Origin of the sequence: Flavobacterium tructae (genome assembly GCF_001853485.1) — a bacterium.
In the GTDB taxonomy this organism is placed as follows: Bacteria; Bacteroidota; Bacteroidia; order Flavobacteriales; family Flavobacteriaceae; genus Flavobacterium; species Flavobacterium tructae.
The window spans coordinates 1-344,708 of record NZ_MIKE01000027.1 but is presented as its reverse complement, the minus strand read 5'-3'; the positions used below and the strand labels follow the sequence as shown (position 1 = coordinate 344,708).

Here is a 344,708-nt window from a genome sequence, read left to right as displayed (position 1 = left end):
ATTTAGAGCAGATAAAAAACAATTCAGGGAGATTTGAAATAGCCGATGCCGGAATTAATTCAAGATACTCAGATTATGGAAGTTCTTTTTTAGATAATAAATTGGTATTTGCGTCTGCCAGAGACACGGGCGGAGTTGCCAAAGCAAAATTTAAATGGACCAATAAATCGTTTACAAATCTTTATTCGGCAGAATTAAACGCCGATGGTAGTGTAGGAATTCCGAAACGTTTTGAGAATAAGATTAATTCAAAATTTAATGAATCGACTCCTGTTTTTACAAAAGACGGATTAACGATGTATTTTACCAGAAACAATTTTCTAAACGGTACAAAAGGGACAGACGACAAGAAGGTCACTTTGTTAAAATTGTATAAGGCAAGTTACATAAAAGGTAAATGGACGAATATTGTTGAATTGCCTTTTAACAGTGATCAATACAGTGTGGCACATCCGACATTAAGTGTAGATGAAAAAAAGTTATACTTTGCTTCAGACATGCCGGGTACTTTTGGACAATCAGATTTGTATAGTGTGACGATTAATACGGATGGCAGTTTTGGTAAACCTGAAAACCTGGGAGCCGCAATTAATACTGAGGGAAGAGAAACTTTTCCTTTTATATCAGGAGACAATGAATTGTATTTTGCCAGCGACGGACGTCCGGGATTAGGAGGACTTGATGTCTATGTTTCGACTATTAAAAATGATTTGACTTTTAGCGAAGTTCAGAATGTTGGAGCTCCTATAAATACAAAAGTGGATGATTTTGGTTTTATAATAGACAGTAAAAGCAGAACCGGTTTTTTCTCCTCCAATAGAGATGGAGGACATGGTTATGATGACGTTTATCGTTTTTCGGAAACCAGAAAATTGCCTTGTGAGGAGATTTTATCAGGAACTGTTATAGATGCCGAAACAAATTTGGTATTAGAGAATGCAAAAGTAAATTTACTGGACAATCAGCTTCAGATAATAGGAGAGGTAATAACCAAAGCCGATGGGAAGTATAGTTTTAAAGTAAACTGCAATAAAGAATACTTTGTTCGCGCTGCAAGACAAGATTATGACACTAATGAATTGCCTAAAGCGATCGATAAAACAAGTTTGACACTGCCTTTGAAAAAAACGCCTCAAAAAGTGGTCGAAAAAACGATTGAAAAATTGATTGTTGGTGATGATTTGGCGAAAATTTTACACATAAAAATGATTTACTTCGATTTAGGTAAATCGATTGTTCGAAAAGAAGCCGCTATTGAGTTAGAGAAAATCCGTCAGGTGATGATTCAAAATCCAAGCATGAAAATTGATGTTCGCTCGCACACAGACAGCAGACAAACACATGCGTACAATGAAAAACTATCCGACAGAAGGGCTAAAGCAACAGTGGCATGGCTTGTTAAAAAAGGAATAGCTGCTGATCGCATTACCGGAAAAGGATACGGAGAAACACAATTACTGAATAAATGTGCTGATGGTGTAAAATGTACTACAGAAGAACATCAGGCAAATCGAAGAAGTGAGTTCATTATTGTTTCGATGTAATAAAGAGTTAGCTTTTTTAATAAAGTTGAGTCAATTAAATTGTTATGAAAAGCTGCAAGGTAATCTTGCAGCTTTTTTTTGTGCCGTACAGTCCGGAAGAAGATCCAATTGTATTAAGCTTTTATACAGATTAATTTATATTTTATTTATGACAAAACAGATTTTATTTTTTTAAGAGTGTTAAAACAATTGTTATATTTGATGTAGTTATTTGTTTTAAAATAAATAACATAGCAAATTCCCCTTTTATCAAATCTATAATAGGTTTAGTATATTCTATTATTTAGGGGAGTATCTCACTAACTTTTAAACAGTCTTAAGAAAAAAGAAGATTTATTGTCAGATGAATTTTCTTGGAGACAGAGCTTATTATCAGCCCTCAACAGATAAACTCAATATGCCCAACATTAAGGCTTTTTAAAAGAGGCTTCGTATTACTGAACTTATTTACATGAGTTGACCCATTCCACAAGAGCAAAGAAAAGATTAAATAGTGATTTGACGGGAAGTTTTAGAAGTAAGAGTTATGCTTTTGAAGAACTTATTGTGGAATTGGGTGTTGTCCTTATGTGTTCTGAAGCGAGAATATTATTCCAAACCAAAGACAATTCGGCAAAGTACTTGAAAAGTTGTAACAAAATTGTGGTCAATGAATTGAAAAATTGCAATCGTTTTTTCCTCAAAGTTTCGACACAATCCCAAGAGGATGTCAATTACATATAAGGTAGAAATGCGGATACTGATTCAGCAGAAACACCTAAAGAAGAGGCTAAGTGGATATTTTGGACGAAGTGACCACCTAATTCTGGATGAAAGTGAGCAATATAAATGAACTCAAAAAGGTGTCTAAAAAGTAGTTTAAAATATAAAATCATAAAACTCAAGTCTGTTTATCAGGTTTTTCTCTACTCGTCTGGAACTATCAAAATCGATTTCTTCCATAAAAGCTTTATATCTAAACTTGGCAATATTGATTAATCTTTCTACTTTTCGATTTTCTCTGTCATCATATTCGGAGTTAATTAAATAGGTAATAAGTTCATCAATGGTACTTGCTTTTAAAGTAGTATTAAAGGCTCTAGACATCCCGTAGAGCTTTAATTGTTTCATTTTTTTAACGTTTGATCATTTATACAGTTATTTATTAATGGTTATTATTTGTAATATTCCCGACCTCTGATATTATTATTATTATTATTATTATTATTATTATGTTTGGGTATTTCTTTGTCTTCAATAGTAGGATCTTCATCAATTAAATCTAATCCTTTCTCTAGGATAGATTTGATGATTGGGTAATTGATTTTTTCATAATCCATCGCTCTCTTACAAGCATTGTTTAATCTGTCATTGCCTACTTTATTGGCTAAGCTTAGTACACCGGTACAGGATTTATAAGATTGCTCTGGATGCTGTTTTTTATCTAATATTTGTGTAATAAATGATTTACAAAATTCTCCAACAGAAGTTCCTCATTGGATAAACCTCTCGGGGTTCCACTCTGCCACAAACTGATATGATGTAGGCATGTGTTCTTTATTTGTCGTATAAAGATATTTGGAATAATCTCTGCTATGACAGGCTATTATGCGCTGTCCATGATAAATTTCAACAGTGGTTTTACTGTAAATAATCAAGACCTTCTTACCCATATAAATAAAAGGAACACTATAGTAGTGTTTGTCTTTGTTGAGATAGACATGACTGGATTTATGGACGGTTGCTTTGGAAAAACATTTAAGCTGATAGGCATTAAGAGGTAAGAATGATAGTGTTTCTTTTTCTATTTCATTAAATAAATCTAATCTGGAGTATTTCCTGCCTTTAAAAGACATTGTATTATGCTTTTCTAAAAGCGGCAAAATAGCATCATTCAAAGCTTCTATAGTAAAAAAATCTTCTTTGCGTAAAGGAGCAAAAATTCTGGTATAAATTATTCTTACTGCATTTTCAACCAGAGCCTTATCTTTTGGATGATAAGCTCTGTTAGGTAGTATCGTAGTTCCGTAATGAGAAGCAAAGTCTAGAAAATATTCCGTTACTAAGGGCTCATATTTATCACTCTTTTTAACAGTAGTTCTTAAATTATCAGTTACAATAGCACTAGGAACACCCTAATAATAGTCTAGCATTTTTACCAGACTTCCTATAAAGTCTTCTTTGTTGTGGGTTCTGGTAGCCTCTACAAAAGTAAGTCCGCTTGCCCCTAGAACACTTACAAAAACTTCTACCTCATAAAGCTCTCCTGTAGATTGGTCAATAACGGATAATTTCTTTCCGTTATAGTCTACAAAAACTTTATCTCCTGCCTTATGATGCATATGCATAGATGGCTTGAGTTTGCCTCGCCAATTTTGATAATGATAGCAAAACTGAGAATAACTGTAACCATCAGGGTAATGTTCCCTATATTCTTCCCAGAGCAAATGGCGGGTAACACCAACTTGCTTTAACTCTTTTTCTATCGTGGGAAATAAGGATTCTAAAACTATGTTTTTTTCTGGAGCGGGTTTTATCTGGCCATCAAAGAGTTCTTCCAGATCTTCATTACTAAGACCTGATAACTCTTGATAGGTAAAAGAATTTTGATGAAATGATTCAATATATTTCTTTACAGTATTGCGCGACAAATCTAATTGTCTGCTTATTTGGAGCTTACTTACTCCTTGAGTATATAAACGTAATAATTGCAAAATGTTTCTCATATCTAGTCGTTTATTTGCCATATCTTTTGTTTTAAAAACAAGTAAGATATTCTTTGCAAACATGGCTTTTTGAGGTGGTCACTTTGAACCGGAGTCAATTGATCTCTTTTACCGGAATAGGGTGGTCACTTTTACCAGAATTTACACATTGGTAAAAATGCAGTTATGCAGGGCATCTCCTTGATCCATAAAATCCTTTACGGTTTCAATTACAGATATGCTGAGGTTTTCTTTGGAGAAACACAGTCCGAAAAAAGGTTTCTTTTGCTTGGCATAAATTTGCTGTGCTTCGCGCATCTCTGAGCGTATTTCCAGCAGGTGTTTTTTTCTCTGCACTTTTCTTTTTTTTGTAACGAGCCTGTCATGTGCTTCATTGAGGTTTTCAGGACAGGCTAGCATCTCGGTGCTGAGGTCTTTTTTAAAGAATCGGAGCAGGTCGATATAATACTCCCATATTTTATAGTCTTCAATTTTATAGTGGTATTTCAGAGTGGTTTTTACTACCTGCCAGTTCTGTTTTATGTTTTGTCCTCGTGAGGTCAGATAATAGCTGAGCAATGAAGTTCGGGAAGCTTTGAGAATAGTTTCTGCAATGGAATCTTTCAAAAGCGCAGTGAAGAGGATTTGTGGAGCGATACCATAAAAAGCGGTTTAAAAGCCATTGCGTTTTAAAAGGGGCAGGATTTTCATTATGGGATAAACCTTGTAAGGGTTAATGTGGTATTTTGAGGAGTTCTGAAAATCCTTAGGGCGAATTTCAAGTGGGTAATAATATTTCCAAACGTCGTAGAGATTAAAAAAAACGTTTGTGCTCAGTGAGAGTGTTCACACTTCGCCTTTTGGATTTATCCAATGTTGCATGACTTCTTTGTGAGAGTAAGCGGGGGGAAATTCTTTTTCATGTGTTTGTGTGAGCAGATAATGCGTACCACCTGATAACTTTCACATATCTCTAAAACGGCAGAGTATTCGATTTCTCTGAAATGTACTTGGTTACAGCCCTGTATTTTTAGTTTTCCCCCGCAGGCATTACATTTTATATATTTTGCGCAAGACTCATTCTGCAGTTGAGGTTTCCAAGAGTGGATGCATTCCAGACAGTGGAATTCTCGAGTTCTTCGCGGATATTTTCCAAATCATCAAGATGTTTGATGTAGAATTTTTTGCAGTCTGTATAGTAGATAAATTAGGAAATCATACCGCTGATACATCCTGCATTTTGTAAATCTTCTATAAAGGATTTTAGTTTTTCTTTTTTTGGTTTCGCTGTATGATTCCAAGTTGGAAAGGATTATTTTATTGAAAGCTTGACAAAGGTCAAACTCGGCGTATATTGATTTTTCAAAGGCTTTCGTAACTGATTTTTTTAAGGTTTATGCATTTAATGTTTTATTAAAAGGGCAGGCCGTCCGGTTCTTTTTCGGTATTGGCTTTAGCGCCTGCACTTATCTGCAGTGTTTCCTTTTCACTTTTAGCAAATGCGAGGATTTTAATGTGACTTGTATGAAAGGTCAGAGAGCCGTGCGCCTCGGAATCGTTCCCGATATAGACATTCATACTAATGCGCCCGAAGAGTTCCACTACTGAGGCTTTTTTGAGCCATTGAGCTTTTTTGGCGGAAAGCCAGTAGGAGCAGTTGATGTAGGTGACAATTTTTTTCAGCTCGGTGCTGTCTTTTGGTTTATAGCTGTCGTTGACTGCTATGGAGAAGTTTACGGCCTCACGGTTTTGTTTTACTTTAAAAACGGAGGCGTCTTTTACAATTCGTCCTGTGATTTCCATGATTTTAAATTTTAGTGATTACTATTGTTTAAAATTTCTTTCTCCCTGTACTCCCAAAAATTGTTTTCAAAAGAAATTGTCATGATATAAAAAAAACGCAAGCGCAAACAGCCATGAAAATGGGGTACCGTAACTTTATGGTAAATTTTATATCATGGAAATCACAAATCTCATTTCCTCAGGTTGTTGAGCGAGGCGCAGGCATGGATGTGCATCGTGATACTTTGGTTGTGACTGTAATGGGTACAGGTATCATAACTGAGACAAAAACTTTTACTACTTATACCAATGATCTGCGAGGTTTATCCGGTTGGCTTAAATCCTTTTGCGATCACTCATTTGTCAATAGAGAGTACAGGTGTTTACTGGAAGCCTGTTTTTAATATTCTCAGTGATGAATTTGAAATACTTCTTGTAAATGCAAGGCATCTTAAGAATATTCCGGGGCATAAAACCGATAAAAAGGACAGTCGATGGCTAGCTAAACTCCTTTTTAGCGGTTTGTTGAAAGCAAGCTTTGTTCCACCAAATACAATAAGAGACTTAAGAGACCTGACTCGTTATCGAAAAAAACTCGTACAGAATGCAACAGCAGAACGGAACCGATTTGAAAGAGTTATTCAGGATGCTAATTTTAAACTCAGTAATGTTATTACGGACTTATTTGGTAAAACAGGAATTTTAATCATAACAGCTTTACTGCAGGGCAATAATAATTTTGAAGAACTACTTGCCTTATGTCATGGATCTATCAAAATGAAAAAAGATATTCTCAAAGAAGCTTTAAAAGGTAAGCGTACTGATCACCATAAATTTATGCTTGAGACTATTCGACTTAGTATTGAAAACATAAATTATAGGATCGCTAAGATAGACAGAGAAACAGCTTTACTGTGCAATCAATATTCAACAGAGATTGATCTTTTAAAAACAATTCCAGGAGTTAATTCTATAAGTGCCGCTTCTATGATTGCTGAGATAGGTGTTGATATGGACAAATTCCCAACAGTTCATCATCTGGCATCTTGGGCAGGAGTCTGCCCCGGTAATAATGAGAGTGCTGGAAAAATGAGCTCGAGCAGAATTACAAGCGGCAATCAGCATTTGAAACTAATGTTAATAGAATGTGCATGGTCAGCGACAGGTGTAAAAGATTGTTATCTGCGTAAAAAATACGAAAGCCTTCTTGTTAGACGCGGTAAAAAAAGAGTTCTAGTTGCTGTTGGTCATAAAATGCTGACTGCTGCCTATTTCATGATAAAATATAAAGTTCCTTATTTAGAATTAGGCTATGATTACATTGATTCCAGAAGAAAGCAAAATCAAGTTCAGTCCTATATTGACAAACTAAAAAAATTGGGCATTGAGGTTGAAATAACCCAAGCCCTCTGAGGTCGTCTTTTGCTGCCGACACAAATGTGATCGCGCAAAAGAAATTGCCCCTAAACGCTAAGAACAAACAGTTGTAGCCAAGAGCGCGCAAAAGAAAATATTACCCTCTAGTGTTTTATTTATGTCAAAGAACTTATCAATTAAAAATTATTTTCAGAAGAAAACGGGAAAAAAGAAAGCACAAATCAAGTGTCCGGATAAGGAGCCGGAGTGCTATAAGTCCCGAAGGGCGTCGTGAGCCGTTATGCGCATGCAGGAGACGGCGGGCACTACTTTGGCTGCCCTTTTAGCCTGTTTTCAATGAAAGTGTTCCTGTTTTTTTAGTGTATTTAGCAGCAGTCAGACAGATTGTTATGTAAACAAATTTGTTTATATTTGCAGTATGAAAAGGGACTATGAAAAATATAAGGGGATTCATCCCGGTGCTGTACTGAAGCGTGAGCTGGATAAGAGAAACATATCCCAGCTTTCTTTTGCGCATACCCTCTCTGAGCATGCTCAGACTATCAATGCGATTGTAAAGGGAAAGAGAAATCTGAATACTGCTTTGGCCATTAAAATAGAAGAAGCCCTTGGTGTTCCAGAAGGGGCGCTGCTGGTATTACAAGTTTATTACGATATTAAAAAGGAGAAAGAAAAATCAGCACAGAGGCGGCATCCTGAATTGAGCCGTCTTCGCAGAGGACTTTTCTGGGATACCAATATCGATGCGATTAATTGGGAGAAGCAGTCGAAGGCTGTTATCTCGAGGGTTTTTGAGCGCGGAAACATGAGTGAGAAAAAAGAAATTGTACGTTTTTACGGTATTGAGAAAATAAAGCCTGTTCTTCGCGAAACGGCTGCAAAGCCCCACTTTACCGCAAGTCCGAATTACAGTAAAGCCAAAAGGTCGTGATGTATTGGAAAACGGTAAATCCGCTTTTAAAGGAGAGTCTTCTAAGGCTGATGCAGGCTGAAGAGTTTGAGGTATTTCGGCTTGTTGGCGGTACAGCTCTGAGCCTTCAGATCGGACACCGGCTTTCTGTTGATATTGATCTTTTCACAGATGAGGATTACAACAGCGTAGATTTTGATGTGCTTGAAGGGTATTTGAGGGAAAATTTCCCATATGTAGATAAAGTTTTTGGAGGTATTACTGCCATGGGCAGATCTTTTCTTATAGGGATCGACAGGGAAAACACAGTAAAGCTGGATGTTTATTACAGCAATGACAAGTTTATCCAGGATGCTATTGTAATTGAAGGGGTACGTATGGCCACAGTGGAGGAGATCATTGCCATGAAGGTGGATGTTGTTTCAAGGGGAGGACGTAAGAAGGATTTCTGGGATCTTCACGAACTTCTGCCCAAGTACAATATTGGTAAAATGCTGAGGTTTCATAAGATTAGAAGCGAATATACACACGATCAAGCGCAGATCATGAAAAACTTTACGGATTTTAGTTCAGCTGATGATGATTTTGATCCTGAGTGCCTTAAAGGTAAATACTGGGAGTTTGTCAAAGAAGATATTGAAGCTGCTGTGAAAAAAGTAAAGAAGGCTTAGATAGTGGTATATCACATGTACTGTATGTCTGACAAAAGTTTCATATGCCCGTTTTTTATTTAATAATCACAACAGACTTCTTTTTATTGGGACTGTTACTGGTTTGGAACTTCTTTTCTAAGATCAAAGTTTTCGTAATGTCCATCACTCCAGTGATATTCTATTTTATTATCTGCCATCAAATCAATTATTTCAATGATTAGTTTTATGACAGATGTCAGATTGTAATACAGTTTTGAGCCTCACCTTTTTTGACCTTGAATTTGCTACATTTCTGGTTCCCAAAAACAGCATGTGCCACGATTCTGCCACAAAACTTAAAGTGGTGAAATATCTTTAAAAAACACCTAAACTTTTTGTGGCAAAAAAAATATCTACTTGTGAGATAAAGAACTCAAGTTTCTCATAAAAATAGCTTTGCTATCTTTTACTGAGAATTTTAGTAAACTCTTAAACGGTGAAATATATTATGCTCTTCTGATTTTTATTTCTCTTTGGAAGATAATTTATATAACCGTAATCATTTAGGTCTCTGATACATCTATGGTAGGTAACAGGGCCGCTTATTTTAGCAATCTTCATAATTTCATGCCTATAGGCTTTAATAGGATTAATATAACCGGCAGTAGTTCTGAATTGTAGTAATGCCGCAAAAATTCCAATATGCGTAATGCTGATACGCCGGTCTTTTTCTATTGCTTTGAAGAATTGCGTTAAAGGATTTAGCTGGTCCATTACTCTTGTTATTTAGATTTTTATTCACGCTGTCATAAAAATGAATTTTAATGATTGTTATTTAGTTTGCTTTTTTTATGAAACGGCGCCAGTGCGGCTTATTTTGGCCGACTTTGTGCAGGCAGTAAGCTTGCTAGGGAATATAACAATGATATAGTGAATCTCTTATTTGTGCACCAATAGCTTTGAATCAGTTGTTTTGCTTTTCCTGATGCTGTTTTATTATAGCTTAGAATCAGCTGATTTAGTTTTAGACCTGGATGAATCACGTATCAGGAACTGTCAGGGAAACTGCTTTGAAGTGGTCATCATGGTCAATTGTATATAGTATTATTTTTTTTAGGTTTGATATTGTTTTTTTGGAGCTGGTCCCGCTGTATCTTACACCGGAGCGTTAGCGAACTGCCTGGGCAATCTTTTATTGCCGGAATCTAATTCATAGTGATCATCTTTGTGAGTTGTATATAGTGCTGTTTTTTAGGAGCTTTTTCCCGCTATACGTTGCAATCTTTTGTGCCGAACCCCGGCACAAAAGGATTTCCACTGCTATCGGGGCTAAAGTATTAGCTTGCATATTTTTTGTGACAGGCAACCACAGAGTAGGTATGAATTAGCCAATTAATCAAACCAAGTTGGTGTACTGCTAATCATAAATGAGAAAGTGACCGAAAAAACCTTACAGGATTCGAAAAAAAAACAGGGATGGTATATGTCATATATGTCATCAGATATCTGACAAATATTTCAAAATCAATAAACCTTCTGCCAAAAACAGATATCTATAGAACGTTATACCTCAAGAAGATGGAAGAATCATTTATGGCACAGATTTTGAATTATATAAGTGCCTTCGGTAAAGTCCGGAGGGTTGAATGTTTAAGTTGACTATTCTGCCTATCGCGACAGACAGAATGTGATTTATGACATACACTGCAATTTCTGTACCAAAGGGGAAGAAATATTCCACCAATATACGAAATATCAGCCATAATGTCAAGATTAAAGTTGCTTTCATAACATTTCTATTGTTTGTAAGATTTCCCGGGCTCTGTCTGGTATGTCCGAGCAGGTGTAAAACATTTCTGCAAGGTTTCAAGGTCCACAAAAGCAGTTCAGTCAGACTGCCGGTAATCTTGGGAAGGTTGGAAAAAAAAAAGCCAATCTGAAGTGCTGAGAACAGAATTCTATCAGCCAATGTGAGGATTAAGGCATGAATGGGTGTAAACCCCAGGACGATGGAAATCGGTCGTCTGCCAAGCAATGTTTAACATTGTACATCAGCAGGAAATGTTAATGACTGATACTGCATTCCTGCTGGTGTCCCTATAAAATTGTAATGAAGCAAACTCTACTCTTTACTGAGGATTTATGGAAACGTTTTGTAGCTAGGACCGCCGAAAGCCAGGAGAGTTTTGAACTTAAAACCTATCCTCATCTTGATCCTTATTTTAATTTCTTTAAACACAGCAATGACATCAAAAAGCTCGTGTCAAATATGGAGCTTATAGCAAAACATTCTTTTCTGCCTTTTGTAAAAATACTTACTAAAACACCGAGATTCAGATTTCAGGAAAACGAAAAAACTTATGGTCTGGAAACTAAAATAAGACCTATCGCTTTCGCTTCGCATTTTGACTCTTATATTTATGGTTATTATTCTTTTGCTTTAACCGAAAAGTACCAGCACTATATTCGTGCTAAAGGTTTTAGTGAATGTGTTCTGGCCTACAGATCAGATCTTGATGGGAAATGTAATATACAATTTGCCAAAGAAGCATTTGAAGCTGTAAGGAAAAAGACGTCATCTAACGGACATTGCACTTCAATCGCACTTGACATCACGGGTTATTTTGATAATATTGACCACACTATTTTAAAAAGTAAATGGTGTAAAATACTGAACCTTCAAGAGCTGACAAAAGACCAGTATAAAATTTTCAGATCTCTGACAAAATACAGCTACATAAGCCGTGACAGTATATTGAAGCATTTTAAAATAGATTTAAAAACGGCATCAAGCTGGAACTCCCTTCTGGATTTAGTGCCGGACAATGCTGCCGGTCCAACGTTCAACAATAAGTTTGATCTGCTAAGGAAGAGAAATCTTATTACGGTCAATCTTCCTAAAGTTTCCCAAGCAGGTGAAAAAAGTTTCCGGGGAATACCCCAAGGCTCGCCCATGAGCGCACTGCTGTCGAATATTTACCTGATTGATTTTGATGAAAAAATATTTAATCTCAGTATCGAGCTGGACTTTACCTACCGTCGCTACTGCGATGATCTTTTGATAATCTGTGACTCTGAAAAGGCAGTACAAATCAATGAAATTGTTCTAAAGGAAATAGCTGCTTATAAACTGGTTATTCAGACAAAAAAAACTGAAATAATCCATTTCAGGCCTACATTATCTGGGAAAATCAGAGGATTTAACCAGAAGAAAATTGAAAAATTTTCACCAGTTTTCACTCCCCAGAATGAGCAGCAGTTTTACAGGAATCTGCAGTACCTCGGTTTTGAGTTTAATGGAGTCTCAATTTATATCAGACCCGGGAGTCTTTCCCGTTATTTTAGAAAAATGAAAGGCAGGATTGTAAAGACTGTTATGATGGCGTATAGTGATAAATCCAAGAGAGATAAAATATTAAAAAAGCAGATTTTTGAAAGATATTCACATCTGGGAAAAAGGAATTTTCTTTCTTATGCAGTAAAGGCTTCAAAGAAGCGTTATTACTCTAAATCAATGAAAGCCTATCGGGAAGGGATGGATTCCAAATCTATTAGAAAACAGCTGTCTGCACATTTTGCAATTATGGAAAAAGAGATTTTAATGAAATCTCTCACACGCCACGAATTTAAAGAATATATATATACCAAAAAGAAAGAACAGGGACGAAGGGTGAGTAGAAAAAAATTGAAGTTTTAAATTTTATCAGCTCCATGCTTACATTGTAATTTTTTTTTAAAGAGTTGTGGTGAAATTGAGTCAAAAGGCTGTCAGCGGTTCGGCATTTTTTCCAATGCTGTATATTTCACTTTTAACAATCAATCTATGGTCCTTGTATATAGTTATAGAATAATTCATCAAACTCTTCCGTTGGATGGAAACGGAAATAAACCAATTTTTTGACAGGGTCATATAGATATTTTATTAACCCTCTAAATTGTGTTATTTCAATCTTTAACTTTAATTTTATAACTATGTCAGAACCTCCCTTTCAAACAAGAAAATAAATGACGCTTTTCTGGTTTCTGTTTTTTTTGGGGACGCAGTTTATATAGCCGTATTCATTTAAATCCTTTATGCACCTGTGATACGTAACAGGGCCGGTTATTTTGGCTGTTTTCATAATTTCATGCCTATAGGCTTTGATGGGATTGATATTGCCCTTATTTGCTCTGAATTGGAGCAGCGCCGCAAAAATCCCGATAGGGGGGATCTTGGCGGGCTGTCCTTTATCAGATGCAAAGCGGGTAGGGGCGTTTTTTTTTCAGGAAAAGGGGCTCCATTTACAGAAAAGCGGTCAGGTAATCAGGGAGGGGATTATTTTAGGTTTGATATTATTTTTTAGGAGCTTTTTCCCGCTATACGCTGCAATCTTTTGCGCCGAACCCCGGCACAAAAGGATTTCCACTGCTATCGGGGCTAAAAAGCATTGCTTCCTGAAATGGTAAGGATGTGGGGAGTCCTTATGGAGGGGCAGCAGTGCCCGTCATTTTCGGCATATTCCAGCAGTTCGACATGGATCTGGCCGCCTGTGATCTTGTCAAACTGGAACATGGTGTCTGGTTCGTAGCCTGCAATGACCTTGACATCAAAGCCGCTGTTCTGATACAGTGTCAGACCCTGTGCGACAATTGCATTTCCTCCGTCTTTTGGGACAAGGCAGAAATATAGCGCAACATCTTCAATTCCGTCTCCGGTAAAATCACCTGTGTAGGACTGCTGGATGTCTAGCGCCGCGTCATGCGAGGCCAGGATTTTAGGGAGGTATTTTCTGAACTGCTTCTCGGCCAGCCTTACGGCATCATTTGTCGTTATTTTTGGCCTGTCTGCCTGCTTTTCCTTCAGGGAAAGCTCTTTCTCTTTCAGCAGGAGTTCTTTTTCCTTGAGTTCCAGTTCTTTTTCTTTGGTTGAGCTGTTGCAGCCCGTCGCTAAAGATGCCAGCACAAGCAGTGCGAATCTGATATTTAGGTTCATTTTAATGTAATGGTTATTTTGGTTAGGGTTTTGGATGATGGCAGAGCATATGCGTTGCAGGCTTTGCAGCACTAAATTAAGCCATTATTTGGATCTGGCAAATCTATAGTAAAAAATGTTAAACGGCTTATTGGGGCAGTCGGTTACTTTTAGACTGATTTTATTTTGGCCGGCAGCTGGTGCCGCTTTGTTTGGATAAACTGTCTGTTTAAAGCATAAAATGAGGTAGCGGTATTTTTTAGTTCCAAGATTATTTTCAATGCGTCATTCTTTTAATGTATCAGTCAAAATCAGCAAGGGTTTTGTCTTCAAGTTGGGTTATGATCTGATGGAACATAATGTAGCCGTATTTGTTGGGATCTTGGACAAATTCCTGATAATGTGCGGTAAAATACTTGTTGGGTTCTTCCTTTTCGGGCATTAGATTGGCCGATAATATATTTAATAACGATTCTTTTAAAAATCTGGATTATATTTACGGGAGAATAGCAATATTGGAAAAGTTCGGAAAAGCAGTAGAAGCAGGGAATGCAATTGGACAATAGGATATAATAAAAAAAGCAGCAGTAGACTAGAAAGCAGCTAATTGTTGAAGGCAGTAAAATTTAAATCAGTAGATATGTTTGATGAATACCGCAGATCCCTGATGGGAATGGACAGCATATATGAGAAGACAAGGACTCTGGATGTAATGAGCCAGTTAAATTCGCTGCATTTGAGCGAGTGGGCCAAGCCTCGAAACGAAGCCACAATGCTGAAGGCTGTTTTTGGCAGTGCAAGGGATACGATGGATTATCTGGACTTGGCGGCGAAATCTTCGAACAGCGTCAAGGATGCCTTCGCAAGCATATCGGAGAGAACAATGAGTTTCATGCATCAGTATGATGGGGCATTAAAGACTACCATGCTGCAGGCCAGTATCGACCAGATTATGAATGGTGCCGCTTTTCGAAGTTCTGCAGCAAGCGCCTCGCTGGCCGCCTTAGCCGGACAGACTTCCATAAGCATGCAGTGGAATGAGGCCAGCAGAATGGCCCAGCAGGCCAATTCCGTATCAAAAAGTTTGGTTTCCCTGCAAGCAGAGGAAATTCTAAGGCTTAAGGATTATGTAGCTAGAGGACAGCTTTCAGCTGCTGCGCAGGATAGGGATGCTTTGGAAAATAGGGACATAAGAGAAGTGGTTACGGAATCCGTCGAGCGCTATGTCAGCAATGTGGAGAGCGCTATTGCAGAAATAGCTGAAATGCAGGACGAAGACCTCTCGGAGGTTGCGTTTGACTTCGAAACCGCTATAAGGCAGGATGCTGCAGTCGGCGCAGCGACGCCGCTTGCGCTTTTTGTCCTTGAAAACGTGCTGGCCACCTACAATAAGGCTCTTGAATTGCTGTCGGGTTCGGGACATATCAGCGAGGATTTTCTCCAAGAGCTGCTAAAGACGACTAATCCCGATTCCTCAAATTTTTCTATAATATCCTACATCTTTGTGCAATTGGTGATGACATGGTCCCTTACATATGGCTATGAGTTTACGAAAGACAAAATTACGGACAAACCGGCCTTAAGCGGCTCCCCGATCAACGCGCGCACCATCGGATACAAGACCGTTTTTGCCAAAGCGCACGCAAACAGCAGAACGGTCTGCGAGATATCGGAAGGGACCGAGGTGCAGCTCCACAATGTAAAAGGAAAGTACATCTATATCAAGTTTCTGCATGATACTGGGCTTAAGGAAGGATATGCACTGAACAATGGATTTGAAAGGGTTTAGATGCAGGGAAAGATAAGGCGCTTCTGCAATGGCACGGTGATAGCCTCTAGCGGCTTTGGCCTCATGAAGCTGGTTGGGGTTTATATTTACTAATACTGGATCTGTGATATTCTAACATACCATAATTAAAGCTCAGAATTTCATCCGGTGCCTCGGCAGATTGATTTCATGCTCCTGCGGGTATGGCTGTCTGTGTGTGCTGCTTACATCCTGTTTGATATTGTGCTGGGTGGCATACCTTTTTTCCGAGTCCGAGTATCTGGGATCGGGAATAAAAGTTATTTTTGCAATCCAAAAAATGGCAGCTCGACTTTTAAACAAGAAAATAAATGATGCTTTTCTGGTTTCTGTTTTTTTTAGGGACGTAATCTATATATCCATATTCATTTAAATCCTTTATGCACCTGTGATACGTTACAGGACCGGTTATTTTGGCTATTTTCATAATTTCGTGCCTATAGGCTTTGATAGGATTTATATTGCCCTTATTTGCTCTGAATTGGAGCAGTGCCGCAAAAATTCCAATATGGGTAATGCTGATGCGCTGGTCTTTTTCTATTGATCTAAAGAATTCCGCTAGAGGATTTAATTGTTCCATCATTGTTTTAACTTAGATTTTATTCCTTTTTGGACAGATTGTTTTGGGAATGTTTCTGTTTCTTTTTTTGATGAAGCTGTTTCAGTTTTCCGTAAATGCTGGTCATAGATATTCAATGATCTAAACTGCGGATTGGAAATTACCGCCGTGCTGAGGGTAATTCCGTTTTGTATCTGAATTTGTCATGTTATATTTTTTTTAGGCTTAATATTGCTTTTTAGGAGCTTTTTCCCGCTATCCGCTCTAATCTTCTGCGCCGAACCCCGGCACAGAAGGATTTCCGCTGCTATCGGGGCTATGGCTAGAATTACAGAATTAGAAAAATTAGCAAAGTAAAATAAAGTGTGTTAATTTTAAAAAAGGCAATCTAACTAGATTGGCTTTTTTATTGAGTTTTTTCATTTTGTTCTAAATTGGAACATTGAATTTGTATTGCGTTGTTACTATCTGTGTTAGTTTTGTAGCTCTAAACTACGATGAAGATGAACACAAATGAAAAAATTGCAGTTGAACAACACTTACTTAAAGTGTGTGGCTTTAATCCGGCAAGCCGTGAGTACAAATTAATTCAACTATTATTTAACAATGATGAGTTAGATTTTATTTCTACTAATCGTGATGATGCTGTTGAGCTTAGAAAAGAACTTTGGTTTTTAAAGTTCGAATGTCGGATGCAGTGGAACAAGGTAATTCTAACAGATGATGCCATTGTAAAATATTATGAAAATGTAATGGGTTTAATTGCTGAATCTAGAGAACTGGAAAAGAGTTTTTACGATATTAAAAGAGGACTTTAAAATAAATGATGATGATAACCAGGGAAGAGAAAAAAGAAATTACTAGGCACATTAGCAAAATTGGTGGTTTTAATGAAAAGACGAAAGGCTACCATGCCGTTGAAAATCTATTGATTTTGGGTGAATGGTCTTTTCATTGGTATGAGAAATCCTTCTGCATACAGAATGCAAGCTGGTTGCAACATATAGGTTTAGATGTTGAGGTTTTAAGTGATGCGGTGAAAGTATCAGATCAAGCCATTGAAAAATATTATATAAATGTGATGGGTCTTGAGATTGAATTTCAACCAGTCGACAATAATCTATCCAAACGTGATAGACGTTTAAGCGTTGGAAAAGAATAAAGTAGTGGAATACGTCACTGGGGTAATCAAATTATGGCAAGGAAAAAAGATTCAGAATAAATAGGATAGTGGAATTCATTCTTGTGCAATTTATTTAATAAATCTGGTGTGATGAATTTCACTATCATTTAAAACTACAGTTTCTACTTTACCTTTTTTATTTTTTACTAGGATGAAATATTTACTATTCATATAAAAAACAAATTTACCTTTTGCTTTTGATTCATTATTAAAAGTAATTTCAATATCTTGATTTTTAATTTTTTTTCTAACTTCATTTGCATCCTTTTTTGCTTTATCACTATAGACTAAAAAGCATAAAAAATACATAATGACTAACACGCCGTAGATAAATTTTGATTTATTGACTGTTTTCTGCTCTATATTATATTTAGAGGAAAGATACATGTGTAAAATGAAAAATAATAGCAAACCAGAAAGGATAGATATAAAAAGTATATCACTCATATAGGTAGATAATATCATTGTAATCGCGACAGACACGCCAAATATTGCACTAGAAGCATCTAAATCATTACCCTTTTTATTTAAAACTTCAATAACGCCAGCTAAAAAACAAAAAAAAACAAATAAAGATAAATACCATGTAGTTGTAATAAATTTTTCAAATGGCATTTCTATAAAAGAAGCATCAATATCCAGTACTGAAAAATAATTTGTCCAGTAAACCCAACCCATTTGATAAAGAACTATTCCTCCGATAGTTATAGTAGTCGCTAAATCAGTAATCTTATTTAATGTGTTTTCTTCTTTTTTTACAATTGGTATTTCTTCACTCATAAATTTGGGTATCTAGCTTTAAAAATCGTTCTTAAATCTTCATACTCACCATTTTTAAAAATGTCACTGAATCTTTGTAAAATCATTAATATTAATTTCCATTTATCTTTATTGGTCTTCGCTTTTTGATATTCTTTATCTCGCTCAACAAATTCAAGAAATTGTTTGGTTGGTGTATTGCTATGTTGTATTTCTTCAATTATCTTTTCTAATTGTGTCATACTTCTATTATGATTTAACTGATTTGAATTCAGATTTAAATGCCTTAAATGCTTCACGCACGTTTATAAGTTTACGCTTTAAATGCTCTAATCTTTCATCATCCGTTTTTAGTTCTTTGAAATCTGCATCCCTTTGTGAATCTCTGGCTACATCGCCTACTTGCGAATCTTCTTCAAGTTTTGATTTGATAAATTGTAGTAGTGTCATTTGTTTTTGGTTTAATGGTTTATATATGATAAATGTAAGTTTATGTTGAATTGTAAAAAAATAAAATTCAACAATTAATCTCTTACCCTAAGATATGACCCTTACTAATCATTACTTTCTACAAGTTTTTTTATCTGTTCAATCACTTGATTATTACTTGATTTTTTTATTGAACCTTGATTGAATACTGTAAATTCTATTGTAGAAGTTTCTGTGAATTTTGAAATATTTTCATTGCGTACTGCCAGGTTGAAAGTTAATATATTTAATTTTTCACTTGGAAATATTGCCGGAACAACATTTGTCGATAAAATTCGACCATCTTCAAAGTTATTCGTTAAGCTGTATGGATTTGTAGCACTAAGTTCCGCTGGTACAGTAGTATTTATTATAGCAGCAACTTTATATTTTTCGGCTACATTATTACCTGTATTTGTTATTAGCACTTCAATTTTAAATTCATAACGATTTATATTATGCGTATTTACAAGTTGTACAATAAAACTATCAATTTTTACCATACTCGCAGAAACTCTTAAATATGAATCTCTAACTTCATATTCCTCCATTGGTACAGACTTAAAATTAAATCTTCGGTAATATTTATTATCACCGTTTAAATGAGGACTATTAGGTGATTTAGGAATCTTAACCACATAAACGGTTTTCATAATGTCATTATCAAAACGTACTGGTATAATTAGTAAATTTTGAATTCGTTGCTGAATGTTAGAAGTTATTTTATTCTCAAGCCATTCTTTATTATATTTATTTCCATCTACAAAAGAAGTTCCAGTTGCCACATGATTTTCTTCATTAATTCCATAAAAAATAAGTCCGCCATCTGAATTTGCAAATGCACTCACATCTTTTGAAATTTCTTTACCATCACCCGATGATAATGCTCTAGCATCTTTAAAATCAATATTAATTGATTCCTCTGTTCTTGAAGCAATTAGTCCTAATATATATTCTTGTGTAAATTCTGTTTTATCTAATAAACTTGACATCTAATAATTTTTAAGTATTTAGTGCTAAATGTAAGGTTTTATTTTAATTTTGTTTTTATCACAATCTTTTAAATATGTCAATTTTCAAAATATTCCACGTTTATTTACTGATACTCTCAAAGATGAAAATCTACAAGATGTAACCTTAGAAATATAAGAAGTATATTAATTTATTTGATTTTTATATATTAATTTCATTTCTCATCATCATTTCCATCTGTAATGTAGTCTTCTATATCTTCTTCTATTCTTACTTTTAATGGGTCTTCAACTAAAATAGTCTCTTCTTTAAGTTTATAAGTTGGCTTTATATTTAATTTCAAGTCTCCTTCGGTTTTATAATTTAAGGATACAAGCTTCCAATGTATTTTAACTTCTGTATTTTTGTTATATGGTTTTAAACAAATAGTATCGAAGCCGATAGTATCATCTTGAACTAAAATAGTTTTCAAAGGAATAATTTTTCCCTGTCTATCTTCATTCCAAATGAAAGTATCATATTGAAGATTAGGATTTGGAATCATATAGTGGCTTTTTGTGCATGTTTCTATAGATTGGAAATCTCCTTCAAAATCTAAGAATACTTTGAATTCTTGAAGAGGTTCAGAGCCAAGGTTATGAAGTCTAAAATGAAATCTTGCATAACTATGATTAAAGCTGTACATCGAAAATGATTTAATATGATCCATACGAAATTGACTGAACAACATTTCAGAAAGTCCTACAAAGTTATCTCCTGCTGGAACAATTTTTTGTTTGTAATGTGTGATTTTCTTTCGAAACGGAATTTCGATAACGTATTCAGTTTCGTCATTTTCGAATGTAAAAAGAACTTCATGTTCAGTTTTAAAATTTATACTCCGAACATAATAGTCATGAGTTTGTTTATTTTCATCTATTAAGTCAACAATATCTTCCCAAGAGTATAGGTGAACTTCAAAAAGTTTATTTTGTAAATGTTCTATATTTTTCTTTCGTACATATTCTTCAATCTTGGCATCTTTGTTTGCTGTCGTTGCGAAATACATTTTTTTTAGTGTCGGTTGAAAACTTAAAGCTAATTTGATTTCCCTATCAATTTCTTTTTCAGCCAAAGTTGCATTTGTGTAATCATCCTTCCCTTTACATTGAATTCCATAATATTCATCTTCTCCAAATGGTATCCCATAAATATCTATTCCATGCTGAGATTGTCCGCTTCTTCCATTTTTTTTGATTTCGGGACACCTCCAAATTTCTCCCCATAATTTTTTACAGAGATTTTCAAAATCAGGCCAATTTTCAGGCTTACGTAATTGTTGTTTTGCTTTCATTTTATTATTGTTCCCCAAAGTTCTGTAAATACAGTGAATTTGTGAGTAAATTAAACCCTTTCTTCGGATTTGTCAAATCATTCCCAACATGAAACCAACTTTTCATTAAGCCAATTGCCTAATCCGTTGTAACTGTTGTAAGCCGTTTCTATTCACTTTTAAATTTATCAAAAAAATAATCGTTTCCGCATGGACATTCTGACACTAAGTTTTCTTGATAGAAATTGATATAAGATTGCACAGCATTAAACGCCCTAATAAAATCAAAATCTAGGATTTCTCTATAAGTTCCTTTATAACCAGTATTAGTTTTTTCCGCCGGCTTTAGATGTATAATATCATTTCGTAATTGTATTAACTTATCTATGGATTTATTGTGTTTTTTATTTTTTGCTTGCTTGAAATCGATAAGTTTAATTTTTGGAATAACATTATAAAGTTTGTAGCTAACTGTAGGGAAAATTTTATTTCCGGTTTTATCTATAAATAAATAATCTTCTGGAATTACTCTATTAGCAAAGCTTTCCAATGAGGCCTGAAGATTTATTATACAATTAATAGCTGGCTGAAAAAAATCTCCTGATAAATTTAAATCTAAATTCTTTCCAGTTTCACCAGCTTTTGATGATTCTTCTAAAAGCTTAATCTTATAATGTTGTAGCCGTCCATAAGACATTACGGCATTTGAGAAGAAAATTGTAATTGGATCTACTTCGGGAAGTATAAGCTTTTTATTTTGGTAAATATAATCATAGCCATAAATTACTTTACTTTCCAGCATTATCATAATATCGAAATTTTCGTGCTCGGCTAATTTATTTGAACTCAAATATTCTTGGCTATATTTTTTACTTTCTTCCGGAACATTTGAAGAATCCAGTTCAGATGGATGAAAATCTATTTTGAATTCTTTTGAGGGTTTGAGTCGTACGTGTGACATTTGGTCGGATTTTGGTTTTGAAATAGCTTATAGTGTTCCCTGCATTTGCGCTGTCGCTGAAAAATCAAGCAGAGTTCTCTCTGCCAACATAATATTTCTTCTTTAGTCCGTAACTTCCGGTTAAAGAAAAGTCAGCGATCGCAAAATGCAGTGTTATGTGGAGTTTTACTTATTTAATTCTTCTATGAAATTGACTTCCAAAATATCGCAAATGATTTTCATTATTCGAAAACTTTCTTCCCAACCGCCGCAACATTCTGGACTTAATGCAATGGTTAATACGGTAATATTTTCGAAATTCTTTTTTATCTTTTTAACTAAGGTAACAATATATTCGTCTGAAAATATTTGAAATAATTTATCATCTACGCGATTAAAAAAATAATCTATATCGAGATTTACAATCCATTTTTTGCTTTCAAGCCAGTAATCTATTTCGTTCGCCAAAGTTAAAAAATCAAATTCTTTATCGACAAATCCTTCATTTATTGTGCCATCTCGTTGTGTTGCAAATATTTTTTCGGCAAATAATGTTGGATAAGCTAAGTGAGTATTAATAATGTAGTTATCCCATCTAAACATTTGCCATTCAGCATTATTTCTGCCGAGCTGTTTAAGATTCAAATATTCTTCAAAAGTTAACTTGTGGATTTCAATTCCCTTATTTGTTATTTGAGTTTCAATTGTATGAGGAAATCCTAAAAGATCGTAATGCCTATCAATATGAATAAAATCAAATGAGCTTTTGATGTCAACTTGTTTTAGCCAGCACCATGCAGCACAAAGATGATTATCCATTATATAAACCTTTCCTTCATTGTAAAGGAAATTTACATTTTCATTTAACGATTCTCCTAATGGTTTATTTGGTTCTTTTACCCACATTGTTTTAAAGATTTTACCCAACTTTGCACTGTTAGCAGATGTTATAATTCACCGTAAATTTTGTTCTCAATTATATTATTAAAATCAGTGTTAATCCAATTTTCTGATATAATGCTTCTTTCACCAAATCCTAAAGTTGTAATTTTTTCATTGAGTGAATCAATGTTATTCACGTTATGTTTTAAAAGTTCAGTAATAAGTTTTGAACATATTAATTCTAGATAATATAGATAATCACTTACTTTATCGTCTGAAAATTCTGTACCGTGAACAATTTCACTTCTAAGATTATAAATCTTTTTTATATTCTTAAAAATTACCGCACTTGTTTCTCTATCCTTTCCACATATTACGGCTATATTCCTTGCTATTCGGTAGTTAAGTTCGGCTTTACCGACCGTAATACTTTCCAAACATATGCAAAATGCTATAAATGAAAAATGAAAATAATTTGAATCAAAAGCATTTAAATAATTTTGTATTGAAGATTTTAAATACTTTATTTCTAAATAATTCTCAAAATATTTTTCAATGAATAAGTTTACCTCGTCTAATTTGTCTTCATTAAATAATAAATAACTATCTCTACTTGATATATTTGTTTCATTGTGAAAACTGCTTGAAAATCGAAGATCATCAATAACAATATTATAATCAAGCATATATTCAACTGATAGAGTACTTGGAAAAAGTATTAACAAGAAATTAAAAAGATTATGGATTTTTTTCTCTCCAAATTTTTTATTGTCTTTTTTTATTATTGCAAATCTTTCAATTTTATCGTACTGATATTCCTCATCAATTTTGGGTAAAAATTCTTCAGTTCTTGTAAAAGTTTTTTCGCAGAATTTTTTAAAAATTTCCGAACGAATATTTACAATGTCAAATTCGGGAAACTTCAGTTTAGTTAAATCACTAATTGAATTCGTTATAATAAAAACTGAAAAGTCTCTCATTTAATCCTAAGGTTTTAATAATATCTGCTAACTGATTTATAATATCCATAAAATGGAAGCAATACTACTTTTTTTAGTTGGCTTTGTGCAATTAGTAAGCTTTTTTTAGCGAATATAAGAATAATTAACTAATCTTTTAATTGTGTAGCAATAAGCTGTTCATCAGCTATCTTGCATGTCCTGCTACTGTTTTTGCTATATATTAAAATCAGCTAATTGCCAGTAGTTTTTTTTTCCACATGGCTAAGATGGCAGCAGCTATTAACTTGCGGGACTATCTTTGTAATTCACCTCAAAGCTAGCTACTTTTCTTCCTGGCTGCTGTTATCCATAATATTCCAATTGCTTCCCTTTTACTTTTTATCAAAGACCCTGTATGCTTTTATTTTATTTCAGGAGCAAAGGTAGTCCGTGTCCTTTAGCAAAAGCAAGGCCGGGGCCTTTCAGGTCTTGCCAAAAAAATCTCCACCCATGGGGGGTGTATTTTTTGGCAGAGCCTTGCTTTTGCCGGACACTCACCTTTTTATGCTCATGAAACAAAACATAGCATACTGCGGCTCTTTAGACGAATAAAAAAAATGTCAGAAATGAAAATTGAAATATTGAAACCAGCAATGATGAAACAAAACAGCGCCTGCTCTCATTGCCGAATAAAATTTCAAAAAAAAAGAAAATTAAAAAAAAGTAAAAAGTAAAAATGTGGTGTGGGAAAAAAAAAGAAAGTAAAAATTTTAAAAACTAGAAATCATGAACATTACAGGAAGATTGACAAAAGATGCGAAAGTAAGCACATTGTCAGACAGCAGACAGGTAGTAAATTTTTCAGTAGCCATCAACGAGAGCTACAAAAATAAAAAGGGCGACAGGGTAGAGCAGACCACCTTCTTTGAATGTGCCTACTGGATAAGCCCAAGGGTTGCCGAGTGGCTCACTAAAGGCACTGTGGTGGAGCTCACTGGTATGGTAAGCGCAAGGGCGTGGAAAGGGAATGACGGAGAGCCCCGAGCAGGGCTGAATTTCAATACCTCCAATATCAAACTGCACGGGGGCGGTAGGAAATCCGAGGCTGTGCAGGCGTTGAAAACTGGGCAGACTGCAGGGCAGGGAGAAAACAAAAAAGCTGCCTTAAAAGAGCCTGAGGACGACATTCCGTTTTGAGCAGGCGGTAAAGGGGTCTTAACAATTTTTTTAAACTTTTAAAATCAAATATCATGGCACATAATATCAATTACAACAGCAAGACAGGAAAATATTCTTTTTTCAGCGTAAAGCAAAAAGCATGGCACGGGCTTGGGCAGATCGTGGAGCAGTACCCGACAAGTGCCGAAGCCATCAGACATGCAGGGCTTGATTACGAGGTGGCTAAAAGCCCGCTTTATACCAAGGGTTCGGAAATTATCCAAACTAATGAAGGTATTGAAATGGGCAGTACTGAACTGGCAGTCCCTGACTGCTTTGCCACTATCCGCACCGACAGCAATGCCGTACTGGGGGTTGTGGGAAAAGACTACCAAATCGTGCAGAACCGTGAGGCGTTCAGTTTCTTTGATGCGATAGTAGGCGGGGGCGACGGCATCCTGTACGAAACGGCAGGGGCTTTAGGCAATGGGGAGCGCATCTTTATTACCGCCAAACTCCCTGATTATATCCGAGTGGGCAATGGGGATGATGTGACCGAAAAATACATTTTCCTGACTACCTCACATGACGGTAGCGGAAGCATCACAGCGGCTTTTACGCCCATCCGCATAGTATGCCAGAATACCCTTAACGCTTCTCTTAGAAATATGAGCAACGTGGTGCGCATCCGCCATACCTCAGGGGCAAAACAGCGCCTTGAGGATGCCCACAAAGTGATGGGACTGGCGGACAGGCTGAGCACTCAGCTTGAAGGTATTTTTAATGAGTGGGCTAAAGTAAAAGTAACAGACCGAGAAGTTAAAAAACTCATTCAGCTGGCACTATGTCCTAATGCCGAAACCTTGGCTTTAATAAAAAAAGGGGCTGAGAATGAAGTGTCCGCCGTTTTTAGAAATACGGTTGATGATGCTTTTGCGTACGCCATGGCGAGCGAATCACAGCAGATGGATACCACCAAAGGCACGCTTTTCGGGGCTTACAATGGCGTGACGGGCTACTATCAGAATGTGAGAAAATACAAAGACGATGAAGCCAAACTGCAGTCCATCGTTATGGGAGGCACGGCGCAGGGAAAAGCCCAAAAGGCGTTTGAACTCTGCACGGCTTTTCAGGCGGACGGTGCGCAGATTCTTAAGCTCAATTAGGTAAAGAAAAAAACAAAAGGCTGCTGCCCCAAACGGTAACAGCCTAATGAAAAGTTTTTGTGCTGTGAGCATTATAAAATGCATAGACCCAAAAGAAAGCAATTAAAACAATTAAAATTTAAAGCCATGAACACTAATTTTTTCAATCAGATAGCGCAGATGGACATTATAGGGGATCTGCACATTACTGTAGCCAAAGGGGCAGGGGACAGGCTTGTAGTGCTTGTCATGCTCCAAAACGAAGCCTGCGGGGACAATGCAAAGCACAGCATACCGCCTTTAAACCTCAGGGGGACAGCCGAAGAGCTCGACAGCGGATTTTTTGAGAATATCACTGCGCCCATGCAGTGCGCATCGGGTCTTATGGTCGATATGGAAGGCTATATGAAACAGCTTGAGAAGACCAAAATGCAGTCGGCTATGGAAAAAGAAAAGGACGATAAAAAGAAAAAAGAGCAGCAGGCCAAAGACAAAAAATTCAGCGATGCCATGAGCAGGGCGGACGAACTGGAAAAAGAAGGCAAGTTTCGTGAGGCATGGATAAAAGTGCCCGAAATACATGAGTTTCCCTTGAAAGCGGAGCAGATACGCAGAAGAAAATCCGAACTCTCGGCAAAATTTGAGCCTGATTTATTTGGCAGCAGTACTGAGAAAGTACAGAGCGAACCGCCAAGAGAGGCGTTTTTTCCCGAGCACAGCAATAAGGAGGAAGACTTTGAAACGCAGGAGCAGGACATTTACGGAGAAGAAAGGTACACCGAGGAAAGTGAATACGGGGAGGACGACCCCGAAGCAGAAAGATATTAATTTAAAATACACCAGTCATGTTATTAGCGACACAATTACAGCGGGTCTTTGTACTTAAAGACAAGGGGCAGGAAATAAGGCTTTCCGACCCCGAACCAAAATGGAGCACCGAGGCGGTACTGAATTTTTATGCCCCGACCTATCCGATACTGACCACCGCCAAAATTTCCGCCCCTGCCATCAGGGACGATGCGGTGGAATACCGATTTGAAACGGTAATGGGAACAAAAGGCTGACCAAAAATATAAAGCGATGAATTATGCAAAAACACATCCTGTCGGGCAAAATGCAGCTGCCCGAGCGAAAAAGACAAAAGCAACTGCACGGACAGCTCAGCGGTTTTATGGCTTGGATGCAGAGACCCAAAGACGCCCAAGAGGTGCAGAAAGACAAACGCAGGCCAGTGCCTGCGGGGATGCTTCCGATGGTTTTTTAAAGGTTTCTTTCTTGCCTAAACTGGAACAAAGCAAAGCGTTACGGGCTTGTCAGGAAAATGCAAAAATGCAGGAGGATTTTTATGCCTCCCTTGACCGTGTTGCTAAGCATTACGATATTGCGCCGATGCCTGCCCGCCATTTTGAATATCCTTATAATACGGCGCTCGCTTTATGGGATTTGCAGGAGAAACTCAAAAAAAGTGTAGGAAACTTTTCCGAACTGCGGGTATTGCAGGAAAGCGGTAAAACATATCTGCTAAGCGAAGAAAAAATCAATACGGGCACAACGCTGTATTATATTCCAGTTGAACCGATTTATCAGATGCTGAGAGACCCGAAGCGCAAAAAAAATGCGCAGCTGCTTTTATCGGTATGCTCGTATCTGTATCACAGCGCCGATATTCCGTATTACCGAGAGCAGGGCAGTTATTTGTACTGGCTCTATGAGATGCACCGAGACTGGACAGAGCAGGACAAGGACAGGGAAGAAAACCAGAAGTATGTGCGGGAGTTTGATAAGTCGGAAATGATTGGGAACTGCATCGAACAGAAAATTTTCAACCGCATGAACCTGGATGTTTTTGAAAAGCGTCTGCACTGCTTTAAAAGCCGTGATGGCTTTGATTCCCAGTGCAGGGATACAGCCCGAAAAGCTTTTGGGTTATACATCGATTACCCCAATGAAAGTATTTTTCGAAATGCACCGATATCCGAGGGGTATGAAGAGCAGACCGAAAACGAGGGCATCGGGATGGAAAAATATATTTCATTTATCTCGGACACCAAAGGATGGCTTTACGAGAGCATAGAGTAGAGCATCAACAGCGAATTTAACGAGTACGGCTCCATGGACGAGCCGACGATTTTAAAACGCTTTGACGCAAATGAAATCCACGGCATCAGCCTTGATTTTGAAACCCGATTGTTTGCCCTTTTGGATGAGCTGTGCGCCTTACTGTATAATTACAAACAAACAGAAAATGGATAATTCAGTTGATATAACCGAAGATTTTGGGACACTCTACCACCCGAAATCCGCACTTGTCTTTGATGAAAGCAGAGGACTAAGTAAAGAAGTATATGTAGAGCATTTTGATATGGACAGCAGCGGCACGCCTATTAATGCCCACCCGCTCACGGAGCGTGAAGCCGAAGAGCTTGCAAAGGCGCTTACAACGGACAAGCAGAAGCAGACCGCCTTTTTAAATTCGCAGGGCATTCTGCCGACCGCTGTACTGCATATCAATCGGCAAAGGGACAAAGGCGCTGTGATATGGCATACCAAAGCCCAAAAAAGACCGCTTTATTTTATAGAAGGCTTAGGGATTCCGAGCGGTCAGGCTTATGTACCGCCCATGGTCTGGCAGGCAGACAAAAACAGCCTTAGGGTATTTGCGCTTTTAAGCGGCAGAAGACCCACAGCAGAAACACAGCTTTACTATGCCCCATTTTTTAATATTTATGAGGACGGCAGGGTGTGTATGGGTTCGGTAAATATCAGCATTAAAAATTCCGCCTGCGTGGAGGAATTTACAAAGGTGTGGGAGGATTATTTTTTTAACAGCTATTTCAGCCATTTAATGGGAGAGAACAGTCCTGTAAGGGGCAACTGCGTAAGCCTGTGGAAAGACCTTGTGTCATCGGGCAGACCCTTTCCCAAGGAAGTGCTGAAAAACACCTCTAAAACACTTAAAAACCTATTGTGATGAAAACAGAAAAAAATAAAATGCATTTTACAGACCCGTACCTGATAAGCCCGACCAATCCCATAACGGTAAACCTTATAGGGGCAGGGGGTACAGGCTCAAAGGTACTGACTGCCCTTATGGAAATGAACCACAGCCTCACAGCCCTCGGGCATGCAGGGCTGACTGTCCGCCTGTGGGATGACGATACAGTTACTAATGCCAACCTTGGCAGACAGCGTTTTGCGCAGAGCGAAGTGGGACTTTACAAATCCGTTGCCCTTATCAACAGAGCGAATCGTTTTGCGGGCACTAACTGGAAAGCGGAAACGGTAAAATTTGAAAGGGACAGCTTTGGAAAACTCCCCCATAATGCGAAGGCATCGATTTATATAACCTGCACGGACAGCGCAGAGTCCCGATTTGAAATTGCGGACATATTAAAAAACAGCAGCAGCAGACACCACATGGACGACCCAAAGTACTGGATGGATTTTGGCAACAGCCAGCATACAGGACAGGTTATCCTCTCCACGGTCGGGGAAATCCCACAGCCCCGTTCCGAAAAGTTTGAAACCGTGGAGTGCCTTGCGTTTGTGACCGAGGAATTTGGGGAACTGCTCAATCAGTCGCAAGCCCAGGACGACAGCCCGAGCTGTTCGCTTGCCGAGGCGCTCGACAGACAGGATCTGTATATTAATTCTGCCTTGGCGCAGATGGGATGCTCGCTGTTGTGGGACTTGTTCCGCAGTGGAATGACAGCAAACAGGGGATTTTTTCTGAATTTGAAAGATTTCCAGTCGCATCCCTTAAAAGTGGTCTGACCCGAAAATCGGGCGGCAAAAAGACGCTCCCTCCTGGGGGGAGCGTCTTTTTGCGTTTTAATCGGTAGAGCGGCTCTGCCAAAATGCAGTGCCCGCTATTTTACCAAACCCGCTGCGGTTATTTTAAGGGATGCTTATGATCCCTTCTGCTGTTTTCGGCGGGGCTTCTTTTCTTTCCGGGCCGGTCAAAGAAAAGAAGCAAAAGAAGACCGCTTTACAGTGGCTTTTACTTATTTAAACCGTTCTATGGGCTGTTTTTTCCAGACCGAAAAGCCTTTGAAAAGATACCCTATGTTTTCAAACTCGATAAAGGCGATGAGTTCTTCCCTGCATTTCACTTTAAATCCCCTGATGCACATAAAATCTTTTAACGGCATATCGGCAAGCTCCCCAATAGTTTTGATCTCTAAATTTCCCAGTATGGTTTGCAGCCTTTTGCTGAAAGGAAAAGCACTGTTTAGCAGGAGTTTCTGGCGGTCTTTTTCCGCTTTTTCTTTTCTCATTGCAGCGGGGCTGGGATCTGGATGTAACTGCAGCTTTAATTTCTGGAGTTTTTTCTCGTATTGATCGATCTCTGAAAACAGCTCGGCCGCCGCTTTGACTTTACTGCACGTTCTCTCGTACAATTCCTGCACATCTTGGGATGTTACCCCATATTGCTGCGCCGCCTGCTCCAAGGGCATTTTTTCTATCAGCAGTTTTTCAAGCACTTCATATTCTTTTTTAGAGAGTACTTTTTGGGACATTAACAGGTAAAATTTATTGGTGCGGTCTATAACATTTTGCATAACAATACAGTTAAATCCTTGATGCAAAAAAAAGAAGAATTTGGCTTTTGCAGTTCCACGCTAAGATAATACCGTTAATTGAGTTATGCAATGGATTTAAAAGAAAGGTCTAAAGTGAAGCAAAAAAGCCCGAAGCATGGCTTCGGGCTGTAATAAAAAACCAGTTTTCCGGATTGTCTTTGCTAAAATTCCGGCCGCTAGTCGACGCTGTTAAACTGGAAACTCAGCTGTTTTTCATTGCCGAAATTATCCGATATCCAGACATTAAAGGACTGGGAGACTGTAGAGAGTGAGGTATAATACAGCCTGAACTCCTCAGTTTTGAGCGGGTATAAATCGTTTGGCAGGTATCTGGGTTCATCGTAATACTGCAGTGAGCCCTTCCCGTCGAACTGAAAGTAGCGTATAAAATACTCAGCGCCTGTATAGCTGTTATCACGCTCAATGGTGATCCTGATTTCCACTGTACTGCCCTTGGCGATGTCTTTGGGTACAGGCATGACCTTTACTTCAAAAGGAAAATCATGCTGTATTTTTAGCTCACCAGTATCGCAGGACAGGAGCGTAAATGAGCACATCAGCACTGCCGGTAACGCTTTTTTGAATCTGTTAAAAATTGCTTTCATGATGTTGCATTTTAAAAATTATATCGTAATCCCAGACCGGCCGACGGGCGGAACTGTTCCAGATCAGTGCCCCACAAAACTTTGATGCGTCCTTGCAGCAAAAGTACAAGATGGTCGCACAGGTACGTTTCAAAAGACAGCCGTCCGCCCGCACCGTAAACAAGGCGGTCTTCGCTGATTATTTTCGCTCCGTCATCCAGCAGGTTCTCTCCGCGGTTAATGCTCTCATAACCCAGTACTGCAGTAAGCGATGCATTTAGAGCAACATTCCTGCGGGCATCACCCCAGAGAAAGAAGCTGTGACCGCCTTCTGCGCTGTAGGTTTCGATAGGCAGGTGAAGTGCTTTATATCTGGAATACTGGTGGCTGTACTCGAGTGCCCAGAGCTGGTAACTGCCGTTTTTTCCATTTATGGTCATACCCAGGCCCAGGTAATAGTTTTCCCAGGGGCTGTTCCCTGATAAGGTTCCTGCATTGAGTTCAAATCCCTTTTGTCGGGGAATCATGCGCTGTGCCTGCGCTATAATAATGCTGATAAATATCAGCATCATTGCATAGATATACTTTTTCATTTCTCTATTTTTTATCGCTGTTAAAATTTCAGGTGCATATCGCTGATCAGCCCGGCTTTCACCAGATCTGAATTTTCAAGCTCCAGTGTCTGGTGCCTGCCTCCGTTTTTCTCGAAAATCTCAATCAGCAGCTGCTTGTCATCGGCGATGGTAAACTGATCCAGCAGGAACACGTTCTGGTCTGCTGCATTTCCTGAAATCTCATCGAGTGTCTTATAGATGCGAAGCGGAACAAGAGTTATCTGCTGTGAGGCTGTGCGTCTGGCTGTTTTTTTATCGACAACCTTGAATGTCATAAAATCAATACTGAAAGGGACATTGGTCTGGTTGGCAAGCTGCGTATGGAAATAGTACAATCCGTTGTGGATATAGATTCCCTTCAGGCTGAACTGTACACCGAAACTCTCAGATCCTATATGTTTTACCCTGCGCTTGTTGTTTTTGTAAATCGTTTCCAGTATCAGCGAAGCGAGCGAGGGCGGGGTTTTACCGAGCTCTTCAAATAAAACACCCCTGCTGATGGCTTTATCTGCGGAGTTCTGCATTGTCTGCAGGTCGTAGCTCAGGGCAGCCGGGACGGAGCTGTACTGCACATTAAAACTGTAAAAACGGCCCTCATCGGTAATCACCGAAAAGTTGGTTTCCTGCTCGAAATCCTTCACTGATGCTTTGATGCGCAGCACGTTCTCCGCATCCTGGGCCTTTGAGGCAATCAGGCAGTCACTTCCAAGATCCACATATCTGATGGCCGACGGGAAAATAAGATGGGAAGTCTTGTCATAAGTAACCTGCATAGCGTAGGGTGGTACTGTTCCCAATTCGAGGCCTGCTTTTTCATTGTTCTGGGCTGGTGCAGCTGATGAAAAGAACAGCAGAAGGGCTGCTGGCCAAAATGTTTTTAAATGGTTTTTCATAATTGATTTTTTAGGATTGCTTTTATTTTTTGGAAACAAGAAAGACCTGATGTCCCGCTTTCAAGGTCACTTTTATAGTTCTAACTTTCTTGGAGAAATAGCCCGAGATGCCCTGAACAACACCGCGGCTCAAATCAGCAGCCATCTGCTGTCCTGCCGACTGGGTCATCATAAGGCTCGTGCCGGACTGCTGGCTCATATTGCCTGCCATTTCAGTCAGGGCACTTCTTTCGGCAGAATAGGGAACAGACACCCCTTGCTGGCCGTCCAAGTCATAAATGCTGATATCCACCGGAATTATAGAGCCGTCCAGTTCGATGGAAGTGATTTTCAACTGCAGACGTCCTGCCTGTATTTTGGCATTTGCCGTAACCATTGCACCGGCCGAGACGGTATGTCCCGATATTCGGGCGGGCTCCAATAAACGAAGGGAAACGCCTGCCTCGCCGATAATGGTCTGGGTCTGGTGTACGCAGGCCTTGACGCTGTTTTTCGGCTGAATCCATGAACCTGCGGAATTAAATTCGCGGTTTGCATTCCATCCTGCAAGAAAAGTGCTGTCTGAAGGCTGGCGGTAAAGTGCCGAAATCGTGCTTTTTTTTGCAGGAAACATTGCCGAAAAATTTTCCTTCTGCAGCTCCGCAATGGGCGCAGGAGTATTTTTGCCGGCAGGCTCTGCGGAATTGGATACTGATGGAAGGTATTTGGCGGCCATCTGGTAGGATTTTTCCATAAGCGCCAGCTGGTCATCAATAGTGGCGGGAGCAGGAACATCCTTTTGTGCAAGCTCCCCCTTGAGCTCCTCGAGCTGCCTGCGCAGTTCCTTTGTTTCTCCGTTATCTTCCTGATAGAAAGAACCCAGCGTGCTTTGGGCACTGCGGTAACTGTTCAGCGCCGGATTTTTGGGATCTTCCTCATTATCAGGCAAGTCTTCTTTCTTCCCAGCGCTGTCCTCATTCCAGTAATCGGATAATGCGGTCAGGGCATCATGCTTCTGCTGCTCTTTCTGCTCGAGCATTTCCTGCTCGTATGCTTTCTGCTTGTCTGCCTGCATCACCGATCGGCTTGCCTGGGGCACACTGTCGTTCAGCCCGATGTTCTCGACCTGTTTTTTGTCCGTCGTCGGTTTAAAGATCAAATACATGCAGCCGATGCATACTATTCCCATCAGGGTGAATATCAGCGGTTTTTTAAGGCGCTCGACAGTGGTCTTTTTTTCATCCGATAAATAGGATCCGCTTCTGTTTTCGGTCACATCAGTGAGAAGGCTGGCATTTTTTTTACTTTCTTTCATAACTTATTTTTTTAAAATTGGTTTGAGGGAGTCCTGCCGGTGCGCGGTACTTTCTTTCCCTGTCGGGTTTTCGATATGTTCTACAGCGATATTATTTTTCGCTTCTGCCGTATCATGGCATACATTGAAAATGACAACTGCGCTCAAAAGTGCGTACGCTGCAAAAAAGTACAGTACCACTTGATGCTGTCTCTTTACCGGCATTGCTTCCCAATGTTTGTCAATCCCTTTGAGCCACTGGTCTATATCTGCTCTTAATTTTTTCATATTTTAAGGATTATGGGTTATCAAATTCTCAAGCCTCTTTTTTTTGGTGCTGCCTCTTCTTTAGGGTTTTCCGATACCTGTGCAACAGCCTCCTTTAGTGTGGGGATCGAATTAGAAGTAAGGTTTGCCAGTTTAGATTCTTTCAATAACTGCCCGTAAGGGTCCGTTCTTTTTATATACATTTCTGTATGCTCCAAATCGAATTTTCCGTTCTCATACCTTACCGAAATATTGCACTGAACCTTTGGCTTTTCTTGGCCGTTCCATTGCAGGTAGGTAGATAAATTCAGATAACCTGCAGATAAGGGAGCATCACTTCCATTTTTCCAAAGCTCCAAAAATCTGCTTATGCTGTCTCTTAATTTGCCTGGGCAGCAGCCCTCTGTATGGAAATAGCCGTCATATCCCTTATCATTCAGGGTTTGTACAAATGTGTCCAGATCAAGTAAAAGTTTCATATTCCTTTTATTTTAGCGTTCAATGACTTCTATGTCCTTATTTTCCACCACGGAAAACTTTTCGATATTAAAGCCCTGCGGGTTATTGTCCGAGCGCACCGAGTTTACCAGAAGGCAGGATGTAACCAGACTGCGTCTTGTTACATTGCTTGAGCGTATGATAATCTGCCGGGCATAGCTTCTCACGGCGTAAGGGTACGTTTCGAAACTGCAGACCACGCTGTCCATCTCAATGCGCTGCTGTACATTGCCCGATATGATCCGGTTGTAATAGCCTTTCTCCAAAAGGTCTTTGTAATAATTAAAGGCGCTTTTATCCGCAAGGTTAAATGCCCTTTTCATATTGCTTTCAATGGCATTTTTGTCGGGTGCCAGGGTAAAGAACAGCTCGTGAAAACGCCGTACGTGTTCGCGTGCTTCCACAGGCCTGTTGATCGAGGCGTCCTGAGCGAGTGCCAGCATGAGCGATTTGCCATTGTCCAGCACATAAATTTTCTGGCGCTGCAGCTCGGCAAAACTGTATGATCTCCAAAGTGCGCAGCCGGTTACGGCTGCACAGAGCACGGCAAATACGATGGCGTAGAGCCTGATCTGCCGGAAGCTGTTTTCTATATTTCTTAGTGTTTTAAATTCCATTGTATTGATGTTTATTGGTTACTTATTTATCAGCCTGCCGGCAATGTTGCCTGCGGCCGAACCTGCTCCGGCGCCTGCTATATTTCCGGACTTCATAGCAGTCTGATGTATGTTGCGTGAAAAGTTCCCGCCGCTGCCAGCCTGTATGATCCAGCCCGTCACCGTCGGAATGGTAAAATAACCCACAATGCCGATGATCATAAAAATAATGTACACGGTGTTTGAGGTGTCTGGAATGAAGGCAGGATCGGCAAGCATTTCGATGTCCCTTTCAATGATCAGGGACTGAATTTTGGCCAGCATCGAGCTGAAAAGGTCAGCGACCGGAAGCCAGAGATAAACGCTGACATACCTTGTGATCCACTGGGTGAGGGTGGGCTGGAAGCCGTCCCATACCGATATGGAGAATGCAATAGGCCCGAGGATCGAGAGAACGATCAGAAAAAACGTCCGTATGGTATCGATAACCAGCGCTGCCGACTGAAACAGGATTTCGAGCAGGTTGCGAAACCATTCCTTTATTAATTTCTCTATCTGATAGGTCTGCCTGTCCATATACATCGAGGCCATAGTCCCGATGTCCGACGGCGACCAGCCAAGTTCGTCGAGTTTTTTGTCGAATTCCGCGTCCGATACCATATAGGCGGTCTCGGGATTGCGGATCATCGCTTCATGTTCCAGCAGGTCTTTTTTTGCCTGCAGATCGTTCAGGTCCAATACCTGATCTTCCAGAATGCTGTGTGTTCCCTGAACTATCGGGCTTAGTACAGCATTGATTGTGCCCAGCACAATGGTCGGGAAAAACATAATGCAGAGTCCCAATGCAAAAGGGCGCAGAAGCGGGTAGGCATCGATAGGCTCTGCCCGGCTGAGCGCCTGCCAGACTTTCAAGGCCACAAAAAACAGCGCCCCAAGCCCCGCCAGTCCTTTGGCAACAGCGGCCATATCAGCGGACAGCGGCAGCATCTCATCATACAGAGAGCGAAGGGCCTGGTGAAGATTATTGAATTCCATCTCTACCAGTATTTTTGATTTGGGGTGCCGTAAAGTTCAAGCACCCTTTTGGTGCTGTTCTGCTTTTTAGCGCGCAGTATACTGACAGAAATATTCTTATTGGTATAGTAGCGCACCAGGCTGTGATATTCCTTAACCTCTTTGTATACACGGTCAATAATATCCATACGCTCCTTATCGCTGAGTGACAGGCTCGAGGAGGTAACAATCTGCTTGAGCTCTTTAAGAAGCTCGGTACTCTCACCGAGCAGTGCAGAATATCCCTTGGCAATAGCGGTGAGTTCCCTTGCCGAAAAGTTAGGATCATTGAGCATCCTTCCGAAATTCTGTACATACATTTCCGATACGTCTCCCACCAGAAGTACCGTCTGCTGCACCTTGCGGGCATCTTTAACCAGATTGTTAATGGCCTGCAGCTTGTCGTAATATTCTTTGCCCTGCTTGTATACTTTTTCTACCTCTTTGAAATTTTTGACCACATTGCTCACTGTTGAGGAAGTCTGTATGATCTCGTTGGCGCTGTTTAGAATTCCTGAGGCAAGATTTGCCGGATCGGTAACAACAAACTGCGCTTTTGCTGATGGCGCAGCGGCAAGCGTAATTGCCGCAGCCATCACAAATAGTATTTTTTTCATTTTTGTTGATTTTTAAATTGTTATTGGTTATTGATTTTCTTGCTCTCGGCGTCTTATGGCAATCTGCTTGATGGCGAGCTCTACATTTCCGCCAAGTTCAGCGGCAAGCTGCATCACTTCCATTTTTTCGGTTTCTTCGGTTGTGTAGGCATAATACTCCTCCAGGCTTACTTCTGTGGCATAGACCGCCGAGTGCGTTCCTCCAAGTCCGATCCACACTTCCTTGTAATGACGCGATGCGTCGTTATTCATATTAATGGAAAGTATCTGCGCCTTTTCTTTGTCAGTTAGCCCCAGCATTGCCTGTATATCATCGAACTTGTTCATGTATTTGCGCTGATCGAGCAGGATCTTGCAGTCCGAGTTGTTGATTATACTTTCCTTGACAATAGGTGACTGGATGATATCATCTACTTCCTGAGTGACCACAATGGCCTCTCCAAAGAACTTCCGGACAGTCTTAAAAAGGTATTTGACATAATCAGCCATTCCTTCCTTGGCAATAGCTTTCCAGGCCTCTTCAATAAGGATTAGTTTTCGGATTCCTTTAAGCCTTCTCATCTTGTTGATGAACACTTCCATTATGATAATTGTCACAATGGGAAAGAGGACTTTATGATCCTTTATGGCATCAATTTCAAACACGATAAAACGTTTGGAAAGCAGGTCCAGCTGCTTGTCGGAATTCAGCAGGTAATCATACTCGCCGCCTTTGTAGTAAGGCTCCAGCACATTTAGGAAATTGGCAATGTCAAAGTCTTTTTCCCTGACCTTTTTTGCTTCTAGTATTTGGATGAAATCGTCCTTGACATAGCGGTAAAAACCATTAAAAGAAGGGAACGCATCAAGCTCTTTGATCCTTTCAATGTATCCGCTGACAGCATTGGAGAGTGCCACTTCCTCGGAACGCGTAGGAGGTTCGTCATCCCTTTTCCATAAAGTCAATACCAGTGTTTTTATGCTTTCTCTTTTTTCAATGTCAAATACGCCGTCATCGGTGTAAAAAGGATTAAAGGCAATGGGATTGTCTTCGGTGTAGGTAAAATATATCCCGTCTTCGCCTTTGGTCTTTGCCTTGATAAGCTCGCACAAACCCTGATAAGAGTTACCCGTATCCACCAGCAGTACATGCGCTCCTTGTTCATAATACTGCCTCACCATATGGTTGGTAAAGAAAGACTTGCCGCTTCCCGAGGGACCGAGTATGAACTTGTTGCGGTTGGTAATGATGCCTCGTTTTATAGGAAGATCCGAAATATCCAGATGAATGGGTTTACCCGTCAGCCTGTCCGCCATTTTAATACCGAATGGCGATGGCGAATCATGGTAATTGGTTTCTTGGGTCAAGAAACACAAAGCCGGTTCTATAAACGTGTAAAAGCTTTCCTCGCTTGGAAAATCTCCTGCATTTCCGGGCATGCCTGCCCAGTATAGTGTTGCTGTATCGGTAGTGTTATGCCTTGGCTTGCATTCCATAAGGGCCAGTGCGCTCCCGCAGTCGTTCTTCAGCTGCTTGAGCTCGGACGGGTCGTCCGACCATGCCATGATATTAAAGTGTGCCCTAATGGAAGACAGTCCAAAAGAATGCGCCTCATTCAGATAGCGTTCTATCCACTCTTTGTTGATCTGGTTGGCGCGGCTGTAGCGTGCCAGCGAGTGCATGTTTCGGGCGGATTTTTCAAACTTCTGCAGGTTCTCTTCACTGTTGTCCAAAAACAGGTACTGGTTGTAGATGTGGTTGCAGTTCAGCAGCAGTCCCACAGGCGCGGCAAATGAAAGTCGGCAGTCACTGCGGTCGGTGGACAGTTTTTCATGTCGCGTATCCGCTGATACTGATGATGGCAGATCATCAGTGTCGGAAAGGGTGTGCAGGCACAGCCTTTTGTTTCCGACCCGTACCTCCGTGCTGCCCAGCGCAATATCCTGCAGCGGAGTTCCTATTTCCCTTGACAGGGTCAGGTACTGTTCCAGCAGTCCCTGCCCGCCTTCTGATCCCACAATATCTTCCTCGCTCATGCGGCGGATTTTGACAAATCCGCAGTCGTTTATAATCCTCTCAAACTGCGTGACCGCTTCCATAAAACGGTGGACTGTTTCTTTATCCCTGATTTCTTTTGGTATCAGGACGCCTTTGCACAGTGAGGAGAAATTGCTCTGCATGCGCATGCGCTCTTTAGTGGTCTTAGTTAGAAACAGGTAACAATAATGGTTCAGGAACGGGCGCTCATTAAAGTGCCGCTGGTAGGATCTGGCCAGAAAACTCTGGTCATCCTTATCCATTTCAGGATCATAATTTTCCCTAATGTACCAGTCTTGTTTATGGATAACCGTAAAATCGGGCAGGGTCTTAATGGCCTTATGCCACGCGGAATGAATCGCGTCATACTCGGCAGAAGCCACTGTGAAGAGCTCCGGCAGCCGGACTTCAAAGCAGGCGGTAATGTCCGCATCCTTGGAAAGGATGCAGTTGTTCTCTACTGCCAGCAGGGGAAATCTTCTTTCCAGTGTTGTGGTTTTGGCTGTGTTTCTCATACGGTCTTGGATTTAGGAATTGACCTTAAGCAGCGTCGTACAGGCTTGCTGCAGATGATGTAGTGCGGATGTCTTTTTTTTGCTCCGATTTTCATAAGTCCGTGTTCTCCGTACTTTTTGTTCATCGAAAAGGTCTGCCAGACAATCAGCGAGGCGCCGCCTGAGCCGATAAAAAGACAGATGTAGGAACTGGCACTGGCCATGTATAAGATCATGACCAGAATAAGTATTCCCAGCAGCCCGCCTGCGAAAATGAAAAGGTACTGCGCTTTTAGTCCCCTGAACTCGACTGTTCTGCCGATGCCCTTGTTGATGCTGTAAGTATTCATAAGGCAGGATTAAAGGAAGAAGGAGCGAAGGATGGTAGCCGCGACAATAAGAAAGATGCAGGCACCAAACCAGCTCGCCGCGGTTTTTGAAGTATCGGGATCTCCGCTGCTGAATTTGTTGTACACTTTAACCCCTCCAATTAAACCCACTACAGCTCCAATGGAGTAGATAAGCTGTGTGGCAGGATCAAAATAGGAGGTAACCATCTGTGTGGCTTCTGTGATACCTGCCGTGCCATTTCCCTGTGCGGATAACTTTAAGGAAGACAGCAGCACAATTGCTGCCGGCAGGATTTTTTTTCTCTGTTTTTTCATAATTAATCACTTTAGATTGTTACTGTATTCCCGTACTATGCGGGCTCTGGCGACAAAAGTGTAATGAAAATCGAATTCCTGCGGTGAAGTGGCAGTCTGTGGAATTAGTTGGCTGTCAAAAGATTGATGAGTAATTTAAAGCATAAAAAAACGCCAAAACTAAACTGTTTCGACGTTTCGATTTTTATTTCAAAAGAAGTGGATAAGCTATATTTTTCGTCCCTATTTATTACTTGATGGTAGTGCAGGTAGTGCAGGCAGTTTTTCAGAGGCTTGGGTATTCTTTTCCTGTCTGTTCTTTTCTTTAAGATTCAGACTGATGCATACTGCGTTAAAATGGTAAAGGGGATTTTCATCCTTAGACGAAATCCCCAATATCAAAATCATTCAAATCAACTTTCCGCAGATAGGAAGAACCGGAATCCTTTTCAGAAGAAAGGCTCCCGTCCAGCAGCTGTGCTATCTTTCGGGAAGCGCTTTCTATGGAATTTTCAAGCAGTGTGAATAATTCGGTTCCCTGTATTTTTTGAACCAATGCAATAGCTGTCTCTTTTTGGGACTGCTCCAGTTTTTCTTTTTCCAGAAGCATCCCTACAGCGCTTAATTCCTCGAAGGTAACCCCTTGGGCAAAACCGTCATTACCTGCCAGCATTCCATAACCGTTCCATTCTTCTTCCTCCTGTTCCAGATCGGGCAGATCTCTGAAAACATCGTTCAGCTCTTCCTGCGGAATTTCTTTATCGAGATTTTCCTGGTCGATTTCAATATCAAAATTACTCATTTCCTGTTCCTGCCTTCTGCCTTGGCTCCCATTGGCGTTTTTTGTCATTTGAAGGCATCTTAACGTTTTAGGCTGTCCCATAAGATCGGGCAGGTTTGGATTAGTTTCTTTTGGCGTATGCTTGTCCTTTTTCATTATAGAAATAGTAATTTTGTCCTGCAGGAGCAGTGCTATTACAAGCAGCAGGCAAATAAAGATTAGAGTTTCCATAATTATAGTATAGGTTTGTATTTATCATTAAAACTAGTGATGATCTGTTCAGCGAACTCCTGAAAATGATATTCAAGAAGATTGTCCAGATAGGCGTAAATACTAATCTTGTCTTCTCCAATAATCTGCACTATCCGGGTGATTTTCTCATGAAAATCTGTCCGTATATAAACCGTCTTGCCGTCACGGGCATTGGTTTCGGATTTTTTAAAAAAAAGGTTTGCGTAACCCTGATCAGCTGGCTTCTTAATCCTTGTGCGCTCCTTCGTAATTGACTTTTCCTGTAATGGCTCTATTGCTTGTACTGGCTTTTCGTTCGGCACCTGGAGTCCTTCCATTTTTACCCCGTCTACCATCAGTTTCATCATCAGCTCTTCATTTATCTCAGGAATACTTTTTTTCTTATTGTCTTTTTCCATGATGCTATAATTGGATGATTCTTAAAAATTCAATCATAAATTGGTCCAGACGGCACGTGCTCATCAGCCGCTCATCGGGAGGCATCAGAGTGGAACGAAAAACGCTTCTGGAATCGGCTTCGCTCTCTTTGCGGAAACGGGTGCTGTTCATAATCTGGCTGTCCATAAGGCTTAGTCCGAGCTCAGAAATAAGTTTGGTATAGACCTCGTATAAAGGGGTGCGTTCACGGCCGTCTACCTGATTCCAAAACAGGTTAATGGTTTTAATCGAGGTTTCTCCTTTCTTCATTATAACATCCTTCATAAGCTGGGTAAAAATAAGTGTGCTTTCCATTACTACACGGTCTGCTGTTATGGGGGTAAAAATATGGTTCATACCCGCCAGGGCCTTTAATATGCCGGGAGTGTTTACAGTTCCCGGAAGATCAAAAAAGATATAATCAATCCGGTCCGACGACAATTCTATAAAGTCATACGCCGCCTGAAGCACGCCTTCGGCTTTATGCTGGAAGATTGGATAGGCTTTTTTGTTAATGGTGGTAAACTGTCTGAATGCAGCCTTTTTTAAAAAATCATTTTCCATAACCATAGATAAATCTCGGGTTTTCATTTTCATCAGGCTGTGCTGCGGAAAGTCGGCATCGAATACCGCCACATTGTAGCCCAATCTGTAATGCAGGTTACTGGCAGCAAGTGCCGTAAAAGTGCTTTTGCCGATACCTCCCTTTTGGGATGAAAAGGCAACAAATACTGGTTTGCGTTCTGTTTTCATTTTTAATGTATTTAGTTATTTGCTTATTAAGTCCGCACATTCATATGTATCTGAATGAATTTGTAACTGCGCAGCTCTGTAGAAAGCTAGATGGCCTTGCAGATAGTTAGTGATTTATGTAAATACTTACATATGCATATAAATTAATAGCTAGATGTGTAAATAAGCCTATATCAGTGAATGTATCTATATATCGGCTCAGATCTGTAAATATGAAACTATGGGTCTATCGACATAATAAAGGATGTCCCAACGTAATTACCTTACTGCATCTTTATGCGCGTACAAAGAAATGCAGACATATATGTACTTCTTTTTAGCTGGAACCAATTGGCGTTCATAGGCATTTTTAGGCACTATGCTTCTGTACAATGTTTTGAATAAGAGTATTTTACTTTGTAAAGGATTTTAATTGATACACCTATGCAAAAGGATCCTGAAATATCTAGCAATAAAGAGGACAGCTTCAGGCTGTCTTTCCTTCTATATTTAATGCGTCCCGAAGGGCGGATTTTTGTGTTCGCCAGAACACGGCAAGTTGTGTTTTGAGGCACTCTAAACCGAGTTAGTGCCTCAAAACAACTTGCCCTGCCGGGAGCTGGAAAAACCTTCCGAAGTCAGGTTTTATATAAAATTTAAAATAGATAAATGATGAAAGACAATAAAAACAATAAACGGAACAAAGGGGGGCGGCTGCCAAAAGACGATCCAAGCATTCACCGCCACGTATTTCGCCTGACGGACGCGGAAAATGCCAGACTATTGTCGCTTTTTGAAACATCGGGAATGCCCAATAAAGCAAAATTCATCATTTCACTGCTGTTCAGTAAGGATATGAAATCGGTTAAAATTGACAAAGGAACAGTTGATTTTTATATGCGGCTGACTTCGTTTCACAGCCAGTTTCGCTCAGTAGGAGTAAATTATAACCAGATTGTAAAGCTGCTGTACCGTCATTTTTCCGAGAAAAAAGCAGCAGCTTTTCTCTATAAGTTAGAAAAACAGACCACTGAAATGGCGGTGCTTTGCCAGAAAATAATTGATATAACTAACGAATTTGAAGCAAAATTTCTGAAAAAACAGTCTTAGAAATGATAGCAAAAATTGGAAGAAGCGGAAATTTATACGGGGCATTGGCATACAATCAGCTAAAAGTAAAGAATGAAAACGGACAGATTCTGTTTGGCAACAAGATGATTGAAACCGCGAGCGGTCATTATTCCGTTGCGCAATTAGTTCAATCTTTTGCCCCTTATCTGATAGCCAATCGCAATACCGAGAAACATACGGTGCATATTTCGATCAATCCTGACCCAAAAGATGTAGTAAGTGATGACAGGTACCGGGAAATAGCAGAAGAATATATGAGGGAAATGGGTTATGGCCAGCAGCCTTATGTGGTCTTCAAACATACAGATATTGACCGCAGCCATATCCATATAGTCTCTGTTTGCGTGGATGAAGAAGGCAAAAAGATTTCGGACAAATTCGAGAAAATGCGGTCTATGAATGTGTGCCGCGAACTGGAAAGGAAATACGGATTGATACAAGTGGCTGATAAAGAGTGCGGTAAGGATGAAAGGGTTTTTCGTCCGGTAGATTATCGAACAGGCGATGTAAAAAGCCAAATCGCTTCGGTTGCCCGCCACGTTCCAAATTATTACCATTACCAGACTTTGGGCGAATACAATGCCTTGCTTTCCCTGTTCAATGTTACTGCCGAAAAAGTGGAAGGCGAATTGCACGGGCAACTGCGACAGGGTTTACTGTATATTCCTTTAAATTCAAAAGGTGAAAGAGCCGGACACCCTTTTAAGTCTTCTCTGTTTGGAAAAAGTGCAGGGCCTTCAAATTTGGAACTGCATTATGCTAAAAGCAAAGAGGCTTTAAAACACCACCCGGCAAAGCCAGCTATTGCAGCTGCCGTTAACATTGCCCTAAAAGCAACTAGTGATGAGCAGGCTTTTAAAAAACTTTTAAGCGAACAAGGCATTAACGTAGTGACACGCAGAAATGGCACAGGACGTCTTTACGGAATCACCTTTATAGACCATAATTCTAAAACAGTGTGGAACGGTTCACGATTGGGGAAAGAGCTTTCTGCCAATACTTTTAATGATTACTTGAACAGCAGCATCAAATTGGAAACTAAAAAGCCTGTTGAACTGCAATCGAAAATATCCGCATCAAATGATGCAGAACTTCCTGCAGAGGAGCCCCATAATTTGTTCGACTTTCTGAATACCGCTGAAAAATACGAAGACGGTTTGATTGAAGCTTTTGGCGGCTTATTACTGGAAGCCCAAGGAGAAGATTACCGCGAACAGGATTTTGTAAATAAGATCAGAAAGAAAAGAAAAAAGAGGTCAGGCCGGTAACGATAAAATCAAAGCTATCCGTAAAGTTGACGGCTTTATAGGATAGCTTAGTTAAAAAGGCTAGAGTAAATTCCAGTTTTGAGCCACAAAATTATTTAGTTGATCTCTCATTACAATGTTGCTGGCTTGAGAGAGCCTAATTATTCTCTCAACCTTTTGAAAGCTTGCTTTTGTTTTTGGAACCTGATAATTCTTTACAAAAGCATCACAAAAATAGACAACTTCATAACGTTCTTTTTTATTTACACGTTCCCTATCACGAATAGCCGTGTAATTCGGATTGTCACCATTGGTGGTCGTGTTTACATAATCACGGTTGACTAAGTCATTTTCATCAAATCCTACCATAATATATAAATTTAAAATTTCCTAAAATTAAGAGCTTTTAAAAAGCGTTGATTATGGTTTTCCGTAAGATTGTAATTTTAATTTAAGAAATGAGCCAAGAACTGCCGCTAGCCGCCATTTTTAGCCAATCCCATAAAAGTAACTCTTATCGCATTTAAATTCATGAACAACATTAAATGTTTTGAAATGCAGGGAGAGGATGATATAAGAGGACTTGCCAAAATAATGGCTTTTATGCGGACAGTAAGTATCCTATTGATGCTGATGCACCTTTATTGGTTTTGCTACGGCTACTTTTTAGATCGGAGCTGGACTTTAGATTTAGTCAACAAAATATTAGGCAATTTTCAGCGTACCGCGGGATTGTTTTCGCATACTTTATATACCAAAGTTTTTGCTTTGGTATTATTGGCATTAAGCTGCTTGGGGTCAAAGGGAGTTAAAGACCAGAAGATAACCTGGACCAAAATTAATACTGCTTTGGCGATTGGTTTTGTTCTGTTTTTTCTGAACACACCTTTATTAAAGTTATCAATAATTATAGCCAGCATCCTCTATATCCTTACTACGGCTTTAGGATATATCGCTTTAATGGTAGCCGGAGTTTGGATGAACCGCCTGCTTCGTAACAATCTCATGGAAGATGTTTTCAACTGTGAGAATGAAAGTTTTATGCAGGAAACCAAACTCATGAAAAATGAATTTTCTGTCAATCTTCCGACCAGATTTTATTATAAAAACAAATGGAATAAGGGCTGGATAAATATAGTTAATCCATTTAGGGCAACAATTGTCTTGGGAACTCCTGGATCAGGTAAATCGTACGCTATAGTGAACAACTATATCAAGCAGCAGATTGAAAAAGGTTTTTCAATGTATATCTATGACTTTAAGTTTGATGACCTTTCCACAATAGCATACAATCATTTATTGAAACATTATAATAAGTACAAAGTCAAACCTAAATTCTATGTAATCAACTTTGATGACCCAAGGAAAAGTCATCGCTGCAATCCCCTTAATCCTGATTTTATGACTGATATTTCAGATGCCTACGAGGCAGCTTATACCATAATGCTGAACCTGAACAGGAGCTGGATACAGAAACAGGGAGATTTTTTTGTAGAAAGCCCTATTATACTTTTGGCAGCTATCATTTGGTTTCTTAAAATCTATGAAAATGGAAAGCATTGTACGTTTCCTCATGCCATTGAATTGCTTAATAAAAAGTACGCGGACGTATTTACTATCCTTACCTCATATCCAGAGCTGGAGAATTATTTATCACCTTTTATGGATGCATGGCAGGGCGGCGCGCAGGACCAACTGCAGGGGCAGATTGCATCAGCTAAAATACCATTATCACGCATGATCTCTCCAAATCTATACTGGGTTATGACCGGAGATGATTTTTCACTAGATATCAATAATCCCATAGAGCCAAAGATATTATGCGTAGGAAATAATCCTGACCGCCAGAATATTTATTCTGCAGCTTTAGGCTTATATAATTCTCGTATCGTTAAACTTATAAATAAAAAAGGGAAATTAAAGAGTTCGGTTATTATAGATGAGCTGCCAACCATTTACTTCCGCGGTCTGGATAATCTTATTGCGACTGCCCGCAGCAATAAAGTCGCGGTCTGCTTGGGATTTCAGGATTTCTCCCAATTGAACCGCGATTACGGGGACAAGGAAAGTAAAGTTATACAAAATACGGTGGGCAATATCTTCAGTGGTCAAGTTGTAGGTGAAACCGCTAAGAGCCTTTCCGAACGTTTCGGGAAAGTACTTCAGAAAAGACAAAGCATCAGCATCAATCGAAATGATACGTCCAGCTCAATATCTACTCAATTAGACAGTCTGATACCTGCATCCAAAATTTCTACATTAACGCAAGGGGTCTTTGTCGGCGCTGTTTCGGATAATTTTGATGAGCGTATCGAGCAGAAAATTTTCCATGCTGAAATTGTAGTGGATAATGCAAGGATTGCAGCTGAATCCAAAGCCTATCAAAAGATACCACAGATCTTATCCTTTATTGATAAAAATGGGGACGATAACATGAAAAGAGAGATTGATGCCAATTATAAACAGATTAAACGAGATATACTTATGATTACTGAAATGGAACTGGATCGCATTAACAGCGACCCAGATCTGCAGCATTTAGTGCAAAAGGAGCCAAAAAAATGACCATCAATAATTGGATGGCCATTCCTGCTTATAAGGTTAATCTCTGCAAAAACATTATACACTTTTACTTTTACCGAATTCAAAAAAACTTCCTGCTTGTTCGTTTAATACGATGCAGGCATTAAATTTCTTTCCTGATTTGCTTTTCATACCCCTAATTAACGAGGTTTTACCTTTATTGACAAGATTTTCAATTTCAGATAAGCTTAAATGCACACCACAGATTTTCCTGTACTGCAGCCAGCTGCAAACTTTATCTTCGCATTTGATAATTTTATCACTGATAATAAGATGCTGGGTTTTGCACTTAGGGCATATGAGCTGAGGAAGACTTGCTTTTTCAATAGAAATTTGTAATAATTCAGCAGTAATGGAAGCTGTATAGGTTTTGATATCTTTTTTAAAGGCTAGATCATCTGTTTGGCTGTTTTCAATTTTAGCTAAGACAGCTTCCCACTGAGCAGTCATGCCTACATCTGCAATTTTTTTGTCTTTAACAAGTTCATACACTTTAAGCCCTTTTGGAGTAGGTATCAGTGATTTCCCTTCTCTATCAATGTAATGACGGGAAAAAAGTGTTTCGATAATTCCAGATCTTGTTGCAGGGGTGCCGATGCCTATATTCTGTAATGTCTTGCACTGGTCGTGGTTTTCTAATTCCTTTCCGGCAGTTTCCATTGCAGATAAAAGTCCCGCTTCAGTGTAAAGAACTGGAGGATTTGTTTCCTTTTCCAGAATCTGCGCACTTTTTATTTTAAGTTCATCACCCATTTTCAATTCTGGGAGTTCCTGTTGGGGATCATCATCAAAAAAACTGCCCCTAATGGCACGCCAGCCTGATTCTATTATTCTGCTTCCTTTAAGGTTAAAATCATAATGCAGAGCCTGTAATGTAATATTAGTCACCTCCTTGACGCATGGTTGCGAAACTGCTTCCATCAGCCTAAAAGCAATCATATTATAAAGTGCATTCTCCTTAGCGGGAAGGGCAGAGGGGACCTTTTCGGTAATCAGCAGGCCATGATGATCGGTAACACGCAAATCGTTAACGATACGTTTATTGAAATGTGTCCATTTAAGGTTTGCCACCGAGTGCTTAAATAAGTCACAGCCCTGTAAAATTCTGATTAGTCTGGGAATTTCGGCCCACATATCTTCAGGAATAAATTTGCTTCCGGTGCGCGGATACGTAATAAATTTCTTTTCGTAGAGGCTTTGTGCAATAGTAAGTGTTTCCTCAGCAGAAAGATTCAGTTTTGTGTTGGCTTCCTTTTGCAGGCCGGTCAAATCAAATAGTAGTGGAGGCTGTTCAGCTGTGTTTTTTGTTTCTGCGGAAGTGACAATAGCAGTATTTCCATTCCGTATAATTAATTTTAAAACATTGTCTGCCGTTTTTTTATCTTCCCATTTGTTTTGAGACAGGCTTTTAAAGTCACTGAATTCTTTTGAATGCAATAATTCCAGCTGCCAGTACTGTTTCTTTGAAAAACTTTTATTTTCCAGATAACGCCTGCAGATCAAACCAAGGGTAGGAGTCTGTACCCTTCCGAGCGAATAAATTCCATCACCTGCCGCAATACTTAATGCCTGTGAAGTATTAATGCCTAACAGCCAGTCAGCGTGGCTTCTGCTTTGCGCCGATTTATACATCCCGTCAAAATCACTGCCGGGTTTTAGATTGTCAAATCCCTGCTTAATAGCTTTTTCTGTAAGTGAACTGATCCACAAACGCTCAAAGGGCTTACTGCATTTAAGAAACTCGTAGATATTTCGAAAAATTAATTCGCCCTCACGTCCGGCGTCAGTTGCGGCAATTATCTTTTCGCTTCGTTCAATGAGGTGCTTTATTACTTTTAACTGCTTTTGCGCACCGGCATCGACCCTATAGCCCCTGTCATTTTTTATTTTACGTATAGTCAATAAAAAAAGGTTTGGGATTATAGGCAGTGCGGATTTCTGAAATCCGCAAAATCCATAATCTTGCGGCATGCCCAGCTCCACTAAATGTCCGAATGCCCATGTAACAAAATAGCCGTTACCTGTCAGGTAGCCATCCTTTTTTTCTGTGGCTCTCAGCAGTACGGCTATTTCCCTTGCTACACTAGGCTTTTCTGCAATAATTGTTATCATATATTACATTTTACGCCCTTTTGATTTTGCAGGTGCATTTGATTCTTCGTGATGTTCCTGTTGTTTTTTGTCATCAGGATTTGTCTGCCCTGATTTTAGAGGCTCCTTTATGTTCTTTGTAGCTTCATTAGTTTTGCCTTCGGAATTCACGGCAGTCTGAGTTTTGTGCGCTTGAGCAGGTTTTATCTGTTCTTTAGCTTTATCTGGATTTTGGAATGAAAAATCTGTTTTATTGGTTTCCTTATTGTAGGTGATATATCCATTGTATTCTTTCCCCTTTTTATCGACTAAGCCGCTAATATAAACCGTCTGACCATCTTTGAGCTTTTGATACTGCTCATTATCGAGTTCTTTATCTCTAAAGTTTTTCGGTGCTCCCTGTGTTTGGTTATGCTGATTGCCTTGTGTCTGTTTGTTAGGATCATTTCTGTCAAAGATAAATTCAACAAAACGTTTATCGGCATTAAATTGCACAGATGCATCGAAAGCGGTGCCTTTCTTGGAAACCATACCTTCTAATGTAAGGGGTTTCCCTTCTAGCAATGTTTGCTTTTGCTCTTCATTCAGCTTTATTCCTTTAATTTCATCAGGAATTTTAATGAAATCCGTGCGGAGTGCCACCACTTCATTAGTTAGTCTGTCTATACTGATAATGGAGGGCACGATCTCATTGCTTTTCGGATTGGTCAGATTCACTACACGTCCCATATTGCCTGTCTGCAGCAGATTCTCTTTATCTTCCTTGCTGAACTCGTGACCGAAAAAAGGATAATTCAGATTAGGACCTTTTCGGATGCCGTGAATAGCCAATACGACCTGTCCTTCGTCGTTTTGTTTGAGCGATAAACGGGCATCCATTCTGGTAACGGCAGTACCAAGATTAAGGCTGACCGGCACAAGCTCATTTGTTTTATATCCCTTGAGCATTGGATCAAGAAGGCTCATTTTTTCAAGTTTTTCTTTGCTTAAACCCAGATGGTTTAATGTTTCCCAATCGATCTGTTCCGGTTTGTATTTGTATTCACTTGTTTCCGGATTTGTCTGTGCTGTTTCCATATTAATTTTATTTTTTTGTTTATACTCTGTAACTTCATGCTTTTTCATTAATTGTTCACCTTCCGGTGTGGGATGATCTATCTGTTTCTGCATTTCTTTTGAAGTATCAACAGCCAGCAGAGCAGGTATTTTGAAGAACGAAAAATTAGTGGGGTTCTTCAGCTGGCTGAAAAAATTAGAAAAGAAATTTGAAAACACATCTCCGTGCTTGTCCACCCGCATAAATTGATTTTCATTTTTACGGGTGGGTTCAACGGTTTCCAGATTGCCATTTTGGTCAATGCCTTTTACCGCCATGATTTTCTTTTTCTCTTTATCGAATACCAGCAGTATGTCTGATAACTCTTCAAGAGTATTTAGTACATCTTTAATTTGTTCGCTCATAATTTTAGATTTTAAATTCATTTACGAAATTAAATGGTGGGAAAGCGCTAATTAAAAGCTGGAATCCAAAGGCATTATTTTTCACTCCTTGGCGCATGTTTTTGGCATGCAGACTTTAATACTTTCTCTGATGAACTGGTGTACATCGGATAGTTTATAATATATTTTCCCGCTAATGGTATAATAGGGCAGCCTGCCGATTGATCGGTAACGCTGAAGTGACCTCCCGCTTATTTTGAGCATCTGCAATATGTCCTGATTGTCCAATAGCTCTTCACCGTCAACACTCCCACGCTTTTTTTCCAATTCACTGATATGTGAGCTCAAAAGGTCGAAACGTTCTATGATCCGTTCCATCCAGGAAATGAATTCCATTCTGTCTATATTCATGGCCGTTTGTTTTACATTACTGATGCAAAGTTGCTAATGGCAAAAGTTTTTCATTGCCAATTTCAGCCAATGTAAAATGCAGTTTTGTGAAAGTTTTAACTGTTATAAGAAGTGTATAAAATGCTGATTTATTTGGACTTGTAAACAGATGGAGCTTGTTAATAACCATAGTTCGGCTGGTTGCCAATTGGGTCTCATTGGCAGCAGAATTGAAGTTGAAAAGTCTCTAAAGCTCTTTTTCCATGTGCTGTTTAAGCGATAATTTCAGCTGATCCAAAAAAATGCTTTTGCTTTCAGTCCTGTCTTTCATCCTATGGAAGGCATGATGCACATCGCCGAGCTGGATCCTAAACAGGAGCTGGAAAACCATGCTTATTTTGCGAATGCCGGCTTTTCCATGAGAAATACTTCCTGATGCATGAAGTGCATAAATTAATTCGATCAGGGCATTTTTTGAATCTGTCCAGAAAAAGTCTCTGTTTGCTGTATTTCCGTCTGAAAAGATGGCGGTCTGCTGGGGGTCAGGTTCAATTTTAGAAACAAGGTAGCGGTATAGCAGTTCGTTGGCAATTATACGCGCTACCTTATAATCATAATAGGTGGAAAACTGCGTGTCAATTTCAAAAACGAAACTGTTGACTCCCTCATGAAGGTCTATTTTTCCCCGGCAAAAAAAATGGTGGTCCCATTCGGTTCTTCCCGTGCGGTAGTAGCGATAAAAATCAGTGTTATAAAAGTGCTCTTTATATTCCTGCTTAAGGAGATTGAGTTCATTGGAAAAATATTTATGATGCATTTTTCCCGTTACAACCGGGCAGGATGCTTCAATTCGAAAAACTTTATTGTAAAATATCAGTTTTCCCAGTATCTGGGGTTTGATATTTTTAAAAAAATTAATCTCTTCATTTTCATCGGAGAAACCTTTTTCTAAAACATTTGTTTTGACCGTACAAAGCAGGTTTCTGAGTACGGTAGTCATATGGTAGGATTTTTCAATTATATGTTCAGGATCTAAGCTGAATTCCTGTTCTGCTTTTCGAATAACCTGAAGTGCGTTCTCACATGTAGATCTTATCATGGCAACAGAATTTAGATTTATTTGAACAAGGAAAAGTTAGGGCATTCCTGCCCAGATGGATTATGACGTTACTTTTCGTTGGAAATTAAAATGTATTATATCAGCGTGCGGTATTGGTTTCATTCTGCAGTGTCTGCATTAATTCCATAGCGTAGTTATCCCTGGCTTGTACGTAAGCGACCTTCGGTATTATAGAAGCTCCCAGTTTTTTCTTCTCAAAACTTGCCGATATGCCGAGATCGATTCGTCGAATTTCAAGTTCCTTTGCTCTTTTGATTGTCTGGTAGAGCAGCTGTCTATACAAGTTGAAGCCATCGCCAGAAATGTAGTCCATGCCGATAAGTTCAGGTACATATACATTTCCTGAATTTTTATAGCAGAACATTATCCCAACGAAATTCTTTTCAGGGGCATCTTTGAAGGTAAGAATTATAAACTCCCAGTTTGGACAGCTGTTCATATTTTCAAATACTTCCCTTTTGTATGTAAAGGTATTTATAGCAAGGTTGCGCTCCTTTACGTTGCAGTATAGCTGGTACGCCCTGTTTAGTTCTTCTTTGTTGAGGCAATCTTTTATTTCAACAGCATAGAATTTTTCGTATGGCAGTATTTCCCGATTGAAATGCTGGCGTGAACGCGTAGAAAGCAGGGAACCATAATTCTCAATTGCCGGGAAGTTTTTATTTTCAATAACACATGATTCTGGCATATCGATTCTAAAATACCCTTGGTTTCTAATCATTTCATCTAAGTGGAATCCGGTTTCAAAATCACGCAGAACGAGCATGTCGGCATCCAGCGAATTGTATGATTCCTCAAGTTTATTTAATAGCATTCTCATTGAATGCTCTGCCAGAGGATGATCCTTATCAATATAGCAGTGCAGTCCCTCAGTAAATAGTGAGCCGGTACTTAATACTTTGGAAGTCATATGCATGGAATCTGTTTTTCTAATTTCTTCAAGTTGCCTTGATACAGATTCTGTAGCCAGCATATCATCTTTCCACATCCCCAATGTACAGTAGGTCATTAAAACCACTTGCATGTTCTGGTCACGGATAATATAATAGAAAAAATCCCATTTATTGGCGTGGTCCTGATTATTTGAGAAAGCGCATTCTAGATACTGCATTCCTTCCCAGTCAAGAATATTGTGAGCGCCCAAATATTTGTTCCATTCCTGTTTATTGATGTCCGCTATTGTTGTTTTTTCTTCCATCTGCAGTTTTTCTGTCTGCTTTTTTGCATCAGGCAGCTTCTTTTTGCTGTCCATTCTAAAAGCCTGCCGTATCTTCTGCTCACTGCTTCCTGTTTCTTCTACCGCTCTGTGAAAGTGATGATCCATGGCACGGGCAAGTTCTGTTATATCTTCAATTTTATTATGTGCAGATATCGTGATACGGATTCCAGTATTTTTTATGGGAACTGCCGGATATATGCCAAGGTTGAGATAAAAGCCTTCTGCAAAGAGACGCTTGGTAAAATTAAATGCAGTAGCGGGTGTACCCATTCCAAGAAAGAAAACGGGAGAATCATTTTCAGAGACTAAAGGAAGACTGCTTTTTGAAAGCAGACTGCCGAAATGCATTATTTTTTTTGCAAGTTCGGCCTGGTGTTCATTTATTTCCGCAGAGAGATGTATGATGCAGGATGCGATAGCAGCAGCAACTGATGCAGGTTCAAGCTGGGCAGAAAAGGTAAGAGGGCCGCCAAAAGTTTTAATCTTTTCGCGTAATTTAGCATCGCTGCAGAAAAATGTAGCGCCGCTGGCACCAAATGTTTTGCTAAGCGTACTGACAACAACAATGTTTTCTTCAAGCTTTCCAATAGCGTCAAAGATAAAACCGGTACCATTTTTTCCTTTCCAGCTCATTCCATGGACATCATCAAAATAGAGGCGGAGCTGCGGATACTTACAAGCAAGGTTAAGCAATTCCTGTACCGGCGCATAATCGCCATACATAGAGTAAACACCATCTGCCATGTACCAGATTTTTCCCGATTTCCCGCTTAGCATGCGAATTTTGTCTTCAAGCATTTCAAGGTTATTATGGCGAATCATCTCCACTCTTATTCCCCTGAGCTTAAGAACCTGACAGGCATTCTGCACACTCCAATGCGCCTGATGGTCCATGATCACAGCATCCTCATCTCTTATCAGGGTTGGGATGATTGCCATATGGCCAAGGGTGCTGTTTTTAGTTATGACTGGCGGTATGCTGTACATCTGCTCAATCCTGCTTTCCAGTTCTGCATACAAGGGATGTGAAAGATAAGTTTTAGAAAGCGGGAACTGTGTCCCATATCTGTTTACGGCACTTATTGCAGCCTCTTTCAGTCTTTTGTCCTGTTCGAGTCCAAGATATCCTGTAGTTCCGAAATGGAGCATTTCGCTTCCGTTAATTTTTATGGTTCGTCCATTGAGATATTCACCTTCTGAGTAGAGGTGCAGTAAGCCTTTTTCTTTTGCATTTGAAAAAACGGTGTCAACGGTATCAATAAAATTGTTGTGCTTTATTTTTGCCATTTTATTCAGTTATTTAGGTTTATAATCTTTTATGTGTTTAACTATTTGAAAAACAACAATCTAAAATTCTTTATAAAAAATGGAAATATTTTTATTTTATGATGTTTTACTCCCATTATGGCAAGTTTAATTCCCGATTTAGCAACCAATATGATGTTTTTGCAAGAAAAAATCCGTAATCGGCAATTATAATGTTTATTAATCTTTATATTTTTGTTAAATTACAGCCCCTTATTTAAAAACTGATAAGACATGATTGCAGCACATGAATCTTATGAGAATCAAAACGCGAGGTTTTGGATTGAAAACGAAATACTTTTTTTCGGATACAAGCCCAATACGACAGTTAATTTAGAAGTAGCGATGCGCGTGGTGGCAGACCGGGTTGCGTTCCAAAATGAAAGATATTTTCCTGTTTTTTGTGATACCAGAGGCATAGCCTCAATTGACAAAGCAGCCAGAGATTATCTCGCCAAATCCGGTTCAATGCTTGCAAAAGCAGTCGCTCTGATCGGCAGTGAAAATGTTTCTATAACTATGAGCACCTTTTATCTTGAAATCAGCAAACCCTCTGTGCCTACAAGAATTTTTACCGTTGAGAAGGAGGCATTGGATTATCTTAAGGACTTTATTTAGTGACTGCCGGCCAGAAAAGATTATACATAAATAAAATCAGGACTGATGAAAAGACCTCATAACAGAAAACGGATGATATCCATGCAGAAGATGTTATTTGAGATGGCACGGGGCAATTTCAATAACCAGATTCCTCTGAGCGATTATGATGATGAAATTGAAACTCTTGTAGTTCTTGTAAACATGGTAGCAGAAGAGCTTAAAGAGTCGGCCTTTCATTCCGGTTTTGTGAATCCTTATATTACTCACAGGATGATAACTCCTGCCACTTTTATTTTAGATGAAAAGCATCATATAAAAAATGTAAACCATGGAGCCTTAGAGATTTTAGGTTATAATGCATCAGAAGTGCTCAGAAGGCCCATACAGGATTTTTTGAACGATGATTTCAGTGGTATGTCTGACAGTGAGAGAAAAGAATTGGAAGAAATGCTTTTATCAGGCGAGATCATTACACTGAATTTTATAACAATAAAAAAGCTTCTTGTAACGGCGGAGTGTTCCGTATCGAGATTATCGGATGGCAAGTTTACTGTTCTCAGTTTTGTGGCTCCCTTTCTCCAGGTTAATGAAACTGCTAGTGAATCTTTACAAACAAAATCAGACCGACATTCAAATTTCGGGCAGACTGATGCACGTATGCTGCAGCGGGTTTATGATTATATATTGGCAAATTTGAGCGAGCCATTACCATCCATTAAGGAACTGGCAAGACAGTTCGGCACAAATGATTTTAAACTCAAAGACGGGTTCAGGTATTTTTTCCATACAAGCGTCTACAAATTTTATACAGAGCAGCGGCTTAAAAGAGCTTACCTCATGATAGAGCAGACTGATATTCCCCTTAAGAATATTGCCTTTATGAACGGTTTTAACAGCTATCCTAATTTTTCCAAATCATTCAAGAAGCAGTTTGGATTTTCTCCCAAAGAACTCAGCAGAGGCAAAGCAGGTAATCTTTTCACTCTGGACAGCCTTAATCCTTCTTAATTAATTTTTGCTCCCGATAGCATAAGTCTTATTGTTTTGAAATTCAGAATTTTACATTCTGAAAATAAACAATAAGATTATGATGTCTAAATCAAAAACAGCTTTTAAAAAGTACTTCATAGAGATAGTATGCTTACTATTTATTCTGCTTTTTGTATATGCTGGAGTAAGTAAGCTCATAGACTTTGAAAATTTCCGCGCTCAGATTGGACAGTCGCCTCTCTTAAGCCCATTTGCCAATTTCGTATCAATAGGCGTTATTGCGGTTGAAATAATTATTTCAGTTCTGCTGGTATTTCCAAAGTCTAAATATCTGGCGCTTTGGCTGTCATCTGCCCTGATGACCATGTTTACGGCATATATAATTATTATACTGAATTTCAGTTCATTTATACCGTGTTCATGCGGAGGCATTTTAGAGAAGATGGAATGGGGTGAGCATCTTGTTTTTAATGTTGCATTTATGGTTCTTGCAATGGCAGCAGTAAGGATGTGGTCAGGCGATAATTACGTTTTATTTAAGATTGTTGGCGTGGCTGCAGCCAGTGCTGGAATGGTGGCGGTTTTATTTGTTTTTTCTGAAGATATAATGGCGAAGGAAAATCCTTTTATAAGGCGCTTTCCAAAAGCTTCTGCCGCTAAGACCAATATGCTTGATCTTCGGAACTATTCCTATTATGTTGCAGGAGTTCATGGTGAAAAAATTTATCTGGGGAATTGGAAAGCTCCTCTTGAGATTCTGGAAACGGACTCGAATTTCAAAAAGACAGTTAAGCATGCCATTATCCTAGAGCGTGAAAACTTTAGCTATAAAGCCGTGGAGGTTAGAATCCACTATCCTTATTTTTATGTTATGGACGGCACCGTGCCAGTCATTTATAGAGGATTGGTTTCAGATTGGAAAGCATCGGTACTTACAGAAGGAAAGTTCCATTTTTCCAGTATCGTTTTCCTTGATGCCAATCAATTTGCCTTCCGCACTCAAAAGCCTCCAGCAGGCGAAAATATCATGGGTTACGGAATAGGATATCCAGCACCAAAAATTAAGTATAGCGATTTGGTATTTCAAAAGCAGAAGGATGGAATTTTTGACACAGACGGAACTCTGCAGTACAGCGATAAACTAAAGAAGATAGTATTCACTTACTATTACAGGAACCAGTATATCATTGCTGAGAATAATCTCAAAGTTAAAGCAAGGCCGCACACCATTGACACCACGGTTCATGCAAAATTAAAAGTGGTAAAATTAGAAAAGTCTGGAGACATAAAATTAGGTGCGCCGCCTTACACCGTCAACCGAAACACTTCTGTATTTGGAAAACTGCTTTTTGTCAATTCAATGCTCAGAGGAAGATACGAAGATGGCAGGGTGTGGAAAAATGCGACCGTTGTTGATGTCTACGATATTGCGAAACGGACTTATGTATTTAGTTTTTATGTCTATGACCAGAAGCAGAATGTCAAAATGGGAAGCTTTTTCGCGGCAGACTCGGCCCTATATGCAATTTCAGGGCACTATCTGCTTAAATATGGCTATGGCAAAAGAATTAGTTCAAGAATCCAATAGTAAGAAAATATTAAAAAGATACCGGCCGGTAGCAGGAGACTTGACCGAAAACCTGTAGAAAAGAGTAGGTCGCTATTTAATAATTAAATTTGAAATATTATGAAATCAACAATTTTAAAAGCATTTGCTATGCCTCTGGCAGCATTTGCTCTAGCAAGCGCTGGCGCGGCCAGTACTGCTGATGCTGAAAAAAGTAAAACATCTGCGGTTATTCAGGCATATATCCATAATCCAGCAGAGGATGACTGCGAGCCTGTAACTGTAAACTGTGAGCCAGGAAACGGCCAATTATGTACCAGCGGTTCTTTTGAGGCCTATGGAAAAATTAATGAAAATAGTGATTGTAATGTCCAATTGCGCCGCCTGTAGATGAATCAAATTATTAACAAAAAGTAATGCAGTTTCCATTCGAAACTGCATTTTTTATTTGGCCTAGTCACCAGAAGTTCCTTCTGAAATCCATTGGGCCGTTTTTTTATCTTTTAAAAAATAGTCGAACCACTCCATCATTCTTCTGCTCAAATCTGCCTGATTATCGACTTTTTTAATGTTATGGTCTTCTTTTGGATAGATTAGCATTACCGTTGGCTTTTTCATCCTTCGAAGCGCAAGGTAGTATGAGACGCTTTGCGTATAGGGAACAACGCGATCTTCCTTGCCTGACCATAGAAGTAGAGGAGTATTTACTTTATCGGCATTTAAAAGCGGATTATTTTTAAGATATTTTTCCTTTTCTTCAAAAAGCGAGTTTCCCATTCTGTACTGCTGGCTTTCAAATCGCCACATCTCTGACTGTGCAATTCCATTTTTGCTGATGTTGAAATAGTAACCGATAATGTCGCTGATTCCGGCACCAGATGCTGCGGCGGCAAATAGTCCTGTCTGCGAAATAATGAAATTAGCCTCGTATCCTCCGAAGGAATGCCCATACAGTCCGACTCTGTTCCTGTCGATAGAGCCTTTTCGTAGGACGGCATTAACGGCAGCCTTTACAGATTCCAAGGCTGAAATTCCAGGATTACCCTTTTTATAGAAGATGTCAGGCAGAAGCACAAAATATCCATTAAGAGTGTAGTTGGTTATGTTAAATCCAATACTGCTTTGCAATGAAGGATTCTGGTAATTCTTCACAAGATTAGACATGTTCTCGTAAATGTACACAATCATCGGATATTTTTTAGAAGAATCAAATCCTGCTGGATAAATCAGTGCTGACTTGACCTTTTCGCCTGCTGTGTCTCGGTGGTATACCATTTCTGATTTTCCATAGCGGTATTCTTTTACCTGCAGGTTCGATTCAAATAGGACAGAGGGGTTAGCGCCGTTTTTTTTTAATTCAATCTGGGGAGGCTTATTATAATTCTGGGATGTATAGGCAAAAATATTGTTTTGGCTTTGCAGCAGCTGTTCGAATTTTCTGCTTCCAGATATAATGAGCTTTTCTCCTGATTTAAAACTCAGAACATGATAGCCTGTGGAATGGTCTTTCATGTTCCTGCTCTGAAGAATAAGATCTTCAGCCATGGAGAAGATATTGTTCAGAGAGGGATTATTTAGACGAAAGGAAATATTCTTCTCGCGTCCTTTTGTCAAACGTCTGCTGTATGAACCGTCTGCTGCCACCATCCATATATCATACTGGTCATACAATAGAATGTTTTTTCCATCGTTGCTCCATCCTGCACAGCCATATGGGCCGAACTGGCTCCTAATCGAAGGTTCGGAATCGTTGTCCCAAGAAATTTTTGTTTTTTCTGTGAGGTTTAGGTGCTTTCCCTCAATCGGATTAAAGATCCACCAGTTCTTCTCACGGTAATAAAGAATCCTGTTACTGGAGGGATCAAATTTCATCTGCGCTGGATCTATGGACTGCTTTTTTAGAAATGGAATGGTGCTCCCGCTGGTTAATTCTTTTAAGTAAAAATCCGCTTCTTCATAATATTTATCCTGTAGCCCATAGGGATTTTTATTAAAGATTATGGCAAAATCCTGTCTTCCGGTAATTCCAAAATTGGAATATCCATTGTCATTGAGCAGGAGGAAGGAATCAGTTTCGGGGTACCATACCATTTTTTTCGGAGTTTCTGCCGCATTTTCCGTCTTGTGCCTGCCAGGATATAGGGATTTATCATTCCCATTCCATATTTCAACTGTTTCATTTTTACTTTTTGAATCAGCCTCCCTTTTTAGCGTAAAGAACACTTTTTTTCCGTCTTTGGAAATCTGAAGAGGCAGCTTGGGATTGATGATCAGGTCTGTGCCGGGTTTTTTATCATTCCAATTAAAAGAAAAAAGCATGCTGTCTCGAGCTCTGTAATAATGGAGCACTGTTTTATTGCTTACCGAGTCCCTTATAGAGAGAAAGGCGGCATTGTGTTCATTGTCCTGCCAAGTGGGTTTAACAAGCCTGTACGGGATTTTTTCTGCGATTATAACTTGATGGTAATTGCCGAAATTGATGATGCCGCTTTGGTAAAAATTATTTTTCTTAGACGTGTAGAGCAAAGCGTCACCGTGAGAATTCATAACGTATTCTGTTATGCCTTGAACTGTATCGAGCACTATGCCATTGTCATTGTATAGGATTAGGAGTCTGCATTTATTTTTCTCAGCGGAGGAAGTAACAAAGAATTTGCCTCCAAGAGGCAGCTCGTAGTTTGCCGCATTTTTCAAGTCGGCTGTTTTTAAGGAATTTAGGTTAAAGAGATGCAGATTAGATTTAGCATCCAGATAGGCGAAGATTTTTTCATCTGCAAATTTTCCATTTTTTCCTTTTGGAAATTCATACGTTTTATTTGTCAAGGTATTGCAAAGAAACAATGTGTCCATTGCATTTTCGTACCGCATTTCAAAGCTGATCCATTTCCCCTTCTCTGATATGCTTTTGAGTTCCAATGTGCCCCAGCGGCTATAATCCTCTTCTGTGGCATGCGTCATTTGCCGTGCCTGTCCCATGCAGAGACAGGCAGATGGCAAAATCCACAAATTCAACAAATTCAAAATAAAAATTCTAAAATGGTTCCGCATCGAATTGAATTTCTTTATTTATTACTAATAGCCCTGATTCTGTGGATTCAGGTTTGGATTTGAATTTAATTCCAAAACAGGAATCGGCCACAGCCGGTCATTGGCATCCCAGCCAGGTTTTAAAGGAGAGAGGGTTTTATCAAGTTTTCCAAAACGCTTAAGGTCAAAGAAGCGCTGGCCAAATTCTGTAAATAGCTCGAAACGGCGCTGCTGTAAAATATCGATCATAATATCTTGGAAAGAAAGTGCAGCTGCATTTGAAAGACCCGCGGCATTTCTGATGACATTGAGATCTTCTTTCGCTCCTGTAAGGTCTCCCTGAAAAGCTCTAGCTTCTGCGCGTATCAGATACTGTTCGGCCAGACGCAGTACAACAGAATATTCCAGAGAGCTCGCGGTAGGCTGGTCCTGTTTGTACTTATAGGCATAATACCACCTTTGATTGCCGTTGGAAACCATTGCAGTCCAGTGGGTCTTTCTTTTGTCTGTCGGCTCAAATGCATTGATGAATTCTTCTCTTAAGCCAACAATGGGTGGAGGGCCCGCCTTAAAGATGTAGAGATCGCCTTCCTGCGTATTGGCACCAGCAGTTCCAGGCATTAGCTGCCAGATTGTTTCCGTGCTGCCCTTTAGAAATATCCTGTCAAGATTGCTTTCCTTTTTGTATAAGGTGTTATTGATTACTGCAGATGCGGCGTTAGAAGCTTCAGGATATAATTTCATATAAAGATAAAGTCTTGCAAGCAGGGCTTTGGCGGCACTTCGATTAGGCCTTATTCTCTCATTTGAGATATATTTCTCAGGAAGAAGATCTGAAGCTGTATTAAGATCCTTAAGAGCATTCTGATATATCTGGTCTGTCGGCGCTTTTGAAATTTTGCTGTTAGTTGTATAATCCGTTGTGGTTACATAAGGAATATCACCATAAATGTCCGTTAGAGTAAAATGGAGCATCGCTCTTACAAACAGCGCTTCACCCATCAGATGATTCTTTTGATCCTGCGTTATGGATGTGGACCTTTGGACACCTTCAATAATGCTGTTTGCCGTATAAATCTGATTATAGCTTTGATTCCATATATCACTTATCTGCGGGGTTCCGGCAGTGAGACTGTTATTAAATAAATTGCTAACGCTGTTAGGCTGGTAGTAATTGAACTCGTCCGTATAGAGGCCGAGCATGGAAGAAAGGCCTGTTGTGCTGCCAGCGAGAATGCCGTTCATTCTCAGTTTCGTGTACAATCCCGCCATAGCGGCATTTGCTGTCTCAGCATCTTCAAAAACGGCATCTGAAGTCAGCTGGGATTTAGGCAGGTCTACTTCGACAAAATTATCACAGGAGTTAAAGAAAATCAATGCTAAGACGGCTGATAGCGCCAGTTTTCTAAATCTATTGTTTGTTTTGCAGAAACCAGTCTGCAGAACTTCTATGCTTTTTTTCATGGTTCTGGTTATTAAGTTAGAAAGTCATCTGAATGCCGGCAGTAAATATTTGTAAAGGAGGCAGATATCCGCTAAATCTAAATTCTGGATCTCCATTTTTATATGGGGTGAAAGTGAGCAGATTCTGCCCTTGCAGCGATAGTCTGCACTGCACTCCTTGAGCTGCTTTCAATGGCAGATCATAGATTAGCGAGATATTTTTCAAACGGATGTAGGATGCATCTACTATGCCAGCGTTGCTGTCCGAATAATTGTAATACGCATTTACAGCAGCGCTGTTCTGACCAGATGTATTGATCTGATAAGTTGTAATATCTCCCTGATTTTTCCATGAATGGACCATATCCTGCGGCTGATTTATAAAACTTCCTCCGGGAACATAAGAACTGTAATCATAATTCTGCTGTTTTACAAACTGGAAAAGGAAGTCCAGCTTGAGGCGTTTATACTGGACAGTATTCTGCAGTCCCCCATAATATTGCGGTGTAAGATCAACTATAGTCTGACGGTCTTCAATGGAAATTATTCCGTCCTTGTTTACATCTTCAAACTCATAGATCCCTGTTGATGGATTTACGCCATTGAACTGATAGGTCTTTGCTATAGTGGTTGGTCTGCCTATAACGTATCTGCTGGAATAGGTTGAACCTTCCAGTCCAGGAAATGAAATGAGCCTGTTTCTGGCCACAGTAATATTAAAATTGGTAGACCATTTAAAATTAGGGTTGTTGAAGTTAATTGTGCGAAGGGTAAATTCAAGGCCCGAATTTTCGACAACGGCATCCAGATTTGCACTTACGGAACTGAATCCTGTTGTTGCAGGAAGCGGTATGCCTACCAGCTGGTTGGAAGACCTGTTTCTGTATCCTGCTGCAGTAAAAAATAATCTGTCATGGAAAAATCCGGTCTCAAGCGCTATTTCGAATTTTCTATTAATTTCCCAGCTGAAATTTGGATTAAATAGCCTTGTAGGATCCATACCCACAATACCATTGTATGCGTTTCCAGAGGTTGTATAGGTGTCCATAAACTGATAGTCTCCAATCTGGTCGCTTCCAGTGGTTCCGTAGCTTGCACGCAGTTTGCCGAAACTCAGAAAAGAGTCATCTTTTATAAAATCTTCTTTAGAAAACAGCCACGCCGCGCCTGCAGCTCCAAAAGTGGCAAACTGCCTGCCTGGACCGAACCTGCTGGAGCCGTCTCTTCTTGCAGTCAGATTCAGGATGTATTTTTCTTTGAAATTGTAATTCACTCTTCCAAAAAATGCCTGATATTTATAAAGAATCTCATCATTTGTAAGTATAGATTTGGTAACGGCAGCAGAGAGATCAGTAATCTGGCTGTTGCTTGCAAAACCTTTGCCAGACTGATACAGTCTCGCTGTGGATTGCTGCTGCGCAGTGCCGCCAATCAGAATATCAATAGAGCTGTCTTTAAAATCACGGAACCATCGAATTTGAGGCTCCATTATCCAAGACTGCCTTGAGGTAAGATTGGTATAAATGGATGATCTGCTGCTTCCGATATTTAGTGCCGGGTTGTTCATAGTGGAAGGCAGCAGACGCTGCTCCGAATTTTTCAAGTCTGTGAAGCCCAGATTGGCTTTTATTTCCAAATGCGGCATTATGCTGTAGCTCAGCACTGCGTTAGCCACCAGATCATTTATTTTGCCCGTATTGATTCCCCGCAGCTGGGCTAGAGGGTTTCTAAAGGTATTGTTTTCAAAATTTAGATTCCCCTCGCTGTCATACAATGCTGGAGCATTTGGAGCCAGTGTTCTGGCAATGCGGGTAAGATCGGTTCCAGGCTGCAGGTTATTTTGAAAGGTATAGCCTGCTGAAAAAGACAGTTTGAATTTTTTGTCCTCGTTGCTGTGGTTCATATTAAAATGCACAGCTCCTTTATCATAGCCGAAGTCTCCAGGCAAGACCGTTGTTTCAGTTCTGTAGGTGCCGCTTAAAAGAAATTGGGTAAGATCAGAGCCTCCCGCAATGGAAGCCTGCAGATTGGTTATCGCAGAGGTGCCGCCCAATAGCTCTTTCTGCCAGTTGGTGTATCTGTTCTGATCCCATGTGCCGTTAATGTCGTAAGCGGCGGCTGGATAGGAAGCAATGCCGTCATTGGCAAATGCCTGTCTTCTCATTTCAAGATATTCGGAGGTATTCATTAGGGGCACCATTGCAGTTATCCATCCCGCACCGGTGGAGGCATTAAGGGTAATGCTGGTTTTTCCTGCTTTTCCTTTTTTGGTTGTGATCAAGACTACTCCATTTGCTCCCCGCGATCCATAAATAGAAGTGGCATCTGCGTCTTTGAGCACTTCTATGCTTTCAATGTCATTTGGATTAATGCTGTTCAAAGGGCCTGTTGAGGTTGGTACTCCCGAATTGGTATTGCTGTATCCTATTAGGTCGGAAGAATAAGGCACGCCGTCGATAATATATAAAGGCTGGTTTCCATCTTCACGCAGACTGTTCATTCCCCTGATTTTAATCTGAAAGCCTGTACCTGGAGTTCCAGAATCCTGTATTATATCGACACCCGCCATTCGTCCCTGCATTGTGGCCAACACATTGGAGACAGGCTGCTTTTCAATGTCTTTTGATGTGATTTTGGCTATGCTGCCTGTCCGTTCACTTTCGGTGACTGAATAGTAGCCTGCATTTACCTTTACTTCTTGAAGAGTGGTGGTGTCATATTGGAGCCTGATGTCAATTTTAGTGCGGTTCTGCACTGGTACTATTGTTTTTTTAAATCCGATGAAAGAAACCACCAGAGTATCATTAGGCGCTGCAGTAATAGTGTAATGACCATTGTAATCCGTAATGGTATTGATTAGAGGTTTGCTTTTTACTGCAATAGTAACTCCTGGAAGAGGAGCTGAACCGTCTGTTACGGTTCCCTGAATGCTGTGCTTTTGTGGAAATGTTTGGTAAGACCGCTTTAGAATTTTAGCGGAAACTGATGGAAATGACAGCATCATGCCAATAAAAATAAGGCAATAAAGCGCTTTTCCATCCTTGTAAAATGAAAAATAATTCATAATATTGGGATTGGTTAGTTAAATGGTATTTGACTGGCTAAGGTCCTCTGCTAAAGTTTGGTCGCTGCTGCTGAGGGCCATTTTTATGTATTAAGTAAACGGCTTAACTGACATAATTTATTTTTTAGTCTTTTTTACAAATAAAATAGCTTTAAGATTAAACATTTCGTTTAATGCGAGACTAAATAAGAAACAATGCAAAGAATAAAGATGAGAATTAATTAGCTCCTTAAAAGGAGGCGTGGGTTTAAACTCAGCCTATCGCTCTCTAGGTACTGGTATACCTTACGCGCAATAAGTGAGCCCACGCCATATGGCGTGAGCATTTACACTTATCTTCTGCGCGGATTAAAATTACCAGTTTTAGAGAGCAGATTCTAAGCGAATGCTTCATAATATCGTTTGAAGTATCGCAAATATATGTATTTGATAACAAATATAGAATAAAATTCCGAATTGCACACTATCGTGTGCATATTAATTGTGATTATTCTATTCTTTTGTCTATATGGCACTAAATAAAAAAGATAATAAACAGCAAGGTAAGCCTAAGAAAACTAAAGTTTTCCTAGTAGATCAGCACGTTTGTAATTTTATAAAAGAAGAATGGATGAAAGATATGAAGTCTTTCAGAGATTGGGGTAAGCAACATGGTGTTCATGAAGCAGTGTCAAGAAAAATTAATCAAAAAGAAGGTTATAATATTCCTTTATCTACATTAAAAATTATTTGCTTTTATAAACAGATTACAATGCATAATTTCTTTAACTTAGTTGAAAAAAAATATGGTGATGCTGAAGATAAATTCTACTACATAGAAAAATAAAAAGATGCTTATGCATCTTTTTTTATTACCGCAAAGAAAGGATGTTCTATAATGTAATTTGACGGCTATATACAAATTTGTTGTTTACCATATTGCTAAATTTAAGCATAAGTTTAAGAACTTTTTTTATTTTAAAAAGGGTATTTTTACTTATTCTATTTATAGTAAAAAGAGTTTAATTTACTTAGTGATCTTGAAATACTAATAAATAAATTAATCTATGAGTAAAGAATTAGATAAAAAGACAAAAGGATCTTGGTTAATTCATCATACCAATAAGTTGCAAGGTGTTATAAATCAATCAGGTTTTGAAAATACATTTTTGGCTGGTAAAGCTGGTATACTACTTTCAGCAATATCTGCAAATCAAAGCATAACAATTAACTCCGAACGATTAAAAGTACTAGCAAAGGCGGCTAATATTAATACAACATTTGAACTTCCTAAATTAATTGAAGTTCTCCAAAATCAAGAACTAATTGATACTTCAGCAACGGGAATCGCCGTTTTAGGTGTCACAAGTAATAAAACTTTAGAACATACTTCCGACATATTTGATGCTCTTGCTCCAAGCGGAAACGAAAATGCTTCAATTGCTCTAGCTGAACGAGCTTCTATTTCTCCCATTTTTGCAACAGATATTTCTGAAGAATTATCAGATACGTATAAACTTTCCTTTGGAGAACTTAATCAATTGTTAGCAGACTCTGAATCGATTGGTTTTGTAGATATTGAAAAAATTACAGACACAGATAAGCTGTTATTTAATGGTAATTTATTTAGAAGAGACAGCACACAAAAAATAAAGAACGTACTTGATTCTCTAAAGCCTGAAGAACAAGGAAAACTAAATGAATTAACTGAAACATTAAAAAAAAATGCATGTATTAGTGTGGAATACGCCGAAAATCTATTAGGACTAAATCTCTTTCAAAAAGTCGTAGCAGTAGGTTTATTTGATATAAGTGTAGTTAGTAATTCAACAGAAAATGTTGGCTTTCTAACCTTGCCATCTGCTTTTTCTAAATATAGTGATTCAATGGTTGATGATGCTTTTGATTTAGCCAAGGCCTTTGTTAGTTCAATAACTTATGGAATGACAAAAAGTTCATATGCTAGAGGCCAAATACACTTAGTTGATGCATTATTGAGAGCTTTAGTAAGAGGAGAGAGTGTCGGTCCTGTAAGAGCAATTGCCGAAGATTATAAAATACTGGAATTAAAAGGAGTAGTTCAAGTTTCACAAGGCAGCAAAAATGGTAGATCAGGCCCTATGCTTTCATTGCTTAAAAAAGAAGTTGGAGAACTAGCACTCCAGGTAATTCAACAGGGAGATGTGAGTGAACATTCTTTAAGTGCTCTACCTACTGCAGCTGTTACTAAATTTAATGGGCCAGAATATAACAGGGAAAAAACTAGAAGAAAACAAACTAGCATAAACCCAAAAGCTACAAATGATATGTTGTCAATTCTTCGCACTGGAGGTAAATTTTAATTATATGAATAAAACAAGAGAAACATTAAGCAAGGGATATCAAATGGAAGAGTTGTTACGTAATTATTTTTTAAAATCTGGATATTATGTTTTGAGAGGAGTGCCTTTTGTTTACGAAGGATTTGATGTGACTGATATAGACTTATGGCTATATAGTCGTACATCCTCTGTTTCACGAGAAGTAACAATAGTTGACTCAAAGAATAAAAAGACGCCACAGGCAATTGAACGAATTTTTTGGGTTCAAGGCTTACGAATTGCAACAAAAGCTACAAGTGCTATAGTTGCGACAACAGAAAGGAGACCCGAAGTTAAAGATTTTGGAAGAGAGCTAGGAATAGTTGTGTTAGATGGACAATTTCTTCAAAAATTATTTACTTCAGAAAGTGGTAAATCTGATAGGATTTCTGATGAAGATTTTGAAGGAAAAATCAATGAATATGCATTAAATAAATTAGATGGAAATTGGAAAGGACGGGTTAAACATTCCAAAAGTTTATTAGCTACTTCTCTTTCTTTCGATAGTTGTAACGAGTGGCTAATGCATGCGAAATTTTTTGCAGAACAATCTATAACTAAAGAAAATCAGCGAGAGACAGCTCTTCGGTGTCTATATTTAATTTGTTCATTTATCGCCATTGGCTTAGATTATTGTATGAAAGAAATTTCATTCCAAGAACCTTCGGAGCGTAGCAAATTAATTAAGGAAGGATTTACATATGGATCTAAAGGAAATATTGGAATTAAAAAAATATTAAATGTAGCTATGGGACTTGTTGAAGAACATACAAAAGATGGTTCGGTAATAGCTCGTCAAGTAAAGTCAAATGTTGAAAAGCAATTAGCCACTCTAAATACATCCACATTAGGAGAGTACTTTGCTAAAAACGAAGTTGCTCGCACTTTGTTTATTGTTGCAAGGGAGTTTGAACAAATTGCAATGGCCAAAGAATTTAAGGGGCATACTGATGCAAGTGTTGAACTACGTAGCATGTTATTCTGTCTGGTTGATTTTTGGGGTTTTGATCGTTCTAATTTCTCGGCAAAGCAATAGCAGAGTCATTAAAATTAAAAATAACAATCTGTAAGTTAATCCTTAATTTATACAATTATATGATGTCGATTAAAACGTTTGACAATTATGTATTTAAGCTTATTTCAAAAATATGAAAGATTCACAAATAAATCCTTATGAACATTCTGATATTAAAGTTAAGTTATTAAAGCTCTATTTAGAAAAATATATCAATATTCTTGCTCTAGCGAAAGGTGTTCATACAGTAGAAGTGTTTGATTTATTCTGTGGAGAAGGGATTTATAATAATGGAAAGGAGGGGAGTCCTGTTATCATTTTAAGACTTATTAAGGATATATATTATAAAGCAACGAAAAACTCCAAAGTGAAATTTAATTGTAACTTTAATGATTATAATAATCAAAAGACGGTTAAACTTTCCAATTATATTTCTGAAAAAAAAATGCATTATCAGGAGATGGGGGCGTTAAGTTACCATAATAAGGATTATCAAGTCTTTAAAGATGAAATTTTACAGGCTCGTAAAATAAAAGGACTAAAAAGGTTTATTTTCATAGATCCTTACGGTTACAAAAATATTAGTGTTGCTGATATAGAAGATTTGTTATCTGATAATAATACAGAGGTTTTACTATTTTTGCCTACACAATTTATGTATAGATTTGAAAAAAAATCTACACCAGAAAGTCTCTACAATTTTTTGACAGAAATAATGCCAAAAGAGGAACAAAGAATGAGTAGCTCAGGAGTTGATTTTATACATAAATTAAGAGATGGTTTTGGTGATAAGCTAAAAGGAAAGCATTTTGTAGATTCTTTTATTATTACAAGAAATATAAATGAATTTTTTGCACTGTTTTTTTTCACAAGTCATTTATACGGATTTGAAAAATTTTTAGAGGCAAAATGGAGTATTGATGAAGAGGAAGGCCGTGGTTGGAGTCCAAAATTTGAGAAGGTTGATTTATTCTCAGCTATTGATGTTCAACCAAAGACGGACAAATTTGAAGAAAACTTATTAGCATTTTTATCAGAGTTACGTTCTAATATTGAGATACATGAGTTTACAATTTCTAATAGACACCTAACAACACATGCTGTCCAAATTTTAAAGAAAATGCAAAATTCAAATAAATTGATGATAACAACCGTTGATAATAGTAAACTTAGAAAAGGAGCCTTTTATATTGGCTGGAATGAAGTTAAGACAAATAAAATTAAATGTTTTATTAAATACGAAAGTAATGGCGCAATCTAGTATTGAATGGACAGAAATGACTTGGAATCCAACGACAGGTTGTACAAAGATATCTGCGGGTTGTAAGTTTTGTTATGCTGAGGTAATGTCAAAACGACTAAAAGCAATGGGGATCGAAAAATATAAAGATAATTTCAAAGTAAGAGTTCATGAACCATCACTGAAAATTCCTTACACATGGAAATCTCCAAAAGTGGTTTTTGTAAATTCTATGAGTGATTTGTTTCATGAGGAAATTCCTTTAGAATATATTCAAAGGGTTTTTAAAGTGATGAATGATAACCCACAACATGTCTTTCAAGTTTTGACTAAAAGAGCCGAACGATTATCTGAAATACATAAAAAATTAAAATGGACGCACAACATTTGGATGGGAGTTTCAGTAGAAGACGAACGAGTTATTGATCGCATCGACTTTTTAAGAAATACAAAAGCGCATACGAAATTCTTGTCGTTAGAGCCATTAATAGGACCTCTTCCATATTTAAATTTAAAAAAAATACATTGGGTAATTGTTGGCGGAGAAAGCGGGTCAAAGGCAAGACCAATGAATGAAGATTGGGTTCTGGATATTTATCAACAATGTAAAAAAGCAAATGTTTCTTTCTTTTTCAAACAATGGGGGGGTAAAAATAAAAAGGCGACTGGAAGATTGCTGAATGGGAGAACTTATGATGAAATGCCAAGAATCATGGAAGTTGAAAGTGGTGCTAAATAAGTTTGAATATCTAATATAAGTTTTTCATTAAGAGATGTAAGAGACTTTTTCTGAAAACTCATAAACTTCACTATATTTCAACTTATGGATATTAATAACTTTTTCATTGAATCTACCTCTTGTTATTTCAATTTTATCATTTTCCAATAAATTAAGAATAATTTCAAGATAAATTCTTGTTTGGATTCCACTTTTTAATGTGAATTTTAAACCTTGAATATTTGATACTATTTCATTATTTAAGATTTTAGTGGTAAATTCCTCTTTAAATTTTTCAATTTTATTGCTAAATTTTTCATTATAAAAAAGAGTTCCTAATTGGAAATCATTATTAATGTCAAAATTAGCTTCACCTGCCATTTTATCTTTATCCCAACAAACTTTTAAAAATTTTTCCATACCAAGAGTATGACCAGTTCCGAATACTAAACCATAATAATTAGTTCCTTTCCTTATAGAAAATTGATGTAGGTAATAGTCTTTATTTTTTGGAATCAAATCTTTAAAATACTGAGAAACTAATTTATGACAATGTTTGGGCTCTGATTTTTTAAATTCTATTTTTTCTGTTTCAATATATTTTTTTATTGAATCGTGATTTTGAAACCTATTTATAAAAGAAGAAGAAATAAAAAAAATAAAATCTGTTTTAGGAAAATTTATCAGCTGAGTAAAAATATCGTTGTCAACTTCTTTAAAACCATATTGATCTAATAAAACAAATTTTCCATAGTTCTTGTTTTTCATTATTTCCAACACCTTTGGTCTTTTAAAAGCTTCTTTAAAATTAAAATTTCCAAAATGATGCTCATAAACACATTTTTCTCTATTACAATTTTGAAGACAATTATTAACAAATTCCTTAATATTCACTTCTAGCTCTTTATTTTTCTTTTTTAGTTTTTCGTTAAATGCAAAAACTATTTTTTTTCCTTCAGATTTGCTACAATGTTTTAAGTTTTCACCTTTCGCTTCATCAAGTAAAATAAGAGGGCTGCCAAAATTCTTGTCAGAATCCATACCGCTACCGGCGAAAAAATCATAAATAAATCTCTTTTCAACATATGGTGTGTGAATAAATATAGGTAACCATTCTTTAAAAGATTCTCTAAAAATATCAAGTTTTATTTTTGTCGCAAGGTCAAATGCTGACTTATTTATATCCTTAGCCATTTTAATTCTACATAGCTTTTTACTGCTATTACTTTAGTTTATATTAATGTTTCATTTTGTAAAATGTATTACTGAATATTCTGTAACTATATTCATAAAGTTTTAGCAATAAGTATGTACATAAAAAGATTCTATAATAAATTTTATTGTCAAATGTATCAATTAACTTATTTCGTTGCATAGGTATTTTTACCTATTTGTATATTGCTATCATGAAGTCAATACTGATGTATATTTTTTACTCAGTTTGCTACAAAAGGTGAAGAAAGTGATCGTCTCTTTATTATATTTGTTAGATAAACAATAAAACTAGAAAATAATTTTATCTAAATAATTAAAGTTTTTTCTTGTAAAACATAATGAATATACCTAAACAAGATTTTTTGTCTACAAATAAACTAGCTTCTGTATTTTCTAATACATCTGCTACTTATAAATTTTATTGGTTTCTAGCGATTCTCGAATTAGTGGAAAAAGATAACTTTAATATAGAGAAAAGAAAAATATTCTCAAGGATGATTAGTAACTCATGGTATACAGTTAATTATTTTCAAATATCTTTTGGTAAACAAGATCTTATTCAAGATGCGGTGAGAGCTATTATAAAAACCGAAAACCTAACAATAAATGAAAATCGAAATAAAATTAATTCAGTTTTGGAAAATACTAATAATATCCAAACTATCAGGATTTTGAATCATTTTGATAAAAACGTTCCGCATTGGTTTATTTCATCTTGGTTTTCAGGAACTCGGAATGAGATATATTTGCTTTCGCAGAATTTTGATTACGGCTGTCTCTATCGTTTGGAAAAAGATTATATTGAGATAAATCCAATTTGGATTTCCTATCTTAAATTAAATTCAAAGATACTTAAGGACTTCTGCTATTGGAATTTGTCGATTTTTCTTCAAAAAAGAAACCCAAATGTCCCGGACATTCCAAATAAAATATATAAGACAATTACAAGAAATTCATTGATTAAACAAACAAATGAATATTGGAAATTTGTATTTAATGAATTGGGGGCGGTAGATTGTATTTTTACCGATAAAAAATTAGTTTTTGATGAAAAGAGATATGCTTTGGATCACTTTGTGCCTCATGCATTTGTTTCTCATGATTTAATTTGGAATCTGATCCCAATAGATAAAAATTTTAATTCGTTTAAAAGCAATAAGCTTCCTTTGATTGATAAATATTTTGATAGGTTTTATACTCTGCAGAAGACGGCTTTTGAAATAGTTAAAAGCTCTAACTCTAAGAATAAATATTTAGAAGAATATCTTGGTATTTTTCCTGATTTAGATGATAGCGGGTTGGATTATATACGATTTAAAGAAACAATCCAGCCTTTAATTACTATTGCCAGCAATAATGGTTTCTCCTATATGAAAGAGTAATTCGGAATTAATTTTATGCAAAAAAAGCCCTTCAGAATCTGAAAGGCCAATTTAGTAAAAGTAAGAATGAATTTATTTTTTTGATTCTTCAATAGAAACTTTTCTAAACTCTTTTAGAAGTTTCTCAATCTCTAAAGTTGATTTACGAGCTCTTGCTCCAGCGGCTTTCACACCTTTTTCGATTAGTGAATCTGATTCTGCTTTAAATGTTTCGATTTCTGTATTGATCTTTGCTACTAACTCTTTCATGTTTTTTATATTGTTAAATTGAGCATGTAAAAATAGAAGTTTATTGAATTTTAAAAAACATTTTTCTTGTTTTTAGTGTTGATTAAATTACTATTTTCCACGCTGGTTAATTATTTTATGCATACGAGAGACCTAGCGGGCATTACTTTTTAGAGCCTTCCTCAGATAAGAAATTATATAAAGCGTTAATTAAAAATAATTTATGTATTGTAATTATTGTAATTTATTATTAAATTTGCTTATGCTTGTTGGCAAGCATGCCCGTTCGTGCAAAGATTTTATCAGCCAAATAGTTTAATAATGCAAACCTGCCTGCTTATTATCCAAACAAGATTACGAACGCAAAAGTCAGGATAATACAGCCGGTGTTAAAAGGAATGTATTATGGAAACTATTGAGTACTTCAAACTGCAATCAAAAAATCTTTACAAAGATTTTAAAACACAAAAGTCTTATTTCGATGCCGATTATGGCCGTGAATTTTATCAATATACGCCCAAGTATTTTGATATAGATGCACTTATTCTCGATTTTGATATCGATGAAGACAATTTTACCTTAATGAAAGCTCAGCATTACGTTGCAAATTTGGCTGGATTTACAAAATGGACCGAAATGCTGGATGCTTCTTCTTCGGCATTGAAACTATCAGAACTGCTGTTTAGAAATATGCATAAGATCAGTGTTATAGAATGGGATATTTATATCTCGGCACAGCAGCGAGAGAACGGTTTTGCTTTCGATGATGATCTTAAACTGGATATCTTTGAAACAGTTTTTGATAAAGTAGATGATCATGAATCTGGTGGGCATGATTATCGCTTAACACAATCCGAGAAAGTATCAGATGAGAATCAAAATAGTAAACCAAAGAAGAAGAAGATGAAAAAGACACCTATGCAAATTTCTGCATTGCCACTTGTTGGAGAGTATAGATTAGAGTTTATAAGAACGGCTAATGTGGTTTTTGAGAAAGTTTTGATCAGAATTGAACCGAAAAATCCCGAGCTAGTCAGAAAGCTATGGGATGCAGAGAATTATATTGATGAAATCCTGCTAAAGCCTGAAATGCTGCCCATTGATCATGATTATGCACTTTCTCTGATAGATGCTTTCCTAGTTCATCATGTTATTGAACTTGCCGTTGAAACTGATGATTAGGATGAAAATCGTAATTAAAAATTAAAGCTTTTCTAAAAATGGTCAGTAGTAGGTTATACTGAACATTTTTTTTAATCAATCCTTATTGATAAATGTCTTTTTTTTGTGCAGCTATTCCAATTGCATTTCAGTTTAAAATGATTGACTTTCAGAAAGAAATATGTTGTTTTGTAAAATAAAATAATAGGTTTGTACCATATTTGTACCACTACGTTGTAAAGTACTGATATACTTGGAATGTTATTTTCGAAGAAGTAAAATAATTCTTCTTTAAACAATAATGAAAACCGGGTCAGAAATGATCCGGTTTTTTTATTTAAACCCGACAGGTTTTTGAAACCTGTCGGGTTTGTTTTGTGGATTATATTAGGAAAATAGAGTTTCGAATTTCTTGTATTGAATATTTAAACCGGACAGGTTTTTAAAACCTGTCCAGTTTGTTGGAATTATTTGTTGTGAATGTGGTTTTACGTAAGTTTATTAGGGTTTTTAGCCTTTATTTTGGAAAAAAAATAATTTAAACGAACTCTCAACATGAAGAAAATTTTAAGCATTGGATTATTGACGTTATCAGTCTTGTTAACAGCTTGCAGTAGTGATGAAAATGATAAGAAGGATAATGGTAACTCTGTTTCGGCTACCATAAATGGTACAGCATGGAATGCAACCAAAATTAACAGTGTAACATTAATCAAAGTAAAAAGCGAAAAACAGCAACGTTTTGATATTAATATTCAGGACAATGCCCAAATGTTATCGCTAGCCTGTGTAAGCGAACTGACAACTACTGATGCTATGCCAATAAAAGCTTATAACTTTGATGAAAATGCAGAAGATGAGGATAATATGAATGCTTTATTCATAAATACTTATTTAATTGATGGAAGTACTTTTACAGAACATTTTGTTCAGACTGGAAAGTTAACCATAACTTCGATGGATCCTGCTAATAAAACGGTATCCGGAACTTTTAGCTTTATGTCTAAAAAAGTAGGTTCGCTGCAGACTAAAGTTAATACTCCTGAAATTTTTGAAGTAAAAAACGGAACTTTTACAAACTTGTCTTATACTGTCATAACACAACCATAATTAGAATACTTTGTTTTGAAAAAACCGAGCCAGAAATGACTCGGTTTTTTTATGGTTAGTGTTTAATTGTGTTGTATTTTTAATATTTAAACCGGACAGGTTTTTAAAACCTGTCCGGTTTGTTTATAGTATTACATTATGAATTAAGGAAATCTTCCAATGAAGTAAAATTTTCTTTTTGTTGATGTGAACTTTTTAAGCCTTCAATATCCTGAAACAATGAAATTACTTTTTCACGTTTTAGTTTTGTAGGTTTTTCAGAGATACAGGTTTGATAGGAACTCCAGGGATATTCAATCGGGTGTTGGCAGAAGCCATGATTTACAGGGTTGTAATGGATGTATTTTATAACAGTTTGTAAGTAAGTTTCGTTATCAATTAGTTTTCGCTTAAAAGCTCGTTCAAATAATGCACCATGTCTATTATATCCTTTATTGATTGCTTTTGTATAGGCATTAAACAAGTTTCCAAAGGATTGATGAGGGGCTATAATTCTTTTAATTTCGTAATCTTCGTGAGTATGAAGGATTTCTTCAAAAGTTTTAATTCTAACCAGTAAGTGAAAATGATTTTTAAGCAGGCACCATGCAAAAGTTTCTGCGATTGGTTCAATATGTTTATTGTACAAATTGAGAAAATGCACATGATTTCTATTTTCTTTAAAAAGATTTTCGTTATTAATACCACGATTGTAAATATGATAGTATTTTCCAAATTCTAAAGGTTCTGTAATTTGCATGTTTATGTGTTATTTGCCAATCGTTTACGTTATCTAAACCGGACAGGTATCAAAAACCTGTCCGGTTAAATTATTTAAAGTAGTAAAAATAGTACAATTTATAGTGATGTAAGCTTAGCAAAATGACAATTGTCATTTTCCATTCGGAAACTTTTTTGTAATATTACTTTGTAAATCATTTTTGAATGAGAAAGATAAAATACAAGAAAGGCAGAAAGTTGCAGCATACAAGTCTGGAGTACACGGGCACACATAAAAGTCATGAAACAGAAATGCAGCTTTTTGTTTATAATGATACTGATATTGTTGAATATGAGAAGTTTACGGTTTTGGCCATAAATTCATGTTTTGATTATACTAAAAATAATTGGCTGAATATTCACGGATTAAATGATATCGGTCTTATTAAAACAATCGGAGATCATTTTAAAGTAGATGATTTCTTATTGGCTGATATTTTAAATACGACCAAAAGAACCAAGTTGGAAGAACAAAAGGATATTTTATTTTTCAATATAAAATCGTTGTTGCCCTCAGAATATTCAGACGGCCTTAAGGTCGAGCAGCTCAGTTTTATTTTAAAAGACGGAATACTAATTTCTTTCCAGGAAAAAAGAAGCGATTTCTTTACACACATACGTGAACGTTTGCGCACCCATGCCGGAATCGTAAGAAGCAAAAAGGTCGATTATCTGCTTTATTTATTGCTGGATGCCGTAATGGAAAACTTTTATATTACAATTGAAGATGAAGAAGATAATATCGAAGAACTTATAGATTTAACTAAGAAAGGAGCAGATCCTGTTATTCTGGAAAAAATTGAAAATCATCGCGATAATTTTAATTTTTTAAAACGTTCCATTACTCCGCTTCGTGATTCGCTTTATTATTTGAAAACCATTAAAGATGATGATGAAAATAATGGGCTTATTCAGAAAGAAACATTTAATTTTTTCATTAGACTGCATCAGAAAAGTTTAGAACTTCTGGAACAGATTGAATCTGATATGAGTTCTTTAGAAAGTGCTTCCAATTTTTATTTTTCGGAGCAAAGCCGAAAAATGAATGAGATTATGAAAACCCTGACCATCATTTCAGCCATATTTATTCCGCTTACTTTTATCGTTGGGGTATACGGGATGAATTTCGAATATATGCCCGAACTGAAGGAAAAAAACGGCTATTTCATTGTCATGACAAGCATGTTTTTATTGGTGATAGCCTTAATCATTTATTTTAAAAAAAGGCGTTGGTTTTAACGTTTATTTATCGTTAAAAAATAGATTATATACGACATTTGTTGAGTTAATACATAAATTATGAGTAAAGCAATATATATAGCTACGAGCGATCAGAACAGCGGAAAATCAATTGTAACACTTGGTTTGATGAGTATTTTGATTGGTAAAACGGCTAAAGTGGGTTATTTCAGGCCTATCGTGGAAGATTTTGTAGATGGCGAGTTAGACAATCATATCGAAACAGTACTGTCACATTTTAATTTGGATATTAAATTTGAAGATGCCTTTGCGATAACCAAAAGCAAACTAATCAAGAAAAAGAATAAAGGGAAAATAGGAGAGGTTCTCGATTTGATTATTGAGAAATATAAGAAACTTGAAGAACGTTTTGACTTTGTTCTGGTAGAAGGAACAAGCTTTACCGGAGAAGGAACTTCAATTGAACTCGATTTGAATGTTCTGATCGCTAAAAATCTTGGGATTCCTACTATTATTATCGGATCAGGAGTTGGCAAAACTTTAGAAGAATTAGTAGACAGCCTGTATTTGGTTTATGATTCCTTTAAAGTGAAAGAAGTTGAAGTTTTATCGGTCATTGCCAATAAAGTACAGCCTGAAAACATCGAATTAGTGACACAAGGATTGCAAAAAAGTTTGCCGGCTAATGTGCTTATCAATACCATTCCGCTGATTTCAAGTTTGAACAATCCAACGATGCAGGAAATAGTCAATCAGCTTGATGCCAAAGTACTGTTTGGAGGTGCTTATCTGAATAATGAAATCGGGCATTTTAGTGTTGGAGCAATGCAATTGCACAATTATCTGGTCCATTTGCATGATAATGCACTGGTGATTACTCCCGGAGATCGTTCGGATATTATCCTGGGAGCTTTACAAGCCAACGAATCGGCAAATTATCCAACAATATCCGGAATTATTCTAACCGGAAACATTGTTCCTGAAGAAAGTATTTTAAAACTTATCGAAGGTCTTTCATCTATCGTACCTATTATCGCAGTTGATGGCGGAACTTACGGTATCACGAACAAAATTGGATCTATCAGATCAGAAATCTACGCCAATAATACTCATAAAATAGAAACCTCGATTAGTACTTTCGAAAAGTATGTTGCCATGGATGATTTGTCTGAAAGGCTAATCACTTTTGAAGCAGAGGGAATGACACCAAAAATGTTTCAGTACAACATGGTTAAGAGAGCCAGACAGCACCGAAAACATATTGTTTTACCCGAAGGAAACGACGAGAGAATTATCATCGCCGCTTCGAGATTGTTGTCGATGGATGTTGTCGATATTACGATCATTGGCGATAAAAAACAAATTGAAGGTAAGGTCAATGAGCTTGGAATTACATTGGATTTTTCTAAAATCAATATCATTAATCCTATTGAATCGGAGCTTTATGAAGATTATGCCAACACTTATTATGAACTTCGTAAAGCCAAGAATATCAGCATTACTACCGCAAGAGATTTAATGGAAGACGTTTCTTATTTTGGAACGATGATGGTGTATAAAGGACATGCGGACGGAATGGTTTCAGGTGCTGCTCATACCACGCAGCATACTATTTTACCTGCTTTACAATTCATTAAAACCAAGCCCAATTCATCAGTAGTTTCGTCTGTGTTTTTTATGTGTTTAGAAGACAGAGTTTCTGTTTTTGGAGACTGTGCCATTAATCCAAACCCAACAGCAGAACAATTGGCAGAAATCGCTATTTCATCGGCAGAATCAAGCTCAGCTTTTGGAATTGAGCCTAAAATAGCCATGCTTTCTTATTCTTCAGGTTCTTCAGGAAAAGGGGATGAAGTAGATAAAGTAAGAACCGCAACTGAAATCGTAAAACAAAAACGTCCTGATCTAAAAATTGAAGGGCCAATTCAATACGATGCCGCCGTAGATCGTGCTGTCGGAAAAAGTAAAATGCCGGACTCCGAAGTAGCAGGGCAGGCGAGTGTGCTTATTTTTCCGGATTTAAATACAGGAAACAATACCTATAAAGCAGTTCAGCGTGAAACCGGTGCTTTGGCTATTGGCCCAATGTTACAAGGGTTAAACAAACCAGTAAACGATTTAAGCCGTGGCTGTACCGTAGATGATATCATCAATACCGTGGTAATCACTGCTATTCAGGCGCAAGGACTTTAATCAATTAAAAAACGTAAGTCAGGCTGAGCGGAGTCGAGCCTTCTTTGTTTGCCCAGCCTTCGACTTCGCTCAGGGTGACATTAAAGCTAAAAACAGTAAAAAACTTAGAGACTCAGTCTCTTAGAATCTTAAAAAAAAATGAAAATACTTATCATAAACTCAGGAAGTTCATCAATCAAATACCAATTAATGGTTATGCCTACAAATGAGGTAATTTGTACCGGTATGATTGACAGAATTGGATTGGAAACTTCAAATGTAATTTTCAAAACCCCGTCAAATACCATCGAAGAAACACTACCGATTGCCAATCATAAGGTTGGTTTGCAAAAAGTAGCCAATATGCTTTTAGATGCCGAAAAGGGAGTGATTAAATCGACCTCGGAGATTGCGGCGGTGGGTCATCGCGTGGTTCACGGAGGAAGTGCCTTTAGCGATACAGTGAAAATTGATGAAGCGGTAAAATTAAAAATCAAAGAACTTTTTGAACTGGCACCGTTACATAATCCTGCTAATTTGGAAGGTATTAATGTCGCAGAAGAAATCTTTAGTGATGCAGAGCAAATTGCAGTTTTTGATACTGCATTCCATCAAACGATGCCAGAAGTAGCTTATAAGTTTGCTATTCCAAATTATCTTTTAACAGAGCATAAAGTGCGTGTTTATGGTTTTCACGGAACCAGTCATAAATACGTTTCTGCAAAAGCAATTGATTATTTAGAAAAGAATTCCAAAATAATCACCATTCACTTAGGAAATGGCTGTAGTATGACCGCTGTTAAAGACGGGAAAAGTATCGATCATACCATGGGATTTTCTCCTTCAAATGGTCTTATCATGGGAACTCGTTCAGGAGATATTGATCAGTCGGTTATTTTTTATATGGTTAAGAATCTTGGGTATTCGGCAGATGAAGTAAACTCGATTTTATTGAAACAAAGTGGTATGCTTGGACTTACAGGCTACAGCGATTTGCGCGACATTGAAGCCGAAGCGGAAAAAGGTAATAAAGATTGTATATTGGCGCTGCAAATGAATGCCTACAGAATTCAAAAAACGATTGGTTCGTACGCGGCAGCTCTAAACGGTTTGGATGCAATTATTTTCACTGCAGGAATTGGAGAGAACTCCTCTTATATGCGCAAGCTGGTTTGTACCAATATGGATTATTTTGGAATTGAATTGGACGATGAAAAGAATCAGATTCGTTCTAAAGAAATCAGAGAGATTAACGTACCAAATTCAAAAGCAAAAATTTTGGTGATCCCTACAGATGAAGAATACGAAATTGCTCATCAGGTTTATCAGCTGCTTCAAAGCTAGGATAGACTTTATATTATAAGGAAAGCTTCTCTGTTGAGGAGCTTTTTTTATGCCATCAGATTCAATATTTGTCATTATCTTTGAAGATAAAACCGAATATTTTGAAATCGATACTTCCTAAATTTATATTCTTCTTTTTCATTGCTTTTCAAATCCAGGCACAAGAATTACTTCCATTCGTAGAAAATTATAATAAATCTGATTACCAAGGTGACAATCAAATTTGGAATGTGGTTCAAGGCAATGACGATGCCATGTATTTTGCCAATAATCACTATTTATTGCGTTATGACGGTGTCATATGGGAAAAGTATACATTACCTAATAAAACGATCATCCGTTCGATCATGATCGAAGGCGATAAGATCTATTCAGGCTCGTATAAAGAGTTTGGTTACTGGTACCGAAAAGAGGGAAAGATGCATTACGTTTCCATCACTAAAAAACTGCGTTTGTTTGATGAAAAGGACAATGAAGAGATTTGGAAAATTTTCAAGTTTAAAGGTTCCGTTTATTTCCAGTCTTTTAATGATGTTTTTATTTATGATGGAAAACACATTAAGAAAATCAAATTCCCTTTTCTAATATCCTATTGCTTTGTAGTGGATAATGATGTCTATGTTGCTTCAGTTGCAAAAGGCCTTTTCCGAATGGACGGTTCAAAAATAGCCAATCCGAAAGGTTGGAATATTTTAAAAAAGACCGTAGTTCACGCTATTGAAAAGTACAAGAACGAGACGTTTATTTTTACACAGAAAAAAGGAATTTTTATTGTAGAAAAAGGAGGTTTAAGACCCTGGAATAATCCGTTGAATGAAGTTTTAAAATCGGCAACGATTAATGTTGCTAAGTTTATTAAAGGAAATAAACTGGTAGTAGGAACCGGGAACAGAGGTGTTTTTATCTACGACTTTCAAACGGATACCTATAAAAATATCAACCGGAATAATGTCTTGATGAATAACTCGGTATTAAGTATCGGTTTCGATAAAGAGAACGATTTATGGCTTGGTCTGGATAATGGTATTACGCATGTCGAAATCAACTCTCCGATTTCTTTCTTTTATGATAATTCAGGACTTCTGGGTTCTGTTTATTCTGTCGCAGCTATCGATAAGGGATATCTGATTGCTTCCAATCACGGAGTTTTCGAATTTGTTTCCGGTAAGTTTAATATGTTGCCCAATACACAGGGGCAGGCCTGGAATATTAGTAAAATTGGTACCAAGTATATTATAGGTCATAATGATGGAACTTTTTGTTACGAAAATGGTTCATTGGTTAAAATCAATAACAGAAGCGGAGGATGGAACTTGACAAAAAGCAGTATCAATAATACTTATTTTCAATCGACTTACAGCGGTGTTGTGGCTTACAATGATATTGCAGTACCTACTGAGAACAAAGTTATTAATGATCTTTCAAAACCTATAAAGTATGTTGCTCAGAATCAGAAAAATGAAATCTGGGCGGCAGATAATTACCGCGGATTGTATCGTGTATTGTACGATGATAACTATAAGACTAAAAAAGTTGAAAATATAACACAGCAGAGTAAAATTAAGAATGATTTTGGTGTAAAGATTTTTGAATTTAGAAATGAAATTCTTTTCCTAATCAATAATGTTTGGTATACCTATAATTCGATTAGCGGCAGTCTTGAAGAAAATGAGCTGTTTAATTCTAATTTTAAGAATATAAGTGATGTCGTTTCAATTGATGAAGATCATTTTGTAGTGCTTCAGAATGGAATATTGTACCATATATATGCAAAGGGCAATAAATTCATTTGGAACATTATTCAGGAGAAATATTATAAAGGTACCCTGATCAATGATAATTTGAGGATTTTTAAAACTCAGAACCATTATTTACTTAATCTTGATGATGGTTTTATATCGCTTCAGCTCACTTATGAAAACAAGCAGAATGCTCATGTAAAGATAGAAGCTTTTAATGATGGAAATCTTATATCAAATGAGGATAAGATCAAATACAACACTGAGATAAGAATAAATGTAATTTCCGGAATTTACGGGGCAAGTAAGCCTAATTTGTTTTATAAAATCAATAAAAATGGCGATTTCCTGCCAATTTCAGACGGATTGATTGTATTGAACAATTTAAGTAGTGGGTCACATGCTATAGTGGTTTACAAACATGATGGCGCAAGTTACGAGGAGGTAGCAGATTTTGATTTTAAAGTGGCAGAACCCTGGTATTTTTCATTCTGGATGATTTTACTGTATCTGCTTGTAGTGGGAGCAGTTTTATTTTTCTATTACAAGTGGAACAAGTTACGCTATATGCAAAAACTGAAATTACAGGCCGAAGAGTTAAAGCATCAGCGTGAAATTCTTGAAATGGAATTGAAAGCAGAGAATGAATTGAATGTTCAGGAGTATGAAAAACACATTTTGGAACTGGAACTGCAAACAAAATCCTCAGAAGTTGCCGGAAAATCATTGTCTATTGCCAAGCAAAGTGAAATGATTGATAACATTCAGAACATTTTGAATTCGGAAAAAGACTTCAATAAACTGAAGAGTGAAATTAAAAAGGCAATTAAAATCAATGAGGTGAACAAACACGAATGGGAGATTTTTGAAACCAATCTGAATCAGATTCACAATGAATTTATCATTAACCTTTCTAAAAAGTTTCCAAACTTAACTCCTAAGGATATAAAACTGTGTGTTTACCTTAAAATGAATCTTTCTTCCAAGGAAATTGCACCTATGATGAACATCTCTTTTAGGGGCGTAGAATTGCACAGATATCGTTTAAGAAAGAAATTAGGGCTTACTCAGGATGAAAACCTCTCAAAGTTTTTATTAAGTCTGTAAGATTGAGATTATTTTTTTAAATATCTTATATTTTTCTACTTCTTTTATTGTATAATTCTAATACATCATTACTACATCATAACGTTATGTTAATAAAATAAAATTAACATTTAAAATGCTGAAATTTAAACTTTTACATTCTAATTTTAACATAATGATGTAGCTGTGTAGTAGTGGTATTTGATGTACTACAACGTTGTAATTGTTTAATTTGGCTCTACTAACTTAAACGATTACGAACTGTATGAAAAATTTTATTTTTAGCTTTTTAGCGCTTTTGCTATTGCCGGCTTATATGTCTGGACAAGCAATTAAAGGAAAAGTAGTAGACAGTAATGGAATGGGAGTTCCCGGAGCAATTATTGCTGCTTCAAACTCAAGAGTTTCTGCTGATGCTGATTTCGACGGAAATTTTGCCATAAATGCCAAAGTGGGGGAGATACTAAAGATCTCGATGTTGGGCTTTGAGCCTGTTTCTGTGGCAGCAACTTCCGCACCAATGACTATTACTTTAAAAGAATCAGGTGATACTGTATTAAAAGATGTGGTTGTAATTGGATACGGAACAAGAAAGAAAATTGATAATACTTCAGCGATAAGCTCTATTAAATCTGAAGAGATTACAAAAATGAAGGTACTAAATGCTTCTCAGGCCATACAAGGTAAAGCGGCAGGGGTTCAGGTATCTGCTTCAGATGCACCGGGAAGTACACCTTCTGTAATCATCAGAGGAGCTGGTAGTGCTTTGGGAGGAAAAAATCCTTTGTATGTAGTAGATGGTATGCCAACGGAGAATATCAATAACATTAATGCAAATGATATTACATCGTACGAGATTTTAAAAGACGCTTCTTCCTTAGCTATTTATGGTACAAGAGGTGCAAATGGTGTAATTATGATCACCACGAAATCCGGAAAAGGAAAACTTACGGTAGATGTAGAAAGCTTCGCCGGAATCAGAACTCCTTTGAAAAAGGTTAGAATGGCAAATAGCGACGAATATGTTCGTTATAGTAATATTGCTTACAGTGGTGCTTTTCCGCAAGGAAGATTTTCTGCCAATCAGCCTTACAATACCAATTGGTTTGACGAAATTACAAGAACAGGATCTTATACGCAAAACAATATTGCCATTTCAGGATCTTCAGATAATGTAAAGTACTTTTTTAGTGTTGGAAATTACGAAGAAAAAGGAATTCTGAACCGATCTGATTATGGTAGAACTACGATTCGAAGTAATAATGAGTTTAAAATTTCGGATAAAGTTAGAGTAACTCAGAATATGAGTGTGAGTACGATAAAAAATACTCCAATGCCTTTAAGCGCTTTTACAAATGCTTACAGACAATCTCCTCTTGTTCCTGTACGTTATCCTAATGGAAAATATGGAGTGCCATTTGTTTCAAATGGAGTAGTTGCCGAAACAGGAGCATCTTTCAATAATGTTGCGAATCCTGTGGCACAGTTGGATTTTACAAATGAGAGACAAGAGACTGTTATTTTACAAGGAGGTTTGAAATTGGATTATGATATTTTCAAATCGTTAAAATTCACCTCTCAGTTTAATGGAGAGTTCTTTACTTACAAACAATATAATTATGTAGATAATTTAGGACTTTGGTTATCAGGAGATCCTACTCGTGTAGTATCTGCTTACGATACTAAAAGTTTAAATACAAATACTTTAACAAGAGGCAGAGATCAGTATTTCAACTGGAATTTATCTAATTACCTGACTTATAATAAAGTTTTTGCAGAAATTCATGATGTTGAAGTTACTGCTGGTATAGAGGCCAACGTACAAGGAACCAGAGAAAAATTAACGATTGACCGAAAAAATGTAAATCCAAATTCAAACTACTGGTCTTTAAAAGATATTAATGTTGCAAGTTCAGTAACAGGTTATAAAGATGAAGCTTTGAATCAGAGAAGATTAGCTTCTTATTTTGCCCGTTTTCAGTACAAATTAATGGACAGATATTTACTTACAGGTACTGTAAGACGTGACGGATCTTCTCAATTTGCTGAAGACAAACGTTGGGGAACATTTCCATCAGTTGGTTTAGGTTGGATTGTATCAAAAGAAAGTTTTTTAAGCAATATTGAAACACTTAATTTATTAAAATTAAGAGGATCATGGGGTAGATTAGGAAATCAGAACATACCGTTAAATACTCAGGTTTTTACTTCAGGAGTTGATGTACCGGGTCTTGGCTCAGGAATAACGATCAATTCACAGATCGATCCTAATTTATCATGGGAAATTGTAGAAGAACTTTCAGGAGGATTTGATTTTGAATTGTTTGCTAACAGATTAAAAGGATCTTTTGATTTGTATGACAAAAAAACAACCAATACCATTTTAAATGTTAAACCTTATGCAACTTCTGGATACAATATTTCAACTTATTCACATATCGGAGAAGTATCAAACAAAGGGTATGAAATTGCTTTGCGTTGGGATGATAAAATAAGCGATAATTTAAGTTATTGGGTAGGGGGTAATTACTCTCACAATAAAAATGAACTTACAAGTCTGAAAAACGTCCAAATTGCTCCGACTATTGGTGGAGGTTTAGGAAATGGTCAAAACACTAAAATATTGGATAACACTTCAGTTGGACAACCTTTAGGAAGTTTCTATATGTATGAGTTTGCTGGTATTGATGCGTCAAATGGTAAAATGTTATACTACACAGCAGCGGGTGATAAAGTAGTTCAGTCAGCATTAAACGAAAGAACCGATAAAAAGTATGTTGGAACAGTCTTACCAACTTCAACGTATGGAATTACTCTGGGAGTAAATTATAAAAACTTTGATTTTTCTGTTGATGGTTACGGAACAGGAGGAGCAAAAGTATACAATGGAAAAAAAGCACAGCGTTTTGGTGGTGAAAATATAGAAGCTTCTATGGCTCGCAATTTCTGGACACCAACTAACACAACTGCTTCAAATCCGGCGCCTTCTAATGAGATTCCTTATGCATCTACTTTCTTTTTGGAATCAGCAGATTACTTCAGAATCAACAACATTAGTTTAGGATACAAATTGCCATTAAAAGAAGATCTGTTCTTTAACTATTGCAGAATTTATGTAAACGCAATTAATCCGTTTATTACTCAAAAGTATTCAGGTTTCTCTCCTGACGTCGTTAGTGATGGTAAATTGGTTGAAGGTACTCAGGGTGTTGAGTTAGATGCTTACCCATCATTGAGATCATTTGTTATCGGTGCTAATTTAAAATTTTAATATCATGAAAAGAATATATATATCAATGTTTGTGTTGTCCGGGTTACTTTTTGCAGGATGCGCAGATGATTTTTTAGATGTAAGCCCTACAGAATCGATTCCGTCAGCGGATGTAGAGTTGGTCAATAACGACGCAGGAGCTTCAGGTTTTGTAACCGCAATTTACAATCAGTTTTTAGGATGGGATATGTCTTCTTTTGGATGGAATGCTGTTACGAGTATCATTTCTGATGATGCTGATAAAGGCTCTGATCCTGGAGATACCGGAGCAGATAAGGACATAATTGATGCTTTAACCTATAATGCTTCGACTCCTTCATTTCAGTCTACCTGGGATGCTCATTATGCGGGAATTAACAGATGTAATCAGGCCCTGGCTATTTTTCCTAAATTAGATAAGGTGACACCGGCTTTAAAAGTAAGATTAGAAGGAGAAGCTAAATTTTTCAGAGCTTTTATGTATTTCACTTTAGTAAAAGGTTACGGTGGGGTTCCAATCATTGATCATTTGCCAATTCCGGGTTCAGAAGGGGATAGAATCATGCAATTAACCCGTAAAACGCCGGCTGAAGTTTACGCATTTATCGAGAAAGATTTGAATGATGCCATTACAAATTTACCGGAGAAATCAGCTTATGCAGCAGAAGACAAAAGTCGTGTTTCTAAAGGTTCTGCTTATGCTCTGTTAGCAAAGGTGAATTTATATCAAAAAAATTGGCAAAAAGTAATCGACAATTGTGATAAAGTAACAGGATATTCTTTAGTAGCTGATTATGCGCTACAATATAAAAAAGCAGGAGAATTTGGTCCGGAATCTATTTTTGAGATCAATGGAATTGGTTCAACTTCAAGCCCTGGTTTTGGAATTGGAAACTACTCTGTTTCTCAGGCACCACGTGGTGCAGGAGGATGGGGTTGGGGTTTCAATACACCTACTCAGGGGTTAGCAAATGCTTATGAAGCAGGCGACGTAAGAAGAGCTGCAACGATTATTTTCAGAGGTTCCGTTTTATACGATGGAAGACCAGTACCGGCTACTGTTGCAAATCCAATGTACAATTACAAAGCGTATTCTTCAGATTTCTACAATCAGGAATTTACAGATACCAATCTTAGATATTTAAGATATGCTGAGGTATTGTTAATGAAAGCGGAAGCTTTGAATGAATTGGGACAGACATCAGCAGCAATTCCTTTAGTGAATATGATACGTAAAAGAGCAGGTTTAGGAGATACTCCTTTCACTTCTCAAACAGATGTTAGAAAAGCAATCTGGAAAGAAAGAAGATTAGAAATGGCTTTCGAGCATGACAGATGGTTTGATCTTGTAAGAACAGGACAAGCTCAGGCTGCTATGGCTGCCGACGGAAAAACATTCGTTGTTGGTAAACATGAATTATTTCCAATTCCTACTACATTCTTAAGAGAAGCGGGCGGACTTTCGCAACAAAACCCGGGAGGTTACTAAATAAATTTTTAAAATCACTTCCTTCTCCTTTTTGAAGGAAGTGGTTTTATTCACTGATATTAAAAAAAATATAATGGTTAAAATTTCAGTTTTACTATTAGCTTTTACTTTTTTGAGCTGTAACGGACAAGAAAGCAAACAAACAGAAAAAGAAACATCGTCTGCTGTAAAATTAACAGATGATGAACTTTTAGCTGTAGTTCAAAAAGAGACGTTTAAATATTTTTGGGATTATGCTGAGCCCAATTCAGGATTAGCAAGAGAGCGTTACCATCCGGATAGAATTTATCCTGAAAACGATGCACATATTGTAACCACAGGAGGTTCAGGTTTTGGATTGATGGCTATTGTTTCCGGAATGTCACAAGGATATGTAACGAAAGAAAAAGGAGTTGAGAGACTGAACAAAATTGCTGATTTTTTAGGCAAAGCAGATCGTTTTCATGGAGCATGGTCGCACTGGATAGATGGAAATACAGGAAAAGTAAAACCTTTTGGAACCAAGGATAATGGTGGAGATTTAGTCGAAACATCATTTTTGGTTGCAGGAATGATTACCGTTCGCGAATATCTAAAAGACGGTTCAGAGAAAGAGAAAGCGGTAGCTCAAAAATACGATGCACTTTGGAAAGGAGTAGACTGGCAGTGGTACACGAATAATAAAAATGTTTTGTACTGGCACTGGTCACCAACTTACAACTGGCAAATGAATTTTGCTCTTGAAGGCTACAACGAATGTTTGATTACCTATGTCATGGCAGCATCTTCACCAACACACGCGATCGATGCAAAAGCATATCATGAAGGCTGGGCGAGAAGCGACGGAATAGTTTCTTCTAAAACAAAATACAATATTCCTCTAATTCTAAAACACAATGGAGCCGAGGAATTTGGCGGACCACTCTTCTGGGCACATTATTCGTATGTAGGACTTGATCCGAACCAGCTAACAGATAAGTATGCCAACTATTGGGACCTGAATGTCAATCAGGTAAAAATTGATTACCAGTATTGTATCGAAAATCCGGGGAAATTTAAAGGATACGGAGCCGATTATTGGGGCTTAACCGCATCTTATTCCAGAAATCCTGACGGATCTATTGGGTACGATGCTCACATGCCAAGCAACGATAAAGGAGTTATCTCTCCAACAGCAGCCATTAGTTCAATTGTGTATACACCAAAAGAATCAATCGCTGTAATTCGAAATTTATACGAAAATCATAAAAAGGAAACTTTTGGAGAGGCAGGGTTTTATGATGCGCTTAGCCTACAGAATAATTGGGTTGCAAAACGTTACCTGGCTATTGACCAGGGACCTGAAGTAGTAATGATTGAAAATTATCGTACCGGTTTGCTTTGGAAATTATTCATGAATGCTCCCGAAGTAAAACAAGGTTTGGTTAAGCTTGGTTTTAAATCCGGAAAGTACGGATTCTAGTAACAGGAGCTTATGACAGTCCAGTATTTTATGGCTGGACATTTAAACCAATAAAAAACGAACACAAACAAATAAATATAATAGAATGAAGAACAAATTAGTCTTACTGTTTTTAGGATGTGCTGTTCTGGGATATGCTCAGAAAAAGAACACTAAAAATACAGTAAAAATAAAACCAAAATCGGAGTTTGTAGCAGAGTTATTGTCAAAGATGACACTGGATGAAAAATTAGGGCAGCTTAATTTACCAACCTCCGGAGATATTACTACAGGACAGGCAAACAGTTCTGATGTGGCGAAAAAAATTGCTGAAGGTAAAGTTGGAGGTTTGTTCAATATTAAATCTGTTCAAAAAATTAGAGAAGTACAAAGAATCGCGGTAGAAAAAAGCCGTCTGAAAATTCCATTGATTTTCGGAATGGACGTGATTCACGGTTACGAAACTACTTTCCCGATTCCGTTAGGATTATCTTGTACCTGGGACATGAATCTGATTGAAAGAAGTGCCAGAATTGCAGCGCAGGAAGCAAGTGCCGATGGTATCAACTGGACATTCTCTCCAATGGTTGATGTTTCTCGTGATCCGCGTTGGGGAAGAGTTTCTGAAGGTTCAGGAGAAGATCCGTATTTAGGAAGTCAGATCGCAAAAGCAATGGTAAACGGTTACCAGCAAAACGATCTTTCTAAAAACAATTCGATTATGGCCTGTGTAAAGCACTTTGCTTTATACGGAGCACCGGAAGCAGGTCGTGATTACAACACAGTTGATATGAGTCATATCCGAATGTTCAACGACTATTTCCCTCCATACAAAGCTGCTGTTGATGCAGGTGTAGGTTCTGTAATGGCTTCTTTCAACGAGATTGACGGAATTCCTGCGACAGGAAACAAATGGCTGATGACAGATGTTTTAAGAAAACAATGGGGCTTTAAAGGTTTCGTCGTTACCGATTTTACAGGGATACCTGAAATGATCGAGCACGGAATGGGAGATTTACAAGCTGTTTCGGCACTTTCGTTAAATGCAGGTGTTGAAATGGACATGGTGGGTGAAGGTTTCTTAGGAACTTTGAAAAAATCGCTAGACGAGAAAAAAGTAACGATAGAGACCATCGACAATGCTGTTAAACTTATTCTGGAAGCAAAATATGATTTAGGCTTATTCAGTGATCCTTATAAGTATTGTGATGCTAATAGAGCAAAGACAGAAATTTTTACTGCAAACAGCAGAAAAGAAGCTCGTGCGACAGCAGCACAATCATTGGTGTTGTTAAAAAACCAAAATCAATTGTTACCGCTTAAAAAATCAGGAACAATTGCTTTAATCGGACCCCTGGCAGATGCCAAAGAAAACATGCCGGGAACCTGGAGCGTAGCAACAAGAATGGAAAATGCAATCTCACTTTTAGCAGGAATCAAAGAAGGGGCAGGAGCATCAACAAAAGTTTTATATGCAAAAGGAAGTAACTTAGATTACGATGAAGAGTTTGAAACTAAAGCAACCATGTTTGGTAAAACGTTACACCGTGACGGACGTTCGAAAGAAGAATTACTGGCAGAAGCATTAAAAGTAGCCGATCAGTCAGATGTAATTGTTGCGGCACTTGGAGAATCTGCAGAGATGAGCGGTGAATCAAGCAGCCGCACCAATCTGGAAATTCCTCAAGCCCAAAAAGATTTATTAAACGCCTTACTAAAAACAGGAAAACCGGTTGTTTTAGTATTGTTTGACGGTCGTCCGTTAGTAATTAAAGAAGAGAACGAAACGGTTCCGGCTATTTTGAATGTTTGGTTCGCAGGTACAGAAGCGGGTTATGCTATTGCTGACGTTTTATTTGGAGATGTAAACCCTTCCGGAAAACTAACATCAACCTTCCCAAGAAGTGTTGGTCAGTTGCCAATTTACTATGCACACAAAAATACAGGAAGACCTTTGGTTAACACAGAAGGTAAGTTCGAAAAGTTCAGATCCAACTATATTGACGAAAGAAATGAGCCATTGTTTCCATTTGGTTTCGGGTTAAGTTATACCACTTTTGAGTATTCAAATCTGAAAATTTCATCTGATAAAATGAACTCAGGCGAAAAGCTAAAAGTAACGGTAGATGTTGCTAATACTGGAAATTATGATGGAAAAGAAACAGTTCAATTGTATATCAGAGATGTAGTAGGATCGGTAACAAGACCTGTAAGAGAACTTAAAAATTTCCAAAAAATAACTCTTAAAAAAGGAGAAAAACAAACCGTGACATTCGAGATCACAGTTGAAGATTTAAAATTTTATAACTCTGCTTTACAATTTGTGGCAGAACCTGGACAGTTTGATGTTTTCGTTGGTGGAAATTCAAATGCCGAGAAGAAAGTTAGTTTTGTATTAACTAATTAAGTTGGTTTATTGATTAGTAATTAGCCCTTCGTAATTGGTTAGCGAAGGGCTTTTTTTTAAAAGACATTTTTTTAAACCTTTATAAATTTAAAATAATGAATACTACTAAAGCACTTCGGATAGCATTACTTTTAACAATAACAATGGCTTTTCAGTCCTGCTGTGTGAAAGAAAATGCAATTGTGGCACATCGCGGAGCATGGAAAAAAAACAATCTTCCTGAAAATTCTATAGCCGCTCTAAGACATGCCATCGATTTAAAACTTCCCGGTTCAGAATTTGACGTATGGAGAACAGCCGATGATTCACTTGTAATCAATCATGATGCACATTACAACAAATTGCTTATTGAGGAAACCAATTATGCCGATCTTATAAAGTTTAAACTTTCAAACGGAGAGAAGCTCCCAACCTTGTACGAGTATATTGTTGAAGGTAAGCGAAATAATAAACGCACACTTTTGGTTTGCGAAATAAAACCTTCGGAAATAAGTAAAGAAAGAGGAAAAAAAACGGCGTTGATGGCTGTTGAAGCCATCCATAAACTTAAAGCAGAAAGAAATACCTGCTACATTAGTTTTGATTACGAAATGCTGAAACAAATCAGAGAAGTCGATTCCCGGGCAAGTTTACAGTACCTCGAAGGAAACAAATCTCCGAAAGAAGTTAAAGCAGATCGTATCAACGGCGTTGATTATCATTATTCAGTATTTAAGAAGCATCCGGAATGGATCAAAGAAGCCAAAGAGTATAAGGTTATTTTAAATGCGTGGACGGTAAACGAAGCGGCCGATATGGACTGGATAATTGATCATAAATTCAATTATATCACTACCAATGAACCTGAGTTGTTAGAACAAAGGATAAAACAGAAAAAATAGAGCTATTGAAACTGTGTTTTCTCTTTTGGAGAAAATCTTTTATATAAAAATCATCCTATGAAAAAAACATATGTAGTAGCTGTTATGCTGATGCTTGTTAGTTTAAGCAATACAATACTCGCACAAAACACTAAAATTCCCGGTAAAACAGAATGGTTTGACCCCAATAAAAAAGCAACGACCTACTGTAATCCAATCAATATTGGGTACAATTATACCACCGAAAATCACAATGGTATTCCGGAGTCCAGACGTTCCAGTGCTGATCCGGTAATTATTACATTCAAAGGCGAATACTATTTGTTCGCGACCAATCAGGCAGGATATTTCTGGAGTAAAGACATGTCAGACTGGAAATTTGTATACGGAAGTTTTCAACGTAAGCCCGCCGACGACGATCAATGTGCACCTGCTGCCTGGGTAGTTAATGATACCTTATTTTATGTGGGTTCGACCTGGAAAAGAGATCATCCAATCTGGAAAACTGCTGACCCAAAATCAGGACAATGGCTGCGACATGTTGATAAAGCGATGCTGCCAACCTGGGATCCCGCCATTTTTCAGGACGATGATAAAAAAGTGTACATGTATTATGGTTCAAGTGGAAAATTACCATTTGTAGGTGTAGAAGTAGATTATAATACCTGGCTTCCGAAAGGCAATCAGGCAGCTTATGAAAAACTGTACAAAGCCACCGAAGTAGAAGATATTCAGCGTGCTTATGGCGAGATAAAAGAAGTAGTAGGTTTAGATCCTGCCAATCACGGCTGGGAACGTTTTGGCCCCAATAATGATATGGAACCCGCACCTTGGGGGAATTTTATAGAAGGAGCCTGGATGACCAAACACAATGGCAAATATTATATGCAATATGGTGCTCCTGCCACAGAATTTAAAGGTTATGCCAATGGAGTTCATATTGGTAACAGCCCGTTAGGACCTTTCACCTATCAAAAACACAATCCTATGTCATACAAACCGGGAGGATTTGTAATCGGAGCGGGACATGGAAACACTTTTGCAGATAATTATGGCAATTACTGGAATACCGGAACCTGTAAAATTTCTATCAAAGACCGTTTCGAACGTCGCATTGACCTATTTCCTGCCGGATTTGATAAAGACGATGTGATGTATTCGATTACTTCTTATGGGGATTTTCCAATTGTTCTTCCCACCAAAAAACGCAATCAGGAGAAAGGAGCTTCTTCCGGCTGGATGCTGCTTTCGTATAAAAAGCCTGTCACTGTTTCCTCTTCAGAAGAATGTATGGAAGTGGAAACCCACAGAATGGACAATGGAGGGAAAAAAGTATACGAGAAGTTTTGTTACGGGGCGGTCAATTTGACCGACGAAAATATTCAAACGTATTGGTCCGCAAAAACTGCTGATCCGGGTGAATGGTTACAGCTTGATTTAGGCAGACAAATGCAGATCAATGCCTTGCAGATCAACTATGCCGATCATAAAGCAACACAGTTCAATAAGGCAATGGATATTTATTATCAGTACAAAATTTTCATGTCGGATGACGCTGTAAACTGGAAGTTGGTAGTCGATAAATCTAAAAATGCAAAAGACGTTCCGCACGATTATGTCGAGCTGACGAAAGCAATAAAAGCACGTTACATTAAAATGGTCAACGTTCATAATGCCTCCGGATTGTTTGCGATTTCAGATTTCAGAGTGTTTGGAAACGGATTGGCAGAAAAACCACAGTCGGTTCTTGGTTTTAAAGTAGACAGAAATGCAACTGATGCAAGAAATGCTATGATTTCCTGGAAAAAACAGACGAACGCAACCGGTTACAATATTTATTACGGAATTGCACCGGACAAATTGTATAACAGCATTATGGTTTACGACGAAAGTTCGTATGATTTTAGAGGCCTGGATAAAGGAACCACTTATTATTTTACCATTGAAGCCTTTAATGAAAACGGAATTGGTGTAAAAAATGAAGTAGTAGAAGTAAAATAATTCTCATTTTGACCTCTTGAGTGTAATTTATTGTAACACATAGAGTAACATAGGTTCCGTATCTGTAAAAAAGACGTTCCACTTCACTGAAATACACCTATTTCTTTTGTAGTTTTTTTTATATCGGAAGTCTATGTTTCTGTGTGTTATTTTTTTTCGAAATCGTTACATAAAAATACTGGCAGTTCTAAAGAATTTTGTTCCTTTGTTTAACAACCAAAAAATGCTATACAACCTATGAAAAAAACGATTCTGTTAACTGCATTAGTTTTAAACGGATTGACATCTTTTGCGCAGTCAAATGATGAGAAAAACATTAAATTATTTTATAAAAAGGCCCTGACCGAGTCTAAATGTTATACCTGGTTAGAATATTTGTCTAACGACATCGGAAGCCGTTTATCAGGTTCTGCAAGTGCCGAAAAAGCAGTGCAATACACGAAAAGACAATTGGAAACCCTTGGTCTTGATAAAGTTTATCTACAGGAAGTAATGGTTCCGCATTGGGTACGCGGCGAAAAAGAAACCGCTTATATTTTAGATAATAAAACGAAAACTGTAGTGCCAATTTGTGCTTTAGGAGGATCAGTTGCTACTCCTAAAACAGGACTTACAGCCGAAGTAATCGAAGTAAAGGGAATTAAAGAACTGGCAGAATTAGGCGATAAAGTAAAAGGTAAAATTGTGTTCTATAACAGACCAATGGATCCGGAAAATATCGAAACCTTTAAATCTTACGGAGCCTGTGTAGATCAAAGGTATGCCGGTGCAAAAGAAGCGGCAAAATTAGGTGCAGTTGGAACAATTGTGCGTTCGATGAATTTGCGTTTAGACGATTTTCCGCATACAGGAGCTCAAAGTTATGGCGACTTACCAAAAGATCAATACATTCCAACTGCCGCAATCAGTACAAACGGAGCGGAATTGTTAAGTAAATCTTTGAAAGTAAATCCGTCTTTGAAATTTTATTTCAAACAATCCTGTGAGACCTTGCCGGATGTTTTATCTTATAATGTGATTGGAGAAATGACCGGAACAGAAAACCCTGGCAATATTATGGTTGTCGGAGGGCATTTGGATTCCTGGGATTTAGCAGATGGTTCGCACGACGATGGAGCAGGAGTGGTTCAAAGTATGGAAGTAGTTCGAATTTTGAAAAACTTAAACTATAAGCCTAAAAATACGATTCGTGTCGTTCTGTTTATGAATGAAGAGAATGGAGGAAAAGGTGGTGCTAAGTATGAAGAAGTTTCGAAACAAAAGAAAGAGAATCATATTTTTGCGTTAGAGAGCGATTCTGGAGGATTTTCTCCAAGAGGATTTTCAATTGAAGCAGATGACGCTAATTTTAAGAAAATAGCCGGATTTAAAGACCTTTTTGAGCCTTATTTGGTGCATAGTTTCACTATTGGACATGCGGGATCAGATATCAATCATTTAACCTCTAAATCGATTGTAAAAGCAGGTTTAAAACCGGATTCACAACGTTATTTTGATTATCACCACGCGGCAAACGATAAGTTTGATGCTATTAATAAAAGAGAATTGGAGCTTGGAGCTGCAACCATGACAACGTTGATGTATTTAATGGATCAGGGTGGAATTGTTCTTCCGGCTGCAAACTAAATTGCAAAAATCAAATTCAAATTCCAAATTCCAATAGGGCTGACCTTATTGGAATTTGGATTTTTTTTATTTAGAAATTTATGTGATTAACTTTTAAACGTGATCGTAAATTTTGCCCCTTTGTTGGGGGTACTTTCCACGTCAATATGACCGCCAAGATTCGTTACATGATTATAAACCAGATAGAGTCCGATTCCGTTACTGTCTTTGTTTGAGTTAAATGTCTGATGTAATCCAAAAATTTTGTCTTTTACTTTTTCCATATCAAAACCAATTCCGTTATCCGAAATAATTAACTGTGTGGTTCCGTTAATAGTAAGGGAATTAAAGCTGATAAATGGCAAAAAACCGGGTTTTGAGTACTTAATCGAATTGGTAATTAGATTCAGGAATATACTCTTTAAGGAAGTTTTGTTGAAAAGAATTGTTTCTGCCTCCGAAAAATCAATTGAAATTTTGGCTTTCGAATTGTGCACTAAGGAATTAATAGAGTCTAAAACTTCTTTCAATACAACTTCAAAATGCAGGACTTCCAACTGATCGTCTTCTTCATTTTTTTTATCCAGAAGCGCTACATGATCAATTAATGTTTTCTTTAAACTTTGTGTAGAAATTTCAATAATGGAGATTAATTCGAGCGTTTCAGGATCTGTAATAGTAGATTTGTCCAGGAGATCAAAAACGGCCAGTATGTTATTTACAGGAGATCTTAAATCATGTGCCGTAGTATAAGTAAGCTGTCTGAGTTCCTTATTGAGTTTGGTAAGTTCTGCCAGATGAAGATTTCTTTCCTGTTCCATCTCTTTTCGGAAAGTGATGTTTTTGGCAACAGCATAAACGAGTCTGTCTTTGGCAACCGGAAAAGAACTCCATAAAAGCCAAACGATAGCACCGCTTTTAGTCACATATCGATTTTCAAAATTATACAAACCAATATCCTGAGTAAGTTCTTTGCGGGCATTTGTAGTCGTCAGTTTATCGGCTTCAAGAATAAAATCGTTTATGGGGCTTGAGAGTATTTCTTCTTCAGTATAACCCAGTAATTTAGTCATAGCCGGGTTTATTCTTTTAAAATAGCCGTCAAAACCGGCAATACACAATAAATCGGGTGAAGAGTCAAAAAAATCTTCAAACTGCGGGAAAAAATGCAGATTATTTTGGGAATATTTAGGTGCTCTATCGATCATAGTTTAAACCTAACTTAAAATTTACTCTGCTAAAATAGTATTAAAATTTTATATTTATGTTTTGATTTTAACTATTCTGTTGGATATTCGTTTAAAAACATTTTAATACGTTGAAGAGTTGTCATAGGGCTAAAAATGTAAGTTTTTAGAAACGAAGTTTTTTTGTTTTATTCGTCGATACTGATAAAAAAGGGCTTTTAGTAGGTGTCAATAATCGTTTTTAGGAGGTCAGAATCGGCCAAATCAACAGGAGCGACTACTTTTTCGTCGAGCGGAATGTTATTTCCGTATCTTTCCTTGATTATTTTTTGTACCCTTTGATCAGTTAAATTAAAATCCTTCAACTGTTTTAGTTTCGACAATTCGATGTTTGCGGCATTTTTATAAATTTTCCAGATCAGTTCAGAGCAATAAATTCTGGTATCGCTCCATTCAAAATATGCGTCATATTCTCTTCCGTCAAATTGCTGACTGTACGCTTTCATTTTTTGTAGCACTACAGGAGTTAAAACTTGATCAGAGTTTTTTAATCGTTTTATAAGATATTTGGCCTCTTTTCCGTTCTGAACCCATTCGTTAAAAGGAGTAAGTTTTACAGGCTGAACTGCTTCAAAAACAAACCATTTTCCGTTGATATCGTAAATGATGCCACAATGAGAAAATTTAGAGTTTGTGGCAATTCGTACGGCTTCACATTGCGGAGATTGAGAGGTTTGAAAAATAATATCCCCATCCTGAATTTTAGTTTGTAGAGTGTTTTCCTCCTTGGTTTTAGTATGGGAAAACGGATTGTTAGGAAAAACCTTCAGAGCAACAAACAAAGCGCAGCCAAAACTGAGTAAAAAGGTAATAACCGGAAAGAGATATTTTGATTTTTTCATTTTGTAAAGGTGAAATGTGATATGTAAAATGTAAAATGTAAAATGAGATCTGTAAAAGGTGAAACCTGAAACCTGAAACCTGAAACCTGAAACCTGAAACCTGAAACCTGAAACCTGAAACCTGAAACCTGAAACCTGAAACCAATACCTTAACCCTCATCTACCAATTAGCGAGACAAATAAAGGTCAAAAAAAAATAGTTACCAAAATGATAACTATTTTTAAGCATAATTTTAAGAAATATTAGATTCTGAAAATTCCTCCAACAGCAATAATTCGCTGTAAAAAGAAAAAGTCCTGTGATGCTCTGTCTTCACTGCTTTGTGTAGTTCTGATATCCTGCATGTTGATGTAACCACCTTTTAACTCACCTTGTATGTAAAAATACTTGAAGAAAGTAAGGTTGATTCCCGCTTTTGCAGAAAGACCATAACCAGAAATATGAAAATCATCATGACGTTCTTTTCCTAAAAGAGTTGTATTGGTTTTAGGATATAAAAGTCCTACACCTACACCCTCAGTCAAATTAACCTGAATTTTATCAGTGTTAGTGATACCAAACAATTTAGAAATATCGTCATGTCTGGAAACTTCAGTATTAATATAGTTCAAACCGTCTGTATGTTCGTACATTAAAAAAGCAGTTCCGCTTCCAACTTCACCTTTTCCGAAACCACCTTCCTGAGCACCACCCTGAGACATGTCTACAGGTCTATTGTTGTAAACACCATTGTAAATAGATCCGGCCTGATCAGCAGGTAAATTGATGTAACCATTTACATTAGCTGTTTGATTCTGAGTCATCACATATTTCATATGATCCCAACCAATCGAAACGCTGTAATGATCACTAAAGAAGTACCCCATTCTAAAGTTGGTTTGCGGAATCGTCATGTTAACCGGGTTTACATAATCAATATGCCATCCTTTTGGTTTATCATGCGCTTTCATATTATCAACTGTAAAGTTGTAGTCTTTCCCTCTGAAATTCACATCAGATTTAGTGTAACTTTCTCTGTTTCCTCCCCAGGAAACGAAAAATTTTCCTTTATTGTGGGCAGTGTATCTTTGTACTGTGATTTCTTCTTGCGCAAAAGTGCTTGCTGAAAAACACAACAAAAAGAAAACTAAAATATTTGTTTTCAATGAAATGGTATTAAGAAATTAAAATGAGTTAACCGTTTTTCTGATCGCTACTAATTTGGTCATTAAACCTTCGAAATAGTCTAAATGAAGCATATTAGCACCATCACTTTTGGCATTAGCAGGATCGAAATGAGTTTCGATAAAGATACCGTCAACACCAACCGCAATACCTGCTTTGGCAACAGTTTCGATCATGTCCGGTCTTCCTCCCGTAACACCGGCAGTCTGGTTAGGCTGTTGTAACGAGTGTGTTACATCCAGGACTGTAGTAGCGTATTGCTGCATAGTAGGGATTCCTCTGTAATCAACAATCATATCCTGGTAACCAAACATAGTACCGCGATCTGTAACCATAACATTTTCGTTGTTACAATCCAGTACTTTTTGTACAGCATGTTTCATACTTTCCGGACTCATGAATTGTCCTTTTTTCAAATTAACAGTCTTTCCTGTGTTTGCTGCAGCAACAACAAGGTCAGTTTGACGAACCAGGAAGGCTGGAATTTGCAAAACGTCAACGTATTGTGCGGCCATAGCAGCATCTTCATTGGTATGAATATCGGTTACAGTTGGAACGTTAAAAGTCTCTGAAACTTTTCGTAATATTTTTAATGCTTTTTCGTCGCCAATTCCTGAGAAACTATCGATTCTTGAACGATTGGCTTTTTTAAAAGATCCTTTAAATACAAAAGGAATCTGAAGGTTGTTGGTAATACCAACTAATTTTTCTGCAATTCTAAGAGCCATTTCTTCCCCTTCTATGGCGCAAGGTCCTGCTAATAAAAAGAAGTTGCCGCTTTCAGTATGCTTAATTTGTGGAATATGTTGTATGTTCATAGTATGTTTTTTTGACAGTGCAAAGGTAGTTATGATTTATGAATAGCAGATGAAGATTTATGTTTTTTTTAAGAAGCTAATCTGGTTATCCGCTGTGTAATTTATATTGAAATCAGGATTATTCCCTCGAGACTATTGCAAGACTTCATTCAAAATCTTAAATGTTTAAGATGAAGGGGCAATATTAATGCGTTACAAAAAGATAATAAATGACATTTATCATGTTGCTTGAAAATTAGCAGTATCATGAAAAAATTACTTTTCGTAAGATCGTTTCATGAAGTACTGAATGATTATAACCACTATCAGGACAAACGTAAAAATAAGCGTGAACATAAAAAGTCCAACAAACTCCATTCCGCATCTAAGTGAATTTGGATTTTGCTCGATATATTTATTAGCATTATAGGTGGCAATGTAAAAGGAAATAACAGGTACTATTATTTGCGCGATGATACTAATTATGCAAACCGTTCCGAATTTTAAAGATATAGTTTCACCAATTGCTTTTCTTCCGGCTATAATTTGAAATAGCAATGGAAGGATAAGTACAATTAGAGGTACGTTTTCTAACATATTATAATCCTGAGTGTAACTTTATTTTTTAATTGCTCTTTAAACGCAATCCCATTGGAACCATTAAAATACCTTTTTCATAAACGTTCAGATAGAGTTTTACCGGCTTCTTTTGCCCGTCCCATTTAAGCTCATATACATTTAGGAATCCTGCCCCCATGTCGCTTCTTTTGGTTGGGAAAGGACAACAGGTTTCTAAGCGGGTGTAGGTTATTTTTTCACCATTTGGACCTGCTAAAGCATTTAAAAAACGAGTTTCGTTTAGAGCTTCATTTCGGGTATTCTGAAAAAACAGGTTTACAGGATAATCAGGATCGTAACCGTATTTTTTATCGTTGCTGAAAAGCGTAATCGAAAATGTATTGTCTTTCTTTAAAACAAGATCAGGAGCGTTGTCATCGACATTTTTTAAAGTCGATTTTGTGCTTATACAAGATGTTACGCTGATAATGAGAACAATAAAAAGGGCTATTTTTTTCATGGTTTATTAATGTTGGTCCTACAAATGTAAAGTGTTTTTACTACAGATGATAAGGATTTAAAGATTTACGGGAAAAATGGTTGTAAATCTGCTGCATCACTATATTCTGCGGTTAATCTGCTTTTTTAGTATTTAGTTTTAAAATACCAATTACAATCAGATATTGTGCCACAAGATAGGTGAGCATTATAAAAAAGGAACTTTTTTCGATGGGAGCATGAAATTTATTGAAAGCCAAAATACTATCAGAAGTAACAAATGAAACTGCACCTGCTAAAACGTAAAGACTGCCTGTTTTTTTCCAAGTCAGACTGCCATTAAAAGCAAACAGCAGCATTGTCGAAATTACGGCTGCATAAATGATTACGGGGATTTTTAATTCACCCAGATTTGGCATCAAAAATAAAACCATTCCAACTAAATAAAAAGCGATAAGCAGGCTGCCAATTGCAAAAAGGACTTTATTGATAGTAGTATTTCTTTTTGTTTGTTTGTTGAACAGGACGCAATACATGAGGTGAGCAATTAGGAAAAAAAGAAGCCCTAAAATAAAATAGATTTCACCAATATCAGCAAAAAGCAGAATTACATCACCCAGCCAGGAAAACAATAATGCTCCCAAAAGGATGTTTTTTGAAGGGAACTTTCCGTGAAAATAAACTCCGAATCCTAATAATGGTACCAAAACAGGTTTTAGAAACAAGTCCAAATTTTGGTATTCTAAAAACAAAACAATTAGATATAGAATACTGACAACGATAAAGGATTTAAAAAAATAGTGATTTCTCATAATCGGTTTATGAATTAACAGGTTGGTTTCGGTAGTTTTTAAAATCAATATTTACAAAGTAAATTGTAATTAAAAAGGATAAGGTCAAATAGGTTAAAATAACAGGATTACTAAAGGGGATAACTTGATTTAAGCCAAACCAGTCTCCATAGTACATGATGATGCCAATGGCAATACTAAAGCGTAAACCTTCCCAAAAAATGGCATATTTACTTTTGTCCATCAATTCGCTGTAACTGTAAATGGTAATCAGAATAAAAAATCCGTAGAGGAAGATATTGGGCAATCCGATTTTGGCAACATTATCAAATAAATACGTTACAAACAATAGCGTGATTAACATTTGAGTTACGGACCAGTAAATTAGCTTTTGTGAATTTTGAGTACCATATTTATTAAAGGCAAAAACATTTTCGATTTTGGTTACAGGATATTTTTCTTCAAAATTTTCAGGTCTCCAGCCGGTGGGTTTAAACCAGATTGTGAGTTTGTCTTTCCAGTTTTCGGCACGCCAGGCGTCTTTAATCAGTAAAGTTAAATGCTGAAAATTAATTCGGATAGGATTCCAGGTTTGTGCCGGTCTCGTAATACCAAAAACAGGAGGAACATCGTCTAATTCGGCCTGAAAAGTACCAAAAAGTTTGTCCCAGAAAATAAAAATCTGAGAATGGTTTTTATCTAAATATTCAGGGTTTATAGCATGATGTACGCGATGATGCGAGGGTGTAACCAGGATGTATTCCAGAAAACCCATTTTTTTGATGTGTTTAGTATGGTACCAAAACTGCAGAAACAAATGGAGGGGCAGGGTAATGGCTATTACAGAAGCCGGAACTCCTAATAATGCGGCCGGAATTAATAAAAATGTAAACAAATTAACCAGACTCGCGATAGGCTGGCGTAATGCGCAGGCAAGGTTAAATTCTTCGCTGCTGTGGTGAATGGCATGTTTGTTCCAGAAAAGATTAATCTGATGCGCCCATCGATGGCTCCAATAGCCATAAAAATCAATGACAAAAAAAGCAATACAATAAGAAAGTACGTTGGCTTCCAGATGATAAAGCGCAATTTTAGAAACCAGCCATTCATATGAAATGAAGGTCAGACTCAATCCCAGGACGTCTTTGACCGAATTGGTAATTCCGGAGCTGATACTCGATACGCTGTCTATTAAAGGAGCGGTGTCGTTCTTTTTATAAATGCCGTATAATTTTTCGATTATAATTAATACTAAAAAAATTGGCGTTGCAATAATCAATATCTTTCCGTATTCTTCCATAAAAAAACGATTCTATTTTATTCAAATATAGAATAAAATAGAATCGTTTTTAAATTATTTGCAATTAAACAATTTCAGCGCTTAATCCGGCTTCCAAAAGTTGGGTACATTGCGGTTTTAATTTTTCAAGAGGCCCTGTTTTTACAGTGCATTTTCCGTTGTAATGTACAATTAGGGAACATTGTTCTGCTTGCTCTGGCGTATGACTGCAAACACGCATCAAAGTGTCAATTACGTGGTCAAAAGTGTTTACATCGTCGTTGTAAACAATGATTTCGTTATTGAAACCTGTGGCTTCCTTTTCGCGAACTCTTTCTCTTACTTTTTCTTTAGTACTCATTTTTTTAGGTTTTTGTACTGTTGTAATTACTAATTTTTTGGTCACAGCGTGCACAGATTGCATCGGAATTTAAAAGATCGATATCTGTGAACTATTTAATAAACAGATAATTAACTATCTAATTTACGTATTTTAATGAAACCCAGTTATTTCTTTGAAACTTTTTAACATATGTTAAACCTTTTTCGGTGCAGGAAGCATCGATAAAGGGAATGTCTTCTTCATAAAAACCGCTCAAAAGCAATATTCCTTTCGGATTTAAACAATCAACATAACTTTGCATATCGTTTAATAAGATATTTCGGTTGATGTTAGCAATGATTAAATCGTATTTTTTTCCGGCTAGTAAAGCTGCGTCGCCTTCATAAACGGAGATGTGCTGACAATTATTGCGTTCTGCATTTTCAATTGAGTTCAGGTAGCACCAGTTGTCGATATCGATAGCGTCAATTGGCTGAGCTCCTTTCATTTCGGCTAAAATGGCTAAAATGGCTGTTCCGCAACCCATGTCCAGTGTTTTCAAATCTTGAACATCGATTTCCAGTAAATGCTGAATCATCATGTGTGTAGTTTCATGATGACCTGTTCCGAAACTCATTTTTGGTTCGATTACAATATCAAATTCAGCGTTTGTTTTCTCATGAAAAGGAGCGCGAACATGGCATTTTCCGTCTACATCAATAGCCTCAAAATTCTTTTCCCATTCCTCATTCCAGTTGACCTGATCGATTTCCTCAATGGTATATTCGATTTTGAATTCTTCGGATTGTAAAATATAAATGTCGTCCAGAATATTCTCGTCCCATAAATCTTTTTTCACAAAAGCCGAAATTCCGTTCTCCGTTTCTGTAAAAGTCTCAAACGCTTTTTCGCCTAGTTCAGCAATTAAAATTTCAGAACCCGGTTCTTTTGGTTCAATTGTAAAATGGTACCCTAAATATATATTCGACATAAAAAAAAATTTTTGCAAAGGTAAGAATCCAAAGCAAAAGTTGTTCATAAATAATCAATATCCTTACCTTAATTAATGTTAATTTTGATTGGAATTTGTAAGGATTTTTAAAATATGAAGAATATCATTTTTATTTTGCTCTTTGTGGTACTTAACGGAGCAACTTGTGAGAAGGAACATGAAGTGGTTCGATCGTTTTGTTATTGGAAAACCGATTTGAATTTCGAAAAGACAGAGGATTCGTTGATAAAAGATTTGAAGGTAAAACATTTGTACATTCGTTTTTTTGATGTAGACTGGAACCCGTATGCTAAAGAACCTTTGCCGGTTGCAACCCTTCACGATATCAGATTAAATGAAAGCAATCCTGAAATTACCCCCAGTATTTTTATTACCAATGAAGTGGTTTTGAAATCCGGAAAAAAGCAACTGGACAGTTTGGCTGTGAGAATTGCCAAACGTATTGAACAGATAGGATTGAAAATGAATGATTCAAAAGCCGAGAAAATAGCCAGTTCGATTGTGTATCCAAAAGATTATTACAAGCAGGAGAATCGTAAACAGTTGAATTATGATTCGGTAAAATCGAGTGAAATGGCAAAATTGAAAGTTGATTTTAAAGAAATCCTGATCGATTGTGACTGGTCGGAAAAATCAAAAGACAATTATTTTTACTTGTTAAAGCAAATCAAGAAGAGCTATCCTGCGACTGCTGTTTCGGCTACCATAAGACTCTGGCAGTACAAATATGCTTCAAAAGCTGGAATTCCACCCGTAGATAAAGGTTTGCTGATGTGTTACAATTTGAGTAAACCGGAAGATTTTACTACCAAAAATTCCATAGGAACCAGTGAAGAATTGGCACAATATATTACACACAACCAATACGGCTTAAAGCTTGATATTGCTCTGCCATTGTACAGTTGGGCAGTAGTTTTCAGAGGTAATCAGTTTAAGGGAATTTTATCCGATTATGACAGGGTTCAAAATGATACCGTTAAATTAAAAAAAGTATCAGACGCTAAATATATATTGCAAGACGACATTTTAGTGGGGCAGACTTATTTGAGAAACGGGGACGAAATCAGGATTGAGAAAATTTCTGAAGACGAACTTGACAAAATGATTTCGATCGTAAAAAGTAAAATTCCAATCGACAATCAGACCAAAGTGACGTTTTTCTCTTTCGATAAAAAATACATCAACGATTATGGAACCCAAAATATATCCGGTTATTATGCGCGTTTTTAGCCCTTTACTTTTTATTTTTAGTGTTCAGGTCTCTTTGGCTTGCGGATGGAGTGTTTCGCCTGAGACCAGCAGACTGGCTTTGTTTAAAGCGCAAAGAGAAGGATTTTTTAAGCTGACACCTTTTTATTATTCGGCCGATAATTACTACGATACAAACACTGTTTCGGGAGCAGATCAGGAATTGAATTGTGCAGAGTGGAAGAAAAAACTGGGCAGTCAGGTCGATCCAAAAGACGTGCACGTTATTTTGTACGAAACGGATGCTGAGAAATTCGAAACCGCTTATGAAACGAAATCGCTGAAAAAAGTTTTTGATAAGAATACTTTCATTGAAGCCTTACTGCTTTCAAAAAACAAAGCGCTTCTCAATTACATTTTGTTTGCGAAAAAACTAGAATACAACAGTAATCCTGATGTAAAATGGGAGTCGTGGGGAAATATTGGTTATGACAGTAAAGATCATAAAATAGCCGATGTTAGTGATTTTGAAAAGAAAATCAGAACGGCAAAAGATTCTTTTTTGAAACAGCGTTATGCCTTTTTACTGTTGAGGTACAGTTTTTATGCCTCTGATAAGAATGAAGTGATTCGTTTGTACGATACTTATTTTGCAGCTGATAAAAACACGATCTTAAGCCCCTGGGCTTTGTACTATAAAGCTTTATGTGTTGAGGATTTAGCTTTGCAGAATTATTTGCTGAGTAAAGTATTTGTGTCCTGCGAAGAGAAATCATTTGCGGTTTTACAGCATTACAACTGGAAATTAACAGCAGAGACCTTGGCATTGGCTCAAAACGATGAAGAGCGCAGTGTGATTCTGGCCATTGAAGGCTTACGCAATCCGGCACCGGGATTGAAAACCATTCAGGAAGTTTATGAATTGAGTCCGAATAGCTTGTATTTGAGTTTTTTGATCGGGAGGGAAGTGAACAAACTTGAAGATTGGATTTTTACACCTCAATACACTAATGACGGAACGCCTTCGGTTGTTTTTGACAGTACAGTTTGGTATGAAAACTATACGAAAGCAAAGGAGGAGAATTTCAGGAAAGATATTTTGTATTTAAGGGAGTTAGAATATTATTTGATTTCAATCAGAGAGCAGACTTCGGGCGAGCAAAAGGATTATATCACAGCAGCGATTGCACAGCTTTGTTTTATAGGGGACGAAATTGATTTGGGAAAGAAATACACGGATATGATTTCTGAAAAAGCAAATTCTTCGATACAAATGCAAAAGAATATTCAGTTAGCATTGGTTTCTTTAAAGCAGGACGATTTGAAAAATAACGAAGTTCAAAATCAGTTTTTTAAATATTTTGATTCGGTTGAAAATCTGGTAGAAACCGATTTAGGTTTATTTAAGAATTTATACAGTTTGTATCGCATCGCCAGCAAAGATTTTGCAGCAAAAGGCGATCGCGTAACAGCAGGTTTACTGGCGACGAAATCAGATATTAAAAATGAAGGAGAATACTCCGCTTACAATACGCCTTATTTTTACAGTTATATCGGTTATTTTGATCGAAATAATGCAACCGAGGCAGATATAGATCGTTTGATAGCACTTCAGGAGAAAAAAGACAAAACGCCTTTTGAAAGGTATATCTGTTCAGGAACAATAGCGCCAAATGTCAATTATTATAAAGATCTGAAAGGAACGATTGCATTCCGAAATAATAATTTGGAGTTGGCTTACCAAACTTTTGCCAGTATGCCGAAGGATTTTTGGGAGAAAAATTATGCGTATAAAGATTTTTTAAACGAGAATCCGTTTACGCCCAAAATTTTGCAAAGAGATACAGAGCGAAAGTTTGACTATCGTTTCAATAAAGCCGATTTTATTGCGCAGTTGATTCAGCTGAAAAAACAAAACACAGCCACAAGCAATCTGAAACTGGCACATGCTTATTTTAATGTGTCGTATTTGGGTAATTCCTGGATGATGACTGCGTACGATTGGACATCGGGTGAATCGTATGTGGATTATGTGTATGGAGATAATTCAGAAAATGAAAAGAAGTATCAAAATGGTAATTACTATAGTTTAAGCATGGCCAAAATGTACTATGAGAAAGCCTTGAAAATGTCTAAAAATACAAATGAAAAAGCTCTGGCAAGTTTAATGATTTTTGAGTGCAATTATTACAACCACTACGCCAATATTGTTTCTGCAGAGGAAGAAGAAAAGAACCCGTTTAAAGCAGGGCAGGAGCTGATTAATTTCTATTCGGTTTATAGAAAAACGACTGCTTTTCAAAAATACAATTGTCCTTTGTTAGAATCGTATCTTAAGTAACAGGGAGCAGACAGGTCATAAAAAAAAGCGTTCGGGTTTTACGAACGCTTTTTTTTTATGAGGTACTGAGATTCTAAGATTCTAAGTTGCTGAGATTCTAAGTTTCTAAGATTCTGAGACTCTAATAATCTAAAGATCTAGATAGCAGTAACAATTGCTAAAAAGTCATCTGCTTTTAGAGCTGCACCACCAATTAGACCACCATCTACGTCTGGTTTAGAGAAGATTTCTTTAGCATTTTCAGGTTTAACAGAACCACCGTAAAGAATAGAAACTTCATCAGCGATAGCAGCTCCAAATGCTTTACGAACCACCTCTCTGATAAATTCGTGCATTTCCTGTGCTTGCTCCGGTGAAGCCGTTTCTCCTGTTCCGATTGCCCAAACCGGCTCGTAAGCCAAAACAATCTTAGACCATGATTCTTTTGCGATCTGGAATAATCCGTCGCGCAATTGGTTTTCAACAATATTAAAGTGATTGTCAGACTGACGGTCTTTTAATTCCTCTCCAAAACAGAAAATTACTGTCATGTCATGTTTTAGAGCAGTGTCCACTTTATTTGCAATTAAGGCATCTGTTTCGTGAAAAATAGCTCTACGCTCAGAGTGCCCCAGAATTACGGTATTTACACCCACACTGGTTAACATGTCAGCAGAAATTTCTCCTGTAAAAGCACCGCCTTCAGCCTGATGAACGTTTTGCGCTGCAACACCGATAGTGGTGTTTTTTAATTTTGCAGCTGCTGCCTGCAAGTTTACAAAAGTTGGTGCTACAATTACTTGTGCAGTAGTTTGTGCAGGTATTTTAGCGATTAATTCGTTTAATAATTCTTCAGTTTGTGCTGCGTTTTTATGCATTTTCCAGTTTCCTGCAACAATCTTTTTTCTCATTGTGGTAGTTTTTTATTTTTTGCTTTTATTTTATTCACGTTTATCATTGCAATTGCAATGCATATTGCGGTTTATTTTAAACCTTTTAAGGTTTCATTGATTTTGTCAAAATCTTTTTCAATGGCACGATAGAGTACAATTTTCCCGGTTTTGTCTACAATGATGTATCTCGGAATCCAGTCTAAGTCAATTGCTTTTCCAAAAACACCTTTCATACCGTCGTTCATCATGAAATGATCGCCTTTTAATTCATGTTTTTCAATTCCGGCTTTCCATTTGTCCGCAGTTTTGTCCGCAGAAAGGAATAAGTACGAAACAGTAGGGTTATTTGCTTGTAATTCTTTAAGCTGAGGCATTGCTTTTACACAGTCGCCACACCAGGAAGCCCAAACTTCGATTAACAAAGTTTTGCCTTTGTATTTTTTTAAAATGTTTTTGAAAGCAACCTGACTATCATCAGCTGCTAATAATTTTTCAGACAAAGCTTCTTTTGAAAAACTGGTTTTCTGAGCTTGTGAGCATGAAAAAGTGATAAATGCAATAAAGATTAGCGTTATTTGTTTCATAGTGGTAAATGATTTTGAACAAAGTTAAACAAAGAAATGGAAAGCCAATCGGACATTAACAAAAATTGAAGACTCGTTTATTTTATCACAAATCAGCTAATTTCGGTTAAAAAAAGAGGAGTGAAATCGTAATAGTTGAGAGAATAAACTTCAAATTGGAATGAATTTTTAAGAGTAAATCTGCGAAAAAGCAAAAAAGAGAAATATTTTTTTGGGAACGATAAGTTTTTGGCGGGAAAAAAACGTCAGATTGACTTAAAAAAGGGCTTCTTGAAATACGTATTTAAAACGTATTAAAATGGAATCTATCATTTTAATGAAGTATTTAAGAGGAGTAAAAAAACAAAGTCCGCAACGTTTTTATAACGTTGCGGACTTTGTTAAAATCTTGTAACCTTTCGGGTTGAATGCTATTTTATAATTTTAAATCGCTGATGTCGTTGTAATGTACTTTTTGAACCACAGTTCCATTTTGCAGTACTACAATACTTGGATTAGCTCTTTCGATTGTTTTTAGCGTAGTGGCATCACAGAAATAGAAGTCAACATCTAAGCCGTATTGTTTTTTAGCTTTTGTAATTTCATCAGGACCTGAAGCGGTCATTGCAATTACTTTATAACCTTTGGTTTTCGCCTCTTTGTTCAGTGTTTCTAATTTTTTCATTCCCTCAGGATTAGACAATGTTAAATCATAGGTTACAAAAACCAATAATTTAGGCTCTTTCAATAATTCGTCTTTGTAATCAGAATCATCTTTAGTCATCGTAAAATCGTGAATTGGCGGTACATAACCTTCTGTAATTACTTTGTCTTTACGGTCTACAAACGTAGCACCTTCCGGAATGTTCATCAGGTCTTTTTCTGTAAATTCTTTATCAACACCATTTACTTTGTAGATGAAAATCATTTCAACCACAGATTTTGGAGCGCCTTCCGGAATTTCCATTCCCTTCTCGATATTACTTCCTACTTTATACGGACGGAAATCTTTGATCGGATTATGGTTGAGTACCCAAACAGCCATAATAACACATAAAATAATGCTTATCAAAGTTAGAATATTGGTCACAAATTTTGAAAATAATGGTTTTACCAATTTTTTATTGATGAACAGTATCAGAATAAAGAAAAGTAGAACAATATCTTTGGTGAAAGATTGCCAAGGCGTTAAGTGAAGCGCGTCTCCGAAACATCCACAGTCTTTAACCACATCAAAATAAGCAGAGTAGAAGGTAAGGAAAGTGAAGAAAACGATTAGCAGCAACAAAGCCCAAATCGTAAGTTTTGATTTGTATCCTACCAATAACATTACACCCAGAACTACTTCCAGAATTACTAAAAAGATGGCTAATCCTAAAGCCAATGGCTCCAGAAACGGTATGTTAAAAACCGGCTCACTGAAATACTCGGCTAATTTATAGGAGAAACCAACCGGATCGTTTAGTTTAATCAGTCCGGAAATAATAAAAAGTACTCCGACAAATAATCTGGAAAATTGGGTAATGATGTTTTTCATAAAAATAATGATTTTAAAATTCCAAAACTAAAATTCCAAATTCCAACTTTTCAAAAAAAATTTGGATTCGGGATTTTTAAAATTAGATTTTTATTTAGTGATAGGGTTTAGGATTAAAGCAAAAACAGAATAATTAATCATATCCTGATAATTGGCATCGATGCCTTCAGATACTATCGTTTTTCCTTTATTGTCTTCAATTTGTTTTACGCGAAGTATTTTTTGCAGAATCAGATCCGTCAGAGAACTTACACGCATGTCACGCCAGGCTTCGCCATAATCATGATTTTTGGCTTCCATTAAGTCTTTGGTTCGTTTTACCTGAGCATCATACAGTTCAGTTGCTTTTTCAACATCTAAATCAGGCTGATCGACAACTCCAAGCTCTAACTGAATCAGTGCCATGATCGAATAATTGATGATTCCAATGAATTCGCCTTTTTCATCTTCGTCTATTTTACGGACTTCATTTTCCTGCAGACTTCTGATTCTTTGTGCTTTTATAAAAATCTGATCGGTTAAGGATGGCAATCTTAATATACGCCATGCACTGCCGTAATCTTTCATTTTATTAATAAACAAAGTACGGCAAACCGTAATTACATTATCAAATTCAAGGGAAGTATTCTTCATTTATTGCTGTATATTTGCTAAAAATTTCTTCAAAAATAGGGATAATATTAAAGAGTTTCAAGTTTCAGGTTTTCTTTGTTTCAAGTTTTTTCTAAACAAAGTGTTAATGCCCGATTTTGAAACTATAAAATATAAAGTTTCAGGTTTCAAGTTTCAGGTTGACGCAGATTGTGTAGTTTTCTTAACTTGAAACCTGGGAAGAGTTTAAAAAAGTTTCAGGTTTCAAGTTGATACAGATTGTGTAAGTTCCGGAACTTGAAACCTGAAACTTAAAACTTGAAACAAAGAAAACGTGAAACCTGAAACAAAAATAACAAAACAAACCATGACAATTAATTGCAAAGGCCAGCTTATAGATTTATCGATTCCTAAAGTAATGGGGATTTTAAATGTGACACCTAATTCTTTTTTTGACGGTGGAAAATATAAAAATGAAGATGAAATAATTGATCAGGTTGGAAAAATGCTTTCTGAAGGCGCTGCATTTATTGATATTGGAGCTTATTCCAGTAAGCCGAGTGCAGAATTTGTATCAGAACAAGAGGAAATTGAACGAATTGTTCCTGTAATAGAGTTGCTTTTAAAACATTTTCCAAAAGCTTTATTGTCAATTGATACCTTTAGAGCCGAAGTTGCCAAAGCAAGTATCGAAAGCGGTGCAGCCATTATAAACGACATTGCGGCAGGTGAACTTGACGATAAAATGTTTGAGGTGATTGCCAAATACAATGTGCCATACATCATGATGCACATGCGAGGCAATCCGCAAACGATGCAGAGTCTCACGCAATACGATGATATTGTAAAAGAGATGTTGTTTTATTTTTCTGAGAAAGTGAAACGTGCAAGAGCTTTAGGGATCAATGATTTGATTTTAGATCCGGGTTTCGGTTTTGCTAAAACGACCGATCAGAATTATGAAGTAATGCAAAAAATGGAGCTTTTTAATGTATTAGAATTACCAGTTTTAGCCGGGATTTCAAGAAAATCAATGATTTATAAAACGCTTGATATAACGCCACAGGAGGCTTTAAACGGAACAACGTTTTTAAATACTATTGCATTAACAAAAGGTGCAAAAATTCTTCGTGTTCATGATGTGAAGGAAGCGGTGGAATGTGTTACTTTGTTTAATAAAGTGAATATTTAAACGATAGATTTGTTATTCCGAGGAATGACAACTTTGTGTGAATTCTATATATTAAAAAAAAATTATGAAATATTTCTCTCTATTTATAATCTGTCTTTTATTCTCTTGTGGAAAAAAAGAAGACGTTTTACTTCCAAAATCCAATGTTACGATTGTAAAAGACGTGGAAGATCTTTCACCAATTTATATCTTCTTTAAAACCGAAGGAAAAGATACCATCGCCGATGTGAACCGAAAGAGCAGCATTATTTCAACCAATTGGATTTTTAATATTGACAAGCGTCTGCCTTTAAAATTGGTCATTCCGGAAGTAATGAAATTACAAGAGAAAAAGCGAGCTGACAGTGCCCATAAAAACGAAAATGCTGAAAATTATTATTCCTACGCTGATTCGATCGGAAAGAATCTTGCTTTTATACCTTTCACGAAAGTGTATTATAAAATGGAGATCGCCAATAACAGAAGCCAGTTGTATTTTAAAAAGAATGGAATGATACAATACAGCGGAAGAAAAACATATGATTTCCCTAAAAATGATTTGCCAAAGTTTTTAGACAGTTTAAACATCAATCCAAAGGCTGAGATTAAGTTTTCGTACGATAAAAACATGACTTTTGGAACGTATATTCAATGTAAAATATTGGTAAAAACCATAGCCGATAAAAAGATCCCTTTTGTTTTTATAAACCAGGAAGAAGAGTTTGTGTTTTAGCTTTAGGCTTACAGCTTTAAGCTTTAAGCTGTAAGCAATAAGTTGTATTAGCTAAGAAGAGCAATTAACAATTAACAATTAATAATTAACAATTGATAATTATTGATGGTGATAAGGTTCGTTCCTTAAAATAGTAAATCCTCTATACAATTGTTCAATAAAAAACAAACGTACCATCTGGTGGGAAAATGTCATTAGCGAAAGTGAGATTTTGCCTTGTGCCTTACTGTATACCGTATCTGAAAATCCATAAGGTCCACCAATTACGAAGACCAGAGTTTTGATTCCCGAATTCATTTTCTTTTGTAACTCTTCAGAAAAACCAACACTGGAGAAGTTTTTGCCGTTTTCGTCCAATAGAATCAGCTGATCCGTTGGTGAGAGTTTCGACAGTATCAATTCACCTTCCTTTTCTTTTTGCTGACTTTCGGATAAATTCTTAACATTTTTGATATCCGGAATAATCTCCAGATCAAATTTGATATAGAACGACAAACGTTTTGTATAATCGTCAATCAAAGTTTGAAGCGATTTGTTGTCTGTTTTGCCAATGGCGATAAGTTTGATATTCATGGTAATTTTTATTTTTTGCCACTGATTAAAATGATTTTTACAGATTGATACAAAGTGAATTAAAGAAATAATCCCTTGTAATTCTTTTTAATCTGTGGCAAATAAATCTCTATTTTTTATTTTCAAAAACCGTTTCAAAATGTTCTACAATCGGAAAAGGTTCGTAGTAATGGTGTAAGATCTTTTTCCATTGCAGATAAGCCTCAGAGGTTCTAAAACCTACTGTATGATCTTCAAGAGTATTCCAATCTACTAATAAAAGATATTTGTTTTCGACTTCAAGGCATTTCTCTAAACGATGTCCTAAGTATCCGTTTATAGAGGAAATGTATTGACTTGCTTTCGTAAAATCAGCTTCAAATTGCGAGGCCAATTCCGGTTTAACAAAAAGAAATGCAGCTTCCAGAATCCTATTCATTATTATGATTTTATCCGCTTGATCCGCTAAATCTGCAAGAGTAAAATTTTCTCACGCAGATTAAGCTGATTCGGCAGATTTTTTTTGTACTAGTTTTTAGAGAACTTCGCTTCGAAAGTTTTAAAACGGTTGTCCAGATCCTTAATCAATTGTTTCTTAACCGCTTCATCCTGAATAAAACTGTAGTTAATGCTGTTGTATACGTATTTTTTTATCGTTGCATAGGAAACATCAGGGTATCTTTTAGCTAGTAAAACATACTGCTCTGTCATATTAGTTCTCAAAATTCCGGCATCGTCTGTACTAATTACAATTGGCACATTGAATTCTTTGTAAAGTGTAAACGGATGTCTATTTTCCTTTACTTTTAAAATGAACTCGTTACTCGTTAAGTTAATCTCGATTGGAATATTTTTTTGAGCCATGTGACGCAATAAATCATAAGAATTTGCTTCGTACGCAATATCAACGCCATGTCCAATTCTGTTGGCTCCGGCGATGTGAATAGCGTCGTTGATGTGCCAGGTTAATTCCTCCGGCTGAACCAGTCCTAAAGTCAGTTCGCCCGCATGAAGGGTATACTTTACAGCAGGAAACTTAGAATTACAGTATTTAAACATGACCATGTGCAGCCAGTAATCCTTCATAGAGTTTTCACCATGTTCAGGTGAAACAATGTTTACACCTGCAACCAATTTGCTGTCGTTGGCAGAAATAAAGGCAATTGTGAGGTTTTTAAATAAATCTACAGGATCCATAAAACGAAGCACAAAATTTTGATAACGCATCGTAAAACGCTCATCGTCAATTTTTAGGTCTTTGTGCAGTTTAGCGATAAAATTAGTGTTGAAGTCTGTAGCATATTTTTTGGCTTCTTTCTTTTGAAGTGATTGGTACAATTCGTCTAAAAGCTTTAGAGCTGCTTTTTCATCTTTTTGAGTCGCGGTCTGGCGAAGTTTTGCATTGAAATCAGCAAGGTCAGAAACATTCATATCACACGGAATCGTTGATAATTGAGTTTCAATATAACTTACATTTTCAGAAAGCGCACGTTTTTTTAATTCCAGCATTCCTTCGGCAAAATGGCCTTTAATAGTAGGTTCGAATTTTTGAAAAGAATCAAAAAACAAATCATCAGAAGGTACAGAACCATTATAATCTTTTGCAGACCAAGTTTGCATAACCTGTTGTTGGTAATGATCTAGTTTGCCATCCTTTTTTAGAGAAGAGAAGGTTTGCCAGTTTCCTTTTTCTGGTTTTGTTTTAGAAACTTCCATCGTTTCTAAATTCAAATAAAAATCTTCTGCAATAGCTCTTTCTAAAAGAGGTTCTGCATAAATCGATCCGGAAAAATGATGGTGTAAATCGCCGCCTTTTGGCATTTGTTGGAAGAAAGCTGTGGAAAGCGCTTCGTTGTTTCTTATTTTTTCTAAATAACTGTCAGCCGTTTGAGAAAAGCCGATCTGTGCTATAAAAATACAGAAAAGTGTAATTATCCTTGTCATACTCTAAGTTTAAATTACATGCAAATATACGAGTTTCTGCCGAGATTTAAAAATTGATTTCGTTGTGTTGTTTTTTTACCGCCAAGAGCGCAAGGTTTTGTTATGTGCTAAATTTTATATAAACGCAAAGTTCGCAACGTTTTACCTAAAAAAACTTTGCGAACTTTGTGTAATTCTTTGCGAGCCTTGCGGTTAAAAAAAACTTAGAACCTCAGCCTCTCAGCCCCTTTAAGAAAAAAGTACGTCGTGAATTTCCTCGACCTTATCAAAAACGCTTTTTGCAAAAGGACAAAGCGGGATAATTTTCAGGTTATTAGTTCGGGCATATTCTACCGCGGCCATGACTAGTTTTTTACCGACGCCTCTTCCGTTAAATTCCTCATTTACTTCGGTGTGGTCGATGATGAATTTTGAATCACCCGCCCAGGTATAAGTCATTTTTCCGGCTTGTTTTCCGTCTTCTACAGCTTCAAAATAGCCTCTTCTTGTATCGTTTATTTGTTGAATTTCCATGATGTGTTATATTAGTGTGGTTTTTATTTCGATTGAATTTGTTAATGTTTTATGTATTGGACAGCTGTTAGCAATGGTTTCAAGACGTTGTCTTTGCTTGTCGTCGACCTCACCGATAATCTCTATTTTTCTTGTAAACAAGGAGATTTTTTGGTCAAGATCTCTTTCAAAGTCAACTTTGATATTGATTTCGGTGACTTCCCATTGTTTGCGATTGATATACATGCGAAGTGTGATCAAAGTACAGGAGGCCAGAGAAGAGGCCAGCAATTCTGACGGACTAAATCCTAAGTTTTTGCCTCCCATTTCCTGAGGTTCGTCGGCAATTACAATATTTCCGCTGGCAGATGTGATCTCCGTGCGATACAAACGGGTGTCGATTTGTGCTGATAGTGTATCCATAGTTATCTCATTTTAGGATCAGGTAAAGGAACAAATTCAGTTTCGCCCGGAACCTTAGGGAAAGTCTGTTCTGTCCAGTCTTTTTTAGCTTTTTCTATTCGGTTTTTATCAGAGGAAACAAAATTCCAAAAGATAAAATGTTCTTCCGGAAAGGGCTGTCCCCCAAAAATATAAACCGTTGTGTTTTCGGCTATTTCGAACTCACATAAAGTACTGTCGTTGGTAATCAGAATTTGTTTCGGATCGTAAACATGTTCCCCGCTTTTAATACTTCCTTCGAGAATGTACAAACCGCTTTCGCCAAAAAGATCCTGTCCAATGTTGATTTTTCTGGCTTCGGTGCTTTTGATTTCGATAAAATAAAGCGGACTATATACTGGAACAGGTGATTTTTTGCCAAATGCTTCTCCCGCGATTAATTTATATGAAACGCCATCTTCTTCCCAGCTTGGAATGTCACTGGCTTCTACATGTGTAAAGTTAGGATCCATTTCTTCCAGTTCTTTAGGCAATGCCACCCAAATTTGAAGACCGTGAAGCATCTTGTCAGAATGTCTCAAATATTCAGGAGTTCGCTCTGAATGTACGATCCCTTTTCCGGCTGTCATCCAGTTTACGGCACCTGGTTTTATTTCGAGCTCGGTACCCAGACTGTCGCGGTGCATAATGCTGCCTTCAAATAAAAAAGTCAAAGTAGAAAGTCCGATGTGCGGATGCGGAGGGACATCCATATTTTGATACTGATTTAAATGTGCCGGACCCATATGGTCGATAAATACAAACGGACCAACGGCTCTTTTTTCACGGAAAGGCAATAGACGGCCTACCATAAAATTGCCAATATTGGCAGCGCGTTCTTCGATGATTAAACTGATATTTGACATGTTCTTTGTTTTAGTTGAAAGCAAAATTACAGCTGTAGTCACAATCTGTAACTTAATTTAGATTAAGAAAGTTTGTTTTTGGTATTCTTTATAAAAGTAAGGAATAGAATTAAAAAGATTTGATTTGATTTGAAAAAGAACACCAATTACACCAATTTTCATGAACTAATTTTGTGTAATGATTGAACACATAGAAACATAGAACCCTAAATTGGATGCGGAGGAAGGTTCAAGAAAATCAAATCTTTTTCACAAAACGATGAATCTTATTTAGAATGAAATGACTTTATATGTACAATCAAAAACTATGTTTCTATGTGTTTAAAAAATTACTCAATCAATTTGTGTTAATTGGTGTAATTCGTGTTTTAACTATTCAATCAATTCAAAATCGAGGGTTTCGCTTTCTGTCCCGTTAATAATGATAGACAACTGATGTTTTCCGGTATGAAAAACACGTGTTGTAATGATTTTAAACGACTGATTTCGCTCTACTTTAATGATTTCATTTGGGGGATAAATCTTCTCACTGATTTTAAAGACTTTTTTTGCCAGATGTCCTTTCGCTTTTTTATAATGAACGGCATATTCTAAACGAATCGTTTTCGGGTCATTATTTTTATTGTTCAGATGAAAGTGAAACTGCAGATAATCTCCAATTTTTACAATTGGTGTCTTGATTTCAAAAGAAGAAAGTTCAATATTAGCATTGTTCAGACCATAATGATGCAGAATTTCTGGATGTCCCTGTTTTAATAAAGTACGACAACCGTGTTTGATGATTCCATCCGTTTCTTTGCTATGGCCTTTCCATTTACGGGCGATTTCCAAGACGATTTGCGGATTGTCTTTTACGATGTCGTTCAGGTTATTGGCGACACTTCGACGCACATATTCTGAAGGATCGTTTTTTAAATTCTCTAAAATTGGCAGAATAGAGTCAGGGTCTTTTTTTAAGTACGGAATCGCCATTGCCCAGGGTAATCTTGGTCGGCTGCCTTCACTGGCCAATCTACGAACATGATGGTTTTCATGCAGAGACCATTTGGTCATTTCATCAATCATCTGTTCTTTGTATTTTAGAATAAAAGGACGTACAGCAAATTCGCAGCTTATAAATTGAGTGATAGAAACAAAGGCTTTCGCTGAAGTTTTAAAATCATCCAGGCCGTACATTTCGATATAATCAGCAAAAAATATAAATGCCAGATTACTATCGGTAAAACTGTTTTTCTTTAAGTTTTCAATGATTTTGTCCAGTAAAGAAACAGCTTCCGGGAAATTTTCAGGCATAAACTGATGTAAAACAACCGTGGTGTGTTTCATGCGGTCTTTCCATTCTTTTTGGCTAAAATCGCCTTCATAAATGGTTGCAATAAATTTTTGTTTGTCAAATGTCGGATGTACTTCCGTGACAGCCTGACCAAATTGTTCGTAGAAAGAAACGGAGTAAATGTCTTTAATTAATCCCATGATTTTGTTTGAATGAACCTCAAAGATATTTAATGTTTGTTAATTATTTAAGCTGGTAAAAGATTAAGTTTAGTTAAGAGTTTAATCTTTATTTTTCTCAATCTTCGGCTAATTTCTCAATTTTAAAATCAAAGCGAAGCTTTTAAATCCACAAAATATGTCCTACTTTAGCATCATATAAAAATTTTAGGAAAATGATTAGCGAAGAACAGTTTCAAAGCGAATTACAATTATTAATCAGCAATGCAATTCGGGAAGATGTAGGCACGGGAGATTACAGCTCGCTGGCTTGTATTCCGGACACGGCGCACGGGCAGGCTAAATTACTGGTGAAAGATCAGGGAATTATTGCCGGCGTTGCATTGGCGAAAATGATTTTTGAATACGTAGATCCGAAATTAAAAATGAAAGTTTTTATAGAAGACGGAACTCATGTAGAATATGGTGATGTAGTTTTTGAAGTTTCAGGAAGTTCTCAGTCTATTTTAAAGGCAGAGAGAGTGGTTTTGAATAGTATGCAGCGTATGTCGGCCATTGCGACCAAAACAGATCAGTATGTGCAGCTATTGGACGGAACCGGAGCTAAAATATTAGATACCCGTAAAACGACTCCAAATTTCAGAGTTGCCGAAAAATGGGCTGTCAAAATTGGAGGAGGAGAAAACCATCGTTTTGCATTGTACGATATGGTCATGCTGAAAGACAATCATATTGATTTTGCAGGAGGAATTACACTTGCAATCAAGAAAACCAAAGAGTATTTAAAAGAGAATAATTTAGATTTGAAAATTATTGTCGAGGCTAGAAATTTAGATGAGATTCGCGAAATTTTATTAAGTGAAGGCGTTCACCGAATTCTAATCGATAATTTTAATTATGAAGATACTAGAACAGCAGTGCAATTAATAGGCAATAAATGCCAGACGGAATCTTCGGGTAATATTAATGAAAAAACAATTCGTGAATATGGACTCTGCGGTGTCGATTACATTTCATCAGGAGCACTAACACACTCTGTTTATAATATGGATTTAAGTTTGAAGGCTTTTTAAATGAAATGTGAGTTGTAAGATGTAAGATGTGGGAATTAGCTATGAATAAAGACTAAAGAAAGACATAGCTAGTAAAGATCTAAAATTTACATGCTATATACGAATTATCTAAATATCTAATTATCTAAATAGTTGAAATAAATATGTCAAAAGAGATAGAAGAACGGATTGAGAAAGTTCCCGTGGTACGATCTGTAGTTCGATTTTTCAAGAGAATAAAATTGCCCTGGCTTGAAGGTTTTTCGTTATACGATTTGCTTGAAATGTATACCATCGGTATTATTGAAGGAGCATTTTCGTATCATGCGAGTGCTGTTTCGTTCAGCTTCTTTATGGCTTTATTTCCTTTTGCATTATTTATTTTAAACTTAATTCCCTTTATTCCTATTGAAGGATTTCAGCAGGACTTTTTGCAGTTTGTGCAACAGGGAGTTCCTCCGAATACTTATGAGGCGATCAGTAAGATTATAAGTGATATTTTAAACAACAGTCACTCCGGTTTATTGTCGTCGGGATTTTTGCTTTCGATATTTTTAATGGCAAATGGTATTAACGGTATCCTTAGCGGTTTCGAATCCTCTAAACATGTCTTTGATAAGCGCGGTTTTCTGAATCAGTATCTGGTGGCGCTGGCAATTTCACTCATCATGACTATTATATTGTTTGTAACAGTGGCAACAATTGTCGTTTTTGAGGTATTCATTCAAAAAACAATTATTCAGGATGTGTTAAGCGATCGCATTCCGTTGATTATTTTAGGACGGTATTTATTCGTTGTTTTAATGATTCTGATAACCTCTTCACTATTATTGCGTTATGGTACGAGGCAATATAACAAAGTGCCTTTTATAAGTATTGGGTCTGTTTTTACAACTATTTTAATTGTGATATCTTCATTCTTTTTTGGGATTTGGGTTATAAAATTCTCAAAATATAACGAACTTTATGGCTCGATTGGTACATTATTAATTCTAATGTTTTATATTTGGATAAACTGTATGATTCTGCTTTTGGGATTTGAACTGAATGCCACTATCAGAAAATTAAAACAAAAAAAAAATAAATAAGATGAAAAATTGGATGTTAACGATTGGTGTTTTTTTTCTAACATTAGGCACGATTCAGGGTCAGGGTGTAATTGGAAAATGGAAAACAGTTGATGATGAAACCGGTGAAGCTAAATCGATTGTAGAGATTTATGAAAAATCTGGTAAAGTGTATGGTAAAATTGTAGAAATACTTCGCGAAAACCACAAAAAGGACTTATGTACTAAATGTGACGGAGCGGATAAAAATAAACCAATTTTGGGTATGGTGATCATCAATGGACTTAAAAAAGACGGTTCTGAATACAGTGGAGGAACCATTTTAGATCCAACAAACGGAAAAAAATACAAATGTTATATTGCATTAGAATCAGCAGATAAACTAAAACTTCGTGGTTATGTTGGTATTTCTATCATGGGAAGAACACAATACTGGAGCAGAGTGAAGAATTAATTTTATAAAAAATAATAAAATGCGAAAATTAGCATTGATAGCTTTATTTCTGATACAGCTATCCCATAGTTTTGCACAATCTAAGAATTCGCCATTACAAATAAGTCATCTTACGGGTGACTTTTATGTTTATAAGACGTTTCACGATTATAATGGTACGCTGATTTCAGCCAATGCCATGTATTTGGTTACAGATAAAGGAGTTGTCCTGTTTGATGCTCCTTGGGATAAGACGCAATTTCAGCCTTTGCTGGACAGTATTAAAGCAAGACATCATAAAGAAGTTGTGATGCACTTTGCCACGCACTCACACGAAGACAGGGCAGGCGGTCTGGATTTCTACCGTAAAAAAGGAATTAAAACTTATACAATAAAAGCAACAGATCAGATTCTGGAGAAAAATAAGGAAGCAAGAGCTGAGTTTGTTATTCCGGATGACACCTTGTTTACAGTGGGTAAATATACTTTTGAAGTGTATTACCCGGGAAAAGGACACGCTTCAGATAATATTGTGGTTTGGTTCAATAAGCAAAAAGTACTTTACGGAGGTTGTTTTGTTAAAAGTGTCGAAGCAAAAGATTTAGGCTATCTTGGAGATGCAGATGTTAAAGAATGGCAGAAATCTATTCTGAAAGTACAGTCGAAGTTTAAAAACCCAAAATACATTGTTACTGGTCATGATGATTTGAAAGATTTGACCTCGTTGAAGCATACATTAAAACTGGTTAAGGAATACAATGCGGCAAAGTCTTCTGGTAAGTAATACTTTTTTAGAATAGATTGCAAATTGTTGTAGTTGTAAAAAGCTTAACTTTGTCTATTATATAAAATAATTAAACTTGAAATAAGATGACTGTTACGGATAAAAATTTACTTGAGACCTACTCAAATTTATTTGAAGGACTGAGTTTTTCTAATAAAATAGAGTTAATAGAGAGATTGACGAAGTCTATAAAAGGAACTAAATCTAAAGAAAGTAATTTTTATAAATCTTTTGGAGCATTTAAATCTGAAAAATCTGCTGAGGAAATTGTTTCTGATATTAAATCTAATAGAAGCTTTACAAAAAAAGAAATTAAGTTTTAATGAGATATTTACTTGATACAAGTACATGTGTTTTCTTTCTTAGAGGAAAGCTTAATCTTGATGTAATGGTAAAAAAAGCTGGTTTGGAAAATTGTTATATTTCTGAAATAACAGTTGCTGAACTTCGTTTTGGAGCAGAAAACAGCGATGACCCGGTGAAATCTAATAAAGCCGTCGATAATTTTTTAAATGGATTAACAATAATTCCAATTTTTGGTTCTATTAAAAGATATGCTATGGAGAAAGTCAGACTCCGAAAAATTGGGAAACCAATTAATGATGAATTTGATCTTTTAATTGGGGTGACAGCAATTGAAAATCAATTAACACTTGTAACTGATAATGTTAAGGATTTTAAGATGTTGGATGGAATTCAAATTGAAAATTGGTTTGAAAGAAGTTAAATGTTTTTCTTTTTGTCACTGTTTAGTTTTGTTTTAAATTTTCTATAAAATATCCGCATGTTTTTTATTGAAGTCGTTTTGCCGCTTTCTCTGGCTAAAACTTTTACCTATCGTGTTTCTGAGGCTGAATTCCATTTTATTAAAAAAGGAATGCGGGTTGCGGTACCATTTGGTAAAAATAAAATTTATACGGCATTGGTTATTGAGCTGCATCAAAATGAACCAGGTTTGTATGAAGCCAAGGAAATTCATCAGATATTAGACGAAAAACCTATCGCAACCGAAGTTCAGATCAAGCACTGGCTTTGGGTGGCGAATTATTACATGTGTGCTATTGGTGATGTTTATCGAGGAGCTTTTCCAAGCGGTCTGTTGTTAGAGAGTGAAACGGTTGTTTCGTATAAAACTGATGCGGAGGTAAATCAGGATGAGCTTTCTGATGATGAATATTTAGTCTATGAAGCCCTGCAACAGCAAAGTTCTTTAAGGATCCAGGAAATTATTTCGATGCTGAATAAGAAAAATATTCTTCCTGTTCTTCAAAAAATGATTGCCCGAAATATTATTGTTTTAGAAGAAGAAATTAAAGAAGGATACAAACCAAAACTGGTTCGATATGTGAAGCTGCATGCTAAATATGAATCCGAAAATGGTTTAGGAGAATTGCTGGAAGTTCTAAAAAATGCGAACAAGCAAAAGGAATTGGTGTTGGCGTATTTTCAAATTATGGCCTCTGAAAAGAAACCAATCACTGTAAAAAAGTTGGTTGAGGTTTCAAATTCTACTTCGGCTGCCGTAAAAGCTTTAATTGATAAAGAGATTTTTGAGGAATACCTTTTGCAGCAGGACAGAGTTTTGTTTACAGGGCGAACAACAGACGATCAATTGTTGTTAAGTGAAGCGCAGACAAGGGCTTTTACAGCTATTAAAGAGAGTCTCTCAGAGAAAGAAGTATGTTTGTTGCATGGAGTTACCTCAAGTGGTAAAACAGAGATTTATATCAAACTGATTGAAGAATATCTGGAAACCGGAAGACAGGTTCTTTATTTGCTTCCCGAAATCGCTTTAACGACACAATTAGTTTCAAGATTAAGACTTTATTTTGGTGATAAAGTAGCTGTTTTTCATTCTAAATACAGTAATAATGAAAGAGTTGAGGTTTGGAAACAGACTCTTGAAAATTCAGAGAAAGCGCAAATTGTAATAGGAGCAAGGTCGGCTTTGTTTTTGCCTTTTGATAATTTAGGTTTATTGATTGTAGACGAAGAGCACGAACAGACTTTTAAGCAAACAGATCCTGCGCCACGTTATCATGCCAGAGATGCTGCAATTGTTTTGGCTAATTTTCATAAAGCAAAAGTACTGTTGGGGTCGGCGACACCAAGTATTGAAACCTATTTTAATGCACAGGCCGATAAGTATGGTTTGGTATCGCTTACGGAACGTTATAATAATGTTCGAATGCCTGAAATTCTTTTAGTGGATTTAAAAGACAAACATTTCAGGAAAAGAATGACGGGTCATTTTAGTGATCTTTTAATAGAAGAAATAGGAGAGGCTTTGTCTTTGGGAGAGCAAATTATTTTGTTCCAGAACCGACGAGGATATTCACCTATAATAGAATGTATGACCTGTGGTCATGTACCGCATTGCCAGCAGTGTGATGTGAGTCTGACTTTTCATAAGCATAAAAATCAGCTGCGTTGTCACTATTGTGGTTATTCGATTGCAAAACCAACACATTGTCATAGCTGTTCGAGTATCGATTTGACGACTAAAGGATTCGGTACAGAACAAATCGAACAGGAGCTGATTACACTTTTTCCCAAAGCCAAAACCGGTCGAATGGATCAGGATACGACTCGTGGTAAATTTGGTTTCGAAAAAATAATAGATTCTTTTAAAAATCGTGAAATTGATATTTTGGTCGGTACGCAAATGCTGGCGAAAGGATTGGATTTTGATAACGTAAGTTTGGTTGGAATTATGAATGCGGATAATATGTTGCATCATCCCGATTTTAGGGCCTTTGAACGCAGTTATCAAATGATGACACAAGTTGCGGGGAGAGCCGGTAGATCTGAAAAACAAGGGAAAGTGGTGATTCAAACCTATAATCCGAATCACAATACAATTCAGCAGGTGACCAACCATAATTATATAGGTATGTATAAGGAGCAATTGTATGATCGCCAGATTTACAGATACCCACCTTATTTTAGAATTATAAAACTGACTTTAAAGCATCGTGATTTCGATAAATTGAAGGAAGGCTCGATGTGGTTGTATCAGGTTCTGAGTCAAAATTTGAATATGCCGGTACTGGGGCCGGAAGAACCAGCGATCAGCAGGATAAGAAATGAGTATATCCGAACGATTTTGATTAAGATTCCGCAGAACCAGCATTTGGTTAATACGAAAAAAACTATTCAGAAGATGCTGAATAGTTTTGAGGCTGTTGCTCAGTACAGAGCTATAAAAGTTATTGCCAATGTTGACTTCTATTAAATTAAGAAGAAGTGGAGAGTGCTTTTACCAGATCTTCTTTTTTGTTTCGACTAAGAGGAATTTTGGTAATGCCAATCTCAGCAAATTTACTGTTAAAGCGTTCTACTTTATCAATGTTAATGATATAGGACTTGTGCACACGAATGAATTTGTCTTTTGACAGATCATTTTCAAAAGATTTCATGGTCGAAAGCACCAGATTACTGTCGTCTTCGGTAACCACTCTTACATAATCACCAAAAGCTTCAATCCATTTGATTTTTGCAGTGAATATTTTGAGTTTTTTCAGATTACTTTTGATAAATATATGTTCGCCTTCTTCTTCTTTGATGTCCTTTTTTAGTAAATGCATATCAATGGCTCTTTTTACAGAAGCATTAAAACGATCTACCGCAATAGGTTTCTGAAGGTAATCCGTAGCGTCATAGTCGAAAGCTTTTAAAGCATATTCTGCTTTAGAAGTAATAAATATAATTTGTGGCTTAGATTTTAGTCCGTCAAGAAAATCAAACCCATTAATAACGGGCATTTCTATATCAAGAAAAATTAAGTCAATATTATTTAGAGAGATACAGCTTTTTGCCTCTATTGCATTTGAAAAATCCCCGATTAAATGCAAACCTGGGTGATTATTAACTAATTTTGCAATAATAGTTCTTTGTATAGAACTATCATCTACAACAACACAGTTTAGCTTCATAACATAAAAATTTAGAATAAATTCAGGATAGCAATAGTAAATGTATTCTTTTTTTAAGAAAAAAACTAAAATTGGCATGTATTTTTTGCTGTACAACGAATAAAAGTAAAAAAGTGTTGTATATTTAAATTTTATGGTTACTTTTGCACCCAATTTTAACAAATAAATATATTGTTTATGAATCATTATGAAACTGTTTTCATTTTAAATCCCGTTTTATCTGAAGTTCAGGTGAAGGAAACAGTAACGAAATTTGAAGAATTTCTTACTAGTAGAGGAGCTGAAATGGTATCGAAAGAGGATTGGGGTCTTAAAAAAATGGCTTACGAAATCCAAAACAAAAAAAGTGGTTTTTATCACTTATTCGAATTCAAAGTAGCTGGAGAAGTTCTAATTGCTTTTGAAACTGAATTCAGACGTGACGAAAGAGTTATGCGTTTCTTAACTGTAAGTTTAGACAAACATGCTATTTCATGGGCGGAAAGAAGAAGAGCTAAATTAAAATCTACTAAAGCGTAATTATTATGTCTACAATCGAGCAATCTGCAAAAGGAAAAAAAGACGGAGATATCAGATATTTAACGCCTTTAAACATTGAAACTAACAAAACTAAAAAGTACTGTCGTTTCAAAAAATCAGGAATCAAATACATCGATTATAAAGATGCTGATTTCTTATTGAAATTCGTTAATGAGCAAGGAAAAATTCTTCCTCGTCGTTTAACAGGAACTTCATTAAAATACCAAAGAAAAGTGTCTGTAGCTGTAAAAAGAGCTCGTCACTTAGCTTTAATGCCATACGTGGCCGATTTATTAAAATAGTATAAAAAAAATCTAGTCGCTGGTTTCTGTTTAATCAGAACCTAACTTCTAAAAATAAGGACAACAACATGGAAATTATTTTAAAACAAGACGTACAAAACTTAGGATTTAAAGATGATGTAGTATCTGTAAAACCTGGTTATGGTCGTAACTTTTTAATTCCTCAAGGTTTTGCTACTTTAGCAACTCCTTCTGCTAAAAAAGTTTTAGCTGAAAACCTAAAACAAAGAGCACATAAAGAAGCTAAAGTGGTTGCTGATGCTAAAGCATTAGCTGAAACTTTAAAAGCTCTTGAAATTAAACTTACTGCAAAAGCTGGTGGAGAGAAACTTTTTGGTTCTATCACAAACATCGACATTGCTGAAGCTTTAGAGAAATCAGGTAACGCTATTGATAGAAAATTCATCACTAGTGGTATCGTAAAACGTACTGGAAAATATACAGCTAGCATCCGTTTACACAGAGATGTTATTGTAGAATTAGCATACGAGATTATCGCTGAAAAATAACATTTTGTTAACTTCTTGTTAATAAAATATAAAAACCACTCTTTTGAGTGGTTTTTTTTTGCCTAATTTTGAGAATAACAACTCACTCAAAATCAGGAAAATGAAAAAAATCTTTGCATTATTACTAGGTGTGTTTGCCATAACCACTGCTATTGGGCAAACCACGACGTCGAGTATTAAGGGGATTATCAAGAGTTCTACCAACGAACTCTTGCCCGGTGCTACTATCTTAGCGATCCATACTCCTACAGGAAGTAAATATTCAGCTGTGTCTAATGAAGACGGTAGGTTTAATATTTTGAATATGAGAATTGGAGGTCCCTACAAAATTGTGGTGACTTTTGTAGGTTTTCGAAATCATGAATATGCAGATGTGAATCTTGATCTAGGAAAACCTTTTAATCTTGATGTGGTTCTGGAAGATGAAAGTCAGACGCTCGAAGAGGTGAAAATCGTGTCTAAGGATAAAGTTTTTAAAAGTGGCAAAACGGGTGCCGAAACTACCATAGGAAAAAGAGAGTTAACGGCTTTGCCTACAATTTCAAGATCGGCGGAAGATTTTACCCGTTTGGAACCCACTGCTAGCGGAGGTTCTTTTGGCGGAAGAAACGATCAATACAATAATTACTCCTTAAATGGCGCGGTATTTAATAATCCGTTTGGACTAGATGCTGCAACACCTGGAGGTCAGACAGGATCACAGCCTATTTCGCTTGATGCTATTGAGCAGATTCAGGTAGCGACGGCTCCTTATGATGTTACTTTGTCGGGTTTTACAGGAGCTTCTGTTAATGCGGTAACTAAATCGGGGACCAATGAGTTTCATGGTACAGCTTATGGTTTTTACAGAAATCAGGATTTGACGGGAAATAAGATCAAAGGAGAAAAAATATTTGTACCTACTTTAGAACAAACTCAGGCTGGTTTTAGTTTGGGAGCTCCTATTATAAAGGATAAATTGTTCATCTTCGGAAATTTTGAAATTGACAAACGAAGTGATTTAGGATCTAATTTTGTAGCCAATAATAATGATGGTGTAACTGGAATTAATGAATCGAGAGTTTTAGAATCGGATTTAATTGCGGTTTCAAAGGCTTTATCTAATTTAGGTTATGAGACGGGACCTTATCAGGGATTTAAGCATGAATCGAATTCGAATAAAGGAATTATTAAGATAGACTGGAATATCAATGACAATCATAAACTGGCGGTTATTTATAATTTTCTGGACGCTTCAAAAGACAAACCGGCGCATCCTACAGCACTGGGTTTTAGAGGCCCGAATGCTTCTATTTTGCAGTTCAGAAATGCCGGATATCAGATTAATAATAACCTGAGTTCTTTTCTGGTAGAGTTAAATTCAAAATTTAGTGAATCGGTTTCTAATAAGTTACAGGCGGGTTATTCGCATTTTAATGATTACAGGGTGCCATTTTCAGTTCCGGCTCCTGTGATTAATATTCAGGACGGAGCAGGTTCTAATTATATTATTGCAGGGCATGAGCCTTTTTCTATCAATAATACTTTAGATCAGAAAGTCATTCAGATCACTAATAATCTGAATTATAATGTGGGTAAACATGCGTTTACTTTTGGTGCTTCTTTTGAGAAGTTTAAGTTTGAAAACTCTTTTAATCTGGCCGGATATGATAATTTTGGAAATCCAAACGGATATGCCGGAACCTTCTTTACGCCGTATTTCACAACACAGGATTTTTTAAATGATGCGGCTAAGCCTTTTGCTACGAGTATTATTGCGCAGAATTTGAAATACGCTCAGGATGTTTTCGCTGCCAAAAATAATTTTAAAGTGGGAACTGATGGGGGATGGAAACTGGCGGAATTGAATGTAGGGCAGCTCGCATTTTATGCACAAGATGATATCAGTATCGATGATAATTTCAAACTGTCTTTGGGATTAAGAATTGATAAGCCTTTGTATTTTAATACTGCTGATCTGATTCAAAAATACATAGATACGAATAATGGCGGAGCCAAAAGAAATAACGATACCGATTATTTTGATCCTCAGACAGGGCAGGCGGTTAAATTGATTTCGACCAATTTGCCAAGTGATCGAATTTTATGGTCGCCAAGAATAGGTTTTAATTGGGATGTTAAAGGTAACGCTACTTCACAGCTTCGCGGGGGATCCGGAATTTTTACCGGAAGAATCCCTTTTGTGTGGTTGGGAAATCAGGTAAGTGGTGCTGATGATGGCTTTTTGCAGATTATGGATCCGGATTATAAATGGCCACAAGTCTGGAGAACCAGTTTAGGGTTTGATCATCGATTTGAAAATAATTTTATCGTAACAGCGGATTTGTCTTATAATAAGGATATTAATGCAGTACACGTTCAGAATTGGGGATTGAAATCTCCAACCGGAACATTAGCAGGTGTGGATAACCGACCTATTTATGTTGCAGCGGATAAAGGTGCAAACAATGCTTATGTAATGACGAACTCGAATAAGGGAAGTGCGTTTAATGCCACTTTAAAAGTGCAGAAAAACTTTGAAAACGGATTGTATGCGAGTGTGGCTTATAATTATTTAAAATCTAAAGATGTTAACTCTATTGAGGCTGAAATTACGGGAGATGCTTTTGCTTTTAATCCGGCTTTAGGAAATGTAAATAACGATGTGCTTTCGAATTCTAAATATGGAGATAATCATCGTTTTATAGCAGTAGCTTCCAAGAAATGGAAATATGGAAAAGATAAATGGGCGACAACAGTGTCGACTGTTCTCGAATATGCACAAGGAGGACGTTTTAATTACACGTATGGAGGAGATATTAACGGAGACGGCTCTAGTGTTAACGACTTGATTTATATCCCTACAACGGCTGAAATAGCTTTGATGAATTTTAGCGCACCAGGAGAAGGTGCTGCTTTTGATCAATTTATTTCTCAGGATAAATACATGAAGGACAGAAGAGGACAATATGCTGAGCGTTATGGAGCAATATCTCCGTGGAGAGGAAGATGTGATTTGAAAATTCTTCAGGATTATAATTTTAAGATTTCTTCCACCTCAGATAAAAAGAATACCATTCAGTTTAGTATCGATGTTTTGAATTTCGGGAATTTACTGAATTCAAATTGGGGAGTTGTTCAGGTGCCTACAAGTGTTCAGCCTATCGGAGTTACGGTTGCCGGAAATACACCAACGTATACTTTTAATGGTACTCAGACCAAAACGTTTAATTATGACGCTAGTTTATTGTCCAGATGGCAGGCGCAATTTGGTATACGATACATCTTTTAGTAAAGCAAAAAAAGTTATAAATTTGCCCTCGCATTTGCGGGGGCTTTTTTTTATAAATAATAGAGAAGTTCCGGAATTTTACACAAACTCTTTTTAGAGTGTTTAACACAAGAAAAAAAATGAAATACGCAAGATTAACAAAAGAGCAATTTGATGAGTTGCATGCAGAATTTGCAAGCTTTTTGGCAACGCAGGCTATTGATAAAGCAGAGTGGGACGCTCTTAAAATAAATAAACCGGAAGTTGCGGAGCAGGAACTGGATGTTTTTTCAGATTTAATCTGGGAAGGTGTTTTGTCGAGAGCAGAATTTTTGGAGCACTTTTCTAAAAATCATATTTTCTTATTCCAGTGTTTTGAAACTCATGTTCAGTCGATCGTATTGAAATCATTGGTTGCCGAAACTGATTTTTTGAGTAAGGAAGGATTGCAATGGCTTTCTGATAATATGTTTACCGAAAACATAGGAATGAAGGTTGGAAAAAAAGTGTTCACAGAGGAGAGAAACGCTTCTATTTTTGAATTAATTCAGCAAGGAGCATTTTTAAGTGACGGTCAATTGTTTACACAGATCAATACAATTATTGAATCATAGCTTTTTTTAAGATTAAAAATTAGTAAGTGTTTAACGTTTAGATGTTTGCTAATTTTTAATTTTTTAACTTTTGTTGAAGTTTTAATGTTTTTTTTTACCCGTATTTCTACGCATTTTTTCTGAATAATTTAAAGAATGGAGTTTTATTGTGATAAATATCAAATCCTTCCTGTTTTTATGTCTTTTTTGTTCAATTTCAATCGATTACCTTTTTAAATTGTAATCTTTTACTTTCTTTTTTGGTGATTTTGAAAAAAGATAAAATATTTTCATTCTTTTAATTCATCTCATTTTGACGTTATTAGGGCAGGTTTTTCCGATGATTTACCTGTTTTTTCTATTTTCGTTTTTTCTTTAAATTTAAAAAACAGGAAAATTATACTTGTTTGGTGTTTTCCTTTTTTCTAATTTTAGTATAAGAAAAAGTTAAACAAAACTTTTTGTTCTTTTTCCAAAAACAACTATTTAAGTTATTATGTAATACATCAAATAGTGTTTTTTGTATGATTATCTAGAGTTGAGGTTTTTTATAATAACTTAATTAGTTTGCGTATGGAATTGATCACTACTTTCTTTATCAAGTTTGCATTAGGTTTTCGTATTATTTTAGCTTTATCTTGTAAGAGTTTGAAAAAAAATGAATTTATCATCAAATTTAATTTTTGTTCCACTTCAGACTTGTTTCATAAATTTTCCAGTTTTAATATTTTTTTATTTTCAAATCCCAATAAGGGGTTTGTTGATGAAACGTATTGTTGTGTTTAAAATTTTTTAAATCCGCACTGCGTTTTTTAAAATGAATTGATTCAATTTTTAGAGTTCTGTTCTAAAAGAAACAAAGTTTATAAAAAGAGTAATCAACTTTTTATGAATATTGAATCAGACTATATAGGAGGTAGAATTTCCCAATTCTCCAAAACGTATATTTTCTTTCATGAAAATTGGTTAATAACAAATCACCCTTTTTGGAAGTCTGATTTCGATCTGTATTTCCGCACTTTTTTTGGTATGTCTTTTATTCGAAAGAATAGGAGCGGTTCTTTAATGTACTTCTGTTTAGAGTGTACAGCATGATTTTTTTTTACTGAAATGTTGTTTACATTCTTAGTATTCTGGGAATCTAAATTTTATTTCAACAAGTTGATTATTAGTGTTTTTTGAAATTGCCTAAGCATAAGTGCTTATCGCAAGAGGTATTTTATTGTCCATTTTCTAATCTTCCAAATTATGAAAAAAAAATTTACTTTTTATGATCTTCTTATGAAGAGGAGATTATTGGGATTAATTTTTTTACTGCTCTTTTGCAATGAAAATTTTGCCCAGACTTTTTGTAGACCCATCTCTCAAACGAACAGTAGAGCGGGAGTATGTTTGGGAACTACAGAAGTACTAAACCCAACCTTTGCTTATGATGCAAATACAAGTACGTATGCATCATTAACCAATGCGCTGGGTGTACTTTGTTCCGTGCAGGAAACAGTTAAATTTAGTCAGATGGCGAAAGCCGGTGACCAGATTGTAATTGTTTACGGATCAAATGCCGATTTGCTGGATGTTGGATTATTGTCTAATGCGACAATCCAGCCAAGCAATTCAGTCAATAGTACAAGCAGTACGGCATTGGCTTTAAACAGTCCGTTGCTGAATGTGAACGCGATTAGCGGAGCAACTACAGGTACAATAAAGTATACCCTAACGGCCGATTCCGATCAGGTAAAGGTAGAAATTGGCGGGTTACTTAGTGTCTTGACTAATATACGTATATATGATGTGCGATTGGAGTTTGCAAAACCAACCATTACCGGAGGAGCCACTCAGTCTGTTTGTTTAGGACAGTCTATTGCACTTACTGCAACTCCTGCTGCCGGAACTACATTGGCCTGGTACAGTTCGCCAACATCTACCACAGCTCTTTCAAGCGTGAATACTTTTACAACACCGGCACTAACCACAAGTACTACTTATTATATAGGTATAACCAGAAGTGCGGGTTGCGAAAGTGACGAAAGATTTCCGGTAACTATTAATGTTCTGGACCCGGTATTGCCAACGATAAGTACGGTTGGAACTTCAATTTGTTCTTCAGGAGCAACACAGGCAACTACCTTGTCGGTTATTAATCCGGTACTGGGAACGACTTACTCCTGGTACAGTGCACCAACAGGTGGTGTGGCATTGAGTACAGGCAGTACCTATACACCAACCGTTCCGACGGGTGTGACTAATTTTTATGTCGAAGCATCGATTGGTTCCTGTGTGACACCAACACGAACTCTGGTTACGGTTACTTCAACTCCGGTTCCCGGGGTCGCTACTATTTTAACCCAAAGCGTATCTATATTATCTGGTCAGAATGCTACTTTAAGTGCTTCAACAGCTGAAGCGGGAGTAACTCTGGATTGGTATGATGTACCTACAGGCGGAACAAAATTATTAGGAGATTCAAATACATTTACCACTCCGATATTAGTGGCAACCAAAACATATTATGTGGAGTCTCGTACTATTGCAGGAGGCTGCGTTAGCGCTACGAGAGCTCCTGTTACAGTAACGGTTTTAGCTAATCCTTTGGGAGGATGTCTGGAAGCCAACAGTCAGCAAACTACTCAAAACGGTCTTTGCTTACTTTGCTCTTCAAGTGCCCAGAATAATTCTGTTGACGGGAATAGCACTACTTCCTCCTCTATAACGCTGCCAGTAGGTTTAGTCAATGGGTGGATTCAGCAAACCTTACAATTTAATAATCCCGGAAAGACAGGTGATTTTATAGATGTTGACCTGGAGTTACCTGGAGGAATTGCTGATCTGAGCTTGTTAGGCGCTGTCAGTCTGGCTACTTATAATGGTGCGACTTATAATAATGATCGCACTTTTATCAATAACGCTCTGGTTACCTTACAATTGTTGTCGGGGGATAAGTTTAGAGCGACTATTACAGCGGGAGCCAATTTTGATCGTGTAGAAGTTAGATTGGGCGGACTGGTATCTGCCTTAACGACTTTAAAAATTTATCAGGCTACTCATCGCTATAAGCTGCCATCATTTACAGGAAATACCACAATTTGTGGAGGACAAACGACTACTTTAACGGCAAATATTGTTGCTGGCGAAACTATTAAATGGTACGACGCTCTAACAGGAGGAACTTTGTTAGCCAGTACAGCGGCTTATACTACTCCGGCTTTAACGGCAAATACGACGTATTATGTAGAAGTTACTCGCGATGGTTGCGTGAATAGTGAAAGAAATCCTGTTACTGTTACTGTAAATAATCCCATAGCTCCGGCAACTGTTGTTGCTAGTCCTTTGAATTTGTGCAGCGGAACTTCAACAACAGTGACTATTGATTCACCGGTTGTCGGGACTGTTTACAAATGGTATGATGCAAGTTCCGGTGGGAATTTAGTATTTACAGGTACTGTTTACAATACACCAAATCTGACGGCTACGACTACTTATTATGTCGAAGCTTCAATCGCAAGTTGTATAAGTGCAACCCGCACACCGGTTACGGTAAATGTTAATTCACGACCTTCAGCACCGGTTGCGGTATCTTCACCTGTGATTATTCAGTCCGGTCAGGATGTAACACTGGCCGTTGTAGCTAATCCGGGGATTAAACATACGTGGTATGATGTACCTACGGGAGGGACTTTTTTGGCCACTAATGTCGACAGTTTCACACCTAGCCCGGCACTAACAGCCAGTAAAACATTTTATGTAGAGTCGGTAGATTTAACGTCAGATTGTACCAGTAGTACAAGAACCGCAATTGTTGTTACCGTAATTACCGGAGTGAATAATTGCTTATTAGCCAATTCACAAATAACCACTAAAGGAGGAACCACAAATTGTTTAACCTGTAGTTCCAGTGCAGATGGAAACTCTGTAGACGGTAATAATGCTACAGCAGCTACTCTTTCAATACCTATTGGTTTAGTAACAGATCATATTCAGCAAGATTTAACTTTTCCAACAACGGGGCAGGCAGGCGATATTATAGATGTGGAACTGGGAATTCCTGTTGGACTTCTTGATATTAGTGCACTTTCTAATGTTAGCCTGCAAAGTTTTAACTCGGGGGTACCTAACGGAGATTTTAGCACCATCAATAATCTTCTGAATGTTCAGATCTTATCAGGAAATCGTTTCAAAGCAAGTTTTGCTGCAGCGGGTACTTTTACCAGTGTGCGTGTCCGATTAAATGGATTAGCTACTGTTTTATCAAGTCTGGAGATTTACGAAGCTTCTTATAGATTTGCCAATGCAGTAATAACAGGGAATGCAACACCAATCTGTGCCGGACAAACAGCTTCTTTAACAGCATCCGCAACCGGAGGAGATACATTTGTGTGGTACGATGCGCCAACCGGAGGAAACATAGTAGCTGTGAATCCAACGGCTGCATTAAGCGCTACTACTACATTTTATTTAGAAGCTACACGTGGCGGAACTTGTATTAATACAGTTCGTCAGGCTGTTACGGTAACAGTTTTACCTCTGCCGACAGCCAGTGATATCAATATAACAAGCCCCGTAACAGCTTCTTGTGCCGGAGGTATTGTTTTGACTCCTTCTTCTCCTTTAGCAGGAGCAACATTCAAGTATTATTTAGATGCAAATAAAACACAGGAAGCAACCGGAACGATAGCCGGGGTTACTTATTCTAAAGATTTAGGAACAGGTGCCCTTACCATCAGCGGACTTACAGAGTTAAATGCTCCTTATACCTATTATGTGTCTGTACTAAATGGAGGTATCTGTGAGAATGCATCAGGATTTCTTAAGGAAGTTGTTGTTAATTTCCCAACAGGTACTGCTTTAACGGTAACACCAACTTTGTCCGGTTGTGCTAAAGTAAGTCTGAAAGATGCGATTACAAATTTTGATACATCGGGAAATACTACTTATACGTTCTTTGATGCGGGAAATAATCCTATTACAGAGCAGGCCGCGTCAAATATTACTGCAAATGGTAATTACTTTATTCAGGCTCAGCTTAATGGAGGCAATTGTCCATCAGTTAAGTTACCTGTAGCAGTAACGGTTAATCCGTTGCCAACTTTAACAGTACTAACAAATTCAGTAGCGGTTACTAAAGGTTCTTCTGTTGCTTTAACAGCCACTTCAAACGGAACTATAACCTGGTACGATCAGCAGGGTAATGTATTGCCTTCGAATAATACAGGTGTTCTTAATACTGTAGGTGTTTTTGCTTATACTGTAGTAGCCAGCAATGGTACCTGTACAGTTAGTCAGACCATCACGATTAGTGTGATTGATCCTGCTGCCTGTGATACCTTACAGGAAAGAGTGTACGCCAATACACAATCTTCAGGAACAATTATTACCGGAGGGGTAACTAATGGACCTCTTGCTGCCGATAATGATCCAAGCACCTATTCAACTATTACAACCGGTTTAGGACTTTTGGGTATTGGAACGACCTGGCAAAATTTGCAATGGCCAACTACAATTGCCAAAGGAACACCGGTAACAGTAAAATTAGGTTTAGAAAACAGCTTGCTTGCTGTAGCACAAAGTATCTCGGTTGTAGGTACTAAACGTGACGGATCTAATAACCCTATCGATATTGGAACATTACAATCCGTTACAGGATCTTTATTGAACCTGTTACCGGGACAAAATTCATTCGAATATACTTTTGTTCCTTCTAATGCTTCCGGACTTCAGGATTACGACGGTATCCGTGTGCAGCTGGGATCTGTTTTAAGTGTAGCGCAAAACATCAATGTTTATGATACTTATTACAAAAGAGAAGTAGCTCAGATCACCTGTGGTCAGGGCGATATCGAAGATGTTTTCTCCGGTGTAAAAGATTTGGGAGTAGGTGCTTTAACGGCTACAGTTGGAGTTTCAAATCCATGGAATATAGCCGATAAAGATATTGCAACTTATGCAACAATGTTTAACGCTGTAGGAGTATTGGCAGCTTCAGAGTTGACTGCAACTTTTAGAACGCCATCGATGGTGGGTGATAGTTTAAGAATTGTAATTTCTAAACCGGGAACAGTTTTAAATCTTAATTTACTTACCGGATTTACCATCCAGCTTTACTCTGGAAACATTCCGGTTGGCGGACCAATTGCCAATACAAGCAGTCTTTTGACTTTAAAACTGCTTTCAGGAGATACAATGGCTATGACTATTGTTGCACCTCAAACGCAGCCTTACGATAAAGTAGTGATAACTTATGGAGGTGTTGCTACTGTTTTAGATCAGCTTAGAGTTCATTCGGTAGATCGTACAACCAATACAGAAGTGATAGGGGCCGATCCTGATAATAAAATAACGGTCTGTCCGGGAGCCAACCTCACGCTCGTCGTCCCTCCGAAGCCTTGTGCTGATTATGCCTGGTACGATTCGCCTACGGGAGGAAATCTGTTGGCCAGCGGTCAGACTTATACACTTCCTGCTACATTAGCTGCCGGAACGTATAAATATTATATTCAGCCAATTCGTTACGGATGTCCGGCTCTGGAAAGAGGTGAAGTTACAGTAACTGTAAGAGCAACTGTTCCTGCAGCAACTATTACCAACGTAACTATAAATGGAGGTAGTGCAACTATTATTTGTTCTGAAAGCGGTACAGTAACACTAGATGCTGTTCTAAGTGCTACACCAGTACTTACCAATCCGGTATACCACTGGTACAGTTTTGATGGTACAACAAGTCAGCCAATTCCTGGTCAGGTAACCTCTAAATTAATAGTTACCGGTTTACTTCCGGGGACTTATACCTATTACGTTGGAGTAAGTTCTGACGAATATTGTGAAACTGCTCCGGCAGACAGAAAACAAGTGACTTTTACTATTTTACCAAGCTCACTGGTAACCGATATTTCAATAAACAATGCTTCTATTTGTCATGATACACCTGCGGTACTAACACCGTCAAGCACTCTGACAAATCCTGTTTTCTCCTGGTATTTAGATGCGAACAAAACGCAACCTATTTTTAGCGGAACAATTGGCGGAGTAACCTATGCAATTAGTGGAAGCGGAGTTTTAACCGCTACAGGTTTAACACCGGCAATGAGCCCGATGATTTATTATGTTGCAGTTTCAAGTGATTTTACTTGTCAGAATAAAAATGGAGAATTAAGATTGGTGACCGTACTTATTAATGATCCGGGTACACCAACATCTACGACTTATAATCAGAATTTCTGTTTGATAAACAATCCTACAGTTGCTAATCTTCAGGCCGATCAGACTAATGTGGTTTGGTACAGTGCAGCCACAGGAGGAGTCGCATTAAATCCGACAACTGCTTTGACAAACGGAACCTATTACGGTGCGATCAGAGATGTGAATGATTGTGAAAGCTCAGTTCGATCAGTTGTAACCGTAATCGTAAACGATCCGGGAACACCTGTGATTACTAAAACTACTCAGGACTTCTGTTTGGTGAATGCTCCAACTTTTGCATCGATCGATGTAAGTCCTGCTGTTGCTGCCAATATTGTTTGGTATACGGCGCTGACCGGAGGAACCTTAATTCCATCTACTACAGCTTTAACTACCGGAGTTTATTATGCTGCGATCAAGGATCCTACGACTCTTTGTGAAAGTAATGTAAGATTAGCAATTACGATAAACGTAACTGATCCGGGAACACCTGTGATTACAGAAACTACTCAGAACTTCTGTTTGGTAAATGCACCAACTTTTGCATCAATCAATGTAAGTCCGGCTGTCGCTGCCAATATTGTTTGGTACACAGCACTTACCGGAGGAGTTTTAATTCCATCCACAACGGCTCTGACTACCGGAGTTTATTACGCTGCGATTAAAGATCCTACAACTCTTTGCGAAAGCAATGTTAGATTAGCAATTACCATCAACGTAACCGATCCTGGAACACCAGTAATCACTAAAACTACACAGGATTTCTGTTTGGTAAATGCACCAACTTTTGCTTCTATTGATGTAAGTCCTGCTGTTGCCGCCAATATTGTTTGGTACACGGCTTTGACAGGAGGAACTTTAATTCCATCAACGACAGCTTTGACTACCGGAGTTTATTATGCTGCCATCAAAGATCCAACAACTCTTTGTGAAAGTAATGTGAGATTGGCAATTACAATAAATGTAACCGATCCCGGTACTCCAACTTTAGTTACTGCCGGAACGCAAAACTTCTGTTTGGTAAATGCTCCAACTTTTGCCAGCGTTCAATTTAATGAAGCGAATATTGTTTGGTACACGGCGCTTACCGGAGGAACCGTTATTCCTTCTACTACAGCTTTAACCAGTGGTACTTATTTTGCAGTAATTAAAGATCCAACAACTCTTTGTGAAAGTGCTGTTAGATTGTCCGTAACAATTAGTGTTACCGATCCTGGAACACCAACTTTAGTTACAGCAGGAACACAAAACTTCTGTTTGGTCAATGCACCGACTTTTGCGAGTGTTCAGTTTAATGAAGCCAACATCGTTTGGTACACAGCGTTGACTGGAGGAACCGTTATTCCTTCGACTACAGCTTTAACCAGCGGTACTTATTATGCCGTAATCAAAGATCCGGTAACCAATTGTGAAAGTGCAGTTAGATTAGCTGTAGTGATCAGTGTTACCGATCCTGGTACTCCAACTTTAGTTACAGCAGGAACGCAAAACTTCTGTTTGGTAAATGCACCAACTTTTGCGAGTGTTCAGTTTAATGAAGCCAATATTGTATGGTACACAGCATTGACAGGAGGAACCGTTATTCCTTCTACAACAGCTTTAACCAGCGGTACCTATTATGCTGTAATCAAAGATCCGGTAACCAATTGTGAAAGTGCAGTTAGATTAGCTGTAGTGATCAGTGTTACCGATCCTGGCACGCCAACTTTAGTTACAGCAGGAACACAAAACTTCTGTTTGGTAAACGCACCGACTTTTGCCAGTGTTCAGTTTAATGAAGCCAATATCGTTTGGTATACAGCATTGACCGGAGGAACAGTGATTCCTTCTACGACAACTTTAACCAGCGGTACTTATTATGCCGTAATCAAAGATCCGGTAACGAATTGTGAAAGTGCAGTTAGATTAGCTGTAGTGATCAGTGTTACCGATCCTGGTACGCCAACTTTAGTTACAGCAGGAACACAAAACTTCTGTTTGGTAAACGCACCGACTTTTGCGAGTGTTCAATTTAATGAAGCCAATATCGTTTGGTACACAGCGTTGACCGGAGGAACAGTGATTCCTTCGACTACAGCTTTAACCAGCGGTACTTATTATGCAGTGATCAAAGATCCGGTAACGAATTGTGAAAGTGCAGTTAGATTAGCTGTAGTGATCAGTGTTACCGATCCGGGAACACCAACTTTAGTTACAGCAGGAACACAAAACTTCTGTTTGGTCAATGCTCCAACTTTTGCCAGTGTTCAGTTTAATGAAGCCAATATCGTTTGGTACACAGCGTTGACCGGAGGAACCGTTATTCCTTCGACTACAGCTTTAACCAGCGGTACTTATTATGCCGTAATCAAAGATCCGGTAACCAATTGTGAAAGTGCAGTTAGATTAGCTGTAGTGATCAGTGTTACCGATCCGGGAACTCCTGTGATTACAGAAACTACACAGAATTTCTGTTTGGTGAATGCGCCAACTTTTGCATCAATCAATGTAAGTCCGGCAGTGGCTGCTAATATTGTTTGGTACACAGCGCTTACCGGAGGGACTTTAATTCCATCGACTACAGCTTTGACTACCGGAGTTTATTATGCTGCAATTAAAGATCCAGTAACTCTTTGTGAAAGTGCTGTTCGATTAGCGATAACCATTAGCGTAACCGATCCTGGTACTCCTGTGATTACTGAAACTACGCAGAATTTCTGCTTGGTCAACGCACCAACTTTTGCATCGATTAATGTAAGCCCTGCTGTTGCCGCCAATATTGTTTGGTACACAGCACTTACCGGAGGAACTTTAATTCCTTCAACTACAGCTTTAACTACAGGAGTTTATTATGCTGCCATCAAAGATCCAATCACGAACTGTGAGAGTAATGTGAGATTGGCAATTACAATAAGCGTAACTGATCCGGGTACCCCAACTTTAGTTACAGCAGGAACACAAAACTTCTGTTTGGTAAATGCACCAACTTTTGCAAGCGTTCAATTTAATCAGGCAAATATTGTTTGGTATACAGCGCTTACCGGAGGAACCGTTATTCCTTCGACTACAGCTTTAACCAGTGGTACTTATTATGCTGTAATCAAAGATCCAATCACGAACTGTGAGAGTGCAGTAAGATTGGCTGTAGTAATCAGCGTTACTGATCCGGGAACACCAACTTTAGTTACAGCGGGAACACAAAACTTCTGTTTGGTCAATGCACCGACTTTTGCCAGTGTTCAGTTTAATGAAGCCAATATCGTTTGGTATACAGCGTTAACTGGAGGAACAGTGATTCCTTCAACTACAGCTTTAACTAGCGGTACCTATTACGCTGTTATCAAAGATCCAATAACCAATTGTGAAAGTGCTGTTAGATTAGCGGTAACGATCAGTGTGACTGATCCTGGCACTCCAACTTTAGTTACGGCAGGAACACAGAACTTCTGCTTGGTTAATGCGCCGACTTTTGCCAGTGTTCAGTTTAATGAAGCTAATATCGTTTGGTATATAGCATTGACCGGAGGAACAGTTATTCCTTCGACTACAGCCTTAACCAGTGGTACTTATTATGCGGTAATCAAAGATCCGGTAACCAATTGTGAGAGTGCCGTGAGATTAGCGGTAACGATTAGTGTTACTGATCCTGGAACACCGGTAATCACTAAAACTACTCAGAATTTCTGTTTGGTAAATGCACCAACTTTTGCATCGATTGATGTAAGTCCTGCTGTTGCCGCTAATGTTGTTTGGTACACAACGTTGACCGGAGGGGCATTAATTCCATCCACAACAGCTTTGACCACTGGAGTTTACTACGCTGCAATCAAAGATCCGACAACTCTTTGTGAAAGTGCTGTCAGATTAGCGATTACTATCAATGTAACCGATCCGGGAACTCCTGTGATTACAAAAACAACTCAGAATTTCTGTTTGTTCAACGCACCAACTTTTGCGTCGATTGACGTAAGTCCAGCTGTTGCTGCCAATATAGTTTGGTACACTGCCTTAACCGGAGGAATTTTAATTCCATCGACGACAGCATTGACAAGTGGTACATATTATGCTGCAATCAAAGATCCGGTAACTCTTTGTGAGAGTAATGTGAGATTGGCGATTATCATTATTGTAACCGATCCTGAAGCACCAATTATTACCAAAACTACTCAGGATTTCTGTTTGATAGATGCACCAACTTTTGCAACAATCGACGTAAGTCCTGCCGTTGCCGCCAATATAGTTTGGTATACAGCTTTAACCGGAGGAACTATAATTCCTTCTACAACAGCTTTAACTACCGGAATTTATTATGCTGCGGTTATAGATCCGGTATCAGGATGTGAAAGTACCGAAAGATTACCAATTACAATTAATGTTACTGATCCTGGTACACCAACATTAGTTACGGCAGGAACGCAAAACTTCTGTTTAGCAAATGCACCAACCTTTGCCAGTGTTCAGTTTAATCAGGCTAATATTGTCTGGTATACAGCGCTGACTGGAGGAACAGTGATTGCATCAACCACAGCTTTAACAAGCGGCACTTATTATGCAGTAATTAAAGACCCGGTTACAAACTGTGAAAGCGCCGTAAGATTAGCGGTAACAATCAATGTTGCTAATCCGGGAACACCAACTTTAGTAACAGCAGGAACACAAACCTTCTGTACGGTAAATGCACCAACGTTTGCGAGTGTTCAATTCAATCAGGCAAACATAGTTTGGTATACTGCGCTAACCGGAGGAACAGTGATTCCTTCTACTACAGCTTTAACCAGTGGTACTTATTATGCAGTGATAAAAGATCCTGTATCAGGATGTGAAAGTGCTGTGAGATTAACAGTAAATGTTAATGTAATCGATCCGGGTACGCCAACAACAGCAGCTGCCACTCAGGTATTCTGCTCAGGAAATAATCCAACGGTTGCTAACATTCAGGTAAACGGAAGCAACATCGTGTGGTATACCACTGCAACTGGCGGAACTGTCGTTGCGGGAACTACACCACTAGTAAATGGTGATTATTATGCAGCGATAAAAGATCCGGTATCCGGTTGTGAAAGCAGCGTGAGATTAAAAGTTACGGTAACTATTGGAATTTCTAAAGATCCAACTACAACTGCGGCGACTCAGAATTTCTGTTCTACAAGTGCTCCTACCTTTGCAAGTATTCAGGTTAACGAGAGTAATGTAGCATGGTTTAGTAGCGCAACAGGCGGAACAGCAATTCCATTGACAACCGCTTTAACTTCCGGTACCTATTACGGAGAGCTTACAGATCCGGTAACAGGATGTAAGAGTGCTAATCGTTTGCAGGTTGTCATTACCATTGTAACCCCAATGGCGACGCCTACAACTAATGCAGCAACTCAAAACTTCTGTTCGGTAGATGCACCAAAAGTGTCTAACATTCAAGTGAATGAATCCGGTGTAATCTGGTACAGTACTCCAACAGGCGGAACTGCAATTCCGGCAACTACAGCTTTAGCTACGGGTACTTATTATGGCGTAATTGCAAGCAGTTCTGGTTGTGAAAATCCAATTAGATTGGCCGTTGCAGTAACGGTTAACGTACCGCTTAGTGTTACTACTCCAAGAACGACACAAGTATTTTGTTTATCAGCAGCACCAACAGTTCAGGATATTGTAGTAAATGAAGCTAACATTGTTTGGTATACCACTGCATCTGGAGGAACTCCATTGGCAGCGAATACACCTCTTGTTGCGGCAACTTATTATGCCGCGGCACAAGGTAATATCACTAATGGTTGTGGAGCAGTTCCGAGATTAGCGGTGATTGTTACCTTTAACAATGATGCATTGGTTCCTATCACAACAACAGATGATACGCCATGTGTATTTCAGGGAGTTACTTATTCGATTGCCAATGGAAAATCAAATTATGTATGGTCAGTTTCTAACGGAACAATTACTTCAGGCGGAGGACTTAACGATGGTTCTGTAACCATTTCCTGGTCAGATATTGGACCTGGTAAAGTTGAGGTTGAGTATATTAATACTTGTAACGAGAGAACTACAAAATCATTAAATGTAATTGTAGCAACTTGTTCTGATCTAACAATAACCAATACAGTTAGCAATCCTAAACCTAATTTTGGTGATCAGATAACATTTACCGTAACAGTAAATAATATTGGTCAGGGTAATTTTATCAATACGATAGTAAGCGATTTATTACCTAGCGGATATAATTTGATAAGTGCATCTGCAACTGCAGGAACATACAGTTTGTTATCCCAAATTTGGACGATTCCAACGTTGAATGCAGGACAAAGTGTTGTCCTTACAATTGTAGCAGAAGTATTGCCAGGTGGTAAATACTTAAGCGTTGCAACTGTCGAGACTTCCACTCCGTTAGATGTGGATTCATCAAATAATTCGGCTTCAGTTTCTGTTGAACCAATTTGTTTGACCGTTTACAATGAATTTACTCCAAACAATGACGGGGCAAATGATTTGTTCAGAATTGATTGTATCGAAACTTATCCAAATAATGAGTTGAAAGTGTATAACAGATACGGTTCATTAGTATATAGTAAACAACATTATGAAAATGATTGGGACGGAACCGCTAATGTATCCGGAGTTATCAACAGAGGAGATATGCTGCCAACAGGTACTTATTTCTATGTGATAGCAATAGGAGACGGAACGGTTAAAAAAGGATGGTTATCTATAATGAGATAAGCAGCCGTATTAATCATCTAATTAATTAAACTTAATAAGTATCGTTATGAAACTATATATAAAATCAATAGAAACGTATTTTATTTTAATATGTTCTTTTATCACATTTTGTGCCAGTGCACAACAGGATCCGGAGTACACGCAATACATGTACAATACGATGTCGGTGAATCCAGCTTATGCTGGATCTACCGGAACCATCGAGGCGACACTTTTACATCGTTCGCAATGGGTTGGAATCGATGGAGCACCCGAAACACAATCATTCTCTGTTCATTCACCTCTTCGAAACGAGATGATTGGTTTAGGATTAAGTGTTGTTAATGACAAAATTGGTCCGTCAAATGAGTTGTATATCGACGGGAACTTCGCTTATTCAATTCCTTTAGGATATGAAAAAAGACTTGCGTTTGGATTAAAAGCAGGTATGCGAATGTTAAACGTAGATTGGTCAAAAGGACGATTCTATAACAATAATGATGTATTACTGAATCAGAATATTAATAATCAATTGAAACTGGCTGTAGGAGCAGGGGTGTACTATTACACTAACAAATGGTATGTTGGTCTTTCAGTTCCAAGCTTTATTAAAAGTGATTATTACGATGATATTCAGGAGTCTATATCGTACGATCGATTGCATTACTACCTGATGGGAGGTTATGTTTTTGATTTGAATCCAAACTTAAAATTTAAGCCGGCATTTTTGGTAAAAGCAGTGAGTGGAGCACCACTTACTGCTGATATCTCGGCAAATTTTATGATAGCAGAAAAGTTTGTAATAGGTGGATCTTACCGAACAGACGACTCGATAAGTATTCTGGCAGGTTTTCAGATATCCAGAAGTTTTTATGCAGGGTATGCTTTTGATTATACCGTTAGTGATTTGAATAAATACAATGATGGATCACATGAGATCATCTTGCGTTATCAGTTTACTAGAAAACAAAGTAAAATCAAATCACCTCGATTCTTCTAAAACATAAACCCTATGAAAAAACTATATATCCTTAGTTTAGTCTTGAGCATTACCTTTGGTTTTGCTCAAAAGACTAATTTGAAAAAAGCCGATGCATTGTTTCGAAATTTCTCTTATCTCGATGCCTCTAAAGCTTATGAAGAGTGTTTGCAGAATATAGAGAATCCAACAGCACAAACCATAAAAAATGCCGCAGATTCTTATTATTTTATTTCCGATGGAAGAAATGCGCTTCGATGGTATAAAAGACTCTATCAGATACAAGGGAATAATCTGACCGACATTTATTACCTGCGCTATATTCAGTGCTTGAAATCTGTTATGGATTATGATGAAGCCGATAAAATTACCAAAGAATATCTCAATAAAAAAGGAGATCAGAAAGAGATCAATCGGTATGTTGCTCAGAAAAAACAATTAGACAGTCTGGCCAAAACTAAGTCTTTGTACGACACTAGAAACTTAGACATTAATACCGGTAAATCTGATTTTGGAGCTACATTTTTTCAGGACCGAATTGTATTTTCATCGGCCAGAGATACTACGAAGTTTGCCGATAAACTTTACAACTGGAACAATCAGCCTTTTCTTAATTTGTATGTAGCCGAACGAAATCCCGCTGATGGAGGTTTATTTAACGAAAAACTGTTTATCCCTAACGTGATGACTAAATATCACGAAGCAACCGCCTCTTTTGATGCCAGCGGAAAAACAATTTACTATACGTCTAATATTGTCAAGAAAAACAAATTAGTAGTCGACCAGGACAGAATCAACAACTTTCAAATTCTAAAAGGATCTTTGGTAGACGGAAAGGTAGAAAACCCGCAAAAGATTTTCTTTGATAGTGATGATTATTCTGTTGGGCATCCTAGTTTAAGCGACGACGGTAAATTGCTCTTCTTCGCTTCCGATATGCCGGGCGGCTATGGAGAAACCGATTTGTATGTTGTGAAAATTGCAAACGACGGAACCATGAGTTCCCCTCAAAATTTAGGGCCAAAAATTAACACATTAGGAAATGATCTTTTTCCATTCTTTCGTAACGGAACACTTTATTTTTCTTCAGACGGACATTATGGTTTAGGAGATTTAGATGTGTACGAAAGTAAAATGTTATCGGATGGGAGCTTTTCGGCACCGAAAAATTTGGGAGCTCCAATAAACAGTAATAAAGACGATTTTACTTTTGTGATTGATAAAACCGGAAGTTATGGATATGTATCTTCCAACAGAGCAGGAGGAAAAGGCGATGATGATATTTATTCCTTTACTAAAGGACAACCCGTTTGCAATCAGAATATTTCAGGAAAAGCAATCGATCATAAATCAAAAGCACTTTTAGCCGATGTTACTATAATAGCTTATGATCCGTATAATGAAGTTTTGGCAGAAACTAAAACCAATTTTGACGGCAAATATGCGGTAACAGTTCCTTGCAACAAAGCAGTTCGTTTGGTAGCGTCAAAATTTAATTATAGTGACGATGAAAAAACTGTTGCCACAACCAAAATCAATGAAGCCGAAATTACCGATGTCGATTTTGAGCTTAGCAATTATGATGACCTGGTAGTGAAAAAACAAGGAGTCGAAAAAGTTGACGTTAATCCGATCTATTTTGATTACGACAAATTCAATATTACACCTTTGGCAGCCACTGAGTTGGATAAAGTAGTATTTGTGATGCGAAAATTTCCTAAAATCCGTATCAAAATTGAGTCCCATACCGATTCCAGAGGTAAAGATGCTTATAACCTGAAACTTTCAGATAATAGAGCTAAATCAACACGTGATTATATCCTTTCACAAGGTATTGACACTGCAAGAATCGAAAGTGCTATTGGTTACGGTGAAAGCCGTCCGATCAATAAATGCAAAAATGGTGTAAAATGTACCGAGGCGGAACATTTGTTAAACAGACGCTCAGACTTTATTATAATTCAAAAATAGAGTTACATTTTCACACTAATGATTGAATTGTTAGTTTGAATTTTAAAATGAAGAAACCATTTGGAAGTTGGTTTTTATTAATTCTTTTTTAAGAAGAATGGGCAGGAAGAAAATCAAGTTGCATCTTTTTGCAACTTGATTTTTGAGTTTATAAAACTTTCGGATTTTACTGTTTTTGAACAAAAATAATCCTAATTTTGGTATTCAATTATTCAAAATCAAAACCTCCGGTATTTTAAAATCTTATGAGTATTCAAGAAACAATTCAGACTTTACGAAACGAACTTAATCAGCACAATTACAATTATTACGTGTTAGACAACGCTACAATTTCTGATTATGATTTTGATATTAAGTTAAAGGAACTTCAGGATTTAGAAAATAAACATCCTGAGTTTTTTGATGAAAATTCCCCAACTCAAAGAGTAGGAGGTGCCGTGACCAAGAATTTTAAAACAATTGCACACCAGTACAGGATGTATTCTTTGGATAATTCCTATTCTAAAGAAGATTTACTGGATTGGGAAGCCAGAATTCAGAAAGTTTTAGGAAATGTTGATCTGCAATATACCTGCGAATTAAAATACGACGGAGCTTCGATCAGTATTACTTATGAAAACGGAAAACTGGTTCAGGCTTTAACAAGAGGAGACGGCTTTCAGGGAGATGAGGTAACCAACAACATCAAAACCATAAAATCGATTCCTTTACAATTAAAAGGGAACTATCCGGATAAATTTGATATTAGAGGAGAAATAATTTTGCCTTTTGCCGGTTTCGAAAAAATGAATCAGGATCTAATTGAAATAGGCGAAACACCGTATTCAAATCCCAGAAATACAGCTTCAGGAAGTTTGAAATTACAAGATAGTGCTGAGGTTGCCAAACGTCCGTTAGAATGTTTATTGTATTTTGTTACAGGAAACAATCTCCCGTTTACTTCCCAGTTTGAAGGATTGGAATCAGCCAGAAATTGGGGATTCAAAGTGCCTAACGAAGCAAAACTGGTGCAAAATATGCAGGAAGTTTTCGATTTCATTGATTATTGGGACGTACACCGTCATAATTTACCTTACGAAACCGATGGTGTAGTCGTTAAAGTAAACAGTATTCAGCATCAGGAAGAATTAGGATACACTGCAAAATCTCCACGTTGGGCCATAGCTTATAAATTCAAATCAGAACAGGTTTCGACCACACTTCAGTCTATTTCATATCAGGTAGGCCGTACGGGAGCAATCACTCCTGTAGCCAATTTAGAGCCGGTACAACTGGCCGGAACCATTGTAAAAAGAGCCTCTTTGCACAATGCAGATCAGATTGAAAAATTGGATATCAGAATCAATGACACCGTTTTTGTAGAAAAAGGAGGAGAGATCATTCCAAAAATAATTGCCGTCGACCTGTCCAAACGCCCCGAAGATTCAGAAGTTACTGCATACATCACACATTGTCCGGAATGTCAAACCGAATTGATTCGAAATGAAGGAGAAGCCAATCATTATTGCCCTAACTTTTATGGGTGCCCACCGCAGATTATTGGAAGGGTTCAACATTATATTTCAAGAAAAGCAATGGATATTGAAGGGCTTGGTGGCGAAACAGTTGCTTTGCTTTTCAACAATGGATTGGTGCACAATTATGCCGATTTGTATGAATTAAAAGTAGAAGATATTTTACCTTTAGAGAGAATGGCGCAAAAATCTGCCGAGAATCTGGTAAAAGGAGTAGAGAAATCAAAAGAAATCCCATTTGAGAGCGTTCTTTTTGCCTTAGGAATTCGTTTTGTAGGTGAAACGGTAGCCAAAAAACTGGCGAAACATTATAAAAATATTGATGCATTACGTCAGGCTACCCTGATGGATTTGATTTTGGTAGATGAAATTGGAGAAAGAATTGCCAAAAGTGTAATTGAGTTTTTTGAGAATAAAGAGAACCAGGAAATTATAGACCGTCTCAAAAGTTACGGCATTCAGTTTGAAATTGTAGAGAAGATAAACCCGAATGCCACTGAAAAATTTATCGGAAAAACATTTGTGGTTTCGGGAGTTTTTACTCAATTCTCCAGAGACGAATTGAAGAAAACTATTGAAGACAATGGTGGTAAGGTAGGAAGCTCTATTTCGGCAAAAACAGATTTTGTTGTCGCAGGAGATAATATGGGACCGGCAAAATTAGAAAAAGCCAGTAAATTAAATATCCCTATTCTGTCTGAAGAAGATTTTATAAACAAACTAAATGAAAGCGAATAAACCGTCGTTGATTTTATTTTTTTTAGCATTATTGTGCACGGCCATTTTTGACTGGACCGAGCTGTTTTTATTTGCGACTTATGCCAAAGCCATTGTAATTCCTTCGATTTTTATTTACTTTTTGATTAGCACCGAATTCAATATCGGGAAAATCGAAGGGGTTATCTTTTTATTCAGCTTTATTGGCCAGGTGTTTAATCTAATGGATATCGAAAGTTCTGAATTAGGGGGAGTCCTGTGTTTTTTAGTCGTTTACCTTTTAATTATCCGACTTTATCTGGGAGGGCATGAAAAAATAAAACTGGAAAAAAAAGATTTTCTTCCAGTTTCTATAGTAGTTATTTTTATTGTATATCTCTTAGTATCAGCACTAGGAATGCAATTTGATAATATGAAACGATTTAGTTTGATCTATATGATCTACGGAATTGTCTTAAGTGTGTTAAGTTGTTTGTCCTTCATTAGTTATATTACAAAAGGAACCTACTTAGCGTTACTCATGTCATTAATGGCAATTTCCTATATCTTTTCAGATATATTTTATATTTTCAATGAATACTTTTCCTATTCCGTAGTCCTGGTATTGATCCGGGATGTCACTCAAATTTTAGCATACTTTTTTATGGTCGAGTATTTCCTGGAAAAAACGAAAACCAAAAAAAAGAAAAACGCTAAACAATAATTGATTTCCCTTCGTTCGTGTGAGCTTTGTTCTTATCGAAGTAAAAGTCTATTCTTCCTAAATTGATTCCATAGCAGCCTACCTGATTCACCAAAACATCCTGATTGGCTTTGTTTTTTACAACAGTTGGTTTGTCTAAGAAAGTATGTGTGTGGCCTCCAATAATCAAATCAATATCCTGAGTTTGAGCAGCCAGTTTTAAATCACAAATTTTAGATTCATCGTCTTTGTATTTGTATCCAAGATGTGACAGACAAACAACCAAATCGCATTTTTCTTCTTTCTTTAGCAATTGCGTCATGTCCTGCGCAATTTCTACAGGATTGTTGTAGACTGTTTCTTTGTACATTTGTTTGTCAACTAGGCCGGCAAGCTCGATTCCTAAACCAAAGACACCTACTTTAATTCCGTTTTTATTGAAAATTTTATACGGTTTTACAAGACCGTTCATCACCGTATTTTTAAAATCGTAGTTCGAGCAGATAAAATCAAAACTAGCGTGAGGCATTTGTGCGTGTAATCCGTCAAGACCATTGTCGAAATCGTGGTTTCCAATAGTCGATGCGTCGTACTTCATCATACTCATCAGTTTAAATTCCAATTCCCCTCCATAATAATTAAAATAAGGAGTTCCCTGAAAAATATCGCCGGCATCCAGTAAAAGTACATTTGGATTTTCTTTACGAATCGTTTCTATAAGTGCAGCTCTGCGTGAGACACCGCCTTTGTTCGGATTACGAGGATCATCAGCCGGAAATGGATCAATATGACTGTGAACATCGTTGGTATGTAGAATGGTTAAGTGTTTGATATCGTTATTTTCAAAACTGCTCAATGACAAACCTAAACTTAATAAGGCAGTACTTGCAGCTGTTTTTTCGATAAATTCTCTTCTTTTCATTTTGTATGTTTTTGCGAAATGGGATTTTTATTCTTCTGTAATTCGGATGTCTTTTGCTACCGGAATCGTATCAACTTCTTTAAAGTAATCAATTAATACATCTCTCAGTTTGTAGTTCAGATCATATTTTTGAACACTTTTTGCGAAAAAAGACATACTGTCTCCGCCATTTGCCAAATAATCATTTGTTGCTACATAGTAAACCTTATTAAGATCAAGTGGTTTTCCCTGAATCATAATATTCTTTGCAGTCTTGTCTTTTGCAATAGTAAAAGTCATACCCGATAAAGGTTGTGCTTTTTGCGCCTTAATAATATAGGAAGTCATTTCTAAAATCTGATCTCCTTTTAAAGCCATAACCACCATGCTGTTTTCAAAAGGCATGATTTCAAATGCTGTTCTGTTGGTTACATTTCCTTTAGGTAATATAGCTCGTATACCACCATGATTTAGTAAGCACAAGTCAATTTTTTTCTTCTCGCGTGCCTCAAAAACCAGGTTTCCTCTTTTAACACAAACATCAGCCATAAGGTTACCAATGCTGGTTTGCCATTTCCCTGTACTTTTATCAAGAGTTTCAGGGCAATAAGCCAGAACATTATCTAAATCCTTATTAATATGATCACGATAAGGTTTAATAAAGTTCTCAATTGCAGGAGTTTCAGTTCCTTTTTCAGTTATCGGAAGTTGCTTTCCTTCAATTTTTGTTAGATTATAATTTTTCTGGCTACAGGAAAATATAAAAAAAAGTGTTAAGAATATAACAAAAAGTTTCAAAACTCCGTTATACTTTTTTAGTTTTACCATCTTAAATGCGACTTAAATAATTAATTTTGTAATCTGGTAAAAGTACTATGTTTTTAAATTATATAAAGGAATTTTTTGTAAAAAAATCATTAAAAAATAACTTGAATAATGTCAAAAACGAAGTATTTACAAGTAATGTGCAAACAATTGGTTTACTGATTGATGAAAGTAGATTTGATCATTCAGAAGACCTGATAAAGGAATTGATCTCGAAAGGAATTACTCCTGAGAATATCAAAATTGCAGTGTACAGAAGTAAATTTAGCGAGAAACAAACGTATTCAAGACCAACTTTTGGACGAAAAAGCGTCAATTGGAAGGGGGAGATTACAGAAGGTTTCTTAAATGAATTTATAAAAACAGAATTTGATCTTTTGATTAGTTATTATGACATTGAAACGGCCATTTTGATGCTGATAACTGCCAAGTCAAAAGCGAAGTTTAAAGTAGGATTCGCATCAGTAGATGAAAAATTAAATCGATGGATGATTGATACTGCTATAAAGAATTACAAACTTTTCGTGCACGAATTGTTTAGATATTTAAAGAGTATAAAATAAAATTATAAAGTAGAATATGCAATCATTAATAGGAACTGGTGTTGCGCTTGTAACCCCATTTAAAAAAGACTTTTCAGTAGATATCGAAGCTTTACAGCGCATCGTTAATTTTTCGATAGACGGTGGTGTTGAGTATCTTGTAGTTATGGGAACAACGGCAGAAAATGCTACTCTGACACAAGCCGAAAAAGAACTGGTGATTAAAACGGTTATAGATACTAATAAAGGAAGACTGCCATTGGTACTTGGAGTTGGTGGAAATAATACCATGCAAATTGTAGAGGAATTAAAAACAGGAGATTTTTCTGCTTTTGATGCCATACTCTCTGTTTCTCCTTATTATAACAAGCCAACACAAGAAGGAATCTATCAGCACTTTAAAGCTATTGCAGAAGCTTCCCCAATTCCTGTGATTTTATATAACGTTCCGGGAAGAACATCCAGTAACATGTCGCCGTCAACAGTAATTCGTTTGGCGAATGATTTTAGTAATGTGGTAGCGATTAAAGAAGCTGCCGGAGATATGGCTCAGGCTTTACAATTGATTAAAAATGCACCGGAAGGTTTTCTGATTATTTCAGGAGATGATATGATTGCTTTACCAATTGTTTTGGCAGGTGGAGCAGGGGTGATTTCGGTTATCGGACAAGGTTTTCCAAAAGAATTTACAGAAATGATTCGTTTAGGACTCAATAAAAAGGTAACAGAAGCGTTTAAAACACAGTATCTTTTATCCGATTGTATTGATATGATTTTTGAGCAGGGAAATCCTGCCGGAATCAAACAAGTTTTTCAAGCCCTTGGTATTGCTGAGAACACAGTACGTTTGCCATTGGTGGCTGTTGATGATTCATTAGCAGGCAGATTGAATGAATTTGTGAAAAACAGTATAAAATAAGCATGAGATTGTGGGTATTCTATATATACCAAAAAATATTTTGTAGTAGCTAAATTAATAACTAAATTTGCCACCGAAACTTCGGTGTGATTTTGCTTTGGCATAATTGTCTAAGAAATCATAATAAAAGTAAGAAAATGAAAAAAATAGTATCTCTGTTAATTATTGTTGTCCTTTTTTGTTCTTGTAGCGAATACCAAAAGGCATTAAAGAACGATGATGTTGCTGCAAAATTCGAAGTTGCAACGAAAATGTATGATGCAGGTAAATATTCAAAAGCTATACGTCTTTTTGAACAATTGGCATCTTCTTACAGAGGGAAACCTCAGGCAGAGAAATTATTTTACATGTTCTCACAATCGTATTACAAAACAAAACAATATTACTTAGCAGGTTATCAGTTTGAAAGTTTCGTTTCAGGTTATCCTAGAAGTGAAAAAGTTCAGGAAGCTGCTTTTTTGGGAGCGTATAGCTATTCTAAATTAGCGCCTGTTTATAGCTTAGATCAGACAGACACTGTAAAAGCCTTGGAAAAATTACAAACTTTTATCGAAAGTTACCCAAATTCTGAGTATATCGCTCAGGCAAACGAAGCTGTAAAAGTTTTAAATGGTAAACTGGAGAAAAAAGCATACGAAAACGCGAAAGGATACAATACAATTTCTGATTACAAATCAGCATTAATCGCTTTTGATAATTTTATTGCTGATTTTCCAGGAACACCGTTAAAAGAAGATGCATTGTTTTATAAATATGATTCAGCATATAAATTAGCAATAAACAGTATTCCTTCAAAAATGGAAGAGCGTTTAAATGTGGCTAAAGTAGCTTATGGAAACTTGATTAAGTTTAATGGTGCTACGAAGTATAAAAAAGAGGCAGATGAAATGAATGCCAGAGTGGAAACAGATTTACAAAAATTTACTAAATAAAATAAAGTCATGGATTTAAAAAAGACGAATGCTCCTGTAAATACAATAACTTACAATAAAACAGTTATTGAAGAGCCAACAGGAAATGTGTATGAAGCAATTACCATTATGGCTAAAAGAGCAAATCAAATTAACTCTGAAATTAAAAAAGAATTGACAGAGAAATTGGAAGAGTTTGCTACTTATAATGACAGTCTTGAAGAAGTTTTTGAAAATAAAGAACAAATCGAAGTTTCTAAATTTTACGAAAAATTACCAAAACCTCACGCTTTAGCAGTTCAGGAGTGGTTAGACGGTAAAACATACCACAGAGGTTCAAACAAATAATATAGTATAATGTCAGTTTTAAACGGGAAGAAAATTTTACTAGGGGTTTCTGGTGGAATTGCAGCCTATAAAACAGCCTCATTAGTACGACTCTTTATAAAAGCAGGTGCACATGTCCAAGTGATAATGACACCTGCTTCTAAGGATTTTGTAACTCCACTTACTTTATCTACACTATCAAAAAATCCGGTACATTCCAGTTTCTTTAATCAGGATGATGAAGATGCTGTCTGGAACAATCATGTTGATTTGGCTCTTTGGGCCGATTTGATGCTGATTGCGCCTGCAACATCCAATACCTTGTCTAAAATGACAACGGGGAATAGTGATAATCTTTTAGTAGCTACTTATTTATCAGCCAAATGTCCGGTTTATTTTGCGCCGGCAATGGATTTAGATATGTACAAACACCCTTCAGTTTTGTCTAGTTTTACGGCTTTAAAAAGTTTCGGAAACATTATGATTCCGGCTGAAAGCGGTGAGTTAGCCAGCGGTCTGTCCGGAGAAGGAAGAATGGCTGAACCCGAAAATATTATAGCCTTTCTGGAAGCCGATTTAGAAAGTAAATTGCCTTTAAAAGGGAAAAAAATACTAATTACTGCCGGTCCAACATACGAAGCAATCGATCCTGTGCGTTTTATAGGAAATCATTCTTCGGGAAAAATGGGGTTTGATCTGGCAAATGAAGCAGCAAACTTAGGTGCTCAGGTGATTTTGGTTGCAGGACCAACACATTATAAAGCTAAAAATGGTTTAGTGAAAGTGATCAATGTAGTTTCTGCACAAGATATGTATGATGCCTGTCATGAGTATTTTAATGATGTTGATGTGGCAATCGCTGCGGCTGCAGTAGCCGATTACAGACCAAAAGTAGTCGCTTTACAAAAGATTAAGAAAGCGGCAGATGAATTTTCGATTGAACTTGAAAAAACAAAAGATATTCTGGCTTCATTAGGAGCGATAAAGAAAAATCAGTTTTTAATTGGATTTGCATTGGAAACCGAGAATGAAATTGAAAATGCGAAGCTGAAAATTCAGAAAAAAAACTTAGATTTGATTGTTCTAAATTCCTTACAGGATGAAGGAGCAGGTTTTAAAAAAGAAACCAATAAAGTAACCTTTATTGATCAGGATTTTAAAATCGAACCGATGGAATTAAAATCAAAAGAATCTGTTGCTGTTGATATTTTAAATAAAGTGGTTTTGCATTTTGCGAAATCATAAAGATTTAGAGTAAACAAAGCAATGACAAGGATAGTAAGTCTGTTGTATGCTGTAATCAAAATAATATCTTTCGTATGAATAAATTAGTTACTTTTTTAGCATTTTTAATTTTTGGCTTCGCACAAGCACAGCAGCTAAATTGCACTGTAACTATTAATACAGAAAGATTACCCAATCCCAATCAGCAAGTATTTAAAACACTTCAGACTTCGTTGTCGGAGTTTGTGAATAAAACAGATTGGACAGGAATAGCCTTAAAACAAAATGAGCGAATCAATTGCTCGATGTACATTACACTGTCGTCAAACAGTTCCGATCAGTTTTCGGGCACTATTCAGGTACAATCCTCACGATTGATTTATAATTCTACGTATTCTTCCCCAATATTAAATTACAACGATAAAGATTTCAACTTCAGGTATATTGAATACGAGCCTTTGTTGTTTAATCCGACCACGTTTGAGTCTAATCTAGTATCTGTGGTTTCTTTTTACAGTTATTTAATTTTAGCGATGGACGCAGATAGCTTTCAAATGGGAGCAGGAAATCAATATCTTGAAACCGCTCAGAATATTGCAAGTGTAGCACAACAAGGAGGATCAAAAGGGTGGAGCCAGTCAGACGGAGTTCAGAACCGTTATTATTTGATTACCGATATGATTTCGCCAATGTACAGCGATTTACGTCAAACCATGTTCATGTACCATAATGGCTTGGATGGCATGAGTCAGGATTTGAAAGCCTCAAAAGAAAAAATCAAATCAGCCTTGATGCTTACCGGAAAATTGAATTCGGTAAAACCCAATGCTTTTTTGACCAGAGTATTTTTCGATGCCAAATCAGACGAAATTGTCTCCATATTTTCTGGAGGACCAAGTATTCCGATTACAGATCTGACCGATGTCTTAAATAAGGTATCTCCGTTGAATACCACCAAATGGTCACAGATTAAATTCTAAGTCCATTTTAATTACTCTCTTTATTAATTTTTATATTTCCCAAATTTCCTATGATAACGTCCTTGTCGATTAAAAACTATGCGCTTATTGAAAAATTAACTATAGATTTTTCAAAAGGTTTTTCTATTATTACTGGTGAAACAGGTGCGGGTAAATCTATTATATTAGGAGCGATAGGATTGGTTTTAGGAAAAAGAGCCGATTTAACTTCACTAAAAAATAAAGAAGAAAAATGTGTTATCGAAGCACAGTTTGAAATTTCTAAATACAACCTGAAAGATTTTTTTACAGCAAATGATCTCGATTATGAAGATGAGACTATTATTAGAAGAGAAATTTTGCCTTCAGGAAAATCACGAGCTTTTATTAATGATAGTCCGGTAAATCTGCAGGAATTGCAGGATCTGAGCTTGTTTTTGATTGATATTCATTCACAACAGCAGACTCAGGAGTTGTCAGACGAGGGAGTTCAATTTAAAATTATTGACGCTATTGCTAATAATGGAGAAGTGATTCAATCGTATCAGGATGTTTTGAAAGGATATAAATCAGATAAGTCCAAACTAAATGCTTTGCTGAAAAAACAAAGTGATTCAGGAAAAGAGCAGGAATACAATACCTATTTGTTAAATGAATTGGTTACTGCAAAATTAAAATCAGGAGAGCAGGAAGAATTGGAGGCTGATTTTGAAAAACTGAACAATGTTGAAATTATTAAAGAAGCTATGGATAAATCATTGGCAATTGCCAATGAAGAGCAATTTGGTGTTTTCCACAGTCTGAATGAAATAAAAACGGCACTACAGAAAATTGCACTTTTTTCTCCGGAGTACCAAAATGTTTTTGAAAGGATTACCAGTTTGGCCATTGAATTTGATGATGTTTCAAAAGAATTGCAAAACGCCTCTGAAAAACTTTTAAATGATCCCGCACAGTTAGAATTGGTGAGTCAAAAATTACAGCTAATTTATAATTTGCAAAAAAAGCATCAGGTAACGTCTGTTGATGAATTACTTGGAATACAGGCGACATTAGAAAATTCCCTGGTGGAATTGGATAATATTGGAGAAGAAATTACTGCTTTGTCAGAATCAATAGCGCAAAAAGTTACAGACTTAGATGCTTTTGCGGAAGCTATTCATCAGAATAGAATCAATGCAATTCCGGTTTTGTCACAAAAGTTAGTGTCAATATTAGAGACATTGGGAATGCCAAATGTGCGTTTCAATATGGAGCTTTTGTCTTCTGAGACTTATTTCCAAAATGGAAAAGATGAGTTGCAATTTTTATTTTCAGCAAATAAAGGTACTGATTTCGGCTTGCTGAAAAAAGTAGCTTCAGGAGGGGAAATGTCACGTATTATGCTGGCAGTCAAAGCGATTTTAGCGCAATATTCAAAACTTCCAACCTTAATCTTTGATGAGATTGATACCGGGGTTTCAGGAGAAATTGCAATTAGAATGGGAGAAATTATGAAAGAAATGAGTGGTACAATGCAAATTTTTGCCATCACCCATTTGCCTCAAATTGCAGCCAAAGGAGATTCGCACTTTAAAGTCTCTAAATCAACGGTTGATGAGGATACACAGTCAGAACTTAAGCTATTGTCTCAGGAAGAAAGAGTTACCGAAATTGCGCAGATGTTATCAGGTGCAAAAATCTCTGATTCGGCATTAAATCATGCAAAAGAATTATTAAATTAAATATTTAAATTATATTTGCTTCTATAACTATTAGACCAAAATCAGAATAAAATATGATTAAAAAACTATATGTTTTGTCTTTTATTTGCTTGTTTATTAGTAAAATAAATGCTCAGGATACTGCTGTAAAAGAAGGTACAGAAGTAGCTGGTAAAGAAGTTAAATCTTATTTAGTAAAAGACTTTCCTGAAGGCGTTTATAAAACATATGAAGATTTCATTGCAAAAACGGGAATTTTCATGGGTGATGCGTTAGAAAGACGCACTATTGTGGGGTATAAATCAATTGAAAAAAATGTAGATGCTTATCATGTTTTCTTTTGCTGGAAAAGAAACAATATAAAAATTACAGATTATTTTGCTATTGTTTACAATGGTAACCTGTATATTCAGCAAAGATATTTAATGAAATTTGCATCAAAAGAAGATGGAAATATGTCTGCTGATAATCCAAATTCGTATCACAGAGTTTTAAATGACGGAAAGTTTTTATATCTCGAAGGACCTTTTGCAAATATGTGGTCTAAGGCTTTTGCATATAATGCCGGAGCAGTAGGCGGAGCAATTTTAGCTAATTTGAATACGTTAAAAGGAATTGTTTTTAATGTTGATAAGAAAGAATTTAACTTCATAAGAGAGTGCGAAAATTTGAATGCACTAATTGAAGAGTATAATGGAGTTAAAATTGAATGTAAAGATAAAAAAGTTGACATTTTAACGGTTAGGGAAAATGTTGATAAAATTATTAAATAGTAAGTATTTGTCTATTTTGTTGAAATAGAATATGTTGTTTAGATCAAATTAAATTGAAATAAAAAAAGTATGATTATAGAACCTAGAATGAGAGGATTTATTTGCTTGACAGCCCACCCAAAAGGCAGCGAGCAAAATGTTAAAAATCAAATAGAATATATCAAATCAAAAGGACCAATTGCTGGTGCAAAAAAAGTATTAGTTATTGGTGCTTCAACAGGTTTCGGATTGGCTTCAAGAATTACAAGTGCTTTTGGGTCTGATGCTGCAACAATTGGAGTATTTTTTGAAAAACCACCGGTTGAAGGAAAAACAGCTTCACCAGGATGGTATAATTCTGCTGCATTTGAAACAGAAGCTCACAAAGCAGGTTTATATGCTAAAAGTATCAACGGAGATGCTTTTTCAAACGAAATAAAAAGACAAACTTTAGATTTAATCAAAACTGACTTAGGTCAGGTTGATTTGGTAATCTACAGTTTAGCTTCTCCGGTGCGTCAGCACCCGGTTACAGGAGTTTTACACCGTTCGGTTTTAAAACCAATCGGACAAACTTTTACCAATAAAACAGTTGATTTTCACACTGGAAACGTTTCAGAAGTTTTTATTGCTCCGGCAAATGAAGAAGATATTGCCAATACAGTTGCTGTAATGGGAGGTGAGGACTGGACAATGTGGATGGATGCCCTAAAAGCAGAGAATTTATTAGCTGAAGGCGCTACAACAGTGGCTTATTCTTATATTGGACCATCATTAACAGAAGCAGTTTACCGTAAAGGTACAATTGGTCGTGCTAAAGATGATTTAGAAGCTACAGCATTTTCAATTACAGATAGTTTAAAATCTATTGGAGGAAAAGCATATGTTTCTGTAAACAAAGCTTTGGTAACACAGGCAAGTTCTGCAATTCCGGTTATTCCATTGTATATTTCTCTTTTGTACAAAACAATGAAAGAGGAGGGAATTCACGAAGGTTGTATCGAGCAAATCCAACGTTTGTTTCAGGACAGATTGTACAACGGAGGAGAAGTTCCTGTAGATGAAAAAGGAAGAATCAGAATTGACGATTGGGAAATGCGTGAAGATGTGCAGGCTAAAGTGGCAAAACTTTGGTTAGAGGCTACAACCGAAACATTACCTGAAATTGGAGATTTAGCCGGATATAGAAATGACTTCCTGAATCTATTTGGATTTGAATTTGCAGGTGTAGATTATGCTGCCGAAGCGAATGAAGTTGTAGAAATTGAAAGTATCAAATAAAAAAGAAAAAAATACTACTAGATATGAAAACCATTCGTTGCGACGAATGGTTTTTTTATGAATATAACATATCTTTGTTAAAATTTTGAAATTTAAAATATTGCCACTTTAATACCGCGTGATCGCTATGATTTTTTCTTTAATTATACCCGTGTATAATCGTCCGGATGAAGTAGATGAACTTTTAGAAAGTTTGTCTAAATCCGATTATAATGAAGCCTTTGAAATTGTTCTTGTCGAAGACGGATCATCAATACCTTGTAAAGATGTTGTGATGAACTATCAGGGGAAATTGAATATATCGTATTATTTTAAAGAAAATTCAGGTCCGGGAGATTCCAGAAACTTTGGAATGCAGAAGGCCAGAGGGGATTATTTTATCATTTTTGATTCAGATTGTATTATTCCTTCTAACTACCTGACGGAAGTTAGAAAAGCACTTAATGCGGGTTATGTGGATTGTTTTGGAGGGCCGGATAAGGCATTAGATAGTTTTTCGGATATTCAGAAAGCCATTAACTTTGCAATGACTTCATTTTTGACTACAGGAGGAATTCGTGGAGGCTCTGAAAAAATCAATAAATTTCAGCCCAGAAGTTTTAACATGGGGATTTCAAAGAAAGCTTTTATAGCTTCAAAAGGGTTTGGAAACATTCACCCGGGAGAAGATCCTGATCTTTCTATTCGTTTATGGAACCTGGGATTTGAAACCAGATTGTTCCCGGAAGCGTATGTATATCATAAGCGAAGAATTGACTGGGAAAAGTTTTCAATTCAGGTGAATAAATTTGGAATCGCCAGACCAATATTAAACAGCTGGTATCCGGAACATAATAAACTAACATTCTTTTTTCCTACCGTTTTTATCGTAGGATTATTATTAGCTTTTTTACTGTTAATTTTCAATATTGATATCCTATTACAATTATATTTTGTATATTTCGTGGTAATTTTTCTGACAGCCGCTATTCAGAATAAAAGCATTAAAATTGGATATTTATCTGTAATTGCAGTATGGAAGCAATTTTATGGTTACGGGACAGGATTTCTAAAATCGTTCCTGAAAGTTATTATTTTAAAGAAAAAACCCCAGGAGGCTTTTCCTAAAATGTTTTTTAAAATATAGGTATGGCTAAAATTATTGGCCTGACAGGCGGAATAGGAAGCGGAAAAACCACTATCGCAAACTACTTTGCAGAAATGGGGGTGCCCTTATATATCGCCGATGATGAAGCCAAAAAAGTAATGCAGTCTGAAAAGATTGTGAAACAAATTAAACTTGCTTTTGGAGACTCGCTCTTTGAAAATGATGTTTTAAACAGAGCTAAATTAGCCGAGATTGTTTTTAATGACGCCGATAAACTGGCAACATTAAATGCAATTGTACATCCGGCAGTTAAAGAAGACTTCGAGCTTTGGTTGTTGAAAAACAAAAAATACCACTATGTAATTTACGAAGCTGCAATTTTGTTTGAAAGCGGCCGTTATAAAGATTGTGATGTTATAGTAACCGTTACAGCTCCCGAAGAGATGAGAATTGAAAGAGTTGTTAAGCGTGATAAAACCACACGGGAACAAGTTTTAAGTCGGATGAAAGTGCAGTGGGATGATGAAAAACGAATTTCTTTAAGCAATTTTGTTATTAATAACAGTAATCTTAAAATTGCCAGAGAAGAAGTTGTTAAAATTCTTAAAATTTTAAATATAAAACAAAATCAGTCTTAAATGTTAATATTTGGTTAATGTATTATTTAGTATATTGTTAAAATATTAATTTTGTTTCGATGAATAAATTATTTTTTAGATTACTTGTTTTATTGATGAGCTTGTCCTTAATAGGGATAATTTTGGTGCAGGTATACTGGTTTAATTCTTCGTTCAAAAACAACGATGAGCAGTTTAAATATCATGTTACTCAGGTAATTGGAAATGTTGCTGATAAATTGGAGCAGCAGGAAGAATACAGTTTTTACGATAAATACAACCGCATTAAAGACAGTACCGGTAAAACACCTAAAAAAGAAGACTTACTTCAGGTTTTTTACATTCAAAGAAACGCAAAAACAAACAAAACAATAGTTTATTCTAATACGCTTACATCTGAAGATTATGATATTAGCGGCTCGATTTTTAATAAAAAATTTAGCAGCGAAAGATTTAAAAACTTTAGTTCAAAAAGAGTTACAGAAGTATACAACAATAACAATAATATTGACAATAATGCTTTAGGACAAAGTATTATTCCTGATTTAAAAATCGAAAAATCTGGAAGTCTTGATATTTTAAATAAAGTTCAACAGCAAATTCAGTACAAAGACGTTGCTTCTTTGACGCCTATAGAAGGTAGAATTACAAAGGATAAACTTCAAAAACTCTTAAAGAAAGAACTGGAAGAATATGGTGTGAAAACCAAATTTGAATACGGTGTTCTCAACAATGGTCTTGCGACGAAAGTAAGATCGGATGGATTTCATTACGATAAAGACGCAAGTTATCATGTGCCAATTTATACAGATAATGAAGGAAATAGTAAATATGAATTGTTTATTACATTTCCGCATAAAAAGAAATTCTTATTGTCAGAATTATTAAGTATTACGATACTGTCAATAATTTTTACATTAATTATCATAGTTGCTTATACCAGTGCACTAAATCAATTGTTACGTCAAAAACATATTTCTGAAATCAAGACCGATTTTATAAATAACATGACGCACGAGTTTAAAACGCCGATAGCGACAATTAATCTGGCATTAGATGCTATTAAAAATCCTAAGATAATTGAAGATAAAGAAAAAGTGTATCGTTATCTTCAAATGATCCGGGATGAAAATAAAAGAATGCATGCTCAGGTAGAAAACGTGCTTCGTATTTCTAAACTGGAAAAGAAAGAATTAGATATTACAAAAGAGCCAACTGCTATTCATGATATTATTGATGATGCAATTGAACATGTAAATTTAATTTTAGAAGACAGAGGAGGAAGTGTAGCCAAACATTTTCATGCAGCGAGAACAACCTGTCTGATCAACGAAGTGCATTTTACAAATGTGTTGGTTAATATTTTGGAGAATGCCATAAAATATTCTCCGGGTACGCCTGAAATAGAAATTTTTACAGAAAATGTGAAAGACATGATTCTGATAAAAGTAAAAGATAACGGTCTTGGTATGAGTAAGGTAGCTCAAAAACGAGTTTTTGAGAAATTTTACAGAGAACATACAGGAGATTTACATAATGTAAAAGGACACGGACTAGGTCTGGCTTATGTGAAAAGAATAGTAGAGGACCATAACGGTCAAGTATATGTTGAAAGCGAGAAAGGAAAAGGTAGCACCTTTATAATAAAAATACCATTAATAAATTAAAATATGGAAAATAATAACAAAAGAATACTTTTAGTAGAAGATGACCTTAATTTTGGGGCAGTTCTTAAAGATTATCTAATGTTAAATGACTTTGAAGTTACTTTAGCTAAAAACGGTATGGAAGGTTTCGAAAAATTCAAGAAAGATGTATATGACTTATGTATTCTTGATGTGATGATGCCTTATAAAGATGGTTATACTTTAGCCAAGGAGATTAGAGAAAAGAACAGCGAAGTGCCAATTATCTTCTTGACAGCTAAGTCTATGAAAGAAGATGTATTAAAAGGATACAAAGCTGGTGCTGATGATTATTTGAATAAGCCTTTTGATTCTGAGGTTTTATTGATGAAAATTAAAGCAATTATTCAAAGAAAATCTGCCGATACAAAAGCAGAGCAGGTACAGTTCGAATTCAATATTGGTAAATTCCATTTAAATTCAAAACTAAGATTCCTGACTTTCCAGGACGAAGAGCCAATTAAATTGTCTCCAAAAGAGAACGAATTGCTAAAAATGTTGATTCTTCATGAAAATGACTTAATGCCAAGAGAATTAGCTTTAACTAAAATCTGGAGAGACGATAACTATTTTACATCCAGAAGTATGGACGTTTACATTGCTAAACTTAGAAAATACTTAAAAGCTGACGAAGATGTTGAAATTCTAAATATTCACGGTGAAGGTTTCAGACTTGTTGTTAAAAGCAAAGTTACAGAATAACAAAAAACATAACCAAACAAAAAAATATTAGAGTCCTGAGAAATCAGGACTTTTTTTATGCAGAATTTTAACCGCGAGGCATGCAACGATTTTCGCAAAGTTAGCAAAGAGTTCGTCTCAAAGCTTCGCGAACTTTGCATTTTTTCCTTTGCATTCTTTGCGGTTAAGTAAAAAAATATCAAGAAAAATATTCTTAAAATACGATTTCTATGTTTTTGATTTTGAGTTTTGTAGTCTTTTTTTTGGCTTTAAGAATAATATGAATAAATTTTTTGTACTGATTTTTCTTAAAATAAATTTGGAAAATCGAAAAAGTATTCTGAATATTTGCAGACGAAAAAAATAATAACCCTTTAAAAACGAAGAAAAAATGTTTGTATTTACATCTACATCTCAGAGCTTCACATCAAACAATTTTGGTGCAGTGCTTCTTCGTGGCTTATTTCAATCTTAGAAATATACTTTTAGATATATAAAAGCCCGAAGACATTTAGTTTCGGGCTTTTTTTTATTCTAGACACTTCAAATTTTCCCGAAAAATCGATTTTATTTATCCTTCAAGGATAAAATGCTAAGCCTATTGGGCTGTTAATTTAATGCACTATAATTTTTTTATGGAAAATTATACGGTAGACGAGTATGCTTTATGTGCTCGTTTTAAAAGTAAAAGAAAGAAAAGACGATTAATTAAAGAAGATTTTGAAAAACAATTAATTGAGTTAAGAAAACTTGAAGTTGACCTTTGGAAAAAGCGTAGAAATTTACCATTGGTTGCTTTAGAAGTTCCTTATCAAAAAGGATGGCAGCGTAATTTTAAATTAAGAGATGATGTCGCCAGATCAAGTGAAGCTTCATTTTACACAGAATTATTGGAAAAAATAAATACATGGCAGTTTTCTCCTGAAAAATCTTTTAAGAGAAAGAAAAAGAGAAAAAGAAAGCATGTGTATGTAGAAAATATCCAAACGGTAAAAGAATTTTCAGAGTGGGAATGGAAAAGTTCAAAACTCGAATTAACCGAAAAGGAAAAAGTACATTTTTATAAAAGAGAACGCTGGTGCAGCAATTGTAAACGATACAAAATTCACTATGTATTCAATGAGCCCTGGCGATATGTACTGCGTGTTAGTCCATATATGATAACACATACCAAAATGGTTGATTCTGATTTGGAAAGTCAAATTCAGTTTATAGACAATTATATTGTAAACAATCATCTGAGATATAAAATAAACAGATTAATAAATGGCTCTTCTCATAAATGGAGTTACTACGAAAAAGAGAATCCAAAAGAGATAAGTCCAATTAAAAATAAAAGTCTACAGGCATTGTATCAGCAGTATGTAGACGAAATTATCTAAATCATGGGAAATAAATTATCCGGAAAAGACCTGATTAAATTGGGGTTTCCAAAAAACAATTCAATAAACATTGCCTTAGGGCAAATAAACAGATATAGAAAAAGAGAGAAAAAAGAATCTATTCTAACCGAAGCAAAAGATGTTTTGCTGAATCCCGAAAAGTACGAAGGAAATGGTACCTGGGGCAAGGTGGCTGAAGGTTTAATAAAGCCGGTGCAGGTAAGAATGCATCAGTTGAAAACAACAAGAGCTCCCTTCAAAATTTTTGGCGAAAATGAGATTGATGAACAGGCGAAATATCAATTGTATGATTCATTAAAACTGCCAATTTCAGTTGCAGGTGCTTTAATGCCGGACGCGCATTCGGGCTATGGATTGCCCATTGGAGGGGTTTTGGCAACAGATAATGCTGTAATTCCGTATGGAGTTGGGGTGGATATTGGATGCCGAATGAGTCTTTCGATTTTTGACTTGCCAGCTTCTCATTTTAAAGGCAAAGAACATCAATTAGAAACTATTTTGAGGGACAATACCAAATTTGGAATGTATGAAACTCATGCTTCAAGAGTAGATCATGATGTTTTTTACAAAAGCGAATTTCAAGACATTCCATTATTGAAAAATCTTTTACCGAAGGCGTATAAGCAGTTGGGAAGTTCCGGAGGAGGAAATCATTTTGTCGAATTCGGAATTGCTAAAATTGAAAATCCTGAAAACGAGTGGAAGCTTGAAAAAGGGGAGTATTTCGCAGTTTTATCGCATAGCGGATCTCGAGGGTTAGGAGCAAATATTGCGAAACATTATACCTATTTGGCGACAAAACAGTGTCCGTTACCAAAAAATGTGCAGCATTTAGCCTGGTTGGATTTGAATACGCATGACGGACAGGAATATTGGCTTGCTATGAATTTAGCCGGTGAATATGCAAAAGCCTGTCACGATGATATTCACAGACGAATTGCCAAAGCTATTGGGAAAAGGGTAGTGGTCACGATTGAAAACCATCACAATTTTGCCTGGAAAGAAATGGTAAACGGTCAGGAATGTATTGTACACAGGAAAGGTGCAACACCTGCCGGAGAAGGGCAATTAGGAATTATTCCCGGATCGATGACCGCTCCCGGTTATATCGTGAAGGGTAAAGGTAATGCTGAGAGTTTAAACTCTGCGTCTCACGGTGCCGGACGTTTATTTTCGAGAGCGAAGTGTAAAAGTACTTTTACGCAAAGTGAAATTAAAAAGGTATTAAAAGCGAATGAGGTTACCTTGATTGGAGGGAATATTGATGAAGCACCTATGGCGTACAAGGACATTACCAAAGTGATGTCAAATCAAAGTGATTTGGTTGAAGTTCTGGGAACTTTCACACCAAAGATTGTTAGAATGGACCGATAAAAAAACAAAGATTATGAAAAGATTTCAGGATGAGAATAAGTTTTTAGAAAGTTTTATAAACGAGATTTTAGTAAGGTGTCCGAAATGTGATTCTAAAGCTAAGGTAAAGAGTAAACTTTCAGAAGGATGTGAGTGCGGGCATTGTTGCACTAAAGTTTTTGAATGTAAAGATTGCTTTCTGAAACTTGATAGCCCCGTTTATCAATACATTGCTTATGGCAAAGCACATTGTAATCAATGTTATGAGAGATATGAATTTAAATCACAACCCTTAAAAGACAAACCGAAAGTATATAAAACAAGATGCCCGCATTGTAATTTTCAGGAAGAATGGAAACCAAAAGTGGAAAAGGTTTTGAAGAATTCAAAAAGGGATGACGGCTTAGTTAAAGAGTATTATTACAATTTGCCGCTTTGGTTTCAAAAAGAAGTGGGAACAGCTGTTTTTTGGGCTTATAACCAGCAGCACATTGATTATTTAGGAAGATACATTGAAGCGGAATTAAGAGAAAGAAATAATAATGGAAGCGGTAATAGTACAATGGTTTCAAGACTTCCAAAATTTGTAAAGGAAGCTAAAAACAGAGAAAAGCTTCTTAAGATAATAGAAAAATGGAAAAAATAATTCAGATTACAGCGGGTCGGGGACCGGCAGAATGTACTTGGGTAGTGGCTCAGGTACTTAAAAAAGTTCTGGAAGAAGCACAGGAGGAGCAATTAGAAACGACTTTGCTTCAGCGAGAAGTGGGCCAGGAGAATGGAACAATTGAAACGGCAACAATTGCAGTAAAAGGTAAAAATGCCACTCAATTTGCAGCTTCCTGGACAGGTACTATTCAATGGATTGGTCAAAGTCAGTTTAGAAAAATGCACAAACGTAAAAATTGGTTTATTGGCATTTTTGAGATTGAACCACAACAGAATGCATCATTTTTAGAAAGTGACATTCAGTATCAGGCCATGCGAAGTTCCGGAGCTGGCGGACAGCATGTGAACAAGGTGAGTTCGGCAATCAGAGCAACTCATGTTCCAACCGGAATTGCGGTTGTTGCAATGGACAGCCGTTCGCAGCATCAGAATAAAAAACTGGCAACAGAACGATTATTAAAAAAACTAGAAGACGAAACTTTACAGCAACTTAAAAACCATGTTGGAAAACAATGGGAAAATCAGCTGAACATTCAGCAGGGGAATCCTGTCAGAGTTTTTACCGGAACTGATTTTAAAAAGAATAAAACAGAGAAGAGTTATAAAGGAACGCGTCAGAAGTTAAAAACAGATTTACGGAATGAGCATAATTAAAAAGTTGGTCGCAAAAAGCAATGATTGTATGCGAATTATACGTGACAAAAAAACAATAAATATCGACACATAAAATGAAAACAATAGATAAATATCTCTTTCAGGCTCTGGACAGTTATCCTTATTCATTAGAAGAAACGATTGAATCTTTAGATTATGCATTTTCATATGATGCTAAGAATACGATGGTTTTCTGTTTGTATGGACGGATTCAGGCGGAACAATTATGGAATTATGAAGAAGCCAAATGGTATTTTCAGGAAGCTTTAGCAATAAATATTCATGCGCTTGAGATATATCCTCATTATGTACAAACTTTAATTTTGAATGAAGATTTTGAAGAGGCAGAAAAATTAATTGATTTTGCTTTAACAGTAAAAGGTATAAACAAATCTGAAATTTTTGTCAAAAAAGCAATTCTTTACGAAGCACAGCAAGAGTTTGGATTAGCATTAAAAGAAATTAAAAAAGCCAAACTATGTACGTTGCAATTTGCTTTTGAATGCAACATTAGGGAAGTAGAGAAAAGAATTGAAGGTAAGATGGATTTGTTAAAGAAGAAGAAAAAATCAAAGTAACTTGATTGAATAAAAAACGATGCAACACTGCATCGTTTTTTATTTTCATGATACGGAATCAAATTTAAATACACCTGATAATGGTTGAGTAATAAAAAATAGCTTTGTTTGAATCTCCTTTTATTTCCAGTGTAATTTTAAAGCAAAAGATGTTTTCTCACCTTTGGTAATGCTGAATGTTGATATAGTTTGATTGTCGTTTTCGCCCTCGTGAATGATTACATTATCCTGAAGGGAAAGTTCTTTCATGAAGTTCATTTCAAAACTTTTTACTTCCTGTTTCAGGATTCTTTTCGGGTCAACGTGATCGAGACACCATTCCAGATACTTGACATTATTGACATGATTTACGATATCCAGATCAGAAAGGTAAACTGTTTTTTCAAAAATAGCTTCTTTTTCGTGAGTGATATTTATTTTTGAAAAACCTTCTGTAGTAGCGCGTTTCTCCGGATACAATTCAAAATGTTCGTAAGGCAGAGCTAAAGCTTCCGGACGTCGTAATTGTGTATTAAAAACAGCCCAATAGGTTTCACATCCTACTATTTTTTTTCCGTTTGCGTGTATCTCTAAGGCACGAACGGAACGAGAATTTTCTAAACTGTTGATCCATGTTGTTACCGTAACAATATCTCGCCATTTTGGTAAAGCAGTAATTTCTACACGCATACGGCTTAAGACCCAGGCCTGATCAAATTCCTGCATATCCGTAAAGCTGATCCCCCCAATTTCAGAATGTGCAGCAGCCGTCAATTGCAGAATGTTGCATAAGTCAGTGTACTTTAGAAAACCATTTGGTGTACATTGTGTAAAATTGATTTCCCAGTCTTTGCTTAGAATGGAAGTAAAATTAGGAGATATTGGCATTGCTGAATTTTAGATTTTAGATTGTTGATTTTAGATTGATTTAGAAAATAGAGTAAAGAATACAGAGAATGATTTTTACTTGAAAGAATTCTCTATATAATCTATAATTTCTTTTCTGTCTGTCGCGTAATCAAACCATTTGGTGGCTTCATTTCGTTTGAACCAGGTAAGTTGTCTTTTTGAGAAACGTCTGGTATTTTTCTTGATTTCTTCGATGGCAAATGGCAACGAGAATTCTCCGTCAAAATAACTAAATAATTCGCGATACCCGACTGTTTGAAGCGCATTTAACGTTTTGTTGGGATGCAAAGCTTTGGCTTCTTCCAGTAAACCGCCATTCATCATCAGATCTACGCGTTGATTGATACGGTTGTAAATTACAGCTCTGTCGGCTTCTAAACCTATTAAAATCGGAATAAAGTTTCGGTTGTTTTTCTTCTGATTTAAGAAAGAAGAGTAGGGTTTCTGAGTCCCAATACAAACCTCTGTAAAACGCATCATTCTTTGCGGATTTTGAAGTGTTTGCGGGTTTTCTACGGTGAGTTTTTGATAATAATCAGGATCCAGTTTTTGTAATTGCTCCTGCAGATAATTGATTCCTAGTTTTTCGTAGTTTGCGTTTATGTCAGAACGTACCTCAGGATCAATTTCCGGAAATTCATCGAATCCTTTTAAAATGGCATCAACATACAATCCTGAACCGCCAATCAATATAGCGAAATCATTTGTTGAGAATAATTCTTCTAATTTTAAAAGTGCTTCTTTTTCGTAGTCACCAACAGTATAATTTTCGAAAATAGATTTATTCTGTATAAAATGATGTGTCGCTGATTGTAATTCTTCGGGAGTAGGAACTGCGGTACCAATTGTCATTTCTTTAAAAAACTGACGACTGTCGCAGGAGATTATCTCACAATTAAAATGTTGTGCCAGAGCAATGCTTAAAGCTGTTTTGCCTATTGCTGTTGGTCCGACGATGGTAATTAGATATTTCATATTTTTTTAGTCTTAATGGTGGTAAAACCTTAGACTTGCAGGGTTTAACTTTTAATAAAAATGAGATGGAGAAATTTTTGTTGAATTAATTGTTCGGTAATTTCGTTCCACATTCAAAACAATATTGTGCATGATCAAAATGTACCTGTGCCTTGCAATTTTTGCATGTTTTTTTGCTGCTTACGACACTGTTTTTTAGACTGCTTTTTGCAAATTCAGCCGTCACAATTCCGGTAGGAACAGCTATAATTCCATAACCTAAAATCATGACAAAGGCAGCAATAAACTGACCAAGAGGAGTCTGCGGAGAAATATCGCCGTAACCTACTGTGGTTAAGGTAACAATGGTCCAATAAATACTCATTGGAATACTTGTAAAGCCGGAGTCTTTACCTTCGACCAGATACATAATCGAACCGATTATAATGGTGCTGATCAGTACGAAGTAAATAAAAACAAGGATTTTCTCTTTACTGGCTTCGATGGCTTCCCGAAGTTGAATAGACTGATGCGAAATTTGCGGAATATGCAGGATTTTAAACAATCTAAAGAAACGTAAGGCTCTTATTATGGAAAGCACACTTGCTCCGGGGAAAAATATCGATAAATACATCGGCAGAACTGCCATTAAATCAATAATTCCGTAAAAACTAAAAATGTATCGAATTGGTTTTTGAATCGAAATTATTCGAAGTACATATTCAATGGTGAAAAATACGGTGATAATCCATTCGCAGATAATAAGCTGAGTATGGTATTTTTGATTGATTCCCTGAACGGTTTCCATCATAATCAAAATAACGCTTAGTAAGATCAATCCAAGCAGAACCAAATCAAACATTTTTCCAAAAAACGTATCTGTCCCGTAGAGGATGATTTTGACTTTTTCCCGGAAGATTTCGTATTTTGATTTTATTTTTTTCATCCTCACGAAGATAAGTAAAGTTTTGCAGTGTTAAAAATGAAGAACCTTTATTGATTTACTCTTTCGGAGGTAACTTTGAATAATGTTTTTCACATCGCGATTATGCTGCATCGGAATTAAAATATTTTTTAGAATCTCGATGTTTGTAATTTGATAATTTAGATCGTAAAAGGCATATCCTTTATAAAGGCCATTTTCAATTAAAATCGCGCTTCTTTCGTTGACATTTCGGCCTCTGTCCAGCAAAATCATGCTTTTATTTTCGAAACTGTTTTCTGCGATAAATTGTTGTACACGAGCATTGTAAACTTCAGGTGTTACTTCTTCAATACAGGCACCATCACATTCTTTGATTTTATATTGAAAACACTCTTTTTTGGTTTGATAAAGTCCCGTTAGCTTTTGGCATAAATGATATTTTGACGTAAATCTGAACAGAGCATTTTTACCTTCCTGCAAAGTACCAAATGAGGTAATTTCTTTTTTACGACCGTCTGCTTTTTCAAGCTTTAAATTGATATAACCATTAGTGTCTTTTTCTGCATATAAAGCATACTGAAAGATCGTTTTTCGTTGTGAACGATTATATTTTGGACGATTTATTTTTATTTCTTCACTTTCTTTTAGGAGTGCAATTAACTCGCTTCCCGTTTCATCATACGTGATGGTAAAAACTTCTGCCTGAATTTTTTTGCTTTTGGTGGTAATTCCTGTAAAATGTTGATTGACTCTTTTTTTGATGTTTTGGCTTTTTCCAATGTAGATTAGGGTTCCACCTTCATTATATATGTAATAAACACCAGTTTTTGCGGGCATTTGTGCCAGAATATCCAGAAATTTTGGAGCAATTCCTTTTTCTACTTCCAGTTTGATAAAATCTTTTACAATGGTTTTTTCCAGGTCTTTTTCCAGAAGCATTTTAAACAGCTTGGTTGTTGCCATTGCATCTCCGCTGGCACGATGTCTGTCTGCCATTGGAATTCCAAGTGCTCGCACCAGTTTTCCTAAACTATAGGAAGGCTGATCCGGAATTAATTTTTTGGCAAGTTCGACTGTACAGAGGGTTCTGGCTTCAAAATTGTAACCCAAACGTCTGAATTCTGTGCGTAAAATTCGGTAATCAAAAGAAGCGTTGTGTGCTACAATTATACAATCTGTAGTGATTTCTATAATTCGTTTAGCAACTTCAAAAAATTTAGGAGCAGACCGCAACATAGCATTATTGATTCCGGTTAATTTCACCACGAAGGGCTGAATCGGAATTTCAGGATTGACAAGGCTAATGAACTGGTCAATTACCTCGTGGCCATCAAATTTGTAAATGGCTATTTCGGTAATTCCTTCTTCATTAAACTGGCCTCCAGTGGTTTCTATGTCTAGTATTGCGTACATTTTCAATGTCAATATCAATTTCAAAAATCAATGTCAATGCTAAAAATCAATATTAAAAATTGAAATTTGCAATTGCTATTGTAATTGTCATTGAAAAATTATCTTTTATTTATTATCATTTTTGATGAAATTGCAATAAGTTGTTCAACTTCAATTAGAAGTTTGTCCCTTTTGTTATTATCACCTTCTTTTATATAATCTAAAATTTTTAGCGAATTTCTGGATTCCTTCAGTTCTTTTGCAACTAGAGAAAGTTTAAAAATAAAATCTTTATCTGTAATTGAACCTTGTGCTTCTCCAAAATTCAGTGAAGCACTTCCGGATGATCTAATCAATTGATTTTTGTAATATTCATTTTCGAATAACTTCTCTAATTGTCTTGTAAAGAAAATACATTCTCCGGCAAAACGAACTAATCGATCCTCAAAATTGAATATTTTTTCCATTTATATAATTGATTTTTGAAATTGCCATTGATATTGAGAACTTATCTTCCCCCAAAAATACTACTTCCAATGCGGACCATTGTGCTACCACATTCAATTGCGAGTTGATAATCTCCGGACATTCCCATAGAGACAGTAGTCAGGTTGCAGTTTTCTTTATTCAGTTCTTTTATGGAATCAAAAATAGATTTTAAATGTGTAAATTCTTTTTTAATTTGGCTTTGATCTTCTGTAAAAGTTGCCATTCCCATTAATCCTAAGATACGAATGTTTTTCAGTACTTTGAATTCTGGTGAAGATAGTAATTCATTTAATTCGTTTTCGTCTAACCCAAATTTAGATTCTTCTTCGGCAATATATATTTGAAGCAGGCAATCAATAATTCGATTGTTTTTCAATGCTTGTTTATTGATTTCCTGCAACAATTTTAAGCTGTCAACACCATGAATCAAACTTACAAAAGGCGCCATAAATTTGACTTTATTCGACTGTACATGACCAATCATGTGCCATTGAATGTCTTTTGGCATTTGTTCCCATTTTTCAGTCATTTCCTGGATTTTATTTTCTCCAAAAATGCGCTGACCGGCATCATATGCCTGCATTAAATCGGGAACCGGTTTTGTTTTAGAAACGGCAACTAAAGTTACATTTTCAGGTAAACCTGCCTTGATTGTATTTAAATTCGATGCTATCGACATGGTATTTCTTTTTTAGGAAAGGATAAATTGCTTGGAGATTTTCTCTGCTTTTTTACTTTCGCTATAATCATAAAAACCTTCACCTGATTTTACTCCTAACTTTCCGGCTCTAACCATATTCACTAATAGTGGGCAAGGGGCGTATTTTGGATTTTTGAAACCGTCGTACATTACATTTAAAATAGCAAGACAAACATCAAGACCAATAAAATCTGCTAATTGAAGAGGCCCCATTGGGTGTCCCATTCCTAATTTCATTACCGTGTCAATTTCGTAAACTCCCGCAACTTTGTTGTATAAGGTTTCGATAGCTTCGTTTAACATTGGCATTAAAATTCGATTGGCCACAAAACCAGGGTAATCGTTTACTTCAACAGGAACTTTACCTAATTTTACAGATAAGTCCATGATGGTTTTGGTAACTTCATCGCTGGTGTTGTATCCACGGATGATTTCGACCAATTTCATAATCGGCACCGGATTCATAAAGTGCATTCCGATAACTCTTTCAGGATGTGCCACAACTGCTCCGATTTGAGTAATAGATATCGAAGAAGTATTCGTTGCCAGAATGGTGTTATGAGAACAAGCTTCGTTTAATTGTTTGAAAATATTAAGTTTTAACTCTACATTTTCAGTAGCAGCTTCAACTACTAAATCTACACCAACAACACCGTCTTTAATATCAGTATACGTAATAATATTAGTGATCGTTTTGGTAACTTCTTCCTGAGTGATGGTACCTTTAGAAAGCATTCGGTCTAAATTGGCAGCAATAGTTGCCATTCCTTTGTCTAATGATTTTTCAGAAACGTCAATTAGTTTTACCACAAAACCACTTTGTGCAAATGTATGAGCAATTCCGTTACCCATTGTTCCTGCACCAATTACAGCTATAGTTTTCATTTAAATTTGATATTATATTTATGATTTTAGCCACGAGTTCACAAATTAATTTATGAACTCGTGGCTAATTTATTTTTTTAAAACTTCCAAATTATTTATCGAAACAATCAATTATTTGATAAGCCACTCGTAATGCATCTGTTGCCTGTTCCAGAGTCACAACCGGAGTTGTGTCTGTTTTTATAGCATTGGCAAATGATTCCAGCTCATCTAAAATTGCGTTATTTTGTTCTACATCAGGATTTGTAAAATAGATTTGCTTTTTTACACCTTCTGCATTTTGTAAAATCATATCAAAATCACCAGGGATTTCCGGAGCGTCTTTCATTCGAACCACTTCACATTTTTTCTCCAGAAAATCTACAGAAATGTAGGCATCCTTTTGAAAAAATCGTGTTTTACGCATGTTTTTCATCGAAATTCTGCTTGCCGTTAAATTAGCCACACATCCATTTTCAAATTCGATTCTGGCATTGGCAATGTCCGGAGTTTCACTAATTACAGAAACACCACTTGCATTGATGTTTTTTACTTTTGAGTTTACAACGCTCAAAATGGCATCAATATCATGAATCATTAAATCCAAAACAACAGGAACGTCTGTACCACGAGGATTGAACTCGGCGAGACGGTGTGTTTCTATAAACATTGGGTTTTCGATCATGTTTTTTGTAGCAATGAACGCAGGGTTAAAGCGTTCAACGTGACCTACCTGACCTTTTACATTGTGTTCTGCCGCCAAAGCAATGATTTCTTCGGCTTCTTCAACAGTATTGGCAATTGGTTTTTCTATAAAGATATGTTTTCCTGATTTGATGGCTACCTTAGCACATTTGTAGTGTGAAAGAGTTGGGGTCACAATGTCGATAACATCCACAGCGTGAATTAATTTTGCAATTGTGTTGAAGTTTTTATAGCCAAACTCTTTTGAGATTCTTTCGGCATTTTCCTGATTTTCGTCGTAAAATCCAACTAATTCGTATTGGTCAGATTGTTGTAATAAGCGTAAATGTATTTTACCAAGATGACCTGCACCTAAAACTCCTACTTTTAACATGAGAATGTATTTTAAACAAAAATATAATTTATTTGTTGAAAGTAAAAGTTTAGTTAGGACAAAGTCGAAATTATTTGAACAATTTTAAATGTATTTACAGACTTAACTTCTCTTTAAAGTTATTGGTTTGTCTTCGTGATATTTCTACTTTTACTTCTTTCGGAAGCTGTACGAGCAGATTACCACTAAACCAAGGGTCTATTTTGAGTATGTATTCTATATTGATAATTTGGTTTCGATTGGCCCTAAAGAAATAATCATCAGGAAGTTTCTCTTCAATATGGTTTAATGATTTATTAAGTACCGCTTTTTCATCCTGAAAGAATACTTTGGTATAATTGCCATCTACTTCAAACAGAAAGATATCGGCAATTTTTACAAGCCAGCATTTTTCGCCATCGCGAATAAAAATCTGATTGTTTGGCGTCAGTTTCTTATTGCTTTTTTCTTCTTTTTCAATTAGATTTTGACTTACTTTTTCGATGGAATGCGCAAATCTTTTTGGATTTATAGGTTTTAGTAAATAATCTAAAGCATTGTATTCGAAAGATTTAATAGCGTACTCATCAAAAGCCGTTGTGAATATTGTAATGGGAACTTTGTCAAGCATTTCCAACAATTCAAAACCATCTTTTTCGGGCATATTGATATCCAGAAAAAGCAAATCGGGTTGGGTTTCCTGTATTAATTTAAAGCCTGAATCTACATTTTCTGCTTCTCCAATAATTTCAATTTCCGGATGATTTTTAATTAATTCTTTAAGCTCATTTCTGGCCAGACGGGAATCTTCAACAATAACAGCTTTTATTTTTTTCATACTTAAAGTATTGGAATTGTTATTTTTGCAATTACTTTATTTTCTATTTCCTGCAATTTAAAACGAGCTTTCTCGCCATAAATTAAATGCAATCTTTTCTCGATATTTTTGATTCCTAATTGTGTGGAATTTTTTTCAATGGTAAGTACTCCTGTATTCGAAACTTCAATGGTCAAATTGTTGTTTTCCATATTGGTTTCTAATGCAATTTGACCTCCTTCTTTTAATTTTGCAATCCCATGTTTAGCTGCATTTTCGATCAGCATTTGGATGATCATAGGGGGGATTTGCAGCTGTAAAGTATTTGGGGCAATTTGAGAAGTAAAATTCAAACGTTCTTCCATCTGAATTTTTGAAATTTCAATGAAGTTTTCTACCATTTCAATTTCTTCTTCCAATGCAATTGTTGTAATCTCGTTTTTGGTGAGGGAATATCGAAGCATTTCGGACAATCGAGTGATCATTTCTCTTGATTTTTCAGGATTTTCCAGAATTAATCCGCGAATATTATTTAAGCTGTTAAACATAAAATGAGGATTGATTTGCCCTTTTAAAGCATTCAGTTGAGAATCTTTTAAAGTATTTTCAATTTCCATTCGATCCATTTTATTGTTCTTGATTTGTGAGGTCGTTTTGTAAATGGTGTACACAACTATCCAAAGAAAGAACAGAAATCCCATCACAAAAACAAATAAAACTTGTCTTTTTGCGGATTGAGACGGATGATCAAAAACTTCCGGGTTTTCATAAACATAAGTGATCATTAGATAATTATACGCGGTTAGCGCCCCATAATAAAAAAGGGCAGAGGCGAAAATTAGAAAAAGCAGTTTAATAATTTCCCAAAGCTTAAAATCGTCCAGTTTTATGTATCGATCATAAAAATGTTTTAAAGCTATCGAAACTAATGTAAGCACGCAAACACTAAAGAAGTAGTCTAACAGAAGCTGCCAATTTTTATATCCCAGGAAATTTAATTCCGGAATGATAATTTGAGGAATAAAAATTATTCCTGTATAGATAGTCCATATAATGATCTGAACTAAAATGAAAACGTGATTCTTTTTTTGAAACATTTTTATAAGTTATTTTACCTTTAGCGGTGTGTGGTACCCATAATACATTCCTGCGATAAAAGCGCCTAAAAAGAGCAGACAGAATAGTACGACTAAAGTCATCAGAATTTTTGCGGTTAATTTCACTAAGATAAAATTTTAAATAACAAATTGCTTATTTCAATTGTCAAAGCTATAATTATTTTGATCATAATTTTAAGTTTTAAAAACTTTGGCAATGCTACCAGCATTGCCAAAGTTACATTTTAAATAACTAATTTTTAGGTTGAAAATCCGGGTGACCCACTTGCCATAGTGCAAAGCTTAAAACATCAGCAACTTCTTCATACGATTTTGCTTTTGAAGCTCCGCCAAAATGACCTGCTTCATAATCGACTTTTAACAAAGTTGGTTTTTTAGACGCATTTACCTCAAGCAATCGAGCAGCAAATTTAGCAGGTGACCAAACAATGATTCTAGGGTCATTGAATCCTGCTGTTGTTAGGGTTGCAGGATATTTAACCCCTTCTTTTAGTTGTAAATAGGAGTCCATTTCTATAAGAGCTTTGGCTTCATCTTCGATTTTCATAGTTCCAAATTCAGGTGTATTTGCAGGTCCGTTTGGTGCATTTTCACCTCTAACGGTATTCATGCTTCCTACTCCCGGAATGGCTACGGCATATAAATCGGGTCTTTCAGTAATGGCTCTTCCTACCAGAATTCCACCGGCGCTTCTGCTGTAGATTGCCGTTTTTGTCGGATTTGTATACCCTTCTTTAATCATATATTCGGTACAGGCAATTACGTCTTTCCAGGTATTTGGTTTTGTGCTTTTTTGACCTTCCAAATGCCATTTTTCGCCTAATTCTCCACCGCCTCTTACGTGAGCAACAGCAAGTATTCCGCCTCTTTCTACCCATAAAAGCAGACTAGGATTAAAAGTAGGAGACATAGACATTCCGTAGGCACCATAACCATAGAATAAAACAGGATTGTTTGCATCTTTTTTGATTCCTTTTTTATAAATAAGGGATAGTGGAACTTCGACACCATCATACGATTTTACCATTAATTCTTCAATTTCAAAATTTTCAAATTCTGGATATTCAGTAATAGTGGAGAGCTCTTCTCTGACAAAATTGTTTTTCTTTACATCGTATTTATAACGCTCTCCTTTGGTGGTCCAGCCTGTTGTTCGAACCCATAAGTCTGAAAACTTACTTCCTCTTGAGCTTAAAACAATAGTAGCGGATTTTTTTGGTGTTTTGATTTCACTGTGTTTTTTTCCTTCAAAATCAGTGAAGAACAATTTACTTTCGATTCCGTTTTTTGTTTTGGTATAAAAAATCCCGTCTTTGGTAATCGTAATAGGGTTCAAATTGGCTTCTTTGTCTTCAGGGATCACCAGTGTTGCAGTTGCTAAATTTGGATTAGCCATACTGGTTTTTGTTACTTTAAATTTTGGAGCATTTAAACTTGTGAAAAAATAAATGTCTTTATCGCTGAAAGCAAAATTTTTAATTTCATCTTTTCTGTCCGTTAATAATTTCCAGCTAATTTTAGCACTTTTCAACTCTGAACCTTTGGCAATAAACATTTTCATGTTCGGATTTACAGAATAAGGCATCAGAAAAAGCATCTTGCTGTCTACGTCATAACCCATAATAGGGATTTCTTCTTCTGCAATTTTTAATTCAGGATACATGGCCTTCGAAAAAATCACTTTATCCTTTGTAATTTCATTTCCTATAACGTGCAGTTTTGTAACGATATTCAATTGCGCTTTTGCATCATGAATATCGGCTGTTGGTGATTGTGAGTACAAAAATGATTTGTCATCGTCTAGCCAATTGGCATTTCCAAATCTTAACTTGTCGATTTTATCCGCCAAAATTTTATTGTCGGCTGTATTTATTAAAAACATTTCGCTCATTTCACCACCATTTTTGGAAATGTTTACAGCAATTAGTTTTCCGCTCTTATTGGGAGAGAAAGAACTAATAGTAAAGATGTCTTTTGCTTCACCTTTTAGCGTTTGTGGGTCAAAGATTAATGTCTCTTTTCCTTTTAAACCAGCTCTTTTATACAGTTTTGCAACCTGATCTTTTGGAGTTGTTTTTTGATAAAAATAAGTGCCATCTTCCATAATCTGCGTTCCGCTGATCGCTTCGGTAACTCTGTCATTTATAGAAGTCAACTCATCAATAAGAGTTTTTTTTCCCGGAATTGAGTTTAAAATATTGTTTGTATAATCTGCCTGAGCCTTTAACCAGCTTAAGGTTTGTTCATTTTTTAAATCCTCAAGGTTTCTGTATTTGTCTTCCACCGTAATTCCAAAATAAGTGTCTTTAGCAGGGACAGAGGGTGCTTTTTCGGGTTTGTTTTGTGCAAATAAATTTCCTGTCGAAATAACTCCTAGAGATAGAAAAGCGATCTTTTTAAGTGTATTGGTTTTCATGATTGATATTTTTTGATTGAAGATTAGATTAATTCAGTACGACTACAGTGATAAATTTATAAAGCGCAAATCCGATTACAAATCCTACGATAAATGATTTAACAATTTTGTAAACGTTTACTTCTTTTTGGTTTTCCATAATTTTGGTTTTACTTATTGGTTAATTTTACTGATTGATTGATTGATTGATTGATTGATTGATTGATTGATTGATTGATTGATTGATTGATTTTTTACAAGTGAATTAAAAAACTAATGAAATTGGTAATAAGTCCGATTGCAAAACCAATAGCTAATGGTTTTAGAGCTTCGGTCGGAGTTTTAAAATTGAAAGTGTTCATAATTTGGTTTTTAAATTATTATTTCCTGATTGATGTTTCAAAAGTAGGAACACATCAGCTGAAAATTTTGAAAAAAATGACGAACGGTTGATACAAGCATTTGAGTGGTAAATGGTTCTGATTACATTAAATTGAAAGAAGTTTCTGAGTTGAAAACATTCTGCGTGAAAGCATTTAAAATTGATTTACTTTCCTATTTTTGCAAAAATAAAACCAATCCATTTTGAAAGATACTGCCAAACATCAAGGACTTCGCAATCAATTAGTAAGCACTTTAGAACAAAAAGGAATTACTGATAAAGCAGTTTTAGATGCGATAAAAAAAATCCCGAGACACCTTTTTTTAAATTCAAGTTTTGAAGATTATGCATATCAGGATAAGGCATTTCCTATAGGAGCAGGGCAAACTATTTCGCAACCTTATACAGTTGCTTTTCAATCGCAATTATTGGAGGTTAAAAAAGACCATAAGATTTTAGAAATTGGTACAGGATCGGGGTATCAAACAGCGGTTTTGTTTATGTTGGGAGCAAAAGTGTACAGTGTGGAAAGACAGAGTGAGTTGTTTAGAACAACTTCTAATTTGTTTCCAAAATTAAACATTCGTCCAAAACACTTGTCTTTCGGAGACGGTTATAAAGGGTTGCCAAGCTACGCGCCTTTTGATAGCATTATTGTTACTGCCGGAGCTCCGTTTATTCCGCAACCTTTAATGGCACAGCTTAAAATAGGAGGAAGACTTGTTATTCCGTTAGGAGAAGATGTTCAGATTATGACTCTATTGATTCGAAAGAATGAAACACAATTCGAAAAGCATGAGTTTGGAGAATTTCGATTTGTTCCTTTATTAGAAGATAAAAATTAAAATAAAACCCACTAGCAATAGTGGGTTTTGTTTTATTGTCCAATAATACTAATATAACGCTCCAGACTTTCTTTTTCGATTTTGGCGATGAAGAATAAAAAATCTTCTTTGTCTTTTTTTATTTGAGCGGTTTCCAGAGATTGATAGTATTGCATTCTGTTTTCATAATCTCCTTTTATATTGGCGATCAGATAGCCTTTTTGCATTAAAATTAAATTCATGACTAATCTGGAGGTTCTGCCGTTTCCATCGATAAACGGATGAATAGTAACTAGCCTTTCGTGCATTTCGGCTGCAAGAATAACCGGATGTAATTTATTTTTGTTGATTTCATACCAAATAAAATACTCTTCCATTTCCTTTGCAATTAAAAAAGGCTGTGGAGGCATGTGACTGCTTCCCTGAATCATGACCTGTACTTTTCGATAACGGCCTGCATCTTCGGGAATTATACCTCGCAGAATTAAATTATGGATAGCTAAAAGATCGCGTTCATTTAAGCCGTTGCTTTTTTGTATTAAATCTTTGATAAAACCTATCGCTTCCTGATGATTAATGATTTCAAGATGTTCTCTCATACTTTTTCCTGAAATGGTCAAACCTTCGTTGATGACCATATCGGTCTCACGAAGCGTCATGGTATTTCCTTCAATTCGATTGCTTTCAAAAGTATATTCGAGCTCAAGTGCCTGACTAATTTTATAGCTATCGAATTGTCTGTAAGTATCCAGGTTTTCTTTTAAAACATCTATTTCACTAAGGATTTTTTCTAAAGTGGTTGATAATTTTAATTTGGAGACTGTTTTATTGTATTTGATTTCTTTCTCTGCAACTTCAAGCGCTTTTAAAGCAAATTCGTCATCACCAATTTCATATAGAATTTTTTCTTTCAGCCATGCGATCATTAAAGTCTCATAGTCTATTTCTAGAAGTTGAGACAGCTTAACAATTTGATCTTTGGTTGGTTTTCGGGAACCGCTTTCAAATTTGCTTATTAAAGCCTGATCGATGCCAAGTAGTTGTGCTACTTCACGGGTTTTTAGACCTTTTTGTTCTCTTGCATTTTTAAGGAGCGATTTCATTTTTACTTTATTTAAAATGTCTTGACAAATTTGGTCATAAATTTAGTGAAAAAAAAGCAATATCAAAATATTGCTTTTTAAAATACTATTTAAGAGGAAGTGAACCGTCTTTTTTCATTTCTTTTGCCACTGTTTGCACAATTGCATCAACGGTTTGACCAAGGTCGATAACATATCCTGATTTGGAAAGATGTTCTCTTTAGTTGTATGCTTTTTTGATTCGGTCTAAATCACGTTTGGTATCCTGTTCTTTCAGAGATTCGCGTTTGTCGTAGTTTTTCTTTCCTTTACAAAGACCTATTTGCAGTTTGGCAAGTCCTTTTTCGTTGGTAAATAATTTCAATGGGACAATAGTTAGTCCTTTGGCCTGAACATTTTTATGCAACGTTTTAAGCTCCTTTTTGTTCAAAAGTAATTTTCTTTCACTTCTGGATTTATGATTGAATTGATTCCCAAAAGAATACTCTTCGATATAGGTATTAATGGCAAAGAGTTCCATGTTGTTAAATTCACAAAAGCTTTCAGTAATATTAGCTTTACCTAGACGTATGGATTTAATTTCGGTTCCCGACAAAACAATTCCCGCTGTATAAGTGTCGATTATTTCATAATCAAAACGGGCTCTTTTATTAAGTATATTGACTGTTTTTAACATAGTGTACAAATGTAAAACAAAAAAGAAAAACTTTAATAAAATCTGAAAAAATTAAAGCTTTTTTTGCAATCTATGATTTTAATCATATTCAAGGAAAAAACTTACACATAAGTTTGTTGAATAATTTAAACAAACTAAAACATGAAAAAAATTTTAACATTAGTAAGTATTGCATTTATTGGTTTAACAGCAAAAGCACAGGATACAAATCAGGGTTTAAAAGGGACCTGGTTTGCAACATCACAATTTGGATATCAGCAAACTAAGACAGGCGACGTTAAAAATACAAATCTTTCTGTATTACCAATTGTGGGAACATTTGTAACGCCTTCCGTTGCAGTAGGAGCGGGGTTTGGTATTATTAATATAAAAGCTGATGCAAAAGCAGGAACTGTAGCAAAAACAGATTTGCTTGTTATTCAGCCGTTGGCTAGAAAATACTGGAATGTAGCAGGTTCGCTATATTTCTTCGGACAGGTAGCAGCTCCTATTATCACAGGAAAAGAGAAAGAAAGTGATTTGAAGATTAGTCAATATGGCTTATCAGTTTCAGGAGGGTTTGATTATTTTATTAGTAAAAATTTCTCGGTTGAGTTTTCATACGATCTGGCAAACTTTACGTCTACGACATTAGATCCAAAAAATGGTGAGAAAACCACAGTAACCAATTTTGGACTGGCACATGTTGCAAATGTTGACCCTTTTTATAATACAGCTTTGGCAGGAAGCAGGCCAAATTTGACTTCTCCACTTTCTTTTGGGTTTAAGTTTCTCTTTTAAAAAGACGATGAAATAGATGTAAATTAATTTACTAGTTTTGTAAAAAAAAAAGACCGTACTTTCAAAAAGTACGGTCTTTTAGTAAGATTATTTAAAAGTATAAAATGCAAAATCAATCGAAAGATCCTTTACATGGTATAACGCTTCAGAAAATTGTAGAAGCATTAGTAGAATACTATGGTTTTGATACTCTGGCGGAATTAATTCCGATAAAGTGCTTTATTTCAAATCCAAGTGTAAAATCAAGCTTGACTTTTTTAAGAAAAACCGACTGGGCACGTAAAAAAGTGGAAGATTTGTATGTAAAATCACTGCCTAAATTGGCGAAGTAATTTATAATTTATAAGAAATCATAACACCTCCACGGTAGGGAAGCCATTCGCCACTTTTGTTCCAGTTTTGTGCTTTTTCATATCTACCTGGAGTTCCATCGTTGTAATAACCGTGGTAAAAACCTTGGTGCCAGCCACCTCCTGCAAAGATATCCAGTAAAAATTTATCGTTTAATTTAATGTTATACCCAACAGTAACTCCTAAGCGATACCCAAAACCATGTTCGTACATGTTAGTGTTCCAGTAATTCCATTTTTGAATTTTGTAGACGTCTGGTCCAGCGTGCCCTCCTACATAGAAACCATTATAGTTTTCTTTAAAATGATAACGGAGTTCAGGTGTTAGTGTGTAGAATTGCATTGGATTTTTTCCATCAAAAGATTCCCAAAATGACGCCATTACGTCAACACTAAAAGTTAGATTTTTGCCTATGCTGGTTTCAACTCCAACATTTGGCACTGCCAATAAAGCAGTTGCAGCATTAAACTTGATAAAAGTCTGACTTTGAGACTGAATCGAAAAGAAAAGAACTAGGGCAATAAAAATTTTTTTCATAAAAATAGACTTTCGTGATGTCGAAATAAGTTCTTTTTTCTTATTTCGACTGCAAATATAACGGAAACCAATAGTTACTATTATCCAGAACCATTAATTTAACAGGAATATTTTTTTTTCAAAAAGAGCTATTGTTTTTTATTGCTTAATAATGAGTAGATTACGCTATCAATGAACTTGCCGTCATAAAATTCACATTCTTTAAAATGCCCTTCTTTTACAAAGCCACACTTTTGTAATACTTTTTCAGAGGCATAATTTTCAGGGTCAATTACTGCTTCAATTGAATGTAATTTTAATTCTTCAAAACCATAAGTGATCAATCCGTTTACTGATTCCGGGATGATTCCTTTTCCGTGAAATTCCGGTAGTAAAATATATCCAATTTCAGCACGATGATGCTCTGGCTGCATTCTGTAATAGCCAATGATTCCCAATAATTTTGGGTTGCCTTTTAGCGTAATTCCCCAATTGATTCCTTCATTTGCGACAATTTTGTCTTCAATCATCTTAATATGTGCTAAGGCATCTTCAGAATCTTTAACTAAGGGACGAGGGATGAATTTCATCGTTTCAGGATTTGAACGCAATTCGAAAACTTCATTAACGTCGTCATTTGTGATTCTTCGTAAAAGCAAACGTTCTGTTTCGATTACAGGGAAGGGAGTAAAATTAAATTCCAGCATTTTTTTGTAGATTATAATATTGAGATACTAAATTTTGAATTAAAGTTTTGATTAGCTTCGAGAACTAAAATTCCTTCTTTTTCGAATAAATTTCCCGAATTTTCAGCAGTGTCAGAGTATCCAAGCCAAGGTTCTATACAAATAAAAGGAGCTTGTGGTTTTGTCCAGATTCCTAAACTAGGAAAATCTTCAAAATCTACTTTGACATAGGGTTTGGAGTTTTGAAGAAGTGTTAGCGATTTTGATTCCAGGGTTTTAAAAATTAATGCATCGTTTTCGAATAATTGATAGTCAAACGGAATTAATCCATTTTCATTTTTCAAGGTTTCTGTTTGATTAGAAATCAAATCATTCTCTAAGAGATAATATTTTAAAACTTCTTGTTTTTCGAATTGGAAAGCATAATTTTTAAAATCTCCCGGTAATGCTATTGCAGGGTGAGCTCCGATCGAAAATGGCATTTTGCTTTTTCCTGTGTTGATTACTTTATATTCAATATTCAAAGTTGTGTTTTCAACACTGTAAATAAGCTGTAGTTCAAATTCAAAAGGATATTTTTCTAATGTTTCGGCATTTGATTTTAAAGAGAAGATTGCTGTATTTTCAGTCTTTTCGATCAATTCAAAGTTCATATCACGTGCAAAACCGTGTCTTGGTAGTTGGTATGCTTTTTCGTCGATTGTATAAGTATCGTTTTTAAGGGTTCCTACAATAGGAAAAAGTACTGGAGAATGTTTACCCCAAAAGTCTGGATTGCCCTCCCAGATGTATTCTTTATTTTGATTGTCTTTTAATGAAAATAATTCTGCTCCGGAATGTTTTATTGAGACGCTTATCGCTGAATTGTTGATAGTTGTATTCAAAGTGTTTGAAATTGAAAAAGATTACTGATATACTGATGTAAATATATTTTATAAATTTTATTTTTTTAGGAAAATGGCTTAAAATATTTTTTGCATAAAATTTTGCTAAAATTGAATTTACGTTTTATAATTTCTCTGTAAATAGCTTTTTTTTTCATTAATTTGCTACATAAACAGCTAAAAATTATGAAAAAACAATCCTCAAAAGCCTTATTAACCATGGCTTTGTTTGTTGGAGTTTCTTCTGTCTGGGCACAGCAAACACCTCCTGCAACAGTAGTAAATCCTGTTAACAATTACGATTACCACGATGCGTTTGGACCAAATTTCTATACCAAAAATGGAACACCAACGCGCTCTGCAAACGGTCAGCCGGGAGTTGAATATTGGCAAAACAGAGCCGATTATCAGATTACGGCAAAATTAAACGGAACTACGAATGAAATTACCGGTACAGATGAAATTACCTATACCAATAATAGTCCGGAAAAAATGTCATTTGTATGGTTGAATTTAGATCAGAATTTATTCAAAAATGATTCAAGAGGGAATGCGGTGGTGCCGCTTTCAGGAAGTCGTAACGGTGCTCAGGGACAGGTTTTTGACGGAGGAAACAAAATTAAATCGGTTAAAGTAATTTCAGGTGGAAAGAAAAAGACTGAAATTGAAGCAAAATATATAGTTACAGATACCAGAATGCAGATATTTCTTCCCGAAACATTGGCATCAAAAGGGGGAGCTGTAAAAATTAAAATTGAGTTTTCGTTCGTTGCACCTTTTGAAGGATCGGACAGAATGGGAGTTTTGGAAACTAAAAACGGTAAAATTTTTACGATTGCGCAATGGTATCCGCGTATGTGTGTGTACGATGACGTAAAAGGATGGAATACTGCCCCTTACTTGGGGGCATCAGAGTTTTATTTAGAATATGGAAATTTTGATGTAAAGTTAACGGTACCTGCAAATCATTATGTTGTAGGATCAGGAGAATTGATAAACGGTGCAGAAGTATTACCGGCAGAACAGCTTAAACGCTATAAAGAAGCTGGTCAGAGCGACAAAACCGTAACAATTCGTTCTGCTGAAGAAGTTGCTGCTGCGGCAAATTCAAAAACAACAGGAGAGAAAACATGGCATTATCAAATAAAAAATGCTCGTGATTTTTCATGGGCTTCTTCAGCAGCTTTTGTTTTAGACGGTGCCAAAATTAATCTGCCTAGTGGTAAAAAAGCACTGGCTTTATCAGCTTATCCCGTAGAAAGTGGCGGAAAAGAAGCTTACGGGCGTTCCACTGAATATGTAAAAGCATCGATTGAGCACTATTCTAAAAAATGGTTCGAATATCCTTATCCGGTAGCCACAAACGTTGCAGGAAACGAAGGCGGAATGGAATATCCGGGAATTGTTTTTTGCAGCTGGGAGTCAAAAGGACAAGATTTATGGGGGGTAACCGATCATGAATTTGGGCATATCTGGTTTCCTATGATTGTAGGTTCAAACGAAAGATTATTCGCCTGGATGGATGAAGGATTTAATACTTTTATAAATTCATTAAGTACTGAGGAATTTAATAAAGGCGAATATAAAGAAGCGCCATCGAATTTGCACAAATTAGCAGAGCCGTTCACAAGACCGGATCTGGAAACGATAATGAGTTCTCCTGATAATATGAAAGAGGCTAATATTGGGATGCTGTGTTATTTTAAGCCAAGTTCAGGTTTGGTAATTTTAAGAGAGCAGATTTTAGGAAAAGAGCGTTTTGATCTTGCTTTCCGTACTTACATAGAACGTTGGGCTTATAAACATCCTCAGCCGGATGATTTCTTCCGATCAATGGAAAATGTTGCAGGTGAAGATTTAAGCTGGTTCTGGAGAAGCTGGTTTGTAAACAATTGGCGCTTTAATCAGGGGATCAATTCAATTAAGTACATAAAAAATGATCCGTCAAAAGGAGTTGCAATCACAGTTGAAAATTTTGATAAAATGCCTATGCCGGTTATTTTAGATGTGAAAACAAAAAGTGGGAAAGTGACAAGAGTTAAATTGCCTGTTGAAGTATGGCAACGTAACAATGTTTGGACATTTAAACACAATTCTACTGAAGAAATAGAAAGTATCACGCTTGATCCGGATAATGTTTTTCCAGACAATAATCAAGCTAATAATGTTTGGACAGCCAGTAACGGTAAAATAGAAAAAGATGTAGTTTTAGATGGTTATTTAGGAACATATTCGACTTCAAAAGCTCCTTTGAAAATTGATTTTACAGAAAAGAATAATGTATTGAATGTTCTGATAACAAATTATCCGAAGTTTACAGTTAAGGCGGTAGAAAATGAAAAAGATGTCTTTCAATCAGCTGAAGCCGGACTAAAGTTCAAATTTAATGAGGCTAAAACAGGTTTTGATATGATTATTTTGAGCAACGGTAATGCAATACCGTTTACTAAAAATTAAAAGATAAAAAAGTAAATACTTAAGAACCCGATAGTTATTTTGAACTATCGGGTTTTTTATGGGCCAATATTAACATTCTGTAAAAAAAATGTTAGAATTTTATTTTTTTGTTTTGTAAATAAAAAAATAGTGTACTTTTGCAGTCGATGAATAAAATAAGTTTACATATAACTTCTTTGTCACGGACAAACTCAGCTGTAACTTCTCCCGAAGTACGGACACTATCTCTATAGTATCCACAGAGTTTTTCGCCGCGTATTTATTTATATTCATTTTTCATTTTGAAATCACATCATTTGTCCATTGGACAAACATATCCTAAAAGTATATATTATTTTTTAAATTTTCTTAATCAAGTTTTTGATTTTGAGAATGTTACTCCTATTTTGCTTATTTTTATTGGATTGAATTCAGGATTTCAAACTAAACAATACGTTTTAATTTTTAACTCTAACTTCAACTATTGAAATGAAAATCTCTATTGTTGTTACTCAGGAAGAACACTTCAAATTCGCACAGGAAATTTGCGATACAATAGAATCATCAGCCTTATTAAGAGGCACCGGGATTGCTAAAAGAACTCCTGAATACATTCAGAAAAAAATGTCAAATGGTGATGCGATGATTGCTTTGGCAGACGGAAAATTTGCAGGTTTTTGTTACATCGAAAGTTGGGAGCACGGAAAGTTTGTTGCTCATTCCGGCTTAATTGTGCATCCGGATTACAGAAGTTTAGGCTTAGCCAAAAAAATCAAATCAAAAGTTTTCGATTACTCTCTGGAAAGATATCCTGATGCCAAGATATTTGGAATTACAACAGGTTTGGCGGTTATGAAAATAAATTCTGACTTAGGATATAAACCTGTACCTTTTTCTGAATTGACTACCGATCCAAGTTTTTGGGCTGGCTGTAAAACCTGCACGAATTACGAAATTTTAAAAAGTAAAGAAAACAAAATGTGTCTTTGTACAGGGATGTTGCATGATCCGAAAGACAAACAAAAAGATCCGCCAAAACACCCATTTAACGTAGCCGTTTTAAGCAGATTGAAAAAAATCAAACAAGCTTTGTTCCTGAATAAAACATTGTTTTTCGGGTTCTTATCTTAAAAATTAAACTAAAAATTAGAATCTCAAACTTGCTAAATACGAAAGTATTGGCCTAAATTATAAAAAATGAAAAAAGTTGTATTAGCTTATAGTGGAGGATTAGATACCTCGTATTGTTTGAAATATTTAAAAAATGAAAAAGGATACGAAGTTCATACGGTTCTGGTAGATACAGGAGGATTTGATGAAGAAGAATTGTCAGCTATCGAAAAGAGAGCGTATGAGTTAGGAAGTGCACAACACGCAAACCTAACAATTGTAGACAAATATTATGACAAAGCTATAAAATATTTGATTTTCGGAAATGTGTTAAAAAACAATACCTATCCGTTATCAGTGAGCGCTGAACGTGTTTTTCAGGCAATTGAAGCAATCAAATATGCTAAAAAAGTTGGAGCAAGTGCCATTGCACATGGAAGTACAGGTGCAGGAAATGATCAAATCCGTTTCGATTTGATTTTCCAGACTATTGCTCCTGAAATTGAAATCATTACTCCAATTAGAGATTTAAAACTTTCAAGACAAGAAGAAGTAGATTATTTATCTAAAAATGGAGTGCATTATTCTTGGGAGAAAGCACAATATTCAATTAACAAAGGACTTTGGGGAACAAGTGTTGGAGGTAAAGAAACCTTAACATCAAGTGAGCCTTTGCCAAGTGAAGCTTATCCTTCGCAATTGCAAAAAGAAGGAGAAGAAAAAGTGACTTTGCATTTTGAGCAGGGAGAATTAGTAGGCTTAAACGGTAAAAAAGATGTTCCTGAAAAAAATATTGTCAAACTTGAAAAGCTGGCAAATGCTTATGCTATCGGGAGAGATATTCACGTAGGTGATACCATTATCGGGATTAAAGGAAGAGTTGGTTTTGAAGCTGCCGCACCTTTAATTATCATCAAAGCTCACCATTTACTGGAGAAACATACACTTGGTAAATGGCAGCAATACTGGAAAGAACAATTAGGGAACTGGTACGGAATGTTATTTCACGAAGGGCAGTTTTTAGATCCGGTAATGCGTAATATCGAAACCTTTTTGCAGGACACACAGAAAACAGTGAACGGAACCGTAACAGTTTCATTAAAACCATATCATTTTTCACTTGACGGAATTGAATCTAAAAATGATTTAATGAATACAGGTTTTGGTCAGTATGGAGAAATGAATAATGCGTGGACATCTGACGATGCAAAAGGATTTATTAAGATTTTAGGTAATGCTCAAAACATATTTTCATCTGTAAACCATTTAGATCATGATTAATATCGGAATAATTGGTGGCTCAGGCTATACAGCCGGAGAGCTCATCAGAATCTTAATGTATCATCCCAAAGTAAACATTGATTTTGTTTACAGTACAACCAATTCGGGAAAACCGCTTTCTGTGGCACATCAGGATTTGATAGGAGATATCGAAATGAACTTTACAGATGTGGTTAATCCGAATGTAAATGTGGTGTTTCTATGTCTTGGTCACGGAAAATCTATTTCGTTTTTGAAAGAGAATCAGTTTGCAAGCCACACGAAAATCATCGATCTGGGAAATGATTTCAGATTGAATAAAGATGCTCATTTTGAAGGAAAAGATTTTGTTTATGGGCTTCCGGAATTGAATAAATCAGCGATCAAAAAGGCTAATTATATTGCAAATCCGGGTTGTTTTGCCACAGCGATCCAATTGGCTTTACTGCCTTTAGCAAACAGTGATCTGTTGCTTAATGATGTACATATTAATGCAACAACCGGAAGTACCGGAGCCGGAGTGGGACTTTCAGAAACGTCTCATTTTAGCTGGAGAAACAACAATATGTCACATTACAAAGCTTTTGAACACCAGCATTTGGGAGAAATTGGAGAAAGTTTGGTTCAGTTACAAGATGATTTTGAAAGTGAATTACTTTTTATTCCAAACAGAGGAGATTTTCCAAGAGGAATTTTTGCCACCTTATATACAATTTCTGACGAGAGTCTGGAACAAACAGTGACCAGATACGAAGAATTCTATAAAAATGAGCCTTTTGTTACCATAACAACGACAAACATCAATATGAAACAAGTCGTTCAAACTAACAAATGTATCATTAGTTTAATGAAAAAAGGAAACCGGATTCTGATCACCTCAATTATTGATAATTTAACCAAAGGTGCTTCGGGACAAGCCATTCAAAACATGAATTTAATGTTCGGATTAGAAGAAACCACCGGTTTAAAATTGAAACCAAGCGGATTTTAATAGAAATTGAAAGATTAAAAAATGAAAAGATTGAAAAATTAATCTTTTGGGTAATTGTTTTAGTCACAGTAAAAATCTTTAAATTCTTCAATTTTTAAATCTTTAAATATTAAAAAAAAATGAACTTATTCAACGTTTACCCATTATACGACATCACTCCGGTTAAAGCTATAGATTGTACAATTGTAGATGACAAAGGAGTAGAATACTTAGATTTATACAGCGGACATGGTGTAATTTCGATTGGCCATACACAACCGGATTATGTAGCTAAATTAAAAGATCAATTAGATCACTTAGGATTTTATTCTAACGCGATTCAGAATCCGTTACAGGTAGAATTGGCGCAGAAATTAGGAAAGTTATCAGGATTAGAAGATTATGAATTGTTTTTATGCAGTTCAGGTGCTGAAGCAAACGAAAATGCTTTGAAATTAGCCTCTTTTCATAACGGAAAATCAAGAGTTGTAGCTTTTGATAATTCTTTTCACGGAAGAACCTCTGCAGCAGTTGCTGTTACCGATAATAAAAAAATTGTTGCGCCAATAAATGCGCAACAGGAAGTTACTTTTTTACCCTTAAATCAAATCGAATTAGTTGAAGCAGAACTTGGAAAAGGTGATGTTACAGCAGTAATTATTGAAGGAATTCAGGGAGTAGGAGGTTTAGACGAGGGAACAACTGAATTTTTACAGGCTCTGGAAAAAGCCTGTAAAAAGCACGATGTGGTTTTGATTTTAGACGAAGTACAGTCAGGATATGGAAGAAGCGGAAAATTCTTTGCCTTTCAACATCACGGAATCAACGCTGATATTATTTCGGTTGCCAAAGGAATGGGGAATGGTTTTCCGGTTGGAGCTATTTTAATCTCTCCAAAATTTGAAGCAAGTTTCGGATTGTTGGGAACCACTTTTGGAGGTAGTCATTTATCATGTGCTGCCGGAATTGCAGTGCTGGATGTAATTGAAAAATTGGATTTACAGAAGAATGTAAACGAAGTTTCGGCTTATTTCTTAGAAAAAATTAAAGAAGTTGAAGGAATTAAAAAAGTAAAAGGGAAAGGTTTGATGCTTGGAGTAGAGTTTGATTTTGATGTAGCAGCTTTAAGGAAAAAACTAATCATCGAAAAACATATTTTCACCGGAAGTGCCAACAATAAAAATCTGTTAAGAATTCTTCCTCCATTAACAGTAAAGAAATCAGATATTGATACTTTCATTGCAGCTTTAAAAGAAAGTCTGGAAGAACTTAAAAATTAAAGTTTACCCATTTACATAATACTGTTGATTCGTTTAATTGGTTAAACGATTAAACGAATTAACGGCTAACCAATTAAACCAAAAAAATGAACCCATTATCAATTGAAAAACGTAATCTGGTTTTGCGTGCTATGGCGCAGCTGGTCAAGCAGGAGCGGAACCAGATTATCTTAACCAATCAGGAAGATCTTGCTGATTATAACGGCTCAGACTTAGCGATGGAAGAACGCCTGAAAGTAGATGATAAAAAAGTCGACGAGATGATTTTATCTCTCAATCAACTAGCTTCGCAAGAAGATCCGGTTGGAGTAGAGCGTTTTCATTTTGTTCATGATAATGGAATAAAAGTGATTAACAAAACGGCCGCTTTCGGGACGATCTTAATCATTTACGAATCCCGCCCGGATGTTACGATTGAAGCGGGTGGAATAGCTTTTAAATCCGGAAATAAGATTTTATTGAAAGGTGGAAAAGAAGCTTTAAAATCGAATTTGAAAATTGTGGATTTGTGGCATCAGGCTTTAAAGAAAAACGGAGTTTCAAAGGACTGGGTGGAGTATTTGAATTATAATCGCACAGAAACTCAGGCCTTTTTAGAAAAACCAACTCAAAAAGTAGATTTAATTGTTCCCAGAGGAGGAGAAAAGTTAATTGAGTTTGTAAAAGCACATGCCAGTTGCCCGGTTATTGTAAGCGGACGAGGAAATAATTTTGTTTACGTTCATGAAAAGGCAGATACGGATTTGGCTTTAAAAATCATTATAAATGCCAAAACCTCTAAAATCTCAGCGTGTAATGCAGTTGATAAGGTTTTAATAGATTCGAAGCTGCCTAATTTTGAAGGATTTACAGCTATTTTAATTGAAGAATTAAAACAGTATAAAGTAGAAGTAATTGTAGATGAATCTCTAAAAAGCTTTGAAGATACAACAACACTTCAAAACGAAGATATTTGGTACGAAGAGTTTCTGGATTATAAAATAGTAATCGGAAGCATTGATTCTGAAGAAAATGCAATCGAAAAAATAAATAAATATTGCGGAGGGCACTCGGCAGTAATAATTACAAGAGATAATAAGGCAGCACAGGAATTTATGGATGCCGTGGATACTGCAGCCGTTTATCAAAATGCCTCAACACGTTTTACAGATGGAGGACAGTTTGGTCTGGGAGGAGAATTAGCGATAAGTACCGATAAATTACATCAGCGAGGCCCTATCGGACTTCAGCATCTCGTAACCAATAAATGGTATGTGTACGGAGAAGGGCAAATTAGGTAATTGAGGCAATTAGACAATTAGATCGTTGGACTTTCTTAGGATTTTAGATTGTAATTATTAGAATTTGGAATTTATAAAAACAAAGCTTTGCGAGCTTAGCGTTTATCCAGACAAAGAAATTAAAAAACCTTGCGCCCTTTGCGGTTAAATAGAGAATATGGCAAATGAGATAATTAAGGGAATTAGATAATTAGACAATTCTGAAAAAAAACTTAGAATCTCAGCATCTTAGAACCTTAGCACCTTTAAAAAATGAGTAAGAAGAGGATTTTATTAAAAATTGGAAGTAATACTTTAACCAAAGAAACCAATCATATTTCACGGGGAAAGATTGAAGACCTCGGAATGCAGATTGCAGCTTTAAACAAAGAGTACGAGTTTGTAATTGTGAGTTCCGGAGCAATCGCAGCTGCAAAGCAATTTGTAAAGCTCGAAAGTAAAGGAAAAGAAATTGTTGTGAAACAAGCGTTAGCTTCAATTGGTCAGCCACATTTGATGCGGATTTTCCACGAGAATTTCAGTGATTTGGGGTTATTGACTTCTCAATGTTTATTATCTTATTCTGATTTTGAGAAAGAGCAGTCTAAAGTCAATATTGTCAATACCATAAACGTTTTGGTAGAGAACAATTATATTCCGATTATTAATGAAAATGATACGGTTGCCACAGATGAGATCCGGTTTGGAGACAACGATAAATTGGCAGCTCTGACAGCCGTTCTTTTAAATGTTGATATTCTGATCATTGCCACCAATACAAACGGAATTTATACCAAAGATTCTATTCACGATGAAATTCCAGAAACGATCAAACTGGTACAGGATTTAAAAGTATTAGAAAAAGAAATTGGAGAATCTAAATCATCACATGGAACAGGAGGGATGCAGTCGAAGATAGAAGCAGCCGCAATTGCAAAAGCGGCCAATATTGAAACCTGGATCGTAAATGGATTAGATGATAATTTTATTCTTCGGGCACTAAAAGAAGAAATTCCATTTACCAGGATTGTGTAAAGATGTTTATTTGTTTAACCGTTAATTTGGTTAATCGAAGTAATATCACTAGAAAAAAATAAAAGTTAATAAGTTTTATCAAATAAACAAATTAACGATTAACCGATTAAACAGAAAGAGATGAACTATATTTCAATTCAAGATATCGACTCATTATCAAAATGGGTAAAAAGTGCGTTAAAAATTAAAAAGAACCCGCTTAAAAATCAAAGTTTAGGAAAAAATAAAACCTTAGGGATGTTATTTTTTAACCCAAGTTTAAGAACGCGTCTGAGTACTCAGAAAGCGGCTATGAACCTAGGAATGAATGTTATGGTAATGAATTTTACCAACGAAGGCTGGACGTTAGAATTCGAAGATGGTGCTATTATGGATTCCGGTGCGTCAGAGCACATTAAAGAAGCTGCAGAAGTAGTGTCACAATATTGTGATATTATTGCCATTCGTGCTTTCGCAGGTTTGGCAGACAAAGAAAAAGATTATGCTGAAACGGTAATTTCAGGATTCTTGAAACACGCAACCGTACCCGTTGTAAATATGGAAAGTGCCGTTCGTCATCCGATGCAATCTTTAGCGGATGCTATTACCATGGAAGAATACAAAACCAAGCATAAACCAAAAGTAGTACTTTCCTGGGCACCTCACCCGAAAGCTTTGCCACAGGCCGTTGCCAATTCATTCGTAGAAATGATGCAAATGCAAAAAGATATGGATTTTGTAATCACACACCCCGAAGGTTACGAACTTAGCCCCGAAATCACAAAAGACTGTAAAATAGAATACGATCAGAACAAAGCGTTTGAAAATGCCGATTTTGTGTACGTAAAAAACTGGAGTAATTTTAACGATTACGGAAAAGTAACCAATACAGACCCAAACTGGACTGTTACAGCCGAGAAAATGGCTTTAACTAATAATGGGAAATTCATGCATTGTCTTCCTGTTCGTCGTAACGTTATTGTAAGCGATGAAGTGCTCGACGGTAAGAATTCAATCGTAATTCAACAGGCGAATAACAGAACGTATTCGGCACAGTTAGTTTTACAGAAGATTTTGAAGAAATTATAATTTTGGAGGTACTAAGGTTCTGAGTTTCTAAGATGCTGAGAAACTGTTGAAAAAAAACTTAGTCCCTCAGAACCTTAGCAACTTAGAACCTCATGGAAAAAGTTACAATAATAAAAATAGGCGGAAACATCATTGATAATCCACAGGAACTAGAGCAATTCTTAACTGATTTTTCTAAAATAGAAGGTCATAAAGTACTAGTTCATGGTGGAGGAAAATCCGCTACAAAAATGGCTCAGAGTATTGGATTGATACCACAAATGATTGAGGGACGCCGAATTACAGATGCCGCAATGCTTGATGTTGTGGTCATGATTTACGCAGGTCAAATCAACAAACATATTGTAGCGCAATTACAGTCAAAAGACAACAATGCGATAGGATTCTCTGGAGCTGATGGAAATTTAATCCAGTCAGTAAAACGAAACCATCCTACAATCGATTATGGCTTTGTGGGAGATGTAAAACAAGTTAACACTAAGTTATTGGCTACGTTATTAGAAAACGGAATTATTCCTGTTTTCTGTGCTATCACACACGACAAAAACGGACAATTGTTAAACACCAATGCCGATACCATTGCAAGTGAGTTATCCATTGCTTTGTCTGAAGTTTTTGAGGTTACATTGACCTATTGTTTTGAAAAGCAGGGAGTTTTGCAGGATTCAGAAGACGATACATCAGTAATAACCGAAATCAACGAAGCCTTATACAACAAACTTAAAGAAGAAAAAGTAATCCATTCCGGAATGATTCCAAAATTAGATAATTGCTTCAATAGTTTGTCAAGAGGAGTACAGCAAATTAAAATTGGACATCATAAAATGCTTCAAAATTCAGAGATTCCGCATACAACGATTACGTTATAAAAGAAAAAGTTGCTAAGTTCCCAAGAAACTAAGACTTTTGCAGTCTTAGAACCTTAGAATCTTAGTGCCTCAGTACCTAATAAAAATGAAAAACATAGAAACGCTTACCCAGGAAGCAATTAGTTTATTAAAAAGTCTTATCGAGACCCCTTCCTTTTCAAGTGAAGAAGACCAAACAGCCCTTTTAATCGAAAATTGGTTCAATCAAAACGAAATTCCTTTCCAAAGAGAAAACAATAATGTGTGGGCTTTCAACAAATATTTCGATGAAAATAAACCGACACTTTTATTAAACTCACATCACGATACCGTAAAACCTAATCAGGCTTATACTAACGATCCGTTTAAAGCCATCGAAAAGGATAGGAAACTATTTGGATTAGGAAGTAATGATGCCGGAGGTTGTCTGGTTTCGTTGCTGGCAACATTTGTACACTTCTACGAAAACCAAAACTTATCACATAATATCGTTATTGTAGCTTCTGCCGAAGAAGAAAGCAGCGGGAAGAATGGTTTAAACAGCGTTTTAAAGCACTTACCAGAATTAGATTGCGCTATTGTGGGCGAACCTACTTTAATGCAGTTGGCGGTTGCCGAAAAAGGATTGTTAGTTTTGGACGTAAAAGTCAAAGGAACCGCAAGTCATGCTGCTCATCAAAACGACGACAATGCTATTTATAAATCAATTCCCGTAATGGAATGGTTTAAAAATTATAAATTCGATAAAATTTCAGAGGTTCTAGGTCCTGTAAAAATGACCGTAACACAAATTAGTGCAGGAAAACAGCACAATGTAGTGCCGTCAGAATGTGATTTAGTTGTCGATATTCGTGTGACCGATTGTTATTCGAATACCGAAATTTTGGAAGTAGTAAAAGCCAATATAAACGCCGAAGTAACGCCAAGATCAATGCACCTGAATGCTTCATCAATTCCGGTTGCACATGGTTTGGTACAAGCCGGAATCGCTCTGGGAAGAACTACTTATGGCTCGCCTACACTTTCAGATCAGTCCGTTTTAAGCTGTCAGTCTTTAAAATTAGGACCTGGTGAAACTCTGCGTTCACATTCAGCAGATGAATTTATTTTTGTAAATGAAATTGAAGAAGGAATCGATTTGTATATCAAAATACTAACAGGATTCTTTAAATTATAATATTAATTAGGAGCTATTTCCCGCTATCCGTTCCAAACGAAGTTCACTGAACTCCGATTAAAATGAGAATTAAGTGAAGTAATCTTTTATTTTTTTAAAGAAAAAAAATAAAAGGATTTCCTCTATTATCGGGGCTATGGCAATCAGGAAATAAGAAACATACAATAAAACAAGAACTTTGTGAATCTCTGAGACTCTTTGAGTAACTCTGTGAAACAAAAAACATACATCTTATGAAACTTTGGGAAAAAGGAATACCAACAGATAAACAAATCGAACAATTTACAGTTGGAAACGATCGTGAACTGGATTTAGTTCTTGCAAAATATGACGCACTGGGGTCCATTGCACATGCCAAAATGCTCGGACAAATTGGTTTATTAACTCAGGAAGAAACCACTTCTTTAGTGGATGCATTGAATGAGATTATTGCTGATGTTGCCGTTGGAAATTTCGAAATAGAAAACAGTTTTGAAGACGTACACTCCAAAATAGAGTATTTACTCACCGTAAAATTGGGAGACGCCGGAAAAAAAATCCACACAGCGCGTTCCCGTAACGATCAGGTTTTGGTAGACGTTCATTTGTATTTAAAAGACGAGTTAAAAGCAATAAAAGAACAGGTAAAAACACTTTTTGATTTGTTGATGGAATCTGCAGAGAAACATCAGAATGTTTTGTTGCCCGGATATACACATTTGCAGATCGCGATGCCATCGTCTTTTGGAATGTGGTTTTCAGCCTATGCCGAAAGCTTAATTGATGATATCACCATGTTAAATGCAGCCTCGAAAGTAGTCGATCAGAATCCGCTGGGATCTGCAGCAGGGTATGGAAGCTCGTTCCCAATCAACAGAACCTTTACCACTCAGGAATTAGGATTTGAAACCTTAAAGTTCAATGCCGTCGCAGCTCAAATGAGCCGCGGAAAAGCAGAAAAAACAGTAGCTTTTGCTATGAGCAGTGTCGCTGCAACCTTGTCAAAATTTGCCATGGACGTTTGTTTGTATATGAGCCAGAACTTTGATTTTATAAGTTTGCCATCGCATCTTACAACAGGTTCCAGTATTATGCCTCACAAGAAAAACCCGGATGTTTTCGAATTGATCAGAGGAAAATGCAATAAGATTCAGTCACTTCCTTACGAAATAACTTTAATCACCAATAATTTGCCGAGTGGTTACCACAGAGACTTTCAGCTTTTAAAAGAAGGTTTGTTTCCTGCGATTCAAAACTTAAAAGCCTGTCTGGATATTGCTATTTTTTCTGTAAAAGATATTACCGTGAAAGACAACATACTGAAAGATAAAAAATACGATTATTTGTTTACAGTAGATACTTTAAACGAAATGGTAGTGGCTGGTACGCCTTTCAGAGACGCGTACAAAGAAGTTGCGGAACAATTGGAAGCCGGAACGTATCAATCGCCTAAAGAAACAAAACACACCCATGAAGGCAGTATCAATAATTTATGCCTGAATGCTATTAAAGATAAAATGAAAGCAGCTTTATAAAGGAAGCAAAACCCATCAAAAAACCGATTTGTATCTGATACGAATCGGTTTTTTTGTTTATTGCCATTCAAAAGTATTCGGGTTTTGTGTTTGAACGATCTGGTTTAGTAAGTTTTTTTTTACTTAAGATAATTATTCTTGATAAAAAAAGTTTATTTTTGATTTTTAGTTTGAAAATTAAAGTATGAATAAGTTTGATGATCAGGCCACCAAAGGCCTTTGGGAAAGGGGATTATTGAGTAAAAATAAGTATGAGGAAATTACGTCCTATCGCGGATTGAATATTTTTTCACTAAATGCAGAACTTAAATTAGCCCTGTACTTGTCCGTATTGTTGTTTACTTCAGGAATCGGAGTTTTGATTTACAAAAATATTGATTCCATAGGTCACATTGCAATTCTTTCGTTGTTGTTGATTGTTATTGGAGTTTGTTTTTACTTCTGTTTTAAAAATGCCAAAGGATTTCAAAAAACAGAAACCACCTTTGAGCACCCGGTTTTAGAATACCTGGTTCTGGCTGCTAATATACTTACTTGTATTTTTATTGGGTATTTACAGTTCCAGTACCAAACCTTCGGAACGCATTACGGACTGGCGACTTTAATCCCAACTCTGGTAAGTTTCTTTTGTGCGTATTATTTCGATAATAAAAGCGTTTTGACAATCGCAATTACCGGTTTGGCAGCTTATGTAGGACTTTCTGTTACACCACAGGATTTGGTGAATAACAGTAATTTCTACCAGGATCCAAGTTTAAGTTATTCGGCAATTTTATTGGCTGTTTTACTTATTTTATGGACGGTTTACAGCTCCAGAATTCAGTTAAAAACGCATTTTACTATCATTTATCACACTTTTGCCTTGCACATTGCCAGTATTGCATTAATTCATAACCTGACTGATTCTTATACGGATGGTATTTGGCTGCTTTTTGCAATTGTTTTGGCTGCGTCAACCTATTATTTTTATAAAGTAAGTTACAAGCTTAAAGCTATTTCATTGTATGTTTTTATGATTATTTATGCTTATATAGGTCTCAATATATTCGTGTTTAGAGTTTTTGAGAGCATTAATTTTTCTGATATCTGGGAGTTATTTATTTTAATCCTTCCCTTATATTTTATAGGCTCAATCATACTATTCATTAAATTAATTAAGAAATTCAATAAAGAAACGGCAGCATGACAGCATACGATAAAGAGGAATTAGATGATTTGATTTTAATAGAAGAAGCTGCTTCTTTGTATTCAGCTGGTTTTATAGACAAAAATCAGAAAGATAGAATTAAAAGTGAGTTGACTGCTTTTAGAATGCAAAACAATATTCTGGTTCGACTGGGATTTTTTCTGCTGGGATCATTTTTGTATCTGTCCATTTGCGGAGCCATTTCATTATTAGGACTTAGCGGAGAGCAATTCTTTTTCAGTATCTGCTGTTATATTTTTGCTTTGGTTGGTTTTGTTGGAGCAGAACTTTTGGCTAATCTGAAATATTACCGACATGGTCTGGACGATGCTTTTGTTTTAGGATCAATTTTAAACCTGGGAATTGCTGTCGCAATCACTACTGAGGGATACGAACTAATAATCGCCATTTTTGTGGCATTCAAGTCGTTTCTGCTCTATAGAAGGTATTTGAATTTACCAGCATTATTGGTGTTTTGCGTGGCTTCGGTTGCTGTTTTATTCTTTGGGCTATTAGAATTGGGAGAAATTGGAAAAATGATTTTACCCTTTGTGACACTATTATTTTCGGCAGGATTTTACTTTTTCACTAAAAAAAATATTCAAAAACTAACCGAAACATATCACTATAATGGACTTTTGTTTGCCAATAGTTTTTGTTTGATACTGTTTTATCTTTCTTGCAATTATTTAGTGGTTAGGGAACTTTCGGTGACTCTTATGGATAACCCAATAGCTGAAGGGAAGGACATACCATTTGCTTTTTTCTTTTATGCTTTTACGTTGATCGTGCCTTTTGTGTATTTGGTCCAGGCTTTGAAAACTAAGGATAGAATCTTGCTATGGATTAGTTTTTTAGCGATAGGCTTTTCAATTTATACGATTCGGTTTTATCATTCGGTTTTACCAATAGAAATTGCGCTGACACTTGGCGGGATAGTTTTGTTTGCAATAGCTTATTTTTCAATAAAGAAGCTAAAGGACAAAGAAAGCGGCTTGACATTTAAACCGGATCGATTGAATTCGTCAAACCCATTTTTAAATATGGAAACCTTAATTGTTGCTTCAGCATTTGGAGTAAAACCCGAAGCGAAGCCTGAAGACTCTCCAATGGATTTTGGAGGTGGCGGTTTCAGCGGAGGAGGTTCAGAAGGAACTTTTTAAGTTAAATGTGAGATGTGAAAAGTTACCAGGATAGTTTCACATCTCACATTTTACATCTCACAAGAAAAAAATCTAGATTTTACTTTTCAATGCTTCTGCATCGATATCGCTGTGAGAAACATCATAAACAGCCTTCCCGTTTCTGATTAGGATTAATTGTGGAGATTCATGGTAAACATTGAATCGCGATGCAATTTCGTTTGATACATCACGATACGCTATTAAATCCAAAAAATAAGCGCCTACAGTATCTTCTAAAGCATATTCACGTTCGAATTGCTTCAAAGCCATACGGCTAATACTGCATCTTGTACTGTGTTTAAAAATGACTACCGGTTTTTCGTTGGATATCGCTTCGATTTCCATTAATTGGGTAACATCGGTTAATGGGGTCCAATTTACATTACTTTTTGGGGTATCTGCTGACTCCGAATTTCCGAAGATTGAATTTAAAAAACTCATATTTGACTTGCTTTATGACTTTTTGACACTTAAAATGGATTGAAAACCAATTAAAAACGCCATTTTGTCTGTATTTTTAGTATGGAATATAATTTGAACGTTCTGATAGCAAAGTTAGAATATTTAAAGTTAAAAATTTAATCCAATAAATTGTAATTTTAAAGATCTCGAACTATATCACTAATAATCAATCCTAAATCGTATACATATGAATATAAACAAATTTACAATAAAATCGCAGGAAGCCATACAGCTGTCACAACAACTGGCACAACGCAATGGACAACAACAGATTGAAAATGAACACATTTTTAAAGCTATTTTTGAAGTAGATGAAAATGTTGCTCCGTTTATTTTGAAAAAACTAAACGTAAACGTACCGTTGTTTTTACAAATATTAGACAGTACTATTGCAAGCTTTCCAAAAGTTTCGGGAGGAGATATATTACTTTCCAGAGACGCAAACAAAGCGTTGAATGAAGCAGAAATTATTGCCCAAAAAATGAACGATGAATATGTTTCTATCGAACATTTAATTTTGGCTATTTTTGATTCGAAAAGCAAAGTTTCACAGATTTTAAAAGATCAGGGCGTTACGGGAAAAGGGCTTAAAGCTGCTATTGAAGAACTTCGAAAAGGAGAACGAGTAACATCGGCTTCAGCTGAAGAAACGTATAATTCATTAAATAAATACGCTAAAAATCTAAACGAACTGGCTCGTACCGGAAAACTTGATCCTGTAATCGGACGTGACGAAGAAATCCGTCGTGTATTACAGATTTTAACGCGAAGAACCAAAAACAATCCAATGTTAATCGGAGAACCGGGAGTCGGCAAAACAGCTATCGCCGAGGGACTGGCACACCGAATTGTAGATGGTGACGTGCCGGAAAACTTAAAAGATAAAATCGTTTTCTCCTTGGATATGGGAGCATTGATTGCCGGTGCAAAGTTCAAAGGTGAATTTGAAGAACGTTTAAAAGCAGTAGTAAAAGAAGTTACTTCTGCCGAAGGTGATATTGTTTTATTTATTGATGAAATTCACACGCTTGTAGGTGCAGGTGGAGGAGAAGGCGCGATGGATGCGGCTAATATTCTGAAACCGGCTTTGGCTCGTGGTGAGTTAAGAGCAATCGGAGCAACAACTTTGGATGAGTATCAAAAGTATTTTGAAAAAGATAAAGCCCTGGAACGTCGTTTCCAAAAAATCTTAATCGATGAGCCGGATACGGAAAGCGCCATTTCGATCTTACGTGGAATCAAAGAAAAGTATGAAACGCACCATAAAGTTCAGATTAAAGATGAGGCTATTATTGCTGCGGTAGAATTGTCACAACGCTACATTACCAATCGTTTTTTACCGGACAAAGCTATCGATTTGATGGATGAAGCCGCTTCAAAACTGCGTATGGAAATCAATTCAAAACCGGAAGAGCTGGATGTATTGGATCGTAAAATCATGCAGCTGGAGATTGAAATTGAAGCCATAAAGCGCGAAAAAGAAGAAAGCAAACTGAAAATTCTGGGTATGGATCTTGCGAACTTAAAAGAAGAACGCAATGAGATCTATGCAAGATGGAAATCAGAAAAAGATATTGTAGACGGAATTCAGGCGGTAAAACTCGAAATAGAGGGATTTAAATACGAAGCGGAACGTGCGGAGCGTGATGGAGATTATGGAAAAGTAGCCGAAATTCGTTATGGTAAAATAAAAGAAGCGCAGGAACGTCAGGAGGTGTTGCAAAAACAATTGCTGGAGTTTCAATCCGGTAATTCTTTGATTAAAGAAGAAGTAACCCGTGAAGATATTGCGGAAGTGGTTGCAAAATGGACCGGAATTCCGGTGATGAAAATGCTTCAGACCGAAAGAGAAAAACTATTGCATTTGGAAGACGAATTGCACAAACGTGTGGTAGGTCAGGAAGAGGCAATTGAAGCAGTAAGTGATGCCGTACGCAGAAGCCGTGCCGGTTTGCAGGATATGAAAAAACCTGTTGGAACGTTCTTATTTTTAGGAACTACCGGAGTGGGTAAAACGGAATTGGCAAAAGCTTTGGCGGAATATCTTTTTGACGACGAAAATGCCATGACTCGTATCGATATGAGTGAGTATCAGGAACGTCATAGCGTGAGCCGATTAGTTGGTGCGCCTCCAGGATATGTGGGGTATGATGAAGGTGGCCAGCTAACTGAAGCGGTTCGTAGAAAACCATATTCTGTTATTTTGTTAGATGAGATTGAAAAAGCGCATCCGGACACGTTTAACATCCTGCTTCAGGTTTTAGACGAAGGTCGTTTGACGGATAATAAAGGACGTCTGGCTGATTTTAAAAATACCATTATCATTATGACTTCTAATATGGGAAGTCAGATCATACAGGATAAGTTTGAAAATTTAAAAGGAAGTGTTGAATCGGCTACTGAATCGGCAAAGGTTGAAGTTTTAGGATTACTGAAACAAACCGTCCGTCCTGAATTTATCAACCGTATCGACGAGATTGTGATGTTTACACCTTTAACTGTAGATAATATTTCTAAAATTGTAGGTTTACAGCTTAAGAGTGTTACAAAAATGCTGGCTCTGCAAGGTATTACAATGGACGCAACACCAGAGGCAATCGCTTATTTGTCAGATAAAGGCTATGATCCTCAGTTTGGTGCGAGACCTGTAAAACGAGTAGTTCAGAGAGAAGTATTGAACCAGCTGTCAAAAGAAATTCTGGCAGGAAAGATTACGACAGACAGCATCATCCTATTAGACGCTTTTGACGGGCAATTGGTTTTCAGAAATCAAACACATAAGGAAGAATAATTGAAAAAAGGAGGTGTAGTACATCTTTGCTTAATTCAAAAAGACACCAGCAGAAATGCTGGTGTTTTTTTTATACAATCTTTTCTTGGTAATAATATTCTGTATAATAATTATTCTATATTTGAATAACTAATCAGTAAATCAATTATATGAAAAAAAATCTACGCACTTTTTTAATTTTATTTATTACGGTTTTTTCATTTATTGCCAATGGCTATTCACAAGAGAGTGTAGTCGTTTCAGGTGGGAATGCCACCGGGAATGGGGGTAGCTCGAGTTACTCAGTAGGACAGATTGCCTACACAAGTTTACCCGGAGGAGCTAATGGCTTTGTTTTGCAAGGTGTTCAACAGGCTTATGAAATAATCAGCCTTGGAAATGATGAATTTAAAGGTATTACTCTTGCAATGACTGCTTATCCTAACCCTGCTGTTGATGTACTTAGTTTGACTGTTGCTACAAACGAATGGAATAATTTATCATGCCAATTATTTGACACTAACGGAAAAATCGTATCCAAAAAAGTAGAAGTAACAAGCCCTGATACCAGTGTACCTATGCAAGGGTTAAATAGCGGTATTTATTTTCTGACAGTAAGTAACAGTGGTAAAGCCATAAAAACGTTTAAAATCATAAAAAAATAACTTTCTAACAGCAGAAAAAGATATGAAAAAAATTACTCTTGCATTACTATTATTAAGTTCTTTTATCTTTTTATTTGCGCAGGCTCCGCAAAAAATGAGCTATCAATCGGTTATTCGTAAAACCGACGGTACTTTGGTTGCCGGTACTTTAGTGAGTATTAAAACAAGTATTCTGGCTGGCTCAACAACTGGTACAGCTTCTTATGTAGAAACCCAAACCACCACAACAAACAGTAATGGATTAGCCACTATAGAAATAGGAGGCGGAACACCAACTACAGGAACTTTTTCAGGAATAAACTGGGGCTCCGGATCGCACTTTATCAAAACCGAGATTGATCCAACAGGAGGTAGTAATTACACCATTAGCGGTACAAGTCAGTTGTTAAGTGTGCCATATGCCTTGTACGCTGGAAACAGTCAAAGCAAAGGTAAGACAAGTGTAATAATAGCTGGTGACATTACAGATGCACAAGCGGCAGCGCAAATGGCTGCTGAGTTCGGACCTGAGACAGAAAATATTTATATTATGAATACCACAAATTTGACAACTTTAGACTTAAGTGCTGCAAAAAGGCTGGTGGAGTTAAGTATAAAAAGTAACTCAAGTTTAGTTAATGTAACTTTGGGCAACCTTGCGGAAGTTTATAATGTATTATATGTAGAAGGCAATGCAAAATTGGCCTCCATTTCATTTCCTGTTTTAAAAACAGTACTCGCTTCTGAAATTTATTTTTCAGGTAATTCGGCATTACAATCTGTTTCTTTTCCTTTATTAGCTAAAACTAAAACGATTTACATCAGTGCTAATCCGTTTCTTTCTTATATTGATTTACCGGTTTTTTCTGCATTTTATAGTACTCAGTACAGTTTTCAAGTGAGTAGAAATGCACTTCCAAGTTATCACATCAATTCACTTTTAAGTAAACTGCTAAATGTTTCCCCTGCAAGTGGAAAGTTTATTGATTTGTCAGGTCAGACCCCGCCAGCTCCACCTACCGGACAAGGGATTATCGATAAAGCAACTATAAAAACAAATAATAGTATTTCAACCGATTAAATTTAGGATTAATCCTTTTTTGTCAGCATATAGCATGGCATGGCAAGACAGTAAAAAGATAAAAAAATAATAAGGAAAATCCTCTAACAACAGAAAAAATATATGAAAAAAATTACTCTTGTATTACTATTATTGAGCTCTTTTACTTTTTTATTTGCGCAGGCTCCGCAAAAAATGAGCTACCAATCAGTCATTCGTAAAACTGACGGTACATTGGTTGCAGGTACATTAGTGAGCATCAAAACGAGTATACTGGCAGGTTCAGCAAGCGGTACGGCTTCTTATGTAGAAACACAAACGACAACGACAAACAGTAATGGATTAGCCACTATAGAAATAGGAGGCGGAACACCAACTACAGGAACTTTTTCAGGAATAAATTGGGGCTCCGGATCACACTTTATCAAGACCGAAATCGATCCGACAGGAGGAACAAACTATACTATCAGTGGCACAAGCCAGTTGTTAAGTGTGCCTTATGCTTTATATGCAGGAAGCAGTCAGAACAAAGGAAAACCAAGTATAATAATTACTGGCGATATTACAGATGCGCAGGCTGTGGCGCAAATAGATGCTGAGTTCGGGCCTTATACCGAGAATATTTATGTTACAAGCACAACAAATTTGACAAGTATAGATTTGAGTGCCGTGAAAAAACTGGTAACCTTAAAGATTCAGAATAATTCAAAGTTGACTAATGTAAATTTGAGCAATCTTCTGGAGGTTTACAATGATTTAGATGTAGATAATAACAATAAATTAGGATCGATTATATTTCCTGCATTGAAAATAATACAGGGATACGATACTGGTATTCTGAATAATCCATCTTTAACGTTTATTGCGTTTCCTGTATTAACGACAAGTAAAGGCTTATATTTTCACAATAACATACTTCTTACTTCTATTGAATTGCCTTCTTTGTCTACAATCGCAGATAAGGATACAACTCTTGATTTTACAAGTAATGCACTTCCAAGTTCTCAGGTTAATCTGATCTTAAGCAGGTTTTTAAATCTCTCTTCTTTTAAGGGAGTTAGATTAGAAAATCAAAAACCATCGGCTCCTCCTACGGGACAAGGTATTGTAGATAAAGCTACTTTAATTGGCAGAGGTTCAAGTGTTACAACAGATTAAGTTTACTTTTAATCATAGTATTTATAAAAATGCTGGCCGAAAGGCTGGCATTTTGTTTTGTTTAAGAATTCCGATTCATAAATAATGTAATCTTTTCTTAAAGTAATATAAAATAATTAAGAATAAAGTATAGAACTTTACGGTAGTGGTTTGAAAATCAAATCAAAAGAGGAATAATCTTAATCGAAATACAATGAACAATATTTTTAGAGGATTAATAGCGGGTTACGGTGCGAAAAAATTAGGAGGAGGTTGTTTTGGAACTATTTTCGTGTTTATTATTATTTGGGTACTTTTAGGACAATGTAGTTAATTTTTGGCTAGAAAAATCAACAAAAAAGTCTTAGATTCGCAGCAATAAACAACCAGGATCACGTATTAATTTGGTGTATTTAAAACCAGTTAATTAAGTGATTTTTCTAAAACAAAATAAGTATAATGGCATCAGGTTTTTTCGTACTATTAGACGATATCGCAGCAATCATGGATGATGTTGCAGTAATGAGTAAAGTTGCAGCAAAAAAAACAGCAGGTATTTTGGGTGATGATTTGGCCGTAAATGCTGAGAAAGCTTCAGGATTTGCATCCTCAAGAGAGCTTCCGGTATTATGGGCAATCAGCAAGGGTTCCTTATTGAATAAAGTGATTATTTTACCGATTGCTTTTGTGTTAAGTGCTTTTTTGCCGGTAGCGATCATTATAATTTTGGTACTTGGAGGTTTATTTTTGGCTTACGAAGGAGCAGAAAAAATCTACGAATTTATATTTCCGCACCAACACGAAGAATCTGAGGGAATCACAGATGAAACGTTTACAGAAGAAGAAATTTTAGAAGCTGAAAAAGGAAAAATAAAATCGGCGATCGTAACCGATTTTATCTTATCTGTCGAAATCGTAATTATTGCTTTAGGGACCGTAATTGGTCAGCCCCTTAGTCAGCAAATCATAGTAACGTCAATAATTGCCTTAGTTGCAACTGTTGGTGTTTATGGTATCGTGGCACTTATTGTCAGAATGGATGAAGCAGGGTATAAGCTTATTAAATTCAGTAAAAAAGAGAAAAGCATATCGAAATTTATTGGAAATATACTAGTAAAAGCATTGCCTTTGGTCATTAAAAGTTTAACCGTGATTGGTACAATAGCTTTGATTTTAGTAGCAGGAGGGATCTTTGTACACTATATTCCGTTTTTACATCATCTAATGGAAGAAATTAATGTCCCTTCTATTATAAAAGAATTTGTCACAGGTTTAGTGTTAGGTTTTGTAGTATTGGCTGTAATAAGTCTGTTTAAAAAGATATTCGGTAAAAAAGAAGCTGCTTAAAAGAAACAGTATCCTAAATACAACAAACACCAGTCGAAAGGCTGGTGTTTTTTTTTGAAGCACTGTAACTCATTTTTAAAAGAACTTTTGTCCCGCTATTCACTCTATCTTTTCCCTGCTAAAGAAGCAGGAAAAAGGATGCCGTTTCTATCGGGGCTAGGCGATAAATTTTGTTTTTTCATAAGAAATGGATATTTTTTTTAAAGTATTTTGGTAAAATAAAGGTTTGATTTTTAGCGGTTTATTGGTTTTGTAGAAAGAATTAACAAATTTGAAAAGCAACCATTGCCATCCAACGGCATCTTCATAGTAATTAACAATTAATTATTATTTTATATGAAAAGGTTTAAATTAAAATCAGTTTTTGTAGTATTATTTTTAGCTATTGGATTAGTTTCATGCAGTAACGATAATGACGCACCAAGCATTCCTGAATCAATTACTAAGGTTGCTTTGGTTACAGAAGTGAAAGGCCCTGCAACTGGGAAGGTTAACGAAGAACTAAGCTACGATGTTACTTTTCTTGTAGCTAACGCTTGTGGAGAATTCAGTAAAATTAGCGAAGTAACAATTGGAGGAGTAAAAGGGTTGCAAGTGGAAGCAAAATATCCAACAGGACCTTGTACGATGCAGGTACCGGATCCTAAAAAGACAGTTTATAAATTTAAGTCTGCAACAAAAGGAACATTTGAAATCAAATTCAAAAAATCAGAAACAGAGTTTATCACGACAAAAGTGGTTATTGAATAATTAAGTTCTTACCGGATAAATCTTAGGTAGCAAAACCATTTTGCAAATATTTGATTCTTTAATAGAATGAAATATTTGTAAGATGGTTTTCTTTTTTATAAGAACTGGAGGATAGGTGTTCTTTGTCATTCTTTCAAAAAATACTATTTTTGCACTCTAAATTTTATGTCATGCCGAAAAGAAAGTATAAAATAGCCGTTATTCAGTTAAATCTGAATGATGTTGCGGAGAATAATCTTAAAAAATGTATCAGCTGGGTAAGAGACGCAGCTACTAAGGGAGCTGAAGTAATCTTGCTTCCGGAATTGTACAGCAGTCATTATTTTTGCCAAAGCGAAGATGTAGATAATTTTGCATTAGCCGAACCACTTTACAGCACTTCATTTATTGCTTTTAGTGCCTTAGCAAAGGAATTAGGGGTGGTAATTATTGTTCCTTTCTTTGAGAAAAGAATGGCAGGAATTTATCATAATAGTGCTTACATCATTGATACGGATGGAACAGAAGCAGGATTATACCGTAAAATGCATATTCCGGACGATCCGCATTTCTATGAAAAATTCTATTTCACACCGGGTGATTTAGGTTTTCAGGCTATTGAGACTAAAAAAGGAAAAATCGGAACACTTATTTGCTGGGATCAATGGTATCCGGAAGCAGCACGTATTACTGCTTTAAAAGGAGCTGAGGTTTTATTTTATCCAACAGCAATTGGATGGCATCCAAAAGAAAAAGAAGAGTATGGAGTAAATCAATATGGCGCATGGATGAACGTAATGAAAGGTCATGCTGTTGCGAATGGTGTTTTTGTTGCCGCTGCAAACCGTATTGGATTAGAAAAGTATATTGAAGGAACAGAAGGAATTCAGTTTTGGGGAGCTTCGTTTATCGCAGGACCTCAGGGGGAGATTTTAGCTCAGGCTTCTCATGATCAGGAAGAAATTCTAATTGCTGAAGTTGATTTGGATCTACAGGAAAATGTACGTCAGAACTGGCCATTTTTCAGAGACAGAAGAATTGATGCTTTTGGCGACATTACCAAAAGAGCGATCGATTAGTTTTAACTGATACTCAAAAATAAAAGAAAGGACGAAATCTAAATTTCGTCCTTTTTTTGTGCAAAAAAAATCCACTTCAAAACTAGTCTGAAGTGGATTTTAAAAATATATAGAGAGATTATTTCACCTGGAAAGTAACTCTTCTTACGATTTGACGTGCTTCTTTTGAATTTTTGTTCACAGAAGTGTCTTCACCATTAGCAATCACATTCAGCCTTGAAGCATCGATTCCTGCATTTGTTGCAATCTTTTTAACTGCTTCAGCTCTTTTTCTTGATAATTCAGTATTGTAGCTTGAGTTTCCAATTTCGTCTGCGTATCCAATAATATCTGCTGATTTACCAGGATTATTTTTCAGATATTTCACTAAGAAATCAACACCAGATAGAGAAGTATTGGTTGGTTTAGAAGAATTGAAATCAAAGTATACATTTACATACCCTCCGTTAATTAATTCTTCAACCGTTTTGTTTGTTGGAGCTGCTTCACTTCCTTTTTTAGCATAAGTTTTATCTAAATAGCTCTCTAATTCGTCCGGAACACCATTTTGATTGGTGTCAATAGATTGTCCTTTAGTATTAACAGCCACTCCTGAAATTGTATTTGGCTCTAAATCATACAAATCAGCTACACCATCTTTATCGGTATCAATAAGATTAGTTTCAATTGTATTTACTCGGTCTTCTAATTTATTCAGTCTTTCATTGTCTTCAGAATACCAGTCAGCATGTTTTGTATTTTTACCCAGGTAGAATGTCAAACCAACAGATGCATTTAACAGCACACCATCTAATGAACCGGTAGCAGGAACTCCTTTTCCGTCGAAGTTGTGGTTTTGTCTTCCGTTAACAATTCCGGTAAGATCTCCGGTTAAAGCAACTCTGTTGCTTAATCTCACTTGTCCGGTTAATCCCATAATTCCGTGAGCCATATAATCTTTCCCGTCAAAACCTTTATCGCTGCTTAATTGAGAAACACCAAAACCTCCATGTGCCAATAAACCAAAAGTATTTGTCCAGGTTTCAAAGTTTAAAGCTCTTCCAAGGTTAACAACCCCTTGTAAACTTGCTCTGTAATATTTGCTGTCAAACTCCGGAGTGTCTTTACGCTCCTGAAATTGATCGTATCCAACATCCAGTTTCAAACCAAATTTAGGATTAAACATATATCTTGCACCTAAATCGGCATGAAATGCACTAAGTGATTCCGTTGAATAGCCAGGTGTTATGGCTCTCATAGGTTTGTTTAAACCTCCGTTTAATTCTATAGACCATTTATTGTAAGCAGGTTTGTCGATTGAAGACTGGGCCGATGTCGTTGTCGTGTTTTGTGCACTGGCAGCGATTGATAGTAGTAAAAGTGATACTGAAGCTAATTTCTTTTTCATGATATCCAAATTTTTATTTAATATTATTTTTGAGCCTTAACTTTTAAACTCAGGACAAATTTAGAGTACGAAATTTAGATAGTGTTCTATTTGGTCTTACATAATTCCCATCTTTTGGGTTTTAATTATGCAAATATGTTAATGAAATCAAAATATTTGGTCAAAAAAAGGGGCTAAATTTAATTTTTAGCCCCTTTTTGAAATTGTAAATGTGAAGGTTATTTTAAATCTGGCTGGTATATTTTTACAGTTCCATCTCCTTCACTGCTAACCACTAACAAACTTCTTTTGGTTGGACTTTTAGAAGCCGGAATGAAGAGTATTCCTTCCGGAGCATCACCGGTTTTTACGGTTTGTAAATATTGTGGTGAAGCAGGATTTGTTACATCATAAGTCATAAAAGCATCAGATCTTTCTAAACCTACAAATAAAATATTCTGAGTTCCCATTTTAACGGCAACGACTGCTTCCGGCTCAGAACCTTTGTCATCACTGCGTTTGTCATCGTAAGTTCCGAGCTCATTCGTTTTTTTGTCAACATCATTTTTACTGTCATAAACAATTTTTCCGGTATTTCCATTCCAGATAGAGAAGGAGCGGGCTCCAAAAGCGACCAACTCATCCAGGTCACCGTCGCCGTCAGTATCTCCCATATCAGCAATAAGATTAAGTCTTCCTAAATTAGTTTCCAATTTTAAAGCCGCAGCATCAGGGAAAGCAGTAGCATCCAGTTTCATGTCTTTCATTCTTTTAATATCTGCGTAGGCAGCATATTCTCTGGCATCACCTTCGTTGGCTGTAACAAAATAAGGAGTATTGTTAGCTGAAAAATGACTAATGGCATCCGGCATGTACATTCCTTTTACTTTCCAGGGATTAAAAGCAATTTTATCGTCTTTATCACTTACATCAATGGCATTTTCGGCGGTATTGAAATTTTTAAAGCCCAAAGGATAAAGAGCTGTGATAGTTTTAGAAGTTAAATCTACTTTGGCAACACCATTGTTTTCCTGTAAAGTAACCCAGGCCGTTTTAGAATCATCAGATATGGTGATGTATTCAGGTTCTATGTCCTGAGCAAAACTCTTGGCAAATTTTGAAATTCTAAATCCTTCTTTTTTCAAAGCTTCGGCCTGACCACTAAAAGAACTGAAATCTAAAGTTGTAACAGCATAAGTAGCTGTATCAATAATAGAAATGGTTCCGTTTGGATCCTGCGTATAATCAGTGTTAGGTTCTCCTTCGTTAGCTGTCATGATGAATTTTCCATCCGGTGAAAACGTAATCATGTCAGGTAATGCACCAACGGTTACTTGTTTGATTAAGCTGTAGTCGCTGGTATTAAAAATAACCACCTTTCCATTTCCTTGTTTGTTAAGGGTTGATTCTAAAGCAACAGCCAGTTTTCCATCGTAAACCGCAACACTATTGGAAGCACCTTCGTAGGGAGTCAGATCGATTTTACCAATTTTAACGGGTTTTGTAGGATCGGAAATATCAATGACATCAATTTGATTCGTTCCGCTATTATTTACTGTAAAAAGTCTTTTTGTTTTTTCATCATAAGTCGAAATCTCAGCGGCTGCTTCTCCGCCAATGGTAATAGAACCGATTTCTTTGAAAGAACCCGGATTTTCGTTGACCGCAACTTCGGATTCCTGATTTTTTGAGGTTTCATCATTATTACAGCTTGCCATAGCAAATAAAGCAGCTAATAATGAAAGGCTTACATTTTTCATTTTTGTGTTTTTTAGTTTTGCCAAATGTAATTAGCAGATTATGGTCTTATATTAAGGCTTTATTATTTAATCTTTAATTTAATCTGTCAATTAGATAATTGGTTAATTTATTAATTATTAAATTGTTAGATTGTTCAATTGTCTAATTGTCCAATTATCTAATTATCACATTATCTAATTATCACATTATCTCATTATCTTTGTGCACTTTCAAATTTAGAATCATTTTATGTCAACAAATAATAGAAGATTTCCGGCGGAATGGGAGAAACAACAAGGAATTGTATTGTGTTTTCCGCATAATGGAAACGACTGGCCGGGAAAATACGAAGCTGTTCAATGGGCTTTTGTAGAATTTATTAAAAAAGTAGCTACTTTTGAAACTGTTTTTTTGGTTGTAGCCGATGAAAAACTAAAAGAAAAAGTAAGAGGAATGCTGGAAATGGGACGTGTGAATCTGGCGAATGTTTCCTTTATTGTTCACAAAACCAATAGAAGCTGGATGCGTGATTCGGGACCAATTATTGTACAAAATGGTTCAAAAAGAGAAGCTTTGAATTTTAATTTCAACGGTTGGGCGAAGTACAAAAACTACCAGCTGGATAAATTTGTTCCTGCTAAAATAGCCGATTTTATTGATGTTCCGCTTACACAGGTAATGTATAAGGGGAAACCTGTAATTGTAGAAGGCGGTGCAATTGATGTAAACGGAAAAGGAACCTTATTGACTTCTGAAGAATGTTTGATGCATCCGACCATTCAGGTTAGAAATGCAGGTTTCACCAAAGAAGATTACGAGGCTGTTTTTAAGGAGTACTTAGGAGTTACCAATGTAATATGGCTCGGTGACGGAATAGAAGGAGATGATACACATGGACACATCGACGATTTATGCCGATTTGTAAACGAAGATACCATTGTAACGATTGTAGAAACGGATAAAAACGATTCTAATTATAAACCATTGCAGGACAATTTGAAACGTTTGCAAAATGCAAAATTGGAAGACGGAAAATCACCGACTATCGTAGCATTGCCAATGCCAAAACGTGTTGATTTTGATACGTTAAGATTACCGGCCAGCTATGCGAATTTCCTAATTTTGAATAATTGTGTTTTGGTTCCTACTTTTAACGACAGCAATGATCGTGTAGCTTTGAATATACTTGCCGAATGTTTTCCTGACAGAGAAGTAATCGGTATCAGCTGTATTGATTTTATCTGGGGCTTTGGAACATTACACTGCTTGAGTCAACAGATTCCGGCTTAATTTTTAGATTTCGAAGGGTATCGAATTTTTTGCCACAGATTAAAGGATTCTCGCAGATTATAAAAAATCAGTTTTTAATCCTTTAATCTGTGGCAAAAAGAATAAAAAAAAACCTTGTTAGTCAGCTAACAAGGTTTTTTGCTTATATATCTTCCGATACGGCAGGATCTCTTCATTGTCTCACAAAAGGAGGTAATAATTGGCTTGAAACTTCTCCAAAACCAATACGTACTTCATTACTTTCACAGTAACCTCTAATGATTACTGTATCACCATCTTCTATAAATTTACGTTCACCACCACCATTTAAGGTTATTGGGTTTTTTCCTCCCCAGGTTAGCTCTAACATCGAACCAAAGCTGTCTTCAGTTGGACCGGAAATAGTTCCTGAACCCATCATATCGCCGGAGTTTACACGACATCCGTTAGAGGTGTGATGTGTTAACTGCTGTGCCATAGACCAGTACATGTATTTGAAGTTTGATTTTGAGATTACGGTTTCTTCCTGATTTTCAGGTTTTAAAGCAACCTCTAAATGAATATCGTAAGCCTTTTTTCCTTTTGTTTGTAAATAAGGAAGCGGAGTAGGATCTTGTTTAGGGCCTTTAGTTCTAAAAGGTTCCAAAGCATCCATTGTAATAATCCACGGAGAAATTGAAGAAGCAAAGTTTTTAGCTAAAAATGGTCCAAGTGGTACATATTCCCATCTTTGAATATCACGGGCACTCCAGTCGTTTAATAAAACCATTCCGAAGATATAGTCCTCTGCTTCATAAGTTGAAATGTTTTCACCCATTACATTTACATCTGTAGTGATGAAAGCAGTTTCTAACTCAAAGTCTACTAAACGAGAAGCACCAAATACCGGAGTATCATGACCGGCAGGTAAAGTCTGTCCCATTGGACGGTGTACCGGAATTCCTGACGGAACAATGGTAGAACTTCTTCCGTGGTAACCTATTGGTATGTGTAACCAGTTAGGAAATAAAGCATTTTCAGGATCACGGAACATTTTTCCAACGTTCGTTGCGTGTTCTTTACTGGAATAGAAATCCGTATAATCACCAATTAAAACCGGCAATTGCATTTCGACATCATCAATATTGAAAATAACAATATCGCGGTCTTTTTTTGAATCTCTTAATTGTGGATTGGTCTCGTCGAAAATATCAGCGATTCGGTTACGGACTAATCTCCAGGTTATTTTTCCATAAGAAATGAAATCATTAAGAGTGTCCTGCATGAACATATCATCAGTCAGATCTATTCCTGCAAAGTAGTTTAATTGTTGTAGAGCCCCTAAGTCTATAGCGTAATCGCCAATTCTTGTTCCTACAGTAACAACATTTTCTTTGGTAAGAAAGATACCGAATGGAATATTTTGAATAGGGAAATCACTATTTTCTGGTACTTCTAACCATGATTTTCTCTTAGTATCGTTAGCGGTTATTGGCATGTGAATGTTAATTATTTGTTGAAAAATTCTATGTCAAATATATCATAATCTAACAGTTTGACAAACGTTTTTTTGTATTTTTGCAGGAAATTAACGAAAAACGAAAAAATGCAACGCGACGAACAAATTTTTGACCTTATACTAGAAGAAAAGGACAGACAAATTCACGGATTAGAACTTATCGCTTCAGAAAATTTTGTAAGTGATGAGGTAATGAAAGCAGCTGGTTCTGTTTTAACTAACAAATATGCCGAGGGTTACCCAGGCAAAAGATACTACGGAGGATGCGAAGTAGTAGACGTAATTGAGCAAATTGCCATTGACAGAGCCAAAGAATTATTTGGAGCTGAATATGCAAACGTTCAGCCACACTCTGGATCTCAGGCTAATACATCAGTTTACCATGCATGTTTAAATCCTGGAGATACTATTTTAGGTTTCGACTTATCTCACGGAGGTCACTTAACTCACGGTTCTCCTGTAAACTTCTCAGGTCGTTTGTACCGTCCTGTTTTTTATGGTGTAGATGCTGAAACGGGTCGTTTAGACTATGATAAAATTCAGGAAATTGCCACTAAAGAACAACCAAAATTAATTATTGCAGGAGCTTCGGCTTATTCACGTGATATGGATTTTGCACGTTTCAGACAAATTGCAGACAGCGTAGGGGCTATCTTGTTTGCTGATATTTCTCATCCTGCAGGTCTTATTGCTAAAGGATTGATGAATGACCCGATTCCACATTGTCATATTGTTTCTACAACTACTCATAAAACATTACGCGGACCACGTGGAGGTTTGATTTTGATGGGGAAAGATTTCGAAAACCCACAAGGTTTAAAAACTCCAAAAGGAGAAATCAGAATGATGTCTTCTTTATTAGATCTTGCTGTTTTCCCTGGAAATCAAGGTGGACCTTTAATGCATATTATCGCTGCTAAAGCAGTAGCTTTTGGTGAAGCACTTAAAGATGATTTCTTTACTTATGCTATGCAATTGCAGAAAAATGCAAACGCTATGGCTGATGCTTTTGTAAAAAGAGGATACAACATTATTTCTGGCGGAACAGATAATCATATGATGCTTATCGACTTAAGAAATAAAGGTATTTCTGGTAAAGAAGCTGAAAACGCATTAGTAAAAGCAGAAATTACAGTAAATAAAAATATGGTTCCATTTGATGATAAATCACCATTTGTAACTTCAGGAATCCGTATAGGAACAGCTGCAATCACTACTCGTGGTTTAGTAGAAGAAGATATGGAAAAGATTGTTGTTTTAATCGACAAAGTACTTACAGATCATACAAACGAAGCAGTTATCGAAGAGGTAGCAGATGAAGTAAATGAAATGATGAGCGAAAGACCAATTTTCGTATACTAATAAAGTTTCAAGCTTAAAAGTTTCAAGTTTAAAGTTTTGTACTGTAAAAAGTATAGAACTTTAAACTTTTTTTAGTTCTGGGAGTAATTAAGTTTCATGTTTTTTACCGCGGAAAATATAGAACGTTAAATCTTGTAAGTTGTGGAAGCAACCTGAAACTTGAAACAAAAGGAACTTGAAACTTGAAACCTGAAACAAAAGAAACCTGAAACAAATAAAACAAAAAAATGGGCGTACTAAGATTACAACTGCCAACAGACCCAAGATGGGTGAATATCGTAGAGAAAAATATTGAAGAAATCCTGACGGATCATGCGTGGTGCGAGCAGAAAGCAGCAACAAATGCGATTACAATTATCACTAACAATTCTGAGCATCAGGATTTAGTGCAGGATTTATTGGCTTTAGCCAAAGAAGAAATCGACCATTTTGAGCAGGTTCATAATATTATCATTAAAAGAGGATTGAAGCTTGGACGTGAGCGTAAAGACGATTACGTAAACGAACTGTATCAGTACATGAAGAAAAGCGGAGACGGAAGCCGTGTTTCCGGACTGGTAGAAAGATTGCTTTTTTCTGCAATGATCGAGGCCAGAAGCTGTGAGCGCTTCAAGGTGCTTTCTGAAAATATTCAGGACGAAGAACTGGCCGTTTTTTACAGAGAGTTAATGGAAAGTGAAGCAGGACATTATACTACTTTTATTACCTATGCCCGAAAGTACGGCGTTGGAATTGACGTAGAAAAGCGTTGGAGAGAGTGGCTGGCTTTTGAAGAATCAATTATTACCAATTACGGAAAAGGAGAAACTATTCACGGGTAACGTTTTTAGTTTTCAGTTTGCAGTTTTCGTTGGACAGTATTTAGGATTCAGTTCACATCCGATATTTCACATTTAACAGTTCACATCTAACATTTTACATCTAAAATTTCACCATTCACAATCCGTAATTCACTATATTTGAGTGCCACAAAAACGGAAACCTATGAGAATAGAAACTGATTTGAAACTGGGATTTAAAGATGTAATGATTCGTCCAAAGAGATCAACGCTAAAAAGCAGATCTGAAGTTTCTTTAAAACAAGATTTTAAGTTTTTGCACAGTACTTCGTGCTGGTCCGGAGTTCCAATTATGGCAGCGAATATGGATACGGTCGGAACTTTTGAAATGGCCAGAGTTCTAGCGAAAGAAAGACTCTTTACTGCCATTCATAAACACTATTCTCCACAAGAATGGAAGGTGTTTTTAAAAGACAAGACAACTGATTTTTATGATCATATTGCAATCAGTACAGGAACAGGAACAGATGATTTTGAAAAAATAAGCCGGATTATTACAGAAAATCCATTGCTTAAATTTATTTGTATCGATGTTGCAAATGGTTACTCAGAACATTTTGTGCAGTTTTTGAAACAAACCCGCAAACAATATCCAGACAAAGTTATAATTGCCGGAAATGTAGTTACGGGAGAAATGGTCGAAGAACTGCTGTTGGCCGGTGCTGATATAGTAAAAGTAGGAATTGGCGGTGGTTCTGTTTGTACTACCCGTGTAAAAACAGGTGTAGGATATCCGCAGCTTTCGGCTATTATTGAGTGTGCCGACGCTGCTCACGGTTTAGGCGGACATATTATTAGTGATGGCGGCTGTAAGACACCGGGAGATGTGGCAAAAGCATTTGGTGCAGGATCAGATTTTGTAATGTTAGGCGGAATGTTGGCAGGACATACGGAAAGTGGCGGCGAAGTGATTGAAAAAAAAGGACAGAAATTCAAGCAGTTTTACGGAATGAGTTCTAAAACAGCTATGGAGAAACATGTTGGAGGAGTGGCTGAGTACCGGGCAAGTGAAGGTAAAACAGTGCAGGTGCCTTTTAAAGGTGAGGTCATAAATACAATATTAGATATATTGGGAGGTTTGCGAAGTACTTGTACCTATGTAGGGGCTTCACGTCTAAAGGAACTTACCAAAAGAACTACCTTTATTAGGGTAAGTGAACAGGAAAATCAAGTTTTTACAAAGTAATAAAAGCATTTTAAAATAGAATATGATTGCAATTTCAGAAGCTACAGTTAGCGATATTAAACAAATTCAAAAAATAGTACATATAACATGGCCGATTACATACGGTGAAATCTTAACCAAAGAACAATTAGATTATATGTTGGATCTTTTTTACTCTGAAGAAGCTTTGGCCGATCAGTTAGATAAAAAAGAGCAGTTGTTTTATATGATTGAGGATGATATGACCAATATAGGGTTTATCGGAATTGAACACAATTATAAAGAAAAAGCAGTAACCAAAATTCATAAAATTTACCTTTTACCGGAAACTCAGGGCAAAGGAATTGGTAAAAAAGTGATTGAAGAAATTAAAAGACTTGGGGCAGTACACAATTCTCAGGCATTATCCCTAAATGTGAACCGATTTAATACCGCTCTGGGTTTTTATAAAAAGATAGGTTTTGAAATTGTTGGAGAATCCGATCTTGATATTGGAAACGGTTACTTGATGGAAGATTATGTAATGGAGAAGAAGTTTTAAAATTGACCCCGTTGTTCTATATAATTAGAATAAGACATAGAGGAAGGAAGTAAAATGTAAGTTGTGAAATGTAAGATGTGAAATACGTGAAGTAGGTGTAAGTGAAACACATTTCTTTTTATGACTTTCTGTTATTACTAAAAGTGATACACTCTTTTCAGTTAGACAACCTATGAATTAGAATAGAGAAAGCAATAAGCCAGTTTTTTTTGACTGGCTTTTTTTGGATTTATTCGAAAACTTAAGGTGTTGTTAAAGAGCCTGTTTGCTTGTTAAGTAAGGCTGTGGATTTTTTTTCGATAATCGGAAGTTTCTCTATTTTTTTTGAGATCTATAGTTTAAAAAAAATAATCTACAGTCGAAGTTTTAGAATCAAACCGCATAAAAAAAGTAAAGCTCTGAAGGAGCACCAGCATCAGCATAGTGCGAAGCGCTATGAAAGATATCGAGTATGAGTTTAGCTCTGTAAGGGCGAAAGCCTAACCGCAAAGAAAATACGGCATGCAATTTAGAAAAAGAACTATTCTATAAATCGATCGGAGTTTTCTATGTTCTCTTGTCATTTCAGTATCTAACTAACAATAATATCATGCTTGAATAACAATCCTTTTACTTCATTCAAAGCAAAAACTGCTTTTTTGAGTTTAGTTTTTGAGGGATCAATGGTGTAATTGTAGCTGGTTTTAAAATCGGCTTTATTGGCGATGGCTTTGTCAAATTCAGAGCGGTACAAATCACAATTGTCAAAAAGGACGCTGGTGAGGTCGGTAGCCATAAAATCTACAGCAATTAAACTGCAATTCGTAAAAGTAGTTCCCTTAATCTTCAAAGTGTAAAATTTTGAAAAATCCAAAATACAATCGTAAAAATGAATTTCAAAGATCAGCTTGTCGCACATGGCAAAATTAACGTCTTTAATTTCACAGCGATTAAAAGTGGCGGTTCGAAAGGCAACATAGTTAATTTTGGCTTCACTGAAAATACAATCGTTGAAAACACAATCGATAAAAGTAACGGCTAAAAAGGTACAGGCAGAAAAATTACAATTGTTAAAAACACAACACTCAAAATCTTTAAAATTGACATCCTCTTTACCATAAATAATGGTATCGTATTCTTTATCAAGGAAATATTGAGATTCTTTTTTCAAGGTGATTTTTAAAGATAATTTTCAGACCGAAAAGATACTAATTATACGAGTACTAGCAGACGATAAATAAAGATAATTTTCGATTCCTGCGTTGACTTTCGGATGGAGTAGAAAAGAAGGTTAAGACCTTTTGCCTGATGCAGTTAAGGAGCTCTGTTCGGAGGGGTTTTTTGTGAATTTGATATTTTTTGCCCCTTAAAATGTTAAGTACTTAATTTTAGAGGTAAAATTTAAGAAAATCTTAGCAGTATTTGATTTGAAATATTTTCCTATGAGGGTAATTTGATGTAGATTTACACTGTTTTTTAAAGTTAAAACGTAATAATTCAAATTATATGGGATCAACAAGAAAAGAGCATGATTTTTTAGGGGAATTAGACATTCCAAATCATCTATATTATGGTATCCAAACCTTCAGAGCAGTAGAGAATTTTAATATCACAGGAATTCCTATTTCAAAAGAACCTTTATTCATCAAAGCATTAGGTTATGTAAAAAAAGCGGCAGCTTTGGCCAACAAAGATTGTGGCGCATTAGACGCTAAAATAGCCGAAGCAATTTGTTACGGAAGTGACCAGGTAATTGCCGGTAAATTTGATCAGGAATTCGTAAGCGATTTAATTCAGGGTGGAGCCGGAACTTCGGTAAACATGAACGCTAACGAAGTAATCGCTAATATTGGTTTAGAATATTTAGGACATAAAAAAGGAGATTATAACTTCTTACACCCAAACAATCACGTAAACTGTTCTCAGTCTACTAATGACGCTTATCCATCAGCTTTTAGAATTGCACTTTATCTGAAAATAGAAAGTTTTATTAAAACTTTAGAAGGCCTTGAAATAGCATTTGCTGCAAAAGGAGAAGAGTTCAAAAGTGTTCTGAAAATGGGAAGAACACAATTGCAGGACGCTGTTCCTATGACTTTAGGACAGGAGTTTAACGCTTATGCTACCACTATTGGAGAAGATGTTAGAAGATTAAGAGACGCTCAGAGTTTGGTTTTGGAGATCAATATGGGAGCAACAGCTATCGGAACAAGAGTAAACGCACCAGAAGGATACCCTGAAATTTGTGTAAACTACTTAGCAAAAGAAGTTGGAATTCCGTTAACCCTTTCTCCTGATTTAATTGAAGCTACTGTAGATACCGGAGCTTATGTTCAAATCATGGGAACATTGAAAAGAACTGCCGTTAAAATTTCTAAAATCTGTAACGATTTAAGATTGTTGAGTTCAGGACCAAGAACAGGATTCAACGAAATCAATCTGCCTGCACGTCAGCCAGGATCTTCTATCATGCCAGGAAAAGTAAACCCGGTAATTCCGGAAGTGGTAAATCAGACTTGTTTTTATGTAATCGGACAGGATTTGACTGTAACTATGGCAGCCGAAGCGGGACAATTGCAATTGAATGTAATGGAACCGGTAATTGCTTTCGCTATGTTTACTTCATTGGATTATCTTTCAAATGCAATTCAGACTTTAATTGATAAATGTATCATTGGAATCACTGCAAATGAAGATCACTGTTACAATATGGTCATGAATAGTATTGGAATCGTGACTCAGCTAAATCCAATTTTAGGATATGAAGAAAGTGCGAGTATTGCAGGTGAAGCTTTGAAATTAAACAAAAGTGTACATCAGATTGCCGTGATCGAAAGAAAATTAATCACTCAGGAAAAATGGGACGAAATTTATTCATTGGATAATTTGATCAACCCAAAATTCATTACAAAATAGGAGAGACTCTCTCTATTTACAGAAAGCCGACATTATTTTTAGTGTCGGCTTTTTTTATGGAAACGGATCTATTGTTCATAATTAAATCATAATTTATAACGAGTGTGATTTATATTTTTAATGCCAATCCCTATTTTTGCTATTCATACCTGAACTAAGATGAAATTACTTATAGTCGAAGACGAACCAAATCTATTGTCCATTTTGCGGAAAGGATTTGCCGAAAACAATAATGAAGTTAGTGTGGCCCTGGATGGCAGAACTGCTCTGGAGATGATTCACAATTATAATTTTGATGTTGTCGTTTTAGATGTAATGCTTCCTGATATTAACGGAATTGAGATTTGCAGAAGACTTCGCGCCAGTAAGAATTTTGTTCCGGTGTTACTGTTGACCGCTCTTGGAACGTCAGAAAATATAGTGACCGGACTTAATGCAGGAGCCGATGATTATCTGGTAAAACCTTTTAAGTTTGGAGAACTTGATGCCAGAGTCAATGCACTACATCGCAGAGCTCATCAGGATACCGAAAAAGTAGATACCATAACTATTGGCGACTTAGAAATAAACGGTCGGGCTAAGACAGTAAAGAGAGAAGGCGAATCGATTATCCTGACCGCAAAAGAGTTTAAACTGTTGTACTATCTGGCTAAAAATAGCGGTCGCATCGTTTCCCGGGATCAGATTTTAGATAACGTCTGGGATATTAATTTTGATATGAACACCAATGTTGTCGATGTATACATTACTTATTTAAGAAAAAAAATCGATAAACCTTTTGAAACCAAACTCATCCATACCATGAAAGGTCTGGGTTATGTGATACAGCCATAAAATGGATATAAGAAAAAAAATAACATACACTTATGTAGCCTTGTCATCTTTTAGTACATTACTTCTATGTATTGTTGTTTTTGTTCTATTCAGAGAAAATAATCGTTACCATTTCTTAAAAAGGCTTGAAGACAGAGCCAAAATTGTCGCGTCTATTCATTTTCAGAACGATCCTGAAAAAATAAAATACTACAGTAATCTTAAAAAAAACGGACTGGAAGAACTTATCGAAGAAGAAGAGTTTGTTCTCAAGATAAACAGTGCCAATAGTTTTGATTACAATACAAAACTGAATTTACCGAATGAGTTTTATAGCAATATCTTAAAAACAGGAAAAGACTATTTTGAGGTAGAAAACAAGTATTATTTAGGACAGGTTTTTACAGAGAATAATCAAAAATACATTGTAATTGTAGGAGCTCGTGACCGAAAAGGACCGACCACCACAATCTATATTTTAAAAATCATGTTGTTCGGAGGTATAGGTTTTATATTTCTGGCCTTCTTTTTAGGACGTTTCCTGGCCAAAAGAGTTATTAATCCTGTGGCAAGAATTACCAAAGAAGTAAACAGAATTAGTGCTTCCAACCTTCACAATCGCTTGCCGGAAGTTAAAAACTCAGATGAAATCTCAGATCTTACGGAGACCTTCAACGATATGCTGGATCGTTTGGAAACCTCATTCGAAATACAAGCCAATTTTATCAATAATGCTTCACACGAGTTAAAAACGCCAATCACAACAATTATAGCGGAGTCCGAAATCATGCTTTTGAAAGAAAGAGAAGTTCCGGAATACATTCAGTCCCTTGAAAATATTTACAGTCAGGCTTCCCGATTAGGAAACTTAACAGAGAGCTTGCTAAAGCTTACACAAACAGGTTACGATGGTAAAAAACAGGTGCTGGATATTGCCAGAATCGACGAAGTATTAATGGATGTAAAGTCGGATTTAGATAAAATTTATCCGGACAATCGTGTAAGTATCAAGCTTAACTTTGCACCTAAAGATTCCAATTTGCTTTTAATTCCGTGCAACAAACCGCTTTTAGAGCTTGCCATTAATAATATTATTACCAATGGCGTAAAATATTCCGATAACAATGAGGTTTTTGTAACCCTTTCTGCCAATCAGGACTGGATAAAGGTGGCGATCAACGATATCGGGATTGGGATCCCTCCGGAAGACATTCCGCATTTGTATGAACCTTTCTTTAGAGGTAAAATTGCAACTAAATATATAGGATACGGGTTGGGGCTTCCATTGGCTTCCAAAATCATCCGTATGCACGACGGAGAGATTCAGGTGCAGTCAGAGCAAAACAAAGGCACCATTGTAACCATTGTTTTTAATAAAACAAGTTCGAAGAAAAGCAACATTAAGACTTCTAATGTTGAATCTTAGAAAATTCTAATTTCATATTAAGACCCTTCTAATTTGGCAGGAGTTACTTTGTAAGTATAAACTAAAAGAGTATACTTATGAAAAATTTCCTTATACCTACTACTTTAAAAGACGATACAATTTGTGCTGTAAAATCAGCTGTTGGTCAGGCAAAAGATTCAGATTGCGAAATTATTCTTATGATGGTATCAGAAACTCCTGATGCTTTTTCATCCTCTAATTTTTTACGTGAAATGCGCACCGGACTTACTGCAAGTCAGGAAGAAGTGCTGGACACTTGCCGATACATTATTGAACACACACCCAATTGTAAAATAAAAGTTCACAATCAATACGGACTTTCTTCTCCGATTTTTAAGCGTATTATTGATGTTTTTGCTATAAAACTGGTAGTTCTTACCAATTCGTATAAGCAGGAAACAAAACGAATTCACCAATACCTGGTGCAATTAGCCGGAAACCAAAAGTGTCCAATTCTGCATTTAGGTTCAGAGCAATATAAAGAAGACTTCAATAAAGCACTTTATATCGAAAACGGTCGTGCCAACATGCATGTAAAAGACGTTCAGCAATTTTTGAACAACAATTTTTCATTTGAAATTGTAAGTCAGACTTCCAGTTTTGAAGACAACTACGAAAATTTTGCTCCTTATTTATCAGAAGCGATTTCAAAATACGATATCGATTTGTTAGTAGAAACCCGCAAAGGAGAGAAAATACAATTCAAGAAAAATAAAAAAGAGAGTATAAACGATAAAACTGGTCTTCCGGTGCTTTCGCTCTACGAAGAATTGGTGTAAAGCCAATTTCTTCAAAAAAAATAGAAGTTTAATTTAAACGGAAAGATATGTTATTAAAGAAAAGAATTCCAATGAGGTACGTTCTCGGGAAAATTAAGGTGGAATTGGCGCTTGTAATGACTTACACCATTTTATTTGAAATTTTTCATCATTATTTTATCAATGTAGCGATCGAAATACCAATCGCAATTCCTACCATGGTAGGTACAATTATATCCTTGTTACTGGCTTTTAAATCCAATCAGGCTTATGACAGATGGTGGGAAGCACGCATTATTTGGGGATCAATTGTAAATGAGTCCAGAACTTTGGTGCGACAAATGCTTACTTTTTATAAAGATCCGGGGTTTTCTGTAGAAGCGAATGAATTCAAGGAGAACTTCACCAAAAGACAAATAGCATGGTGTTACAGCCTAGGACAGGCGTTGCGTAATAAAGATGCGATAAAACCAATCAAAGATTTGATCAGTGAAGAGGAACTGAATTTTGTCAAAAACCATCAGAATATTCCAAATGCGATATTATTGCTTCATGGTAGAGATCTTAGGATTGCCAAAAAGGACAAACGATTAAATGCTTATCAGCAGGTTGAAATAGACAATACTTTGTCAAGATTATGTGATGCAATGGGAAAATGTGAGCGTATTAAAAATACCATCTTTCCAACCACTTACAGCATGTACATCAGAATGACGCTGTGTTTGTTTATTTTGTTATTGCCTTTTGGACTTATCAGTTTATTGAGCTGGTTTGCCGTTCCGTTAATTACAATTATCGGAGGAACGTTCTTCTTAATTGAAAAAATGGCAATTCATTTACAGGATCCATTCGAAAACAGACCTACAGATACACCTGTAACCGCAATTTCGAATACCATCGAAAAGAATTTAATGCAAATGTTAAACGAGTATCAAAGTGAGTTTGACATTATCAAAGAATTCGATCTTCAACCCGATTTAAAGAAAGCGGAAAACAACGCTTATTTTGTTTTATAATTATGTGAATTGATTTTGGTTTCTCAATTTGTTAACTGGACAACGCTTTGTTAATGCGGCTGTCCAGTTTTTTTTATGTATTTTAACCCATTGGATGTAAGAAAAAAAAATTGCACAATCTGCGGGATCTGCGAGAAAAAAATGGGTGTAAAATATGAGATGTGAAATGTGACTGCAAACTGCGACTTGGTTCTACTGATCAATCAATTTTCCCAGAGTTTGAATAGAGGATCTTAATTCATTGGTCCACGGAAGTCCAAAACTCAATCGCATGCAATTTGAAAACTGATTTTGAAAAGTAAAAATTCTTCCCGGAGCAAAACTAATTTTATGCTGCATTGCTAATTGATAAAAAGTAGCCGTGTCTATATTCTTATCAAGTTCAATCCAAAGAAAAAAGCCTCCTTGTGGCTGACTTACCTTAGTTCCTTTCGGAAATGACTCTAAAACCGTATTGATATAGTTTGTACAGTTGTGATTCAATATCTGTCGTATTTTTCGAAGATGATTTTCATAGCGGCCATTTTTCAGAAAGTCGCCAACCACCTGATGCGTGATGGTAGGAGTGGAGAGGGTATGATAGATTTTGTTGCGTAAAATCTCCTTTTTGAATTTCCCCGGAGAAACCCAGCCCACACGATATCCCGGTGCCAAAGTTTTTGAAACCGAACTGCAGCAAAGTACAATGCCACTTTCGTCATAGGTTTTACAATTGGTTGGACGACTCGAGCCAAAGTACAAATCACCGTGAATATCGTCTTCAATTAATGGAACGTTGTAAAATTCCATTAATCGCACCACTTCCTTTTTATGTTCAACTGGCATCATACTTCCCGAAGGATTACTGAAGTTACTCATCAGCAAACAGAGTTTTACTTTTTTAGTAGAAAGTGCTTTTTTCAGGGCATCCAGTTCTATTCCGGTAGTCATATTGGTAGGCAGTTCCATGATATACAAACCCAGAGATTTGGCCAACTGCAGGATGCCAAAATAAGCAGGACTTTCGGTAATAATAGTATCTCCCGGTTTGGTTAGTGTCATCAAACAATGTGATATGGCACTCGTACAGCCCGGCATGGTAATAATGTCTCTTTCTGTTAAGGAACCTCCCCAGGTAAAGGACCATCTTGCAATTTCTTTTCTTAGATTAAGATTACCCTGTACCTGTTCATAACTTGTACCGCTATTAGGAAGCTGCCGCATGGCCTGAATCATTCCCTTATTTAATTTAGCAATAGGAAGCAATTCGTTCGAGGGAAAGCCCAAAGAAAGCATCGTAATACTCGGATCAGTCATGTTTTTGTAAACCTGATCAATTAAATCTTCCCGGTCAATGTTTACACATTTTAAAACAGGACTGCTGGGCGAAGGCTCAGGAATGGTTCTGGCCGAAATGTTAGTTACATAATAACCGGATTGAGGCCTGGATTCTATAAGCGACCTGCTTTCAATTTCATAATAGGCTTTGCTTACAGTGCTCATGCTGTAACCCGTTTCGGCACAGACTTCACGTATCGAGGGCAGCTTATCGCCAACATTTAAAACACCCGATTTTATTTGCTTTTCAATTCGGTCTGCAAACTGCAGATACAAGTAGTTGGAATTTTTCATAAAAAAGAAACTGTTATGGTGCAATTTACAAAAACTGTATCTGTATTGCTGTTTTATTTTTTAGAAATTTGCTTTATTCAATAACGAACCTAAAAAGAATAACTTGTGAAAACAACAAAATATTACATAGCGGCCATTACCTGTTTCGTCATCTGGGGATTTTTTAGCCTGGCATTAAAGCCCATTCACGAATATCCTTCTTTAGATATTTTATTCTATCGTGTTTTCAGCTGCAGTATTCTCATGTTATTGATTGCCTTTACTTTTAAAAGAAAAAGAATCAAAGAAACCATCGCTACCTTTAAAGCATTACCAGCTTTGGAGAGACGCAGATCACTTTTGTTGAATATTGGAGGAAGTGTTTTTTTAATGGCCAACTGGTTTACTTTTATTTATGTAATGAATCATGTTAGTGTAAAAGCAACTTCTTTGGCCTATTTAGTGTGTCCAATTTTGACCACCTTACTGGCGTACTTTATTCTGAACGAAAAATTAAGCAAAACACAATGGATGGCTGTAGGACTAAGTGTTTCCGGTTGTTTGCTTTTATCTTATGCCAATATTATGGATATGGTTTTTAGTATTGTTATTGGTTCTACTTATGCTTCGTATTTAGTTAGTCAAAGGATCAACAAAGGATTCGATAAATTTATTGTGCTCACCTTTCATATTACATTGGCAGCCTTATTTTTATTACCCTTTTATCCGGTTTATAGCGGACCGATTCCAACAGAATTTAAATTTTATTTCTGTATCGAAACTATCGCGATTCTGTTTACCATATTCCCGTTGTTTCTCAATTTATATGCACTTTCCGGAATCAACTCATCAACAGTCGGTATGCTTTTAAATATCAACCCAATGATTGCATTTCTATTGGCTCTCTTTTGGTATCATGAACCAATAGGGTCCATACAAATTGTGGCTTATAGCATTGTTTTTCTGGCTGTATTGGTTTTTAATTCACATCATATTTTCGCCATTAGGCAAAAAATAACGCAATATCCCAAGGTTCTCAAGTAATTTGAAATACTTTATGTTTTTTATTGGTTTAAAATCTAAAGTATCAGAATCTTATCGGATGTGTAAACAGGAATGACTATTTTTCATTCCTGTTTTTTTTTAGAATGTGTACGCTTCTTTGTCTGCTTTTGCCCTTTCAGGGCAATACTTTCCTTTGATTTAGCTCATAGTGCGTTGTACTATGCTTTTGTTATTGGACCTTCAGCCCTTTTACCTGTTTATTTCAGACACTTATATTTTTTCTTAGTTCAGTTCGTAGTGCGTTGGAATATGCCTGTGTTATTAAGACTTCGGTTCTTTTATCCATTTAGGACTTATACTCAAAGTTTAATAATCTTTAGGGAGAAAGTAGTAGAAAGCTGTTGCTCTGAAAGAGCTTCAGCTGAGGCATAGTGTGAAGCACTATAAATAATTAGGAATGATCGTTTGCGCCCTGAATGGGCAAAAGCCTAATTCCAAAGAAAACAATTCTCGTATTTTGTATTGTTATTTTCCGGAGCGAAGCTAAAATTACCACAATCTTAACAAGGTATGTAAGCAGGAATGAGTATTTTCATTTTTACTTTTTTATATCACATAAAGGGTAAACACATAAAAGAGATCTAAGCGGCATAATTCGCTAAAAATCGATGTTTCGACACCTAAAAACCAATATTCCTATGAAAAATACCAAGCTCCAGGCCTTTATTCCGTTGTTTTATTTAGTGTGGTCCGATGATTTGCTGACTCAGAAAGAGTTTGTTACCATTCAGAAATTTATCAATGACCTTACCTGGCTTTCGCCCGAAGAAAAACAACAATTGCTTTCCAGAGTTGATATTTCAAATCCGCCGGGACGAAATGAACTGGCACAATGGAAATTGGATATAGAGAAAAGCATTGAAAATAAAGAAGATATCAGATCGATTTTTGATATTGCCGTGGCACTTTCAGAAAAGGATCTGGACATTTCGACCTTAAAATCAAATTTTATCCAACTGGAAAATGATCTTGGAATTTTAGGGGAAGAAGCGCTTCAGAATTTTAAAACAAAAGCAGGTTCCTTTACTGCAAACTCTCAGACGAACAGTGAGTTTGATGTTCAAAAAATTACAGCTCTTTTAAATGGTAAAGAAGCCGAGATAATCAATAGAGTAAAAGCAATTATTTCAAGACCTGAATTTGCGTACGAAACTTCTACAGATATTAAGGTGTATCGCCAGACGGTTTACAATTGGTGTAAGCTGCTCGCAGCAGAAAATCTCGGCAATATGGCCTACCCAAAACAATATGGAGGAGGAGAAAACATAGCCGATTATTTTGCAATTATGGAAACCTTAAGTTATCATGACCTGAGTTTGGTAATCAAATTTGGCGTTCAGTTCGGACTTTGGGGCATGAGTGTTCAATCGTTAGGAACGGAAAAACATTATGCAAAATATTTAAGAAACATTGGAACATTAAAAATTCCGGGGTGTTTTGCCATGACCGAAACACATCATGGTTCTAATGTAAAAGGGCTGGAAACGACAGCAACTTATAATCATGCAGATCAGACTTTTATCATTCATACGCCAAATAAAAATGCTCAAAAAGAATATATCGGAAATGCAGCCGTTCACGGTCAGATGGCGACCGTTTTCGCAAAATTAATCATTGACGATCATGATTATGGCGTAAATGCATTTGTTGTTCCATTAAGAGATGCCAACGGAACCGTACTAAAAGGAATTACGATTGGAGATTGCGGACATAAGATGGGTTTGAATGGAGTAGATAACGGAACCATTAGTTTCGATCAGGTAGTGATTCCGAAAGAAAATATGCTGGATCGTTTCGCCTCTGTAAATGACAAAGGGGAATTTGAAAGCCCGATTCCGAGTGACAACAGACGTTTTTTTACCATGTTAGGGACTTTGGTAGGCGGTCGCATTGGGATTCCCCGTTCAGCGTTGGCGGCAGCCAAATCCGGACTGACAATTGCTATTCGGTACAGCGATCAGCGTCGACAGTTTGGACCTGAAGGCGGATCAGAAGTTCCGATTCTGAACTACAGAATGCACCAGCGTCGATTGATTCCGCCATTAGCAAAAACATATGCTGTGCATTTTGCGTTGCAGTACCTCACTAATCGGTTTTTAAACAGAACTGAAGATGAAATGCAGGAAATTGAAGCATTGGCCGCAGGAATGAAATCCTATTCGACCTGGAGTACAAGAGATATACTGCAGGAATGCCGCGAAGCCTGTGGTGGAAAGGGATATTTATCAGAGAACCGAATCGATGCTTTGAAAAATGACACCGAAATTTATACCACTTTTGAAGGTGACAATACTGTTCTGATGCAGTTGGTAGCGAAAAACAGGCTCTCAGAATTCAGAAAATCTTTTGGAGAAATGGGTTCGTTAGGGATTATCAATTATGTGTATGAAAATGCAAAAACGGCACTTACCGAGAAAAACCCAATAGCAACCAGAAAAACGGATGACGAACATTTGCTGGATGGGGATTTTCATTTACAGGCATTTGTTCACAGAGAGAAAACAATTTTAGCTTCGGCAGCACGACGCATCAAAAAATTGGTTGATGGAGGTTTAGAACCTTACGACGCTTTTAATGTCGTGCAGCACCAAATGATCGACGTGGCTCAAGCTTATCTGGACAGAGTGGTGCTGGAGCAATTTCAATTGGCAATTCAGGCAGTAGAAGATAATAAAACAAAAGAAATTCTAACGAAACTTAACCAGCTGTACGCACTGGCACAATTAGAAAAAAATAAAGCCTGGTATCTCGAAGACGGTTATATGGAAGCCGTCAAAACCAAAGCAATTCGTAAAATAGTCAATCAGCTTTGCTGGGATATCCGACCGGATGCGGTGGCCCTGGTGAATGCTTTTGATATTCCGGAGAGCTGTCTGTCTGCACCAATTGCGGTTTAGTAGAGTAAAGAGTAAAGAGTAAAGAGTAAAGAGTAAAGAGTAAAGAGTAAAGAGTAAAGAGTAAAGAGTAAAGAGTAAAGAGTAAAGAGTAAAGAGTAAAGAGTAAAGAGTAAAGAGTAAAGAGTAAAGAGTATGTAATAAATAGCCACGAATTCACGAATTTTTTCTAATCTATATTGTTTAAAGAAATTCGTGAATTCGTGGTTAACTTTTTTAAAGTTGCAGCTTTTTCTTAAGTGTTAAGTGTTTGTTTTTTAGTTGTTTGATATTGTGTTTTGACACAGCAAGGAATTTTTGTTATTACTTCTGTTATATCATAAAGTGATTAAAAGTGTTTTTAAACCATAGCTTTATTGACATAACTGGCTTTTTCAAAATCCATAATATTGATCGAAATAATAGGGACTTCAGGAAGTATCTCGTTTAGTTTAGTGACAATTGCTTTTGACAATCCTGCTTTTTGATCGGTATTTCGGCCTTCCAGAATGTACGCAAAGACGTGAATAAAATCGTCTGAAGAATTTCCATTATTATAATAGCTGAAAGGATGGATACGAACCTTAATATCAGTAGGAACGAAAAGAGTAGTGGCTAAAGCGGTATGGTAAATTTCCTGCATGATATCGTCGGCAGATTTTAGTCGGATTACATTTTCAGAGCAATCAATAACAAAGTGTGGCATGAGTATAATGTTTAAATTAGAAAAAATGAAGTATAAACAAATTTACAAAAATCCGATAGAGAATCAGTGCGGTTATTTTTTTTCAGGAGCTTTTATTCATTACAAAAGTCACAATTTTCAATCTGCTAAATAATTCCTTTTTCTGGTAGCACTTTCTTATATTTGCAAGTCTCATTATAGCTCCAATTGGTTTGAAAAATTATCTGCTGTTTCTTCTCTTTATCATTTTAGGAAGTCCTGTTTATGCAGCGGACAGCACAGATAGTATTATCGATAAGTTAAATGAAGCTTTAAAGAACAAAGCTCATTATGTTCGTTTGAGAGAAGAACGTATTTTAAATTTCAAAAAAATCAAATCCGATGATTTAACGAAAGAGCAGGAGTACGATTACAACCAAAGTTTGTACAGTCAATACCTGAAATTCAATTCTGATTCGGCTATTTTATATGTCAGGAAAAACCTGAAAATCGCCAGCGAACTTCAAAATGCCGATTTACTGAACCTGGCCAATCTGCAATTGGTAACATTGTACTCTTCCTCGGGAAAATATCGCGAATCTGAGGCCATTTTAAAAAGCATTCCTAAAAAGGAATTGCCTAAGAAACTACTACCTAACTATTATAGTGCGTATCGCGAATTTTTGGAACATTATGCTGCCAATAGCGACGATGTAAAGTACATTGAGCAAATTAACAAATACCGTGATTCGCTGCTCACCGTTTTAGATCCTTCTACATTAAACTTTCGAATCACCAGAATTGAGAAGGAGATGTCGGAGAAAAAGTTTGCTGCGGCTGAAAAAAAGCTGTTGGATTTATTGAAAAAAGCAAAAGATGATCATCCGCAATATGCCATGATTACTTATCTTTTGGCAAGTATCTATAAAGAAACAAAGCAGCTGGAACTTCAAAAGAAATATTATGCACTTTCAGCCACGGCCGATCTAAAAACCGCAAACAAGGACAATGCTTCTCTTCAGGAACTGGCTTTATTTTTTTATGAAGCCAATGATGTTGATATGGCCTATAAACTAACCCAATCGGCTATTGAAGATGCCTTGTATTGCAATGTTCAGTTTCGGACCCTTTTAATGTCAGAGGTATATTCGATTATCAACACCGTTTATTTAGAGAAAGAAGCTAAGAGAAAAACGGAACTTCAACTGTACCTTTTATGTATCAGTTTATTATCGGCATTTTTAGTTGTTGCGGTGATTTATGTTTACAAACAAATGAAAAAAGTATCGCGAATCAGGACAGAACTGTACAATACTAGTCAAAAATTAGCCGAATTAAATAAAGACATTACAGAAACCAACAATCAGCTGCAGGAAAGAAATGCACAATTATCGGAATCCAACCATGTTAAAGAAGAATACATTGCACATTTTTTCAGCCTTTGTTCAGCCTATATCAACAAACTAGAAAATTACCGTATCACTTTAAATAAAAAAGCGACAGCCAAACAATTTGATGAAATCTACAAAGTATTGAAATCAACCACTCTCGTAGATAACGAACTGGAAGAATTGTACAAGAATTTTGACATTATCTTTTTGAATTTATATCCCACTTTCGTAAAAGATTTCAACGCGCTTTTAATTCCGGAAGAACAAATCGTTTTAAAACAAGGAGAACTGATGAATACAGAACTTAGAATCTTTGCTTTAATTCGTTTAGGAATTACAGACAGTGTAAAAATTGCAGCGTTTTTGCGTTACTCTTTGAGCACCATTTACAATTACCGAACCAGAGCACGAAATAAAGCCGCAGTTTCCCGAAATGATTTTGAAGAAATGGTCACAAAAATTGGTTTAATATCCGTAAAACTTTAGGAAATCATTCTAAAATCACTACTTTTTTCGGCTTTTTGTTTTTTGTAAATAATTGTTTTTCATGAAGTTGTATTTTTAATTCACTACTTTTTTTCATTTAGAAATCCAGAACAAACTATAACGTTTTAGCTTTACAGTATTCTTAAAAAGAGATACTGCTTATACTTTCTTCCCATTGTAAATTAAATGCTTTAATAAATTAATAGTTATGTTTAAAAATGTTAAAACAATTGTTGTTTTACTACTGTTGAGTGCTGTCGGTGCGAGTGCACAGCATAAAATTCCGGTTTATTTAGACGATAAAAAATCGATTAATGAACGCGTAGAAGATGCCCTTGCAAGAATGACAACCGACGAGAAAATTGCCATGATACATGCGCAGTCAAAATTCAGCTCACCGGGTGTACCGCGTTTGGGTATTCCGGAAAACTGGATGACCGACGGACCACACGGAATTCGTACCGAAGTTTTATGGGACGAATGGGATCAGGCAGGATGGACTAATGATTCCTGTATTGCTTTTCCGGCTTTAACCGCACTTTCTGCTACCTGGAACAAAGAATTATCGTCTCTATACGGTAAATCTATAGGTGAAGAAGCACGTTACCGTAATAAAAATGTATTATTAGGACCCGGAGTTAACATTTACAGATCACCTCTAAACGGTCGTAATTTTGAATACATGGGAGAAGATCCTTTCCTTACTTCAAAAATGGTGGTTCCTTATATAAAAGGGGTACAGGCAAATGGAGTAGCTGCCTGCGTTAAACATTTCGCTTTAAACAATCAGGAAATAGGACGTAATACAGTTAATGTAATCGTTGATGACCGTGCTTTATATGAAATTTATTTACCGGCTTTTAAAGCTGCTGTTCAGGAAGGAGATGCCTGGGCAATTATGGGAGCATATAATAAATACAAAGGGCAACACTGCTGTCATAATGAGTTTTTACTGAATGATATTCTGCGCGGAGAATGGGGCTTTAAAGGAGTTGTAGTGTCAGACTGGGGAGGCGTTCATGACACCAAACAGGCCATCTACAATGGATTGGATATGGAGTTCGGTTCCTGGACAAACGGACTTTCATGGGGAACCAGTAATGCTTATGACAATTACTTTTTGGCTAAACCATATTCTATTATGATTGCAAAAGGTGAGGTTGGAACAAAAGAACTGGACGAGAAAGTACGTCGTATTTTACGCCTGTCATTCTTAACGACAATGAATAAAAACAGACCTTTCGGTTCTTTTGGAACAGAAGAACACGCCAAAGCAGGTCTGAAAATCGCTGAGGAAGGAATTGTGCTGCTTCAAAACAACAATAACATTTTGCCAATTAACCTTTCTAAAACAAAGAAAATTGCGGTGATTGGAGAAAATGCTATCAAAATGATGACTGTTGGAGGAGGAAGTTCTTCATTGAAAGCCAGATACGAAATTACGCCACTTGAAGGATTAAAGAAAAGAATTGGAAATCAGGCTAAAATTACTTACGCTCGCGGATACGTGGGAGATCCGACTAGTAACTATAACGGAGTAGTGGCCAAAGTAAGTCTGGAAGACAAACGTTCTCCTGCCGAGTTAACTGCTGAGGCTGTAAAAGTAGCGGCAGCCGCAGATGTTGTTTTGTTCATAGGAGGTACAAATAAAAGTGATAAGCAAGACGCTGAAGGTTTTGACCGGCTGGATTTAGGTCTTTCGTATGGTCAGGATCAGTTGATAGCAGAATTGGTCAAAGTAAATAAAAATATCGTTTTTGTGAATATTTCAGGAAATGCAGTGGCAATGCCATGGGTTAAAGACGTTCCGGGAATTGTACAAGGCTGGTTTTTAGGCACAGAAGCAGGAAATGCTTTAGCAGCTGTTTTGGTAGGAGATGTGAACCCTTCAGGGAAGCTGTCGTTTACTTTTCCTGTGAAATTATCAGATAACGGAGCTCATGCATTAGGTGAATTTCCGGGCGGAGATGACGTTACATACAAAGAAAGCATTTTTGTAGGTTACCGTTGGGCCGACAAGCAAAAAGCAAAGCCATTGTTCTCTTTTGGTCATGGTTTGAGCTATACGACTTTTCAATATGGAAAAGTAACAGCAGACAAAAAACAAATGGGAGCGGGCGATCAGATCACTTTTTCGGTAAAAGTAAAGAATACCGGAACAAGAGAAGGTTCAGAAGTAGTTCAGCTTTATATCAGTGACTTGAAATCTTCATTACCTCGTCCGGTTAAGGAATTAAAAGGCTTCGAGAAGATTTCGCTTCAGCCGGGAGAAGAAAAAACAGTGACTTTTACCATCGATAAAACAGCACTTAGCTTTTTTGATGATAAAAAACACGACTGGGTTGCTGAACCGGGAGCTTTTGAAGCCATCATTGGAGCATCTTCTACGGCTATAAAATCTAAAGTGAGTTTCTCACTTCAATAATTTCATGTTTCTAAAAATGGTTGGTTGTAAAGCTGCAAGTGTAAAAACTTGTGGCTTTACTTTTATGAACTCTGTTTGGGGAAATTGTCAAAAAAATAACATATAGAAACATAGATTTTGGCGGTAAGAAGAGAAAAGAATAGGAATATATTTCTTTTGCATAAAAAAACTACATGCATTTAAAGGAAGGGAAGCGTCTTTTTTTAGATAAAGAAGCTATGCCACTATGTGCTAAAAATGAATTATACCAATACGTTAAATAAAAAGTCTATTATTTAAAATACTACTATGAAAAAAGTCATACTAGGTGTCATCACCTTATTTTTAACACAAAGTCTTTCGGCACAAAGTCTGAACAAAATGCAATGGTTTAACGAACCTGAAAAATGGGAAATTAAAAACAATGCTTTGATTATGAATGTGACAGCAAATAGTGATTATTGGCGTATTTCGCATTATGGTTTTACTGTAGACGACGCACCGTTTTATTATGCTACTTACGGCGGAGAGTTTGAAGCCAAAGTAAAGTTAACCGGTAATTATATCGCCCGTTTTGACCAAATGGGACTTATGCTTCGTATTGATGAGAAAAATTACATTAAAACCGGAGTTGAATTTGTGGATGGAAAATTTAATATAAGCACTGTTGTCACACACGATAAAAGTGACTGGAGTGTGACCACTTTAGAGAAAGCACCACCATTTGTATGGATAAAAGTGGTGAGAAGACTGGACGCCGTTGAAGTCTTCTTTTCGTATGATGATAAAAACTATATTTTGACCCGAAATGCACCTTTGCAGGACAATACACCGGTCATGGTAGGCCTGATGGCTGCATCACCGGACGGAAAAGGCTTTGAAGCCAAATTCGAAAATTTTAAAGTAACACATTTACCGGATCAACGCAGACTGGAATGGCTTAAAAAACACCAGGAATAGTAACGCTAAAAGCCAATTTTCTGCGAATTCAAATTCCAAATTTCAGCTGGAAATGAATGAAGAAAGGATTTTTCTTACCCTATTAGGATGTGCTGTAATTATTGTAACAAATAACCATTCTTTCTTTAGGATTACAAGCTTCAATCCGCCAGCCTGTTAGGGAAATATCGCTATTTTAGCTTCCACCAAAAAAAATAATCTAACCTTTTAACAACCAAAAACTATTTTATGAATTCAAGTTCAATGGAAATTAAACCCAAAAAACATTATGAAATTTTAGACGGCTTACGTGGGGTAGCCGCAATTTTAGTCGTTATCTTTCATGCTCTGGAAGCCTTTAATGAAGGAAGCCGATTTAAACAGCTTATGAATCATGGTTATCTGGCTGTCGATTTCTTTTTTCTTTTATCAGGATTCGTGGTAGCGTATGCCTACGACGATCGTTGGGAGAAAATGTCACAATGGGAATTTTACAAACGACGTTTAATCCGTTTACAGCCCATGGTTATTATGGGGATGGTCATTGGAGCGTCGCTTTATTATCTTCAGGCTTCGAATGTTGCTTTTCCGCAAATTGCCACTATGCCAATCTGGAAACTAATTTTAGTGATGCTGGCCGGTTTTGTACTAATACCGCTTCCGCCATCAATGGAAATTAGAGGCTGGGGCGAAACGTTTCCGCTTAACGGACCGGCATGGTCGCTTTTCTTTGAGTATATTGCCAATATTCTGTATGCGTTGTTCTTTCGTAAATTCTCGAATAAAGTCTTAGGATTTCTGGTATTGATTTTCGCGGGAATGCTTGTTCAATATACCGTTTTTGGCCCAAAAGGAGATGTTATTGGTGGTTGGTCACTAACGATGCAGGAATTGTATGTTGGGTTTACCCGCTTATTGTATCCATTCTTTGCCGGAGTTTTACTTTCCCGTTTAGGAAAACTCATTCACATCAAAGGCGCTTTTTGGGTTTGCAGCATTCTTATAATCGTTATTTTCAGCATCCCGAGGTTGGGTGATGAAAACAGTCTGTGGATAAACGGTTTGTATGAATCCATCGCCATTATACTGCTGTTTCCTTTAATTGTTGCTATTGGAGCGGGAGGAGAGATCAAAAATCCGTTATCGCTTAAAATTTGCAAAGCCTTAGGAGATATTTCATACCCAATTTATATTATACATTATCCGCTAATTTATTGTTATATGGCGTGGGTATTCGAAAACAAAGTACCGTTAAAGGATGGTTACGGAATCGGAATAGGTATTGTAATTTCGAGTATTGTAATCGCTTACCTGTGCCTGAAGTTTTATGATGAGCCTGTTCGTAACTGGCTTCAGAATAAATTTCAAAAAAGAAAAGTTTCTTAAAAAAGAGGCTAAGGTACAAAGGTTCAAAGCAGCAAAGTTTTTTTACTTCGTCCCTTTGAGTCTTTACGTTTAAGAAAAGCTAATTTTTAAAAGTTGTAGGTATTAAAAAAGGGATGAATTTTACGTTTTCATCCCTTTTTATTTAAGTAATTGTTATTGTCTGCTCCGACGGAGCAAAATATTTGTAGTGAATAAAGTTCAACAGGAAAGAAAGCTCCAGAGGAGCGGCATATTTTTCCGTTACCGTGCTCTTTAGTATTGTAATCGCTTAAGTTTACTCTAAAATCAATTGTCCTAATGCTTCTTTGCTAAAGCCTTTTAATTGATCCGTATGACCTGCTTTGATTTTGGCCACCCAGTTAGGATCAGATAAAAGAGGTCTTCCCACGGCAACTAAATCAAAATCGCCTCTGTCGAAACGTCTGTTTAGTTCCTCTAAAGAAGTTGGCTCAGAACTTTCTCCTGCAAAAGCGCCAAAGAAATCACTTGAAAGTCCAACAGAACCTACCGTGATAGTTGGTGCTCCGGTAACTTTTTTGGCCCAGCCTGCAAAATTCAGGTCAGATTCTTCAAATTCAGGCTCCCAGAAACGACGCTGAGAACAGTGTAAAATATCGACTCCGGCATCAACGATAGGACTTAACCAAGCTTCTAATTCCTGAGGGTTTTTAGCCAGTTTATAATTGTAATCAGAAGGTTTAAACTGAGAAAATCTCATAATCACAGCAAAATCGTTACCGACTTGTCTTCTGATTTCTTTTACGACTTCAATAGCAAAGCGGCTGCGTTCCGGTAATGTTTTTCCACCATAAATATCCGTACGCAAATTGGTTTCGGCTCTAAAGAACTGGTCAATTAGATAACCGTGCGCACCGTGAATTTCGATCGTATCAAATCCTAGTCTTTTAGCATCGGCGGCTGCTTTTCCAAAAGCAATAATAGTATTTTCAACGTCTTTCTCTGACATGGTGTTTCCGTTACTAAAATCAGGTCGGTTTAAGCCTGACGGTCCTTCAAAAGGCACTGGTGGAACCCATCCTGAATGATGATTGTCCATAATTCCCATATGCCAGATTTGCGGGCCCATTTGACCTCCGGCGGTATGAACCTCTTCAATTACTTTTTTCCATCCGTTTAAGGCTTCTTCGCCATAAAAATGAGGAACATTAGCATCGTTTGACGACGAAGGTCTGTTAATAACAGTTCCTTCTGATAATATTAAACCAACTTCACCTTCAGCTCTTTTTTGATAGTAAGAAGCTACTTCGTCAGTTGGAACTCCGTTTGGAGAAAAGGAGCGCGTCATAGGCGCCATTACGATTCGGTTTTTAAGATTTAACGTTTTTAAGTTAAATGGCGAAAACAGGTTGTTTGTACTCATAGTAATTTACAAATTAGATTGAATTAATTTACTGAGTGCTTCAAAGGCACCTTCGTTACGTTTATAATAAGTCCATTGTCCAACACGTTTGGATTCGATAAATCCGGCGCGTTGTAAAATAGACAGGTATTCTGAGACTGTCGATTGGGTAAGACCCGCTTTGGCTTGTATCTGACCCACACAAACCCCATGTTCAAATCCCGAGTGCTGGAGCTGATCCGGGAAGTTGATTTCGGGTTCTTTTAACCATTCCAGCATTTGTAATCTGGATTTGTTGGCTAATGCTTTAAAGATTTCTATAGATTCCATAGTGCAAATATATCGACTTTTCCCGATATGTCAATTTAAAGAAAGTTATTTAGTATAATTTTAAGAGTAGGGATGCAATTTGCGTGAGAAGTATTTATATTTGTTTCCACTTGAAAACAGTGCTTTTCTGACGATAGAATTGCAGAATTTGTAAAGGACAATACCTTGTGATTACTAGTTTTTTGAAAGAGCTGTCAAGAAAATAACCCCAAATTTATTCATGAAGATTATGAAAAAAACACTACTTATTTTAGGTTTCCTATGCTGTGCCGTCACGAGTTCGAAAGCACAGGTGGTAGGAACCGACATTGGCGACATTGCTCCCGAAATTGATTTGCCGGATACAAAAGGAAATAATATTGTGCTTTCTTCCTTAAGAGGAGAGCTTGTTTTAGTTGACTTTTGGGCATCGTGGTGCGGTCCCTGCATAAAAGAACAGCCCGAATTGATAAAACTGTACAACACTTATTCCGGTAAGTTTTCTATTTACAGTGTTTCAATGGATACGAAGAAAGCTCTTTGGACCGGAGCCATTGCAAAACAAAAACTGCCATGGACTCAGGTTAGCGACTTAAAATATTGGAATTCTCCGGTTATTGGCGATTACATGCTTCAATCAGTGCCTTTAAATTTTCTGATTGATAAAAATGGAATCATACTGGCAAAAAACATTCATGGAAACGCATTGAATGAAATGTTGAAAAGCTTACTTACGGCTCAGTAAAAATAGAAACTTTGAGAATAGTATTGTTTTGAGAAAGAATGTAGGTAAGAAGAATATAAAACGGATGGAATGGAATCAAAATTAAGTATAGCTGAATTTAGGGCAAGATTAAAAAACAATACTGAAATTGGTTCTTTGAAAATAAAATTCAGCCACTTGAGAATATTTCCGAGATTTGGTGCATTAAAGCCTTTTTACGGTCTTTTTGATGATAAAAGTTTTCGTTTGACCATAAATTCGGCAACATCTCCCACCTGTTTTATTGTAAAAGGAAGCTACAAAAATGTTGATAACAGACTTAAAGTAAATTATACGATTGAACCCAATAGTAAAATTCAATTGTTTTGGGTGAAATATTCACCTGTAGTGGCTATAATTGCAATCAACCTGTTTTTTGTTGTATTTGCGAGAGGACTCAGGAGAGCTTCTACCATTGTGAATTTGTTTTTACTTATTACCATTTTCTATTCCAGATGGAAAGAAGAAAGAAGGCGTAAGAAATTAGAGAAAAAGTTCCTCAGTATTTTTGAAATTAAGAGAGATTGGTGATACAGCCCTAAAAAACAAAACCTTTGTCAAAACATAGAATTGACAAAGGTTTTATTATTTAGATGATGGCCTGAAACTGAAATGAACTTAATTCAATCTGTCCGCATGATTTCGAACACCGCCAAAGTTGTTTTTTAGAAACTCTCTAATTTGAAATTGTGTTTTATTCTGAGTGACTTTTTTCCATTCATTGAAATCAAAAGCATGAATTTCAATTGCATTCGGATTGGTAACAAAAGCAAGTCTTGCAATAGAATATTTGTAATACTTTAGTTCATGAGAAATATGTCGGTCCGGCACAACGATAAGAATGGTTTCCCATTCCAGATAATTTTTAGGAACATCTGCTCTTTCATTTAATCCAAGGGCTTCAAAAAAGGCAATGATCTTTTGATCATTAAGCTTGTCGATTTTCTGATCAACTCGTTTAATGGTGCTAATAAGTTTATTTTCATCTTTAATAACACTCATAACTAATAGCTGTTTTTTGTTTTTAGGTTAATTTCAATATAAAATTACACCAAAACAAAGTGAATTGTTAAAAGAGAGGCAATAGAATGATTCTAAATTTTATAGAAAGAGTTTACAGACTTGTTTATCAGAAAGAAAGCGCGCCTTAGTGATCGGACAGCATAAGATCGGTTTTTCTTTTTTTGGGTTTATTCAGCACAAATAAAAGCAAGGGTAAGGTTACCAAAAAGAACAATCCAACAAGGAAAAAAGCATCTCTATAGCTTAATAAAGAAGATTGTCTTAAAATAACATTTTCCATAAGTCGGAGTGCTTTAAACTTAGCTTCGTTATAAGCAAAACCTTTACTTTGAAAATACCTGATGTAGGCATTTATCCGGTCCATTGCGATAGTGTTGTCTGGGGTAACAGTCGAAATTAGTTCGTTTCGGTGTGCTGCAAATCGATGAGCTACATAAGTATTGATAATCGAAACGCCAAAAGAACCGCCCAATTGCCGCATCATATTATTCAAAGCGGCGCCCTGACCAACATCCTTATCTTCTAAAGAGGAGACGGCCAGCATGGTAAGCGGAACAGTAAGCAGAGCCATTCCTAATGCACGAAAAATCAAAGAAGTTGCCACTTCCGCAGCACTGGTGTTTAAAGTCATTCCGGACATTCTCCAATTAAAATAAATAAACAAAAGAAATCCGGCTGCGATAATAAGTACCGGTGAAACGCCTTTTTGAAGTAAGGTTCCGCACATTTTTAAAGCCAGTAATGCAAACAGCGCCCCGGGTAACAAAAGCAATCCGGTTTGATAAGGCGAAAAGCTTAATAAACGCTGTGCAACAACCGGGCTAATGTAGATGGAAATAAACATACCAAATCCGGTTACAAAAGTGAGGACCGCAGCAATACTTAAAGATTTACTTTTGAGTACCCGAAGATTTACGACAGGTTTTTCGATCGTAAGTTCCCAATAGATAAACAGGAGCAGGGTTGTCACGGCAATAAAGGTAAGCACAACAATATAGCAGGTTTCAAACCAGTCTTCGACTTCGCCTCTTTCGAGAACCGTTTGCAAGGTACCAACTCCTATGGCCAGTAAAGTAATACCAGTCCAGTCGACCTTAGTGATTTCAGGTTTTACAAGAGGTTCCTGTAGTAGGAAGTAACAGGAAATCATGACGAGAATTCCAATCGGAACATTGATGAGGAATATCCAGGGCCAATCGTAATTTTCGGTAATATAACCACCCAGAGTAGGGCCAATAGTGGGGCCAATGAAGATTCCGGCTCCAAATATAGCTCCGGCTGTAGATTGTTTGTCTTTTGGGAAAAGCTCGAAAACCACAACTTGTGAGATGGATAACAAGGCACCGCCACCAATTCCCTGAAAGAATCTGAAAAAAACGAGCATCCAAATGTTAGACGAATGCCCGCACATAAAAGAGCAGAACGTAAACAAAACAACAGAACCAATATAATAATTGCGCCGCCCTAGATTGGCGCTTAGAAAGCTCGTAATAGGTATTATAATCACATTGGCAATGGCATATGCCGTAATCACCCATGAGGTATCTTCAAGCGTAGCGCCCAGATTTCCGCTCATGTGGGAAAGTGCAACATTTACAATCGATATGTCTATCAGTTCCATAATGGCGGCTAATATGACAGTCAGAATAAGTAGTTTTCGGTTTAATGGTGTCATAGATAAATATTTTATACCGATCGGTATATTTTTAGTTAAAAAAAAGGACTGTTGTTTTGTTGATTTTACTCTAAGTCATCAATTATCTTTTTCAGTGAAAGCATAATAGTGGATAAATTAGACAGGTCGCCCGTTATTTTAGAAATCATGACAGCACCCTCGATAATAGCGATGATGGTTAAGGCAGTTTTTTCCGGATTTATGGATTCCCCTTTAAATTCTCCCACAGCGATGCCTTGCTCAATAAAATAAACCAGTTTTTCTTTCCAGGCCAGAATGATGCTTTCGACCTTTTTTCTGAGTACCGGATGAGTATCGTCTGCTTCGGTGGCAGTATTGATAATAGGACATCCGCCCTGAGTGATTCTTAGCTCATAATAATTAGAATAGAGCCTTGGATAAACCAATAATTTGTCTTTAAACGTAGTTTGTTTGTCGATTTCTCGCGTAAAAGCGTCCTGAAGTTTTTTTACATTGAATTTAAAAGCCGCCAAGGCTACTTCGTCTTTGTTTTCAAAGTTGCCGTAAATACTTCCTTTTGTAAGGCCTGTCGCTTCAGTGATATCACTCATAGAAGTTCCGCTGTACCCTTTCATATTGAAAATAGGGGCGGTTTTCTCTATAATAAATTGCTTGGTTCTTTCGGCTTTACTCATAGTAATTGAAAATTTAAAATACAAATATATACCGATTGGTATAAAATAACAAGCTTTTTGAAAAAAAAACAAAGACTGTGGGATGCATCTTAGAACAGTTCCTCTCTGAAATGTAAAACTTAAAACTTAGAACTTGAAACTTGAAACCTGAAACAAACTAAAAAAAAACAACTCCATCAACTTTTATTTGATTTTCATAACTTTGCAAAATGAAAGAGCAATTAGAAGAACAGGGTTCAGAACTTGGAATTAGTGATTTGAAGCTGAAAGGCTTTAAGGTGTATGAAGTAAACGGTGATGTGAGCAAGATTCCAACGTATAACCGTAGGGATTTTTACAAAATTTGCATCAATACCAGTAAGAGTTTTATTCATTATGCAGACAGAGGGATCGAAACGGACGGAACAATATTATTTTTCGGAAATCCGCATATTCCGTATTCCTGGGAAATTATTTCACCTTCGTATGAAGGCTATGCCTGTGTTTTTACGGAGGACTTTCTAAAAGTAAAAGATCGTTCCGAAAGCCTTCATGAGTCGCCTTTGTTTAAAATTGGCGGCACACCAATATTCTCTTTATCGGCTGATCAAAAGGTGTTTATCGATTCCTTGTTTCAAAAAATGATACAGGAGCAGGAAACTGATTATGTTTTTAAAGATGACTTGATTCGTAATTATATCAATTTGATTTTGCACGAATCTATGAAAATGCAGCCTTCGGAGAATTTCTTTAAACCCAGAAATGCCTCGTCCCGAATTACCTCTTTGTTTTTGGAATTGTTGGAAAGACAGTTTCCCATAGAAACCAAAAATGAGCCATTAGCGTTAAAAACGCCGCAGGATTATGCTCAAAGTCTTGCTGTTCATGTGAATCATTTAAATCGTTCCGTTAAAGAAGTCACCGGAAAACCAACAACGGCGCATATTTCAGAAAGAATTGTTGGTGAAGCCAAAGCTTTGCTGCAGCATACGGATTGGAGTATTTCGGATATCGGTTATTCTTTAGGATTTGAATATCCAAGCTATTTTAATAATTACTTTAAAAGAATTACAGGGACAATTCCAAAATCACTCAGAGTGTAAATTGTTTCATATTCTTAATTTTTTGTTTGATTATTGTTATCTCGCTGCATCTTTACCTGTGTAAATTTGCATTGAAATAATTAGTATTAATCAGTAGTCAGTTTTCGATAAGCTAAATACGACTTCACAAAGCATATTCCCGCTTTTATGATTTAGTTTGAACTGATGGTAAAAATAAATCATTATGAGTACTACAGAAAATCAAATTGCTAAAACCATTTTTCCCAAAGGAGACTTAGCTTCTTCAGATTATTTTACAGGAAAAGCATGGGTAAAAATGCTGGTTCCCAATGATCCTGTTTTAAATACTGCAGTGGGTAATGTTGTTTTTGAAGCCGGAGCACGCAACAATTGGCATACACATCCTGGTGGACAAATTTTGATCGTCACTCAGGGAAAAGGCTTTTATCAGGAAGAAGGAAAGTCTGTTCAATTGCTTCAGGAAGGGGATGTTGTGAATATTCAGCCGGAAGTAAAACATTGGCACGGAGCTTCTCCTGACAGTGAATTTACTCATATTGCAATTAGTACTTGTACCGAAAAAGGCATTGTAGACTGGCTTGAGCCGGTTACCGATGAACAATACAACAGCTTTAAATGACTTGAAGTCTAAGTGTTGTGCTGTCTGATAATTGAAAGCAGCTTTTATGGTCGGGTTATTTTAAAAAAGAAATCAATCTCAAAAAATCAATTTTATGTCAACACCTTACACTTCTGTTATTGAAGAGGGAAAAATCCCGAATACCTATATGACTGGTGATGTTTCGTATAAAAAGCAAACCAGTGCTATTCATCCTGATAATACGGTTATAAAAGAAGTTTCTTTTGAACCTGGTTCAAGATGTAATTGGCATGTTAATCCAACACTGCAATTGTTTATTGCTACGAACGGGATTGGCTATTTTCAGGAAAAAGGAAAAGCCATCCGACTGCTTCATAAAGACGAAGTAGTTACGATTCTGCCCGGAATAGAACACTGGTACGGAGCCACCCCGTTCAGTTCGTTTTCGCACATCGCTATTATTACAGAAATTGATAAAGGAACCGGAATTTGGTTCGATAGCGTAACCGATGAAGAATATTACAGTTACGGGAAGTAAGTTTAATTAGATAATTCTAAGTGGAGAGGTTTGTGTTTTGATAATGTGAAACGTAAAATGTGAAACGTAAAATGTGCGACGTAAAACCTGAAACTTGAAACCTGAAACAAATAAAACTTGAAACTCGAAACAAATAAAACTAAAAAAACAATAAAAACATGGAAGTAAAAAACATAAAAGCCTTTGGAACAGAGGCTGCGGATGCACCGTTGCAGACATTAGACATTCAGCGCAGAGCAGTATTAGCTCATGATGTAGAAATAGAGATTTTATATTGTGGAATTTGTCATTCCGATTTACATTCAGCCAGAAACGAATGGCACGGGACGATTTATCCAATAGTTCCAGGGCATGAGATTGTGGGGAGGGTAACAAAAGTGGGAGATCACGTAAAGAATTTCAAAGTTGGCGACTTAGCGGGGGTAGGCTGTATGGTTGATTCTTGTAGAGAATGTGAGCATTGTAAAGGCGATTTAGAGCAATTTTGTGATGCCGGCAGTACTTTAACTTTTAATTCTCCGGACACACATTTAGGCGGTCAAACGTTTGGAGGATATTCACAAAGTATTGTGGTCGATGAGAATTATGTGTTGCATATTTCTGATAAATTAGATCTTGCAGGTGTTGCGCCATTGCTTTGTGCAGGTATCACAACCTATTCACCATTAAGACACTGGAATGTAGGTCCCGGGCAAAAAGTGGGGATTGTTGGTATTGGCGGTCTAGGGCATATGGGAATCAAATTAGCGAAAGCAATGGGGGCTCATGTGGTTGTTTTTACAACTTCATTGTCTAAAACCGAAGATGCAAAACGTTTAGGGGCAGATGAGGTAGTACTGTCTACAGATCCTGAGCAAATGGCGAAATACACTAAAAGTCTGAATTTTATTCTGGACTGCGTGTCGGCAGAACATAATATTGACGCCTATTTAAATCTGTTAAAAGTGGATGGAACGCTGACTTTGGTTGGTGCTCCGATGGAACCTCTTCCGGTAACTTCGTTCAGTCTTATATTGGGAAGAAGAAGTTTTGCGGGTTCTGCTATTGGCGGAATCAAAGAAACTCAGGAAATGCTTGATTTTTGTGCTGAACATAATATTACTGCCGATATTGAATTGATTGGCGTAAACGAAGTAAATGACGCTTATGAAAGGCTGTTAAAAGGAGATATTAAGTATCGTTTTGTAATTGATATGGCTTCTTTATAGCTTTTTTAAGGTTCTGAGGTGCTAAGTTGCTGAGGTGCTAAGTTTTATTGAAACAGTATAACTTGTCGAAAAAAATAAACCCCTTGAGGAATTTAATTCTTAAGGGGTTTGTTGTTTTTTGGAGAGAATGGGTGATGAGTTGAAGGGGTATTTATGCTTTAATTTTTAGGGTGGAATGGAATAAATTAACCTGAATATTGATGTTCAAAGAAGAGGTATTTGTTTGATATAAAATAGGGTTAAAGAAATGAGGTTATTGAGAATAAAAAGGGCTGTTTTTTGATACTGACAGTTTGTCTTGTTGTGTTTTGTTTTTGTTTTGAATTATTTTGTTTCCAGTGTTTTATGTTTGTTTTGTTGAATTATAACTTTATAATTGTTTTTTAACCGAAATGATTTAGATGTGAAACAAAAAAGCCGGAAGAATTTTAGTTTTAACTCTAATTTCTTTGAAGAAAAAGCACTTTTTTGAGGGGGAAAAATCTTTAAGGTTTACAATTTTATATTTTGTCAAACGAAACAATATGGCTTCAAAATAAATTCCGTTGAATGTGGTTTTAATTGCTTGTTGATGAGGTTTTTAAGTAATGCTAATTGCAGAAGCTTTGAGAGGAGGATTATCGCTTTACGTAGTGTTGTTTTTTTATTTAATAGTTGCAGTAGCTGTTTTTAAATATAAAGTATAGGTTTTAATTAATTATTGTAACTTGTTTAATAATAGTGATCTATGTTTTGTGGTTGTGATTCTAAAAAATAATATTCAACACCTAACAACATCGTTTTTTAGTATAAGCAAAGAATATAAAAGTGAAATACATTTCTCTCACATGGCTGATGTTTGATAAGGAAATGGGAGGCTTTTACTTTATTGTAGAAAAGTGTGTCTTGGTTCGAAGGAATAAATTTTAGAATGAAATGTTAATTGTTGTTAAAGTTGACTAAATTTTTGAATCAGCGGGATTGTTATTTTAAGAAAGTAATTTTGATATACAGGGGATTTTGTTAATTTTTTGATTCGTCCGTCTTTTTTTAGAAGCATCAAATTCAATAATTCAGTTTTTCAATTGAAATAAATACTATTTTTGTGTCGTGAAATGGATAACAATCATATTATCGATTTATTTAATGGCGCTTTCCAATATGCCTTGTGCAGATATGGAAATCAATAGTGCTGCTCATAAAACAGCTCAGTTTTCTTCTGAAGCCAATCACACACACGATAAAGACAATGATTTATGCTCGCCTTTCTGTGCGTGCAATTGTTGTGGAGCGCAGGTTTTAAGTTATCAGACTTTCTTAAGCTTTGATTTCCCTGTTGCGCATTCCATCATCTCAATTCCATTACCCAACTACAATTCTGTTTTTGCTTCCAGTTTCTACGGAAGTGTCTGGCAGCCCCCACAAATAGCATAATGATGCCCACCCGATAAGTCGGAATGTGGGTTAGAGCGTTGCGGATCTTCCGCAGTATTTAAATAGGCAACACTTTGCCTCATTTCTCACATCATTATATCATTAAAATGTTAGATAAAATCATACAGTTTAGTATAAAGAATAAGTTCGTTATACTATTATTAACCCTTGTATTAATAGCCTGGGGAAGCTATTCGATCAAACAATTACCATTAGACGCTTTGCCTGACGTAACCAACAATCAGGTACAAATTATTACCACAGCACCTACTTTGGCCAGTCAGGAAGTCGAACAATTAATTACGTATCCTTTAGAGCAGGCTGTAAAGACTGTTCCGGATATTATAGAACTCCGCAGTATTTCACGTTTCGGATTATCAGTAGTTACGGTCGTTTTCGAGGACGATGTGAACATCTATTGGGCCAGAGAACAGATATTTCAACGTCTTAAACAGGCCGAAGAGAATATCCCGGCTTATGCCGGTTCGCCTGAATTGGCCCCAATCAGTACCGGTTTAGGAGAAATCTATCAGTACGATGTCTATGCCAAGAAAGGCTACGAAGACAAATACGATGCTATAAAACTACGTACCATTCAGGACTGGATCATTATCCCGCAATTGCAGGGTATCAAAGGCGTAGCCGATGTAAGTACCTGGGGAGGAAAACTAAAGCAATACGAAATTGCCGTAAATCCAAATACATTGAACAGTCTGGGAGTTACCATCACAGAGATTTTTGATGCACTCGAAAAAAACAATCAAAATACAGGAGGTGCCTATATCGAAAAAGACCAGTTTGCGTACTTCATTCGGGGTGTTGGTATGGCGAAAGGGACCAAAGATTTAGGAAATGTAGTAGTGAAAAACCGAAATGGTTCGCCTGTTTTGGTTCGTGATGTAGCCGAAGTTCGCGAAGGTGTTGCCTTGCGTTACGGAGCTTCAACTAAAGACGGAAAAGGAGAAATTGTTTCCGGAATGGTTTTGATGTTAAAAGGAGAAAATTCCAGTGCGGTGGTCAACAGAATTCATGAAAGAATGATTCAGATCAATAAAAGTCTGCCCGAAGGAGTTGTTGCCGAAGCTTTTATCGACAGAGGAAAGTTGGTTGACAGCGCTATTGGAACCGTTTCAAAGAACTTATTAGAAGGAGCTTTGATCGTTATTTTTGTACTAATCTTATTTCTGGGGAATCTTCGTGCAGGCTTAATTGTAGCTTCAGTTATTCCACTGGCCATGCTTTTTGCCGTTATTTTAATGAATGCTTTCGGCGTAAGCGGAAATCTGATGAGCCTTGGGGCGATCGACTTTGGAATTATCGTTGACGGAGCTGTAATTATTGTGGAAGCCACCATGCACCACTTGCAGCAGCTCAAACGCAAGAAAGCGTTAACGCAAAACGAAATGGATGCCGAAGTGTACAATTCGGCTTCGAAAATCAGAAACAGTGCTGCTTTTGGGGAAATCATTATTCTGATCGTGTATCTGCCAATTCTTGCTTTGGTTGGAACTGAAGGTAAAATGTTTAAGCCGATGGCGATGACAGTAGGTTTTGCAGTTGCAGGAGCCTTTATTCTTTCTTTGACTTACGTACCGATGATGAGTGCGATGTTCTTATCTAAAAGTACTGAACACAAAGAAAATTTCAGCGACAGAATGATGGCGTGGCTAGAAGCTGTTTATACACCATTTTTGAAAAAAGCACTACAGTTTAAAAAGGTAGTTTTAGGTGTATCGCTGGGTTTATTTGCTCTTGGTTTAGTTGTTTTCAATTCAATGGGAGGAGAGTTTATACCAACCATCGAAGAAGGTGATTTGGCTATAAATGCAACTATCATGACCGGAAGTTCACTTACGCAGATGGTGGAAACTACTACGAAATACGAACAGATCTTAAAAGCTAAATTTCCTGAGATTAAAACCATCGTAACCAAAATTGGAAGCGGGGAAATTCCAACCGATCCGATGCCTATCGAAAGTGGTGATTTGATCATTGTTTTGAAAGACAAAAAAGAATGGAAAGGCAAATATGACAACTGGGAAGATTTAGCTAATGCCATGAAAAAAGAAATGGAAGTCATTCCAGGAGCCAATATCGAGATCTCTCAGCCTATTCAGATGCGATTTAACGAATTAATGACAGGAAGCCGAAGTGATATAGCCATTAAGATTTTTGGAGACGATCTGGAGATTCTGGACGCTAAAGCAACAGAGTTAATCTCGAAAATTAAAAGTATTGAAGGGATAGGCGATTTAAAAGCCGATAAAGTTACCGGTTTACCGCAAATTACGGTGAAATACGACTACAATAAAATCGCTTTATACGGATTGAATATTTCAGATATCAATCAAATTATACGTTCGTCTTTTGCGGGAGAAAGTGCCGGAAAAATCTATGATGAAAGCAAAAGGTTTGATGTTGTAGTGCGAATGAATGAAAACAATCGTGCCGATATTACAGATGTGAGTAATTTGTTTATCCCATTGCCTAACGGGCAGCAGGTACCGCTTTCGCAAGTGGCCACAGTCGAGTACGAGCAAGGTCCTGTACAGGTAATCCGTGAAAACGGAAAACGCAGAATCACGGTTGGACTAAACGTTCGTGGCCGTGATATCAAAAGTGTGGTAGAGGAAATTCAACAACGACTGGAAAAAGACTACAAACTTCCGGCAGGGTATTATGTAACCTACGGAGGTCAGTTTGAGAATTTAATAGAAGCTACTAAACGACTTTCGGTAGCGCTTCCAATCGCTTTAGGATTGATATTGGTGTTACTGTATTTTACTTTTAAAAGCTTCAAGCAGGCCGGATTGATTTTTACAGCCATTCCATTATCAGCAATCGGGGGAGTTTTTGCACTCTGGATGCGTGGAATGCCGTTTAGTATTTCGGCAGGTATTGGTTTCATTGCTTTGTTTGGAATTGCGGTTTTAAACGGAATTGTATTGATTTCATATTTCAATCAGCTCAAAAAAGAGGGAGTTTTTGATCCGCTGCAACGAGTTCTAATTGGGACCAAAACCAGATTGCGTCCGGTTTTAATGACTGCTGCCGTAGCTTCGTTAGGATTCTTGCCAATGGCATTGTCTACAAGCGGAGGAGCAGAGGTACAAAAACCTTTGGCAACCGTAGTAATTGGGGGATTAGTCTCAGCAACTTTACTGACATTAATTGTTTTGCCAATTCTGTATTTGTTGTTAGAGAAGAAGTTTAACGACAAAAAAGATAATTAGATAATTAGATAATTACTGATTAGTGTAAAATGATTTCTCTTGCAGATTTAGCTGATTTTACGAGAGGAAAGAATAATTTTTCATGCAGCTTAAAAGAGATTCAGTTATAAAAAGTAAAAATCTGCTCAATCAGCAAAATCTGCGAGAAACAAAAAATATAAAAATGAAAAACATACTAAAGCATATAAACACAAGCTCCTTTGCGCACCTTGCCAAAGATGCATTGCGTGCTTTGCGGTTAAACAAGCTGGCACTAGCACTCTTGTTTGCAACGACACTAACAACAGCACAGCAAAAAATCAGTCTCGAAAAAGCAATCGAACTGGCAAAATCAAACAACATCGATTTGAAGATTGCCGATAAGGAAATTGAAAAACAGACCGTTTTGAAAAAGACGGCATTTCAGGCAGATCCGCTTCAGGTACAATACCAGGGCGGGCAGTTCAATAGTGCCGATTACGACCATAATGTTTCCGTACAACAGTTTTTTCCGTTAGGGAATGTCACAAAAGCCAATCGACAATTGCAGGAAGAATTAGCAAAACTGGCCGAAAAACGAAAAGCGTTATCGACTTATGAAGTAGAAAAAGCCGTTACTCTTGCCTATTATCAATACCTGTACGGCGTTTCCATTCAAAAGCTAAACTCGGAACTGAATGAAATTTATACCAAATTTCTGAAGAATGCTGAGCTTCGTTTTAAAACCGGAGAAAGCGGAAATATTGAAGTCATAAGTGCAAAGGCAAAAGTAAAAGAGATTGAAACTCAAAAAGCACAGATAGAATTTGATTTGGCGATTTACCAAAAGCAGCTGCAGTTTTTTGTACAAACGGATGAGAGTATCATTCCGGACGATCAAACTACATTGCAATATGCAATTGTGAAAGGAGACGGAACCTCGAAAGCAGAGACTTTAACAACCGATTTTTATCAGCAGCAAATTTCGGTGTATCAAAAAGAAGCCAATACACACAAAGCCATGCGAACACCAAAAGTTGGATTAGGATATTTTGCACAAACGATCAACACGCAATCCTTGTTTCAGGGTTTTACGGCGGGATTGCAGATTCCGTTGTTTGGAGGGGTAAATACAGCAAAAGCCAAGGCTTCGGCAATCAGTATTTCGCAGTCGCAACTGGCTTTGGATAAAAATAAGCTGACGCTGAATCTACAAAAACAGGAATTGCAAAACAATTTCGAGAAGCAGCAAAAAGCAATGGACTATTTTCAAAAAGAAGGATTGCAGTATGCCGATCAGATTATTAGTACGGCCCAGAAAAGTTATGCCAATGGCGATTTGAGTTATTGGTCGTACATCAGTTTTTTAAATCAGGCAATCGATATTAAGAAGCAATATACAGAGGCCACGCACAACTTTAATCAAAGCGCAATCGAATTGCAATTTCCAACCATCAAAAACAATTAAAATGAAACAGATCAATAATAATACAGCAATAACAAGGACAAAGGTTTTATCGCAAAGAAAGTTCGTTTATTTGGGATTAGTGGCCGCTTCGATAATGGTTTTAGCGTCCTGTGGTCAAAAGAAAACAGAAGAAGCTCCGGAGGAAGAAAAATCGCAAACAGAAGTTGCTTTAAACGAAGCGCAATATAAAACGGTTGGGATTGAAACAGGTTTGGTAGAAAACAGAAATCTTAACAAGGTTATTAAAGCCAATGGTTACACTACCGTTCCGCCACAAAATTCAGCAGAAGTCTCGACTTTAATAGGAGGAACAGTCAAAGATATTTTTGTTTTGGAAGGAACGTACGTTAACAAAGGAAAAGTACTGGCGACCATTCAAAACCTGGAAGTAATCGAAATGCAGGAAGAATATCATTCGGCTGTAGCCAATATTGAATACCTGCAATTGGAATACAACCGTCAGAAAACACTGAGCGATGAAAATGTAAATCCAAGGAAAACATTTCAGGAAGTAAAATCAAAATTGGCAGCAGAAAGAGCCCGTGCACAGGCTGCGAAGAACAAATTGGAAGCTTTGCATGTCAGTACCAAAGGAAGCACTTCGTTAGTCCCGGTTGTAGCGCCAATCAATGGTTACGTAGGGAAGATAAGCATTGCAAAAGGAGCTTATGCTCAAACCGGAGTAGTTTTGTTTGAAGTGGTCGATAACAGTCAGATGCATTTGGATTTGAACGTGTATGAAAAAGATCTTGGGTCAATTTCAATTGGTCAGGTTATAGATTTTGTTTTAACCAATCAGTCCAATAAATCCATTAAAGGGAAGATTTTCGGAATTAATAAGTCTTTTTCAAACGAAAGTAAAACTGTTGCGGTACATGCTAAAATCGAATCTGCTGACGCTAAAGGACTGATTCCGGGGATGTACGTTTCGGCTAACATTAACATTACAAATGCTACCGTTCCTGCGTTGCCAAAAGATGCTGTAGTTCGAAATGCCGATAAGTATTTTGTTTATGTGGAAGAAGAAGCACATGAAGAGAAGAAAACGCCGGAAAAAGGAAATCATGAAAAAGAAGTTCATTTTAGAGCAGTGGAAGTCATTCCGGGCACTACAGATTTGGGCTTTACAGAAATAAAATTTGTAGAAAATGTTGATCCAAATGCAAAAATCGTGACGAAAGGAGCTTTTTATTTGCTTTCGGCTATGAAAGGCGGGGGAGAACATGATCATTAAATTTTGATCGGGGCAAAGGTTCAGAGGGACAAAGGGCCAAAGGTTCAGAGGTTTTTGTAGAGACGCATAACAGTGTGTTCCTGAATAACCTCTTGGCTTTGATCCAATGTCATTAAGTTAAATGATTTAAGATGTTTGATTTCTGATTTGATATTGGTTATTAGTACTATTCTCTATTTCCAGATTTCATACATCTGAAATGTACAATCGTTAATCTACAATCTCTTTTCGCTGCCTTTGCCAGATTAATTGTTATTGCCTAAAAACTATTAATACAAAATCCGTAAATTTAGAACATTATTGAAACAAAGTTTAAACTTGAAACTTTGAAACCTAAAACTTTAAATTTCTCATGGAACATCTGCATAAAGAAGAAAAGATTAAAAAAAATAAAATAAATCAACCCGGTTCCTGCTGCTCACATGATGAGCCTGTACATTCAGACGATGACGGGCATGATCACGGTCATAGTGCGGATAGTGGATGGTTTAGGATGTTTTTACCGGCCATTATTTCCTTTGTTTTATTGCTGATTGGAATTGGATTCGATCAGTATTTCGAGCAAAATTGGTTTTCTGGACCTGTTAGAATCGCCTGGTATGTCATCGCTTATCTGCCGGTGGGATTCCCTGTTTTAAAGGAAGCTTACGAAAGCATCAGAAAAGGCGATGTGTTTTCGGAGTTTTTCCTGATGAGTATCGCCACCATCGGAGCATTTGCCATTGGAGAATTTCCGGAAGGCGTTGCTGTGATGTTGTTTTATACCATTGGAGAGAACTTTCAAGGATTGGCAGTCAGTCGTGCCAAATCAAACATAAAAAGCTTACTGGACCAGCGTCCTGATGAGGTAAGTGTTTTGGAAAATAATGTTGCGACTAAAGTTAAAGCTGCCGATGTTGCCATTGGAGCTATTGTGCAGCTGAAAGCAGGGGAAAAACTGGGGCTGGACGGAGAATTACTTTCCGATTCGGCTTCCTTTAATACCGCAGCACTTACAGGAGAAAGTAAACCGGACACCAAAGTAAAAGGAGAAGCTGTTTTGGCCGGAATGATTAACGGAAGTACCATTGCATTGGTAAAAGTAACGGCAGCTTACAACGACAGTAAATTGTCTAAGATTTTGGAAATGGTTCAGAATGCCGTTACTAAAAAAGCTCCCGCAGAATTGTTCATTCGAAAATTTGCTAAAATTTATACGCCGATTGTAGTTTATCTGGCGATTGCCATTTGCTTGTTGCCGATGCTTTTTGTATCCGATTATGTGTTTAGTGACTGGTTGTACAGAGCATTGGTTTTTCTGGTAATTTCGTGCCCTTGTGCTTTGGTGATCAGCATTCCACTAGGCTATTTTGGCGGAATTGGAGCAGCGAGCAAGAATGGTATCCTGTTTAAAGGAAGTAATTTCTTAGACAGTATTTCGACCATTCAGAATGTTGTGATGGACAAAACAGGTACAATGACCGAAGGTGTTTTTAAAGTTCAGGAAGTGATTATTCAGGACGGTTTTGACAAAGACGAAATTTTAAAACTGGTCAATGTACTTGAAAGTCAGAGTACACACCCCGTTGCGACTGCAATTCATAATTATGTAGGGCAAATCGATTCCTCAATACTACTGAAAAACGTCGAGGAGATTTCCGGACACGGATTAAAAGCTGAAATAGACGGAAAAGAACTGCACGTAGGGAATTTTAAACTGATGGATAAATTCAGTATAGCATACCATGTTGATCCAAATGCGGTGGTTTATACGACCATTGCCATTGCTTACGACAATAAGTTTGCAGGTTATTTAACAATTGCCGATGAAATTAAAGCAGATGCGCAAGAGGCAGTAACCAAATTGAAAGCTCTTGGAGTTAAAGTAACCATGCTGAGCGGTGATAAAACCAATGTAGTGCAGTTCGTAGCCAAAACCTTAGGCATTAAAAACGCTTTTGGAGATTTATTACCCGAAGATAAGGTGAATAAACTAAACGAAATTAAAGCCAAAAATGAAACGGTAGCTTTTGTTGGGGATGGTGTAAACGATGCTCCGGTAATTGCTTTAAGTACGGTTGGAATTGCGATGGGAGGGTTAGGCAGTGATGCCACGATCGAAACTGCCGATGTGGTCATTCAGGACGATAAACCAAGCAAGATTCCGATGGCGATAAACATTGGGAAACAAACCAAAAAAATTGTCTGGCAAAATATTACTCTGGCCTTCGTTGTAAAAGCTGTCGTACTTATCTTGGGTGCCGGAGGACTGGCAACCATGTGGGAAGCTGTTTTTGCGGATGTCGGAGTTGCTTTACTGGCTATATTGAATGCCGTGAGGATTCAAAAGATGAAATTTTAATAGAAAGAAACCGTTTCAGAGTTTAAACTGAAACGGTTTTATTTTTTGATCCTTTATTCTCATATGGAATAGCCAGAGCGGTATAAAAACTATTAAAGAATTTTATTTTTTTAAATGTGTTGGCTCCTGAATTTCTCCATTACCAAAGGACCAGTTTTCCAAACCGTTATTTTCTAATAAAACAATAATCACGTTATTAATGAGAATCGCTGTTGTTGCGGCAATTCTTGTTGCAATTTGGTGGTATAATTTCTTTTTTTGTTCTACTGTTCGACCTTGCCCTGCAGTGATCTGAACATATATAATTTCTTCAGAATGTGAAATACCAAGATAACTTTCGGGATATTTTATCTGATGTGGTTCTAATTCTTCAATTACATGAAAATAATCAGCACTTGGAATATGAAATTCTGCAATTAAAGATTGATGAATCGCTTCTGAAATATTGTTTTTGGTTGCTAAGGAAAGCTTCTTAGGTAAACTGATTCGGACAAATGGCATTTTTTAGATTTTGAGTTTTGTATAAAAATAAAAAAAAGTGGAGGAGGAGCAGACAAATCTTTAGGAAAACTTCAATTCAATCTGAATTCCCTTATTCTCCAATCGCACTTCGGTTGTATTGCTTTCAGAAGGTATTTGAGTAGGATACCAGTTTCGACCCGGGCGTACCATAATGAGCAGACCTTCATCATCTCCAAGGGCAGCGAAGAGCTCGCTATTGTCATTTTTGCTGAAAAATTCTAAGTTGTGTTGCGTTATGAGTTGGTTAGCCAGAACTAGAGGATTCTCATTGACAATACCAATTTCACTGATGTTGAGTATAGATTGAGAACTAAAGGGTTCTGTTTGAGCATTGTTGAGGTCATATCGAACGATGAATTCCAGTATATTACCATTGTTGTCATAAAAATAGATCGCGTTGGCATTCCAGTTCTCAAAATTAGCGATAACAGCAGTGTCTTCAATAACAATTAAATCCACTTTGTTTGTAACCCACTGAATGGCTTCTTGCAGCTTGTTTTGAGGAATATTAAAAGCAAAATGATAGATAGAGTCGAGTTGAAGATTTTCGATAAACTGTAAAACCGATTCACCAGCCTGAATAGTAACTGACCTGGAATCTTTTTCAAGAATTGAAAGGTTAAGTACGTTTTGATAGAATGCCGCTGTTTCCTGAATATTGTTGGATTGAATCTGAAGGTGTTGTAATTTCATGATGAGGTACATTTACAAAGAGGCAGAAGCTTCTTTTCGTTTCAAACAAATTTAAAAAAGGCCATTGGTATTCTGTCGATCGCATCATTTTATACTTCGATGAATGTATTATAAATTATGATAAGAAACAGCTTGTTGATAAGGTTATTTAGCACATTGAAACATAAATTTGTATTTAATAGTTTGTGTAAATCGTTTTTGCAAACGTGTTGCAATACGCTTTAATCATTTGTCTCACAGTACGGAATTCCTGCATTATCTCTGCTTCGGTTCCTGTTGCCCTGGCCGGGTCCGGAAAATTTTGATGAAATTTTTGAGCTTGGCTTGGAAGAAAAGGGCATTTTTCATGAGCATGATCACAAACTGTCAGGATAATATCAAAATGGATGTTTTGGTATTCATCAATATGATTTGAAGTATGTTCTGAAATATCGATTCCATCTTCTTTCATAGTCGCAATGGCTCTTGGATTTACACCGTGAGTTTCAATACCGGCGCTGTAAACGTGGGCTTTGTTACCCAGGAAGTGGCGTAAATACCCTTCAGCGATTTGACTTCGGCAGCTATTTCCTGTACAGAGCACTAGAATATTTTTTGTCATAGTTTTAAACGAGTAACCAAATGATATTGATCATACAAAATTTAGGCTCAAAGCCATAAATCAGTTGCAATACAATAACAGCTGTAGTGATTATAATTGGTTTTTTATATTTAAGAAAGAAAGCGCTCATAGCTTAGCAACAGCCTGAGTTTGGAGAACAGGAGTTTGTTTTGTCCTTGTTTAATTCGATAAAGCCGGATGGTGATGGAATTCCGCAGGCATCCTGTGCCAGACAGGCTGTAACCTTATTTTTCAATACAAAATGATTACCATTAAACTCTAAATCGTACCTTCCGATAGTTTCGTTTTGATATTCAACTTCGATATTCAGATCTTCAATATTTAGTTTTTCTTCTGAAAGTTTAATGATATGTAAAAGTTTGCCGGGCTTTAGTCGATGTTCATAATCGTCCGCATTCCAAAGCTGAAAGTTGACACTTTTTTCCTGACGAATTACACCGCCGCAATCGATAAAATTCTTAGTAATCATTCCTATTTCGGTAACGTGAAAATGCTCCGGAACAAAAGTTCCGTTTTCCAATTGAAATGCTACGTTTTCGAGAGTAGGGAGTGTTTTTTTAATGTCTGATAGTTTCATTTTTATTGTTTTATAGTTATAATGCAATATTGCGATATAGTAAGATAAAAAAAGCCTTTAACAGCATTTTTGATTTTTTGTAACGGTAATAATACCAGAAAAGTAGGTGTTTAGAACATCAAAAGTTTCTTCATTGATACAGTAACAGATGGCGTTTCCTTCAATGTTTCCCTTGATAAGTCCTGCATTTTTTAGTTCTTTCAGGTGTTGTGAAACGGTAGGCTGTGCCAGGGGTAACTCATTTACGATATCTCCGCAAATACATTCGTTTACTTTTAACAGATATTCAATTATAGCGATTCTGGCCGGATGCCCCAATGCTTTGGCTATAGTGGCGATCTGATTTTGTTTATCGGTAAAATGTTCCGTTTTAGAAGCTCCCATATGATTTAAATATAATATTGCAATATTACGATATTAATTTTTAAATTAAAGGATTTATTTTAGAATTTTTAAATAAGGTGAATTTAAATATTGATTCCGATGGTGGAATGCTAAAATTATGAAACACATAGAAACATAGATTTGTATTCTTAAAAGAGGATACGAATGAGAAATATATTTCTTTCGTCCCGATGCATCGTGACATTTTATTTGAAGTGAAACGCCTTTTTCTGCATTTCGATCTATGTTTCTATGTGTTTAAAATTCTTAAGTTGAGAGTATCAACTTCTAAAAGGTCTCTTTTTTGCTGTTTTTGAAATTCATCCAACCCAAACCAATCAGTAACAAATTAAAAAGCAACAATGGCAAAAAGGCTTTTATACCATTAGTTTTTGATGGATCTGTAAAAGTTTCTACCTTAAATTTCGACCAGTTTTCTTTACTAACATTGGAATTGTCGAATATTTTTGGATAAAAATAAAGTCTCATTTTTTCATGAAAATGTTTGGTTTCCTTCAAAAATAAAAGCTGGTTTCCTAAATCAGATTTCGCAATTTCATTCAGTTGAAGCTGGGCATGCAGGGTAGGAACGAATAAAGCAATAAACTGGCTGGCTTTGTTGCGCTGTTCCAGTTTAGTTTGCAGTTCCTGAGATTGTTGTACCGAATCATCGTCACCGGCCTGTTGCATGGCGTAATACCAAAGCCAGTTAAACTCCGTATCAGGCAAAGGATATCGCTTGAATTGCGGATAATGCTGGTAGAATTTATCCATTGTGATTTTCTTATCCATATCCCATTTTTCATGATAAGCATTACGTTGTTTTACAGTCAGCTCCAAAGCTTCCGGAATAGTATATTTATTCACAATATAGGTATTGATTACGGCAGGCAGTATAATAATGAGAAACAGCCAGATCGTTAGCAAAATAACCGCATTGAAGTTGGAGTTTTTTTGAAGGGAAACAATAAAAAAGCAGACTGCAAACCAGAAAATAAGATACAAAACACCAAGTCCGTAAAAGGCGAGAAGGGAGGAGTCAAAAGGAATTCTCAGAATCAAAACGGCTAAAAGAAGTAAAAAGGTGAACAGCGCAATCAGACTTAAAATTCGGACGTAAAACAATTTCAGAATGTATAAAAAGGTATTTTCGCTTTGCACAGACACAATTTTCCAGGTGCCGCTTTCTTTTTCTTCCGAAACCAGATTGTACGAGAATGCTATAATCAAAAGAGGAAACAGATAGATAAGTACAAAGCTAAAATCGATATTTCCGGATAAAAGATTGTTCGGATTATTGAGTTCCGAGTCGTATTTCTGACCTTCCAGACCCCGAATCGTGACGCTTTGAATCGACGGATTTACATCGCGCTGACCAATTGCCAGAGGATTCAAAGGCAATGTTTTATTGATGAGAGAAAATTTGATGTAGTAGAGCAGGAGTCCCATTTCGTCTTTGTGAAAAGCGGCATTTCGTGCTATATGCTCTTTTTGGTACAATGCAGCTTCCGCAATATTGTTTTGCTGCTTTTGCTGAAACTGCTGCCCAATTAAAATACCGATGAATCCAATGAGCAACAGGAACATCAGTCCAATTTTGGTACCTTTTGAGCGAATGAAATTTTTAAAAAGTAATGCTAACATATTAGAGGGCTTTAAGGTTTTTGGCTGCAATTCGCAGGAGAGCAAAAAGCAGGATAATCCAGAGAAAAATAGAGACTACAGAGAGGATTTCGGACTTTAAAATAGCCGGGACTTCTTTTGGCTCATAATGAAATTCTTCCAAATCAGCCCAGTGTTCTTTGCTGATGGATAAAGGCTTGTCGTTTGGTCCCGGCTTTTTATTACTGATGTATTTGACTTGCAAAGCATTCATTTTTTGCGCCATAGTATAGCGGTAAATCTCAGCTTCTTTTTGAAAATCTATATACGAACCATAATCGGTGTTGGATAATCCCATCGACAGGTTTCGTATGGCGATATAAGGGTTCAGGAACGAAACGACCTTAGAAAAACTGTTCTGCTGATCGTAAACTTTTAGCAGCTCTTCTAAGTGTTCGTTATAAATTCGCGAACTGATTTTCTCTCCTTCCGTCATGATAAATCCCGAATAATTAAAAGGTAGTTTTTGTACCGAATCTACCTTGTAGGCGCGTAGTAGGGAATCTTTTATGGCTTTGTAATGTATGTCGTTCGGATTGTGGCTGTCGCCTTGTTTCAGAATGTCCTTTTCGATAGCACTGTTGAACTGTATTTTGGAAGGAGCTTCATAAAGATAAGCGCCAATTGCCTGAGTGGTTCTGGGTAAAATAATAGTAAGAACCAGCCAGATTCCGATTAAGGAAATCAGTGCTTTTTTAGAAGTTTTACTCGCAGCAGAAACCAAAACTGCAATGACACAAAAGAACATCAGGTAAATAAAATGAAACAGTATGAATAATACCATTTTAATGGTTTCATCGCTTGAAATCGTAAAATCCTGCAACAACAGCCAAAGGAATACAAGAACCATAATCGTAGGAACAAAAATAAGCAGAATGGCACTTGCAACTCCTACTATTTTACCTGTTAAGAGTTGTTTCCAACTGATTCCCTGACTTAAAATTAATTTTAAAGTCCCGTTTTCTCTTTCGGCTGCAACAGCATTAAATCCTAAGAAAAAAATCAACAGAGGCAATAAAAGCTGTAAAACCATAGCAATACTAATCTCTCCGAAACGAAGCATGCTGTTGGAGAATCCTGCTTCTGAGAAATTGGCACTGTTCTGTTTGTGCGCTTCGAGAAAGATCGCATTTCCGAAGAACGGTTCCATCCCGAATTCAAAAACGCTCAGGGGTGTACTTTTTCTAAACGCAAAATTCCCGTAATGCGCCATTCGATGTGGGTTCTTATCCGGATTATTGAGCCAGTCTTTGCGTGATTCATGTTGGTATTTTTCGCTTGTCTGATTCTGGTTACTGTAATTTTCCCAACCTGAAAAAGCGGCGTAAAGCAACAGGATACCGATAAAAATCGTGATGATATAGACTGCTGTATTTTTAAAAAAAGCCTTTTTTAAATGTCTGGCAATTAAAATTTCTTTATGTAATGACATGATACCGTTTAAAATTTATAAGTTACAGTAAGACTGAAGTTACGTGGCGCACCGGGAAACAGACGCAGGTAATTCTGAGCACCCAGCCAGTACGTTTTATTGAATAAATTGCCCGCATTAAGAGCAATCTGCATATTGCTTTTGTTGGGTTTATAGTACAATGCGGCATCAAAAACCGTAAAATCAGGCAGGGTAAAAGCTCTTGTAAACCAGGGTACTTTGCTGCTTTGATATTGCATTCCGAAACCAATACCCAAATCTTTTAGAGCCGAATCAGAATTGAAATTGTAGCGTGTCCATAAATTGGCACTGTTTTTTGGTGTATTTTGTTTTTGGGCACCAATTAACGATGGGTCGCGATCGTTGGTGATTTTAGCATCAATGTAACTGTAAGAAGCATTAATTTGCCAGTCTGCCGTAATAAAACCGGCTATATCACACTCAAAACCACGGCTTCTCTCAGCACCTCTTGTTACCAGCAAATCAGGATTTACCGAGTCGTTGGCATTCATTAGGATATTGCGCTGATTGATCTCGTAAACTGCAGCATTAAAACTTACCGAATTGTTGAAAAAAGTAGCTTTTAATCCAAGTTCTTTCAAGTTATTTTTCAGTGGATCAAACAAACTTCCGGCGGGTAAACTTCCAGTTTGAGGCATCAAAGACACAGTGTTCGATTGTGGCTGGTAACCTTCCAAATAAGTTGTATAAACATTTATTTGATTGTTTACGGCATAAGTCACTCCAATACGCGGCAGTAAAGCCGATTTTTTTACCGTTAGTTCATTGTTGGATTTGTAGTTTGTGATGTCTTTAAACCATTCTTGGCGCAACCCCAGTAAGATGGTAAATCTTTCCCATTGTACCTGATCCTGAATGTAGACTGCATTTGTAGTGGTTAGTGCAGGGGGTAATGCGGTACGGACATTGAGCGTATAATCGTCAGGATTTGTTAGTGTATTAGCGGGATTATTCAGGTTAAAATAATTGACATTTGGTTTAGGTAAAACTACTCCGTCAACGGTTATGGTTTGATAATTGGCAGCATTAGCAGCAACAAATGAAGGGGCTACCGATCCGTCTTTTAATACATAACCTCTGGCCGCATTTTGTCCGCCACCTTTGGTTTTGTTCCAGCTGCTTAAATCGTAACCTGCTAACAATTTATGTTTGATTTTTCCTGTATTTAAATCAAAGTTGAAATAAGAAGTGAGATTGTCAACGTCCCAATATTGCTGACGCTGTACAAACTGCATCATGGCCAGACTGCTGACAGGTTTATTGTTCATGTCGACTGCAAAAGCATTAGTCGTTCGGTGTTCCTGAAGGTCTTCTGTCCAGGTTTGTTTCATGTATGAAGCATTAAACCCTATTTTAGAGTTGAATTTATGAGCAAAATTCGTCATCAAAATCATTTCTTTTGATTTGTAGAAATCATTGGGAGCACCTAAATTTAAGCTAATTGGAGTTTTGTTTAAACTGGTAACACCCGCAACTGCTCCAAAAATGGGCTGTCCACGATCCAGAACTCCGGTCATGTTACTTAAAATCAGTTCTGTATTGATCGCTGTTTTTTCATTCGGAATGTAGCTGAACGAGGGTGAAATCAAGAATGATTTATTGCGAATCAGATCCCGGAACGATTTGGCTTCCTGATACGCTCCGTTTACACGATACAAAAGGGTTTTTGATTCGTTCAATGGACCGGTAAAATCTAAGGTTCCGCGCAAGGTGCTAAAGCTTCCTGCAGTAAGGCTTATTTCTTTTCGGTCAACAGCCAGTGGTTTTTTAGTCACCATATTGATACTTCCGCCCGGATCTACCGATGAAAATGTAGCGCTCGAAGGTCCTTTGATCACTTCAACTCGTTCAATATTGGTAGTCAATGGTTGTAAAAAGTAATGTTGATGCGTTCGCATTCCATTTATGATCTGGCCTTCTTCATTTTGACTGATTCCGCGAATGGTATATTGATTGTAATAACTTGCGGGGATCACCCCACTGGCCATTTTTACAGCATCGGCCAGATAGATAGCACCTTTGTCTGCTATTAATTCTTTGGTGATCGTGGATATGGATTGTGGAATGTCTTTGTTGAGAGCGGCTGTTTTGGTGGCTGCAAAAGAATAATCGCTATTGTATTTTTTGGTCGAACGGCCAATGATTTCGACAGTTTGCAATTGTGTGTGTTCGGTTTTTACCTTGACAGAATCTTTCGGAATACTATCAGATATCTTTTTATTAACGGTTTGCGATTGGGCAAACGAAGTAATACTTAATAAAAACAGTGAGAGAATATAGTGTTTCATTTTTTTTGGATAGGATTGAGAAAGTAATTTCCCTTTATACAGTTTGTAAATACAAATCTTCCAGTTCATTTGCCGAGATTTTATCGGCTTCGATAACGGTGACAAGGTTCCCCTGTCTCATAATGCCAATATGAGAGGCAACTTCCCGCGCTCTGAAAATATCATGTGTAGCCATTAAAATGGCTGTTCCATCAGCAGAAAGTTCTTTTAGTATTTGGGAAAACTCGTTGGAAGCTTTAGGGTCTAAACCACTCGTAGGTTCATCCAGTAAGAGCACTTTGGCTTTTTTGGCAATCGCAATGGCAATTCCAACTTTTTGTCGCATTCCCTTAGAATAACCACCTAAATTTTGATGGTGAGCCTTAATCTGAAGCCCCGCTTTAGACAGGAAATAAGTCAGTTCTCCCTGCGAATATTTGAATCCTGCCAGCGACGAGAAGAATTTTAAGTTTTCCAGACCGGTAAGGTTAGGATATAGCATGACAGTTTCGGGGATATAAGCAACATATTTTTTCGTTTCCTGTGCGTTGCCGATGACGGATATGTCGTTAATTTTTAGTTCTCCGTCTGTTGGAGCGATAAAACCAAGAAAAAGGTTGATTGTGGTGGTTTTTCCGGCACCATTTTGCCCCAATAAAGCAAAAATTTCCCCTTCTTTAATGGTTAAGTTGAGTTTGTTTAGAGCAATATGGTCGCCATATTTTTTTGTTAGATTTTCAGCTATAAGCATAGTTTTGATGTATTTGGATGATTTTTAGTACGGGTTTTTCTTTTCATGCACAGTTATAGTAACAGCCTTTAGGGCTGAAACATTTTAACCGGTGACGAAATAGGAAGAGTAGAATTTACTGGGAACAACCGAAGAGTAGGTAAATTAGATAAACCAAAATGGTCTTTCGTATCTTAATTGGAGCTGTTTTATTGAAAACAGACCAAATAAGATTACAAATGCGTTTTACCTGATCTTTGAAAAAGACAAGCAAAAGCTATTTTTTAATTTTTCGGGTGAAAATGCAGTAAACTAGCGAATAAATGGCGGTGCCCTAAGTGCAAAAAGACTGCCTTTGAAAACAACAGAAATTGTTTTTTCGTAAAAGAACACGCTGAAAGTTTCAACGGTTGCTTTAAGAAAAGAGTACGTTTGAAAAGTGTTTGGTATAAAGGTGCTAAACGTAAAATGACAAATCTGACAATTGTTGTCTACAGTATGACTGTGTGTGATTTGCTTTTGCCCCTCAATATAAGTATGCTCACAATGTTTACTCGTTAGCTGCTTGTAAACATGCTCGTAAGAATGCAGCGTCTGAAACAGCATTGCAAACAATACAGTTACAGACATAAAAAGAGGAATTAATACATTTTTCTTTTTCATTCTTAATGGAAAAAGCCCATTTTTAAAGGACTTGGTAGCTTATAAACTAACGCAACGTTGTTGCAAATATAGATATCTTATTTAAAAATGTGCCAGAATCGATTATTATTTTATTGGGAAAACAAATTCTCAATTTTTTGTAAAGCCTAATTATGCATAAAAATACAGCTAAACTAATATTCTTCGGGCAATCATTCCAAAAACGTCTTTAGAGCTTCTTATAAAATATTTTTACAGTAGTATTCCTGTTAACGTGTTCGATTATCGTTACTTATGAAAGTTATTGCTAGTGATCTCGGCATATAATCTCTATTTTTACTAGAAGAGGATAATTATCAGCTTAGTTAATAATTGAATTTTTGATTTGACATGAAGTTTTAAAAGTGTCAATTTTATAAACGGGCAGTCCGCTCATAAAAAAGTGAATTATGAAAATAGGTTTAATAGGATTCGGAAAGACTGGAAAATCAGTAGCTACTGTACTACTGGAAAACAATAAATTTTGCCTGGAATGGGTTTTAAGACAAAGTACGGTTTTAGAACATAGATCCGTTTCAGAATTTCTTGGTATTCCGTCAAAAGAACCTGGGTTAATTTACTCTGGTTCTAAAGTGAAAATGGAAGATTTGCTGGACAAACATCCGGTCGATGTTATTATTGATTTTTCTTCCAATGAAGGTATTTATAGTTATGGAGAAGTTGCTGCAAAGCGAAAGGTCAAGATTATCTCGGCTATTTCTCACTACAAAGACAAAGAGTTGCAGTTATTAAAGAAACTGGCACATAAAACAACGGTATTTTGGTCACCCAATATTACACTTGGTGTGAATTACCTGCTTTTTGCGGCTAAATTTTTAAAGAAAATTGCTCCCTGGGTGGATATTGAAGTAAACGAAGAACATTTTAAAAAGAAAGAAGGGACTTCAGGAACAGCGGTTAAAATTGCGGAAGCTTTGGAACTTGACAAAAACAATATCAACTCAGTAAGGGCAGGAGGAATAGTAGGTAAGCATGAGGTCATATTTGGATTTCCGTATCAGACGGTTCGTTTAATTCATGAATCGATCTCGAGGGAAGCATTTGGAAACGGAGTTGTTTTTGTTGCCGAAAATCTGAAAAACAAACCCAGGGGGCTGTATAATTTTGAAGATATTTTAACACCTTATTTTACCGTCTGATCTAATAAAGCAAACCCGACAGGTTTCAAAAACTTGTCGGGTTTGCTTTTTTAAGACGATTTTATTTTAATAAACACATAGAAGCATAGAAATAATGGGGCAAAAAGGTTTCAAAATGAAATACATTTCTTCCGCATGGTTTGTTGCTTGTATTTTCAACTTATGAAATGATATTTCTGAGTTTGATAAGTCTATGTTTCTATGTGTATTTTATTAAATGATTGATGTATTATTTTTTAAAAATTAAAGCTTTGGTATATTCGGCATTCATTTTGGCGATCGAAAGAATCGAAATACCTTGTGGACATTCAATTTCGCAGGCCCTGGTGTCTGAGCAGTTTCCAAAACCCTCGGCATCCATTTGGCTTACCATGCTCAGTACTCTTTTTTGAGCTTCGATCTGTCCCTGTGGCAACAAAGCCAAATGGGTGATTTTTGCCCCCGTAAATAGGGCTGCACTGGCATTTTTACAGGTGGCTACGCAGGCACCACACCCAATACAGGCTGCCGCATCAAAAGACGCTTCGGCGGTTTCATAGGATATGGGAATGCTATTTGCTTCCGGTGCCTGACCTGTTGAAGTTCCGATAAAACCACCTGATGCAATGATGGTGTCAAAAGCGGAACGGTCGATTTTTAAGTCTCTAAGTACAGGAAAAGCTTTTGCCCGAAAAGGTTCAATATAAATAGTATCTCCATCTTTAAAACTTCGCATATGAAGCTGACAGGTGGTGGTATTTTTTAGAGGACCATGAGCTCTTCCGTTGATCATCACACCGCATTGCCCGCATATTCCTTCCCGACAATCGTGATCGAATTCAATAACACGTTCTTTTTTCTGAATTAAGGATTCATTCAAAAGATCGAGCATTTCCAGAAAAGACATATGTTCTGAAACGGCATCTATTTCATAATCGGTCATTTTTCCTTTAGAGGAACTATCAGATTGCCGCCATATTTTAAGAGAAAGTTTCATATTTCTTCAACTTTTGATTATTTGTAACTTCTTACTGCAAGTTCAACCGATTCAAATACGAGAGGTTCTTTGTGCAATTCAGGCGGTTTGGCTTCCCCTTTCCATTCCCATGCTGAAACATAGCAGAAATCATTATCATTTCGAACTGCTTCACCATCGGTAGTTTGGTATTCTTCGCGAAAGTGAGCTCCACAAGATTCTTCTCTTTGTAAAGCATCGTAACACATTAATTCGGCCAGCTCTATGTAATCGGCAATTCTTCCGGCTTTTTCGAGTTCACTGTTTAAGGTATCATCTCCGGTGATCAGTAAATCTTTTTCAAAAGAAGCTTTCAGGGCTTTTATATCTTCAATGGCTTCTTCCAGTTTTTCTTTGCTTCTCGAAAGACCGCATTTTTCATAAAGTAATCGTCCAATTTTTTTATGAAAGTGATCGGTTGAAAGGGTGCCTTTGCTATTTAAAAAACGATCGAGCTGCGTTCTCACGGATTTTTCGGCTTCTTCAAAAGAGGGGTGGTCGATGGTTGCTTTTGGAGCGTTTAATTCTCCTGCCAAATAATTCGGAATCGTATACGGAGCAATAAAATAGCCATCTACGCAAGCCTGAAGCAAAGAATTCGCTCCGAGTCTGTTAGCGCCATGATCGGCAAAATTGGCTTCCCCCAAAGCAAATAGCCCGGGAATACTGGTCATTAATTCATAATCGACCCAAAGCCCACCCATAGTAAAATGGGCAGCGGGAGAAATTAGCATAGGTTCTTTGTAAGCGTTGATACCGGTAATTTTTTCATACATGGCGAACAAATTACTGTATTTGGCTTCAATAGTATTTTTCCCCTGTGCTTTTATAGCATCTGAAAAGTCGAGATAAATAGCGTTTTTCATTGGTCCGACACCATGTCCGGCATCAATCCGTTCCTTAGCCGCCCGCGATGAAATATCACGTGGTGCCAGATTTCCAAAAGAGGGATAACGACGTTCGAGATAATAATCACGTTCTTCTTCGGGAATGGTATTGGGATTTCGTGCGTCCTCGGCTTTTTTCGGAACCCAGATCCGACCATCGTTCCGCAAAGATTCTGACATTAAAGTGAGTTTAGATTGGTTGGCTCCGTGTTGTGGAAGCGAGGTAGGGTGGAACTGAATCCAGCTTACTCCGGCCATATAAGCGCCTTTTTTATGTGCTCGCCAGATGGCAGAACTATTGCAGCCCATAGCCAGTGTAGAAAGATAATATACTTTTCCGTAGCCTCCTGAAGCCAGTACAACTGCATCGGCAACATGACGTTCTAAAGCTCCTGTTTCGAGATTTCGGGCTATAATGCCTTTTGCTTTTCCGTCAATAATTACTAATTCCAGCATTTCATGACGGGTGTGCATCGTTACTTTTCCTAAGGATACCTGACGCAACAATCCCTGATATGCACCTAATAAAAGCTGCTGACCGGTTTGTCCGCGTGCGTAGAAGGTTCTCGAAACCTGAACACCTCCAAAAGATCTGTTGTTTAAATATCCGGCATATTCTCTGGCAAAAGGAACGCCTTGCGCCACAGCATGGTCGATCAAATGTGCGGAACATTCAGCCAAACGATATACATTGGCTTCCCGCGATCTGAAATCACCACCTTTGATGGTATCATAAAACATTCTGAAAGTACTGTCGCCATCGTTTTTGTAGTTTTTTGCAGCGTTAACTCCTCCTTGTGCTGCCACAGAGTGGGCACGTCGGGCAGAATCCTGAAAACAAAACGATTGAATATTATAACCCTGTTCAGCCAGAGACGCTGCGCAGGAAGCACCTGCAAGTCCGGTTCCAACAACAATAACGTTCAGTTTTTTTCTGTTGGCTGGATTTACAAGCTTTGCTTTTGCTTTGTAATTATTCCATTTATCGGCTAGTGGACCTTCGGGTATTTTGGAGTCAATCATTTTTATTTTAGTTTAAAATGAATTTATACACAAATTTTATAAGTGACTTGATTTAAAAGGAGGTCTAATTTACTATAAAAAAATGGTTTTTTGTAAAGAAAAAACTATTATTTGAACTGTTTATTACAATTCAAAAATAATTAGGTTAGGAGTTTAGTTTGTTGATTTAAAGTGTTTTAGCTGATTTTCTGGTTTTGGGTTTATTTCTGTGGTTTTATTTTAACACATAGAGACATAGGTTTTCGAACGGAACAGAAGACGTTGCACTTTAAATAAAATGTCCCGATGCATCGGGACGAAAGAAATGTTTTTGTCTTTTGTACCCTCTCTTTAGAATTCAAATCTATGTTTCTATGTGTTAAATGTTTTTCATATCTTATGTAAGTACTATTTGATGAATTTCTCTACATTCGGTATTTTCTCAAGTGCCTTTGTATTTTCGGCGAGGAGTTTAGCAGCAGCTTCATTTATTTTGCTTGCCGGAATTGCTTTCCATTTGTTGATGTCCTTTTCGAAATCGTTTCCAAATAAAACTCTTGATAAATCTCTTATCACACAATAAGCGGCAATTGAGTGACCATTATCGCTATCATAGTTTCCGGTATTAATAAAAAACTGCAATCGTTTCATCAGACCTTCCTGAGAATAAAGAGAAACTTCAGTTAATTTGCCTCTGTATTCCAGATCGGCAGAACCAACACCTTTTAATTTTGGGAATAGTTTATAATCGGCAAAGTGCCTTCCTTCGTGACCAATGTAGCTTACTCTAAAGTTTTCGGATTTTAAGTCATAGGCTTTTTTTACGCAAAACAAAGCTTCTTTTGTAGCCCAGCCCGCAGGATAATAGCGTCCCAGAGTAGCATATTCGCTCCAGCCCAGGGTGACAAAATCATCCATAAAATAGATTTTAATTGGAGTTTCTTTTCCATCATAAGTAACTTTATAGATGGTGTCTTTTTCTGTTTTCCAAACCAGTAAGTCATATAAACCTCCTGTTTTTCCGAATCCGGTAGTATGATAGCCTAAACTTGCGATGTATTTTTTTTGATACACATTGATGCTGTCTTCATTAAGCGTTAGGTTTTTGGCAGACGGGAAATTCGTTTTAAGAAAATTCGAAACGTTTTTCAGGATCAGTGTATCGGTTTTCTTTTCTTTGTTTAGGAAAGAGAAACGCCAGTAATCTCTGTATATCTTTAATAACTGATCTATTTTTGATTTTCGGGTTTCCAGAAAATCACTTTTGTCTTCTGCAAACTTAAATCGGTTTTCAAAGTTGGTTTTGAATTTTAAGTCCTTATCAGCTATTTTTTTATTGGTATCGATTTCTAATAGCGGCAAAGCTGATTTTGGATTGCCATCTAAAGCCAACGAGTAGATTTTAGTGTAATCCAGTTTTATACTGTCATTTGGAGTGGTCTGAGCATTTATTTTCGAAAATGAAAAGAAAGTGAAAATGAGTAAAGTGGTAAGTTTTAAAGTTCTCATATAGCAATGTTTGGATTAATGGATTAGCATTTTTTATACTATAGAGACTTTTTTTTCGATTTTGTTACAGTTTTGATTTTTTAAAATAATAAACCGGACAGGTTTCTAAAACCTGTCCAGTTTGTTGCTTACAACGATAGGAATTAATTATTTTTCGATTATCATGGTCACGCCTTGTCCTCCGGCGGCACAGATGGAAATCAGCCCACGTCCGGACCCTTTTTCGTTTAACAGTTTAGCCATAACACCAATGATACGACCTCCTGTGGCAGCAAAAGGATGTGCTGCTGCGAGGCTGCTTCCTTTCACATTTAGTTTTTCGCGATCGATTGCTCCGAGGGTTTTAGGAAGTCCAATTTGAGCACTTAGCTCAGGACTTTCCCAGATTTTCAGAGTGGCTAAAACCTGAGCGGCAAAAGCTTCGTGAATTTCATAATAATCAAAATCCTGTAAGGTCAAATCTGCTTTATCAAGCATGCGACTGACAGCAAACAAAGGAGCCAATAGAAGATTCTGCTGATTTTTGACATATTCGATGGCAGCAATTTCAGCAAAGGTGATGTAAGCTAAAATGGGCAGATCATGTTCTTTTGCCCATTCCTCACTGGCTAAAAGAATGCAGGAAGCGCCATCCGTTAGCGGAGTTGAATTTCCTGCCGTTAAGGTTCCGTTGATTTTGTCAAAGGCTGGTTTTAGCTTGGCCAATTTTTCCAGCGTGCTGTCTTTTCTTAAATTATTGTCTCGGTCAAGTCCGTTGAAGGGGGTAATCATATCGTTAAAAAAGCCGTCATCATAGGCTTTCGCCATATTGAGATGACTTTTAAGTGCAAAGTTGTCCTGATCTTCCCGAGAGATTTTGTAATGTTTGGCAGTGATTTCGGTGTGACCTCCCATTGAAAGTCCGGTTTGAACTTCTTCATTTTTGGGAACCAGCGGAGCCAAATCTCCAGGTCGAATTTTTAAAAAGAACTTTATTTTTTCAGTAATTGATTTTGCATTTCTGACATGGAGTAGAATTTTTCGAAATTTGTCGCTCACCGCCATCGGAATATCGCTTATAGAATCAACACCTCCGGCAATTCCGCATTCAATTTGTCCCAATGCAATTTTATTAGCGATATAAATGGCGCTTTCGATTCCGGTATCACAAGCTTGTTGCAAATCGCAGGCTGGAGTAGCGGGATCGAGTGTTGTTTTCAGGACACATTCCCTCATTAGATTATTGTCGTAAGTATGTTTGATTACGGCCCCTCCGGCAACTTCGCCGATTAATTTTCCTTTCAGATTGTATTGGGTCACAAGACCATCGAGAGCGGCGGTCATCATTTGTTGATTTCCAACTTCGGCGTAGGCGGTATTAGCTCTTGCAAACGGAATACGGTTGTATCCCACAATAGCTACTTTTTTGATTGTGTTTGTGTGATTCATAACTCAGCTGGTGTTTTTGTCCTTAAAGATAAGCAGAGTTATTTACTATTGAAGGATTTAAAATCTAAAATAATAGGTCTTGGGATGATATTCAACGATTTGACTCTTAATTATATTTATTTAGAATAATTAAAAATAATTTGCAAAACGATGTTTTAGCCCTTACTTTTGCCAGCGAAATAAAAACCAATACAAATAATTATGAATACCATGAGAATAAAAAAAGTTTTATTTTTTCTGATTTTTCTAAACTCATTAGTGATGATGGGGCAGGAAAACGGAAAAGTAACCGGAAGGGTTTCTTTAACCGGAAATGTACCGGCAGAAGGTGTTTCTGTTGCTCTTAGAGGAACAAGATACAGTGCTATTACGAACGAACACGGACAGTACGAAATTAAAAATGTTAAGCCTGCCAGTTATACTATCAGCATCAGTGCAGTTGGAATTCGTCCCGTTGAAGACAGAATTATGGTGACATCAAAGCAAACGACAACTAAAAATTTCATGCTTGCGGAGAGCCAGGAAGATTTGGACGAAGTGGTGATTACTAAAAACAAATACAAGCAAGACAAGCCTTCTTTATCCTTACGTCTTCAAACACCGGTATTAGAAATTCCACAAAATATTCAGATTGTGAGCGGTCAGACATTAAAAGATCAGCAGATTGTGAGTATGAGTGACGGAGTAATCCGAAATGTGAGTGGTGCTGTACGCTCCGAACATTGGGGAGATTTGTACACCAATATAAAAATGCGTGGTTCACAGGTTCAGGCGTTCCGCAATGGTTTTAATGTAGTTACTTCTTTCTGGGGGCCACTTACGGAAGATATGAGCTTTGTCGATCATATTGAATTTGTAAAAGGACCGGCAGGATTTATGCTTTCCAGCGGTGATCCAAGCGGATTGTACAATGTGGTAACTAAGAAACCAACCGGAATGACAAAAGGTGAAGCCAGTGTAATTGCGGGAAGTTATGATTTTTACAGAGCGAGTATTGATCTTGACGGTAAATTGGACAAAAAAGGAAAGTTATTGTACCGTTTTAATGCTGCAGCCCAAAACAGAGGTTCGCACCGTTCCTTTGAACACAATAACCGTTATGTAATTGCTCCGGTACTTACCTACCAGATTGATGATAAAACAAAAATTACGGCGGAGTATAATTTTCAATATGCCAACATGACTGAGGTAGGTTCTTATTATGTGTTTGGACCTAAATCTGATGGATATGCTACTTTGCCGGTTGGATTTACCCTGACACAGCCTGGTATTCCGGATACTAATATTCAGGACCATAGCGGGTATTTTATGTTTGAGCATAAGTTTGATGATAACTGGAAACTAACAGCACAAACTTCTTATTTCAAGTACATTCAGCAAGGATACAGTTCATGGCCTGCCAGCGTTGGCTCAAGTGAAAATACCCTTGGTAAAGGCAACATTATTAGAAATGTGGGTATCTGGGATGCAGAAAGTAATATGTATTTAGGTCAGGTATTCGTAAATGGGAAGTTCAATACAGGAGCTGTTACGCATAAAATATTAAGTGGTGTAGATTTGGGGAATAAAGATTATATGGCAGATTGGGGACAGTCTCATGATCTTGATACGGCAGTGAATCCATTTAATGTTTACAGTCCAAATTACGGTACACCTTCTAATGGCTTTCCCGCTTTTGATCGTGCAACACCGCTTTCTGTTAGAGCCGGAATTGGAGGCAGATTGGGACAAAAATATGCGGCAGGTTACATTCAGGATGAGTTAGGTTTTTTTGAAAACAGGTTGAGATTGACTCTTGCGGCACGATACACCTGGATTAGTCAAAACAGTTGGGGAACGGATGAATCTGACAGTCATATTACACCACGTGTAGGAGCTAGTTATTCTGTGACTGATAATCTGGCTGTTTATGGTTTATACGATCAGGCTTTTATACCACAATCCGGAATTATTCAAAATGGAGATCAGGTAAAACCACTTACAGGAAATAATTTAGAATTTGGGGTTAAGAAAGATTGGTTTGACGGATCATGGAGTACTACATTGTCGGCTTATCGTATCGTAAAACAAAATGAGCTTACTTCTGATCCTAAGAATGGACCAAACGATGTTTATAAAATTGTTTTGGGAGAGAAAAGAGCACAGGGTATTGAATTTGACGTAAGAGGAAAATTATTAGACGGACTTAACCTTATTGCCAATTATGCTTTTACAGAATCTGTAGTTACAAGTTCAGTAGTTAAAACTATTGTAGTTGGTTCAGTTGTACCGGGCTTTGCCAAACATACTGCAAATGCATGGTTGAACTACAGCATTCAAAGCGGAAAGTTAAAAGGATTAGGAGCTTCTATAGGAGGGACTTATCTTGCGGGCCGTCAGACAGACAGTTGGAGTGTAGGAGCTATAAGCTTACCAAACTATTTTAAACTGGATGGAGGGTTATCTTATGAAACCGGCAAGTTTAAAGTTACTGCCAACGTATTTAACATTCTGGATAAATACCTTTACAGCGGATCTTACTATGAGTGGCTTTCTGCTTACTATTGGCAAACAGAAGCGCCAAGAAACTTTAGAGTGGGGGTAACGTATAAGTTTTAATTTTTTTAGGTTCTAAGGTACTGAGGTTCTAAGAGTAAACCCGACAGGTTTTTGAAACCTGTCGGGTTTTTTTGTTGTTATGAAATAAGAAATCCTTTTAATCTGTGCAATCTGTGGCAAAAAAAACTACCCTTTTTGAATGAGCGGAATCACTTTTGCACCAATAAGTTCTATAGCAGTCATGAGTTGTGTGTGTGTGAGACCGGCATTGTCCATTTGAAAGGTGAATCTCGAAATACCGCCAAGTGATTCGCTGTGACGCAAAATTTTATCAGCAATGCGTTCAGGGCCTCCAACAACCAATACACCCTGATCGTCAATTAATCCGTCAAATTTGGCTTTGGTCACGGGCGGCCACCCGCGTTCCAAGCCTAATTTTGTCCAAACTTCAGCATAACCGGGATAATATTCTTCAATAGCCTTTTCGGTTGTATTTGCAACAAATCCGGGTGAATGCAGTCCCACTTTAAGTTCTTCGGGTTGATAACCCGCAGCTTTTCCTGCTTCACGATACAAGTCAACTAAAGGACGAAAACGATGGGTCTGTCCTCCAATAACTGCGACCATTAAGGGAAGCCCTAAAGATCCGGCCCGGATAAATGATTCAGGAGTTCCGCCAACACCCAGCCATACAGGAAGTTTTTCTTGCAAAGCTCTGGGATAAACCGGAAGATTATTTATGGAAGGGCGAAATTTTCCTGACCAGGTCACAAATTCATTGTCTCTGATTTGAAGTAAGAGATCTAATTTTTCTTTAAAAAGTTCATCGTAATCATTCAGATTAAATCCAAAAAGCGGGTAAGCTTCGATGGAAGACCCTCGGCCTACTACAATTTCGGCTCTTCCTTTTGAAATTAAATCAAGAGTCGCAAAACTTTGATAGACTCTTACCGGATCGGCAGCACTTAGAACAGAAACAGCACTTGACAATCGAATGCGTTTGGTTCGAGCCGCAGCAGCACTTAAAATCACAGCGGTTGCCGAATCTAAAAATTCTTTTTTATGGTGTTCACCAATACCAAAAACATCAAGTCCGGCCTGATCTGCCAGCTCGATTCTTTGGAGTAATTGTTCCATTGCATCAACACTGCTTAGCGTATTGTGGTCTCCATACATCGCCGAAGCGAAACTGTCAATTCCTATTTCCATTTTTTATAGCTTTAGGCTTTAAGCTTTAAGCAATATGCTTTTTTTAGAAAGCCTACAGCCCAATACTTATTGCGGTTATTATTTTTTTTAGCCTTAGGCAGTATGCTTTCTTATTAAGCCTACAGCCCAATACTTATCACAGTTAGTAGAGTATTATCGTTCAGTAAACCCGACAGGTTTTTAAAACCTGTCGGGTTTGGTTGTTATTAAGAAAGCCTAAAGCCTAAAGCTTAAAGCTTACGGCTTATAGCCATTAATTAATGAGAAAAACCAAAGGAAACGCTAATCAGAATAATCACAATAACTATTAAGGTGATGCCTACATACAGATAATCTTTTTCCAGTAAAAACGAAAATAGTGATAGTAAAACACGTAAAACCGGGGTTAGAAAAAGCAGAATAATTCCAAAAAAGATTAAAGATTCACCGTTTCCCTGAATTACACCCTGATAAATTGCCGAAATTACTTCAAAGATATTACGGTCATTTTCATGAAAGACCGAATAATCTTCAATGTCTGTACTATGATGCAGTAAGTAAACAATTCCACCAATAAAAGCTACGGATAAAGAAATCCAGACGCCATAGCGCAATAAATTTCCGATAATGGTTTGAAAATCTTTTTCTCCAAATTTTTCGTGTTGCATAGTCTTAGATTTTTCCATTAATTCCGTTATAGATCATATTTACTGCCAATACAAAGATGAGACAGGCAAAGAATATTCTTAGTTTCTTAGGATTTGTTTTCACAAGAACTTTCGCTCCTGCCATCGCTCCAAAAAGCACACCAACCACTACAGGCATACAGATTCCGGGTTCGATGTATCCTTTCTGAATGTAAATGACAGAACTTGCCATTGCGGTAACTCCCATCATAAAGTTACTGGTGGTAGTAGAAACTTTAAACGGAACTCTCATAATATTGTCCATGGCGATTACTTTAAAAGCTCCGGAACCAATTCCTAATAAACCGGACATCATTCCGGCAATTCCCATCATACTGAAACCTCCTATAACATTTTTAGTTCCGTAATGAATAACTTTGCCATCGTGTGCGGGATAAGTGCCTTCTAATTTTAGTTTTTTAGCCAAAGGACTAGATTCTAAAACAATATGTTCTTCTTTTTTACGAAGCGAATTGATAGCCGAGAAAATTAAAGTAAGCCCAAATAAAACGGCAATAAACGAAGTAGGAGCAATAGTTGAAAGCAGGGCTCCGCAAACAGCACCTATTGTCGTGGCAATTTCCAGAAAAATACCCAATCGCATGTTGGTGATTCCTTCTCTCACATAAGCTGCGGCTGAACCTGAAGAAGTTGCAATTACGGAAACCAGAGCTGCACCAATTGCATAATGAATGTCAACGCCAAGAATGACTGTTAAAAGTGGAATTATGATAATCCCGCCACCTAAACCTGATAATGAGCCAATAAAACCTGCTAAAAAAGCACCGAGAATCATAATCAGGGTAAACGTAAGTACTGTCATTCGAATCGATTTTGTTACCGCTAATTTACGAATTGAAATTGGGAGAGGAACTTTTTTATTTCTTAATTAAAAACTAAAATGACAGCATCATAAAATATAAAGGATGAAAAATAATGCCAAAATAATTCTAACTGATTGATTTTTAAATAACAATCAGGGAAGTTGAAGGTTGATGATACGCTAAGATTGAAGAATTTACTGGTTGTCTTCTATTATTTTTTGCACACTATTGATAAAAGTCTCCGTATCCTTAACATCCTGCTTGATGTATAAATCGTATTTGGTTAATTTATACTGATCAATCATGTCCTTTTTTAAATACTTTATGAGAGATTCGAGAGTTCGGGTATCTTCCTCATTTTGCCTTTTTAGTTCCCTTTGTTTGCTTTGCAAGTAATCCAGACTGTTTTTTAATCTCTCGACATTTAACTTTTCCACTCTTTTCCTTCGTTTAAAATTATTTAATAAACGATATCCCGGGAGGTTATTAAGCTCAATATGCCCCAAAAACCATTACCATTTGAGTTTAATTCCTCCGGAGTATCGTATTTTCATACATACGTTTAAATTGAGAATTTAGATTTGGGAATTGTTATATAATTTGTATTGCGATTTACAAAATTTGTATTTGAGGTAAGCAGGTTGTTGAAAGCCGAATGTTTTGACCTTTTTCGAGGTAGTTATTTTTTGAGGATTTTATATTTTGAATAAGTTTTATAAATTTTTATTGGGATCGATTGTCTAAAGCGAGATACGTTTTGTCCAAAGAAGAAAGCAATAAAGCTGCTGCGGCACTTGTTAGAACCGAATAATCAAAAGGAGCTTTTATAGAGACTGAAACAGCCATGGAGAATGCAAAAAGAAGCATTAAACCTGCAGTTCCCAGAGCAATGTAACGGGTTTTAAATCCTATGATGAGAAACAAACCAAACAAAATCTCGAAAAAAGTAGCTAAAGCTCCCAATACTTCTGCTAAGGATTTACTGGCAAAGGAGTTTAAGGTTTGGGTGTAAATAATAAAATTGTCCCAGTTTCCCCACGCTACTCCGAGAGCGCCGGGTGCACCCCAAAGACCAAAACGGTCGGCAACTGCAGAGAGCATCGTAATTCCTAAAACAATTCTTAAAACAAAACCTGCTTGTGTTGTACCAATTTTTCTCATTTGGATCTTTTTATGTAAAGGTAACAAGATGTTCTGCTACTTTGATGATTATTTTTGAGACCAAGCTATTTTAAGAACTCTTAAATCCATCTTCCTTATCCTTGAAGGCCCATGTCGCCATAGCTTCGATAACAGGCATTAAACCTTTTCCCGACGGACTTAAGCTATAGGTCACAAAAGGAGGTACAACCGGTTTAGCTTCTCTAATGACAAGATGGTCGGCTTCGAGCTGTTTTAAATGTTGTATCAGCATCTTTTCGGTAACTGCAGGGATAGCCCTTTTTAGTTCACTGTAACGTTTGCTTCCGCCTGAAAGATGGTAAATGATAATGGGTTTCCAATAGCCTCCAATTTTTTCCATAACATAAGTTACAGGACATTGGTCTAAAGCATATTGTTTATTTTCCTGAATAGTCGATGATTCTTTGATGGCGGTCATAGTGCATACTTTAGGGTAAGTACTTGTATAAAAGTAAGTACAAATATACCTTTGTTACAGAACATAAAAAAATAAACAGAGATGAAAATTACAATTTCAGGTTCATTAGGAAACATAGGTAAGCCATTGACCCAAAAACTTATTGCCTCGGGACATGAGGTAACAGTAATCAGTAGTAGTTCAGACCGCGTAAAAATGATTGAAGCAGCAGGAGCAAAAGCAGCGATAGGTTCTGTAAGTGATGCCGCTTTTTTGCAAAGCGCATTTGAAGGAGCTGATGCTGTATTTGCAATGACTCCGCCTAATATGGGAGGAGTTAATATCATTACCAATACTACGGACGCCGGTAAAGCACTTGCAAAAGCCATAGCAGCCGCCGGAGTAAAACGTGTTGTAATGTTGAGCAGTATTGGTGCAGATTTACCGGGAGGAAATGGTCCAATTGCCGGACTTCATAATATTGAGAAATTATATGAGTCATTAGAGAACGTATCGGTTACGTATCTTCGTGCGGGTTTTTTCTACACGAATTTGTACCATGATGTTCCAATGATTAAGGGAGCGGGAATTATTGGAGCAAATTATCCTTCTAACACTACAATTCCTTTTGTACATCCTGAAGATATTGCCACAGCAGTGTCTGAAGAATTACTAAAAACGATAGTGGGAAAGAACATTCGTTATATTGTAAGTGATGTGCGAACTCCGGATGAAGTAGCCAAAACTTTAGGCTTAGCCATTGGAAAACCAGATTTACCATGGATAGAATTTACCGATGTACAATCTCTTGACGGAATGAAACAAGCGGGACTACCGGAAGAAATTGCTGAATTGTATACCGAAATGGGATCAGGTTTTAGAAACGGTAAAATTGCAGCACATTTTTTAGGCGATTATAGTTCTGTTGAGGGACAAATTAAACTGGAAGATTTTGCAAAAGAATTTGCTGCTAAATTTTAAATAAAAGTAAGAAGCTGGTTTTAGGATCAGCTTTTTTTTTAGTATTTGAGAATTCTAAAGTGCTATTGACTTTTGATAAGAATATACTGGTTTAGTATAAAAATATACCGTCTGTAAGATTCGGACTGTATTTATCTTTGTAATAATAATAGAACTTAAAAATTATAAAGATGAAAGCCATAGGATTTAAAACATCGTTACCAATTGCTGAAGAAGAGAGTTTTATAGCATTTGAAACTCCAAAGCCCGTTCCGGGAGAGCGTGATTTAGTAGTGAAAATTAGTGCAGTATCTGTTAATCCCGTCGATTTTAAAATTCGTCAAAATAGTACAAAAGATACCGTTTTAGAAACTCCGAAAATTATAGGCTGGGATGCTGTGGGTATTGTTGAAGCGGTAGGAGAGAAAGTAAGCTTGTTTAAAGTGGGAGATGAAGTTTTTTATGCCGGAGATATTACCAAACCTGGCAGTAATGCCGAATACCAGAGTATTGACGAACGAATTGTAGGCAGAAAACCAAAGTTCTTAAGCCTTGAAGAATCGGCAGTCATACCTTTAACCGGTTTAACGGCTTGGGAAATTCTCTTTGACCGCATCCGAATCAATCCTGAAAAAGATAAAGGTAAGTCGATCTTAATTATTGGAGGGGCAGGAGGAGTAGGTTCGATCGCTATTCAATTGGCCAAAAAAGTAGCGGGTCTCACGGTTATTGCAACCGCATCCCGCCCAGAAACTATAGCCTGGTGCAAAGAGCAGGGAGCCGATTATGTAGTTGATCACCGAAATTTAATTGCTTCGGTTCAGGAAGCCGGGTTTCAACAGGTTGATTTTATTTTAGATTTTGTAGATACGAATTCTTATTGGGATACTATGGTAGAATTGATTAAACCGCAAGGGCATATTGCCTCTATTACCGGAAGCAGTGATCCTGTGGCTCTGAACAAACTAAAAAATAAAAGTGTCTCCTTCTCGTGGGAGCTTATGTACACACGATCGATGTATGAAACCGATGATATGCAGGAACAGCACGTTATTCTTAATAAATTGGCTGATCTCTTAGATCAGGGCATGCTAAAATCAACGCTAAATGTAACGCTAACAGGTTTAACAGTCGCGAATTTCAAAAAAGCACATGAACTTTTAGAGTCAGGGAAGACTATAGGAAAAATTGCTATTAAGTTCTAAAGACAAGCAGGGATAAGGTTATGAACCTTTTAATATTTTAAAAACGTATTCTTTGTAACTTGCCCCGATAGGAATTTCTATGGAGCCAATTTCAACATCATAAGCGGTAAAGGCTGTAATGTTTTTTAAATTGATGATAAAAGAACGGTGTACGCGAAGAAAATCTTTTCCCTGAAGTTCCGCTTCAATATCGCCGATTTTGTATTTAGAGGTTAGTTTTATACCTTCCTTCTGATGAACTACAATGTAGTCTTTCACACTTTCAATAAACAGAACACTGTCCGTATTGATTTTATGAAATTTAGTACCGCTTCTGATGTAAATAAAACTCTCGAGAGGTGGCGTTATAATTTTTGTATTGCTGGGGCCACTGATACGTAAATAACGATCGGTGGCTTTAAAAAAGCGATCAAAAGTAATAGGTTTGAGTAAATAATCTACAATGTCATGTTCGTAGCTTTCCAAAGCATATTCACGATAAGCCGTTGTGAAAATAATAGCCGGAGGGTTTTTCAATGTCTTTAAAAAATCAATTCCCGTGATCTGTGGCATTTTAATATCCAGAAACATCAGGTCAACAGCCGTAGTTCTTAATACTTCGGCAGCTTTTAAGGCATTCGGACAGGTTCCTACAATCTCAAAATAATCCAGCTTACTGATGTGATTTTGCAGCAGGTTTATGGCCAAAGGCTCATCATCGACTAATAAACATCTTATTTTCATTTTTCTAAGCTTGGTTGGAATCGTTTTGCAGCTTGATTTCTAAATGGGCTGTAAAATGAGTATCGTTTTTGGTAACCTCAAAAGTATAATTTTCCGGATAAATTTTGTCCAGCTGCTGTATGATATTGTTCAGTCCAATTTTACCGTTTTCAGATTCAGTTTCACTCTTCCCAATAGTGTTTTTAACCGTAAAAGTAAAATGACTGTTCTTTAGTTTTAAATCAATAACTATAACGGGGGAATCCGTATCTTCTCCGGCACCATGTTTAAAAGCATTTTCTACCAATGAAAGTAAAATTAAAGGCGCAATAACATCATTATGGTCGATATCGGTATTAAAAATGACACTGAGCCTTTCATCATATCGCAATTTTTCAAGTGCAATATAATTGTTAAGCAAAGCAATTTCTTGCGAAACAGGAACATAAGTACCGCTGCAACGATATAAAATGCAATCTAATATTTCAGACAAAACCGCAATTGATGGTGAAGTAATGGGCGAGTTAACAAGGGAAAGCGAATAAATATTGTTGAGCGTATTGAACAAAAAATGAGGGTTCAATTGAGCTTTCAGCACTTTTAGTTCCGTTTCTGCCTTTTGTTTTTCCAGTAACAATGCTTTTTTCTGAACTAAATACTGGTTTTTAACCTGTTTTACAAAAACAAAAAATAAAGAAAGAAAAAAGGATTGAATAAAATACGATCGAAACAACTTTGAAATATCTGTAAAGATTTCAAAAATGGACTCCTGTATAAAAGGAGGGGTACGTACAATAGGTTCCAGTACATAAATGATTATAGTTCGGTTAATAGCCGAGATAAGATAACAGCCCACTATAAATTCAAGCCAGACCATACTGTGATTTTTGGGCGTCATTAAGCGCGGAAGAATACGATAGGAAAGGAAATAGGCAAACAGCATAGAGAAAAACAGATCGAATGCAATTCCCAGCATTTCATTTGGAATGTTTAATGCAGGATCATCAAAATTGTTTTTACCAAGGAACATAATATACAGGCAGAACCAAAACACAATATGTGTTGGAACTCTGTGGGCTGAGGAATAGTTGATGAGTTTTTCGAATATTGGCATAGCAGACCAAAGTTAGTATTTATTTAGAAAGAGAAAGAATGTGTCGACAAACAGGTTCAAAAATGACATTAACGCATAAAAAACGTAGATAAACATCGTTAATACTCGTTATTTAATGGTTGATCGATCTGAAAGAACTGTATAGCATGCGCTTAATTTTTGCATACAATTAAAGAAGAGTTTTGGTGAAAATTATAAACGAAACCAAAAATGAAAAAGCTCATCTTACTCATCATCCTTTCTTTAGGCTTTGAGGCTGTGGCACAGACCAATGAATTTACGCTTAAAGGAAAAGTTATGGATTCAAAAACAAAACAATCTCTGTCCTATGTTACCGTCACGCTGGAATCGTCTGATCAGAAAAAAAGAACGGTTTCTTCTGATGAAAACGGGATGTATGTTTTCAAGAGTCCTCCCGGAAATTATCAGTTGAAAATCGAATTTATATCCTACAAACCATTCACCGTAAACGCGATTTCACTTCAGAAAGATCTGATTTTAAAAGACGTTTTACTGGAAGAAGAAGTTAATGAACTGAATGAAGTGAATGTGGTAGCTGAAAAATCGGCCGTAGAACTAAAAATGGATAAAAAAGTATTCAACGTTGGAAAAGACATTCTCTCAAAAGGCGGAACAGCTAACGATATTTTGAATAATGTTCCCTCAGTAAATGTGGATATTGCGGGGGCCGTAAGCCTTAGAGGCAATAGCGGTGTTACGGTTTTAATTAACGGAAAACCATCCATGTTAACCGCTAATAACGGTTTGTCTCAAATTTCGGCGGGGAATATTGAAAAGGTAGAAGTTATTACAAATCCCTCAGCGGCTTACGAAGCGCAGGGGAGTGCAGGAATTATAAATATCATACTAAAGAAAAACAGTATGCAGGGATTTAACGGTTCGCTGCAGGCAGGAATAGGAAATCCGGCAAATCATAGTCTGAATGCCAATGTGAGTTATAAAACCGAAAAAGTCAATTTGTTTTCCAATATAGGATACCGTTACATTGACGTTTTTGCTTCCAACAGACAGTTTCAGCACAATACCAGCAACAATGCAGTAACCACGCTGAATCAATACGATGATATCCGAAGAAATAATAGTATCTACAATATTTACATAGGAGGAGATTATTACATTAATGCCAAAAATACCTTAACCGGAAGCTACTATCGAGACAGAAACAATAACAATTACAAAACGGCTATTGAGTACGAGTATGCCAACGCCAGTAATGCAACTGACAGTACCATCAATCGCCACGAAAATTATAAGGAACCAAAGTTTTACAATGCCTTAGAATTAAATTATGTAAAAACATTTGATAAAAAGGATAAAAAATGGACGACCAGCCTGCAATATGATTTTTGGCACGACGATGAAAATCAATACATCGATCAGCAAAAAACGATGCCTTATGAACCGGAAGTTTCTAATCTGTACAGCCGTGATATTGAAAGCAGTAACGATATCTTTCTAAAGTCTGATTTTGTAAATCCGATAAACGAAAATTCTAAAATTGAGATGGGAATCAGAAGTGATTTGCGCGCCATTAGAAGTGATTATTATACGGTTTTGGATGAAGTTTTGCAGGATCAGTTTACCAATAAATTAAAATATGACGAGAACCTCTATAGTGGTTACATTCAGTTTGGAAGTAAAGTAAAAAAGTTCAGTTATCTGGCAGGTTTGCGGGCGGAATTATCCGATATTAAAATTGCCGATTCAAAGAATTTGTTCAGCAACACTAAAAATTATATCAACCTGTTTCCAACTGTTCATTTAGTATACAATCTAACCGAGAAAACAGATTTACAGCTTAGCTACAGCAAACGAATCAACCGTCCGAGGTTTTGGCAGTTGAATCCTTTTTCCGGGCTTTCAGATTTGCGCAATCTTACCGTAGGAAACCCTGATTTGAATCCGATGTTTACGAATTCTTTTGAATTGACTTTACTGGCTAAACCCGGAAAATTTAGCATCAATCCGTCTGTATATTATCAGCACACTACCGATTTTTTCGAGTATATTTTACAGCGCACAGATGAAAATTATTTTGTGAGAACACCGGTAAATCTGGACACTGAAGATCGTTTTGGAGCAGAAGTTTCTTCAACTTACAGTCCAACAAAATGGCTGAGACTGTCTTTGGATTTTAATTACTACAAATTTAAACAGCAAGGCACTTACAAAGAGGTGGTCTATGATGTGGAAGACGAAACCTGGTTGTCGGGCTTTCGTTCGGTTGTGAAGTTTCCAAAAATAATTTCAGGTGATTTTAGTTTTAAATACCGAGGTAAAAATCAGGGAGTTCAATCGGTTACCGAGGCACAATACTCGGCCAATATTGGTTTAAACAAGGACTTTTTTAATGATAAAATGTCGGTTACTTTAAACGTGAACAACCTTTTCAATTCACAACTAACCAAACAAACAGTCAGCACACCGCTCTATTATTTAGAATCAGAGTTTCGTTCGCAGGGAAGATATATCAGGCTGACTGTAATTTACCGTTTCAACCGAAAAAAGAATGAAGCCGACAGACTTCCGGATTCTGAATAGTCTGGAAATTTATATTCTTTACTCCAACTGAATTTTAGGAATCGAGCCAGTTTTTAAAATTATTGATTTCCTTTTTGCTTAGAATAATAGGTTCTGTATCCGGAACGGTAACATTCAGTAAAATTTCGATTTTCTGGCTCGAATGTTTCACAATTTCCTGAACAGAATGGCGGTTGATAATATATTTTCTGTTGATTTTAAAGAAAAGAGCCGGATCGAGTTTATTGATGAGGTCTTTCAAATTATTATTGTACAGATAACTACTGCCGGAGTTGGTGTAGATAAACAAATGTTTTCCGGTGGCAAAGAAAAAGGGAATTGAAGTGTCGTTAACAGAAATTAGTTTGTCTCTGTGGCTCACCAAAAAATGATGCTGAATGTTACTTTGATTCTCAATTTCAACTAAAGATTCCACAACTGAATTGCTGTTAAAGGTTTCTTTTATGTTTTTGTATTTGTGCAAAGCTTCGAGTAATTCTTCTTCTTCGTAAGGTTTAAGAAGATAATCGATAGTAAAATGTTTGAAAACTTTTACCGCATAAGAGTCATAAGCAGTGATAAAAATAACGGGGCATGACACGAGAGCCTGCTCGAAAATATCGAGGCTTTTACCATCTCCCAAATGAATATCCATAAATGCCAGATCAACGGTATTCGCTTTAAAAAAGGCAACAGCACCCTTTACAGATTTCAGTACTGTAATTTCACTGATCGGAAGGATAGTCTGCTCTTCCAGAATATTTTTGAGATAGGTGGAGGCGAGATGTTCATCTTCAATGATGACTATTTTCATTTCGTTTATTTTTTGTAAAGTTAAAAAAAACTTAGGGCTGTGAAAAGTTATGAGGTTGTAAAGTGCAATGATTCTAAATCATTGCACTTTTTTTGAATTATACATGATTACTGTATTTAGCATAATTTTAGTGAAAAGAATATAAATTGTAATGAGTAGAGACTATTAGGGTCTAATATTCAAGTCAATATTAGTTTGTATAAATTATATAAAGAAAGAATTGTATTACGAATACAGTTTTAAGGACACTCGCATTGTAGAGAATCACTACTTTATAAAAGTTAAAAAAAGTAAAAGAGGATATCTGAAATTAGAGGTCTTAAAAATCTCAAAATAAAAATAAAATTTAACAGTCAATTACATCAATTTCACTAGTTTTGTTAGCAAAATTTTAAGAAAAAAAGAATTGATAGTAGTTATTTATTGAAACTTTAATAAATAATGTTATCTCATTAAAAATCAGTAGTATGTTGAAAAGGATTGTGGCTCTGGCAATATTAATTTGCACTGCTTGCCAAACAACCAAAATTAAAAATGAAGAGTATAAATTTTCCTCTTCAATCGTAGAGATAGGGAGTATAGGAGAGTCAAAACTTTCTTATAATCAAAATATATTTGAAACAAAGGCTTTTCCAAAACTTCAGAATAATATTCGTCTCGAGATTGGCGTAGTTCCTTACAACAAAAAATTAGACAAAATCTATAAGTCGAAAGCGAAGTACAATCAAAATCAAACTAAAGTGGCTTTTATCGATAGTTTGGCTATAAAACCTGAATTGGTAACGATAAAGGTTTTAGATATCGCCGGTTTTGTTCACGAAATAAATTCAGATTATAATACTGAGATTTTAAATCTATTAGTAAACACGGAGTCTTCAAAAATTATTTCTAGTCTTGCGGTTAATTTATCTGCTAATGAGATTACTAAAATCAGACAGGCAGATGCCTACTATTTAATCAACAATTTGCATAAAAAATACAGTATTGCTTTGTTTAAATTGGGGAAAAAAGTGGATACGATCGATATTAATTCAGAAACTATAGTGGCTTATCAGGTAAGTTCTTTTTGTTGGAGTGTATCCGAAAAAGGGAAGTGGTATGTAGCTGATATTGTTGGGGAGTATAGTAGTTGCAAAGGAGTAACGGAAAAAAGAATCACCCCAAAGAAAAAAAACAAAAGTTTATTTGACCTGTAGATCACTTGCCACTAAATCTGTGGTTAAGTACTCAAAATATTTAATTCTATTTTATTATGAATAAAATTTCGTTCCTTACATTGCTCTTTTTTGTAGTAATGTTAAGTTTTTCATCCTGCGAAGAGATACTTCTTGTTCCGGATATATCTAAGAAGGATGTAGTCCTTGTTGCTCCGGGGAATAATGTTACGCTCTCTTCTTCAGGAGTTTCGTTTTCTTGGGAGAATGTTCAGCATGCTGATAAATACAGATTACAGATTGCAACACCTAATTTTGATAATCCTCAACAGTTAGTTCGAGATACTCTGGTATCAAAGAACTCATTTTCCCAACAACTAAATATTGGAAAGTATGAATGGCGTGTAAAAGCTGTGAATAGTGGTTACGAAACGGTTTATACCAAACGAAGCTTTGAAGTTCTAAACAATAATGATTTTCAAAATAATACAATAATCTTATTAACTCCTGCTAATAATTTAACGACCAAGACGGCACTACAAAAATTATCGTGGGAGACTATCTTGGGAGCGACTTCTTATCAGCTTCAGGTTTTAGATGAAAATAATACTCTGGTAAAAGATCAAACTACAGCTACTGTGCTGCTTAATTTTACTTTTGACGAAGGAAAGTATACCTGGAAGGTAAGAGCGAGTAATGGTACGTCGCAAACTTTGTATACTTCAAGATCTATTTTGGTAGATACTAAAGTTCCAAATACCCCGGTTCTATCGAGCCCGGCAAATGCGAGTTCAGGTACAAACACAAGCGTAAATTTTCAATGGAGCAGAACTCCGGTAGCTGGAAGTCCTGAAAAAGACAGTATTTATGTTTATACTGAAAGTACTCTCACCAATTTAAATTTTAAAGACAAAGCCGTTACACCGTACAGCAAAACACTTACAAAAGGAACTTACTATTGGTTTATCAAATCATTTGATGAAGCGGGTAATGTGAGTCCGAGAAGTACTGTTTTTAATTTTACGATAAATTAGAAATGAAATTTCACATTTTTTTTCAAACATTTTACAAAAATAAATACTTAAAATACTGATAAACATGCTTTTTAATAAAATAATTATTCCTTTTTTAGCGTTCTTTTTCTCCTCATTTCTTTTTGCACAAACGCATATAGATCAAAATGGTGTAAAAACAAGTGTTATATCTGGATTATCAGCTGCTGATATGCAGGCAAGAAGATATGAAATCGCCTCTGTTGGCTATAATTCTTACCACTGGCAAGCTGGAGGCTTGATTATAATAGAACTTTTTCAAGTTTCTTATGGCACCGGTTATGAAAGATACGTTATTGAAAATGGTTTCCATCAAGGGGCTAATACCGGTTCGCCTGTTGTTAAACTTGTTGAATCAAATGGAATGTATCATTCCGGAAGAATTGTACTGGGTTCGCCTACAGATTTAAGTACCTATCTTGGTGACTATGTCAACAAACAATTACCAATATTTTTCGATGTTCGAGATTATGCCACTTATAGAATTAAAATTACTTATTTACAAGAAAGGGTCGATGTCGTTACCGACAAAAATCAAATCAAAATTAATCAAACACCGAGTGGAGTTAATATACCTGATTTTTCAGCATCAAATGAACTAAATTATAACTTAATCTCAAGTGGGTATTTAAGAGTTAGCGGATTCGGAAACCATTATATCCAAAATGGAAATGTAGGAATTGGAACAATGTCTCCTGACGAAAAACTAACCGTAAAAGGGAAAATTCATACTCAGGAAGTTCGTGTTGATATGGCAGGACCACTAGTGCCGGATTATGTTTTTGCTAACGATTACAAATTAAAATCATTGAAAGAAGTTGAGGATTACATTAAACTAAATAATCACTTACCTGAAATTCCATCAGCTCAGGATATTGAGAAAAATGGTTTGATGCTGGCTGAGATGAATATGAGTCTGTTGAAAAAGATAGAAGAATTGACGCTCTATATGATTGAAATGAAAAAGGAAAATCAGGAAATGAAAAAAGAAATATCTAGTTTAAAATTAAAACAAAATAAATAGAAGATGAAAAAAATACTTTTATTAGCTTCATTATTTGTATTACAAATCAATTTTGCTCAAAATACTTACCCAACATCTGGAAGTGCTTATTACGATACCAGTTTAAAAATCGGGAAACAAGAGGCTTCTGCAGGTACAATTGGGCAAATTAATCGTTTATCACTTCAGCCTTATGGTCATACAGGCGGGCCATGGAACTTTAAGGCTCGAGATAATGAATATGTGGCATTCCTTGATATTGATTACGGAATTACCGGATCTGCTTTAACAATTACCAGTGACAAAAATATAGGTATCGGAACAACAAATCCAAGTCAAAAACTAGAAGTTTTAGGTAACGGTTTTTTTAAAGGCGTGATTATTAGCTCGGTTTCTGATGTTATCGGTGGTCAAATTCAGCTTAAAAATTCTTCAAAAACGGCTAATGGAACGGCAAGTTCCTGGAATATTTATAATATGACTGGTCCTTATGGGAATAGTTTACAATTTTGGGCATATGATAATTTAGCCTGTGTAGAGGGTGGAATGTGCAGTAATCGTTTTACTATAATGGATAATGGAAATGTTGGAATAGGAGCAGGAAATCCAACAAACAAACTAGATGTAAACGGTACCATACACTCTAAAGAAGTAAAAATTGACATGACAGGCTGGTCTGATTTTGTTTTCAAAAAAGACTATAATTTGCCAACTCTTAAAGAAGTTGAAAAACATATTGCTGAAAAGGGGCATTTAGAAAATATTCCAAGTGAAGAAGAAGTTTTGAAAAACGGAATAAACGTGGGTGAAATGAATGCTAAACTGCTTCAAAAAATTGAAGAAATGACGCTTTATATGATTGAACAGAATAAAAAAATTAATACACAATCTGAAGAAATCGAATCGTTAAAAAGTTTAGTTTTGAGAGTTAATAAAATTGAAAGTGATTTACGTCAGAAATAAGATAAATGAAGAATAAAAAAAATATCTATATTCTTTTACCGATCGTGTTGATGGTGTGGGGAGCTGTGTTGTTTCAGCTATTTTCTTTCACCAACTCCGATGAAATAATTATCGACAATACCCCTGAGTTAATGATCAAGCCGTTAAAATTGAATAAAAGGCAGTCTTTTACTATTGATGTGAACTACAGGGATCCCTTTTTGGGGAAAATGTATGCAGAGAATACAACTCCAAAAGCTAAGCCATCAGGAGTTAGGTCACCTAAAGTGATTAAACCCAAAGAAGCTTTAGTTTGGCCCGTAATTCTGTATAAAGGACTAATATCTGACAACAAAGAAAAAAATAAGGTTTTCGTGCTTATCATTGACAAAAAAAATTATTTCATGAAAATTGGAGATACTGAAAATGAGATCTTCTTGAAATCTGGTGATAAAGAATCTATATATGTAAAGTACAAAGGAGAACTAAATCTTATAATGCTGCAAGATTGAAGTTAAAGTTTAAAATTAAATCCGGAGCCTTACAATTTACTGTATTTGTAGCTGTATTGATTGCATTACTCTTAACAGGCTTAATTCTTTACGCCTATACCTTTATCTATATGAAGGAGCAGTCAAAAGGCGCTATCGAAAACATTCAGTTTGTTGATATGGGAATTTATTCTTTGTTAGAACAAAAAGAACTTAATACTGATACTATCCGTATTGATTTTATCAAGAAAGAAAATCAGATTGTCAAAGTTCATTTATCGCAATGGGGTATTTTTCAAAAAGGAATTTCTGAAGCACGTTTTCGAAAAAAGAAATTTGTCAAGTCAGCTATTATTGGTTCTCTTTTACGAGCCAATGAATCTCCCACTCTTTATCTTCAGGAAACTCATAATGCTTTAACTGTAGTGGGGACTACAAGTATTCGTGGAGTTGCTTTTTTACCAATTCAGGGTGTAAACTCAGGCTATATAGCAGGAAACAGTTACTATGGAAGACAGCTTATTTATGGAACTATAAAAAAAAGCAGCACCGAACTGCCAAAGCTGGGAAAAATTCAAACAGATGCAATTCAGTACTATCTTAAAGAATACAAAATCAACGATCCCGGGGATTATATAAATTTGTTTTCAGTATCAAGAATTGTCAATTCATTTAAAGCTAAAACAAAAGGATATTATGCCGTTCAGCCAATCATTTTGGAAAACAAAAGAATCTCAGGAAATATTATTATAAAATCAGAAACCGCAATTAAAATCAGAAAGAGTGCTTTGCTTAATGATATCATTCTAATAGCTCCGGTTATTGAGATTGAAGACGGAACTATTGGCAGTTTTCAGGCGATAGCTTCAAAAAAAATTGTATTAGGGAAAAAATGTAATCTAGGCTTTCCATCGGCATTAGTTCTTTTTCAGGATAACAAAAATGATTCAGACCAAAATTTGAGTGTTTCTTCAGATAATCAGATATTAATCGACAGCGGAAGTACGGTAAAAGGATGTATCGCTTACTTTCAGACCAAAGAAAAACCGGATTTTCAAACTCAGATTGTATTAGAGAAAGATGCCAGAGTAAAAGGTCAGGTCTATTGTAATGGTAATTTTGAATTAAGAGGAACGGTATCCGGTTGTGTATATACGAAACAATTTGTAGCCAATCAGGCAGGGTCAATTTTTATGAATCATGTGTACAATGCGACTATTGAAAATGAAACTATATCGGTTGTTTATGGCGGCATCCCTTTAGAACAAGAACCTAAATCAGTTTTGAAATGGATGTATTAAAAAAAGTAAAATCAGCGACTTTAGTTGAAGCTCTTGTAGCTACGGTACTTATTGTAATCGTATTTGTAATTGCAAGCTTAGTTTTGAACAACCTTGTGCTAAATACTTTTTCTAAAAATACACATATGATAGAAAACAGAATAAGTGAATTAGAGTATGAAATTCAAAATAAAGCTGTAAAAGTACCTTATCAAGAAAATTATAAAGATTGGGATATCCAAATTAGTCAGGACCCTGGTTCAACCACAAAAATTATTAATATTTCAGCCATAAATATAAGATCGAAAAAAGAAATTTCAAAGCAGCAAATACTATGGCAACAGGAAAATTAAGATCATTTACATTGTCAGAACTATTAGTCGTTATGATTATTACGGCAATTGTGGTGGGTATGGCATTTAGCGTACTGCGTTTGGTACAAAAACAAATTCACACCATTCAAAGTAATTTTGATAAAACAACCAGATTGGCTCTTTTTGAACAACAGCTTTGGCAGGATTTTAATGAACCCCATACTATAGTTTTTGACGATCAGAACCAAATTTTACTAATGACTTCAGAAATAGACACGGTTATGTATTCGTTCAAAGAAAAATTTGCAATGAGAAATCGTGATACTATTAAACTAAAAATTAATCCAAATAAAATCTTTTTTAAAGGAAAGGAAGTACAATCAGGTTCGGTTGATGCAATTTCAATATTAGCAGAAAGCGAGTTGCCTGATTACCAGATTTTCGTATCCAGGAAAAATGATGTAACCTTTTTTATGAATCAGGAAGATGGCCTTTAAAGTAGAGAATACACCAAATAAAAAAACAATTCAGTCTAAAAAATCCAGCAGTATTGAAGACCTGTTGAAAAAGGAAATTTCTCTTTTTGGAGACAGTTTTAATAACAAAAAGAAACAGGCTTTTTATCAGGAATTAGCTGTCTTGCTTAAGGCCGGAGTAAGTTTTAAAGAAGGCTTGTCTTTGATCGTAGAATCTTTAAAAAAGACTGCCGACAAAGAGTTAATTCAGTCGATACTCAATCAGGTTGTAAATGGAAAACCATTCTCAGAAGCTTTGTCTGCTTCGAAATCATTTACAGAATATGAATATTATTCCATTCAGATTGGTGAGGAAACGGGAACAACAGCACAGGTATGTAATGAACTGGGCTATTTTTTTGAACGTAAAAATGAACAAAAACGTATCATCGTAGCAGCGCTGACTTATCCTTCAATTGTGCTAAGTACGGCAGTTTTGGTGGTGATTTTCATGTTAAGTTATGTAGTACCTATGTTTCAGGATATTTTTAAGCAAAACAATATGGAACTCCCTTTTTTGACTCAAATAATTGTTCAGTTATCAGGTCTTACCAAAACTTATGGAGTTTATTTTATAGTGATCCTCATTGCTTTTGTTTTCTCAACAAGATTCTTTAAAAATAATGCCAGATATAAAAGGGCATTGCATTATTCTCTTATCAAAATTCCAGTGTTAGGCAGTTTTATGACCAAAGTGTATCTGGCACAATTTACGCAAGCCGTTACGCTACTTACCACTGCAAAAGTTCCGCTGCTGAATAGTATACAGATGGTAAAGAAAATGATTCGATTTGTACCGCTGCAGGAAGCATTAGGGGAAGTTGAGAAAAGTATTTTAAAAGGGAATAGTTTGAGTTCAAGTTTAAAAAATACTCCGCTTTTTGATAATCGAATTATATCTCTCGTAAAAGTGGCTGAAGAAACGAATCAAACTGAATATGTTTTCAAACAACTAAGTGAACAGTACAATCAGGAAGTCGTTCAGCAATCTAAGATTATGACAACAGTTTTAGAACCTTTTATTATTCTTTTTGTAGGAGTTCTGGTAGCTGTTTTACTTGTTGCGATGTATTTGCCAATGTTCCAGCTTAGTAGTGCTATTGGATAATTAAAAAACACGAATAGGAAAGTTGTAAAAGATATCCCTAAATTATTGGTCTGTGAGTACATGTATATCTTAATAGAAAAGCAGTAATGATATAGAGCATTCTTTCTAATAAAAAAATGTGCTGTATATGATCTTCTGCCAGAGTAATTAAGCGTTAACTGTATTTGTGTTAGATATAAACTATTTTACAAGATTTTGGTTTTAACTGTCTTATTATCAAGTGTATTTTGCTATAGTGACTGAGTTTTTTACCCGATTTTTAGATATATTGTAACAGATAAAATCCTACTTTATCGTTTTTTTTATTAAATTAGCTAAAGCTTTAATGGTGTTGTTCGTCAGCTTTTTGTTGCAGAATGATGTACTATGAGATGACTACTTTACTCAGGTGCATTTTTTTCGCTTTTGAGATGTAATGATGGAGCGCAAGTATAGTTCTGCAAGATCTCTTATCTGAAAGCTAACTTGTGTTCATTTGCTGAAGCGAATAATTAATGAACATAACACTAAGCATAAACTGCTTTTCTTGTCCTTTTTTAATCCAATTGCCTTTACTTTAAAAGAGTATCGCAATGCAGTACCAAGTTGAAAAAAGTATGAAAGAGAAAATCGAAAATCTGGAACAATCTAAGAACATTCAGGAATTTCTTTTGGCAATAAAGAGAAAATCGGATAATTTAATTAATTACTTTCTGGTCGCTTTTTTTATTATAGGTTTATTATTAGCGTTTTGTTTTGATACCTGGGAGATTGCAATTGGAGTGGGGGGAATATTACTTATTGCCTATTATTCATCAAAATTAGCGTTGCCTGAATCTGACTTTTATCAGTATGTTCTCAGTACTGTATTGGGGATTTTCATGTGCCAGTTTATTTATCAGATGCATGGTATGTTTGAGATGCATTTTACGGCATTTGTAGCAAGTGCTATACTTATCACTTATCAAAACTGGAAACTGCAAATACCGTTAACATTAGTAGTAATAATTCATCATGCAGTATTTGGTTATTTGCAATATAGTGGTGTCAGTGGTATTTATTTTACTCAGTTGGATTATATGACACTGCGCACTTTTGTTATTCATATACTATTAGCCACGACCATTTTCGGGCTTTGTGGATTGTGGGCTTATCAATTTAAAAATTACAGTGAAGCTCATATTAATCAGACGTTTAAAAAAAGAGAAATTGAAAATCAGGAATTAAAAACGGCAAATTACGAATTGGATCGTTTTGTGTATAGTACCTCTCATGATTTACGTGCTCCATTAAATTCTATGCTTGGACTTATTGAAATAGCCAAAGACGATACAGCGGAAGAGTTAATGATTGGACATCTTGAAATGTTAAAGGAGAATGCCGAAAAGTTAGATAACTTCATTTGTGATATCCTTGATTATTCGCGAAACTCACGGATGGAGATCGAGAAGCAAAAGATCAATTTTAGAGAACTTATCAAAGAGGTAACCCAAAATTTAAAATTCATGGGTGATACTAACCGAAGAGTTGATTTTAAAGTTGATATTATTGGTAATGCTTCGGTTTACTCCGATAAAAACCGGCTTACGACTATTCTGAACAATCTGATTTCAAATTCAATCCGCTATCAAAATTTTAAGGTTTCAAACCCATTTGTCAATATTAAAATAGATATTTCTAACGTCGAAACCAATATTGTTGTTGAGGACAATGGAATTGGAATTCAGCAAGATTTACATCCAAAAATATTTGACATGTTTTATCGTGTTTCCCGAGAGTCGGTTGGTTCAGGATTGGGACTTTATATTGTAAAAGAAGCAATCTATAAACTCAATGGAGATATAAAAGTTCAATCTGAAATTGGTCATGGAACCACTTTTACGATTAAAATCCCAAACAAGTAAATACCTTAACCCATGGAACAGAATGCAACACAACCCTACTTTAGAAAAATCCTTGTCATAGACGATAGTGCTACAGATCGTTATATTGCAAAACGAATGGCCGAAAAGTATTATTTTGCTGAGGAAATTGTTTTAGAAGAGTTAGCCACAACAGCACTTGAATATTTACGTTCGTTAGAAGATACACCTGATTTACTTCCGCAATTTATTTTTCTTGATATCAATATGCCTGAAATGAATGGTTTTGAGTTTCTTGAGGAGTATGCAAAACTTTCTGAATCAATCAAACTAAATTGTATTATAATGATGATTACTTCTTCAACGCATCCGGAAGATCTCAAACGGGCAGAAAGTAACCCCTTGGTAATAGGCTTTCTGAATAAACCCCTTTGTAAAGAGAAATTTGAAGGTATAAAACAGGAGTTTCTATTAAAAAATCATTAAACATAGATGACTGAAAGCTCAATTTTATTAGTTAGTATAGCTCCGACCGTGATGACTGTATAAGTCTAAAAAAGCAATGAGCCCGATATTACATCGGGCTCATTATTGTAAGTATATAATTCTCTAAAATTTTGGGGCAATTTTACTTTGAAGTTATTTTATAGACTTACAATTCAGGATTGTTTAAACGTGCATCCAGAGGAAATGGAAGCGTATATCGCGGATCATTTTCTATTAGCGTATAATTTTCTCCATTGAAAGTATGGATGATTTGTTTTTGAGTTGTTCTACGCAAATCAAACCAGCGGTGACCTTCTACAGCAAACTCACGTTGTCTTTCCTGAGCGATAAAATCAAGAAGCTGAGTTTGTGTCATGGCAGCAATCGACAGGCTTAACTGATCAAAAGCCGTAGTTTTATATCTGTTTTTGATGAAAGCGATTACCGTTGTTCTTGCCGTTGTCAGATCGTTTAATTGTGCCGATGCTTCTGCTTTTGTCAAATACAATTCAGCGGTTCTAAAAGTACATTTTTGTGCAATATCACCACCTTTTCTAAATCTGTATCTGCTTCCGCTTGCCTGATAATACAACGCAAAACGTAAGTCATTTGTTTTATCATAAACGCCTGTTAAAGTTGGTGCGGCATATGATGTTCCTTTCAAAAGATTAATGAAAGGATCCTCAAGAGCTAATATGGATTCTGGTCCGTTGTAAAGATTAGGTAAAGCAGCAGTAGTGTTTAAGTTGATTAAAGCACTTTTGTATGTGATTGCTTTATCTGCAGCAGCAATAGCCTTTGCCCATTCTTTTCTGTAAAGGAAAATACGGGATTCCATTGCATATAAAGCAGCTTTAGAAAAACGGTAGTTGATACCCGTTGTTTGAGTGTCTAAATTCAATAATTTTTTTGCCTCTTCGTTATCAGATAAAATCTGGTCGTAAATAACAGCAACACTTTGAGGAACGTAAGCCTGCTCTAAATCTATTTTTAAAGCCAACGGAACCCCTCTGTCTGTTGCAGCTGTTGCAGCATTAAAAGGTTTACTGAAGATATTCAATAAATCAAAATAAGATAATGCTCTTAGTGCATAAGCTTCTCCTATTAATTGGTCTTTCTCTGCAGAAGGCGCTAATTTTGCGCTTGCTTCATTGATGATAACATTCGTATAGAAAATTCTGTTGTACAAAGCAGCATAAGGAAAACTATTGGTAGTTTTATCAGGATTGGCATCGTTCCAGATATAATGATCTCTGTAGAAAGTAGCATTATCATTAGATTCATCTAAAACCAATTCGTCTGTTCTAATAGTAGATAATGCTTTATGAATAGGATTTGTAGAATAACCGGTTGTCAATACTGCTCTATAATCAGTTAAAGTTTCCGGAATTACTTTACCTACCGGCTCAACATCAAGATAATGATCACAGCTTACAGAAGTAATGGCTACGCCGGCAAAGAATACGTATTTTAGTATATTTTTCATTTTAAATCAGATTAAAAAGTTAGGTTACATCCTAAAGATATTGATCTTGGGATTGGTTGTGCATAGATATTTCCGAACGTTTCAGGGTCAAAGTAACCTTTATAATCAGAGCTGATTACAAATAAGTTTCTTCCTTCGATACTAAATCTAATGCTATCCATAAACAACGTTTTTGTCGCTGTTTTAGGCAATGAATATCCTAAACGAACGCTGCTTAAACGCATATAGCTCATTTCATGAACCCAAGTATCTAAATAGTTGTAAACATTAAGTGGTGCTCCTGCTGGAGAAAACCATTGGTAAGCCATCCATGAATCTCCTGTTCCTGAAGTTGGACTGGTAATTCCAGGTATGTTTGAACCGGTATTAGTAGGTGACCATGCATTAAGTACATCTGTAGTGTAGTTCTGACCACGATCTAATTGTGTACCATTAAAATTTGGTTTTTCAACAACAGTTTGTTTAAGATTGAAAGTGGTAGCAATAGTAAGATCAAAATTATGAACTTTGAAAGTGTTGATAAAACCACCGGTAAATTTAGGATCTGCATCTCCAACATAAGTAAACAAATCTCTTGTTTCTTCATTCGTAAGTTTTGATTGCGAGAAAACTCCCGGGAAAAAATCTGCATAAGGATCAAAAAGACCAAAAAGAGTTTGCGTGTTTACAGTTTCTCCTTTTTTATTTACAAATAAAGGGAAACCACTTTCATCAATTCCGTTAGTTTTTAAGGCAAATACGGCATTAACAGGTAATCCTTGTCTTGAAGGTAAATAGGTATTAGATCTTGTCTGGATACGATCAACAGTACTCTTATTATGAGCAAAATTAATAGTCGTGTTCCATTTAAAGTTCGGACGGTCAATGTTTCTTGTAGACAAAGAAATCTCGTATCCTTTATTCGTTACCTGAGCCCAGTTAGCGTTTGTATATTCAAAACCGTTTTCAACAGGAAGTGATTGTAAGCCAATTAAATCAGTACTTTTTCTTCCGTAAACATCGGTTATAATGTTAATACGGTTGTTGAATAACCCCAGATCCATTCCAAAGTTGGTATTGGTCGTCTTTTCCCATCTTAATTTATCATTTGGAGGAGAAGCTACACTAATAATAGGTTCTGATTGTCCCGGTAAAATAATAGTTGTTTGATTTGTTCCAACGACATACGGAGAAGTATTTTTATCGATATTTCCTTGTAAACCGTAAGACGCACGTAATCTTAAATTAGAAACTATTTCGCTATCTTTTAAGAAATTTTCTTCAGATACTGCCCATGAACCGGAAACTGCCCATAATGGCAAGTATTTGTATTTAGGATCTGCACCAAATAAATCTGAACCGTCGTAACGAACACTTCCAAAGAACGTATATTTTCTGTCATATGTATAAGATGCTGTTGCGAAGAATGATGCAAATGCATTTTCGTTTTCACTCTTTAAATACGTTCTATAGGTTGGATTAGTTGCATAATTTTGAGTTGGAAAAACAATTTGAGTTGTGGTCAATGTTTTCGGGTCGAAACCAAAACCTTTTGTATTAATAGCTGTGCTTTTGTTTTTTCTTAACTCATTACCCACCATAAATTCTAACTCATGTTTTCCTCCAAGAGTAGTGTTATAGTTTAACATCGTTTTCCAGTTATATTGAAAAAAGTCAGTGTTTGAATTTTGAATAATTCCGCCAATAGGAAGGAAATAAGTATAAGCTCCATTTGCAAATACACTTGTTTTTTCTCTTTCTTTTCTTGTAAAGTAAGTGTCTTTGCCAGCATATTTTTCAGAAGCATTGTTGTCAAACTGTAAACCAATTTGTGTACTTGCTTTTAATCCTTTTGTAATCTTATAGTCAACATCAAGTAAAGCTTTTATAGATCTTGTTGTCAATTCGTAATTAGTGTTTTCTCTTTCTTCTAAGTAATTAAAAGGAATATATACACTTCCATTTCCATATCCGGTCATGTCTTTATCATAATTATAACTTCCATCAGCGTTTATTGGAGTTAGATATGGATTTGCGTTTCTGGAATAATTAGCAGGATTGGTAAAAGTGTCTGTATCTGAAATATAAGATGATTTTTTACTTTGTGTACCAAAAATTCCAACACCAACATGCAGTTTATCAGTTACATCAAAGTTATTTTTTAAGGTAAGATTGTATCGGTCAAAACCGGTTCCGATAGTAGCACCTTCTTCGTTGTAAGCTCCTAAGGAGAAATAGTAATCAGATTTTTCTCCACCACCTGACAAACTTAAAGTATATTGTTTGTTGATAGCACTGCGATACAATAAGTCACCCCAATTGGTATTGTTGTTTCTTAAAGCGTTGATTGCATTTTGAGTAGGAGTACTAAGAGACGAAAAACCTCCCGATCTGTAGGCTCCTAATTCATTAGCCTGTTTAAGAATACGGGAAATTTCTCCGTTACCGTCTCTGTAAGTTAAATCTTCTCTTGAAGCCAGTGAAAGTTCAAAATCTACTTTTTGAGAAGCATTTAAAAGGTTTAATTTAGAAAAATCAGGTTTTTGAGTCACAAAAGTATTGACATTCAAATCTACTTTCATGCTTCCTTTTTTTCCTTTTTTAGTTGTTACCACAATAACACCGTTTGCAGCTCTTGCTCCGTAAATGGCAGTTGCAGCAGCATCTTTTAATATGGTAATATCTTTAATATCCTCAGGATTTAAGCCTGCGATAGAAAAATTGCTTAAAACATCAATATTGTCTTTGTCATAATTTTGAGGAATGTCATTTCCTTCAAGTGGCAAACCATCCAAAACCCATAATGGATCCTGTGCACCGTTAAGAGAGGCAGTACCACGAACTCTGATTTTTGCAATGGTTCCCGGAGCTCCTGTTTGTTGTGTTACCGCAACACCCGCAACCTGACCTACTAACATTTGATCTAAACTCGCAACACCCGCTTGTTTGATATCAGCCATATCCACTTTAGCAACAGCAGATGTCAGCTTTCTCTTTTCGATTTTCTGATAACCGGTAACTACGATTTCCTTTAATTCGCTTACATCTGACTTTAAAGAAATGTTGTATTGATTTTTATCTGTAATGTCAATTGTATAAGGCAGATAACCCATATAGGTTACTCTTAGAGATTTGATATTATTGTTTATTTTCAATTCAAAGGCACCGTCAAAGTCACTTACGGTTCCCAGACCGGCACTTTGAATTACTCCTTTTTCAGAGGTGTTGTTTGATACGGAACTGTTTTCGACAGCAATGGTAACCCCCGGTATCGGCAGTCCGTCTTTGGCATCAAGTACCTTTCCTTTAATAGTCCTTTCCTGCGCAAACCCCGAGAGGGTAAGTAGGAAACTCAGCATGTAAAATAAATTTTTCATTGGGTTGTTTTTGGATTATGTTAATTTAAAGTGTGTTGTTTAGTGCTTTTTCAATACGTTGGATCAGATCGAAATAGTGATTCTTTGTCTCTTGATTTCCAATGTTTCTTTTCGTCTTTAAAAGTTTCAGAATCTGATTCAATTCTCCTTTTTTATCAGAAGTCACTTCGGAAACTCTCTTTAATGAAGACTGATTGATGTTGCGCGCCATTTTTGATTCTTGCAGATAATCGCATAAATGAGGCATTTTTAAAGTCTCTTCTAATTGAATAATTTTCTTGCTGTCTGTTTTCTCAAAAAGTTTATTGGTCGAAACAATCAATACATCTACATAATTTTTCTGTGTCATACGTTCCATAATCGTAAGCGATTTGTTTTGAATCGTAGGAGCGAAAATGTTTTGATGAACGGTTTTAAATAATTGTGTTACGGTATAAACATTTTCTTTGGCTTCGTTACGCTGGAACAGCTCATTTTCTGTAATTCTCAACAAACGATCATCACTTAACAGGTTGTATAAAATTCCATATTGTAATTCTCTTGTCAGGGTGTAAGGAGTGTACTCATAAGGTCCAAGAGGAGAATCTTTCAATGGATTTGTTTTGTCCAGAATTGGGTTAAAAAACAACCATTCCGGAAGCGCAATACTATTTTTCAGTAAATACGAAACAGCTCTTTTTTGAATGGCGGCGGGAACCGGAACATAACTGGCTTTATTGTCACCGTGAACCGTGGTATTCAGATAAATTCCTCCCACATTCGTTAACACATGGTAGTTGTAAAGATTCCACTGACCAATTGCTCCAATATAAAGTTTACCCGTTTGATAGTAAGATTCATCTTTATCATACGTCCACTCAAGGATTTTACCCACCACTTTTTTAAGGTTTTTGAGCCCGTATTCGCTGGCCTTCATGGCATCATCACCTAAATCTTCAGATTGCGAACGCGGGTCAATTGTACTGTCACCGTCCTGCTGCTCTCCGTAGAAATAAATCGGATCATTCTGATGTTTTGCAATCAGATCGTTAAGCGCAGTGTGCTCTTCTTTTTGATCAGCGTACCATTTGTAACCCCATTCGATAGCATATTTATCATATTCACCGATTTTTGGCGTAATGGCTTCCACATGATCTTCAGGCTGAGCAATATAGTTGTAACGGGCATAATCCATGATTGATGGAGCAGTTCCGCCCATTTTTGCTGTAAAATCTTTAGATCTTAACGATTCTACCGGATAAGCAAACGAAGCACCCATATTGTGTTTTAAACCAAAAGTATGTCCCACTTCATGAGACGATACAAAACGGATCGCTTCTCCCATGTGTTCGTCACTAAATTTATTTCCTCTGGCTTTCGGATCAATGGCACCTGTCTGAATGCGCATCCAGCTTTGCAGTGAAGTCATTACATTGTGCCACCAGATAATATCCGATTCTATAATTTCACCACTTCTTGGGTCTACTACTGCAGGTCCCATAGCGTTAGATTTTTGAGAAGCCACATACGTAATTACAGAATAACGTACGTCGTCGACATCAAAATCAGTATCTTCCTCAGTTGGCTCTTTGGCGATTACGGCGTTTTTAAATCCGGCTCTTTCAAAAGCAACCTGCCAGTCGCGAACCCCTTCTATAATATAAGAACGCCATTGTTTTGGTGTCGATGGATCGATGTAATACACAATTGGCTTTTTAGGTTCTACCAATTCGCCTTTGCGGTATTTTTCGATATCTTCTTTTTTAGGTTCCAGTCTCCAGCGCGTGATTAATTCTTTCTCCTGCATAGCATGTTGACTGTCGCTGAAATACCAGTGTTTTTCAGAGAAATACCCCACACGCTTGTCTGCAAAACGCGATTGCATAGGTGTTTTATCCAGTAAAATAATGTTGGATGTCACTCCAAGAGTAACCGAAAGGGCAGGACCGCCTTCGCTTACAGATGTAGTAAGCTGTGATTTTACAACGATATTTTTAGGAAACGTTTTTACATTTTCTATATACGATAGTTCCGATTTTACAGATCCGCCAAAGCCAATGTTGCTCAATACATCATTGAAACTTTTTTGTTTACCATCAAAAACTTTATTGGCTTTAATAACAACCGAAGTCGAATCGTTATTCTTGGTTTCAATGTCAAAAACTTCAATAATGGATTCTGAGAAATTATTGTTTACCGAAGCTGTAATAGCATCTCCAACAGGCGATGAAACCTTTGGAACAGAAGATTTTACCCAAACTTTCTTGGCCACTAAATCTTTGTGAAACGTTATAATTTTATTCTCGTAATTCATTCCTTTATTCAATCCGGCATCATTAACAGGCAAAGGAACACTCGAGATTTTGTTAACTACTAAAAACTCTCTTTGAAAAAGAGAATCGTTAATTTCCAGGTATAAATCTGTTTTGACCTGAATGGTGTTAAAAAGTCCTTTTTTGAAAGTTCCTTTTTTAACAAGATCATCATACTTTTTTCCTTTCGAATCTTTTAATGAATCTTTAACTTGTACAGTTTTGTCTTCTTTATTCTTTTTATTCTTTTTTTGAGAAACCATAGTACTGGTGCTCAGTACCAATACCAATAAAACGATATTTTTAAGGTTTATCAACAATGCCTTTTCTCTCATTGAAAGTTAAGTTTAGGTTAATTTTTGGCTAAAAATATTGCAGGGGTTACGTTAAAAAAAACAAAATGGAGTGAGTGGCTTTTTTTCGGGAGTGAATGTTTTCTTTTATCCAATTAAAGGCAAAATGCAAGTAAAATCACCGTCTTTTTTGAAGACCTCGAAATCGTCCTTAGCATAATATTTGTAAATAATTTCTAAGTATTTGTGACCAAACTTGGATTCTTTGCCAAAGTTTTGCTTTTCGTTTAAATTATTGGTAATAATTACAACGTTTTCTTTAATGTCAATTGTTATTTTTAAAGGGGTTTCTTCAGAAGCGATATTGTGTTTTATGGCGTTTTCTACCGCGATCTGAAAAGCCAGATAAGGTACTTTTTTAGCCAGATTATTTTCGTCTTCGATCTGAATCGAAAAGACAAATTCTTTCGTAAAACGGGTTTGTTGCAGAAATATATACTTTTCGATAAAAAGCAGTTCTTCCTGTACCGTAACAATATTGTTAACCGGGGGCGTAATCAGATATCGGTAAATTTTGGACAGATTCAGGGTAAATTTTCGGGCAACAGCCGTGTTACTTTCAATAAGCATGTATAGCGAATTCAGCGAGTTGAACAGAAAGTGCGGATTGATCTGTTCTTTTAATTGTTGCAGCTGAATGAGTGCTTTCTCTTTATTAATTTTTTCGTTTTCTATCAAAAGATTGTTTTTCTCCTGCGCCAGTACTTCTTTTTCCTGAAAATTTTTACGAGTGAAAAGAGTAAATAAATAGAAGAATACAATTAAAATAGCTGTTGTAACGATGTAAATTAAGGAAGCATACTTTTTTACGGTATTGACATCTTCATTAGATATTTTCTCCGCAAAATTAACACAGATGTACCAATCCGTTCCTCTTATATTGAGTCGTTTGGTATAGCGTACAATGTCAAGACCTAAATATTCCGAAAGCGCAATTTGTCGGCTGAAACTGCTTTTATTGGTAAAAGTAGTATCACTTGCACGAAGGTTTGTGATTTTGAAAACATTCTTCTTCAGCAATTTTACTTCAGGATGGTAGAGGATTGTTCCTTTTTTATCAAACACAAAAGCATAATTGAGCGCCTTTTGGTCAATAGTAGAAAAATAGGTTTGAAGTGCCTTCAAATCAATATCATATCCGTATCGAATGACTGTACCATTTGTCGCGATGTACTTGTAATAAATGCGCCAGAAAAAATCCTGCTTATTCTCGACAATGCAATTGTAGGCATTGAGATTCCCGTTTTTAACAGCAAAATCTTCGATGGAAGCTTCCAGATTTGGACTGTTTTTAGCGGTTACAAAAGTGATATGTTCCTTATTAATCTGAAACCAATTGTTTTTAATAAGACTGTCATTGGCGTGAATTGTACTAAGCACCTTGAGATTATCCGACAGATTCCGTGTATTGCTCATTTCAACAATACGTTTTAACTCCTTTTGAATTTCTAAAAAATGCGACAATTCCTGTACAAGTACTTCCTGTTTTTTCAGAAAGCCTCGTTCTTCAGTTGCAGTATTTGATTTTTCGGTGATTTCAGTTATAAAACTGCTTAGAATATAAATTGAAAGCAGGGTGAGGACAATAAAGGTAATTCCTAAAATAAAGAAGTTCCTGCGGGAAAAGGTATTTTTAAAAGTAAATTTCAACGATGTAGATTAAAATATAAGGCAGTATTTCAGACCTTAAAAAGCAATAATTTTTATTTTTTTAGGGTGCAAATATAAAACTTTTTATTTGATACTGTTGTAGTTAGAAAAAGTTAATAGTATTTTGAGGGGTACGTTTAGTAAAAATCTTGTTAAGAGTAAAAAAGGTTTCAAGTTTCAAGTTTGAAATAGGTGTATGGCTTACAAAATCGAACCTTAAAGTCCGTAAGGTTATTTGTTAAACCTGATTTTGCAAAAAAAAGGTTCGTAAAGCTAAACATAAACTTTGCGAACCTTGCGTATATCTTTGCGGACTTTGCGGTTAAATCATATCACAATTCTATTCTCATTTCAAACCTGAAACCTGAAACCTGAAACCTGAAACCTGAAACTTGAAACTAAAAAAATCACCCAATCTGCAGATGTTCCATATTTTTTCCTACCAAAGTTCGGGTACCCTTCACTTTAAAACCTAATTTTAAGTACAGTTTTTTGGCGTTCGGATTGGCGTCTTCCACCAATAGTCCGAGTGTTCTTTGATTTTGAGTTACATACTCGTCAATTAAAAATTGCAGCAGTTTAGAACCAATTCCTTTTCCCTGATGATTTGGACTCACACCAACCGAATCAATATAAAATTCACCACTTTGCGTTTCGTCTTCAGGATTAAAATCAGCATTGAAATTCAGACGAACATAATCAACAATTGGTTTTCTCAACGAATGCAATTGTCCTCCGTCATAAACAGCAACAGCACCAATAATTTCGTTGTCTTCCTCCGCTACATAACAATTTTGATAAGAGTATTGATTATTCTCGGTTTCAACAAAATGAAGCAGGAAATAGTAGGCCGTTTTAGGATCCTTTTCACCTGTAAATTTATAGATAATGTCCTCCATTGCCAGCAGTAAAAGTGCTGTAATATTTTCCGAATCTTCAATTGTTGCTTTTCTGATAATCATGATAAATGCGTTTAGTGTACAAAATTACACCAACTTTTACAGATGAATCAATTTTACTCAATATTTGTGATAAAAAATTGCCTTTTTCATAATTTGTAAAGAAATATTTGGCACTATAGAGTATAATTTTTAATTAGTTAATGTTTTTATTATTAGGTGCTTACGTGTGTTTTAAAGTGTGCTTTTTTATTTAGCTGATCGAGTGTAATAATTTCAAAAATGAGAGTTGTCAGCGTTTTCCTTGTTGTGCGAAATGCTACTTTTTGTAGTATAAATGTTATTTTTTTTAAAATGGCTGTTGATAACTGTTTTTAGGATGAAGCCGTTTTTTAGACCCTAAGCTGTTGATAACTCTATTTAGATTTAGTATAAATAACTGATGTTTCGCCTCTTAAGCTTTATTTTCTACCTGTTGATAAAAACCAAATCTAGGGAGCGATTTTGAAGTGTACAACTGTTGATAATTGCGTTGTTTTTTAACATCAAAAAACGGGTGAAAGAAGATCTCGGGGTTAAATTTGTAACTATAAAAATGACGTTAAATACCTCCCCAAGAACGAAGCATTTTTATCAAGGTTCATTCACCATTTAATACTTATATATATGTCTATATTTGATAAAAGAATCAATTATAAACCTTTCGAGTACCCGGAGGTTTTGCAATTTACAGAAGCCATAAATAAAGCGTATTGGGTTCATACAGAGGTTGATTTTACAGCCGATACACAGGATTTTCATTCTCATTTAAATGCTGCAGAGAAAACCGCCATTAAAAATAGTCTCTTGGCGATTGCACAGATAGAAGTAGCCGTGAAAAGTTTTTGGGGAAATATTTATGAGCATTTTCCAAAGCCGGAATTCAACGGATTGGGGACTACTTTTGCCGAATGTGAATTCAGACATTCTGAGGCTTATTCACGTCTTCTGGAAGTTTTAGGTTACAATGATGAATTTGAAAAACTGATGGCGATTCCGGTTATCCGCAAACGTGTCGATTATCTTTCGGATGTGCTTAAGGATACCAAATCTCAGGACAATAAAAAGTATGTAGTTTCACTGATTTTGTTTAGTATTCTGATCGAAAATGTGTCGCTTTTCAGTCAGTTTGCAATTTTACTGTCTTTTACGCGATTCAAAGGCTACATGAAAAATGTGAGTAATATTATTGCGTGGACTTCTATCGATGAACAAATTCATGCTAATGGCGGAATTTATATCGTAAACAAAATACGTGAAGAGTTTCCGGATTATTTTGATGAGGAAACGTTAAACCTTATTCATGAAGCCGTTAAAAATTCAATAGAAGTAGAAGCTGATATATTAGACTGGATTTTTGAAGAAGGTGAGATTGAAACGATCAATAAGACTGATTTGGTTAATTTCATGAAATTCAGAATAGACGAAAGTCTGGTTCAGATCAATATCCCGACTATTTTTAATGTTCCGGCAGATGATTATAAAGCGATGGCCTGGTTTGAAGAAGAAGTTTTTGCCAACAGTCTTGACGATTTCTTTGCCAAAAGGCCAGTAGAATATACCAAACATGACAAAAGCATTACCGCAAACGACCTGTTCTAAAAAGCAAAATTACAATGATGAATACAATAGATACAACTTCAGCAAACAGCCTTCCGTTAAGTGAAGCCGAGAATAAAATGTGGTGGAAAAACTCTGAAAGTGAGCAAATTTTAAATCGTGGTTATCTTTTGAAGGGAGAAACTGTAGAAGGTGCAATTGACAGAATTTGTACCGCTGCGGCCCGAAGATTATACAAACCCGAACTAAAAGAATCTTTTGTAGAAATGATCGAACGTGGCTGGATGAGTATCAGCTCTCCCGTTTGGGCCAATATGGGAACCGAACGCGGTTTGCCAATTTCGTGCTTTAATGTGCATGTTCCCGATGAAATAGAAGGAATTACACATAAATTGGGAGAGGTGATCATGCAAACCAAAATTGGCGGCGGAACATCGGGATACTTCGGCGAATTACGCGAAAGAGGAAGTGCTGTTACAGATAACGGTAAGAGCAGTGGTGCTGTTAGTTTTATGAAACTTTTTGATACTACAATGGACACCATTTCTCAGGGAGGAGTTCGCCGTGGAGCATTTGCAGCTTATTTAGATGTTGATCATCCGGATATCGAGGAATTTTTGAAGATTAAAAGTATTGGAAACCCGATTCAGAATTTATTTACCGGAATCTGTGTGCCAGATTACTGGATGCAGGAAATGATTGATGGTGATGTCGACAAGAGACAAATCTGGGCAAAGGTGTTAGAAAGCCGTCAGCAAAAAGGATTGCCATACATTTTCTTTAGTGACAACGTAAACAAAAACAAACCACAAGTTTACAAAGACAAAAACCTGCGTATTAATGCCAGTAATTTGTGCAGCGAAATTATGTTGCCTTCAAGCATTGACGAATCGTTTATTTGCTGTCTTTCGTCAATGAATCTCGAACTTTACGACGAATGGAAAGATACTGAAGCCGTAAAATTAGCGATCTTTTTCCTGGATGCCGTATTGCAGGAATTTATCGAAAAAACAGAAGGCAATTATTACCTTTCGGCAGCCAATCGATTTGCCAAAAGACACCGTGCACTTGGACTTGGTGTACTGGGATGGCATTCGTATCTGCAAAAAAATATGATTCCGTTTGAAGGAATGGAAGCCAAGATGAAAACTACCGAAATTTTCCAACATATCAGTGATAAAGCCGATAAAGCCACTCAGGATCTGGCCAGAATTTATGGCGAATCAGAACTGTTAAAAGGATATGGAAGACGTAATACAACCACTATGGCTATTGCGCCAACAACATCATCATCGGCTATTTTAGGACAAACTTCACCTGGAATTGAACCTTTCAGCAGTAATTATTACAAAGCCGGTCTGAGCAAGGGAAATTTTATGCGTAAAAACAAATACCTTAAAATGTTACTGGAGAAAAAAGGGCTCGACAATGAAGAAGTCTGGAGAGAAATTATGCTGAATGGCGGAAGTGTACAACACATGACTCAGCTGACAAAAGAAGAGAAAGACGTTTTTAAAACCTTTAAAGAAATCAGTCAGTTAGAAATTGTACAGCAGGCTTCCATACGTCAGAAGTTTGTAGATCAGGGGCAAAGTATCAATTTGAACATTCCAGCTGATTTACCCATTAAGGAAGTAAACCGACTGCTAATTGAAGCCTGGCAGCTTGGTATCAAAAGTTTGTATTACCAACGCAGTCAAAGTGTCTCGAAAGAATTGGTAACCAGTTTGGTGAGCTGCAGCAGTTGTGAATCATAAACAAAAAGGCCGGATGTATCATCCGGTCTTTATTTTTGAGTTATATGTGGTAAGGTGCTGATTATTCGTGATTGTAATGCTGTATTTTTGAATCTACGCTTCCATTATTAAAGCCGTTTGATACTGTACACCGATTTAATGGCAAAGTCCTGATTGGTTCTTTCAAATGTATAATCGACCTGGCAGGGAATATTTACGACTTCTTTAATTCCGTCCACAAAAGGCAAGAACGTGGGGATAGTAATGTGTTCTTCGATTCCCAACTCCGTTAAAATTTTCAAATACCGATCGACTCCCGTAAGTTCTAAAATGGTATTTTCGGCGGTGTACTTTAATAATCTGAAGTTGTATTCCGGACTTGAATTGTATATCGTATAAATAACAACTGCAGCAAATGCTCTTGTATCTTTTTCCAGAGCGGGGTATAGCTGAAAAGCCTGCATGGTCTTCAGTTTTCCTAATTCAAAGAATAATTTCTTAGAATGTCCGTCTATTTTATCATTTCCGAAAGCGGTACCAATATTCTTTAATAGCAGACCGTAAAAACCCGCAGTCACGCTCGATAAGTTCTGAGTAAGTGTAAGGGTATTTTCCGGAAAAAAAGCATTGACTAAATTTTCTTTTATTTCGAGCGATGGAAAAATATCTTTACTTCTGCTCTCGTCTAAATTTTTTAATAACACTTGTTTCATAGTACTCAATTATTTAGGGTTAACATGTATTTTGTTTGCTAAGAGTGTACCTGTTTGTCGTGAAATAATAATATAGAAATTGAAGGATTTGTGTGTAATTATTTGTATATCATTGATTTGTATTTGTAAAAATAATGTTTTTTTGGTTAAAATGGTGTTTTTGGAATGCATATCTAAAAGCTTTCATTCAAAATGCATTTAGTAAGAGAGAGCGAGGAAAGTCTTTATATTGGAATAAAATTAAAAAGGCCGGGTAAAGCCCGACCTTTTGATAAAATGGATGCAGATAGTATTTTTTAATGGCCTTTGCTGTTTTCAAAACCAAGAATTGTAATCATATAAGGTGTACTTGAAACCTTGATTTTCTTTGTAATTGCCATGGTAGACAAATTCAGCTGCAGTAATTCTCCTGTAGTTGGAGAAGTAATATAACCAAAGTTCTCTGTTAACTGAATTTGTGGTTTTAAAGGCGCATCAGTGGCAGTTTCGGCAATAACTTTACCTTCCTTTTCAAGTTGCATACTGGTAAGATTGTACAGTTTGAATTCACCCGTATGCAATAGGATTCCCAGTTTAGTAGCATTAAAACTCACTTTACATTGCATGATAGCAGTACTTGCTAAAATAGGTTTAATGGTCTCAGCTGCTACATCAATTAGAAAAGCTCCTTTTGCAGCAGTATATCCCACAAATTTTCCTTGTGCTTTTGTTTCCAGAATAGTTCCAAACCAGGCAGTTCCAAAATCAGCAGGGAGTGCGATAAGCTTTTGTTTTCCGGTACTTTCCACTACAAGGACACCGCTTGCTGATCCGAAAACGGCATACGTTCCATCTGAAGCATTTCCGTGAATTCCTTTCGTAGCAACTGTTGCGTTAAAAAGAGTCTTACCGGAATTATCAATGATTTTAACCTTTTCCGGGAGTGTTCCTGCTACCGAATTGTCTTTTTCGGTAATAGCATAAGTACCATTAGTAAAAGTAGCCATTGCGCCGTGATGAGCCAACAAACCTGCATTTATAATCTTAAATTTAGCTCCCGCAGTATTAATTTCAGATTCTTTAGCAACAGCCAATGTTCCGTCGCCGTCATTAAAAGTCATTAACTCTCCGCTTTTGCTTTTAAAATGGGTAGGCATAGGCGACTGGCCAATTAAAGCACCAAATTTAGGGATTCCGTCTACATCCACGTGATCACCATGACCTTCAAAACCGCTGTCGAAAGTTTCAACTGTATTGCTGGCTCTGTGAATGATTCCGGCATATCGTTTGGATTCTGAAGTATAAACAGTAGATTTTGCAAATTTAGCATTAAAAGAGCTTATTGTGGCTTCAACCGGATTAACTAAGGTGATCTCAGTTGTTTTTTCATCAGAAAGTAAAATCCTTAAGAATTTATACTCGGTTAAAGCTTCTTTGGGAGTTTCAGGAGTATTGTCATCGTCATTGCTGCAGGAAAATAGAGTTGCAGATAAGGCGAATAGGAAAATGAGTTTGTAAAAATTGTTTTTCATGGTAAAGGTAATTAAAGTTGATTTTTAAAAATTAATGGTAATAGGCATCGATTTATAGACGCTGATATTGTGTGTAGTGTTTTTATAGAGTATAACCCAGTTGTAGGTTCCGGATTGCCAGGCTTTGTCTCCGGTTATTGGAGTTCCTTCGAAATCTGTAGCTGCACCAATAGTGATGCTTTGACCGCCCAAAACACCGTTTATTTTTTGAAGTGTAGTAATTTTTGAAGCAGCCCCCAGACCTTTATGTTCGACTTTTGAAATGACAATGATTTTCTTCAAATCGAGCTTGTCGATACTTTCTGGATTGTAATTGGCACTTTTTTTAATCAAAACAGAATATAAAATTCCGTCCCCCATAATTTGACTTACTTGCGCATGCGCAGTCAGAAGATCATTCTTTTTGAAAATAAGTTCCGGTTCAACCCAGGTATTCATGTAGTAAATCAGATTATCGTTTCGGGAGAGATTATCGCGGCCAATTACGGGATCGACAGGCAAGTTGGCAGGATCTGTAATCGTAACGACTTCTTTAATTTCGAGTTTAGATCCGTTTTCATCTGTAACAATAAAAAGGAAATCAAATTTACCTTCCGGGGCATCAGTCGGAATATTGAAGTGTTTGTGTACATTAGTATTTTTTGCGCCTTTGAATTCCGCCCAGGACAGTTCAAATTTCCAGTCCTTGCTATAAGTTTCACCTTTTATGGGAAGGATTTTCAACTGTACATCGGCAATTTTATCTCCGGCAAGCACGTCAGCATTAAAGTGAAAGTCACGTCCAATTAAGGCTTTTTTATTATTGGCGGTACCAATTTCAATATTTTCAGCTTTGGGCTTTATAATTTCTTTGTTGTCATCGTTACTACAGGCTGTAAAAGATAGATTAACAGCGAGAAAGAGCAATATTAGTTTTAGCGTTTTCATTAGGATACTGGGTTGATTAATTAAATTCATAGGGTGTTATTTGTGTATTAAAAATGGAATTTTCAGCGACAGAATGATGTTTCTTCCGGCTTCAGGAAGTTCTATTAACCTATAGAAACTGGTGTGATTCAGGTATCTTGTGTTGAACAGATTCTGAACCTGAAGACTAATGATAAAATCCTGTTGTCCGGCTTTTAGTTTAGTTCCCATGGTCAGGTTAAAGACGTTACTGCTTGCCGTTTTCTTTTCAGGTGGGACAATCTGATTCTGCTCGGCAGTAAAGCGATAATCAAGAGAGAAATAGGTGTCTTTTAAACTTTTTATTTTTGGATTGTAACTGATGCCAAACAAAACCGATGGGGGCGGAGAGAAGGGCAATGTGTATCCTTTTTTATCTCCCGACATTTGCTCGCTATACAGATATTCTGCTAAAACTTCACCGCTTAAATTTTCCAGAAACTGATAACGAAGCTGTAATTCACCACCATAACGCATGACTTTACTCTGCTCGTATTCAAATACCTGATTGCCGGCTCCGTAATAAATATCATGTTGCGAAGTAGGATTGAGGTAAATGTAATTCGGGAAGTAATTGAAGAACGGACTCAGTTGAAAAGACCACTTAGCATTTTTCCATTCCATACCAAAATCCAATTGATACGAACGTTCAGCTGCTAAATTGGGATTGCCTTTTTCAAATCTGAAATAATGATAATTTACCCCATTTGAAGCCAGTTCTTTAGCAATTGGCATTCTGAAACTCGTTCCAAGATTGGCTTTAAAGGACCATTGTCCCGGTGTATAATTAACGCCTGCAGACCAATTGAAACTCTGAAAAGTACGGGTCAGGTCTTCAGAACGTTTCAAATATTCAGAAGTTGTTTGACCGTTTTCAGTGACTTGGCTAGGAAACCAATCTGAATACTGTTTCATTTTGATTTTGCCATAATCGAGCCGTACAGCGGCATGAAGCAGCCATAATTCGTTAAGCTGAATTTTATCATAAACAAATCCTCCGGCATTGAATTGTTTAAAAGCAGGAATCAGAAAACTCCAGCCGTTAATGCTATTTTGTTGCTGTTCGGCATTAATTCCTGCGTTGAATTGATGATTTTGGATGGAAAACTCATCCTTAAAAGCAGCAGAAAACACTTCTTTATCGTATTGCCTTTCCAGATCTTTCGTAGCATACATATCAGAAGGATACAGGGGTGGCATATAACCATGATTGACATAATGACTCCATTCCCGACGAAAGTTTTTTTGGAAACCCAACTGTGTTTCGAAACGGTGTGAACCTAAGGAAAAGGAAGTGGTATTACTGATTTTGGTATGTGTCACTTCCTGAAATGGCATTAAAATATCTCTGCTGGAACGATCGTGCAGTTGGGTGTCTACATTTCGTGGTTCCAGTCCGTGTGCATTGGCAAAAAAGCCACTTTTGGTATAAATATTACTGAAATAGAAAATCGATTTCAATTGATCCGTCACATAACCGGTACTGGCGTGTACATCGAGTTCTCGCCCTGCCGTGTTGCGCAAGTGGTTTTTGTATAAAGGAACAGCATAATTGTATACGTGTACCGTATCAGTGGGAACGCGATAATCTCCGTAATCCATAGCAGTTATTCTGGAATCAAAGAACCATTTTTCGTTTCTACCGTAAAGATTGACAGATCCTCCGAATTGTTCATTATTGCTTTTGCCTGTAAAATCAACTGTTCCGCCCAAAACATGTTGAGCAGGAAAAGGTACAGGCTGTATGTTTATGGCACCGCCAATGGCATCAGAGCCGTACATAAACGATGATGGACCTTTGATGATTGCCACGCGGTTTACAGCATATTGATCGATTTCTAAACCGTGATCTGCTCCCCATTGCTGACCTTCGTGTTTGATACCGTTTTCAACCACAATAACCTGATTAAAACTCAGTCCGCGAATTAATGGTTTTGAACCGCCGGAACCAATAGAAATGGTCTTAACACCCGGAAGTCTTTGCAAAGACTGCATTAAGCTTCCGCCAAGATTACGTTGGATAAAGCTGCTGTTTACAATTTCAAGATTAAGAGATTCCTGCTTTTTGCGACGTACTTCGTAACCTTCACTAATGACAACTTCTGATAGCTCCTGTATTTCCGGTTTTAAGAAAATAGCAGGGAGCACAATTGTGTTTTGAATTATAACAATTGCCGTTTCATAAGAAGCATAGCCGGAATAGGTTACCATTATTCGCTTTGTATTTTTAGGAACCTGATTTAGGAAATACGCTCCTTTTTTGTTGGTTATAGTGCTAATATGAGTCGGATACAGCGTGACCAAAGCACCTTCCAAAGGTTTTTGATCTTTAGAAAATACGGTGCCGGAAACACGAACGGATTGGGCTGCTACTTTTGTAACCAAAACAAAACAAAAGAGCAGCACGCAATAAGTCCGCAATTGATTTGACTTAGTCTTGTTCATCAAAATCAATTTATAAAATTTTAATACTCAAACCTTTGATCGTCTGCCAGCCTTCCTTATCGGTTAAACGAATCAGGAAATGATAATCTCCGGCATCAATGTTTTGTGGAATTTCGATTTCCTGAGCAGCTTCATAACTCTTTTGCCCGGAAGGAATCGTAACCGAATTGATGTAAAGCATCGGGTTTACCGGTTTTTTGATAGGATCCTCATTGCAGGAGGCTACTTCGGTACTGTGATTGTGATGGTCGAAATTGTGGTGAATGTCCAGACTATAAGATCCCAGTTGTGCGTTGTCTGAAAACTTTGCTCTGAAAGTAATTTTTTGTCCGCGAGTGATTGTACTGCATTGTATCGGAAACGCATTAGCGGCAGAAACATCAATTACAGGGTATTCGGTATCAATTTCGGTTTTATCACTGTCACAGCTTGTGAAAGCAAAGCCAGTCGCCAAAAAAGCCAAAAGCATTTTTGAAATTCTCATTCGATTTGGTTTGAGTTTTGTGGTATTCATATGTGAAAATTGTGGGTTACAAAAGGCATATTCCAAACCTGATAATACTAGGAAAATGGCAGTTTTAGGGCACAGGATTAGGCCGTAAAAAGCATTGTTTTCATCGGGAAGGAAATTGGGAAACAAAAGTAAAAAGGTGTACAAGGGAGCCAACGCAATACCTAATTACAGGTACTGAATTGTAAGGTTGCAGACAATCAACCGACAGCAAAGTTCTTTTTGAAACAATAGTGTTGTACGAAAGTGGTATTCCTAAAAAAGGAATAATAGAGTCAATCAGTATCGATCAAAGTATTTTTCTAAATATAGAAAAAGACATAAAATAAAGCTGTAGTGAAAAAGTGAAATACTTTTTCAGTGTGGAGAATATCTAAAACGCATAACAGCACATCCTCTCAAAATTGAAATGATTTACTTTTGTCGTTTTAGGCAATAGGAGGTGCACGAAGGGCAAATAAAGAGCCTTTGAAAAAAGGAGCAAATGATTTGGAATAAAAATGTACATAAGGAATTGGTGTACTATTTTTATAAAACTGAAAAGTTACAAAGTCAAAAGTGCTGACCGGACTGAATTTGAAATGACAAATAGCACACTCTTCGTTAGAGTGATCCTGCATTTTAAATTCACTTTTATCGGTAGGATAAAGTACGACTTTTTTAGCAGTGGAATTGTGACTGTGTATGTGTTCATATGAATGTATCGCCGGAAATAGTATGGCAAATACTACCACCAACGGCATCAAAAGATTTATAAATTTAAATTTCTTTTTCATTCTAATGAATCCATAGCTAATAAAGCAATGAAGTACAAATATAGAATTCTTATTTGTAAATGCAACATTGTTTCATTAAAAAAATAAAGAAAAAAATAAAAGGATAAATCTTATAAGTAAAAAGACAGTTGTAGGTCTCTTTTGTCGCTTCAGGGAACGAAAAATGGCAAAAAAATCAGCTTGTACTGAATAAAATTTCCGTTCCCTGATTGACATTTGAATTTGAAGTAACTATGGTAAATGTTATGGTCTGATTAATGTGATACCGCTTTTAGTCCAATAATAGAACTTACCAGAGTAAACAGAAAAAATAATCGCCAGAAGTCAACAGGCTCTTTAAAAACAAGAATACCCATCAATACCGTTCCAACAGCTCCAATTCCGGTCCATACTGCATAGGCCGTTCCGATAGGCAAGGTTTCAGTGGCTTTAATCAGTAACAGCATGCTTATGGTTAGTGATACAAAAAAGCCGGTGTACCATAAATAAACATCGGTACCGGTTGCTTCTTTGGCTTTTCCGAGACAAGTTGCAAAAGAGACTTCAAACAGTCCCGCAATAATTAGAATAATCCAGTTCATAAGTGTAATAATTTTATGGCGCAAAGTTCCTTTAACTCCCGCAATAAAAATTTAACAAATGATAAAAAATGAATTTATTTCAGATCAGCTCTGATTCTGCTCAGACTAACCTGCGTGATACCCAGATAGGAGGCAATATGTCCCAATTGAATTCTTTGAAGTAATTCGGGATGGTATTTCATAAGTTCCAAGTAACGATCAGTGGCATTTCTAAACTGCCTTGAAATCAGGCGTTCTTCGGTTTTAACAAGTTCCTGTTCGGCAAATTTTCTGCCCCAATTGGCAATATGAACATCGGTATCAAACAATTGCTGAAGATTTGTCTTTTTTAATTCGTAGAGTTCGCAGTCCTCCAGAAGTTCAATCGTTTCATAACCTTTTTGCTCTTCAACATAACTTTTCATCGAAACAACGGTTTGTCCTTCTTTTCCGAACCAAAACGTAACTTCATTATCATTTTCATCAACATACGCCCGCACAATTCCTTTTTTTATAAAATAGAGTGCAGACTCAACCTTTCCGGCATTTAACAGTATATGTCCTTTGGGATATTTTATTTCACTAATACAAAGCTTTAGTGCATTTTTGGACTCCTCAGGAAGCTGAAAGATGTTGTCAAGAATGGTATCGATGTGCATTGTTAATGGTTAATTGTTAATTGTTGATGGTTGATTCTTCATTCTTCATTCTTCATTCTTCATTCTTTATTCTTTATTCTTTACTCTTTACTCTTTACTCTTTACTCTTTACTCTTTACTCTTTATTCTGGGGCGTTGACTATTAATATCTCACATCTCACTAAAAAGATTTCGCACTTCACAGATTGACAGGAAGCTAAATTAAAACCTTAGATTTCAGTCTGCTTAGTGTTTCCTGCGAAATATTGATGTAGGAAGCTACAATTTTATTGGGCAGTCGTTTTACAATTGCGGGATTGATTTTGAGCAATTGAGTGTATCTTTCTAAAGCGGCCATAGTCGTAAACGACATTAGTCTGTTGGTATTATTGACATAGGCTTTTTCGAGATACGAACAATAAAACTCCCTCCATTGAGGAACAATCTCCATCAAATGATTGAAATCTTCATGACTGATATATAATAACTCCGATTTCTCGATAACCTGTATGTATTCTGTCGAAGGCATTTTGGTAATAAAACTCACCAAAGCCGTAGCGAATTGATTTTCGAATGCAATATACCGGGTGACGTCTTTTCCTTCTTCGTTGATGTAATAAATTCTCAAACAGCCTTTATCTACAAAATAACTATTTTGACTCGTTTGCCCAGCCGAAAGCAACAGGTCGTTTTTGTCCCGCTGTACAGGTTTAAAGTGCGACAAAATAATATTGAGATCTTTATCAGAAACTGCAATACGACTTCTTATATAAGCACCAAGTTGTTTGTAGGGCATTTTTTAATTAGATGATTAGATAATTAGATTGTTGTATAATTAGATGATGAGTATCAACAATTAACCATTAAACATAGTCTTTTACATACTTTCGGTAGTAGATAATATCTTCTATTGAAAGTACTACCAAATTGTGTTGTACTGCAAAGCTAATGATTTTGTCCAGTTTGGCCATGCTTCCGTCTTCGTTCATTAATTCGCATAGGACGGCTTCCGGTTTTAGGCCTGCTAATTTCATTAAATCTACACTGCCTTCAGTATGTCCGTTTCGTTCAAGGACGCCGTTGTTTTTGGCACGTAGAGGAAAGATATGCCCGGGTTTTGCAAGATCTGTGGGTTTGGCATTTTGAGCAACTGCAGTTTTAATCGTTGTAATTCGATCTGCTGCCGAAACTCCCGTAGTTACACCCTCTTTTGCTTCGATTGTAATGGTAAAAGGCGTCTGAAAACTACTGGTGTTTTCTTTCACCATATAGGGTAATTCCAACTGATCGGCTTTTTCATTGGTCAGACAAAGGCAAACAATTCCGCTGCACTCTCGTATCATCATGGCCATGTCTTGTACATTGATGTGTTGTGCCGAAAAAATTAAATCGCCTTCGTTTTCGCGGTTTTCGTCATCAGTTAATAGAATTCCTTTTCCGTTTCGCAGTTGTCGTAAAGCATTTTCGACACGTTCGACGCTGGTTAAACCAAATTTTTCTAAAGGATAGGGTAATGTACTGATCATCTTTTGTTGCGTTTTTTGAATTAAAGAGCAGCAAAGCTAGACTTGTTTCAGACACAAAAGTTTGATCTAGGTCAATAAAATGAGGAGGATTCTTTAAAAGGTAAAAATCGTATAAATACCGATTGTCACAAATCCTTAAATCCATCTACTACAGAACGACATACTTTTACCAAAATCCGTATAAATACGCATTGTAATGTCTGTTTTTATTGTTATATCTTCCTTGAATAATTTTGTATCTTAGTCTTTATTAATCTAGATCTGTACTGATTATAAACTTTTTAGTAATCAGTATGAATTACAAAATAAGTAAGCAATGCCCTGGAATCCCGAAATTTATAATAAGTTTAAAAATATTCGTTATCAGCCATTTTATGATTTGGCCAGTTTTATTCAGCCAGTAAAAGGAATGAAAGCCATTGATTTGGGTTGTGGCACGGGAGAACAAACGGCGATTCTGTCTAATCAAGTTGAAGAAGCGTACTTTTTGGGAGTCGATTCCTCGCCGGAAATGCTGGAACAATCCAAGTCTTTAGAAACGGATCGTTTGCATTTTAGAAAAGCCACCACAGAAGAAACAATAGAATCGGGTGAAAAATGGGATCTGATTTTTAGTAATGCGGCTTTACAATGGTCAGACAATCATGAGATATTATTTACCAGATTGCTGCAACAGTTAAACCCGAAAGGACAATTCGCTGTGCAAATGCCGGTACAGACGGAAAACAAACTCAATAAAATCCTTTTAGAGCTCGTACAGGAAGAGCCTTTTGTCTCTTTCTTAAAAGGATTTAAAAGAGAATCCCCGGTTTTAAGTATCGATGAGTACACACAAATTCTGTTTGATGGCGGATTGGAAGATCTTCAGGTTCAGCAAAAAGTATATCCAATTATTGCCAAAGATCATGAAACCCTTTTTAGTTTCATCTCGGGATCGGCTTTGATTCCGTATACAGAAAGACTGGAAGGAGAGGAGAAGGTACTTTTTATTGAAACCTATAAAAAGAGAATAGCGGAAGGTTTTCCCAAACTTCCCGCTATTTATTCGTTTAAAAGACTCTTACTTTATGGTCGTAAAACCTAACGAAAGAATATTTATTTGTGAAGAAAACTTTATTCTTTATAGAGAATAATAGTTGCTTTATAGCCTTTTCCCACATTCCACTGACTCGCTTCAATCACTTTTCCTTTGTCGTCATACACTTGAAATTCAGCTGTGTTAGGTGAAGCAGAACCTTCGTTTAAAGCTTCAAAGTCAATTTTGTTCATTCCTTTTACCAAGGTAATTTTAAAACCCTGATAATCTCCGTTTAAACTTACTTCGGGTTCAATTACTTTATCATTCAGGTATACGCGTATTTTATCGCCATCTACAAAAGCAGCATCACGATAACGAACAGTAGATACAGCCGTATTGGTGACAAAACCTCCCAAATATTCGTTTCTTCTGTAAAAAATGCCTTCCACATTGGCTTCGGGTTTGTACAGACTGTTGTTTTTATACAAATCTTCCGGATTGATTTTTAAAACGGTAGGTTCTTTTGGTAGTGGAAGATCGGGATTTAACGGAGTTTCTGTTGGAGGTGGTACGTCTTTTAATTCAACATTTTTCGAATCAATGGGTTTGTATTTGCCACCGAGTTCTTTCTGCGCATATCCCTGTAAAACAGCAGCGGTTAGTATAATAGTTAATAGTATCTTTTTCATATTATTTTAAGGTTTTAAGACAAACATCAAACGAATGCGTTTGTATCCGGATAGATAACATTTAAGTACAACTATTTATTGCATTTACTGAAAGTTAATTATTTCTAGTGTTTTGTAACATGCAGACAATCAGTTATAAATTTACGTTTTTTTTCGCAGATGCTTATGCTGTTTATGTGAATACAGATCTCTTTTTGTTGTTGTTTTCCTCTTCATTATGATTTGGAGAAAATAAATTACATTAAAAAGTAAACAAGAATCTTGCCGTTAATACTTCCTGATAAATTGGGTTGAAGCTATAGAAATCAGATAAAGTTTCAGAATTCCAAGTTAAGATTATAATTTTATTTTATAAGGTTGTAAAATTATCAATTTGATTTATGATAATGTCCGCCATAAATTTGTCTCATCAAATCAGAACAACGGTTTGAAAATTAAAAAATTGATAACATTAAAAACTTTAATCATGAAATTTACAAGAAACGCAAACGCAAACTGGAAAGGTACAGGAATGGAAGGAAAAGGAACCATTACGACACAAAGTACTACTTTAAACAATGCTCAACTCTCTTTTAAAACCCGTTTTGCGGAAGGAGTAGGAACTAACCCTGAAGAATTAGTAGCTGCCGCACATGCGGGATGTTTTACAATGCAATTGAGCTTTTTATTATCAGAGGCCGGTTTTGTTCCCGAAGATCTTAATACTACAGCCAAAGTAACTTTTGAAGACGGAACGATTACTTTAATTACACTTGAACTTTCGGGATCGGTTCCGGGGATTACTACAGATGATTTTGAGAAAACAGCTCAAAAAGCAAAGGAGATTTGTCCTATTTCAAAATTGCTAAATACAGAGATCGCTTTAAACGTGTCTTTATTGTCTTAAATAATTGTCATTACAGGGTATCTCAACTTTAATTTAAATCTAACAAGCAACATCTTAAAAAAATAAAAAAATGAAAACAATAAATCTAAAAAGACAATTGAATCGCTTATTCATGTCTGCCGCTTTAATTTTGACCTTATTAGTGTCTGCCACTTCAATCGCACAAACTGCGCCGGCGAAAGTTAAAAATGTAGTATTGGTTCACGGAGCATTTGCTGACGGCTCAGGATGGAGAAATTTATACGATGTACTTTCAAAAAAAGGATATAAAGTTACCATTGTTCAAAATCCGTTAAGTTCTCTTGAAGATGATGTAGCAGCAACCAATGTGGTATTGGACAATCAGGATGGTCCAACGATTTTGGTGGGACATTCCTGGGGAGGTGCTGTAATTACGCAGGCCGGTAATCACGCTAATGTTGTGGGATTGGTTTATGTAGCCGCTTTTCAGCCGGATAACGGAGAATCGGCTTTGCAATGGCTGCAAACGGCTGGTCCCGCTCCCGAGAATGGTGTTTTGGCTCCAAATGATAAAGGGATCGTTTATTATGATGAGGCCAAGTTTCATGCCGGCTTCTGTGCGGACATTAGTAAGGAAGATGCCGCTTTTATGTACGCTTCGCAAGGTGCTTTTTATGCCAAAGGTTTTATCACACCTATTACAAAAGCGGCCTGGAAAGATAAACCGGCTTATGCAGTAATTGCTACACAGGACAAAAGTATCGATCCTTCCATTCAGCGTGCTATGTACAAACGTTCCAAAACGAAAGCGACAGAAATAAAAGGAAGTCACTGTGTTTTTATCTCACAACCGGAAGCTGTGGCAAACGTAATTATTGGTGCAGCTAAAGATCTAAGCGGAAAGTAATAGAATGTTATAGAATCTGCACAATCTGCGAGATCTGCGAGAAAATAGGTTTGATTGTTTTAATTTGATGATGTATTTTTTTTCTCCTCCATTGATCTTACTAATTGAAGCATTTTTCTAAATACAAAAAGCCAAAGTACTGCAAGGTATTTTGGCTTTTTTGTATTGATTCCCGATAGGTATTTACCGGGTAGTAGCTTTAATAAAATAGGGAGAGTCGTTCCATCTTATTTTGCGATAAGCAAAGTTTTGTTGTAAAGATTCCGGTAAGCAATTCCAGATAGCTTCATTCATTTTTTCAAGCAATAATTTCTTAGAAAAAGTATCAGACACCACCAGACTGATTTCGCGTACGGGTTTTGGATCTTTAAAATGTTTAAAAAGCCCGGTTTCTACCTCGTTAATCATCGAAAGTTGAGGGATTATGGCAAATCCTAATTCGGCTCGTACCAAATTTTTAAGAGTTTCAATCGAGCTAATATCATAACTGAATTGTTCTTTAATTTTTCCCGTACTTTTGATATCACAGATATCAAGGAGCTGTGCATTGTAACAATATTCGTTTTGAAGCAAAAGCAATTCGGCCCGGTCTGAAGGCTGCAATTCGTAATGTGATGCTGCGGCCATAGGATGTACCGTATTTAAGTACGCGACAAAAGGTTCTTTAAAAACCGGATGTTCTATTAAATGAGGATTTCCGGTAGGAGTTGCCATAATAGCTACGTCCAGAGCTCCTGTCATAACATCATTCATCAATTGTCCGGTATTGGCTTCTTTTATAATGAATTGCATTTTTGGAGTGGCTTTTTTCATGGCCTGAATAAAAAGAGGGATCAGATAAGGGGACAAAGTCGAAATGATTCCAACTTTAACTTCGCCTTCCAGTTTGTTTTTCTCATTCACTACAAAATCTCTGATTTCATCGGCCTCGCGAAGTATCTTTTTGGCTCGGTTTATAATTTCGGTTCCAAGAACGGTAGGGGTTAACGGAACTTTGTTTCTATCGAAAATTTTAATTCCAATTTCTTCTTCCAGATTTTTTAGCTGAATGGTTAGTCCGGGTTGCGATACCAGGCAAACTTCCGCTGCTCTTGCAAAATGACGTTCCTCGTCTAATGCTACAATATATTTTAATTGCTGAATTGTCATCTCGATTGGTATATTGGATATAAAGGTAGAAAAATATAACGGAGCGCTTCGGTGTTTTTTAATCTAAGCCGTAGAAAATGTAAAATACAAACGGGGAATATCAAAAATGTTCAGGATATGTAAACTAGCCGACATTAGTAGACTGTAAGAGTTCATAATTTCGATTTATTAAACGATATCACATGAGAACACTATTTTCTTTTATAGCTATTTTAATACTCTTCGGATGTGAATCTGAAGGAGAACTGACGCGCGAAAAAATTGGTTCAATGGTAGTTTCTTCAGAAGCAATTTTGCTTTCTACAGGAACTTTTGAAGCTGAGGGAGGCAATACCGTTACCGGTTCGGCCCAAATTCACAAAGACGGGGATCTGTACAAATTATCACTTAAAGATTTTAGTATTTCCAGTGGGCCTGATCTTAAGGTTTATCTTTCTAAAACCAATCGACCGGAAAGTTTTGTAAATCTGGGAAGTTTAGGAACAGGAAATTCACAGACCTATACGATTCCGCCAGGAGTAAATTTAGCGGCCTATCCTTATGTATTAATTCATTGTCAGCAATTCAATCATCTTTTTGCTACTGCTGCTTTAAAATCCAACTCATTATGAAAATTAATTTTTTGATAGTTTTAGCCACGTTTTTTATATTCGATTATAGTAAAGCACAAGGCTGCAGTGACGCCGGTATTTGTAGTATTGGGGGAGCATTTCACGAAAATGATGACAAGAAGAATAATCATATCGAATTTGGAACTGTTCTGGGGAAAGGCGATGTAGATGTGAAATATTTGTCGGGTTATATTGCTTACACCAGAAGTTTTAATGAAAAGTGGTCGGGAAATGTAAAAGTGACTTCTCAGTATGCCAATGGAAGTTTCGGAGGAAGGGGCTCGGTTGGAGATGCTTTTTTAACGGCAAACTATACTCCGGTTACGACAAATTTGTACAAATGGAGTTTTACTTCGGGGATTAAAGTTCCGTTTAACCAAAGTAATCTCAAAATAAACGATCATCCGCTTCCAATGGATTACCAAAGCAGTCTTGGAACTTTTGATTTTTTGGGAAGTGTGAATCTGAACTATAAAAACTGGGATTTTAATTCTGCGATACAATTGCCAGTCATTAATATAAACAAGAATTCCTATTTCAGCGAATATTCCGGTACAGATGATTTCGTGACCACCAATTTATTTGAGAGAAAACCGGACGTTCTCTTACGCGGAACCTACACCATAAATACAGCCAATCGTAAATTTTCGTTCAAACCGAATTTGCTTTTCATTTATCATTTAGGGGAAGATACTTATGAAGACATTTACGGACAAAGACAGATGATTAAAGGCTCTGACGGACTTACCATTAATGGAAATCTAATTGCAGGATATCATTTTTCATCCGGAAGCAGTATCGAAGCCTCGGTTGCGACGCCTTTTGTAGTGAGAGAAGTGAGACCGGACGGACTTACACGGGCATGGACAGCAGGGGTGAGCTATAAAGTGCGTTTTTAAAAAAAATGGGATGGTGACTCAAGTATAAATAGATTGTGCAGAAATTGTGTCGCACAGAAATTTAATGTGTTAAATAAGTAACGCAAATTTTTTCGTACATCATTTTTAATTATTTTGCGCAAACCATGATCAGATGAACGGAAAAAGAGCTATGCCCGTCCTTAGGCGAAGATGTTTCTAAGTAGGGGAAATACTTATACTCTCAACTGATGTGGAATAATATATTCTTACTTTAAATGCCGAAATCAAAAATGATGAAATCTGTACACGCTCAAATTTTACACTTACTATTATTATTTATTGGAATTGCTTCCATAAATGCTCAAAACTACAAACCTGCTGATGCCTTAATTGGAAATAAAACTCTTAAAAAAGGAGTACTATCCAATGGTATGACGTATTATATTTATCCAACAGCGGTAAATAAAAACACAGCAAGTTATTATATTATTCAAAACGTAGGCTCTATTTTAGAGAATGACAATCAGAAAGGATTGGCACATTTTCTGGAGCACATGGCTTTCAACGGAACTAAAAATTTTCCCGGAAAAGGAATTTTGACGACTCTCGAAAAACAAGGGGCTGTTTTTGGAGATAATATAAATGCTTACACCAGTTTTGATGAGACGGTTTATAATTTTGACAATATTCCATCAACAGATCCTAAAGTAATTGATACTGCATTGCTGATTTTACACGATTGGTCCCATTCATTACTATTGACCAATGAGGAAATTGATGCCGAACGTGGTATTATTGTTGAAGAATGGAGAACCAGGCAAAACGCATCAACCCGCATTTCTAATTTATTCAACCCTTATTTGTACAACCATTCGCTGTATGCAAACCGTGTTGCTATTGGTGATATGGATATTGTAAGACATTTTGATTACGCTTTGCTACGAGATTTTTACAAAGAATGGTACCGTCCCGATTTGCAGGCAATTGCCGTTGTTGGGGATGTAAATGCTGAAGAAATTGAGCAAAAAATAAAAACATTATTTGCTGATATTCCGAAAGCTAAAAATCCGAAGAAACGATTTGAGGTCGCAATTCCGGATCATGAGGAACCTTTTTTTAAGGTAGCGCTAGATAAAGAAATAACAAATTCGACTATATCTTTTAAAATCATTCAAAATGACGCAGGTCAGAGTCAGACTTTTGCTGATCTGAAGCAGTCAATAACGAGGATAATGGCGTTTTCGATGCTCAACGACAGATTGAATGAATTAGCACAGAAAGAAAATTGTCCGTTTAAGAATGCGGAAGCTTATTATTCTAATTTTAGAAGAGTGAATGATGTAATGGGGATGGATATTGCTCCAAAACCAAATAAACAGGCAGAAGCTTTAGCTGTAGTTATGGATGAGTATATACGTGCCGGAAAATTTGGTTTTTCGGAAGGTGAAATTCAAAGAAAAGTAACTTTTATTAGGTCTTTTTACGAAAACTATATCCAATCAGAGAAAGAAGTTTCACATAGCAGTATTGCCAATAGTATACAATCAGATTATCTTTTACATCGACTGTTTACAGATACTAAAAGCGAGTTTGAAATGATACAATCTATTTTGAAAGATATCGATTCAAAAGCTCTTCAGGTCGAATTAACTAGTGGATATACTTCAAAAAACAGGGTAGTGACCGTTGAAGGGATGGAAAATGAAACTAATTTAACAAAAGAGGACGCTTTTGCTATTATTGCCAAATCAGAAAACAATCCTAATTTAAAGCCTTATGCAGATAGTTTTAATGATAAGTCACTGTTGACTGATGTAACGATTGTTCCGGGCAAAATTACTGCTGAAAAGGAAAGTAAAGAAATCGGTGCTACTACTTATATTTTAAGCAATGGCGTAAAGGTGCATTATAAATTTGCAAATAAAAATGTAAATGATGTACAGTTGTATGCGGAAAGTTTCGGGGGGGCGTCCTTATATGATCTCAAAGATCTGCCATCGACATTTGCACTGAACGGTTTGACAGATGCTTCAGGTGTGGGAGCATTCTCTAATATTAATTTGGAAAAAATTCTTTCAGGTAAGGTTGTCGGTACGGGAATAAATGTAGGAGCTTTAAATGAGACGGTTTCGGGTAATGCTAAAGTAAAGGATCTCGAAGCAATGCTGCAATTGGTGCATCTGCGTTTTGTAAAGCCACGTTTCGACAAGGAAATTTATGATATTAAGAAATTAGATCTTCAAAATTATCTTGAAAACAAAGACAAGGATATCAATGCAAAAATGACCGATAGTATCAATGCAATCGTTTACGGAAAAAATAATCCCAGAGTAAGAATTTTGGATCAGCAGTTTATTGATGATTTGTCTTTTGAAAGAATAAAAGCAATTTATAAAGAACGATTTTGTGATGTTTCTAACTTTGAGTTTTTTATTGTAGGTGACGTAATGCCCGAAGTGCTGAAACCTCTATTAGAAAAATACATCGCCAGTATTCCCGGTATAAAAAGAGAAGAAACATTCAAAGACAAAACGCCTGTCTGGAGTTCCAATAAAATTAACAAAGAAGTTTTAATTAAAATGGAAACGCCCAAAAGTACGGTCAATATTCAGTTTGAAAGCGATTTTAAATACACTTCCAAAAATGCTGTTTTGGCGGATATGCTGCGTGACATTTTGACTTTACGCTACACAGAGAATCTTAGAGAAAAAGAAGGAGGAACTTATGGTGTTCAGGTTAGTGCGGCAGCTTCAAGATTTCCAAAAAATACGGTTGCCCTATCGATAAATTTTGATTCAGATCCGATCAAAGTGAACAGCTTACTTCCTATATTGTACGACGAAATTAACAAAATTAAAAAAGGAGTTTTGGTAAAAGAGGACCTTGCGAAAACGAAAAGCAACTACTTGAAATCAAGAGAAGACAGCAAAAATTTCAACAGCTACAGTTTGAGTTTATTATACAATTTTTTTGAGTACAATATAAACATGGATGATCCTGCAGCTTATGTAGATATTGTAAATAGCATCACTGAAAAAGACATTCAGGAGTTTGCTAATGCATTTCTAAACAAAGCCAAGTCTTACGAAATTGTTTTTAAACCGTTGAAGTAGAGGGTATTGGTATAGGAGGGGGACTTTGTTTAAAATGTCATTACCTTTAAAAGGTTATAAAGACTGGGTATATAAAAGAATCACACAGTAGGATTATATTTAATTGCTTTTAAATTATTGCTAAATATCTTGTTAATTTATTAAAAATTGAATTAAAGGCAATTTCTTTAAATTTAAATGGTTTATTTTATTGAATTCATAGCAATGGATTAGGTTGTTATTGATAATTTTGCTGCTGTAAATTTTAAATGGATAGGGGTTGGGTTGTGAAGAGATTTACTAAAAAATGTAAGTTAATTTTATGACCGTAGACAATTGGCCCAAACATATTCAGAAGTCTTTTATTCTTTTTAAGAGTATTTTTTTTGAATTCCTTTCTTTTTTTAGCTTTAGATCCATATTACCTGACAATAAGGTAAAATTAACTAATTCCGTAAAGTATTTCATTCTCGCTTTTTTCTTAGTTTCATTCCATTCTCAGGCTCAGGTTCAGGAAATCACACCCCGAATCAAACTGCTAGGAGAGAAATTAAGAAATTTAGATAATCGCAATCAAACAGACAGTATCAGTTACTTAATTGATAAACATCTCACAAAGCCTGATTTGAGTGTATATGAACTTCAATTGTTGCATTTTTTTAAGGCGAATTACTATAAAATCATCGGTAGATCATCGGATGCGATCATTTCTTTGAATAAATCTATTGCATTGAAAGGTGAAGGAAGAGAATCGTTGAAAACGTATTATAGGAGTCTTTATATATTATCGGATTTATTATTTACTAAAAAAGATTATAAAAAAGCATTTTACTATGCCAATTTATGCCAAAACGAAATTTCTCCAGCTGACAGTCCGAGCAATTATATAGTACTGCATTTAATTATTGGATACTATTATTACATCAATTACGATCACAAGAAAAGTATGGAAGAATTTTTGCTCACAGAACGTGTGGCAAAAAAATATAATCCATGTAAGCTTGCGGAAGTTTATGTTAAAACTGCCCGTGTGTACAGTAGGCAAAATAGAATAGAAAAAGCAAAAAAAGCGATTACCGAAAGTATAAGAGTGGCTGACAGCTGCAATGATTTAGAGAATAAAATTAACGCCTTACGAACCTTAAGAGAAATTATGGTCGAGCAGGGAGAGTTTGAAGCTGCTCATAAAACATTCGAAAGGCTGGATCGATTAGTAGGAATAGAGGATACGAAGATTCGAAACAGCCGAATCGACTCGTTTGAAATTGCGAACAAAATCAAGTTAAAAGAACAGCAGAATACTTACCTGAAAAGAATCAACGATAATAAAGAAGAGCGTCTGCAAAAACAGAAAGTGGCTCTTATTGCTTCGTTAATAGGAATTACTTTATTAATCATATTATTGTATTCGATTGTAGTATTGACCAAAAAGCAACGAATTACCAATGAAACACTAAAACTGCAAAAAGAGCAAATTGAAGTAAAAAATAATGATCTTAAACGTCTTAATTTATTGCATCAAAAGATTTTTACGGTAATCTCCCATGATTTTAAGGAACCAATTACAACCTTAAAAATTTTATTAGAGAAAGAAGAGATACTTAAAAATGAAAATGAGATTGTTTCAACCTACATGAAAGCTATTGGGCAACAATTGGAACAATCGGATGCCATGCTTACCAGTTTACTCGATTGGGCCAAAATGGAACTGATTACCGCACAATCGGGTTATAGCGAGATCATGCTGCACAACCTTATCAGCGCGGCCTGTAAGGAGTTAGGGCATCAGGTAAAGGCTAAGAATATTACAATTGAACTTAAAGTAGCAAAAGGTACAATCATTATTTTTAACTCGGCTGTTTTAAGTATAGTCTTGCGAAACGTTATTAACAATGCCATTAAGTTTAGCTATGCAGACAGTACTATTGTTATTGAATATGATCATCATGAAATAATCGTAACAGATTCGGGGAAAGGAATTGAGCAAAAAAAGATTGACAAATTATTCAAACAGAAAATAAATCCGGGACTAGGCACTAATTTGGAATCGGGGTTTGGAATCGGGCTCTATTTATGTCAGGAATTAATGCTGAAAAACAAAGGAACACTTGCTGTTTTTAACAATGAATCAGCAGGTTGTACTTTCAAAATTATCTTGCCGAAATAGGGAAAACCGCTATTTATTTAACAATTTTTTTGTCGCTAATTTGTACTATGATACATATTGCATTTTTTGAAGACCAACCTATTGTTTGTGGGGGTCTTACTAGTTTTTTTTCAAATCAGAAAGATTTGGAAGTGCTTTTTTACGCGACAAATAAGCAAGATTTATATCTTAAAGTTCAGGAGCATTCAGGATTAGATTTAATTATTGTTGATCTGATTGCAAGTGATGTGCAGGGACTGGAAGTTTATGAATACCTTCATAAAAATCACCCTGATTTGCGAGTAATTGCTTTTACCTCTCTTTCAAGTCCCATATTAGTCGAAAACCTATTGGCTATGGGCGTAAAAGGTTACGTTAATAAAAACCAGGACAGCGAAGATCTTTTAGAAGCTATTAGATTAGTATGGGAAGGCGGAGTTTATCTGCCGGACGACTATGCCTTTTTATCCAAACAGAATAGGGTAGGCACAGCAATTACGCTAACGGCTAAAGAGCTTACGATCATGCAATACATTATTAGAGAATTTACTACAGCCGATATTGCCGGCGAACTAAAACTTTCGGTCAATACGGTCGAAAATCACAGAAAAAACATTTTTAGCAAACTCGATGTGAGTAATGTTGCCGGTATGGTGCGCGAGGCATCAAAACTGGGACATATCAACTAGAGTATAGTGATGATTTAGGTCCCTTCGACTTGAGTCTAATCGCTATAATTTTTGAATATCAAGGGATATTCGAAAAGACTTTGTATGGAATTTTAATTATTTATTATATGGTGAACTTTACTTTTTTTATAACCCGGTTTTTTGTTAGAAGAAGCGCTCTGAAGGAGGGTTTCTTAATCTCTTTTACTTCGCTTGATTTTGATGCTTTTATCCGAAAAAGTAATCGCTTTTCACCCGATACATTTATTAAAAATCTTTTTTTTACTCTCATGCATTCGCTACAACAGCAGGAATTAAAATGGCGTTCAGGTTGTTATCGGGAGATAAATTCTATAGCAGTTACTAATAATCAAAACTATTAAAATGTTGAATAAAATTACATTAAAATTAAGGCAATTACAGCTGACTTTTATACTGTGTTTTCTTTCTCTCTTCAGTGGATGGAATGTCTTTGCTGAAGGGTCTAAGGATTTGTTCCCCAGTGGGGCAACAGGGTACAGGATGTTGATGTCGAGTACCAATAATTCTATTAATACAACGAATACCTGGGGCGTTGCCAATCGGGGAAAAATGTATGTTTATGCTAATGCCGGAGAAGTGTTGTACCTGGGTTCTTCTGCTCAAGGGAAAACTGGTTCAGGTGTTGGAAGAATTATCTTAACCGCACCAAATGGTACTTCTTACAATAGCGGAACAAGTACGACTGTAGGTTTAATTTCTAGTAGAGCACAAGAATTAAATGGCCCTTCAGCATTAGTAGGAGCAGGGGGATATAATGCTTATTCCAGAACTGTAGGTGCTTCTGAAAGTGGAATTTGGATTGTCGAATTTTTGTCAGATTCTCCCAATTTAGCTCCATCTCCTATGCCTGGTGGGAATGCAAATATACAGGCTAATTCAAATTGGACACAAGCTACTAATACTTGTTATATTGTGGCTTGGGATGTAACGGTTGCCGCTTCAGGTGTCGCTAAATCAGGTCGTGTTTACGCGAATGTTTTAACAGGTCACTTAGGAGATGCAACAAATCAGTGGAATTCCAATTTAAAGGTTTTAACATATGACGGATTTCAATACAACATCCAAACCAATGGGGTACGACCTGTTTATTTTAATTTCTTTGTTAATAATAAAGGATTAAGATCGGGTGTTTCGAATAGTGCAGCACCAGTATATACAAGTTCACCGTTGGCTAGAGTTAATAATTATTCAAGCAGCGCAACGGACTATTCTTTTCATAACCCGACTGACTCGGATGATTTGACTAATTTTACGCATAAGATTTTTTATAATACACCGGATCCTTCTATGCCTGCGGAAGCCAATATTTATAATGGTTCAGCAAGTACTACCTGGTTAAATAAGCCCATTATAACCCAAACGATAAGTAATGTAAATTTAAGAGGAGTTGAAGGAAGCTCATCGGGTATGGGAACCGCTCCTCTAGGTGGGTTTGTGACTTTTGACGCGAATACAAATGCCAATTACACCATAGAGATTGATGTTAATAATAATAACTCTATGGCCGATCCTGTAGACAGAATCCTACGCGGTACTGCCGTTGCAGGTTCAAATTCTGTTCGTTGGGATGGTAAGGACAATCAAGGTAACTCTATACCATATGGAGCAAAGGTCAAAGTGGCCGTGATTTTATTTAACGGAGAAGTGCATTTTCCTTACATCGATGCCGAAGATAATCCGCAAGGAATTATTATTACGAGAGTTAACGGATCTAATCCTAATAGTAATATTTATTGGAATGATTCAATTATAACAGGTGATTCAGGAGGTGTAGCCCCTAGTCCGGTGGATGCTTCTTCGCGTACCTTAAATACCAGTAGCGCATCAGGCGCACATAGATGGTCTGGAGGATATGGTAATCTGGGTTTAATAGATACCTGGTCTTACGTGTATACAACGCCACCTACTCCGACAGAGTTTTCGGTTATTCAGAACGCTGCCGATTTGGCGGTAACAAGTATTAGTGATGTGGTAAGTGGTAATGTGGGATCAAATGTTACCTATACAGTTGTTGTTAAGAATATTGGAGGACCAAACGATGTAACCGGTGCAAAATTTAAATTTTCAGATTTAGCCTTAGGTGCAAATTTAGCGGTACAATCTTTTACTTCTTCCTCTACCTTAGGAGGTGCAATTACAGCACAAACAATTACCGGTGGAGTTCTTGATGCTACGGTTGATTTACCCAAAGATGCAACAGTTACCTTTACAATTGTGGTAAAGGTACTAGCCGCGGGGGGAAGTAATCCTATAGTTAAAGCAACGATCATGCGTCCTGCAGATTTAACAGATCCGGACGCTACTGCCGATACACATATTGGTACACCTCCGGTAGACCCGGATGTAGAATGTGACGGAACGCCTAGTGGTGTGGGATGTAATAATGCAAAGACAGATGCCTTAACAGTTATAGATCCTTTGCCATTTCCATCTGCTACCAATTCTTGTTTAGGAGTGTTCTTAAGTGATGTAATTTCCTCTAATCCGCCAACCAGTATCTATAAACCGGCGACTTTTACCGGAGATTTTATTGGTCGTGATAATGCCATTAACTTTGCTGTCGGAGGGAATCTTACCATAACAAATGGTGCCGAATATGAAGGACGTAGTTTTGTATATGGGAATTTTACCATGAACAAAACAAGTGCTTTTAATCTTGGAGTAGCCGGAGTAGGATCTTTTATTGTACCGGATGATAATAAGAATATTTTAACCATAGGAGGTAATTTTGATGCTTCAGCAGCTTCGGGTAATTTAATACTGGGAGGAGAAAGCGGTAATGGTCAAAAGTCCTATGGAACTATAGTTTACAAAGGAACTAAATCTCCAAATGTTAAAATTACGGGAGATGCGGCTAAAGTTATTAATGAAGCTACTTTAGATTTAGCACCTTATAATGATGCGTTCAATGCTTTACAGGTTTCAAGTACGGCCTGGAATCAGTTACCAAGTGATCCAAATGTCACTTTCGCAAATGATGGATTCGGAACGTATACGTTTACGTGTTTAACACCTGCTGTTTCAAAATCGTATGTGATAAACATTCCTAATGTTTTAGCATCAAGACCAAATGGTACCATTAATTTTGTAGGTTTTCCGGATACTGCGAGTTTATTAATTAACGTACCTGGTACCACAACAAATTTTAATATTGCTACATTTCAGTTTAATGGTGTAACTCAGGCAGTAGGTAGTGGGAATAAAGCACCTGCGAATGAAGTAGCGCCTTTTTCACTACGAATTTTATGGAATTTACCTACAGCCACTACTGTTTCTTTAAAAGGAGCTCAGTTTTGGGGAAGTATGGTTATTCCACAACGTACAGGTACGGTTACCAACGAAATGATTGGTATGAACGGTCGTTTTATTGTGGGTGGAAATTTAATTCAAAACATTGGCGGTTCAGAAACACACAATTATCCTTTTAAAGGAGAAATCAGTACCACTGATGCACCAGTCGTTACAACACCAGTAAATTACTGTCAGGATGAAACAGCTACTGCTTTAACAGCAACAGGTTCAAATCTGAAATGGTATACTGCTCAAACAGGTGGCGTTGGAAGTGCAACTGCACCAACTCCTGTAACAACAGCTGTTGGTACTACAACGTATTATGTTAGTCAGACGGTTGGAAATTGCGAGAGTGCCAGAACCGCAATTGATGTTGTAGTAAAAGAAAGACCTGTAAAACCAACAGCAGGAACAGTAACACAACCTACTTGTTCAGTGGCTACGGGAAGTTTTGCGATTTCAAATTATAATGCTGCTTATACGTATTCTGTAAATCCATCAACTGGAGTTACTGTTTCAGGCGCTACAGTAACCGCTCCGGCAGGAACTTATACCGTGACTGCTACATTGGGAACTTGTAGTTCAGTAGTTTCAGATAATGTTGTGATCAATGCACAACCTTCAACCCCTGTAAAACCAACAGCAGGAACAGTAACTCAACCTAATTGTTCAGTGGCTACAGGAAGTTTTGCTATCTCAAATTATAATGCTGCTTATACGTATTCTGTAAATCCATCAACAGGAGTTACTGTTTCAGGCGCTACAGTAACCGCTCCGGCAGGAACTTATACCGTGACTGCTACATTGGGAACTTGTAGTTCAGTAGTTTCAGATAATGTTGTGATCAATGCACAACCGACAACTCCAGTAAAACCAATAGCAGGTACAGTAACTCAACCTACTTGTTCAGTGGCTACAGGAAGTTTTGCTATCTCAAATTATAATGCTGCTTATACGTATTCTGTAAATCCATCTACAGGAGTTACGATTTCAGGCGCTACAGTAACTGCTCCGGCAGGAACCTATACCGTGACTGCTACATTGGGAACTTGTAGTTCAGTAGTTTCAGATAATGTTGTGATCAATGCACAACCTTCAACCCCTGTAAAACCAACAGCAGGAACAGTAACTCAACCTACTTGTTCAGTGGCTACAGGAAGTTTTGCGATTTCAAATTATAATGCTGCTTATACGTATTCTGTAAATCCATCAACAGGAGTTACAGTTTCTGGAGCTACAGTAACTGCTCCGGCAGGAACCTATACCGTGACTGCTACATTGGGAACTTGTAGTTCAGTAGTTTCAGATAATGTTGTGATCAATGCACAACCTTCAACCCCTGTAAAACCAACAGCAGGAACAGTAACTCAACCTACTTGTTCAGTGGCTACAGGAAGCTTTGCGATTTCAAATTATAATGCTGCTTATACGTATTCTGTAAATCCATCAACAGGAGTTACAGTTTCAGGAGCTACAGTAACCGCTCCGGCAGGAACTTATACCGTGACTGCTACACTGGGAACTTGTAGTTCAGTAGTTTCAGATAATGTTGTGATCAATGCACAACCGACAACCCCTGTAAAACCAACAGCAGGAACAGTAACACAACCTACTTGTTCAGTGGCTACAGGAAGTTTTACTATCTCAAATTATAATGCTGCTTATACGTATTCCGTAAATCCATCAACAGGAGTTACTGTTTCAGGCGCTACAGTAACCGCTCCGGCAGGAACTTATACCGTGACTGCTACATTGGGAACTTGTAGTTCAGTAGTTTCAGATAATGTTGTGATCAATGCACAACCGACAACTCCAGTAAAACCAACAGCAGGAACAGTAACACAACCTACTTGTTCAGTGGCTAAAGGAAGTTTTGCGATTTCAAATTATAATGCTGCTTATACATATTCAGTAAATCCATCAACAGGAGTTACAGTTTCAGGCGCTACAGTAACCGCTCCGGCAGGAACTTATACCGTGACTGCTACATTGGGAACTTGTAGTTCAGTAGTTTCAGATAATGTTGTGATCAATGCACAACCGACAACTCCAGTAAAACCAACAGCAGGAA

The 344,708-nt window shown here is 36.5% G+C and carries 296 protein-coding genes and 1 pseudogene; 159 read left to right on the top strand and 138 right to left on the bottom strand.

The window, feature by feature from the left end; all coding sequences use genetic code 11:
- Both BHE19_RS20465 and BHE19_RS23110 read left to right on the top strand, forming a co-directional pair.
- Window positions 1-1,544: OmpA family protein (locus BHE19_RS20465; protein ID WP_070908645.1), on the top strand; the 1,544-nt coding region annotated here is incomplete at its 5' end.
- A 453-nt stretch (window positions 1,545-1,997) separates the two neighbouring features.
- Window positions 1,998-2,267, top strand: a pseudogene (locus tag BHE19_RS23110) (zincin-like metallopeptidase domain-containing protein); the annotation flags it as partial.
- 135 nt (window positions 2,268-2,402) lie between these two features.
- Here BHE19_RS23110 and BHE19_RS20460 read toward each other — a convergent pair.
- From BHE19_RS20460 to BHE19_RS20445, 6 genes are all read right to left on the bottom strand, one after another.
- Window positions 2,403-2,654 (bottom strand): ATP-binding protein, encoded by a 252-nt coding sequence (locus BHE19_RS20460; protein WP_070908644.1) that lies wholly within the window; start codon window positions 2,652-2,654, stop codon window positions 2,403-2,405.
- Between the two features lie 362 nt (window positions 2,655-3,016).
- A complete protein-coding gene (locus BHE19_RS23105) occupies window positions 3,017-3,379 on the bottom strand; it encodes a Mu transposase domain-containing protein (protein WP_394332188.1) in 363 nt (120 codons plus the stop codon).
- A 279-nt stretch (window positions 3,380-3,658) separates the two neighbouring features.
- Window positions 3,659-4,312, bottom strand: coding sequence for a helix-turn-helix domain-containing protein (locus tag BHE19_RS23005; RefSeq protein WP_230001308.1), 654 nt, complete (start codon window positions 4,310-4,312; stop codon window positions 3,659-3,661).
- 78 nt (window positions 4,313-4,390) lie between these two features.
- The gene (locus tag BHE19_RS23000; RefSeq protein WP_070908643.1) at window positions 4,391-4,855 is read right to left on the bottom strand and encodes a PcfJ domain-containing protein; all 465 of its coding nucleotides are present in this window, start codon (window positions 4,853-4,855) and stop codon (window positions 4,391-4,393) included.
- Between the two features lie 430 nt (window positions 4,856-5,285).
- Window positions 5,286-5,384 carry a hypothetical protein gene (locus BHE19_RS23115; RefSeq protein WP_428979074.1) on the bottom strand — a complete coding sequence of 33 codons (99 nt, stop codon included), beginning with the start codon at window positions 5,382-5,384 and terminating at the stop codon, window positions 5,286-5,288.
- Window positions 5,385-5,641: 257 nt separating this feature from the next.
- Window positions 5,642-6,031: a single-stranded DNA-binding protein gene (locus BHE19_RS20445; protein WP_070908642.1), complete on the bottom strand. Its 390-nt coding sequence runs from the start codon at window positions 6,029-6,031 to the stop codon at window positions 5,642-5,644.
- 288 nt (window positions 6,032-6,319) lie between these two features.
- On the opposite strand from BHE19_RS20445, the gene BHE19_RS20440 reads away from it, so the two are divergent.
- The 3 genes from BHE19_RS20440 (at window position 6,320) to BHE19_RS20430 (ending at window position 8,968) form a co-directional block, all read left to right on the top strand.
- Window positions 6,320-7,423, top strand: coding sequence for an IS110 family RNA-guided transposase (locus tag BHE19_RS20440; protein ID WP_207544136.1), 1,104 nt, complete (start codon window positions 6,320-6,322; stop codon window positions 7,421-7,423).
- Between the two features lie 382 nt (window positions 7,424-7,805).
- Window positions 7,806-8,318, top strand: a complete 513-nt coding sequence (locus tag BHE19_RS20435) for a helix-turn-helix transcriptional regulator (protein WP_070908641.1) — start codon at window positions 7,806-7,808, stop codon at window positions 8,316-8,318.
- Window positions 8,318-8,968 (top strand): nucleotidyl transferase AbiEii/AbiGii toxin family protein, encoded by a 651-nt coding sequence (locus BHE19_RS20430; protein WP_070908640.1) that lies wholly within the window; start codon window positions 8,318-8,320, stop codon window positions 8,966-8,968. Before BHE19_RS20435 ends, BHE19_RS20430 begins: the two co-directional genes overlap by 1 nt.
- A 450-nt stretch (window positions 8,969-9,418) precedes the next feature.
- Here the strand turns inward: BHE19_RS20430 and BHE19_RS20425 are convergent, their stop codons facing one another.
- The gene (locus BHE19_RS20425) at window positions 9,419-9,703 is read right to left on the bottom strand and encodes a hypothetical protein (protein ID WP_070908639.1); all 285 of its coding nucleotides are present in this window, start codon (window positions 9,701-9,703) and stop codon (window positions 9,419-9,421) included.
- 1,336 nt (window positions 9,704-11,039) lie between these two features.
- Between BHE19_RS20425 and drt2 the strand changes: the two genes are divergently transcribed.
- Window positions 11,040-12,626, top strand: a complete 1,587-nt coding sequence (drt2, locus tag BHE19_RS20420) for an antiviral reverse transcriptase Drt2 (RefSeq protein ID WP_070908638.1) — start codon at window positions 11,040-11,042, stop codon at window positions 12,624-12,626.
- Window positions 12,627-13,346: 720 nt separating this feature from the next.
- Here the strand turns inward: drt2 and BHE19_RS20410 are convergent.
- Entirely contained in the window at window positions 13,347-13,901 is a 555-nt protein-coding gene (locus BHE19_RS20410) for a hypothetical protein (protein ID WP_070908636.1), read from the bottom strand.
- A gap of 280 nt (window positions 13,902-14,181) precedes the next feature.
- Window positions 14,182-14,322: a hypothetical protein gene (locus tag BHE19_RS22685; RefSeq protein ID WP_123923477.1), complete on the bottom strand. Its 141-nt coding sequence runs from the start codon at window positions 14,320-14,322 to the stop codon at window positions 14,182-14,184.
- Window positions 14,323-14,520: 198 nt separating this feature from the next.
- Between BHE19_RS22685 and BHE19_RS20405 the strand changes: the two genes are divergently transcribed.
- Window positions 14,521-15,669 (top strand): hypothetical protein, encoded by a 1,149-nt coding sequence (locus BHE19_RS20405; protein ID WP_123923479.1) that lies wholly within the window; start codon window positions 14,521-14,523, stop codon window positions 15,667-15,669.
- Between the two features lie 313 nt (window positions 15,670-15,982).
- On the opposite strand, the gene BHE19_RS20400 is transcribed toward BHE19_RS20405, so the two are convergent.
- Window positions 15,983-16,267, bottom strand: coding sequence for a hypothetical protein (locus tag BHE19_RS20400; RefSeq protein WP_070908667.1), 285 nt, complete (start codon window positions 16,265-16,267; stop codon window positions 15,983-15,985).
- A 482-nt stretch (window positions 16,268-16,749) separates the two neighbouring features.
- Here BHE19_RS20400 and BHE19_RS20395 point away from each other — a divergent pair, with 482 nt between their 5' ends.
- Together BHE19_RS20395 and BHE19_RS20390 are read left to right on the top strand one after the other, a co-directional pair.
- Window positions 16,750-17,064, top strand: coding sequence for a hypothetical protein (locus BHE19_RS20395; RefSeq protein ID WP_070908634.1), 315 nt, complete (start codon window positions 16,750-16,752; stop codon window positions 17,062-17,064).
- Between the two features lie 5 nt (window positions 17,065-17,069).
- On the top strand, window positions 17,070-17,408 hold the full coding sequence (locus BHE19_RS20390; RefSeq protein ID WP_070908633.1) for a hypothetical protein: 339 nt from the start codon (window positions 17,070-17,072) through the stop codon (window positions 17,406-17,408).
- Window positions 17,409-17,498: 90 nt separating this feature from the next.
- Here the strand turns inward: BHE19_RS20390 and BHE19_RS20385 are convergent, their stop codons facing one another.
- The 8 genes from BHE19_RS20385 to BHE19_RS20350 form a co-directional block, all read right to left on the bottom strand.
- Entirely contained in the window at window positions 17,499-18,209 is a 711-nt protein-coding gene (locus tag BHE19_RS20385; RefSeq protein WP_070908632.1) for a hypothetical protein, read from the bottom strand.
- Window positions 18,206-18,430: a hypothetical protein gene (locus BHE19_RS20380; RefSeq protein ID WP_070908631.1), complete on the bottom strand. Its 225-nt coding sequence runs from the start codon at window positions 18,428-18,430 to the stop codon at window positions 18,206-18,208. The genes BHE19_RS20385 and BHE19_RS20380 overlap by 4 nt, the downstream gene beginning before the upstream one ends.
- A 7-nt stretch (window positions 18,431-18,437) precedes the next feature.
- A complete protein-coding gene (locus BHE19_RS20375; protein WP_070908630.1) occupies window positions 18,438-18,638 on the bottom strand; it encodes a hypothetical protein in 201 nt (66 codons plus the stop codon).
- A 104-nt stretch (window positions 18,639-18,742) separates the two neighbouring features.
- Window positions 18,743-19,648 (bottom strand): AlbA family DNA-binding domain-containing protein, encoded by a 906-nt coding sequence (locus tag BHE19_RS20370; protein WP_070908629.1) that lies wholly within the window; start codon window positions 19,646-19,648, stop codon window positions 18,743-18,745.
- A 194-nt stretch (window positions 19,649-19,842) separates the two neighbouring features.
- Complete coding sequence (locus BHE19_RS20365; RefSeq protein WP_070908628.1) at window positions 19,843-20,961, bottom strand: restriction endonuclease; 1,119 nt, start codon at window positions 20,959-20,961, stop codon at window positions 19,843-19,845.
- A 148-nt stretch (window positions 20,962-21,109) separates the two neighbouring features.
- A complete protein-coding gene (locus BHE19_RS20360) occupies window positions 21,110-21,901 on the bottom strand; it encodes a hypothetical protein (RefSeq protein ID WP_070908627.1) in 792 nt (263 codons plus the stop codon).
- A gap of 165 nt (window positions 21,902-22,066) precedes the next feature.
- On the bottom strand, window positions 22,067-22,786 hold the full coding sequence (locus tag BHE19_RS20355; RefSeq protein ID WP_070908626.1) for a peptide arginase family protein: 720 nt from the start codon (window positions 22,784-22,786) through the stop codon (window positions 22,067-22,069).
- A gap of 41 nt (window positions 22,787-22,827) precedes the next feature.
- Window positions 22,828-23,742 (bottom strand): HEPN domain-containing protein, encoded by a 915-nt coding sequence (locus BHE19_RS20350; protein ID WP_070908625.1) that lies wholly within the window; start codon window positions 23,740-23,742, stop codon window positions 22,828-22,830.
- A 747-nt stretch (window positions 23,743-24,489) separates the two neighbouring features.
- On the opposite strand from BHE19_RS20350, the gene BHE19_RS20345 reads away from it, so the two are divergent.
- The 8 genes from BHE19_RS20345 to BHE19_RS20315 all read left to right on the top strand — a co-directional run bounded on the left by BHE19_RS20345 (window position 24,490) and on the right by BHE19_RS20315 (window position 29,780).
- Window positions 24,490-24,900, top strand: coding sequence for a single-stranded DNA-binding protein (locus BHE19_RS20345; RefSeq protein WP_070908624.1), 411 nt, complete (start codon window positions 24,490-24,492; stop codon window positions 24,898-24,900).
- A 53-nt stretch (window positions 24,901-24,953) separates the two neighbouring features.
- A complete protein-coding gene (locus BHE19_RS20340) occupies window positions 24,954-26,027 on the top strand; it encodes a DUF932 domain-containing protein (RefSeq protein ID WP_070908623.1) in 1,074 nt (357 codons plus the stop codon).
- Window positions 26,028-26,153: 126 nt separating this feature from the next.
- Complete coding sequence (locus BHE19_RS22680) at window positions 26,154-26,834, top strand: PRTRC system protein E (protein WP_123923535.1); 681 nt, start codon at window positions 26,154-26,156, stop codon at window positions 26,832-26,834.
- Between the two features lie 17 nt (window positions 26,835-26,851).
- On the top strand, window positions 26,852-27,070 hold the full coding sequence (locus BHE19_RS20330) for a PRTRC system protein C (RefSeq protein WP_070908622.1): 219 nt from the start codon (window positions 26,852-26,854) through the stop codon (window positions 27,068-27,070).
- Window positions 27,071-27,086: 16 nt separating this feature from the next.
- The gene (locus tag BHE19_RS20325; RefSeq protein ID WP_233431406.1) at window positions 27,087-28,085 is read left to right on the top strand and encodes a hypothetical protein; all 999 of its coding nucleotides are present in this window, start codon (window positions 27,087-27,089) and stop codon (window positions 28,083-28,085) included.
- Window positions 28,086-28,118: 33 nt separating this feature from the next.
- Window positions 28,119-28,259, top strand: a complete 141-nt coding sequence (locus BHE19_RS22995) for a hypothetical protein (RefSeq protein ID WP_233431405.1) — start codon at window positions 28,119-28,121, stop codon at window positions 28,257-28,259.
- Window positions 28,252-28,977 (top strand): PRTRC system protein B, encoded by a 726-nt coding sequence (locus BHE19_RS20320; RefSeq protein ID WP_070908666.1) that lies wholly within the window; start codon window positions 28,252-28,254, stop codon window positions 28,975-28,977. The genes BHE19_RS22995 and BHE19_RS20320 overlap by 8 nt, the downstream gene beginning before the upstream one ends.
- Window positions 28,977-29,780 carry a PRTRC system ThiF family protein gene (locus BHE19_RS20315; RefSeq protein ID WP_070908621.1) on the top strand — a complete coding sequence of 268 codons (804 nt, stop codon included), beginning with the start codon at window positions 28,977-28,979 and terminating at the stop codon, window positions 29,778-29,780. The genes BHE19_RS20320 and BHE19_RS20315 overlap by 1 nt, the downstream gene beginning before the upstream one ends.
- Window positions 29,781-30,010: 230 nt before the next feature.
- Here BHE19_RS20315 and BHE19_RS20310 read toward each other — a convergent pair whose 3' ends face one another.
- From BHE19_RS20310 to BHE19_RS20235, 16 genes are all read right to left on the bottom strand, one after another.
- Complete coding sequence (locus BHE19_RS20310; protein ID WP_070908620.1) at window positions 30,011-30,568, bottom strand: hypothetical protein; 558 nt, start codon at window positions 30,566-30,568, stop codon at window positions 30,011-30,013.
- A 197-nt stretch (window positions 30,569-30,765) separates the two neighbouring features.
- On the bottom strand, window positions 30,766-31,194 hold the full coding sequence (locus tag BHE19_RS20305) for a DUF3872 domain-containing protein (protein ID WP_070908619.1): 429 nt from the start codon (window positions 31,192-31,194) through the stop codon (window positions 30,766-30,768).
- Between the two features lie 11 nt (window positions 31,195-31,205).
- Window positions 31,206-31,766 (bottom strand): conjugal transfer protein TraO, encoded by a 561-nt coding sequence (locus BHE19_RS20300; RefSeq protein ID WP_070908618.1) that lies wholly within the window; start codon window positions 31,764-31,766, stop codon window positions 31,206-31,208.
- A gap of 20 nt (window positions 31,767-31,786) precedes the next feature.
- A complete protein-coding gene (traN, locus tag BHE19_RS20295) occupies window positions 31,787-32,680 on the bottom strand; it encodes a conjugative transposon protein TraN (protein WP_070908665.1) in 894 nt (297 codons plus the stop codon).
- 22 nt (window positions 32,681-32,702) lie between these two features.
- Window positions 32,703-33,974: a conjugative transposon protein TraM gene (traM, locus tag BHE19_RS20290; RefSeq protein WP_070908617.1), complete on the bottom strand. Its 1,272-nt coding sequence runs from the start codon at window positions 33,972-33,974 to the stop codon at window positions 32,703-32,705.
- Between the two features lie 3 nt (window positions 33,975-33,977).
- Entirely contained in the window at window positions 33,978-34,241 is a 264-nt protein-coding gene (locus BHE19_RS20285) for a hypothetical protein (RefSeq protein WP_070908616.1), read from the bottom strand.
- Between the two features lie 20 nt (window positions 34,242-34,261).
- Window positions 34,262-34,699 carry a hypothetical protein gene (locus BHE19_RS20280; RefSeq protein WP_070908615.1) on the bottom strand — a complete coding sequence of 146 codons (438 nt, stop codon included), beginning with the start codon at window positions 34,697-34,699 and terminating at the stop codon, window positions 34,262-34,264.
- A gap of 12 nt (window positions 34,700-34,711) precedes the next feature.
- Complete coding sequence (gene traK, locus BHE19_RS20275; RefSeq protein WP_070908614.1) at window positions 34,712-35,335, bottom strand: conjugative transposon protein TraK; 624 nt, start codon at window positions 35,333-35,335, stop codon at window positions 34,712-34,714.
- Window positions 35,336-35,353: 18 nt separating this feature from the next.
- Entirely contained in the window at window positions 35,354-36,349 is a 996-nt protein-coding gene (gene traJ / locus BHE19_RS20270; RefSeq protein WP_070908613.1) for a conjugative transposon protein TraJ, read from the bottom strand.
- A 2-nt stretch (window positions 36,350-36,351) separates the two neighbouring features.
- Window positions 36,352-36,984: a DUF4141 domain-containing protein gene (locus tag BHE19_RS20265; RefSeq protein WP_070908612.1), complete on the bottom strand. Its 633-nt coding sequence runs from the start codon at window positions 36,982-36,984 to the stop codon at window positions 36,352-36,354.
- A 27-nt stretch (window positions 36,985-37,011) separates the two neighbouring features.
- Window positions 37,012-39,516 (bottom strand): TraG family conjugative transposon ATPase, encoded by a 2,505-nt coding sequence (locus tag BHE19_RS20260; RefSeq protein WP_070908611.1) that lies wholly within the window; start codon window positions 39,514-39,516, stop codon window positions 37,012-37,014.
- The gene (locus BHE19_RS20255; RefSeq protein WP_070908610.1) at window positions 39,513-39,845 is read right to left on the bottom strand and encodes a DUF4133 domain-containing protein; all 333 of its coding nucleotides are present in this window, start codon (window positions 39,843-39,845) and stop codon (window positions 39,513-39,515) included. Before BHE19_RS20255 ends, BHE19_RS20260 begins: the two co-directional genes overlap by 4 nt.
- A gap of 9 nt (window positions 39,846-39,854) precedes the next feature.
- Window positions 39,855-40,160 (bottom strand): DUF4134 domain-containing protein, encoded by a 306-nt coding sequence (locus tag BHE19_RS20250; RefSeq protein ID WP_070908609.1) that lies wholly within the window; start codon window positions 40,158-40,160, stop codon window positions 39,855-39,857.
- 358 nt (window positions 40,161-40,518) lie between these two features.
- The gene (locus tag BHE19_RS20245) at window positions 40,519-41,151 is read right to left on the bottom strand and encodes a conjugal transfer protein TraD (protein WP_070908608.1); all 633 of its coding nucleotides are present in this window, start codon (window positions 41,149-41,151) and stop codon (window positions 40,519-40,521) included.
- Window positions 41,152-41,153: 2 nt separating this feature from the next.
- On the bottom strand, window positions 41,154-41,570 hold the full coding sequence (locus BHE19_RS20240; RefSeq protein WP_070908607.1) for a DUF3408 domain-containing protein: 417 nt from the start codon (window positions 41,568-41,570) through the stop codon (window positions 41,154-41,156).
- 4 nt (window positions 41,571-41,574) lie between these two features.
- A complete protein-coding gene (locus BHE19_RS20235; RefSeq protein ID WP_070908606.1) occupies window positions 41,575-42,342 on the bottom strand; it encodes a ParA family protein in 768 nt (255 codons plus the stop codon).
- Between the two features lie 651 nt (window positions 42,343-42,993).
- Between BHE19_RS20235 and mobA the strand changes: the two genes are divergently transcribed.
- Window positions 42,994-43,431 carry a conjugal transfer protein MobA gene (gene mobA, locus BHE19_RS20230; RefSeq protein WP_070908664.1) on the top strand — a complete coding sequence of 146 codons (438 nt, stop codon included), beginning with the start codon at window positions 42,994-42,996 and terminating at the stop codon, window positions 43,429-43,431.
- Between the two features lie 2 nt (window positions 43,432-43,433).
- Complete coding sequence (gene mobB / locus BHE19_RS20225) at window positions 43,434-44,720, top strand: conjugal transfer protein MobB (protein ID WP_070908605.1); 1,287 nt, start codon at window positions 43,434-43,436, stop codon at window positions 44,718-44,720.
- A gap of 60 nt (window positions 44,721-44,780) precedes the next feature.
- Here the strand turns inward: mobB and BHE19_RS20220 are convergent, their stop codons facing one another.
- Window positions 44,781-45,068, bottom strand: a complete 288-nt coding sequence (locus BHE19_RS20220) for a hypothetical protein (protein WP_070908604.1) — start codon at window positions 45,066-45,068, stop codon at window positions 44,781-44,783.
- A gap of 186 nt (window positions 45,069-45,254) precedes the next feature.
- Here BHE19_RS20220 and mobC point away from each other — a divergent pair, with 186 nt between their 5' ends.
- Complete coding sequence (gene mobC / locus BHE19_RS20215; protein ID WP_070908663.1) at window positions 45,255-47,264, top strand: conjugal transfer protein MobC; 2,010 nt, start codon at window positions 45,255-45,257, stop codon at window positions 47,262-47,264.
- Window positions 47,265-47,318: 54 nt separating this feature from the next.
- Here mobC and BHE19_RS20210 read toward each other — a convergent pair whose 3' ends face one another.
- From BHE19_RS20210 to BHE19_RS20190, 5 genes are all read right to left on the bottom strand, one after another.
- Window positions 47,319-49,394 carry a type IA DNA topoisomerase gene (locus tag BHE19_RS20210; protein ID WP_070908603.1) on the bottom strand — a complete coding sequence of 692 codons (2,076 nt, stop codon included), beginning with the start codon at window positions 49,392-49,394 and terminating at the stop codon, window positions 47,319-47,321.
- Between the two features lie 3 nt (window positions 49,395-49,397).
- The gene (locus BHE19_RS20205) at window positions 49,398-50,834 is read right to left on the bottom strand and encodes a DUF3945 domain-containing protein (protein ID WP_070908662.1); all 1,437 of its coding nucleotides are present in this window, start codon (window positions 50,832-50,834) and stop codon (window positions 49,398-49,400) included.
- Between the two features lie 81 nt (window positions 50,835-50,915).
- A complete protein-coding gene (locus BHE19_RS20200) occupies window positions 50,916-51,224 on the bottom strand; it encodes a helix-turn-helix domain-containing protein (protein ID WP_070908602.1) in 309 nt (102 codons plus the stop codon).
- Window positions 51,225-51,450: 226 nt separating this feature from the next.
- A complete protein-coding gene (locus BHE19_RS20195) occupies window positions 51,451-52,302 on the bottom strand; it encodes an RteC domain-containing protein (RefSeq protein ID WP_070908601.1) in 852 nt (283 codons plus the stop codon).
- A 100-nt stretch (window positions 52,303-52,402) separates the two neighbouring features.
- Window positions 52,403-54,829: a bifunctional aminotransferase class I/II-fold pyridoxal phosphate-dependent enzyme/GNAT family N-acetyltransferase gene (locus tag BHE19_RS20190; protein WP_070908600.1), complete on the bottom strand. Its 2,427-nt coding sequence runs from the start codon at window positions 54,827-54,829 to the stop codon at window positions 52,403-52,405.
- A 252-nt stretch (window positions 54,830-55,081) separates the two neighbouring features.
- Between BHE19_RS20190 and BHE19_RS20185 the strand changes: the two genes are divergently transcribed.
- From BHE19_RS20185 to BHE19_RS20170, 4 genes are all read left to right on the top strand, one after another.
- Window positions 55,082-55,465, top strand: a complete 384-nt coding sequence (locus tag BHE19_RS20185) for a DUF7793 family protein (protein WP_070908599.1) — start codon at window positions 55,082-55,084, stop codon at window positions 55,463-55,465.
- 45 nt (window positions 55,466-55,510) lie between these two features.
- Entirely contained in the window at window positions 55,511-56,455 is a 945-nt protein-coding gene (locus BHE19_RS20180) for a helix-turn-helix domain-containing protein (RefSeq protein ID WP_083342606.1), read from the top strand.
- A 79-nt stretch (window positions 56,456-56,534) separates the two neighbouring features.
- Complete coding sequence (locus BHE19_RS20175; protein WP_083342605.1) at window positions 56,535-58,025, top strand: DoxX family protein; 1,491 nt, start codon at window positions 56,535-56,537, stop codon at window positions 58,023-58,025.
- Between the two features lie 99 nt (window positions 58,026-58,124).
- Window positions 58,125-58,394, top strand: coding sequence for a hypothetical protein (locus tag BHE19_RS20170; protein ID WP_070908597.1), 270 nt, complete (start codon window positions 58,125-58,127; stop codon window positions 58,392-58,394).
- 63 nt (window positions 58,395-58,457) lie between these two features.
- Here BHE19_RS20170 and BHE19_RS20165 read toward each other — a convergent pair whose 3' ends face one another.
- From BHE19_RS20165 to BHE19_RS20155, 3 genes are all read right to left on the bottom strand, one after another.
- Entirely contained in the window at window positions 58,458-60,962 is a 2,505-nt protein-coding gene (locus tag BHE19_RS20165; protein ID WP_165607937.1) for a S9 family peptidase, read from the bottom strand.
- A gap of 114 nt (window positions 60,963-61,076) precedes the next feature.
- Window positions 61,077-62,495 carry a RagB/SusD family nutrient uptake outer membrane protein gene (locus tag BHE19_RS20160; protein ID WP_070908595.1) on the bottom strand — a complete coding sequence of 473 codons (1,419 nt, stop codon included), beginning with the start codon at window positions 62,493-62,495 and terminating at the stop codon, window positions 61,077-61,079.
- A gap of 16 nt (window positions 62,496-62,511) precedes the next feature.
- Window positions 62,512-65,538, bottom strand: coding sequence for a SusC/RagA family TonB-linked outer membrane protein (locus tag BHE19_RS20155; protein WP_070908594.1), 3,027 nt, complete (start codon window positions 65,536-65,538; stop codon window positions 62,512-62,514).
- Window positions 65,539-66,046: 508 nt separating this feature from the next.
- Here BHE19_RS20155 and BHE19_RS20150 point away from each other — a divergent pair.
- The 5 genes from BHE19_RS20150 (at window position 66,047) to BHE19_RS20130 (ending at window position 70,871) form a co-directional block, all read left to right on the top strand.
- A complete protein-coding gene (locus tag BHE19_RS20150) occupies window positions 66,047-66,364 on the top strand; it encodes a hypothetical protein (RefSeq protein ID WP_083342603.1) in 318 nt (105 codons plus the stop codon).
- Window positions 66,365-66,584: 220 nt separating this feature from the next.
- A complete protein-coding gene (locus BHE19_RS20145; protein ID WP_070908593.1) occupies window positions 66,585-67,859 on the top strand; it encodes a hypothetical protein in 1,275 nt (424 codons plus the stop codon).
- Between the two features lie 4 nt (window positions 67,860-67,863).
- Window positions 67,864-68,913, top strand: coding sequence for a hypothetical protein (locus BHE19_RS20140; protein WP_070908592.1), 1,050 nt, complete (start codon window positions 67,864-67,866; stop codon window positions 68,911-68,913).
- A 112-nt stretch (window positions 68,914-69,025) separates the two neighbouring features.
- The gene (tcmP, locus tag BHE19_RS20135; protein WP_070908591.1) at window positions 69,026-70,153 is read left to right on the top strand and encodes a three-Cys-motif partner protein TcmP; all 1,128 of its coding nucleotides are present in this window, start codon (window positions 69,026-69,028) and stop codon (window positions 70,151-70,153) included.
- Window positions 70,140-70,871, top strand: coding sequence for a DUF5131 family protein (locus tag BHE19_RS20130; RefSeq protein WP_070908659.1), 732 nt, complete (start codon window positions 70,140-70,142; stop codon window positions 70,869-70,871). The genes tcmP (BHE19_RS20135) and BHE19_RS20130 overlap by 14 nt, the downstream gene beginning before the upstream one ends.
- Window positions 70,872-70,898: 27 nt before the next feature.
- On the opposite strand, the gene tcmP (BHE19_RS20125) is transcribed toward BHE19_RS20130, so the two are convergent.
- The gene (gene tcmP, locus BHE19_RS20125; protein ID WP_070908590.1) at window positions 70,899-72,044 is read right to left on the bottom strand and encodes a three-Cys-motif partner protein TcmP; all 1,146 of its coding nucleotides are present in this window, start codon (window positions 72,042-72,044) and stop codon (window positions 70,899-70,901) included.
- A 359-nt stretch (window positions 72,045-72,403) separates the two neighbouring features.
- Between tcmP (BHE19_RS20125) and BHE19_RS20120 the strand changes: the two genes are divergently transcribed.
- Complete coding sequence (locus tag BHE19_RS20120) at window positions 72,404-73,447, top strand: HNH endonuclease domain-containing protein (RefSeq protein ID WP_070908589.1); 1,044 nt, start codon at window positions 72,404-72,406, stop codon at window positions 73,445-73,447.
- A 72-nt stretch (window positions 73,448-73,519) separates the two neighbouring features.
- Here BHE19_RS20120 and BHE19_RS20115 read toward each other — a convergent pair whose 3' ends face one another.
- The gene (locus BHE19_RS20115; RefSeq protein ID WP_070908588.1) at window positions 73,520-73,696 is read right to left on the bottom strand and encodes a histone H1; all 177 of its coding nucleotides are present in this window, start codon (window positions 73,694-73,696) and stop codon (window positions 73,520-73,522) included.
- 384 nt (window positions 73,697-74,080) lie between these two features.
- Here BHE19_RS20115 and BHE19_RS20110 point away from each other — a divergent pair, with 384 nt between their 5' ends.
- Both BHE19_RS20110 and BHE19_RS20105 read left to right on the top strand, forming a co-directional pair.
- Window positions 74,081-74,857 carry a hypothetical protein gene (locus tag BHE19_RS20110; RefSeq protein ID WP_070908587.1) on the top strand — a complete coding sequence of 259 codons (777 nt, stop codon included), beginning with the start codon at window positions 74,081-74,083 and terminating at the stop codon, window positions 74,855-74,857.
- Between the two features lie 534 nt (window positions 74,858-75,391).
- Window positions 75,392-75,946, top strand: a complete 555-nt coding sequence (locus BHE19_RS20105; protein WP_070908586.1) for a DUF6252 family protein — start codon at window positions 75,392-75,394, stop codon at window positions 75,944-75,946.
- 136 nt (window positions 75,947-76,082) lie between these two features.
- On the opposite strand, the gene BHE19_RS20100 is transcribed toward BHE19_RS20105, so the two are convergent.
- Window positions 76,083-76,685: a hypothetical protein gene (locus tag BHE19_RS20100; protein ID WP_070908585.1), complete on the bottom strand. Its 603-nt coding sequence runs from the start codon at window positions 76,683-76,685 to the stop codon at window positions 76,083-76,085.
- 185 nt (window positions 76,686-76,870) lie between these two features.
- Here BHE19_RS20100 and corA point away from each other — a divergent pair, with 185 nt between their 5' ends.
- The 11 genes from corA (at window position 76,871) to BHE19_RS20045 (ending at window position 97,299) form a co-directional block, all read left to right on the top strand.
- The gene (corA, locus tag BHE19_RS20095; RefSeq protein WP_070908584.1) at window positions 76,871-77,944 is read left to right on the top strand and encodes a magnesium/cobalt transporter CorA; all 1,074 of its coding nucleotides are present in this window, start codon (window positions 76,871-76,873) and stop codon (window positions 77,942-77,944) included.
- A gap of 60 nt (window positions 77,945-78,004) precedes the next feature.
- Window positions 78,005-80,098 carry a phosphate acetyltransferase gene (gene pta, locus BHE19_RS20090; RefSeq protein ID WP_070908583.1) on the top strand — a complete coding sequence of 698 codons (2,094 nt, stop codon included), beginning with the start codon at window positions 78,005-78,007 and terminating at the stop codon, window positions 80,096-80,098.
- 138 nt (window positions 80,099-80,236) lie between these two features.
- Window positions 80,237-81,421, top strand: coding sequence for an acetate/propionate family kinase (locus BHE19_RS20085; protein ID WP_070908582.1), 1,185 nt, complete (start codon window positions 80,237-80,239; stop codon window positions 81,419-81,421).
- Between the two features lie 101 nt (window positions 81,422-81,522).
- Complete coding sequence (locus tag BHE19_RS20080) at window positions 81,523-84,267, top strand: helix-turn-helix and ligand-binding sensor domain-containing protein (protein ID WP_070908658.1); 2,745 nt, start codon at window positions 81,523-81,525, stop codon at window positions 84,265-84,267.
- Window positions 84,268-84,511: 244 nt separating this feature from the next.
- On the top strand, window positions 84,512-87,517 hold the full coding sequence (locus BHE19_RS20075; protein ID WP_070908581.1) for a SusC/RagA family TonB-linked outer membrane protein: 3,006 nt from the start codon (window positions 84,512-84,514) through the stop codon (window positions 87,515-87,517).
- A gap of 4 nt (window positions 87,518-87,521) precedes the next feature.
- Window positions 87,522-88,985 (top strand): RagB/SusD family nutrient uptake outer membrane protein, encoded by a 1,464-nt coding sequence (locus tag BHE19_RS20070; RefSeq protein WP_026109996.1) that lies wholly within the window; start codon window positions 87,522-87,524, stop codon window positions 88,983-88,985.
- A 73-nt stretch (window positions 88,986-89,058) separates the two neighbouring features.
- A complete protein-coding gene (locus tag BHE19_RS20065; RefSeq protein WP_070908657.1) occupies window positions 89,059-90,426 on the top strand; it encodes a glucoamylase family protein in 1,368 nt (455 codons plus the stop codon).
- An 85-nt stretch (window positions 90,427-90,511) separates the two neighbouring features.
- On the top strand, window positions 90,512-92,812 hold the full coding sequence (gene bglX, locus BHE19_RS20060; RefSeq protein ID WP_070908580.1) for a beta-glucosidase BglX: 2,301 nt from the start codon (window positions 90,512-90,514) through the stop codon (window positions 92,810-92,812).
- Between the two features lie 95 nt (window positions 92,813-92,907).
- Window positions 92,908-93,693, top strand: coding sequence for a glycerophosphodiester phosphodiesterase family protein (locus BHE19_RS20055; RefSeq protein WP_070908579.1), 786 nt, complete (start codon window positions 92,908-92,910; stop codon window positions 93,691-93,693).
- 57 nt (window positions 93,694-93,750) lie between these two features.
- Complete coding sequence (locus BHE19_RS20050) at window positions 93,751-95,673, top strand: family 43 glycosylhydrolase (RefSeq protein ID WP_070908578.1); 1,923 nt, start codon at window positions 93,751-93,753, stop codon at window positions 95,671-95,673.
- Window positions 95,674-95,910: 237 nt separating this feature from the next.
- Window positions 95,911-97,299, top strand: coding sequence for a M20/M25/M40 family metallo-hydrolase (locus BHE19_RS20045; protein WP_070908577.1), 1,389 nt, complete (start codon window positions 95,911-95,913; stop codon window positions 97,297-97,299).
- 86 nt (window positions 97,300-97,385) lie between these two features.
- Here BHE19_RS20045 and BHE19_RS20040 read toward each other — a convergent pair whose 3' ends face one another.
- From BHE19_RS20040 to prmA, 10 genes are all read right to left on the bottom strand, one after another.
- Complete coding sequence (locus BHE19_RS20040; protein ID WP_070908576.1) at window positions 97,386-98,486, bottom strand: PAS domain-containing sensor histidine kinase; 1,101 nt, start codon at window positions 98,484-98,486, stop codon at window positions 97,386-97,388.
- 197 nt (window positions 98,487-98,683) lie between these two features.
- Complete coding sequence (locus BHE19_RS20035) at window positions 98,684-99,367, bottom strand: YiiX family permuted papain-like enzyme (RefSeq protein WP_070908575.1); 684 nt, start codon at window positions 99,365-99,367, stop codon at window positions 98,684-98,686.
- Between the two features lie 243 nt (window positions 99,368-99,610).
- Entirely contained in the window at window positions 99,611-100,513 is a 903-nt protein-coding gene (locus tag BHE19_RS20030; protein ID WP_070908574.1) for a hypothetical protein, read from the bottom strand.
- Between the two features lie 18 nt (window positions 100,514-100,531).
- A complete protein-coding gene (gene kdsA / locus BHE19_RS20025) occupies window positions 100,532-101,350 on the bottom strand; it encodes a 3-deoxy-8-phosphooctulonate synthase (protein WP_070908573.1) in 819 nt (272 codons plus the stop codon).
- A 255-nt stretch (window positions 101,351-101,605) separates the two neighbouring features.
- Entirely contained in the window at window positions 101,606-101,926 is a 321-nt protein-coding gene (locus BHE19_RS20020; RefSeq protein WP_070908572.1) for a hypothetical protein, read from the bottom strand.
- A gap of 28 nt (window positions 101,927-101,954) precedes the next feature.
- A complete protein-coding gene (locus tag BHE19_RS20015; RefSeq protein ID WP_017496577.1) occupies window positions 101,955-102,407 on the bottom strand; it encodes a hypothetical protein in 453 nt (150 codons plus the stop codon).
- A 112-nt stretch (window positions 102,408-102,519) separates the two neighbouring features.
- A complete protein-coding gene (locus BHE19_RS20010) occupies window positions 102,520-103,197 on the bottom strand; it encodes a lysoplasmalogenase (protein ID WP_070908656.1) in 678 nt (225 codons plus the stop codon).
- Window positions 103,198-103,204: 7 nt separating this feature from the next.
- A complete protein-coding gene (locus BHE19_RS20005; RefSeq protein ID WP_070908571.1) occupies window positions 103,205-104,476 on the bottom strand; it encodes a sterol desaturase family protein in 1,272 nt (423 codons plus the stop codon).
- A gap of 64 nt (window positions 104,477-104,540) precedes the next feature.
- On the bottom strand, window positions 104,541-104,816 hold the full coding sequence (locus BHE19_RS20000) for an ATP-dependent Clp protease adaptor ClpS (protein WP_070908655.1): 276 nt from the start codon (window positions 104,814-104,816) through the stop codon (window positions 104,541-104,543).
- 118 nt (window positions 104,817-104,934) lie between these two features.
- Window positions 104,935-105,768 carry a 50S ribosomal protein L11 methyltransferase gene (gene prmA, locus BHE19_RS19995; protein WP_070908570.1) on the bottom strand — a complete coding sequence of 278 codons (834 nt, stop codon included), beginning with the start codon at window positions 105,766-105,768 and terminating at the stop codon, window positions 104,935-104,937.
- A 114-nt stretch (window positions 105,769-105,882) separates the two neighbouring features.
- On the opposite strand from prmA, the gene BHE19_RS19990 reads away from it, so the two are divergent.
- The gene (locus BHE19_RS19990; protein ID WP_070908569.1) at window positions 105,883-107,019 is read left to right on the top strand and encodes a hypothetical protein; all 1,137 of its coding nucleotides are present in this window, start codon (window positions 105,883-105,885) and stop codon (window positions 107,017-107,019) included.
- Complete coding sequence (locus BHE19_RS19985; protein WP_070908568.1) at window positions 106,979-109,318, top strand: hypothetical protein; 2,340 nt, start codon at window positions 106,979-106,981, stop codon at window positions 109,316-109,318. Before BHE19_RS19990 ends, BHE19_RS19985 begins: the two co-directional genes overlap by 41 nt.
- A 137-nt stretch (window positions 109,319-109,455) precedes the next feature.
- On the opposite strand, the gene tpiA is transcribed toward BHE19_RS19985, so the two are convergent.
- The 4 genes from tpiA to BHE19_RS19965 form a co-directional block, all read right to left on the bottom strand.
- Window positions 109,456-110,208, bottom strand: coding sequence for a triose-phosphate isomerase (gene tpiA / locus BHE19_RS19980; RefSeq protein ID WP_070908567.1), 753 nt, complete (start codon window positions 110,206-110,208; stop codon window positions 109,456-109,458).
- 71 nt (window positions 110,209-110,279) lie between these two features.
- Window positions 110,280-110,774 (bottom strand): TlpA family protein disulfide reductase, encoded by a 495-nt coding sequence (locus tag BHE19_RS19975; protein ID WP_070908566.1) that lies wholly within the window; start codon window positions 110,772-110,774, stop codon window positions 110,280-110,282.
- Between the two features lie 415 nt (window positions 110,775-111,189).
- Window positions 111,190-112,290, bottom strand: a complete 1,101-nt coding sequence (locus BHE19_RS19970) for a BT_3928 family protein (RefSeq protein WP_070908565.1) — start codon at window positions 112,288-112,290, stop codon at window positions 111,190-111,192.
- 90 nt (window positions 112,291-112,380) lie between these two features.
- Window positions 112,381-112,923: a DUF1599 domain-containing protein gene (locus tag BHE19_RS19965; protein ID WP_017496588.1), complete on the bottom strand. Its 543-nt coding sequence runs from the start codon at window positions 112,921-112,923 to the stop codon at window positions 112,381-112,383.
- 325 nt (window positions 112,924-113,248) lie between these two features.
- Here BHE19_RS19965 and folP point away from each other — a divergent pair, with 325 nt between their 5' ends.
- Together folP and BHE19_RS19955 are read left to right on the top strand one after the other, a co-directional pair.
- Entirely contained in the window at window positions 113,249-114,073 is an 825-nt protein-coding gene (folP, locus tag BHE19_RS19960) for a dihydropteroate synthase (protein WP_070908654.1), read from the top strand.
- A gap of 64 nt (window positions 114,074-114,137) precedes the next feature.
- Window positions 114,138-114,785, top strand: coding sequence for a hypothetical protein (locus BHE19_RS19955; RefSeq protein ID WP_070908564.1), 648 nt, complete (start codon window positions 114,138-114,140; stop codon window positions 114,783-114,785).
- A 99-nt stretch (window positions 114,786-114,884) separates the two neighbouring features.
- Here the strand turns inward: BHE19_RS19955 and rlmH are convergent, their stop codons facing one another.
- The 7 genes from rlmH to BHE19_RS19920 all read right to left on the bottom strand — a co-directional run bounded on the left by rlmH (window position 114,885) and on the right by BHE19_RS19920 (window position 120,553).
- Window positions 114,885-115,358 (bottom strand): 23S rRNA (pseudouridine(1915)-N(3))-methyltransferase RlmH, encoded by a 474-nt coding sequence (rlmH, locus tag BHE19_RS19950; protein WP_026982293.1) that lies wholly within the window; start codon window positions 115,356-115,358, stop codon window positions 114,885-114,887.
- A 109-nt stretch (window positions 115,359-115,467) separates the two neighbouring features.
- Window positions 115,468-115,776, bottom strand: a complete 309-nt coding sequence (locus tag BHE19_RS19945; RefSeq protein ID WP_070908563.1) for an antibiotic biosynthesis monooxygenase family protein — start codon at window positions 115,774-115,776, stop codon at window positions 115,468-115,470.
- Window positions 115,777-115,865: 89 nt separating this feature from the next.
- Window positions 115,866-117,281, bottom strand: a complete 1,416-nt coding sequence (locus BHE19_RS19940; RefSeq protein WP_070908562.1) for an amidohydrolase family protein — start codon at window positions 117,279-117,281, stop codon at window positions 115,866-115,868.
- A gap of 228 nt (window positions 117,282-117,509) precedes the next feature.
- Window positions 117,510-117,794, bottom strand: a complete 285-nt coding sequence (locus BHE19_RS19935; protein ID WP_070908561.1) for a GNAT family N-acetyltransferase — start codon at window positions 117,792-117,794, stop codon at window positions 117,510-117,512.
- Between the two features lie 6 nt (window positions 117,795-117,800).
- The gene (locus BHE19_RS19930; RefSeq protein ID WP_017496596.1) at window positions 117,801-118,196 is read right to left on the bottom strand and encodes an OsmC family protein; all 396 of its coding nucleotides are present in this window, start codon (window positions 118,194-118,196) and stop codon (window positions 117,801-117,803) included.
- Window positions 118,197-118,198: 2 nt separating this feature from the next.
- On the bottom strand, window positions 118,199-119,080 hold the full coding sequence (locus tag BHE19_RS19925; RefSeq protein WP_070908560.1) for a pirin family protein: 882 nt from the start codon (window positions 119,078-119,080) through the stop codon (window positions 118,199-118,201).
- A gap of 372 nt (window positions 119,081-119,452) precedes the next feature.
- Window positions 119,453-120,553: a DNA alkylation repair protein gene (locus BHE19_RS19920; protein WP_070908559.1), complete on the bottom strand. Its 1,101-nt coding sequence runs from the start codon at window positions 120,551-120,553 to the stop codon at window positions 119,453-119,455.
- 194 nt (window positions 120,554-120,747) lie between these two features.
- Between BHE19_RS19920 and nadC the strand changes: the two genes are divergently transcribed.
- The 7 genes from nadC (at window position 120,748) to priA (ending at window position 127,103) form a co-directional block, all read left to right on the top strand.
- Complete coding sequence (nadC, locus tag BHE19_RS19915) at window positions 120,748-121,605, top strand: carboxylating nicotinate-nucleotide diphosphorylase (protein WP_070908558.1); 858 nt, start codon at window positions 120,748-120,750, stop codon at window positions 121,603-121,605.
- Between the two features lie 143 nt (window positions 121,606-121,748).
- Window positions 121,749-122,672, top strand: a complete 924-nt coding sequence (locus tag BHE19_RS19910; protein WP_070908557.1) for a YihY/virulence factor BrkB family protein — start codon at window positions 121,749-121,751, stop codon at window positions 122,670-122,672.
- A gap of 1 nt (window position 122,673) precedes the next feature.
- Window positions 122,674-123,105: a DUF2147 domain-containing protein gene (locus BHE19_RS19905; RefSeq protein ID WP_070908556.1), complete on the top strand. Its 432-nt coding sequence runs from the start codon at window positions 122,674-122,676 to the stop codon at window positions 123,103-123,105.
- A 19-nt stretch (window positions 123,106-123,124) separates the two neighbouring features.
- Window positions 123,125-123,868, top strand: a complete 744-nt coding sequence (gene bla-B1-FLAV / locus BHE19_RS19900) for a subclass B1 metallo-beta-lactamase (RefSeq protein ID WP_070908555.1) — start codon at window positions 123,125-123,127, stop codon at window positions 123,866-123,868.
- Window positions 123,869-123,954: 86 nt separating this feature from the next.
- Window positions 123,955-124,191 carry a hypothetical protein gene (locus BHE19_RS19895; RefSeq protein WP_070908554.1) on the top strand — a complete coding sequence of 79 codons (237 nt, stop codon included), beginning with the start codon at window positions 123,955-123,957 and terminating at the stop codon, window positions 124,189-124,191.
- Window positions 124,191-124,595: a type II toxin-antitoxin system VapC family toxin gene (locus BHE19_RS19890; RefSeq protein WP_070908553.1), complete on the top strand. Its 405-nt coding sequence runs from the start codon at window positions 124,191-124,193 to the stop codon at window positions 124,593-124,595. Before BHE19_RS19895 ends, BHE19_RS19890 begins: the two co-directional genes overlap by 1 nt.
- 57 nt (window positions 124,596-124,652) lie before the next feature.
- On the top strand, window positions 124,653-127,103 hold the full coding sequence (gene priA / locus BHE19_RS19885; protein ID WP_070908552.1) for a replication restart helicase PriA: 2,451 nt from the start codon (window positions 124,653-124,655) through the stop codon (window positions 127,101-127,103).
- Between the two features lies 1 nt (window position 127,104).
- Here priA and BHE19_RS19880 read toward each other — a convergent pair whose 3' ends face one another.
- Window positions 127,105-127,803 (bottom strand): LytR/AlgR family response regulator transcription factor, encoded by a 699-nt coding sequence (locus BHE19_RS19880; protein ID WP_026110001.1) that lies wholly within the window; start codon window positions 127,801-127,803, stop codon window positions 127,105-127,107.
- 177 nt (window positions 127,804-127,980) lie between these two features.
- Between BHE19_RS19880 and rpsF the strand changes: the two genes are divergently transcribed.
- The 10 genes from rpsF (at window position 127,981) to BHE19_RS19825 (ending at window position 152,699) form a co-directional block, all read left to right on the top strand.
- Window positions 127,981-128,322 carry a 30S ribosomal protein S6 gene (gene rpsF / locus BHE19_RS19875; RefSeq protein ID WP_007810575.1) on the top strand — a complete coding sequence of 114 codons (342 nt, stop codon included), beginning with the start codon at window positions 127,981-127,983 and terminating at the stop codon, window positions 128,320-128,322.
- 5 nt (window positions 128,323-128,327) lie between these two features.
- The gene (rpsR, locus tag BHE19_RS19870) at window positions 128,328-128,624 is read left to right on the top strand and encodes a 30S ribosomal protein S18 (protein WP_002987043.1); all 297 of its coding nucleotides are present in this window, start codon (window positions 128,328-128,330) and stop codon (window positions 128,622-128,624) included.
- 68 nt (window positions 128,625-128,692) lie between these two features.
- Window positions 128,693-129,133 carry a 50S ribosomal protein L9 gene (gene rplI, locus BHE19_RS19865; protein ID WP_070908551.1) on the top strand — a complete coding sequence of 147 codons (441 nt, stop codon included), beginning with the start codon at window positions 128,693-128,695 and terminating at the stop codon, window positions 129,131-129,133.
- A 100-nt stretch (window positions 129,134-129,233) separates the two neighbouring features.
- Entirely contained in the window at window positions 129,234-132,404 is a 3,171-nt protein-coding gene (locus BHE19_RS19860; protein ID WP_070908550.1) for a TonB-dependent receptor, read from the top strand.
- Between the two features lie 119 nt (window positions 132,405-132,523).
- The gene (locus tag BHE19_RS19855) at window positions 132,524-132,997 is read left to right on the top strand and encodes a DUF6495 family protein (RefSeq protein WP_070908549.1); all 474 of its coding nucleotides are present in this window, start codon (window positions 132,524-132,526) and stop codon (window positions 132,995-132,997) included.
- A gap of 1,227 nt (window positions 132,998-134,224) precedes the next feature.
- A complete protein-coding gene (locus tag BHE19_RS19845) occupies window positions 134,225-146,836 on the top strand; it encodes an Ig-like domain-containing protein (RefSeq protein ID WP_070908548.1) in 12,612 nt (4,203 codons plus the stop codon).
- A 46-nt stretch (window positions 146,837-146,882) separates the two neighbouring features.
- Window positions 146,883-147,815 carry a PorP/SprF family type IX secretion system membrane protein gene (locus BHE19_RS19840; RefSeq protein ID WP_017497149.1) on the top strand — a complete coding sequence of 311 codons (933 nt, stop codon included), beginning with the start codon at window positions 146,883-146,885 and terminating at the stop codon, window positions 147,813-147,815.
- A gap of 12 nt (window positions 147,816-147,827) precedes the next feature.
- The gene (locus tag BHE19_RS19835) at window positions 147,828-149,765 is read left to right on the top strand and encodes an OmpA family protein (protein ID WP_070908547.1); all 1,938 of its coding nucleotides are present in this window, start codon (window positions 147,828-147,830) and stop codon (window positions 149,763-149,765) included.
- Window positions 149,766-150,010: 245 nt separating this feature from the next.
- The gene (gene ligA / locus BHE19_RS19830; protein ID WP_017497147.1) at window positions 150,011-152,017 is read left to right on the top strand and encodes an NAD-dependent DNA ligase LigA; all 2,007 of its coding nucleotides are present in this window, start codon (window positions 150,011-150,013) and stop codon (window positions 152,015-152,017) included.
- Complete coding sequence (locus BHE19_RS19825) at window positions 152,004-152,699, top strand: lysoplasmalogenase family protein (RefSeq protein ID WP_017497146.1); 696 nt, start codon at window positions 152,004-152,006, stop codon at window positions 152,697-152,699. The genes ligA and BHE19_RS19825 overlap by 14 nt, the downstream gene beginning before the upstream one ends.
- On the opposite strand, the gene BHE19_RS19820 is transcribed toward BHE19_RS19825, so the two are convergent.
- Window positions 152,689-153,600, bottom strand: a complete 912-nt coding sequence (locus tag BHE19_RS19820) for a bifunctional metallophosphatase/5'-nucleotidase (protein WP_017497145.1) — start codon at window positions 153,598-153,600, stop codon at window positions 152,689-152,691. The two genes, BHE19_RS19825 and BHE19_RS19820, sit on opposite strands and share 11 nt — an antisense overlap.
- A gap of 27 nt (window positions 153,601-153,627) precedes the next feature.
- Complete coding sequence (locus BHE19_RS19815) at window positions 153,628-154,407, bottom strand: 5'-nucleotidase C-terminal domain-containing protein (protein ID WP_070908546.1); 780 nt, start codon at window positions 154,405-154,407, stop codon at window positions 153,628-153,630.
- Window positions 154,408-154,454: 47 nt separating this feature from the next.
- On the opposite strand from BHE19_RS19815, the gene BHE19_RS19810 reads away from it, so the two are divergent.
- The 18 genes from BHE19_RS19810 (at window position 154,455) to BHE19_RS19725 (ending at window position 171,749) form a co-directional block, all read left to right on the top strand.
- Window positions 154,455-154,967 (top strand): DUF6913 domain-containing protein, encoded by a 513-nt coding sequence (locus BHE19_RS19810; RefSeq protein ID WP_070908545.1) that lies wholly within the window; start codon window positions 154,455-154,457, stop codon window positions 154,965-154,967.
- A 16-nt stretch (window positions 154,968-154,983) separates the two neighbouring features.
- Window positions 154,984-155,865 (top strand): 4-hydroxy-tetrahydrodipicolinate synthase, encoded by an 882-nt coding sequence (gene dapA, locus BHE19_RS19805; RefSeq protein WP_070908544.1) that lies wholly within the window; start codon window positions 154,984-154,986, stop codon window positions 155,863-155,865.
- Window positions 155,866-156,002: 137 nt separating this feature from the next.
- On the top strand, window positions 156,003-156,797 hold the full coding sequence (locus BHE19_RS19800; RefSeq protein ID WP_017497141.1) for an outer membrane protein assembly factor BamD: 795 nt from the start codon (window positions 156,003-156,005) through the stop codon (window positions 156,795-156,797).
- Between the two features lie 9 nt (window positions 156,798-156,806).
- Window positions 156,807-157,124, top strand: a complete 318-nt coding sequence (locus BHE19_RS19795; protein WP_007807938.1) for a DNA-directed RNA polymerase subunit omega — start codon at window positions 156,807-156,809, stop codon at window positions 157,122-157,124.
- A gap of 9 nt (window positions 157,125-157,133) precedes the next feature.
- Window positions 157,134-158,348, top strand: coding sequence for a bifunctional phosphopantothenoylcysteine decarboxylase/phosphopantothenate--cysteine ligase CoaBC (gene coaBC / locus BHE19_RS19790; RefSeq protein WP_070908543.1), 1,215 nt, complete (start codon window positions 157,134-157,136; stop codon window positions 158,346-158,348).
- Between the two features lie 74 nt (window positions 158,349-158,422).
- On the top strand, window positions 158,423-159,307 hold the full coding sequence (gene porD, locus BHE19_RS19785; RefSeq protein ID WP_070908542.1) for a type IX secretion system protein PorD: 885 nt from the start codon (window positions 158,423-158,425) through the stop codon (window positions 159,305-159,307).
- 50 nt (window positions 159,308-159,357) lie between these two features.
- Window positions 159,358-161,010, top strand: a complete 1,653-nt coding sequence (gene recN, locus BHE19_RS19780; protein ID WP_070908541.1) for a DNA repair protein RecN — start codon at window positions 159,358-159,360, stop codon at window positions 161,008-161,010.
- Window positions 161,011-161,063: 53 nt separating this feature from the next.
- A complete protein-coding gene (locus BHE19_RS19775; protein ID WP_070908540.1) occupies window positions 161,064-161,762 on the top strand; it encodes a hypothetical protein in 699 nt (232 codons plus the stop codon).
- Window positions 161,763-161,831: 69 nt separating this feature from the next.
- Window positions 161,832-163,022 carry an enoyl-ACP reductase FabV gene (gene fabV / locus BHE19_RS19770; RefSeq protein ID WP_070908539.1) on the top strand — a complete coding sequence of 397 codons (1,191 nt, stop codon included), beginning with the start codon at window positions 161,832-161,834 and terminating at the stop codon, window positions 163,020-163,022.
- A 127-nt stretch (window positions 163,023-163,149) separates the two neighbouring features.
- Window positions 163,150-164,148, top strand: a complete 999-nt coding sequence (locus tag BHE19_RS19765) for a glycosyltransferase (protein ID WP_070908538.1) — start codon at window positions 163,150-163,152, stop codon at window positions 164,146-164,148.
- 2 nt (window positions 164,149-164,150) lie between these two features.
- Window positions 164,151-164,747, top strand: a complete 597-nt coding sequence (coaE, locus tag BHE19_RS19760) for a dephospho-CoA kinase (RefSeq protein ID WP_070908537.1) — start codon at window positions 164,151-164,153, stop codon at window positions 164,745-164,747.
- Window positions 164,748-164,806: 59 nt separating this feature from the next.
- Window positions 164,807-166,393, top strand: coding sequence for a sensor histidine kinase (locus BHE19_RS19755; protein WP_070908536.1), 1,587 nt, complete (start codon window positions 164,807-164,809; stop codon window positions 166,391-166,393).
- A gap of 3 nt (window positions 166,394-166,396) precedes the next feature.
- Entirely contained in the window at window positions 166,397-167,113 is a 717-nt protein-coding gene (locus tag BHE19_RS19750) for a response regulator transcription factor (RefSeq protein WP_017497133.1), read from the top strand.
- A gap of 614 nt (window positions 167,114-167,727) precedes the next feature.
- Window positions 167,728-168,474, top strand: a complete 747-nt coding sequence (locus tag BHE19_RS19745; protein WP_070908535.1) for a hypothetical protein — start codon at window positions 167,728-167,730, stop codon at window positions 168,472-168,474.
- A 3-nt stretch (window positions 168,475-168,477) separates the two neighbouring features.
- Window positions 168,478-169,869, top strand: coding sequence for an RtcB family protein (locus BHE19_RS19740; RefSeq protein ID WP_070908534.1), 1,392 nt, complete (start codon window positions 168,478-168,480; stop codon window positions 169,867-169,869).
- A gap of 13 nt (window positions 169,870-169,882) precedes the next feature.
- The gene (locus BHE19_RS19735) at window positions 169,883-170,494 is read left to right on the top strand and encodes a hypothetical protein (protein WP_070908653.1); all 612 of its coding nucleotides are present in this window, start codon (window positions 169,883-169,885) and stop codon (window positions 170,492-170,494) included.
- The gene (prfH, locus tag BHE19_RS19730) at window positions 170,482-171,171 is read left to right on the top strand and encodes a peptide chain release factor H (protein ID WP_070908533.1); all 690 of its coding nucleotides are present in this window, start codon (window positions 170,482-170,484) and stop codon (window positions 171,169-171,171) included. Before BHE19_RS19735 ends, prfH begins: the two co-directional genes overlap by 13 nt.
- A gap of 74 nt (window positions 171,172-171,245) precedes the next feature.
- Window positions 171,246-171,749: a tetratricopeptide repeat protein gene (locus BHE19_RS19725; protein ID WP_070908532.1), complete on the top strand. Its 504-nt coding sequence runs from the start codon at window positions 171,246-171,248 to the stop codon at window positions 171,747-171,749.
- Between the two features lie 120 nt (window positions 171,750-171,869).
- Here BHE19_RS19725 and BHE19_RS19720 read toward each other — a convergent pair whose 3' ends face one another.
- From BHE19_RS19720 to BHE19_RS19670, 11 genes are all read right to left on the bottom strand, one after another.
- Window positions 171,870-172,616 carry an acyl-[acyl-carrier-protein] thioesterase gene (locus BHE19_RS19720; protein WP_017497126.1) on the bottom strand — a complete coding sequence of 249 codons (747 nt, stop codon included), beginning with the start codon at window positions 172,614-172,616 and terminating at the stop codon, window positions 171,870-171,872.
- Window positions 172,617-172,691: 75 nt separating this feature from the next.
- Window positions 172,692-173,612, bottom strand: coding sequence for a tRNA (adenosine(37)-N6)-dimethylallyltransferase MiaA (miaA, locus tag BHE19_RS19715; RefSeq protein ID WP_070908531.1), 921 nt, complete (start codon window positions 173,610-173,612; stop codon window positions 172,692-172,694).
- 85 nt (window positions 173,613-173,697) lie between these two features.
- On the bottom strand, window positions 173,698-174,537 hold the full coding sequence (locus tag BHE19_RS19710) for an ion transporter (RefSeq protein ID WP_070908530.1): 840 nt from the start codon (window positions 174,535-174,537) through the stop codon (window positions 173,698-173,700).
- 30 nt (window positions 174,538-174,567) lie between these two features.
- A complete protein-coding gene (locus BHE19_RS19705; protein ID WP_017497123.1) occupies window positions 174,568-175,929 on the bottom strand; it encodes an exonuclease domain-containing protein in 1,362 nt (453 codons plus the stop codon).
- Window positions 175,930-176,027: 98 nt separating this feature from the next.
- Window positions 176,028-176,375, bottom strand: coding sequence for a four helix bundle protein (locus BHE19_RS19700; RefSeq protein ID WP_070908529.1), 348 nt, complete (start codon window positions 176,373-176,375; stop codon window positions 176,028-176,030).
- Between the two features lie 41 nt (window positions 176,376-176,416).
- Complete coding sequence (locus BHE19_RS19695; RefSeq protein WP_070908528.1) at window positions 176,417-177,076, bottom strand: YggS family pyridoxal phosphate-dependent enzyme; 660 nt, start codon at window positions 177,074-177,076, stop codon at window positions 176,417-176,419.
- 12 nt (window positions 177,077-177,088) lie between these two features.
- Window positions 177,089-177,982 (bottom strand): 3-hydroxyacyl-CoA dehydrogenase family protein, encoded by an 894-nt coding sequence (locus BHE19_RS19690; RefSeq protein ID WP_017497120.1) that lies wholly within the window; start codon window positions 177,980-177,982, stop codon window positions 177,089-177,091.
- 91 nt (window positions 177,983-178,073) lie between these two features.
- Complete coding sequence (locus BHE19_RS19685) at window positions 178,074-179,039, bottom strand: Gfo/Idh/MocA family protein (protein WP_070908527.1); 966 nt, start codon at window positions 179,037-179,039, stop codon at window positions 178,074-178,076.
- Window positions 179,040-179,133: 94 nt separating this feature from the next.
- The gene (locus BHE19_RS19680) at window positions 179,134-179,856 is read right to left on the bottom strand and encodes a LytR/AlgR family response regulator transcription factor (protein ID WP_070908526.1); all 723 of its coding nucleotides are present in this window, start codon (window positions 179,854-179,856) and stop codon (window positions 179,134-179,136) included.
- Window positions 179,857-179,858: 2 nt separating this feature from the next.
- A complete protein-coding gene (locus BHE19_RS19675) occupies window positions 179,859-180,932 on the bottom strand; it encodes a sensor histidine kinase (RefSeq protein ID WP_070908525.1) in 1,074 nt (357 codons plus the stop codon).
- 253 nt (window positions 180,933-181,185) lie between these two features.
- Window positions 181,186-183,369: a prolyl oligopeptidase family serine peptidase gene (locus tag BHE19_RS19670; protein ID WP_070908524.1), complete on the bottom strand. Its 2,184-nt coding sequence runs from the start codon at window positions 183,367-183,369 to the stop codon at window positions 181,186-181,188.
- Window positions 183,370-183,933: 564 nt separating this feature from the next.
- On the opposite strand from BHE19_RS19670, the gene BHE19_RS19665 reads away from it, so the two are divergent.
- Window positions 183,934-184,575, top strand: a complete 642-nt coding sequence (locus tag BHE19_RS19665; protein WP_017497113.1) for a protein-L-isoaspartate(D-aspartate) O-methyltransferase — start codon at window positions 183,934-183,936, stop codon at window positions 184,573-184,575.
- A 32-nt stretch (window positions 184,576-184,607) separates the two neighbouring features.
- On the opposite strand, the gene BHE19_RS19660 is transcribed toward BHE19_RS19665, so the two are convergent.
- Both BHE19_RS19660 and smpB read right to left on the bottom strand, forming a co-directional pair.
- Window positions 184,608-185,657: a Fic family protein gene (locus tag BHE19_RS19660; RefSeq protein WP_070908523.1), complete on the bottom strand. Its 1,050-nt coding sequence runs from the start codon at window positions 185,655-185,657 to the stop codon at window positions 184,608-184,610.
- A gap of 199 nt (window positions 185,658-185,856) precedes the next feature.
- Entirely contained in the window at window positions 185,857-186,312 is a 456-nt protein-coding gene (smpB, locus tag BHE19_RS19655) for an SsrA-binding protein SmpB (RefSeq protein WP_017497111.1), read from the bottom strand.
- A gap of 141 nt (window positions 186,313-186,453) precedes the next feature.
- Here smpB and BHE19_RS19650 point away from each other — a divergent pair, with 141 nt between their 5' ends.
- Both BHE19_RS19650 and BHE19_RS19645 read left to right on the top strand, forming a co-directional pair.
- Window positions 186,454-187,092 carry an outer membrane beta-barrel protein gene (locus BHE19_RS19650; RefSeq protein WP_070908522.1) on the top strand — a complete coding sequence of 213 codons (639 nt, stop codon included), beginning with the start codon at window positions 186,454-186,456 and terminating at the stop codon, window positions 187,090-187,092.
- Window positions 187,093-187,196: 104 nt separating this feature from the next.
- Window positions 187,197-187,424: a VF530 family protein gene (locus tag BHE19_RS19645; protein ID WP_070908521.1), complete on the top strand. Its 228-nt coding sequence runs from the start codon at window positions 187,197-187,199 to the stop codon at window positions 187,422-187,424.
- 1 nt (window position 187,425) lies between these two features.
- Here the strand turns inward: BHE19_RS19645 and BHE19_RS19640 are convergent, their stop codons facing one another.
- From BHE19_RS19640 to BHE19_RS19630, 3 genes are all read right to left on the bottom strand, one after another.
- On the bottom strand, window positions 187,426-187,980 hold the full coding sequence (locus BHE19_RS19640; RefSeq protein ID WP_070908520.1) for a DUF3575 domain-containing protein: 555 nt from the start codon (window positions 187,978-187,980) through the stop codon (window positions 187,426-187,428).
- 128 nt (window positions 187,981-188,108) lie between these two features.
- Window positions 188,109-188,666: a GNAT family N-acetyltransferase gene (locus tag BHE19_RS19635; RefSeq protein ID WP_070908519.1), complete on the bottom strand. Its 558-nt coding sequence runs from the start codon at window positions 188,664-188,666 to the stop codon at window positions 188,109-188,111.
- 11 nt (window positions 188,667-188,677) lie between these two features.
- On the bottom strand, window positions 188,678-189,529 hold the full coding sequence (locus BHE19_RS19630) for an aldose 1-epimerase family protein (protein WP_070908518.1): 852 nt from the start codon (window positions 189,527-189,529) through the stop codon (window positions 188,678-188,680).
- Between the two features lie 186 nt (window positions 189,530-189,715).
- Between BHE19_RS19630 and BHE19_RS19625 the strand changes: the two genes are divergently transcribed.
- The 13 genes from BHE19_RS19625 to BHE19_RS19565 all read left to right on the top strand — a co-directional run bounded on the left by BHE19_RS19625 (window position 189,716) and on the right by BHE19_RS19565 (window position 205,835).
- The gene (locus BHE19_RS19625) at window positions 189,716-191,986 is read left to right on the top strand and encodes a M1 family metallopeptidase (RefSeq protein ID WP_070908517.1); all 2,271 of its coding nucleotides are present in this window, start codon (window positions 189,716-189,718) and stop codon (window positions 191,984-191,986) included.
- A gap of 468 nt (window positions 191,987-192,454) precedes the next feature.
- Window positions 192,455-193,096 (top strand): GNAT family N-acetyltransferase, encoded by a 642-nt coding sequence (locus BHE19_RS19620; RefSeq protein ID WP_017497103.1) that lies wholly within the window; start codon window positions 192,455-192,457, stop codon window positions 193,094-193,096.
- Window positions 193,097-193,162: 66 nt separating this feature from the next.
- Complete coding sequence (locus BHE19_RS19615) at window positions 193,163-194,356, top strand: argininosuccinate synthase (protein ID WP_070908516.1); 1,194 nt, start codon at window positions 193,163-193,165, stop codon at window positions 194,354-194,356.
- Window positions 194,349-195,326, top strand: a complete 978-nt coding sequence (gene argC / locus BHE19_RS19610; protein ID WP_070908515.1) for an N-acetyl-gamma-glutamyl-phosphate reductase — start codon at window positions 194,349-194,351, stop codon at window positions 195,324-195,326. Before BHE19_RS19615 ends, argC begins: the two co-directional genes overlap by 8 nt.
- A 119-nt stretch (window positions 195,327-195,445) precedes the next feature.
- On the top strand, window positions 195,446-196,585 hold the full coding sequence (locus tag BHE19_RS19605) for an aspartate aminotransferase family protein (RefSeq protein ID WP_070908514.1): 1,140 nt from the start codon (window positions 195,446-195,448) through the stop codon (window positions 196,583-196,585).
- A gap of 86 nt (window positions 196,586-196,671) precedes the next feature.
- Window positions 196,672-197,865 (top strand): glutamate-5-semialdehyde dehydrogenase, encoded by a 1,194-nt coding sequence (locus BHE19_RS19600; RefSeq protein WP_070908513.1) that lies wholly within the window; start codon window positions 196,672-196,674, stop codon window positions 197,863-197,865.
- Window positions 197,866-198,117: 252 nt separating this feature from the next.
- Window positions 198,118-198,879: a glutamate 5-kinase gene (proB, locus tag BHE19_RS19595; RefSeq protein WP_070908512.1), complete on the top strand. Its 762-nt coding sequence runs from the start codon at window positions 198,118-198,120 to the stop codon at window positions 198,877-198,879.
- 120 nt (window positions 198,880-198,999) lie between these two features.
- Entirely contained in the window at window positions 199,000-199,947 is a 948-nt protein-coding gene (locus BHE19_RS19590; RefSeq protein ID WP_070908511.1) for an N-acetylornithine carbamoyltransferase, read from the top strand.
- A 92-nt stretch (window positions 199,948-200,039) separates the two neighbouring features.
- Window positions 200,040-200,816 carry an acetylglutamate kinase gene (argB, locus tag BHE19_RS19585; protein ID WP_070908510.1) on the top strand — a complete coding sequence of 259 codons (777 nt, stop codon included), beginning with the start codon at window positions 200,040-200,042 and terminating at the stop codon, window positions 200,814-200,816.
- 85 nt (window positions 200,817-200,901) lie between these two features.
- Window positions 200,902-201,972 carry a M20 family metallo-hydrolase gene (locus tag BHE19_RS19580; RefSeq protein WP_070908509.1) on the top strand — a complete coding sequence of 357 codons (1,071 nt, stop codon included), beginning with the start codon at window positions 200,902-200,904 and terminating at the stop codon, window positions 201,970-201,972.
- A gap of 233 nt (window positions 201,973-202,205) precedes the next feature.
- The gene (gene argH, locus BHE19_RS19575) at window positions 202,206-203,486 is read left to right on the top strand and encodes an argininosuccinate lyase (RefSeq protein ID WP_070908508.1); all 1,281 of its coding nucleotides are present in this window, start codon (window positions 202,206-202,208) and stop codon (window positions 203,484-203,486) included.
- Between the two features lie 184 nt (window positions 203,487-203,670).
- Window positions 203,671-204,672 carry a DUF2157 domain-containing protein gene (locus tag BHE19_RS19570; RefSeq protein WP_070908507.1) on the top strand — a complete coding sequence of 334 codons (1,002 nt, stop codon included), beginning with the start codon at window positions 203,671-203,673 and terminating at the stop codon, window positions 204,670-204,672.
- Window positions 204,669-205,835, top strand: a complete 1,167-nt coding sequence (locus BHE19_RS19565; protein WP_070908506.1) for a hypothetical protein — start codon at window positions 204,669-204,671, stop codon at window positions 205,833-205,835. Before BHE19_RS19570 ends, BHE19_RS19565 begins: the two co-directional genes overlap by 4 nt.
- Before the next feature lie 72 nt (window positions 205,836-205,907).
- On the opposite strand, the gene ytxJ is transcribed toward BHE19_RS19565, so the two are convergent.
- Entirely contained in the window at window positions 205,908-206,297 is a 390-nt protein-coding gene (gene ytxJ / locus BHE19_RS19560; protein WP_070908505.1) for a bacillithiol system redox-active protein YtxJ, read from the bottom strand.
- A gap of 208 nt (window positions 206,298-206,505) precedes the next feature.
- Between ytxJ and clpB the strand changes: the two genes are divergently transcribed.
- The 7 genes from clpB to BHE19_RS19525 all read left to right on the top strand — a co-directional run bounded on the left by clpB (window position 206,506) and on the right by BHE19_RS19525 (window position 215,084).
- Window positions 206,506-209,109, top strand: coding sequence for an ATP-dependent chaperone ClpB (gene clpB / locus BHE19_RS19555; RefSeq protein ID WP_070908504.1), 2,604 nt, complete (start codon window positions 206,506-206,508; stop codon window positions 209,107-209,109).
- Window positions 209,110-209,258: 149 nt separating this feature from the next.
- The gene (locus BHE19_RS19550) at window positions 209,259-209,753 is read left to right on the top strand and encodes a T9SS type A sorting domain-containing protein (RefSeq protein WP_070908503.1); all 495 of its coding nucleotides are present in this window, start codon (window positions 209,259-209,261) and stop codon (window positions 209,751-209,753) included.
- Window positions 209,754-209,775: 22 nt separating this feature from the next.
- Window positions 209,776-210,813, top strand: coding sequence for a hypothetical protein (locus BHE19_RS19545; RefSeq protein ID WP_070908502.1), 1,038 nt, complete (start codon window positions 209,776-209,778; stop codon window positions 210,811-210,813).
- Between the two features lie 102 nt (window positions 210,814-210,915).
- A complete protein-coding gene (locus BHE19_RS19540) occupies window positions 210,916-211,950 on the top strand; it encodes a hypothetical protein (RefSeq protein ID WP_070908501.1) in 1,035 nt (344 codons plus the stop codon).
- Between the two features lie 438 nt (window positions 211,951-212,388).
- Window positions 212,389-213,276 (top strand): DUF808 domain-containing protein, encoded by an 888-nt coding sequence (locus tag BHE19_RS19535; protein ID WP_070908500.1) that lies wholly within the window; start codon window positions 212,389-212,391, stop codon window positions 213,274-213,276.
- Between the two features lie 336 nt (window positions 213,277-213,612).
- On the top strand, window positions 213,613-214,026 hold the full coding sequence (locus tag BHE19_RS19530; RefSeq protein WP_070908499.1) for a hypothetical protein: 414 nt from the start codon (window positions 213,613-213,615) through the stop codon (window positions 214,024-214,026).
- Window positions 214,027-214,196: 170 nt separating this feature from the next.
- Window positions 214,197-215,084, top strand: a complete 888-nt coding sequence (locus BHE19_RS19525; protein ID WP_070908498.1) for a carbon-nitrogen hydrolase — start codon at window positions 214,197-214,199, stop codon at window positions 215,082-215,084.
- 118 nt (window positions 215,085-215,202) lie between these two features.
- Here the strand turns inward: BHE19_RS19525 and BHE19_RS19520 are convergent, their stop codons facing one another.
- On the bottom strand, window positions 215,203-216,471 hold the full coding sequence (locus BHE19_RS19520; protein WP_070908497.1) for an OmpA family protein: 1,269 nt from the start codon (window positions 216,469-216,471) through the stop codon (window positions 215,203-215,205).
- A gap of 218 nt (window positions 216,472-216,689) precedes the next feature.
- Entirely contained in the window at window positions 216,690-218,210 is a 1,521-nt protein-coding gene (locus BHE19_RS19515; protein WP_070908496.1) for a choice-of-anchor I family protein, read from the bottom strand.
- A 229-nt stretch (window positions 218,211-218,439) separates the two neighbouring features.
- On the opposite strand from BHE19_RS19515, the gene BHE19_RS19510 reads away from it, so the two are divergent.
- Window positions 218,440-219,480, top strand: a complete 1,041-nt coding sequence (locus BHE19_RS19510; protein WP_070908495.1) for an agmatine deiminase family protein — start codon at window positions 218,440-218,442, stop codon at window positions 219,478-219,480.
- 172 nt (window positions 219,481-219,652) lie between these two features.
- Here the strand turns inward: BHE19_RS19510 and fahA are convergent, their stop codons facing one another.
- On the bottom strand, window positions 219,653-220,936 hold the full coding sequence (fahA, locus tag BHE19_RS19505) for a fumarylacetoacetase (protein ID WP_070908494.1): 1,284 nt from the start codon (window positions 220,934-220,936) through the stop codon (window positions 219,653-219,655).
- Window positions 220,937-221,044: 108 nt separating this feature from the next.
- Between fahA and glyA the strand changes: the two genes are divergently transcribed.
- The 4 genes from glyA (at window position 221,045) to BHE19_RS19485 (ending at window position 224,864) form a co-directional block, all read left to right on the top strand.
- A complete protein-coding gene (gene glyA, locus BHE19_RS19500) occupies window positions 221,045-222,319 on the top strand; it encodes a serine hydroxymethyltransferase (RefSeq protein WP_070908493.1) in 1,275 nt (424 codons plus the stop codon).
- Window positions 222,320-222,546: 227 nt separating this feature from the next.
- Entirely contained in the window at window positions 222,547-223,140 is a 594-nt protein-coding gene (gene miaE, locus BHE19_RS19495; RefSeq protein WP_017497075.1) for a tRNA-(ms[2]io[6]A)-hydroxylase, read from the top strand.
- 163 nt (window positions 223,141-223,303) lie between these two features.
- Window positions 223,304-224,344, top strand: coding sequence for a GMP reductase (locus BHE19_RS19490; protein WP_070908492.1), 1,041 nt, complete (start codon window positions 223,304-223,306; stop codon window positions 224,342-224,344).
- 22 nt (window positions 224,345-224,366) lie between these two features.
- The gene (locus tag BHE19_RS19485) at window positions 224,367-224,864 is read left to right on the top strand and encodes a GNAT family N-acetyltransferase (RefSeq protein ID WP_070908491.1); all 498 of its coding nucleotides are present in this window, start codon (window positions 224,367-224,369) and stop codon (window positions 224,862-224,864) included.
- 571 nt (window positions 224,865-225,435) lie between these two features.
- Here BHE19_RS19485 and BHE19_RS19480 read toward each other — a convergent pair.
- On the bottom strand, window positions 225,436-226,014 hold the full coding sequence (locus BHE19_RS19480) for a pentapeptide repeat-containing protein (RefSeq protein ID WP_070908490.1): 579 nt from the start codon (window positions 226,012-226,014) through the stop codon (window positions 225,436-225,438).
- Window positions 226,015-226,349: 335 nt separating this feature from the next.
- Between BHE19_RS19480 and aspA the strand changes: the two genes are divergently transcribed.
- From aspA to BHE19_RS19455, 5 genes are all read left to right on the top strand, one after another.
- Window positions 226,350-227,759: an aspartate ammonia-lyase gene (gene aspA / locus BHE19_RS19475; RefSeq protein WP_070908489.1), complete on the top strand. Its 1,410-nt coding sequence runs from the start codon at window positions 226,350-226,352 to the stop codon at window positions 227,757-227,759.
- A gap of 159 nt (window positions 227,760-227,918) precedes the next feature.
- Entirely contained in the window at window positions 227,919-228,593 is a 675-nt protein-coding gene (locus tag BHE19_RS19470) for a response regulator transcription factor (RefSeq protein ID WP_017497070.1), read from the top strand.
- A 1-nt stretch (window position 228,594) separates the two neighbouring features.
- The gene (locus tag BHE19_RS19465; protein ID WP_070908488.1) at window positions 228,595-229,998 is read left to right on the top strand and encodes a sensor histidine kinase; all 1,404 of its coding nucleotides are present in this window, start codon (window positions 228,595-228,597) and stop codon (window positions 229,996-229,998) included.
- 77 nt (window positions 229,999-230,075) lie between these two features.
- The gene (locus tag BHE19_RS19460) at window positions 230,076-230,798 is read left to right on the top strand and encodes an adenine nucleotide alpha hydrolase family protein (RefSeq protein WP_017497068.1); all 723 of its coding nucleotides are present in this window, start codon (window positions 230,076-230,078) and stop codon (window positions 230,796-230,798) included.
- 47 nt (window positions 230,799-230,845) lie between these two features.
- Window positions 230,846-231,793: a bestrophin family protein gene (locus BHE19_RS19455; protein ID WP_017497067.1), complete on the top strand. Its 948-nt coding sequence runs from the start codon at window positions 230,846-230,848 to the stop codon at window positions 231,791-231,793.
- Window positions 231,794-231,985: 192 nt separating this feature from the next.
- On the opposite strand, the gene BHE19_RS19450 is transcribed toward BHE19_RS19455, so the two are convergent.
- Window positions 231,986-233,404 carry an aminotransferase-like domain-containing protein gene (locus BHE19_RS19450; protein WP_070908487.1) on the bottom strand — a complete coding sequence of 473 codons (1,419 nt, stop codon included), beginning with the start codon at window positions 233,402-233,404 and terminating at the stop codon, window positions 231,986-231,988.
- A 105-nt stretch (window positions 233,405-233,509) separates the two neighbouring features.
- Here BHE19_RS19450 and BHE19_RS19445 point away from each other — a divergent pair, with 105 nt between their 5' ends.
- Window positions 233,510-234,427 (top strand): EamA family transporter, encoded by a 918-nt coding sequence (locus tag BHE19_RS19445; RefSeq protein ID WP_070908486.1) that lies wholly within the window; start codon window positions 233,510-233,512, stop codon window positions 234,425-234,427.
- Between the two features lie 659 nt (window positions 234,428-235,086).
- A complete protein-coding gene (locus tag BHE19_RS19440; protein WP_070908485.1) occupies window positions 235,087-237,345 on the top strand; it encodes an acyl-CoA dehydrogenase family protein in 2,259 nt (752 codons plus the stop codon).
- Window positions 237,346-237,682: 337 nt separating this feature from the next.
- Here BHE19_RS19440 and BHE19_RS19435 read toward each other — a convergent pair whose 3' ends face one another.
- Window positions 237,683-238,027: a 5-carboxymethyl-2-hydroxymuconate Delta-isomerase gene (locus tag BHE19_RS19435; RefSeq protein WP_070908484.1), complete on the bottom strand. Its 345-nt coding sequence runs from the start codon at window positions 238,025-238,027 to the stop codon at window positions 237,683-237,685.
- A gap of 191 nt (window positions 238,028-238,218) precedes the next feature.
- Here BHE19_RS19435 and BHE19_RS19430 point away from each other — a divergent pair, with 191 nt between their 5' ends.
- From BHE19_RS19430 to BHE19_RS19415, 4 genes are all read left to right on the top strand, one after another.
- Window positions 238,219-239,862 (top strand): DUF6377 domain-containing protein, encoded by a 1,644-nt coding sequence (locus tag BHE19_RS19430; protein ID WP_070908483.1) that lies wholly within the window; start codon window positions 238,219-238,221, stop codon window positions 239,860-239,862.
- Between the two features lie 208 nt (window positions 239,863-240,070).
- Window positions 240,071-242,287: a glycoside hydrolase family 3 C-terminal domain-containing protein gene (locus BHE19_RS19425; protein WP_070908482.1), complete on the top strand. Its 2,217-nt coding sequence runs from the start codon at window positions 240,071-240,073 to the stop codon at window positions 242,285-242,287.
- A gap of 288 nt (window positions 242,288-242,575) precedes the next feature.
- Window positions 242,576-243,226, top strand: coding sequence for a DUF1349 domain-containing protein (locus BHE19_RS19420; protein ID WP_070908481.1), 651 nt, complete (start codon window positions 242,576-242,578; stop codon window positions 243,224-243,226).
- A gap of 228 nt (window positions 243,227-243,454) precedes the next feature.
- Entirely contained in the window at window positions 243,455-244,591 is a 1,137-nt protein-coding gene (locus tag BHE19_RS19415; protein ID WP_070908480.1) for an acyltransferase family protein, read from the top strand.
- A gap of 274 nt (window positions 244,592-244,865) precedes the next feature.
- On the opposite strand, the gene BHE19_RS19410 is transcribed toward BHE19_RS19415, so the two are convergent.
- Together BHE19_RS19410 and BHE19_RS19405 are read right to left on the bottom strand one after the other, a co-directional pair.
- Window positions 244,866-245,972, bottom strand: coding sequence for an NADH:flavin oxidoreductase (locus tag BHE19_RS19410; protein WP_070908479.1), 1,107 nt, complete (start codon window positions 245,970-245,972; stop codon window positions 244,866-244,868).
- Between the two features lie 6 nt (window positions 245,973-245,978).
- Entirely contained in the window at window positions 245,979-246,281 is a 303-nt protein-coding gene (locus BHE19_RS19405; protein ID WP_017497055.1) for an ArsR/SmtB family transcription factor, read from the bottom strand.
- A gap of 229 nt (window positions 246,282-246,510) precedes the next feature.
- Here BHE19_RS19405 and BHE19_RS19400 point away from each other — a divergent pair, with 229 nt between their 5' ends.
- Both BHE19_RS19400 and BHE19_RS19395 read left to right on the top strand, forming a co-directional pair.
- Window positions 246,511-247,005 carry a TlpA family protein disulfide reductase gene (locus tag BHE19_RS19400; protein WP_070908652.1) on the top strand — a complete coding sequence of 165 codons (495 nt, stop codon included), beginning with the start codon at window positions 246,511-246,513 and terminating at the stop codon, window positions 247,003-247,005.
- A gap of 69 nt (window positions 247,006-247,074) precedes the next feature.
- The gene (locus BHE19_RS19395) at window positions 247,075-247,554 is read left to right on the top strand and encodes a hypothetical protein (protein ID WP_070908478.1); all 480 of its coding nucleotides are present in this window, start codon (window positions 247,075-247,077) and stop codon (window positions 247,552-247,554) included.
- A gap of 87 nt (window positions 247,555-247,641) precedes the next feature.
- Here the strand turns inward: BHE19_RS19395 and BHE19_RS19390 are convergent, their stop codons facing one another.
- The 3 genes from BHE19_RS19390 to BHE19_RS19380 form a co-directional block, all read right to left on the bottom strand.
- Window positions 247,642-248,025 (bottom strand): hypothetical protein, encoded by a 384-nt coding sequence (locus tag BHE19_RS19390; RefSeq protein ID WP_070908477.1) that lies wholly within the window; start codon window positions 248,023-248,025, stop codon window positions 247,642-247,644.
- 145 nt (window positions 248,026-248,170) lie between these two features.
- The gene (locus BHE19_RS19385; protein WP_070908476.1) at window positions 248,171-249,721 is read right to left on the bottom strand and encodes a DHA2 family efflux MFS transporter permease subunit; all 1,551 of its coding nucleotides are present in this window, start codon (window positions 249,719-249,721) and stop codon (window positions 248,171-248,173) included.
- 65 nt (window positions 249,722-249,786) lie between these two features.
- A complete protein-coding gene (locus BHE19_RS19380; protein WP_070908475.1) occupies window positions 249,787-250,377 on the bottom strand; it encodes a TetR/AcrR family transcriptional regulator in 591 nt (196 codons plus the stop codon).
- Window positions 250,378-250,586: 209 nt separating this feature from the next.
- On the opposite strand from BHE19_RS19380, the gene BHE19_RS19375 reads away from it, so the two are divergent.
- The 9 genes from BHE19_RS19375 to BHE19_RS19335 all read left to right on the top strand — a co-directional run bounded on the left by BHE19_RS19375 (window position 250,587) and on the right by BHE19_RS19335 (window position 263,414).
- Window positions 250,587-251,459, top strand: coding sequence for a helix-turn-helix domain-containing protein (locus BHE19_RS19375; protein ID WP_017497050.1), 873 nt, complete (start codon window positions 250,587-250,589; stop codon window positions 251,457-251,459).
- Window positions 251,460-251,643: 184 nt separating this feature from the next.
- Window positions 251,644-252,060 carry a (R)-mandelonitrile lyase gene (locus BHE19_RS19370; RefSeq protein ID WP_070908474.1) on the top strand — a complete coding sequence of 139 codons (417 nt, stop codon included), beginning with the start codon at window positions 251,644-251,646 and terminating at the stop codon, window positions 252,058-252,060.
- A 94-nt stretch (window positions 252,061-252,154) separates the two neighbouring features.
- Window positions 252,155-252,559, top strand: a complete 405-nt coding sequence (locus BHE19_RS19365) for a cupin domain-containing protein (protein ID WP_070908473.1) — start codon at window positions 252,155-252,157, stop codon at window positions 252,557-252,559.
- A 158-nt stretch (window positions 252,560-252,717) separates the two neighbouring features.
- Window positions 252,718-253,767: an NAD(P)-dependent alcohol dehydrogenase gene (locus tag BHE19_RS19360; RefSeq protein WP_070908472.1), complete on the top strand. Its 1,050-nt coding sequence runs from the start codon at window positions 252,718-252,720 to the stop codon at window positions 253,765-253,767.
- 1,089 nt (window positions 253,768-254,856) lie between these two features.
- Window positions 254,857-255,180: a DUF6660 family protein gene (locus BHE19_RS19355; RefSeq protein ID WP_035746830.1), complete on the top strand. Its 324-nt coding sequence runs from the start codon at window positions 254,857-254,859 to the stop codon at window positions 255,178-255,180.
- Window positions 255,181-255,287: 107 nt separating this feature from the next.
- The gene (locus tag BHE19_RS19350) at window positions 255,288-258,413 is read left to right on the top strand and encodes an efflux RND transporter permease subunit (RefSeq protein WP_070908471.1); all 3,126 of its coding nucleotides are present in this window, start codon (window positions 255,288-255,290) and stop codon (window positions 258,411-258,413) included.
- A gap of 163 nt (window positions 258,414-258,576) precedes the next feature.
- Complete coding sequence (locus BHE19_RS19345) at window positions 258,577-259,839, top strand: TolC family protein (RefSeq protein ID WP_070908651.1); 1,263 nt, start codon at window positions 258,577-258,579, stop codon at window positions 259,837-259,839.
- A 1-nt stretch (window position 259,840) separates the two neighbouring features.
- Window positions 259,841-261,073, top strand: coding sequence for an efflux RND transporter periplasmic adaptor subunit (locus BHE19_RS19340; RefSeq protein WP_070908470.1), 1,233 nt, complete (start codon window positions 259,841-259,843; stop codon window positions 261,071-261,073).
- Window positions 261,074-261,425: 352 nt separating this feature from the next.
- The gene (locus BHE19_RS19335) at window positions 261,426-263,414 is read left to right on the top strand and encodes a heavy metal translocating P-type ATPase (protein WP_070908469.1); all 1,989 of its coding nucleotides are present in this window, start codon (window positions 261,426-261,428) and stop codon (window positions 263,412-263,414) included.
- Window positions 263,415-263,516: 102 nt separating this feature from the next.
- Here the strand turns inward: BHE19_RS19335 and BHE19_RS19330 are convergent, their stop codons facing one another.
- The 10 genes from BHE19_RS19330 to BHE19_RS19285 form a co-directional block, all read right to left on the bottom strand.
- Window positions 263,517-263,915, bottom strand: a complete 399-nt coding sequence (locus BHE19_RS19330; RefSeq protein WP_017497602.1) for a tautomerase family protein — start codon at window positions 263,913-263,915, stop codon at window positions 263,517-263,519.
- A gap of 60 nt (window positions 263,916-263,975) precedes the next feature.
- Window positions 263,976-264,629, bottom strand: a complete 654-nt coding sequence (locus BHE19_RS19325; RefSeq protein ID WP_070908468.1) for a VOC family protein — start codon at window positions 264,627-264,629, stop codon at window positions 263,976-263,978.
- Between the two features lie 175 nt (window positions 264,630-264,804).
- Window positions 264,805-265,212, bottom strand: a complete 408-nt coding sequence (locus BHE19_RS19320; RefSeq protein ID WP_449404124.1) for an arsenate reductase ArsC — start codon at window positions 265,210-265,212, stop codon at window positions 264,805-264,807.
- A 151-nt stretch (window positions 265,213-265,363) separates the two neighbouring features.
- Window positions 265,364-265,828, bottom strand: a complete 465-nt coding sequence (locus BHE19_RS19315) for a DUF6428 family protein (protein ID WP_070908466.1) — start codon at window positions 265,826-265,828, stop codon at window positions 265,364-265,366.
- A 57-nt stretch (window positions 265,829-265,885) separates the two neighbouring features.
- Window positions 265,886-266,212 carry an ArsR/SmtB family transcription factor gene (locus BHE19_RS19310; protein ID WP_070908465.1) on the bottom strand — a complete coding sequence of 109 codons (327 nt, stop codon included), beginning with the start codon at window positions 266,210-266,212 and terminating at the stop codon, window positions 265,886-265,888.
- 288 nt (window positions 266,213-266,500) lie between these two features.
- Window positions 266,501-267,856, bottom strand: a complete 1,356-nt coding sequence (locus BHE19_RS19305) for a DUF3526 domain-containing protein (RefSeq protein ID WP_070908464.1) — start codon at window positions 267,854-267,856, stop codon at window positions 266,501-266,503.
- Between the two features lies 1 nt (window position 267,857).
- On the bottom strand, window positions 267,858-269,306 hold the full coding sequence (locus tag BHE19_RS19300; protein WP_070908463.1) for an ABC transporter permease: 1,449 nt from the start codon (window positions 269,304-269,306) through the stop codon (window positions 267,858-267,860).
- An 8-nt stretch (window positions 269,307-269,314) separates the two neighbouring features.
- On the bottom strand, window positions 269,315-271,615 hold the full coding sequence (locus tag BHE19_RS19295) for a TonB-dependent siderophore receptor (RefSeq protein WP_233431404.1): 2,301 nt from the start codon (window positions 271,613-271,615) through the stop codon (window positions 269,315-269,317).
- 34 nt (window positions 271,616-271,649) lie between these two features.
- The gene (locus BHE19_RS19290) at window positions 271,650-272,345 is read right to left on the bottom strand and encodes an ABC transporter ATP-binding protein (protein WP_070908461.1); all 696 of its coding nucleotides are present in this window, start codon (window positions 272,343-272,345) and stop codon (window positions 271,650-271,652) included.
- Window positions 272,346-272,636: 291 nt separating this feature from the next.
- Window positions 272,637-272,987, bottom strand: coding sequence for a hypothetical protein (locus tag BHE19_RS19285; RefSeq protein ID WP_070908460.1), 351 nt, complete (start codon window positions 272,985-272,987; stop codon window positions 272,637-272,639).
- Between the two features lie 428 nt (window positions 272,988-273,415).
- Here BHE19_RS19285 and BHE19_RS19280 point away from each other — a divergent pair, with 428 nt between their 5' ends.
- On the top strand, window positions 273,416-274,165 hold the full coding sequence (locus BHE19_RS19280) for a 4-hydroxy-tetrahydrodipicolinate reductase (RefSeq protein ID WP_070908459.1): 750 nt from the start codon (window positions 273,416-273,418) through the stop codon (window positions 274,163-274,165).
- Between the two features lie 229 nt (window positions 274,166-274,394).
- On the opposite strand, the gene BHE19_RS19275 is transcribed toward BHE19_RS19280, so the two are convergent.
- The 4 genes from BHE19_RS19275 to BHE19_RS19260 form a co-directional block, all read right to left on the bottom strand.
- On the bottom strand, window positions 274,395-275,141 hold the full coding sequence (locus tag BHE19_RS19275; RefSeq protein ID WP_070908458.1) for a succinate dehydrogenase/fumarate reductase iron-sulfur subunit: 747 nt from the start codon (window positions 275,139-275,141) through the stop codon (window positions 274,395-274,397).
- A gap of 17 nt (window positions 275,142-275,158) precedes the next feature.
- Window positions 275,159-277,069 carry a fumarate reductase/succinate dehydrogenase flavoprotein subunit gene (locus BHE19_RS19270; RefSeq protein WP_070908457.1) on the bottom strand — a complete coding sequence of 637 codons (1,911 nt, stop codon included), beginning with the start codon at window positions 277,067-277,069 and terminating at the stop codon, window positions 275,159-275,161.
- A gap of 387 nt (window positions 277,070-277,456) precedes the next feature.
- A complete protein-coding gene (locus BHE19_RS19265) occupies window positions 277,457-278,557 on the bottom strand; it encodes a hypothetical protein (protein WP_070908456.1) in 1,101 nt (366 codons plus the stop codon).
- 147 nt (window positions 278,558-278,704) lie between these two features.
- Complete coding sequence (locus BHE19_RS19260; RefSeq protein WP_070908455.1) at window positions 278,705-279,985, bottom strand: acetyl-CoA C-acetyltransferase; 1,281 nt, start codon at window positions 279,983-279,985, stop codon at window positions 278,705-278,707.
- Between the two features lie 210 nt (window positions 279,986-280,195).
- Between BHE19_RS19260 and BHE19_RS19255 the strand changes: the two genes are divergently transcribed.
- Window positions 280,196-282,583: a TonB-dependent receptor gene (locus BHE19_RS19255; protein WP_233431403.1), complete on the top strand. Its 2,388-nt coding sequence runs from the start codon at window positions 280,196-280,198 to the stop codon at window positions 282,581-282,583.
- A gap of 126 nt (window positions 282,584-282,709) precedes the next feature.
- Here BHE19_RS19255 and BHE19_RS19250 read toward each other — a convergent pair whose 3' ends face one another.
- The 6 genes from BHE19_RS19250 to BHE19_RS19225 all read right to left on the bottom strand — a co-directional run bounded on the left by BHE19_RS19250 (window position 282,710) and on the right by BHE19_RS19225 (window position 286,821).
- Entirely contained in the window at window positions 282,710-283,732 is a 1,023-nt protein-coding gene (locus BHE19_RS19250; RefSeq protein WP_070908453.1) for an LLM class flavin-dependent oxidoreductase, read from the bottom strand.
- A 257-nt stretch (window positions 283,733-283,989) separates the two neighbouring features.
- Entirely contained in the window at window positions 283,990-284,379 is a 390-nt protein-coding gene (locus BHE19_RS19245) for a DUF1634 domain-containing protein (RefSeq protein WP_070908650.1), read from the bottom strand.
- Window positions 284,380-284,383: 4 nt separating this feature from the next.
- Window positions 284,384-285,220 carry a sulfite exporter TauE/SafE family protein gene (locus BHE19_RS19240; protein WP_017497585.1) on the bottom strand — a complete coding sequence of 279 codons (837 nt, stop codon included), beginning with the start codon at window positions 285,218-285,220 and terminating at the stop codon, window positions 284,384-284,386.
- A 195-nt stretch (window positions 285,221-285,415) separates the two neighbouring features.
- A complete protein-coding gene (locus BHE19_RS19235) occupies window positions 285,416-285,658 on the bottom strand; it encodes a hypothetical protein (RefSeq protein WP_230001086.1) in 243 nt (80 codons plus the stop codon).
- A gap of 286 nt (window positions 285,659-285,944) precedes the next feature.
- Window positions 285,945-286,382, bottom strand: a complete 438-nt coding sequence (locus tag BHE19_RS19230) for a DoxX family protein (protein WP_070908451.1) — start codon at window positions 286,380-286,382, stop codon at window positions 285,945-285,947.
- A 70-nt stretch (window positions 286,383-286,452) separates the two neighbouring features.
- Window positions 286,453-286,821 (bottom strand): winged helix-turn-helix transcriptional regulator, encoded by a 369-nt coding sequence (locus BHE19_RS19225; protein WP_017497582.1) that lies wholly within the window; start codon window positions 286,819-286,821, stop codon window positions 286,453-286,455.
- Between the two features lie 81 nt (window positions 286,822-286,902).
- Here BHE19_RS19225 and BHE19_RS19220 point away from each other — a divergent pair, with 81 nt between their 5' ends.
- Both BHE19_RS19220 and BHE19_RS19215 read left to right on the top strand, forming a co-directional pair.
- The gene (locus BHE19_RS19220; RefSeq protein ID WP_070908450.1) at window positions 286,903-287,781 is read left to right on the top strand and encodes an NmrA family NAD(P)-binding protein; all 879 of its coding nucleotides are present in this window, start codon (window positions 286,903-286,905) and stop codon (window positions 287,779-287,781) included.
- A gap of 170 nt (window positions 287,782-287,951) precedes the next feature.
- On the top strand, window positions 287,952-288,965 hold the full coding sequence (locus BHE19_RS19215) for a zinc-binding alcohol dehydrogenase family protein (protein WP_070908449.1): 1,014 nt from the start codon (window positions 287,952-287,954) through the stop codon (window positions 288,963-288,965).
- A gap of 18 nt (window positions 288,966-288,983) precedes the next feature.
- Here BHE19_RS19215 and BHE19_RS19210 read toward each other — a convergent pair whose 3' ends face one another.
- Both BHE19_RS19210 and BHE19_RS19205 read right to left on the bottom strand, forming a co-directional pair.
- Window positions 288,984-289,688 (bottom strand): LytR/AlgR family response regulator transcription factor, encoded by a 705-nt coding sequence (locus BHE19_RS19210; protein ID WP_070908448.1) that lies wholly within the window; start codon window positions 289,686-289,688, stop codon window positions 288,984-288,986.
- Window positions 289,689-289,692: 4 nt separating this feature from the next.
- The gene (locus tag BHE19_RS19205) at window positions 289,693-290,781 is read right to left on the bottom strand and encodes a sensor histidine kinase (protein ID WP_233431402.1); all 1,089 of its coding nucleotides are present in this window, start codon (window positions 290,779-290,781) and stop codon (window positions 289,693-289,695) included.
- 210 nt (window positions 290,782-290,991) lie between these two features.
- Here BHE19_RS19205 and BHE19_RS19200 point away from each other — a divergent pair, with 210 nt between their 5' ends.
- On the top strand, window positions 290,992-293,343 hold the full coding sequence (locus BHE19_RS19200; protein ID WP_070908446.1) for a TonB-dependent receptor: 2,352 nt from the start codon (window positions 290,992-290,994) through the stop codon (window positions 293,341-293,343).
- A 34-nt stretch (window positions 293,344-293,377) separates the two neighbouring features.
- Here BHE19_RS19200 and BHE19_RS19195 read toward each other — a convergent pair whose 3' ends face one another.
- Window positions 293,378-294,136: a LytR/AlgR family response regulator transcription factor gene (locus BHE19_RS19195; protein WP_017497576.1), complete on the bottom strand. Its 759-nt coding sequence runs from the start codon at window positions 294,134-294,136 to the stop codon at window positions 293,378-293,380.
- Between the two features lie 467 nt (window positions 294,137-294,603).
- Here BHE19_RS19195 and BHE19_RS19190 point away from each other — a divergent pair, with 467 nt between their 5' ends.
- The 11 genes from BHE19_RS19190 to BHE19_RS19140 all read left to right on the top strand — a co-directional run bounded on the left by BHE19_RS19190 (window position 294,604) and on the right by BHE19_RS19140 (window position 304,322).
- On the top strand, window positions 294,604-295,332 hold the full coding sequence (locus BHE19_RS19190; RefSeq protein WP_070908445.1) for a hypothetical protein: 729 nt from the start codon (window positions 294,604-294,606) through the stop codon (window positions 295,330-295,332).
- Window positions 295,333-295,388: 56 nt separating this feature from the next.
- On the top strand, window positions 295,389-296,324 hold the full coding sequence (locus BHE19_RS19185; RefSeq protein WP_070908444.1) for a hypothetical protein: 936 nt from the start codon (window positions 295,389-295,391) through the stop codon (window positions 296,322-296,324).
- Window positions 296,325-296,388: 64 nt separating this feature from the next.
- Window positions 296,389-297,366, top strand: coding sequence for a tail fiber protein (locus BHE19_RS19180; RefSeq protein WP_070908443.1), 978 nt, complete (start codon window positions 296,389-296,391; stop codon window positions 297,364-297,366).
- 3 nt (window positions 297,367-297,369) lie between these two features.
- Window positions 297,370-298,308, top strand: a complete 939-nt coding sequence (locus tag BHE19_RS22925) for a hypothetical protein (RefSeq protein WP_070908442.1) — start codon at window positions 297,370-297,372, stop codon at window positions 298,306-298,308.
- A gap of 5 nt (window positions 298,309-298,313) precedes the next feature.
- A complete protein-coding gene (locus BHE19_RS19170) occupies window positions 298,314-298,799 on the top strand; it encodes a hypothetical protein (RefSeq protein WP_070908440.1) in 486 nt (161 codons plus the stop codon).
- A complete protein-coding gene (locus BHE19_RS19165) occupies window positions 298,796-300,079 on the top strand; it encodes a hypothetical protein (protein ID WP_070908438.1) in 1,284 nt (427 codons plus the stop codon). The genes BHE19_RS19170 and BHE19_RS19165 overlap by 4 nt, the downstream gene beginning before the upstream one ends.
- Entirely contained in the window at window positions 300,067-300,411 is a 345-nt protein-coding gene (locus tag BHE19_RS19160; protein WP_070908437.1) for a hypothetical protein, read from the top strand. Before BHE19_RS19165 ends, BHE19_RS19160 begins: the two co-directional genes overlap by 13 nt.
- Window positions 300,393-300,869, top strand: a complete 477-nt coding sequence (locus BHE19_RS19155; RefSeq protein ID WP_070908435.1) for a PulJ/GspJ family protein — start codon at window positions 300,393-300,395, stop codon at window positions 300,867-300,869. Before BHE19_RS19160 ends, BHE19_RS19155 begins: the two co-directional genes overlap by 19 nt.
- Window positions 300,859-301,995 (top strand): type II secretion system F family protein, encoded by a 1,137-nt coding sequence (locus tag BHE19_RS19150; protein WP_070908433.1) that lies wholly within the window; start codon window positions 300,859-300,861, stop codon window positions 301,993-301,995. Before BHE19_RS19155 ends, BHE19_RS19150 begins: the two co-directional genes overlap by 11 nt.
- 572 nt (window positions 301,996-302,567) lie before the next feature.
- Complete coding sequence (locus BHE19_RS19145; protein ID WP_070908432.1) at window positions 302,568-303,878, top strand: sensor histidine kinase; 1,311 nt, start codon at window positions 302,568-302,570, stop codon at window positions 303,876-303,878.
- Window positions 303,879-303,890: 12 nt separating this feature from the next.
- A complete protein-coding gene (locus BHE19_RS19140) occupies window positions 303,891-304,322 on the top strand; it encodes a response regulator (RefSeq protein ID WP_070908431.1) in 432 nt (143 codons plus the stop codon).
- Window positions 304,323-304,488: 166 nt separating this feature from the next.
- Here the strand turns inward: BHE19_RS19140 and BHE19_RS19135 are convergent, their stop codons facing one another.
- The 5 genes from BHE19_RS19135 to BHE19_RS19115 all read right to left on the bottom strand — a co-directional run bounded on the left by BHE19_RS19135 (window position 304,489) and on the right by BHE19_RS19115 (window position 314,420).
- Window positions 304,489-305,808: a RagB/SusD family nutrient uptake outer membrane protein gene (locus BHE19_RS19135; RefSeq protein WP_070908430.1), complete on the bottom strand. Its 1,320-nt coding sequence runs from the start codon at window positions 305,806-305,808 to the stop codon at window positions 304,489-304,491.
- An 11-nt stretch (window positions 305,809-305,819) separates the two neighbouring features.
- Window positions 305,820-309,164 carry a SusC/RagA family TonB-linked outer membrane protein gene (locus tag BHE19_RS19130; protein ID WP_070908429.1) on the bottom strand — a complete coding sequence of 1,115 codons (3,345 nt, stop codon included), beginning with the start codon at window positions 309,162-309,164 and terminating at the stop codon, window positions 305,820-305,822.
- 25 nt (window positions 309,165-309,189) lie between these two features.
- Window positions 309,190-311,790 (bottom strand): zinc-dependent metalloprotease, encoded by a 2,601-nt coding sequence (locus BHE19_RS19125; RefSeq protein WP_070908428.1) that lies wholly within the window; start codon window positions 311,788-311,790, stop codon window positions 309,190-309,192.
- 105 nt (window positions 311,791-311,895) lie between these two features.
- Window positions 311,896-313,458 (bottom strand): histidine kinase, encoded by a 1,563-nt coding sequence (locus tag BHE19_RS19120; RefSeq protein ID WP_070908427.1) that lies wholly within the window; start codon window positions 313,456-313,458, stop codon window positions 311,896-311,898.
- Between the two features lie 407 nt (window positions 313,459-313,865).
- The gene (locus tag BHE19_RS19115) at window positions 313,866-314,420 is read right to left on the bottom strand and encodes a GNAT family N-acetyltransferase (protein ID WP_070908426.1); all 555 of its coding nucleotides are present in this window, start codon (window positions 314,418-314,420) and stop codon (window positions 313,866-313,868) included.
- A 603-nt stretch (window positions 314,421-315,023) separates the two neighbouring features.
- On the opposite strand from BHE19_RS19115, the gene BHE19_RS19110 reads away from it, so the two are divergent.
- Both BHE19_RS19110 and BHE19_RS19105 read left to right on the top strand, forming a co-directional pair.
- Window positions 315,024-315,998, top strand: coding sequence for a ribonucleotide-diphosphate reductase subunit beta (locus BHE19_RS19110; protein ID WP_070908425.1), 975 nt, complete (start codon window positions 315,024-315,026; stop codon window positions 315,996-315,998).
- Between the two features lie 17 nt (window positions 315,999-316,015).
- Window positions 316,016-317,713: a ribonucleoside-diphosphate reductase subunit alpha gene (locus BHE19_RS19105; RefSeq protein WP_070908424.1), complete on the top strand. Its 1,698-nt coding sequence runs from the start codon at window positions 316,016-316,018 to the stop codon at window positions 317,711-317,713.
- 107 nt (window positions 317,714-317,820) lie between these two features.
- Here BHE19_RS19105 and BHE19_RS19100 read toward each other — a convergent pair whose 3' ends face one another.
- The 10 genes from BHE19_RS19100 to ribB form a co-directional block, all read right to left on the bottom strand.
- Entirely contained in the window at window positions 317,821-318,405 is a 585-nt protein-coding gene (locus BHE19_RS19100) for a hypothetical protein (protein WP_070908423.1), read from the bottom strand.
- Window positions 318,406-318,701: 296 nt separating this feature from the next.
- Window positions 318,702-319,916 carry a hypothetical protein gene (locus BHE19_RS19095; protein WP_070908422.1) on the bottom strand — a complete coding sequence of 405 codons (1,215 nt, stop codon included), beginning with the start codon at window positions 319,914-319,916 and terminating at the stop codon, window positions 318,702-318,704.
- A gap of 24 nt (window positions 319,917-319,940) precedes the next feature.
- The gene (locus BHE19_RS19090; RefSeq protein WP_070908648.1) at window positions 319,941-320,843 is read right to left on the bottom strand and encodes a DUF4625 domain-containing protein; all 903 of its coding nucleotides are present in this window, start codon (window positions 320,841-320,843) and stop codon (window positions 319,941-319,943) included.
- Between the two features lie 36 nt (window positions 320,844-320,879).
- A complete protein-coding gene (locus tag BHE19_RS19085; protein ID WP_233431401.1) occupies window positions 320,880-323,306 on the bottom strand; it encodes a TonB-dependent receptor in 2,427 nt (808 codons plus the stop codon).
- A 10-nt stretch (window positions 323,307-323,316) separates the two neighbouring features.
- Window positions 323,317-323,790 (bottom strand): DUF4625 domain-containing protein, encoded by a 474-nt coding sequence (locus BHE19_RS19080; protein ID WP_070908646.1) that lies wholly within the window; start codon window positions 323,788-323,790, stop codon window positions 323,317-323,319.
- Window positions 323,791-324,245: 455 nt separating this feature from the next.
- Entirely contained in the window at window positions 324,246-324,593 is a 348-nt protein-coding gene (locus BHE19_RS19075) for a hypothetical protein (protein WP_070908421.1), read from the bottom strand.
- Window positions 324,594-324,847: 254 nt separating this feature from the next.
- On the bottom strand, window positions 324,848-325,174 hold the full coding sequence (locus tag BHE19_RS19070; protein WP_017497559.1) for a DMT family transporter: 327 nt from the start codon (window positions 325,172-325,174) through the stop codon (window positions 324,848-324,850).
- A 74-nt stretch (window positions 325,175-325,248) separates the two neighbouring features.
- The gene (locus BHE19_RS19065) at window positions 325,249-325,812 is read right to left on the bottom strand and encodes a Crp/Fnr family transcriptional regulator (protein ID WP_070908420.1); all 564 of its coding nucleotides are present in this window, start codon (window positions 325,810-325,812) and stop codon (window positions 325,249-325,251) included.
- Between the two features lie 196 nt (window positions 325,813-326,008).
- On the bottom strand, window positions 326,009-326,587 hold the full coding sequence (locus BHE19_RS19060) for a Crp/Fnr family transcriptional regulator (RefSeq protein WP_017497557.1): 579 nt from the start codon (window positions 326,585-326,587) through the stop codon (window positions 326,009-326,011).
- 67 nt (window positions 326,588-326,654) lie between these two features.
- Window positions 326,655-327,317, bottom strand: coding sequence for a 3,4-dihydroxy-2-butanone-4-phosphate synthase (gene ribB / locus BHE19_RS19055; protein WP_070908419.1), 663 nt, complete (start codon window positions 327,315-327,317; stop codon window positions 326,655-326,657).
- 316 nt (window positions 327,318-327,633) lie between these two features.
- Between ribB and BHE19_RS19050 the strand changes: the two genes are divergently transcribed.
- Entirely contained in the window at window positions 327,634-328,401 is a 768-nt protein-coding gene (locus BHE19_RS19050) for a methyltransferase domain-containing protein (protein ID WP_070908418.1), read from the top strand.
- A 29-nt stretch (window positions 328,402-328,430) separates the two neighbouring features.
- Here the strand turns inward: BHE19_RS19050 and BHE19_RS19045 are convergent, their stop codons facing one another.
- A complete protein-coding gene (locus BHE19_RS19045; protein WP_017497554.1) occupies window positions 328,431-329,024 on the bottom strand; it encodes a hypothetical protein in 594 nt (197 codons plus the stop codon).
- A 466-nt stretch (window positions 329,025-329,490) separates the two neighbouring features.
- Here BHE19_RS19045 and BHE19_RS19040 point away from each other — a divergent pair, with 466 nt between their 5' ends.
- Together BHE19_RS19040 and BHE19_RS19035 are read left to right on the top strand one after the other, a co-directional pair.
- On the top strand, window positions 329,491-329,910 hold the full coding sequence (locus BHE19_RS19040) for an OsmC family protein (RefSeq protein WP_017497553.1): 420 nt from the start codon (window positions 329,491-329,493) through the stop codon (window positions 329,908-329,910).
- A gap of 70 nt (window positions 329,911-329,980) precedes the next feature.
- Window positions 329,981-330,778, top strand: coding sequence for an alpha/beta hydrolase (locus BHE19_RS19035; protein ID WP_070908417.1), 798 nt, complete (start codon window positions 329,981-329,983; stop codon window positions 330,776-330,778).
- Between the two features lie 183 nt (window positions 330,779-330,961).
- On the opposite strand, the gene BHE19_RS19030 is transcribed toward BHE19_RS19035, so the two are convergent.
- Window positions 330,962-331,927 carry a hydrogen peroxide-inducible genes activator gene (locus BHE19_RS19030; protein WP_070908416.1) on the bottom strand — a complete coding sequence of 322 codons (966 nt, stop codon included), beginning with the start codon at window positions 331,925-331,927 and terminating at the stop codon, window positions 330,962-330,964.
- A gap of 182 nt (window positions 331,928-332,109) precedes the next feature.
- On the opposite strand from BHE19_RS19030, the gene BHE19_RS19025 reads away from it, so the two are divergent.
- The 6 genes from BHE19_RS19025 to BHE19_RS18995 form a co-directional block, all read left to right on the top strand.
- Window positions 332,110-332,538 carry a DM13 domain-containing protein gene (locus BHE19_RS19025; protein ID WP_070908415.1) on the top strand — a complete coding sequence of 143 codons (429 nt, stop codon included), beginning with the start codon at window positions 332,110-332,112 and terminating at the stop codon, window positions 332,536-332,538.
- Complete coding sequence (locus tag BHE19_RS19020; protein WP_070908414.1) at window positions 332,535-333,437, top strand: hypothetical protein; 903 nt, start codon at window positions 332,535-332,537, stop codon at window positions 333,435-333,437. The genes BHE19_RS19025 and BHE19_RS19020 overlap by 4 nt, the downstream gene beginning before the upstream one ends.
- A gap of 251 nt (window positions 333,438-333,688) precedes the next feature.
- Entirely contained in the window at window positions 333,689-336,511 is a 2,823-nt protein-coding gene (locus tag BHE19_RS19015; protein ID WP_233431400.1) for a M16 family metallopeptidase, read from the top strand.
- A gap of 301 nt (window positions 336,512-336,812) precedes the next feature.
- Window positions 336,813-338,657: an ATP-binding protein gene (locus BHE19_RS19010; protein ID WP_070908412.1), complete on the top strand. Its 1,845-nt coding sequence runs from the start codon at window positions 336,813-336,815 to the stop codon at window positions 338,655-338,657.
- Window positions 338,658-338,704: 47 nt separating this feature from the next.
- Window positions 338,705-339,325 carry a response regulator transcription factor gene (locus BHE19_RS19005; protein ID WP_123923512.1) on the top strand — a complete coding sequence of 207 codons (621 nt, stop codon included), beginning with the start codon at window positions 338,705-338,707 and terminating at the stop codon, window positions 339,323-339,325.
- Between the two features lie 363 nt (window positions 339,326-339,688).
- On the top strand, window positions 339,689-344,708 hold a 5,020-nt coding region (locus BHE19_RS18995; protein ID WP_124020470.1), incomplete at its 3' end, for a choice-of-anchor A family protein.

What these genes read in the sequence shown, in the direction of transcription:
- BHE19_RS20445 (WP_070908642.1), bottom strand. Translation starts at nt 6,031, where the DNA reads ATGGAAATCACAGGACGAATTGTAAAAGACGCCTCCGTTTTTAAAGTA.
- BHE19_RS20165 (WP_165607937.1), bottom strand. Translation starts at nt 60,962, where the DNA reads ATGACGCATGCCACAGAAGAGGATTATAGCCGCTGGGGCACATTGGAA.
- tcmP (WP_070908591.1), top strand. Translation starts at nt 69,026, where the DNA reads ATGAAAGATTCACAAATAAATCCTTATGAACATTCTGATATTAAAGTT.
- BHE19_RS20315 (WP_070908621.1), top strand. Translation starts at nt 28,977, where the DNA reads ATGAAAACAGAAAAAAATAAAATGCATTTTACAGACCCGTACCTGATA.
- pta (WP_070908583.1), top strand. Translation starts at nt 78,005, where the DNA reads ATGAGTAAAGCAATATATATAGCTACGAGCGATCAGAACAGCGGAAAA.
- BHE19_RS20020 (WP_070908572.1), bottom strand. Translation starts at nt 101,926, where the DNA reads ATGTTAGAAAACGTACCTCTAATTGTACTTATCCTTCCATTGCTATTT.
- BHE19_RS23105 (WP_394332188.1), bottom strand. Translation starts at nt 3,379, where the DNA reads ATGTCTTTTAAAGGCAGGAAATACTCCAGATTAGATTTATTTAATGAA.
- tcmP (WP_070908590.1), bottom strand. Translation starts at nt 72,044, where the DNA reads ATGGCTAAGGATATAAATAAGTCAGCATTTGACCTTGCGACAAAAATA.
- BHE19_RS19130 (WP_070908429.1), bottom strand. Translation starts at nt 309,164, where the DNA reads ATGAAAAATTTATTTTACATGCTGAGTTTCCTACTTACCCTCTCGGGG.
- BHE19_RS20150 (WP_083342603.1), top strand. Translation starts at nt 66,047, where the DNA reads ATGGCACTAAATAAAAAAGATAATAAACAGCAAGGTAAGCCTAAGAAA.
- ytxJ (WP_070908505.1), bottom strand. Translation starts at nt 206,297, where the DNA reads ATGAGTTTTTTAAATTCAATCTTCGGAAATTCGGAGTCAGCAGATACC.
- BHE19_RS20395 (WP_070908634.1), top strand. Translation starts at nt 16,750, where the DNA reads ATGAACACAAATGAAAAAATTGCAGTTGAACAACACTTACTTAAAGTG.
- BHE19_RS19975 (WP_070908566.1), bottom strand. Translation starts at nt 110,774, where the DNA reads ATGAAACAAATAACGCTAATCTTTATTGCATTTATCACTTTTTCATGC.
- BHE19_RS19680 (WP_070908526.1), bottom strand. Translation starts at nt 179,856, where the DNA reads ATGAAAAAAATAAAAGCTGTTATTGTTGAAGATTCCCGTCTGGCCAGA.
- BHE19_RS19685 (WP_070908527.1), bottom strand. Translation starts at nt 179,039, where the DNA reads ATGTTAAAAGTAGGAGTTTTAGGTGCAGGTCATCTTGGTAAAATACAT.
- BHE19_RS19930 (WP_017496596.1), bottom strand. Translation starts at nt 118,196, where the DNA reads ATGGATACACTATCAGCACAAATCGACACCCGTTTGTATCGCACGGAG.
- BHE19_RS19295 (WP_233431404.1), bottom strand. Translation starts at nt 271,615, where the DNA reads ATGAAACACTATATTCTCTCACTGTTTTTATTAAGTATTACTTCGTTT.
- BHE19_RS19260 (WP_070908455.1), bottom strand. Translation starts at nt 279,985, where the DNA reads ATGAATCACACAAACACAATCAAAAAAGTAGCTATTGTGGGATACAAC.
- BHE19_RS19570 (WP_070908507.1), top strand. Translation starts at nt 203,671, where the DNA reads ATGAATAAGTTTGATGATCAGGCCACCAAAGGCCTTTGGGAAAGGGGA.
- BHE19_RS20185 (WP_070908599.1), top strand. Translation starts at nt 55,082, where the DNA reads ATGATTGCAGCACATGAATCTTATGAGAATCAAAACGCGAGGTTTTGG.
- BHE19_RS20045 (WP_070908577.1), top strand. Translation starts at nt 95,911, where the DNA reads ATGAAAAAAACGATTCTGTTAACTGCATTAGTTTTAAACGGATTGACA.
- BHE19_RS20195 (WP_070908601.1), bottom strand. Translation starts at nt 52,302, where the DNA reads ATGATAAGATCTACATGTGAGAACGCACTTCAGGTTATTCGAAAAGCA.
- BHE19_RS19605 (WP_070908514.1), top strand. Translation starts at nt 195,446, where the DNA reads ATGAACTTATTCAACGTTTACCCATTATACGACATCACTCCGGTTAAA.
- BHE19_RS20325 (WP_233431406.1), top strand. Translation starts at nt 27,087, where the DNA reads ATGAATTATGCAAAAACACATCCTGTCGGGCAAAATGCAGCTGCCCGA.
- BHE19_RS19150 (WP_070908433.1), top strand. Translation starts at nt 300,859, where the DNA reads ATGGCCTTTAAAGTAGAGAATACACCAAATAAAAAAACAATTCAGTCT.
- BHE19_RS19945 (WP_070908563.1), bottom strand. Translation starts at nt 115,776, where the DNA reads ATGAATAGGATTCTGGAAGCTGCATTTCTTTTTGTTAAACCGGAATTG.
- BHE19_RS19820 (WP_017497145.1), bottom strand. Translation starts at nt 153,600, where the DNA reads ATGAAAAGAAGAGAATTTATCGAAAAAACAGCTGCAAGTACTGCCTTA.
- smpB (WP_017497111.1), bottom strand. Translation starts at nt 186,312, where the DNA reads ATGTTAAAAACAGTCAATATACTTAATAAAAGAGCCCGTTTTGATTAT.
- BHE19_RS19075 (WP_070908421.1), bottom strand. Translation starts at nt 324,593, where the DNA reads ATGAAAAAGAAATTTAAATTTATAAATCTTTTGATGCCGTTGGTGGTA.
- BHE19_RS19040 (WP_017497553.1), top strand. Translation starts at nt 329,491, where the DNA reads ATGAAATTTACAAGAAACGCAAACGCAAACTGGAAAGGTACAGGAATG.
- BHE19_RS19415 (WP_070908480.1), top strand. Translation starts at nt 243,455, where the DNA reads ATGAATTCAAGTTCAATGGAAATTAAACCCAAAAAACATTATGAAATT.
- BHE19_RS19385 (WP_070908476.1), bottom strand. Translation starts at nt 249,721, where the DNA reads ATGACACCATTAAACCGAAAACTACTTATTCTGACTGTCATATTAGCC.
- BHE19_RS20010 (WP_070908656.1), bottom strand. Translation starts at nt 103,197, where the DNA reads ATGAGAAATCACTATTTTTTTAAATCCTTTATCGTTGTCAGTATTCTA.
- BHE19_RS19970 (WP_070908565.1), bottom strand. Translation starts at nt 112,290, where the DNA reads ATGAAAAACATCATTACCCAATTTTCCAGATTATTTGTCGGAGTACTT.
- BHE19_RS20255 (WP_070908610.1), bottom strand. Translation starts at nt 39,845, where the DNA reads ATGAATACTTACAGCATCAACAAGGGCATCGGCAGAACAGTCGAGTTC.
- BHE19_RS19510 (WP_070908495.1), top strand. Translation starts at nt 218,440, where the DNA reads ATGTCAACAAATAATAGAAGATTTCCGGCGGAATGGGAGAAACAACAA.
- BHE19_RS22925 (WP_070908442.1), top strand. Translation starts at nt 297,370, where the DNA reads ATGAAAAAAATACTTTTATTAGCTTCATTATTTGTATTACAAATCAAT.
- clpB (WP_070908504.1), top strand. Translation starts at nt 206,506, where the DNA reads ATGAATATAAACAAATTTACAATAAAATCGCAGGAAGCCATACAGCTG.
- BHE19_RS19195 (WP_017497576.1), bottom strand. Translation starts at nt 294,136, where the DNA reads ATGAAAATAGTCATCATTGAAGATGAACATCTCGCCTCCACCTATCTC.
- BHE19_RS19440 (WP_070908485.1), top strand. Translation starts at nt 235,087, where the DNA reads ATGAAAAATACCAAGCTCCAGGCCTTTATTCCGTTGTTTTATTTAGTG.
- bglX (WP_070908580.1), top strand. Translation starts at nt 90,512, where the DNA reads ATGAAGAACAAATTAGTCTTACTGTTTTTAGGATGTGCTGTTCTGGGA.
- kdsA (WP_070908573.1), bottom strand. Translation starts at nt 101,350, where the DNA reads ATGAACATACAACATATTCCACAAATTAAGCATACTGAAAGCGGCAAC.
- BHE19_RS20340 (WP_070908623.1), top strand. Translation starts at nt 24,954, where the DNA reads ATGGCACATAATATCAATTACAACAGCAAGACAGGAAAATATTCTTTT.
- BHE19_RS22995 (WP_233431405.1), top strand. Translation starts at nt 28,119, where the DNA reads ATGGACGAGCCGACGATTTTAAAACGCTTTGACGCAAATGAAATCCAC.
- BHE19_RS19615 (WP_070908516.1), top strand. Translation starts at nt 193,163, where the DNA reads ATGAAAAAAGTTGTATTAGCTTATAGTGGAGGATTAGATACCTCGTAT.
- BHE19_RS19145 (WP_070908432.1), top strand. Translation starts at nt 302,568, where the DNA reads ATGCAGTACCAAGTTGAAAAAAGTATGAAAGAGAAAATCGAAAATCTG.
- BHE19_RS20200 (WP_070908602.1), bottom strand. Translation starts at nt 51,224, where the DNA reads ATGAATATAGACAGAATGGAATTCATTTCCTGGATGGAACGGATCATA.
- rpsF (WP_007810575.1), top strand. Translation starts at nt 127,981, where the DNA reads ATGAATCATTATGAAACTGTTTTCATTTTAAATCCCGTTTTATCTGAA.
- BHE19_RS19400 (WP_070908652.1), top strand. Translation starts at nt 246,511, where the DNA reads ATGAAAAAAACACTACTTATTTTAGGTTTCCTATGCTGTGCCGTCACG.
- BHE19_RS23005 (WP_230001308.1), bottom strand. Translation starts at nt 4,312, where the DNA reads ATGTTTGCAAAGAATATCTTACTTGTTTTTAAAACAAAAGATATGGCA.
- BHE19_RS19565 (WP_070908506.1), top strand. Translation starts at nt 204,669, where the DNA reads ATGACAGCATACGATAAAGAGGAATTAGATGATTTGATTTTAATAGAA.
- BHE19_RS19285 (WP_070908460.1), bottom strand. Translation starts at nt 272,987, where the DNA reads ATGAAAAAGAAAAATGTATTAATTCCTCTTTTTATGTCTGTAACTGTA.
- BHE19_RS19185 (WP_070908444.1), top strand. Translation starts at nt 295,389, where the DNA reads ATGAATAAAATTTCGTTCCTTACATTGCTCTTTTTTGTAGTAATGTTA.
- BHE19_RS20435 (WP_070908641.1), top strand. Translation starts at nt 7,806, where the DNA reads ATGAAAAGGGACTATGAAAAATATAAGGGGATTCATCCCGGTGCTGTA.
- BHE19_RS20320 (WP_070908666.1), top strand. Translation starts at nt 28,252, where the DNA reads ATGGATAATTCAGTTGATATAACCGAAGATTTTGGGACACTCTACCAC.
- BHE19_RS19205 (WP_233431402.1), bottom strand. Translation starts at nt 290,781, where the DNA reads ATGCCAATATTCGAAAAACTCATCAACTATTCCTCAGCCCACAGAGTT.
- BHE19_RS19025 (WP_070908415.1), top strand. Translation starts at nt 332,110, where the DNA reads ATGAGAACACTATTTTCTTTTATAGCTATTTTAATACTCTTCGGATGT.
- dapA (WP_070908544.1), top strand. Translation starts at nt 154,984, where the DNA reads ATGCAATCATTAATAGGAACTGGTGTTGCGCTTGTAACCCCATTTAAA.
- BHE19_RS20155 (WP_070908594.1), bottom strand. Translation starts at nt 65,538, where the DNA reads ATGAATTATTTTTCATTTTACAAGGATGGAAAAGCGCTTTATTGCCTT.
- BHE19_RS19330 (WP_017497602.1), bottom strand. Translation starts at nt 263,915, where the DNA reads ATGCCATTTGTCCGAATCAGTTTACCTAAGAAGCTTTCCTTAGCAACC.
- BHE19_RS20260 (WP_070908611.1), bottom strand. Translation starts at nt 39,516, where the DNA reads ATGAGAAACACAGCCAAAACCACAACACTGGAAAGAAGATTTCCCCTG.
- BHE19_RS19490 (WP_070908492.1), top strand. Translation starts at nt 223,304, where the DNA reads ATGAGAATAGAAACTGATTTGAAACTGGGATTTAAAGATGTAATGATT.
- BHE19_RS20330 (WP_070908622.1), top strand. Translation starts at nt 26,852, where the DNA reads ATGTTATTAGCGACACAATTACAGCGGGTCTTTGTACTTAAAGACAAG.
- BHE19_RS19580 (WP_070908509.1), top strand. Translation starts at nt 200,902, where the DNA reads ATGAAAAACATAGAAACGCTTACCCAGGAAGCAATTAGTTTATTAAAA.
- BHE19_RS19650 (WP_070908522.1), top strand. Translation starts at nt 186,454, where the DNA reads ATGAAAAAAATTTTAACATTAGTAAGTATTGCATTTATTGGTTTAACA.
- mobC (WP_070908663.1), top strand. Translation starts at nt 45,255, where the DNA reads ATGCAGGGAGAGGATGATATAAGAGGACTTGCCAAAATAATGGCTTTT.
- BHE19_RS20070 (WP_026109996.1), top strand. Translation starts at nt 87,522, where the DNA reads ATGAAAAGAATATATATATCAATGTTTGTGTTGTCCGGGTTACTTTTT.
- BHE19_RS22680 (WP_123923535.1), top strand. Translation starts at nt 26,154, where the DNA reads ATGAACACTAATTTTTTCAATCAGATAGCGCAGATGGACATTATAGGG.
- BHE19_RS19910 (WP_070908557.1), top strand. Translation starts at nt 121,749, where the DNA reads ATGTCAAAAGAGATAGAAGAACGGATTGAGAAAGTTCCCGTGGTACGA.
- BHE19_RS19360 (WP_070908472.1), top strand. Translation starts at nt 252,718, where the DNA reads ATGGAAGTAAAAAACATAAAAGCCTTTGGAACAGAGGCTGCGGATGCA.
- BHE19_RS19810 (WP_070908545.1), top strand. Translation starts at nt 154,455, where the DNA reads ATGTTTTTAAATTATATAAAGGAATTTTTTGTAAAAAAATCATTAAAA.
- BHE19_RS19410 (WP_070908479.1), bottom strand. Translation starts at nt 245,972, where the DNA reads ATGAGTACAAACAACCTGTTTTCGCCATTTAACTTAAAAACGTTAAAT.
- BHE19_RS19990 (WP_070908569.1), top strand. Translation starts at nt 105,883, where the DNA reads ATGAAGAATATCATTTTTATTTTGCTCTTTGTGGTACTTAACGGAGCA.
- BHE19_RS19060 (WP_017497557.1), bottom strand. Translation starts at nt 326,587, where the DNA reads ATGCCCTACAAACAACTTGGTGCTTATATAAGAAGTCGTATTGCAGTT.
- BHE19_RS19290 (WP_070908461.1), bottom strand. Translation starts at nt 272,345, where the DNA reads ATGCTTATAGCTGAAAATCTAACAAAAAAATATGGCGACCATATTGCT.
- BHE19_RS19525 (WP_070908498.1), top strand. Translation starts at nt 214,197, where the DNA reads ATGCCGAAAAGAAAGTATAAAATAGCCGTTATTCAGTTAAATCTGAAT.
- BHE19_RS19210 (WP_070908448.1), bottom strand. Translation starts at nt 289,688, where the DNA reads ATGAAAATAAGATGTTTATTAGTCGATGATGAGCCTTTGGCCATAAAC.
- BHE19_RS20350 (WP_070908625.1), bottom strand. Translation starts at nt 23,742, where the DNA reads ATGAGAGACTTTTCAGTTTTTATTATAACGAATTCAATTAGTGATTTA.
- BHE19_RS19840 (WP_017497149.1), top strand. Translation starts at nt 146,883, where the DNA reads ATGAAACTATATATAAAATCAATAGAAACGTATTTTATTTTAATATGT.
- BHE19_RS20360 (WP_070908627.1), bottom strand. Translation starts at nt 21,901, where the DNA reads ATGTCACACGTACGACTCAAACCCTCAAAAGAATTCAAAATAGATTTT.
- traM (WP_070908617.1), bottom strand. Translation starts at nt 33,974, where the DNA reads ATGAAAGAAAGTAAAAAAAATGCCAGCCTTCTCACTGATGTGACCGAA.
- BHE19_RS19115 (WP_070908426.1), bottom strand. Translation starts at nt 314,420, where the DNA reads ATGATTATCAGAAAAGCAACAATTGAAGATTCGGAAAATATTACAGCA.
- BHE19_RS19105 (WP_070908424.1), top strand. Translation starts at nt 316,016, where the DNA reads ATGAATACAATAGATACAACTTCAGCAAACAGCCTTCCGTTAAGTGAA.
- BHE19_RS19690 (WP_017497120.1), bottom strand. Translation starts at nt 177,982, where the DNA reads ATGAAAACTATAGCTGTAATTGGTGCAGGAACAATGGGTAACGGAATT.
- BHE19_RS19640 (WP_070908520.1), bottom strand. Translation starts at nt 187,980, where the DNA reads ATGAAAAAAATTTTTATTGCCCTAGTTCTTTTCTTTTCGATTCAGTCT.
- BHE19_RS20205 (WP_070908662.1), bottom strand. Translation starts at nt 50,834, where the DNA reads ATGAGCGAACAAATTAAAGATGTACTAAATACTCTTGAAGAGTTATCA.
- BHE19_RS19465 (WP_070908488.1), top strand. Translation starts at nt 228,595, where the DNA reads ATGGATATAAGAAAAAAAATAACATACACTTATGTAGCCTTGTCATCT.
- BHE19_RS19955 (WP_070908564.1), top strand. Translation starts at nt 114,138, where the DNA reads ATGAAATATTTCTCTCTATTTATAATCTGTCTTTTATTCTCTTGTGGA.
- nadC (WP_070908558.1), top strand. Translation starts at nt 120,748, where the DNA reads ATGATTAGCGAAGAACAGTTTCAAAGCGAATTACAATTATTAATCAGC.
- BHE19_RS19005 (WP_123923512.1), top strand. Translation starts at nt 338,705, where the DNA reads ATGATACATATTGCATTTTTTGAAGACCAACCTATTGTTTGTGGGGGT.
- BHE19_RS19435 (WP_070908484.1), bottom strand. Translation starts at nt 238,027, where the DNA reads ATGCCACACTTTGTTATTGATTGCTCTGAAAATGTAATCCGACTAAAA.
- BHE19_RS20040 (WP_070908576.1), bottom strand. Translation starts at nt 98,486, where the DNA reads ATGATCGATAGAGCACCTAAATATTCCCAAAATAATCTGCATTTTTTC.
- BHE19_RS19635 (WP_070908519.1), bottom strand. Translation starts at nt 188,666, where the DNA reads ATGCTGGAATTTAATTTTACTCCCTTCCCTGTAATCGAAACAGAACGT.
- tpiA (WP_070908567.1), bottom strand. Translation starts at nt 110,208, where the DNA reads ATGAGAAAAAAGATTGTTGCAGGAAACTGGAAAATGCATAAAAACGCA.
- BHE19_RS19345 (WP_070908651.1), top strand. Translation starts at nt 258,577, where the DNA reads ATGAAAAACATACTAAAGCATATAAACACAAGCTCCTTTGCGCACCTT.
- BHE19_RS19080 (WP_070908646.1), bottom strand. Translation starts at nt 323,790, where the DNA reads ATGAGAATTTCAAAAATGCTTTTGGCTTTTTTGGCGACTGGCTTTGCT.
- BHE19_RS19425 (WP_070908482.1), top strand. Translation starts at nt 240,071, where the DNA reads ATGTTTAAAAATGTTAAAACAATTGTTGTTTTACTACTGTTGAGTGCT.
- BHE19_RS19625 (WP_070908517.1), top strand. Translation starts at nt 189,716, where the DNA reads ATGAAAAAACAATCCTCAAAAGCCTTATTAACCATGGCTTTGTTTGTT.
- drt2 (WP_070908638.1), top strand. Translation starts at nt 11,040, where the DNA reads ATGAAGCAAACTCTACTCTTTACTGAGGATTTATGGAAACGTTTTGTA.
- miaA (WP_070908531.1), bottom strand. Translation starts at nt 173,612, where the DNA reads ATGAAATATCTAATTACCATCGTCGGACCAACAGCAATAGGCAAAACA.
- traK (WP_070908614.1), bottom strand. Translation starts at nt 35,335, where the DNA reads ATGGAATTTAAAACACTAAGAAATATAGAAAACAGCTTCCGGCAGATC.
- traJ (WP_070908613.1), bottom strand. Translation starts at nt 36,349, where the DNA reads ATGGAATTCAATAATCTTCACCAGGCCCTTCGCTCTCTGTATGATGAG.
- BHE19_RS19965 (WP_017496588.1), bottom strand. Translation starts at nt 112,923, where the DNA reads ATGAAGAATACTTCCCTTGAATTTGATAATGTAATTACGGTTTGCCGT.
- BHE19_RS19045 (WP_017497554.1), bottom strand. Translation starts at nt 329,024, where the DNA reads ATGAAAAAGATACTATTAACTATTATACTAACCGCTGCTGTTTTACAG.
- BHE19_RS19230 (WP_070908451.1), bottom strand. Translation starts at nt 286,382, where the DNA reads ATGAGAAAAATTGGTACAACACAAGCAGGTTTTGTTTTAAGAATTGTT.
- BHE19_RS19825 (WP_017497146.1), top strand. Translation starts at nt 152,004, where the DNA reads ATGAAAGCGAATAAACCGTCGTTGATTTTATTTTTTTTAGCATTATTG.
- BHE19_RS19695 (WP_070908528.1), bottom strand. Translation starts at nt 177,076, where the DNA reads ATGTCGATAGCATCGAATTTAAATACAATCAAGGCAGGTTTACCTGAA.
- BHE19_RS19705 (WP_017497123.1), bottom strand. Translation starts at nt 175,929, where the DNA reads ATGTACGCAATACTAGACATAGAAACCACTGGAGGCCAGTTTAATGAA.
- corA (WP_070908584.1), top strand. Translation starts at nt 76,871, where the DNA reads ATGAGAAAGATAAAATACAAGAAAGGCAGAAAGTTGCAGCATACAAGT.
- rpsR (WP_002987043.1), top strand. Translation starts at nt 128,328, where the DNA reads ATGTCTACAATCGAGCAATCTGCAAAAGGAAAAAAAGACGGAGATATC.
- BHE19_RS19100 (WP_070908423.1), bottom strand. Translation starts at nt 318,405, where the DNA reads ATGAAACAAGTGTTATTAAAAAATTTAGACGAGAGCAGAAGTAAAGAT.
- priA (WP_070908552.1), top strand. Translation starts at nt 124,653, where the DNA reads ATGTTTTTTATTGAAGTCGTTTTGCCGCTTTCTCTGGCTAAAACTTTT.
- BHE19_RS19660 (WP_070908523.1), bottom strand. Translation starts at nt 185,657, where the DNA reads ATGAAATCGCTCCTTAAAAATGCAAGAGAACAAAAAGGTCTAAAAACC.
- BHE19_RS20160 (WP_070908595.1), bottom strand. Translation starts at nt 62,495, where the DNA reads ATGAAAAAAAGCATAGAAGTTCTGCAGACTGGTTTCTGCAAAACAAAC.
- BHE19_RS20375 (WP_070908630.1), bottom strand. Translation starts at nt 18,638, where the DNA reads ATGACACTACTACAATTTATCAAATCAAAACTTGAAGAAGATTCGCAA.
- BHE19_RS19220 (WP_070908450.1), top strand. Translation starts at nt 286,903, where the DNA reads ATGAAAATTACAATTTCAGGTTCATTAGGAAACATAGGTAAGCCATTG.
- BHE19_RS19250 (WP_070908453.1), bottom strand. Translation starts at nt 283,732, where the DNA reads ATGGAAATAGGAATTGACAGTTTCGCTTCGGCGATGTATGGAGACCAC.
- BHE19_RS19720 (WP_017497126.1), bottom strand. Translation starts at nt 172,616, where the DNA reads ATGCCAATATCTCCTAATTTTACTTCCATTCTAAGCAAAGACTGGGAA.
- BHE19_RS19645 (WP_070908521.1), top strand. Translation starts at nt 187,197, where the DNA reads ATGCAAAATCAATCGAAAGATCCTTTACATGGTATAACGCTTCAGAAA.
- BHE19_RS19895 (WP_070908554.1), top strand. Translation starts at nt 123,955, where the DNA reads ATGACTGTTACGGATAAAAATTTACTTGAGACCTACTCAAATTTATTT.
- BHE19_RS19700 (WP_070908529.1), bottom strand. Translation starts at nt 176,375, where the DNA reads ATGGAAAAAATATTCAATTTTGAGGATCGATTAGTTCGTTTTGCCGGA.
- BHE19_RS19735 (WP_070908653.1), top strand. Translation starts at nt 169,883, where the DNA reads ATGAAAAGATTTCAGGATGAGAATAAGTTTTTAGAAAGTTTTATAAAC.
- BHE19_RS19905 (WP_070908556.1), top strand. Translation starts at nt 122,674, where the DNA reads ATGAAAAATTGGATGTTAACGATTGGTGTTTTTTTTCTAACATTAGGC.
- BHE19_RS20380 (WP_070908631.1), bottom strand. Translation starts at nt 18,430, where the DNA reads ATGACACAATTAGAAAAGATAATTGAAGAAATACAACATAGCAATACA.
- BHE19_RS19405 (WP_017497055.1), bottom strand. Translation starts at nt 246,281, where the DNA reads ATGGAATCTATAGAAATCTTTAAAGCATTAGCCAACAAATCCAGATTA.
- BHE19_RS19940 (WP_070908562.1), bottom strand. Translation starts at nt 117,281, where the DNA reads ATGACAAGGATAATTACACTTTTCTGTATTTTTATAGCACAGATCGGC.
- BHE19_RS20235 (WP_070908606.1), bottom strand. Translation starts at nt 42,342, where the DNA reads ATGAAAACAGAACGCAAACCAGTATTTGTTGCCTTTTCATCCCAAAAG.
- BHE19_RS19835 (WP_070908547.1), top strand. Translation starts at nt 147,828, where the DNA reads ATGAAAAAACTATATATCCTTAGTTTAGTCTTGAGCATTACCTTTGGT.
- glyA (WP_070908493.1), top strand. Translation starts at nt 221,045, where the DNA reads ATGCAACGCGACGAACAAATTTTTGACCTTATACTAGAAGAAAAGGAC.
- BHE19_RS19775 (WP_070908540.1), top strand. Translation starts at nt 161,064, where the DNA reads ATGATTAAAAAACTATATGTTTTGTCTTTTATTTGCTTGTTTATTAGT.
- BHE19_RS20250 (WP_070908609.1), bottom strand. Translation starts at nt 40,160, where the DNA reads ATGAAAAAACAGAGAAAAAAAATCCTGCCGGCAGCAATTGTGCTGCTG.
- BHE19_RS19670 (WP_070908524.1), bottom strand. Translation starts at nt 183,369, where the DNA reads ATGAAAACCAATACACTTAAAAAGATCGCTTTTCTATCTCTAGGAGTT.
- BHE19_RS19170 (WP_070908440.1), top strand. Translation starts at nt 298,314, where the DNA reads ATGAAGAATAAAAAAAATATCTATATTCTTTTACCGATCGTGTTGATG.
- fabV (WP_070908539.1), top strand. Translation starts at nt 161,832, where the DNA reads ATGATTATAGAACCTAGAATGAGAGGATTTATTTGCTTGACAGCCCAC.
- BHE19_RS19550 (WP_070908503.1), top strand. Translation starts at nt 209,259, where the DNA reads ATGAAAAAAAATCTACGCACTTTTTTAATTTTATTTATTACGGTTTTT.
- BHE19_RS20310 (WP_070908620.1), bottom strand. Translation starts at nt 30,568, where the DNA reads ATGCAAAATGTTATAGACCGCACCAATAAATTTTACCTGTTAATGTCC.
- BHE19_RS19880 (WP_026110001.1), bottom strand. Translation starts at nt 127,803, where the DNA reads ATGAAGCTAAACTGTGTTGTTGTAGATGATAGTTCTATACAAAGAACT.
- BHE19_RS19390 (WP_070908477.1), bottom strand. Translation starts at nt 248,025, where the DNA reads ATGAGTGTTATTAAAGATGAAAATAAACTTATTAGCACCATTAAACGA.
- BHE19_RS19985 (WP_070908568.1), top strand. Translation starts at nt 106,979, where the DNA reads ATGGAACCCAAAATATATCCGGTTATTATGCGCGTTTTTAGCCCTTTA.
- BHE19_RS20390 (WP_070908633.1), top strand. Translation starts at nt 17,070, where the DNA reads ATGATGATGATAACCAGGGAAGAGAAAAAAGAAATTACTAGGCACATT.
- BHE19_RS19395 (WP_070908478.1), top strand. Translation starts at nt 247,075, where the DNA reads ATGGAATCAAAATTAAGTATAGCTGAATTTAGGGCAAGATTAAAAAAC.
- BHE19_RS19460 (WP_017497068.1), top strand. Translation starts at nt 230,076, where the DNA reads ATGAAAAATTTCCTTATACCTACTACTTTAAAAGACGATACAATTTGT.
- argB (WP_070908510.1), top strand. Translation starts at nt 200,040, where the DNA reads ATGGAAAAAGTTACAATAATAAAAATAGGCGGAAACATCATTGATAAT.
- BHE19_RS20100 (WP_070908585.1), bottom strand. Translation starts at nt 76,685, where the DNA reads ATGCAAATTACAGAACCTTTAGAATTTGGAAAATACTATCATATTTAC.
- BHE19_RS19530 (WP_070908499.1), top strand. Translation starts at nt 213,613, where the DNA reads ATGAAAAGGTTTAAATTAAAATCAGTTTTTGTAGTATTATTTTTAGCT.
- BHE19_RS19755 (WP_070908536.1), top strand. Translation starts at nt 164,807, where the DNA reads ATGAATAAATTATTTTTTAGATTACTTGTTTTATTGATGAGCTTGTCC.
- BHE19_RS20300 (WP_070908618.1), bottom strand. Translation starts at nt 31,766, where the DNA reads ATGAAAAAGTATATCTATGCAATGATGCTGATATTTATCAGCATTATT.
- BHE19_RS20015 (WP_017496577.1), bottom strand. Translation starts at nt 102,407, where the DNA reads ATGAAAAAAATAGCCCTTTTTATTGTTCTCATTATCAGCGTAACATCT.
- BHE19_RS19315 (WP_070908466.1), bottom strand. Translation starts at nt 265,828, where the DNA reads ATGAAACTATCAGACATTAAAAAAACACTCCCTACTCTCGAAAACGTA.
- argH (WP_070908508.1), top strand. Translation starts at nt 202,206, where the DNA reads ATGAAACTTTGGGAAAAAGGAATACCAACAGATAAACAAATCGAACAA.
- fahA (WP_070908494.1), bottom strand. Translation starts at nt 220,936, where the DNA reads ATGCCAATAACCGCTAACGATACTAAGAGAAAATCATGGTTAGAAGTA.
- coaBC (WP_070908543.1), top strand. Translation starts at nt 157,134, where the DNA reads ATGTCAGTTTTAAACGGGAAGAAAATTTTACTAGGGGTTTCTGGTGGA.
- ligA (WP_017497147.1), top strand. Translation starts at nt 150,011, where the DNA reads ATGAGTATTCAAGAAACAATTCAGACTTTACGAAACGAACTTAATCAG.
- BHE19_RS20245 (WP_070908608.1), bottom strand. Translation starts at nt 41,151, where the DNA reads ATGGAAACTCTAATCTTTATTTGCCTGCTGCTTGTAATAGCACTGCTC.
- BHE19_RS20355 (WP_070908626.1), bottom strand. Translation starts at nt 22,786, where the DNA reads ATGTGGGTAAAAGAACCAAATAAACCATTAGGAGAATCGTTAAATGAA.
- BHE19_RS19240 (WP_017497585.1), bottom strand. Translation starts at nt 285,220, where the DNA reads ATGACAGTACTTACGTTTACCCTGATTATGATTCTCGGTGCTTTTTTA.
- BHE19_RS19485 (WP_070908491.1), top strand. Translation starts at nt 224,367, where the DNA reads ATGATTGCAATTTCAGAAGCTACAGTTAGCGATATTAAACAAATTCAA.
- BHE19_RS19030 (WP_070908416.1), bottom strand. Translation starts at nt 331,927, where the DNA reads ATGACAATTCAGCAATTAAAATATATTGTAGCATTAGACGAGGAACGT.
- BHE19_RS19890 (WP_070908553.1), top strand. Translation starts at nt 124,191, where the DNA reads ATGAGATATTTACTTGATACAAGTACATGTGTTTTCTTTCTTAGAGGA.
- BHE19_RS20005 (WP_070908571.1), bottom strand. Translation starts at nt 104,476, where the DNA reads ATGGAAGAATACGGAAAGATATTGATTATTGCAACGCCAATTTTTTTA.
- porD (WP_070908542.1), top strand. Translation starts at nt 158,423, where the DNA reads ATGAATAAATTAGTTACTTTTTTAGCATTTTTAATTTTTGGCTTCGCA.
- BHE19_RS19710 (WP_070908530.1), bottom strand. Translation starts at nt 174,537, where the DNA reads ATGAAAAAAATAAAATCAAAATACGAAATCTTCCGGGAAAAAGTCAAA.
- recN (WP_070908541.1), top strand. Translation starts at nt 159,358, where the DNA reads ATGATAACGTCCTTGTCGATTAAAAACTATGCGCTTATTGAAAAATTA.
- BHE19_RS19520 (WP_070908497.1), bottom strand. Translation starts at nt 216,471, where the DNA reads ATGAAAAAGAAATTAGCTTCAGTATCACTTTTACTACTATCAATCGCT.
- prfH (WP_070908533.1), top strand. Translation starts at nt 170,482, where the DNA reads ATGGAAAAAATAATTCAGATTACAGCGGGTCGGGGACCGGCAGAATGT.
- BHE19_RS20220 (WP_070908604.1), bottom strand. Translation starts at nt 45,068, where the DNA reads ATGGTAGGATTTGATGAAAATGACTTAGTCAACCGTGATTATGTAAAC.
- BHE19_RS19420 (WP_070908481.1), top strand. Translation starts at nt 242,576, where the DNA reads ATGAAAAAAGTCATACTAGGTGTCATCACCTTATTTTTAACACAAAGT.
- BHE19_RS20345 (WP_070908624.1), top strand. Translation starts at nt 24,490, where the DNA reads ATGAACATTACAGGAAGATTGACAAAAGATGCGAAAGTAAGCACATTG.
- BHE19_RS19090 (WP_070908648.1), bottom strand. Translation starts at nt 320,843, where the DNA reads ATGAAAACGCTAAAACTAATATTGCTCTTTCTCGCTGTTAATCTATCT.
- BHE19_RS19190 (WP_070908445.1), top strand. Translation starts at nt 294,604, where the DNA reads ATGTTGAAAAGGATTGTGGCTCTGGCAATATTAATTTGCACTGCTTGC.
- BHE19_RS19300 (WP_070908463.1), bottom strand. Translation starts at nt 269,306, where the DNA reads ATGTCATTACATAAAGAAATTTTAATTGCCAGACATTTAAAAAAGGCT.
- BHE19_RS20430 (WP_070908640.1), top strand. Translation starts at nt 8,318, where the DNA reads ATGTATTGGAAAACGGTAAATCCGCTTTTAAAGGAGAGTCTTCTAAGG.
- argC (WP_070908515.1), top strand. Translation starts at nt 194,349, where the DNA reads ATGATTAATATCGGAATAATTGGTGGCTCAGGCTATACAGCCGGAGAG.
- BHE19_RS19515 (WP_070908496.1), bottom strand. Translation starts at nt 218,210, where the DNA reads ATGAAAAATGTAAGCCTTTCATTATTAGCTGCTTTATTTGCTATGGCA.
- BHE19_RS19845 (WP_070908548.1), top strand. Translation starts at nt 134,225, where the DNA reads ATGAAAAAAAAATTTACTTTTTATGATCTTCTTATGAAGAGGAGATTA.
- BHE19_RS19215 (WP_070908449.1), top strand. Translation starts at nt 287,952, where the DNA reads ATGAAAGCCATAGGATTTAAAACATCGTTACCAATTGCTGAAGAAGAG.
- BHE19_RS19675 (WP_070908525.1), bottom strand. Translation starts at nt 180,932, where the DNA reads ATGTTTCAAAAAAAGAATCACGTTTTCATTTTAGTTCAGATCATTATA.
- BHE19_RS20170 (WP_070908597.1), top strand. Translation starts at nt 58,125, where the DNA reads ATGAAATCAACAATTTTAAAAGCATTTGCTATGCCTCTGGCAGCATTT.
- BHE19_RS19370 (WP_070908474.1), top strand. Translation starts at nt 251,644, where the DNA reads ATGAGTACTACAGAAAATCAAATTGCTAAAACCATTTTTCCCAAAGGA.
- BHE19_RS19860 (WP_070908550.1), top strand. Translation starts at nt 129,234, where the DNA reads ATGAAAAAAATCTTTGCATTATTACTAGGTGTGTTTGCCATAACCACT.
- BHE19_RS19590 (WP_070908511.1), top strand. Translation starts at nt 199,000, where the DNA reads ATGAACTATATTTCAATTCAAGATATCGACTCATTATCAAAATGGGTA.
- BHE19_RS19200 (WP_070908446.1), top strand. Translation starts at nt 290,992, where the DNA reads ATGAAAAAGCTCATCTTACTCATCATCCTTTCTTTAGGCTTTGAGGCT.
- BHE19_RS19140 (WP_070908431.1), top strand. Translation starts at nt 303,891, where the DNA reads ATGGAACAGAATGCAACACAACCCTACTTTAGAAAAATCCTTGTCATA.
- BHE19_RS22685 (WP_123923477.1), bottom strand. Translation starts at nt 14,322, where the DNA reads ATGCCCGAAAAGGAAGAACCCAACAAGTATTTTACCGCACATTATCAG.
- BHE19_RS20055 (WP_070908579.1), top strand. Translation starts at nt 92,908, where the DNA reads ATGAATACTACTAAAGCACTTCGGATAGCATTACTTTTAACAATAACA.
- bla-B1-FLAV (WP_070908555.1), top strand. Translation starts at nt 123,125, where the DNA reads ATGCGAAAATTAGCATTGATAGCTTTATTTCTGATACAGCTATCCCAT.
- BHE19_RS20085 (WP_070908582.1), top strand. Translation starts at nt 80,237, where the DNA reads ATGAAAATACTTATCATAAACTCAGGAAGTTCATCAATCAAATACCAA.
- BHE19_RS20180 (WP_083342606.1), top strand. Translation starts at nt 55,511, where the DNA reads ATGAAAAGACCTCATAACAGAAAACGGATGATATCCATGCAGAAGATG.
- BHE19_RS19750 (WP_017497133.1), top strand. Translation starts at nt 166,397, where the DNA reads ATGGAAAATAATAACAAAAGAATACTTTTAGTAGAAGATGACCTTAAT.
- BHE19_RS19065 (WP_070908420.1), bottom strand. Translation starts at nt 325,812, where the DNA reads ATGCACATCGATACCATTCTTGACAACATCTTTCAGCTTCCTGAGGAG.
- BHE19_RS19815 (WP_070908546.1), bottom strand. Translation starts at nt 154,407, where the DNA reads ATGGTAAAACTAAAAAAGTATAACGGAGTTTTGAAACTTTTTGTTATA.
- BHE19_RS19135 (WP_070908430.1), bottom strand. Translation starts at nt 305,808, where the DNA reads ATGAAAAATATACTAAAATACGTATTCTTTGCCGGCGTAGCCATTACT.
- aspA (WP_070908489.1), top strand. Translation starts at nt 226,350, where the DNA reads ATGGGATCAACAAGAAAAGAGCATGATTTTTTAGGGGAATTAGACATT.
- mobA (WP_070908664.1), top strand. Translation starts at nt 42,994, where the DNA reads ATGAAAGACAATAAAAACAATAAACGGAACAAAGGGGGGCGGCTGCCA.
- BHE19_RS19535 (WP_070908500.1), top strand. Translation starts at nt 212,389, where the DNA reads ATGGCATCAGGTTTTTTCGTACTATTAGACGATATCGCAGCAATCATG.
- BHE19_RS19095 (WP_070908422.1), bottom strand. Translation starts at nt 319,916, where the DNA reads ATGAAAAACAATTTTTACAAACTCATTTTCCTATTCGCCTTATCTGCA.
- BHE19_RS20370 (WP_070908629.1), bottom strand. Translation starts at nt 19,648, where the DNA reads ATGTCAAGTTTATTAGATAAAACAGAATTTACACAAGAATATATATTA.
- BHE19_RS19800 (WP_017497141.1), top strand. Translation starts at nt 156,003, where the DNA reads ATGAAAAAAATAGTATCTCTGTTAATTATTGTTGTCCTTTTTTGTTCT.
- BHE19_RS20410 (WP_070908636.1), bottom strand. Translation starts at nt 13,901, where the DNA reads ATGAACCTAAATATCAGATTCGCACTGCTTGTGCTGGCATCTTTAGCG.
- BHE19_RS19545 (WP_070908502.1), top strand. Translation starts at nt 209,776, where the DNA reads ATGAAAAAAATTACTCTTGCATTACTATTATTAAGTTCTTTTATCTTT.
- BHE19_RS20365 (WP_070908628.1), bottom strand. Translation starts at nt 20,961, where the DNA reads ATGAAAGCAAAACAACAATTACGTAAGCCTGAAAATTGGCCTGATTTT.
- BHE19_RS19765 (WP_070908538.1), top strand. Translation starts at nt 163,150, where the DNA reads ATGATTTTTTCTTTAATTATACCCGTGTATAATCGTCCGGATGAAGTA.
- BHE19_RS19725 (WP_070908532.1), top strand. Translation starts at nt 171,246, where the DNA reads ATGAAAACAATAGATAAATATCTCTTTCAGGCTCTGGACAGTTATCCT.
- BHE19_RS20050 (WP_070908578.1), top strand. Translation starts at nt 93,751, where the DNA reads ATGAAAAAAACATATGTAGTAGCTGTTATGCTGATGCTTGTTAGTTTA.
- BHE19_RS19740 (WP_070908534.1), top strand. Translation starts at nt 168,478, where the DNA reads ATGGGAAATAAATTATCCGGAAAAGACCTGATTAAATTGGGGTTTCCA.
- BHE19_RS19275 (WP_070908458.1), bottom strand. Translation starts at nt 275,141, where the DNA reads ATGAAACTTTCTCTTAAAATATGGCGGCAATCTGATAGTTCCTCTAAA.
- BHE19_RS20000 (WP_070908655.1), bottom strand. Translation starts at nt 104,816, where the DNA reads ATGAGTACTAAAGAAAAAGTAAGAGAAAGAGTTCGCGAAAAGGAAGCC.
- BHE19_RS19620 (WP_017497103.1), top strand. Translation starts at nt 192,455, where the DNA reads ATGAAAATCTCTATTGTTGTTACTCAGGAAGAACACTTCAAATTCGCA.
- miaE (WP_017497075.1), top strand. Translation starts at nt 222,547, where the DNA reads ATGGGCGTACTAAGATTACAACTGCCAACAGACCCAAGATGGGTGAAT.
- BHE19_RS20240 (WP_070908607.1), bottom strand. Translation starts at nt 41,570, where the DNA reads ATGGAAAAAGACAATAAGAAAAAAAGTATTCCTGAGATAAATGAAGAG.
- BHE19_RS19350 (WP_070908471.1), top strand. Translation starts at nt 255,288, where the DNA reads ATGTTAGATAAAATCATACAGTTTAGTATAAAGAATAAGTTCGTTATA.
- BHE19_RS19225 (WP_017497582.1), bottom strand. Translation starts at nt 286,821, where the DNA reads ATGACCGCCATCAAAGAATCATCGACTATTCAGGAAAATAAACAATAT.
- prmA (WP_070908570.1), bottom strand. Translation starts at nt 105,768, where the DNA reads ATGTCGAATATATATTTAGGGTACCATTTTACAATTGAACCAAAAGAA.
- rplI (WP_070908551.1), top strand. Translation starts at nt 128,693, where the DNA reads ATGGAAATTATTTTAAAACAAGACGTACAAAACTTAGGATTTAAAGAT.
- BHE19_RS19245 (WP_070908650.1), bottom strand. Translation starts at nt 284,379, where the DNA reads ATGCAACACGAAAAATTTGGAGAAAAAGATTTTCAAACCATTATCGGA.
- BHE19_RS20460 (WP_070908644.1), bottom strand. Translation starts at nt 2,654, where the DNA reads ATGAAACAATTAAAGCTCTACGGGATGTCTAGAGCCTTTAATACTACT.
- BHE19_RS19745 (WP_070908535.1), top strand. Translation starts at nt 167,728, where the DNA reads ATGGAAAATTATACGGTAGACGAGTATGCTTTATGTGCTCGTTTTAAA.
- BHE19_RS20305 (WP_070908619.1), bottom strand. Translation starts at nt 31,194, where the DNA reads ATGAAAGCAATTTTTAACAGATTCAAAAAAGCGTTACCGGCAGTGCTG.
- folP (WP_070908654.1), top strand. Translation starts at nt 113,249, where the DNA reads ATGACAATTAATTGCAAAGGCCAGCTTATAGATTTATCGATTCCTAAA.
- BHE19_RS20145 (WP_070908593.1), top strand. Translation starts at nt 66,585, where the DNA reads ATGAGTAAAGAATTAGATAAAAAGACAAAAGGATCTTGGTTAATTCAT.
- BHE19_RS19450 (WP_070908487.1), bottom strand. Translation starts at nt 233,404, where the DNA reads ATGAAAAATTCCAACTACTTGTATCTGCAGTTTGCAGACCGAATTGAA.
- BHE19_RS19180 (WP_070908443.1), top strand. Translation starts at nt 296,389, where the DNA reads ATGCTTTTTAATAAAATAATTATTCCTTTTTTAGCGTTCTTTTTCTCC.
- BHE19_RS19470 (WP_017497070.1), top strand. Translation starts at nt 227,919, where the DNA reads ATGAAATTACTTATAGTCGAAGACGAACCAAATCTATTGTCCATTTTG.
- BHE19_RS20285 (WP_070908616.1), bottom strand. Translation starts at nt 34,241, where the DNA reads ATGAAAAAATTAAGAGCAGATATAGACCAGTGGCTCAAAGGGATTGAC.
- BHE19_RS19325 (WP_070908468.1), bottom strand. Translation starts at nt 264,629, where the DNA reads ATGAAATTACAACACCTTCAGATTCAATCCAACAATATTCAGGAAACA.
- BHE19_RS19125 (WP_070908428.1), bottom strand. Translation starts at nt 311,790, where the DNA reads ATGAGAGAAAAGGCATTGTTGATAAACCTTAAAAATATCGTTTTATTG.
- BHE19_RS19540 (WP_070908501.1), top strand. Translation starts at nt 210,916, where the DNA reads ATGAAAAAAATTACTCTTGTATTACTATTATTGAGCTCTTTTACTTTT.
- BHE19_RS20130 (WP_070908659.1), top strand. Translation starts at nt 70,140, where the DNA reads ATGGCGCAATCTAGTATTGAATGGACAGAAATGACTTGGAATCCAACG.
- BHE19_RS20075 (WP_070908581.1), top strand. Translation starts at nt 84,512, where the DNA reads ATGAAAAATTTTATTTTTAGCTTTTTAGCGCTTTTGCTATTGCCGGCT.
- BHE19_RS19795 (WP_007807938.1), top strand. Translation starts at nt 156,807, where the DNA reads ATGGATTTAAAAAAGACGAATGCTCCTGTAAATACAATAACTTACAAT.
- BHE19_RS19050 (WP_070908418.1), top strand. Translation starts at nt 327,634, where the DNA reads ATGCCCTGGAATCCCGAAATTTATAATAAGTTTAAAAATATTCGTTAT.
- BHE19_RS20425 (WP_070908639.1), bottom strand. Translation starts at nt 9,703, where the DNA reads ATGGACCAGCTAAATCCTTTAACGCAATTCTTCAAAGCAATAGAAAAA.
- BHE19_RS19265 (WP_070908456.1), bottom strand. Translation starts at nt 278,557, where the DNA reads ATGAGAACTTTAAAACTTACCACTTTACTCATTTTCACTTTCTTTTCA.
- BHE19_RS20035 (WP_070908575.1), bottom strand. Translation starts at nt 99,367, where the DNA reads ATGAAAAAATCAAAATATCTCTTTCCGGTTATTACCTTTTTACTCAGT.
- BHE19_RS19020 (WP_070908414.1), top strand. Translation starts at nt 332,535, where the DNA reads ATGAAAATTAATTTTTTGATAGTTTTAGCCACGTTTTTTATATTCGAT.
- BHE19_RS19375 (WP_017497050.1), top strand. Translation starts at nt 250,587, where the DNA reads ATGAAAGAGCAATTAGAAGAACAGGGTTCAGAACTTGGAATTAGTGAT.
- proB (WP_070908512.1), top strand. Translation starts at nt 198,118, where the DNA reads ATGAGTAAGAAGAGGATTTTATTAAAAATTGGAAGTAATACTTTAACC.
- BHE19_RS20385 (WP_070908632.1), bottom strand. Translation starts at nt 18,209, where the DNA reads ATGAGTGAAGAAATACCAATTGTAAAAAAAGAAGAAAACACATTAAAT.
- BHE19_RS19305 (WP_070908464.1), bottom strand. Translation starts at nt 267,856, where the DNA reads ATGTTAGCATTACTTTTTAAAAATTTCATTCGCTCAAAAGGTACCAAA.
- BHE19_RS19035 (WP_070908417.1), top strand. Translation starts at nt 329,981, where the DNA reads ATGAAAACAATAAATCTAAAAAGACAATTGAATCGCTTATTCATGTCT.
- BHE19_RS19310 (WP_070908465.1), bottom strand. Translation starts at nt 266,212, where the DNA reads ATGGGAGCTTCTAAAACGGAACATTTTACCGATAAACAAAATCAGATC.
- BHE19_RS20280 (WP_070908615.1), bottom strand. Translation starts at nt 34,699, where the DNA reads ATGAAACTTTTACTTGATCTGGACACATTTGTACAAACCCTGAATGAT.
- BHE19_RS19365 (WP_070908473.1), top strand. Translation starts at nt 252,155, where the DNA reads ATGTCAACACCTTACACTTCTGTTATTGAAGAGGGAAAAATCCCGAAT.
- BHE19_RS19855 (WP_070908549.1), top strand. Translation starts at nt 132,524, where the DNA reads ATGAAATACGCAAGATTAACAAAAGAGCAATTTGATGAGTTGCATGCA.
- BHE19_RS20110 (WP_070908587.1), top strand. Translation starts at nt 74,081, where the DNA reads ATGGAAACTATTGAGTACTTCAAACTGCAATCAAAAAATCTTTACAAA.
- BHE19_RS20140 (WP_070908592.1), top strand. Translation starts at nt 67,864, where the DNA reads ATGAATAAAACAAGAGAAACATTAAGCAAGGGATATCAAATGGAAGAG.
- BHE19_RS19110 (WP_070908425.1), top strand. Translation starts at nt 315,024, where the DNA reads ATGTCTATATTTGATAAAAGAATCAATTATAAACCTTTCGAGTACCCG.
- BHE19_RS20105 (WP_070908586.1), top strand. Translation starts at nt 75,392, where the DNA reads ATGAAGAAAATTTTAAGCATTGGATTATTGACGTTATCAGTCTTGTTA.
- BHE19_RS19340 (WP_070908470.1), top strand. Translation starts at nt 259,841, where the DNA reads ATGAAACAGATCAATAATAATACAGCAATAACAAGGACAAAGGTTTTA.
- BHE19_RS19920 (WP_070908559.1), bottom strand. Translation starts at nt 120,553, where the DNA reads ATGGGATTAATTAAAGACATTTACTCCGTTTCTTTCTACGAACAATTT.
- BHE19_RS19600 (WP_070908513.1), top strand. Translation starts at nt 196,672, where the DNA reads ATGAACCCATTATCAATTGAAAAACGTAATCTGGTTTTGCGTGCTATG.
- traN (WP_070908665.1), bottom strand. Translation starts at nt 32,680, where the DNA reads ATGAAAAACCATTTAAAAACATTTTGGCCAGCAGCCCTTCTGCTGTTC.
- BHE19_RS20190 (WP_070908600.1), bottom strand. Translation starts at nt 54,829, where the DNA reads ATGGCAAAAATAAAGCACAACAATTTTATTGATACCGTTGACACCGTT.
- BHE19_RS20400 (WP_070908667.1), bottom strand. Translation starts at nt 16,267, where the DNA reads ATGGAACAATTAAATCCTCTAGCGGAATTCTTTAGATCAATAGAAAAA.
- mobB (WP_070908605.1), top strand. Translation starts at nt 43,434, where the DNA reads ATGATAGCAAAAATTGGAAGAAGCGGAAATTTATACGGGGCATTGGCA.
- BHE19_RS19155 (WP_070908435.1), top strand. Translation starts at nt 300,393, where the DNA reads ATGGCAACAGGAAAATTAAGATCATTTACATTGTCAGAACTATTAGTC.
- BHE19_RS20440 (WP_207544136.1), top strand. Translation starts at nt 6,320, where the DNA reads ATGATCTGCGAGGTTTATCCGGTTGGCTTAAATCCTTTTGCGATCACT.
- BHE19_RS20210 (WP_070908603.1), bottom strand. Translation starts at nt 49,394, where the DNA reads ATGATAACAATTATTGCAGAAAAGCCTAGTGTAGCAAGGGAAATAGCC.
- ribB (WP_070908419.1), bottom strand. Translation starts at nt 327,317, where the DNA reads ATGATCAGTACATTACCCTATCCTTTAGAAAAATTTGGTTTAACCAGC.
- BHE19_RS20405 (WP_123923479.1), top strand. Translation starts at nt 14,521, where the DNA reads ATGTTTGATGAATACCGCAGATCCCTGATGGGAATGGACAGCATATAT.
- BHE19_RS20120 (WP_070908589.1), top strand. Translation starts at nt 72,404, where the DNA reads ATGAATATACCTAAACAAGATTTTTTGTCTACAAATAAACTAGCTTCT.
- BHE19_RS19380 (WP_070908475.1), bottom strand. Translation starts at nt 250,377, where the DNA reads ATGAGTAAAGCCGAAAGAACCAAGCAATTTATTATAGAGAAAACCGCC.
- BHE19_RS19255 (WP_233431403.1), top strand. Translation starts at nt 280,196, where the DNA reads ATGAGAATAAAAAAAGTTTTATTTTTTCTGATTTTTCTAAACTCATTA.
- BHE19_RS19160 (WP_070908437.1), top strand. Translation starts at nt 300,067, where the DNA reads ATGGATGTATTAAAAAAAGTAAAATCAGCGACTTTAGTTGAAGCTCTT.
- BHE19_RS19070 (WP_017497559.1), bottom strand. Translation starts at nt 325,174, where the DNA reads ATGAACTGGATTATTCTAATTATTGCGGGACTGTTTGAAGTCTCTTTT.
- BHE19_RS20265 (WP_070908612.1), bottom strand. Translation starts at nt 36,984, where the DNA reads ATGAAAAAAATACTATTTGTGATGGCTGCGGCAATTACGCTTGCCGCT.
- BHE19_RS19280 (WP_070908459.1), top strand. Translation starts at nt 273,416, where the DNA reads ATGAAAATAGGTTTAATAGGATTCGGAAAGACTGGAAAATCAGTAGCT.
- BHE19_RS19935 (WP_070908561.1), bottom strand. Translation starts at nt 117,794, where the DNA reads ATGGAAATTCAACAAATAAACGATACAAGAAGAGGCTATTTTGAAGCT.
- BHE19_RS20065 (WP_070908657.1), top strand. Translation starts at nt 89,059, where the DNA reads ATGGTTAAAATTTCAGTTTTACTATTAGCTTTTACTTTTTTGAGCTGT.
- BHE19_RS20115 (WP_070908588.1), bottom strand. Translation starts at nt 73,696, where the DNA reads ATGAAAGAGTTAGTAGCAAAGATCAATACAGAAATCGAAACATTTAAA.
- BHE19_RS20175 (WP_083342605.1), top strand. Translation starts at nt 56,535, where the DNA reads ATGATGTCTAAATCAAAAACAGCTTTTAAAAAGTACTTCATAGAGATA.
- BHE19_RS19270 (WP_070908457.1), bottom strand. Translation starts at nt 277,069, where the DNA reads ATGATTGACTCCAAAATACCCGAAGGTCCACTAGCCGATAAATGGAAT.
- BHE19_RS19455 (WP_017497067.1), top strand. Translation starts at nt 230,846, where the DNA reads ATGTTATTAAAGAAAAGAATTCCAATGAGGTACGTTCTCGGGAAAATT.
- BHE19_RS19925 (WP_070908560.1), bottom strand. Translation starts at nt 119,080, where the DNA reads ATGTCAAATATCAGTTTAATCATCGAAGAACGCGCTGCCAATATTGGC.
- rlmH (WP_026982293.1), bottom strand. Translation starts at nt 115,358, where the DNA reads ATGAATATCAAACTTATCGCCATTGGCAAAACAGACAACAAATCGCTT.
- BHE19_RS19015 (WP_233431400.1), top strand. Translation starts at nt 333,689, where the DNA reads ATGATGAAATCTGTACACGCTCAAATTTTACACTTACTATTATTATTT.
- BHE19_RS19085 (WP_233431401.1), bottom strand. Translation starts at nt 323,306, where the DNA reads ATGAACAAGACTAAGTCAAATCAATTGCGGACTTATTGCGTGCTGCTC.
- BHE19_RS19335 (WP_070908469.1), top strand. Translation starts at nt 261,426, where the DNA reads ATGGAACATCTGCATAAAGAAGAAAAGATTAAAAAAAATAAAATAAAT.
- coaE (WP_070908537.1), top strand. Translation starts at nt 164,151, where the DNA reads ATGGCTAAAATTATTGGCCTGACAGGCGGAATAGGAAGCGGAAAAACC.
- BHE19_RS19010 (WP_070908412.1), top strand. Translation starts at nt 336,813, where the DNA reads ATGACCGTAGACAATTGGCCCAAACATATTCAGAAGTCTTTTATTCTT.